The following is a 461,373-nucleotide window of genomic DNA, read 5'->3' on the forward strand; positions in this document are numbered from 1 at the left end:
CCGAACCATAGCCTTCACCGGTACGCTGGGCCTTGTTGCGCTGGCGCTGGAGAAACAGCATGCCGGCGCAGAACACGAAGATCGTGCCGATCACGCCCAGCCACGGCGCTGCCCAGGCGGTGGTGTTGAAGAAGGTGCTGGGGATGATGTTCTGGATTTGTGGCGTGCCGGGCAGGGCGTCCATGGTGAACGAGAAGGCGCCCAGCGCAATGGTCGCCGGGATCAGTCGCTTGGGGATGTTGCTCTGGCGGAACATTTCAGCGGCAAACGGATAGACCGCGAACACCACCACAAACAACGATACGCCGCCGTAGGTCAGCAGGGCGCAGACCAGCACGATCACCAGCATCGCCTGGCGAGTGCCGAGCAGGCGAATGGCTGCCGCGACGATGGAGCGCGAGAAACCGGACAGTTCGATCAGCTTGCCGAACACCGCGCCGAGCAGGAACACCGGGAAATACAGCTTGATGAAGCCGACCATTTTTTCCATGAACACCCCGGTGAAAGCGGGGGCGACGGCAGACGGGTCAGTCAGCAGGACAGCGCCGAGGGCGGCAATCGGGGCAAAAAGGATAACGCTGTAGCCACGGTAGGCAGCCAGCATCAGCAGCGCGAGGGCTGCCAAGGCAATGATCACACTCATGGTGTGTCTCCTGGGTTGTTATTTTTGTTGGGTGAAGCCTGGTGGGAGAGGCGTATAGCGAGTTTTGTGCCATCTTGTTAAGTTGTTGAAATATAAGGGTATATTTGATTTGCGAGGGTTGAGTTCGGATGCGTTGTCTCTAATTCGAGACTTTTGGCGATGGTGCCGGCCTCATCGCGAGCAAGCTCGCTCCCACAGGGGGACGGAGTAGTTCAGTAGAACGCGGTCTACTGTAGGAGCGAGCTTGCTCGCGATGGTTTGTCTAGCAATTGAGACTAATGTCTCTTTATTGAGATTCGACAATCCCCAGCGCCACCATCTTCTTGTACAACGTCGACCGCCCCAGCCCCAGCCGCGCCGCCGCATCAACCACCTTGCCCCCGCATTGCGCGAGGGTGGTTTCGATCAATTGCCGATCAAATCGCTCCCGCGCCACACTGAACGTCTCGTGGGCAAGCGGTTCGATGGTCAAGGGCGCCACGCGTTCCACCGGTATGAATGTACCGATCGCCCCGCGGATGTCCGCCACCGTCAGGCGCAAATCATCACTGAGCAGCGCGGCCCGCTCCAGCACATTGCGCAGCTCCCGGATGTTCCCCGGCCAGGCGTGTTGCCCCAGCAGTTCCAGGGCTTCGTGGTGCAATTCATGCTGGCTGCGCAGTTCTTCGAGAATGGCCTCACTGAGCGCCGGCACGTCATCGAGGCGGTCACGCAGGGGCGGAACCTGGATCGGCAGCACGTTGAGCCGGTAGTACAAGTCGGCGCGGAATTCGCCGCGCTTGATCGCGGCTTCCAGGTCCGTAGAGGTCGCGGCGATCACCCGCACATCGCTCTGGATCACTTCGTTGGAGCCCACCGGCTCGAATTCCTTTTCCTGCAGCACACGCAGCAGTTTGCTTTGCAGGGGCAGCGGCATGTCACCGATTTCGTCGAGGAACAACGTGCCGCCCTGAGCGATCTGCAATTTGCCGGCGCGGCCCTTGCGGTCGGCACCGGTAAACGCGCCTGGGGCGGTGCCGAAGAATTCGGCCTCCAGCAGCGATTCGGGAATCGCCGCGCTGTTGATACTGACAAACGCCTTGTGCGCGCGGGGCGAGGCGTTGTGGATCGCCTGGGCCAGCAACTCCTTGCCGGTGCCGGTCTCGCCGAGCAGCAATACCGGCGATTCGGTGCTCGCACTGCGCCGGGCGCGGCGTTTGACTTCCAGGCTGGCGGCGCTGGTGCCGATGAAGTGGGCGAAGTTGTATCTGGTCTGCCGCGCCCGCAGCAGCGAGCGGGTGGAGGCCAGTTCTTCCTGCATGCTCATGTAGCGCTTGAGCATCGGCGACAGGCTACGCAACTCGTCGAACAGGGCGAAACCGATGGCGCCGATGACTACGCCGGCATCGTCGTGAATCGGCAGGCGCATGACCACCAGCGGTTCTTTGGAGGTGTCTTGCATATCCAGCAGAATCGGCCGGCCGGTGCGCACCACCTCACGCAGCAGGCTGCCGGGGATCACGCTTTCGCAGGGCTTGCCGATCGCGACTTCGGCCGATGGCAGGCCGAAGCGCCGGGCATAGCGCTCATTCATCCAGACGATGTTGGCATCGCGGTCGACAATCACCGTGCCCTCGCTTGATTGTTCGATGATTTCGAACAGCGAACGGATCGCCAGCAAGCGAACGCGCTGGTAGTCCTTGAGGCTTTCGGTGGTGTTCATGGACACTGATCCTGATTGTGTATTGCTTGTGGTGGCCTCATCGCGAGCAAGCTCGCTCCCACAGTTGATCTGTGTCGTTCACAAATCCCCTGTGGGAGCGAGCTTGCTCCGGGCGGCGTTCCGACGATGGCCGCGATGCGGTCTAACAGTCAGATTATGCCTGCCCCAACATCGCCGCCGCCAACAGCTCCTTGGTGTACGGATGCTGCGGTGAGTCAAACACCTCATGGCTGGCGCCGCGTTCCACCACTTTTCCGTCCTTGATCACGATCATGTCGTGGGCCAGGGCGCGCACCACTGCCAGATCATGACTGATGAACAGATAGGTCAATCCGTACTTTTCCTGAAGCTGACGGAGCAGGGCGACCACTTGTTTTTGCACCGTGCGGTCCAGCGCCGAGGTTGGTTCGTCGAGCAGGATCAGTGCCGGTTTCAGCACCAGCGCCCGGGCGATGGCGATACGTTGACGCTGCCCGCCAGAGAACTCGTGGGGATAGCGATGGCGACTTTGGGGGTCAAGGCCGACTTCGTTCAGTGCCCGGATCACTTCGGCATTGCACTCTTCAGTGCTCAACTGGCTGTGCACTTCCAGGCCTTCGCTGATGATCTGCGCAACCGACATCCGCGGGCTGAGGCTGCCGAAAGGGTCCTGGAACACCACCTGCATCTTCTTGCGCCACGGCCGTAGCTGTTTTTGCGTCAGGCCGTCCAGCGCCTGGCCTTGAAAGCGAATACCGCCTTCGGAGTCGAGCAAACGCAGGATCGCCTGGCCAAGGGTGGACTTTCCCGAACCGGACTCGCCGACGATGCCCAGGGTCTTGCCGCGTTGGATATTCAGGCTGATGCCATCCACTGCACGCAGCCAGGTCTTGCGCTGAAACAGGCCACCACCGACGGGAAACCGCACCTGCAGGTTGTCCACCTCCAGTACGTTTTCGCGCTCGTCCCGGGGCAAGGCTTCGCCCTCGGGTTCGGCGTGCAGCAGTATGCAGCTATAAGGGTGCCTGGGTTCGGTGAACAGGGTTTCGCACGGCGCCTGCTCGACGATTTCCCCGCCCTTCATCACGCACACGCGCTGGGCGATGCTGCGCACCAGATTGAGGTCATGGCTGATCAGTAGCAGCGACATGCCCAGCCGCTGTTGGAGGGATTTGAGCAGCAGCAGGATTTTGCGCTGCACCGTCACATCCAGCGCGGTGGTCGGTTCGTCGGCAATCAGCAGTTCCGGTTCACACGCCAGGGCCATGGCGATCATCACCCGCTGGCGCTGTCCGCCAGACAATTGATGGGGATAGGCCTTGAGGCGCTCTTCGGGTTTCTGGATGCCTACCAGATGCAACAATTCGAGGATCCGCGCTTGCGCCGCCTTGCCCGCCAGGCCTTTGTGCACCAGCAAGGTTTCACCGATCTGTTTTTCGATGCTGTGCAGCGGGTTGAGGGAGGTCATCGGCTCCTGGAAGATCATCGCGATGCGATTGCCGCGCAGTTTGCGCAACTTGCCGGCATCGGCGCCCACCAGTTCCTGGCCGCGATAGCGGATGCTGCCTGTCGTCTCGGTATCGGTTTGCGGCAGCAGTTGCAGGATTGAGTGGGCCGTCACCGACTTGCCCGAGCCCGATTCGCCCACCAGCGCCAGGCATTCGCCGGGGCGGATGTCCAGGCACAGATTGCGCACCACGGTCTGGCCGCTGAAGGCCACGCTGAGGTCACGGATTTCGATCAGGTTGGTCATATCAACATCCGCATCAAGATCGGGGGTCAAGACCGAGGATCAAAAGCGTCGCGCAGTGCTTCGCCAATGAACACCAGTAAAGAAAGAATCAGCGCCAGGGTGAAGAACGCCGTCAGTCCCAGCCATGGCGCTTGCAGGTTTTGCTTGCCCTGGCCGATCAGTTCACCCAGGGAAGCGCTGCCGGCAGGCATGCCGAAGCCGAGGAAGTCCAGCGCCGTCAGGGTGGAAATCGCCCCGGTCAGAATGAACGGCAAGTAGCTCAAGGTCGCGTTCATGGCGTTGGGCAGAATGTGCCGCACGATGACTTTGCGGTCGGTCAGGCCCAGCGCGCGCGCGGCCTTGACGTATTCCAGGTTGCGCCCGCGCAGGAACTCGGCGCGCACCACGTCCACCAGGGCCAGCCATGAAAAAAGCGCCATGATTCCCAGCAGCCACCAGAAATTCGGTTCGACGAAGCCCGACAGGATGATCAGCAGGTACAGCACCGGCAACCCGGACCACACCTCCAGCAGACGCTGGCCGAGCAAATCCACCCAGCCGCCGTAATAGCCTTGCAGGGCTCCGGCCGCGATGCCGATCAGGGCACTGACAAAGGTCAGCATCAAGGCAAACAGGATCGACACCCGTGCCCCGAAGATCACCCGGGCCAGGACATCCCGTGCCTGGTCGTCGGTGCCCAGCCAATTGACGCTGGAGGGTGGGCTGGGGGCAGGCTTGTTCAGGTCGTAGTTGGGGGTGTCGTCACTGAACGGAATCGGTGGAAACAGCAACCAGCCGCCGTCCTTCTTGATCAGTTTCTGCACGTAGTCGCTGCGGTAGTCGGCCTGGAACGGCAGTTGCCCGCCGAAGGCCTGTTCGGTGTGGCGCTTGAAGACCGGGAAATACCACTGGCCCTGATAGCTGACCATCAGCGGTTTGTCGTTGGCGATCAGTTCGCCGCCCAGGGTTATCAGGAACAGGCCGACAAACAACCAGAGCGACCACCAGCCCCGACGGTTTTTCTTGAAGCGCTCGAAGCGGCGACGCGCCAGCGGTGAAAGCTTGAGCATCAGGCGTTCCTCGCGGCGAAGTCGATACGCGGGTCGACCAGGGTGTAGCAGAGGTCGCCGACCAGTTTTATCAGAAGGCCAAACAAGGTGAAGATGAACAGCGAGCCGAACACCACCGGATAGTCCCGGGATACTGCCGCTTCGTAGCTCATGCGGCCGAGACCGTCGAGGGAGAAGATCACCTCGATCAGCAGGGAACCGGCAAAAAACACACTGATGAACGCCTGGGGAATGCCCGACACCACCAGCAGCATGGCGTTGCGGAACACGTGCCCGTAGAGCACCCGTCGTTCACTCAAGCCCTTGGCCCTGGCGGTGACTACGTACTGGCGGGTGATTTCATTGAGGAACGAGTTCTTGGTCAGGATGGTCAGCGTGGCGAATCCGCCGATCACCAGGGCGGTCACGGGCAACACCAGATGCCAGAAGTAGTCGGCCACCTTGCCAAGGGTCGACAGCGATTCGAAGTTGTCCGAGACCAGCCCGCGGACCGGAAACCAGTTCAGCGAAGTGCCACCGGCAAAGATCACGATCAGGAACATCGCAAACAGGAACGCCGGCATGGCATAGCCAATGATGATCGCGGTACTGCTCCAGATGTCGAATTGGCTGCCATGGTGCACGGCCTTGCGGATGCCCAGGGGAATCGACACCAGGTAGGTGATCAGCGTCGCCCAGAGTCCGAGGGAAATGGTCACGGGCATTTTTTCGAGGATCAGGTCGGTGACGGTGGCGCCGCGGAAGAAACTTTTGCCGAAGTCCAGGCGCGCGTAGCTGGTGAGCATTAGCCAGAGGCGTTCGTGGGCCGGTTTGTCGAAGCCGTACTGTTTTTCAATGTCCTTGATCAACTGCGGGTCGAGCCCGCGACTGGCCCGTGATTTGCCGCTCATGGACTCGCCGGAACCGCCGCCAACCGCGGCGCCGCCAATGCCTTGCAGGTGCGCGATGGCCTGTTCGACCGGCCCGCCCGGCGCGGCCTGGACGATGACAAAGTTGACCAGGAGAATAATCACCAGCGTCGGAATGATCAGCAGCAGACGCCGCAATATGTAAGCCCACATCAGTGCGGCCCTCCGGGTTTGCCTCGGCTGATACGCTCGGCCGTCATCTGTTGGTTGGTCAATGGCGTGGTGCTCATCTCCCACCAACTCTCGATGGCTTCGTCATTACTCGCTTGCACGTTCGGGATGCCGAAGCGGTTCCACCACACCGTTGAGGTGCCCGGCGGGTAATAGTTGGGAATCCAGTAGTAATTCCATTGCAGCACCCGGTCCAGGGCATGGGCGTAATGCAACATGTCAGCCTGGGTATTGGCGCGGATCAGCCCGGTGATCAGGGTGTCCACCGCCGGGTTCTGCAACACCATGTAGTTGTTGGAGCCAGGGTCGGTGGCCGCCTCCGAACCGAAGTAATTGACCAGTTCGCCCCCCGGAGAGGTGGTGACCGGGTAGCCGGTGACGATCATGTCGTAGTCGCGGCTCATCAGGCGATTGACGTACTGGGACGAGTCGATGCGGCGGATGTTCAGGTCGATGCCGATCTGTTTCAGCGTGCGTTTATAGGGCAACAGCAGGCGGTCCATGCCGTTTTGACTGACCAGGAACGTGAAGCTCAGCGGTTCGCCGTGGGCATTGACCAGTTGGTCGCCATCGGGTTTCCAGCCGGCCTGTTCGAGCAAGTCCAGGGCCTGCAACTGCTTGTCACGAATCACGCCGCTGCCATCGGTCTTCGGCGCCTCGAACACCTGGGTGAAGACCTCGTCGGGAATCTGCCCGCGCAGCGGTTCGAGAATCGCCCGCTCACCGGCATCCGGCAGTTGCCGGGCCGCGAGATCGGTATTGGAAAAAAAGCTCTGCTGGCGGATGTACATGTCGCGCATCATCTGCCGGTTGCTCCACTCGAAGTCCCACAGCATCACCAGCGCCTGGCGCACGCGACGGTCCTGGAACAGGGGCTTTTGCAGATTGAACACAAAACCCTGGGCCGGTTGCGGCGCCTCTGTGGCGAGGTGGGCTTTTTGCAGGCGACCATCGCTCAGGGCCGGGCTTTCGTAGCCGATGGAGTAAGCGGTGGCGGAAAATTCCCGGTTGTAGTCATAGGCGCCCCCGCGCAGGACCTGGCGCGCCACGTCGGTATCGCCGAAGTATTCGATGCTGAAATGATCGAAGTTGTACAGGCCACGGCTGACCGGCAGATCCTTGCCCCACCAATCGGGGTTGCGCTCGAAGGTGATGCTGCGCCCCGAATCGATCTTGCCGACTGTATAGGGACCGCTGCCCAACGGCGCTTCATAGCCGCCGCCACCGGCGAAATCGCGGCTCTTCCACCAGTGTTCGGGAAACACCGGCAAGGTTGCGATATCCAGGGGCAGGGTGCGATTTTCGTTGTTCTTGAAATCAAAGCGGATGGTCAGTGGCGATTCCACTTCGACGCTTTTGACGTCGGCGAATTGGGTTCGGTAGCGCAGGCTGCCCTGGGTCATCAGCAGGTCGAAGGTGTAGCGCACGTCTTGGGCGGTAATCGGTTTGCCATCGGCAAAACGCGCCTTGGGGTTGAGGTAAAAGCGCAGAGACAGGCCGTCCTCTGAGCGCTCCATCTTCTCAGCCACCAGACCGTAAACGGTATAAGGCTCGTCCAGCGAGCGTTGGGCCAGTGGCGAGTAGATCAAGCCGTCAATCTGTGTAACGCCGATGCCTTTGTCGATGTAAGGCAAAACATGGTCGAACTGCCCGATTTCGATCGCCGAGCGCCGCATCGTGCCACCCTTGGGGGCCTGCGGGTTGGTGTAGGCGAAATGACTGAAGCCGGGAGGGTATTTCGCCGGTTCGCCGTACACGGTCATTGCCGGTTGCGGTGCCGCATGCACGCCCGAGGCACCCATCAGCAGGGCCACGGCCGTGAACAGCAAAGTAGGGAAAGCCAGTCGCATTGTCAGCCTTAGAGCCGGAGGTCGTTAACGACAATTTGTACGCTAGCGGCGCGTCCCTCGCCAGCCGTATTGCGCGTTGAAAACACAACGGCCCACCAATAGGCGGGCCGTTGAGTGAATAGCTCAAGCGTCGATCAGTCCTGACGGCTGGTCACTTCCAGCAGGTGGAAACCGAACTGGGTCTTGACCGGGCCCTGGACCACGTTGAGCGGTGCGCTGAAGACCACGGTGTCGAATTCCTTGACCATCTGGCCCGGACCGAACGAACCCAGGTCACCGCCCTGGCGGCTGGAAGGGCAGGTGGAGTTTGCCTTGGCAACTTCGGCGAAATCGGCGCCAGCCTCGATTTGGGCCTTGAGTTCGTTGCACTTGGCTTCGGAGGCAACAAGGATGTGACGGGCAGTGGCTTTAGCCATGGGAAAATACTCCTTTCAATACTCGATAAAGTGCTGAGCCTACCGGATTCAGTGAGCTATTTCTCCTCAAAGTTCCGTTCCACGCAGGATCCGCGGCAGTCGCACCTCAAAGGCCGGCGTCCCTCAAGCGCCTGGCGTGCTGGACATACAGTTCAATCGGGTTGACACCTTTACGCAGTTGACCGGCCGGCTGGCCAATGGTGTCCAGATGATCCAGTGAATAGTCGGACCGGATAACCGTTCCCAGATGGGAGCTGAAACGACCGACCAACCCGTCGTTCTGCTCGCTTTCCGTGACGAAATAACCGGAAAGGGCTCGGCAGAAGACGTTGAACGGATCGAGCGCATAAAGCCCTTCTTGGAGCGTATTCGGCGGCAGCACGCCGCTCCACGAGTAGTAATGAACACCGTTGACCCGTTCGCACCCCTTGCCACCCCAGGTGGCAGGTAGTCCTTGTGGGTATTTGTCGTTGAATGCGCCTACGCCTTCGGTGGTCAGCGCGTTGAGGGCGGCAATGGCGTTCCGCGGTAGATACTGATTGTCGCTTAATGCCGCGAGGAAGTCGGCGAACAGGGTCACCACTGTCTCGGCCACATGTTCCGGCAGGCAGCCCGGTGTCAATGCCTTGCGCAGGAAGTCGGCCAGTTCCGAACCATGGTTCGGCCCGCTGACGGAGGTGACCGATGCCACGCTGTGTGGCGCAATCGCTGCGGCATAACGTGCGGTCAGTGCGCCCTGGCTATGACCTATGAGGTTGACTTTGTGTGCACCGGTTCCTTCCAGTACCCGCTCGATCTGAGCGAGCAATTGGTCTCCGCGTACCTCGTTGTCATGGATGGCCGACAAGTGGGGAACGAACACCCTGGCTCCGGCGTTCCTCAGCGCCTGCCTGATGTCGTGAAAGAGCTCGAACTTGCCGATTCTTTCGAAGCCGAAAAGGCCGTGGACCAGCAGTATTGGGTAACAAGTGCTTGCATTCCTTTGCATGTTCATACCTTTACGCAGAAGTTCATTGGGGCTGCATGGCGCTTCACTCTAAAACACTCGAGGTTGGCGCGATGTATGAAAAGTCCGGCGAAACTCGCGGAAAACGGAATAGAACAAGTGCGAATACCCAAGAGTGGCTGAAGCCTTGGTCGGAATCGTTTGAGGACTTTTCGCGGCAATCAGCTTGCTGCTGATCAAAGACCTACTTTGCGTGTATCGACTTTCCGAGCGGGTCAGCGTTTGAGGCCGACATCGCGGTTGTTTGCCATGGGGTTAAATAGCGGTCCAGAGCCGGCCACCTGTCCGGTGTCTATTCCAGGGAATGGAGCGAATGTATGACTGTTTATGAACCCGATACCTTGAATCTCGTGCAGCAACCATTACCACCTCCCATGCTGGAGCAGGCGCAAAACGGTGTTCTGAACCCTTCTGACAAAAAAGCCGTCATCAGGGTCCAGCCGTATCCAGACATGACCTGCGGCGACAAATTACTATTGAGTTGGGCGGGGCTGGATGCCGATGGCTTCGCCTGCAAGCATCAGGTGGCGCGTTTTGTCAGTGAGGAACGGGTCGGCGAGGACATCATCTTTGCTGTAGGTAGTGCACATATCGCGGCGCTTGAGGGTGGCTCACTGGAAATCGGTTACTCACTCACGAGCACCCGATTTGCCGAGCCCGTGCATTCCCATCGTCTGCAGCTGAGTGTCGGTGACGTGCAATGCGACCTGTTGCCCGCGACGGTGAACGATGCGGTGGGTACAACGCTTGATCCGGATAGGGTGAAAGAAGGGGCGATCGTTACGATCAAACCCTATGCGCGCATGGCGGCGGGCGACTGGGTGTTGCTGACCTGGGCGGGCGTTTCGGTCGACTCAAGTTTCAGTGATGCACTCAAGGTCGAGTCCTTCGCGGTGGGGGACGAACTGTCGTTTTGGGTCAGTCCGGAGTGCATTACGCGGAATCTGGGCTCCTCAGTGTCCGTCGATTATTGCGTCAAGCAATCAGGGCAGGGGCCCCGTTATTCTGAAGTAACGGCACTGATGATTGGCATCCTGGAGCGCCGACCACTGCAAGCACCCACTGTGCTGGAAGCCGACGAAGGTTGGGTGGACCTGCATGATGCGCAGGATGGCGTGACCGTCGTCATCGAGAACGCCAGCGCTGAAAAAGGAGAACGGATTTACCTGGAGTGCGACGGGGAGAAACTCAATCACCATGACGACCGCGAAATAACCAGGGACACCGCTGGCGAGCCGTTGGTGTTCATCGTTCCCTACCCGTTCTGGAGGGAACATCGAGATTCGGCGATCCGTGTTTCCTATTCAGTCGAGCGCCTTGACGGCACCCGACAGCAATCGGGGGTGACGCTGGTTCAAGTGCAGTCCCTGATGGGACATTGATTGCCATTTGCCCTCCAGTCTTTCCATGAAGGCCGGAGGGCGTACGGATGATACCGATTATCAGGCGTTGTTTGACGCTCGCAGCCGATCTGCCGCTTCAAGCAACAACTGTTCTGTCCCGGCCCAACCGAGGCAACCATCGGTCACCGACACACCGTATTTCAATAACGAACTCAATGGCTGGCAGCCTTCGAACAAATGGCTCTCGATCATCATGCCGATCAGCGAACGATCGCCTTGCAGGCGTTGTTCAAGTACATCGTTGAAAACGGCTGGCTGGCGCAACGGGTCTTTGCCGCTGTTGGCATGACTGCAATCGACCATGATTCGAGCCGGAATCCTGAGCCTGGTCAGGTCGCTGTTCACCTGGGCGATGCTGGCGCTGTCGTAGTTCGGGCCGCGATGGCCGCCGCGCAGTACCAGGTGCGTGTCCGCATTACCCGGGGTTTGAATGATCGCCGGATGTCCCTGGCTATCGACACCGAAATGGCGATGGGGATGGGCGGCGGAGCGCATGGCGTCGCTGGCGACGCCGACACCGCCGTCCGTCCCGTTCTTGAACCCTACCGGCATGCCCAGGCCGCTGGCCATTTCCCGATGGATCTGCGACTCCGTGGTCCGGGCGCCAATTGCGACCCAGCTCAACAGATCATCGAAGTAGCCGGCCGCCATCGGTTGCAGCAGTTCAGTGGCAACGGGCAGACCCAGGCGGAGCATTTCGCGCATCAACTCGCGGGACAGCGTCAGGCCGGCGGCCATGTCATCGCTGCCATCGAGGTGCGGGTCGTAGGCGAGGCCTTTCCAGCCAACCGTGGTACGGGGTTTTTCGACGTAGGCACGCATCACCAGCAGCATTTCGTCGCTGACTTCGGCGGCGAGGCGGGCAAGGTTGCCAGCGTATTCGAGGGCTGATTCGGGATCGTGTATCGAGCAGGGGCCGACGATGACCAGCAGGCGGGAATCCTCACCGTTGAGGATCGCGCGAACCGCCTGGCGGTGGGCGGTGACTTGCCGGGTCAGGGCGTTGCCGAGGGGCAATTGCTGTTTGAGTTGCAATGAGCTGGGCAGGCGCAGGGTCAGCGCTTCATTGGCAGGGCTCAAGGTGGACAGCGGCAGTGCAGAGACGGACGAGTTCATATTCAAGGCTTCCTGGGCTGGTGGCGGGTTCGTGCCCGCGCTCTCGGCCCTACTGGGGTGTTCGACAATTGGCCGGATTGGCTGCGTGTGTGTGCTTGCCACCTGTGGGTGACCGATCGGAGGCGGCAGGCTGTCCCGAGCGGAGGGTGGTAAATCGCCAGGCGGTAAAACTGTCGTAACGGTAATAAGTGGCGTAGTTCATGTTCTTAATCCTCTGAATGTCTGGTGTGTCGCTAAAAGTGTTGGGGCCGAAAAAACAAAACCCCCGGTCGGGAGGCCGACCGGGGGTTGAGAATTCTCTGGTGGCGACCCGTTTAAAGTGGGCGCCGTGTGGGTATCAGGCGCGCCAGTGGCTAAACCAATACCCAAAATAAAAGCTGACCGGAGCACAACCGTCGTTCACCCGGGCAGCCGCAACTGAGCGCGGGGCGCTGGCGGTAACAAGCTGCAAGAGGGCGTTGAACATGGTCTGTCTCCGATGGATGGGTCGAGCTTACTAGAGGCCGGTACGCAGATTCAATCAGAAAATGCTATCGGCCAACGTCGTCCCTTTCTATCGCTTGAGTACCCCGAAGGATGTGACACACTCTGCGCTTCAATAAAAAACATATCGTCACAAGGACGCACCTGACCCTCGCCGTGGAGCTGGAATGATGGAATGCCAATGGCGTCCGGCAACACCGGATGACCTGGAATTTGCCCGTGAACTGACCTGTAGGGGCATGCTGCGTTACTACATTGAGCATGACCTGTTGTGGCTGGACGAAGCGTTTGACGTGGCCTGGGCCGGGCGGGACAACCTTTTGATTGCATGGGGCGACAAAGTGCTGGGTTATGTCAGCCTGAGCCGTGATGCCAGGGCCTTGTATATCCGTGAATTGCATATCGTCGAAGCGTTTCGTGGGCAGGGCGCTGGATCCTGGGCGATCGATCAGGTACTGGTTCTGGCGCGCCGGGAACGGCGCCCGGCGTTGCGCCTGACGGTTTTCGAAAACAACCCGGCGCAAGCGTTGTACGAGCGCAAGGGATTGAGGGTGGTGGGCAAGGACGAATGTTTCCTGAGGATGCAGCTGGATGTCCCCGGCCTGGATCGCTGCAACACGCTTGCGGCAAGCCTTTCAAGATGAATTGAAACTTTTAATCTGACGCTTTCCGCTAGGTCTGCCAGATGCTTTTTGCTAAGGTGTCTGACAACCCAATAAGACCAAATCGCGAGGTGTCTGCTTGATTAGGGTGCTAGTAGTCGATGACCATGATCTCGTTCGTACAGGCATTACACGAATGCTGGCTGACATCGATGGCCTGCAAGTAGTCGGCCAGGCCGAGTCGGGTGAGGAATCCCTGATCAAGGCGCGCGAGCTGAAACCCGATGTGGTGTTGATGGACGTCAAGATGCCGGGTATTGGCGGTCTTGAAGCCACTCGAAAATTATTGCGCAGTCATCCGGATATTAAGGTCGTCGCGGTGACCGTGTGTGAAGAGGACCCGTTTCCTACGCGGCTGTTGCAGGCCGGTGCGGCAGGTTACCTGACCAAGGGGGCAGGTTTGCCGGAAATGGTCCAGGCCATTCGCCTGGTATTTGCCGGGCAACGCTACATCAGTCCGCAAATTGCCCAGCAATTGGCGATCAAGTCTTTCCAGCCGACCAACGATTCGCCTTTCGATGCCTTGTCGGAGCGGGAAATCCAGATCGCGCTGATGATCGTCGGCTGCCAGAAAGTACAGATCATTTCCGATAAACTGTGCCCGTCCCCGAAAACCGTGAACACCTACCGTTACCGCATCTTCGAAAAGCTTTCGATCAGCAGTGATGTCGAGTTGACGCTGTTGGCGGTTCGTCATGGCATGGTCGACGCCAGCCTCTGAAAATGAACGACACCTTTGATCCGAGCGCCTTTCTGTCGACCGTTAGCGGGCGCCCTGGTGTGTACCGCATGTTCGACAGCGAAGCGCGGTTGCTCTACGTCGGCAAGGCGAAGAACCTCAAGAATCGCCTGTCGAGCTACTTTCGCAAGACCGGGCTTGCCCCCAAGACCGCCGCGCTGGTGGCGCGTATCGCCCAGGTCGAGACGACGATCACCGCCAACGAAACCGAAGCCTTGCTGCTTGAGCAGACGCTGATCAAGGAATGGCGCCCGCCCTATAACATCCTGCTGCGCGACGATAAATCCTACCCCTACGTCTTTCTCTCCGACGGAGAGTTTCCGCGCCTGAGCATTCATCGCGGCGCGAAAAAGGCCAAGGGCAAGTATTTCGGGCCTTATCCGAGTGCCGGCGCGATCCGCGAAAGCCTGAGCCTGCTGCAAAAGACGTTTTTCGTTCGGCAATGCGAAGACAGTTACTACAAGAACCGCACGCGCCCTTGCCTGCAATACCAGATCAAACGCTGCAAGGCGCCCTGTGTCGGGCTGGTGGAGCCGCAGGTGTACGCCGAGGATGTCCGCCATTCGGTGATGTTTCTTGAAGGGCGCAGCAATGCACTGACTGACGAGTTGTCCGCCGGGATGGAAGAGGCGGCGATCAATCTCGAATTCGAACGAGCAGCCGAGTTGCGGGACCAGATTGCGTTACTGCGCCGGGTCCAGGATCAACAGAGCATGGAGGGCGGGACCGGGGACGTCGATGTGATTGCCGCCTTCGTCAACCCGGGCGGCGCCTGTGTTCACTTGATCAGCGTGCGGGGCGGGCGGGTACTGGGAAGCAAGAACTTTTTCCCTCAAGTCGGTATTGAAGAAGACGTTTCCGAAGTCATGGCCGCATTTCTAGGCCAGTACTTCATCAGCAGTCCTGAACGCGACTTGCCAAGCGAACTGATCGTCAATGTGGTCCACGATGACTTTCCCACGCTGATCGCCGCCATCGACGAGTTGCGCGGTCGTGAACTGACCATCAGCCATCGCGTGCGGGGCACGCGGGCGCGCTGGCAGCAATTGGCGGTGACCAATGCCGAGCAGGCACTGAGTGCGCGCCTGGCGAATCGTCAGCACATTACGGCGCGCTTCGATGCACTGGCCGAGGTGCTGAAGCTGGATGAACCTCCACAGCGCCTTGAGTGCTACGACATCAGTCACTCCAGCGGCGAGGCGACGGTGGCGTCCTGCGTGGTCTTCGGTCCCGAAGGTCCGATCAAGGCCGATTACCGCCGGTACAACATTGAGGGCGTTACGGCCGGCGATGATTACGCGGCGATGCATCAGGCGCTGACCCGACGCTTCAGCAAACTGAAGGACGGGGAGGGCAAGCTGCCGGATATCCTGCTGGTGGACGGCGGTAAAGGTCAGTTGTCCATGGCCCGTGACGTGCTCGATGAACTGGCCGTGCCTGACCTGATTCTGCTGGGCGTGGCAAAAGGTGCGACGCGCAAGGCCGGTTTCGAAACCCTGTACCTGAACGACGCTGCACATGAGTTCACCTTGCGCGGGGATTCGCCCGCGCTGCACCTGATCCAGCAGATTCGCGACGAAGCCCACCGGTTTGCCATTACCGGGCACCGCGCCCGACGTGGAAAAACCCGTCGGACGTCTACACTGGAAGGCGTCGCCGGCGTCGGACCCACACGTCGGCGTGATTTGTTGAAACATTTTGGTGGATTGCAGGAGCTGTCTCGTGCAAGCATCGAAGAAATTGCCAAAGCCCCCGGGATCAGTAAAAAGCTCGCAGAGTTGATTTATGCAAATCTGCACAGCGAGTAGAATGCCCCCTCACCTCGCAGCCAGTTGTGCCGATGAATATCCCTAATCTGATTACCGTTCTACGCGTTCTGCTCATACCGATCTTCATTTTGCTGTTCTACCTGCCTTACCAGTGGAGCTACATGGCCTCCGCTTCGGTCTTCGCATTTGCTGCCGCGACCGACTGGCTGGACGGGTATCTGGCCCGCCGGCTGGAACAAAGCACACCGTTCGGGGCTTTCCTCGATCCGGTTGCTGACAAGCTGATGGTTGCGGTTGCATTGGTCCTGTTGGTGCAGGAACACGGAAACCTGTGGCTCACGCTGCCGGCTGCCGTGATCATCGGTCGCGAGATTGTCGTCTCGGCACTGCGCGAGTGGATGGCCGAACTGGGCGCTCGTGCCCACGTCGCCGTATCGAACCTGGGCAAATGGAAAACCGCCGCGCAAATGTTGGCGCTGGTGATCCTGCTGGCCAATTCCAAGGATTTCAGTTTCTGGGTCTTGCTGGGCTACACCTTGCTGATGGTGTCGGCTGGCCTGACTTTGTGGTCGATGGTCCAGTACCTGCGGGCTGCCTGGCCACATCTGAAGACCGACGTTGAAAAGAAATAAAACTTTTTTGAATCAAAGGGTTGACGGGGCTTCTGGATTCTATAGAATGCGCCACACCAAGACGCGGGAATAGCTCAGTTGGTAGAGCACGACCTTGCCAAGGTCGGGGTCGCGAGTTCGAGTCTCGTTTCCCGCTCCAAGTTTGTACGCATTTGATGTCGCGCTACTGACAACAAATGTTTTGAGGCCGAGTAGCAAAATGGTTATGCAGCGGATTGCAAATCCGCCTACGCCGGTTCGATTCCGACCTCGGCCTCCACTAATAAACAAGCTCCGTAGATCTATGATTTACGGAGCTTTTTTATTTGCAGTAGCCTGCAAGATTTAGTCTTGAAAAGGGTATTTGCGAACTTGCTTCACTGGGGCGGGATGTATATATTTCCACCTCTGCTGCACAAGCGTCAGAACTGCCAGATCGTTATTTGGCAAAAGCTTGACGCTTCACCGCGCTACCGCCCGAATGGCGAAACTGGTAGACGCATGGGACTTAAAATCCCCCGCTCGTAAGGGCGTGCCGGTTCGATTCCGGCTTCGGGCACCATATATATCAAGGGTTTGCGAGCGAAAGCTGAGCAAACCCTTGTTCGTTTCTGGTCCGCAATTATTGATCTGGTCCGCAATTCACTTCGTTGGAGTGACCTTTTTTCCCTTTCGATTGCGGATGTACTGCTCGGTCATTACGACGGTCGTATGCCCAAGTTGATCTCTGGCCTGCAAAATATCGCCGCTTGACTCCGCCTTGTCCGTGCCGGCTTTAGCGCGCAAATCGCGCATCTGGAACTCGGATTTTGCAACCCCGGCTGCTTCTCTGGCCAAGTCAAACCTTCCCCGCAACATCGCCACCGACATTGGTGTGCCATCCTCGGTAACGATCAGCCGCGTTGAGCGGACATTGTGTTCTGACTTTCGGGACATGATTCGATCAACCAAAACCTTCAGCTCCCCAGTGATTTCGATTCGGCGCTTGGCGTTTGTCTTGCCCTGCAGCACCCATATCTGACCCTCTCGGACGTCGCGCTCATCCATCAATCGAGTGTCGGTCACCCGTTGGCCAGTCAAATAGGCAAGGTCCATCGCATCCCGTAGGCCGGCGTCCGCTTTCTCGTACACGCGCTTGAACAGTGCGTCCTCGATGTAGATGTCCCGCCCCGTCTCCTTGTTTCCCTTGATTCCTGCGCAAGGGTTGGCGAGCGCGGTATAGCCGATATCCCGGGCGAAGTTCCAGATTGCACTGAGCAGGGCCTTCTCCCTGTTGGCGCGCACCGGCGCGGCCTTGCGCCAGGTCAGGTATTGGCGGACGTGCAGGGGCTGGATTGTTTCGAGCGGGGCCGGCGGGTCGTCGAAGAATGACATCAGGTTTTTCAACTCCCTGACGTTGTCCTTTTGCGTTGCTGGTTTTTTTGATGGCACCACGTCAATCAAATACTTCTCGGCCACGTAACGGAAGGTGATCACCTTGGCCACCAGGTCGGTGGCGGTGCGATCACGCTCGAGTTTCGCGTACTCCATGATCGCCAGACCGTAATCGCTGCCCAGCGGAATTTCTTTGCGGTCCTTGCCGCCGGTGTCGTAGTAGTAGAAAACCCGGCCGCTGGCTTTCTTGCGCTCTCTCAGCCGGGCGATTGATCCGGGTTTGCTTGGTCGTCGTCCCATGTCAGCTAGCCTTGCGTGGTGTCCATGCGGGTTTCTCTGGCTCAAACATACCGACCGCGGTCACGGCCATCGCCGTGACGCTTGGCCAGCCATTCACCTTGATGGTGTGCCTGATGCCGTTCTTCTTCAGGTTGAGGATCTGGCCTGCCTTGGTCCGCGCGCCGGTAAGCTCGCAAACCTCCTCGTGGGATAGAAACTGGATGCTCATGAGCGTCTCCATGCCGCGGATGGCGGTGGAAGGTGGGTGAGTGGAGGTGGCAGTTCGTTTGCTGAAGGCGCCAAGTCGGCGACTGTTGCGCTGATGCTAATCAGCGACTTGCGGATCTAGGTGAAACTGGGTGGATTACCGCCACGTCCGGCTCTCGATAGGCTCGGGCAATGCCGGTGCTGGCGCCACCGCCACCGGCGAACAGGTCCACTACCAATTCTTTTTCAAACGGCAGGCCTATACTTGGTTGTCCATAGATGAACTGGGATAACTTCTGTTGTGCGGACATAGAGGGTCCTCGCTGTTATATTCGATGTGATTTCTTGAAAGGGAGATTCGTAAATGGGGGTATTCAGCGATGCACAGGCACAGCTCTCAGAATTGTTCGGAGTGGCCCGGCCACTAGTAAGTGGAAATGGAGTTCGATTCAGGTCAGGATCGACAGGATTAGTCACCCTTTACTCTCGCAACCTTGCTTCAGGAAATTTGGCAGAGATTGCGTTCAAGGTTAAAAATCTTGCCGCTAAAGCGGGGCAGTCAGAAGACTCAATGGCTTCACTTATTGAAAGGCTGCGTCTTGAAACCGGCCAAGCCGTAAGCATCAATACTAATTACAAATGGCCGAGAATCGGGCTATCGAAGAAAGAGCATGTGGATATCGTGATCTCTGCGATTTCTTCGATCCTCCACAAATAACACTAAAGGGCTAGGCGCTTCGCCGGCTGGCGTGATTCGTTGAAGTGGGGTATTGGTGTTCGGCCCGGCATGGAGCCGGAATAAGGTGATGCAATGCAGAAAGAGCTAGGTCTTGCCGGTCGTTGCGGGTTTGCGCTTCTTGCTGTGGCGGTTGTCGCGCTTCCGATCGCGCTTTTTGCGAAGGCAATCGAGATAGAGGCATTCAGCGCGGTTGCCGTTGTCTGGTTGCTGGTTTCTGCAGTAATGATCTTGGGCGATAGCATTACCGAGATCACGCTCTGGAAGGCATCAATAAAGAGAGACGTTCAAGCAGTTCGTGACGCTAGATCTGAAGTAGAAAGCCTGCGGGACCAATTGCGAGCTATAGCTAGAGCATCGGCTGAAAATTCGTACATTCTTGCCTCAACTGGGATGCTCGCCATTGGCGGGGATAGCAAGGCAGGGAATCGACTCGAGGCAAATCTTGAGGTTCTTGGTAGGTTTGTTGAGCCGGATAAAACTGACGAAAATAACTGGTGGAAGGATGTGGCTTCGGTGTTCGCTCACCGGCCAGGTAATACCGATCCTGCTTCTGAGCGCCCAGGGCAATAGGCCAGGGTAGGTCAAACGAAGATATCGAGCTGAGCGGCTTGGCACTCGCTCCGTCCGTGAGGCAGCCGCGCAAGCTCTTGCCTGACCGCCGCCACTCGCCAGTTTGGTGACCATGCTCGGTATCGATGATTACCGTTGAACAGTCTGGCCGGCGAATCGTGCGTTCGCTGCGCGGGCCTCGCTCAACGGCGTAGCCAAGTCGCCGCCATAGCCCGTTGGGGCTTTCGAATTGAGGGGGCACAGTTATCTCCAGTCAGGCGCCGCCCTCCGTGACTGGATGCGACGGGTTGTAGTGGTACTTTTGTTGTGGGTGAGTTATTAATCTTTCAGGTCGGCTTGGAGTCGGTTCTAGGAGATGAAATGGTCAGTGATCGCGAAATTGCACTTGAGCAAGCGCTTGTAGCAATTATTGGAGCGGCCATCGCCAGTGGGCTTGATGTAAAAAGCCTGATTGACAACGCGACAGCCGGCTTGCTTGGAAACGCTTCATACCGCTGGGCTGAACATCCGCATGAGTTGAACGCCATTCAAGTGATGATTGATGCATATGATCAAGTAAAGTAGTGGACACTGCGCCAGCGCAATAACTAGACCTTCAGATTTCCACACCGGTCTTGGCAAACTCTCCAAGCTGTCGCGAGCACTTTTCCTTAACGACGATTTCAGGTCGTGACTTGCTCGCAAAGCGGGCGGTCTCTTCAGCAGTCGCGGCGGCGAGGTTGATCATGAGCGTCGACACCGTCTCCTGCCATTCCTCGAAGTCGTGGCGCTCTCCCAGCACCTAAAGTGCATCAGCCAGCGCCTTCGACACAATCAGCGACCGCTTCTCGGCGCCGATCCTGTCCAGTAAAGCTTTCTCCTTGGCGCGCTTGTCCCGCTGAATCTGCGCATTGTCTTTGGCCATGGCCTGCCTCTTCAATTCCGTGGGCCGGTAGATCCAGCCATGTCTGTCGTCGGCGCTGGCGCACTTGGTTATTGATGCGTCTCATGCTGCCCTCTGCTGATTCCAGACATCCACGGCGTCGAACACCCGGGCGGCTTGCTCTTCAGTCAGCGATATTTCGGCGGGGATGGCGATCCAGCCCGAAGCGACCCGGTGATTCGGATTGCTCTCGGCGACCAAGTCCTTGTAGGTTTCCTCGATCACGCCTTCGAGGTGCGCGGCCAGATAGTTGCCTTGGGGAGCAACCTCTACTGATTTAGTGTAGCGGTGCCCTCGTTGATCGCGGCACTGGACGCTGAGATAGATCGTCCAACGGTGGGGGAAGTCGCAGACTGCTTCGGCCATGCGTTGTCCTGGCGGGATGCTCTTGCAGCTCTTCCTGTTGATCATCCCTTGGCGTCCGCTGGGGTCGATGTGGACCACCGCGACGTGATTGGCATTGAGCAGTGCCCGGCTCGCTCGCTCTATCCGGGTACGCATGTTGTTGGGCTTTCGCTTTTTCATAGCGTCACCGCAATCTGGCGATTGGTCTTCGCTTCAAACTGCATGGCGAGTTCGTGAGCAGCCTTGTAGTCGTCACGGAAGGCGCGAGTTTTGCCGGTGGTGCGGTCTTTAATCTGGTACATGCCGAAGCTTCCGCCGGTGACTTGGTAGCGCACCGGTTTGGCTGGAGCTCGTCGATCAATACGACTGTAGAGCCCGGAGTGGGCGGCCTTTGTTCGTTGCAGCAGCTCACCGACTTCATCGAAGCGCTCTTCAAATGATGGATGCATGGCGGATCCTTTGGAGTAGGTTGCGTGTATTCGTCAGCACTCGACCGACTGCTGGTCGCCGTGGGATAGATGGTCGGAGTACTGATTGATGAAATGCAGGCGTAAAAAAGCCCGATCGAAACCGGGCCCATCGTTTGCCTCACGAGACCAGCCTAAGAAACTACAGGTGTTGCCTTCAGAGGTTTAGATAAGCTCGCCTGTATGCGCTGCGTGATTTCCTCTCGATGCACCTGGACATCCTTTGGTGCGCTGGTTCCGATACGTACCTGTTTGCCGCTAACACCCAGCACTGTGATCGTGATGTTGTTGCCTATGTTGATGCTTTCGCCTGCTTTGCGAGTCAAAATCAGCATTGTCCATTTCCTTGCGTGAGTGGGTTTCCCAATGCCGCCTTGTAAGAGGCGGCATCAGTGAAACATCACTGCACTATGCGGATTTCATTGCGCGGGAACCACGCCCCGTCGACCAGAACCATGCAGCCTACAAAGGCGGCGTAGCGCGTCTCTCGGTCAGTCTGGAAGCCGTAGTAGGAGCAAGTGGCCCGAGAGGCTACGTTGCTCAGCAACATGCAGCCGACGATCAGTGCCAGCAGGATCAGCAGAACCTTTGTCGCGTACTTCACGCCTCGATGCCGTAGTCAGCCAGGCGCAGACCGAAGTGCATGCCTATTTCCTTCAGCACCACCAACTCTGCTGGCTCGATCTGACCATCAGCCTGGGCAACAGCAAGAACGTTGACGAAGGCTTCCTCCGCGTCGGCTGGAACGTTTTTGATGTCGGCCAGTTCCCGCTTGATCGCCAATCGACCTACTTGAAAGTTGGCGTTCAACTGGCCTGTAAAACGATTGATGGTTTCGGTTATCTCGCTGCCGAAGTGCGTCAAATTCGGGTTGGAGCGAATCAACTCATCCAGCTTGGAAACCTCGCTGGCTTCAATCTCACCATCAGCCGCAGCGACCAATAGGCCGCCACCGACAATGGCCTGCATCAAGTCGCGGTTGACGACCTTCTTCATTTCGGCCTGGGCATTGCCGACTTGTTTGCCGAAGAGTTTTTTCATTCCGAACATGGTGTTTCCTCATTGCAGGGGAGGGGATTTCCCACATAGCCCTGCTGCCAAGGCTATGAAGTGAAATCTAATTGGGCTGTCAGCGGGACTCAGATACGGCGCACTTAGGTGGCAGTCGCCCACGCCGGGTGCGTCAGTCTTTTTGCGGCTGACAGCTTTGAATCGATTGGGTTGTTAAAGAGCGGCGGGTGACCCCGTATTGCCGCTGCGATTCACTGCGACGGACAAATATTGCCGCCGGGGATATTTAAAGTCAATGCCGCCGGAAATATAAATTCGGTCTATGAAAAAAGCCCGTGCTGGACGGGCTTGCTTTGGGCTAGATATTTGCGGGGAGGTCCCAAGAGATACGCGCGGCGCAGTCATCTTCTCGACGCACTAGTACGTGCTCGGTTTCTGCTATCTCTTCAAGGAGCCGTTTCCAGTCCTCAAGGCATTCATCTGCTTCCTTGCAAATGACTGCCGTTTTTCGTTTTTGGGCAGCGGGGGCGCTGATGATCTTTTGGATGCGGAGTCCAAGAAGCTCAAACGAATCTGGCGGTATTGGTTTGTTTTTTGGTTTTGCCATAGCACTGCTCCTTTTATGTATGGATACACAGTGAATGGCTTGAACCCTAAGCGCTAAAGATTAACGATTAAAAACAATTATTTAACAGAGAAAAGCCCGCAATTTGCGGGCTTCAGGAGGGAGGTGTCCAGGGGAATTAGAGACAAATCGAAGGGATCAAATTTAGATTCTGCCCAGCACTTTGCTGGGAGCAAGAATTGCCCCTACGTAATGGATTTTCTCGATATCAACCCGAGCTACTGTCAGCCGCTCGCCGTAAGCCGTGTTGATCGACATGAGGCTGACCTCTTCTTCGGTCTCGAAGAGAAGTTCTTTAACCATGCTTTGTCCATCAACGGTGGTGACCATCACATACTCACCCGGCACTAGGCGGTGATTGGGTTCGCAGACAGCGACCCAACCGCTACGGATCGCTGGTGCCATTGAGTCCCCCTTGAGCCTAAGTGCGTAGGCGTCCTCATCTCTGGAGTAGGTCTCAACCCAGCCAGCTGCCTGGTCAAGGCTTGTCCAATATCCCTCACTGCCGAGTTGTGCGGTGCCTTCGATATTGATTCTGCGAGGTGAGGAATAGATGGGGGGGCCAGCCTCGACATTGGATTCGAAGCTGGACTGCGCCATTTTCGCAATCTCATCAGCCAGTCGAGGGCTGAATGACTCCACGGGCTTGGAAATCAATCCGGCAATTGCGCTAGCGACTTTCGCATTCAGTGCGTTGTAGCCGTTCAGGTACGAACTGACGGAGCCCTGATTTATGCCCAGGGCATCTGCGATCTTTCCCTGAGTCAGGGCGTCACGCCGCGACTTGCCTGTGTTGAAGGCGTCCACAGCCGCTTTGAGTGCCAAGCACTCTTCTTTTTCCCAGTCTTCGAGTTCGCGTTTTTTCATTCCACGATTATTCCTAGCGGCGATATTTAATCAAATGCCGCCGGGCTTGATTAATTAAATTCCGCCGGAGATACTTACTGGAGGTTTAATAGAGGAGATCGGCGAGATGAGCCGAAAAAGTCTGGATGAGTTTGCTCGTGCACGCGGCCAAACCAACGCAGCAAATCTGCTTGGGATGTCCCAAGGGTCGCTCAACAAAGCTCTGCAGGTTGGCCGTGACATTTTTGTTACTGAGCACGCAGATGGCTCTTTTACAGCTGAAGAGCTCAGACCATTCCCGGTTCAAAGCGCAAAAAGGTCGCGTCGCCGGATGCTGCCCATTTCATGAGCAAACTTTGAGCGCAACGGCGCCGAGAGAAAACTAGACGATGAAATCGCCAGTGCTAGACACCCGTCGCAAAGCCGTCATTACCGCTGCTAATGCATTCCCTGGTGGACTTGCATACGCCTCTGACTTTTTGGGCGAAGAGAATCTCAAACGCTTTAAGAACCGAATTTACGAGTCGGCAGGCGTCAAGCCTCTCACTGATGATGAGGTCTGCACACTTGAAACTGAAACCAGAACCACATTCCTGCCGGATTACATCTGCGCGATGTACGGCGGTGTGTTTGTTCGCCTGCCCGAGGTTGGCGATCTGGACAATGTCGACATGCACCTGCGTTCGTTACGTACTTCTGTGAAGCGCGGTCGGGTTGACCAGTTTCTTGCCCTAGCGCTGGAGGACGGCGAAATCACGGCAGCGGAAGCCGCAGAGATTCTGGCCTTGCACGCGAAGCACTTGGCTGCCCGGCACGAGGAGGTGACCGCACTGATTGAGTTGCACAAATCGAAACGCCCAGCGCGACCGCCAAGCGGGAAGGGTTGATATGCAGTTCACGATCACGATCAACCAGGTGAAGGCACTGGAGTGGGGGTTGAACTCCCAGCAGGCGCTGCTGTTTTCCTTTGTCTATGAGTGCCCTAGCTGGGCAAGGCCAATCAAGACCGATAACGGGATTTTCTTTGCCTTGAGCAAGGCAAAGATCGTGGAGGAATTGCCCTTGCTCACCGACAAACCAGATACAGCGTACCGACTTCTCAAAGGGCTCGAGACCGCCGGGCTGATCGAGCTATCCCACACTTCCAACATCAGTTTGTTTCGTTTAACCGAAAAGGCCAAAGAGTGGAATCGCAAGTTGGATGGGTCGGAAAAATATCCGACCTCTGAGGTGTTTGAGGGTCGGAAAAATCTCCGATCTACCTCGGAAAAATCTCCGAGCAAGGTCGGAAAAATATCCGAACAGGGTCGGAAAAAAATCCGAGGAGGGTCGGAAAAATTTCCGACAAATCAGGGTACCAGTAATCAGGGTACCAATCAGGTAACCAGTAATCAGGAGAAGCAGGGCGCTGGCGCGCCATGCAAATCGTCAAAATTCGACCCGCTGACCGCCAAACCGGAAAACGTCAGCGTCGAGGTTTGGGGCGATTGGTGCCAGCACCGCAAGGAAATCCACAAACCCCTTACCGCCAAGAGCTGCGAACAACAGGCCAAGGCCTTGGCGAACCATTCAACCCCCGATTCGGTGCTGACTCTTTCGATCAGCAACGGATGGACGGGGATCTTCCCCGACAAGGCAGTTATCCCCGCACCACTTCCGACCAGTCGCCATTCCGGCTTTGAAACTCGCGATTACAAGGCCGGTACTAAGGAGAACGCCAATGGCACCTTCCGTCTCTAACTTCGGCGCTCACATGGACCGCAAATTCGGCGTCATCGGCCGTCAGCCAGCGAGCTGCTTGGATCATGGCGAATACGAGGCGGTCATCCTCAAGGGCGGCAACCTGTCTGGCTGTCCCATCTGCGCGAGCAATAAACGCGACATGCAAGAGCTTGCGCGCAAGCGCTCTCAGTTTCGGATAGTTCAGCAATCAAGCGCCCGGATACCGAAGCGTTTCGCGGAAAAGACATTTGCCGATTTCGTCGTGTCGAATCCGGCCCAGCAGATTGCTTTGGATGCATGTACCGACTACGTCGACAATTTTTCGAAGCATCGCCGGGAAGGTCGCTGCATGTTGCTGCTGGGGAAGGTCGGTACCGGCAAGACCCACCTGGCCATTGCCTCGGCCAATCATCTGATCAACGAATGCATGGTCAAGGCGATCTACCGCACGGTGGGCACGCTCATCGGTGAGATCCGGGCGACGTTCAATGAGCGCTCAGGCGAGTCCGAGGCGCACATCTTGCGTGAGGTGATCGGCGCGGACCTGTTGGTGCTCGATGAAGTCGGCGCTACCAAGCAGAGCGAGTTCGAACTGGCCACTCTGTTCAGCATCATCAACGGTCGCTACGAACAATGCCGTCCGACGATCATCGTCAGCAACCTGTCTCCCGCCGAATTGAACGACGCCATTGGTGCGCGCTGTGTCGACCGCATCCGCGAAAACGGCTGCATTGGCGTGGCATTCGAGTGGGAATCTCAACGCGGTAAGGAGGGCTTCTGATGAACGCCGCCAAGCAACAAAACGTGCTCGCCGGGCAAACGTCGCTCGCCCGCAAAGTGTTCCGGGTTGTGCCAATTCAGGAGCGCTGGAGCGCCCACGATATTTTTAATTCGTTGGTCGCTGCCGAAGCCACGGGCGCCCAGTTCTCGGCCGTCCGTCGCGGCCTGGGTGAGTTGAAGGAGGCAGGTCTTATTCGCGAACCCGTTAACGGTCACTACCAGCGTACCGCCATCACCATTAAGCCCCCGAGAGAGCAGAGCATGTCGCAAGAAACCACCTCGGCCGTCGTTGCCATCAAGAACCCCAAGATCAGTGCTTTGGATACATTAGCGGTGCTGTCCGGTGAGGTGATCAGGTTTTCCGAGGAAGTTGCCCAACGCATGAAAAAACTGGCGACCCGCATCGAGGAGGTGGCTCTTTCCGTTGAAACGGAGCGCGAAGCCAACGCCGAGGCGCTCGATAAGTTCAAGCAATTGCAATCTCTGCTGAAGGGCTTCTAAGTGCACAAGTGTTTTGGGATCAACTTTCTGTTGTCTGATCGCCGCCTGGCAGTTCCGGACCCCGCTAACTATCGGTTTGCCGTGTTCTGCTGCTCGTACAAGATTGACCTGGGCAGCCCCCCTGATCACGCATTGGCGCTGTTCGTGGATCAGGCAATGGCCGAGCGCTACGGCGCTTGGATGTGGCCGACCACGTTCCAGGTTGTTGACCTTGAAAATCCTACCGGTGCCCGAGCATGACGGCCTTGGTAAAAACCCTGACGGTCAAACTGTCGGATGCTGAGATCGAACGCAACGCCAAGAAGCTGCATGTCCGTGATCTGCGTGATGCCAGTCACCCGGCGTTGCACTTTCGTTTCGCGAAAAACCGCGCTTGCGGGTCCTGGTATCTGCTCAACAAACGCGCCTGGCATCGCATTGGTGGTTTTCCGGATTTGAGCACGAAGCAGGTGGTTGCCGCACTGCCGACTGTTCGCCTGCGAGTTGCCGCCGAAGAAGGCTCGACCCTGTCCAAATGGGTCACTACCGGAGAGCTGATCGGGTGGTTTGCCGAGCGGATGGCGCGTGATCGCAACCTGTCAAGTAAGCGAAAGAAGACCGGCGCTTCGATGATCAAGTGCCACCTGATGCCGCGCCTCGACGGATTGCCATTGACCGCCCTCGACAAGGCGACCCTCGACAGCCAGCTCATGTGGCCTCTGCAGGAAAGCATTTCCATCGACTACGTGCGTTCGGTGTTCCAGCTGCTAGCCCTGGCTTTCCGTCAGGCGTTCAAGTTGGGCCTGATTTCGGCCAACCCGATGGCGAGTATCAAGTTCAACGACTTCTCCAAGGCCAAGGTCGGCATCAAGCCTTCCCGGTTACGTGGCACTCAACTGCAAGACCTGATGACGCGTTTGCTCGGCGCCATGGCGAACAATCCTTCGGATGGTTTGTTGGCTCTGCTGATGCTCTGCCACGGTACGCGTATCGGCGAAACCCGGCAGGCACGCTGGTCGTATATCAGTCTGGCCGAGCGCGAGTGGTTCATTCCGGCCGAGCACACCAAGACCGGCGTCGAGCACCGCCTGCCGCTGACCGATCAGTTGCGCAAGGTGCTCATCAGCTACCGCGAGATCCAACGGGCCAAAGGGTATGACGGCCAGTTCCTGTTCCCGTCTCGTAACGGCAAGGCACTCAGTGAAGGGCAGGCGAGCGCTGTGTTCGTGCGGCTAGGGCAGGGCGAGTGGACCAGTCACGATCTGCGCAAGTTGGCGCGTACCGGCTGGGCCGACCTCGGCATTGACCACCTGATAGGTGAGCTGCTGATCAACCACGCGATGGGTCACAACGTGAAGGTGTACATCCAGTCGGATGTGATGGGGCGCAAACGCGATGCCCTGGAGCAGTGGCACGCGCATCTAGATACGAAGGGTTTTGACCAGATTCATATGTTGACCGGCGTTAGATTCGGAGATTCCGGTAATGCGCTGGAAACCGCACAGGACAAGGGCTGCACCGCTATTCAAGAATCAACCATAGGCGAGGATTCAAAACATGAAAAAAGCCCAGGCTCATGGCTTTCGTAAGGTGCAAATCGAACTGGAGCACTGCTCGACCTGCAAGGGAAAAGCCGTGGTGCAGGGTGTGTTCTATGAGCTGATTTGCAGTGAATGCAACGGTTCAGGTTGGGTAATGGCGCGGAGTCAGTTGGTGCTTCCTACTGACGAATTGGTGACTCAGCTCAGTCTCAGATTGCAGCAGGCTCAGCGCGAAATTGAAGTGCTGCAGCGAGGCCCGTCTACATCTGGGCCAGCCAAGTATTACCAACAGAGCAACCGTCGCGGTGCCGGCGGATCGAACTTCACCGGGGACTGAGGGGTACAACACATGATGATTCGAAAACCAGCGCTGCACCCGTTAGGCGATACGGAATACCTTCTAGAGCAATGGGGATGGTGGCGTATGGATGGAAGGGGAATCCCCAGCTATGCCTCGCCAATGTTGGCACTGATGCGCGATGCAATGCCGTCGCCTGCCAAGTCGTACTGCATCACCGACGAGCTTGCCTGCGTCGTGGATGCCGCGTTGGCTCGCCTATGTAAACGTGATCAGCAGATGGGGGATATTGTCTGGCTTTACTTCGGGGCGAAATGGTCGGCTGTTCGGGTCGGTCGGTATCACCATGTGAGCGAAGGTAAAGCTCGGGAGCTGATGAAGGCTGGGGTGGCTTGGATTGATTGCGTTCTAGAAGGCATCAAGGATGGGGGCTGGGCAGGATATCCGGGAAATTATTCCGACAGCCCACTCTGTGGATTGTCAAAGTCACAGCTGGAAATTGCGCGGACGTGACCGCCCAATTGCATAACACCTGACTAGGCATCGCATCTGTATTAACCATCTCTTTGCGGGAGGGGGGCGGCCACACCGTAATGACGACTGGCCATGTGCGACCCAAGGCAGGCTCTCGAATGATTCTATCTCGGGCGGTTTGGGGGCCGCCAATCGGAGCCCGAGCTAGACGCCGGCACCAGTCGAAAGGCAGAAGCGTTGACCGTCACGGGAAAATATTTTTTATGTTACCCCAGGCTGAGCAGATACCTTCCTTCCATAAGTATTGGGATGCCTGTAGAATCGCGCGCTAGCTTTTTGTAATGAATGAGACTTAAAAGTGCCGACGCTCACAACCAATTCTGGTTCCGATATTTTAGGTCGATATTATACCAAGAACGAAATAAGCTCTTTTTTGGTAGAACAGATTGAAATTGTTTCACCAGTACGGCTGCTCGATTTGGGAGCAGGGTCTGGATCTCTGAGTGGCGCGGCCAAAACACGTTGGCCTGACGTGGAAGTATTAACTGTCGATATCGATCCGAAAGTTGACCTGCCTCACTTGTCTATAAGGCGGATGTCAAACGAGCCTTCTCACCAACATTTTGTCACCGACGCTCTGTCTGAAAGCCTATCATCATTATTGAACTGCGATAGCGCGCCAATAGATATTGCAATTTGCAATCCGCCATTCATTACACCAAAGTGGCGCAATGAGTTTAATTTGATTTTGGAGGATGCAGGTTTCATTGACTGTATTCCATTTCCTGCGGATGTGGATGCTGGTCTCCTTTTTTTGGCACAGAACCTTAGGCTTCTTAGCAACAACGCTACGCTCGGCATTATACTTCCAGATAGCTTGATAACTGCACACAAGTATAAAAAGTTCAGGGCTACGCTGCTTAGTGAGTATGTGGTAACAAAAGTAATACAGCTGCCTCGTGGTTCTTTTCATAATACGGATGCCTTGGCTAGCATCGTTATAATGCAAAAACTAAAAAAGCATCAGGAAAATATTCGTATTTATTGCCTGATGAATGACAAAACTCTTAGTGAGCCGATCCTTGTCGATGTCCTCTCTGCTGCGGAGCGACTCGACTATTCATACCATTCCCATCGACTTGCTACCGCTTCTGAAGTGCGTGGGAAGCATGTTACGTTAGGTGACCTTGGTGTTGAAGTAAAACGTGGTGGGTTATCTAGTGCGCAAGTTAAGGTCTCGGTCTTTCCAGTTTTGCACATTACAGATATAAAAAAGATCAGTGTGGGGGAGTGGTTGGATTTTTCAGCCTTTGAGCCTGTACATCCTAATGAATGCTCGAATTTAGTTAAGGCACAGCCAGGAGATATATTAATTTCGAGAGTAGGTAGAAATCTCGAAAGTAAAATTGTTGGTGTAATGGCTGGTGCTTTTGCGGTGAGTGATTGTGTGTATGTAGTCAGATGCCCGGCAGAAGTGCGCGAAGCGGTGTTAACGCAGCTAGCAAGCTCGGAAGGCAGGGCTTGGATATCAGCACATTCGTATGGGGTCGCAGCAAAGCAATTAGCAAAAAAAGAACTCCTAAATTTTCCAGTGCTTCTTAATACATGCAGGGATGTTTAAATGGAATTTGAAGAAAGAGCCGATCAGCTATCGCCAGAAGAAATTAGTACCTCGCTGGCTGATGGTGAAATCCTAAAAAAAGCAAGACAAAAGCTCTTGGCCACCGGGGCGAAATTTTTAATAGGCCCAAGAGGTACGGGTAAAACGCATCTTATGCGTTTTACATATTCACAGGCTCTACTAAACAAATCCTCCCCGCTCGTCCTTTACTCTAGTTTTAATAGATATCTCCACCTAGAACCTTTGTTGAAAAAGACTCCGGATGCGCTAAAAAGGTTTCATTCGTGGGTTCTTGCCAAGATCTTAATTAGTGCTTTTGATTATATTAATGACTTGAGTAGTAATGGGGATTTTCTTAAGGATCAAGACGCAATATATGATGAAGAAAAGCTGCGCGAACTAGTTTCACTGTTGGAGCGCGGGTCAGGGGTCCAGCTTTATGAAAGCTATGGTCAATTTATTACCGTTGATCACGTAATCAGAGCAATTCGATCACTTACTGCCAGATTCAATAGGGCTCGTGCCGTTTTGCTGTTGGATGATGCGGCATTAAGTTTGTCTGATCAATATTTGATAGCTTTTTTTGAGATTTTTAGAGTATTAAAAGTCGAAGGTATTGCACCAAAGGCTTCTGTCTATCCAGGTACCACTCAATACGGCCCAACATTTCACGCTTCACATGAAGTCGAAGAAGTGCCTCTCTGGCTTTCTGTAGAGGATACTGCATATTCTACTATTATGGGTGATATAGCTAATAGACGGCTAACGTCTGAACAGCAAAGGAATATTTCGCCGGATATCTTGGAGCTGTTCAAATATACCGCGTTCGGGATACCTCGCGTCTTTTTAAGATTGCTTCGAGAGTATTTTTCAGAGAAGACTGGAACTTCACAATCGAAGGTCAATAAGATTATTGATCAGCAAGTTGAATTAATTGGGGCGGAGTACGATTCACTTGCTCTGAAACTTAAGCAGTTCTCATCGGTCATCGAAACCGGGCGAGCTTTTTTCTCAAATGCGGTATTAGAGGTGTCTGAGTTTCAGAATAAAGACCTTTCTAAGCGCAATATAGTTATTGGATTGCTACAAAGCGATGATCGTACCCCTCTAGCAGATCGAATGATCAAATTTCTGATAGAGGTCGGAATGCTGTTTCCGTTGCAGTCCGTTTCGCATGGGCAAAATAGAAAGTATGATCGTTACATACCGCATCTTGCATTCCTTTATCAGGGTGGTGCATTTAAAGAAGGGAGGCGCAATACATTTCGCGGTTTAGCCGATGTAATGCAAGCTGCTGCAGCAAAGCACCCATTGAGAAGGGAATTTAAATCTTTGCTGACGTCTCGCGAGCTGGCGGACTTAAAGCTTGATTTACCACCTTGCCAGAGATGTGGCACACAACGTTTCAACGATTCTCAGCAATTTTGTCATAATTGTGGCGAAGAACTCGTAGGTTCATCGCTTTTTGAGGAATGTATGAAGCTACCTCTTGGAGAGGTGCCCGGCATAAGCAAAACGCTTATCACGAGAATCCACCAAGATACAAATATCCGCAATATTTCCGATGTTGTTATTTCACAGAACGCCTCAGGCGAGCTTCAAAAGGCAAACTACGTTGGGCCTCGGCGCGCCGAAAATATAATAAAAAAAGTTGAGCTCACAGTTGAGGAGTTTCTCTCATAATGGCTACTCCTTTCAAAACACAATTAATTACTTGCGTGGTGCCGACTCCACCGAGTCTGAGCACGCACCTTTTATTTGATCACAACCATCTAGAGCCAACTACTTCGCCCGTTGATCAATTTCTTGAACGTTTGCATTCGATCAATAGACTTTCTCCGGATCCGGTTAATTTTGATCCGTTGCAGGGGCAGCTTGTTCTTTTAGGTGTAATCGCTGCAGTCGAAAGCTATCTTAGGACCTTGCTTAGGAAAATTATTTCGATAGATGAACTGTCGCAAAACGCTTCTTACAAACGAGATATCTCGTTTGGGGCCGCTGTTCATTTGCATAAAGACATGATGCCAGAAGCCATTTTGGAAAGAGTCTCGTTCATCAGTAAGGACAGCATTACCGGGACTATAAAGGATTGCTTAGGAATTAAAGGCCACACACCTTCGTACGTTGAAGCCTCAATTGACGATTACGTTAAGATTTGCCATCTTCGACACTGTGCTGTACATCGGTTTGGTAGGTTAGGGGCGTCCAATGCGTTGGCATTAGGAATCCAGGATCACAGAGAATTATTAGAAAAACCGTTACTGTTGGACTATCTTTCCCTGCAGACAGCGATATCCATTTCGACAAACCTTGTAAAAACTATAAATAATTTCTTGTTTAATGAGGTAATATCTCGGCTTCCTGATCATACTTGGCAAGGCACATACACAAGAGATAAAAAGATTTTTTTGGCTTACTATCGTATATTTGCAGATAGTGTGAGTTCAGCGGGGTCAACAACTGACTCCAAGTCTCTGTATAGTGAATTTCAATTACAGCGAAGAAATTATCTAGCTGGTCAGCAACGTTAGTGCTCGCAAACTGACAAATGCCTTTATTTGGCATTTGTCAGTTTTCTGTAATTTCAAATCACTCTCCAAGTGCTTCCACGCAAAAAGTTTAGTGCCCTTTGACTCAGGTGCTAACCGTAGATGGACTCTCTGCGACGCCTAGCGCACTGATTATCGCTTGAAGGGGGGAAAGCATCTGCGGTTAACGCCGTCATAATCACGATTGCCGCTAGCCACGTAACTAAATTTAGTGCCGCTGCTGCTGCTGGCGTGCCGGTAACTCATTTCCGGGTTTTCATCACCGTCACTGCACATCGGCTTAAGCAAGGCACAGACCGACATTAAGTATTTTCCGAATACCTGTAAAAATAGTTGTCCATATGGAATAGCTCTGCTTTTATAGCAACGTGTTCAGCTGTACAGCGCGACACCACCAAGGAGCTCGGCCATGCGTCGGGCTTTTTTATTTGCTGCTCCGAAGCCTCGCCATTGTGCGGGGCTTCTTTGTTTTTGGGATTCCCATCAGCGGAGAATGCCACCTTTTTTGTTACCTCAACTCCCTTGTTGGGAACGCGCCGAGATGATGCCCATGCCGGAAAAACCAGATACTTGGGTCATTGTTTTCATGTGGTTGAGTCAGCATTCGCAGACCATTTGGGCGGCATTTCTGTCGTTGTGCATGACGGTACTTCGCGTGTTCTACACCGGCGGTACCTGGAAGGATGCACTGATAGAAGGCCCCATGTGCGTCTTGCTCTCCCTGAGCATTATCTGGGGCTTTGAACTGATGGGATTGTCGCCGTCGCTGGCCCAACCGGTTGGCATTTGGGTCGGTTTCCTCGGGGTGAAGAAAGTCGCTCACTGGGCTGATCGAATTGCTGAAAGCAAGTTTCCCAAATCGGATTCAGCGCCGTGAAGCGCCGTCCTTGGTTGCTGCCTCTTGTGCTCCTGCTGGTTTATGCCACCACGGGATACATTCATTGTGGTGAGCCACCTGCATGCCAGCCGCTCGCCGCTCAATCATTCAATCGTGAGGTTTAGAGAATGGCCTACACCCAATACGAAACTGTCGTCGCCAACACTCCCGAGGAACTGACGGCCAAGCTGGCACAGGCCATCGCCGATGGTTGGCAGCCTTACGGTAGTCCTGTTTCCATCACTGAAGGCTTTCAAGTACTTCAAGCAGTGGTGAAGGGATCGAGCAATGTCGGCGGTGCGCCTACCGACATCACCTCGGACAACATCACGGACGCGTCGGATGTCGGTAAAGCGGTGCTGGTCAGTGTCGACGCCGCCGCTGCTCGTGTTGCTATCGGCAGTGGAACTTCGGACTTCTCGGGTAGCTACAACGACCTGACCGACCAACCAGTCATTCCAGCCGAGGGTGATGCCGCGCTGCTGGAAGCTGGTACCGACCTCGTCGCGCATACCTGGTCAGCCAAACTGATTCATGACGAGATTGCCCGTCAGATTGCAGCGCTACCGGCATGAGCATCACATCCACAATCTCGACTGCCTCCGTTTTAAACGCGACCTTCAGCCAGCGCAGGATCAGGGTTTCCAAACCCGCCGGGGACCCTGGCAACTTCCAAGGAACACGGGGCATAAGACTCGCGCAAAAGCGCTAGCGGCAGGGTCTGAAAGTTAGTTGACACAGGTTGACAGGTTGACAGCAAATCCCTGATTTCGAGCCGTCAAAGATTGTACTTATCCCCCCATCATTTCTCCGCACAGCCCCGTTACGACTGGTCGTAACGCCTATCTGCTCTATTCAGGTGTTCACAATGAAACTCCCGGATAAACGCTTGGGAAGCCTGTCAAGTAAGTTGACAAGCTTACGCGTTACCCGGAAATAAACAGGTGAGGGTATATGGCTTTTTTAACTCGCAAGGAATACGGCGAACTGAAGGGCTGGTCGAGGCAGCACATCAGTAAATTGGTCCAAAATGAAAGGCTGGTTGTGAACGGCGCCGGGTTGATTGACGTGGATGCTAGCGATCAGCTCCTGGCGATGACCAGCGATCCGAGTAAAGCCGGCGTCGCTGCTCGACACGAGCAGCAGCGACTTCAGCGCGACGCTCCCAGTGCGTGCGAAGAAATCGAGGCTGATCAGCTGGGACTGGCGCCGGATTTTCAGAAGGCCCGCGCTATGCGGGAACACTATTTGGCCTTGCAAGAGCAGGCCAACTTTCATACCCAGCAGGGCACACTCGTTGAGCGAAAGGCAGTGGAAAATGCAGCCTATAACGCCGGCCGCCTAGTGCGTGATCAGTTGCTGGGATTGCCTCCGCGCCTGGCCCCGGAAATGGCAGGGATGACCGACCCCTGGCAAATCGAGAGGCTTTTGACTGCGGCCATTCGACAAGCGCTGGAAGACGCCGAACGAGTGTCAAAGGCAGATCTAGAGCACGCCGTCACCCCGAGTTAAATCTATGCCCTCAGAGATCCCGAATGGTGCAGCGGTGTACCGTGAGGCGCATTTCCGTGGGCTACAACCGGACCCAGATCTCTGGATCGATCAGTGGGCCGACGAGTACATGCGTATCCCACGCGATGCCGGCGCCGCCGAACCCGGCCAGTACCGTACGGCACGAACACCGTATGCCCGCGAGCCGATGCGCTGCCTATCACCGGCGCACCCCTGCAAGCGCGTGGTGACCATGGTCGCCTCGCAGTTGATGAAAACCCAGATTGCCTTGAACTGGATTGCCGGCCTGATCCACATGGCGCCGTCGAACATTCTCACGCTGTTGCCCAGCCTGGGGTTGGCCAAACGAGTCTCGTCGCGCATCGGCAAGACCATCAAGGCCACCCCGGTGCTGCGCGAACGAGTGGCGGCGAACCGTTCGCGCGATGCGCGCAACACCATGGACACCAAAGAGTTCGAAGGTGGTTCGCTGTATGTCACCACCGCGGGTTCTGCAGCGAACCTGTCAGAGTTGTCAGCCCGGTATATTTACGGCGATGAAGTCGATCGCTGGGTGGTGGACGTGGGCGAGGAGGGCGACCCGATTGAGCTGGCGGAAACCCGGGGCAGCACATTTGGCCGTAACGCCAAGTTCTACTTTTCCAGTTCGCCGACGATCCGGGGCGCCTCGCGCATTGCCGATCTGTTCGAGACCAGCGACCAGCGTTATTACTACGTGCCATGCCCGACCTGTGGGCACATGCAAGTCCTGGAATGGGAACGCCTGCATTACTCGACGGATTGCCAGCGGGCGCACTACGAGTGCGCCGGGCCTGACTGTGACGTGCTGATCGAAGAACATCACAAGGGTGAGATGTTGGCCAAGGGCGAGTGGCGCGCCCATGCCCAGGGCGATGGTGAAACCGTCGGCTTCAACCTCAATGCGTTGTACTCGCCGCCCGGCTGGACCGGTTGGGCCGCTCTGGCCAAGCAGTTCGAGAAGGCCAAAACAGCCATGTCCCGCGGCGATTTGGAGCCGATGCAGGTGTTCTATAACACCCGTCTGGCCAAGGTTTGGGACAGCGCCCAAGAGCAAACCAAAGCCGATGTGCTGATGGCTCGGGCCCGCCTGGAAACCTATGGTTTGGGTTCGATGCCGTGCGCCGTGCTGATGCTCACGGCCTCGGTCGACGTCCAGGCCAACCGGCTGGAGTTCATGGTGGTGGGTTGGGGCGCCGGCATGGAGCGCTGGATCATCGACTATCAGGTGATCTGGGGCGATCCCTCCGACGAACGCACCTGGTCGGTGCTCGATGACAAACTCAAGGCGCGTTATCCGCATCCGTGTGGCGCGGACCTGACAATCCGGGCAGCCGGCATCGACTCCGGCGGCAACCACACCGACGAGGTGTACCAGTTCTGTCGACTGCGGCGCTGGCGCAACATCTTCGCGGTCAAGGGCGCGAGCAAGTCGGGTCGGCCGGTGATTGCGCAGCGGCCATCGATGATGGATGTCACCTGGAAAGGCCTGACCGAGCGCAAAGGTGTCGAGCTGTGGTTCATCGGTACCGACACGGCCAAGGACTGGATTTACAACCGCTATCCGGTGGAGGGCGGTCCCGGCGCGCTGCACTTTGCTAACGACCTGCCGGATGATTTCTTCGCCCAGTGCGTCGCCGAGCGCAAGGTGACTCGGTACATCAAAGGCTACAAAAAAATCGAATGGGTCAAGGGCAAGGCGGAGCGCAACGAAGCCCTCGACTTGATGGTGTACAGCCTGGCGATGGCGCATTACCTGGGCCTGAATCGCTACAAGGAACACGACTGGGAGCGGGTGAGAAGCGCCCTGATGCAGACGGCGCCTCCGGGTGAAAAAGCTATTGCAGTCGAACATGTCCGCGCTCCGGCGCCATCTCCGCAGCAACCGCCTGATCCCGTGCCGCCACCTGCCAAGCCGGCAACAGCACCGCTGCCGATTGCACGGCCGCCACAGCGTCGGAGCTCCAGCAGCGGCTACCTCAAAAAACGACGCTGAGTGAAGGCGCACCGTTGTAACCCACGTTGTCTTATTACTTTAGAGCGATCCCCATGGCCTTTACCCAACAGCAACTCGATGCGGTCGAGAAGGCAATTGCGCGTGGCGAAAAAATCGTGCGTTACGCCGATCGCAACGTCGAGTACCGCGACATCGACGAATTGCTCAGGGCACGCGATGAAATTCGTAGCTCGTTGATCGCGGCGGCCGGACCTCGTTCGCGCATCGTGCGGCTTTACCATGGAGGCAAGGGACTGTAATGGCTCGTCACTTTCCCACCTTGGGCCGCAGCGGATTCTTGATTCCCTCGAACATCAAGGCTAGCTATGAAGGCGCGGCTGAAGGGCGTCGTTCCGCCAGTTGGGATGCGCCCGACGCCGGTTTCAACAGCATTGCCATTCCGGCGCTGCGTAACCTGCGCTCGCGTTCCCGCGCGGCAGTGCGCAACGACCCGTACGCCTTCAACATTATCGACAAGCGGGTCAGCAACCTGATCGGCACCGGCATCACGCCGCGGCCAAAAACCCAGGATGACGAGCTTCGGCATCTGTTGCAGGAACTCTGGGCCGACTGGACCGAAGAATCCGACGCCGATGGTCTCACCGACTTTTACGGACAGCAGGCGTTGATCGCGCGGACGGTGGAAACGGCCGGCGAATGTTTTGTCCGCTTGCGCCCGCGCAGCCTCGAAGAGGGGCTGGTGGTGCCGCTGCAACTCCAGGTGCTGGCGCCGGAGTTTGTGCCACACGACAAGTCCGAAATGGCCCGTAACGGCAACGTCATTCGTGCCGGCATTGAGTTCAGCCCGGACAGTCGCCGGGTGGCGTACTGGATGTATCGCTCGCATCCCGGCGATGCCTCGTCGTTGAACAGTGGCTACAACCAGCTGGTGCGCGTACCGGCGAGCCAGGTGCTGCACATTTTCGAGCCGGTCGAACCGGGTCAGCTGCGTGGTCTGCCGCGTTTATCGCCGGTGCTCAAGCGCCTGCGCAGCCTGGACAACTACGACGATGCGGTGTTGTTCCGCCAGGAGGTGGCCAACCTGTTCGCCGGCTTCATCAAGAAGCCATCACCGGATGACATCCAGACGCCGGTCGACCCGGTGACCGGTGCGCCGCTGAACCTCGCCTCGGATGGTTTCACACCCATGGTGGCGTTGGAGCCCGGGACCATGCAGGAGTTGTTGCCAGGCGAGGAGGTGGAGTTTTCCACGCCACCGGATGCCGGCAACAACTACCCGGATTTCATGCGTCAGCAATTGATGGCAGCGGCGGCTGGTGCCGGAATGCCGTACGAAATCCTCACTGGCGACATGCGCGAAGTGAACGACCGAGCGCTGCGGGTGGTGCTCACCGAGTTCCGGCGTCGACTGGAGCAGCTGCAATTTGGTGTGTATGTGCACCAGTTGTGTCGCCCGGTGCGGGCCGCGTGGATGGACATGGCGGTGCTCAGCGGCGCCGTGTTGTTGCCGGACTACGCCCAACGACGCCGTGAGTACCTGCGTACACGCTGGGTGCCACAAGGCTGGGCCTACATCCATCCGGTTCAGGATGTTCAGTCACGCACGATGGAAGTTAACGCCGGCTTTGCTTCGCGCAGCGAGATGGTCCTGCGCACCGGCTATGACGCCGAAACGGTGGACGAAGAAAACGCCGCGGATGCCGAGCGGGCTCGGGGCAAAGGTCTTAATTACAGCACGCTCGTCGAACTGCTCCAGGCGCTCGACGACAAGGAGCAGACATGAGCAAGAAAACGCGGCCGCGCATTTACAACAAGGCCGGCCAGCGGGTGCCGGTGCAGGACAAAAGCTGGTACGCCGTGCATGCCAGCGGTGAAGCCACCGAGCGGGTGATTGAAGTCTTTGTGTACGGCGAGATCGGCACCTGGGGCATTACGGCCAGTCAGTTTATGCAGGATCTGCGCGCCGTCGATGATGGCGTGTCGCCGGTGATCGCGGCGTTCAACAGCATCGGTGGCGACCTGTTTGACGGGTTGGCCATGCACAACACGTTGTCACGGCTGGGCGAGCGTTGCACGGCACGTATCGATGCATTGGCTGCAAGTGCGGCCAGTGTCGCGGTGTGCGGTGCCCACAAGGTGGTAATTGCGTCCAATGCGATGTTGATGATCCACAACCCGTGGACCTATGCGGCTGGCGATGCCGAGAGCTTTCGCAAGGTGGCGGATGTCCTCGACCAAACCATGGAGGCGATCATCGCGGCCTACAAAGCCAAGGCACCGGACATCGATGAGGTGGAGTTACGGGGTTTGGTGGCCGCCGAAACCTGGCTGACAGCCAGTGAGGCAGTGGCTCTGGGGCTGGCCGATGAGGTGGGCGATGGGGTGCAGGTCAAAGCGTGTCTGGGTCAGGGCGGGGTAATGCAGCGTTATCAGCACACCCCAGCTGAACTGCTGGCCCAGCTCGATGAGTTGCCTGAGCCAGATCCGGAGCCGGCGCCAAGCGATCCACCCAAGCCGGTGACGGACTCGGCCAAGCTGGCGTTGTTGATCACTCAACGTTGCGCGGAGGCGGGGATCAGCAACCTGGTCGCGCCATTGCTCAGTTCGACCCAGCTTCAAAGCGAAGAGATCGTCCAGGCGGGGCTGACCCGGGCCAAGGCGGTGCATGACCTGTGTGTCGCGGCACGACTGCCAGAACTCAGCCTCGAGTATGTGGCCGCGGGGCTGGATGAGCCCGCGGTACGCGCGCGGCTGTTCGACAAGATCGTCAGCAGCGGCAACGGTTTCGAAATTGACAATAGCGTGCCCCTCAACGATGACCCTGCACCGAAGGTGCTGGCGAAACAACCAAATCCGTCTTCGATCTGGGCAGCCCGTCAGGCTGTCCATGCGGGGCAATCCAACAGTGCAAAAGGAGCACGAGCATGACCGTAAAGTACGAAACGCTACACGCCGGCGAGTTTCTGCTCTCCGAAGGGGCCGGGAAGATCTCTCGTGAATCCATTCTGGTGGCTGCAGGTGCTGCTTTGAATGCTGGCCAGGTGCTGGGGCTGGTCACGGCGACCAATGAGTTTGCCCCATACGATCCCGCCGCCACCGACGGCACCGAAGTGGCGGCCTGCATCCTCTACGGGCCACTGGGCGAATCGACCGAAGAGCGTCGCGCCAGTGCCGTGGTGCGGCTGGCCGAGGTCAGCGAGGTGCATTTGACCGGTTTCGATGTTGAGGCCGAGGGTGCCTTGGCGGCTCAGTTTGTAATTGCCCGCTAAGGCATTTCCCTTTCATCCAAACCCCGCCTTGAGCGGGGTTTTGCTTTTCTGGAGAGTTCCTTCATGGCCGATATTGGCATTTTTACCGACGATGTTTTTTCCGTGTCCTCGCTGACTGCGGCGATCAATGAGCAGGAGTACTTGCCGGGCCGCATCAGCAGCCTTGGTCTGTTTCGCGAGGAAGGCATCAGCACCCTGACCGTGCAGATTGAAAAGGACGGCAACACCCTGGCCCTGGTGCCAGCGGGTGAACGTGGTACCTCGGGTCTGGTCGTGGGTGCAAGCAAGCGTCAGATGATTCCGTTTAACACCGTGCACCTGCCGCAGCGTTTCACCATCAAGGCGGACGAAATTCAGGGCATTCGCGCCTTTGGTACGACCACCGAGTTGCAGGCCGTGCAGGGCGTAGTGAACACGCGCCTGAGCAAGGCCAAGCGTCAGCTCGATGCCACCCATGAATTTCAACGCATGGGCGCGCTGAACGGCCTGGTGCTGGACGCGGATGGCTCGACGGTCCTGCTGAACATCTATCAGGCGTTTGGCGTGGAGCAACAAAGCTTGTCCATGGGTCTGAACGACTCGGCGACGAAGATCCGGGTCAAGTGCGCCGAAGCGCTGGACATGCAGGACGATGAACTGGGTAGCGTCACCAGCTCGGGCGCGCGAGCCTTCTGTGGCAAGAATTTCTGGAACAAGCTGATCACGCACAAATCGGTTGAGGAAACCTACCTCAATACGATCCAAGCCGCGGAATTGCGTGGTGATGCGCGGGACAGCTTCGAGCTGGGCGGCATCGTCTGGGAGCGCTACCGCGGGCGAATCGCTGGCGTGTCGTTTATTCATGACGATACAGCACTGTTGATTCCCGAAGGCGTGCCGGATCTGTACATCTCCTGTTTTGCCCCGGCGGACTACATGGAAACGGCCAACACCCAGGGCCTGCCGTATTACAGCAAGCTGGAACCACTGCCGTTCAACAAGGGCATGGCCGGTGAAGCCCAGTCCAACCCGTTGCACCTGTGCACCCGTCCTCGGGCGCAGATCCTGCTGACGCTCTGACCATGGCCTTTCGAGACCTGGTCGCGGAGATCGACAGCGTGGTGTTCGACACCCTGGCCGATGTTGGCTTCATTGAAGGTCGGCGCGTGCAGGGCATGTTCTCGGCGCCCTGGTTGCAACCCAAAGTCGGCCGCTTGAACACCGGTCTGCGCGAGCCGTGTTTTCACATTCGCGTGGCCGACGCCGCGGGCGTGGAAAAAGCGCAGACAGTGCTCATCGACTTACCTGCTCTGGACGGTGGTGGCGAGTACACCCTGACTCACCTGGAGCCAGCGGGTGATGGTCTGGTGGCCTTGTCGTTGAGGTTAAAAGCATGAGTGCCGTGCCGGTTTCTCTGCAGTTTTCTGCAGACGATATGCAGGCTTTTAAACAGCTGGCCAAGGTGATGCCCAAAGCGGTCGCAGCAGCTCAACGGCGGGCGATCAACAAGACCTTGGGCTGGCTGGCCACTCACATGGCGCGCGATGTCAGCAAGCAGGAGCGGATTGCCGTGCGGGCAGTGCGCCAGCGCTTGCGCAGCTATCCCATCAAAGGCCAGGGGCAGTTGGGCAAACTCTGGTTCGGCACCAACCCGATGGAGGCCAGCCGGATTGGTAATCCCCGGCAGGGCAAGGCCGGTGTCTCAGTGGCGGGGCGACGTTATCAGGGTGCGTTTTATAAACGCGTGTATGGCAACAAGGCGGATATCTGGATTCGCACCTCCAGCAAACACTTCAACCCGGATGACTATCCCGGCAGCAGCGCGTCCGCCGGTGGAGGCACAAGTTCGGGCTGGATCGCGGAAAACGACAATCGCTTTCCACTGGCCAAGGCCAAGGTCTCGCTCGAAGACGTTGAAGGTCCGTTTTACACCTGGGCCAACAAGGCCGACGAGCATTTACTGGTCGTGTTCAAACAAGAGATGAACTTTGAGTTGCACAAATACCTGAAGGGGAGCGCCCGTGTCTGATCCTGCCTTTTCGCTGGATGCGTTGTACGCCGCCATTGAGGACCACATCCGCCAGGCACTGCCCTCGGTGCGGTTTGTGGCGACCTGCCCGGACATTCAGGACCGGATAGCGTTGCCGGCGGTATTTCTCGAGCCGGTGGAGTTTGAGCCCGGGCCCGACATCGGCACCGGTGAAACCGTGTTGATCCAGCGCTTTGAAGCGCGGGTCATTGTCGCGCCCGAGTTGGCCCACCATCAGCAACTGGGTGCGCAGTTGGCGGCGCAAATTGCGGTTCTATTGCGAGCGCAGACCTGGGGGCTGGATAACGTCGAACAGGCGCAGTTCGTCGCCTCGCGTCAGGACTGGACCAAACCCGAACTGGATGGCTACACCGTGTGGACGGTGGAATGGACCCAGCAGATCTACCTCGGCGAGGTTGAGTGGCTGTGGCCTGTCGAGCCTCCGGGCACGCTGTACCTGAACGTCGATGGCTGCACCGGTACCGGCAATGAAGATCACTACTTTCAACCGGAGGATCTGGCATGGGATACGCCAGCGCCGAACACGACCGGATGATTGCCGCGATGCTGATGCCTTGCGTGGTGGTCGGCCTCGATCTAAGTGCCGGCCGGGTGCGGGTCAAGGCCGGTACCTGGGTCAGTGCCTGGGTGCGTTGGCACAGCCTGGCGGCGGGCAAGGCTCGCCATTGGCGGGCGCCGAGCCTGAATGAGCAGGGCGCATTGTTCAGCCCCAGCGGTGATCCGGCCATGGGCACCTTTATCCCGGGGCTGTATGGCAACGCCGGGACGCCGCCGGACAACCGCGATCACGTCGAAGCCTGGTACTTCGACGATGGCGGCTCGCTGGTCTACGACTGGCAAGCCGGCAGCTACCGCATCGATTTGCCCAACGGCAGTAGCGCGACCATCACGGTCGGTGGCTCGCTGTTTGAAGTGACGCCGGATCAAGTCCGGGTGACGGCCAGCCAGATCACCCTGGTGGGTGAGGTGAGCATCGACGGTGCATTGAGTGTGTCCGGTGACATCTCCGGCGCCGGCACGATCATGGATGCCGGGGGCAACAGCAGCAACCACTCGCATTGAGTGAACATTCACCTTCAGCCCGCCGCGCGCGGGCTTTTTCATGCCTGGAGAAAAACCATGACGAGTAAAACCAAGGAAGTTTCCGCCGCCACGGATGCACCCGCGCCGGCCACGCTGAGCATCTTTCGCGACACGCTGTACACCTCGCGGGTGCTGATCCTGCTGGACGCCGGGCGCACCTTGAAAGTCGAAAAGGGCCAGGTTGCGGTGGCCTCGGATGACACGGTCGCGCTCGAGTATTTGCGCGGCCGTAAGGACTTTGTCGCGGTCGAGGGCTGATCGAATGATCGGGATGATCGGACTGGATCGCCGCACCGGCCAGCTCATTTCCGGCCTCGATCACCTGCGCCAGTCCATCGAGGACATCTTGTCCACGCCCTTGGGCAGCCGACGCATGCGCCCGGAGTACGGCAGCAAGCTGCGGCGCTTTGTCGACCTGCCGGTCAATGACGGCTGGAAAAGCGCCGTGCAGGCCGAGGTGGCCAGCACGCTGGGCCGTTGGGAGCCACGCCTGAAGCTGGGCCGGGTGCGCGCCGTGGCCATCCTCGACGGGCGTATCACATTTGAGCTGACCGGGCAGTACCTGGGTAGCGACGTGACTTTGGAGGTGTCCGCATGACCATGGAACTGGCGGCCCTGCCGCCGCCGCAAGTGCTGGAGGACCTCGACTTTGAGGAGGTTTACCAGGAGAAACTCGAAGCCTTCCGCCTGAGCATGAGCGACAACTGGAGCGCGGAGCTGGAAAGCGATCCGGTGCTCAAGCTGATCGAGCAGGCCGCGTATGGCGCCTTGCAGAACCGGGCGCGGGTCAACGACGCGGGCAAGGCCTTGCTGTTGGCCCATGCTGAGCGGGCTGACCTCGATCATCTGGCCGCCAACGTCAACCTGCAGCGCCTGGTGATTCAGGCGGGAGATCCGAGCACGGTGCCGCCGACGCCGCAGGTGCTCGAAGAGGACGATGCCCTGCGCGAGCGGGTGCAGCTGTCGTATGAAGGACTGACCACCGCGGGGCCGCGCAATAGCTACATCCTGCATGCGCGTAACGCCTCGGGTCTGGTGGCTGATGCCACAGCGGAAAGCCCGTCGCCGGCCGTGGTAATGGTCACCGTGCTCAGCCTCGAGGGCAGCGGTGCGGCTTCCCCTGAACTGCTGGAACAGGTCCGGCAGCACCTCAACGACGAAGACGTGCGGCCGGTGGCCGACCGCCTCACGGTGCAAAGTGCGGTGGTCATCGACTACCGCATTGAAGCGGTGCTGTATCCGCAGGCACCGGGTCCGGAGAACGAAGCCTACCTGGCTGAAAGCCAGAAACGTCTGAGCGAGTGGATCAACCCGCGTCGTCGCCTGGGGCTGGAAGTCGCGCGCTCGGGGATCGATGCGCAATTGCACATTCCCGGCATCGCCCGGGTTGAGCTGTTGGGCTGGACCGATATCAAGCCGACTAAGGCCGAGGCGGCGTATTGCACGGGCTACAGCGTGACGCTGGGGGCCTGACATGAGCAGCCAGTTACCGCTCAACAGCACGCCGCTGGAGCTGGCCGTGGAAGCGGCCAACTACGAAAACACACTAATTCCGCTGCGCAGTTTGTACAACGCCGATACCTGCCCCGAGCATTTGATGCCGTACCTCGCCTGGTCCTGGTCGGTGGACCGCTGGAACAACAACTGGGCACCGGAGGCCAAGCGCACGGCGATCCGTTCGGCGTACGACGTGCACGCGCGCAAAGGCACCATCGGTGCGCTGCGTCGGGTGGTCGAGCCTTTGGGCTACCTGATCGACGTGGTCGAGTGGTTCGACACCGTGCCGGAAGGCGTGCCCGGTACGTTCGCCCTGGAGGTGGGGCTGAATGACGCCGGCATCACCGAGGAACTGTACGAGGAACTGGCGTGGTTGATCGACGACGCCCGTCCGGTCAGCCGGCACATGACCAACCTGGCGCTCAGCCTGCAGACCGGGGGGGTGCTGGGCATTGCCGTGTGCGTGCAAGAAGGTGAAGAGATCGACGTGTACCCGCCGGCACCGAAAGACATCGACGTGACCGGCACTTTTGGCCCGGTGCTCTGCGTCGATGAAACCGATACTTTGGACGTTTATCCCTATGATTGATAAAACCAGTCAGTTTTTTGCCATTCTCACGGCGGTCGGTGAAGCCAAGCACGCCAATGCCATCGCCATGGGCCTGGACTGGATGTTCACCGAGATGGGCCTGGGCGATGCCAACGGCACCGACCCGATTCCCGATCGTCTGCAGACCCAGCTGATCAACGAATGGCGCCGGGCGCCGATCAACCAGATCCGGGTCGATCCGGCCAATCCCAACACGGTGATCACTGAGCAGATCATTCCGCCGGAAGTGGGCGGTGAGTGGATTCGCGAGATCGGCCTGTACGATGTCGACGGTGATCTGGTGGCGGTGGCCAACTGCGCACCGAGCTATAAACCATTGCTGGACCAGGGCAGTGGCAAAACCCAAGTGGTGCGGATGAACTTCATCGTCAGCAGCTCGGCGAACATCGTGCTGAAGATTGACCCGGCGGTGGTGCTGGCCACGCGTGAATATGTCGACCTGGCTATCAGTGAGGCGCTGGCCAAGCTGGATCACAAACAGTCAGCGCGGGTGGCGGCCACGGTTCCCATCACCCTGAGCAATGTGCAGACCATCGATGACGTGGCCGTGGCCGCCGGTGATCGCGTGCTGGTGACCGCCCAGGCAGAGACCCAGAACAACGGTGTCTATGTCGTTAACGCCGAAGGCTGGACGCGGGCCGCTGATGCCGACAACAGCCTGGAAGTGACACCGGGGTTGTTTATCCACGTCGAGCAGGGCACGACCAACGGCGACAGCCTCTGGCAGTTGGTCACCGACGCGCCGATCACCCTCGGCACCACCGGTTTGCAGTTTGAAATGATCGCGGGCGGCAGTGGGGGCGGTGTCGGCACCTTTCGCAGTGTCACCGTCGATGCCCTTGGGCGCGTGATCGCTGGCACCAACCCGACCACCCTGGACGGCTACGGCATCACCGATGCGATGGCGGTCAGCGAAAACCTGGGCGATGTTGCGGATGTGGTCGAGGCTCGGAATAACCTCGGGCTGGGCACCGCCGCAACCGCTGCTGTGCAGGTCCATCTGCACGATGAAACGCCTGATGTGCTGATGAAGGTCGGAGCGTTCGGCTGGGGCGGGCCCGCCTATGCGGTCAGTGATGTTGACATCGGTGGCTTAAACGCGGAGACGGCCCTCTATTTCATCAGCAATGGCATAGGAGGGCCAGGTGGCGGGATCTATGAGGGTTGGGTTCGCGTCTCGGCGATTACACCAGGTCAATACGCCTTCCAGGAGATTTATGGGAATGCCGACCACACCCTACACCGCCGGGCCTTGACTGCCGGTGTTTGGGGCGAATGGGAAAGCATCTGGGACTCAACCAATCTGGTTAAACAAATCTACCCCCAAGATGACACGCCAGGCCGTGTATTGCTCACGGGTGCTTATGGCATCGGTCACGGGGGGATTGTCCTTCCCGACGGCACCGATCTAAACACAGTCACCACCGTGGGTATTTACCGGGTGAACCCCGGCCCGAACGTTCCAGAGGGCGGCCAATTCTCCCCCATGCTGGTTACGGTCAGTCAAGACACCCTCTGGCAACAAATCATCGGCTATAACACCGGTACAACTCTTACTCGTGGCGGTGTTCGGACCCCAGAGGGATTCGTATTCAGTGAGTGGGTAACGAGTTGGGACACTAGTAACTTTGACCCTGCTGCGTACCAGGCGGCACTGGGTTTCACTCCCGTGCAGCAAGGCGGTGGTGCGGGTCAGGAGTCGAACAAGGTCTACATTGGTTATCGACCCGCCTCGAGCGACGTGGGTTTACAGGTTGATGCATCCGACTTCGGGAAGATCTGGACCGAAAGCAATTTTGATCCTGCTTCCATATTTGCCGTCCCTGTCGGCGTGCCGTTTCCATGGCCAACCGCTACGCCACCTGACAAATGCGTTTTGATGGGGGGGCAGCCGTTCAATGTCGAGTGGTACCCGGCATTGGCAGCCGTGTATCCCAGCGGCTTCCTGCCAGACATGCGCGCCGAGTCGATTCGTGGTTTGGATGGCGGGCGCGGAATTGATCCCGACTCTGGGCGCCCCGTGTTGAGCCTTCAACTCGACACGCTACAAAACATGACGGGTGAACTCAGGCTACAGGACGATGATTCGATGTTGCTGGTGAATACCGCGACCGGCGTATTTACGGCTACTGGTTACATGACGAGTGATATACCCGCTGCACCACGAGTCAGTACAACGGGCAACATGTCTGTAACTTTCAATCCTTCAGCCGTCGCCCGTGTGAGTACGGAAACCCGCATGCGCAACGTGGCTTACAACTACATCTGCAGGATGTACTGATGACTACTTTAGTGAATGGCTTTTTTGATGAGAGTGGGTGGATCGACGTTTACACGTTCAGTGAAACCACCACCGAATACCTCGGCCAACACGAAACCTATGTCAGCTGTGGCTGCGGTCTGCCAGCGGGCGCCACGTTGGAAGAACCGCCCGAAGCCGGGGACGGGGAGGTGGTGGTCTGGAGGGATGGCACGTGGCTGGTGGTGCCCGACTACCGAGGCGTGGCTTACCGCACCACCGATGGTACCGAGGTGACGCATTCGATGCCGGGCGAGTTGCCGGCCGAGCTGACAGCTTTGCCGCGACCGAGTTCGGCCTATATCTGGGCTGGTTTCGACTGGGTATTAGATGCCGCGCTCGATCTGGCACTACAGAGCCGGCGAGAACGGTCGTGGGTCGAAAATGAATTGCATTGGGCGGGCAGAGAGGTCGACAAGCATCAGGATGCGGACCCGGGCGCGATCAGCACGGAACTGGCCTGGCGCACCTATCGCAATGAGCTGCGGGCGTGGCCTGGATCGCCGGACTTTCCGGCCAGTGATAAACGGCCGTTAAAGCCGGACGGATCGACCAACACCGCATCCTGACGCCCCGCATTGCCGGGGCGTTTTCTTTTCCATGCTGCACGTCACCGCACATCCCCACGGCCTCGCTTATGCGGGGCTTTTTCGTTTCTGGAGCATCACTCTATGAGTTTTTTTCACGGCGTCACCGTGACCTTGGTGGACACCGGCGCCCGGCATATCACCACCCCGTCCGCGTCGATCATCGGCCTGTGCAACACCTTTACCGTGGCGCCGCCGGCCACGGCTGCAGCCAACGAATTGCTGCTGATCACCCGCGAAAGCGAAGCGGTCGCCGCTTGGGGGCCGGACGCGGCGATCACCCAGGACTGCAAAGCCATTTTCAAACGGTCCAAGGCGGTGATTGTCGCCGTCGGCGTGCCGCTGCTGGAAGACCCGGCCGAGCAGCTGTCCGCGATCATCGGCGGGGTTTGGGCCGACGGCAGCCGTACCGGCATGCAGGCGTTGCTCAACGGTAAAAGCAAGTTCAACGCCCAGCCACGGTTGTTGGTGACTCCGGGGTACTCGGCGACGCTGGCGGTCGCCACCGAGTTGGTCGCGCTGGGTGATAAGATGCGGGCCATGGCCATCATCGACGGGCCGAACACCACCGACGAAGCCGCGATTGCGTATGCCGAAAACTTCGGCAGCAAACACGCCTACATGGTCGACCCTGGCGTGCAGTTCTGGGATACCGGAACCAGTGCCACCGTCAATGCACCGGCTTCGGCTTGGACTGCTGGCCTGTTTGCCTGGACCGATGCCACCTACGGTTTCTGGGCCTCGCCGTCGAACAAGGAGTTTGTCGGCATCACCGGCACCACGCGCCCAATTGAGTTTCTTGATGGTGACCCCTCCTGTCGGGCCAACGTGCTGAACAACGCGAACATCACCACGATCATCCGTGATGACGGCTACCGCCTGTGGGGCAACCGCACGCTGTCCAGCGACCCGAAATGGAAGTTCGTCACCCGCGTGCGCACGTTGGATATCGTCATGGACGCCATCCTCTACGCGCACAAGTGGGCCGTCGACCGCTCGATCACTGCGACCTACGTCAAGGACGTGACCGAAGGCCTGCAGGCGTTCATGCGCGACCTGAAGAATCAGGGCGCGATCATCAACTTTGAGGTCTATGCCGACGAAGAGCTGAACACCTCCAGCGAACTCAGCGACGGCAAGGTGTACTGGAACATTCGGTTCACCGATGTGCCGCCGGCCGAAAACCCGAACTTCCGCGTGGAGGTGACCGATCAGTGGATCACTGAAGTGCTGGACACCGCTGCCTAAGGAGGCCGTTTTATGATTCCTGAAGTGCTCTACAACACCAACCTGTTCGTCGACGGCATCAGCCTCCAAGGCGACGTGCCGAGCCTGACCCTGCCCAAGTTGACCCTCAAAACTGACGAATACCGCGCGGGCGGCATGGATGCGGCGGTCGAACTCGACATGGGTATGGAGAAGCTGGAAGCCAGCTTCCTCACCAATGGGGTGCGCCGCGAGGTGCTGAAGTTCTTCGGCCAGTCCGACTTGACCGGGTTCAACGCCTCGTTCCGCGGTGCCTTTAAGGGCCAGAAAGGTGTGGTCAAGTCAGTGGTCGCCACCCTGCGCGGCAGCCTCAAGGAAGTCGATCCGGGGGACTGGAAACCGGGCGAAAAGGGCGAGTTCAAGTACGCCGTTGCGGTGACCTATTACAAGCTGGAGATCGACGGCAGCGTGATGTTTGAAATCGATCCCCTCAACTCGATCCGCGTCATCGATGGTACCGATCAACTGGCCGCTGTGCGGTCCGCCCTGGGCATGTAAGGAGCCACACCATGAGCAACGCAAAAGACAACGTCCTGCCGAAATGGCTGCAACTGGGCAGCGGCATCGCCACCGTAACCCTGTCCCGACCGAGCGAGGCTAATGGCATTCAGGTCGACAAGCTGACCCTGCGTGAACCGACGGTGCGCGAGATGCGCGCCGCCACCTTGCAGGGCGGTAGCAACGAAGAAGAGCAGGAAATGGTTTTGTTCTGCAGTCTTGCGAGCATCGGCCGCGCGGATCTGGAGGGGCTGCTGATGCGTGATTATCGTCGTCTGCAGACCGCCTATTTTCGTGTGGGAGCAGATGACGGGGTTTAACCCCAAGCTGCAAAAAGCCCTGGCTAAACGCTTGGCCGCCGAGCTGAACTTTTCGGCGGCCGAGATTCAGGGGCTGTCGTTTTCCGAGATGGTCTGGTGGCTCACGGACTGAGCCCATCCCGTCGCACGTAGGTGATAACCATGTCGAACAAACTCTCGCTCGGGCTGGTGATTGGCGGCGCCGTCGATTCCTCCCTGGGCGCCGCCTTCAAGAACGTCAGCGGCGAAATGAAAAAGCTGGAGGCGCAAACCACGCGCGCCAAGGGCTTGCAGAAAGTCATCGGCGAGACCATGCGTCTACGCGAGGAATGGAAAAAAGCCCACGACAGCGGCGCGGCCAATGCCAGCGCGCTGCTCAAAAAGCTGGAGGCCAACAACTCCAGTCTGCGTAAGCAGGGTATTGAGGTCGGGCGCTTGCGTCAGGAGTACCTGGCACTGGGCAAGGTGGTGCGCAGTGCCGAGTTCAAAGCCAAAGGGATGGGGCAGGTGGAAGAGGGGCGAGAGAGCCTGCGCAGTGGGTTCGGCACGGCGGTGGCCGGTACCACCCTGGCCGCCGTGCCGACCAAGGTCAGCGCGGATTTTCAGGCGATTATTCGTGACATCGCGATCAAGTCTGGTACCGCCAATACTCAACAGGAAGTAAATACCGCCCGTGACATTGTGCAGACTTCGAAAGATACCGGCATGGCCAACACCCAGGTGGCCGAGCTGGTAAACCAGCTGGTGGGTGGCGGCATGGATCTGACCGAAGCGCTGAAGTATGCGCCGGTGGCGGCCAAGTTTGCGGTCGGGCAGGGCGCGTCGGGTACCGATACGGCGAAGATGATTCTGGCGATGCAGAACAACGCCAAGATCACCGACCCGAAAAAAATGGAACAGGCCTTGGCGTCGGTCGCGTTGCTGGGCCAGCAAGGCAGCTTCGAAGCGGCCGACATGGCCAAGTGGTTTCCGGAACTGTTGGCGCAGATGGCCAGCAGCGGCATCACCGGTCAGGATGCGGTGACCCAGCTGGGCGCCATGCTGCAGGTGCAGATCAAGAGCGCCGGCAGTGCCGATGAGGCGGCGAACAACCTGAAAAACTGGGTCGCGAAAATTGGCTCGGGGGAAACCGTTAAAGGCTATGCCGATGCCGGCATCGACTATCAGGGTTCGATGAACGCGGCCATTGGCAAGGGTCTGTCGACCTTTGAAGCCAGTTTCGAACTGGCGCGCCGGTACGTGGAAAAGACCGATCCGAAAAAGGCCAAGCAGCTGAATCAGGGGCTGACCCAGATCAGCCAGGAGACGGACCCGGCCAAGGCGCAAGCGATGGCCGATGCCTTGGCCGCCACTTTGCGTACCGGCGATTTGTTTGCCGACATGCAGGTCAAGACGGCCCTGATGGCGTACACCCAGAACAAAAAATTCTACGCGGACCTGAAAAAAGGCGCCTCGGACCCCAACGGCCCGCGCAAGGACATTCTCGACAAGAACCTGAATGAACGGCGTGAAACGTCAGCGCAACGCTGGGCCGAAACCGGTCAGGCGTTCAACGATTCGCTGCGAGCGATCGGGGATGCCTTGCGTCCGGCGACAGATGCGCTGGCCACCGGCATTGGCGCGGCAGCCCGTGGCTTGACCGCCTTGTCTGAGGAGACGCCCAAGGCGGTGCTGGGCCTGGCGGCACTCACTACCGGTGCGTTGGTATTGGGCAAAGCCTGGGCCGCGCTGAAGATCGGCCGGGGGCTGGTGAACATCGCCCGTGGTTCGGCCGGTGACCGGTCCAACATCGTCCAGCGGGTGTTCGTGACCAACGCGAAGGACGGCGATGACGACGGGCCGGATCGCGATCCAAGGCGAAAGCGAAAAGCTTCTGCCAATCGGCTTTCCCGGGGAGTGAAAGCGGGCGGGGCGCTGGCGGTAGCCGCTGCCGGCTTACAGGTGGTGGACACTTACCAGAAAGCGACCACGCGCGATGAGAAGGCCGAAGGCTACGGTGAGGCGGCAGGTAGCTTGGCTGGTGGCTTGGCGGGTGCAGCGGCCGGGGCGGCCATTGGTTCGATCATCCCACTGATCGGAACCGCGATTGGCGGAATGATCGGTGGCGCGCTCGGCGCATGGGGCGGTGGTGACGTGGGCGCGACCATGGGCAAGGCCTTGTTTGGTGGGCCGGACACGCCGGCCAAAGCACCGATTGGCATCTTGCCCATGGCCGCCGGCCAGGGGGTGGGCGCGGTCGTGCGCTCGATGGAAAACGCTCCCGCTGTGCCGGTCACGGCGGCGGCATTGATGTCGACGACGGTGGCAAAAACACCCGAATGGCCGAAGGTCGATCAGCAATTCACCTTCGCCCCGGCCCCGGTTTTTCAGGTGCATGGCGATGTGAAAGACCCGGCGCAATTGGTCCAGGAATTGATGCCGTACCTGCGCCGTCAGTTTGATGACTTCGCCCGGGAAGCGCGCGACCGCCAGTTGTTTGATGCGCCCCACGTGGGCTGAGGAAGTGTTATGGCGGATGAAAAGACCTACCTGCAGCACCTGCAGGGCGGGCTGAAGTACATGGTCGACGCGGGGGAGGCCGGGCGCACTGACCTGGAGTCCATGACCGGACCCATGAATGGCGCGCTCAATGAGATCAGTGGGGCGGCCGATGCGCTGGAAGGTCTGCCCTTTATCAGCGAGGACCTGAGCGACAAGACCCGGCGTTTGCAAAGTGCAATCAACTCGGCGCAGGCCAAGATCGGCAAGGTCGCCAGCTACTACAACCAGACCCAGCGAGCCTTGGCCCAGTTTGATGAGCACTTTTCCGCCCTGACCGAACAGATCGGCCGGTTTGGCGCGGCGTTCAACAAAGTGGTGGGCAAGGCCAATGCCGCGTTGGGCAACATCTTCCCCACCGAATGGTTTGCCGGCGACATGACGCCGATTCCCGAAGCGGTGAAGCCGTTCCCACACCTGCTGATTCTCTACCCGCTCAAGGCCAATGAGCGGCCGTATTACTTCAACCTGGACACCGCCGCGTTTGACGAACTCCGGCGGCAGACGTCGTTTCGCTGGGCCGCGCAGGAACGCCTGACGCGGCGCCCGGCGCAGCAGGCGGTGGGTCTGGGGGACGAAAAAATCACCATCAAGGGCGCGATCTACCCGAGCTTCAAAGGCGGGCTGAAGCAGCTGGATACGCTGCGCAGCATCGGCGCCAAGTTGCTGCCACTGAACCTGACTACCGGTTATGGCGAGGTGTTGGGCAACTGGTGTTTGACCCATATTGAAGAAGAGCAAAGCGCCTTGCTGCCCGGGGCGATCCCGCGCAAACAGGGCTTTTCATTGGAGTTTGTCCGCTATGGCGATGACCTGCAGAACAGCTGACGGGGATCTGCTCGACACCCTGTGTCACCACTATTACGGCCACCTGAACCGCAGCGTCGAGGCGGTGCTGGCAGCCAATCAGGGCTTGGCCGATGAGCCGCAGCCATTCCGGGCCGGCGTGCTGATCACACTGCCGGAGCTGGTGGTGGAGACTGACAGCGTGATCTCGCTGTGGGAGTGATCCCGTTACCCAGCCCGCCGCGTGCGGGCTTTTTCTTGTCCGGAGTACCGACATGCAACCGCTTTTCCGTCTCGTCGCCGACGGCGCCGACATCACCACCTTGATCAATGATCGGCTGGTCTCACTACAGCTATCCGATCGGCCTGGGATGGCCTCGGATTCATTTGAGCTGCGCATTGATGATCGCGACGGGGCGGTGTCGCTGCCCGTGCGTGGCGCAAGTATCGAAATCTACCTGGGTTATGCCGGCGCCGACCTGACCCGCATGGGCCGCTACACCGTGGACGAAGTGGCCGTCTCCGGCCCACCGGACACGCTGGTGATCAGCGGCAAGGCCAGCGACATGCGCGGCAGCGGCAAAACCACCCGCAGCGGCAGTTGGGAGGATGTCAGCCTGGCGCAGATTGTGGGCGACGTTGCCGCGCGCAATGGCTGGCAGCCGTCGTGTCCGGTCGATACCCGGGTGCCACGCATGGATCAGCTCAATGAGTCGGACTTTAATTTCATCACCCGGGTGGCCAAGAAGCACGACTGCACGGCCAAGGTGGCCGACGGCAAGCTGCTGGTCTTGCCGCGACAGGGCGGACAGAGCGCCAGTGGCAAAGCCTTGGCGGTGATCACCCTGCAGCGCAGTGACGTGACTCGCTGGCAGTTTCGCTTGAGCGACCGCAGTGCTCATCAGGGGGTCAGCACCCAGTACCAGGACAAGGCCAGCGGGGAATTATTGGTCTCGCACCTGGACAACCCCAATGTGCCCGAGGGCCTGCCGCCGGTGCATACCGATCGGCACCTCTACCCAGACCGCACGGCGGCCGACGAGGCGGCCAAGGCGCGTCTGGCGGCGTTCAATCGTTCCACCGCCTCGGTGCGTCTCGACCTGCCCGGTCGGACCGACCTGTTTGCCGAAATCATGATTGAGGCGCAAGGCTTCAAGCGCGGACTCGATGGTGAATACCTGGTGGAGTCGGTGGATCACACCTTCACCCCGTCCGGCTGGACGGTGTCGGTGGAGTGCAATGGCGGCAAGGAGGGCAAGGCCAAGGCCTCAGGCAAGCCGCAGAAAGTCGTGCTCGAAGTGGTCGATTGAGTGCCCGGGCGCGTAAATCGGCCCGAGTTAGAAGTCTCAGAATCAAAGTAAAAGGAGCGGCCAGGCTGGGTGCGTCAACATCCAGCCTGGCCACCGTTCCCGCAGATTGTCCCTGCAAGTCCCGCCAAGGCTCCTGCTCTGTGCACAAAGCAGAGCGAGCCTAGCACCTGTTTATTTATACAGTAAAGGTCTTGCTATCTATGTCTACTCCGATCATCCCTTGGATGGGCGGCAAACGCCGCCTGGCCGATCGCCTTATTCCGCTGTTTCCACCTCACGAATGCTACGTCGAAGTCTTTGCTGGCGGCGCCGCGTTGTATTTCATGCGGCCCCAGGCGGCGCCCGTCGAAGTCCTCAACGACATCAATGGCGACCTGGTGACGCTGTACCGCGTGGTGCAGAACCACCTTGAAGAGTTTGTGCGCCAGTTCAAATGGGCGCTCAGCTCGCGCCAGGTGTTTGAGTGGCAGAAAATGACCCGCGTCGAAACCCTCACCGACATCCAGCGCGCCGCCCGATTTTTCTACCTGCAGCACCATGCCTTCGCCGGCAAAGTGTCCGGGCAGACCTTCGGTACCGCGACCACCGGCCCGGCCATCAATCTGCTCCGGATCGAGGAAAACCTCTCAGCCGCGTGGCAACGTCTGTCCGGCACCTACGTGGAGAACCTGCCTTGGCTGGAATGCGCCGAGCGCTATGATCGGGTTCACACCTTCCACTACATGGACCCGCCGTACTGGCAGACCGCAGGCTATGGCGTGGATTTTCCGTTTGAGAACTATGAACGCATGGCCGACTTCATGCGCCGCTGCAAGGGCAGGGTGATGGTCAGCATCAACGACCACCCGGACATCCGTCGAGTGTTCGAAGGCTTTCATTTTGAGACGCTGGACATCCGCTACACCACGACTAACCAGCGGCAGGGCAAGGCCGAGGTCAGTGGCGAACTGGTGATCATGAACTGGGAACCCGCTGCATTGGGAGGACTGTTTTGACGTGACAGCTATCCAAAAGGAGACTCTCAGAGGCGTCTCCTTTGGACCGTTTTACTTATCTGTAGGGTTTGTCGCCGATAATGGCCGCGCGCTCCATCTTGCGATGGCAAGGCGGATAGTCCATCACTGCATAGTGCTGGGTGCAGCGGTTGTCCCAAATCGCCACGCTGTTTTTCTTCCAGCGCCAACGGACTTGATACTCGGGGTTGTAGGCCTGGCTAATCAAGTACTTCAGCAGGTCAACGCCTTTTTGGTTGTAGTCCTGACCGACACGCACACGTCCCTGGCTGTGGTAGTTCACGAAGTGCGTAGCGTAGGCATTGACGAACAACACCTTCTCGCCCGTTTCGGGATGGGTACGCACCACCGGATGCTCGGCATCCGGGTATTGCGCCTTCATCGCCAGGCGCTTCTCCTTTGGCATGGCGGCGGCAAAGGAGGAATTGAAGCTGTGGTTGGCGATCAGGCTGTCGATTTCCTGCTTCACATCTATGGGCAGATTGTCATACGCCAGCACCATGTTGGCCCACATGGTGTCGCCACCGGTCGGTGGACATTCGATGCAACGCAGTACAGCGCCCATCGGAGGCGATTCACGCCAGGTGGCATCGCAGTGCCAGGCATTCTCGTAGCGATCCGCCGGATTCTCCGGGGTCTTGTAGATTTGTACGAGACCAGAGGCCTCCGGATGGCTGGGGAGCATCGGGTGGGTTTCAAGCTGGCCGAGACGCATGGCAAATGCTTCGTGGTCCTTGCGTGAGAGTTTGTCCAGATCCTGGTCGCGCAGGAATAGCACCTTGTATTTCAATAGCGCTGCATAAACTTCGTTGAACAACCCGTCATCGCGCACTGCGTCGCCAAGATTCACATTGTGCAGTTCCGCGCCGATGGCACAGGTCAGTTGTTCGACTCGCATGGCGTCTCCATTTCGATGGTTTATGGCCGGACCGTAGGCGGGGCAGGTGACATCGTGCCTTGATGTACGGCGGCGCTTGTTATTGTTGATCCAAACTGTTCGGGTGCGCAGGGGGGATTTGTGTATCCGAAGATCTTTCTAGCCCTATCAGCAGAGCGGGGGCCGCAATCGATATTAACTGGACCGAGAGCGATAACCTTTGCATTGCAGGACAATTTGTTGGCGTATTGGGACGCTGTAAGTGCGTTGCGGCGCAATGGGTAACGTCAGATACGTCGAAGATGTGACAGGTTCAGGCAAGATGCCCGGCCAGCAGGCTAGTGAGTCGGCCAACCTTACCTCTCGTTCTATTTATTCAGGCGATAAGGGCTCGGACGTCGCCTTGCTCTCTCTGTAGGAGGCGGCCCAAGCCGAAGGTGTCTTGCCGAACTGGCTGCGGAACCACCGTGAAAAATCACCGGCCGTGGAAAAGCCGAGCAGTTCGGCCACCTCATAAAATCGGCGTTTGCTGTTGGCCAAATACTCTTCGGCGAGTTCAGCCCGTACAGTGTTGATGATCGTTGTGACACTCTCACCCTCAGTTGCCAGGTGGCGGTTAAGGGTGCGTCGATGCATGCCAAGATGCTGGGCAACCGCATCGACAGAACACAGTCCGCTTGGCAGCAGCATCTTGACGATCTGACGTACCCGCTGCGTCGGCTCGTCGCGCAGGTTAGCCAACTGCATGTCCAGTGATCGCTTCACTTCGCGATGCAGCGCCGGGTCCGCCTCAGGTATGGCCATATCCAAATCGCCCCCGCGGCAAACGATGGCATTGAATTCCTGAGAGAACTCGATCGAGGTTCCCAACACACGGTGGTGTACTTCAAGGCTGGGGGGAGGTTCGTGAGTAAAACTGACCCTTACCGGCCGGAAGGTATAACCGCTCAGAATGCACAACGTGCGCAGGATAATTCCGGTTGCTTGTTCAATCGCTTGGCGCCAGACGCCATGATGGCCCTGCATGTTCACCCCCACATGCAGCAGGGTCAGATCGCCCACATCCTCAAGCCACAATTGCACACCGGCGTTATGCAGTCGCGTATAGCGAAAGCAAGATTGCAAGGCGGCGCGCAGTGTTGGCTCTTCGCGGATAAGCAGCGCCAGCATGCCAAAGTTGGAAAGGTGTCTCTTTTCGGCGAGCAGCAGACCGAAAGCTTCCTGACCGGACAATCGGGCTGACTCCTCCAGCAGCCACCCGACCGAATCGCTACTGATCATGATATTCGGATCGTCGAGGGCACTGGCCGGCAGCTTGGCCATCCGCAGCATACGAAAAGGATCGAGCCCCTCTGAACGGGCAACCTGTTCATAGTTGGTAAGGCTGGCACTCCGCGTCAGGGTATACATGATTTCCCTCGTGTCCCAATTTCGCAAGATTGAGTCCTGCGAAGCTTAGTGCAGGATGCCCCGTCAAAGCTACCTTCAGGCTTCCGAAAATAGAGAGCGGAAGGTAATGGATACGCGCTAGAACCTACTGCGGTTCAACAGCACGGCCCTTGGTCATGGGGATGCTCACGCGTGTGGGCATTGAAGTCACTTTCGTAAGCCGTAGCGGCTACACGCTTGATAACAACAATAAAACAACCACATTGAGGAGGCTGCATGGCCTTTCACCCAATCGCCGCCGACGATGACGACTCCGGTGGAGTCGGCGTTGCGCGTAAATATGCCTGGATTGTCTTCGCGCTGACGTTCGGCCTGTTGATTTCCGATTACATGTCACGCCAAGTGCTCAACGCGGTGTTCCCGCTGCTCAAGAGCGAGTGGGCGTTGAGCGACGGCCAGCTCGGTCTGCTCAGCGGCGTCGTTGCCCTGATGGTTGGCCTGCTGACGTTCCCTCTGTCGTTGATGGCCGACCGCTTCGGCCGGGTCAAGAGCCTGGCGTTGATGGCGCTACTCTGGAGCCTGGCGACCCTGGGCTGCGCGGTGGCGCAGGACTACCAGCAGATGTTCATCGCGCGCTTTATGGTCGGTGTCGGTGAGGCGGCTTACGGCAGCGTCGGCATCGCCGTGGTGATCTCGGTGTTCCCCAAACATATGCGCGCCACCCTGGCCAGTGCTTTCATGGCCGGTGGCTTGTTTGGTGCCGTGCTGGGCATGGCGTTGGGCGGTGCTATCGCGGCCAAGCTGGGCTGGCGCTGGTCGTTCGCCGGCATGGCTCTGTTTGGCCTGGTGCTGGCGGTGCTCTATCCGCTGATCGTCAAGGAAGCACGCATTGCGCCACAACGTGCCGCGCAGATTGCGAACAAGACGGTTGCCGCGGTCAAGCGTCCGCTGCGCACTTTGTGGTCCAGCCATTCGGTGATCGCCACGTACGTGGGTAGCGGTTTGCAGCTATTCGTCGGCGGTACGGTGATGGTTTGGATTCCCAGCTACCTCAACCGCTACTACGACATGCACACCGACAAGGCCGGCGGCATGGCGGCGCTCATCGTGTTGTGCAGCGGTGTGGGGATGATTCTGTGCGGCATGCTCAGCGATCGCCTGTGTCGCCACTCACCGGAGCACAAGGTCAGCCTGGCCATCGCCTTTTGTCTGGGCAGTTGTCTGTTGCTGTCGGCAGCCTTTGCCTTGCAGGCGGGGCCGGTGCAACTGCTGCTGATCTGCCTGGGCATGCTGATTGCCACCGGCACCACCGGCCCTAGCGGCGCGATGGTTGCCAACCTGACCCATTACTCGGTGCACGGCACGGCCTTCGCCACGCTGACCCTGGCCAACAACCTGCTGGGGTTGGCACCGGGGCCGTTCATCACCGGTCGGCTGTCCGACCTCATCGGTTTGCATGCCGCGTTTCAACTGGTGCCGCTGGTCAGCCTCGCGGCAGCGGCGGTGTTCTTTTATGCCAAGTGTCATTACCACAGAGATATCGCCCGGCTTCAGGGGCAGAGCGTGCCTGACCCTGTCAGTGAAGCCGGGTTAGAGGTGAGGTTGTGAGTCGTCGTTTACGTATTGATGTGTTTTTCGATTTCTTTTGCCCCTGGTGCCTGATCGGCGAGCGCCAACTGGAACACTCGCAGGTACAGTTTCGACGTGCCTAGTGTGCAGTTCGGCCGGCAGAGGACGGTGGTGGGTTCACGACCCCCCGATGCGCTGCTGGCCTCCAGGAGCGAAGCGCTGCGCGAAAGTGATCGCGAGCGGTAACTGGCATGCCCGGCTCATTCCTGTACCTGCTGACAAAAGCCCGCCGGCCGGGGGCCATACAAAGAGCGGCTATCTGTTCATTTCCACCCAACTCAAAGTCAATAACCACCCGGCCACGATCATCGATGGCCAGGCGTTCATTGCCACCTTTTTCGAGGAGTCCGCGCCATGAGCGCTATTGCTCTAACCCGCATCCAAACCCGCACACGCGAATTGGTACCGGGCTTTATAGTCAGCCTGATCGTGGCCGCCGCCGCCTCGTTTTTGTCCGAGCACTACGGCGCACCGGTCATGTTGTTCGCCTTGTTGCTGGGCATGGCCTTGAATTTTCTTGCCGACGACGGTCCCTGCAAAGTCGGCGTCGAGTTCACCGCCCGCACGGTACTGCGCATCGGCGTCGCTCTGCTGGGCATGCGCATCACCCTGGAACAAATGGCGGCACTGGGCTGGAAGCCGATGGTACTGGTGGTGATCTTGGTGGTGTTGACCATCGCTGCCTCGGTGATCGCCGCGAAGTTTCTGGGTTTCTCGCGGCTGTTTGGCATGCTCACCGGTGGCGCCACGGCCATCTGCGGCGCATCGGCAGCCTTGGCACTGGCGGCGGCGTTGCCGAACCATCCGCAGAAAGAGCGCGCGACCCTGTTCACGGTGATCGGCGTGTCGGCGTTGTCCACCCTGGCGATGATCGTCTATCCAATGATTGCCAACTGGTTCTCGTTGTCGCCACAGATCGCCGGGGTGTTCCTCGGCGCCACCATCCACGACGTCGCCCAAGTGGTCGGTGCTGGGTACGGCATGTCAACCGAGACCGGTGACACGGCCACGGTGGTCAAGCTGATGCGCGTTGCCATGCTCCTGCCGGTGATCGTCACCGCGGCCATGATCACCCGCATGCAAGGCGCTGACCCGACCGGCCAGCGCCCACCGCTGCTGCCATGGTTCGCCGTGGGCTTTCTGATTCTGGCCTGCATCAACAGCACCGGCTGGATCGCTCCGGCGGTGCAAGGCGGGGTCAATGAGTTGTCGCGCTGGTGCCTGGTGATTTCCATCAGTGCCCTGGGCATGAAGACTCGGCTCAAGGAGCTGGCGGCGGTCGGCATCAAACCGATCCTGCTGATGGTCGGTGAGACGGTGTTCTTGGTCGTGCTGGTACTGCTGTTGCTGCACTGGGGCCTCTGAAAACAGGCTTCACTCAGGTTTATGGCAGGGCTTCACTGGGCTGGCTCCTCGTTACAGTGAAGCTCACCACCGGTGCCACAAACATCGGTTTTTTGCGGCGACTGTACCAGCAGTCGCCGTTTTTTTTGGTTCATCACGAATGGTCGGGAAAGACGCGATCTACTTGAAAAAGAATTCGCAATACTCATATCACGGACAAGAACGCCGATTTGTCAGATGTGTTTGCTCGCACGAACATCATCAGTCAAATCGGCGCTGTTGTTTCTGAGTTTCCCGCAATTGCGTGAAAAACCTTTTTTGCCTTGTACTCAGAAGGATTTAGGGACTGCGGCACTCTCTGCGCAGAGACCGGACTGTTTCTGCGCGCTGCGCCACGCCGCCGGTGGCATGCCGAACTGGTTGATGAACCAGCGGGTAAAGGAGCTGGCCATGGAGAAGCCGAACATGTCGGCGATGCGGCTCATCGAGTTGTTCGGGTTCTCCAGATAACGCAGAGCCAGGTCGCGGCGCACGTCATTGATCAGGTCGTTGAAGGCACAGCCGTCGTCCTGCAGACGGCGTTGAAAGGTACGCACGTTCATGCCCTGTGACAGGGCGATCTGCTCTAGGGTGGCGCGCCCCATGGGCAACAACAGGTAGATGGCCTTGCGCACCTCGAACAGCATCGAGGTGCTTTCATCGCCCTGCAACGAATCGATGTAGTCTTGGGCATAACGGGCCATGGACGGGTCGGCATTGGGATTGATCATATCGAGACTGGCTTCGGAGCAAACGATGCCGTTGAATTCGCTGCCGAATTCCAGATTGCAGCCGAACAGGCGCTGATGCAGGTGCAGGCTGTCTGGCGGCTGGTGCATGAAGTTGACGCTGTAGGGGCGCCACTTCGAGCCGAGCAGTGTCGAGCACAAGCGGAACAGCACGCCAATGACCAGCTCCGTGGCTTGGCGATTGGGCAGCAGTGTCTCGGTGACCATCACTGCACGAATGATCACCATCCTGCCGGCCTCTTCAACGAAGATTCCCAGGGAATCGTTCATCAGATGACGGTAGCGCTCCATCACCTGCAAGGCGTCGCGCAGGGTGCGCTGTTGGCTGAGCAGCAGGCTGACTACACCGAGGTCCGAAAGCTGGCGTGACTCGGCCATGCGCAGGCCGAAGGTCTGGCAATCGCTGGCGGCGGCCGAATCTTCCAGCAGACGTACGGCGGCATCGATGGAAATGCGGTATTCAGGGGCTTGCAGCTGAGCCTTGTTCAGGCCGGCAACTGCCAGCACGTCACGCGGGTTGAATCCCAGGTCCTGGGTGACTTCCAGGTATTTGGTCAAGACGGCGGCGCGAACAAGCTTGGGCATGTATAGGATCTCCCTCGGCCGATGGCGGCGTTTCTTTTTTCATCGAAGATGTATTGAACGAGAAGAAGGCGCTTGTGGAAGTACTGATAGCGCTAGCGATCTTCAACCTTGGTCTGGCGTAGTGCAGAGCAGGAAGCGCGGTCCCATTGTAGGGAACACGAGCGCGGCGTTATGGGCATGGCGGGATAATTTCTTTGCATACTGGGACACTACCGGCGAGCCAAGAATGGCGGCGGCAGAAGCAGCTCTATAGTCTTTCGCCCTGTCCCAATTTCACAATATTGTGTCCTGCTAAGCTCAGTGCGGGGCACCCTCTCAGAGCTACCTTCAAGCCCACAACTAATAAGATGGAGGTAGATAATGGATACGCGCACTTCAATGCGTATCGGTCAGCCGCTCGCTGCAATGGCGCAGGTGGATGCCGACGATCCTGATGCATTCAACCACTGCTTTGCCGACGTCAACGGCATCCGCATGCACTACATCGACGAGGGCCAGGGCTCGCTCGTCATCCTGCTGCACGGCTTCCCCTACCTCTGGTACATGTGGCGGCGCCAGATCGTGGCATTGACCAAGGCCGGCTATCGGGTTGTGGTGCCCGATCAACGCGGGTTCGGGCAATCGGAGCGCCCCGATGCCATCGAAGCCTATGACATGAGCCAGTCCGTCGGCGACATGGTGGGTTTGATGGCGGCCCTGGGCGAAACCTCTGCGGTGATCATCGGCCACGACCTGGGTGCCTGGGTAGCCCAGGCGGCCGCCATGTTACGCCCGGATCTGTTCAGTGGCCTGGTAATGCTCAATACCCCGGTACCGCCGCGGGGCAAGGTCAAGCCAACCGTGGGCTTGCAGGCCATGGCGAAAGGCCGGGTCTACCACCACCTGTATTTCCAGCAGCTCACCAAGCCGGATCGCGAGCTGGCCGCTGATCCGCGCAGGACCTTGAGCAGCGTCTTCTACTCGATCTCCGGCAGCGCCGTGGGAGCCGAACGCTGGCGTCTGTTTGTCGAGGCCGGTGAGCCGATTCTCAACGCCTTTACCGAGCCGAAGGGAGCGTTCCCGTCCTGGCTGAGCCCGCGGTCGCTCGACTACTACGTCGCCGAGTACACGCGCACGGGGTTTACCGGTGCCCTGAACTACTACCGCTGTCGCGACCGCAACTGGGAAATCACCGCGTTTCTCGACGGCGCGAAGGTCAACCAGCCAAGCCTGTTCATCGGTGGTGCTGCCGACCCTTCCCTGGAGCCGGTGGAAATCCGCAGCCTCTACGACCAGATGGACGCCTACCTGCCCGCTTTGCGCAAAAAGGTGCTGCTACCCGGTGTAGGCCATAGCGCCGCAGAGGAAAGCCCGTCTCAGGTCAACGAATTGCTGCTGGAGTTTCTCGAGCAGTTGATGTCCGGCGACCCGGCCTCTGAGCCAGCGGCTGGCTAAACCCCTTGATAGCGGAAATGCAAAGGCAGGGCGAACGCTACCGGCATCTGCCGTAACGTCCGCCCTGCCTTTGCACATGGACAGGGCTGGATTTGTTCCTTGTTACTCAGCTGGCAGCCTTGACCAGCAGATGATCGCCGAACTGCTCGCGCAGGCGGTTCTTCAACACCTTGCCCGTAGCGCCCAGTGGAATCGTGTCGACGAAGACCACATCATCCGGCGTCCACCACTTGGCAATCTTGCCGTCATAAAAGGCCAGCAGATCTTCCCGGGTCAGGGCTGCCTGCGCTTTCCTGACGATGATCAGCAAGGGCCGTTCATCCCACTTCGCGTGTTTCGCGGCGATGCAGGCCGCCTGGGCGACTGAGGGATGGCTCAGGGCAATGTTCTCCAGATCGATCGAGCCGATCCACTCGCCACCCGACTTGATCACATCCTTGCTGCGATCGGTGATCTGCATGAAGCCATCGCCATCAATGGTCGCCACATCGCCGGTGGGAAACCAGGTCTGGCCGGCGTGTTCGAGCAGCGGCGAACAGTCGCTTTCATTTCTGAAATAGTCGCGTACCACCCAGGGGCCACGCACCATCAGGTCACCCGAGGTCGCGCCGTCCCAAGGCAGTTCCAGGCCGTCCGCGCCGACGATCTTCATGTCGACGCCAAACACTGCGCGGCCTTGTTTGGACTGCACTGCATTACGCTCATCCGGGGGCATGCCAAGGTGCCTGGCCTTGAGGGTGCCAATGGTGCCGATCGGGCTCAATTCCGTCATCCCCCAGACGTGCAACACCGCCACGCCGTAGGTCTCCTGAAACTTGTGCAGCATTGCCGTGGGACAGGCTGCACCGCCAATGATGGTGCGTTTCATGCTGGAGAAAGGCTCGCCGGTTTGCTCCAGATGCCCGAGCAGCCCTTGCCAGACCGTGGGTACGCCAGCAGAGAGGGTCACCTGCTCCGCTTCGAGCAGTTCGAACAGCGATTTGCCGTCCAGCGCAGGGCCGGGAAATACCAGCTTGGCCCCGACCATGCACGCGATGTACGGGAGCCCCCAGGCGTTGACATGGAACATGGGCACAACCGGCAGGATGACGTCGCGCGCCGAACAGTTCAGGGCATCCGGCAGCGCGGCGGCATAGGTGTGCAGCAGCGAAGAGCGATGACTGTACAGCACACCTTTCGGGTTGCCCGTGGTGCCGGAGGTGTAGCAGAGCGTGCAGGCGGCATCCTCGTCGAGATCCGGCCAGGCGTAATCGCAGGCGCCCTGTTGCAGCAGATCTTCATAGCACAGTAAGTTGTCGATACCGGTGTCTGTCGGCAGGTGATCGGTCATGGCGATGAACGCCTTGACCGTTGGGCAGCGGCCAGCGATGAGTTTGATCAGCGGCAGGAAGGTCATGTCGAAGAAGATGTACTGGTCTTCGGCATGATTAGCGATGTAGGCCACCTGATCTTCATGCAGGCGCGGGTTGATGGTGTGCACGATGGCACCCATCCCGCCAATGCCGTAGTACAACTCCAGGTGACGATAGCCGTTCCAGGCCAGCGTACCGATCCGGTCGGCGGGCTGGACACCCAGGCTGGTCAGCGCGCTGGCCATCTGGCGCGCGCGACGGTGGCAGTCCCGGAAGGTGTAGCGATGGATATCGCCCTCCACCCTGCGGGACACGATCTGCGTATCGCCGTGATGGCGGTCGGCGTGCTCTATGAGCGAGGAAATCAACAGCTGCTTGTGCATCATCAAGCCATGCATGGCATCGCTCCGTTCGAAAGTCTGTGATCGGGGAGCGGGCAGGGCCCTCTGTCAGATTCCACGTCAAGACCGCGAACCGGGACAGCCTGTTTTCCTCCCCTGGATTTTTGCGATCAGGCTACTTTCCCGGCCCCCCTTGAATCGAGGGATACCGGGAGTTCTCCTGGAACCGGATCAGTTGAATGCCGTGAGGTCTTTCGGCGCGATGTCATGCTGTTCGCAATAGTCAAGATAACGCTTGAGCCCGGACTTCCAGTTTTCGAGCGCGACGATGTTGTCGTTCTCATCCAGAAACGCAAGATCGCCATTGACCTGAACCAGCGTGAGCACATAGCCGTCGCCATTTCCGGTGCTGACGACTTCTGGGGTGTGAGTCGATCCGGCGGTCTCGTACACGATGCTGCCCGGGCCGGCGACCCAGTCATGCTCCTTGTATTTCCACTGGCCTTCGAAGGTGTAGACCATCACCGTACCCGTGTGGTGGTGCTTGGGCAGTTGCATGTCGATCGGCGCCTTCATCATGACGATCCATTCGCCTCGGATCGGGTCGAGCTTGAAGTACTTGAGCAGGACGTTATCGGCATAAGGGGTAAACGGAATCCAGGGCAGGGATTCGCCATCGATGACGGCGGTGTCGACGTGTTCGTAGAGCATAGGTATCTCCGTTGATTGTTGTTTTGATCGGGAATTTTTCGGCGGCCGGGATCGTCCGACCATCACGGATGGTCGGGTGCCCGGGCTGTCTGTCTGGCAGTCAGGGTCAGGTCAGCGGGGTTCCCGCCAAGGTTGCGCGTAGCATCTTCCGTGGCGCGTTGCCGTAGTCAGCCACGGCGTAGTGCTGGATTTGCAGGTTGTCCCACATGGCAACGGTGTTGGTGCGCCACTTCAGGCGAACCTGGTATTCCGGGATGGCGGCCTGGGAGATCAGGTAGTTCATCAGGTGATGAGCCTCGGGCATGAAGTCCTGGCCGTAGCGGATGTCCTCGAAGTTGAAGAAGTTCGAGAAATGGGTGGTGAATGCGGAATTGACGAACAGCACCTTCTCGCCGGTCTCGGGATGCACAAGCACTACCGGATGCTCGGCGCCGGGCGTCTTCAGGGCCATCGCGTGACGTTCTTCGCGTGGCAACTGGGCGCCAAAGGTCTGCTCGGCACCGTGCTTGGCATACAAGCCATCGATCCGTTGCTTGATGCTTTCGGGCAGCTTTTCGTAGGCCATCACCATGTTGGAAAACAGCGTATCGCCGCCGGTCTCCGGACCCAGTTCGCAGCGCAATACCGCACCGCGGGGCGGCGCCTGCTTGTAGGTGACATCGGCATGCCAGAGGTTTTCGCGACTAGCCTTTTCCACATAGCTCTTGGGCTTGCTCGGATCGAGATTGCGGTACAGCATCAGCAGCTTGTCCGCCTCCGGATGGCTCGGCGCCAAGGGATGGGCTTCCAGTTCGCTGAATTGCGCGGCGAAGTGCTGTTGCTCCATTGGGGTGATGTTCTGGTCGCGAAAGAACAACACTTTGTGCTTGAGCCACAGCTCCCGGATTTGCGCGATCAGTTCTGGATCTTGGGCAGCGTCGACAAGGCTGACGTTGCTGAGCTCGGCGCCGATGGCGGGTGTGCAAAGCTCTACCTTGATCGAATGCTGTCGCACCGACGACCGGATGATGGCCGGTGCCGAGGGCGATGCTGGTGAAGGGGTGTTTTGGATGTCGGCGATTTTTGTCATTGTTGTCTCCAATCCGTGCTTGTACGGCGATGCGCAAGATGTGCATCCGGTATAGGTAACAGGCCCCCGCTGATGGCAGAGGTACTGGTCCTATAGTAGATATCTCGGGCACGAGACTATGGGCGCGGCGGGACAGTTTATTAGCATATTGGGACGGTGCGTCGGGACCACGGACATTAGCTGATTAATGTCCACGCACCGGCGCAGTTTTGCCTGCTGGGACGGAATTTCTAGAGATGGACGGAGGAGTGCATATCGTGAGGAGCATCGAGGGCGTCGAAAATCCACGCAATATGGCTGATCAGGAGCACTAAAAAGCACGTGAGCGGTCGCCGGGCTTCGCTTTTATGCGAGAGGCCTTGGGGGCTGCCTAGTTCTCCAGTTGTAAAAGGCTCAATCCGAAAGTGATTGGTCAAACTGGCCGCGGAACCACTGCGACATCTAGTGTTTTCATCAAAGGACTTTGAGGTTCCCAAAAAAAATCGAACGTCAGCTTCTTACCGATTCTGTTGAAAAAGTACGGCTTGGTTCTCACGACAGAAAAGTACGCGTCTGAGATTGAATTTCTTGCTTTCAGCAGAGGTGTCCAGACTCGGATTTTACGTAGCAGCGGGGAAAAAAATGTGTTTTTACCCGTCAATATTCGAGCGGTTGAGAAAACCGACTTTTTCAACAGAATCGGCCGGTAGCGGTCACTCCGGCGCCATCATCACCGCGAGCGTCATCTTGATAAATTCCTCATTCTTGTCGATAGCTTCAAGGGCGCCGCGCACATTGTCGGCGACATCGGCCGATCCGCGCTGCTCGACCCAGCTCGAAAGCTCCAGGATAGCGGCTTCAAGGGCAAGCTGGTTTTCGTTGATCTTGAACAGCAGGGAAGGGAGCAGGTCAGAGTTTGGCATCGCGAATCCTCCGTGGAGATTTCAGCGTAGCATCGGGAGATAGTGCATGAAGGGGGGCGGTCGGCAGGACGCCGGGGAGGTGGCGAAAAGGCGTGCGTGACTTTCTCACGCACTTTTAAGCTCTTGTAGGCAGTCGGTTGCAGCTAGCGCCAGTAAAAATGGCCATTACAAAGGGGGGATGCATGATCCCTGCGGACATGGATGCTTGGGGCGAGACGACACCAGTAGAGCGCGTGAAGTATGCGTGATCGGCATACGACTGATGGTTATCACGCTGCTTGAGTGCACATTTTCGATGCTTGAATCATGGATTTTTTTGGACCGCAATCTTCTAAGGTTATGCGGAAACATTGGGCTGTAGGGCAAGCCAATAGGCTTGATTGCGGTCCGGAAAATCTATTGGAAGCCCCAGTCTGATTGATTTTCCCTCGGGACTTAAAATCCCCCGCTCGTAAGGGCGTGCCGGTTCGATTCCGGCTTCGGCACCATATAAATCAAGGGTTTGCGAGCGAAAGCTGGGCAAGCCCTTGTTTGTTTCTGGTCCGCAATTATTGGATTGGTCCGCAATTCACTTGGTTGGTGAGACTTTTTTCCCTTTCCTGTTGCGGATGTACTGCTCGGTCATTACAACGGTTGTTGCCCAAGCTGATCTCTGGCCTGCAAAATGTCACCGCTTGATTCGGCCTTGTCCGTACCGGCTTTGGAGCGTAAATCGCGCATTTGAAACTCGGACTTTGCGACACAAGGCGCTTCCCTGGCCAAGTCAAACCTTCCTCGTAACATCGCCACCGACATTGGTGTGCCATCTTCTGTAACGATCAGCCGCGTAGAGCAGACTTTATGTTCTGACTTTCGGGACATGATCCGATCAATCAAAGTCTTCAGCTCACCAGTGATTTCAATTCCATCATCGAGTGTCAGTCACCCGTTGGCCTGGATGTTCCTGAGCGTCTCCATACCACGCTTGGCGGCAGAAAGTGGGTGAGTGGAGGTGGCAGTTCGTCCTGTGTCGTATGTCGCGAGAGCGCCGAGAAAGCTTTTCCGATGACCAATTTTGATGATCTCCGAACGGTGGCTACGACTCAGTCAATCGGCAGTTGATTGAGGAGATAACGGTAGCAAGACAGATCTTTCACACCGAGCGCACCCAACAATGCTTGCTGATCCATTCTCGTCGGGCCAAGTGCCTGCGATTAAGCGTATCGAGACTACTAAGCATCGATTGATTGTGGAGAGCACGCGAAAAGGGGTAGGGTGGCTCAAGCGCCGTACTCCGTGACCGGATGCGACAGGGGGTAGTGGCAATTTGGTTGTGGGTGAGCGATTAATCTTTCAGGCCGGCATGGGGTCGGTTTAAGGAGATGCAGTGGTTAGTGATCGCGAAATTGCACTGGAACAAGCGCTTGTAGCAATTATTGGAGCGGCCGTCGCCAGCGGGCTTGATGTAAAAAGCCTGATGGACAACGCGACAGCCGGCTTACTTGGAAATGCTGCATACCGCTGGGCTGAACATCCGCATGTGTTAAACGCCATTAAAGTGATGAATGATGCATATGATCAAGTCAAGTAGTGGAGACTGCGCCAGCGCAGTAGCTAGACCGCCACATTTCGACACCGGTCTTGGCGAACCCTACTAGCTTTCGCGACCACTTTTCAGAAACTACGATTTCAGGTCGCGACATGTTGGCGAAGCGGGCAGACTGATCGGCAGGTGCTTTGGCCAGATTGATGAGGCGCGTGGACACCGTCTCCTGCCACTCCTCGAAGTCGTGGCGCTCGCCCGGCACGTGGTTGTTGATAAGTGCTTCCAGAGTTTCTTGTTGGATGGTTTTTTTATGACTCATCCCACCGGAACGCGGCGATCTTTTCCATCCCGCTAAAGACCAAGTTCATCGTCGAATGATAGCCGCAGCTGATGCTTTCCAGCAGCATGACGGTCAGGTAGGCCGCTATGAAATCGACTTCATTCTGCTGATCTCTGGCTTCGTTCATTTGCGAAATGATGGGAATCATGTAATTGACTTTTCCCTCAACCGACAACGCCATAAACCCAGGTAGTCCGCCTATGTCGTTTTCCAGGGCCCGTTGATACTTCCGCAGCCTGTGAGACGTCATCAGCTTGATGGTGGTACTGAGGGGTTTGAGACGGAGCGAGAGTCCCTCGAGGTCTAGTTCAAGCGCTAGTTGTCGCTCGGGTTTGAAAAACAGCATGCCGAACTCCCATCCTGATTAGCGCCTTCACTCTTAAGGCGCAAATGTATGCGCTGCTGCGCCAGAAGTTGGGGTCTTGGGTCGCCATCAGTGGCGCAGTTTTCAACCAGCAGGGCCTTGTCGGTACTGGGCAATTGAACATAGCCCCCGTTACTCGTAACGCGCGGGCTACCTTTTTGTTGCGGCCCGCGCTTCAGCGTGTTGCACCGCTCCTTGAATGTAGTCAAAGCCCATCGATCACCGGCAAGGCTTGCAGCGGATCTCGATCAACCCCTGAACTGTCTCCCATACTCAAGCATGATCCATGCCCGTTCGTTGTTCACGTCGGCCACCCACTGCGTCGCTTCCTCGGCTCTGATCTCCCCGGCCAGGCATTCGTTTCTTGCACCAGCCGCGCCTTGGCGTACTTGGGGCGGAGGAGGGTTTTTTGACCTGGCGCGCGCCGTCGTCCCCCAGCCACGCCTGCGGTCTGAATGTGTCGTTTTTTCTGCATACCTGCACCCGGCTAAAACAGGCCCAGGTTGGGGGCTGTGTACGCGAATGTGGGGCGGAGAAAGCCTGCAGATCGATGGGTCAACATGAAAAGCCTGAAGCACCTAAGGGGAGGGTGCAGGCAGAGGTCCATCTGCTGTTTGTGCGTGCAAACACACAAACGGACCCCAATATGCACGCAGCGGCGTTCTTTACGCCTTGTGCTGCTCGTCAGTTCAAAGCGGCGGCGATCAAGGGGATCTCGTATTGGACTGCAAAAAGAATACGAGGGTGGTTTCCTAGGCCACCCTCGCATCCGTTCACGCGCAAAGCTTCAAGCACTGCCAAAAAAGACGTCGGTATTCAGAACATCAACCCCGACCAAGGTGATGGTCGTTGTCTGTCCGCCCGTCTCGGCAACCGTCACGATGCTATCGGCACCGGTGTTGTCGATCGATTGGACAGCGGCGTTCGGGTCGCCGTTGAGCACCAGCCTGTCCCGCACGCCCAGGCCCGCATCGAAGCCGCTGACCTGGTACAGGTTCTCATTGACTGACAGATCGATGTTGAACGCATCCTGCTCACCGCCCGTGCCAACCAGCGTGAAGTCGAAGGGTGCGTTGGCCGGTTCGTTGGCGAACAGGTTGGCGTCAAAGGTACTCGTCGCCGAGTCCCCGTCCTTGTCCGTCAGCGTCGCGCTGAACGCCAGCTGGACATCGCTGGCCAGACTCTCGCTCTCCTGAATGAACTGGATCACCGGGATCTTGATATCGCCCCGGCCCATCGTCAGCTGAACCGCGTCGATCAGTGTCGTACCCGCCTTCTCGACGAGGAAGGACACCTGCCCGCCAGCCTCCGGCGTCAGGGTGTTTACCTCGATGCGGTCCGAAAACGTGCCATCCGCGTAGTAGATCCGGTAGTACAGGTCCTCGGTCGCGGTGTTGTAACCCGCCACGGAGTTGTCGATGAAGACCTTCATTGCCGTCAGCAGGCTCTCTGGATTGATGACGAAACTTTCATCGACGGCGCTGATTGCCGCCAGGTTATCGCCCTGGAGCACGTTGTTGGCGACGCCGATGCCGGACGTGCTGACGTTCATGGCCCTCGGGTCGATGTACGACGGCAGGGGGTTGGTCTGTAGCGCGGCTTCGGTAGGGTCGGGTGCTCCGAGCCCGATGCCGGTCAGGATGTCCGCGGTCGACGCCAGCGCCTTCGCGGAAAAGAACACGATCTCCTCGGATGCCGAAGGAATAGCCGGGTTGCTCGTCTGCGGAATCAACAATGTGCGCACCGGATCCGGGCCGCCGGCAGCGAGCGAGCCGTCGGCACTGCTGAGCACGATCGTCGAACGGAAGCCTTGCACCAGATCCAGTGCATAGCGACCATCGGCATAGGCGGTCAACGTGTAGTCGACGGTGGTATTCGCCGTTGCGGCGTTGTTGTCGAAATCACCGGTCAAGGTTCCCGCGAACTGGTACGCGCCATTGACATCCGGTGATGGCGACAGCTCGTTGAGCGTGCCGGTCCCGGTCGTGGTCGTGTTGTCCGGCCTGACGAGGGTGAACTGGTTATTGACCAACGAGATATCCAGACCGGCCGCCCCGAGCCCGTCGGCTCCCGTCGCCATGTTCCAGAACCCGGATTGCGCAAGGACGCTACCGGTCCCGATCAGGTTGCCGAAACTGAGTGCCGGCCCGTCGTCCTTGAACACCAGGTTCTGCCCGATGTTCAGCGTCGCCTGGGCGCTGTCGCCGTCCCCGTCGGTCTTGATCGCCGTCAGCGTCACCAGGTTGTCCGAGGTCAACGATTTCGAATCATCGGGATTGCTTGGGTCGGAATGCACCACGGCGCGGAGCTGGTCCAGCGTGACGCTGCCATTGGCGGCTACGCTGACCGTGAACACCAGCAGATTACTCGTGGCCGTGCGGCCTTCCACCACGGTGCCATTGAGCGACAGGTTCACCGCCTGGTTCGAGGCCGTGTCCGTCAATCCGGAAGCCCCGGCCACCACGCCCAGCGCATAGCTCAGGGTGCCAGCCCCATCGGCGCCAAACGCCGAGGTGAAGTTGGCGGCGAAGCTCTGGGTATCATTGGTCGCCAGTACCGTCTCGTCCACTGTCAGCGTTGGCTCCGTGCCGGTGGTGGTGATGGTCGGCCCGTCGTCCTTGAACACCAGGTTCTGCCCGATGTTCAGGGTCGCCTGGGCGCTGTCGCCCTCCTTGTCGGTAATGGTCGCGGTCAGCGTCACCAGGTTGTCCGAGGTCAAACTCGTCGAGTCATCGGGATTGGTGGCGTCGGGATGCACCACGGCGCGGAGCTGGTCGAGGGTGACATCACCGTTGGCAGCCACGCTGGCCGTGAACACCAGCAGGCTGGTGGTGGCCGTGCGGCCTTCGACCACGGTGCCGTTGAGCGACAGGTTCACCGCCTCGCCTGTCTCCGTGTCGGTCAACCCGGAAGCTCCGGCCACCACGTCCAGCGCATAGGTCAGGGTGCCGGCGCCATCGGCGCCAAACGCCGAATTGAAGTTGGCGGCAAAGTTCTGGGTGTCATTGGTCGCCAGCACCGTTTCGTCCACTGTCAGCATCGGTTCCGTGCCGGTGGTATTGATGCTCGGCCCGTCGTCCTTGAACACCAGGTTCTGCCCGATGTTCAGCGTCGCCTGGGCGCTGTCGCCGTCCCCGTCGGTCGTGGTCGCCGTCAGCGTCACCAGGTCGTCCGAGGTCAAACTCGTCGAGTCATCCGGATTGGTTGGGTCGGGATGCACCACGGCGCGGAGCTGGTCGAGGGTGACATCACCATTGGCGGCCACGCTGACCGTGAACACCAGCAGGTTGCCGAGGGCCGTGCGGCCTTCGACCACGGCGCCGTTGAGCGACAGGTTCACCGCCTCGCCGGTGGCCGTGTCGGTCAACCCGGAAGCTCCGGCCACCACGTCCAGCGCATAGGTCTGCGTGCCGGCGCCATCGGCGCCAAACGCCGAATTGAAGTTGGCGGCAAAGCTCTGGGTGTCGTTGGTCGCCAGTACCGTCTCGTCCACCGTCAGCGTCGGCTCCGTGCCGGTGGTGCTGATGCTCGGCCCGTCGTCGTCGAAGATCATCTTGGAGCCGATTTCGGTGGTGGTAACAGAGGCTTTGACCAGCGTGAAACCACCGATATCAAAGTCGGCGTGGTCATTGCCCTTGGCATTGACGGCCGCACCGTTCTCGATAAGCACGCGGTTGTGATCCGCCGTAGTGGTGTATTCAATCTGGTAGCCGGCTTTAATGCCGGTGAGGGTTGCGACCCCTGCAGCAAAGCTGATGGTAATGGCCGGATCATTCACCGATCCGTCTGAATTCTCGATCACCTGCCCGGTGCTGTTGAAGACGCGAACATTGGTGATGGCCACCGTCGCATCATTCGCATATCCATTGATGAAATTCACGCCAGGTTCAGCCGCGGTGCTGAATGCGCTGATTTTTACGATAGCGCTCTTGCCGCTTTGCAATTGCACAACGTCGAAATTGGCCGACTTCGTGTTGTAGACGTCGGTAAAGTCGACGTTGGATTCAAGGTCGGCTTCGTTCTGATCCAGGTTGGGAATGGTCACATTCTGCCTGGCACCTGTGACGAACGAAAAGCGGATGCCCTCTTGCTCCACAATCATCTGATTGTTGGTGCCGAAGGTGGTCGGGCCACCCGCCTGGCTGGTATTGATCGTGTCGCCAGTGTTTATGTTGACGCCGCTTGACTGGTCAGCAGGGTCCTTGCCGGTGGCAATGATGGTGGGATCTGTGATCCGCAACACACCGCCGTCATCGACAACGTTCGGGTTCGCCTTCGTGAACATCAGGAACAGGTTCTGACCGGAGGGCGCATTGGCCAGGCTGAACACCAGATCCTCACTGGCTCCGATGAAAACCTTATTCAGCAGATTGAGCGAGTCATCGGCATCCGTCATATCGGGATGCTTGAGCGGTTGGTACTCCACGGTCCAGATCTTGCCGCCCGTGACCGGCGAACCGGTTTCTTCAATGTAGGCAGCGAACACGATCGCACCGGCCGGGCCCCCGGCTCGGCCCACGACGATGTTGTTGTCGTTCGTATCGGTATAGAGAAGGATGCTGGTGCCATCGAGGGTATCGAGTCCGCTGTCCAGGCCATTGAGCGGTGCGCCTGAACTGTCGGTGAAGCTGATATCGGTAATGCTTCCTCCGGGCGCGGCGGTGACGGTGAATGCATCGCTGCCCGTGTTGCCCGTGGCACCGGTATAGCCGCTCAAGGCCGCACCCGAGGCGGTGCCTGCCCCCAGTCCGGCCAAACGGTTAGCGAATGTCGTGGGCAGGGACGCCACCAGAATGTCGTTGTCGTCAGCGTCCCCCGCAGGGGTTGGCGTGGCAGTGGCGTTCTGCAATCCGGCCGTTTCGTCCAGGGTCACGTCCTCGCCGGTCGCCACGACGCCCAGAGCGCTGGCTGTAACCGACGTTGTCACCAATGACTCGTTGAGGTCAGTGGTGAGGGGCTGGGTGAATAGAGCGATCTGATCGTTCGTTGACGATGAGTTTTTTTTCTGAGTAGCCATGACTTTCTCCAAAGCAATTGCAGTCACCAAGGCCGGACCGCGGACCTTTTTTTGGTACATGCCACAACTATGGATAAACGCCGGACGATATACATCGGCCGATACTCCCAGACGGGGTAGGAGATTCAGACTACTGGGAAGGGGAGACGGGATGACGCGAAGGAGCGGAGTCGAATATTCCGCTTGTGAATGAGGGCATGGCGCGGGTGTTCAAGGTTGCCGGGGGTTTAACCTCCAGCGCGTCGAACTGAGGCTGAACCAGCCTGTCGAACTACATCCGCTCCTTGAAGCTGGGGAAAATGATGAAGTACGAATACGTGCCCGCGTTCCAAAGTGCACTCTACGCGCCGAAGCCGTTAGCGGCACTGGCTAACGCACACTGATTCAACGATCCGGCAAAAACCTGTCAGACCTCACAAGCCTGACAGGTGACGTTTTACTTGGACGACGCAATATCACGGCCGCGTGGTGCTACCGCCACACCTTCCTCGCGTAGACGATGCAATAACAACTGCGTGTTGTCCACGCAACCCATGCCTTCAGGCTTGCTTTCAACTCCCTCGATAACCAGAAGAAGTTGCGCTTTATTGAGGGCCAGCCGTTGCTGCAGGACTTCGATTTCCTCAACCTTGCGCTTGAGTCCACTGAGCAACTCTTCATGCCGCCAACCGTTCGCATTCATCGGCAGTAGTTGTCGGATTTCTTCCAGTGAAAACCCCGCCGCCTGGGCGCCCGTGATGATCTCCAAAACCCACTCCGTATCAGGTGCATAGTCCCGATACCCATTGGCTTTGCGCCCGACAGATTTGATCAGGCCGCTCGCTTCGTAAAAACGGATGCGTGAAGGCGCCAGTCCGCTGATTTTCGCCAGTTCGCCTATTCTCATATTCCACTCCGAAAAACCATTGACCTTAAAGTTGACTTTAAACCTAAAGTTATTTGGCGACCAAGCTGCGCGGATGTAATGCATTGCTAAAACGCCATGGAATTCAGGGGTGGGCGAAAACCAGACCAGGACCATTCCCTCTGAACTGCCTATTGGATGGGCTGCACGTTATTGAACAAGGGCAAGGTTCAACAAGGGGCACGATCAGAACACGATTGGTCATACCCTCCATTTCATTCGGGAGATGCGAACATGGGTTATGTCACTACGCAGGACGGTGTTGAGATCTTTTACAAAGACTGGGGGCCACGGGATGCCCAGGTGATCTTTTTTCATCACGGATGGCCACTCAGTGCGGACGACTGGGATGCGCAGATGCTCTTTTTCCTGGCGAACGGCTACCGGGTCATTGCACACGACCGGCGTGGTCACGGGCGATCCAGTCAGGTCTGGGACGGGCACGACATGGATCACTATGCTGATGACGTCGCGGCCGTGGTCAACCATCTTGGGGTACAAGGCGCAGTTCATGTGGGGCACTCCACCGGCGGTGGTGAAGTCATCCATTACATTGCGCGCCACGGCGAAGACCGAGTGTCGAAGGCCGCCATAATCAGCGCCGTGCCACCCTTGATGGTTCAGACACCGAGCAATCCAGGCGGCTTGCCAAAGTCGGTTTTCGATGACTTGCAGGCACAGCTGAAGGCCAACCGCGCACAGTTCTACCATGACGTTCCAGCTGGACCTTTCTACGGTTATAACCGCCCTGGTGCAAAACCGTCTGAGGGCATCATCCGGAACTGGTGGCGACAAGGCATGATGGGCTGTGCAAAGGCGCATTATGACGGGATCGTGGCCTTTTCCCAGACCGACTTTACCGAGGATCTAAAGAGCATCACGATCCCCGTGCTGGTGATGCATGGTGATGATGACCAGATCGTGCCTTATGAAAACTCCGGGCTCTTGTCAGCCAAACTGTTGCAAAACAGCACGCTGAAAACCTACTCGGGCTTCCCGCACGGAATGCCTACGACGAACGCCGATACAATCAACGCCGATTTGCTCGCTTTCCTGCGAGGTTAGGCAACTTGGGGGGTAAAAAACTGCCCCCCAGTTTCTTCAAAGCCAAAAAATCGATGCGTTGAAGATTCGACTAAGTGGCTGAAAACTGAGCTGACCGAGTGTCCGCTTGCGACTCCCTTCGTCTATGTTTCCTGTTCCTCACTGGACTAAAAAAATGGGGCTGTTAATCAATTAATTATTTGCCCTGTTCAGGCTGCCCAGCGTAGTCCGGCGACGCTCAGCAGGATCATGCAGATCCAGACAAGTTTCCAGAACGATACCGCATCACCCATCCAATACATTCCAACGACGGCTGTGCCGGCAGCGCCGATGCCGGTCCAGACCGCATAGGCGGTTCCTACAGGCAGTACCCGCAAAGCCATCGTCAACAGGCTCAAACTGCCGGCCAATACTACGACCGTGCCGACCAGCAGCCAGGGCCTTTCAAGGCCATTGGCAGATTTCAAGCCGACCGCAAAGAAGATCTCCAGGAATCCGGCAACGATCAGTAGTAACCACGATGCGTTGTAAGTCATTCGATGAAACCTGTGTGGGCAAAAAAAAAGCGAGCCGGTCAAGGCTCGCCAAAGGGAGGTAAAAGGTCAGTTGGCCAACAGTTTGCCGCTGAACAGGCTGATCAGGGTTTTCACCAACAACACGGTCAGTGCCACGGTGAGAAACAGCAGAATTACAGCAGCGATTACCATCAGCACGGTGTTGTCCTGGGCATGTGCATATTTCAGCGCGGCATTGCTCAGGGCCGCGATGGGAAAGCTGATTGCCCACCACGAAGGGGCAAAGGGCACATCGCGACGGAACACTTTGAAGCCGAGCACCACGAACAGAAACAGACCGAAGTAGAACAATACGCTGGCAAACCTGTCGATCTCGCCGAACACGTTGGTGTACGCCAGGAAACCGACTTCAAAGGGGGCAATAAGGACCATCAGCGAAGGCACCATGCCTTTGGCCAGCGTTGTCTCATGCACCAGCCGCGAAAAGATCCGGGTGAAGAAAACCAGCGCCAGCACCGCACCCACGGCGAGGGCAAACAGGTTGAACTCAGCAACCCAGGCCATGGGCATATGCGCACCGGTTACCGCGATATCGAGGGTGGCAACACCCGGAATCAACCAGGCAGGTACGGCATTCAACGAATCCTGATTGCCCGACAACAGACGGAAAACCACGAGGCCTGCGAGCAACACCGTCAGTGCGCTGCCCAGTATCCAGAGAGCCCGTCCGAGCAATTCGTTGTGGGGCGCGGCGACTGCCGAAAGCAGCAACAATGCAATGGTGACGGTGCCGAAAAAGTTGCTGGCGATCGGATGGTTGAACTCGGCCTTTACCGCCTCTGGATGTTTCACCCATTTGCCCAGGTAACCCAAGGTCAGCAGCACGAATACCAGGCCGGCCAGGGCGCCAATCGCTTCACCCAACACTCCGCCGACACCGTAATACTGACCGCTCAAGCGCCAAGCCAGTCCCAGACCGGCCAGGCCCATGACCGAGCCGAACAGATTGATAGGCAGGTTTTTGATGGACGTATTGCTGGTTTGCACCGATTGAGCGGCAGCGACCGTGGGGGTATATGCAGTGTTCATGGCAGTCTCCCGTTTGACTGAATTTGCTGTTGGGGCTATTTTCAGCCAAACAGACATTGGCTGAAATAGTCATTAAGCGACGTATTCAGCCAATGATTCGACGAGGACAGACATCATGCGCATAACCCTCCTGGCCTTCCCCCGCGTGCAACTGCTGGACGTTGTCGGACCTGCCGATGTCTTCGCCGAAGCAGCCAGACAACTGGGCAACCCACGCGCCTATCGGGTTGAAGTGATCGGCACCGGCAAAGGGATGATCAAAAGCTCTAGCGGTTTGAAGCTTGCCATCGACGACACCTTTGAAACGTATAAAGGCAAGATTGACACCTTGCTTGTCGCTGGCAGTCCACACATCGATGAAATTGCCCTGGACCCTGCATTGCAGGAATGGCTGCGCCGGCAGGCGAAATCCGTACGTCGTATCGGCTCCGTCTGTAGCGGTGCCTTTTTGCTGGCCGCCGCCGGGCTGCTTGACGGACGCCGTGTCACCACTCACTGGAACTCCAGCGCAAAGCTGGCCAGGGAACACCCGCAAACCCATGTCGACCCGGACAGCATCTTTATCAAGGATGGCAACATCTACACCTCGGCAGGGGTCACGGCGGGCATGGACCTGGCTTTGGCGCTGGTCGAAGAAGACCACGGCAGAGAACTGGCGCTCAGCGTTGCCCGTGAAATGGTGATGTTCTTCAAGCGGCCCGGCGGACAATCGCAGTTCAGCGCGCAATTGGCAGCACAAACCGCCGAACGCAGCGTGATCCGAGACGTGCAGGATTATGTTGTGGAACACCTGAAGGCCGACTTGAGCGTACCCATCCTGGCCGCCCGCGCCGGTATGAGCGAGCGCAACTTCGCCCGTACCTTCAAGGCCGAAGCCGGTTCAACCCCGGCCGAATTTGTCGAACTGGCGCGCATCGATGCGGCCAGACGGTTAATCGAAGACTCGGACGTATCACTCAAGCGCTTGGCCGATACAGTAGGTTATGCCAATACGGACGGGTTCAGGAGGGCATTCATGCGGCGTCTCGGGGTTGGTCCCAGTGATTATCGAAAGCGTTTTTCATCGGTGTAATGTAGAGGGGCCTCATCGCTAAACGTTGCCGCCACATCATGGGCAACCCGAAGCGTGAATTCCAGGATGGCGGCATTGAGGGCGGGTAGGGCGAGATTTGGGTTGATTTTGAAACGCAGGCATCGCTCTGGGTGCTCCGGCCTGAAGGTTCGCTGTTTTGGTAATTCACATCACTCAATGCTCATGGGCATGCGAATGGATGGAAAGGGCACCAGGGACCTTGGTGCGTTCGAGCCCCCCACGTTCCAGCCACCGAAGGGTCTGCTCATAGGCACGCTGCAGCAAAGACTCGGTCTGGTCAAAGTTGAAAACCGAGACATCCACCGGGCACAAGGGCGGGACGATGTGCAGACTGGTGACAGTGCGGAAGTGTTCGATGTCGCTCACCAGCTGGCGCATGCTCATCAGATTGACGGTGTGCAGGGCCAAGGCGACCAGTCCTCGGGGAGGTTGCGTCAGGTCGCAACTCACTCCGGTGGGGATTACCACGACGTTGGTGGCTCCCAAGGCTACGGCAGTCGAAATAGGTGTATTGCTTGCCACGCCGCCATCAACCAGAAACTGATCGGCGATTTGTACGCAGGGGAACACCAGCGGAATGGCAGCGCTGGCCAGTAACGCCTGCTCGAGTTCGCCACTGGACAGAACCGTCTCGGCACCACTGAGCAGGTTGGTGGTGACGATGTACAGGGGCAGCACCGCATCCTCAATGCGGTGAATGGGCAGTGCCTGACCCAGCAGCCGATTCAAGGCCGACGGCTGCAACAGATAGCCACGCCGTTTGATCAATCCTCTACAGGTATCGAACCAAGAGAGGGGGAAGATGTCAGTTTTACTCAGCCCGCGCCAGAATCCGGCGAGCGCCTGGACGCCATCGGAATCGGGTCTTGCGGCAAAGTAGGCACCGTTGATAGCGCCTACCGAAGCACCAATCACCATGTCAAACCGAACATTGGCTTCGACCAGGGCCCGCAACATTCCCACCTGCACCGCCCCCAAACTGCCACCGCCAGCGAATACGATTGCGGTTTTGGTCGTCATGGCGGAAGTCTCTGTGCGGAAATGTATCGAATGAGTGTAGCTGGCGGGGCGGCATGACTTCCGGCAGCCCGCCATATGCATTCAGTGTGCGACCTATGAAGCGGCGCTCGCCTCATTGGTAGAATTCAAATAGCAGGCCATCTCCCGTTCGACAACGTCGATCTCATTTAGCCCCCAGTTTGTAAGGGGCGCGGAAAGTTTGCCGGTCGACGCAAAACTCGCCGCCAGCAGACGGGTCATCAGCGTCTTTGCCAAGTCCAGTTGCTCCTGAAGCTCCTGAACCGCGCGATCAGCCTTGTCCAGGCGCTGTCGCAGGGCATCGCGCCCGGCAGTGATCTGTCCGACACTGGCCATCGTTTCATGTGGGTCGACCATCAATGCCGCTTTTTCTTCCAAAGATTTATCACTCATCAATGTGCTCGTTCGCTCAGGTTCAAGGTCAGGCACGCGCAGGCCTTGCCTCAGTGATATCGGCACGAGAGTTTATTCCTATAGTTTTCTATCGCACTGCTGCACAAGGTGCCGACCAACGGCAGCGGAACCCATCAGTACCCCCGGCCCGAAACGCCCGCTGAACGATTTAGCCTATCTGTTGCGTTGGTGGGTTGAATCCACAACCCATAGCTGACGGTCGGCTTGGCTCAGATTCAGATTGAGCAAGCCGGTCTCTCGAATCAACACTTCGTAAAAAACGAACAATTCGCAATGTATAAACGATTTTTACTGATACTACATGCCCGTTAGCATGATCTCTTCCAGCCCATTTACTTCATGCGGAGACAGTCATGCAGAAGGCCATCCAATGCCGCGGTTTCGAGATTACTTCAGCAAGCGCCTGGCCTACCGCTTAAGTCACTGCGCCGCCCGCATTGGGGCGGGTGATCGTGCGGCGCTATATGAGTATCGGCCAACCTTGGATAGTTAAATGACCACCATTAGCGTCGGCCAATCTTGGATGTGGGCCGCCTTTATCGGGTTCGTCCTCGCCATGCTGGCGCTGGATCTTTTCGTTTTCGGCGGGCGCAAGGCGCATCGTGTTTCGGTACGCGAAGCGCTGGCCTGGGTCATCGCCTGGACCAGTTTGGCGTTGGTCTTCTCCGTCCTGCTCTGGTGGTATCTGCGCAGCATGTTCGGCGCCGAAGTGGCCCAGCGTACAACGCTCGAATTCCTGACGGGCTACCTGATCGAGCAGTCGCTGTCGATCGACAACATGTTCGTTTTCGTGATGATCTTCGGCTATTTCGCCGTGCCGCCAGAGTTGCAGCGCCGCGTCCTGCTCTATGGCGTGCTCGGCGCCATCATCATGCGCGCCGGTATGATTTTCGCCGGTGTCTGGCTGGTGCAGGAGTTTGCCTGGCTGCTCTATGTCTTTGGCGCTTTCCTCCTCATCACCGGCTTCAAGATGCTGATCTTCGCCAACCAGCAGCCAGAGCTCGAAAAGAACCCTTTGCTGCGCTGGCTACGTAGCCATCTTCGCATCACCGACGGTTTTCACGGTGAGCGCTTCTTCGTGCGCCAGAACGGCCTGCGCTGGGCGACGCCGCTGTTCCCGGTGCTGGTGCTGATCGAGGCCAGCGACCTGGTGTTCGCGGTCGACAGCATCCCGGCTATCTTCGCCGTCACCACCGACCCCTTCATCGTGTTCACCTCCAATATCTTCGCCATCATGGGCATGCGCGCACTGTATTTTCTGCTTGCCGACATGGCCTACCGTTTCCACTTGCTCAAATATGGTCTGGCCATCGTACTGGTGTTCATCGGCGGCAAGATGCTGGTCGCGCCGTGGTGGCACATGCCGATCCAATGGTCGCTGACCACAGTCGGCGGCATCATCTTGATTTCGGTACTGTTGAGCCTGACTTTGACGAAGAGCAAAACACGGGTTACGGGAGAACAATGATGAATTTGAGACAAGAACGGGCGATGGCGGCACCGACGCTAGCTGAGCGCGACAGTGATGGTCGACTGATCGGCGCAGTCATCGACCGGTTGAATCCACAACCCAAAGCAGACGGTGGCGACAGGCAAAAGTCGGCCAATAGTGGCTTACCTGAAAATCAAGCTTTCAACAAAGCATCCGCGATTGTTCCTGAAAAAGTCGTCTCTACCGGCCCGGTGAGAAAAACTGATCCCACGCCATCCCATTGAACCGTTACAACTCCGCCGTCACATTCAACCTCAACGCAATTGTCTAACAAGCCACGACGAATTCCGTTAACCGCGGCGCCACAAGAGCAGGAGCCTGAACCCAGCGGGATACCACCCCCGCGCTCCCAAATTCGCAACCGGATGTGCTTTCGGTCAATGATCTGGACGAAATGCACGTTCGTCCTGAGGGGAAACAAGGGGTTGGTTTCAACTCCCGGTCCAATCGTTGCAATCTCAACGGCTGCCAAGTCATCCACAAAATAGGTGCAGTGCGGATTTCCCATGCTGCAAGCTGTTGGGTGACCGGCAAGTGGCATCACTAAAGTGTCCATTTCCAAAGCCAGAGGAACATCCGACCAACCCAAAAGTGGCTTTCCCATGTTTACAGAAATGGCGCCGGTTGAAGTTCGTTCGCAAGTCAGCAGGCCACGGTTGGTTCGCAGTGCTGCCGAAGTCATATTGGATTCACGCATCAGCATATCAGCGGCCCCGCGCGTTGCGCTGCCACAAGCGTCCAGCGTTGAGCCATCTGCATTCCAGAATATCAAACGCGCATCTGCATCATCGCAATCAAACACCACCGCGAGTTGGTTGAAGCCGATTCCTCGGTTCCGATCTCCCATTAGACGAGCCATATTGCTGGTGATTGGATTCGGTGATTTTCGCGAGTCGACGATAACGAAATCATCGCCATTGGCGTGCATTTTATGAAAGCTGAGCGGCATAAATAGACCTGGCAGCAAGACATGTGATGAGTTGACGTTTTAAAGCGATCTATCCCTATTCGCATGACTTTTGCAAGCTACGTGAAAACTCATGAGGCGAATGTGTTTGGCAGACTGGACACATCGTTGTGTTTGATTCGTCACCGGCAGCTTTTGGCCGAATCAGGTCAGTTTCGACAGGCGAAGACTGACCCGATGCAGGGAGTCTCTTTCACTTTTCGAGACTCTCGGTATGGCTGACAGCTACCTGCCGCCCGCGCTCCAGGTTGACGCCGGCCAGGATCAGCAGGCCGACAACGAAATAGCTGCCGGTAATCAGCATCGCCAGGCGGTGATCGCCTCCGGACAGCCAACTGGTCAAGCCGTAAGTCATGGGGCCGAGGATTGCCGACAGTTTGACGGCCAGCCCCCAGAGGCCGAAGAACTCTGCCAGCCGCGTCGGCGGCGCGAGCAGACCGACTATCGCACGCCCGGCCGATTGGCTGGCGCCCATGCACAGACCGGCGAGGTTGGCCGCCAGCCAGAACAGCCCGGGGCCGCGCGCGACCCAGACCAGACCGACCATGCCGAGCCAGCCCAGCAGGGTCAGCGCCAGCGTGGTGCGATGGCCGAGGCGATCCTGCAGCCAACCGAACAGCACGGCACCGATGGAGGCCGTGATATTCACCACGAAGATCAGCAGCAGCGTGTCCTGGGTACTGAAGCCCATGACCTGATTGGCATAGATGGCAGCCAGGGTGATCACCGCCGAGATACCGGCCTGGTAGCAGACGGTGCAGGCAAGGAAGCGCAGCAGGTCACGATAGCGGTCGGCTTCGCGCAGCGTCTGCGCGAAGCGCGCCAGCGCCGCTTGCGGGATAGGCCTGTCGCTGCTCCCTGTCTGCGGCAGGCTGCGTTCACGCAAGAACAGGAAGGTCGGTACGCTGGCCAACGCGAACAAGACCGCAGTGATCAGCATGCACACCGGCACGAACTGCGCCGCCGTCTGGCCTTGCGCCTGGGCCCAGCTGACGAAGGCCAGGCAGGCACCCAGGCTGACCAGGCCGCCTATATAGCCAAACCCCCAGCCCCAGCCGGACACCTTGCCCAAGGCTTCCGCACGGGCGAGCTGGGGCAGGAAGGCGGCAATCAGGTTCTCGCCGCTGCCGAAGCAGTAGTTGGATAGCACGATGAACAGAATCGCAACGCCGAGCTCCCCCGGCCCGGCCAACGCCAGTCCAGCGGTAAAGGCGACGCAACCGATCGTGCTGAACAGCAGCAGGCGTTTCTTGCAGGCGAACGCGTCGGCGTAGGCACCGATCAGCGGAGCGGTCAGGATGATCAAGGCGTAAGAGAGGGATATGGCGCTGGTCCAGGCCAGCGTACCCCAGGCTTCGCCCTTGGCGACCACGGCGACGAAGTAGGCGTTGAACACGGCGGTGATCACCACGGTCGTGTAGCCGGAGTTGGCGAAATCTAACATCGCCCAGGCCCAGATTTCTCGGCGTGTCACTCCGGGGGCAAGGCTGGCTGGCATGGCAGATCTCTCTGCAGGGGCTGCGTTCTTCAGAAGCCTAGCCCCGGCTCACCCATCCTGCGAGCGCTGCAGCTGATGATGGCATTCCCAGTCGCCTCCGTAGGCGCATAATGGCAGTTGGCAAGGATCTACACACACAGAGTGTTCTGTCATGAGGGGCTGCCGATGCCTCGCCCGCCTCCAGAAACCCGTGCCGTTCCCCGTTGCGACGGGGACGCGGAAAAATTGCTCGAAATTGTCCGGCGTACCGTGGTCGAGCTGCGCCCGCAAGCGGCAGAAGGTTTGCAAGTCACCTTGCACAGCGTGCTGGATCGGGATCTGGGCGTAGACAGCCTGACTCGAGTCGAGCTCTGGTCACGTATCGAGCACGAATTCGGTGTGCGCTTACCAGAAAACCTGTTCGCCTCGGCAGACACCCCCACCGACATACTGCGCGTGCTGCACAGCAGGCATGGCGACGAGGCCGTACATCCGTTGTCCTCCAGCAATTCCAGCGAGACCCTGATAGCAACGGGGCAGACGCCAGACGCCGCGCGGACCTTGATCGAGGTACTGGACTGGCATGTGCGCCAGCAGCCGCAGCATCTCCACGTGCGCCTGCTAGGTGAAAGTGACCAGCAGGAAGATATCAGCTATGGCGCCTTGCACCAGGGGGCCTTGGCCGTTGCCGCAGGGCTGCAACGCAGTGGCTTGCACGCCGGTCAGACCGTGGCCCTGATGCTGCCCACAGGCCGCGACTTTCTCCAGGGCTTTTTCGGCATCCTGCTGGCCGGTGGTGTGCCGGTGCCCATCTACCCACCGCTGCGCCTGTCGCAGATAGAGGATCATCTGCGTCGCCAGGCCGGCATTCTGCGCAACGCCGAGGCCAAAGTGCTGATTACCGTGACGCAAGCGAAGCTGCTCGCCCGGTTGCTCCAGCCGCAGGTCCCGAGCCTGACGCGCATTGCCAGCGTGGCCGAGCTTACAGGCGAGGGGGGCGAGTGTGTCACACCGCCGCGGAAACCGGATGACATCGCCTTCCTGCAGTACACCTCGGGCAGTACTGGCCAGCCCAAGGGTGTGATGGTCAGCCACGCCAATCTGCTGGCCAATCTGCGCGCCATGGGGAGGGCTCTGAAGGTGGGGCCGCAAGACGTGTTCGTCAGCTGGCTGCCCATGTACCACGACATGGGATTGATCGGTGCCTGGCTGGGCAGCCTGTACTACGGCTACAGCCTGATGCTGATGTCGCCGCTGGCTTTCCTGGCACGGCCGGCGCGTTGGCTATGGGCCATCGACCGCTTCCGCGGCACGTTGTCGGCGGCGCCCAACTTTGCCTACGAACTGTGCCTGAACAAACTTGCTGACGGCGACCTCGAGGGCCTGGACCTGAGCAGTTGGCGCCTGGCCTTCAACGGTGCCGAACCGGTCAGCCCGCAGACCTTGCAGCGCTTCGCCGAACGCTTCGCTCGCTACGGCTTGGCGCCCACTGCGCTGGCGCCCGTCTATGGGTTGGCCGAGGCCACACTGGGCGTGGCCTTTCCTCCCCTGGACCGAGGACCGCTGATCGACCGGGTACAGCGCGACGCGTTCCAGGCCCGCGGCAATGCACTGCCCGTCGAAGCGGATGCCAGCGCAACGCTGCGCTTCGTCTCCAGCGGTCGACCACTGCCGGGCCATCAGATTCGTATCGTCGATGGCAGTGGAATCGAACTGCCCGAACGCAGCGAAGGGCACCTGCAATTTCGCGGGCCGTCTACCTCGGCAGGCTACTACCGCAACCCCGAAGAGACCCGCCGGGTGCTGCGCGATGGCTGGTTCGACTCGCTCGACTTCGCCTACATGGCCGGCGGCGAGGTCTACCTGACCGGCCGCGCCAAGGACTTGATCATCCGTGCCGGGCGCAACATCTACCCCTACGATGTCGAAGCAGCGGTCGGCAATCTGCCCGGGCTGCGCAAAGGCTGCATCGCGGTGTTCGGCAGTCCGGAGCCGGCCACCGGCACCGAGCGCCTGGTGGTGTTGGCGGAAAGCTACGAGAAGGACGCTGCTGCGCGGCAACAGCTGCAGCAGGAGGTCAACCGTATCGTGTTCGACCTCACCGGTGTGGCGCCCGACGATATCGTTCTGGCGCCACCGCATAGCGTACTGAAAACCTCCAGCGGAAAGCTTCGCCGTGCTGCCAGTCGTGAACTGTATGAGCGCGGCGAAGTGGGGCGGCCGCACCTGGCCGTTTGGCGCCAGCTGCTGCGCCTGGTATTGCAGGCCTTGCGCGGGCATTTCGGTCGCAGCTGGCAGACCTGCCGCGCCGCGTTGTATGCCACTTACATCTGGCTGCTGTTCTGGCTGGTCACACCGCTGACCTGGCTGGTCGTTGCGATCCTGCCGCGCCAGCGTTGGTGTCGCAGCTTTACCCGTACGGCCTCCCGGCTGTTTCTGCGCCTGGCGGGTGTTCCGTTCAGTGTCACGGGACTCGAGCGCCTGCCTTCCTCCTCGGTGAGCGTGCTGGCCGCAAACCATGCCAGCTACCTCGATGGTGTCATTCTCAGCGCGGCCCTGCCGCCACAGTTCAGCTTCGTTGCCAAGCGCGAATTGGCTGGCCAGTGGATCGCCGGCCGGTTCCTGCGCAAGCTCGGCGCCCGCTTTGTCGAACGCTTCGACCTGCAGCGCAGCGCCGCAGACACCGAGCCCCTGGCCGAGGCGCTGCAGGCTGGCCAGCCCCTGGTGTTCTTTCCCGAGGGAACCTTCACCCGCGAGCCAGGATTGCGAACGTTCCATATGGGCGCCTTCGTGCTAGCTGCGCGTGCCGGCGTGCCGCTGCTGCCGGTCGCAATTTGCGGCACGCGCAAGGTGCTGCGCGACGGTCAGTGGTACCCGCGCCACGGTGCAATCCACGTCAACGTCTGTCCTCCGCTGTTGGCAGACGGGCCGGACTGGATGGAGGCAATCAAGCTGCGGGATGCGACGATAGCGATGCTGCTAGAGCACCTGGATGAATCGGAACGAGCCCAGCGCCCAGGTTAGGCGACTACTTTGTTTGCTGCCGCCATTCGTCCACATCGAGCATTTCGGCTTGATCTGGTGCGGCATGGTGAAGTCGACCTACGAGGTTAGTACATGATCTCACGTCAGTTTGAAGCGCAAGCTATCTCCTTATGGTGGGTGTCATTCGGGTATCCTTTAATTGAATAACTGAGGTATCGACTTTCTTGAGTGGGCCGGGGAGGGCTGGGTTCTCCAGGACGATGGACTGCAGTCGAAGAGCCGGCTGAACCAGCGGGAGAAGGCGCTCAGTTCGGAAAAACCCAGCACACCAGCAATCTCGCTCAAGGGATGATGGGGGTTGGCCAGGTAACGCGTCGCCAGTTCCCTGCGTACCTGATCCAGTAGCGAAGAAAACGTCTCACCCTCCCGCGTCAGCTGCCGATGCAGCGTCCGTCTGTCACGTCCCAACTGGGCCGCCACTTGCTCCACTGAGCAGCGTCCAGTGGGCAGCAGCGTCCAGATCATCTGTTGCACTTGTGCCAGCAGGGCTTCCCTGGAATCCTCGCGAATGCTTTTCAGATACTGATTCACGTAGCGGGCCATTTCCGGGTCGGCACTGGGCAGGGCTCTGTCGAGATCGCTGCTGCGGCAGATAATGCCGTCCATCAAACAGTTGAACTGTACCGCGGTACCGAACACACGCTGATGTCGGCTATCGTCCAGCGCAGCGCAGTGTCGGAAGCAGACTGCTGAAGGATGCCAGTGGTTGCCCAGCAAGGTCTTCAGCAGTCGGTGGGTAACCGCTACCGCCAACTCTACAGACTGGCGCACAAACAAGTGGCTGACCGTCACCAGCTCAAGTCGTAATACCGCGATGCCGCCGCTTTCTTCGATATCCAGCACTAAACCCTGATTATGCAGACAGAGAAATTCCTGCAACGCCTTTAAGGCTGAGCGAAGGGTTGGTTCACGCCACAACAGCGCCAGGGGCCCGAGATTGGAGACTTTGCGACTTTCTGCCATGCGCAGGCCGAAATCTTCCACGCCGGCCTCACGCGCCGAACTGTTCAGCAACCGCGCCACCGCTTCGATGGAAATTTTCAGGTCCGGCTGCAGCAAGCAGCACGGATCAAGACCAACAAGACGCAATTGCTGCATGGGCTCGACGTTCAATGAGCGAGCAATTTCCGCGTAGTTGGTGAGACTGGCACTTCGAACAAGACCTTTCATTGAGGATTTACCCCTGCGTTGCATGTGTCCCGAGATGTCATGCCTGTGCCCCCTGGAGTCAATACAGGTGGCATTGGAATGCTTAGAGTTGATAGCAACCACTCAACCTTGAGGAACTGCAGATGAATGAAGACCAGACCCAAACCGGCACCCCTACCTGCGATGCCATGCGTGATGCCGGCAACTGGAATCCTGCCTGGGACTCCCTGGCCGAGCTGGACGCCGAGTGGGTGGAAAAGTTTCTCGGCATGGCCACACACCCAATCCGCAAGGGGATTCTGGACCCCAAGACCTTCGAATTGATCGCCATCGCCGTCGATGCCTCCTGCACCCATATGTATGCCCCGGGCGTGCGTCGCCACATCCGCAAGGCACTGGAGCTGGGCGTCACCGTCGAGGAAATCCTGGCGGTGCTGCAGCTGACCTCGATACTGGGCATTCACAGCATGGCGCTCGGCGCTCCGATCCTCGTTGAGGAAGCAAAAAGACTGGTCGACGACGGGCCGATACAAGGCACCTTCTGAATTCATCACGACACCTTTCGCTCTGATGCGAAGGCCGGATTGGCCTTCGCCTATCCACGCTTTACAGCCCCCAATGCAGCAACAGCAGCACCAGTGCAACCAGAAACACCGTTTCCCCCACCATCAGCAGAATCGGTTTGATGCCGATCGTGGCGAGTTCCTTGAGCTGAGTCTTCATGCCCAAGGCGCTGATGGAGATCACCAGGCACCAGCGCGACAGCTCGTTGACGAAGCCTTGCACCGCCGGTGCGATCCAGCCGGTGCTGTTGATACAGGCCAGGGCCAGAAAACCGACGGCGAACATGGGAAGAAGCGGAGGGCGCTTGCCAGTGGCGTCCGCGCCCTGCGCACGAGTGATCAGCGTGGCGCAGAGGATGACCGGCAGAAGCATGGCCACGCGCATCAACTTGACCACGGTGGCGGTGTCGCCAGTCTCGGTGGACATGCTGTAACCGGCACCCACCACTTGGGCGACATCATGGATGGTCGCGCCCAGAAACACGCCGGCGTCCTGCGGCGACAAGGCAAGCCCGTTCGCGATCATCGGGTAGACGATCATCGCCACAGTGGACAGCGCCGACACGCCGATCACGGTGAACAGGGTAGCGCGCTCCTTTTGCGGATGGTTGGGCAGGGCGGCAGCCAGGGCCAGTGCCGCTGAGGCACCGCAGATAGCCGTGGCACCACCGGTGAGCATGCCGAAGATGCGTTTGAAGCCCAAGACCTTGGCCGCCACCACCGAAACCGCAATGGTCGCGACCACCACGATCACCACCAATGCCACGGGCTTCCAGCCCAGCGTCGCAATCTGCTCCAGCGTAATGCGCATCCCCAGCAGGGCTACACCGAGGCGCAGGACAGTGCGCGCGGTGAACTCGATACCGGCCTTGCACTTGCCATCACCGGCCAGAAAATTCATCACAATACCGAGCAGCAACGCGAATAACATCACCGGTGCGCCATAGTGCTCGGAGAGGAAAGTCGCCGCTATGGCAACGATTACGCTGACGAAAAAACCTGGCGCAAGGTCGAGTGCACGGGTGTGAATATTGACGAGAGCGACTGGGCTCATTGAGTGATGTCCTCGCAGGCGATGCCATGGGTGGGCAGGTGCCAGTGCGGCACATGATTTACTCTAAGGAGATGGTCGCTGGAAAACTTCTCATTTGATGCCAACGACCTTTCAATTGATGCCAAATTCCCGCTGTCACCCGCGTTACCGGGCGATAGGTGGCGAATGGGGGGGGGGGCAAACTCGGTGAGGGCGGCCGCCTCAACCCGGTATCCGCTGGAGGCGAATTCGCCCACGGGATTGCCGGGTTGAGCAGGGCGCTACGGACTTGGCGTAGAGTCGTTCAACTGACCAGGGTCGTTTCAGTCGAACAGCCCGCAGTCGCGAGTACGCGCAAGTCCCTACGCAATATCTTGCCCACTGTGGACTTGGGCAGCGCCGTCAGGAACCGCACCTGTCGGGGCACTTTGTAGGCCGCAAGGTGCGCGCGGCAGTGCTCGATCAGCATGGCTTCATCGAGCGCGGCATTCGCGGCCTTGACGACATACAGGTAGACGGATTCACCACTGCGCTCATCCGGCATACCGATAACGGCGCATTCGCTGACACCTGTGCAATTGGCAACAACTACCTCCACCTCGTTGGGGTAAACGTTGAAGCCCGAGACAATGATCAAATCCTTTTTGCGATCGACGATCTTGAGTAAACCGTCCGCGGCAAAAATGCCGATGTCGCCGGTGCGAAAGTAACCATCGGCGGTAAACGCCTTGGCATTGGCAGAGGGTTTTTGCCAGTAACCGGACATTATCTGGGGACCCTTGGCGCAAATTTCTCCTGCCTCGCCGAGCGTGGCAGGTTGATCATCGTCCTTGAGCAACACGATGTCGGTCGAAGGCAAAGGCAAACCCACTGCCGCCGAGAAATTGCTCTGCCCCATGACGTTCAGACACAAAATGGCCGACGTCTCGGAGAGGCCGTAGCCTTCGAGGATTTCCTGACCGGTGATGTTCTTCCACTGCGTCGAGGTTGCGGGCAGTACCGCTGCACCGCCGCCAATGGCCAGTCGCAGGCGCGAGAAATCCACTTCACCAATGCGCGGGTGGCGGACCAGCGCGCCATACAGTGTATTGACCCCCGTCAACAGCGTTGGTCGGGCTCTGATCAGCGTGTCGACCAGATCATCGCTATTGCGTGCATCGGGGATCAGCCAGTTCTCGGCCCCAGCCGAAAAGCAGATCAGCAGATTGATCGTCAGAGCGAAAACGTGGAACAGCGGTAGCGCCGTGACCACCACGTTGTCACCGTCCGTGTCGAACATATCAGGCAGAAAAGCGCGCGCCTGCATGATGTTGGCGACCAGATTGCGGTGAGACAGGGCGGCACCTTTTGAGGGACCCGTTGTACCACCGGTGTACTGCAGAAAGAGCAAGTCGTCGCCGGTCAGCTCGACCGGTTTGAACTGCATCGTGCCGCCCTCGCGCAGGGCATCGACGAAACGCGTCAACGGAAATCCCGGCGATGACTTGATATCGGTCTCACTAGTCGCCACTAGCCCGTCCAGGGTGTCGCCAGGGTGTACCACGATGACTTTTCTGATTGTTGTGCTGACCAGTATCGACTCCAGCGTAGGGAGGGCACTGGCGATGATGACAATGGTCTGGACCCCGGCGTCATTGAGCTGGTGCAAGAGCTCCTGCGGGGTGTACATCGGGTTGACATTAACCTGGGCTGCACCGGCCCGGAGGATGCCGAACATGGCGACAGGAAATGCCGGAATATTGGGCAACATGACTGCGATACGATCCCCGCGTTGCACGCCGAGGTGCTGCAGGTAGGCGGCAAATGCGCATGACTGCTTGTCTACATCGGCATAACTGAGTGAACGATTGAAGCAGCGGAATGCTGTATGGCTGGCATAACGCTGCATTGCCGCTTCTGCCATGGCGACGACCGTAGGACAGGCGTCGGGGTTGATATCGGTGGGTACGCGGGCGTCGTAACTCTGTTGCCAATGACGAGGAGGAGTGAAGGGTGTGGTCATGATCAACCTGCTATTGAAGTTATAGGTGGCTGGTGATGGGGGTGGGCAGAGTGATACGAATGCGGTCCTCGACGACCTCTACCGGATAGGCACGCACGTTCATGCCACCACCGCGCATGCAGCCATTGGCAAGGTCGAAGCTCAGCCCATGGGCGGGGCATCGCACGAAGCGACCGTCGAGTTTGCCGAACAACAGCGAGGCGCCGTTGTGGGGGCAACTGTCGTCGATGGCGTAAATCTGACCATCGATGTTGAACAACGCGATATCGACGCCATCGGATTGCACGCGAGCGCGTTTCCCTGTGCCCAGATCAACAGAGCCGGGCACATCCAGGGTATGCGTCATGATTTTGCCTCCAGATTTTGGCAGGGCTTGGTCGGCGACTTGCGCTTGTTATGCCGCCGGATCAGGAACAAGGTTGAGGGCATATGCGCTGAAGATCAGAGCAATAGTTGCGAACACCCACCATCAGCACCAACGCGGCAGCAACGCCCGCCAATGGCAGCAGTTGCAGGGCCGACGCTAGGCCAATGCGATCGGCGAGCAAGCCAGTGACGAAGGGACCGGGGGCCATGCCCAATAGATTGTTTGCAATGGCCAGTGTGGCCATTGCGGTGCTGTGAAGGGCAGGTGGCGTCAGGTCGGCGACCATGGTGCCGGAGGGGCCGACGATGCCACCGCCAACGAACATCGCCAGGCCGATCATGACCAACTGCGCCATGCCTGCAGGCATCTGAAAGGCCACGGTCAACAGCGCGCTGCACAGCAGGCAGTAGCCCATGGTCAGCCTGATCTTGCGCGTTGGTGAGCCGTTGCAAAGCCGGTCGGCGATGGCGCCGCACAATGGCATGCCGACCGCCGTGCAGAGCATGAAGATGGCGGCGACGGCACCGGCGTTCGTCAGCGGCATGTCGTAGACACGATTCAAATAGCTGGGCAACCACGTCAGCAAGGCGCCGATCGTGAACAGCTGTAGGCCGCTGCCGATATAGATGCTCAGCACCGAAGACGTCGAAAACAGGCTGCTGAGCGGAGGATGAGCCCTGGTCAGACTCGAGCCCGCGCTCGGGCGAGGCGATTCGATGCGTCCAGGCCGTACAACCAGCGCGTACACCGCCGTCAGTGCAATGCCATAGATGGCCATGCCAACAAAAGACGCACGCCAGCCAAAATGGGTCGCCAGGACTCCACCCAGGCCAATGCCGAGCACGGAACCCACCATGCTCCCGGCCAGGAAGGCCCCCGTGACCGTGGACCGTTGTTGCGGTGGAAAGATGCTCAGCACCACAGCAAGACCGACGCTGCCATAGGCCGCTTCACCGAGGCCGATGAAGAAGCGCGCCACGAACATTTCCTGATAGTTGGAGGCAAAACCGCACATCAGGGTCGCCAGGCTCCAGACCGCCGCCATGAGAATCAGACTGCGGATGCGTCCCAGGCGATCGGCGACCAACGACAACGGAAAGGCCAGCACACCGACGGCAATGGCGACGACGCTGGAAAGCGCGCCAAGCTCGGAATCGGAGAGGCCCCACTCGGCCTTGAGCTGCGGAAAAACCACCGTCAGCACCTGCCGCGACATGAAGTCAGACAGCAGCAGTCCGAAGGTCAGGGCGAAGACCACCCAGGCGTAGGGCCTTGCGACACGTCGCCAGGTGTCACTGCGTACTTCCATTGGAGCATGCAAAGTCACGGTGTCTTTCCTCTTGTTACGGCCGCGTTCAATTCGCAGCTCTTGAAATGACGTGTAGCGGGGCTTTGCGGGGCGCACGCCGGTACTGCAAGCGTGCGCCTCGCAAGGTTCGACTCAGCCGAATTGGGTGAAGCCTTTCTGACCGGCCTTGCGGTTCGGCGCGAAGCCGTTCTCGGCCAGCGTCTGATCGGCGTCCTTGTAGAACGTGCCGATCTTGTAGATCTCGCGGGCCTCCTTGCCATTGGCCACTTCGCGACCCATTTCCCTGGAAATGCGCACCAGTTGCTCGATCTGCTCGACATTGCTCATCTTGCGATCGCGGCCTTGGGTCCAGAGGTTGTCCTCGGTGCCGCAACGCACATGCATCCCCATGGCAATCGCCATCACGTTCAGCGGCAAGACATTGAGCATGGCGGTTTCCAGGGTCAGTACGGCGCCGTCTGGACAGGCACGCACGAAGTTCGCCAGGTTGTAGAGATTGGGGGCGTCGGAACCACCACCAATCGCCACCCAGGTCAGGACCAACGGAACATTGCAGACGCCGCGGCGCATCATGCGCTCGACCGTTTCGAACGACGGGATGTTGCCGAGCTGGAATTGCGTTTGAATGCCACTGGCCGAGAGTCGCTTGATGTGCTCCTCGACCCATTCCGGGCCGGCCGGAATCGTCATTTCGCGGTAGGCGCGATAGATCTCTGGCGTGGCTATGCTGGTGCCGGCAAGATCGGCTTCGCACATCTGTTCGACGATGTTCATCTGGTTGCTGTTGATGGCAATCGTCACCTGGTCGGGTTTGGGCGAGAGTTCGGCAAGCATGTGGCGGGTGTCATCGGAGAGCCATTTGGCGACGTCGCTATCACCCTCCGGGGCGAAGGAAATCGAGCCACCGACCTGAATGATCATGTCCGGTACCGCTTCACGTACGCCGGCGATCAGTTCATTGAACTTGGACAGTCTCTTGGAGCCTTTGCCATCGAGCTCACGGACATGCAGGTGAAGCACAGTGGCGCCGGCGTTATAGCAATCAACCGCCATCTGCACTTGCTCTGCCATGGTGACAGGGATGTCTTCCGGGAAGTCCGAAGGCATCCACTCCGGAGCGTAGGGAGCAACGGTGATGACGAGCTTTTGTTGATTTTCCGGGTGCAGGGATCCGTCGAGAAAGTTCATGCGTGACTCCAATCTGTTGTTGTTTTTGTGCTTTCAAAAACACTGATGTTGTTTGGTGCATGGCTTTACTTTGAGGTAGCTGGCAGGTGAAAACTTCTCATCACGTGCCAAAAACCTTTCATTTCGTGCCAGGAACAGTGGTGTCATCAATCGCTGCCATATAATCGATTGCAGGCATAGCCGATTGCGGTCGGCCACTAAGAGGAGATGAGATGGGAGCGTTCGTAAGAGCTGCAACGCTCAAGCACTACATGGAGGTGGCGCAGACGCTTGGCCTGAATCCGGACGAAATGCTGCGTGGCGTCGGCCTGACGCCAAACATGCTCAGCGACCCGGAATCCCTACTGCCGCTGGAGGCGGCGCTCAAGCTGCTGGAGAGTTCTGCGGATCATTCATCGTGCCCGACCTTTGGCCTGCGCATGGCAGAAGCCCGGCGCATGTCGGATATCGGAGTCGTCAGTTTGCTGCTCAGTCATCAGCGCACGCTGCGGGATATGTTGCTGACCAGTATCGAGTATCGGCACCTGCTTAATCGGACGCTGGCCATGAACCTGGAAACGGTGGGCAAGATGGTGCTGATCCGGGAGGAGGTCATGGCAGAGGCGGGCGTGCCCAAGCGACAAGCCACCGAATTGGCCATTGGAATTCTGCACCGTACGTGCAAATCGGTCATGGGCAGCCAGTGGAATCCGCAGAGTGTCCATTTCTGCCATGAAGCGCCGGCAAGCCAGCATGAACACACGCGGTTCTTTCGTTGCCGGGTGGTGTTCGACGCCGAGTTCGATGGCATCGTCTGCAGTAAAGAAGACATTGATCAACTCAATCCACAGGCCGACCTGGCGATGGTCGGTTATGCGCGTCAGTTCATGGACTCGATGGAAGGCGCCAATGAACGCTCGGTGATTTTCGATGTGCGCAAGGCAATCTATCTGTTGATGCCGGTCGGACGCGCCACTATCCATCAGGTTGCCTATGCACAAGCGGTCAGCGTGCGAACCCTGCAACGTGAACTTGACGAAGTGGGCCTGACATTTTCCGCGCTGCTCAACGCGGTACGTCGCGAACTGGCTTTACGCTACATGGAAAACAGGAACTATTCGCTGCAGCGTGTGGGCATGATGCTCGGTTATACGGTTCCAACTTCATTCACGCGCTGGTTCTGCGCTGAATTCGGATGTGCGCCACGGGAATGGCGCAACCGCAGCAAACAGGTCGACAGCGATTCTTCTACCTGACCGGTCGATATCCCGCTGTAGGAGCTGGCTTGTCGGGTCGCCGCATCGCAGCGAAGGCGGCCTGACAGCCGACTTATTGTTTGTCGACGGAGTACATATCCATTGCTGCGGTAAAGGCGGCTTAGGGTTTCGCCCTTACGGCGAGTCACTTGGAAAAGCCCCAAGTAACCAAGGGCTCTTGCCCCTTTCGTTCGGTGCCTCGCCAAGGCTCGGCATTCCCTCGCTCCGGTCCTGCTCCGTGGGCCCGCCGCGATCGGCCATCCATGGCCGTACGCGGCTAACCCGGCATCCATGCCGGGTTGCCCACTGCGCAGAACCTCCACTCGGCCTCTCGAGGGGGCAAGAAGATCAAAAGCAAAAGCAAAGCAAAAGCCAACGCGAGGCGGCCGACCGGCCGGCCTCACCGTTTTTTCCGGACCGTCTGTCCGGCGTCCCGAAATGTCAAACCGATGCCCCGACAAGTCAATCCGGATCGAAGCCGGGCTCTTAGAGTGAGTTCCGGGACCAGCGCTTACCCACCCGTAGCACGAGCCCCTATTACCCGTCGTTAGCTGCAGGCAGGAGCACGCCCGCCAGGTCTGACGTCAAGCCACAACAAAAACAATAAAGGTGTATCACCCGATGAAGAGTCGTAACCTCCTGTCTGCGCGACGCCAACTGCTCGCCACGGCTATCCTGGCATCGAGCCTGCCGGCCGCCCACGCTTTCGAGTTGGATACTGGCAGCGAAGACTGGTCCGTCCGTTTCGACAACACCGTCAAGTACAACTATGGCGTGCGTACGGAAAGTGCCGACAAGCGCATTCTGGGCACGCCCAATAGCAACGACGGTGATTACAACTTCCGCAAGGCCGGCACTAACATAACCAACCGTGTCGACCTGTTGTCCGAACTGGATGTGGTCTACCAAAGCAAAATGGGCTTTCGTGTCAGCACCGCCAGTTGGTACGACAAGGCTTATGAAAATACCGGTTCGAACTCCAACCCGTTCGTGAATGGCAACGATGAATTTTCGTCGATCTCCGGGTTTGGCGGACGTCCGGCGGCACCGGCCATTTTCGGCAGCCCGCACCTGAGCAACTATGCCCAGCGTTACTACAGCGGGCCGTCCGGTGAAGTCCTCGATGCCTTCGTGTTCTACAACACCCAGGTTGGCGAAGAGTCCCTGCTGGGTATCAAGGCTGGCCAGCACAACGTGTTCTGGGGCGAGACGGTACTCAGTCCGGTGCATTCGCTGAGCTATGGCCAGGCGTCCCTCGACTTGGCCAAGGCGGCCGCATCGCCCGGCACCGAAGCCAAGGAACTGTTCGTTCCGCGCAACCAGATTTCCACGACCTTTACCCTCAACCCCGAACTGACCTTCGGCGCCCAGTATTTTCTTGATTGGGAAGGCGCGCGCTTGCCCGAGGCCGGGACTTACTACAGTGGGTCCGACGTAGTGGGTTTCGGCGCTCAGTCATTCCTGCTGGGACATACCGGCGGTGCCGGACTGGCGGGGCCGAACGGTACGCTGACTACCGTTCGACGCGGCCACGACTACACCCCGGACAATCAGGGTGACTGGGGCCTGATGCTCAAATGGTCACCCGAGTGGCTGGACGGAACGCTGGGTGCCTACTATCGAAAAACCTCGGACATCCTCCCGCAAGCTGTCCTCGATACGCGAGGCTTGACCAGTGTGGGCGGTGTGGGAGGGCTGCGTAACTCGATCGGTACCACCACCTATGAATTCGCCTATGGCGATGACATCGATATCTACGGTCTGAGCCTGTCCAAGGAAGTGGGCGGTGTCAGCATCGGCAGCGATTTGAACATTCGCCACAACATGCCTCTGGCAAGCATTCCGGCGATTATCAGCGCCGCAGGTCCTGGTGGGTTGCAGGCCGGTCTTGGCTTGCTGCCGGCGCGTAGTCCGGGCACCGGCGTCATCACCGATGTGCCGCGCGACGGTGACAGCCTGGCCGCCACTGGCAACACGCTGCACTGGACCATCAACGGCCTGGTCGCTATCGCTGATACGCCGCTGTTCGATTCGGCCACCCTGTTGGGCGAGCTGTATTACAGCAATCTGTTGAGCCTCGATAGCAAAAACAAGGCGCTCTACAAGGGCGAAGACACTTATCGCGGTATCGACAAACCTACCCGGGACAACTGGGGCATTGCCGTCAACTTCACGCCGACCTGGTACCAGGTGTTTCCCGGTGTGGACCTGAGCGCTCCGCTGTCGGTCAACGTCGGTATCGACGGCGTTTCACCGGTGGTGGCGGGCGGTGCGGAAGATGCCGGCAACTACGCCGTCGGGGTGAGCGCTGCCGTCTACAACAAGTATTACGTAGACCTCAAGTACGTCGACGCCTTCGGGAAAACCACCAACTGCGACGACGGCGCAACCGATGGTTCGACCCCTAACGCCCTTGACGGCACGCAGCGTTACACCTGCTTTGCGGGCGGTCTTGCTTCCGCCTCCGGCTCCGGTGCCACCGAGGATCGGGGTGCCGTTTACCTGACCCTGAAAACCACCTTCTGATTCACCCAGCCTCGCGAAAGCAGGAGAACAATAAGATGAAATTCGCCTATACCCTGATGGCCGCCTCCCTGGCCGCTTCCCTGGCTATGCCCCTTGCCGGGCCTGCCCACGCCGCCGTCGATGCCTCCGAAGCTGCGAAACTGGGGAACCAGTTGACCCAGGTCGGCGCCGAGAAAGCCGGTAATGCCGACGGTACCATCCCTGCGTACCAGGGGGGCTTGACCACCCCGCCGGCCAGCTTCAAGGCGGGTGACAAATTGCGCCCCGATCCGTTCGCTTCTGAAAAGCCACTGCTGGTGATCGACGGCAAGAACGTGGATCAATACAAGGGCCAGTTGACCGCAGTGACCGCCGAGTTGGCCAAGCGTTACCCGAGCTTTCGGATCGAGGTTTTCCCGACCCACCGCACAGCCGCATTGCCTAAAGGCGTGCTGGACAACACGGTGAAAAATGCCACCGCGACGCGCTCCACCGAAGGCGGCAATTCCATCGAAAACGCGCTGCCAGGCATTCCATTCCCGATCCCCAAGACAGGTGCCGAGGCGATCTGGAACCACTTGCTGCGCTATCAGGGCGTCAATATCCAGAGCAAGTACGACAACTGGAACGTCGATTCCGCCGGTGTCGCCAGCCTGGCCACGACCGGCATCGCACAGATCAACTATGCCGCCTATGACGACCTGTCCAAACCGCTCGCCGCCGCGGACACCTATTACCAGATCAAGCTGGCCTTCACCGGTCCCGCCCGTCGTGCCGGTGAAGCTGTGCTGGTGCGCGATGCGGTCAACCCGCTGGAGCAACCTCGCCGTGGCTGGCAATACCTGCCGGGGCAGCGCCGCGTGAAGCTGGCGCCGAGCCTGGCCTACGACACGCCTAACCCGGGCAGCGCTGGCGCCTCGACGTGGGACGACTCCTTCGTCTTCAACGGTGCGCTGGACCGCTTTGACTGGAAGCTGGTGGGTAAGCAGGAAATGATCGTTCCGTACAACACTTACCGTGTGACCTATCAGAACGATTTGAAGCCGATGATGACTCCCAACCATTTGGCTCCCGAGTTCGTTCGCTGGGAAAAACATCGGGTGTGGGTAGTCGAGGCGACCCTCAAGCCGGGCGCTCGGCACATTTACGCCAAGCGCCGCTTCTATCTGGATGAGGACAGTTGGGTCGCACTGGCATCAGACCAATACGATGCGAACGGCCAGCTCTACCGCGGCGTCTACACCTTTCTCAGCCAAAGCTACGACCAACAGGTGCCGGATGCCTCGCCGTACTTGAGCTATGACCTGATCGGTGGCACCTACAGCGCCGTCGGCTTTCCAGGTCCATACGGCGGCATCAAGTACAGCGAGGCGCTGAGCAAGACCCAGTGGTCACCGGAATCGTTGGCCGGTGCCGGCATCCGATAACAGCTCCGTCGCTACTGCCGATTTCTGATCGCGCAGCTTTTGCGCCGGGTTGTACGCGTGTACACACCGGCGCCTTTTTTTCATGAGGGCGCCATATGGGCTCCTGCAACAAGACAAACGCGCTTCTCGCGCTGGGCACGCTGCTGGCGTTGCTGCAGGGCGGCGTGCAGGCATCGACCTATGTCGATGTGCTCGATCTGCCCGCCCAATCCAGTGCATTGGTGCAGCGCAGCCCCTTGCTAGCCATTACCCATGCCGGACAGCGTCTGGTCACGGTGGGGCAGCGCGGGCACATTCTCTATTCCGATGATGCCGGCCTGCGCTGGCAGCAGGCTGCAGTACCGGTCAGCTCCGATCTCACGGCGGTGAGTTTTCCTTCGGCAACCCAAGGCTGGGCGGTCGGCAATGACGGTGTGGTGCTGCACAGCAGCGATGCCGGCGTCACCTGGAGCAAGCAGCTCGATGGCCGGCAGATCGGCGAGTTGATGCTCAAACACTACAGCGCCTTGGCCAATGCCGAGCCGCAGAACGAGCAATGGCCGCTGCTGGCAGCCGAAGGCCGGCGGCTGATCGAGGAGGGCGCCGACAAACCATTGCTCGACGTCTGGTTCGCCAGCGACAAGCTCGGTTATGCGGTCGGGGTATTCAACCTGATCCTGCGTACCGAAGACGGTGGAAAGAACTGGGTCCCGTTCCAGGACCGCACCGACAACCCGCAAGGGTTTCACCTCAATGCGATCACCTCCACAGGCGATGCGCTCTACATCGCCGGCGAACAAGGCCTGCTGCTCAAATGGGATGACGCCCGCCAGCGTTTCATGGCACTGCAGACACCTTATCAAGGCAGCTTTTTCGGTGTGGTCGGCCAGCCTGGCGAAGTCCTCGCCTATGGCCTGCGCGGTCATGTGTTTCGCAGCGCCGATGGCGGGCTCACCTGGACCCGGCTCGACAGTGGCCTGCAAGTCAGCATCACCGCTGCCACGCTGGACGCCGACGGCCATTTCCGGTTGTTCACCCAGGCCGGGCACATGCTCTTGAGCCGAGGGGGCAATGCCCCGCTGCAATTGATACCGCAGGCCCAACAGACACCGGTAGCCGGAGCCGCATTGGCCGCCAATGGTGCGCTGGTGTTGGTCGGTGGCCGGGGTGTGCGTACGCTGCCTGTCGAATAATTAAAAGAATCAGAGTGAGTACCTAGACATGGGCAATTTGAAACAAGACACCATGCCGGTGATCCGCGAACTGCTGGACTTCGACCGGCGCTCCGGCAATCTGCTGGAGCGGCTGGTGTTCAATCATCGCCCGCTGTTCATGCTGCTGATGGCGCTGGCTACGGTGGTGCTGGGTTACATGGCCGTGACGCGCCTGGAACTGCGTCCCAGCTTCGAAAAGATGATTCCGCAGAGCCAGCCCTACATCCAGAATTACCTGGAGAACCGCCAGTCGCTGCGCGGTCTGGGCAACTCGGTGCGGGTGGTGGTGGAAAACACCCAGGGCGACATCTTCGATCCGCACTACCTGACGGTTCTCAAACAGGTCAATGACGAACTGTTTCTCATGCAGGGCGTCGATCGTGCCTGGATGAAATCGTTGTGGAGTTCGGCTGTGCGCTGGACCGAAGTCACCGAACAAGGCTTCCAGGGCGGCCCGGTGATGCCTGACAGTTATCAGGGTTCTGCATCGGACATTGAGCAACTGCGCCAGAACATCAACCGTGCCGGTATCGTCGGCAGCCTGGTAGCCAGTGATTTCAAGTCGAGCATGCTCATCGTGCCACTGCTGGACAAGGCCTCTGCCACTGGCCAGAGCATCAACTACCACGAATTTTCCCGGCTGCTCGAAGAGCGCTTGCGCGACAAGATCGAGTTCGCCAGCGGCACCTTGCACAAGGCTGGGGAGGAGGGCACGGGCAAGTACAAGGTTCGGATCATCGGTTTCGCCAAACTGATGGGCGACCTGATCGACGGCCTCATTCAAGTGATTATGTTCTTCGGCCTGGCGGTCGTCACTTCGCTGGTCATCATCTACGCCTACACCCGTTGCGTGCGCAGCACCCTGCTGGTGGTTGGCTGTTCGCTGGTCGCGGTGGTCTGGCAACTGGGCATCGTCGCCTGGCTCGGTTACGCCATCGATCCGTACTCGGTGCTGGTGCCGTTCCTGATCTTCGCCATCGGCGTGTCCCACGCGGCGCAGAAGATGAACGGCATCATGCAGGACATCGCTCGTGGCACCCACAAGCTGATCGCCGCACGCTACACCTTCCGCCGTCTGTTCATCGCTGGCGTCACCGCGTTGCTGGCCGATGCTGTGGGCTTTGCGGTGCTGATGCTGATCGATATCCCGGTGATCCAGGACCTGGCGATCACCGCCAGCATCGGCGTCGCGGTGCTGATCTTCACCTCGCTGTTGCTGATGCCGGTGGCGCTGTCCTATGTCGGTGTGGGCGCGAAAGCCGCCGAGCGTGCGCTGAAAATCGACAACCGCGCCGAACACCACAAAGGCTTCGGCAAACTGTGGGACTTGCTCGACCGTTTCACCACGCGCAAGTGGGCCACCGGCACCGTGCTGGTGGCGCTGTTGCTGGGTGTCGGTGGTTTCGTGGTCAGCCTGCAACTGAAAATAGGTGACCTCGACAGCGGTGCGCCGGAGCTGCGCGCGGACTCGCGCTATAACCGCGACAACGCCTACATCACCAGCCACTACGCGCTGTCCAGCGATCAGTTTGCAGTGATGATCAAGACCGCGCCGGAAGGCTGCCTGGACTACAAGACCCTGGTGCTCGCCGACCGCCTGGCCTGGAAGCTGCAACAGCATCCGGGAGTGCAGACCACCGTGTCCTTGGTCAATGCAATACGGCAGATCACCGCCGGCACCTACGAAGGTAACCCCAAGCTCAACAACATTCAGCGCAACCAGAACGTGTTGAACTACGCCGCCCAGCAAGCCTCGGTCAATGCCCCGGAGCTGTTCAATACCGACTGCTCGCTGATGCCGGTGATCACCTTCCTCAAGGATCACAAGGCTGAAACCCTCGATGCCGTGGTGGCCATCGCCGACCAGTTCGCCAAGGAAAACAGCAGCGACGATCGCCAGTTCCTGCTCGCCGCCGGTACCGCCGGGATCGAGGCCGCGACCAACATCGTGGTGCGCGAAGCCAACCGCACCATGCTGCTGTACGTGTATGCGGCGGTGACGCTGTTCTGCCTGATCACCTTCCGCAGCTGGCGCGCCACGCTGGTGGCGCTGTTGCCGCTGGTGCTGACCTCGATCCTCTGCGAGGCCTTGATGGTGGCCATGGGCATTGGCGTGAAAGTCGCGACCTTGCCGGTCATCGCCCTCGGGGTGGGGATCGGTGTGGACTACGCCTTGTACCTGCTCAGCGTGCAACTGCAGTACCAACGCCAGGGCCTGTCGCTGTCGGATGCCTACCGCAATGCCGTGGCCTTCACCGGCCGGGTGGTGGGACTGGTGGGCATCACCCTGGCGGCCGGCGTGGTGTGCTGGGTCTGGTCACCCATCAAGTTCCAGGCCGACATGGGCATCCTGCTGACCTTCATGTTCCTGTGGAACATGCTCGGGGCGTTGATCCTGATTCCGGCGCTGTCGTATTTCCTTCTGAACGGCGATCGGCGCCGCAAGGAAACGGTTGTCCCGCAAGGTCAAGTCGTAGCCCTCAAGCCTCACTACTCTGTCGGCAATGGCAAATCCTGAATGTGTACTGTCCAATTTCCAAGCGAGCGATTTCATCATGGCTGACTACAAAGCACCCCTGCGCGATATGCGCTTCGTTCTCAATGAAGTGTTCGAAGTTTCCAGGCTTTGGGCGCAACTGCCAGCCCTGGCCAACGTGGTGGACGAAGACACCGCCAGCGCTATTCTCGAAGAAGCCGGCAAAGCCATCGCCGGTACCATTGCCCCGCTTAACCGCAGCGGCGACGAAGAAGGCTGCTCCTGGATCGACGGCGCGGTGCAAACCCCGAGGGGCTTCCCCGAGGCCTACCAGGCCTACGCCGCTGGCGGCTGGACCAGCGTCGGTGGCGACGACCGGTTCGGTGGCATGGGCATGCCCAAGGTAATTACCGCCCAGGTCGAAGAGATGCTTAATTCGGCCAACCTGTCATTCGGCCTGTATCCGATGCTGACCGCCGGCGCCTGCCTGTCGATCAATGCCCATGGCAGCGAAGCGCTGAAAGCGACCTACCTTCCGAACATGTATGCCGGTGTCTGGGCCGGTTCCATGTGCTTGACCGAGCCACACGCCGGTACCGACCTGGGCATTATCCGCACCAGGGCCGAGCCACAAGCCGACGGCAGCTACAAGGTCAGCGGCACCAAGATCTTCATCACCGGCGGTGAGCACGACCTCACCGAAAACATCATTCACCTGGTGTTGGCCAGACTGCCGGATGCTCCGCCAGGTCCCAAAGGCATTTCGCTGTTCCTGGTGCCGAAACTCATGGTCGATGCCAACGGCGCGTTGGGTGAACGCAACAGCCTGTCCTGCGGTTCGATCGAGCACAAGATGGGCATCAAGGCCTCGGCCACCTGTGTGATGAATTTCGACGGCGCCACCGGTTACATCATCGATGCGCCGAACAAAGGCCTGGCGGCGATGTTCACCATGATGAACTACGAACGCCTGGGCGTCGGGATCCAGGGCCTGTCCCTCGGTGAACGCTCCTATCAGAACGCCGTCGAATACGCCCGCGACCGAATCCAGAGCCGTGCGCCAACCGGCCCGGTCGACCCGGACAAGGTCGCCGATCCGATCATCGTGCACCCGGACGTGCGCCGCATGTTGCTGACCATGAAAGCGTTGAACGAAGGCGGTCGCGCGTTCTCCAGCTACGTAGCCCTGCAACTCGATAGCGCAAAATACAGCGAAGATGCCGTCAGCCGCCAACGCGCGCAAGAACGGGTGGTTCTGCTGACGCCGGTGGCCAAGGCGTTCCTCACCGATATGGGCCTGGAAACCACGGTGCACGGACAGCAGATCTTCGGCGGTCACGGTTTTATCCGTGAGTGGGGTCAGGAACAGCTGATCCGCGACTGCCGCATCACCCAGATCTACGAAGGCACCAACGGTATCCAGGCACTCGACCTGCTGGGTCGTAAAGTGCTCGGTAGCGGCGGGGCGTACTACAACCTGTTCGCTGACGAAATTCGACAATTTACCGCAACGGCCAGCGCTGACCTGGCCGAGTTCACCAGGCCGCTGAACGATGCCGTGAAGACCCTCGACGAACTGACCGCGTGGTTGCTCGATCGGGCGAAATCCAACCCGAATGAAATCGGCGCGGCGTCAGTCGAATACCTACACGTATTCGGCTATACCGCTTACGCGTACATGTGGGCGCTGATGTCACGTACCGCGCTGTTGAGGCAGGACCAGGACGTCTTTTACCGGACCAAACTGGGGACTGCGCGCTTCTTCTTCGCTCGTCTGTTGCCTCGGGTCCACTCCTTGGCCGCTTCGGTCAAGGCCGGTAGCGAAAGCCTGTACCTGCTGGATGCCGATCAATTCTGACATGGCGAACGAATCAATCAAATTTCAAGGAAACCCCATGAACGTTTTAATCGTGCATGCCCATCCCGAGCCGAAATCCTTTACCGCTGCGCTGCGCGACCAAGCGGTAGAGACCTTGCAGGCGCAAGGACATCAGGTCCAGGTATCCGACCTGTACGCGATGAACTGGAACCCGGTGGCCAGTGCCGAGGACTTCTGCGTCAGAGAGAATCCCGAGTATCTGGTTTACGCACTCGAACAACGACGCAACTGCAAAGAGCAGACGCTCGCCGCCGATATCCAGCAAGAGCTGGACAAGCTCTTGTGGGCGGACCTGCTGATCCTCAACTTTCCGATCTACTGGTTCTCGACGCCGGCCATCCTCAAGGGCTGGATTGATCGGGTTCTGGTGTCCGGCATCTGCTATGGCGGTAAACGGTTCTACGACCAGGGCGGTCTGAGCGGTAAAAAAGCACTGGTGACTGTTACGTTGGGCGGGCGCGAACATATGTTCGGCGAGGGTGCGATCCATGGTCCCCTGGAAGACATGTTGCGCCCGCTCTTGCGCGGGACGTTGGCCTATGTCGGGTTGGAGGTGCTGAAGCCTTTTGTCGGTTGGCATGTGCCGTACATCAGTGCTGAAGCTCGACAGGATTTTTTGCTCAGCTATCGCCAACGCCTGGAGCATATCGATGCTGATGAACCCATGGAGTACCCAAACTTGAGCCAATTCGATGATCAGCTTTATCCCGTCGAACCCATTTCCGTAAAACCGGACACCTACTCCTTGTGATGCCTTGGGCCTGACTCTCTGAAGAGACGCGGTTTTCCCCTTGATCAAGCTGAATCCACAGCCAGAAGCCGTCATTCAGTATCTCGCGCACCCGGCATCCAGGCCTGGAACTGCAGTCATCGCTGAACTAGGCTTTGCTGTGTTCTTCTGGATGCACGGTCTTGGCCATCTTGGCAAGTCAGGCGAAAGCAACGCGTGGAGCTCTGATCATGTTGGGAGCGAGCGATCTGGTAACACACCGTACTCCTACACGATCAACGCTGATCATCCACGCCGTTGCGGCGCTCGTATTCGCTCTTTTCACCGGCCCGACCCATGCCGCAGCCGAGGCAGAGTCGTCCCCCCAGGCACCGCCGCGTGAGCAACTCACTATCTCGACCGAGGGCGTACCGTGGACCGGAGATCTCGACGGGATGATCGATCGACGGGTCATCCGGGTCCTGACGGTCTACAGCAAGACTTTTTATTTTGTCGATAGGGGAGTCCAACGCGGTACGACTTACGACTTTTTTCGCGTATTCGAGGAGGATCTGAACAAGAAACTGGCCAAGGATAAAAAGCTGAAGAGCAAGGCTCTGAAAGTGCGGGTGGTGTTCATTCCTGTCGCTCGGGATGAACTGCTGCCGGCGCTGACTGCCGGCAGGGGCGATATTGCGGCGTCTAACCTCACCGTGACTGAGGAGCGCAGGACGCTGGTTGATTTTTCCTCGCCGATCTATCGCAACGTCAGCGAAGTAGTGGTATCCGGTCCAGACTCACTCGCGGTGGCCAACGTGGACGAGTTAGCGGGAAAGGTGGTCTTCGTTCGCAAGTCCTCCAGTTATTACGAGAGCCTGATGTCCCTCAACCAGCGCTTCGCCAACGAGAAAAAACCTGCGGTCATTCTCAAGGAGGCACCGGAGGCTTTGGAGGATGAGGATTTGATCGAGATGCTGAGCGCCGGCATGATTCCCCTCATCGTCGTGGACAAGCACAAAGCGGACTTCTGGAAGAAAGTGTTCCCAGATATCACGGTGCATGACGAGGTCACCTTACGCACCGGCGGCGAAATTGCCTGGGCGATGCGCAAGGGCAGTCCGCAGCTCCAGGCCGCTACCAACGATTTCATTGCTCGCCACGGCCAAGGGAGCACAGCCGGGAACATGATCCTGACGCGTTACTTGAAAAACGAAAAATATGTGAAGGACTCTGTCTCCGAGTCCGAACGCAAGAAATTTATCGAATTGATTCAGTACTTCCAGCAGTACGGGGACAAATACGATGTGGACTGGTTACTGATGGCCGCCCAGGGGTACCAGGAATCTCAACTGAATCAGGCAGCCAAGAGCAAGGTGGGCGCCATTGGCGTCATGCAGGTCATGCCCGCCACCGGCAAGGAACTTGGCGTCGGCAACATTGCTGAAGTCGAGCCAAACATTAACGCCGGGATCAAGTACATGCGTTGGATGATCGACCAGTACTATGACAAGGAGCCCATGACCAAACTGGACAAGGCCCTGTTCGCCTTCGCTTCCTACAATGCAGGGGCGGGCAGAATTTCCAAACTTCGCAAAGAGGCCGCCAAGCGAGGACTGGATCCGAACGTCTGGTTCCATAACGTTGAGTATGTTGTCGCCGAGAAGATCGGTGCGGAGACGGTGACCTACGTCAGTAATATCTACAAGTACTTCATTGCCTACCAATTGATCATGCAAGCCAATGCGGCGAAAGGTGAGGCTGCGCAGAAGTTCAAAGACCAGAGCAAAGAGGCTCCTTGACGTATCAATGTGCTCCAAAAGATCGCTCGATACAGCATCGAACTGAATATCTGCATCACCCACGTTTCCGTGGACCGCATTGAATGGCAATAAGGCGCAGCAAGAGCAGATAGCCTGCGTGCAATAGGGACTTACAAAGAAGCCTCTCGATAAGGGTGACGCGATCAAGCTGGATGTCTTCTGACGTTTTTGCCTGCACCTGCCTGACTCAGGCGCCTTGCAGTAAACGGAGGGTACCTTATGCCCTTATTTTTGAGGGTAATGAATGAAACAAGGACAGGTTCTGCTGTTGGCTTTGTTGATGCTGTTTTTAACGGGGTGCACGACTACGCCGCCAAAAGACCAAGGCAATCTCTGCAGTATTTACCGTGAGTATCCCGACTGGTATGAGGATTCGCTGCAAATGCAGAGTGAATATGGGACGCCTCTGCATGTGGCCATGGCGATCATGAAGCAGGAAAGCAGTTACGTGGCGGACGCATTGCCGCCTCGTGACTACCTGCTCTGGGTGATCCCCTGGGGGCGAGTCAGTTCGGCCTACGGTTATGCGCAGGCTCAAGACCCGGTGTGGGGTGAGTACAAGGACAATACGGGCAACGGTGGTTCGCGTGACAGTTTTGACGACGCGATCATGTTTATCGGTTGGTACACCACTGGCACCCAACGTCAGCTCGGAATCTCCAAATGGGACACCTACAATCAGTACCTGGCCTATCACGAGGGGCGTGGGGGCTTTAGCCGCAATACCTATCGCAGTAAACCCTGGCTGATGCAGGTTGCCCAGAAAGTGCAAAAGCAGTCAGAGATTTACAACGCTCAACTTAAAGTGTGTCGCCAAGAGTTGGAAGATGATCGTAGCGGGTGGTTTTAACGCATTTACGAAAAAAACCCCGCATCTCCTGGGGGAAGATGCGGGGAAAAGTATTACACATGGTGAGGAAGGTCGGCCTCCTCGAAAGCAGACTGGCTGTATTCGAAGCGTCCGTTAAAGGTGTCACCTGTAAACCTCACCTTGGCCAACGCCCCCTCGACGCATATTTAAAGCCGAGGGAGAGGGGCGAGCGAAATCAATAATTATCAAAGACAGATTAATAAATACGGATATGACGTCGTGGATAGCCTCTCGGTGATGGCGTCGCGAGGTCAAGCCTGTTCCAAAAGAAGTCTGGCGGTGCTGATAGGCAAGGGGTGAGGTGCATTGATCCGGCCTTCCAATCTGATCACGAACGCCAAGGCCTCTGCGTAGCTGCGAAACTCAACGCACCACGCGTTCATCCATACATTCCAGCCTTCCGGTTTGCTCGCCTTCTCGATTTTTATCAGCATCCTGGAATCCCTCCATGTGGTGGTTTAGCCTGGTCTCGAACCGGGGAAAACCGAAGTGCGGTGTGTGAATGTTTGTCTGCGTGGCCTGGGTGACGACGCAGGACAAAACAGTAAATCTGCTCAGGAAAGTCAGCCTCTGCAAATGCGGTTTTGATGGCAGTCGAAGCTTTCGTCAAAAACGTCACCTGCGGGCCCTGCCATGGCTAACCCTCCTCTTGGCACATTTAAAGCCGATAGAGGGGAGTGTTTGGAAATTAATAATTATCAAAAATGGATTTACGGCGGCGGGGGGGATTCAGACGTTGGAACCGTGTTTGCGTTCGATTGGGCATTCTCTAAAGCAAGGGCTTGCAAGCGAAAGCGGATGCAAGCCCTTGTTTTTTTCTATTCCATTATTTCTATCTTGATCGTGATTGCCTGATGCTTTTCAGGACGTCGGGTCTGCCTTGCGGCGATCGCTGCCGGCCGGGTTGCCGGTATCGATCAGCCTTCTTTCCAGCAGTACGTTTTCCAGGGCCTGGCGGTCTGACGGGTTCATCTGATGTTCTCGCTCCTTGAGTTCCAACAGGATCGGGGTCGACCACTGGCGGTAGGTTTGTTCAGCACTACGATTGAGTGACATGGGTTCCTCCTTGATCAGGCTCCTGCCAATAAAGGCGCCGCACTTCGATACGCCAAAAAACCCTAGTCGACGAAGCCTGTTCCCGCCACTGCTTTACGTCGGACTGCCATTGCCCCAGATGCCCGTAGCGGCAGTGCGCCGTACGTAGTCGCCAAAGTCGCGCGCCGGCCGTCCCAGCGCCCGCTGTACACCATCGGCCACGGGTGTGTTGCGCCCGTCCAGCACAGTCGTGAAGAGATACAACACCAGGTCGATCAACGCCGGGGGAAGCTGTTCCTGTTCCATTGCCTGTCGATACGCGTCCGCCGGTACGGCCACCAATTCGATCTTGCGACCGGTGGAACGGGCAATCTCGGTCACGGCTTGAGCAAAGGTCAACGCCCGAGGGCCGGTAAGTTCATAGAGCTGGTTGGTGTGTCCGGGTTGGGTCAGTGCCGCGACGGCACACTCGGCGATGTCTTCTGCATCGACAAAGGGCTCGGCGACCTGGCCGACGGGGAGTGCAAGCTCACCTTGCACAATGGGTTCAAGAAAGTGTGCCTCGCTGAAATTCTGGCAGAACCAACTGGCCCGCAGAATCGTCCAGTCAATCCCGCTGTCCTGTACGACGCGTTCGGCCTGTTGCGCTTCAACTTCGCCGCGCCCGGATAACAAGACCAGTTTGCGGACGCCGCTTTTCACCGCCAGGTCGGTGAACGCCTGGATGGTTTCAACGGCGCCTGGAACGGCGAGGTCCGGTTGAAAGGAAATGTAGACGCAATGAACGCCATCGATTACGGCGTCCCAGGTCGATCGATCTTCCCAGTCGAAGGGTGGATTGGCATCGCGCGAACCCCGGCGAACGGGCAGGCCGGCAGTCTCGAGCCGTTGTGTGATGCGCCGTCCGGTTTTGCCGGTGGCGCCGAGGACCAGCGTGATGGGTTGGGCCGTTTTCATCGCGTTCATCTCCATCGATTAATGTGAGTGATGCTCATGTTTAAAAGATGATAGATGCTCATGTTTCGCCGTCAACCCATCAGATCGAATTCCCCGACGTGCGGCATCTGTTGTTGGGCGCAGGGAATGGCGATGCTAAGGTGAGTACATGTCACGTTTTTGAACGGGAACTCACTCGTGCGCAAGAAAACTTCTGAAACCCTCGAACAGCCTGCTGCACAAGCGGTTCGACGCAATCCCACGCAACAGCGCAGCCGCGATCGTCAGGAGCGGATTCTGGCCATGGCCACTCAATTGATCGCGGACAAGGGCAGCGATCAACTCAAGATGAGTGAAATCGCCGAGCGCTCCGAGATCTCGATCGGTTCCCTTTATCAGTATTTCCCTGACAAGAGTTCCGTGATCCGTACGCTGGCCGAGCGCTATAACGCTGAAAGCCGTCGTTGCATTGCCGAGGCAATGGAGGCTGTCGAGGATGCCCATGGTTTGCGCGCCGCCTATTCGCAGTTGCTCGATCTGTATTACGAGATCGTGATGACGACACCGGTGATGCGTGACATCTGGTCCGGTATGCAGGCCGACAAGCAGTTGTTGCAGCTGGAACTGGAGGAGAGCCGGGTTGCCGGAGCCCTGCTGGCCCAGGCGATGCTACACGTGTATCCCGACTGCGACGAGCAACAGGTCGAGGAGTCCGCGTTTTTGATCTGGCACCTGGGCGAGGCGACCATGCGGTTGGCGGTCACTTGTGCACCCGTTGAGGGGCGAGCACTGGTCGAGGCGTTCAAGCGCATGTCCCTGCGCGAGATCATGGAGCCCGCGCGCAGGGACATCGTCTTGCCGTAAAAACCTGACGGCTACTTCATGCTCCCTAAACGAAGGGTTGGCTGCCAAAGCCACGGGGCAGTCGTTGCAGGCCGGCCATCGCGGTCAGCCGCTCGGTCCAGGCTGAACGCCAGTCATTGGCGGTGTGCACGGCTTTGGCTTTGCGTGCTGCGCGGCGGGCGGCGTTGCGCTCAGCCTTGCGGGCTTCTTTGTAGGCGTCGGTGTTTCGGCAGCTTCGGCATTTCACCCGGTTGAGTTCGCGGGTCGATACGAGGTTGTTGCCGTGGTGACCGCAGGCCAGGTGCCCGCTGACTTTGAAATGAGTGACCATTGGAACGTCTCCTTCGTGACGTGTGAGCGGTTGACTCCACGTGAGCGGGGACGTTCGATTGGTTTTGCGCAACAAAGAATCCCGGTTCCAGGCCGGGTTGTGAGAAGGGATGGAAATCCAGCAGGCAGCCAAGGGTGTGGAGACGTACGGTCACCAATCATGCTGCCCGAATAGGGCCTTTTCCCGCACCGCGAATCCGTGACGGATCATCTGAACCGGGGCAGAGGCCGGTCGACAGGCTTGAGAGACGACAGCGTGTGCCGGATCAGCGGCGTGTCCTTCTCAATGTCGTTCAGGCGATCACGAATTCTGAGGGCGGTGGGGTGTCCGCCTTGATGATCGACCCAGTCGGCGATTTCCTTGCAGGCTGCGGCCAGGCGAGCCTGACGGGAGTCCAGCAAGGTGAGCAGGGTGGTGATGGACTCTTTTTCGGACATGGGAAGCACCTCCGTTCAAGAAACCTGGGTGTGGCAGCAAAAAGCCCGCCTAGGGCGAGCTTTCTGCCGAAAGGGTTACTGATCCTTCAACTATCTCAGTATAGACCCGTTAAAAAATGGTGACGAGCCGTCAACTTTGTCGGGCTGTCACTTGTGATTGAGCGTTCAACTGACGGCAAACACGCACAGCGTCTTCTTCACTATCGTAGCCATCTCCGATGAAGCCTTGGGTGCGGGTATCGGCGATGCGGTACCAGACTGCGGCATCCGGTGGCAGGTGGTCATATTCACCCGCACGGCGACCATGGATGATGATCTTTTTGCAACGCTTCACGACGAAAATGTCTTCCATGGCGTCTCCGCAGCGGATACGTGTTCAGTTCAACTATAGAAGCCATTGGTGATCGTGCAAAAAATAGGCAGGTCAATTCGTCGATTCAGATGCTGCCAGCGTTTTCTGCAGAAAGTTCGCCAGCCCGACTTCCTCGGCCGAGAGTCCCTTGCGCGCTCTCGGCCTGGGCAGTTGCGCCAAAGCGCCCAGAGGGAAGCCATCCAGCACCGCCGGGTGGATATAGCACTTGCGGCACACCGCCGGGGTGTTGCCCAGCTGCCTGGCAACGTCCTTGACCATCTCCACCAGGTGCCGCCTGGCGTCTGTTTCAGGCTCCCAATGCCGCTTGCGCAGTATCGCCAGAGCCAGAACGCTGCCAGCCCAGGTGCGGTAGTCCTTGGCGGTGAAATCGGTGCCGCTGAGCGTTTGCAAATAGCTGTTGATGTCGGATGAAGTGACGGTGTGCCGGTCACCGTTTTCATCCAGATACTGAAACAGGTTCTGCCCGGGTATTTCCTGGCAGCGCTTGATGATCCGGGCCAGTCGGCGGTCTTTTACGGTGATCTGGTGTTCGACGCCACTTTTGCCGCGGAACTGGAACAGGATGGCACTGCCGTTGATCTCTACATGGCGGCTGCGCAAGGTCGTCAGGCCGTAGGAACGGTTGTCCCGGGCATATTGGCTGTTGCCGATGCGGATCAGCGTCGAGTCGAGCAGGGTAATGACCGTGGCCATGACTTTGTCGCGACTGAATCCCGGTGCCGCCAATACGGCTTCCAGCCGTTGGCGCAGTTTCGGCAAGGCCAGCCCGAATTCACGCAGGCGCAAGTACTTGTCGGCGTCACGCACCTCCCGCCAGCGGGGGTGATAACGGTATTGCTTGCGACCCCGGGCGTCGTGGCCGGTGGCCTGCAGATGCCCGCGTGGATCGGCGCAAATCCACACCTTGGTATAGGCGGGCGGCACCGCGAGGGTGTTGAGGCGTTCGATTGCGTCGGGGTCGGTGATGCGCTGACCGGCCGGGTCGAAATAGGCGAATTTTCCGCGCAGTTTCCTGCGGGTGATGCCCGGCTGGGTGTCATCGACATAATGCAGGTCAGGTGGCAGTCCATCGGACATGACAAGCGTCCTGGGCAAGGAGTTACGGGGCGTTACAGCCATTGACCTCGCTCCGGTGCAGTCGTGCCTTCGGATTTACGCCAGCACCGCGACCGCTTTGATTTGTGCCCACAGTGGCTGGCCGGGATGGATGTTCAGTTGATCACGGGAATAACGCGTGATCCGCGCAAGCAATGGCGTGCCGGCAGCGTCCAGGCGAATCAGCACATGGGCGGCGTTGTCGGCGCTCATTTCGCTGACCACAGTGACCGGCAGGCGATTGAGAATGCTGCTTTGCCCGGTATTGTCCAGGCTCAGGCTCACATCCCGCGCCTGGACCTTGCAGCGCAGTGCCTGGCCCGCATCCAGTGGCGTATGAGGCACACGGATGTTGAGGGTAGTGTCGGGCAATTGCAGGCTCAGCAATTGATAGTCGGCGTCATAAGCGCTGACGCGACCTTCGATCACCACACCCGCGTCATCCCCCATTGCCAGCGGCAAGTCGAGGCGTGCCAGGGTCTGGCCGATCGGGCCGCTGGCCAGTGCCCTGCCGTTGCTGAGCAACACGATATGGTCGGCCAGCCGCGCAACTTCATCCTGGGAGTGGCTGACGTACAGCACCGGGATGTCGAGTTCGTCGTGCAGGCGTTGCAAGTAGGGCAGGATTTCACCTTTGCGTTGGGCATCCAGGGCCGCCAGAGGTTCGTCCATCAACAACAGTTTCGGGCTGGTGAGCAAGGCGCGGGCGATGCCGACGCGCTGTCGCTCACCGCCTGAAAGGTGTTGCGGGTGCCGGTCCAGCAAATGGCTGATGCCCAGCAACTCGGTGGCGTGGGCCATGTCGACCCGACGCTGCGGCTTGGGGATGCGCTTGAGGCCGAATGCCAGGTTGGCCAGCACCGACAGATGAGGAAACAGGCTGGCTTCCTGGAACACATAGCCCAGCGCGCGCTTGTGCGGCGCGACGAAGATCCGGTTGTCGCTGTCTTGCCAGACTTCATCGTTAACCTGGACAAAGCCTTGCTCGGCCCGTTCCAGGCCGGCGATGCAGCGCAGGCAAGTGGTCTTGCCAGAGCCGGAGTGGCCGTAAAGCGCAGTGACGCCACGGCCAGGCACCTGCAGATCGACGTCCAGGGCGAAGCCCGAATAACGTAGTTTCAGACGCATTTGAATCATCGGTCAGCTCCAGCCCGCTTTGGTTTTACGACTGGAATACAGCGCCAGCAGGACGACAAACGAGAACACCAGCATTGCCCCGGCCAGCCAATGGGCCTGGGCATACTCCATGGCTTCGACGTGATCGTAGATCTGCACCGAGACCACGCGGGTCTTCTCGGGAATGTTGCCGCCGATCATCAGCACCACGCCGAACTCGCCGACGGTGTGGGCAAAGCCGAGAATGGCCGCGGTAATGAAACCGGGGCGGGCCAGGGGCAGTGTCACGCTGAAAAAGGTATCCCAGGGATTGGCCCGCAAGGTCGCGGCCACTTCGAGCGGGCGCGTGCCAATCGAGGAAAAAGCGTTTTGCAGCGGCTGGACCACAAACGGCATCGAATACAGCACCGAACCGATGACCAGCCCCGCAAAACTGAACGTGAGGGTGCCAAGGCCGAGTGATTGGGTGAGCTGGCCAAGGTACCCATGAGGGCCGAGGGCCAGCAACAGATAGAAACCAATCACCGTCGGTGGCAGCACCAGGGGCAGGGCGACAATCGCCCCGACCGGACCGCGCAACCAGGAGCGGGTGCGCGACAGCCATAACGCAATCGGAGTGCCGACAATCAACAGGATGACGGTCGTCAGGGACGCCAGTTTCAGGGTCAGCCAGATGGCGGAAAAATCGGCACTCGATAGCGACATTTAGATTTCGTAACCGTAGGACTTGATGACAGCTGCCGCTTTCGGCCCCTTGAGGTAGTCAACCAGTGCCTTGGCGGCCGGGTTGTCCTTGCCCTTGTTGAGAATCACCGCGTCTTGCTTGATCGGGTCGTGCAGGCTGGCGGGAACGATCCAGGCCGAACCGCTGGTGATCTTGCCGTCCTTGTAGATCTGCGACAGGGCGACAAAACCCAACTCGGCGTTGCCGGTGGAGACGAACTGGTAGGCCTGGCTGATGTTCTGGCCTTCGACGATCTTGTCCTTGACCTTGTCGGTCAAACCTTCCCTGGCCAGTACCTGGGTCGCCGCCAGGCCATAAGGCGCGGCTTTGGGGTTGGCGATGGACAGGTGCTGGTATTCGTTCTTTTTCAGCACATTGCCCTTGGCATCGACGTAGCCTTCCTTGGCCGACCACAGCGCCAGCGTACCGACGGCGTAGGTGAAGCGCGAACCCTTGACGGAGTCGCCTTCGGCTTCAAGCTTTTTCGGGGTGCTGTCGTCTGCCGAGAGGAACACTTCGAACGGCGCGCCGTTTTTGATCTGGGTGTAGAACTGGCCGGTGGCGCCAAAGGAGGCGACCAGTTTATGCCCGGTGTCTTTTTCGAAATCAGCGGCGATGGCCTGGATGGGGGCGGTGAAGTTGGCGGCGACGGCCACCTGGACTTCGTCCGCCTGGGCTGAGCCGAAGGCGAATACGGCGAGAAGGCTCGCCAGGCAGGTCGGGGCAAAACGTGAGGCACGAATGGTCATGAAACGGCTCCGTTAAAGGCAATGGCGGCAGGTTAATCGTTATGTACAAAAATATATAGCGAATTGCCTTTAAACGGAATGTGTTGCCGCAAAATTGTATACAATTTTAATGGGGGTGATGCTCAGGGACGACCTGGCAGTCTCGCTAATCCTTCTTCAGCCAGCTTTCTAGTCAGTGCTTCGGTGGTCAATTCGACCCCGAGGGTAAATGCCTGGCCGGCCCAGAGGTTGCTGAAGTCCGCTTCACCTTTGGCCCGCAACGGCATCAGCGCGCCACCGGCAAGGGGGAAGGCCGGGGCCTTGGCGCTCATGGGCCCCAGCTCACGCATCACCCGATTGAGGATGCCCCGGGCCGGGCGGCCGGTGAACACGTTGGTGACGGCCGTCTCGCTTTCCCGGGCGGTTCGCAAGGCTTTGTGATGGGAAGGGCTGACCTTGGCCTCTGGCGTGAACAGGTACGCCGTACCCACCTGCACCGCCGAAGCACCGAGCATGAAGGCCGCGGCGACGCCTCGTGCGTCAGCGATGCCGCCGGCGGCAATCACCGGCACCTTCACCGCATCGACGACTTGGGGCACCAGGGCGAAAGTCCCCACCTGACTGCTCAGGTCATCGCTGAGAAACATTCCGCGATGGCCCCCGGCTTCGTAGCCCATGGCAATGATTGCATCACAACCATGCTGTTCCAGCCACACGGCTTCTGCGACGGTGGTGGCCGAGGACAGCACCTTCGCGCCGGTGGCCTTGACCCGGTCGAGCAGGGATTTTTCCGGCAGGCCAAAGTGGAAACTCACCACTTCAGGGCGAAACGCTTCGACCACTTCGCAGGCCGCATTATCGAACGGCGCCCGGTTGGACACCGGCGTCGGCGCATCGAAGTCGGCGCCGAGTTCCTGGTAGTAAGGTTGCAACAGGTTTTTCCAGTCCTGCGCGCGTTGCTCATCCGGAGCCGGAGGTTGATGACAGAAGAAGTTGACGTTGATCGGGCGCCGGGTGTGTTGGCGGATGGTTTTGAGCTCTTCGCGCAGTTGATCCGTGCTGAGCATCGCTGCTGGCATCGAGCCCAGGCCGCCGGCATTGCAGGTTGCAATCACCATGGAAGAGTTTGTGGCACCGGCCATCGGCCCCTGAATGATCGGCAGTTCGATCCCGAGCAGGTCAAGAATGCGGGTATCTGGCCATTGGTTCATGTGCTGTGTTCTCCGACGTTGAATCCGGGTAGGGGCGGTAGAACAGGATTTGTATCGCAACGATTGGCGCAAGGCCAGTCGTCATTTCGGCGGGTGAGGCTTATGTGTTATTTCAATTGCACCACCCACAGACTGATTCCATTGAGAGGCCGTAATGTTCAAAGGCATTTTGATCGACAAAGACGACAGCGGTTACCGGGCCACACTGCAAGAGATCCAGGACGATCAGTTACCCGAGGGCGATGTCACGGTGCGTGTGGCCTACAGCACGCTGAACTTCAAGGATGGCCTGGCGATTACCGGCAGCAGTCCGGTAGTGCGCAAATTCCCGATGGTGCCGGGGATCGACCTGGCCGGTGTCGTCGAAGTCAGCGGGCATCCGGACTACAAGGTCGGTGACCAGGTCCTGCTCAATGGCTGGGGCGTGGGTGAAGGGCATTGGGGTGGATTGGCGCAGAAGGCTCGCCTGAACGGTGACTGGCTGATCCCGCTGCCCAAGGCGTTTACCGCGGCTCAGGCGATGGCCATCGGTACGGCGGGCTACACGGCCATGCTGTGCATCCTGGCACTGGAGCACAACGGCGTGACGCCCGGGCAGGGTGACATTCTGGTGACTGGCGCCAACGGTGGCGTCGGCAGTTTTGCCATCGCCTTGCTGAGCAGGCTCGGCTACCGGGTGGTCGCGTCCACCGGACGGACCTCGGAGCACGACTACCTGAAGCAACTGGGCGCCAGCGAAATCATCGATCGCGCCACCTTGTCCGCGCCGGGCAAGCCGTTGGCCAAGGAGCGCTGGGCGGCCGTCATCGACTCGGTCGGCAGCCACACCCTGGCCAATGCGTGCGCCAGCACCCAGGCCAACGGCACCGTCGCGGCCTGCGGTCTGGCCCAGGGCATGGACTTTCCCGCATCCGTTGCGCCGTTCATCTTGCGCGGCGTGACCCTGGCTGGCATCAACAGCGTGACCCAGCCCAAAGCCAAGCGCGTGGAAGCCTGGAATCGCCTGGCCCGGGATCTGGACTTCAATCTGTTGCCGCTGATCAGTCACGAAATCGGCTTGAGCGAAGCCATCGAAGCCGCGCCACGCTTGCTTGCCGGGCAGTTGCGTGGGCGCGTGGTGGTGGATGTGAACCGCTGATCACTGCGATTCGCGCTGCAGCAATTGACGTTTGCGCTCGACACCCCAGCGATAGCCCGACAGATTTCCATCGCTGCGCACCACGCGATGGCAAGGGATCGCCACCGCCAGGCTGTTCGCGCCGCAGGCCTGGGCCACGGCGCGAACGGCTTTTGGTTGACCGATGCGTTGGGCGACATCGGCGTAGCTGGCAGTGCTGCCCACGGGAATCTCTCGCAGCGCTTGCCAGACACGCTCCTGAAACGCCGTGCCGCGTACGTCCAGCGGCAAATCAAGGCCAATGGCCGGCGCCTCGATAAAACCGACGACCCGGGCAATCAATTGCTCGAACTCATGATCGGCACCGATCAGGTTGGCGCGGCGGAATTTGTCTTGCAGATCACAGACCAGTTGGTGCGGATCATCGCCCAGCAGGATCGCACAGACCCCACGCTCACTCTGCGCCACCAGAATCGCTCCCAGCGAACACTGGCCGACGGCAAAACGAATGTCGTTGTTTTGACCGGCCGCGCGGTAGTCTCCGGGTTTCATTCCCAGCAGTTGGTCTGCCGCTTCATAAAACCGGCTGTTGGAGTTGAAGCCGGCGTCATACAGGGCATCGGTCACCGAGCCGCCGTCCGCCAGTCGCTCGCGTACCTTGCGTGAACGATGGGCATCGGCGTAGCCCTTGGGCGTCAGGCCGGTGACGGCTTTGAACACGCGATGGAAATGGAAGCTGCTCAGGCCCGCCGCCTCGGCCAATTCGCCCAGGGCGGGCAGCGTTTGCGCGCTTTCGATCTGGCGGCACGCGGCGGCCACGGTGGTGGCATGTTGCGCGGCGAGTTCGCTCTGATCCTTCGTCGCGCGTTTGCTCGGACGATAACCCGCGGCCCGGGCCTGTTCGGCGCTATCGAAGAATTCGACATTGTGTGGTTTGGGCAAGCGCGCGAGGCTGCTGGGGTTGCAGTAGATGCCTGTGGTCTTCACGGCATAGACAAACTGCCCGTCAGCCTTGGGATCGCGCGCAACCACGGCGGCCCAGCGCGGATCGTTTTCAGTGGCGATTTTGGTCGATCGGGTTGTCATGGCGTCACGTCCATTGAGGGGTTGCCTGCACATTAACTGTGGGGCAGTTGCCACACACTCCGGCGCTTGCGGTCAAATTCGAAGGCTTTATCCGGCGGTACGGAAGGTGAAGTTGATGCGTTGCTCGCCCAGTTTCGGATGATGGCCGTCCTTGATCGGCAACACGCCGTGATAACGCAGGCGATCCACGCCACCCCAGACCACGATGTCGCCATGGAACAGGGGAACGCGCTGACTTTTGTCGCTGCGTGCAAAACCGCCGAACAGGAACATCGCCGGCAAACCCAGGGATACCGAAACGATGGGGGCGGCGTAGGAATGTTCGTCCTTATCCTGATGCAATGACATTTTTGCCCCGGGGATATAACGGTTGATCAGGCAGGAATCCGGCGCAAAACCGGTGAACCCTGCTGCCTGTGCCGCTGCTTGTGCCAGTTGGAAAAACACCTCGGGCATCATTGGCCAGGGCTTTGCGGTGTCTGGATCGAGGCGGGTGTACCGATAACCGCTGCGGTCAGTGGTCCAGCCGAATTGGCCACAACTGCTCAGGGCGACCGACATGGTGAAACCGCCGGGTGTGACCATCTGCCGAAACGGCGCGGCCGCCAGCACTTCTTCCAGGGCAGGCAGCAAACGCTCCAGCCAGGGCAGGGCGAAGCCTCTGAGCACGTAGGACTGTTCGCCGATCTGCTCGCGCCTGGGCTGTTGCTCGGGTTCTGCATCGGCAAACAGATCGAAAGTCTGCGGATTCATGGGTTCATGACGCATCGTGAAAGATGATTCCAAGGGTATGCCGTTTACCGCTGTGCAGGCGACTCACGCCGTGACGCAGGGTAACGCGGTAGTAACCGCGAGTGCCTTTGACTGGACGCTGGTTGACCGCAAAGATCAGCCCGTCACCTTTCTTCAGATCGATGACCATCGGGCGTGACTGCATTCGCGGGCGCTGTTCAGTCAGGACAAATTCGCCGCCGGTGAAGTCTTGATCCGGGTCTGACAGCAGGATCGCCACTTGCAGCGGGAAAACGTGCTCACCGTACAGATCCTGATGCAAGCAGTTGTAGTCCTGCGGACCATATTGCAGCAACAAGGGGGTCGGACGGTTCTGACCAGCGGCATGGCAATGTTCGAGGAAGGCTGGAAGGGTTTCAGGAAAACGCTCCGGCAAGCCCATCTGTTCATGCCAGCGATTGGCGATGGGCAACAGTCGTGGGTAGAGCGCGCTGCGCAAGCGGGCCACAAGTTCCGGCAAGGGGTAGTTGAAATACTTGTACTCGCCTCGGCCGAACCCGTGGCGAGCCATCACCACGTGGGAGCGAAACAGTTCGGTGCGAGGGTACCAGGCGCTGACCTGCCCGCAAGCCTTGTGACTCAGCAGTGACGGGATGACGGCGCAGCCGTCCTGATCAAGTTGCTGCTCCAGCCGGGGCCAGTCCAGTCTGTCCAGATATTGCTCGCTCATTGCCGGGCCTCTTGTGATGGAGGTGGTCAGTCTGCAAGGCAAAAATAAAGCTGGCACTCCGCTGCTTGCGGTCGAACTGCGAGCGGGAGCCGACGTCCATTGTCGCTCCGGATCGTGTTACAACGCTTTGCTGACGCTGATGTCGCTGATGACGTCGTCCTGTCCATGAATGGCATCCAGCGCCGCCTTGGCTTCTTCCTGGGTGCCGTTTTCAAGCTGGGCAAACTCGAAGCGGCGCTCACCGTTGAGTTTGTATTTGATGACGTACTTGGTCGTTTGGGCCACGGTTGTATCTGCCTGTCTTGTGTTTCGGGTTCGCTGATCAGCTCAGTTTCGTGCTGGAGCGGCGAATGATTTTGATCGAGTGCGTCAGGGTGGGTTTGCGCGTCACGCTGATAGCGCGGCGGTTGACGGTGTCGATCGTGATGTTCCAGAAACCGGTGCTAGGGGCTGTGATGCGGGCCGGAAACGTGTCGAATGCACCGCCGTGATAGGTGTGACGACCGCCATTCTTGAAGCTGCGGAAGTTGGCGTCGTTCATCAAGCGGATGTTGCACATTTGGGAGCATTGAATGACGACGATGTCGTCTTCATTGAGGTGCTCGCGCTGATGGATAAATTTCATGAGGCGCCTCCAGAAGGGCTTTTTCTACAAAATCAAAACGATAGCATGGGCGATTGGCGCAGTTTATCAGCCCGAAGGCCTTATTATCCGGCCGCTTCTACAATTAAAAACGCTTATTTCACATTTGATGAGCGATAAAGCAGTTTGTCTCGGAGAAAAATCGCAGTTGCGCTGTCCGAGGGTCTTTAACGGAGGTTTGGTATGAAGTGGGGTTTGTGGTTGTTGCCGATGGCATTGACGATCAGTGGTTGCGCGAACGTCTCGGACATCAACGAGTCCTTGCCGACGATGAACGTGATTTCTGGCAAGAAGCCCCATGAATACGCGCAATGCCTGAGCGAAAAACTGGCCGATAGCCGAGGCGCCTTGCAGATCCAGTCGCACAAGGATGGCTTGCGCGTGATCGTGCCGCTCAAATTTTCCGTGGGGCCGTCTGCCGTGTTTGACATCGAAGAACGCTCCGGCGGCAGCAGCATCAAGCTGCACGAGAGCATGTCCAATGTCCCGGTGCGGCCAAAGGATGTGCAGAAGGCTGCCAACGAGTGCATTTCCGGCTGATAGACTATCGACCATCAGCACCGATGCCGCCAAAGCCCTGCTTTGGCGGCATCGTTATTTCTGGAGTCGAACATGAAGCGAGAGCAGGTCCGGGAGCGGCATGCAGAGGGTTTAATCTCTGCCACCCATGTGATTCAGAATCCGGCGGAGCTGGGGGAATGGATCGTGTTTTTCAAGAAAAGCGCCGGGCGCAGCTATTTCCTGGTGGATGACAATGATGAAGTCGAGTCCTTCAGCCGCCTTGATGATCTGATCGATACCGTGCGCGGGCTTGGAATCAAATTCGCCGAAATCCATATGTAGGGCGTGGCGCGTTACCTGCAGATCACCACGACGTTGCGGCTCTTGTAGTTACCGACATCGGCGCCGAGGGTCTTTTCGCTCTCCTTGAGCGAGGGGGTGCCATCGGTTCCGACAATCTTGTAGCCGGTGCCCGCGCAGGACGCATCGGCCTTTTCGTAGCACGCCGCCCAAGAGTTGGCTTCCCCGGAGCAGTCAATCGATAGGCCTTGCTCTCCGTTAGCCAGGTAGGTTTGTTCCGACGTTGCGCAGCCGCTCAGGGCCAATACCGTCAGCAAAGGCAAAACTTTATTCATGGCTTGATCATCGTCAGGGGGGGTGGGCTAAGGCTGAGACAGCGCCGGATTCAAAAGGTTATAGCCAAAGGCCACTTCTTTTTCGGTATTCATAAAAAAGCCCTGCGCCATGGCAGGGCTTTTTGCATCGGGCGTCGATCAGCTCTTGTCTTTGCCGCGTCGCTTGGGTTCCGGGTGCTCAAGTTCCAGCACCGAGGCCACTTCGATTGCCAGGGCTTCGGAAGGGAAAGGCCCGGCGATATTTTCACCGGCGACACTGGCCACCCACCATTGGCCGTCTTTCTCCTGATTGATCAGGAATCCGTTGACGCTTTTTACTGCCGACATCTACTTGCCTCGTTGTCTGGTTCAATCGCGCCATGATACCGCCAAACACACTCAAGGGGTGCCGATGGGCGTATGGTGATGGGTTCCGGGCGGTAGAAACCGTGCATTTGCGCAAGTCTCTGCTATGCATAAGAGGCTGCGCAGCGACCTGCGCACTCCCGCAGGGAACTATCGGCAAGAATATTTCTCTATGTTGGCATCGGTTAGCCAGCGCGGGGCATTGTAAGGTGCACGCCGCCTGATTAGACTGCGCCGAAACTCGTACACACAGCCCTTTCAAGGACTTATATGATCAAGAAATGCTTGTTCCCAGCAGCCGGTTACGGTACTCGCTTCCTGCCAGCGACTAAAGCCATGCCCAAAGAAATGCTGCCGGTGGTGAACAAGCCACTGATCCAGTACGGCGTCGAAGAAGCACTGGATGCCGGCTTGACCGAAATCTCCATCGTCACCGGTCGCGGCAAGCGCGCCCTGGAAGACCACTTCGACATCAGCTACGAGCTGGAAAACCAGATCAAGGGCACCGACAAGGAGAAATACCTGGTCGGCATCCGCAAGTTGCTCGACGAGTGCTCGTTCTCCTACACCCGCCAGACCGAAATGAAAGGCCTGGGCCACGCGATCCTCACCGGCCGTCCACTGATCGGTGACGAACCGTTCGCCGTGGTACTGGCGGACGACCTGTGCGTCAACCTCGAAGGCGACGGCGTTCTGACCCAGATGGTCAAGCTGTACAAGCAGTTCCGCTGCTCGATCGTGGCCATCCAGGAAGTCGATCCGTCCGAGACCAACAAGTACGGCGTAATCGCCGGCGAGATGATCCGCGACGACATCTACCGCGTACACAGCATGGTTGAAAAACCAAAGCCGGAAGACGCACCGTCGAACCTGGCCATCATCGGCCGCTACATCCTGACCCCGGACATCTTCGACCTGATCGAACAGACCGAGCCAGGCAAGGGCGGCGAAATCCAGATCACCGACGCCCTGATGAAGCAGGCCCAGAACGGCTGCGTGATGGCCTACAAGTTCAAGGGCAAGCGTTTCGACTGCGGCGGCGCCGAAGGCTACATCGACGCGACCAACTTCTGCTTCGAGAACTTCTACAAGACGGGCAAGGCGTACTGATCGCTTTCGACCTGACTGTATTGAAAAGCCACCTTCGGGTGGCTTTTTCATTTTCAGGCCCCATATCGACTGCAGCGCTTGCCCAACAAATGTCTGCGGGTATGCTGGTCACCTGCCGAGGAGATTGAAAATGGCCTACGATTTTGACCTTTATGTGATTGGCGCCGGTTCCGGCGGTGTGCGGGCTGCGCGGTTTGCCGCCGGGTTCGGTGCGAAAGTGGCCGTGGCCGAAAGCCGCTATCTGGGCGGGACCTGTGTGAACGTCGGCTGTGTGCCGAAAAAATTGCTGGTCTACGGTGCGCACTTCGCCGAAGACTTCGAGCAGGCTTCCGGTTTTGGCTGGGGCCTGGATGAGGCGCAGTTCGACTGGCCGACGTTGATCGCCAACAAGGACCGCGAGATCAATCGCCTCAATGGCATTTATCGCAACCTGCTGGTCAACAGCGGCGTGACCTTGCATGAGGGCCACGCGAAGATCGTCGACCCGCATCAGGTCGAGATCAATGGCGAGCGTTTTACCGCCAGGAACATCCTGATCGCCACCGGCGGCTGGCCGCAGATTCCGGAGATTCCGGGGCATGAGCATGCCATCAGTTCCAACCAGGCGTTCTTCCTCAAAGAGCTGCCCAAGCGGGTGCTGGTGGTGGGCGGTGGCTACATTGCGGTCGAGTTCGCCGGGATCTTCCACGGCTTGGGTGCCAAGACCACGCTGCTGTATCGCGGCGAACTGTTCCTGCGTGGCTTCGATGGTTCCGTGCGCAAGCATTTGCAGGAAGAGTTGACCAAGCGCGGCATGGACCTGCAGTTCAACGCGGACATCGAGCGCATCGACAAGCTGGCCGATGGCAGCCTGAAAGTCACGCTCAAGGATGGTCGCCAGCTGGAAGCCGATTGCGTGTTCTACGCCACGGGTCGTCGTCCGATGCTGGACAATCTGGGGCTGGAAAACACCGGGGTCAAACTCGACAGGAAAGGCTTTGTCGAGGTCGATGAGCTGTATCAAACCGCCGAGCCGTCGATCCTGGCGCTGGGCGATGTGATCGGCCGTGTTCAGCTGACGCCGGTGGCCCTGGCTGAAGGCATGGCGGTGGCGCGACGCCTGTTCAAGCCAGAGCAGTATCGTCCGGTGGATTACAAGATGATCCCGACGGCGGTGTTCAGCCTGCCGAACATCGGCACTGTCGGTTTGACCGAGGAAGAGGCTCGCGAAGCCGGTCACGAGGTGCAGATCTTCGAAAGCCGCTTCCGGCCGATGAAGCTGACCCTGACCGAATGCCAGGAGCGCACGCTGATGAAACTGGTGGTGGACGCCAACACCGACAAGGTCCTGGGTTGCCACATGGTCGGCCCAGAAGCCGGTGAAATCGTCCAGGGCCTGGCGATTGCCTTGAAGGCCGGCGCCACCAAGCGCGACTTCGACGAAACCATCGGGGTGCACCCGACGGCCGCCGAAGAGTTCGTCACCATGCGTACGCCGGTCGCCGGTTAAGCGTCCTTCGCTGCGTCTGCCGCTGCCGCAAGGGTCGCGGCCAGACGTACGCGTTCTTCCAGATCCGTCCGGGTCTTGGCCAGATCCATTTCCAGTGACCTGTTGAGCTGCGACTGCTCATCGACGTTCTGCTTGAGTGCCTGGCTTTCCAGCAGGGCGACGCGCAGGCGTTCCTGGAGGAGGGTGCGCTCACCGTCGACGCGGGTGGCCTGTTCCAGCAACTGATCCTGACGGGTATTGCTTTGCTTGAGCTGTTCTTGCAGCAGGCTCAGTTCGCGCAGCGTGCCGCGGTTTTCAGTCAGCAAGCGTTCGTTGTCGCGGTGCAACTGGGTGATTTCATCCTGGCGTACCAGTGCGCTTTGTTGCGCCTGACGCAGTTCCATCTGTATCTGTTGCACCTGGCCTTCGTGGCGACTCATTTCCTGTTCGCGCTGTTCCTTGACCGCATTGCGGTAGTGCTCCAGTGCGTCGCGAGTGTGCAGGTGCTTTTCTTCAAGGGAGCGGATCTGCTCGTCCTTGTCTTTCAAGCGCAATTCGAAATCGGCTAGCGCCTGATTCAACCCGGCGTTGCGGGTTTGCTCCGTTTGCAGCATGGCTCGAGTTTCTTGCAGGGCCTCGGATTCCTGAGTCAGTGCCAGGCTTTGAAACTCGTATTGCTGGTGCAGTTCGCTGTTGTCCTCTTGCGCTTCGCCGAGCTGGTTTTCCAGCGCCTTGCGTTGTTCTTCGTACTGCGCGCGCGCCTGGTCGATGGGCTCTTGCGCCTGCTCCTTGAGTCTTTGCGCGAGCCGCGCCACCAGCGCCATCAGTTCGTCGTCGATCGGTTCTGTCGGCGCCTCGACAGGTTCGACCCGGTCATCGAGCTCCTTGAGGTAGCGATGAATCGTGGTTTTCGAGCCGGTATTGCCCATCTCGATCCGTACGGCATCGATGCTGGGGTTTTCGCCGCGGGCGAGGATCGCCAACCGAGCGGCTTGAACCACCGCTTTATTTACACCGCCGCGTGCCATGAGATCTCCCGGGTTTTGATGATGTGGTATGTACCACGTAAATACACATTGTACCATTCAATCAAAAAAGTTAAATGCTGAATGTGATTAACACGGGATATACTGGTATTACCCCGTGTGAACGAAGTTTCTAGGTATTCCTCGCACTGTTTCCGTACACCAACCCTTGTAGGAGCGAGCTTGCTCGCGAAAAACCCGAGAGCGCCACGGGGCATCTGCCAGCCAGCGTTATCGTTGACGATCATCGCGAGCGAGCTCGCTCCTACAGCGTTTTGTGTTTTTAACGCCAGCGGCCGATGCCCCTTGTAGGAGCGAGCGTGCTCGCGAAAAACCCGAGAACGCCGCGGGGCACGTGGCAGCCAGCGTTATCGTTGACGACCATCGCGAGCGAGCTCGCTCCTACAGCGTTTTGTGTTTTTCGCGCCAGCGGCCGATGCCTCTTGTAGGAGCGAGCTTGCTCGCGAAAAACCCGAGAGCGCCGCGGGGCACCTGGCAGCCAGCGTTATCGTTGACGATCATCGCGAGCGAGCTCGCTCCTACAGCGTTTTGTGTTTTTCGCGCCAGCGGCCGATGCCTCTTGTAGGAGCGAGCTTGCTCGCGAAAAACCCGAGAGCGCCGCGGGGGCACCTGGCAGCCAGCGTTATCGTTGACGACCATCGCGAGCGAGCTCGCTCCTACAGTCGGTTAAAACAGGTTCATTTCCTATGAGCGATATGGATTGCTATCTGCAAGCAGCGACTCGCGACAACACCCGTCGCAGCTATCGAGCGGCCATCGAGCACTTCGAAGTCACGTGGGGCGGTTTTCTGCCGGCAACCGGCGACAGCGTGGCGCGCTACCTGGTGGCCCATGCCGGCGTGTTGTCGATCAACACGCTGAAACTGCGTTTGTCGGCATTGGCGCAGTGGCACAACAGCCAGGGCTTTGCCGATCCCACCAAGGCGCCGGTGGTGCGCAAAGTTTTCAAGGGCATTCGCGCGCTGCACCCGGCCCAGGAAAAACAGGCAGAACCCTTGCAGCTTCAGCACCTGGAACAGGTGGTCAGTTGTCTGGAGCAAGAAGTGCAGACCGCCAGGGCCACAGGCGACCGACCGGGTTTGCTGCGGGCAAGGCGCGACATGGCCCTGATCCTGTTGGGCTTCTGGCGTGGCTTTCGCAGTGATGAGTTGTGCCGGCTTCAGGTGGAACACGTGCAGGCCAGCGCCGGTTCCGGCATCAGTCTCTATCTGCCGCGTAGCAAGAGTGATCGCGATAACCTTGGCAAGACCTATCAGACACCGGCCTTGCAACGCTTGTGTCCGGTGCAGGCTTATATCGACTGGATTACCGAGGCGGCTCTGGTGCGTGGGCCGGTGTTCCGTGGCATCGACCGCTGGGGGCATCTGGGCGAGGAGGGCTTGCACGCCAACAGCGTGATTCCGTTACTGCGTCAGGCGTTGGCGCGAGCAGGTATCGCCGGTGAGCTTTATACCAGTCATTCCTTGCGTCGCGGCTTTGCCACCTGGGCGCATCAAAGTGGCTGGGATCTGAAGTCGCTGATGAGCTATGTGGGCTGGAAGGACATGAAGTCGGCCATGCGCTACATCGAAGCCAGTCCGTTTCTCGGCATGGCGCGTATCACGGAAAAGCCCGTGTCACCCTAGATACCGTTTTCTTCTATTAATACAGCTGGCTAATAGCGAAAGCCAATCAGCAGCATCAGGTTTGCCAATGAGCCTTCCGTTCGTCGAGTGGGTAAAGTTCTTTCCATCAACTTCTTAACCCCCTGACGGAGAGTCAACGATGCCTATCATCAACAGCCAAGTTAAACCGTTCAAAGCTGACGCATTCAAAAATGGCGACTTCGTAAAAGTCTCGGACGCAGACCTGAAAGGCAAGTGGTCTGTGGTGTTCTTCTACCCGGCCGACTTCACCTTCGTCTGCCCGACCGAGCTGGAAGACCTGGCTGACAACTACGACGCGTTCCAGAAACTGGGCGTCGAGATCTACAGCGTTTCCACCGACACCCATTTCGCCCACGCTGCCTGGCACAACACTTCGCCAGCCATCGGCAAGATCCAGTACACCATGATCGGCGACCCGACCCACGCCATCTCCCGCAACTTCGACGTGCTGATCGAAGAAGCAGGCCTGGCTGACCGTGGCACCTTCGTGATCAACCCTGAAGGCCAGATCAAGATCGTTGAACTCAACGACGGCGGTGTAGGCCGTGACGCTTCCGAGCTGCTGCGCAAGATCAAGGCTGCCCAGTACGTCGCTGCTCACCCAGGTCAGGTTTGCCCAGCCAAGTGGAAAGAAGGCGAGGCCACTCTGGCGCCGTCCCTGGACCTGGTCGGCAAGATCTAAGTCTGTGATCGCACCATCAGGGCGGAACTCCGCGCCTACTCAGTAAGCTGCACCGCCCAATAAAAACGCCCGGGCGAGATTCGCTCGGGCGTTTTTTTATGCCTGCTCTAAATGAATCATTCAAAAGGAAATCGCCCGTATGTTGGACGCCAATCTTAAAGCCCAGTTGAAATCGTACCTGGAACGGGTCACCCAGCCGATCGAGATCGTTGCATCCCTCGACGACGGTGCGAAATCCCAGGAAATGCTTGAATTGCTGAAAGACGTTGCCAGTCTTTCCAGCCAGATTACTTTGCTCGACAACGGTGACGATGCACGCAAGCCGTCGTTCTCGATCAATCGCCCGGGTGCCGATATCAGCCTGCGTTTCGCCGGCATCCCGATGGGCCACGAATTCACGTCTCTGGTGCTGGCCTTGCTGCAAGTCGGCGGCCACCCGTCCAAGGCCAGTGCCGAAGTGATCGAACAGATCCGCTCGCTCAAAGGCGAGTTCAACTTCGAGACTTACTTCTCGCTGTCCTGCCAGAACTGCCCGGACGTGGTCCAGGCGCTGAACCTGATGGCGGTACTGAACCCGAACATTCGCCACGTCGCCATCGACGGCGCGCTGTTCCAGGCTGAAGTCGATGAGCGCCAGATCATGGCGGTCCCCAGCATCTACCTTAACGGTGTGAACTTCGGCCAGGGCCGCATGGGCCTGGAAGAAATCCTCGCCAAGATCGACACCAGCGGCATCGAACGCCAGGCCGAGAAAATCAGCGCCAAAGAAGCCTTTGACGTGCTGGTGGTCGGCGGTGGACCGGCCGGTGCTTCGGCGGCAATCTACGCGGCCCGAAAAGGCATTCGCACCGGTGTCGCGGCCGAACGTTTTGGTGGCCAGGTGCTGGACACCATGGCCATTGAGAACTTTATCTCGGTGCAGGAAACCGAAGGCCCGAAACTGGCCGTGGCCCTGGAAGAACACGTCAAGCAGTACGACGTGGACATCATGAACCTGCAGCGTGCCGACAAACTGGTACCCGGCAAGAATGGCGAGTTGCACCAGATTCACTTCGCCAGCGGCGCCTCGTTGAAGGCCAGGACCGTGATTCTGGCGACCGGTGCGCGTTGGCGTGAAATGAACGTTCCCGGTGAGCAGCAATACCGCAACAAGGGCGTGGCGTACTGCCCGCATTGCGACGGTCCGTTGTTCAAGGGCAAGCGCGTGGCGGTGATTGGCGGCGGCAACTCCGGCGTCGAAGCGGCCATCGACCTGGCCGGTATCGTGTCCCATGTCACGCTACTGGAGTTCGATGTGCAGTTGCGAGCCGATGCGGTATTGCAGCGCAAGTTGCACAGCCTGCCGAACGTCACCGTGATCACCAGTGCGCAAACCACTGAGGTCACCGGTGACGGCCAGAAGGTCAACGGCCTGCGCTACAAGGATCGTCAGAGCGACGAATTGCGCAGCGTGGAACTGGAAGGGATCTTTGTGCAGATCGGTCTGTTGCCCAACACCGATTGGCTCAAAGGCACCATCGAATTGTCGCCCCGTGGCGAGATCATCGTCGACGCTCGCGGTGAAACGTCGGTGCCGGGTGTGTTCGCTGCCGGTGACGTGACCACGGTGCCGTACAAGCAGATCGTGATCGCAGTGGGCGAGGGCGCCAAGGCTTCCCTGAGCGCTTTCGATCACTTGATCCGGACCTCGGCTCCGGCATAAATCGGACGCTGAAAACAAAAAACCTTGTAGGAACCCGCTCGCGATGGTCGTCAACGATAACGCTGGTTGGCAGGTACCCCGCGGCGTTCTCGGGTTTTTCGCGAGCAAGCTCGCTCCTACAAAGGGGTATCGGCGCCGGCTCTGAAAACACAAAACCCCATGATTGATCATGGGGTTTTGTGTTTCACACATTCCAAATGTGGGATTTGTTGTGCGGGTTACAGCGGTGCTGGCTGAATGATCTCGACCCAATAGGCGTCCGGATCCTTGATGAACGCCAGGCTCTTCATGCGGCCATCGCTCAAGCGTTTCTGGAAATCGCAGCCCAGTGCTTCAAAGCGCTCGCAGGCGGCGACGATGTCCGGCACCGAGATGCAGATGTGGCCAAAACCGCGCGGGTCGGTGTTGCCATTGTGGTAGGCGAAATCCGCATCGTTCTCGGTGCCGTGGTTGTGGGTCAGCTCCAGGATGCCTGGGATCGATTTCATCCACTCGGTGCGCGCGGCGGCGTCGGCCGGGATCTGGTTCTTGTCCACCAGCGCCAGGAAATACAGGCTGAACTCGGCTTCCGGGAAATCGCGTTTTTCCACCAGGGTAAAACCCAGGATGCGTGTGTAGAAATCCAGGGACTTGGTGATGTCCTTGACCCGCAGCATGGTGTGGTTGAAGACAAATTTCTGTGTAGCGGCGTCCGGTTGGGCGGTGACGCCGGGGAAGGTGTTCAATTCGTGCAGGCTCATGGGCCCTCCGGAAAATATGTGGGCTAACGAATGGAGACAATGATACGCAAGGGTTCGGACATCACCAAACCCAAACAGTCGGCTATTGCCTGACAGCCGGCCTGGGCCCAGACTTTACGGCTTGAACCTTGAGTGCCCATTGCAATGATTCGATTCCGTAACGTGCTGTTCATCCTGCTAAGCGTGCTTTCGCTGGCTGGCGCTGCTCGCGCCGATGCGCCAGTGGTGACCTGGCCGCAAGGCTGGCAGGTCGAAGACGTGCCTGAATCGGCGTCAGGGGTCAGTCGCCAGCGGGCGGTGAAAAATGATCAGGATGGATCGCCGCTCATGGTGATGGAACTGACCATGAGCCCGGTGCAAAGCGATCACCAGGTAAACCTCGAAGGCGTACTGCTGGAGATGCGCAAGTCGGTTCAAAAAGACTTCTTTCAGGGCGGATATCAAAGTGTCTGCACGCGCATTCATTCGACTACGTTGAGTCGATTGGCCGCGCTGGAAACAACCTGCACCATCACGCAAAACGGCAGGCATGTGCTTTCTCAAACATTGGTGGCCGCGGTGGATGCCGATAAGGCCTATGTTCTTTCCTACGCAGGGCAGGCCGAGGCTTATAAGGCGAGCCAGGATGAAATAGACGCTGCCCGTAACAGCTTGAAACTTTAGTAAGCGGCAGTGCTTTTTCGATGCATGAAAAATATTTTAGATATCCAAATGGATTAAGCACAAAGTTGATGGCAGTTAGTAATTGTCGGGTGCCGGCCCCGGGCATTTAGATAGCCCATGAAAAAGCCCTGCATAAGCAGGGCTTTTTTGTCTCCGCGAGAGTTAGCCGCGCAACCAGGAATCAACGGTGGCTGCACCGTACTGTTCTTTCCAGGCTTTCAGGCCGCGGTGGTTGCCGCCCTTGGTTTCAATCAGCTCGCCGGTGTGCGGGTTCTGATAAACCTTGACCACACGGGCGCGGCGGGTTTTAGGGGCGGCTGCCTGCAGCAGGCCGGATTTTGCCGGGTTAGGATCGAGAATGGCGATGATGTCGCGCAGGCTCTTGCCATAGGTTTTCATCAAGCCCTGGAGCTTCTCTTCGAATTCGATTTCTTTCTTGAGCCCGGCATCGTTCTTCAGGGATTCCAACTGCTTGAGCTGTTCTTGAAGGGCCTTTTCGGCTGCACGAAATTCAGCGAGTCTGGACAATATCTTTACTCCAATAGTGTGTTTGGTTGATGCCAACCGCAAACAAAGCTATAAGCCAAGAGCCTTGAAGCGACTCGGTGATAGTGGCTCACCTGCCAATTTAGCGCAGGCATCAAAAATTGTAGTAGTTAATTGGCCAAGAGTAAATCCTGTCTTTTTCTTCATGTAACGTCAGAAGTGTTTTGATTCAAATTGGCGCGGGTAATCGTTTGTTTTGGCGATTGAATTCGCGAGTTAATGGTCGCTTAATGCACTAATGAATTCCGCGCCGGGCATGGGTTTGCCGAACAGATAACCTTGCAGGAAGTTGACCTGGTGAACGCTCAGGTAATCACTCTGTTCGCGGGTTTCGACACCTTCGGCCACCAGGGCAAGGTCGAGTTTGACCGCCAGTTCGATGATGCTGTCGAGGATGTGGCTCGACAGTGTGTCGACGCCGATCATGGCGACAAAACTCTGGTCGATTTTCAGAAAATCGACATTGAACTGCCGCAGGTAGCCAAGGCTTGAGTGGCCGGTGCCGAAGTCGTCGATGGCGATTTTCACGCCCAGTTCGCGAAGTTGTTCGAACAGTTGCAGGGTGATGGCCGTGGGCTCGATCAATTCACGTTCGGTCAGTTCCAGTACCAGATGGATCGAGCCTGGCTCGAACGCATCGAGAAACTCGCGGCAATCCTTGACCAGTTCCAGGTCCTGGCAATGGCTGGCGGTGATGTTGATGCCAATGTGAAACGGCTTGTTGAAGCTGGCCGATTGCGGTGCGAGCAGGGCGGCGGTTTGTCGCATCAGTGAGCGGGTCATCGGCACGATCAGCCCGGAGTGCTCTGCAAACGGAATGAACAGATCCGGACGCACCAGGCCTTCCTTTGGATGTTGCCAGCGCATCAGCACTTCAGCGCCGGACCAGCTTTTGCTGTCGCCATGCACCACGGGCTGGAAATACGGAATGAACTCTGAAGCTTCCAGTGCCCGCTGCATTTCCTGGGTAGGTGCCGAGGAACGCTTTTGCAGGACGTGACCAATAGCCCCGGCAATCACACCGAAGAAAATCAGCAGACTGAGCAGCGGCGGATATTCGCTGCGTATGTATCGCCAGGTTTCGCCTTTGGGAAAACCGGCTTCCACGGCAAAAGCATAGCGCCCGGAGGTCAAGTGACTTTGCGCAACGGGCAGGTCAGGCGCAGTGCCGGTATGAACCTTGCCATCGGCGGATATCCAGTCCGGGCCAACTTGCAGCACCAGCAAGGTATTGCCACCGATCAGGCGCAGGGTATTAATCAAGTGATAACCATCGAGGGTCGACAGTGCGCCTTTGTTTCCTTCGCTCAGCCGGTACACCAGCACGGCGGTGTTGGGCGTTACCGGATTGCCGCTCAAGAGCCATAAGGCGCCCTGGGTGTAGTCACCGGGGTTGACCTTCTCCTGGTAGTCGCCAAACAGAGAGCTGCAATAGAGGTTGTTGTCCCACACCAGATTGGTCGAACGCACGAAGGGGCGGCGAGTGACCTGCTCGCGCAGCGCCAGTGTGACTTCACCGCAACTTTGGCCTGCCAGCGGCAGCAATTCACGAGCAGCCTGGGCGTTGTTGTCGAGCATCAGGTCGAACTGACGAATCGCTTCTTCGGCGGTTTGTTCGGCGTCTTGTTTGAGCGCACGCCCGGCTTGCATGTAAAGAATGGCGGCCCCCAGCAGCACCGGGAGCAAGCCACTGATCAGAGTGACGGCAATTCTTGTGCTGCGACTGCGGGTTTTGGCTTTCAGCGGCATTCGCGAGTCCTGTCACGAAGATGTAAGGCTCTCAATTGATGGCGGGGTAAAACGCCTCCCATGAAGAGTTCGGGTATGGGCCATGATAGTTGGCCGTTGGCGGTTATGCCGCTCAACGCAAATCAAGGCTTTCGGCCAGCCTGATAAAGGCCAACGTCGCGGGTGATGCCTGGCGTCGATCGAGCACCGCCAGGCCGACCTGCCGCAACACCGCCGGCGACAGCGGTTTTTTCACGCAGCGGCGGTCAATCTGATTAGGCAATGAACCTTCGGCAACCACCGTCACCCCGTCGCCACGAGCGACGACATCCAGGGTGCTGATCAACTGCGAGCAGCGATAACGGATATTGGGCGTCAGTCGGGCCACTGTGAACAGACGTGAAACCAGCTCCGAAGAACCGGCCTCGGTCAGCACGAACGGGAAGTCGCACAGATCCTTCAGGCTCAGGCTGTCGTGAACCGCCAGCGGATGGTCGGCGGGCAGCAGCGCGACCATCTGGTCTTCGATCAGCGCGACCGTATCGAAACGCTCCTCGGGCAATACCACAAAGCCAATGTCGATCCGCCGTTCCTCCAGCCACTGGAGTACCTGACGGTCGGGGCCTTCGTCGATATGCACCTCGATGCCGGGATGGGCGGCGCGGTACTGCTGCAGAATCAACGGCAGCAATTTGATCGATGAAGTCGGGCCGAAGGAGCCGATTCGCAGCGTGCCGCGTTTCATGCCCCTGGCATCGGCCGCTTCCTGGCGCAGGGTGTTGGCCAGGCCGAGCATCGCCCGGGCGCGCAGCAACAACTGCTGGCCAATGTCGCTCAGTTCGACCTGGGTTTGATGCCGGCGCAGCAGTTCGACACCCAACTCCAACTCCAGGGACTTCAAGGCATGGGACACCGCCGATTGGGAAATACCCAGGCGATTGGCCGCTGCCGTGAAGCCGTGGAGTTCGGCCACGAGGGAGAAAATCTCCAGTTGAGTGAGGGTCATGAGTGTTTGCTCATTTTACGATGACTGGGTATTAACCGAATGATACGGCATCTCTCCGACATCCGGTCCTGGAATCTATGACGATCTGCGAGCAAAGCCTGTCAAAACCATCGGATCTTCCGGTGTATCTGAAACTGGCGGCGGTCACCATGGTGTGGGGTGGCACCTTCGTTGCCGGACGCTATCTGGCCGGTGTCCTCAGCCCGCTACTGGCTGCCAGCCTGCGGTTTCTGCTGGCCAGCGTGGCGTTGCTGCTGTTTATACGCATGGCACGCACACCGCTGGTCCGGCCCAGCCCCCGGCAATGGCTGCAATTGTCATTGCTTGGCTTTTTCGGGATATTTTTTTACAACCTGTGCTTCTTTTATGGCCTGCATTACATCAACGCTTCACGGGCATCCTTGATCGTGGCGCTGAATCCGGCGGTGATCGGCCTGGCTTCCTGGTTGCTGTTCAAGGAACGTTTGAATCGGGCGAAAGTCGTCGGCATTGCGATCTGCGTGGCGGGCGCGAGCATGGTGATCGTCAGTCGCGACCCGCAACTACTGGCCGGCGGCGCCGATGTCTGGCTCGGCGATTTGCTGATTTTCGGCTGTGTCCTCGGCTGGGGTGTCTACTCGCTGTTCTCCAAAGAGCTGAATCACACCCTGGGCCCGGTGCAAACGGTGACCTATTCGATCCTGCTGGGCACCGTCATGCTCTGGATGACCTGCATCGTGCGCGGCGAGGTGAGTGTCGCCGCGATCGCCCAGCTGGGTGCGCAGCAATGGTTGAGCCTTTTGTACCTGGGCGTGCTGGGGTCGGCGCTGGCGTACATCGGCTACTACGACGGTATTCGCAAAATCGGCGCGACCCGTTCCGGGGTGTTCATTGCCTTGAACCCGTTGACGGCGGTGATCCTTGGCGCGCTGCTTCTGGATGAGCCGCTGACGCTGGCCATGTGCCTGGGTGGCGGGCTGATACTGGCGGGGATTTTCCTCTGCAACAAACCCCTTGCGCGGGCATGGAAAAAGGGGATTTGATACAGAAGGCGGACAAACTGATTTACGCTGTGTAGAATCGGGTTACGCATACAATAATAATCGTCTTCTGGCAGCAGAAGCCTCGCCCGCAAGAGCCTTGGGTCGAAAATGAAGATATTCGGGTTTCAACTGATCTACGGTGACTTTCTCGCCCGCAGTGTGCGGGGCATCTCCTGTGCGCCACCCACCGGTCTCAGCATTGCTTACAACTAACCTTTGTTAATTGATAAAAAAATGATGAGGCGCCGACCATGGCAGATTTATACGAAAACCCAATGGGCCTGATGGGCTTTGAATTCATCGAGCTCGCATCGCCGACCCCGAACACCCTGGAGCCGATCTTCGAGATCATGGGCTTCACCAAGGTGGCGACCCACCGTTCCAAGGACGTGCACCTGTATCGCCAGGGCGCGATCAACCTGATCCTCAACAACGAACCCCACAGCGTGGCTTCGTATTTCGCGGCCGAGCATGGTCCGTCGGTGTGCGGCATGGCGTTTCGCGTCAAGGATTCGCAAAAAGCCTACAAGCGTGCCCTGGAACTCGGCGCCCAGCCGATCCACATCGAAACCGGCCCGATGGAACTGAACCTGCCGGCAATCAAAGGCATCGGCGGCGCACCGTTGTACCTGATCGATCGTTTCGGCGAAGGCAGCTCGATCTATGACATCGACTTCGTGTTCATCGAAGGCGTCGACCGCCATCCGGTCGGTGCCGGCCTGAAGATCATCGATCACCTGACCCACAACGTGTATCGCGGTCGCATGGCCTACTGGGCCAACTTCTACGAGAAGCTGTTCAACTTCCGTGAAATCCGCTACTTCGACATCAAGGGCGAATACACCGGCCTGACCTCCAAGGCCATGACCGCACCCGATGGCATGATCCGCATCCCGCTGAACGAAGAGTCGTCCAAGGGCGCCGGGCAGATCGAAGAGTTCCTGATGCAGTTCAACGGCGAGGGCATCCAGCACGTTGCGTTCCTGTCCGATGACCTGATCAAGACCTGGGACCACCTGAAAAGCATCGGCATGCGCTTCATGACCGCGCCGCCAGAGACCTACTACGAAATGCTCGAAGGGCGTTTGCCGAACCACGGCGAGCCGGTGGACCAACTGCAGGCGCGGGGCATTTTGCTGGACGGTTCGTCCGAGTCGGGCGACAAGCGTCTGCTGCTGCAGATCTTCTCGGAAACCCTGATGGGGCCGGTGTTCTTCGAGTTCATCCAGCGCAAGGGCGACGACGGTTTCGGCGAAGGCAACTTCAAGGCGCTGTTCGAATCCATCGAGCGTGACCAGGTGCGTCGTGGTGTTCTCTCCACCGACTAAGCCGTTACACCGATAAAAACTGTGGGAGCGAGCTTGCTCGCGATAGCGGTAGTTCATTCAACATTAATGTTGACTGACACACTGCAATCGCGAGCAAGCTCGCTCCCACATTTTGTTTTGCGTGTGCTTAAGGTCTGCGCTGCCGGACCAGATGCTTGAACCCTTCAAACACCAGCACCAGCACGGCCATCCAGATCGGGATGTACGTCAGCCATTCCCCGGCCTTGATGCTTTCTCCCAGCAGCAACGCCACGCCCAGCAGCAACACCGGTTCGACATAGCTCAACAAGCCGAACAGGCTGAATGGCAGCAGGCGGCTGGCAATGATGTAGACCACCAATGCCGATGCGCTGATCACGCCGAGCATCGGGATCAGCAGCGATAACCATGGATGCTGTTCAAACACACCAAAACCTTGCGCGCCGCTCTGGACGAACCAGACTGCCACCGGCAGCGTCAATGCCATGTCCAGCCACAAGCCACCGAGGTTGTCCGCCGCCAGTCGTTTGCGCAGGACGAAGTAGGCCGGATAACCCACGCAGACCAGCAAGGTCGCCCAGGAAAAACCACCGACCTGATACACCTCGTTGACCACCCCCAGGCAGGCGAACACCACCGCGACTTTTTGCAGATAGGACAGGCGCTCGCCGTAGGCCAGGCGACCGGTCAAGACCATGGTCAGCGGCAGCAGGAAATAGCCGAGTGATACGTCGAGGCTGTAGCCGTTCAACGGTGCCCACATGAACAGCCACAATTGCACGCCGAGCAGGGCAGAGGAGGCAATCAGCGCGCCCATCAGTTTCGGATTGGCCATGGCGCGCCGAACGATCTCCAGCACGCGTTTCCACTCCCCGGACACCACCATGAACACGGTCATGCACGGTACGGTCAGCAGCATGCGCCAACCGAAGATCTCCACACCGCTCAAGGGGCTGAGCAGCGATGTGTAGTAATACATGACGGCAAACAGCACCGAGGCTGAAACCGATAGAGCGATACCTTTAGACAAGCTGTCCTCGCGAGGTTGAAGGTGAAACGGGGGGCGGAGGATACGTGGTTTTTGTGCTGAATATTGTCCGGATGATCAATATTTCCAACATCCCCTTGTAGGAGCGAGCCTGCTCGCGATGAACGACCAGACACCGCGGGCAGGCAGGCTCCCCGCGTTATCGTTGACCACCATCGCGAGCAAGCTCGCTCCTACAGTGGTTTATGTTTTTTCAGTTAAACGGTCTGCGGCCGGAGACAAAATGGCTCACATCATTGAACCCCGGTGTCGACGCATGCCCCGGTGTCACCAGCGAATCGATGAACGCCTCATCCTCGGCCGTGATCGTCACCGCCTGCGCCTTAGTGTAGGCGTCCCATTGTTCTTCCGTGCGCGGCCCGACAATGGCCGAGGTCACGGCGCTGTTGTTCAGCACCCAGGCGATCGCGAACTCGACGATGCCGACGCCGCGTTCCTGAGTGTATTGCTGGATTTGCTGGGCGATGCGCAGGGATTCGACGCGCCATTCGGTTTCCAGGATGCGTTTGTCCTGGCGTCCGGCACGACTGTTGGCATCAGGTTTCACATCCGGTGCGTATTTGCCGCTAAGCACCCCGCGCGCCAGCGGGCTGTAGGGCACCACGCCAAGGCCGTAGCTTTGCGCCGCCGTGATCTGCTCGGTTTCTGCCTGACGGTTGACGATGTTGTACAGCGGCTGGCTGATCACCGGCCGGTCAACGCCCAGTTTATCGGCCACGCGGATGACCTCGGCGATGCGCCAGCCACGATAGTTGGACAGGCCCCAGTAACGAATTTTCCCTTGGCGGATCAAGTCACCGATGGCCGATACCGTGACCTCCAGCGGCGTATTGTGGTCTTCGCGGTGCAGGTAATAGATGTCGAGATAGTCGGTGCCCAGGCGCGTCAGGCTGGCATCGATGCCGTTGAACAGGTGCTTGCGGCTCAGGCCGCTGCGGTTGGGAACACCGTCCACGGGACCGAAGCCGACCTTGGTGGCCAGCACCCATTCGTGGCGGCGGCTGGCGATGGCCTCGCCGACGATTTCCTCGGAACGGCCGTTGGTGTAGACGTCGGCGGTGTCGATGAAATTGATACCCTGGTCCCAGGCCTTGTCGATGATCCGCAGGGAATCTTCGGTGCTGGTCTGTTCGCCGAACATCATGGTGCCCAGGGTCAGGGTGGACACCTGCAGACCCGAATGACCCAGCGTGCGGTAGCTCATGAGCAAATCCTTTTACCAGTGGGAAAGGCTCAATCAGATACCAGAACCATTGCCGGGAGCAAACGCAAATCTCAAACACACACAAACCAACTGTAGGAGCGAGCTTGCTCGCGATGGAGTGCCAGCTACATGGGCGTGTCTGACACTCCTTCGCGAGCAAGCTCGCTCCCACAGGGGATTTGTGTTGATCAGGTGCGCAAGGTTCGGGTCATGCGCAACGCCAGCAAACTGCCGCAGACAATCACACCCGCCAGCAGGTACAGCGCCGCATCGGTCGAGCCGGTGCTGTCCTTGACCCAACCCACCAGGTACGGGCTGAGGAAACCGGCCATCTGCCCCATCGAGTTGATCAGCGCCAGGCCACCGGCGGCAGCGCCGGCACTCAGCAGGGCGGTCGGCACCGGCCAGAACATTGGCAGGCCGGTGAGCGCACCCATGGTGGCGATGGTCAGGCCGAGAATCGCGATGGCCGGGTTGGCGGCGAAGTTCACCGCGATCAGCAGCCCCAGCGCCCCCATCAGCATCGGCACCACCAAATGCCAGCGGCGTTCTTTGCGCAGGTCGGCTGAACGGCCAACCATTAGCATGAATACGGCGGCGAGCAGATACGGAATCGCGCTCAACCAGCCGATCACCAGGTTATCGCTGAAGCCCAGGTTCTTGATGATCGACGGCAGCCAGAAGTTGATCGCATAGACGCCACTCTGGATGCAGAAATAGATCAGGCCGAAAGCCCAGATCGCCGGGTTCTTGAACACCGCCAGCAGCGAATCGGTCGTGGTTTTCGGCTTGTTCGCCAGATCTTCGGCGTGGTCGGCTTCCAGCACCGAACGCTCAAACGGAGTCAGCCACTTGGCATTGGCGTAGCTGTCGCTGAGCAGGAAGTAAGCCAGCGCACCCAGGATGACGGTGGGAATGCCTTGCAGCAGGAACATCCACTGCCAGCCGGCGAGACCGCCCTGGCCGGCGGCGAAGTGGTTGAGAATCCACCCGGAGAACGGGCTGCCGAGCAGGCCCGACACCGGGATCGCCGACATGAACAAGGCCATGATGCGGCCACGGCGGAAGGTCGGGAACCACTGCGAGAGGTACAGCACCACGCCCGGGAAGAACCCGGCTTCGGCCGCGCCGGTGAACAGGCGCAGGGTATAGAACTCGGTCGGCGTGGTGACGAACAGCAGGCAGGTCGAGAGCGTGCCCCAGGCAATCATCATCAGCGCAATCCAGCGCCGCGGGCCGAATTTGGTCAGGGCCAGGTTGCTTGGCACGCCGCACAGCACGTAACCGATAAAGAAGATGCCGGCGCCGAGGCCGTACACGGTTTCGCTGAACTTCAGCGCGTCGAGCATTTGCAGTTTGGCAAATCCAACGTTTACCCGGTCGAGGTAGTTGAACAGGTAGCAGATGAAAATGAAGGGGATCAAACGCAGGGTGATGCGCTTGTAGACGGCGTTTTTATCGTCAGCGATGGCCTGGGACGCTACGGCGCTCTGTGTCATGGCGGCTCTCTCTTTATTATGATTTTTTGCGATGCAAAGGGTAACGTTGATCGCCCAGAGAGTCTCGACCACCCTCAGGGTGGCTGTCTTTGTGCCTGAGCACAGGGTTTGCAACCAAGGCCTGTGCGGGTGAACAACCCGTTCCATCACTGTCTTCAAGGATCACTTGCATGTTCGAACTCGATCACGACCTGGCCCAGGACATCGTCGACCGGGCGATGGCTATCCTGCCGTACAACGTCAACGTCATGGACAGCCAGGGCTTGATCCTGGGCAGCGGCGAACCGGAGCGGGTCAACACCCGGCATGAGGGCGCGCAACTGGTATTGGCCAATGGCCGAGTGGTGGAGATCGATGCGCAGACGGCGATTCACCTCAAGGGCGTACAACCGGGCATCAACCTGCCATTGATGCTCGACCAGCGCTTGATCGGCGTGCTGGGCATCACCGGCGAACCCGAGCAACTGCGCACCTACGCCGAGCTGGTGCGCATGACCGCCGAAATGCTGGTGGGCCAACGCAACCAGCAGGCCGAACAGCAATGGCGGCGCCAGCGCTGCGATGACTTGCTGGCGCTGCTTCTGAGCGAAGCCGGGGATTCTCCACGACTGGTCGATGAAGCGCAGCAGTTGGGCCTCAAACCACAAATGACTCGTGTGCCGTACTTGTTCGAACTGGGCCTGGAGCACGCACCAGGACAAACCGTCGAGGCACTGAGTGCCTGGTTGACGAGCCGTCATCCGGACAGTTGGTGCGTGAGCTCGGCCAAAACCTCGTTGCTCTGGTGCCGGCCGGCGAGCCAGACGGTCGAGAACGAGCGCTTGCTGGACAAACTCGACGGCCTGGGCTGGAACATCCTGCGCATTGCCGTGGGTGGGCAGGCCGATGGACTTTCCGGATTGCGTCGCTGCTATCGCCGGGTCGGTGACTTGCTGGCCTACGGGCGCGAAGTGCTGCCGCGCTCCCGATTGCTGACGCTCAACCGCTATCGGCTGCCGGTGATGCTCTGGCGCCACCGCAACGACGACGCCCTCGACGAATTGCTCAATCCGCTGCGCAAGGTCATTGCCAAAGACAGCAACGGCCAGTTGCTGGCCACCCTGCGCAGTTGGTGCGAACACGACGGCCAGAGCCAGGCCTGCGCCGATGCACTGGGCATCCATCGCAACAGCCTGCGGTATCGCATGGAGCGGATTGCCGAGCTGAGTGGGGTTGATCCATTGCGACTGGACGGCATGCTCGCACTCTACCTTGGCGTGCAACTGCTGCCCGAGTCAGACACCCATCCATGAATCACGCAATTGCCCTGTGGGAGCGAGCTTGCTCGCGATAGCGGTGCGTCAGCGGCATTAATGCTGACTGATGCGCCGCCATCGCGAGCAAGCTCGCTCCCACAGTTATTTGTGGTGGTGCACAGATTTGTGGACGATGCCGCTCCCGTCGGGTTTTGTGGAAATGAACAATAATCCTCAACACCGCTTGTGCAGCGGCCCGGCGTTATTGTTCATGGCGGCTGGCAGCATGTGGGCATTGGAACTGGAGAATTCCCATGAAAATCGTGATCGCCCCCGATTCGTTCAAGGACAGCCTCAGCGCCCAAGGCGTGGCCGATGCCATTGCATTGGGATTGGCGCAGGTCTGGCCTGATGCCCAACTGATCAAATGCCCGATGGCCGACGGCGGGGAAGGGACTGTCGAGTCGATCCTGGCCGCGTGCGAAGGCCAGCAGCGCCGCACCCTGGTTCGCGGGCCGCTGGGGGCCATGGTGGATGCCGCCTGGGGCTGGTTGCCCCAGAGCCACACCGCGATCATCGAAATGGCCGAGGCCAGCGGTTTGCAGTTGGTCCCGGTGGCGCAACGGGATGCGTGCATCAGCAGCACCTTCGGCACCGGGCAATTGATCCGCGCCGCGCTGGATGCCGGAGCGCAACGGGTGATCCTGGCGATTGGCGGCAGTGCGACCAATGACGGCGGCGCCGGTGCCATGCAGGCCTTGGGCGTGAAATTGCTCGACGCCCAGGGGCAGACGCTGTCACCGGGCGGCCTCGCCCTTGGGCAATTGGCCCGCGTCGACCTGAGCGAGATTGATCCGCGCCTGGCCCAGGTGCGTTTCGACATCGCCGCCGACGTCAACAACCCGCTGTGCGGCCCCCACGGTGCCTCGGCGATTTTCGGCCCGCAAAAAGGCGCCTCGCCCGCGCAGGTCGAGCAACTGGACCGCGCCCTGGGGCACTTTGCCGACCAGTGCGCGCAAGCCTTGAACAACGACGTGCGCGACGAGCCGGGCAGTGGCGCGGCGGGCGGCCTGGGGTTTGCCGCCAAGGCGTTCCTCGGTGCGCAATTTACGGCCGGGGTCGAGGTGGTTGCCGAACTGGTGGGGCTGGCCGACGCCGTTGCAGGCGCCGATCTGGTGATCACCGGTGAAGGGCGTTTCGATGCGCAAACCCTGCGCGGCAAGACGCCATTTGGTGTGGCGCGGGTCGCCCGGGAACACGGCGTGCCGGTCATTGTCATCGCAGGCACGTTGGGCGAGGGCTATCAGGCACTGTACGAGCACGGTATCGACGCTGCGTTTGCCCTGGCGAGCGGGCCGATGTCCCTGGAGCAGGCTTGTGCCGAAGCGCCGCGCTTGTTGCGTGAGCGGGCGACCGATGTGGCGCGGGTTTGGCGGCTGGCCAGTCGCTGACCTTTCGAACACCCCAATCCCTGTGGGAGCGAGCTTGCTCGCGATAACGGTGTGTCAGCGACATCAATGCTGACTGATATACCGCTATCGCGAGCAAGCTCGCTCCCACAGGTTTTTTGAGTGTTGGCGGACTATTCAGGCGGATCAATCTGATCCAGCACCCGGTTCGCCGTGATCTCCGCCAGCATCACGCTGTTGGAAATCCCCAGCAGCGCATTGCGCGATCCGCCGTCCAGATGATCCACCAACTGGTGAACCATCACGTCGACTGAGGCCAGCGTTTTCACCAGGTAAACCATCAGGGTTTCGGTCGTGGCTTCCGGGTTCACGGTGAACAGTGTGCCGGGAGTACGCGGCGTGGCTTTGATGTCGGCGATCGAGGGGAAGTGAAAGGCGAGGGCGCGTTCGGCGGCTTCGTTGAGTTTTTTTGAATCCGGTTCGTACGGGGAAACCGGATCGGTGTCCGGCGGGTTGGGTGTGACTTTGAACATAAGCTAGATCCTATTGTGGAGTGCCACCCCTCTTGCGACTAAACGAAAGGGGAGGCAGCTGTACGCAGGTTAGTCGACCGGGGATCTAGCAAACCGGCGCGCCCGAGGGCGCCCTGCGCACAGCTACCATCAAGTGCAAGCATGGGAATGCCTGACTGACAGAGCTTGTGCACTTCACTAGAAAACCACCGGGCGACTAAACCCGATCACTGATGAGCAGTGACACGAATCAAGTTACCGATGGCCCCCCAGGCGCACAAGCCGGCGGATTCTGGCGCAAGCGTAGGCAACGGCGCAAGGTCCTGTGGCTTTCATGAAGTAACCTTAAACACCATTAAACACGCGCTCGCGAGGTGCCGTGTTGCGCGATTTGAGATAGGGTTGTGGCCAGGAACACGCGCGACAGGAGAACGCCATGCGCTACTCAGCCTTGACCCAACGAATCGCCGGTGACGGAGCGGCAGCCTGGCGGATTCACGATCGAGCGCTGGCGCTGCGCGAGCAGGGTGTCGATGTCTTGCTGCTGTCGATCGGCGACCCGGATTTCGACACCCCACAACCCATCGTCCAGGCCGCGATTGGCAGTTTGCTGGCCGGCGACACGCACTACCCGGCGGTGCGCGGCAGCCAAGGCTTGCGCGACAGCATCGCCCGCCATCATCGTCGGCGCAGCGGTCAGGCCGTGGATGCGCAGCACGTGATCGTATTCCCCGGGGCGCAATGCGCGGTGTATTCGGTTGCGCAATGCCTGCTCGACCCGGGGGACGAAGTGCTCGTCGCCGAGCCGATGTACGTGACCTACGAAGGCGTGTTCGGTGCCTGCGGGGCGAAAGTGGTACCGGTGCCGGTGCGCTCGCAGAACGGCTTTCGGGTCGATCCGGCCGATGTCGCGGCACTGATCACACCGAACACCCGCGCGATGTTGCTCAACAGCCCGAACAACCCCTCCGGCGCCAGCCTGTCGCTGACGGCCTGGAAAGCGCTGGCCGCATTGTGCATTCGCCATGACCTGTGGTTGATCAGCGACGAGGTGTACAGCGAGTTGCTGTTCGAGGGCGAGCACATCAGCCCCGCGAGTTTACCGGGCATGGCCGAACGCACGGCGACGATCAACAGCCTGTCGAAATCCCACGCCATGAGTGGCTGGCGGGTGGGTTGGGTGATCGGGCCGCAATCGCTGTGTGAACATTTGGTGAATCTGTCGTTGTGCATGCTGTTTGGCATTCCGGATTTCATCCAGAACGCCGCGCAATTGGCGCTGGATGAAAACCTGCCGCACGTGGCGCAGATGCGCGAGGAATATCGCCAGCGTCGCGACCTGGTGTGTGCCAGTTTGAATCTGTGCCCTGGCATCCAGGCGATTCGCCCCGATGGCGGCATGTTCGTGATGGTCGACGTGCGCCAGACCGGGTTGTCCGCCCAACATTTTGCCGAACGGCTGCTGGACGGTTATGGCGTGTCGGTGCTGGCCGGCGAAGCCTTCGGGCCGAGTGCGGCGGGGCACATTCGCATCGGCCTGGTGGTGGACCGGCCGAAGCTGGCGGACGCCTGCCGACGTATCGTGATGTGTGTGACGAATATGCTTGAAGGGCGGCGGGCCTGAGGTTTGTAGCCTTGGGTTGAGCGCTGAACGTCCAATCCAGTCTCATTTTAACCTGTTCAAGCCGTGTAAAAAAAGTGCGGGTACCTGTCAACTTTGACAGTATCGCGTTCTAAAAAACCGGCGCTTAATTCGTCCAGGTCTTGCGACCGGGCAGAACGACAGGGTGCTTGGTAGTGGTTGAGCCGTGCGTTGGACTGCCAGAGCAGTTTTGCCGGCCATGAACCTGTTCATGGCTGAACTGAAACGGATTTGGAGAGGCAAGCATGGCAAGTTCATTTGAAAGACTGACGGCTGAGCAGGTGCGGGACAATTATCGTGAGCAATTCTTTGTCGCTGAGTTAGTGGCCCCTACGATCGTGGACGCCATGGCCGGGGATCCTGACGGTTTGATTCACAAGGACAAGCTTGGCGCAGGGTTGAACCTCACCATTCCGTTGTGGAGTGAGCGGCCTCCTGTTCCGCGACAGTTCAACGTGTTGACGCTGGAGTGCCAGCTTTCAAGTTCACCCGAATGGGTGCGTATTGGCGCTCCAGAAGATATTCCCGGGCCTGACCTTCTGCCTGATGACCGCTTTCCTCTGGAAAGGACGATCCCTTTAGACATTTTCAAAGACTATGAGGGCAAGTTTCAATTTCGTTATCGTGTAAAAAACTGGAATGACAACTCTGAAAGGGAATCGCCAGAGGTCCCGGTGACCATCGACAGGACCGGGCCGCTGCGGGTGGACCCCGAGCATGCGGTGATCGATATCGTCGAGAAGCCCGTGATCACCGATGCCGTTTTAGATCGCGATAACGGGGTTTCTTGCGTGATTCCCGATTTTATCGAGGCCAAAAGGGATGCTGTCTGGGTGCTTGTCGCCTGGCTGGATAGAGTGCCTTTGCCCACTGAAGACATTACCCAGTTTGTCGTGCATAACGGTCTTCTGGCTACAGACCGCAAAGTGTTGGTGTCGCCTGATGTTGTTCGAAGATATGGCTCGAAAACCCAATACGCCGTGGCCTTCTTGGTGGACAAGGCTGGTAACCGTGGCGAAATGTCGTTGCCGGCGACGGTGCAGGTTGCCCTGGGTACGCTGCCCAGTGCCTTGCAGCGCTGCACAGTTCCTCTGGCCGCTGACGGCGTGATCGATCGGGCCGATGCGGCTTTTCCAACCAAGGTTCATATCCCGTCGTATGCAGGGTTTACCAACGAGGATGGCATCGTGGTGAGATGGGGGGCGAAGGATCTGGCGCGGACTTCTGTTGGCGCTCATCTGCCCCACTAACGATCACCGTGCCCTGGCCTCATATGGCTGGCGAGTACGACTTCACTTCGACCACCCATGTGCAAACAGTCCAAGTGGACTACAAGGTACAGAGGGGCGACTACCCCTTTGATTCGCCTGGCGCCATTGACGTCGATACGGACTTCGCTCGCCCCGAGCCGGGTGGCCCGGGCGTGGACCCTGGTCCGATTAATCCGGATCTTAATCTGATCGAGTTCGAGAGCTCTCTGGGCAGCGGCACCGAATTGGTTGAGGGCGATATAGGCGAGGATGCCAAGGCGTCAATCGAATTGTTCGATAACCCTGAAGTCGGTGACACCCTGACGCTTTATTACAATGGCGCTGCCGTCTTGCCCGCTTACGTTGTAAAGGGAACCGAGGCGCCAAACGAGGTCATCCCATTTGTCATACCGTGGGACGTCATCAAAGCCACCCCAGTGATGCAAGACTTGCCGCTGCATTACACCCTGACGCATGCCGACTTCGCCAATCCACATAAGTCGCTTCCAACCACCATCGATGTGATGGTCGAGATCGTCGATCTGCCTGAGCCGGAGTTCCCGGCGTCCGACTTTCCGGGTGGTATAGCCAACTGCAACAGCTTGAGGCTCAAGGCTGCGGGAAGTACGGAATATGGGATTTTCGTACATATCCCCCAATCAACCTATCTGACAGCAGGCGTAGACGTCGCACTGGAATGGCAGTCCTACGAATACGACGGCACTACGCCCATTGCCGGTACCGACCACAAGGAAACGGTGACCGTGACTGTCGATCAGCAAGCGAACGGTCTGGACTGGTTTGTTCCCTATGAGAAATGTTTGAAGCCTACCTATAGACCCACCATCAGTGGTGGGAGGGGCATTGTGAAGTACACCATCGAGGTTCGCGGCACGCCCGTGTCGTCGGATCCGGCCGGCATTCTCGTTGCCGTATTCGAAGCCAGCGGCACGGATAACGACCACTGCAAGATCCCTAGACCTTGAAGTCATTCAACGGCAGGTAGCAGGAGGAGGGCTTCTTCTCGCTGCCTGTCGTTGAATTTGTTGAAGCGCAGGATAAATCCTACAGACGCATCCGGTTGGGTTGAGTAATTTTGCCGCCCCATACGTAGGGCAAAACCTTCAGCCCTGACGAACTCCAGTTCAACGACTTCTGCGGTGCTAAATGAACGATCAACGAATTTTTACCTTACATCCTCTTTCGGCCTCGCTGAAGTGGATGACAATTCTGCCCTTGTTGCTTGTCAGCACGCACTCGTTGGCAAGAACCATTATTGATGGGCAACCGCGGGATATAGACGGCAGCGTTGCCACCGATCAATACCTGTTGCGCAATCAGGCGAGCCTGACCGCCAACGGTGCGACGACCAACGATATCCGGGCTGAATCAAATTCCTCCTTGACCCTCAACGGTTCGGCGGTGACCTCAGCCGTCAGCACCATCGGCGTCGAGTTGGTCGATAGCCGCGCAACGATCAACGGCAGTACCGTTACCGGAAGCAGGGCCGGCCTGTCATTGGGTTCGCGGGCCTCCGCGCCTGTGGGTTCCAGGGCCTCGGTGACGGACAGCGTCATCACGGGGGGCATGACCGGCGTGGAGGTGGGCAGTCTCGGTGATTTGACCCTGACACGCGCCGTGGTCACGGGCAGCAATGCCGTGGGAACGGGGCTTCAGCTGTCCACTGGCACCGCCTCGGCAACGGCCAGCACGATCCGCGGCGGTGCTGAGGGGGTACTATTCTTGCCCGGTAGCACTGCCGGAATGCCCAGCCGCCTGGTACTGGACAGCACCCTGGTGCAGGGGCAAACCGGCTCGGCGATTGTCATCGACGACTTCGGCCTGGCGCCCATCCTGGCCACGATCGAAGTGAACAACGGCTCCACCCTGGTGGGTGGCAACGGCACAATCCTGGAGATCAATGGCACATCGACGGCGAACATGACGGTCGATAACAGCCACCTGGTGGGTGACGTCGTGGCGAGCTCTGGCGCGACGGCCAATATCACTTTGCAAAATCAATCGACCCTGACCGGCCGCCTCGACAATGTCAGCCAACTGACCGTCAACAGCGACGCCCGGTGGGTGATGGTCGGTGACGGCAACGTCGCCAACCTGGCCCTCAATGGCGGTGGCGTCCAGTTCGGCAACCCGGGGCAGTATTTCAATCTCTCCGTGGAAACCCTGTCGGGTACGGGGGGAACGTTCTATATGCACAACGATTTCACCACCGGGCAGGTGGATACCCTGATCGTGTCTGGCAATGCCAGTGGCAACCATCTTGTCGCCCTCGACAGCCAGGGCACTGAACCGGTAGGGGCAGGTTCCAAGGCCGTGGTGAGTATCGGCTCGGGTGACGCCACCTTCGCCTTGGCCGGTGGTGCCGTGGACCTCGGGGCGTTTTCCTACGACCTGATCAAGCAAGGCGACAACGACTGGGTCCTGGACACGGCCACACGGGCTATCAGCCCTGGTACACAGTCGGTCATGGCGTTGTTCAACGCGGCCCCGACGGTCTGGTACGGTGAACTCAGCACGTTGCGCACCCGCATGGGCGAGGTGCGCATGGATCAGGGCAAGGCCGGTGGCTGGATCCGTGCCTACGGCAATAAATATAACGTGAGTGACAGCGCCGGCGTGGCCTACAAGCAAACCCAGCAAGGTATTTCGATCGGTGCCGATGCGCCGCTGCCTATGGGCGACGGGCAATGGCTGGTCGGTGTGCTGGGCGGTTACAGCCAGTCCAGCCTGGACATGAGCCGTGGCACGAGCGGTGAAGTCGACAGCTACTACCTGGGCGCCTATACCACCTGGCTGGACACGCAGAGCGGCTATTACTTCGACGGTGTCGTCAAATACAACCGGTTCCAGAACGAATCCGACGTTCGACTCAGCGACGGCAAGAAAACCAAGGGCAATTACGACACTGACGGCATCGGTGCGTCGCTGGAGTTTGGGCGAAACATCAAGCTAGCGGATGACTACTTTGTCGAGCCCTACGCTCAACTGTCCGGTGTGATGATCGATGGCGCCGATTACGACCTGGACAACGGCCTGGCCGCCAAAGGTGATCGTGTTCATTCCTTGCTGGGTAAAGTCGGTACCACGGTGGGTCGCAATTTTACCTGGGCGCAAGGTAAAACGGTCCAGCCGTACCTGCGTGCCGCGTACGTACACGAGTTTGCCAAGAACAGCGATGTCGAGGTCAATGACAACCGTTTCAGTACCGACCTGTCGGGCTCTCGTGGCGAGTTGGGCGCGGGCGTGGCCATGGAGGTGACTGACAAGGTTTCCATGCATTTGGACCTTGATTACAGCAATAGCGACAAGATCGAACAATCGTGGGGAGCCAATATGGGAGCGCGCTATAAATGGTGACCATGCGCCGGTAGTGTGGCGTGCCAAGAACTAATCCACTGGCTGGCTAATGTCTGAGTGACAGTAACCAGCCTGCGATGCGAGGTTGAGTTTTCATTGAACGGTCGGACCTCGGCGGCTAGTTTTTTCCTGTGTCTGGTACTTGGCGAAACACAACACCAGCGAGCTATGGAGGCCTATACCTCCTGAAAGGATCAGACCGTGCGGTTTACTAGCAAACCACGCGCAATGAAAAGAAAGGTACTGAATAGGCGCTCTTGTAAAACACGGCCGCTGGGGCGTCCCCATTCTGTTGACTACTCAAGCAAGCGCTGCTGCTATGTTTGAATTTTTCGAAGGAGTCGAAATTATGGCGAAAGACTATTCATTATTGGAAGTTCTTGAAAGGATTTACCACAACCAGTTGGCCTTAGAGGCGGCTTTGATGGAGCTGACCGTCTGGGTAGAGCAGCGGGGCTCAGCTGAGATCGGAGGGAATGTTCGAGGAGCATTGGAGGCGATTGGTGATAACGCGGGCCATATAAAACAGGGATTGGTTCGACTGAAGAATCTCAACATCGACTGAAAAAAACGCCCATTGAACGATCCTACCTTCCTTAGGCAAATGGCCTCAGGTTGATTGCCGCAGCGTAGATACCAGGGTGTATTTGCACTTTGAGAGTCTGCCTGGTCGATGCAAGAGGTGGGTAAATCATTCAGTGGGCGTTTCGTAGTTTGGTGTTTTCCGTGGACGACAATCGGGTTGCCTTGCCTTCCCGAGGGTGCAGTGCGCGCTGTAAATGCTGGTGCAAGCCCTGCTCGATCTGGGTGATGAAGTGATCGGCACTTGCGGAGCGAAAGTGGTGCCGGTGGCGGAACGTCTGGAGAACAGCTTTCAGGTTGCCTCGGTGGACGTGGTGGCACTGGTTACCCCCCAGATCAGTGCCATTTTGCTCAAAAGTCCGAACAATGCTTTCGGCGCCAATTTTCCGCTGAAGGTCTGGCTGGGACTGGCGTCGCTGTGAATTCGTCATGACCTGTGGCTAATCAGCGACGACGTCTACAGCGACTTGCTATATGAGGTCCAGCAGCCCGGCGAGTTTGCCGGGAATGGCCGAGCGTATGGCGACGATCAATAACCTTTCGAAATCCCACACCATGAGCGGTTGGCGAGTGGGATGGGTGATTGGACCGAAACTTTTATCCGAGCATCTGGTGAATGTCGTTTTCATGCTGTTCGGTATTCCGGATTTCACTCAGAACGATGCATAGATGGACCTGGATGAAAATCTGCCGGAAGTGGCGTTGATGCGCGAAGAGTATCGCCAGCGCCGTGATCTGGCGTGTGCGAGCTTGAACCATTATCCGGGTATCCGGGCGATTCAGCCAGTTGGTGGTATGTTCGTGATGGCCGATGTGCTTCAGATCGGGTTGTCTGCCCAGCACTTCGCGGAGCATTTGCTAGTAGGTTATTGCTTGTCGGTACTGGTCGGTGAAGCGTTTGGGGCGAGCGCGATGGCGCATATTCGTTCGGGTTGGTGGTGGATTAGCGGGAACTCGAGGAATAGCTGATGGCGCGGTGGGCCTGACGGATTTGCATTGCCTTTTCTGGCCTCATCGCGAGCAGTCTCGTTCCCACATTTGATCTGCGGCGCTCACAGATCTCCTGTGGGAGCGAACCTGCTCGCGAGGGTTACTTACAGGCAACAAATCTCTCAGGCTTTCCACACCTGTATGTTCACCAGATTCTCCGGCCGCTTACCCGCCAGCGCCGCCAACAGGTTGTCCACGGCACAGCGGGCCATGGCCTCCCGTGTTTCATGAGTCGCCGAGCCCATGTGCGGCGTCGCCACCACGTTGTTCAATTGCAATAACGGCGAATCAAGGTTTAACGGTTCGCGCTCAAACACATCCAGCCCCGCCGCGCGAATCTGTCCACTGCGCAACGCCTGGACCAACGCCGCTTCATGCACGACTTTTCCTCGGGAAATGTTGATGAAGATGCTTTCCGGGCGCATCAGTGCAAATTCCTCGGCACCGATTAACCCTTCGGTTTCGGCCGTCAGTGGCAAGGTCAGGCAAATGAAATCCGCTTGTTGCAGCAAGTCGTTGAGGCTGCGGTACTGGGCATTGAAGCGTTTTTCGACCGCCGGTTTCGGCGAGTTACTGTGATAGATCACCGGCATGCCGAAGCCGAAATGCCCGCGCTGGGCCAGGGCCTCGCCGATGCGGCCCATGCCGATGATGCCCAGGGTCTTGCCGTGTACGTCACTGCCGAAATGTGCGGGGCCGATGTTGCGGGTCCACTGGCCGTCGCGAACCATGTTCGCCAATTCCACCACGCGCCGCGCAGTGGCCAGGATCAGTGCGAAACCGGTGTCGGCGGTGGTTTCGGTGAGCACGTCCGGCGTGTTGCTGAGCAGGATGCGCCGCTCGGTAAGGTAATCGATGTCGTAGTTGTCGACGCCCACCGAAACGCTGGCGATGGCTTCAAGGTTGGGCGCCAGGTCCAGCAGTTCGGCATCGAGTTTCAGGCTGGCACCGAGTAGACCGTGGGCACGGGGCAGGGCGTCGCGCAGTTTGCCGAGACCTTCGGCATCGAGGCTGTCGATCAGCGTCACATCGGTGTGCTCATGCAGGCGAGCCATGAGCAGCGGCGAGAGTTTCTTGTACAGGACGACCTGCTTTTTCATCTTCGTGATCTCAACTTCAATTCAGGAATGAGCCGTGAGGGGGCGCGCTACCGTGGGCCGCTCCCGATCGCTGGCGCCGGGCTTGAGGAACACCGTGAGCACCACCGAAAGCATCAGCGCACCGCTCATCAACAGATAGGATGCGCCGGGCGAACCGGTGGAGCTGTTCAGGTAACCGACCAGATAAGAGCCGCCAAACGAACCGAGCGCGCCCATGCTGTTGATCAGCGCCATGGCACCGCCCGCGACGTTGGCCGGTAGGATTTCCGGGATGATCGCGAAGAACGGACCGTACGGCGCATACATGCACGCACCGGCAATCACCAGCAGGGTGTACGACCACCAGAAGTGTTCGGCGCCCAGCGCATAGGAACCGTAGAAAGCAATCGAGGCAATCAACAGCGGTGGCCAGACGAAGCGTTTGCGCTTTTGCAGTTTGTCCGAACCCCAGGACACCAGCAGCATGCCGATCACCGCCGCCAGATAAGGCAGCGCCGACAGCCAGCCGGCCTCGACCATGTCCATCTGCGCACCCGCCTTGAGGATCGACGGCAGCCACAACACGAAACCGTAGACACCAATGCTCCAGCAGAAAAACTGCAGCGCGAGGATGATCACTTTGGGTGAGCGAAACGCTTCGGCGTAGTTTTTCACCGCCTTGATGCCGACCTGTTCGGCCGCCAGTGCGCTTTCCAGATCCTGTTTTTCTTCATCGTTGAGCCACTTGGCCTGGGACGGACGATCATCGGCCAGACGCCACCAGATGAAGGCCCAGAGCACTGCCGGCAAACCTTCGACAATGAACATCCAGCGCCAGCTGTAATGCTGCACCAGATACCCCGAGACCACCGACATCCACAGCATGGTCACCGGGTTGCCGAGGATCAGGAAGGTGTTGGCCCGCGAGCGTTCGGCACGGGTGAACCAGTGGCACAGGTAGATCAGCATCGCCGGCATCACCGCGGCTTCGACCACGCCGAGCATGAAGCGGATGACGATCAGCCAGTAGGCGTTGGAGACGATCCCGGTCAACGTCGCCAGACTGCCCCAGAGGATCAGGCTGACGAAAATCAGTTTCTTCACGCTGTGTTTCTGCGCGTAGATCGCCCCCGGCACCTGGAAGAAAAAGTAACCGAGGAAGAACAGTGCGCCGAGCATCGACGACAGGCCCGGCGTGATCATCAGGTCGGCGGCCATCCCGGAGGCGGCGGCAAAACCGTAGTTGGCGCGATCGAGGTACGCCAGGCTGTAGGTGATGAACACGATGGGCATGATGTACCACCAGCGGCGGGTGGCGAGCGTTGCGGTTTTCATGGGTGATGCTCCTGAGCTTGTTGTTTTTGTCGCAGCAGGTAACGGTTTGTTCTTCAGTGCCTGTACTGGCCTCATCGCGAGCAAGCTCGCTCCTACAGGGGAATTACATTGGAATACGATCCAGTGTGGGAGCGAGCTTGCTCGCGATGGCGGCCTCAAATTCGCTGACCATTTCGGATCGGGTCGGCAACCCCTCCATATCCCCCCGACTCTGCACCGCACGGCTGCCAATCCAGTTGGCCCGCCGCACGGCGTCGGCAAAGCTGTGGTTTTCCAGGAGTGCACTGATCATGCCGACGGCAAACCCGTCGCCGGCGCCGACCGTGTCGACCACCGTTTCCACCGGCACGCCGGCGACGAAACCTTGATCAAGATGAGTACTGTAGTAAGCACCGTGCGGCCCCAGCTTGATCGCCACGGCTTCGGCGCCCTGGTCGAGGTAGAACGCGGCGATATCGGCAGGGTCTTCGAAGCCGGTGAGCAGGCGACCTTCGCTCAGCCCTGGCAACACCCAATGAGCGAGGGCGGCGAGGCGGTTGATTTCCGTGATCATCAGTCGCTCGCTGGCCCACAGGCTCGGGCGCAGGTTGGGGTCGAACGACACGCTGCGCCCGGCATCGCGCATGCGGGTCATCAATTCGAAGGACATCTGCCGTGCCGTTTCCGACAACGCCGCAGGAATGCCGGTGGCGTGCAGATGCCGGGCCTTGAGCAAGTCGGGCACGATCGAATGCGACGACAAGTGACTGGCCGCCGAGCCACGGCGAAAGTACTCGACGGCGGGATCGCTGCCATCGTCGGTGCGCGACTTGAGTTGGAAACCGGTGGGGTGGGCGGGGTCGATGTCAACGTGGCGGCAATCCAGGCCTTCCTTTTCCAGCGTGTCGATCACGAATCGGCCCAGGGAATCGGCGCCGACGCGGCTCAGCCATGCCACGTTGAAACCCAGGCGCGATAGGCCGATGGCGACGTTGCTGTCGGCCCCGGCAATGCGTTTGTGGAACGCGTTGACGCTGGCCAGGTCGCCGGTCTGCTCGGCAACGAACATCGCCATGGTTTCGCCGAACGAGAGGATATCGATCTCAGACATGAGCGTTCTCCAGCGACGATTGGCCGAGGTGGGCGAGGGCGGCGACATGCTCGGTTGTCAGCTGCACCAGGTCTTCGCCCTGCAGCGGGTATTCCGCGGCTCGCATAACGCCTTGGTCCATGTGCCGCAGCAGGTGTTCCCACTGTTGCAAGTCGCTGGCGGCGGGTGGGATGGCAACCAGTTTGCCGTCGGCACGGCGCGTCACCGCTTTACAGTGCACATAACCGACGTGCCGACCGAGCAACCGCGCGGCGCTGGCGGCGGACTGATCCTGCCACTGCCAGTTGCCGATATCGAAGGTCATTTTGATCGGCAGGTTGTGTTGCTCGACTTCATTGAAGAAACGCTGGAACGGTTCGATGCGGCCACCGTGCAGGGTCTGGTCGTTCTCCACCAGCAATTGCACCGTACTTTCGCCGAGCATTCGGGCGAGGCGTTGCAGGTCGCTGTTGTCGGTGAAGTAACCCAGCGATACTTTCAGCCATTTGGCGCCGAACATTTGGGCGCGTTGCAGTGCTGTCAGCAATTCGGGATTGGGTCTGGATTGACCAGCCAGCCACAGTTCCATCGGTGATGAGTAGACGCTTTCCAGGCCCTCGGCCTGAGTCGCATCGGCCAGGTGCTCGGGGTTCTCAAAGGTCAGCAGCTCTTCGCGCCATTCGATGCGCGTGGCCCCGGCGGCGGCCAGTACTGCGATGAAACTGCCCTGGCCGCGCTGGCGCACCAGGTCGGCGCCGTAGCTGGACAGGCTGATGGAAACGGCTGGTTTATTCATTGTTTTTCTACCTCTGAAACCGGTTTCATTTTTGTTCAAAAAAATATCAGTGAGTGATGTGTTGTTCTTTCGGGCCTCATCGCGGGCAAGCCCGCTCCCACAGTGTTTTGTGTCGTACATCAATGTTGTGATTCCTGTGGGAGCGAGCTTGCTCGCGATGGGGCCAGTCCAGTCATCTGAAAACGCCAAGGGTCGACCCCCGCATAACCAGCTGCGGCGAAAAATCCAGCGTCCGCAACGCCCCGTCATCCCCCCGCAACCGCTTGAGCAAACACTCGAACGCACTCGCGCCAATCTCGGTGGTCGGCTGGGCCAAAGCGGTGATGCCACTGCCCACCAACGGGTACCAATCCAGATCGTCGAGGGCTATCAGCCCCACGTCTTCAAACAGATTGCACTTGAGCTCACGCAAGGCATGGGTGCTGGACAGCGCCGCAATCCCGTTCGCACAAAACAGCGCTTTCGGGCCGGGGCCTGGCGTGTCGAGGAAGGATTTCAGGTGCGCGGCCAGTTCGCTGCCGGTCTCAATCATCGTGCCGCGCAGGGCCGGGCGTTGGGCGATCTTTGTCTTGAAACTGCTGACCCGCTCGATCCGTGAACTGGTGCCGTCAAACGGCTCTGTCACCAACAGCACGTCGCGATAGCCGCGTTCTTCAAGGTGGGCGAGGGCCATCTCGACAGCCGCCGGGTTATCCAGGCCGACCATGTCACTCTCAAGATGCTCGACTTTGCGGTCCACCAACACCAGAGGCATTTCCCGGTGCAGTTCATGCAACTCGTCGCGGTGATGGCCGAGGGTGTTCACGATCAGGCCTTCGATGTTGTACGAGCGCAGCAGGGCCAGGTGCTGGCGTTCCTGCTCGTCGTCGCGATCGGTGTTGCACACCACCAGGCTGTAGCCGTGTTGACGGCAGGCGGTTTCCACCCCGTGCATCACGGCAATCGAATATGGGTTACGGATATCGGCCACCAGCATGCCGATCAGGCGGGTGCGCCCGCGTTTCAGGCCACGGGCCATCTGGTTCGGGCGATAACCCAGTTCGGCAATGGACTGTTCGATGCGCTGGGCAATGGCATCGGAGAGCAGGGCGCGGTCTTCGCCGATGAACCGCGAAACGCTGGCCTTGGAGACCTTGGCGTGTTCGGCCACGTCGAGCATGGTCACGCGGCTGCGCTGGGCGGCGGAGAAATCGTTCACGATCTGAAACCTTCTTATTGGATTTATAGGGTCGAGTGGTTCGTGAGATCCACCTGAAACCGGTTTCAGAAGACACCAAAAGCCAATTCGCCGTCAAGCCCCGAATGATGGATTGTCGAACAACGACCGAGAAGTGGCCGTCAGGCCAGCACGCTCAACCATGCCGAACCCAGCAGTAACAGCGCCACACCGCCCCATTTAACGTCCGCTCCGAGGGCGATGACTAGAACGTTTGTGCAGCGTTCAGTTGAACAGCCCGGCGGCAATATTAATCGAAAAACCGAGAATGGCCGTGTTGAACAGAAAACCGATCAACGACTGCGCCAGCACGATCTTGCGCAATTCCCGTGTCGCCACGCCGACATCCGAGGTCTGCACCGCCACGCCGACGGTGAACGAGAAGTACAGGAAGTCCCAATAATTGGGCGTTGTCAGGCCTTCAGCAAAACGCAACGCCGGCTCCTTGCCTTCCCAGGTGTAAAACAGGCGCGCGTAGTGCACGCTGAAAATCACCCCGATCAGCAACCAGGAGCCGATCACCGTCAAAGCGGTGAAGCCGTAGTGCAGCAGTTTGCGGGTGGTTTCCAGGTCTTTGCCGCCGGCCAGTTCGAGGGTGATGGCTGCCAGGCTGGCAATTGCCGCAATGCACACCACGAACAGCACCAGCCCGGCGTTCTCGTCCTCGATTTCGGCAATGCGTTTCACATCAGTCGCTTTCGAACGCACGACGAGCCAGGACATCAGGATCAGGTAAGTCCAGACCCCGGCATTCCAGCCGATGAGGATTTTGCCGATGACCGAATCGGCCGGAACCAGGATACCCGCCGCGATACCGAGCGTCGTGGCGGCGGACAGGCGAGGGTGGGTGTGGCTGAGGTAGGGCATGAGCGCTCGATGGGTCGGAGTATTGCAAACACCTTAGCCCAGGCAAGCACAATCTTGAAATCACCGGGATCCCCTGTGGGAGCGAGCTTGCTCGCGATAGCGGTGTAACAGTCAACATGGATGTTGAATGCGACGGCCTCATCGCGAGCAAGCTCGCTCCCACAGGTAATCGGTGGTGTTGGTTAGATGTTTTTATGGCGCTTGCGCACCAGTTTCATCACCACCACAAAAAACACCGGCACGAACACCACGGCCAGCGTCGCCGTGATCATCCCGCCGATCACCCCGGTGCCGATGGCCTGCTGGCTCGCCGAACTGGCGCCGGTCGCGATCGCCAGAGGCACCACGCCAAGGATGAACGCCAGGGAGGTCATGACAATCGGCCGCAACCGCAGGCGTGCCGCTTGCAGGGTCGCGTCGATCAGGTCGTGGCCGTCGTCGTACAGGCTCTTGGCGAACTCGATGATCAGGATCGCGTTCTTCGCCGACAGGCCGATGATGGTGATCAGCCCGACCTTGAAGAACACGTCGTTGGGCATCCCGCGCAAGGTCACGGCCAGCACCGCGCCGAGCACGCCCAGCGGCACCACCAGCAGCACCGAGGTGGGGATCGACCAGCTCTCGTACAACGCCGCCAGGCACAGGAACACGATCAACAGCGACAGCCCCAGCAGGATCGGCGCCTGGCTGCCGGACAACCGTTCCTGCAACGACAACCCGGTCCATTCCTGGCCCAGGCCCGCCGGGCCTTGCGCCACCAGCCGCTCGATCTCGGCCATGGCCTCGCCGGTGCTGTGGCCCGGGGTCGGTTCACCGGAAATACTGATCGCCGGGTAGCCGTTGTAGCGGGTCAACTGCGCCGGGCCCTGAGTCCACCTGGCCTGTACGAAGGCTGACAAGGGCACCATTTTTTCGTGGGTGTTACGCACGTGAATCTTCAGCAGGTCTTCCACCTGACTGCGCTGGTCGCCCTCGGCCTGCACCACGACGCGCTGCATCCGCCCCTGATTGGGGAAGTCGTTGATGTAGGCTGAGCCCACGGCCGTGGACAGCACATTGCCGACGTCGGCAAATGACACCCCCAGTGCGTTGGCCTGCTTGCGGTCGACGACCAGTTGCACCTGCGGTGCCTCGGCCAGGGCACTTTCGCGCACGTTCATCAGGATCGGGCTTTTTTCGGCTGCCGCGAGTAACTCGGTGCGCGCTTGCATCAACTTCTCATGGCCGAGACCCCCGCGATCCTGCAGGCGGAACTCGAATCCGCTGGACGTACCCAGGCCATCCACGGGCGGCGGCAGTACGGCAAACGTCACCGCGTCCTTGATCTGGCTGAGGGCGACGTTGGCCCGGTCGGCAATCGAAGCCGCCGAGTCGTCGCTGCCTCGCTCGGACCAGTCTTTGAGCGTGCTGAACGCCAGCGCCGCATTCTGCCCGCTGCCAGAGAAGCTGAATCCGAGAATCACCACGCTGTCCCGAATGCCCGGTTCCCCGGCGTTGTGCGCTTCAACCTGCTCGGCCACCTGCACCGTGCGATTCTTGCTCGCACCCGGTGGCAACTGGATGTCGGTGATGGTGTAACCCTGGTCTTCCACCGGCAGGAACGAGGAGGGCAAGCGACTGAAGGCCAAGCCCAGGCAGATCAGCAGCACGCCGTAGATCAGCAGGTAGCGCCCGGTACGTTTCAACGCATAGGCGACCCAGCCCTGATAGCGCTCCGTCAGTTGTTCGAAGCGACGGTTGAACCAGCCGAAGAACCCGGTCTTTTCGTGGTGCTCGCCTTTGGCAATCGGCTTGAGCAGCGTCGCGCACAGGGCTGGAGTCAAGGTCAGGGCGAGGAAGGCCGAGAACAGGATAGAGGTGGCCATCGACAGCGAGAACTGCTGGTAAATCACCCCGACCGAACCCTGCATGAAGGCCATCGGAATGAACACCGCGACCAGCACCAGAGTGATGCCGATGATGGCCCCGGTGATCTGCTGCATGGCCTTGCGCGTGGCTTCCTTGGGCGACAAGCCCTCGGTGGCCATGATGCGCTCGACGTTTTCCACCACCACGATGGCGTCGTCCACCAGAATGCCGATGGCCAGCACCATGCCGAACATGGTCAGTACGTTGATCGAAAAACCGAGCGCCAGCATTGTCGCAAAGGTGCCCATCAACGCCACCGGCACCACCAGCGTCGGAATCAGCGTGTAGCGGATGTTCTGCAGGAACAGGAACATTACCGCGAACACCAGCAGCATCGCCTCGAAGAGGGTGTAGACCACTTTGGTGATCGAGACCTTGACGAAGGGTGAGGTGTCGTACGGTATCGAGTACTCGACGTTCGCCGGGAAATAGCGCTTGAGTTCGTCCATCTTCGCCCGCACCAGGGTTGCGGTGTTCAGGGCGTTGGCGCCGGGCGACAGTTGCACGGCGACGGCGGTGGACGGTTTGCCGTTCAGGCGCGTGGAAAACTGGTATTCCTGGCTACCGATCTCGACCCTCGCCACATCGCTGATGCGCACGGTCGAGCCGTCCGGGTTGGCCTTGAGGACGATGTCGGCAAACTCTTCGGGGGTCGACAACTGGCCCTTGACCAGAATGGTCGCGGTGATTTCCTGGGTGGTGCGGGTTGGCAGGTCACCGATGCTGCCGGCCGACACCTGGGCGTTTTGCGCGACGATGGCGGTGTTGACGTCCGCCGGCGTCAGGTTGAAGGCGAGCAGCTTCTGCGGGTCGATCCAGATCCGCATCGCCCGTTCGGCGCCGTACAGTTGCGCCTTGCCGACGCCGTCCAGACGCTTGACCTCGTTCATCACGTTGCGCGCCAGGTAATCGCTGAGCGCCACGTCGTTGAGTTTGCCGTCGCTGGAGGTCAGGGTGATCAGCAGCAGGAAGCCGGATGAGACTTTCTCCACCTGCAAACCTTGCTGGATGACCGCTTGTGGCAGGCGAGACTCCACGGCTTTCAGGCGGTTCTGCACATCCACCTGAGCCAGTTCCGGGTTAGTGCCCGGCTGGAAGGTGGCCTTGATGGTGGCGCTGCCCAGGCTGCTCTGGGATTCGAAATACAACAGGTGATCGGTGCCGTTGAGCTCTTCCTCGATCAGGCTGACCACACTCTCGTCCACGGTTTGCGCCGAAGCGCCGGGGTACACGGCGTAGATTTCGATTTGTGGCGGTGCAACATCGGGGTATTGCGCCACCGGCAATTGCGGAATGGCCAGCGCACCGGCCAGCAGGATGAACAGGGCAACCACCCAGGCGAACACCGGGCGGTCGATAAAGAACTGCGGCATAAAAAGCGTCCTGCTTACTGACCAGTCGCCTGGGCAAGTGGAAGAGGGGTGTCGTCGATCTGCACTTTCTCGCCGGGGCGGGCGTGCTGCAGCCCTTCGATGACGATGCGGTCGCCTGCCTTCAGGCCTCCGGTGACGATCCAGCGATCGTTCTGCACGGCACCCAGTTCGACCGGTCGCTGCCCGACCCGCTGTTCGGCGTCGAGCAGCAGCACCTGGGCGATGCCGGCGCTGTCGCGCTGGATGGCCCGTTGCGGCACGCTGATGCCCTGCTGGTTGATCGCTTGTTCCAGGCGTACGCGCACGAAACTGCCGGGCAGCAAGTCGAGGTCGGGGTTGGGGAACTCGCTGCGCAGGATGATCTGGCCGGTGCCCGGGTCGACCGTGATATCGCTGAACAGCATTTTGCCCGGCAGCGGGTAGAGGCTGCCGTCATCCTGAATCAACGTGGCCTTGGCCTGGTCCTGGCCGACCTGCTGCAACTGACCTGAGCGGAAGGCGCGGCGCAGTTCGTTGAGTTCGCGGGTGGACTGGGTCAGGTCGGCATGAATCGGGTTCAGTTGCTGAATCAGCGCCAGGGGCGTGGTTTCGTTTTGTCCGACCAGTGCGCCTTCGGTGACCAGTGCGCGACCGATACGCCCGGAAATCGGCGCGGTGACCGTGGCGTAACCGAGGTTCAACCGGGCGCGTTCCACCGCCGCCTTGTTGCCGGCGACGTCGGCAGCGGTCTGCCGGGCGTTGGCCCGGGCGTTGTCGTAGTCCTGGCCGCTGATGGCCTTGTCGTCGATCAACCGGGCGTAGCGCTGTTCCTGCAATCTGGCCTGGAACGCGTTGGCTTCAGCCTTGCGCAACGCGGCTTCGGCGCTGTCCAGGTCAGCCTTGAACGGCGCCGGGTCGATGCGGAACAACACTTCGCCCTGTTTCACGTCACTGCCTTCACGGAAGGTGCGCTGCAAGACTACGCCAGCCACCCGGGCACGCACTTCGGCCATGCGTGGTGCGGCAATCCGCCCGCTCAGTTCACTGCTGATGGTCAGTGGCCGCGCTTCGATGGTCTCGATGCGAACTGTGGCCAGCGGCGCCTGTTCCTCGGCATTCGAGGACTTGTCACACGCGCCCAGTGTCAACGCCAGTGCAATCAGGCTGAGCCTGGCAAGCAGATTCTTCGACATGTAATACCCCAATAAAGACCCCCAGCATCCTACTGGGCGAAGGCGAGGGTAGCGGTGAAGCTTTGTTGGTGCTGTGTGAAATTGTGTAAGGGTTTTACTCAGGTGTGCGTGAGGGCGTATATCCTGCAGTCCTTGATTTCTATTGCGCCGGATAGATTGCCATCGCGAGCAAGCTCGCTCCCACCGGGATTTGATGTGAACACGAATGTTGTGAACACCACCGACCACTGTGGGAGCGAGCTTGCTCGCGATGGCGGCATATCTGGCGCCACGGCTCTTTCTGGAAACACCCCATGCCCAACATCCTCCTGGTCGAAGACGACACCGCCCTCGCCGAACTGATTGCCAGTTACCTGGAACGCAACGGTTATTCCGTCAGCGTGATCGGTCGCGGTGACCATGTGCGCGAACGTGCGCGGCTCAATCCGCCGGACCTGGTGATCCTCGACCTGATGCTGCCCGGCCTCGACGGCTTGCAAGTCTGTCGCCTGCTGCGCGCCGATTCGGCGACCCTGCCGATCCTGATGCTCACCGCCCGCGACGACAGCCACGACCAGGTCCTGGGCCTGGAAATGGGGGCCGACGACTACGTCACCAAACCCTGCGAGCCGCGGGTGTTGCTGGCCCGGGTGCGGACCTTGTTGCGCCGCAGCAGCCTCAGCGAGCCGCAGACTGCCAATGACCGCATTCTGATGGGCAACCTGTGCATCGACTTGTCCGAGCGCACCGTCACCTGGCGCGGGCAATTGGTGGAATTGTCCAGCGGCGAGTACAACCTGCTGGTGGTGCTGGCCCGGCATGCCGGAGAGGTGTTGAGCCGCGACCAGATCCTGCAACGCTTGCGCGGCATCGAATTCAATGGCACCGACCGTTCGGTGGACGTGGCGATTTCCAAGCTGCGACGCAAGTTCGACGACCACGCCGGCGAGGCGCGCAAGATCAAGACCGTGTGGGGCAAGGGTTACCTGTTCAGCCGATCCGAATGGGAATGCTGAGCCGATGTTCAGAATCCTTTTTCGTTTGTACCTGGTGACCATCGTCTCATTCAGCGCGGCGATCTATCTGGTGCCGGATCTGGTGGTCAAGGTGTTCCAGGAACGCTTTGTCACCTACAACCTCGACTACTCGCGAGGGCTGCAAACGCTGATCGTCAAACAGTTCCATGGGGTCCCGGCCGAACAGTGGCCGACCCTGGCCGCTGAAATGGACAAGGACTTCTCTCCTCTGCACATCGTGCTCAGCAGCAATGACGACAGCAGCCTGACGCCCGATGAACAGCAGCGCTTGCGCCGCGGCGAGAACGTCGTGCGCGTGGGCGACTGGGGCTGGCGCACGCTGGCGGTCGCGCCGCTGAACGAGCGCACCGTGGTGCAAATGGTCGTGCCACCGGATCCGCTGGACGTCAATCTGTTGTACTGGAGCATCAACGTCCTGATCGGCGCGACCATGCTCGCGTGCCTGTTGTTGTGGCTGCGCCCGCATTGGCGTGACCTGGAGCGCCTCAAGGGCGCCGCCGAACGCTTTGGCAAGGGCCACTTGGGCGAGCGCACGCAAATTTCCCCGAGTTCCAACATCGGCAGCCTGGCCAGTGTGTTCGACACCATGGCCGGCGACATCGAGAACCTGCTCAACCAGCAGCGAGACCTGCTCAATGCGGTGTCCCACGAGTTGCGCACGCCGCTGACGCGCCTGGATTTCGGCCTGGCGCTGGCCCTGTCCGACGACTTGCCGGCGGCCAGCCGCGAGCGCTTGCAAAGCCTGGTGGCGCACATTCGTGAACTCGATGAATTGGTGCTGGAGCTGCTGTCCTACAGCCGCCTGCAAAACCCGGCGCGGCTGCCGGAGCAGGTCGAAGTGTCAATGGATGAATTCATCGACAGCATTCTCGGCAGCGTCGACGAAGAAATGGAGTCTCCGCAAATCGTCATCGACGTGTTGCTCCACGGCCAGCTCGAACGCTTCAGCCTGGACCCGCGCCTGACCGCCCGAGCCCTGCAAAACCTGCTGCGCAACGCCATGCGCTATTGCGAGAAGCGTATTCAGATCGGTGTGCAGGTCTATGCCAGTGGCTGTGAAATCTGGGTCGACGATGATGGCATCGGCATTCCGGATGACGAACGCGAGCGGATCTTCGAACCTTTCTACCGCCTAGACCGCAGCCGCGACCGCGCCACGGGTGGTTTCGGACTGGGACTGGCGATCAGCCGCCGTGCACTGGAAGCCCAGGGCGGCACGTTGACGGTGGAAGCCTCGCCACTTGGGGGGGCGAGGTTTCGGTTGTGGTTGCCGGCGTTGGGCTAAGCCAGGAGTTAAATGCTACGGCGAACATCCCAGTTTTTCTGGGCATTACTCAAAGACGAAGACGACAATCTTTCTCCCCTCAGAGAGCCTGTCAACGACCGGGTCGGCAGTGATGATGGTTGCAATGCCAGACTATGGGATCCGATGTTTTGTCCACTTGTTGAGCTGGCGACTTCTGAGTAGGGAGGAGGCGGGGATTTAGGCCGTGGAGGAGTGAGATCACTGGGCACGTAGGCAGGGGGGGCGTCAGATCGTGAAGCAGACCAGTAGTCCGGCGGGTACCCCGGATCTCTGCGGGCGGATGTCAACTCAGACATACGCATGTCCGATTGCCGGGAAGCTACACCACTCCGCTGCAATCTCGGAGGCCGTGACTGACGAAACTTCAAAAATCCTGCGCCTAACCCAGTTCCAGCCGCAGCAATTGAAAGTCCTGCTAGCACCAAACGAACCGTCTTGTCCTCTACGACGAGCGATCCAACAAGGGCTCCCACTGAAACAGTGACAAAAACTCCGATTAGAATGCGAAAAACAGAAAAATGCCCGGTCGGATCACTCCGATTGACCGGGTCCCCCACGCAATACGCATACCCATTCAATCCACCGTCCCCAAACGGACTCAAGCTGTCCGGGCTGTTGAATCGCATAGTCACCGGGTTGAACTGCCGATAGCCAAAACCCAGAGGATAATGCCCGGTCAGCGGGTCCCGCCGTTCACCATTGAACCCGAGCAGGCTGAGCAAGCCGTTTTCCGGGGAGCGGTGACCATAGGCCGTGTAGGTGACGGGTTGTGGTCCCGTGGTGCTGAGCGCATTGAGCACTGAGCGTTGCTGATCGGTTGCCAGCAACGAACTGTCGATCCGGGCGTTTTCATGGCGCTGTTGCGCCAACAACCGATCTCTGTGCTGGAAAATACTGTTGCGCACCGAGCCTTGGATTTCTGTGGCCAGCCGGGTTTTGCAGTAAAAGCGTTGAAGGCTGTCCATGACCGCTGGCGCGCTGTTGTCCAATCGATCCAGCGCATCATAGTGATAGCGGCACAGCACGGTTTCGCGAGGGGAAGCAGGCATTTTCCGAGCTCCATGCACGGTTGAGTATTCGTACCCCAAGCATCGACTGTTTCCCGGTTGCTGCCCACTATCAGAACTGCTAGGTCTTGAGTTCAACAAGCGCTAGCGTCCTCGATGCGCTCATCGTTTGCTACAGGCTCAAGCGCCCGCGCAACAGTTTCGCCATCTCCTCCAGGTCCGCCATCGGCTGATGCCCGATCAGCATCCAGGCGTGTTCCATGTCGGCCCAATACACGATGTTCAGCTCGCGCCGCTGTTCCCGGGCGAAATGGCGGCTGCCGCTGTTGGAGCGGGTAACACACAGCGCCATGGGGCCGTGGGCCGGATCGAGGTAGGTGATCTGGGCGATGGGTGCACCGTCGTACTCGAGGATTTGCGCGCGCCTGAACTCGGCACGGGGCAGGCTCAGTTTTGCCGGCGCGAGGTTGAGGCCCAGGCGCGCATCGATCGTGCGCAGTTGTGCCCGTTGGGCAGCTTCATCGCCGGGCAGGTGATCCAGGGTTTCCGGCACATAGAGCGCCATGTAATCGGCCACCAGGCCGCGCCAGCTATGTGACTGTTGGCTCGCTTGCCAGCCGAGGAACAAACGGTCCGCCAGCACGCCGCCGGCCAACAGCCCGGCCGCGGCGGCCAGGAACCAGCGTCGATTGAGCCCGGGGCGGGCGGGTGAGGGCATTGTGGCGAGCATGGTTTGCAGGCGATCGACCGGCGCCTGTCGGGTCAGTTCATCGTAGGCGTCCTTGAACGGCAGGCTGCTGCGATCCAGCCATTGCAGGCGCAGGCCGAGCATCGGGTCGGCGCTGATGGCCGCGTCGATGCGCGAGCGCTGCTCGGCATCGAGTTGGTTGTCGAGGTAAGCCACCAGTTGTTCGTCCGAGGGTATCGCGTTCATCAATGTTCTCCTCGGTTAGGGGTGGGCACCGTGTGCAACGGTGGATATTCGGCCAGTTTCGCCCGAGCGGCGGCCAGGCGACTCATGACGGTGCCGATGGGCACTTGCAGCACCTCGGCGACTTCGCGGTAGGACAAGCCTTCGACATAGGCGAGAAACACCGTTTCGCGCTGGGCCTCGGGCAAGGCATCGACGCGGCGGATGACCTGCGCTGCCAATACGTGGGTTTGCGCCACGGATTCTCCATCGAACGACAAGGCCTGATCGGCGTCTACCTGGCCTTGCCCCTGGCGCACCCGCCGGGCGCGGACTTCGTTGAGCCAGATCGAATGCAGAATGCTCAGCAGCCAGTGGTCCATGCGCGTTCCCTGCACGTATTGTCCGGCCCGTTCCAGCGCCCGCAGGCAAGTGGCTTGCACCAGGTCATCGGCGACATGCCGTTGCCGGGACAGCAGCAATCCGTAGCGCCATAAACGCGCCAGATGCTGGTTCAGTTCCGTTCGTATTGCCTGATCGCTGGCGATGGCGACCTCCGTCCGCTCGGGTTGTCAGGTTTTCGATGAACCGTTGATGGCTTCGGCCAGGTCCTGGTACTCCTCGCACTGGGTACTGCCACAGATGGATTCGATCTGCCGCAGTTGCTCCTGTGCAAGATCCAGCCGGCCTTTGACTACATAGGCTTCGCCGAGGTATTCGCGGACCTGCGCATATTGCGGGTCTAGTTTCACCGATTGCAGGTAATAGCCGATGCCTTCGTCGGTACGTCCCAGTTTACGCGTGGCGTAGCCGCGATAGTTCAACGCTTTTGCGGTATTTGGCTGTTTCAGCGTGTCGAGCAGGGCCAGGGCTTCTTCATAACGCCCGTCCTTGGCCAGTCGATAGGCATAGTTGGCACGGTCTTCGTCTGGCACCAGGCTACTGGTCTGCCGGACGCAACGTTTCGATTTGCTGTCGAACACCTGACCTTTCGGGCAGTTGGGTCTGATGGGCGCGTCGTCGTCCCCGCCACCGCCGTTGGCCAGGGCGAGGGAACCGGACAACGCAACGGCCAGCAACAGAGGGGGCGTCAGAACAGCAAAACGAATATTCATGGGCTTTGCTCCAGAGCTTCATGGGTTCAGATCAGGACGCGTCCCGCCAGACGCAGTGCAAGGTTGATGTGACGAGAACACCGCAGCATGAACAATTATTCGTTACGCCCTGATGGTGTTTTCAAGGAAAACTCATATCGGGGCGGATGCATGGTTTTTGTGCCTTGTGCAGCGTTGTGTGCGCTGAAGAGTCCCTGTGGGAGCGAGCGTGCTCGCGACGCGGAGTGTCATTCAACTTTGATTTCGACTGATACACCGCTATCGCAAGCAAGCTTGCTCCCACAGAGGATTTGTGCCGGGCAAAATTGCTGCGTCCTCCGATGTAACCCTGTGGGAGCGAGCTTGCTCGCGATGCGGAGTGTCATTCGACGTTGATGGCGACTGAGCCTCCGCTATCGCAAGCAAGCTCGCTCCCACAGAGGATTTGTGCCGGGCACAATTACTGCGTTCGCCGATGTAGCCCTGTGGGACCGAGCCTGTTCGCGATGAACGATGACGCGGTATCAACCCAGCAAACGAATCGGAGCACCCGCCGACCAGGCCTGAATGTCCTCGATCATTTGCGAGAAAAACAGCCGGTAGTTCTGTTGGCTCACGTACCCGACATGGGGCGTCGCCAGTACATTGTCCAGGGTCCGGAACGGATGGTGGGCGGGTAGCGGTTCCTGTTCGAAGACGTCCAGGGCGACACCGGCCAGTCGTTGTTTCTGCAGCGCCTTGATCAGCGCCGCTTCATCGACAATGGGGCCACGCGCGGTGTTCACCAGCAGCGCCGAGGGCTTCATCCAGCCAAGGGCTTGTGCGTCCACCAGACCGCGGCTGCGCTCGCTGAGCACCAGGTGCACCGACAGCACGTCGGCCTGTTCGAACAGTTCCTGTTTGCTGACACGGGTCACACCGACCTGCGCCGCGCGTTCGGCGGTGAGGTTTTCACTCCAGGCGATAACGCGCATGCCGAACACCTGACCGAACTGCGCGACTCGCTGGCCGATGCTGCCCAGACCGAGGATGGCCAGTGTCTTGCCATGCAAGTCGCCACCCAGGCCTTGTTGCCATTGGCCGGCGCGCAGGGCATTGGCCTCGACCACCAGGTTGCGGGTCGCGGCCATGATCAGCGCCCAGGTCAGTTCCGGCGCGGCGTGTTTGTAGCTGTCGGTACCGCTGACCTGAATGCCCAGCGCGGCAGCGGTTTTCAGGTCCAGGGCCGCGTTGCGCATACCGCCTGTCACCAGCAGCTTGAGCTTGGGCAGGCGCCTCAGCAGGTCTTCATCGAAGCGGGTGCGCTCGCGCATCACGCAGATCACCTCGAACCCGTCCAGGCGCTCGGCCAGGGATGAGGTATCGGTGGGGTAATCATGGAGAAAACTTACCTCACCGACGCTGTCCAGTGCCGACCAGTCCACTACATTGCGCGCCACATCCTGCCAATCATCGATCACTGCAATCTGCACAGGCATCAGCCTTTCCTCTTCAACGCACGGGGTTGGTCTTGTTCAGCCAGGCGAGCAGGGCCTGGTGGAATCGGGCCGGTTCTTCCATCTGCGGCGCGTGGCCCATGCCGGGGAATTCGACGAGCGTGGACTGGGGAATCAGCCCGGCTACCTGTTTGCCGAGGACGTCGTAGTGCCCGATCTTCGCCTTGACCTCGGGTGAGGCGATGTCACTGCCGATGGCGGTGGTGTCGGACGTTCCGATCAACAGCAGGGTCGGCATCTTCAGGTTCTGGAATTCGTAAAACACCGGTTGAGTGAAGATCATGTCGTAGATCAGTGCCGAGTTCCACGCGACTTGCGTATGCCCCGGGCCTTTGTTCAGACCGGCGAGCATGTCGACCCAACGATCGAACTCCGGCTTCCAGCGACCGCCGTAATAGGTGGTGCGTTCGTAGTTGCGGATACCCTCGGCACTGAGTTTGAGTTCGCGCTCGTACCATTGATCAACCGTGCGATAGGGCACACCGAGGGCTTTCCAGTCTTCCAGGCCGATGGGGTTGACCAGCGCCAGTTGCTCGACCTGTTCGGGGTATTGCAAGGCATAGCGAGTGGCGAGCATGCCGCCGGTGGAATGCCCCAGCAGGGTGGCTTTCTGGATACCCAGCGCCTTGAGCAATTGCTGGGTGTTCGTCGCCAGTTGCTGGAAGCTGTACTGATAGTGCGCCGGCTTGCTGGAGGTGCAGAAGCCGATCTGGTCCGGGGCGATGACCCGATAGCCGGCGTCGCTGAGGGCTTTGATCGAACTGTCCCAGGTGGCGCCGCAGAAATTCTTGCCGTGCATCAGCACCACGCTGCGGCCATTGGCCTTGCCGTTGGCGGCGACGTCCATGTAACCCATTTGCAGGGATTGGCCCTGGGAATCAAAGGCGAAGTGCTTGAGCGTGTAGGGGTAGTCGAAACCTTGCAACTCGGGGCCGTATTGTGGCCCTTCGGCGTGGGCGATGACGGGCAGGACGGCGGTCAGCAACAGGCTGGGTAACCAGCGGGAGAAGGGGCGCGACATGGGAGAGCTCCATGGAAAATCCGCCTATGTTGGATCGACTCGATTAGGGCGGCATTAATCACAGGCAATCGCCGCCCTTGAAGGTTCAACCCATCCAGCCCAAAGTCGCCAACGCCAGCACGCTGTAGCGGGCGCCTTTGGCCAGGGTGACGATCAGCAGGAAGCGCCCCAGCGGCTCGCGCATGACCCCGGCGACCAGAGTCAGCGGATCGCCGATCACCGGCAGCCAACTGAGCAGCAATGACCAATGGCCGTAGCGTTGGTAATGAAGCCGGGCCTTTTCCAGATGCCGGGGGCTCACCGGAAACCAGCGTCGGTCGTGGAACCGCTCGATCCCGCGCCCCAGCCACCAGTTGATTAGCGAGCCCAGAACGTTGCCGAACGTTGCCACCGCCAGCAGTGCCCAGAGCCAATAGCGATCGCTGAGCAGCAGTCCGACCAGCACGGCTTCGGATTGCAACGGCAGCAGCGTGGCGGCACCGAATGCCGCGAAAAACAATCCGAAGTACGCGCCGGACATCAATGGGCGGGGTAGTCCGCAACCACCACGTCAGTGCCGTCCTTTTTCAGGCCGATGACTTGATAGGCATCGCTCATGCCGTCCATTTCCATGCCGGGCGAACCCATGGGCATGCCGGGGGCCGCGACGCCCAGCAGATCGTCGCGTTTGCTCAAGGCCAGGACCTGGTCGGCCGGGACATGGCCTTCAACGAATTTGCCATTGATCAATGCGGTGTGGCACGACGCCAGGCGTGGCGGCACGCCGTGCTGTTGCTTGAATTCGCTCATGCTGGCTTCTACGTGGTCATCGACCTTGAAGCCATTGGCCTCCAGGTGGGTGATCCATTTTTTGCAGCAACCACAATTGGCGTCGCGATGAACCTCGATCGGAATGAGGTCGGCGGCCTGGACCAGGGAAGACATGAACAGGGCGCTCAGGGCGATCAGACGCAGAGGGTTTCGCATGGGATTCGTCTCGGCTAACGGGCAAAAAACGCATTCTGACCATTTTTATGGGTCAGGCATTCAAGGAGTGTTTCCAGTTGCTACAAGATAGGCCATTCAATGATGGTAGATCAACGCTGTCTGGGAGATGAGGGGGACATTACAAAATTGTCAGCTTGAAATGTGGAGGGTAAGTATTGGTATTGATATAAACCAACTATCCGCCCTGTACGAAAAGTCTGAAAGACTATTCATCAATCTTCCGAAGTCCAATAAACATGAAGTTTTACAGCATGTATCTGAATTGTACGAAAATTGTTAAAGCGCTGAATTAAAGTTTGGTGGCGTTAGTGCTCCGGCCGATACTTCTGACCTTCTAACTTGATCAAAAAGAAGGAGTTTTCAATGACTATCGGTTATACCGGCGCCTGGACCCCGAAGGCGGGCCTGTTGGTTCGAGATACCGCCAGCAGATCAAAGCCTGTTCCCCAGAGCGTCAAGGTCAGGCAGATGCTTGACCTGGTGGGCAACAATCCAGTTGAACTGGATACAGTCAAGATGGACAAGATGAAATTGCGCAAGCAGATGAAGGGTTTTGATCCCACTAATATTTCAGTCAAATCCATGGGCAGTCTCAGTGTCTTACTGAAAGAACGCGGCCTGATCAGTGATGTGATGGCCGTCACGCTGAGCAATGCCGGTGACAAGTTCGACCGGTTTGGCATCAAGGACCCTGATGCGAAGTTCAATGCGCTGGAATATTTCGCGACGCAACTGGAGAACATCCAGAACAACAATTTGAAGGGTAACAAGTACGCCAATTACTTGGTTCCCGAGTTCAAGAAAGCGATCTACGTGCTGCAAAACCTGGAAACTTATGGCAAAAGCAACGGCCCCATGGTGAGGCCGGGCACTGTTCTCTCGGACGAAGCCTGACGCCCTGTTGCCCGGCCCGCCCGGTTCATTGAGCGGGCCGGCGACCCTTAGCGGTCGAGCAGCTTCATGACTTCTTCCGGATAACGCAGGCCAGCGGTGGCATTCGCCGCAAAGACCGCTTCCAGCGCGTGCAGTTCTTCGGCGCTCAGCGTCACCTCCAGAGCGGCCACGTTTTCTTCCAGGTATTTACGTTGCTTGGTGCCCGGAATCGGAATCAGGTAATCACCCTGGGCCAGCACCCACGCCAGCGCCAGTTGGCCCGCCGTCACGCCTTTTTCTGCCGCCAGCGCTTGTACCTGTTGCACCAGCAGCAGGTTTTTCGCGAAGTTTTCGCCCTGAAAGCGCGGGCTGAAACGACGGTAATCGTCGGCCGCGAAATCATCCGGGCTTTTCAACGCGCCGGTCAGAAACCCTCGGCCCAATGGGCTATAAGGCACAAAGGCGACGCCCAGGCGTTGGCAGGCCGCCAGGCAACCGTTTCCTTCCTGATCACGGCTCCACAACGAGTACTCGCTTTGCAACGCACTGATCGGATGAACCTTGTGCGCTCGTTCCAGGGTCGCCGCCGAGGCCTCGCTCAAGCCCAGATAACGCACCTTGCCGGCACTGACCAGTTCGGCCATGGCGCCGACGGTTTCTTCGATGGCCACCTGCGGGTCGATTCGGTGTTGGTAATACAGGTCGAGGGTGTCCACGCCCAAACGCTTCAACGTGCCGTCGATGGACTGGCGAATGTATTGCGGCCGACCGTTGACGCCACGGGCGGTGGGGTTGGCCGGATCGCGGACGATCCCGAACTTGCTGGCCAGGAACACCTGATCGCGCTTGCCGGCAATGGCCTTGCCGATCAGCTCTTCATTGGTGTGCGGGCCATACATATCGGCGGTATCGAGCAGGTTGACGCCCAGTTCCAGCGCGCGATGCAGGGTGGCCGTGGCTTCGCGGGCGTCGGTGCCGGTGGTGTAGAAATCCGGCAACTGGAGGAGGGGCGTTTGTGTGAAGTGCTGAGGGAAGTGCCGCCACCGGGCATGCCGATGACGGCGCTTTATCCGCCGCACCGCCAGTTATCCCGGCGGGTGCGTGTGTTCGTCGATTGGTTGGTGGAACTGTGCGCCCAGCCGGGCAATGACTTTTACCGAAAGGATTCAGGCCGTTGAGCCACTGTTAACGATGTGGGTAGTAACCTGGTCCGCCATGGTTGGCATAGTGATCGTGATGCCAGCCCCCGTGGGGGAAAACAATGCATCCGCTCAGGGTCAGGATGGCCAGCAGGGGAATCAGCAATGTGATTCGACGCAACATTTGAAAGTCCTCATGGTTATCGCCGCAATGAAGCCAAAACTCTTCATCGGCTGTAACATGAGACCCCGCTTGTAGCCGCTTATCCCCGAAACAGGGTAAGCGCTTGGCATGCGCGTCGATACAAACCGGATACATTTTCAGATTCAGGAACCCGCAATGACTCAGTCGCAACGTTTGAAATACTCGATTCTGATCTCCCTGGTGGTGCTGGGGATCATGTTTGGCCTTTCCTGGTTGCAGAACACCGGCGTCATCAGCGAAAAACTGTTCCAGTACATCGCCATTGGCGTGGCGGTGGTCGTGGTGGTCATCAATGGCGTGATGCGCCGCAAGGTCAAAGCCTGATCATTCGATCATCGGTTACGCAAAATGGCAGCAGCTTGGGGATGCAGGCTGTAGCTCTTGTCGGGGTTGAGGACAATCACGCCTTCGCTGCACAAGCGCTTCAGCACTTCACGCACGCTGAGAAAGGACAGGGGAATATCCAGGTCCAGCAATTGGCTGTGCACGCCACGCACGCCAAGGCTGCGGTCGTTTTCGGCGGCCGTCAGCAGGGCATCGATGACTTTCAGGCGGATCAGACTGGTTCGAAGGCCAAAGCTTTTGAGCAGGATCCTGATCCGCTCGTTGCCGTGGCGATCGGTACGCGGCTCGAATACGCCGACTCCCATGGAAGTACCCTTTGGCGCGTTGCTACCGTCCGTTGGCAGTTGCGAGTTGTACATTGCAAAACTCCTTTCAGAGCCTGATCAGGAAAAAATGGGCGCTCTTACAACATTAGACGTATGAGCAGCCAGAATCATGAAGGCTCGAATGTAGAAATTTTGTCGCCATCGCGTGATCAACCTGTCAGACCATGGGGCGTTGCGCAGTAATCTCTAAAATTTTTGTAGTGAGCTTCGTCCCTACAGGGAGGCCCGGTGCGCGTGGGTATGCGCAGCCGTGACCATCGTTTTTTCGATCAGGAGCGAGCGTGATTATTTCCAGCCAGTTAACCAGGTTGAGCCTGGTGGGTGTGACTCTGGGGTTGAGCCTGGGGCTGAGCCTTGCGGCGAGCGCGAGCGATACGCCTGCGCAAACGAGCGCCGAGATCCGCCGCACCGGTTTCGGCGTGCCGCACATCCGCGCCGACAACGAGCGAGGGCTCGGCTACGGCATCGGCTATGCCTACGCCCAGGACAACCTGTGCCTGTTGGCCAACGAAATCACTACGGTAAACGGTGAACGTTCGCGGTACTTCGGGCCGGATCAGTTCACCGTCGAAGAGCGCGAGAACCTGGCCAGCGATGTATTTTTCACCTGGCTGAACACTCCGCAAGCCGTCGCCGGTTTCTGGCAGGCCCAGACCCCGCCAGTGCGTGAGTTGGTCGAAGGCTATGTGGCGGGGTACAACCGCTCCTTGAGCGAGCGTCGCGTCCAGGGATTGCCGCCGCAGTGCCAGGGAGATTGGGTGCGCGACATTACCACGTCGGATCTGGTCAAGCTGACCCGGCGCCTGTTGGTCGAAGGTGGCGTCGGCCAGTTTGCCGAAGCCCTGGCTGGTGCCACGCCGCCCCAGGCCGTGGCCCGGGCGTCGAGCGCACAGGCAGCGTTCCAGGTGGCCGCTACGCGGATGCAGCGTTTTGCCCTGGACCGTGGCAGCAACGCCGTTGCGGTCGGCAGCGAGCGCTCTTTCAACGGACGCGGCATGTTGCTGGCCAATCCGCACTTTCCGTGGGTGGGCGGCATGCGTTTTTATCAGATGCACCTGACCATTCCCGGCAAACTGGACGTGATGGGCGCGGCGTTGCCCGGCCTGCCGGTGATCAACATCGGTTTCAATCAACATCTGGCCTGGACCCACACCGTGGATTCGTCCAGGCATTTCACGCTGTATCGCCTGCAACTCGATCCCAAGGATTCGACCCGTTACCTGCTCGACGGCCAGTCCTTGCCGATGGACAAGCAGACCGTGACCGTCAACGTCAGGCAGGCGGACGGGCAGGTCCGGGCAATTTCCCACGAGGTCTACAGCTCGAAATTCGGTCCGGTGGTGCAATGGCCGGGAAAACTGGATTGGGATCATCAATACGCCTACAGCCTGCGCGACGCCAATCTGGATAACGACCGGGTTCTGCAGCAGTGGTATGCGATGAACCGCGCTGAAAACCTCAAGGATTTCCAGGCTACGGTGCACGAGATCCAGGGCATTCCGTGGGTCAATACGCTGGCAGCGGACGATCAGGGGCAGACGCTGTACATGAACCTCTCGGTGGTGCCCAACGTCAGTGTCGACAAGCTGGCGCAATGCAGCGATCCGCGCGTTGGCTTGCAGATGATCATTCTCGACGGCTCCAACAGCGCCTGTGCCTGGGACATCGACCCGCAGGCTGCACAACAGGGTATCTATGCTGCGGACAAGTTGCCGCAGTTGCTACGCAAGGACTTTGTCCAGCACTCCAACGACTCGGCATGGATGGCCAACCCGGCGCAACCGCTGACCGGCTATTCGCCGTTGATCAGCCAGGACAGTCAGCCACTGGGGCTGCGCTCGCGCTTTGCCCTGGACCGTTTGAGCGCGCTGGCCCAAGCCGGCAAGGTCGAGGCAGCGGACTTGCAACACATGGTCATGGACGATCGGGTTTATCAAGCCAGCCTAGTGATGCCGGACCTGCTGCAATTCTGCGCGGCGGATCTCGGTACCGATGCCAAAACGCTCGCGCCACTGTGCGCCAGCCTCAAGGCCTGGGACCGCAACGCCAACTTGGGCAGCGGTTTGGGCTTTGTGCACTTCCAGAATGTCATGGAGGCGTTGGAGTCGGTGCCGGACGTATGGCGTGTGGCATTCGATCCGCGGGATCCGCAACATACCCCACGGGGCCTGGCAGTCGATCACCCGCAGGTGGCGAAGGCGCTACGGGCAGCGATGCTGGCTTCGGCTGAACAGGTCAAGGCGGCAGGACTCAAGCCGGACAGTCGCTGGGGCGATATCCAGGTGGTCAGCAGCGGCGGACAACAGACACCGATCCACGGCGGGCCGGGAACGTTAGGGGTCTACAACGCCATCCAGAGCGTACCGCGCAGCGATGGCAAGCGCGAAGTGGTCAGCGGCACGAGCTACTTGCAAGTGGTGACCTTTGACGAAAACGGACCGCAGGCCAAAGGGCTGCTGGCATTCTCGTTGTCCAGCGACCCGGCCTCGAAGTATTCACGGGACCAGACGCAGGCCTTTTCCAGGAAGCAATGGAGCGTGCTGCTGTTCACCGAGCAACAGATCCTGTCCGATCCGGACTATCAGGTGCAGACGATCCGCCGGCAGGATGCCAAAGTGGCCGCGCAGTAAGGTAGTGGAGTTTTGCATGAACGCTGAAGGCCGCCTCCGCAAGGGTGGCGGCCTTTTCAGCTTTTCGGGGAGATTTGCGGAATCGCGTTGACCACCAGATTGCCGTTCTGATTACGGGTCAGGTAGACCGGCAGGACCCGCGGCAAGGACTTTACCAGGCCGTTGATCTCTTTGATGTTGTAGATGCCGCCGATATGGATCGAGCCGGTGCTGTGGTCAGCCACCATCAACGGTTTATCCAGGTAGCGATTGATCAAGGGCAGCGCATCGCTCAAGGCCAGATCGTCGAGCACCAGCTTGCCCTGGCGCCAGGCCAGCGAGCTGTCATTGTCATAGGTCTGGCTGATGCGGGGAATGAAGTCGCCGCGGCGATAACTGGCCTGCATCGCCGGGCCAAGGCGCAAACCGTCGCCTTGCAGGTCGGCGTTGCTGCTGACCAGTACCGAACCTTCGATCAGGTTGACCTTGACCTGGTCTTCATACATCCAGACGTTGAATTGGGTGCCGGTCACGCGAATCCGGCCTTCGGCGGCCTTGACCACGAAGGGGTGGCGGGTGTCATGGCTGACCCTGAAGAAGGCTTCGCCTTTATCCAGCGTGACTTGCCGCTGATCCTTGTAGTTGCTGTACGTCAGCTCGCTGCCCAGGTTCAGCTCCACCTGGCTGCCGTCTTTCAACGTGACGGTACGCACATTGTCGGTCGCTTCGAAATGCTGGTACGCGTTCGGTACCCAGCCCAGGTGCCAGCCGCCATAACCGGCCAAAGGCAGTGCCAGGGCACATACCGCCGCGGCAATGGCCAGGCGGCGCCACGGGGTTTCGGGTTGGCGGCGAACCAGCGGCACGACGGGTTCGGGACGAGGCAACTCGCCGGCGACATCCCAGATCTCCAGCATCGCTTCGTACTCGAAGGCATGGAGCGGATGTGCATCACGCCATTGCTCGAACGCCTGGCGCTCTTGCTCGGTGCAGTCACTGGCGTGCAGACGCATGCACCAATGCGCGGCAGCATCGGTGATAGCGTCGTATTCGGCTTCCGAAAGTGTGTGGTCGGTCATTGGCCCTTCCTGATTTCCTGCATTCTAACCTTGGGGGAAGTCTGCGAGAACATCAGTCATGGCATTTAACCATCAATGTGTTGTTTTTTTTCAACGCATCGCCTTTGGAACATCGGTTGTCGAATAAACAGTATCCATAGGGTGCGTGAAAAAAACATCAAGTCAAACACCGTTGTGCTGCGCAGACCCGGGGATCTGCGCGTTGTTACGCCGCGGTCAGGTTTCAGCGGTCGGAGTGACCGGCACCGGGTCCAGTTGCCGGCCCAATTCGCAGATCAAAAAGGCGATCGAGTCGGCATTGTGCAAAATGACATCGGTTCGGAACTTCGATTCCTGCCTGTTTAAAAAAGCTTCCCGTGCCTTATCCATGGTCTGGCTGCCCGTCAGCCGTAGAATGGCCTTGCCAATGTGATAAGAATCCGGAATCGAATCCAGGCTGATCCAGGATTGCAGGCCACTGTTCCAGCGTGCGAACAGTTCCTCTTTCGGCGTTTTCATCGATAAGGCTTCTCGCTGGAAATCCAGCTGAGACTGTTTCTTTGCCGCGCCATAGCCGGTGACCGACGCTACCAGATCGCTGAACGGCAGCCTGGCCTCAAGGTATGCAATGTCCACGGCCCCGGAAAACAAATGAGCGAATTCGTGTATCAGGGTCGCGGCCTGGCTGTGGCCGTCGACATCGAAGGGCTGTGTCAAGCTGGATTTGTACCAGTCGAGTTGTTGATTGAAGAATTTTTCCGTGAAATGCACATTGCGCTGTAGATCCTTGTCCACGACAAACGCGACGAGGTTGTCCTTCGGGTCCCGGCTTGAACCCACGATAAAGCGTTGCGAGTTCATCCAGTCTTCATCGGGATCGACCAGCGCGTTGCAGACGGGGACGATGGCCTGTTTGATTTTTTCGAGCAGTGATTTGTCGACCTGACCAACATCAAAGAACTGTTTGAGGAAGGTATCGAGCCGTGTGCCCGGGACGAGTTTCCTGAGTTGCACCAGATTGTGCAGGCTGTTGAACGCATAATAACGAGCCATGTCGATGGCCTGCACGATCATGCGGGCTTTAGCGGGATGCTTTGCCCGGATTTCGTCCATCCCCCGGGCCTCGATGTTCAGGACCGCCCGCGCAACATAGGCGTTGGCATACTGATTGTGCATTTTCGAGACGACTTTGCCGAAGTGAACGGTGTGGAAATCCGGGTCGATGACCAATTGTTTGTCAGGAGTAATCGTTAACACGGGGCCTTCTTCCTTGCCTTTGATCGTTCTCCAGACCGCTCCGGTCTTGTTCACGCCGTACACCTTTCCGGCAATGGCGGCGTAGGTTTTCTTGCTGCCCGCGTCCAGATAGGTGCCGTCAGTGCTGTTTTTCGCCAGGTCCTTGAGTTCAACCGTGGTTTCGAACGGTTGCAGCCGGGTGCGCATTGCTGCTGTCGACCGAATCTTTGACCAGGGTTGAGCGATCACGGGGGTGACAGCCGGTGGAGCAACGGCTTCGCCGGTTTCCTGGGCGCTTTCGCCCCATCCATCAAGTGACAGCCGGCCCAATGACAGGATTTGCGCCGTCCCGGCAATAAACTCGCGCAACGCGGTCATCCAATGATGGTCCTGCAAGGCTTCGGCCGAATTGAGGGCATCCTTGTAGGCCTTCCAAAGAAATTGCACGTACGCGAGTTTGCCCGGCAGCAGGCTTGAAATGCGCTCGATGCCGGCGCCGAACAGGTGTTTAACGGCCTCCCAGTCCGACTGACCGCTAGCGTGTGACTGGCTGGCGAGCATCTTCACCAACAGTTGGGTGTTGTCATGGAACAAATGGGTGAGCAGGTTTCCGCCGATGGGGTTGGACGCAAGGGTGATTTCGCTCGACTGGCCGATGGTGGACTCCAACAGGTTGCGAAACACCGTTTGCTCACTGTTCGGCAGGCGACGTATCAACATGTCCTGCAATGGCCCCGGTGTGTTGAGTGCCGAAACAACGCTGGCCTCATTGTCGAACTCAACGAAGGGTGAACCACCCGGGTGGTAAGGGGCATAGAGGATTTGTGGGCCTGCCTTGCCCGTGCCTGGGCCAATCAGGTACAGGCCCAGCGCCTTGACGGCGGCGGCACCGGTTGTCTTGATCAGTTCCAATGGTCGGGCAATGGCGTGAGCACCTTCTACGGTCGCCCGGGCGATGGCGTCCGGCATGTCGAATACTTGCCGAAGCAAATCGAAAGCGCTGTCGGAAAGCCGTTGCTGCAGTTTCAGTTCGTGCGCGTGTTGCAGCAGTTGCCAGGGCAGTTGCTTGACGAAGCGCAACATCCTGTTTTCGACGTCGGTCGCTTGATTCGACAAGCTGTCCGTGACCTGTTTGGCGTAGTTCTGCGCAATGTCCAGTGATCGCAACAGTTGGCGGACAGCCGCCTGATCCAGACTCCGGGGCAGCGTTTGAGTGGTTCCCGACCCGACCTTGAACCCTGTGCCTTGCGCAATGTTGATGTGGTGCAAGGCGAACTCGGTGAGGCTCCGGGCGGGGCCGACCAGGGCCAGGTCCGGGGTGATTTCGATATTGTCAGGGTCCAGCGCTGTTGCGGGGAAGCGGCTGGCGAGCAACGATTTCAGCGTTTCATGCACATACGACTTGAGGGGTTTGGTCCCGTGTAAATAGTCTTTGTCCTCAACAACGCTGTGGCGGTATTGCTCCAGCAGTTCAAGGTGCAGTCGCTGCTCTTGCAGCGGAGCCATTCCCAGCCAGGCGGGCAGGGACTGCTGCTGGCTGATCGCCCGGGCAATCGACGTGGCTCTTCCCAGGTTGGTGTTGAGGACCGTTGTGGTCAGGTCTTCAAGGGTTTTTTTCTGCTTCGTGTCGCTCAGGTCGAAAGTACGTACGTGTTCGCAGCGAGCCAAAAAGTGCTCGATGGACGATTGCGCGACCCGTTCCAACACAGACCCTTCAATCAGCCGCAACGGTCCCAGTGAGTAGCGTTGGTGAAAGACGCGCTGGGCCGGGGTCAGGTTTTCCAGCAGCGCCAGGCGTTGCTGCGGCTCGAGCAGGCGGCGGTTCAGTTCCAGCCGTGCACGACTGATGGTGTCAAAGACTTCCAGGCCCTCGGCGGGCGTCCACAGGATCGTCCGGCCGGAATGCGAGGGATCGAGTCCGCCACGCTCGGTCACGAGTAGACAATGGGCCAGGGGCAGGACATCCTGCTGGCCGGAGCGCTCCAGCGTCAACGAGTAGGCATCGGGGCGGAAACCCTTGAGTGACAGGCGGTTTTGCCGGTCGGGCTGGTCCGGGTTGAAGACTGTTTCGACAATGGCCCGATCCGCATCCCGCAGTGTTGCGCCAAGCACCCGCAGGCTGGCCTCGCCACGCAGGCCAACGGCAAGTGCATGGGCCAGGCGGGGTTTCATGTTTTCCAGATAGACCCGTTGCAAGGCCAGAGACGCAACCGGTTGTGCTGCAAAGTCCGCGTTGATCAGTGTTTCGATGTCGCGGAAGGTTTTGACGAAAGCCGCCGCTGTATCGGCCAGCACGGTGGAGGGATGCTGATTGCCGGATAACACGGGGCGTGTGCTCCAGCGTCCGCCGGCATCCAGCGTCAGCAGTCGCTCGCTGATCATCGAGCGGATATCCAGCGCCTTGTCGAACAGGGCGTGGATGTCCACGTTGCCGTCACTGTGACGGAACACCTGCAGGGCATATTCCATGTTCTGCCGTTGCTTGCTGATGATCCCGTCGAAGAGCTTGGGGAAGATCGCGCCGCCAATCACTTCCCCGGTCACATTCGGCCGGTCAAAACCAATGAAACGCTGGCGTTCATCCAGGCTCAGCAGACCATAGAGTTCATCCTCATGACCGGCCGCACTGAACTTGCTCAGCACCGTATCGCACAAGTCCTGATAGTTCTCGAGCACCTGCAGGCCTGCGGTGGGCGTGTAGAGAAACGCATTGCCGGCGCTGACCATCAGTGAGCCGGCCAACTCTACATAGTTGGCCTGGTACTCCCACAGACGCACGGTTTCGACCGTCATAGCTTTGTTCGTCCGGCTGGCCGTCGAGATCAACGCGTGCAAGTCCTGGCTTTGCTCAGGGGTGATGATCCCGGCTTCGCGCTTGAGCAGCAGTTGTACCCTCGCCTGGTCGGCGATGGCCTGGCCGAAGAACTGGCGACGCGATGCACCTTCGGTACTCGCCGCAGCCCAGAAACCTTCGAGCTGCCCGATCAGCAGGCCGATCAGTTGGCGCGAGATTGTCGTGACAGCTGTTTCCCAGAGTGGCTGGTCGGCTTTTGCCGGGGACTTTCCCGGATGGGAAAATTCATGGGACTGCCCGGATGGCCAACGCTGATGGCGATAGTGCAGGAGTACCGCGTCACTCAGGGAAAGGGTGTTGACCCAGCGTCGCGCCGGATGGCTTTCGCCCGCATTTTCTGGCGTTGTAGCCAGGTAGAAGTTCACTTGGGTCCGGCTCTGATCTAGACCGGGAAACGACGCCGCCAGACGTTGACTCAGCAATGTGTCGAGCAGAGAGGTCAGGGACGGCAGCGCTTTCAATTCGTCGAGCAGGGCCTGGTCGTTAAGTTGCTGCTGGGTGGAGAGGGTGTTGCGCTGGTCTTCGAACACGTCCCCGTCGATGGTTTGAAAGTCCAGTTCGATGTCGGTGGCGCCCACCACGGCCTTGCGTTGAGACAGCGCCATGAAGGCCAGCAGGTCGTCGTCTTCACCGGCCGCTTTGAGTTGCGTCACCAGCTGTTCGGTCAGGGCCGTACGGTCGGCGAACTTTTTTATTCCCGCGTACGGGGTGTAGAGAATCACGCCATTGTCATCGGGCGTCGCAGTCAGCAAAAAACTGCCGGCCAGCGCCACGGGTTCCAGTCCAGGGATTTTCAGCAGGATTTTCTTCGCCAGCATGGGCGGCGTCTGCTCGTCGCGCAGTGCCTGGGTGGCCAGTTCGATATGGCTGAACCATTCGAAGTCCCTTCGCGTCAGTCCGTGGGTTTGGCCAAGTTCTCTCCAGAGACCGCGCGACATCAGCGCCTCGGGGAAAAACAGCGGAGTTACTGGTGTAGACATCGTCGAGTCTCGTTCTAGGTGCCACTCAATGGCGCCTGTGGATTGAGCATCGAGACTAAAAGCCGGTGCGTTGACGCGGGTGGTAAATAGATAACGCACGGGTCGCGGGCGTTTGTGACAGGGATATACCTCATCGACCCTGAGCGAAAGGTTGACAGGTCGCACGCCGCGCGTTGTTAATCGGCGGGTCTTTGTACGCTGTTGTTCCCTCCAATAATCAGTCTGGAGCTTCAGATGTCTGCGCCACACGATCACGCCTCTACCGCGGTCCCGTCACACCTGTCACTCGAAGCGCTGAGCGCTTTGCTGGAGAAGATTTTTCTGCGTCACGGCACGTCGGCCGAGGTTGCCCGGGTGCTGGCGCAAAACTGCGCCGGTGCCGAGCGCGACGGCGCGCACAGTCACGGGGTATTCCGCATTCCTGGTTATGTTTCGACGCTGCAAAGCGGCTGGGTCAATGGCCAGGCCGTTCCGCTGGTCGAAGATGTGGCTTCAGGGTTTGTGCGGGTCGACGCCAATAACGGTTTTGCGCAGCCGGCCCTGGCGGCGGCACGCGAGTTACTGGTACAGAAGGCCCGAAGTGCCGGCATCGCGGTGCTGGCGATCCGTAACTCGCACCATTTCGCGGCTTTGTGGCCGGATGTCGAACCCTTCGCTGAAGAGGGTCTTGTGGCATTGAGCGTGGTCAACAGCATGACCTGCGTGGTGCCCCACGGGGCCGACCGGCCACTGTTCGGCACCAACCCGATTGCCTTCGCTGCACCGCGGGCCGAGGGCGGGCCGATTGTCTTCGACCTGGCCACCAGCGCCATTGCCCATGGCGATGTGCAAATTGCCGCCCGCGAGGGTGAACGCTTGCCGGAAGGGATGGGCGTGGACAGCCTCGGCCAGCCGACCACGGACCCGAAGGCGATTCTCGAGGGCGGCGCGTTGCTGCCTTTCGGCGGGCACAAGGGCTCGGCGTTGTCGATGATGGTCGAGTTGCTCGCGGCGGCACTGACCGGTGGCAATTTTTCCTTCGAGTTCGACTGGAAGAACCACCCTGGCGCCAAGACCCCCTGGACTGGTCAATTGCTTATCGTGATCGATCCGGACAAGGCGGCGGGGCAAAGCTTTGCCGAGCGCAGTCAGGAACTGGTGCGGCAAATGGACGGTGTCGGCCTGAAGCGTTTGCCGGGTGACCGGCGTCATCATCAGCGCGCCAGGTCGCTGGCCAACGGCATTGAGCTGGATGCCCGGACGCTGGCGAACTTGCGGGAGCTGGCGGGTCTCTAAAGGAAAAGTTTTGCGCAACCCCTGTGGGAGCAAGCTCGCTCCCACAGGGGGGATTCATGGCTGACAGATCGCGTGCTTAGCGACGTCCCAGCAACAACCCCACCACCAGTCCGAACCCGGCGGAAATCGCCACGGTTTGCCATGGATGCCCGCCGATATAGGTTTCAGTGGCCTCGACCGCGGGCAGGGTGCGGTCGCGTACGCTGCTCACCGAATCCCCTGCCTGTCGGAGTTTCAGGGCGATTTGTCCACGAAGGGTCTCTGCTTCTTCCCCGACCAGCGAGGCGCTGCTTTTCAGCAGCTTTTCCGATTCTTCGATCAGCGTTTGAAGTTCGCTGAAGGCTTGATCCTTGATTTGATCTTCGGCGGCTTGCACGGCGGTTTTGCGGGCCATTGAAGTACTCCTTGCAGGTACGTGGACAGTGAACAATGGAGTCTGCCGTCGTCGGAAAAGTTGCAGCTATTTTGCCCGGGGAGGCCATCTTGCTGAAAAACCGGCGCAGGACCTTTCGTCCTACAGTGTAAGATGTCGCCTATTTTACGCAGCAGGAAATTCCCATGAGCTTCAATCTGGCCGACAAACCCCTCGCCGAGCGCGCAGCGCTTGAAGACGAGAAATCCCGTCTGTTCGAACTCTGGCAAAACAACCTGGGCAAGGCCAAGGGTGAGGCTGCGCGGTTGTTCGGCGAACGGGCCAAGCGCAAAGGCAAATGGGCCGAATGGGTGCGCGCCGAACTGGACGGCATGTCGCCGCCGGAGTACGCCAACATGGTGCGCAGTGAAGTCAATCGCCTGATGGCGGCCAACAAGTAACAACGGCTGTCAGGCGAAACTCGCGACGATTGCCTCGCGCACTTTCAAGAGCACCGGGTCGAGCTGGGTGCTGGTCCGCCAGCCCAGCTCGATCGGGTAGCGCGGCAACGCCAGGGGGCAGGGCAGCAGCGCCAGCCCGCTGAGCGTTGCGATGCTTTGGGCGGCATGGGCCGGAATGGTCGCCACCGCCCGACTGCCTTTTAGCAAGTGCGGCAACGCGGCAAAATGCGTGGTCGAGGCGCACACCCGCCGACTGAGCCCCAGCGCTGCCAAGCCCTCATCGGTAATCCCTATAAAACCGCCGGACGACACCAGAATGTGTTCGCGGGCCACAAACTCCTCGAGACCGATGCTCTGCTGGCCCTCGACCAGGCTCGACGGGTCCACCAGGCACAGATAGCCACCTTCCCCCAGCACCTGACGGCTGAGCAACCGCTCGGCAAACCCACCCGCGGCAATCGCCAGGTCAATACTGCGCTCCATCAACGCCTGGGCGACGATCTGGCTGTGGGTCTGGCGGAAAATCAGCCGCAGTTTCGGCGCGCAACGGGCGATCTCTTCGATCAGCCGCCGGCCGTAGGCAATCTCGAAATCATCCGACATGCCGACCGTGACCGAGCGACCTTCGTACTGTTGCGCAGTCGGATCGACCATCGCCAGGCTCTGCCGGCATTTGTTCAGGGCATCGCTGACCACTGGTTTGAGCTGATTGGCCTTGAGCGAGGGGGCCAGGCCGCGTCCGGTGCGCACGAACAGCTGATCGCCATACAGCTCGCGCAAGCGACGCAAGGCCGCGCTGACGGCCGATTGCGTCACGCCCAGGCGCAGCGCGGCACGGCTGGCGCTGGACTCTTCGTGCAGCGCTTCGAAGACTTTGAGCAGGTTGAGGTCGACGTCGGTGATATTCATTTGGTTCATATCATTCAGCAGTGAATCGGTCTTTATTGATGATTGCCTGACGCCGGAGAATGAGCAACACCTGATGCGAATGGAGTTTCCAAGATGGCCAAATCAATTGTCGCGGCCCTGCAGATCGGCGCCTTGCCCGGCGGCAAGGCTGAAACCCTGGAACAGATCCTGTCCTATGAAAACGCAATCATCGAATCCGGCGCCGGGTTGGTGGTGATGCCGGAAGCGCTGCTGGGCGGTTATCCCAAAGGCGAAGGCTTTGGTACGCAATTGGGCTATCGCCTGCCGCAAGGGCGCGAAGCCTTTGCCCGCTATTTTGCCAATGCCATCGATGTACCCGGCGCGGAAACCGAGGCGCTGGCGGCGCTCTCCGCTCGCACCGCAGCCAATCTGGTGATCGGCGTGATCGAGCGCGCCGGCAGCACCTTGTACTGCACCGCGCTGTACTTCGATCCGCAGGCCGGGCTGGTGGGCAAACATCGCAAACTGATGCCCACCGGCACCGAGCGGCTGATCTGGGGCAAGGGCGATGGCTCGACCTTGCCGGTGATCGACAGCCAGGTCGGGCGTGTCGGTGCGCTGGTGTGCTGGGAAAACATGATGCCGCTGCTGCGCACGGCGATGTACGCCAAAGGCGTGGAGGTATGGTGCGCGCCGACCGTGGACGAACGGGAGATGTGGCAAGTCAGCATGCGCCACATTGCCCATGAGGGGCGCTGTTTCGTGGTCAGCGCCTGCCAGGTCCAGGCATCGCCCCAGGCCCTGGGCCTGGACATCGCCAACTGGCCGGCGGATCGACCGCTGATTGCCGGTGGCAGTGTGATCGTAGGTCCCATGGGCGACATCCTCGCCGGACCGTTGCGCGACAGTGCCGGGTTGCTCACCGCGCAAATCGACACCGACGACTTGGTGCGCGCCCGCTACGACTATGACGTGGTCGGCCACTACGCGCGGCCGGATGTGTTCGAACTGATCGTGGACGAACGCGCCAGGCCCGGGGTGCGCTTCACCTCCTGATGCCCAGCGGGCTTTGGCCAAAGCAGTCAGACAACTTGATAGCTTTGACCATTGCCCGGTAACCCGCGCAGAGCGAGTATTTCCCTGTTGATTACGGTTCCCCCCAACCTAATAAAAAACACAGTGGGATTCTGGCAATGCGCGATTACTTGTCTGCTACTTCTCAGTTCAATTATCAGCACACCGTCGATGCCGCGCTCGCGGGCGACTTGACGGCCCTCAACGCCTGTGTCGAATGCTGTGACCGGCATGCCTTGCCGGGTCGCATCGCGCTGTTCTGGGAAGGACGCGATGGCGCTGGTGCTTCGTACACCTTCACCGACTTGCAGGACAAGGCCGCGCGTTTCGCCAACTACCTGCTGGCCCAAGGCGTGAAGAAAGGCGACAAGGTCGCCGGCCTGTTGCCCCGCAATATCGAACTGTTGATCACCGTGTTCGCCACCTGGCGCATCGGCGCAGTGTATCAACCGCTGTTTACCGCATTCGGCCCCAAGGCCATCGAGCACCGCCTGGGCAGCTCTGGCGCCAAAGTGGTGGTGACCGATGCAGTGAACCGGCCGAAACTCGCCGAAGTCGCCGATTGCCCGACCATCGTGACTGTCACCGGTGCCAAAGGGCAGGGCCTGGTGCATGGCGATTTCAGTTTCTGGGCCGAACTGGCCAACTATTCCGCCGACTGTGAACCGGTGCTGCTGACCGGCGAAGATCCGTTCCTGCTGATGTTCACCTCGGGCACCACCGGCCCGTCGAAAGCGCTGTCGGTGCCACTCAAGGCCATCGTAGCGTTCCAGAGCTACACCCGCGATGCGGTGGATCTGCGCCCGGAAGACGCCTTCTGGAACGTCGCCGACCCGGGCTGGGCCTACGGCATTTATTTCGGTGTCACGGGGCCGATGTCCATGGGCCATCCGATCACCTTTTACGATGGCCCGTTCACCCTCGAAAGCACCTGCCGGGTGATCAACAAATACGGGATCACCAACCTCACCGGTTCGCCCACGGCCTACCGCTTGCTGATTGCCGGCGGCGATGAATTCGCCAAGTCGATCAAGGGCAAGCTGCGTATCGTCAGCAGCGCCGGCGAGCCGCTGAACCCGGAAGTGATCCGATGGTTCGCCGATAACCTCGACGTGGTCATCCACGACCACTACGGCCAGACCGAACTGGGCATGGTGCTGTGCAACCACCACGGCCTGGAGCACCCGATTCACATGGGCGCCGCCGGTTTTGCCTCGCCGGGCCACCGCATTGTGGTGCTGGATGACGAGTACAAGGAACTCGGCGTTGGGCAGCCGGGCATCCTGGCTATCGACCGCAGCCAGTCGCCGATGTGCTGGTTCGCCGGCTACGAAGGCGGGCCGACCAAGGCCTTTGTCGGCAACTACTACTTGAGTGGCGACACCGTGGAGTGGAACCCGGACGGCAGCATCAGCTTCGTCGGTCGCAGTGATGACGTGATCACCACCTCCGGCTACCGGGTAGGTCCCTTCGACGTGGAAAGTGCGCTGATCGAACACCCGGCCGTGGTCGAGGCCGCCGTGGTCGGCAAGCCAGATCCGGAGCGCACCGAACTGGTCAAGGCGTTCGTCGTGCTCAGCCCGCAATACCGCGCCGCCTCCGAGTTGGCTGAAGAGCTGCGCCAGCACGTGCGCAAGCGTCTGGCGGCGCACTCGTATCCCCGTGAAATCGAATTTGTCAGCGAATTGCCGAAAACCCCCAGCGGCAAATTGCAGCGCTTTATCTTGCGCAACCAGGAAATCGCCAAGGCTCAAGAGGCCACGGCGAAGAACCTTCCAGCTTGAATCCAGGGAAATAATGATGCAGATCCAGAACAAGATTTTTATCGTCACCGGTGGCGCTTCCGGCCTCGGTGCCGCCACCGCCGAGGTGCTGGTCGCCGCTGGCGCCAAAGTGATGCTGGTGGACATGAACGCCGAAGCCGTTGCAGCCCAGGCCCAGCGCCTTGGTGCACAAAGCGTGGTGGCGGACATCAGCAACGAAGCAGCGGCCGAAGCTGCCGTGCAGGCGACTGTCAAGGCCTTTGGCGGCCTCAATGGCCTGGTCAATTGCGCCGGCATCGTGCGTGGCGAGAAGATTCTCGGCAAGACAGGTCCGCATGCACTGGCCAGTTTCAGCCAGGTGATCAACGTCAACCTGATCGGCAGCTTCAACATGCTGCGCCTTGCGGCCGCGGCGATTGCCGAGACCGAAGCGGATGCCGATGGCGAGCGCGGCGTGATCATCAACACCGCGTCTGCCGCGGCTTACGACGGCCAGATCGGCCAGGCGGCTTACTCGGCGTCCAAGGGCGCGATTGTCAGCCTGACCTTGCCGGCGGCCCGTGAGCTGGCGCGCTTCGGCATTCGTGTCATGACGATCGCCCCCGGCATCTTCGAGACGCCGATGATGGCCGGCATGACCCAGGAAGTCCGCGATTCCCTGGCCGCTGGCGTGCCATTCCCGCCGCGTTTGGGCAAACCGGGCGAGTATGCCGGGCTGGTCAAGCATATTATTGAAAACTGCATGCTCAATGGCGAGGTGATCCGTCTCGACGGTGCCTTGCGCATGGCCGCCAAGTAAGGAGGATTTGTCATGACAATGTCCAACGATCCAATTGTTATCGTCAGCGCCGTCCGCACCCCGATGGGCGGTTTCCAGGGCGAACTGAAAAGCCTGACCGCACCGCAACTCGGTGCGGCCGCCATCAAGGCCGCCGTCGAACGTGCCGGTGTTGCCAGTGATAGCGTCGACGAAGTGCTGTTCGGTTGCGTGCTGCCGGCAGGCCTTGGCCAGGCCCCTGCGCGTCAGGCGGCGCTAGGCGCGGGGCTGGATAAATCGACCCGCTGCACCACCCTGAACAAGATGTGCGGCTCCGGCATGGAAGCGGCGATTCTGGCCCACGACATGCTGCTGGCGGGCAGTGCCGATGTGGTGGTTGCCGGTGGCATGGAAAGCATGTCCAACGCGCCTTACCTGCTGGATCGCGCCCGTGCCGGATACCGCATGGGCCATGGTCGAGTGCAGGACTCGATGTTCCTGGACGGCCTCGAAGACGCCTACGACAAGGGCCGCCTGATGGGCACCTTCGCCGAAGACTGCGCCGAAACCAACAGCTTCAGCCGTGAAGCCCAGGACGCGTTTGCCATTGCCTCGACCACTCGCGCGCAACAGGCGATCAAGGACGGCAGCTTCAAGGCCGAAATCGTGCCGCTGACTGTGACGGTCGGCAAAGAGCAGGTGGTGATCAGCAACGACGAGCAGCCGCCAAAGGCCAGGCTGGACAAGATTGCTTCGCTGAAGCCGGCGTTCCGCGAAGGCGGTACGGTGACGGCAGCGAACTCCAGTTCGATCTCCGACGGTGCCGCCGCGCTGGTGCTGATGCGCCAGTCCCAGGCACAGAAACAAGGCCTGAAACCCTTGGCGGTGATTCATGGCCACGCTGCGTTCGCCGACACCCCGGGCCTGTTCCCGGTGGCACCGATTGGTGCAATCAAGAAGTTGATGAAGAAAACCGGCTGGTCGCTCAATGACGTGGATCTGGTGGAAGTCAACGAAGCCTTCGCCGTGGTCGGCATGGCCGCGATGACTCATCTGGAAATCCCTCACGAGAAACTCAACGTGCACGGCGGTGCTTGCGCCCTCGGGCACCCGATCGGTGCGTCCGGTGCGCGGATTCTGGTGACTCTGCTTTCGGCCCTGCGCCAGAAAGGCTTGAAGCGTGGTGTTGCGGCGATTTGTATCGGCGGCGGTGAAGCGACGGCCATGGCCGTGGAATGCCTCTACTGAGGCCAACACCAATCCCTGTGGGAGCGAGCTTGCTCGCGATAGCGGTGGGTCAGATAGCAATAAAGTTGACTGACACGGCCCCATCGCGAGCAAGCTCGCTCCCACAGGGTTTCGCATTTAGCTTGATTTAAGGATTCACCATGATCCCCAATGACGACCAACAACAAATCCGTGACATGGCCCGGGACTTTGCCCAGGAACGGCTGAAGCCCTTCGCTGCCGAGTGGGACCGCGAGCACCGTTTTCCTAAGGAAGCCATCGGCGAAATGGCCGGGCTGGGCTTCTTCGGCATGCTGGTGCCGGAGCAGTGGGGCGGATGCGACACCGGTTACCTGGCCTATGCCATGGCGCTGGAAGAAATCGCCGCCGGCGATGGCGCCTGCTCGACCATCATGAGCGTGCACAACTCCGTGGGTTGCGTACCGATCCTCAACTACGGCACCGATGAGCAGAAAGAGCGCTTCCTCAAACCGCTGGCCAGCGGTGCGATGCTCGGTGCCTTTGCGCTGACCGAGCCCCAGGCCGGTTCCGACGCCAGCGGCCTGAAAACCCGTGCGCGCCTGGAAGGCGATCATTATGTGCTCAACGGCTGCAAGCAGTTCATCACCTCCGGGCAGAATGCCGGGGTGGTGATCGTGTTTGCGGTGACCGATCCGAGTGCCGGCAAACGTGGCATCAGCGCCTTTATAGTGCCGACCGATTCGCCGGGTTACAAAGTCGCGCGGGTTGAAGACAAACTCGGCCAGCATGCGTCCGACACCTGCCAGATCCTCTTCGAAGACGTGAAGGTGCCGCTGGCCAATCGCTTGGGCGAGGAGGGCGAAGGCTACAGAATTGCCCTGGCCAACCTTGAAGGCGGCCGCGTCGGCATCGCTTCGCAATCGGTGGGCATGGCCCGTGCCGCGTTCGAAGCGGCGCGCGATTACGCCCGTGAGCGCGAGAGCTTCGGCAAGCCGATCATCGAGCACCAGGCCGTGGCGTTCCGCCTGGCGGACATGGCGACCCAGATCGCCGTGGCGCGGCAAATGGTGCACTACGCCGCCGCTCTGCGTGACAGTGGCAAACCGGCCCTGGTCGAAGCGTCGATGGCCAAGTTGTTCGCCTCGGAAATGGCCGAGAAGGTATGCTCCTCGGCGCTGCAAACCCTGGGTGGTTACGGTTACCTCAACGATTTCCCGCTGGAACGGATCTACCGCGACGTGCGGGTCTGCCAGATCTACGAAGGCACCAGCGATATTCAACGCATGGTCATTTCGCGCAATTTATAAGAAGGAGTCCCCTGTGAGCTACGAAACGATTTTGCTGGAAACCCACGGCCGCGTTGGCCTGATCACCCTCAACCGTCCACAAGCGCTGAATGCGTTGAACGCGCAGATCGTCAGCGAACTGAACCAGGCCCTCGACGGCTTCGAGGCTGACTCGAACATCGGCTGTATCGTCCTGACCGGTTCGAAAAAAGCCTTCGCCGCCGGTGCCGACATCAAGGAAATGGCGGAGCTGACCTATCCGCAGATCTACATCGACGACCTGTTCAGCGACAGCGATCGTGTGGCCAACCGCCGCAAGCCGATCATCGCGGCGGTCAACGGTTTCGCCCTGGGCGGCGGCTGTGAGCTGGCGTTGATGTGCGATTTCATCCTGGCCGGTGACAACGCCAGATTCGGCCAGCCGGAAATCAACCTCGGCGTGTTGCCGGGCATGGGCGGCACCCAGCGCCTGACCCGCGCCGTGGGCAAGGCCAAGGCCATGGAAATGTGCCTGAGCGGCCGCTTGATCGATGCCGTGGAAGCGGAACGTTGCGGCATCGTGGCGCGTATCGTGCCGAGCGATGAGCTGCTGGATGAAGCGCTGAAAGTCGCGGCATTGATCGCTAAAAAATCGTTGCCGATTGCGATGATGGTCAAGGAAAGCGTCAACCGTGCCTTTGAAGTGAGCCTGGCCGAAGGCGTGCGCTTTGAGCGTCGGGTGTTCCATGCGGCGTTTGCGACGCAGGATCAGAAGGAAGGGATGGCGGCGTTCATTGCCAAGCGTGAGGCTGAGTTCCAAGGTAAGTAAAGTAGCGGTCTTTCGGCCTCATCGCGAGCAGGCTCGCTCCCACATTGGATCTCAGCGTTTATGAGATCCCCTTGTAGGAGCGAGCCTGCTCGCGAAAAACCTGAGGGCACCGGGTTGATTCAGGTACCCCGCGTCATCGTTGGCCACCATCGCGAGCGAGCTCGCTCCTACAGGTACAGGGCATCAAATCAGGTAGTTCTTCAGCTCGCGGGCAATCACCATCCGCTGAATTTCGCTCGACCCTTCGTAGATCTGCGTGATCCGCGCATCCCGGTAGTACTTCTCCACCGGATAGTCTTCCAGATACCCGTAGCCGCCATGAATCTGAATCGCGGACGAGCAGACCTTTTCCGCCATTTCCGACGCAAACAGCTTGGCTTGTGACGCCTCCGACAGACAGGGCTTGCCGGCCGTGCGCAGGCGTGCGGCATGCAGGATCATCAGTCGCGCGGCGTTCAACTGCATGTGCATGTCGGCCAGCAGGTTGGCGATGCTCTGGTGTTCATTGATCGTTTTGCCAAACTGCACACGATCACGGGAATAAGCCAGTGCCGCTTCAAACGCTGCGCGGGCGATGCCCAGTGCCTGGGCGGCGATGCCGATGCGGCCGCCTTCGAGGTTGGACAAGGCGATGGCCAGGCCCTTGCCGCGTTCGCCCAGCAAATTGGCTTCGGGGATGGTGCAGTTGTTCAGGGTCACCGCGCAGGTGTCGGAAGCACGGATGCCCATCTTGTGTTCGGTGCGGTCGACGATAAAACCGGCGGTGTCGGTCGGTACCAGGAACGCCGAAATGCCACGTTTGCCCAGGTCCGGATCGGTCACGGCAAACACAATCGCCAGTTTGGCGCGCTTGCCGTTGCTGACGAATTGTTTGGCGCCATTGATCACCCACTGGCCGTCGCGCAGTTCGGCGCGGGTGCGCAGGTTGTGCGCCTCGGAACCGGCCTGGGGTTCGGTCAGGCAGAAACAGCCGATGACCTGGCCGCTGGCAAGGTCCGCCAGCCAGGTCTGCTTCTGTTCTTCACTGCCGTAGTTGAGCACCGGCCCACAGCCCACGGAGTTGTGGATGCTCATGAAGGCGCCGGTAGCACCGTCGCCGGCGGAAATTTCTTCTACCGCCAGTGCATAGGCCACATAGTCGACATAGGTGCCGCCCCATTCCTCGGGGACCACCATGCCCAGCAAGCCCAGTTCGCCCATTTTCGCCACCAGACCGTCATCGATCCAGCCGGCCTTTTCCCAGGCCTGGGCATGGGGCGCGATTTCGCCGCGGGCAAAATCCCGGGCCATGTCGCGGATCATGACTTGTTCTTCACTCAATTCGATATCGTGCATGGCTCAGCTCTCGCTCCGGTCAAACTCGCTGAAGAAGCTCGCCACGTGTTCGGCGTCCAGTGCCTGGAGGGTGGGCGGGTTCCAGCGCGGTGTCTTGTCTTTGTCGATCAGCAAGGCGCGCACGCCTTCGATCAGGTCGCCGCGCTCGAACCACTGACGGTCCAGGTGCAGCTCAAGGGCGAAACATTGTTCAAGGGGCAGCTCGCGTCCGCGACGGAGCATTTCCAGGGTCACGGCCATGGCCAGCGGCGAGCGGGTTTCCAGCAGGTCGGCGGTGGTGACGGCCCACTCATGGCTGTCGGCGACCGTTACCTGGCGTAGTTGTTCCACAATACTCGGCACATCGGGTTGGGCGAAGAAGTGGTCGATGGCCGGGCGCAAATTCGCCAGTGGCGCATCGGGCAGTTGCTGCACGGCGAATTTCGCCAGCAGGCCTTGCAGGTCCTTGAGCGGCGTATCGTGCCATTCGAGCTGGTCGAGTTTTTCGTCCAGGACGCCAAGCTTGTCGCTTTCCAGGTACCAGTCGGCCAGGCCGCAATACAGCGCATCGGCGGCGCGAATCTGCACGCCGCTGACGCCGAGGTAAATCCCCAGTTCACCGGGGATGCGCGACAGGAAGTAACTGCCGCCGACGTCCGGGAAATAACCGATGCCGACTTCCGGCATGGCCAGGCGGCTTTTCTCTGTGACCAGGCGCAGGTCTGCGCCTTGCACCAGGCCCATGCCACCGCCGAGGACAAAACCGTCCATCAGGGCCAGCACCGGTTTGCGGTAGTGGTGGATCGCGAGGTCGAGGGCGTATTCCTCGACAAAGAAATCTTCGTGCAGGGTGTCGCCGCTTTTGAAGCTGTCATGCAGCGAGCGAATGTCGCCGCCGGCGCAGAAGGCTTTTTCCCCGGCACCGCGCAAGACCACGGCATGGACTTGCGAATCCTGGGCCCAGGCGTCGAGCTGGCGGTGCAGGTTGCGCACCATGTCCAGGGTGAGGGCATTGAGGCCGGCGGGGCGGTTGAGGGTCAGGTGACCAATGTGGTTGCGAACCTCGGCCAGCACTTCGTTTTGCATGGCATCCATGGACTGAGTCCCGGGAGAAAAAACCTGAGCAGTCATCACTAACTCCCTGCTTTTATTGTTCTTTATCAAGATGCTCGCGCGCGAGCGATGGCGGATCGTATCAGTGCAAATTTGCCTTGTACAACCCGGATAAGTGCAGGTTATCTGTGCATTTTTGCATGACAGTGTCCGGTATTGTTACAGCGTAGACCACGACGTAGTCAGGCAAACGCCGCGAGCAGATCCTCTTCGAATGCCTTTTGTGCATCGCCGGCCACTTGCGCCCGGTGCCGGGCCAGATGAAAAGCGACATCGAAACTCATGTCGCCTCGACGCACGGCCCTGAGCAAACCCTTGTTTTCCCAGGCATGGGCGAAGTGGCTGGGCAAATAACCGACATGTTTGCCGGAAAGGATAAAGGCGAGGGTGCCTTCGACTTGTTCCGAGCGCGCCGAACACAGCTTGCCCTGGAAGGGTTCGTCACTGCGCAGGAAACGGTAGGGGTGATCGACCCGGTCGCTGGCCTGCAGATCCTGATCGCAGGGGGCCGGGTTGGTGAACAGCGGATGGCCGGGGGCGCAATACAGATGCTGGGTTTCAATGAACAATTGGCGGTAGTCAAACGCGCTTTGCACTTGCGAGAAATAGCCGATCGCCAGGTCCAGCCGCTGTTGCAGTAGCAAGCGCTCCATTTCGCCGGGCATGGCGCTGATCAGTTCGATGCGCACTGACTCGTCCCGCTCACGGAAGCGCCGGATCGCCTCGGCCACCCGTTGCAGCACCGATTGATCCAGGGCTTCGGACAGACCCAGGCGCACTTCACCGATCAAGCGCCCGGCCACGCCGTTGGATTGATGACGGAAGGCTTCGATGGATTCGAACAGGGTGCGTGTGGCGCTGAGGAGTTGTTCGCCCTTGGCGGTGACCTTGAATCCGCCCTTGCCGCGGCTGCACAGGCGATAGCCAAGGCGGGTTTCCAGCTTGGCCATTTGCTGGCTGATGCTCGACTGGCTCAAGCCCAGCTCACCCTGGGCGGCACTGAAACCGCCGCACTCCACCACGCTGACAAACAGACGCAACAATTGCAGGTCCAGATCATGGAGTTGGCCGAGCATCAAACATTACTCCGTCATAAAGTCAGGTTAATTAACTTGATATTTCACCAATGTATCCGACGACGCATCCTGCAACCACTTCCTCTGGTCAGGTGTTCGTCATGGCTCCCATGTTCAAGCTGTGTTTACCCGCGCTGTTGCTCGCCGTGGCTGTTTCGGCCCAGGCCGAAGACAAGGTGGTCAATCTGTACAGTTGGGCCGATTACGTGGCCCCCGAAACCCTGCAGCGGTTCGAGCAGGAAACCGGCATCCATGTGCGCTACGACACCTTCGATTCTTCGGAAGTACTGGAGACCAAGCTGCTCACCGGCGGCAGCGGTTATGACGTGGTGGTGCCGTCCTCCAGTGTGCTGGCCCGGGGGCTTGCAGCCGGGGCGTTGAAACCGATTCCCCACGAAGGACTCAAGGGTTACGCCAACCTAGATCCGGACTTGCTGGAAAAACTCGCCGCTGTCGATCCCGGCAACCGCTATGGCGTGCCTTATACCTGGGGCACGCTGGGGTTGGGCATGAACGTCGAGGCGATCAAGCAGCGCTTGCCGGACGTGCCGCTCAATAGCCTGGACCTGCTGTTCAAACCCGAGTACGCAAGCAAGTTGAAAGACTGCGGCATCGCCATTCTCGACTCGCCCCAGGAGGTGATCGGACTGGCGCTGCATTACCTGGGTAAAGATCCCTACAGCACGGACAAGAGTGATCTGTCAGCCGCCGAGGCGTTGCTGCATCAGCTACAGCCGAACGTGCTGTACGTCGCCACCGGGCGGCAGATCAGCGACCTGGCCAATGGCAGCGTGTGCCTGGCGTTGACCTACAACGGTGACGCGAGCATGGCCGCCGACCAGGCACGCAAGGCCAACAAACCCTATGAAATTGCCTACCGGATTCCCAGGGAAGGCACCCTCGTGTGGCAGGACAACCTGGCGATTCCCAAGGACGCGCCGCACCCAGAAGCCGCCCGCGCCTTTATCGAATTCATGTTGCGTCCCGAGTCCGTTGCGGCACTGACCAACACCTTGTTCTTCGCCACGGCGAACCAGGCCGCCACGCCGCTGGTGGATGAAGCGGTGCGCACCGATCCGGACATCTACCCGCTGGCCGACGTGCGCGAACGGCTGTACGCCGACCGCAGCATGAACCTCAAGGACATGCGCCTGCGCACGCGCTTGTGGACCACTTTCCGTAGCCGCCAATAACTATAAAAGAAGGAGCCTTCAATGGACGTCCCGATGCAGAACGATCAAGCCCTTACCCGTGACAGCCTTTATGGCACGGCCGCTGAAAGTACCTACGCCGGTATCACCAGTTTCATGCGTCGCCGTTACAGTCGTGACTTGCGTGGCGTTGATGTGGCCGTCAGTGGCGTGCCGTTCGACACGGCCACCAGCAACCGCCCCGGCGCACGCTTCGGGCCCCGGGGCATTCGCGCCGCCTCGGCCGGGATCGCCTGGGAACGGCACTGGCCGTGGACGTTTGACCCGTTTGATCATCTGGCAGTCATCGACTACGGCGATTGCGATTTCGACTATGGTTCGCCGCAATCGACGCCCGAAATGATCGAAGCCCACGCCGAGCACATCCTCAATGCGGGCAGCGCGATGCTGACCTTTGGCGGCGATCACTTCATTACTTACCCGCTGCTCAAGGCCCATGCGCGAAAGCACGGGGCATTGTCGCTGATCCACTTCGACGCCCACAGCGACACCTGGCCGGACGAAGAGGGCAAGCGCATCGACCATGGCACCATGTTCTGGCACGCGGCCAGGGAAGGGCTGGTGGACCCGTCGCGCTCGGTACAAATCGGCTTGCGCACCACCAACGATGATCATCAGGGCTTTCAGGTGCTCGACGCACGGCAGGTGCACCGCCGTGGCTGCGAGGCGATAGTCGAGGCGATTCGCGCGCGGGTCGGCGACAACCCTGTGTACCTGACCTTCGACATCGACTGCCTCGATCCGGCGTTCGCGCCTGGCACCGGAACACCGGTGTGCGGCGGTTTGAGCACGGTGCAGGCGCTGGAGATTCTCGGCGGTTTGCGCGGGATCAACCTGGTGGGCATGGACGTGGTGGAAGTGGCACCGGCCTATGACAGCGCGGAGATCACCTCACTGGCGGCGGCGACGCTGGCGATGGAGATGCTGTGTCTGTATGCGGCAAGGCATAAGGTCGATAAGTAATACGCCTGACCCTGTGGGAGCGAGCTTGCTCGCGATGGCGGTCGATCAGCCGACATGGATGTTGAATGTTCCGCCCTCATTGCGAGCAAGCTCGCTCCCACAGTTTTGATTTGTGTCAGGCCACCGGAATGATTGGCAGGTCGAGGATCTGACCACCGCTGAACCGCGCGAACGAACCGGAAATGGATTCGTGCGGCACGCCTTTGGCCACGTCACTGACGCCATCCAGTCGTGCCAGTTGTTCGCTGCTCAATTGCACATTCAGCGCGCCCAACGTCGCATCCAGCTGCTCACGGGTCCGGGAACCGAGGATCGGAATCAGCGCCGTGGTCGAGCGTCTGGCTTTTTCCCGCAGCCAGGCGATGGCCACGTGGGTCGGGCTGGCGTCCAGTTCTGCGGCGACATCGATCAAGGTGTCGAGCAGGGCGGTTTCGCGGGCGCTTTTTTCGGCGTGGATCAGCACGCCGAGCTTGTTCGCACGGTTGTCGCCCTCACTGTTGCGGTACTTACCGGTCAGGAAGCCGCCACCCAGCGGCGACCACAAGGTCGCGGCCAGGCCCAGGGCTTCGGCCATTGGTAGTTGTTCACGCTCGGCGGTGCGTTCGGCAAGGCTGTACTCGACCTGGATCGCGGCAATCGGCGCAAAACCGCGTACCTCGGCCAGCAGGTCGGCGCGGGCGATGCGCCAGGCGGGGAAGTTCGAAAGCCCGGCGTAATGAATCTTGCCGGCACTGACCAGATCGTCGAAGCCGCGCAGGATCTCTTCCATGGGCGTGACGCCGTCGCTCATGTGCGCCCAGAACAGGTCGATATGCTCGGTCTTCAGCCGTTTCAGGCTTTCTTCGACGGCGCGCACCATGTTCTTGCGGCTGTTGCCAGTGTGGGAAATGCCGGCTGCCGGTGTAGTCCCGAGGGTGTATTTGGTGGCGATGACCAGGCGATCCCGTTCTACGGCGATGAATTCGCTGAGCATGGCCTCGGACTGCCCGCCCTGATAGCCATTGGCGGTATCGATGAAATTGCCACCGGCTTCCAGATAACCATCAAAAATCCGTCTGGCTTCGTCACGCTCGGCGCCATGGCCCCAACCGGTACCGAAATTACCCGCGCCCAGCGCCAGTTCGGAAACACGCAAGCCGGTTTTACGACCGAAAACTTTGTAATGCATGGGATGACTCCAGAGGGATGGCGACAAGGTTTAATAGATTATCTAAAACATCTATTAAATATGATGCTGGTAATCTAAGGCGTCAAGGTGCTTTTCCTGTCTGCACAAATCTGCCGATCACCGGTCGCGTTATCCATGGGCAATGGCATACTGCCGCCCATGACTATCGATTCCCCCTTAAGCGCCTGGCAGCATGCCATCGAACAAAAGGGCTTCGTCCAGGACGAGGCCCAGGAACATGCGGTGTGGGCGCTGCAAAAATGCCACGAAGCGTTGCACGCAGGCCGCGCGCCCATTTCCGGCGTGTACCTGTGGGGGCCGGTGGGGCGGGGCAAGACCTGGTTGATGGACCAGTTCTACCAAAGCCTGCGAGTACCGGCTCGGCGCCAGCACTTTCACCACTTCATGGGCTGGGTGCACCAACGCTCGTTTCAACTGACCGGCACTGCCGATCCGCTCAAGGCGTTGGCCCGTGAATTGGCTGAAGAGGTTCGCGTGCTGTGTTTCGACGAACTGTTCGTCAATGACATCGGCGACGCGATCATTCTCGGGCGCCTGTTCCAGGTGATGTTCGAACAGGGCGTGGTAGTGGTCTGCACGTCCAATCTGCCGCCGGACCAGTTGTACGCCGACGGCTTCAATCGCGACCGTTTCATGCCAGCCATCGCGGCGATCAAGCAGCACATGCAGGTGATTGCGGTGGATGGCGGGGAAGACCATCGCCTGCATCCGGGGGCCGGTTTGCAACGTTATTGGGTGGCCGAGCCCGGTAACCCCTGCGCTTTGGGTGAAGTGTTCCAGTTGTTGAGCGTCGGCCAGTCAGTATCGAGCGAGCCGGTCAAGGTCGGTCACCGTTCCCTTGAGGTGGTCAAGGCCAGCCCGACTGTGCTCTGGACCCGTTACGCCGCGCTGTGCGAGCAACCCTTCGCGGCCATGGATTTCATCGCCCTGTGCGATACCTATGGCGCTATCCTGTTGAGTGACGTGCCCAACCTCAGCGCACAGAAACGCGCAGGGCGCATTGCCCGCGGCACCGAGGACGGTGTCGAGCGGGTGGAGGCGGGAGATCGCGAGTTGCCGCAGTTATCGGTGCATGACGATGGTGTGCGACGGTTCATTGCCCTGGTGGACGAGTGCTACGACCGCAAGGTGCCGCTGTACCTTGAAGCGCAAGTGCCAATGGCATCGCTTTACACCGAGGGTTATCTGGAATTTCCGTTCCGCCGCACCCTCAGTCGATTGCAGGAAATGCAACTGCAGCGGTTTGCCGAAGTTTGATCGGGTTTTGAACGGGAGCAGCGAACATGAATCAGCCCCTGTCACACCATTTGCTGACCATGGCCTATCAGAACGCCTGGGCCAATCACCGACTGGCCAAGGCCTGGCGTCAGTTGAGCCCGCAGGAACTGAGCGCATCCCGGGTCAGCTTCTTCCCTTCGATCCGCGCCACCCTCAACCACATCCTCACCTGTGACTGGTTTTATGTGGATGCCCTGGAGCGCGAACTGCGCGGCGACGACCCGCATCCCGATTGCCGGGTGTTTTTCAAGGAGGACGAACCCTTCCTCGTGGCAACGGACCTGGTTGGCGAACAGGCCCACGTCGACCGCCGGCTGATCGCCTACTGCGAGCAGATGCGCGACGCCGACCTGGGCAAAATCGTGACCATCGCCCGCGACACCCCGCAACACGACAGTCGCTTGCGCCTGCTGTCCCATTTGTTTGAACACCAGATCCATCACCGCGGCCAGATTCACGCCATGCTCAGCGGCACCTCGGTCCAGCCACCGCAACTCGACGAGTTTTTCTGCGGCGGTGAGTCGCACTTGCGGGCCGAGGATTTTGCCGAACTGGGGTGGACGGAAGCCTTGATCTGGGGCGCTTGAGGCCAAAGATTTTCTCGGTTGCGATTGTCGTTGGCACGTTGCTCGCGCTATGGTCTGCGGGCACTTCAGCGTGAGTACATGCTGGGGGCTACTTCATGTGTGATCGAGGATGGAAATGGACTCCGCAGAAATTCTTGTGCTTCAGGCCAGTTACACCAATCCGGTGCACGCCGAGGCTATTTGCCTGGTGCTGAACCACTACGCCGAGGACCCGATGGGGGGCGGCCAGCCGTTGCCGGCCAATGTACTGGAGCAGCTCCCGGGCGAACTTGCCCGGCGCCCCCACGCATTCAGTGTGCTGGCCTTTGTCGGTGGCGAGCCGGCCGGGCTGGTCAATTGCTTCGAGGGGTTCTCGACGTTTGCCTGCCGGCCGCTGGTCAATGTGCATGATGTGTCGGTGATGAAAAAGTTTCGCGGCCTGGGCTTGAGCCAGAAGATGCTGCAAAAGGTCGAAGACATCGCCCGTCAACGTGGCTGCTGCAAGCTCACCCTGGAAGTGCTGGAAGGCAATGCCGTGGCCCAGGGTTCCTATGAAAAAGCCGGTTTCGCCGCCGGCATGTTCGACCCGGCCCATGGACGGATGCTGTTCTGGACCAAGAGCCTCTGATTCAACAGGCAAAAAAAGGGCGTCCATCAGGACGCCCGACAGTCTTCTACCTAGAACTGCAATCAGACGTCCATGGATCATTTCGGTCTGTAGGTTTCAGTCATTTGTGCGGTTTGATCGTCCGGAACCCGCAGTTCAATGCTTTGGATGGGGTGGCCCAGGGCTTCTTGCTGGGCCAGTCGCAGGCTTTCGTAGTAATAGCGCATGCGTTCGGCTCCACCTTCGGCAAAAGCACTGGTTGAGCCCAAGGCCATCAGGCCGGCGAGAATCATTGCGGTGCGTTTCATGGTTTGCCTCCCACTACAGATGTCGGATGCCTTTCGTCCATGAATCAATGAAGCAGTGTCGAAATGGCATTATCCGCCGATTCGGTCAATTGGGAATCAACTTCACCAACGACCTGCATGGCTGCAACGGGAGCATGAAAAAGGGGCCGGAACCGGCCCCTGAAAGGATTACTGCTGAACGACAGTGGGTGGCGTTTTGGGCTTCATCAGGCTGAAGTCGATCAGCGCACGCTGCTGACGCTCATACGGGTTGCCGATCATCAATGGCCGGGCCTTGAAGCTGTCACTGACCAGGCTTTTGCTGCGATCGAGTTCGTCGAAGCTCAGGCCCGCCAGGTCGGCCCAGGTGTGAATCAGGTGCGAGCTGCTGTAAGGGCGCGAGAGATCACCCACGAGGTTCCAGTCATGGGTTGCGCGCCATTTCGGCGATGCCCAGGCCATGAACGGAATGGTGTACATCGGTGCTGTCGGCTTGTTCTCGTTGCGCCCCAAGGTGTTGTGGCCCACGGAATCGAACACGTCCTCGCCATGGTCGGACAGGTACAGCAGGAAGCCGTTCGGATCGGTCCTGGCGTAGTCCTTGATCAGGCTGGACACCACGAAGTCGTTGTACAGCACGGCATTGTCGTAGCTGTTGTACGTCGGCAACTGGTCATCGCGAATGCCGGCAGGCACGCCCTCAGGGTCCTGGAACCTGTCGAAGGTCGACGGGTAGCGGTACTGGTAGCTCATGTGCGTGCCGAGCAAATGCACGACGATGAGTTTGCGCGGTGCCCCGTCGGCCAGGGCCTTGTTGAAGGGCTCGATCACGTCGCCATCGTACTGGGCGGCGTTCTGGTTGCGGTTGTTGTTCAGGTACACCTGTTCATCGGCCTGTTCGGAAAAGGTCGTGAGCATGGTGTTGCGCTTGGTCATGGTCTGCTGGTTGGTGATCCAGAAGGTCTTGTAACCTGCCTGTTTCATCATGCTGACCAGCGATGGCGTCGACAGGTACAGGTCGGGGTTTTCTTCGTCGGCGAAGGTCAGGACCTGCTGCAGCGCCTCAATGGTGTAGGGGCGCGGCGTAATGACGTTGTCGAAAACGTCCAGTTGATCCTTGAGCTTGTCCAGTTCCGGCGTGGTTGCCCGGGGGTAGCCATACAGGCTCATGCGCTGACGGTTGGTGGACTCACCGATCACCAGCACCAGGGTCGCAGGCGTGTTGGCCATTGCGTCCTTCAGGTTGTGCAGCGGTGGAATCTTGCTGGCGCTATTGAGCATGTCCTGCATGCCGGCCAGGGTTTCCAGGTAGCGGTGATAGGCCACGGCCATCTGCCATGGCACCGCCGGCTCGATGCGGGTTTCGAACTTGTCGAAGCCTTCGGCGAAACTGCCGGTGCGTGCGGTTTGCTTGATCAGCGGATAACCGACGACCGCCATGACAATGGCCACCGCGGCCACGATGGCCTTGCCACGGGGCAGGTACACCGGGCGCAGGCGTGTCCACAGGAACCAGGAAAAAGCGGTGTGTGCCAGGAACGCCGGCACCATCCACCAGGCAAAGTACTGGGTCATGTATTCGCCGGCTTCAGCCACGTTCGACTCAAACATGATGAAGATGACGCTCTGGGAAAACTCCTGCTGATAAATGAAGAAGTAACCCAGGCTCGCCATGGAGCACGCCCACAGTACGACGCCGATCACGGCAGCCATGACGCGGGTTTGTCGGGGGAACAGCAACATCGGCGCCAGCCAGAAGGCGCTCATGACGAAGGCCTGGCGGAATCCGCTAAAGCCGGAGGTGCCAGTCAACTGGATGAGTAGTTGGGTGATGCCGGAAAAGTACCAGAAGAATACAAACAGCCAGACAAATCCGGCCCAATCAAAACCTGCCGCAGTCGTGTTGCTGCGTTTAAACAAAGACATTCAGCGCTCCAGCCGAGAGTTCACTACCACCGCCGGGACTTGGATATCACGGACGACGAACGAGGGCCGCGCGGAATCGGGCGACCTAAACGGGTAATTGTCGTGTAACAATTGTGAAAATTTTGTGAGTTGCCAGGGGCGGCAGGGCGTGAGCCGGTGCGGAAGCAGTGCAGACCGCTCCCGCTTCAAAGAGGGGGGTCAGGCGAGTGGGGCGTGTTGCACCACAGCCAGGGGCTGCACTTGATTGGTTTGCAGCAGCAGCCGCAATTGTGCCAGTTCCTGCTTCAACTGATCGCGTTCGTCTTTCAACTGGCGCAATTCATCGCGACGGATTGTGACGTAAAGGGTTTGTGCTGGCAGTGCGGTATGTACTGTGCCCATTGCTCACCTCGCAAATGGCGTGTCTCAACTGTAGGTACGCCTCGAAATCCGGGGCTGACCTACTATCGGCGCCAATTTTGATTTCTTTTGCCCCAGAAGGGAACTTTTTTATTTTTCATGGTCGTTGTGTCTTCGGTTTGATTCCCGACGTTATCCATCAGGATCGGGCACAATGCCCGGAAACTTCGTGCCAACGCTCTGGACTAACCTCATGAGTCGCGTTGGGCTATAACCTTTGACACACTTAATTTGTAGTAGGGAGCATCAGCACATGCAACTCGGGATTATTGGACTGGGCCGCATGGGCGGCAATATTGCGCGGCGCCTGATGCTCAACGGGCACACCACCGTTGTTTACGATCGCAATACCGCCTTTGTCGAAGCCTTGGCTACAGAGGGCTCCACGGGCGTCACCGATCTGCCGGCGCTGGTCGCCGGCCTGGCCAGGCCGCGTGCGGTCTGGGTCATGCTGCCAGCTGGCGCGCCGACCGAAGAAACCATCGACACCCTGAGCACCTTGCTCGATGCCGGCGATACCATCATCGACGGCGGCAACACCTTCTATAAAGACGATATCCGCCGGGCGAAGACCCTGTCGGAAAAAGGCCTGCACTACATCGACGTCGGTACCTCCGGCGGTGTCTGGGGCCTGGAGCGCGGTTACTGCATGATGATCGGCGGCGATGCCGAGACGGTTAAGCGCCTCGACCCGCTGTTCGCAACCCTGGCCCCTGGCCTGGGCGACATCCCGCGCACCAAGGACCGCAAGTCCGACGACGATCGTGCCGAGCGTGGTTACATTCATGCAGGTCCGGCCGGTTCCGGGCACTTCGTGAAGATGATCCACAACGGCATCGAATACGGAATGATGCAGGCGTTCGCAGAAGGCTTCGACATCCTCAAGACCAAAAACAGCGAGAACCTGCCGCAAGACCAGCGTTTCGACCTGAACGTCGCCGATATCGCCGAAGTGTGGCGCCGTGGCAGCGTGGTGTCCTCGTGGTTGCTGGACCTGACTGCCGACGCCTTGGCCAGCGATCCGAAACTCGACGGTTTCTCCGGGTCCGTGGCCGACAGCGGTGAAGGTCAATGGACCATCGAAGCTGCCATGGAACAAGCGGTGCCGGTGCCGGTGCTGTCGAACTCGCTGTTCTCGCGCTACCGTTCCCGTGGGCAAGGCACCTTTGGCGACAAGATTCTCTCGGCCCAGCGCTTCGGCTTCGGCGGCCATGTGGAGACCTCGAAAAAATGACCCACGCGATCCGCAGAAAATCCAAGGCTGAACCCGCGCCGCCGACCACGCTGTTCCTGTTCGGCGCCCACGGCGATCTGGTCAAGCGCCTGCTGATGCCGGCGCTGTACAATCTCAGCCGTGACGGTTTACTCGGGAATGGACTGCGGATCATAGGCGTTGACCACAACGCCATCAGTGATGAAGGCTTCGCGAAAAAACTCGAAGACTTCATCCGCAACGAGGTGGCCACCAGGACCGGCAAGGGCGATCAAGCCCTTGACCCGGCGCTGTGGGCCAAACTCGCCAAAGGCATCAGCTACGTTCAGGGCGATTTCCTGGACGACAGCACTTATCAAGCGCTGGCGGCAAAAATCGCCGACAGCGGTACTGGCAATGCGGTGTTCTATCTGGCCACCGCGCCGCGTTTCTTCAGTGAAGTGGTGCGCCGTCTTGGCTCGGCTGGCTTGCTTGAAGAAAACCCCGAGGCGTTCAGAAGGGTGGTGGTCGAAAAACCCTTCGGTTCCGACCTGCATACGGCCGAAGCCTTGAACGCTTGCCTGCTCAAGGTGATGACGGAAAAGCAGATCTACCGCATCGACCATTACCTGGGCAAGGAGACCGTACAGAACATCCTGGTCAGCCGGTTCTCCAACAGCCTGTTCGAAGCGTTCTGGAACAATCACTACATCGACCACGTGCAGATCACCGCCGCCGAAACCGTGGGCGTGGAAACCCGTGGCAGTTTCTATGAGCACACCGGCGCGCTGCGGGACATGGTGCCCAATCACCTGTTCCAGTTGCTGGCGATGGTGGCGATGGAACCGCCCGCCGCGTTCGGCGCCGATGCGGTGCGCGGCGAGAAAGCCAAGGTCGTTGGCGCGATCAGGCCCTGGACGGTGGAGGAAGCCCGCGCCAACTCGGTGCGCGGCCAATACACCTCCGGTGAGATCGACGGCAAGGCACTGCCGGGCTACCGCCAGGAAAACAACGTCGCACCCGACAGCAATACCGAAACCTATGTGGCCCTCAAGGTCATGATCGATAACTGGCGATGGGTCGGCGTGCCGTTCTATCTGCGAACAGGCAAGCGCATGAGTGTGCGTGACACCGAGATCGTGATCTGTTTCAAGCCGGCGCCATATGCGCAGTTCCGCGATACCGAGGTCGATGAGCTGCAGCCGACCTATTTGCGCATTCAGATCCAGCCGAACGAAGGCATGTGGTTCGACCTGCTGGCCAAGCGTCCCGGTCAGGCCTTGAAAATGGACAACATCGAGCTGGGGTTCGCCTACAAGGACTTCTTCGAGATGCAGCCGTCCACCGGCTACGAAACCCTGATCTACGATTGCCTGACGGGTGACCAGACGCTGTTCCAGCGCGCCGATAACATCGAAAACGGCTGGCGCGCCGTTCAGCCGTTCCTGGATGCCTGGCAGCAGGATTCCAGCGTGCAGAGCTACGCTGCCGGGGGAAACGGCCCCAAGGCCGGCGAAGAACTGCTCACCCGTGACGGTCGCGTCTGGCACCGCCTCGGATAGCACCTATCTCCAGTGGGAGCGAGCTTTTGTGGCGAGGGGGCTTGCCCCCGTTCGGCTGCGAAGCAGTCGCATTTCATCACTCGGTGTACCTGCTACAGCGTAGTAGTAGGTTTTGGGGCAGCTGCGCAGCCAACGGGGGCAAGCCCCCTCGCCACAAAGGCTCGGCGGTGTCAGAGCCAGTAGCTCACCGCATACCACCCGAGCAAGCCCATCACCACGGTGTAGGGAAGCGCCATCCAGACCATCCGCCCGTACGACAGACGCACCAGCGGTGCAATTGCCGAGGTCAGCAGGAACAGAAACGCCGCCTGACCGTTGGGCGTCGCCACGCTCGGCAGGTTGGTACCGGTATTGATCGCAATGGCCAGGGTTTCGAAATGCTCACGGGTCATCTCTCCCGCCATGAACGCGCGCTTCACTTCGGTGATGTAAATGGTTGCCACGAACACGTTGTCGCTGATGGCGGACAGCAGGCCGTTGGCAATGAACAGCATGCCCGGTTGTTGGTCTGCCGGGAGCGTCAGCACCCAGTGGATCAGTGGGGCGAACAGTTGCTGGTCGTGAATCACCGCGACCACGGCGAAAAACACCACCAACAATGAGGTGAACGGCATGGCGTCCTTGAACGCTGTGCCCAGGCGGTGTTCGTCGGTGATGCCGGTAAAGGCGGTAATCAACACGATCACCATCAAACCGATCAAACCCACTTCGGCGATGTGGAACGCCAGCCCGGCAATCAGAATCAATGCGGCAAAGCCTTGCACCAGTAGCGCTGCACCTTGGCGTGTGGTGCGCTCGGCATTGTCTTCGGCGGCGTAGTTGGCCAGCACCGCACGAACGTTATCCGGCAGCAGCGTGCCGTATCCGAACCAGCGCAGCTTTTCCAGGAGGACGCAGGTTACCAGCCCGGCAACCAGTACCGGCAGGGATACCGGCGCAACCCGGGTGAAGAACTCAGCGAAGTGCCAGCCCATTTCATGGCCGATCAGCAGGTTCTGCGGTTCACCGACCAGCGTACAGACACCGCCCAGCGCGGTGCCCACGGCACCGTGCATCAGCAGGCTGCGCAGGAAGGCGCGGAACTGTTCCAGATCACCGTGATGCAGGGTGGGCAGATGTTGGTCGTCGCTGAACTCGCTGTCCTGGCGCGGATCGTTGCCCGAGGCGACGCGGTGATACACCGAGTAAAAACCTACGGCGGCACTGATGATCACGGCGGTCACAGTCAAGGCATCGAGGAACGCCGACAGAAACGCCGACAGAAAGCAGAACATCAGGGACAGCAGGGCTTTGGAGCGGACCCCGAGCAGCAGGCGCGAGAACAGGTAAAGCAACAGGTCCTTCATGAAATAGATACCCGCCACCATGAACATCAGCAGCAGGATCACCGGGAAGTTGTGCAGCAACTCGTCGTACAGCGCCTGGGGCGTGGTCATCTTCAGCAGCAGGGCTTCTATCAACAGCAGGCCGCCGGGCATCAGCGGATAGCATTTGAGTGCCATGGCCAGGGTGAAGATGAACTCCAGCACCAGTAGCCAGCCGGCAACCACCGGGCCTGCGGTCCAAAGCACCAGGGCATTGAGGATGAGAAAGCCGACGATGCAGGCCTTGTACCAACGGGGCGAGTGCCCGAGAAAGTTGTGCGCGAACGCCTGGGCCATTGAACCGGACATCGGCTGCTCCTTGTCTTGAGAAGCGCGCAAGTTGCCGCAAGCGCGCGAGAAGATCAAGCGCAGGAAAAATGCCGGTGTTTATCCCTGGAAACGAGCGATGACCGCCTTGTAGTTTCCGTGCAGCGAATAGCCTCCCACTACAATGTTTCCATCGGCGTGCGCGGCGACACAGGTGGCGGTATCCAGGCTGGGGCCCAGGCGCGTACGTGTATAGCCGCTGCCTTTGCCAAAACGGCGATCGGGAAGGCCGTTGGGCAGGTATCGCCCGAGAATGAAGTCTGCTTCGGCGCCGCCGATGGTGGCGCCCGCCGTGAGCACACTGCCATCAGGTTGTAACTGTGCGGCGGTCCACTGGCATCCGCTGTAACCGATTTCCCGCCGCTGCGGATGTCCTCCGTTGCAATGACTGTCGGGGCGCCCGTTGCTGTGCATTTTAAATGTCAGGCAGTGCATCGGCTCGCGACTGCTGCCAAAACACAGGATTTCGCCTTCGTTTTGCTGGACCACCCGGCTGACCCGGGCGCCATGCCCTTGGGCCTTGAAGGTCATGAATCCATCCACGGCAAATCGGTCGTCGAGGCGCCCGTCCGGGTGATAGCGTGCCAGCAAGCCTTCCTCGGGAAAATTGATCGATCCACCGACCAGGATTCGGCCATCACGTTGTACCGTCAGGCTGCTGAGCCAGGTATTCATCAGCAGGTGCCTGACCATCACGAAGCCGCGGTCGTTGAACGAGCAGTCCAGCGAGCCTTCGACATCCAGGCGTATCAACATGCCGACGTGATCGGCCAGTTCGTAGTGATGGTTGGCCAGGATCAGGATCCGGCCGTCTTGCTGTATGGCCACATCGCAGGCTTCTGCACCCGGCACACCCAGAGGCAGCCGGATATCGCGCATGCCCAGGGACAGATCGCCAGGCAATCGCACGACACGGCGGCCATTATCGCCAAAGCCTTGCACCAGGCGGCCATCCTGATCCAGCAATGCCAGGGCCGGGAGCGTGCGGTGCGCGTTTTCGTATTGCAGGCCAGCCAACAGGATGTTGCCGTCGGGCAGGATCAGGACCTTGGTGCCCATGGCTTCGAACCCCGGTTCGAATTGCCCGATGACACTGCCTTGTTTACCGAACGTCAGGTCTGCGCAACCATCCGCCAGCAAGCGGGCCAGGCCAAAGCGGGTGCCATCGGCCATGCCGACTTTTGCGGCTACCAGCAAGCGACCTTGCGCATCGATCGCAACGTCATTGGCCAGGCTGAAAAGGCTGTCGGCGAAATAGACCTGGGTTTTGCCGTTGGCGGCAAACGTCGTATCGAGGGCCCCGGCGTTTTTCCGGGTCGCGGAGTAGGCAAAAGCGGACTGGCTTGACATGCACCGCATCTCCTTGCGAGTCGTCCTGATCCGGAAGTTTGGGTGGCGACTTGATAGGGAGATTATTCAATCCCTGAATGAAGGGATGCACAACAGTAAGAACTAACAGACGGAGGGTCGCTGTGTGCCACAACAGTGTCTTTTCGAACCAATGGCGAGCCTGCAAAGTATCAGGCGTATGTAAAGTTCGAATTAAACAGTGTCACGTAGTGTGCGCGGCCAGAAAAAACTGCGAACTAAAGACAGGGAAAGGGCGCGGATTACCCCGGAGTAATCCGCAAAACGATTAGTGCGGCATCGACCACGACTGCAGTGTGTAACCTTCCTCGCTCAATTCGGCGCGAGCCTGTTCCAGCAGCCGTTCGAGTTGCGCGGGATCGGAATAGGCGCTGCTTGGGATCTGCTTGCGGCCAATGTTGGTGCTGGTGCGGTCGATAACGGTCAGGCTGAGTTCGCCATTGCCGTCTTGTGGGGCCCAGGCCACGCATTTGAATGGTTTAAATGCGCAGTCGGCAATCAGAAGTGCTTCGTTGATACGGAGCGGGGCGTTCATAGGGTCTTCTCTCTGTATGCCCAATCAAGTGATAGGCCGACGGTTGGGCTTACCGTTCAGCTGGTTACTTGTACTGATGCCCGCAACCGGGGTTCGGGTCACACACATTCAAAAGAAATTTCCACTTTATTTCACAGATTCAAGGAAGAGCCTGACATTGAAAGCTGAATGAAAGGAAACAGTCGTTAGGTGACTAACATAATCGCAACTTATAACTGGTTTTGTGACATCCCTATAGTCAAACAGTACAAGGCCCTGTCAAATTCTTGCTAATGTTACAGCCAGGCCTGCCAAATGACTGTTTTTATTAAATTTTCATAAATTTGGCGCCAAGGATCAGTCATGAGTGATGCGCCTGCCTTACGACGTTTGTTAGTGGTGGACCCCTGTGACGATTGCTATCGCCTGCTCCCTGGATTGCGCGCCATCGGTTGGGACGTTGACAGCTGCACGCTGGAGAACGCCGTTGACCGAACCTGTGACGTGGGCTTGCTGCGCTTGCAGCCTTTTCACCTTGAGCACCCGGAGGCCGTCAAAGAGCTGATCAGCCGCAGCGGCACCGAGTGGATAGCCGTACTCAACCAGGAAGTACTGCGGCTGCAAAATGTCGGCGACTTCGTCTGTGAATGGTTTTTTGACTTTCATACCTTGCCGTTCGATGTGTCCCGGGTTCAGGTAACACTGGGGCGCGCGTTTGGCATGGCGCGCTTGCGCGGGCAGGGCACGGTCTATGTCGACCAGCCCGAGCACGAATTGCTGGGCGACAGCAAACCTATTCGTGAGCTGCGAAAGCTGTTGAGCAAACTGGCTCCGACCGAATCTCCGGTGTTGATTCGCGGTGAAAGCGGCACTGGCAAGGAACTGGTCGCACGAACGTTGCATCGTCAGTCCCAGCGTCACAACAAACCCTTCATTGCGATCAATTGTGGTGCGATTCCCGAGCATTTGATCCAGTCCGAGTTGTTCGGCCATGAGAAAGGCGCATTTACCGGCGCGCACCAACGCAAGGTCGGACGGATAGAAGCCGCCAACGGTGGCACCCTGTTTCTCGACGAGATCGGTGACCTGCCACTGGAGTTGCAGGCCAACCTGTTGCGGTTCCTCCAGGAAAAACACATCGAGCGGGTGGGTGGCAGTCAGCTGATTCCGGTGGATGTGCGGGTTCTGGCGGCAACGCATACCGACCTTGAAGCCGCCATCGAGAAGAAGCGCTTTCGCGAAGATTTGTATTACCGCTTGAACGTACTGCAAGTGGCGACCGTTCCGCTGCGCGAGCGCCATGGCGACCTGGCGGTGTTGGCCAACCACTTCTCCCATTTCTATAGCCATGAAACCGGGCGCCGCCCACGCAGTTTCAGCGAAGACGCGTTGATTGCCATGGGCAAACACGACTGGCCAGGCAATGTTCGCGAACTGGCCAACCGCGTTCGTCGCGGGCTGGTGTTGGCCGAAGGCCGGCAGATCGAGGCCCGTGACCTGGGGTTGATCAGTCAGCATACGTTGGCAGCGCCGATGGGCACCCTCGAAGAATACAAGTCCCGGGCCGAACGCCAGGCGTTGTGCGATGTATTGAGTCGCCACAGCGATAACCTGAGTGTCGCCGCCAAAGTATTGGGTGTGTCGCGACCGACCTTCTACCGGTTGTTGCACAAGCACCAGATTCGCTGAACCCCGGCCGCAAACCAAAACCCCGCTGCGATTGCAGTTGCAGCGGGGTTTTTGTTCGGGTCAGAAGTAGTAGGGGAGTTTCAGGCTGAACTGGAAGTCCGGGGCATCGTCCGTCATGCCGATGGACAGGTTGGGCACGATGGTCAGGCTGTCGGTGGCCGCAATGGTCATGCCGATGTTGAAGTAACCGGCGTTGGCATCGCTGGAGACCACCGCTTGCCAATCCCCGCCATCTTCCTTGAGCTTGCTTTTGCGTTGCACCAGGTCAGAGACCGAGAACGACATACTCATCTTTTCGTTCAAGGCGAACGCAATGCCGGCGCCGATCTGGAAGCTGTCGCCAATGCGGACTTTGCCCGGTGTCTCGACCGCCGGGTTGGAGCTGATGTCGTCGAAAGACTCCTCCATGTTGTACGTGTAGGACAGGCTGCCGAACAGCACCGCCGGATCGAACGTCTTGACCAGGGAGATCCCCGGCGTAATCGACCAGACGCCGTTACCGGTAGGCAAGGATTCAGGCACGGCCAGGTTTGAGTTATCGGCCACCCGAACCAGCTTGATGCCGAACGGGTCTTTGCCGGTAGGCGCCTTGACGCGCAAGGTCACCACGGCATCCGGCGTGTTGGCCGATTCGTCGAGGAATTTGTAGGCGACACCGAAGTTGACGTCACCTATGGTCGGGTCTTCCTTGACGGTGTCTTCGGTCGTGACGTTTGCGGCGCCGCTATTGCCGCCACCGGACTGGTACGTGGACTCACGGTAGACAACCGGTACGTTCAGGTCGAACTGCCAGCGATTGTTGAAGTTGTAGCGACCGGTGAGGTCAAGCGTCCAGGTGTCGGCCTTGATCCGGTCCAGGTTGATAGCGCCCAGGAAGATCGAGTCCAGGGCTAGAAAACCGTTGAGGACCAGTTGGCGGGAATCGTAGCGGGAGTAGGTTATCCCGGTTTCGACGCTGAACTTGCCACCGCCGAAAAACCCGCTGGCCTCGTCATACAGGTTCGAAACGCTTTGCGCCGGTTGCGAGTCATTGGCCAGCGATTGTCCATAAGAACTGCCGCTCCCCCCCGAGGCGGCTGCGGCGCCGGTGCCGACGCCTGGATTGCCCTTGAGATCCGCTGGCGACTTGGCCAGGCGTTTGGGAGCGGGCGAGGCGGGCTGCTCTTCGACCTGGCGGACCCGTTGTTCGAGAACCGCCAGGGCTTTTTGCTGTACTTCGTATCGTTGTTTCAACTCCAGGAGCTCTTGTTTGAGAGCCTCCAGTTCCGGGTCAGGTGCTGCCTGCAACATCGCCGCCGGGAGTAGAGCACTCAAGCATGCAACTGCACGCAGTGATACTGATCGGTACATGAAATATGCCGTCCATTTGTGCCCAATGGTCCAGACTCAGCGTAGTTCAATAGCCCATGGTCCGTAATGCAGCGAGTTGGTTGAGGTTGCAGTCCAATGCCCCCGCACTCGGGCCATTATTGTTGAGCACTACGTTGAGTTGAGTCATGTTGTCGACCACATTGCTGCTGCCCAGCAACCGGGTGTTTTGCAGCAACCCGCCTTGGGCGACTTGTTGCAGGCTGGTGCCCTGGTTGTTGTTGGCGGTAATGGCCATCTGAACGCCGCCGCTGGTCGCGGATACCGCGACACTGCCTGCGGCATTACTGCCGGTGATGGTTTGACCGGCTATCAGCGCCTGGCCCTGGCCCGCCACCAGTGCAGGGGCCGTGCTGGCCTCTTTGACGTTGATGGCGATGTTGTTGTTTGCGCTGTTGCCATCACCAGCGGCCCGTGTGACCTGGGTTATGCCCCGGGAAGTGCTCAGGGCTGCGCCCCCCGACACGTGACCGCTGCCTGACCTGGACGTACCGCCATGACCCGATTGCTTGATGGTTGAAACATAGAACTCGGGCTTGACCGTTGCGGCTTGAAGCTGCATCGAGGTGGAGGCTCCGATCAGGTCACCACTGGCATTGCGCCAGGTACTGCTCATGACGACACCGAAGCTGATGACCCGCCCCGGCATCACATATCGGCCACGCAACTCGGCCAGTTCCTCGTCCTTGATTTCGATGGGTCTGAACTCATCAGCAAAACCTGAAGTGTTCGCTGCCAGAAAGGCAGCGACCACCCAATACGAGGTTTTCATTTGCTGCTCCCGGAGCATCCTGCCCGCTATCATCTTGTTGGCGATTAAAAGAAGTCGCTCTGTATAAAACCAAAATCCATCAATTCGGCATCTTTGACCGGGTTGAAGTTATCCATCTTGTTCTTGGCTGTCAGCGGTTCCGGTGGACTGCGTAACGCATTGGTCTTGTCGTAACCGGGACCGACGATAGCGAAAATAATGCCATTCCAGCCTTTGACAAAGTCATCATGGGAGTAGCGTTTGTGACCGAGTACCGGATCGCCGATATACACCCAGTTCTTGTCCGCCCGCTGCAACACCACGAAGTGCTTGTAGCCGCGAATTTCCATCAATACCACCACCGGAATCGTCACGGCTTCGAGTCTTTCCGGCGGGATCCTGTAGCCCCGGGCGCGCATGCCGATGCGCTCTATGTAGCGCTTCATGTCCAGCATGGAAAAACCCTGGGTACGCACAAGGTCCTGGTCTGCGGTGACCAGCATGCCTTTGATGATGTGCTCCTCATCGACGTCGAGCCAATAGGCCTGGCGCAGTATCGTTGCCAGCGCGGCGGCGCCACAGCTGAAATCGGTTTTTTGTTCGACGATGTCGCTGAACTTGCGCTCGCGCAAACTCTGTACGTGCTTGTACACCAGCACGCCGCCCGGCAGGGCGGCAACCGGCATCTGTGCAGCCTGGGTCAGGCCAGACAGACAGAGCAGGGCGAAAAGGACAGTCTTACGCATGATCGATACGCCTTGGGACTGTGGAAAATCCCCGTCGCCGGGGCTTTCATTGCAATCGCGATTACAGACAGGACTTGCAACCCGCGGCGATGGACAGCGAGTTGCTTTGCTGGTTGCCCACACCAGACGATACGTTGGCTCCGCCGTTGCCGGAGAAGTTGTTCATCGAGCCCGTTATCGACGCATTGTTGGTTACAGGGGCTTTCCAGCCCTCTGGCGTGATCACTTGTTGAGTGGTTACACCCGCCAGACCGAGTACACCCACGGTAGCGAAATCAGTCTGGGTGCTGTCGTCATGGTTGGCGTTGTTGGTGACGTTCAGCCCGGACGTGCTTTGGTTGGCCGCCGCCGCCGCTTGCGCTACACGACCGCCCGAAACGGCAATCGCCAGGTTGTTTTTCTGTTGGTTGAAGTCGCCGGTGGTCACGTTGATGCCGATGTTGCCGGAACCGCTGTTGCCTGCGTTGTTGAGCGTTGTGTTGTTGGTGCTGGAGTGTTTCCTGGCGGTGTTGCCGGTGCTCTTCTGAGTCGCGCTGGAGGCGGCGACCGCGGTGCCGAAGATGAAGCTTTCGTCAGCCGTGGCAAGGGCGGCGGCGTTGTCTTGCTGGTTGCCGTTACCGGCTGCAACGTTGGCGCCCATGTTGCCGTTGGAGTTGTTCAGGGAGTTATCGACCCTAGCGTCGTTCCTGGTGTCCCGGCTCAATACGCTGCTGTCACTGCTTTCCTGCGAGTCCAGCACGGCGGCCCCGGCGCCTGCTGTAATCTGCAGAATTTGTTCCAGCGTCGGGCCTTTAGGCTGATGGTTGTTGCTCTGGCCATCGCTCTGGCCGCTGCCTTGATCATCATCAAGGCTGCCTGCTTGTGCTGCAAATGCCATCACTGCTGCCAGAGCGAAAGCCAGAGGTTTGAGAGCAGTTGTCGGGTTCATGGTGTTTCTCCGTGCTCATTAGTTGGTCAGGTGTTGGTACTTCCCTAATCGCACTGTTTCGGGTCAGTCAGCGACCCGGATGCTCAAGGTGTTAGCCATTCGGTTTCCCACCCCGGCACTCTGGTTTACCTGGATCACTCCCCGGCTGCCGGTGAAGGCCTGATCGCTTGTTACGACCTGGCGACTGCCATTTGGGGCGCCAGTTGCTCCCGAGTTCGGTAACAACGCCACGTTCTGTTGAGAAAGGGCACTATCGTCGATGGCTTGCGGTGCGGCGCTGATGCTGATGCGCATGGCGTTGGCCATCTGGTTGTTCGCCCCGGCGCTCTGGTTGACGCCCAGTACGCCGTTGCCATTACTGAAGGAGGAGCCGCCGATAGTGGCCGTCGCGTCCATCGACGGATTGGCGGGCGTAGTGATTTTCTGCCGGACGCTGGTGATCGCACCGGCTTGGGTGCCAATGGCGATCGCGCGGACGTTGGCCTGCTGTTGTTGATCGCCAGCCGCCTGGTTGACGTTGAAGTTGCCGCGGTATTGAGTACCCGAATCCTGGAGGGTGGCGTTGTTCACCGAACTGACGCCCGAGTCGGCCATCACACTGGTGCAGCCGAGCAGGGCAAGTAACAGCAGGGATCGACTCATCTCATTGGCCTCCCGCCATCCTGCCCAGTGAACCGAGGCCGCTGCTCATGGCGCGGTTGATGGTTCCGGAAATGGCGCTGCCACTGCCACCACCGTGACCGACAGACATGCCGGGCATACCGTTGGGGTTGGTGACGGCGTTGAGGCCTTGCAGGCCACCCAGGCTTTGCCCGTTGTTGTGGCGAAGGGCGGTTCCGGTGGTGACCCCGGCGATGTCGGCGTCACTGAGTTCGCCGGTGACGCGGGCCGATGGGTTGGCATTGAGGGTGTTGGGGTTTGGATCCCTGCCGCCGCTGCGACCGATGGGCGTCGGGTGAATGGTTCGATCAAGCACGATGACGCCGTTGCCTTCGGCTTGAACGTCAAAACTGATAACCGCGCCTGCAGCGCTCGCGAAAAGCAGCAGGCACGTCAAGGCATGTTTATCGAGTATCCCCACGACGGTCTTTCCTTCTCATGTGGGCTGGCTCTGGTCGGCTTTTTGAAGGAGAGAGCGAAAGCTGTGCCGGTTTTTGAATATCTCGTTGATTCAATGGCTTATGGATATTGTCCGGATTCTCTTTGCCGAGAATGTTTCAACAGTGAGACGAAACCCTGCGCAGGCAGCCCTTATTTGCGGATAAATCGCTCTGGAACAAGGGTTTCAGCGGTGCTGTATCAATGACTTAACAAATCCGATGATCCAGCGGTGAAGGGCGCTTAAACAGGCGGTTTGAGGCGGGAAGGGTGTTTCAGGATCGGACACTTTTCCCCCGGGACAGGGGGGGATAGTGGGGAAATTGCCCCAAAAGGCCGGTCAGGCTCCGAGCAATCGGGTCACGGCGTTCAGTGCCTGGAATCGGCGTTCTGGCCAATCTCCGCGCAGTACTTGAACCGGTTGGGCGTGGCGCTCAAGCCAGGCCAGGGTCTGCTCGAAAAATGCCTGGCGCTCACTCAATCGGGGTTGGCAACGCTGGCCATCGTCCGTCCATTCGACGTGTTCCGGTGACAGCAGCAAGTGCAAGTCGTAATGCCGGGCCAGTAGCGCTTGTTCGAGCCAGGCGGGGCAGTCGCCAAACAGGGTTTGGCTCCAGAGGATATTGCTCAGCAGGTGCGTGTCGAGGATGAGCAAAGACGGTTGTTGCGCACGGGCTTCGTCTTCCCATGCCAATTGACCGCGGGCGATGTCCGGAATGTCGGCCAAGGTAGTGTCCCGGGGATTGTGCTCGATGAACCAGCGCACATACTCGTCCACCAGGATCCCGCCGAAACGCTGTTGCAACTCGGCCGCCAGCCAGCTTTTACCGCTGGATTCAGGGCCTGTGAGTACCAGGACTTTCATGCGCGCAACGCCGGATCGGCGCGCCATTGGCGCCAGCCCTGCACGGCGATAACGGCGAACAGCCCGTACAGGGTGGCGGTCAGGTACAGGTCCTTATAGATGAACAGCCCGACGAAAATCACATCCAGGGCGATCCATAGCGGCCAGCACTGGACACGTTTTTGCGCCATCCAGACCTGCGCCACCAGGCTGAATCCGGTCAGCGCCGCATCGAGCCAGGGTTGCGCGGCGTCGGTCCAGTGGGCCATGGCCGCCCCCAGCAACAGGCTGCCGAGTGCGCCGATGGCCAGGCTCAACGCCACGGAACGGGAATCGAGCCAACTGACTTCGCGGCCATGGGTCGTTTCGCCAGCCCGTGTCCACTGCCACCAGCCGTAAAGCTGCAAGGCGGCATAGACGACTTGCAGCAACATGTCCGAATACAGCTTCACCTCAAAAAAGATCCAGCTATAGAGCAGCACCATGACCAGACCGATGGGCCAGCACCAGGTGTTCTGTTTGACCGTCAGCCAGACGGCAATGACACCGAGGGTGGCGGCAAACAGTTCAAGCCCGGACATGGAGGTTCCTTGGTGAAATCGAAGAGGGGCCGATTGTAACCGGATTGGCGTCGGGAATCCCGTGGAGCAGGGTGTGCTTCGTTGGTGCGCGATAACGCGGCAGCGCCAATCGGACTTGTCTGATAGGATTTCGGCCCCGCGCGGGTAAACCCGGATCAGGATTGTTTTTTCACAGGATTTTGACGGTTCCGTGGTGATCCTTGATGCGCGGGGCTTCAGCTACGCTGATCGCAATTCAAGCTTTGGAAAAATATTAACGGGGCATGCCGGCGCGCATAGCCTTTTGGGGGATTGATGGATCTTTGGACCGCCTTTCAGGCATTGATACTTGGGGTTGTAGAAGGGCTGACCGAGTTCCTGCCCATTTCCAGCACCGGCCACCAGATCATTGTGGCCGACATGCTCGGCTTCGGGGGCGAGCGGGCTATGGCGTTCAACATCATTATCCAGCTGGGTGCCATCCTGGCGGTGGTATGGGAGTTTCGACGCAAGATCTTCGATGTGGTCATCGGCCTGCCGACCCAGCCGAGCGCTCGGCGGTTTACCGCAAACCTGTTGATTGCGTTCTTCCCGGCCGTGGTGCTGGGCGTGATCTTCGCCGACATGATCCACGAGTACCTGTTCAATCCGATCACTGTTGCAGCGGCGCTGGTCGTGGGCGGGTTCGTCATGTTGTGGGCCGAGCGCCGGCAGCATGAAGTCCACGCCGAAACGGTGGATGACATGACCTGGAAAGATGCCCTGAAAGTCGGCTTCGCCCAATGCCTGGCCATGATTCCGGGCACTTCGCGTTCGGGCTCGACGATCATCGGCGGGTTACTGTTCGGCCTGTCGCGCAAAACCGCTACCGAGTTTTCGTTCTTCCTGGCGATGCCAACCATGGTCGGCGCAGCGGTGTACTCGGGCTATAAATACCGTCACCTGTTTGTCCCGTCCGATTTCCCGGTGTTCGCGATCGGCTTCGTCACGGCGTTCGTCTTCGCGATGATCGCGGTCCGCGGGCTGCTCAAGTTCATCGCCAACCACAGCTATGCGGCGTTTGCCTGGTATCGCATTGTGTTTGGCCTGATCATCCTGGCGACCTGGCAGTTTGGCTGGGTCGACTGGAGCGCGGTCAAGCCGTGAGTGACTCAAGCTCGCGCAATAACCCCGGGCGCCAGCCCGGGGGACAGATCCGTCATCCACGGCTGAAGTGGCTGGTGTTTGCAATCCTGTGTGCGTTGCCGCTGTCGGGGTCGGTGTCGTCATGGCTGCACGGGGTGTCGCTGATTCCCTTGGCAGCCTACGGCATCGTCAGCGTCGTGACGTTTTTCCTGTACTGGAGCGACAAGCGCAAGGCCCGTGCCGAGCAATGGCGTACGCCGGAGAATGTCCTGCATGCGCTGGAGCTCGCCGGCGGCTGGCCCGGTGCCTTGCTGGCGCAGCAAGCGTTCCGGCACAAAACCCGCAAAATCTCCTACCAGTTGGTGTTCTGGATCATCGTGCTCATGCACCAGGTGTTCTGGATCGACCACCTGTTCCTCGGCGCACACCTGTTCGCCTTGTTCTGATCGACAAGGTCCTAAAGCAACAAGCCGACTTGAGTGCGCTTGGGCAGTTTGCTCACCACCAACTGGTGGGAACGCTGCAACAAGCCTTGTAGTTCTTCGTTGCCGAGCGGGTAGGGCGTTTCCATGATGATCCACTGGGCGCGCGCCAGATAAGGCGCCGGATGAATCCCCGGGCGGTCGCAATGACCGAGAAACAGATCCTTGTCGACCTTGAAGGCCAGGGAATCACCCCGCAGGCCCTGCAAGGCGAACATCTTGTTCCCGGCAATCGAAAACACCCGCACGCCGCCCCATTTATAGTCTTCCCGTGCTCCGGGCAGGGTAAGGCAGAATTTCGCGACATCCTCTTCGCTCATCCGTCCGGCTTTCATAACAATCGTTCCCCACAGGCATTGAATGACTCGACCAGATGGTCAATCCAGGCGCGTACCGCCGGCATGACCCCGCGCCGATGAGGATAGACCGCTTGCAGCCAGCCACCGGGCAACGACCAGTCGGGCAACAACTGCACCAGTGCGCCGTTTTCCAGTTCCTGCTCGCAATACATCATGGGCAGCATCGTAAAGCCCAGGCCAGAGAGGGTGCTGGCCTTGCGCACGATAAAGTCATCGATGCCCAGCCGGGCCTCGAGCGCCAGTTCACAACTTTTGCCTTTTTGATCCAGCATGCGGATGTGCACCATGCGGTCGGCTTCCAGCGCGCCGAGCACGGGCAGGTTTTTCAGATCGTCGGGATGGTTGATCTCTCGGCCAACGAGGAAGCCGGGACTGGCGACCATCAGCATCTGCGCCTGACGCAGGCGGCGGGTCACCAGCAGCGGGTCTTCGTCGCCCAGCTCCCGCACTCGCAGGGCCACGTCAATGCCTTCGTTCACCAGGTCGACCCGGCGGTTGAGCAGCATGACCTCCAGCTGGACTTGTGGAAACCTTTCCAGAAAGTCGCTGATCACCCCCGGCAATATTTCATGGGCCAGCCCAACCGGGCAGGACACCCGCAAACGCCCGCGGGGCTCGCTGGACATGCTGGCCACGGCCTCATCGGCCATTTCCGCCTCCAACAGCATCGCCTGACAGTGCCTGAGGTAACGCTCACCGACGGCAGTCAGTTTCAGTTGTCGGGTGGTGCGTTGCAGCAGTCTTGCGCCGAGGCGCTCTTCCAGTTCGGCGATGCGCCGTGACAATCGGGACTTGGGGATGCCCAGCAAACGCCCGGCCGCGGCGAACCCCCCGGCTTCCACGACTTTGGCGAAGTAATACAGGTCGTTGAGGTCTTGCATGATGTGAATCCAATTGTCCTATCTATGGGACGAACTATCGCATTGTTACCGTCTAATCAGCTATTGGTTTCGTGTGTAGGATTAGTCCCATCAGATCGCCCTTGTGGGCGATCCTCACTTGGAGATCCCACATGAAACTGCTGCATATCGATTCGAGCATCCTGGGCGACAACTCGGCTTCCCGTCAGTTGAGCGGTGAAGTCGTCAAAGCCTGGCAAGCCGCCGAGCCAACCGCCGTGGTGACTTACCGCGACCTGGCCGCCGACGCCATCAGCCATTTCTCCGCCACCACCCTGGTCGCCGCCGGCACCACCGCTGAACTGCGCAACGCCGCACAACAGCACGAAGCGGAGCTGAGCGCCTCGACCCTGGCCGAATTCCTGGCTGCCGATGCCGTGGTGATTGCCGCACCGATGTACAACTTCACCATCCCGACTCAACTCAAAGCCTGGATCGACCGCATCGCGGTGGCCGGCCAGACCTTCCGCTACACCGAAGCCGGCCCTGAAGGCCTGTGCGGCGGCAAGAAAGTCGTGATCGTTTCGACCTCCGGCGGCATGCACGCCGGTCAGGCAACCGGTGTTGCCCACGAAGAGTATTTGAAGTTGCTGTTCGGTTTCATCGGTATCACCGACATCGAAATCGTCCGTGCCGAAGGCCTGGCTTACGGTGACGACGTGCGCAACAAGGCCATGAGCGCCGCCCACTCACAAATCAGCGAGCAGTTGTTCGCCGCTGCGTAAGGCTTGGGTAAAAGTAAGCAACCGTTCAGGTAAAGCCCAAAAAACTCTGTATTCTGGCTACGCAAGTACCAGTTACGGAGTTTTTTGTTTCTGGTCGTTTCAGAATGTGGCCCGACTCATGTAGTCCAAGGCGTACGTCTCAAGTCCGGTAACAAGGCGGGGCATCCATGATGCGTCTTTGTGCAACTTTACTGATTTGCCTGCTCAGCAGCTTGAATACAGTGCACGCCGCGCCTGCACCGCATCCTCACTGGAGCGTCGGCTTCCACGAGATGACTTTTCTCGACCCGCTGGACTTGCAGCCGATGCGCGCCATTGCCTTCTATCCTTCCAGTGATCGGGAGCACACCAGCAAGCTCGAGGGTTACACCGTCGAAGCCGGGGAGGACACCAAGGTCGCCATCGGCCGGTTCCCGATGCTGATGCTGTCCCACGGAAATACCGGTACCCCGCTGGCCCTGCACGACCTTGCCACGTCGCTGGCGCGCAAAGGCTTTGTCGTGGTGGCGGTGATTCACCCCGGTGACAACTCCAGGGACCACAGCCGACTCGGTACTTTGAGTAACCTGTACGGCCGGCCGATCCAGATTTCCGAAGCCATTACCGCGACCTTGGGCGATCGTATGCTGTCGCCGTTCGTCAATGCCGATCAGGTGGGGGTCATTGGCTATTCGGCCGGTGGCGAGACCGCATTGATTCTATCCGGCGCGACCCCGGACCTGGATCGCCTGCGCCGTTACTGCCAGGAGCGCCCGGATGACCGCGATGCCTGTAACACCCAGGGCGAATTGATTGTCGACCGCGATGACCTGCAACCGGTGGCCGATCCACGCGTCCACGCCTTGATGCTGATGGCACCGTTGAGCCTGAAGTTCGGTCGCCACACCCTGGCCGATGTGCATGTGCCGGTGCTGCTTTACAGCGGCGATGGCGACAAGCTGGTGGCTGTCGACAAGAACGCCGCGGCGCTGGCGCGCAAACTGCCGACCGCGCCCGACTTCAAGTTACTGGCCGGGGCAGGGCACTTCGTCTTCATGGCGCCGTGCAATGACGAGCAGATCGTAATCATGCCTGCGCTGTGCACCGATGCCGATGGCGTCGACCGGCAGGACATTCATCGCAATCTGATCTCCGAAGCCGGACGCTTCTTCACGCGCACCCTGGGCAGGCCGACCCGGGCGGGGATGCAGACCGCCGATCAGTAAGGGAGATCGGCGGTTTTTATCGTTAGTTACTTATCAGCTAAAGCAGTTTCCAGTGTTACTACTCTGGCATTAAGTTCACGCACAGATTCGATAAGAGGCGCCACAAGTTTTTGGTAATCAACTTGCAAGTGACCGCGATCGGTGCGCACTAACTGTGGATAAACTTTCTGCACATCCTGGGCAATCAGACCGACATCGGCTTGGTCGTTTTGCTTCCAGTTGAACGTTACACCATGGAGTTTCAGGAGGTTTTCCGTCGGGTTTTCCAGACGTTGAACGTTGCTTTTCAGTCGTTCATCACTGAAGAATGGGCAGCACTCATCTCCTATATCGCCGCCAATGTCCCAGCATTGGCCGTTATGGCAGATTTGCTGCGACGTCGAGCTTTGAGCATGGACAGTACCGTAGAGGGAAAACAGCAACGTCGTGGCGAGCAGGCTTAAAGGCAATATACGCATATTTATCAATTTCCATTTGTCGATTGTTATGTAAGAGCGACGTGAAGAATCTGTCAAAGTTGATGCTTCACACAATGCTGGCTCTTTGTATCAATCGGTGCGGAATGTTGCGTTTGAATTATGCGGTAAAGTTTTGATGTATTACCTTGTTAGTGCCAGCTTTCAATGGTTTTAGCGCGCACTTTGACGTGACAGGATCAACGTCAGGCAAAGGCCGGTGACCGACAACAACGCAGCACTGAAGAAAATCCACGCATATCCCAGATTCAACGCCACTGCGCCCATCAAGGGGCCGGCAATCGCCAGCGCCAGATCGAAAAACACCGCATAAGCACTCAAGCCCGCCCCCCGGCTGGAGTTGGGCACCTGTTTGATGGCCTCGACACCCAACGCCGGATACACCAGAGACAGGCCAAATCCAGTCAGGCCGGCGCCAATGAGCGCATACCCGGTCGAAGGGGCCAGCCACAACAGCACCAGGCCAACCGTCTCAATGCACATGCAGGCAATGGCCGACGTGAACCCGCCAAACCGACCGATGGCGGATATGAACAGCAGCCGCGACAGAATGAAACAGACGCCGAACACGGTCAGGCAGTAGGCCGCGCCGGTCCAGCCACGATTGATGTAGTACAGAGTGATAAAGGTCGTCAGGGTGCCGTAGCCAATGGACGCCAGGCTCAAGCTCGCGCCAAACGGCGCAATGCGTCCGAACACGGCCCGGAACGGCAAACGTTCACCGCGCACCACCGGCACCGAAGGCTTGTTGCGAATCAGCAACAGTGCGGCCAGGGCCAGCAGCGACAGGGCGATACCCAGGCTGGCGAAGCCCAGTTGTTGCACCATGACCACACCCAGCGGTGCGCCAATGGCAATCGCTCCATAGGACGCGATGCCGTTCCAGGAAATCGACCGCGCGGTATGCTCGGCGCCCACCTGGCCCATGCACCAACTGATGGTGCCGACACCGATCAACCCTTGGGCGATCCCCAGTAGCAGGCGCCCGGCGATCAGGATCAGCAGGCTGAGCAAGGGAAAGCCTTGCAACAGGGTCGACAGCAAGGTCAGCACGCCGCTGAGCACAATCCCCGCCAAGCCATAGATGATTGCGCGCTTGGTACCAACGCTGTCCGACATCCGCCCGGCCATGGGCCGGCTGAGCAGGGTGGCGAGGTATTGCGAGCCGATGGTCAGCCCGGCCACGATGGCGCTGAACCCGAGTTGTTCGTGGACATAACCCGGCAATACCGCAATCGGCAAACCGATGCAGAGGAAGGCAATGAAGGTATAGAAAACGATGGAGACGATCTGCAGGGTGATCGCCAATGAGCTTTGCGGAGCAACTTGCTGCACAGACATGAGGGCTCGTTCGCGGGCGGCGGTGGGAGACCTGCATCATGGCGCGGCGTTGGGATAAAAGAAAGCAGGCTAACTACTTTTGCCGTGACATTATCGTTGTTCCTCATGGCCTCATCGCGAGCAAGCTCGCTCCCACATTTTGAAATGCATCCCCCTGTGGGAGCGAGCTTGCTCGCGATGATTCATGTACCAACAAGAAACCTTGGCCCGGAATGCAAAAAGCCCCGTCACCAGGACAGGGCTTTTCACTTGAAGCTTGTAGCTAAAGGCTTGTAGCTACCTTTAGAACACCACACCCTGGCTACGCAGGTAATCGTCGTAGGTGCCGCTGAAGTCGGTCACGCCGTTAGGGCTCAGCTCGATGATGCGGGTGGCCAGGGACGATACGAACTCACGGTCGTGGCTGACGAAGATCAGCGTGCCCGGGTAGTTCTCCAGCGCCAGGTTCAGCGCTTCGATCGATTCCATGTCCAGGTGGTTGGTCGGTTCGTCCATCACCAGTACGTTCGGCTTTTGCAGGATCAGCTTGCCGAACAGCATGCGGCCTTGCTCACCACCGGAGATGACCTTGACCGACTTGAGGATCTCGTCGTTGGAGAACAGCATGCGGCCCAAAGTGCCGCGAATGATCTGCTCGCCCTGAGTCCACTGGCCCATCCAGTCGAACAGGCTGACGTCGTCTTCGAAGTCGTGGGCGTGGTCCTGGGCGTAGTAGCCCAGCTCCGCGCTTTCGGTCCACTTCACGGAGCCGGCGTCCGGGGTCAGTTCGCCCATCAGGGTGCGCAGCAGGGTGGTTTTGCCGATACCGTTCGGGCCGATGATCGCCACGCGCTCGCCGGCTTCTACGGTGAAGCTGAAGTTCTTGAACAGGGTCTTGCCGTCGAAGCCCTTGGACATCTGCTCGATGGTCACGGCCTGGCGGTGCAGTTTCTTGGTCTGTTCGAAGCGGATGAACGGGCTCACGCGGCTCGATGGCTTGACTTCGGCCAGCTGGATCTTGTCGATCTGCTTGGCGCGGGAAGTGGCCTGCTTGGCTTTCGAGGCGTTGGCCGAGAAGCGGCTGACGAACGTTTGCAGTTCGGCGATCTGGGCTTTCTTCTTGGCGTTGTCCGACAGCAGTTGCTCGCGGGACTGGGTCGCCGCAGTCATGTACTCGTCGTAGTTGCCCGGGAACAGGCGCAGCTCACCGTAGTCCAGGTCGGCCATGTGGGTGCAGACGCTGTTGAGGAAGTGACGGTCGTGGGAAATGATGATCATGGTGCTGTTACGCACGGTGAGAATCGATTCCAGCCAGCGAATGGTGTTGATGTCCAGGTGGTTGGTCGGTTCGTCGAGCAACAGCACTTCCGGATCGGAGAACAATGCCTGGGCCAGCAATACCCGCAGTTTCCAGCCTGGAGCCACTTCGGACATCGGGCCGAAATGCTGTTCCAGGGGAATACCCAGGCCCAGCAGCAGTTCGCCGGCACGGGATTCGGCGGTGTAGCCATCCATTTCGGCGAATTCGGTTTCCAGCTCGGCCACGGCCATGCCGTCTGCTTCGCTCATTTCCGGCAGCGAATAGATGCGATCGCGCTCGGCCTTGACCTTCCACAGCTCTTCGTGACCCATGATCACGGTGTCGATCACGGTGAATTCTTCGTAGGCGAACTGGTCCTGGCGCAATTTACCCAGGCGCACGTTCGGTTCCAGCATGACCTGGCCGCCGGACGGCTCGAGGTCACCGCCGAGAATCTTCATGAAGGTCGACTTGCCGCAACCGTTGGCGCCGATCAAACCGTAACGGTTGCCACCGTTGAACTTGACCGAAACGTTTTCGAAGAGCGGCTTGGCGCCGAACTGCATCGTGATGTTAGCTGTAGAAATCAAAGGTTTTTCCTGCGAAGCATTCAGAGTAGCTAGGGTTGCGGCAGTACCGGTTCAGTACCTGTTTCCACTGTTGGGCCCCCGGGACATTCATCCCGATCGGCAGTGGAAGATCCATCTGGCATCAAGTGGACAGCAGCATGTGGCGCGCCTGGCCCGAGACAACGTGCGCTGAAAGGGGATTTTCCCGCTCTCAACCTGGGGGCGCGTAAAGTTTGGCGGCGATTGTACTGGTCTGGCTCTTTAAACGATAGGGCGATGGAGGCCTCTGCAACGCTTTGGCGGTTTTTGCGGACACATTTTCACAGTTGCGGGTTAACTATTGGTTACAAACTGTGGCTAAAATGCCATCCATCAGCTGAAGGCCGACCATCGGCGTGGTTCGATGGCATTACGGGGCCGCTGTTTCGCATTCAGTCGCTGCACAAGACCCGGGGACCGGCATGCCGGTAAAGGGCGCAGTTTGTTTATTTCCAACCTGTGACGATTTCCGTGAAACTGATCATTGCCGTTATCTACGTTGTCTCTATTGCGTACGTTCACCTGCGTGGTCGAGTGCGCCACAAGCTGGGGCGCCAGTTGAGTGATCACTCGACATTCCTGGCGCCGATCAATTGCTTTCTTTATCTGTTTTCGAAAATCCCCAACAAACCGTATCTCGATCCGGCTGATTTTCCCGACCTGAGCCCGCTGCAGGCGCATTGGGAAGAAATTCGTGCCGAAGGCCAGAATTTGCTTCACGCCGGCGAGATCAAACGTTCGAACCAATACGATGACGTCGGTTTCAACTCGTTTTTCAAGACCGGCTGGAAGCGCTTCTATCTCAAGTGGTATGGCGATAGCCACCCGTCGGCCATGAAGCTCTGCCCGCGTACCACCGAACTGGTACAGGGCATTGGCTCGATCAAGGCGGCGATGTTCGCCGAGTTGCCACCGGGCTCTAGACTGGTGCGCCACCGCGACCCGTATGCCGGTTCGTACCGTTATCACCTCGGACTGGACACACCCAACGCTGAAGGTTGCTACATCAATGTCGATGGCCAGAACTACCATTGGCGCGATGGCGAAGCGGTGATGTTCGATGAGACCTTCATTCATTACGCAGAGAACACCACGCCACGCAACCGCATCATCCTGTTCTGCGACGTCGAGCGGCCGATGAAGTATCGGTGGGCAGCGGCATTCAATCGCTGGTTCAGCCGCACTGTCATGTCGGCGGCAGGTGCACCGAACGAGGACGGAGACCGCACCGGTGGGATCAACCGGCTGTTCAGCAAGGTCTACAAGGTTCGCCTGCGCGCCAAGGAACTGAAAAAGCGCAACCGCAAGCTTTACTACCTCCAAAAATGGTCGATCTTTGCCGGGTTGCTGGCGGTCTTCATTCTGATCTGATTTTTTCGGTGTAGCGTACCAAGGCTTCGCGAGCAGTCCGGGATATCCAACGGATCACTTGCTGACTTTCTTCCTGGCAACCGGTTTGCTGCCCGCCTTCGGCCTGGACGCTGCTTTACCGCTGCCGAGGCTGCGCTTGAGCAGTTCGGTCAGGTCAATGACATCCGCCGTTTTGCGATCCTCTTCACCAGAAGCGGTTTCGACGTCTTCGATCTTGCCTTCACGGGCCTTCTTGTCCACCAGGGCCATGATCTTGTCTTCGAAGCCGTCCCGATAGTCGTCCGGCGTCCACTCGGCACTCATGTCCTCCACCAGGCGTTTGGCCATGTCCCGTTCGCCCTTGGCCAGTTCGGGGTTGGTCACTTCGCTGCCCAGCGCCAGTTCATCGAGACTTCGCACCTCGGCCGGCCAGCGCAGCATCACCAGGACCAGTGCCGATTCCAGCGGCATCAATGCGGCCAGGTGCTGGCGGGTATGCAAGACCACGCGGGCGAGGGCGACCTTGCCGGTTTTGCTCAGGGTTTCGCGCAGCAGCGCATAGACCTTTCCGCCACGTTTGTCGGGAGCCAGGTAGTAAGGCGTGTCGATGTTCTGCAAGGGAATCTGCTTGCCGTCGACAAAGGAGAAAATGTCGATGGTCTGGGTCGAGAGCGGATGAGCGGAACGGATCTCCTCTTCACTGAGCACCACGTACCGGCCCTTTTCGTATTGCACGCCCTTGACGATGTGCTCCTTGGTGACTTCCTTGCCCGTCACCTTGTTGACACGCTTGTAGCCCACCGGGTCCATGCTGCGGCTGTCGAGCCAGTCGAAATCGACGCCTCGGGAGGACGTTGCGGAGACCAGCGCCACGGGGATGTGCACCAGTCCGAAGCTGATTGCGCCTTTCCAGATTGCCCGTGCCATGGTCGTCTACTCGCGAGTGATGTTCAGGTGACCTGCGGTCCAGGGCAAAAGTTTCTGTGGTCTGCGCGCCGGTTCCCCCGCCGGATCAACCGGGTGCCAGACCGTGCCGGGGAGTTTTTGGTTAACAAATCCGAACCTCGGGCGTAGCGTGGTATCGAAGTCCTTACTTACGCGGACGCAGAGAGGCACCCCCATGAACCGATACGTGTTTGGCGCCATTGCACTGGCCTTGAGTGGCGTACTTGGCTCCTTGGTCCAGGCCGACGTCTCTGCTTCGTTGCAGTTGGCCCAGAACCTGCCGGGCAGCACCAACAACAACCCTTATAACAGTCCGATTCGCCGGGCCAATCCCAACAGCATGCAAGGCACCCAACCCGGCACCCCGGCCATACGAGGACCCAATACCGTGCCGGTCCCGCGCCCGCCGACACTGGACAACGGTGGCATTGGTAATCGCTACCCCGACCGGACAGCGCCCGCCAGCCCACCGAAATTCATTCCCAATCCACCGCCTCGAGACACCGGTAGCAGCAACCGTTGAGTGGCAGGCATGACGTCTACCCGCTACTTTTCACCAAGCCTCATTTCCGTCAGAAAAGGAATCCTGCATGTTGCGTAAAAGCCTGTTGGCAACCCTCTGTGCCGGCGTATTGATCAGCGCCGCTGTCCCTGTGCTTGCCGCACCGGCCCAGACGATGAAAAGCGAAGATGGCACCCTTGAGGTCACCCCCATCGTGACGGGGCTGGAGCACCCCTGGGCCCTGGCATTCCTGCCGGATAGCAAAGGCATGCTGGTGACCGAACGGCCCGGCAACCTGCGACTGGTGACCGCCGAAGGCAAGTTGTCCGCACCGCTCAATGGCATACCCACGGTCTGGGCCAAGGGGCAGGGTGGATTGCTCGACGTGGCGCTGTCGCCCGACTTCAAGCAGGACCGGATGGTCTATCTGTCCTATGCCGAAGGTGGCGGTCAGGGCGGCAAGGCCGGCACGGCGGTGGGCCGCGGCCGGCTCTCCGACGATATGACAGCGCTCAAGGATTTCCAGGTGATCCTGCGTCAGGAACCCAAGCTCTCGGTGGGCAACCATTTTGGCTCGCGGCTGGTGTTTGATCGCGACGGCTATCTGTTCGTGACCCTGGGGGAAAACAACGACCGCCCGACCGCCCAGGACCTCGACAAGCTGCAAGGTAAAGTGGTGCGAATCTACCCAGATGGCACTGTGCCCAAGGACAACCCCTTTGTCGGCCAGGCCAACGTGCGCCCGGAGATCTGGTCCTACGGGCAGCGTAACCCGCAAGGCGCCGCGCTCAACCCGTGGAACGGCACGCTGTGGGAAAACGAACACGGCCCTCAGGGCGGCGATGAAATCAACATCATCGAGCGCGGCAAGAATTACGGCTGGCCGCTGGCGACCCATGGCATCAACTACTCCGGTCAACCGATTCCCGAAGCCAAGGGTGAAATCGCCGAAGGCACCCTTGTCCCGAATCATGTCTGGGAAAAGTCCCCGGGCCTTAGTGGCATGGCGTTCTACGATGCCGATCGTTTCAAGGTCTGGCAGCGCAACGTGTTTGTCGGCGCGCTGATCAGCCAGGAACTGATCCGCCTGGAGTTCGATGGCGACAAGGTGATCCACGAGGAGCGCTTGCTCGGGGAGCTGAAAAAACGCATTCGCGACGTACGACAGGGGCCGGACGGATACTTGTATGTTTTGACCGATGAGGAGAACGGTGGGTTGTACAAGGTGGGTTTGAAGTAACCAGCCGTGGGCTTGTCCTGCAGCCGCCATAGTGAGCGGCTGCAGAACGGGTATTGAGTTTCAGGGCATCGGTTTTTCAAATCTTGTGTAGGAGCGAGCCTGCTCGCGATTGCAATTTAAACCTCATTACGGGAGGTCGGTCAGATCTGTCGAGTCGCGGCAACTGAACTCTTTCGATTCTGAAACCCACGTACCACCAGATACAACAATGGCCCAATCGACACGAACACAGCGGTAATCAGTAGATATGGCACCACCGAAACCGCCGACTGCCCGCGCTTTCGCGCATCCTGGTACATCCAGATCGCTGCCAGCGTCGCCAGCAGGTAAAGATCGATCACCACTTGCGCAGTATCCGGGCGTGACATCAGGCTGATGCCGAAATCGATCAGCGATTGTTCGGCCTGGAGCATCACTGAAACCGTATAGCCGGCAAAAGCGATCAAGGCGATAAGGGGCAGGGTAATGGCCTTCATGTTTTCCTTCCTTGGGCAATGAATAGAACCGGTAGCCTATAGCGACCACCGCAAACTTGCCATTGACTTGCCATCAACGTCCGGCTAATTTCGAGCCATGACTTCCACCGTATTGCGCTGCCAGCCAAGCATTATTACCGCCATTCCTCATTTGGCGGGCTAGCTCACGACTGCAGCACCCAACCCGCCCTCGAGGCGGGTTTTTACTTTCTGTCTCCCGGGCCCCGATCAATGTCAGGAGACGACGATGAGTTTCACAACCGATCAACAGGCCTTGCTTGAAGGCTACGTGAAAAAAATCCTTGCCGCGCCGGTCTATGAGCTGGCCGTGCGCACGCCTTTGCAACCGGCACCGGCCTTGTCCGAAGCCTTGGGCAACCAGATCCTGCTCAAACGCGAAGACTTGCAGCCGACCTTTTCTTTCAAGATCCGCGGTGCCTACAACAAGCTGGTGCAACTGAGCGAGGTGCAAAAGACCCGCGGCGTGGTCACGGCTTCTGCGGGCAATCATGCGCAGGGCGTGGCACTGGCGGCGCGGGAGTTGGGGATCAACGCCACCATCGTCATGCCCTGCACGACGCCGCAGTTGAAGGTCATCGGCGTGCGCAGTCGCGGCGCCGATGCGGTGTTGCACGGCGAAAGCTTTCCGTTCGCACTGGCCTTTGCGCTGGATTTGGCCCGGGAAACCGGTCGCACCTTTGTTTCGCCCTTCGACGACCCGGAGGTGATCGCTGGGCAAGGCACGGTAGCGATGGAAATCCTGCGTCAGCATCAGGGGCCTCTGGACGCGATCTTCGTGCCGGTGGGTGGCGGGGGGCTGATCGCGGGTATCGCCGCCTACGTCAAATACTTGCGGCCGGAAGTTCGCGTCATTGGCGTCGAGTCGGAACATTCCGCGTGTCTGCAAGCGGCGATGCATGCCGGCGAACGGGTCGTGTTGCCGAGCGTCGGCACCTTCGCCGATGGGGTGGCGGTGGCGCAGATCGGCGCTTACGGTTTTGAGGTCTGCCGGTTTTGCGTCGATGACGTGGTGACGGTCAGTAACGATGAACTTTGCGCCGCAATCAAGAATATCTACGATGATACCCGCTCGATCACCGAACCTTCCGGTGCGCTGGCCGTGGCCGGGATCAAGAGGTACGTCGCGCAGACCGGTGCATTGGGGCAGACCCTGGTGGCGATCGACTCGGGTGCCAACATCAATTTCGATAGTCTGGGGCACGTGGCCGAGCGCGCCGCGTTGAGTGGCGCCCCGGCATGATGCCTGGGCAGGTCGACAGCGGACGCCGCAAACGGGCGCCGCGAGGGGCCGCCGGATGGCCGGGTTATTCCTGAATGGCTTTCTCGACCTTGGTCGACGCCGACCAGATCCGATAGCGCACTTCGATGTCCTTGGGTACGTACAGCACGAGCGGCAGCTTGCTGTTGTAACGCAGCAGGAAGCCGTCACCGACCACCGGTACAAAACCCTGTTTGCTCGTGCCGCCCGGGCAGGCCATCAGCGTGCTCATCGGTCCGATGACTTTTTCCAGGCGATAGAACGGATAGCCCCAACCCTCGAGGTTCTTCTCCTCGAGAATACCGCCCAGGCGCGGGTTGTTGCAGTCGACGGTCATCGTCTTGCCGGCCAGGATCTCGACCTGGAAGTCGCTTTCCCGGGTCTGTGGCGCGAGGTGAATCACCTGGCGGGTAAATCCGCTTTCGGCCTTCGGATAGGGTGCGGTGTCTTCGAGTTTGGCGGCGTGAGCAACGCCGGCAAGCCCCAGTGCGAACAGCGCTGTGCAAGCGTTAACGGTCAAAGAATTCATGATGCCTCCTTGCTTGAAGTGAAGGGCGGCATTTTCACTGCCGTGTGCAGTGAATGCAAACCCGGGATCCCCCGCGTGCAAATTGCAGGGTCGCCAGGGGCGCTTATTGCAAACCGCATGGCAGGTTTAAAGGTGATTCGTCTAAATCCTTGAAGTGCCGATGAACTGCACTACGAAATTCAGGGTATGTTTTATGCTGTAGGTGCCCTTGAAGCTTGCCGGGATTGCAAATGAGCGAGCATTGATCGTCCGGCAGTCTCACAAAGGAGGGAGTCGCCATGTTTCTTTCTGCCTTGGAAGTTCGCAATATCATCGAAAGCAGTTTTCTGCCCCAGCGCTGCCAGTGCACGCTGTCACCGGATCTGTCGATGACCGTCAAGATCTATGCAGACGGGCAAACCGATCAGCTCGATCTATTGGTCACTGGCATCGATGCCTCCGGGCTCAATGGTTGTCGGGAAATAAACGACTTGATTGCCCAACTGCGTTCCAAGCAGCATCACGTAGAAGTCGAACCGCACTCTATGCTGGGCAAAGCACTCTAGTCTGCTGTTTCAGGTTCCAGGGACACGCGCCGGGTCTGGAAGAACGCCAAGCCCAGCGCCAGTTCAAACCCGACCGCCAGTAAAATGCCCGGCCCGACATGGCCGTTGAGCCATTCGGCAAAACCCAGCACGGCCAATCCCCAGCAGCCGACGACGAAGCCGAGGCTCAGCGCATTGCGGGTTGCGCAAGGAGGGGCGTTGCGAACCAGAAAAGAGAACACGCTTAACGCCCCAAACAGCACGGCGGTGCGTCGCGCGACCAACCCCACCGCGAATGAAAACTCGATATCCCAGAACGACAATAACCATTGCGGTGTCAGACCCCAGACCAGACTGAGCAAAAGACATAGGGCGGCGCAAAACAACGACAACGTGCGAAACGACAACTGCATGGCGAATCCTTGCGGGCAGAGAGGGAGGCGCTAGAGCATAGCGCCGCAACCCTCAAAGGAATACTGCCAAGTACCAAATCAGACTTTTCGGTCAGCCCTGGTTCTCGCAAGCGTCGGAAAGTTTACGGTAGGAAATTTCTGCGGGTTTTCCCGTTTCATCGATGTACTTCATCTCGGCCTTCACCACCTTGCACTCCAGGGTGTCCGGCTCGGTCAGTGAAATCACTTTGCTGACATGCAATGGCATGCCGTAGTGATAGGGCACGGCTTGAGAGGTCGTGGTGTCATTGGCCTGAGCCAGGCCGGCAAACGCGGTGCAGGCGAGGGCGGCGGTAACCAGCAGGGTGCGAGTGTTCATCAGCGATCTCCGGTGCGGACGGAATGTCAGTTCGATGTGTCGCTTGTCGAACTTGCCGCACTGGGCGTCAGAACAGTCTGAGGGCGTGCGGTCCAGTGAAGTGTTGGATCGCACGGTTAAGCGAGGGTTAACCCGGCTGAACACCGCCTGTCGCGGATGCGCGATCCTGTGTATCAGTTAAGACCATCGGGCGCCTGATAGAAAGTCATCGCGAGCAAGCTCCCACAATGCCCGAGCGTCGACACAAATGTTGTGAACGACCCGCAACCCTGTAGGAGCGAGCCTGCTCGCGAAGAGGCCCTCGAATTCAGCGCACATCCAGTTGCTTGCGATAAGGCAAATCCGGCCCGGTCTTGCCGCACGTCAGCGCCGCCGCCCGCACCGCGAACTTCAGCATGCGGTCGATCTGCTCGCGGCCCAGTTGCTTCAAGCCCTCCACTGAATCCAGTTGCTGTTCGGTCAGCCAGGTAATCAGCGCCGCCTGAAAGGTATCGCCGGCGCCCACGGTGTCGGCGATTTTTACCGAACAGGCGGGGGCCGACCACGAACCATGTGCCCGACTGAACACGGTCGCGCCTTCGCCGCCCCGGGTCAGGAATACCAGCTGACAGCGGTGCTGCAACCAGCCCTCGATCACCTGGGCCGGGTCCTGGCCGGGGTACAGCAGATGCAGGTCCTCGTCGCTGACCTTGATCAGGTCGGCCAGTTCCACCAGTGTCGCGACTCGTTTACGCCACAGGTCGATGTCCGGCTCCGGGTTCAGGCGCACGTTCGGATCGAGGCTGATCAGGCGCTTGCCGCTTTCCCGGCGCACCAATGCCAATAGCGTGTCGGCAATCGGCTGCACCACCAGGGAAAACGAGCCGATATGCAGGCCGCGTACCTCAGGCCCGAGTGTCGGCAGGTGCTCCGGTTGCAATTGTCGATCCGCGCAACCTTCGCCACGGAAGCTGTACTGCGGCGAGCCATTGGCCCCCACGGCGACCATTGCCAGGGTGGTCGGCGCGGCAAACTCCAGCAGGTAGTCCAGGCACACGCCCTCATCTTGCAGCACTTGCAGTAGGCGCCGGCCCAAATAGTCGGTGGACAACCCGGCCAACAGCGCCGCGTCCACGCCCAAGCGACGCAAGCCCACCGCCACGTTGAACGGCGAGCCACCGGCAATGGCCTTGAAGTTCACTTTGGACGCCAGCCCACTGGCGTCGTTTTCACTGAAAAAATCGAACAGCGCTTCGCCACACACCAGGTACATAGTTGTTCACTCTTCAAAGGGTTGCGACATGCTGTTGATAGCGTTCATACGCCTGCTGACAGGCTTGCACATTGTCGGCGACCGGCAGGGTTTCACTGGCCGGGTCGAGTTTTACGCAGCGCTCGCACAATTGCGCCAGGCTGTCTTCGTGCCCGTTCGCCCGGGATACGCACCAGGCCGCCTGAATCGCCGCGCCCAAGGCTGCGGCCTCGCTTTGTTCGGTGCAGATCACCGGTGTATTCATGGTGTCGGCGACGATTTGCCGCCAGACCGCACTTTTTGACCCGCCCCCAATCAGCCGAATGCTGCGGCTTTGTAAGCCATTGCGGCGTAGCAGGTCCAGTCCGTAACGCAAACCGAACGTCGTGCCTTCGACCACTGCGCGGCACAGGTTGGCCCGGGTCAGGTTGGTCATGGTCAGGCCCGACAGGCTGGCGCTGGCATGGGGCAGGGCGGGCACACGTTCGCCATTGAAGAACGGCAGCATGCACACACCGTCGGCACCGATTGGCGCCTGGGCAACGAGGTCGTTGAATTGATCGATGTCGAGGTCCAGCAGCTCGCGAATCAGGCTGGTGGCATTGGTCAGGTTCATGGTGCAGATCAAAGGCAGCCAGCCGCCACTGGAGGAACAGAACGTGGCAACCGCGGCATCCGTGGCGACGTTCGGCTGATCGGCGTAGGCGTACACCGTGCCTGACGAGCCGAGGCTCATGGTGATTGCGCCAGGCTGGATGTTGCCGGTGCCGATGGCGCCCATCATGTTGTCGCCACCGCCACTGGACACCAGTGCCCGAGGGTTGATGCCCAGGTGTTCGGCGATGTCTGGCAGAATCGTGCCGACCGCCTGATGGGGGGTGATCAGCTCCGGCAGCGCCGCTTGCAGGCGTCCGCTGGGGTCGATGTCACGCAATAATTGCCCATCCCACTGGCGCGTACGCACATTGAAATACCCGGTGCCCGAGGCATCGCCGTATTCGCTGCAACTGCGGCCAGTGAGCCAATGGTTGAGGTAGTCGTGGGGCAGCAAGATGCGGGCGATCCGGGAGAACACGTCGGGATGCTGCTCTTTGGTCCATAACAGCTTGGACAGGGTGTAGCCCGGCGCGATGACTACGCCCAGGCGTTTCAGCGAACCCTTTTCGCCACCCAGGTGGGCCAGCAGTCGGTCATTCTCCGGGGTGGTTTCGGTGTCGCACCAGAGTTTAGCCGCACGCAACACCTTGCCCTGATCGTCGAGCAGCACCAGGCCGTGTTGCTGGCCGGACACGCCAATGCCGAGGATCGACTGGCCATTGGCTTTGGCCGCGAGCAATGCGCGACGAGTGGCGGTGGCGAAGGCTTCCAGCCACTGCTGGGTGTCCTGTTCGCGGCGGCCATTGGGGCCGCTGATCAGGCTGTGGCTGGCGGTTCCCTGGCCGAGCACTTCACCATTGGCCGTGTCGAGGATAATGGCTTTGGTGCCTTGGGTTCCGCAGTCGATGCCGAGGAAGAGTTGTCGGGTTGTCATGCAGTATTCCTGGTCGTCAGCTAGATACAAGTCTGGATTCACTATCCCCGGTGCCTGTCAGGCCGCCTTCGCGAGCAAGCTCGCTCCCACAGGGTTTGGTGTTGCTCACAAAACTCCTTGTGGGAGCGGGTTTGCTCGCGAAGGCGGCAGCAGGTCCACCGCAGGACTTACGCCAGCACCCGTTCCAACGTCCGCGACACCCCAACCTCGCGCAAACTGTTGCAGCACCACTCAAACGCCGCGACAAACTCCGGCGAGCGCGCAATGGCCGTACCAAAAATCTCCTCGACCGCCAGCAAGCGCTGGGTAATCAGCACATCATCGGCCACCAGTGCCTGGCAGAACGCCGCCCGCGGATCCGCAATCGTGTAGGTCTCGCCCTGTTCATCCACACCTTTGAGATACAGCGCCCAAGCCGCCACCACCAACGCCGCACGCCGGGTCTCGCGGCCATCGGCGATCAAGCGGTTGATGGTCGGTACGGTGAATTTCGGAAACTTCGACGAACCGTCCGAACACACCCGTTCAAGCTGATCGGCAATCGCCTGATTGGAGAACCGCGCCACCAGGGTGTTCTTGTACTCGGTCAGGTCGATTCCCGGCACCGCCGGCAGCTGTGGCGTCACGTCCAGGTCCATGTAGGCGCGCATGTAGCGCACGAACAGCGGGTCGTTCATGGTTTCGTGGACGAAGCGGTAACCCTTCAGGAATCCCAGGTACGTCAGCGCCAGATGACTGCCGTTGAGCAGCTTGATCTTCATTTCTTCGTAGGGCGTGACGTCGTCGGTGAATTGCACGCCGACTTTTTCCCAGGCCGGGCGACCGTTGACGAACCTGTCTTCCAGCACCCATTGCGCGAAGGGTTCGCAGACCACCGGCCAGGCATCGTCCACGCCATGCCGGTCCGCCAGTTGCAGGCGATGGAGGGTGCTGGTCATCGGTGTAATGCGGTCGACCATGGCGTTGGGGAAACTGACGTTGGCGTCGATCCAGTCGCGCAACTGGCTGTCGTGCAAGGCGGCAAAGGCCAGCAGGGCCTTGCGGGTGACGGCGCCGTTGTGCGGCAGGTTATCGCAGGACATCAGGGTGAAGGCCGCTGTGCCAGCTGCGCGGCGCTTGGCCAGTGCGGCACACAGGAAGCCGAACACGGTTTTCGGTGCGCCAGGGTGCGCCAGGTCATGCTGGATCTGCGGCAAGTGCGCCATGAACTCGCCGGTGCTGTCGTCGATGCAGTACCCGCCTTCGGTGATGGTCAGCGAGACGATGCGGATCTCGGGGCTGGCCAGTTTGTCGATCAATGCCTGGGCACTGTCCTCGGCCAGCAGCATGTCACGAAGGGCGCCGATCACCCGCACTTCGGTGTCGTCGCTATCGCCGAGTTCGAACAGGGTGAACAGATAATCCTGATCCTTGAGATCGTCACGGGCGCGACGGTCTTCAGCGCGCAGGCCGACACCGCAGATCGCCCAGTCCAGGCCTTCGCCGGCATTCATCAAGGCGTCGGTGTAGTACGCCTGATGGGCTCGGTGGAAACCGCCGACCCCGATGTGCGCGATGCCTTGGCGGGTCTCGCCCAGGGCGTAGGCGGGCAGGACCACTTCAGGGGCGAGGCGGTTGAGGTTGAGTTGGTTCAATTTCATCGCAGGCTCTCTGAAATCAGGCAGCAACGCGCAACGGGCGGGTTAACGCCACGCCGTCGGCATCGAATAAATGGCAGTGTTGCGCATCCAGATGCAGGCTCAGGGTTTCACCGTAGCGGCTGGCCAGATCCCCGCGAACGCGCATGGTCAGGGCTTCGCCGGATGCCGTCCGGACGTGGCAGAAGGTGTCGCTGCCCAGGCGCTCGCTGACATCGGCGGTGACCTGCAAGGCGCAGTCGCCGGGTTTGGCCAGTTCCAGGTGCTCTGGGCGAATACCCAGCGTCACCGCACTCCCGACGCTCAGATGCCTGCCGCCCAAGGGCAGGCTGACGCGGGTTCCGGCGTCGAGTTGCACTTCACAGCCCTGGCTGTCGACGCGGGTGACCTTGCCCTTGAGGAACCCCATTTTCGGTGTGCCAAGGAAACCGGCGACGAACAGGTTGGCCGGCTGGTGATAGAGATCCAGCGGCGAGCCGACTTGCTCGATCTTGCCGCCATTGAGTACGACCACTTTGTCGGCCATGGTCATTGCTTCGACCTGATCGTGAGTCACGTAGATCATCGTGGCTTGCAGTTCTTTGTGCAGGCGCAACAGTTCCAGGCGCATCTGTACCCGCAGGGCGGCATCGAGGTTGGACAACGGTTCGTCGAACAGGAAGATTTTCGGGTTGCGCACGATGGCCCGGCCAATCGCCACGCGCTGGCGCTGGCCGCCGGACAGTTGCTTGGGTTTGCGCTCCAGCATCGGCCCCAGTTCGAGGATGCGCGCCGCTTCGCTGACCTTCTTCTCTACTTCGGCTTTCGCCACGCCGGCCAGGTCGAGGGCGAACGACATGTTCTTGCGCACGCTCATGTGCGGGTACAGGGCGTAGGTCTGGAACACCATCGCCAGATCGCGCTTGGCCGGGCTCACTTCGGTGATGTCGCGGCCGTCGAGTTCGATGGTGCCGCCACTGACTTCCTCCAGCCCGGCGATCAGCCGCAGCAGCGTGGATTTGCCGCAGCCCGACGGGCCGACGAATACCACGAACTCCTTGTCGTTCACCTCCAGGTCGATGCCCTTGATGATGGAAAAGCCTTCGAAGCCTTTTTGCAGATTCTTGATTTTCAGGTTGGCCATGGTGATGGGCCTCCGTTTGTTTTTATTCAGTTGAACCAGGTGGGCTTTTTTGTGGGAGCGAGCTTGCTCGCGATGAGGGTGTATCCGTCGGCATTGATGCTGACTGACCCACCGCTATCGCGAGCAAGCTCGCTCCCACAGGAGTCGCATTCGGTTAGCGGTATTCATTTCACGGCGCCGAACGACAGGCCGCGCACCAGTTGTTTCTGGCTGACCCAGCCGAAGATCAGGATCGGCGCACAGGCCAGGGTCGAGACGGCCGACAATTTGGCCCAGAACAACCCTTCGGGGCTTGAGTACGAGGCGATCAATGCGGTCAGTGGCGCGGCTTTCGACGAGGTCAGGTTCAGCGACCAGAACGCCTCGTTCCAGCACAGGATCAACGACAGCAGCACCGTGGATGCCAGGCCGCCCTTGGCGATGGGCAGCAACACCCGGAGCATCTCCTGTGCCAGCGTTGCGCCGTCCAGCCGCGCGGCTTCGAGGATGTCCCTGGGGATGTCCTTGAAGTAGGTGTAAATCATCCAGACCACGATCGGCAGGTTGATCAGCGTGTAGATGACGATCAGCGCGATCCGTGTATCGAGCAGGCCGAAACTCTTCGCCAGCAGATAGATCGGCATCAGCACGCCCACCGGCGGCAGCATTTTGGTGGAGAGCATCCACAGCAGCGTGCCTCTGGTGCGTTGGGTTTCGTAGAAAGCCATGGAGTAGGCCGCCGGCACCGCGATCAGCAGGCACAGCGCGGTGGCGCTGAAGGAGATCACCACCGAGTTCCAGGCGAAACTGAAATAGTCGCTGCGCTCGTTGATGTGCAGGTAGTTCTCCAGCGTCGGCATGAAGATGAACTGCGGCGGCGTGGCGAAGGCATCGATTTCGGTTTTGAAACTGGTCAGTACCATCCAGAAGATCGGAAAGAAGATCAGGATCGCGATGGCCCAGGCCAACGTACCGAGCAGCAGGCTTTGCAAACGACGGGATTGTTGAAGAGTCATGGCAGGCCTCAGGCTTTGTCGGTCAGGTTTTTGCCGATCATCCGCACCAGGATGATCGCGGCGATGTTGGCGATGACCACGGCGATCAGGCCGCCCGCCGAGGCCATGCCGACATCGAACTGCACCAGCGCCTGGTTGTAGATCAGGTAGGCGAGGTTGGTCGAGGCGTAGCCGGGACCGCCGTTGGTGGTGGTGAAGATTTCGGCGAACACCGAGAGCAGGAAGATGGTTTCGATCATCACCACCACCGCAATCGGCCGCGCCAGGTGCGGCAGGGTCAGGTGCCAGAAAATCGCGATGGGCCCGGCACCGTCCAGGCGCGCGGCTTCTTTCTGTTCCTGGTCGAGGGACTGCATGGCGGTCATCAGGATCAGGATTGCGAAGGGCAGCCATTGCCACGAGACAATGATGATGATCGACAGCAGCGGGTAGTGCGCCAGCCAGTCCACCGGTTGCGCGCCGAACAGCTTCCAGACGTAGGCGAGAATCCCCGACACCGGATGGAAAATCAGGTTCTTCCAGATCAGTGCGCCCACCGTGGGCATGATGAAAAACGGCGAGATCAGCATCACCCGTACGATGCCGCGACCGAAAAACTCACTGGCCTCCAGCAATGCACTGATCAGCACGCCGAATACCACACTGATCAGCAGCACGCTGCCCACCAGCAACAGCGTGTTGGTGGCGCCGGGCACAAAGCCGGAGTCGGTGAGGAAGTAGGTGAAGTTTTCCAGGCCGACGAACTCGTTCTCGCCGGGGTTGAGCAAGTTGTAGCGAATCGTCGAGAAGTAGACGGTCATACCCAGCGGTACGATCATCCACAACAGCAGCAATGCCACCGAAGGGCTGACCAGAAACCAGCCGGGATTGGCCACGCTGCTTTTGCGCTGCGGCTGGGCAATGTCCATGTGAGCTTTTGCAGTTGAGGTATTCATGGTGTTAAACCGAATGGGTACAGGCAATGAAGATCAACTGTGGGAGCGAGCTTGCTCGCGATAGCAATCTGTCAGCCGACATCACTGTTGAATGTCATGGACTCATCGCGAGCAAGCTCGCTCCCACAGGGAACAAGGGGCAGGCTACTGCCGGTTACTTGGGATAACCCGCGCGCTTCATCTCGCGCTCGGTGGTTTGCTGGGCCGCCGCCAACGCCTGGTCGACCGTGGTCTGGCCGATCAGCGCCGCCGAGAAGGATTTGCCGACCTGGGTGCCGATGCCCTGGAACTCGGGAATGGTCACCAACTGGATGCCGATGTACGGCACAGGTTTGGCGCCCGGCTTGCTCGGGTCCGCGGCCTTGAGCGATTCCAGCGTGACCCTGGCGAACGGCGCGGCACTCATGTACGCCTCGCTGTAGGTCGAGGCTCGGGTGCCCGGCGGCACGTTGGCGATGCCGTCTTTTTCCGCGACCAGTGCGCCGTATTCTTTGGACGTGGCCCAGGCGCTGAAGGTTTTCGCTGCGTCCTTGGCCTTGGAACTGGTCGGAATGGCCAGTGCCCAGGAGTACAACCAGGCCGAGCCCTTGTCAGTGACCTGATGCGGCGCATAGGTGAAGCCGACGTGATCGGTGACCTTGCTCTGGGACTTGTCGGTGACGAACGAACCGGCGACGCTGGCATCGACCCAGATCGCGCATTTGCCACTATTGAACAGCGCCAGGTTTTCATTGAAACCGTTGCTTGACGCCCCCGGCGGGCCGGATTTCTTCATGGTGTCGACATAGAAGTTGAGCGCGTTTTTCCATTCGGGACCGTTGAATTCCGGCTGCCACTTTTCATCGAACCAGCGCGCGCCATAGGCGTTGGCCACGGTGCTGATCAGCGCGATATTCTCGCCCCAGCCGGCCTTGCCGCGCAGGCAGATGCCGTACTGTTCCTGTTCGGGTTTGTTCAGTTTGGCGGCGAACTCACCGATCTGCTCCCAGGTCGGGCGCTCGGGCATGGTCAGGCCGGCGTCCTTGAACAGGTCGGTGCGGTAATAGGTGATCGAGCTTTCGGCGTAGAACGGCAGGGCGTACAGCTGGCCTTTGACCGACAGGCCTTCGCGCACGGACGCAAACACGTCGTCGAGGGCATAACCAGCCGGCAAATCCTTCATCGGCTCCAGCCAGCCCTTGGCACCCCAGAGTGCGGCTTCGTACATGCCAATGGTCAGCACATCGAATTGCCCGCCCTGGGTGGCGATGTCGGTGGTCAGGCGCTGGCGCAGGACGTTTTCTTCGAGGACCACCCAATTGAGCTTGATGTCCGGATGCTCGGCCTCGAAGGTTTTCGAGAGCTTTTGCATGCGGATCATGTCGCTGTTGTTGACGGTGGCGATGGTCAGGGTCTGTGCGCCAAGGCTGACGCTGCTGAGGGTCATGCAGGTGAGGGCAAGCAGGGCTTTTACCGAAGGTTGCATCGTGCACTCCTTTTCTGCACCCGGCGGGCTACAGAAGGACAGTTATTGTTTTTGTGTCTTCCGAAGGCAGGAAGAATGTGCGCTGATTACATCCTTCAATCGAGGGCGAGACAAATCATCCATCGCACTTCAATTGATACTTTTTTGCACTGAAGTTTTGAGGGGTAGACGCAGGGAAGGGCTTTTCAGCGAAGGAGGGGTATTGAATCCGTACAGGTTTCAGGGGGTAACGCTGTACCTGTGGGAGCGAGCTTGGTCCGGGCGGCGATCCGACGATGGCGGTGTATCAGGTTAATAAATGTCGACTGACACGGCCTCATCGCGAGCAAGCTCGCTCCCACAGGAATTTGAGGCGTGTCTTCAACCCAGGTTTTGCTCGGTCAACCGCTGCACCACCAGCCGCCGGTAATGCGAAGGCGTCATGCCCTTGAGCTGCTGGAAGCGCCGGTTGAAGTTGGAAATATTGTTGAAGCCCGATTCGAAGCAGACGTCAGTCACCGGCTTGTCGCCATCGGCCAGCAACTCGCAGGACTTGCTGATGCGCAGGCGATTGACGAATTCGATGAAATTACGCCCGGTGGCCTGCTTGAATACCCGGCTGAAATACGTCGGCTTCATGCCCAGATGCTCGGCGACCTCTTCCAGCGTCAAGTCCCGGGCGTAGTGGGCAAAAATGTAATCCACCGCGCGGTTGGTGCGATCGATGTTGTGCTCGTCCGCCAGTTGCGGGGTTGTGGCACCAGAGAGCAATTGGTAGTCGTCGGTGGCCGCAAGCAACTCCAGCAGAATGAAAAAGTGCCCGAGCCGGGTCATACCGGTGGTATCGGCGATGCGCTGCATCAGGTCCATCGCCTTGTCGATGGTGTGCTTGCAGCGAAACTCGATGCCGTACTGCGCGCGCTCCAGCAGCGGTGCCAGGGCCTTGAGTTCGGCGAACACCTGATAGCCACTATCGAACAACTCATCGGTGAAGTTGACCAGCATGTCGCGCTTGGGTACCACTTCATCCTCGGCCACCTGGCTGATCCAGTTGTGGGGCAGGTTGGGGCCGGTGAGAAACAGTGTCCGGGGATAGAAGTTGCCGATGTAGTCGCCGATGAACACCTTGCCGGAACTGGCGACGATCAGGTGCAGTTCGTATTCCTTGTGGAAATGCCAGCGCACCAGAGGGCAGGGGAAACCGTGCTGGCGATAGATGATGGACAAGCCGTTGTGGTCGTCCATCAACTCATAGGAAGGATCGGTGACTCTGGCGGTACGGGTCATGTCAGGGCGCTTGTGTAGTTATCCCGCCCCGATCATGCCTCTTGCCGGATGGATAGCGCTACTACCGCCGGTGCGTCTGTTCGTGCAAGGCACGGCCGTAAACCGCTTTCATGCTGGTGGCGCTCCAGCAATAACGAACGATGTCGGACTCGTCGAAAAAATCGGTGCTGATGATGCTGCAACGCGTGACCCAGTTTCTCGTGGTGTCGAACCAGTCGTTGATCTGCCGCTTGATATTTCCGGGCCCGCCGAGCAGCGAGTAGGTAGTCGCGGACAGTGACCAGAGGAAGGTTTCGTAGGGCGCATCTTCCAGGGTTTGCGCGATGTAGCGTTGCAGCTCGGCAGGGGCGGAGAACGCGTTGTCGCGCCATTTGTGCGGGATGCGAGGCCAGAAGTACTCGCCATCGAGCGCCGACAGGGCGGGTGCCGCCATGATCACCCGGCGATGTGGGCTCGCACTTTTGAGTTCTCCAACCGTTTTGAATCTGTCGCCTGGAAGGACGGCCCGCAGCCCTAGACGTCGCACGAGCCAGTCACTGAACCTTTCATGATCGAAAGGTTTATTGCCATCAGCCAGTTGATGGAAGTCCAGCACGATAAATTCGTCCGGGTTTCGATCAAGGAACAGCAGTACCGCGTCGATCAGATCGTCCAGGGCGCGGTGCGAGCGAAAGCCGTTGTGGTGAAAGTAGAAGCCCGATCGAGCCGCACCGGCGGTGTAGCCCAGACGGATATCAAAGGCGCGGGCGCCGTTGGCCAGTTGCCAGGAAAAAGTGTCGTTCTGACAAATCGTCCAATGGCCGAGCACCGCATCGTGGTTGGGCGCTTTTTTGTCCATTCCGGCGTTATGCACGCCAGGCCAGACGATATCGGTGAGTTTGAGTTGATTGATTTCGAGGGTGCTGCTCATCCAGGTTTGCTTGTCGAGCAAACCACGCGTATTGCTGGTCATGGCCATTCCTTGTGCGAATCACCCCATCCATTGGGTGTGAAGCGGTCAGATTAACCGGTCGGGCACAGCAATGGCGGTAACTATGTATTGCACAAGAAAAGTGGGCTACTCCTGATTCAGTCGGTTCTTCGCCTCAATCCATTGCGCCATGTATTGAGTACTCTTGTGCTGGTGATGACGCAGCATGCTGCCGGTAAAGTTATCTCGTCTTATGTTTGCCAGATTCTGCTGGCAATCGACCAGCCGCTGGATCAGGGCCGGGCCATGAACGGTTTTTCGGTAGCGACTGGCAAGCAGGGTTTTCCCGTGCGCCTGGGCGTCCAGCCAGCGCGTCTTGTCGTTGTGCAGTTGCACGGCATGATCGGCGAACTCGCGTGCCGAACGGGTCACTGCACCGGGCCATGCCTCTTGATCATGCATCGCCTCGGCACCCACTGGCGTCGTCACATTCGGCGTGCCACAGAGCATCGCATCGACAATCTTGCCTTTGATTCCCGCGCCAAAACGCAGCGGTGCCATACAGACCCGCGCCGACGACATGACTTGCAGGGCGTCTTCTGCCCAGTTCATCACATGAAAACCCTGGGCCGGGTTGTGCAGGGCGGTCGCCTTGGGTGGTGTGTAGGCACCATAGATATGCAATTGAGCGCCGGGTATCTGCTCGCGAATCAACGGCCAGATAGCGCTTTTCAACCAGAGCACCGCATCCCAGTTGGGCGCATGGCGAAAGTTACCGATATGAAGAAAGTGTGCCCGGTCTTCGAACGGTACCGATGCACGGGACGGAACATCGACCATCAACGGGCACCAGTGCAGCAGGTTGCGGGGAAACCTGAACTGCTCGACCAGCAATTCGACTTCCACTTCGGAAACCATCAGCGTCAAATCACAACGATAAAATGAGGCGATCTCGCGCTTCGCCAGATCGGTATCAGCCATGTGTTCGAACTCTTCGCGCGCCGCTGGGGCGAACAGTTCGTTGAAGTCATTGTTGTCGTCACTGGCCTTCAAACGCTCCTTGAGGCGTTGATGCCGACCCAGCCTCAGGCTTTGCAGGTCGCAACTTTCGAGCACGCGCAAGGCATCGGGGCAATGCTTCTCGACCCGCCAGCCGAACTGTTCCTCCATCATGAATTGATCGAACAACACGATGTCAGGCGCCAGTTCACTGATGAATGCGTCGAAACTGCTGTTGTTCAGCTCGATAGGTACTTCGTCAATACCCAACGCTGTCAGGTCCGCACGTTGCTCGCCGAAGCCTGCCGGGCTGCTGAACGTGATGTCCCAGCCCTGGTCCAGGAAAACGTCGAGAATCTGCATGACATGCCCGCTGGCCGCGGAAGAGCGGGGCTCGGGCCAGACGTAACCAATGACCAGGACTTTGGTTGCGCGGGGCTCAATCATGTACGGGATTTCCTTGAAGCGAAGACAGGGCAGGGATGAAAAAGGCGCGCATTAAACCACAGCGCAGCGCAGCGTCACTCGAGAATGCATTTGACCTTGTCGCGCAACTGATCAATGGAGAAGGGTTTGCCGATCAAGTGCATGCCTGGAGGTACTTCAATGCTTTCGGCATAACCGCTGGCGAACAGGATGGGCAGGTCAGGGCGTAACGTGCGGGCGAGGGTGGCCAGTTCGCGACCGTCCATGACCGGCAGGCCAACATCAGTCATCATCAGGTCAATGTGTCGGTTCAAGTCCTTGAGGAAATCCTGTGCCTGTTCGCTGCCATCGGCTTCCAGCACCTTGAATTCCAGTTCTTCCAGGACGTCGACGATCAGCATGCGCACGATGGCATCGTCTTCGACGACAAGGATGGTGGAGCCGTTGGCGGATGACATGGTCGAGTTCCCGAAAAAGATTGGTATTGCCGGTCGCTGGAAATCACCGGCCTCTTGCATGAGTAAGTGGCGGATCCCGACAAGTTCCCTGCGCGATGGAAAAAGGATTGGCGGTACAAGCCAGGCAAGGATAACGCGGGAGCAGCGCAATGTAGGACCTTGCGCGCAAACATGTCAGATAATTGGATCAATTTGCCAGTTTTGGGGCAAACTCCTTGCATTCTGACAGTTCGACAAGGCCTGCCCCATGACCTCAGCGTCCTCGGTTGATGAGCAACGATTTCGTAAACTCCTGAGCCGTAACATCAGCCTGCCGTTGGGTTTGGGTCTTATCAGCGCTGTGTTTTTCGTGTCGCTGATCAGCTATTTACTGTCGACCATCCAGTGGGTGGAGCACACCGACCGGGTGATCAATAACGCCAATGAAGCGGTCAAGCTGACCGTGGATCTGGAAACCGGGATGCGCGGTTTCCTGCTCAGTGGCGACGAGCATTTCCTCGATCCGTACGAAACCGCCAAGCCGCGCATCGCCGTGGCGCTCGACACCTTGCTTGAACTGACCGCCGACAACCCGGTGCAGACTGATCGCTTGCTACGGTTGCGAGCCTTGCAGCTGGAGTGGACCAACTACGCGCAATCGATGATCGATTTGCAGCGCAGCAGCGGTGATTATCGCGCCATCGTCAAGGCCGGACGCGGTAAGCGCCTGACCGATGAAATTCGCAAGCAGTTCGAGGAAGTGATCGACACCGAGCAACAGTTGCGCGCATCGCGCAATGACGAAGTGCGCGGCACCACCATCATGAGCATCAGCCTCTACCTGTTGTTTATAGCGGGGGTCAGCGGGTTGCTGGCGTACGTCGGGCGCCGCGACTTGTTGACCCTGTCGCAGAACTACAGCGTCAACCTTGCCGCCCAACAGGCCAGCGCCCATCGTCTGGAGCAACAGGCCTGGCTGCGCAACGGCCAGACCGAGCTGGCCGAGCAGGTGCTGGGACAATTGAGCCTGAGCATGCTGGGTCGCAATATCCTGCAATTCTGCGCGCAGTACCTGGGCACCGCCGTGGCGGCTATTTATGTGCGCGAAGACCATGGCGGCCTCAAGCGCATCGCCACTTATGGTTTTTCCCGTGAACAGGAAGGGCGTGAACAGCAGATCTACAGCGAAGAAGGCATTGTCGGCCAAGTGGCGCAACAGGCACGGCTGATTCGCCTGGACGAGGTGCCGGGAGATTACTTCAAGGTCAGCTCCGGCCTCGGTGACGGTTTGCCGTGCAGTGTGCTGGTGGTGCCAACCAGCGACGACGAGCGGGTCAATGGCGTGATCGAGTTGGGCTTTCTGCGTCCACTGACCGACCGTGACGTTGAATTGCTTGAGCTGATTGCCGGCAACATCGGCACCTCGATCGAGGCGGCACGTTATCGCCAGCGTTTGCAGGAGGTGTTGGCCGAAACCCAGCAACTCAACGAAGAACTGCAGGTTCAGCAGGAAGAACTCAAGACCGCCAACGAAGAGCTCGAAGAGCAGTCGCGGATTCTCAAGGAGTCCCAGGCGCACCTGGAAACCCAGCAGGTGGAGCTGGAGCAGACCAACGAACAACTCGCCGAGCAGGCAGAAGTACTGGCCGAGCAGCGCGACGCCATGGACCTGAAGAATACCGAACTCAATCAGGCCCAGATCCAGCTCGAAGAACGCGCGGTAGAATTGCAGCGCTCGAGCAAGTACAAGTCCGAATTCCTCGCCAACATGTCCCATGAGCTGCGCACGCCACTGAACAGCTCGTTGATCCTGGCCAAGCTGCTGGCGGAAAACCCGGAAGAGAACCTCACTGCCGAGCAAGTCCAATTCGCCGAGTCGATCTACTCCGCCGGCAACGACTTGCTCAACCTGATCAACGACATTCTGGATATTTCCAAAGTCGAGGCCGGCAAGCTGGAAATCCGTCCGGAGAACACCAGCGTGGCGCGCCTGGTGGATGGCCTGCGCGGCCTGTTCCAGCCATTGGCAACGGACAAGCAACTGGATTTCCGGGTGGATATGCAGGACGGTGCGCCGTTGATGCTGTTCACCGATCGCCAGCGTCTGGAGCAAGTGCTCAAGAACCTGCTGTCCAACGCGGTGAAATTCACGCAAAGCGGCAGCGTCAGCCTGTCCGTCGCCACGGCGCCGAATGACGGCATCGCGTTCAGCATCCGCGATTCCGGGATCGGCATCGAGGTGGATCAGCACGAAAGCATCTTCGAAGCGTTCCGTCAGGCCGACGGCACCACCAATCGGCGTTACGGCGGCACCGGGCTGGGGTTGTCGATCTCCCGTGACCTGGCGGCCTTGCTCGGCGGCTCCATCAGCGTGACCAGCACGCCGGGGCAGGGCAGTGTGTTTACCCTGGTCTTGCCACAGCAGTACGTGGAACCGGGCGAAGTGCCTGTCGAACCGATGCGAGCCGTTCCTGTGGCGGCTGTGTCGAGTGTATTGCCGCCCACGTTGTCGCCATTGGTGGCCGAAGTCGACATTCCGCGCTTCGACGACGACCGCAACAAAGGGCCGTTCACCAAACGCTGCATTCTGGTGGTGGAGGATGAGCCGAACTTTGCGCACATCCTCTACGACCTGGCCCATGAACTGGGTTATCAGTGCCTGGTGGCTCACGGCGCCGACGAAGGCTACGACCTGGCCAAGGCGTTCATCCCCGATGCGATCCTGCTGGACATGCGCCTGCCGGATCATTCCGGCCTGAGCGTGCTGCAACGTTTGAAGGAACACGCCGAAACCCGGCACATCCCGGTGCATGTGATTTCGGTCGAAGACCGGGTCGAGGCGGCGATGCACATGGGCGCCATCGGCTACGTGGTCAAACCGACCACCCGCGAGGAACTCAAGGACGTGTTTGCACGCCTTGAGGCCAAGTTGACCCAGAAGGTCAAGCGCGTGCTGCTGGTCGAGGACGACGATGTGCAGCGCGATAGCATTGCCCGCCTGATCGGCGACGATGACATCGAGATCACCGCCGTTGGCCTGGCACAGGAGGCGCTGGACCTGCTGCGCTCATCCGTCTTCGATTGCATGATCATCGACCTCAAGCTGCCCGACATGCTCGGCAATGACTTGCTCAAGCGCATGTCCACCGAAGACATCTGTTCCTTTCCGCCCGTCATCGTCTATACCGGGCGCAACCTGACCCGGGATGAAGAGGCCGAACTGCGCAAGTATTCGCGTTCGATCATCATCAAGGGCGCACGCTCGCCGGAGCGGTTGCTGGATGAGGTGACGCTTTTTCTGCACAAAGTCGAATCACGGTTGTCCCATGAGCGGCAGAAGATGCTCAAGGTCGCCCGCAGCCGCGACAAGGTCTTCGAAGGCCGCAAGGTGCTGCTGGTGGATGACGATGTGCGCAACATTTTCGCCCTCACCAGCGCGCTGGAGCAAAAGGGCGCAGTCGTGGTCATTGGCCGCAACGGCCGCGAAGCGATTGAACGATTGAATGAGGTGCAAGACATCGATCTGGTGTTGATGGACGTGATGATGCCGCAAATGGATGGTTATGAAGCCACCGTTGAAATCCGCAAGAATCTGCGCTGGCGCAAGCTGCCGATCATCGCCGTGACGGCCAAGGCCATGAAGGACGACCAGGAGCGCTGCCTGCAGGCCGGCGCCAACGATTACCTGGCCAAGCCCATCGACCTCGATCGCCTGTTTTCGCTGATTCGTGTGTGGTTACCGAAGATGGAACGTATCTAGTGGAGCGCAATTTTTCAGTGGATCGAAACAGCGAAATCGAACTGCGGTTGTTGATCGAGGCGATCTATCTCAAGTACAGCTACGATTTTCGCGATTACTCCGGCGCTTCGATCAAACGCCGGGTCGACCATGCGTTGAGTCAGTTCGAGTGCAACACCATCTCGGCGTTGCAGGAAAAGGTCCTGCACGATCCCGCGGCGTTCATGCAACTGCTGCAATTGCTGACCATTCCGGTCAGCGAAATGTTTCGCGACCCCTCGCACTTCCTGGCCATCCGCAAGGAAGTGGTGCCGCTGCTGCGAACCTACCCTTCGATCAAGATCTGGATCGCCGGATGCAGCACCGGTGAAGAGGTGTATTCGATGGCCATTGTGCTGCGCGAAGAAGGCCTGCTGGACCGTACCATCATCTACGCCACCGACATCAATCCGCGCTCGCTGGAAAAGGCCAGGCAAGGGATTTTCTCGATGGAGAACGTCCGCGCCTACACTGCTAATTACCAGCAGGCCGGTGGCCAGAGTTCGTTTGCCGACTACTATACGGCGGCCTATGGGTACGCGATTTTCGACAAGACCCTGCGCGAGAACGTGACCTTTGCCGATCACAGCCTGGCGACGGACAGCGTATTCTCCGAAACTCAATTAATTTCATGCCGTAACGTACTGATTTATTTTAATAAAAGTCTTCAGGGTCGAGCGTTCGGGCTGTTTCATGAGTCCCTCTGCCATCGCGGTTTCCTGGTGCTGGGCAGTAAGGAAACCCCGGATTTCTCAGCCTTCGGCGATCAGTTCGAGCCGCTGGTCAAACAAGAACGGATCTATCGAAAATCATGAAAAGTGCAACGAAAATGCCGGCTATCGAAGCGATCGTGATCGGTGCCTGCGCCGGTGGCGTCGAGGCGCTGTTGAACATCCCCGGCCCGCTGCGCGAAGGCTTCGCACTTCCGATTATTCCTGTACGCGGCATCGGCCGTCTGCTTGTCGAGCTGGAACGAATCGCATGCTGAGTAATATCCAGGCCAAACTGCTGATCGTGGACGATCTGCCGGAGAATCTGCTGGCACTCGAAGCGCTGATCAAGCGTGAGGACCGCATTGTGTACAAGGCGCTGTCCGCCGACGAGGCCTTGTCCCTGTTGCTGCAACACGAATTCGCCTTGGCCATCCTCGATGTTCAGATGCCCGGCATGAATGGCTTCGAGCTGGCCGAGTTGATGCGCGGCACGGAAAAAACCAGGAACATCCCGATCGTTTTCGTCAGCGCCGCCGGGCGTGAACTCAATTACGCCTTCAAGGGCTATGAAAGCGGTGCCGTGGACTTCCTGTACAAACCGCTGGACCTCCAGGCGGTCAAGAGCAAGGTCAATGTGTTCGTCGACCTCTATCGCCAGAGCAAGGCGATGAAGGAACAAGTGCTGGCCCTTGAGCAAAGTCGCCGCGAACAGGAGACCCTGCTCAAGCGATTGCAAAGCACTCAACTGGAACTGGAGCAGGCGGTACGCATGCGCGATGACTTCATGTCCATCGTCGCCCACGAAGTGCGCACGCCGCTCAACGGCCTGATCCTTGAAACCCAGTTGCGCAAGATGCACCTGGCCCGGGACAACTCCGCCGCCTTCACTCTGGACAAGATGCACGCGATGGTCGACCGCGACGAGCGGCAGATCAAAAGCCTGATTCGATTGATTGAAGACATGCTCGATGTCTCGCGCATTCGCACCGGAAAGTTGTCGATCCGGCCCAAGCGCTTTGACCTTTCAACGCTGGTTGGCGAGCTGTTGCACAACTTTTCCCAGCAGATCGACGCCGCCGAAGCGTCGGTCTCGCTCGATGCCACGCAACCGGTGATCGGAAACTGGGACGAGTTTCGAATTGAACAGGTTATTTCCAATCTGCTGACCAACGCCTTGCGCTACGGGGCCAAGAGCCCGATCTCGGTCAAGGTCTACTGTGAAGGTGGCCAGGCGTTGGTGGACGTGCAGGATCGAGGGATTGGCATCAGCGAGGAAAACCAGAAGCGGATCTTCCAGCAGTTCGAGCGGGTATCGGCCAGGCACGCCGTCGCCGGGCTGGGCCTGGGATTGTTTATTTCAGAGCAGATTGTGGCCGCCCATGGCGGTACTATTACCGTCCAGAGCAGGATCGGCGAAGGCGCCTTGTTTCGCGTTTGTCTGCCGCTGTAGGAAAACAACCGGATAAACGCAACCTCTGGTCGACCCCACGGTCTATCAGCAGCAATTGACCGAGCAAAGGCTTCCCATGAGCGAAGATGCACAAGATGTAGTACTCGTCGTCGAGGACGATCCCTCGATTCTGATGGTGCTGTCCGCTTATCTGTCGGGCGAGGGTTACCGCGTATTGCAGGCCGAAAACGGCGAGCAGGCTTTCGAAATCCTGGCGAGCAAACCGCACCTGGACATGATGATCACCGACTTCCGCCTGCCCGGAGGAATCTCCGGCGTGCAGATCGCCGAGCCCGCCGTGAAGCTGCGACCGGAACTCAAGGTGATCTTCATCAGCGGCTATGCTCAGGAAATCCGCGAGACCGACAGCCCGATTACGCACAAGGCACCGATCCTGGAAAAACCTTTCGATCTGGATAAATTGCAGGAATTGATGCAGGACATGCTTTCGTAAGCCTTCAGGCCCTGATCATCTCCCTGACCTTCGCCGTCAACAGGTCGAAGGTAAACGGCTTGGTGATCATCTGCATGCCCGGATCGAGGAACCCGCCACGCACCGCAGCGTGCTCGGCGTAGCCGGTGATGAACAGCACCCTCAGCTCGGGACGCAACTGCCGGCCGATTTCCGCCAGTTGCCGGCCATTCATACCGGGCAAGCCGACATCGCTGATCAGCAGGTCGATGCGCTGGGCCGAATCGAGTATCGGCACCGCGCTATCGCCATCACAAGCCTCGACGTAGGCATAACCCAGGTCGCTCAACACCGTGCTGACCAGCACCCGCACCGCCGGATCGTCCTCGACAATCAACACCGTCTCGCCACTCCTGGCCAAAGGTGAATGCTCGACGTCCGATGGATGGTCCCGAGGCAGGTCTCCACCGAAGCGTGGCAGGAACAGGCTCACCGTGGTGCCCTCGCCCACGACGCTTTGGATGGCGACGTGACCTCCCGATTGTTTGCTGAAACCATAGATCATTGATAACCCCAGCCCGGTGCCCTGGCCGATAGGCTTGGTGGTGAAGAAGGGGTCGAAGGCGCGGTTGATGGTGCTTTGCGGCATGCCACAGCCGGTGTCCGTCACGCTGAGCACCACATAGTCACCCGCATCGAGATTGCTCTGGCCTTGGGTGAAATCCTCGTCAAAGTGCTGGTTCGAAGTCGAGACCACCAGACTGCCGCCATTGGGCATGGCATCGCGGGCATTGATCACCAGGTTGAGCAGGGCGCTTTCCAGTTGATTGGGGTCGGCTTCGGCCACCCACAGGTGCTCGTCCAGTTGCATGTCCAGACGAATGGTTTCGTTGATGCTGCGTTGCAGCAGTTCATCCATGGAGATCACCAGGGTGTTCATTTCCACGGGTTTCGAATCCAGCGACTGGCGCCGGGAAAACGCCAGCAGGCGGTGGGTCAGGCCCGCCGCGCGGTTGGCCGAAGTCACCCCCAGATCGATCAGGCTGTCCAGGTCTTCGGTTCGCCCCCGGGCCAGGCGTCGACGCAACAACTCCAGGCTGCCGATGATACCGGTCAGCATGTTGTTGAAATCATGGGCGATGCCGCCGGTGAGCTGGCCGACGGCTTCCATTTTCTGCGACTGGCGCAACGCTTCCTCGTTGTGACGCAGTTGCGCGGTGCGCTCTTGCACCTGCTGTTCAAGGGTTTCGAGGGTGTTCTGCAGGCGCAATTCGCTCTGGCTCAAGTCGATCAACCGATCCCTGGCTTCGTACTGTCGTCGCCGCCCGCGCAGGGCCGTGGTGACCAGGCTGATCAGTGTGACCGGGTGAAATGGCCGTTCGAGGAAGGTCACGTTGCCCAATTGCGGGCCGAAGCGCGATGCCGGGTTCTGTTGCGGGCCGCCATGGTGTGTCATCAACACGATCGGCAGATCCGACCACGCGGGCTGCTGTTCGATCAGGCAGATCAGCGGTTCCGGATCAGCGCCCAACAGCGCCTCGCAAGAGATCAGCAGCAGGCCGGCACCCTGTTCAAGTTCGGCGCACAATCCGGGCAGGTCGGGGCTGATCACCCCGTGAAACCCGGCCTCGTTGAGCATCATCAGGGCTATCTGGCCGTCGCGCCCTCGCGGCGCAAGGATGATTGCGCGCTCGGACGTCGCTTGCATGTCCGTCACGGGATTTCGTCCGCGAGCAATGGATTGCTGGCGCCGAGATACGTGGGTACGCCGCGCAATACGCCCTGAAAGGCTTCCAGGGGCTCACCGATGGTCATGCCCTGGGCGCTGATGCGGTATTCACGGATGGTCGACTCATGGCTGCCGGTACGTTTCTTGATGATCGAAATGGCCCGGCGCACCTTGCCCAGGGCTTCGAAGTAACGCAGCAGAATGACTGTGTCGGCCAGGTAGGTGATGTCGACCGGCGCCTGCATGTCGCCGACCAGGCCGTGCTGAGCGACCGTCATGAAGGTCGCGGCGCCTTGGCGATTGAGGTACAGCAGTAGCTCGTGCATGTGCAGCACCAAGGCGTTTTCTTCCGGCATCGCCGCCTGATAGCCGTTGATGCTGTCGATCACCACGGTCTTTATATTGCCTTCGTCCACGCAGCGCCGGACCCGGTGGGAGAACTCGCCGGGGGACAGCTCGGCCGCGTCCACTTGTTCGACCAGCAAATTGCCGCTGTCTTGCATTGCCTGCAAATCGATGCCGATGTTCTTCATGCGCTCGAACAACAACCCCAACTCTTCATCTAAAATGAATAACGCGGCTTTTTCGCCCCGGGCCACGGCCGCGGCGGCGAACACCATGGCGATCAGCGATTTGCCGGTCCCCGCCGGGCCGAGAATCAAGGTGCTGGAACCCGTCTCGATACCGCCGCCCAGCAGCGCATCCATTTCCCGGATGCCGCTGGTCAATTGCTGACGCAGGTATTGACCGCGATGTTCGGCGGCCACCAGGCGCGGGAATACACGCACGCCATCGCCCGTGATGGTGAAGTCATGGAAGCCGCCGCGGTACTTCTGGCCGCGGTACTTGACCACGCGGATGCGACGTCGCTCGGCGCCGTAGTTCGGGGTCAATTCTTCCAGGCGAATCACGCCGTGGGCCACGCTGTGCACGGTTTTGTCCAGGGACTCGGCGGTCAGGTCATCGAGCAGCAACACCGTGGCGTCGTAACGCACGAAATAATGCTTGATGGCCAGAATCTGCCGACGGTAGCGCAGCGAGCTTTGCGCCAGCAGGCGAATCTCGGAAAGGCTGTCCAGGACAACGCGGGTCGGCTTGACCCGCTCGACCACCTCGAAGATCTGGCGGGTGGCTTCACCCAGTTCCAGGTCGGAGGAATAGAGCAGTGTCTGCTGCTGTTCGACATTGAGCAGGCTTTCCGGGGGCGTCAGTTCGAAGATATGGACGTTTTCGTCCATCTCCCAGCCATGGGACAAGGCGCCCTGGCGCAGCTCGCGTTCGGTTTCAGAGAGGGTGATGTACAAGGAGCGTTCGCCGGCTTGCGCGCCTGCCAACAGGAAGTGCAGCGCCACGGTGGTCTTGCCGGTGCCCGGCTCGCCTTCGAGCAAAAACACATGTCCGCGGGACAGTCCGCCATCGAGGATATCGTCCAGACCTTCGATACCGGTGGCGGCCTTGTCTCGGTTCAAATCGTTGGATAGAGACAAACAAGCGTCCTCATATGGCCAGGGTCAACGAGGCAGCCGCTGCGAAGCGCCATAACGGGCTGCCTGTTCACTTGACCCTTGGCCAGGACGACGGTTCAACGAAATTTCAGTCGGGGTCAAAGCCCTTGTTGCAACGCAGGATCATCGGGGTTCATCTGTTCGAGTTGGGCCAACAGGATCTGCACGTTTTGCAGCTGCCCGCTTTCCTTCCAGTAGTTGATCAGCAGCACCCGGGCCTTGCGATCGTTCGGATGGCGCTGAACGATTTCCTGCAACTGTTTCTGCGCCGCTTCGAGCTCCTGCTCACCGTGCAACGTGGTGGCCAGGTCGTAGCGGTAGTCCCGGTTATTGGGCTCAAGTTCAACGGCCTTGGACAGGCCGAGCAGGGCGAATTCGCTTTGCTCGTGATGCAGCAGCCAGAGCCCCAACGCGTGTTGCAGGTAGGCCGAGTTGGGTTGTGCCTGCAGTTGCCTGGCCAACAGTTGCCGGGCTGCGTCGTTCTGGCCCTGTTTATCCAGCACTTCGATTTGCAGTACCAGCGCCGGCAGGTTGTCCGGCGCCAGGCGCAGGGTGTTGTCCAGCGCCTGTTGCGCTTGCTTGAGCTCGGCGTTGTGCAAGTGCAGTCGGGCGAGTTGGTATTGGTTTTCGGCACTTTGCGGCGCGCTCTTGAGCACTTGCTCCCAGGCATCGATGGCTTGCTCCAGCGGCCCGAAATACAAACCCAGTTCATCCGGGGACAATCCCAGCAGCGCGTTGATCGCCGCCAGCCGCACGCTTTGTTCGCTGTCATCGAGCAATGGCCCCAGCAGCAGACTGCGCTGGCCGTTCGGTACCAGGCCGCTGATGCTTCTGATCGCCGCGATACGTACCTCGGGCGACTCGTTCTGCAGGTCGGCATCCGCCAGCTTCAGGGCCACCGAGCTTGGATAGTTGGGCAGCTCGGCATGCAACCCGATACGACGTTTGGGGGACAGGTCCGGACGGGCCAATTGCTGATAGAGCACCCGCGCCGCACCCGGTTGGCCGGCCCGGGCAGCCGCCAGCGCTTCGCTGTAGCCGTGCAGGATGGCTTCGGGAACCACCGGGGTGGTATCGCGCAGGGAAAACCAGACACCGCCGATGACGAGCAGGGCGAAGAGGCTGATAAACAGAAGGCGGCGGGACTTGGGCATGCAGGAATCCGGAAGCTGGCAAGCTTTTGCAAAGGCGCAAGCTTCGGTCAGGCCAGGCTTTGAGTCAAACCTTGACGCCGTTCTCGCTCGATTCAAACCGTTGAACAGCCCTTCAGCCGACAATCCACGGGCCGGCAAGCTGCGTCGATGGCAAAACCTCTCGAGGCACCGCAGCAGTGACTACGCTTGCTGGAGGTGTCTCGACGAGTGTTCCCATGCAAGCGTTGTTGCAATACTTCAAGGCGATTTTCAACCCCGGCCCCGGGGTGTTGCTGTTTGCCTTGCGAACCATCGCGGCCGGGTTGTTGACCCTGTACCTGGCGTTTTTGTTCGATCTGGACCAGCCCAAGTGGTCGATCATGGCCGTGGTCATCATCAGCCAGCCACTGGCTGGCATGGTGCTGGCCCGCAGTTTTGGCCAAGTGATCGGCACCACGCTGGGGGCGGCCGTGGCGGTGTTGATCATGGCGATCTTTCCCCAGGCACCGCTGCCGTTCATCACCACCCTGGCGTTGTGGCTGGCGCTGTGCACCGCCGGTGGCACGCTGTTGCGCTACACCAGTTCCGGGGCATTCGTGCTCAGTGGCTACACCGCCGTGGTCATCGCGTTGCTGGCGATTCCCGATCAGGACGGCACCTTTTTGCTGGCAGTGACCCGCCTCACCGAAACCTTGCTGGCGGTTGCCTGCGTGTGCGTGGTCAGCCTGCTCACCGCCAGGCCGGAAGCCGTGGCCCGTGATTACTTCGCCAAAATCGACCAAATCACCCGGTTGCTGGCCACCCATGCCAGCGCCGTCATCCGCACCGAAGAGAGCGAAGCCGAATTCCAGCAGCGGCAAATGCTACTGCTGGGCCAGATCAGCGGCCTGGAGGGCGTGCGTCGGCACATGTACTACGATGCGCCCCGGTTACGCAGCGCCAACGGCCTGGTGCAACTGCTGGGCAACCAATTGGTGTTGTTGACCGCGCGGCTGACCGCCCTGCGCCACCAGCGGCTGCTGTTGACTGAGCGCTGGGAGGGCGAGCTGCCTGAAGAGATTCAACGGCTGCGTGCCGAAGAGCTGGACTTTCTCGATGAACTGGCGCGGGAGGGGCGTTCGCTGTCCAGTGAAAAGCGCCATCATTTCACATCGCTGCAACAACGCTTTGATGAGCTGGCCTACAGAGCCGAACAATTGACCGAGCCGCTGCCGGCCACCTTGCGTTCGCTGGCCTGGTCGCTGCGCTGGGAGCAGGCGCGCCTGTTGCAGCAGCTTGAGCAGATTCTGGAGCTGAGCGATGCCATCCAGAGCGGGCGCCCCGCCAGCAGCGTGTTTCGCGGGCGGGAAAATCCGCTGCATCTGGACTTCACCCTGGCGACGATGAATGCCGTCCGGGCCTTTTGCGCGCTGTTGATCGCCGGCCTGATCTGGATCGAAACCGGCTGGGACGGTGCGCGAGCCGGGATGGTGCTGGTGGGCATCCTTTGCTCGCTGATGTCGACGTTTCCCCGACCGCTACTGGCTGTTCAAAGCTATGCCAGGGGGTTCGGGCTGGCACTGGTGGTCTCGGCGCTCCTTCAGTTCATGTTTGTGCCGATGATCAGCAATTTCGAGATGCTTGCCTTGCTGCTGGCGCCCTTGCTCTACGCCGTAGCGGTGGGGCTGGCCAGTCCACCTACCACAGGTACCGGGATTGGCCTGGGGCTCACGACGTTTTTGTTGCTTGGCCCGTTGAATGTGGGGATTGGTCAAAACACCGCGAGCCAGTGGTTCGAGTTTGCCGGGGCCTATACCTGTGCAACCGTGCTGGCTTTGAGTGTCTATGCGCTGATCTTTCCGTTCAGACCGGATTTTCGCATGCGCCGGCTCTACAAAGAGAGCTGCGAGCAGGTGTACGCCTTGCTGAAAACCTCGGCGAGCGATGAACAGCAGTTTGCGTTCGAGAGCCGTATGGTTGATCGCCTGACCATGATGTTGGGGCTGCTGCCGGCGACCCGGGAGCCACAATCGCGCGAGCTGTTTCAAGTCAGCCTGGCCTGCATGGCATTGGGTATCGCCTTGAATCAGCTGCGGCAGCAAGGGCAGAACAACGCACTGCTGAGTCCGGATCTGCAACGTCGCCTGTTTTCGACAGTCCGGGAAACGGGCAGGCTGGTTGCCGGTCGGCCCGGGGTCGAAGTGGTGCAGGTGCTTGATAGCCTCCACACCTTGGGCGACGACCTGGATGCCCTGCATACCGATGTTCACGAACACTTGTGGTCGGTGTTCCGCATGCGTGTGGCGCTGCTGATCGTGGTGTCGTTCGTGGAACGCTATCGCGGCCACTTTCAACCCTCAGGCCTTGAAGGAGACCCTGTCCTTGCCCATTGATCTGGAAGTGGGTGGTGCCTATCTGCCCCCGATTGCCCAGGCGCTGCTGCTGGGCTTGCCGATTTTCCTGTTGCTGGACTGGACATTGCGGCGCCTTGGCGTGCTGCAGTTTGTCTGGCACGAGGCGTTGTTCGAAGGCGCGTTGTATGCCTGCGTCTGCGCCACGTTGATTCTGGTCATGGGAGCCTGAAGCCTTGAAGAACATCCTTTCCCGACTCACGACGGTGGCGGTGGTATTGCTGGCCTTCATCCTGGGCTGGTTCGCCTGGGAGCATTACACCCGCGCACCCTGGACCCGGGATGCCCGGGTGCGTGCCGATGTGGTGAGCTTGTCCGCCGACGTTTCGGGGCGAATCGTCAGCCTGGCCGTGCAGGACAACCAACGTGTGAGCAAAGGCCAGGCGCTGCTGGAGATCGATCCGGCGCGTTACACCCTGGCGGTGGAGCATGCCAAGCGCGCGGTGGAGGTGGCGAAAGCCTCGCTAGGGCAGGCCCAGGCGGCGATTATCTCCAGCGAAGCGTTGCTCAAACAACGTCAGAGCGAGGAGCAGCGCCGGCGCACGCTCAAGGATCGTTCAGCGATTTCCGGTGAAGAGTGGGAGAAAGCCAGCACCGACGTGTCGGTGGCCCAGGCCGACTTGATGCGTAATCAGGCGAGTCTGGTGTTGGCCCAGGCCAACGTGCAACTGGCCATCGCGGCATTGACCCAGTCCGAGCTCGACTTGCAGCGTACCCATGTCGTCTCCCCGGTGACCGGTTATGTCACCAATCTGCTGACCCGGGAGGGTGATTACGCCTCGGCTGGCGGCCCATTGTTGGCGCTGGTGGACAGCGAGTCGTTCTATGTCAGCGGTTACTTCGAAGAAACCAAGTTGCCGCGGATCGGAGAGGGCGACCGGGTCAAGATCGAGTTGATGAGTGGCGAAACGTTCGGCGGCAAAGTGCAGAGTATTGCCTTCGCCATTGCCGACCGGGAAAACCTGCCGGGCGGCCGTCTGCTGGCCAGCATCAACCCCAGCTACACCTGGATCAAACTGGCGCAACGGGTGCCGGTGCGGATCGAGATCGATGCCGACTATGCCGGTAAAAACAACCTGCGGGCGGGGACCACGGCTACCGTGACCGTCCAGGAAACCCGCAAATCCAAAGACCAGCACTAACCCCCCCTGTGGGAGCGAGCTTGCTCGCGATAGCGGTGGATCAGTCAACATCATTGGTGAAGGTGCTTGCGTCATCGCGAGCAAGCTCGCTCCCACAGGGGGGTGTACTGCCTTTTTCAGGGCAAAAAAAGCCCCGCGACCGAATGAGACGCAGGGCAAGGAAATTGGTTGGTTGCGGCCAACCAAAGGAGCACTTTGAAACTGTATTACTTGCTCGCGACCGTCTCCGGCTGCCAGCCACCACCGAGGGCCTTGTAGATCGCGACGATGCCGCGATACAGGTCAACCTCGGCCTGGGCCTGGGTGTCTTCGGCCGCCAGGCGTTCACGCTGCGCATCAAGCAGTACGAGGAAATCGGACGTGCCTTCGCGGTAGCGGATTTGCGCCAGGTCGGCAGCCGAGCGGCTGGACTCGCTCTGGCGAATCAGCGAGATCAGGCGCTGTTGGCGTTTGCCGTAGTCGCTGAAAGCGTTTTCCGATTCTTCCAGGGCCAGCAACACTTGCTGCTCGTAAGTCGCCAGGGCGCCTTCGGCATCGGCGTCGGCGCCACGTATGCGGGCTTTTACGCTACCCAGGTCAAACGCGGCCCAGGTGATGCTCGGGCCCAGCGCCCAGGCGTTGGCCGCCGAAGAACCGATCTGCGAACCACGTCCGGCAGTCCAGCCGAGGAAGCCGCTGAGGCTGACCCGCGGGAACAGATCCGCCTTGGCCACGCCGATACGCGCGGTGGCCGAGGCCAGTTGGCGTTCGGCACTGCGAATGTCCGGACGGCGTTGCAGCAGTTCACCCGGATCGCCGATCGGCAGGGCCTTGGCAATCGCCGGCAAGTCTTTCGGGCTCAGGTCCACGGTCAGCTTGTCCGGACGTTCACCCAGCAGGGTGGCGATGCGGTTTTTCTGCCGAACCTGTTCGGCCTGCAGTTGCGGCACGCTGGCCTCAACCGACGCCAGTCGCGCATCGGCGCGCTCCACATCGAGCTGGTCGCCGACGCCGGCATCACGCAGGCTGATGGTGATCTTGCGCGACTCCTGCTGGTTCTCTAGGTTGGCCAGGGCAATTTTCTCCCGCAACTGCGCGCCGCGCAGCTGCCCGTAGGAGTCCACCAGTTCGGCAATCATGGTGACTTGCAGTTGGTACAGATCGGCCTCGAATGCCTGTTGCTCGGCGTTGGCCGACTCCAGGTTGCGCTGGATGCGGCCGAACAAGTCAATCTCCCAGGCCATGTCCAGGCCCAGATCATAGCGTTCGCTGTTGACCCGGTCGGTGGTCTGGCCCGGAATCTGGCCTTTGCCCAGGTCACTGCTGACGCGGCTGGTGATGGTCGGCATGGCGTCGTTGCTGACGTCATCGCGGATCGCCCGCGCCGCTTTCCAGCGGGCGAAGGCGACGCGCAGATCACGGTTGCCTTGCAGGGATTGCGTCACCAGCTGGTTGAGGGTCGGGTCTTCGAACTGCTGCCACCAGATGCCTTCGAAACGCGAACGGTCAAAGTTCTTCTGGCCGGCGGCGCCATCGGTGGCGGCCGTGATGTTGGCCGCCTCGGTGGTTGGCGTCTTGTAGTCCGGGCCCACGGCACAGGCACTCAGGGCCAGTACCAGCAGGCTCGGCAGGAAGGCTTTCAAACTCATCAGTGCGACTCCAGCTTCAGGGTGGCCTTGGCAGCTTTGCGTGCCTGGCCGCGCTCGACAAAGTTACGGATCAGTACGTAGAACACCGGCGTCAGCAACAGACCGAAGAAGGTCACCCCAAGCATCCCGGAGAACACCGCGACACCCATGGCGTGGCGCATTTCGGCACCGGCGCCGCTGGAGAACACCAGGGGCACCACACCCATGATGAACGCGAAGGAGGTCATCAGGATCGGCCGCAGACGCAGACGGCACGCTTCCAGGACCGCAGCCAGCGGGCTCAAGCCTTCCTCCTGTTTGTCCTTGGCGAACTCGACGATCAGGATCGCGTTCTTGCAGGCAAGCCCCACCAATACGATCAAACCGATCTGGGTAAAGATGTTGTTGTCACCGCCGGAGGCGATCACACCGGTGATGGCCGACAGCAGGGTCATCGGTACGATCAGGATCACCGCCAGTGGCAGGCTCCAGCTTTCGTATTGAGCCGCCAGTACCAGGAACGCCAGCAGCACACAGAGCGGGAACACGAACAATGCCGTGTTACCGGACAGGATCTGCTGGTAGGTCAGGTCGGTCCATTCGTAGGTCATGCCGTTGGGCAGTTCTTCCTTGAGCAGTTTCTCGATGGCTTTTTCGGCCTGGCCGGAACTGTAGCCGGGAGCTGCCGCACCGTTGATTTCAGCGGTGATGAAGCCGTTGTAGTGCATCACGCGGTCCGGGCCCGAGGTATCGCTGACCTTGATGAAGGTCGCCAGCGGGATCATCTCGCCCTTGTTGTTACGCACTTTCAGCTGGCCGATCTGGTCGGATTCGAGACGGAACTGCTGCTCGGCCTGAACGTTGACCTGATAGGTACGACCAAAGCGGTTGAAGTCGTTGGCATACAGCGAACCCAGATAGATCTGCAGGGTGTCGAAGATGTCGCTGACGGCCACGCCGTGGGTCTTGGCTTTTTCCCGGTCGATGGCGGCATCGACCTGGGGCACGTTCACCGTGTAGCTGGTGAACAGGCCGGCCAGTTCCGGCACGTTGTGGCTCTTGTTGATGATGTTCATGGTTTCCTTGTACAGCTCTTCGTAGCCCAGGTTGCCCCGGTCTTCGATCTGCAGGCGGAAACCACCGATGGTGCCCAGGCCTTGTACCGGCGGCGGCGGGAAGATCGCCATGTAGGCTTCCTGGATATTCGCGTACTGGCCGTTCAAGGCACCGGCAATCGCACCGGCGGACATGCTCGGGTCTTTACGTTCGTCGAACGGTTTGAGGGTCACGAACACGATGCCGGCGTTCGGACTGTTGGTGAAACCGTTGATCGACAGGCCCGGGAAGGCCACGGCGCTTTCCACGCCGGGCTGTTTCAGCGCCAGCTCGGACATGCGCTTGATCACGTCTTCGGTACGGTCCAGGCTCGAGGCATCCGGCAGTTGCGCGAAGGCCACCAGGTATTGCTTGTCCTGGCCGGGGACGAAACCGGTCGGAGTGCTGGAGAAACCGAAGAAGGTCAGGACCATCAGGCCGGCGTACAGCAGCAGGGCGATGCCGCTTGAGCGGATCACGCGGGCAACGGTGCCGACATAACCATGGCTGGCCTTTTCAAAGAAGCGGTTGAACGGACGGAACAACCAGCCACCGAAAATCTTGTCCAGCACCTTGGAGAAACGGTCCTTCGGCGCGTCATGGCCCTTGAGCAACACCGCGGCGAGCGCCGGCGACAGGGTCAGGGAGTTGAAGGCCGAGATCACCGTGGAAATCGCGATGGTCAGGGCGAACTGTTTGTAGAACTGGCCGGTCAGGCCGGAAATGAACGCCGCCGGAACGAATACCGCACACAGCACCAGCGCCGTGGCGATGATCGGGCCGGTTACCTCGCCCATGGCTTTTTTGGTCGCTTCAACCGGGGTCAATCCGAGTTCGATGTTCCGCTCGACGTTCTCCACCACCACGATGGCGTCGTCCACCACGATACCGATCGCCAATACCAGGCCGAACAGCGACAGGGCGTTGAGTGAGAAGCCAAACAGATGCATCACGGCAAAGGTACCGATCAGCGATACCGGCACAGCGACAAGCGGAATGATCGAGGCGCGCCAGGTTTGCAGGAACAGGATCACCACGAGTACCACGAGGATCAGTGCTTCGAAGAGGGTGTGAACCACCGCTTCGATGGAGCCGCGCACGAAGATCGTCGGGTCATAGACGATGCTGAAGTCCATGCCTTCGGGGAAGTTCTTCTTCAGTTCGGCCATTTTCGACCGCACTTCGTTGGAGATTTCGATGGCGTTGGAACCCGGACGCTGGAAGATCGGGATCGCCACCGCCGGCTGGTTGTTCAGCAACGAACGCAGGGCGTACTGGCTGGAGCCCAGCTCGACGCGAGCGATGTCTTTGAGGCGAGTGATTTCACCGTTGTCGCCAGAGCGAATGATGATGTTCTCGAACTCTTCCTCGGACACCAGACGGCCCTGGGTGTTGACCGACAACTGGAAGGCCGTGGCATTCGGTGCAGGCGGCGCACCCAAGGCACCAGCCGCCACTTGACGGTTCTGCTCACGAATCGCCGTGACCACATCGGTGGCGGTCAGGTTGCGCGAAGCGGTCTTGTTCGGGTCGAGCCAGACACGCAGGGAGTAATCGCCCATGCCAAACAACTGCACATCGCCGACACCACCCAGACGCGCTAGCTCATCCTTGATGTTGAGCAAGGCGTAGTTGGACAGGTAGAGCATGTCGTAGCGTTTGTCCGGCGAGGTCAAGTGCACAACCATGGTCAGGTCGGGCGAAGCCTTGTCCACGGTGATACCGATGCGCGTCACTTCCTCGGGAAGTTTTGGCTCGGTCCGTGTCACACGGTTCTGCACCTGCACCTGTGCGTTGTCCAGGTCAGTGCCCAGCGCAAAGGTGATGGTCAGGGTGATCTTGCCGTCAGCGGTGGACTGCGAGGACATGTACAGCATGTTCTCGACACCGGTGATGGCTTGCTCCAGTGGAGCGGCCACGGTTTCACCGATGACTTTTGGGTTGGCACCCGGGAAGTTGGCACGAACCACAACGGTCGGCGGTACCACTTCCGGGTATTCGCTGATCGGCAGCTGGAACAGCGAGATGGCGCCGGCGATCAGGATCAGCAGCGAAAGCACCGCTGCAAAGATCGGCCGTGAAATGAAGAATTGGGAAAAATTCATCGTAAAAATCCCTTAACCGCGTGGGGTCGTGGCAGCCAGTTTCACAGCCGTGCCCGGCGCAACCCTGGCAGGCGCGACTTGGGGCAGGTTGCTGGCTTCCAGCGCTTGGCGTTGTTGTGCGAGTGCCGCGAGGGTTTGTTCGCTGGCCATCGGAATCACTTCAGGGGTGACCGGTGAGCCAGGGCGCACCCGTTGCAGGCCCTTGACGATGATGGTGTCGTCCTTGTTCAGGCCATTGCGCACAATGCGCAGACCTTCGATCTTCGGACCCAGCTCCACCGCGCGGTAGGCGGTCTTGTTGTCGGCATCCATCACCAGCACGAACTTCTTGCCCAGGTCGGTGCCGACCGCTTCGTCATTGATCAGCATGGCGCTGTAAGTGCCGCTGCCCACCAGTTTCAGGCGTGCATACAGGCCCGGGGTGTAGCTGCCATCGCTGTTGTCGAACACGGCGCGTCCACGAATGGTGCCGGTCTTCGGGTTGACCTGGTTGTCGACGAAGTTCATCACGCCCTGGTGCGGGTTGCCGTCCTCGTTGGACAGGCCCATGTAGACCGGGGTGGTGGCGCCGCGCTTGCCCTGGCGAGCGAGCTCGGTGTACTTGAGGAACACACGCTCGTCCGCGTCGAAGTAGGCGTACACCTTGTCAGTGGAGACCACGCTGGTCAGCGGGGTGGTGTCGGCAGTCACCAGGTTGCCGGCGGTGATTTCCGCACGGCTGACGCGGCCGCTGATTGGAGCAGTCACACGAGTAAAGCTCAGGTTCAGCCTGGCCAGATCCAGCTGCGCTTGCAGGGCGCCGACCGCGGCGCGGGCTTCCTGGGCGGCGCTGGTCCGCGAGTCGGCCAGTTCGGCGGAAATCGCGTTGCTGGTGCGCAGGCGCTCACCGCGTTGGGCTTCGTTTTCGCTGCGGGTGGCATTGGCGCGCGATTGTGCAACCAGTGCTTCGAGGCGGCGGACCTCAGCCTGGAACGGACGCGGGTCGATCTGGAACAGCAGGTCGCCTTTCTTGACCAGGGCGCCTTCCGTGAACGCCACTTCATCGATCTGGCCGGAGACCCGTGGACGAATCTCGACGGTTTCCGGCGCTTCGAGACGGCCGGTGAATTCGTCCCATTCGTTGACCGGCTGTTCCAGCACCTTGGCCACGCTGACCTTGGCCGCTGGCATGCTGGCGGCGGTTTCCGGGGCCTTGCCGCAAGCGCTGATCACCACTACGGCCAACAAAGCCAACGGGAAGCGCAAATGTTTGAGTGACTGTTCCATGGATGCATCCGCCAATGTGTTGAGATTGGCGAATGATGCGCGGCGGGTTTGTATCTCACGAATCGAATGGGGCGAAGGTAACTATCATCCGGAATGATATAAGACCCAAGCCAGCCCTCTAGCCTGCGCCTTGTGTTCGGTCGTCATCAACTGGATTGATGACAATTGTGAGTTGCATTGGATGCAATGGTCAGATCTGGAACCGTGTTGCGGCCATCGCGAGCAAGCTCGCTCCCACATTGGATCTTCGTTGTTCCCAAATCCCTGTGGGAGCGAGCCTTGCCTGCGAAGAGGCCTGCAGCCCTCCTGCAAAGTCAGGATCAGGCCAAGCTATCCGGATCCCCAAAAAACATCTGAATCCGCGACCGCAACCAACGCTCCCCCGGATCATTATCCTGGGACCCGCGCCACGCCATGTGCAACTCGAAACTGCGCACCGGCAACGGCGGATCTTCGGCCCGCACTCCGCCAGCGGCAGTCAGCGCATCGGCTGTGTAGTCCGGCACCGTCGCCACGATGTCGGTGCCCGCGAGAAGGGTGCTCAACCCGTTGAACTGCGGAACGGCGAGCACCACATGCCGTTTGCGACCGAGCTTTTCCAGCTCTTCATCGATGAAGCCGCTGAGGTCGCCAGCGAACGACACCAGTGCATGGGGGCGAGCGCAGTAATCATCCAGGCTCAACGGCCCCGGCACGGTGTCGGCGCGCAACAGCTTCGGTTGGCTGCGGCGCAGTACCTTGCGTTTGGCGTTGGCCGGCAGGTCGGTGGTGTAACTGACACCGATGGATATCTCACCGGATGCCAGCAACCCCGGCATCAGGATGTAGTTGACCCGACGTACCACCAGCACAATCCCCGGCGATTCGGCACGCAGGCGCTTGAGCAGCATCGGCAGCAAGGCGAACTCGACGTCGTCCGAAAGGCCGATGCGGAACACGGCGGTACTTGTGGCAGGATCGAACTCGGCCGCACGGCTGACGGCGGTGGAAATCGAATCCAGTGCCGGGGAGAGCAGGGCGAAGATCTCGACCGCCCTGGCGGACGGCTCCATGCTGCGGCCGGTACGCACAAACAAAGGATCATCGAACAGGCCGCGCAGGCGCGAGAGCGCCGCACTGATGGCTGGCTGGCCGAGGAACAGTTTTTCCGCAGCACGGGTCACGCTGCGTTCGTGCATCAATGTTTCGAAAACGATCAACAGGTTCAGGTCGACACGACGCAGGTCATTACGATTCATCTGGAGTCCTGGCAGAGTCAGCAAGCTTGACGTGGGCGGCCATATGAGAACAATGGCCAGCAGGAATATTACGGGGAAAGACTGGTACTCTGCACCGGGTAATTCAGTTTTTCCTACATAGGCTGCTTCGGTTTCTTACGACATTTGACGATGTTGCCGCCGCTGCGGAATCAATGACAGGCATGTCGACTATTAATAGCCACAGATAGTGTTGGGTTGAAAGCCCGGCTAGAGTTCATGGCATTAGAGGTTTATTTGGCGAGGTTTGCGATGTCCCGCACGATACGTTTTCACAAGTTTGGTCCAGCCGAGGTGCTCAAATGCGAAGAGCATGCGACGGCTCTGCCTGCACCGGGCGAAGTGCAGGTGCGCGTCGAGGCGATCGGCATCAGTTGGTATGACACTCTCTGGCGTCAGAACCTGGCCCCGTCCCATGCCCGACTGCCTTCAGGCCTTGGCCAGGAGATGGCCGGTATCGTCACCGCTGTCGGTGATGGCGTCGATGACCTGGAGGTCGGTGACAAGGTCGCCAGCTTTCCGGCCCAAAGCCCGAACGACTATCCGGTCTACGGCGAGCAGATCGTTCTGCCGCGCTCGGCAGTCACCCGTTATCCGGATGTGCTTACCCCGATTGAAGCGAGCGTGCACTACACGCCGTTGTTGATCGCCTATTTCGCCTATGCCGATCTGGCACGGGTCAAGCCCGGGCAATTTGTTCTGGTGACTGACGCGAGTCATTGCGCCGGACCTTCGTTCGTACAACTGGGCAAGGCCTTGGGTGTTCGAGTGATCGCCGCGACCAAGACCGAGGAGGAACGTGAATACCTGCTGTCGCTGGGTGCCGAGAAAGTGATCGTCACCGAGGAAGAAGATCTGCTGATGCGGATCAACAAAATCACCGATAACCGTGGCGTAGATGTGGTGTTCGATGGTTTGGGCGGTCCGCAGATGTCGTTGCTGGGCGATGTGCTGGCGCCTCGCGGCAGCCTGGTGCTGTACGGCCTGCAAGGTGGCAACCAGACACCTTTCCCGGCCTGCGCAGCGTTCCAGAAGAACATTCAGTTCTTCGTGCACTGCATCGGCAACTTCACGGGCAAGCCGGAACTGGGCATCACCCAGGACCAGGCCGCACTGCAACGTGCCTTGCGCGATATCAATCAGCTGACCGCCGACCGCGTTCTGCTGCCGCTCAAGACTCGGGTCTTCCCGTTTGCCGAGTTTGTCGAAGCACACCGCTACATGGACGAATGCCCGTGTCGCGAACGGGTCGCGCTGCAGGTCGAGCCGGCGTAGCACTTACAGTCCTCCCAAGAGTCCGTGCCCACACGGACTCTTTCGTTTGAGCCCCCCCCCGAAAGCCGTCGATCCGCAGGCCGGTCCAGCAACTGAACTGGTTTTTGCCCGTAATCTGTAGCTTCTAATCAGCCACTAAGCCCTGATAATTGAATGATTACTTTCATCTCAAGGAATGAGTCATGGCCGGGTGTCAGGCTGAAACTTTTCAATGTGCGCCATCGGTGCAAATCTCCAAATTAGTTGGCCGTTGGCTAGTTGCCAAAAAGACAGCTGCAACTTCCTTCCTTGTTTCTTGTATTAAGTGTCTGTGGGACTTTGTCGGATATTTCCTAGGGCTCCGATTTCAAATCAGCAAACCCTTGCCAGTAGGGCGTTCCAGCCCCACCTTCGTCGTTAAGTCGAGGGGGCGCTGCGATCGTTTCAAATGATTTCAAGAAAATTCAAGTGTTAGCATTTGGCAATAAAGTCCATGACTCCATTCGCGCCGACAGTCCAACGGGATTTGCTGTCTGTACGATATTGAACTTACGAGTATCAGGTAAATAAAGATGACCAGCATCCATGACCAAGCGATGAACTATGTCTATCAACAAGTGCTGCAGCGATTGCTGGGTTTCTTTTCCCGTGCCGAACGCACTGCATTGCAATTGTTGATTCAGCGCCTGGCAGTAGCGGCCGGGGGCATGGAGCACATTGGCGATTACAAGGTGTTGGCGATCCAGTCCGGGGCCCGTGACAACTGCTACACCCTGGCTTTGTTGCGTGCTGCACAGCTGACCATCGCCACGCGGACGCCGGCGACATTCCAGTTGCGCATCGCCTCGTTACGGTTGAACGGCACAAGCGGCGCGGCCGTGGAAAACATGCACAGGACCAACAGCGCATTGTTTGTCTATGACGATCCCCGGGTCGAGGTACTGATGGTCGATGATCGGGAAGTTTTGCCGTTCAACCACTTGGCGCCGATCTCCGACGCCGGCCGCGAGTCCAGCCGCCTGAACCTGCTGCTGATCGGCCATCGCCGGGAGTGGCGCGGTGGGTTCGACCTTTGGGATGACGGTTATCTGGCCACGGGAGAGTTCTACGGACAAATCGCTCGCTGGGATGGCGGTGTCGACGCCTTGCTCATCAGTGACACGCCGCGTCAGCAAAAGCAGTTCATCGACGGCTTGAGACGCGCCGCCACCAAGGCAGGGCTCAAGCCATCGCCTGCGGGCGAGCCGGGTTATGCGGGGTTGTTTGCATTGCTCGATGAACTGGGCAGCGACTGTTATCACGGGTTCTACGCCGATTACGGCCAGGCCCGGTGGCGTCCGCAAGAGCGCTTCGAAACCTGCCGTCGTACGGCCTGCATCGACATTCACGACCTGCTGGTCAGCAACCTGGAAGAGCGTTGGCCATTGTTGACGGAGTTTCTCGGCTTCCAGCCTGACGAACTGTCCGCGCAGATCAGCGACAACGAATTCGTCAGCCCGTCGATCACGGCGCACGTCCGAGGGTTGCATGCGTGCTTCGTACAGAATCGCAATTACGAATTCGGTGTTGCGCAATACCTGCAACGTGCCTTGGTGATGATGCGCCGCAAGCACTTGCCCGAGCGATTGTGCGAGCAGGCCATCGAGGTCTTCGGCAATCCGGCAACACTGGTCGAACTGCGCGCCCGAGCGGCGGCCGAGGCACAAAAGAATCTGGGCCTGAGCGAAGCACAACTGGTGTGCCTGCTGTTTGCGCCCTTTACCGAAAAAGGTGCGGGGCTCGAGCGTTTTCTGCGTCAGTGCCATCCGGGCATGCTGGTGGCCATGCCCGAGTTGCACAAGGCCATGCAGGGGCATCCGGTCGCCGAGCAGATCATGCAATGGATGATTGATGTCAGCGGATTGCCCGTCAGCCTGATTGGCCGGCTTTACCGCATGGAGTGGACGCCCGCAGACGCTGGCGGGGCGGCTGAAGCAATCCTCCCGGGGGCTGTGTCGCAAAATGCGCTGAGCGATCCTGATGCTGACAGCACGTTGGTGGATGAATGGTCAGCGGGTCACTGAACGTGGGTGGATTTTCAGTCAATGCAAATGGCCTTCGCCGATGAAAGGTCCACGAGAAACGGATTTCGCCTATCAAGCGGTTTATCGATACCTGGTCAGCCTGATCAACGAGTCTGAAGGGGATTCGCGCATCCGCCTGCCGTCGCTGCGGCACCTGGCTGAGCGTCTGAATGTGTCGATCTCGACCATTCAGTACGCCTATTCGCTGCTGGAGAAAGAAGGGCGGGTGTATTCGGTGGCCAAGTCCGGTTACTACGCATTGCCAGTGTCCGCAATCAACCTGCAGGACAGCGGCAGCGACTTGCTGGAAGCGGTCTACGTCAATGCCAGGCGCCCGGGGATGCTGGTCCTGAGCGCCGATGAACCGGCGTTATTGCAGCCACTGGACAGTCCTTTGTTGCTGCTGGAGCGGGAGTTGCTGCGCCAGTATCCCCGCCAGCCGCAGTCGCCTTCGCAACCCTGCGGCGAACTCGAATTGCGCGCCGCCCTGGCAGCACGCTACACCACGTCTCCCATGCGTTACTGGCACGCCGATGATGTCTACATCGGCGCCGACCTGCGCGGTGTACTGGAAATCCTGATCGCCGTGCTGGGATTGAAAGACGCTACGGTGGTGGTCGAATCGCCGTGCGACTGGACGATCCTGCGTTTGTTTCAAGCCGCCTGCGTGCGGGTGATCGAGTTGCCCGTGCAAGCCGATGCCTGTCTGGATCCGGAACGTCTTGAAATGCTGCTCGATACCGAACCGGTAAGGCTGGTGATGCTGTCATCGGCCCTGAACATGCCCCGTGGCAGCCTGGCGCCTGACCACAACAGGCAGGCCATTGCCCGGCTGTTGGCCGCGCATGACAGTTGGGTGCTGGAAAACGACTGTTATGGCGAACTCGGATTCGACCTGGGCACCCTGCGCTTTCGAGACTTGCTGGACCCTGAACGGCTGATGGTGTTTTCCACGTTCGAGAAAGTCATCGGACCTGAAGCGCCCTACGGTTTTTTGCTTTCAAGGCATTTGAGCGCCGAGTTGCAACGGCACTTTCTGCTGCGGTCCTTCCGACTCTCGCCGATACGCCAGAAAGCCATTGCCCGTTTGTATAGCAGCGGTCGCATTGACCAACACCTGCTGGTGCTGCGGCGGCTGCTCAATGACCGCAAGAATCAAATGACCCTGTTGCTGCAGGAGCGATTGGGTGATGCCTTGCATTTCGTCGAGCCGCAAGGGGGTGCAACGATCTGGATGCGCTCGTTGCGTCGGGTCAATGTCCGTCGTGTGTTCCAGCGCCTGCTGGCGCATCAGGTGGTCATCGCACCAGGCGAGTTGTTCAGCCTCCACGGTCTGCACGGACAGCATCTGCGCCTGAGCCATACCTTCGGTGGCGATCACAATCTGGCGGCCGCGCTGGGATTGCTGGGGGATGCGCTGCGTCTGGAATCAATCGAGTGAGTGAGACAAAAAATAACAACCTCCACTGTGCGGATCGATCCCATCGCCTTGCGGTCAAACTGCCAGTAAACTGCGACCCAATTCCTGAACCACTCTATTCCAGAGGTTTTGCATGACACTCAGTCCTTTTGCGGGTAAACCGGCACCGGCACAATTGTTGGTCGACATCCCGCGACTGGTAACGGCCTATTACACCGGCCAGCCTGATGCCGCGATTTCCACCCAGCGCGTTGCCTTCGGCACGTCGGGGCACCGTGGCAGCTCGTTCGACTTGAGTTTCAATGAATGGCACGTTCTGGCGATCAGCCAGGCGATCTGCCTGTACCGCGAAGCTCAAGGCATCGATGGCCCGCTGTTTGTCGGTATCGACACCCACGCGCTGTCCACGCCGGCCGGCGCCAGTGCCCTCGAGGTACTTGCAGCCAACGGCGTGACCGTGATGATCGCCGAAGGTGACGAGTACACGCCGACACCGGCCATTTCCCATGCGATTCTCTGCTACAACCGTGGACGCACCACTGGCCTGGCGGACGGCATTGTCATCACGCCGTCCCACAACCCGCCGCAAAGCGGTGGCTACAAGTACAACCCAACCAACGGTGGCCCGGCCGATACCCACATCACCAAGTGGATCGAAGCCAAGGCCAACGAACTGCTGGCCAACAAGCTCGCTGGCGTCAAGCGCATCAGCTACGAGCAGGCACTTAAGGCCAGCACTACCCATCGTCACGATTACCTCAACACCTATGTCGCCGACCTGATCAACGTGATCGACTTCGACGCGATCCGCGATGCCAAGCTGCGCCTGGGTGTCGATCCACTGGGTGGAGCAGGGGTGCGCTACTGGTCGGCGATTGCCGAGCATTACCGCCTGGACCTGGATGTGGTGAACAAAGAGGTCGACCCGACCTTCCGCTTCATGACCGTCGACTGGGACGGCCAGATCCGCATGGACCCATCGTCCAGCCACGCCATGCAAGGCCTGATCGGCCTGAAAGAGCGCTTCGACGTGGCGTTTGCCTGCGATCCGGACCACGACCGCCATGGCATCGTCACGCCGTCCGGTGGCTTGCTGGCACCGAATAACTACCTCGCCGTTGCCATCGACTACCTGTTCCAGAATCGTCCGCAATGGCGCGCCGATGCCGCCGTGGGTAAAACCGTGGTCAGCAGCGGCTTGATCGATCGCGTGGCCAAGCGGCTGGATCGTCGCCTGTACGAAGTGCCGGTGGGTTTCAAATGGTTTGCCGACGGCCTGTTCGATGGCTCCCTCGGTTTCGGCGGCGAAGAAAGCGCCGGTGCCTCGTTCCTGCGCAAGGACGGCGGTGTCTGGAGCACCGACAAGGACGGTTTGATTCCGGCCCTGCTGGCCGCCGAGATGACGGCCCGGACTGGTCGCGATCCGAGTCAGGCGTATCGCGCCTTGACCGATGAACTGGGTGAGCCGTTCTCGGTACGGGTCGACGCCAAGGCCAATCCGGAGCAGAAAGCGCTGCTGAGCAAGCTGTCGCCGCAACAGGTCACCTCGACTCAACTGGCCGGCGAGCCGATCCAGAGCATCCTCAGCCACGCACCGGGCAATGACCAGGCCATTGGCGGTCTCAAGGTCATGACCGAGAACGGCTGGTTTGCGGCGCGTCCGTCGGGCACGGAAGACATCTACAAGATCTACGCCGAAAGCTTTGTCAGCGACGACCACCTCAAGCAACTAGTGGCCGAGGCGCAAACGCTGGTGGATGGTGCCATTTCCGCAAAATAAACGGCGTAATTCCCACTGGAGTTGCATATAACCCTGTGGGAGCGAGCTTGCTCGCGATAGCGGACTGTCAGTCAAAATCAATGTTGGATGCCAGGCGGTCATCGCGAGCAAGCTCGCTCTCACAGGGGTTGGCTGCAGCCACTTAAAGGGGGTGACCAATGCGGTCGCCCCTTTTTATTTGCGATTGCGCTCAGCGAATCAAGCCAGATCCACCAGAACAATCTCGCTGTCCTCGATGGCCGTCACCCGCAGCACCTGCTCATCGGCAACGGCTACGCCGTCTCGAGCTTGTGCACGTAAGCCATTGACCTCAATGACACCCGTGGCCGGTACCAGGTAGGCGCGACGACCGTTGTCCAGGTGATACTCGGCGGATTCGCCGGCCTTGAGGTTCGCGGCTACCAGCCGGGCATCGGCCCGAATGCGCAGGCTCTGATCGTCGCCTGCCTTGCCGCTGGCCAGGGTGACAAAACCTTCGCGGTTACCTTTCGGGAACGGCTTGGCGCCCCAGGACGGCGCCAGGCCGGACTCGTTCGGGATGATCCAGATCTGGAAAATCCTGGTCGGCGTCGCTTCCAGGTTGTACTCGCTGTGGGCAATCCCGGTGCCGGCGCTCATGACCTGGACGTCACCCGCTTCGGTACGACCCTTGTTGCCAAGGTTGTCCTGGTGGGTAATGGCGCCTTCGCGGACATAGGTGATGATTTCCATGTCGCGGTGCGGGTGTTGCGGGAAACCGGTGCCGGGAGCGATCACGTCGTCATTCCAGACCCGCAGGTTGCCCCAGTTCATACGCTTGGGATCGTAGTATTCGGCGAACGAAAAATGATGGTGGGCATCCAACCAGCCGTGGTGAGCACCGCCGAGCGAGTTGAAAGGTCTGAGTTCAAGCATGATCGTCTCCAGAAAAGGTTCGTCATGGGGCCAGGTGCCTGAGCCCACGAAGCGAGACCGGTGAGTGATGACGGCCATCATCCAACAGGCAACAATCGATAAAAAGCGTAAAAAATGCAGCATTCCTATCGAATGGATTGATATGAAATAACCTCGAAAGTTTCTCATCCAACCTTCACTTCATCGCATAAGCCAATGAGTCATAAGCAATTGACTAGAACTCAACGGCAAATGCAGACACCATAGCGCTCAACAGCCTCACACCTGGAGTCAGTCCGCGTGCCGCAACACTCCCCCGATCTCCCTCCCGAACTTCGCCCCTTGGCCGAGATGCCGCTGATCAAGCGATTGCTTGCCCGATTCTTCGGCTACAGCCTGACCCGCCTGCACGCACAGCATCGTGCGTCGTGGTTGCATGGCCAGGCTGACGGTTTTCGCAGTGGTCACAGCGCCGGGGTCGATTACGGCTACAAGGAAGGCAAGCTCGAGGGGCTGGAAGAGGGCCGGCAGGTCTTGCTGATCCGCGACTCGCGCTGCACTGAACACCGGCCGCCGAATGTCGATGACCTGTTGTTCGACGACTGGCGCCTGCCGTTGAGCGCCGAGCTGAAGAAGCGTATGAAGGCCGATGTCGCCCGCTTGTTGCCGGCCCATGCCCAACCCAGTGCCGCACAGTGGAAAATGATCTTCAGCGACACCCCATCCACTTCGGTGATCGCGGGTGCCGGTGCAGGCAAATCGACCACGCTGGTGCTGCGTATCCTGCTGTTGACCCACTACCTGGGCTTCGAACTGAGTTCGATGACGGTGGTGACCTTCACCCGCGAGTCGCGCAAGGACTTCATCAACAAGCTGATCGAACTGTTTGCGCTCTGGGGCCGCGGGATCAGTTTCAAGGAGGCGCGGGACCTGGTACGCACCTTTCACTCGCGGATCCTGCCGATGGTGCGCAGCCTTCCGGGTTTCGAGCGTTTGCAGGCTTTCGAGAACCTCAGCCTGCGGGCTGCACAGGGTGATGAGGAGGTCGACAGCAATCCGTTCGATCTGCGCATCAACGACGCCCAACGCCAACAGCTCAACGCCTGCTATCACCGTCTGCACCGTGACGATGAGCGTTTTCGCGAGTTGATCAAGCCATTGTCCCGGCATGCCCTGCAACTCAAGGAGCTGGAGCGCGATCACCCGGATGTGCAAAAACGCATGGGCGTTACCGAGCTTGCGGCCAAACGCGATGAGGAGCTGTGCGACGCCATCGAGGACCTGTGGTTTCGCGCCGGTGCCTGGCCCATCAAGGGCATCGAACCGAATCGCCAGTCGTTCGATATCAACGGTTCGACATTCCATTGTCACGGCTACATCCCGTCCCTGGATGCCTGGGTGGTGCTGGGGTTCGATCCTCGGGAGAACCCGCAGGTCACGCGACCAAACGCCAAGCTGTCGGTGCGCGCGGAGTGGGCAGTAAAGCGCACCCTGTTTCAAGCTTTCTGTCGTAAGCCATTGATATGGCTAGATAGTTACGAGTCATCAAGACGTGTTCTGGCCTCGCTCGCCGGTGATGCCAGCGCCGGGCCGGGTTTCGATTACAAGGTCAAGGGCGAGCTCGCTTCAGCGCCACTGCTCGATTGTTTTGTCGCCGCCGCCGGGTTCATCGAAAACCTCGGGCTGGACGTGCCGGGCGCCGTGGCCCGGATGAGTTTCGCCAAGGACGATCCCGACCGGTTCTTCTTCGAAGCCTTGAGTCTGTACTGGCGGGCGCTGGAAGATCATTTGCTGGATCAGAAGCCGCCGATCATGACCTACAACCGAATGTTCGCCCTGTTCAGCGAACATTCGCCGGAGAACCTCAAACTGCTCGGCGATGAGCTGCTGCGGCCGCTGTCACACCTGATGATCGACGAATTCCAGGATGTCTCGCCGCAGATCGTCTCCTGGATCAGGGCCAGCCTGGCAGAGATCCGCAGTCGCGGGCCAGCCATGCACGTCGGGCGCGCAGCCCAGCGTTCCTCGTTGCTCTGTGTGGGCGATGACTGGCAGTCCATCTATGGTTGGCGCGGCAGTTCGCCGACCTACTTCATGGATTTCAACAAGGAGTTCCCGTCGCCGAGCACCACCAAGGTCATGCTCAGCGACAACTACCGCAGCCACCAGCACATCATCGATGCCGCCGAGCACATCGTGCGCGCAGCACCGGCGATTGCCGGGAAGAAAGCCAAGGCCAGCGGTGAACCCAAGGCATTGCTGCCGGTGAACGTCCTTGATCGTGATGACCAGGGCATGGCCCAACGCCTGACGGAGCATTACCGAAAGGGCGATTCGATCTTGATGCTTTATCGAAAAAGTAGCGATAAGTCATTGATAGAAGAGCATATTCAATCAGTACTTAATGTTGATTCCAGCCTGCCGTATGAGGCTCGCAGGCTCAAGCAGTTGACGTATCACAGCGCCAAGGGCCTCCAGGCCGATGCGGTGTTTTTGCTGGGCGACTGCCAGCACCTGACCAGTTCACCTTTCAAGAATCAGGTTTACCGGATGGCGGGCCTGGGCAAGGCCGGCGACAGCGAGCCCTATGACAATGCCCAGAAGGACGAGATCCTGCGGTTGGCCTACGTGGGTATTACCCGCGCTGTCAGCCATTGCTACTGGTACGTCGACGCACAAGACACCCAGGCCGCGAACATGCCCAAGGCCTCCGACCGGATCGGCAAGGGCAAAGCGTTTTTTGTCGACCATCGTAAAAGCCAAATCACCGCCTGACTTCTGTAGGTGTAGGAGCGAGCTTGCTCGCGATGGATTCAAGAGCGCCGTGGTTAGCCAGTAAATACGCGTTATCGTTAACGACCATCGCGAGCAAGCTCGCTCCTACAAGCAACTGAGCCGTCAGGCATAACTCTTGAAGGCCTCCGGTGGGATGAAGGCTTCAAGCTCGTCCTCCACCGCTTCGATTATTCGTTCTACATCCGCGGCATTCATGACGGTGGCGCACGGAATACCGGCAATGGCGATCATGGTCTCGCCAGTGGCACGATCAAAAAGACGGGCAATCATGCTGCCCGGGGCGTCCATGCTCGCCTCGAAACCCATGGGATGAAAATGCCAGCGCATCAGCTGGCAGGCGTTTGGAAACGTAACCTTGCTGAACCCTTTATTCATGTGTTGCCCGCCTTCATTATCGAGCGCGTCCGTTAGCTCATGGTAGGAGGGAAGAACCTTCATTGGTTCAACCAGTGACAGTTTTTAAAAGTAGCATCCGGATGTGAAAACAATGTGGAGTTTTCAGGTCGTTTGGCGATTGCCGGCGCTTTTTTTGATTCAGGTCACACTTATCGGCCATTTGCGGGCACAAGCCATAATCGGTTTGGTCGTTGAAGACAAAACGGAAGTTGGGCAAGCTCGGTCTTTTCCCGTCGAGATGTTCAATGCACGCCGATGATGATGGCCCACTGCAAACCCAGGCCACGGGCGAGACGGTCATGCGCTATCACTTGCGCTGGAAGCACCGGGATCTGGATGGCGTCATGGCGCTTTATCACCCTGAAGTCCAGTACAACGACTTTTTCCAGAACCGGGTCATGGGCCTGGCCGAATTGCGCGAATATGTGCGCAGCAGCATGCCCCGGGATCCGGATGAAGCGCTGGAGCACTCCGACCGCATTCGACTGGACGGCAACACTGCGTTCATTCAGTACCGCATCACCTTGCGCGGTGGTGAAGGTTTGGTGTCGTTCCGCGCCAGCGAAGCGATCACCGTCAAGGACGGGCTAATCTGGCGGGTCAATGAATATGCTTCATTGGTGCACGAACAACCCGGCAGCAAAACGTCCGGCAACCAGCGCCCGGCGGTCAGCCGGCTCGGTCTGTCGCCTCGCCAACTGAGCTTCATGGCCGATGACCTACAGCAGTATTTCCAGCGCCAACAGCCTTATCTGGACCCGGAGCTCGATCTGCAACGAGTGGCGAAGGAGTGTGGCTACAGCCGCAACCAGATTTCCTACCTGTTGAATCAGGTGCTGGGCCAGAGCTTCTACCGCTACGTCAACCAGGCGCGCCTGCAACATTTGCTTGCGGCGCTGGATGCCGCCCTGCCGCCAGTGCGCATCGACGAACTGGCCTTCGCTGCCGGATTCAATTCGCTGTCGGCGTTCTACAGCTGTTTCCGCCAGCACACCGGCCAGTCCCCCAAGGCCTACGTCAAACAAATTTCTTTGCGTGCACGCGCGCAAGACAGCGCCTGAGCCCACGCACTAGGATCGACGCCATCGAAGTTTGAGTGGCGGAGTCTTGCATGCCGGCGTGGCGCACTATCAGTTTGTGGATGGACCAGCTCGAAGAACCGCTAATGGCGCGTCCGACGCTGGAGCGGGACCTGGATGTCGACGTGGCGATCATCGGCGCGGGTTATACCGGACTCTGGACCGCGTACTACCTCAAGCGGCACAAACCTGACCTGAACATCGCCATCGTCGAAGCGCAAACCGCCGGTTTCGGCGCGTCGGGGCGCAATGGTGGCTGGCTGATGGGCAATTTGCTGGGAGAAGACCGCCTGCTGGCCAAACTGTCGGCCGAAGCGCGCCGCGCCTCCTACGATTTGCTGCACAGCATTCCGGATGAAGTGGAGATTGTCCTCGAACGTGAGGGAATCGACTGCGATTACCGCAAAGGCGGGGTGCTGTATTGCGCCGCACGCTATCCGGAGCAGGAGGCCAGCCTGCGTCGCTACCTGGACGATCTCCACCGCCAGGGCCTCAACGACAGCCACTATCGCTGGCTTACCCCGGAACAACTGGCGCAACAGATCCGCGTCGCCAAACCCTACGGCGGTATCTACGCGCCGCACGTGGCGACCATTCACCCTGCCAGGCTGGTACGGGGGCTGGCCCGGGCGGTGGAGCGCCTGGGCGTCAGAATCTACGAAAACAGCCCGGTCACCCATTGGCAGTCCGGCAGTCTGCGCACGGCCAAAGCTTCGGTGCGCAGTCGCTGGGTGGTGCCGGCGGTAGAAGGCTACTCCGTGACGCTGCCGCCATTGGGGCGTTATCAGATGCCGGTGCAGAGCCTGATCGTCGCGACCGAGCCCTTGTCGGCGGCCACCTGGGACGAAATCGGCCTGAGTCACGGCCAGGCATTCAGCGAGGCCAGTCGCCAGGTCACCTACGGTCAACGCACCGCTGACAACCGATTGATCTTTGGCGCCCGTGGCGGGTACCAGTTCGCTGGCAAGCTGCGCCACGACTTCGACCTGAGCGCTGACGAAATACACCTGCGGCGTTATCTGTTCGGCGAACTGTTCCCGCAGTTGAAGAACGTGCAGATCACCCATTCCTGGGGCGGCAACCTGGGCATGTCCCGGCATTTCCAGCCACACATGCTTTGCGACCGGGCCAACGGCATTGCCCTGTCGGGCGGTTATGGCGGGGAGGGCGTTGGCGCCAGCAACCTGGGAGGCCGCACGCTGGCCGACCTGATACTGGGGCGCGACACCGATCTGGTACGCCAACCGTGGGTCATCCCCCAGCGCGGCCTCGACGCACTGCGGGCCTGGGAGCCGGAGCCGATCCGCTGGCTCGGCTACAACGCGATCATCCGCAGCTTTGTCCACGAGGACCAGACCCTGGCCAACCCGGCCACAGCGCCCTGGCGGCGCAGGCTGGCCATCGGGGTGGCCGGTTTCATGGAAGCTTTCATGCACTAAACAGCGTCTCTACATCGACAGGTATCCCCATGAGCATCACGCAATTCAAGAACACCGCAACCCTGAAACTGGACGAGTCCAATCCGGTCGTCGTACCCCTGGGAACTCCCGTGGCCGTGGCTTCGACCACCAGCGTCGAACGCGACGACGGCGTCGAGACCGGTGTCTGGGAATGTACCCCCGGGCGCTGGCGGCGGCAGATCGTCGCCCAGGAATTCTGTCACTTCATTCAGGGCCGCTGCACCTTCACGCCCGACGGCGGCGAACCGCTGCACATCGAGGCCGGCGACGCGCTGATGCTGCCAGCCAATAGCCTCGGTATCTGGGACATCCAGGAAACCGTGCGCAAGACCTACGTTTTGATTTTTTGAATGCTTTTGAAATTTGAAAGCTGATCTTTTGATTGCCTGCCAATAACAACAACCTCTACAGGAATCGACTCATGATCCGAAAGACCCTGACTCTGGCTCCGCTGATGCTGGTTGCATCCATCAGCCAGGCCGCCGAAACCGTCAAAATCTATAACTGGTCGGATTACATCGCGCCAGACACCACGAAAAACTTCCAGAAAGAAACCGGCATCGGCTTCACCTACGACGTCTACGACAGCAACGAAACCCTCGATGGCAAGCTGATGACCGGAAAATCCGGTTACGACGTGGTGTTTCCGTCCAACCACTTCATGGCCCGGCAGATTGAAGGCGGCGCACTGAAGAAGCTCGACAAGAGTCAGTTGCCGAACTGGAAAAACCTCAACCCGGTATTGCTCAAGGCATTGCAGACTAACGATCCGGGCAACGAGCACGGCTTCCCTTACCTGTGGGGCAGCACCGGCATCGGCTACAACATTGCCAAGGTCAAGGCGGTGCTGGGCGACAACGCCCCGGTGGATTCCTGGGACCTGATCTTCAAGCCCGAGAACATGCAGAAGTTGCACAAGTGCGGCGTGGCCATCCTCGACAACGGCCCCGAACTGCTGCCGGCCGCGTTGAACTACCTCGGTTTGCCGCATCACAGCAAGAACCCGGAAGACTACAAAAAGGCCGAAGCCCTGCTGATGAAGGTGCGGCCGTATGTCAGCTATTTCCACTCGTCCAAGTACACCAGTGATCTGGCCAATGGCGACATCTGCGTCGCGGTCGGTTTCTCCGGCGACATCCTGCAAGCGGAAAACCGCGCCAGGGAAGCCAACAATGGCATCGACATCGGCTACTCGATTCCCAAGGAAGGCGCAGCGATCTGGTTCGATATGGTCGCGATGCCGGCCGACGCTCCGGACGACAAGGCCGGCTACGCCTTTATGGACTACCTGCTGCGCCCGGACGTCATGGCCAGCGTCAGCAACTACGTGCATTACGCCAATGGCAACGAAAAAGCCGACAGCCTGATCGACCCTGCGATCAAGAACGACACCAAGGTTTACCCAAGTCCTGAAATGATGGGCAAGCTGTTTGCGCTGGAAGCCATGCCACTGAACATCGACCGGGTGCGTACCCGGGTCTGGAACAAGATCCGCACCGGCAACTGACAAGCTGCATCAGGCCACCGGGAAAGGATGTCCCGATGCGCCATCAGCCAACTGGCTCGAGCGAACAACGCATTTGCCCCGAGCCCGGGATCTGTAACAGGGCCTCGTTACCGGTTTGCCAAAAGCCGTAGCTACCCCGCAAATCCTTGCCGTTGTATTGGCTTGCATAATCGTTCGGTACCTGGATAAGGGTGGCAGAGGTATTCGCCCATTTCAGGTACACCACACGCGGCTCGACATTGAAGAAAGTAGCGGCAATCAACGCGCTCAATCCTGCGCAACGAAAGGCTACGGGGCCATCGGTGAGCCTGCTTGGATCCTTGGTCCTCGCAATGGCCGAACCCTGGCGAAGCTGGTGTGCGCGTTCGGCATAACTGCTGATCGTGCATGCCTTGGGCTCTGCCTTGGTGGCACATTGATTTCGCGCGTCGACCCAGAAGCGCTGTTCGATCTCGACCTTGTCGGGGCGCGGTACCGAATGATCGTCCGTGAGCGCCAGGCGATAAAGGCGTGTCAGTTCAATCTCCATCCGCTTCAGCTGTGGGTCGCGACAGATCAGCTTCTCGACGGATGCGCTGGCCCTGGCGCAGTCGAAGCTGGTTGCCAGGACCGTAGTCGTCCCGGCATTCGCACAAATGCTCATTACCGCACACGCGCTGGCGGCGATGAGAGCGGCCAAAAGAGGCGTGACCATTTTCATGTCGGCTTCACCCGGATCATTTCGTGAGGCCCGTGGTGTAAGGCAATCCATCGAACCCTTGCACCGTCATTCGTTCATGGGCTGTATCGCAGTTTAAGGCAGTGTGCAAAACCTGCCACACCGGGGAGGGTTCCAGTGGGGCGACAACGCCGGTTGTGCAACCTTTGCGGAGCTGAAATGGTTATTGCCTGATGGTCATTCGTTGCCTGCTCGCGAAGAACGATAACCCGGTATTCAGAGGTGATCACTTCATTGAAATGTTTAACGGATTAAACATAAATAGTCGGACGATTCGAGTGCCCGGAAATTTACCTATATTTAATAATTAAATTGTCGATTGTCCGACAATAACTCCCGTCTAATATTTTTTTAACTCAATACTTTCTCAGTACGCCCACTGTTTACGGGCACATTCCTGAATGCGCAAATTTGACGTCAAAAAAGTAGTGGACGTTTGATTTCTAATTGTGTCAGTTTTCCTACGCCTTCATTGGGCGAGTGATAGGACGATCTCGCCAGGGATCGTCTTTATCTGACAAAAACTGTTCCATAGCTAAACAAGGAAGTGTGTTTATGTCGAAAGTAAAAGATCACGCTATTGATTCCGCCGAACAGGTGCTGCTGCCACTGTCAGCATTGGCGGCAAGCAGTTCTGCATTCAATCAGATCAATAGTTTCAGCCATCAGTATGATCGGGGCGGCAACCTCACGGTCAATGGCAAACCGTCGTTCTCCGTCGATCAGGCAGCCAACCAATTGCTGCGCGACGGCGCTGCTTACCAGGACAAGGATGGTAGTGGCAAAATAGAGCTGACCTATACCTTCCTGACTTCGGCATCGTCCAGCACGATGTACAAGCACGGGATTACCGGATTCAGTCAGTTCAGCGCGCAACAGAAAGCCCAGGCCGTGCTCGCCATGCAATCCTGGGCCGACGTGGCCAATGTTACCTTCACTGACAAGGCCAGCGGCGGCGATGGCCACATGACCTTCGGCAACTACAGCGGCGGTCAGGACGGTGCGGCTGCGTTTGCCTACCTGCCTGGTACCGGGGCCGGTTACGACGGGACTTCCTGGTACCTGATCAACAGCAGTTACACGCCCAACAAGACCCCGGACCTGAACAACTATGGCCGGCAAACCCTGACCCACGAAATCGGCCACTCCCTGGGCCTGGCCCACCCCGGCGACTACAACGCCGGCGAGGGTGCACCGACCTACAATGACGCGTCCTATGGGCAAGACACCCGCGGCTACAGCGTCATGAGCTACTGGAGTGAAAGCAATACCAGTCAGAACTTCAGCAAGGGCGGCGTCGAAGCCTACGCGTCCGGCCCGCTGATTGACGATATCGCTGCCATTCAGCAGCTCTACGGTGCCAACACCACCACTCGCACCGGCGACACTACCTACGGTTTCAACTCCAACGCCGGTCGCGACTTCCTTGGCGCGTCTTCTTCGGCGGACAAGGTGGTGTTTTCGGTCTGGGATGCAGGCGGCAAGGACACCCTGGACTTTTCCGGGTTTACCCAGAACCAGAAGATCAACCTCAATGAAACGTCGTTCTCGGACGTCGGCGGCCTGGTGGGTAACGTCTCCATCGCCAAGGGTGTCACCGTCGAGAACGCCATTGGCGGTTCTGGCAACGACTTGCTGATCGGTAACAACGTGTCCAACGAGCTCAAAGGCGGTGCCGGCAACGACATCCTTTACGGCGCTGGCGGCGCGGACAAACTGTGGGGCGGCGCAGGTTCGGACACCTTCGTGTTTGCGGCCAGCAGTGACTCCAGGCCAGGTACGGTCGACCAGATCCTCGACTTTGTCAGCGGTCTGGACAAGATCGACCTGACCGGCATCACCAACGGCGCGGGCCTGCACTTTGTCAGCGCCTTCACCGGGGCGGTGGGCGATGCGGTGCTCAGCACCTCGGGCGGCAACAGTTTGTTGTCGATCGACTTCTCGGGGCATGGCGCGGCTGATTTCCTGGTCAGTACCGTGGGCCAGGCGGCGTACTCGGACATCGTGGCTTGATGTGAGGTGAACAAGGAGGGCGGCGCCCGATGCGCTGCTCTCTAACCGTAAGCAGGGTTGCGGCCCGGAGTACAAGAACCTATGACGCACAGCGTCTTTTCCCGCAAGACAAGCGCGTGGCTACTGGCAGCGTTGATGATGTTTTTTGGAGAGGAAACCATGGCAAGCAGTCTGAAACTGGCGGATCCGTCAGAGTTGGCTGGCAATTGGCTGGCTACGCCAAGAGCCGCGCAAGACACGGACAAATCACCGCTCGTTGCTTCGAATGAATGCTTGATCGACTTTCAGCCAAATCAAACCCTGGGTGCTGGCGCGGACTGTTTCACCGCCTGGCTTGGGGAGCAGGCGATCGGCTGGTTTCCCGAACCGGACGGCATTGCAATCACCGGCAAGGAAGGCTCAAAAATCCTGTTTTTCAACCGTCAGTTCGAAGGGCTTTATCAAGGTACTTTGCAGTCGGGTCGGATCATTACCCTCAAGCGGCCGACGCGTTAGCCGCAAAAGCAGTCAAGCGCAATCCCCCGGCACTTTATCGATCACAAAACATTGTTCGTTATTTGTAAACGATAACGGGCAAACAATGTCTCGACCGTGTGCGGACAGTTAACTGGAACCTCGCCCGCGCGTGGCGATAAATATCAGCTCAGGAATAACCAATGAAGATGGCGAAGGCCCCAGCCACCGCACCATTAATAAAGGCACTGGGGGACTATAAGAGCATCTTGATCAGCGTCGGTTGTTTTACCGCCCTGATCAACATTCTGATGTTGGCGCCCTCTATCTACATGCTGCAAGTCTATGACCGGGTACTGTCTTCGCAGAATGAAACAACACTGGTCATGTTGTCGCTGATGATTGTCGGGTTCTTTGCCTTTATCGGTTTGCTGGAAGCTGTCCGCAGTTTCATCGTTATCCGTATTGGCAGTCAGTTGGAGCGACGGTTCAATCTGCGGGTCTATCGGGCGGCGTTCGAGCGCAACCTGTTCAAAGGCGAAGGCAATGCGGGACAGGCGCTGGGGGATCTGACACATATTCGCCAGTTCGTCACCGGCCCGGCGTTGTTCGCGTTTTTCGATGCGCCGTGGTTCCCGGTGTACCTGTTGGTGATTTATTTGTTCAACATCTGGCTCGGCGTTTTTGCCACGGCGGGGGCTCTGCTGCTGATTGCGCTGGCCTGGCTGAATGAGTCCATGACCAAAAAACCGTTGGGCGAAGCCGCCGCGTGTTCCCAGCAATCCAGCCAATTGGCCACCAGCCATTTGCATAACGCCGAAACCATTCAGGCCATGGGCATGCTGGGGGCGTTGCGCAATCGCTGGTTTCAGGTGCATTCACGGTTCCTCGGCCTGCAAAACCAGGCCAGCGACACGGGCGCCGTCATCAGTTCCTTGAGCAAAACCCTGCGCCTGAGCCTGCAATCGTTGGTGCTGGGCCTTGGCGCATTGCTGGTGATCAAGGGTGACATGACCGCCGGAATGATGATTGCCGGTTCGATCCTGATGGGCCGTGTGCTGAGTCCTATCGATCAGTTGATCGCCGTATGGAAACAATGGAGCGGCGCCAAGCTGGCTTACCGCCGTCTCGACGCCTTGCTGCAAGCCTTCCCGTCGGGCGACGAGGCCATGGCGCTGCCGGCGCCGAAGGGCCAGATCACCTTTGAGCAGGTTAGCGCGGCGCCTCCGGGGCAACGGGCGGCGACCCTGCACCTGGTCAGTTTCAGCCTCGCAGCGGGTGAGGTGATGGGCGTGCTCGGTGCTTCCGGTTCCGGTAAATCGACACTGGCACGGGTACTGGTGGGTGTCTGGCCGACGCTCGGTGGTACGGTGCGGCTCGACGGTGCGGACATCCATCGCTGGAACCGCGACGACCTCGGGCCTTACATCGGTTACCTGCCGCAGGACATCGAGTTGTTCAGCGGCAGCATCGCGCAAAACATCGCGCGTTTCCGCGAGGCCGATCCACAGAGCGTCGTGGCCGCCGCACAGCAGGCCGGGGTGCATGAACTGATCCTGCGCCTGCCGCAAGGGTACGACACCGTGCTCGGCGAAGACGGTAGTGGCCTTTCCGGCGGGCAGAAACAACGGGTGGCCCTGGCCCGTGCGCTGTACGGCCAGCCGCGCCTGGTGGTGCTGGATGAGCCGAACTCCAACCTCGACACCGTGGGTGAAGCGGCGCTGGCCGGCGCGATTGCGCAAATGAAGGCCCAGGGCACCAGCGTGATTCTGGTGACCCATCGTTCTTGCGCATTGGCCCAGGCCGACAAGTTGCTGGTGCTCAACGAAGGCCGCTTGCAGGCGTTCGGTTCTAGCCAGGACGTGCTCAAGGCACTCTCGGGGGCTCAGCAAGCACAACATGAAAAAACCGCGCAAGCGCCGGGCGGGCTCAGCATGAGCTGGCAGTCTCAGCCCGCGACAAGGAGTTCGGGCGTATGAGCCGCAGCCAAGTAAAGCTTCAAAACGAAGCGACGATGGAGCAGGACTACCTGGCCGGACAGCCTGGACGCGATGCGCGTTACTTCGCTCGCCTGGGCTGGATACTGGCGATTGTCGGCGCTGGCAGTTTCTTCACCTGGGCCAGCCTGGCCCCCCTCGATCAGGGCATACCGGTACAGGGCACAGTGGTGGTTTCGGGCAAGCGCAAGGCCGTGCAGTCGATGAGCAACGGCGTGGTCAGCCAGATTCTGGTGAGCGAAGGCCAGCGGGTGAAACAGGGCCAGCCGTTGTTCCGGCTCGACCAGACCCAGGTCGCCGCGGACGTGCAATCGTTGCAAGCGCAGTACCGCATGGCCTGGGCCAGCCTTGCCCGTTGGCAAAGCGAGCGGGACAACCTCAAGCAAGTGAATTTCCCCGCCGAGCTAAGCAATGATCCCGACCCGCGTCTGGCGTTGGTGCTCGAAGGCCAGCGGCAGTTGTTCAGCAGTCGTCGCGATGCCTTCGCCCGCGAGCAGGCCGCGTTGCGCGCCAGCATCGAAGGCGCCGGCGCGCAACTGGCCGGCATGCGCCGTGCCCGTACCGACTTGAGCGCTCAGGCCGATTCCCTGCAACAACAGCTAAGCAATCTGACGCCACTGGCGGAAAACGGCTACATCCCGCGCAATCGGTTGATGGAGTACCAGCGGCAACTGTCGCAAGTGCAACAGCAGTTGGCCGAAAACCTCGGCGAAAGCGGTCGGGTGGAGCAGGGCATTGTCGAGTCCCGCTTGAAGTTGCAACAGCATATCGAGGAGTACCAGAAAGAAGTACGCACCCAACTGGCCGAAGCGCAGCTCAAAAGCGTGACGCTGGAGGAACAGTTGACCTCCGCCGGGTTCGATCTGCAGCACAGCGAGATCATCGCCACGGCTGACGGCATTGCGGTCAATCTGGGTGTACACACGGTAGGCGCGGTGGTGCGCCAGGGCGACAACCTGCTGGAGATCGTGCCTCAGGACACGCGCCTGGAAGTGGAAGGGCACCTGCCGGTCAACCTGATCGACAAGGTCGGTCCGCACCTGCCGGTGGATATCCTGTTCACCGCCTTCAACCAGAGCCGCACCCCGCGAGTACCAGGTGAAGTCAGCCTGGTCTCCGCCGACCAGTTGCTCGATGAGAAAACCGGCGCACCGTACTACGTGCTGCGCAGCAGCGTCAGTGACCAGGCCATGGAGAAACTCAATGGCCTGGTGATCAAGCCCGGTATGCCGGCGGAAATGTTCGTACGTACCGGTGAGCGTTCGCTCCTCAATTATTTGTTCAAACCGCTGCTCGACCGGGCAGGCTCCGCGTTGACCGAGGAATAAGGATGTTCGGCTGTATGAAAAAGCTTTCGATGCTCGGGGCGGCGTTGATGTTGTTCGCGGGCAACCAGGCCGTGGCGGCCATGGGACCGTTCGAGATCTATGAACAGGCACTGCACAATGATCCGGTATTCCTCGGCGCCATCAAGGAACGCGATGCAGGCCTTGAGAACCGTGCCATCGGCCGCGCCGGGTTGTTGCCAAGACTGGGTTACAACTACAACAAGGGCAGGAACAGCTCCAAGGCCACCTACCTCAACGAGCGCGGGCAAAACCAGAGCGATGACCGCAACTACAGCAGTTACGGTTCCAGCCTCACCTTGCAACAGCCGTTGCTCGACTACGAGGCCTACGCGGCTTATCGCAAGGGCGTCGCGCAATCGCTGTTTTCCGACGAAAATTTTCGTGGCAAGAGCCAGCAATTGCTGGTGCGGGTGCTGGAAAACTACACCAAGGCGTTGTTCGCCCAGGACCAGATCGATATCGCCCTGGCCAAGAAGAAAGCTTTCGAGCAGCAGTTCCAGCAGAACGAGCAGATGTTTCGCCAGGGCGAAGGTACTCGCACGGACATTCTCGAAGCCGAATCGCGCTATGAGCTGGCCACCGCCGAAGAAATCGAAGCACGTAATGAACAGGATGCATCTCTGCGCGAACTCGGCGCGCTGATCGGTGTGCCGGCGATCGACATTGCCGACCTTGCACCACTGGATCAAAACTTCCAGACCTTCACCCTGCAGCCGGCCAATTACGACACCTGGCATGAGATGGCCGTGGCCAACAACCCCAACCTGGCTTCCCAGCGCCAGGCGCTTGAAGTGGCGCGCTACGAGGTCGAGCGCAACCGGGCCGGGCACCTGCCCAAGGTCAGCGCCTACGCCACGGTGCGTCAGAATGAATCGGAAAGCGGCAACACCTACAACCAGCGCTACGACACCAACACCATCGGCATCGAAATCAATGTGCCGCTGTACGCCGGCGGTGGTGTTTCTGCATCGACCCGCCAGGCAAGCCGTGCGATGGAACAGGCCGAGTACGAACTGGACGGCAAGACCCGGGAAACCCTGATCGAATTGCGACGGCAGTTCAGCGCCTGCCTGACAGGGGTGAGCAAGCTGCGTGCCTATCAGAAGGCCCTGGTCTCCGCCGAAGCGCTGGTGGTCTCGACCAGGCAAAGCATTCTGGGCGGTGAGCGGGTCAACCTCGATGCGCTCAATGCCGAGCAACAACTGTTTACCACCCGCCGGGATCTGGCCCAGGCCCGCTACGACTATCTGATGGCCTGGACCCGATTGCATTTCTACGCCGGGACCTTGAGCGAGCAGGACCTGGCCAAGGTGGATGAGGCCTTCGGCCAGGGACCGAGGGTGCAGTAGCTATTAAAAACAGTATGGAGAGGACTCAAAAAATGCCTGTCTGTTGAGGAACTGCACACCGCAGCCCCTGTAGTGGCGCGTTTTAACCAAGAGGAATTGAGGCAAGGCTTCTAACAACAAGGATTTTGGCAACACAACTAAGGAAGGTAGCTCGATGAATAACAAGTACAACAATCTAGCCGTGCTCTGCGCGTTGGCCACACTGGGCACCGCACACGCGGCACCCTACGTGGAAAACGGCAGGACAGGCGATCCCGAAAGCTGGCGCAGCACAGAGTTCAGCGCTGACTGGGGCCTGGGGGCGATCAACGCGCAGGATGCCTATGCGGCCGGTTACACCGGCAAAGGCGTGAAGCTGGGGATCTTCGACCAACCGGTGTACGCCTTGCACCCGGAGTTTTCCGGAGCCAATAAGGTCATCACGCTGGTGACCAGCGGCATCCGCGAGTACACCGACCCGTACATTCCGGTCAAGGTCGGGGACGCCTTTCTCTATGACGGTTCGCCCTCGGTGGGCTCCAACGGCAAACTCGGTGCCCACGGCACCCACGTTGGCGGGATCGCCGCCGGCAGCCGCGATGGCGGACCGATGCACGGCGTCGCCTTTGGTGCACAGATCATCAGCGCCGACAACGGCGACCCGGGCCCGGAAGACGGTATCGTACGCGGCAACGACGGCGCGGTGTACAAGGCCGGTTGGGACGCCCTGATCGCCAGCGGCGCGCGGATCATCAACAATAGCTGGGGCATCGGCATCACCGACCGCTTCGACCTCGGCGGTCGGGACCCGGCGTATCCGCACTTCACCGTGCAGGATGCACAACTGCAGTTCAACGAGATCCGGACCTTGCTGGGGACCAAACCCGGCGGTGCCTACGACGGCGCCATCGCGGCGGCCCGCAGCGGCATCGTGACGATTTTCGCCGCCGGTAACGACTACAACCTCAACAACCCGGACGCCATCGCCGGCCTCAGTTATTTCGTCCCCGAGATCGCGCCGAACTGGATGACCGTCGCGGCCTTGCAGAAGAACCCGGACACCAACAGTCCCGCCCCCTACAACATCAGCACCTTCTCGTCGCGCTGCGGCTACACCGCGAGTTTCTGCGTGTCGGCGCCGGGCAGCCGGATCTACAGTTCGATCATCAGCGGCACCGATGCCGCTGACCTGACTACCGGCTACGCCAATTACAACGGCACCTCCATGGCGGCACCGCACGTTGCCGGCTCGGTGGCGGTGTTGATGGAACGCTTCCCGTACATGACCGGCGCACAAGTCGCCAGCGTGCTGCGTACCACCGCCACCGACCTCGGCGCACCCGGCGTCGATTCGCTGTATGGCTGGGGCATGATCAACCTGCGCAAAGGCATCGACGGCCCGGCGATGCTCGTCACCGAGCAGGACATTCCCGAAGAGTTCCGCATCGACGGCGCCTACGGCTCCAGTCAGTTTGTCGCGGACTTGCCGGGTATCGGCGCGATCATCGACGCCGGCAAACCCACCGAGCGTGTGTGCAACGACGTGCACTGCGGGCTCGACGTCTGGCGCAACGACATATCCGGCCACGGCGGCCTGACCAAGCAGGGCATCGGCACGCTGGTGCTGACCGGAGCCAACACCTACACCGGCCAGACCCTGGTCAATCAGGGCCGATTGGCCGTCAACGGTTCGCTGCTATCGGCCGTCACCGTCAATGACAATGGCATCCTCGGTGGTAACGGCAGTATCGCGGCACTGACTGCGAAAAGCGGCGGTACCGTGGCGCCCGGCAACTCCATCGGCACCTTGCAGGTGACGGGCGACATGACCTTCGAGCCCGGCTCGACCTACGCCGTAGAGGTGTCGCCCACCCGCAGCGACCAGATCATTGCCGGCGGCACAGCCACCATCGAAGGCGCAACGGTCAGCCTGACCCTGGAAAACAGTCCAACGCTGCTGACCACCGGCGAGGCGAAAACCCTGCTGGGCAATCAGTACAACATCCTGCAAGCCGCTGGCGGGATCGAAGGGCGTTTCGGGGCGGTGTTGCCGGACTACCTGTTTATCGGTGGCACCCTCGGTTACACGACGGACAGCATTCAACTGGCGGTGGAGCGCAATGCGACATCTTTCACCAGTGTAGGCCTGACCCCGAATCAACGGGCCGTGGCCGCTGCCGCCGAGCAACTGGGCACAGGCAATCGGCTCTACGAAACCCTGCTGTTGTCGCCGACCGCCGCTGTCGCGCAACAAGCGTTCCAGCAACTGTCCGGTGAGATTCATCCGGCGATCGGCACGCTGCTGATCAACGACAGCCGCTACCTGCGCGATGCGGTCGGCGAACGTCTGCGCGAGCGTGATCTGTTCGACGCCAGCGCACCGACCGATGACCGCAGCAATGCCTGGCTCAAAGTGCTCGGCGCCTGGGGCAAGAACGATGGCGGGAATGACAACGCCAGTTCCAACAGCTCCATCGGCGGGCTGCTGGCCGGCGTCGATGGCTTGATCACTGAAGACACACGACTGGGTTTCGTTACCGGTTATAGCGACAGCTCGTTGAGCATGGGCGATGGCACGCACTCGTCGGCATCGGTCGACAGCTACCACTTGGGCGCCTACCTGGGCCACAAAATCGACGCGCTGCGCCTGAGCGTCGGCGGTGCTTACAGCTGGCATCGCATCGACGTCAAACGCGACCTGCAATTCGGTGACGTCAGCGGCAAGCAGAAATCCAAACGCGATGCGACCACCGCGCAACTGTTCACCGAAGCGGCGTATCGCCTGGACCTGCAACCGCTGGCACTGGAGCCGTTCGTCAACCTGGCTTACGTGCACCTGAACAGCGACAGCTTCAGCGAAAAAGGTGACGCCGCCGCACTCAAGGGCGGTGAAAACAACCGCGACGCGGTGCTCTCGACCCTTGGCCTGCGGGCGAGCAAAGCCTTTGCGCTGTCCGATCAGCAACAACTGGAACTGTCCGGCACGCTCGGCTGGCAGCACAACCTGGGCAACACCCGTTCCGAAGACCACCTGGCCTTCGTCAATGGCAACACCGCGTTCAGCGTGCAAAGCGTGTCCATGGACCGCAATGCCGCGGTGGTCGGTGCCCGGGCCGGCTGGGCGCTGGGACGCGATACCCGCTTGAACCTGGACTACAACGGACTGCTCGGCTCCCGGGAAAAAGACCATGGTGTGGGCCTGACCCTGGACTGGCAGTTCTGATTTGACGCAAAGGAAGCAAGAAAATGGGACTGTTTGATTACAAAAATGCCGGCAGCGAGGCCGGCAAGGCGTTGTACTCCGACGCGATCGCGCTGGCGCTGTACGCGTATACGCCTACCGGCCAGCCACTCCCGGCGACCGCCTGGGCGCCAATTGGTGCCTCGGCCTTGGGCTATCAGGGCAAGGTTGGCACCCAAGGTACCTTCTATGGCGAGAAGGACGGCTTCACCAGCGCCGAAGCCGAAATCCTCGGTAAATACGACGGGGCCGGGAACCTGATCGGCCTGGGCATCGCCTTCCGTGGTACCGGTGGCCTGGGGTACAGCGACACCTTCGGCGACATGAAAAACAACCTGTTGGCCGCAGTCGGTCCGGTGGATTATGCGAGCAACTACGCGAAAAACGCTTTCGACAGCCTGCTCAAGAGCGTCGCTGCATTCGCCATCGCCCACGGCCTGAGTGCCAGGGACGTTGTGGTCAGCGGGCATAGCCTTGGCGGTTTGGGGGTCAACAGCCTGGCGGAGTTGAGTGGCAATGACTGGGGCGGTTTCTTCAAGGACGCCAACTACATCGCCTTCGCTTCGCCAACCCAAAGCGCCACCGGCAACAATGTGCTCAACATCGGTTATGAGAACGACCCGGTGTTTCGGGTGCTCGACGGCACTACCTTCAGCAGTGGCTCACTGGGCAAGCACGATGGTCATCAGGATTCAGCGACCAACAACGTCGTCAACTTCAATGACCAGTACGCCTCCACCGCGCAGAACCTGGTGCCCTTCAGCATTCTCAACCCGCTGAACTGGTCGGCCCATGGATCGCCGGGTTACGCCGACGGACTGAACCGGGTGATCGACTCTGCCTTCTATGACCTGACCGGGAAGGATTCGACCCTGATCGTCTCCAACCTGTCGGCGTCGTCTCGCGGCGCCACCTGGGTCGAGGACCTCGGGCGCAGTGGCGAGCCGCACACGGGCAGCACGTTTATCATCGGCACCGACAGCGCCGATTGGCTCAAGGGCGGCGCCGGCAATGACTTCATCGAAGGCCGGGACGGCAACGACCGTTTCCGCGACGACGGCGGCTTCAACATACTTTTGGGCGGCAAGGGCAACAACACGTTCGAACTGCTCAAGCCACTGCAGAACTTCAGCTTCGCCAACGATGGCGATGGCACGCTGTTCGTGCGTGACGCCTATGGCGGCATCAGCATGACCCGGGACATCGGCGCGCTGGTGAGCCAGGAGTCCGGATCATGGTGGAGCACCAGGGACATCACCTGGACCGTCACCGGCAACGGCCTGCTCAACGGCAACGAACTGACCCGCTACAGTCATTCGCTCAACGGCGATGCCCTCGGTAATACGCTGTTGGCCGACGCCCAGGGCGACTGGCTGTTCGGCAACGGCGGCGATGACGTATTGCGCAGCGACAAGGGCCACGTGACCTTCGTCGGCGGCAACGGCAACGACGTGATGCATTCCACCGGGGACGGCAGCAATACCTTCCTGTTCAGCGGCGCTTTCGGATTTGATGCGATCAATGGCTACCAGGGCAGTGACACCCTGGTGTTCATGGGCGTTGAAGACGCGGGGCAGGGCTATGACTACCGACAGCATGTCTCCCAGGCCGGTCAAGACACGGTGCTGAAGGTTGGCGACTTTTCCGTGACCCTGGTCGGGGTGGGGCTGGATAACCTGTCGACTTCCGGTTTTGTGTTTGCCTGACAGATTTTTGTAACAGCACTGGAGGCTCCGGGCATCTCGCGATCGAGGTGTCCCGGCTGTGAGCTATCTCTGACAATTCCAACAAAGAGAGAGGCAATACCCATGGGTGTGTACGACTACAAGAACCTTGGTACAGAAGACGCCAAAGCGTTGTTCACCGACGCGATGGCAATCACGCTGTACTCCTATCACAACCTCGACAACGGCTTTGCCACCGGTTACCAGCACAACGGTTTCGGCGTGGGCCTGCCGGCAACGTTGGTGACCGCGCTGATTGGCGGCACCGACTCCCAAGGGGTGATTCCCGGTATCCCCTGGAACCCCGATTCGGAAAAGGCCGCACTGGACGCGGTACAGAAAGCCGGTTGGACACCCATCACCGCCGCGCAGCTGGGTTATGACGGCAAAGTCGATGCACGGGGAACCTTCTTTGGTGACAAGGCCGGCTATACCAGCGCCCAGGTGGAAATCCTCGGTAAATACGACGCCCAAGGGCACCTCACGGAAATCGGCATCGCCTTTCGCGGCACCAGTGGCCCTCGTGAAAGCCAGATCAGTGACTCCATCGGCGATGTCATCAATGACCTGTTGGCGGCATTGGGTCCACAGGATTACGCGAAAAACTATGTGGGTGAAGCGTTCGGCAAGCTGCTCGCCGACGTCGCGGCGTTTGCCCGGGCCAACGGGTTGTCCGGTAATGACGTGCTGGTCAGTGGTCACAGTCTCGGCGGGCTGGCAGTCAATAGCCTGGCGGATTTGAGCCGCGAAAAATGGGGCGGTTTCTTCCAGGATTCCAACTACATTGCCTACGCCTCGCCAACTCAAGGCAGCAGCGACAAAGTGCTGAACGTCGGCTATGAAAACGATCCAGTGTTCCGCGCGCTGGACGGTTCGGCGTTCAACCTGGCATCGGTCGGTGTGCACGATGCCGATCAAGCCTCGGCCACCAACAACATTGTCAGCTTCAATGACCACTACGCGTCGACCGCATGGAATCTGCTGCCGTTTTCCATCCTCAACATTCCGACCTGGATTTCCCACTTGCCGACCGGTTATGGCGACGGCATGACCCGGGTGCTGGAGTCACGGTTCTACGACCTCACCAGCAAAGACTCGACCATTGTTGTTGCCAACCTCTCGGACCCGGCGCGGGCCAACACCTGGGTCCAGGACCTGAACCGCAATGCCGACATCCACAAAGGCAGCACTTTCATTATCGGCAGTGACGGCAACGACCTGATCCAGGGCGGCAAGGGCAACGACTATCTGGAAGGCCGCGACGGCAACGACACCTTCCGTGATGCCGGTGGCTACAACGTCCTTTTGGGCGGCAACGGGCACAACGTGCTCGACTTGCAGCAGTCGGTGAAAAACTTCGACTTTGCCAACGACGGCGCCGGCAACCTGTACATCCGCGATGCCAATGGCGGCATCAGTATCACCCGTGACATCGGCAGCATCATGAGCAAGGAGCCGGGCTTTTTATGGGGGCTGGTCAAGGATGACGTGACCCACAGCGTCACCGCAAACGGGCTGGCGGACGGCAACCAGCTGACCCGGTACGAGTCGTCGATAAAGGGGGGCATGGGGAACGATACGCTCAAGGCGCAGGCGGTCGGCGATTGGTTGTTCGGTCTCGACGGCAACGATCATTTGATCGCAGGCAAGGGCAACGACGTCTTGATCGGCGGGGCCGGCAACGACCTGCTGGAATCGGGGGGCGGGATCGATACGTTCCTGTTCAACGGCGCGTTTGGCCACGACCGGGTGTTGGGCTATCAGTCGAACGACAAACTGGTGTTTCTCGGGGTACAGGGTGTTACGCCGGCCGACGACTTCCGGGACCATGCCACCGTGGTGGGGCAGGATACCGTGCTGACGTTTGGCAATGATTCAGTGACATTGGTCGGGGTCGGGCTGGACAGTTTGTCGGGTGCGGAGTTTGTGATCGCCTGATGGTGAGTTGGCGCCGGTAAGGGCCTCTTCGTCGGAGCGCCGCCCGGACCCGGCCCGCTCCCGCAAGGTTGGCGCATACCCTGTGGGGGCGGGCTTTCCCGCGATGAACGATAACGCGAAATTCAGTCTTCCCTGCGAATCGTGGCCACTTCATCAGCCTTGACTTTCACTTTCGCCCCGGAAATATCTTCGAACTCGAAGAAGCCATCCTTTGTCTTGGTTTCCGGCATGTCCTTGGTCAAATACTGGGTGCCGTTCTGCAGGGTCACCACCGTTGGCGTCGAGCAACCGGCCAGCATCAGCAGGGCCGCCGCCGCCAAGGGCAAGCCCAATGTCTTGATGTCCATAATCACCTCCCGTACGTTTTGAAGCAGCACCATCAGCTCGAGGCTGTCACCGTTTCTCTCTGGCGGTTGGTGCCGCCCGGGGGCAGAAAGTTCTACTGCCCGGGAAAAATTCCGTACAGCGCCGCCATTTATCCTTTTCCGATTGCGCCGCGCAGGGCGGAACTGGTATCTGTACGCATAACCAGTATTCGCTCGCCATGGCCCATTTCCCTGTGACTGCAAATCCCCTCGACGATCCGTTCTACTACTTGAACAACTTCATGCAAGTGCTTGATTGGCTTGAGCAGCGCTCAAGCGATTTGTTGAGCGTCGAAGAGCAGCGCTTCACACATGAGTTTAAGCGGTTGCCCCGTGAATCGCAGGCGCTGCTGGTCAGAATGGTGATGCGCAAAGGCGTTCATTTCAGGGCGAGCAAGCTGCATTACGACGAAATCGGCGATATCGGCACCGCCGCCGGCCCGCTGCTCGAGCTGCGTTGGGTCGAAGGGCAAATGCCCATCGCCATCGACGAACTGTTCGAGGTGCTGCTCAAGGCAGAAATCCTCCAGACCTTTGCCGCTGTCATCGATCAACCCAAAGGCAAGAAAGCCGATTGGTTGCCGACGCTGTGCGAGCAGTTTCCCCAGGTGCAAAGCTTCAACGACTGGTGTCCGAGCCTGGACGAGCGCCTGTTCAGCCTGACCATCATGCAATTGTGCGATCGCCTGCGCCTGATGTTTTTCGGCAACCTGTATCAGGACTGGTCGGAGTTCGTATTGGCCGACCTCGGTATCTACACCTACGAAAAAGTCGAATTCTGTGCCGAGTCCCGTGGCTTGCGCAGCCGCGAAGACGTGGATGCCTGCGTCCTCCTGCACGCATACCAGCAACAATTCGAGGCCGGTGAAGCGCTGGAGGAGGTGGCCGAGCGGATCAAGGGCCTGGCGCTGGACAATCCGTGGTTGCAGCGCCGGCGCGGCAAGCTGCTGTTCCAGATGGCCCAGTACTGCGAACGCATCGCCGATTTCTCCATGGCCCTGAACCTGTACCGCGAATGCGCTTTTCCCGGCGCGCGTGCGCGGCTCATTCGCGTACTGGAACGCAGCGGCCAGTTTGAACAGGCGATGGACCTGGCCGTGCAGGCTGAACAGGCACCGCAAAGCGCCGCGGAACACCAACAGTTGCTCCGCGTCCTGCCACGTCTGCGGCGCAAGCTCGGCGGGCCGCCCATCAAGCGGGCAGCGCCTCGGGAAATGCAGCGCCTGGACCTGCAATTGCCCAGGACAGACCCGGCATTATCGGTCGAGTTCTATGTTCAGGCGCATCTGGCGCAAGATTCGGCGCCGGTGCACTACGTGGAAAACAGCCTGGTCAATTCATTGTTTGGCCTACTGTGTTGGCCCGCGATCTTCGCGCCTTTGCCGGGGGCGTTTTTTCACCCGTTCCAGCGCGGGCCGGTGGATTTGCTCAGCGAAGACTTCCATGTCCGCCGGGCCGAACTGTTTCAGGCTTGCCTGGCCGAACTCGACGACGGGCGCTACCGGCAGACCATCCGCGAACGTTATGCCGCCAAGTGGGGCGTGCAGTCGCCGTTCGTGTTCTGGAGCGTGCTCAGCGAAGAGTTGCTGGAGCAAGCCCTCGATTGCCTCCCGGCCGAGCACCTCAAGCACTGGTTCAACCGCCTCTTGCTGGACATCAAGGCCAATCGCGCCGGCATGCCGGACCTGATCCAGTTCTGGCCGCAGCAAAAGACCTACCGCATGATCGAGGTCAAGGGCCCGGGCGATCGCCTGCAGGACAATCAGTTGCGCTGGCTGGAGTTCTGTCATGAGCACCAGATGCCCATCGCCGTGTGCTACGTGCAATGGGCGGAGCAGGGCGATTGAGCTACAGCATTGCGGTGCGGGCGCTGTGCGAGTTCACCGCCAAGGCCGGCGACCTCGACCTGCGCTTCACACCGTCACCGACCGCGCTGGAAGGTATCGTCGGGCACCGTACGGTGGCCTCGCGGCGCAGCGAGGGTTACCAAAGCGAAATTGCCCTTGAGGGCCAGTATCAAACCTTGACGGTCAAGGGCAGGGCGGATGGCTATGACCCCGGGCAAAACTGCCTGGAGGAGGTCAAGACCTACCGCGGCGACTTGAGCAAACAACCGGCCAACCACCGCCAATTGCATTGGGCCCAGGCCAGGATCTACGGCTGGTTGATGTGTCGGAAACTGGACCTGTCGCGGATCAGTCTGGCGCTGGTGTATTTCGACATCGTCAGTGAAAAGGAGACCCGCCTGGTCGAGTCTTTCGACGCCATCGAGCTGCAACAGTTCTTCGAACGGCATTGCGCGCAGTTCCTGCAATGGGCCGAACAGGAAGTCGCCCATCGAGAAGGGCGCAATCTGGCTGCGCAGGGCCTGGCCTTTCCCCATGCCGGCTTTCGACCGGGGCAGCGTCATCTGGCCGAATCGGTGTTCAAGGCCGTTAGCACGGGGCGCTGCCTGATGGCCCAGGCGCCCACGGGCATCGGCAAGACCCTGGGCACCTTGTTCCCCATGCTCAAGGCGCTGGCGCCGCAGCAACTGGACAAGGTGTTCTTCCTTACGGCGAAAACCCCGGGACGGCAACTGGCCCTGGACGCCGCGCACGTGATGCTTGCCAGCGCCGATGCGCCGCCGTTACGGGTGCTGGAGATGATCGCCCGGGACAAGGCCTGCGAACATCCGGACAAAGCCTGCCACGGCGAGTCCTGCCCACTGGCCCGGGGGTTCTACGATCGCCTGCCCGCCGCACGGCAGGCGGCCAGTCAACTGAGCCTGTTGAACCAGAGCGCCTTGCGCGAGGTCGCCCTGGCGCACGATGTCTGCCCGTATTACCTGAGCCAGGAAATGGCGCGTTGGGCCGACGTGGTGGTTGCCGACTACAACTATTATTTCGATTTCAGCGCGTTGCTGTTCGGTCTGGCCCAGGCCAACAACTGGAAGGTTGCGGTGCTGGTCGACGAAGCCCACAACCTGGTGGAACGCGGCCGCCAGATGTACAGCGCCAGCCTCGACCAGGCGACCTTCAACGGCGTGCGCAAAACCGCTCCCGAAGCGCTGAAAAAACCGATGCAACGGGTCAGCCGCGAGTGGAATGCCCTGCATAACGCGCAAACCGGCGCCTATCAGGCCTATGACAAGGCGCCGGAAAAGCTCCTGCAGGCGCTGTCATCGTGCAGCGCCAACATCGGTGACTACCTCAACGATCACCCTCAAGGCCTGGACAGCGCACTGCAGGGATTTTACTTCGACATGCTGCACTTTTGCCGGGTCGCCGAACTGTTCGATGAGCAGTTCCTGTTCGACATCAGCAAGCGCGACCTCGAGCGCCAGCGCAACCTCTCGCAACTGTGCCTGCGCAATGTAGTCCCCGCCGGCTTCATCCGCCCGCGCCTGACCGCCGCGCGTAGCACGGTGCTGTTTTCCGCGACCCTCAGCCCCCGGCACTATTACGCCGATTTACTGGGAGCGCCGCAGGACACGGTGTGCATCGACGTCGAGTCGCCGTATCACGCCGATCAACTGCAAGTGCACATCGTCGACCAGATCTCCACGCGGTTCGTACATCGCCAGTCCTCTCTCGAACCGATCGTGGACTTGATCGCCAGGCAGTTCTGCAAACGCCCCGGCAATTACCTGGCGTTTTTCAGCAGTTTCGAATATTTGCAGCAGGTGGCGCAGTTACTCGCCGAGAAACATCCGAATATCAGTCAGTGGTCGCAGTCCCGAGGCATGGGCGAAGCGCAGCGTCAGCAGTTTCTCGACCAATTCCACGCCGAAAGCCAGGGCGTCGGCTTTGCGGTATTGGGCGGGGCCTTTGGTGAAGGCATCGATTTGCCCGGCGCCAGGCTGATCGGCGCGTTTATCGCCACGCTGGGGCTGGCGCAACTCAATCCGGTAAATGAGCAACTGAAACGGCGCATGGCCGCCATTTTCGGTGCCGGTTATGACTACACCTACCTTTATCCCGGCGTACAGAAAGTGGTTCAGGCCGCTGGACGGGTCATCCGCACGCAACAGGATCAAGGAGTGGTGATGTTGATCGACGACCGTTTTGGCGAGCACAAGGTCAGGCAATTACTGCCGCGCTGGTGGTCGATTGCGCCAACGATTTTTCGCTCTGCGCCGTAGGAGTCTTTACCTTTAAAAACAAATACATACCTTGATTAAAACAAAGAATTGAACAATCAGCGCCAGCACGCTTTATTGGAAAGGCTAGATGTCACAACCCAATTCTTTGATAAGGAAATCAAGGTATGTCAGAAGCACCGAAATACAACTATTCCTCAGACGACGTGATCAAGGCGTTCGACGAGATCTTCCCTGCGCTCTTCGTCGGCAAAACTGCTGAAGCCATCCCAAAGTTGCTGATCACCGCCGGAGTGGAGGGCTCGGGCAAGACTTACTTGTTGGAAAAAAGCTTGCTGCCATCCGGGAATTACGGGAACTACATTCGACTGTACCTGCCTGAATATCGAAAAAAACACCCGCATTACGCCGACATGATCAAGCTCGGCGTTTTGCACGCCTACGAACATACAGAAGCGTTTGCCAGGGAACTCGGTGAGAAAATCTTCGCCAACGCGCTTTCTCAAAGATGCAACATCATCATGGAGTGCGCGTTCGATGACATCGGTTTTGCCGGATTGGCAAAATTTGTTCCCGGTTATCAACTCGAAGTCCATGTCGTGGGCTGCAATCACGCGTTCGCCCATCTGTCCAGCATCAAAAGAGCATTCTCCAGCCTGGAAAAGCAGGAGATGGAACGGTTTGTCAGCTATTCGAGACTCGAATCGAGCATCAGTAACGCCCCTGCGGTTCTCGTTGCGTTCGAGTTCATCGCAAAGACAGTGAGTGGCTCGCAAATCTTCCTGTACGAGCGCGGTCTGGGCACGCTGAGCGAACGGGTACTGCGTGCTCACAGCACCTATACCCTGGACCCAAGTGGGAATCTGAACGAAGTTTCAACGTTGCTGCCATATGCGTACAGGGCCTATGACACTATCCTCAGAAGGTCCGTCTATTCGATGGAGGAGCGTGACGAGATGGTCAGGGAATGTCATCTGCAGCTGCTTAAAACCAGCAAATATGACAAACAGGTTCCCGATTTCGTCTACAACGACCTTTACTCCTATATCACCAAATACGTGTATCGCTAAGCCGGGATTGCAGGCTATGAAGCAAACTGCCGCAGTCATGGCTTTCCAAATTGGCAGTTTGTCTCATACTCCAGAAAAACAATCATGACGCGAGAACTCAATGAGCGAGGATCGAAACAGGCCGAGTACCGTTGAGGACAAGCGCTTTCGCCTGTTGATCGATGCAGTGATCGACTATGCGATCTACATGATTGATCCCGACGGCATCATTACCAGCTGGAACGCCGGCGCCAGGCGTTTCAAGGGCTACGAGGAAGCCGAGATCCTCGGTCAGCATTTCTCGCGCTTCTACACCGATGACGATCGCCGTGCCGGCTTGCCCCAGCGGGCACTGGACACGGCGATTCGTGAAGGGCGTTTCGAGGGCGAAGGCTGGCGGGTACGCAAGGACGGCACACATTTCTGGTGCCATGTGGTCATTGATCCGATCTTCGACCCGTCGGGCACGTTGCTCGGTTTCGCCAAGATCACCCGGGACCTGACCGATCGCAAAATGGCCGAGGAAGTCCTCAAGCAAAGCGAGCAGCAGTTTCGCCTGCTGGTGCAGAGCGTTACCGACTATGCGATCTACATGCTTTCTCCGGACGGCCGGGTGAGCAACTGGAACCCCGGCGCCCAGCGCATCAAGGGTTACTTGCCGGAAGAGGTCATTGGCCAGCATTTTTCGATGTTCTACACCCCGGAGGATCGCGATGCCCGCGAGCCACAACGGACGCTGGAAATCGCCGTTCGTGAAGGGCGCTTTGAAAACAAGGGCTGGAGGATGCGCAAGGATGGTACGCAGTTCCTCGCCCATGTCATCGTCGACCCGATCTGGGGCGACACCGGCACATTGCTCGGTTTTGCCAAGATCACCCGGGACATCACTGAAGTCACCCAGGCGCAGCAGGCGCTGGAGCAAACCCGTGAGGCCTTGTTCCAGGCGCAGAAAATGCAGGCCATCGGCCAGCTCAGCGGCGGGATCGCCCACGACTTCAACAACCTGCTGACGGTGATCCTCGGCAATCTGGAAATCGTGCGCAAACGGGTGACGGATGACCCCAAAATAACCCGCCTGATCGACAACGCCACCCAAGGTGCCTTGCGCGGTGTATCCCTGACCCAGCGCATGCTGGCGTTTGCCCGACGCCAGGAGCTCAAGTCGGTACCTGTGCGGATACCGGCGTTGGTGGAAGGCATTTCCGGGCTATTGCGCAGCTCCCTGGGGCCTTCGGTGAAAGTCGAAACACGCTTTCCCGAGGATCTTGAACCGGTGATGGCGGACATCAATCAACTGGAACTGGCCGTACTGAACCTGGCGACCAACGCCCGCGACGCCATGCCCCACGGCGGGACCATCATCTTCAGTGCCAGGACCGAGGAGGTCACCGGCGGCGCCTCATCATTGGCCGCGGGGCGTTATGTGTGCCTGAACATTGCCGATACCGGCGAGGGCATGGATGAAACCACGCTGGCCTCGGCGATGGACCCCTTCTTTACCACCAAGGGCGTCGGTAAAGGTACGGGCCTGGGGTTATCGATGGTCCACGGTTTTATCGAGCAATTGGGTGGACGCTTCATCCTCAAAAGCAACAAGGATCAGGGTACGACGGCCGAGTTGTGGTTGCCGGTTGCCACCCGGGGTTCGGTGGCTGAGCCTGTAGCGCAAACGCAGACCGTGGAAGTGCCCCGCCTGTGCGTACTGGTGGTGGACGATGACAGTCTGGTGTTGACCAGCACCAGTCTGCTGCTCGAGGACCTCGGGCACCGGGTCATCAGTGCGCCTTCCGGAGCCAGGGCGCTGGAGCTGTTCGGCAGTGAACCGGATATCGATCTGGTGATCACCGACATGGCCATGCCACAGATGAGTGGCGCGCAACTGGCCAACGCCATCAGGCTCATTCGGCCGAGCGTGCCGATCATCCTCGCCACCGGTTTTGCCGAACGCCTGGAAGGCATTGCCGAGCGTCTACCTCGTTTGTCGAAACCCTTTACCCAGCTCAACCTGGTGGAAGTCATTGCCTTGGCGATGAAGTGACGCGGCGGTTATGCCGTTCATAGCGGGCAAGCATCGGCTGGGTGCTGATGCCGTGGACCAGAATGCTCAGGGCGACCACCGAGAGCGTCAGGTCGGCACACACCGTTGCCACTGAAGGCAGCAGATCGTGGTTCAAGGCATAGAAAAGGTAGTAGAAACTCCCGATGCCGCGAATTCCGAACCAGCCAATCAACCAGCGTTGCGGGCCATTGAGCAGCGAACCCCATGGCATCAGCCAGACCGTCAGCGGGCGAATCATCCCGAACAGCACCAACGCGACCAGCAACGCCCGCCAGTCCCAGTGCGCGATCAGCACAATACCGAGCAAGGTGACCAGAAAAACTTCCATGGCCCGTTCCACCAGGCTGCCGAACGACAGCATGTCGCCCATCATGATCCCGGCGGCGACTTGCGTGTCTTCCAGGTGCTCCACATTGCCGAGCACGGCCGCCTCGGGTTCGACATGCTGATGACCGACCACCGCTTGAACCAGGTGTTCGGCCGGAGTGTGGGCGTCACTGCTTGTCCTGACCTCGGCCCGGCGCAAGCCCAGGCCGGCGGCAAACACCGAGAGGAACCCGTAGCCGCCGATGGTTTCGGCCACGACGTAAGCCAGTGCGATCAAGGCCAGGGCAAGGTAGTCATTGGGGGAAAACGTGCTGTCGGCATTCTTGATGCGCATGAACAACGTCAGATGACCAATACCGCGCCCCATCCAGTAACCGGTCAGCAGTCCGGCGGGCACGCCCCACAACAGGCGCTTGAAAAACCAGTCATCCAGACCGCTGCCAAAGCTGCCGTTTTGCTGCAAAAACAACAGTCCCAGAATCACGAACGGAAAAGCGATTCCGTCGTTCAGTCCTGCCTCGCCCGAGAGCCCGAACCGCACCGGATCATCATCCTTGGCGTCATTGACCTGAACCAGCGAGGCCAGGACCGGATCGGTCGGCGCCAGTATCGCCCCGATCAGCAGCGACGGCCCCCACGCCAGTCCGAAAGCGAAATGCAGCAGCAGGCAGACGCCGACAATGGTCAGCACCATCACCGGTCCCGCCAGGACGAACGCCACTCGCCATCGGCGATCACGAAGAGGAGGTCGCAGCTTGAGCCCGCAGACAAACAATGAAAACAGCACCGCGACTTCCGTCAGGTGCTCGATCCAGAACGCCGCCTCCTTGATATCCAGCCGGAGCATGCCCAGGCCCGCCGGCCCGATGGCGATGCCCAGGACCAGGCACACCGCCGAAGTGGTGACCGGCATCCAGCGCAGGTACGACGAAGTCAGTGCCAGGGTCAGCAACACCGCGCCCAACACCGCCACCCAGGCAACGAAACTCATGGCTCAGATCCCGAAACAACCGTCAGTGCAGGGCTATAGGCTGTTGAGCATTGAAGGGCTGCATCGGTTCAATTATTACCTGCAGGAGTGAGACTGCTCGCGATAGCGCCGTGTCAGGCAACACATTGCCGACTGACAGGACGCCATCGCGAGCAGGCTCACTCTCACAAGGGAATAGGTATGGCTAGAGGGGCGGGTCAGGCCTTGAGATGGCGCAAACTGCGTTCCATCCGCGCAATGCCTTCTTCCAGCAGCGACCGTGGGCAGCCGAAGTTCAGGCGCACGAACTGTTTGCAGCCATTGCCGAAGTCCAGGCCGGCGCTCAAACCCACCTTGGCCTGTTCGAGGAAAAACTGCTGCGGGTCGTCCAGCCCCAGTGCCGTGCAGTCGAGCCACGCCAGGTAGGTGCTTTGCGGCAGGTTCATGGTGATGCCCGGCAGGCGGGTGTGTACGGCCTCGGCCAGGTAATCCCGGTTGCCTTGCAGGTAGACCTTCAGCTCGGCGAGCCATGGCGCGGCTTCGCTGTAGGCGACGCGGGTGGCTTCCATGCCCAGCGGATTGACGCTGTCGACCATGCCGCAACGGGCGTGGTTGACCTTCTCGCGCAGGTGGCGGTCCTGGATGATCATGAAGGAGGTCTTCAGGCCGGCGATGTTGTAGGCCTTGCTCGCCGACATCAAGGTGATGGTGCGCTGGGCGACCTTCGGGCTCAGGGTTGCCATCGGAATGTGCTGGCGGCCGTCGAAGCACAACTCGGCGTGGATCTCGTCGGAAATGATCCAGGCATCATGCTCAAGGCAAACGTCGGCAATGGCTTGCAGCTCTGTGCGGGGGAAGGCCTTGCCCAGCGGGTTATGCGGGTTGCTCAGCAGCAGTGCGCCACCACCTTGCAGCGATTGGCTCAGGGTATCCAGCGGCGTGGTGTAGGTGCCGTCGGCTTGTGCATCGAAATTCAGTTCGACCTTGTTCAGCCCCCAATGCCCGGGCGCATGACGCAGCGGTGGGTAGTTCGGCACCTGCACAACGACATTCTGTGGCGCCTGCACCAGTGCCTTCAGTGCCATGTTGAAGCCGGACTCGACGCCCGGCAGGAAAATCAGCTCCTGGGGCTCGACGCGCCAGGCGTACTTGTTCCAGAGGTCGGCAACGATTGCCTCACGCAGGTCATCCTGGGCCACGCTGTAGCCGACCATCGGGTGTTCCAGTCGTTTTTGCAGGGCCTGGATGATCATCGGCGGCGCGGCGAAATCCATGTCGGCGACCCACATCGGCAACACATCGGCGGGGTAGCGGCTCCACTTGGTGCTGCCGGTGTTGTGGCGGTCGAACACCTGATCAAAATCGAAAGTCATGCGGGGTCTCGTAACGGCAGGTTGGTTATGGCGCCATGATAAGCGCCAACCCCCTGTAGGAGCGAGCTTGCTCGCGATGGAGTGTCAGTCGACACTCACTCAGCTGATACACCATCGCGAGCAAGCTCGCTCCTACAGGGGGTAGTGTCTGGAGGGCCGACGGTCGGCTGTCATGGTGAATTCGACAGCATTGACTACAGTTTGTAGTGTCGGCAGCCAGACTGCCGCGACCGTGGTTGTTCGAAAAAGCCCGGCCATGTACCGGGTTCCACCTGATCAGGAGTGCACGATGGATCTCAGCCGTCGTCAGTTCTTCAAGGTCGCCGGCATCGGCCTTGCAGGCTCTAGCCTGGGTACGTTGGGCATGGCCCCGACGCTTGCCTTTGCCGAACAGGTGCGTCACTTCAAGCTCGCCCACACCCATGAAACCCGCAACACCTGCCCGTATTGCTCGGTCGGTTGCGGCTTGATCATGTACAGCCAAGGCGATACGGCGAAGAATGTCGCGCAAAACATCATCCACATCGAAGGTGACGCCGACCACCCGGTCAACCGCGGCACCCTTTGCCCTAAAGGCGCAGGCCTGCTGGACTTCATTCACAGCCCCGGCCGCCTGCAATACCCTCAGGTACGCAAACCCGGCAGCACCGAATGGACCCGCATCTCCTGGGATGAAGCGCTCGATCGCGTCGCTGACCTGATGAAGGCCGACCGCGACGCCAACTTCATCGAGAAGAACGCCGAGGGTCAAACGGTGAACCGCTGGCTGACTACCGGTTTCCTCGCGGCATCGGCGGCGTCCAACGAAGCCGGCTATATCACCCACAAGGTGGTGCGCAGTCTCGGCATGCTGGGGTTCGATAACCAGGCCCGTGTCTGACACGGCCCGACGGTGGCAAGTCTTGCCCCGACGTACGGCCGTGGTGCCATGACCAATACCTGGACCGATATCGCCAACGCGAATCTGGTCCTGGTGATGGGCGGCAACGCAGCAGAAGCGCACCCGTGCGGCTTCAAATGGGTGACCGAAGCCAAAGCGCACAACAAGGCGCGGCTGATCGTGGTCGACCCGCGTTTTACCCGGACCGCCTCGGTGGCCGACTATTACGCGCCGATCCGCACCGGCACCGACATTGCCTTCATGGGCGGGTTGATCAATTACCTGCTGACCGAGGACAAGATCCAGCACGAATACGTGCGCAACTACACCGACGTGTCGTTCATCGTCAAAGCCGGCTATGGCTTCGAGGACGGGATCTTCAGCGGCTACGACGCGGCCAAGCGCCTTTACACCGACAAGTCCGGCTGGGGCTATGAGCTCGGTGAAGACGGTTTTGCCAAAGTCGACCCAACCCTGCAGGACCCACGCTGCGTCTATCAATTGATGAAGCAGCATTACAGCCGTTACACCAAGGAACTGGCGAGCCAGATCTGCGGCATGCCGGTCGATGCCATGCAGAAAATCTGGGAGGAGATCGCCACTTGCTCGACACCGGGCAAGACCATGACCATCCTCTATGCCCTGGGCTGGACCCAGCACTCGATTGGCGCGCAGATGATTCGCAGCGCGGCGATGGTGCAACTGCTGCTGGGCAACGTCGGCATGCCGGGCGGCGGCGTGAACGCCTTGCGCGGGCACTCCAACATCCAGGGGTTGACTGACCTGGGGCTGCTATCCAACTCACTGCCGGGCTACCTCACGCTACCCGGCGATGCCGAACAGGACTACAACGCCTACATCGTCAAGCGCACGCAAAAGCCGTTGCGTCCGGGGCAACTGTCCTACTGGCAGAACTACGGCAAATTCCACGTCAGCCTGATGAAAGCCTGGTACGGCGCCAACGCCACGGCCGAGAACAACTGGGCCTACGACTACCTGCCGAAACTGGACATTCCCCAATACGACATCCTCAAGGTGTTCGACCTGATGGGGCAGGGCAAGGTCAACGGCTACATGTGCCAGGGCTTCAACCCCATTGCCGCATTGCCCGACAAGAACCGGGTGATGGCGGCGCTGGCCAAGCTGAAATGGCTGGTGGTGATGGATCCGCTGGCCACCGAGACCTCGGAGTTCTGGCAAAAGGTCGGGCCGTATAACGACGTGAACAGCGCCGACATCCAGACCGAAGTCATTCGCCTGCCCACCACCTGCTTTGCCGAGGAGGACGGTTCGCTGGTCAACAGCAGCCGCTGGCTGCAATGGCACTGGAAGGGCGCCGACGGACCGGGTGAAGCGCAGACCGATATCCGCATCATGAGCGAGCTGTTCATACGTCTGCGTCAGCGTTATCAGGCCAATGGCGGCAAATACCCCGACCCGATGCTCAAACTGTCGTGGCCGTACAAGATCCCCGAGGAACCTTCGCCGGAAGAACTGGCCAAGGAAATCAACGGCTCCGCCACCACGGACTTCACCGACGCGACGGGCGCGGCGATCAAGGCCAATGCGCAACTGGCCGGGTTCGGCCAGCTCAAGGATGACGGCAGTACCGCGTCCGGTTGCTGGATTTTCTGTGGCAGCTGGACTGAACTGGGCAACCAGATGGCGCGGCGCGACAACAACGACCCGTACGGCATGCACCAGCATCAAGGCTGGGCCTGGGCCTGGCCGGCCAACCGGCGGATTCTCTACAACCGCGCTTCGGCGGACCTGCAAGGCAAGCCGTGGGATCCGAAAAAACGCTTGGTGTGGTGGAACGGCAAAGCCTGGGCCGGCACCGATGTGCCGGACTACAAGGCCGATGTGCCGCCGGAAGCGGGGATGAATCCGTTCATCATGAACCCCGAGGGCGTGGCGCGATTCTTCGCCGTCGACAAGATGAACGAAGGCCCGTTCCCCGAGCACTACGAGCCGTTCGAGACGCCGATCGGCATCAACCCGCTGCACCCGCAAAACAAGAAAGCCACCAGCAACCCGGCGGCGCGGATCTTCGATTCGGTATGGGATTCCCTCGGCGTGGCCAAGGATTACCCGTACGCCGCGACCAGTTACCGGCTGACCGAGCATTTCCACTTCTGGAGCAAGCATTGCAAGCTCAACTCGATTACCCAACCGGAGCAGTTCGTGGAAATCGGCGAAGTGCTGGCCAAGGAAAAAGGCATCGTCGCCGGCGACCGGGTGCGGGTCAGCAGCAAGCGTGGCTTCATCGAAGCGGTGGCGGTGGTGACCAAGCGGATTCGTCCGCTGCAGGTCAACAATCAGGTGGTGCACCAGATCGGCATTCCGTTGCACTGGGGGTTCACCGGCCTTACGCGCCACGGTTACCTGACCAACACCCTGGTGCCGTTCCTCGGCGATGGCAACACTCAGACCCCGGAATCCAAGTCATTCCTGGTCAACGTGGAGAAAGTCTAAATGGCCAGCCAAGACATCATTGCCCGCTCGGCCACCACCACACCTGCGCCCTCGGTGCGCGGCATGGAGGAAGTCGCCAAGCTGATCGACACCACCAAATGCATCGGTTGCAAGGCCTGCCAGGTCGCCTGCTCGGAATGGAACGAGTTGCGTGACGAGGTCGGCCATAACCATGGCACCTACGACAATCCTCAGGATCTCACCGCAGAAACCTGGACATTGATGCGCTTCACCGAGCACGAGACCGACGCCGGTAACCTGGAATGGCTGATCCGCAAGGATGGCTGCATGCACTGCGCAGAGCCCGGTTGCCTGGCGGCATGCCCCAGCCCGGGGGCGATCATCAAGCACGCCAATGGCATCGTCGATTTCGATCAGGATCATTGCATCGGTTGCGGCTATTGCATCACCGGGTGTCCGTTCAACATTCCACGGATCTCGCAAAAGGATCACAAGGCCTACAAATGCACCTTGTGCTCTGACCGGGTGGCGGTAGGGCTGGAGCCGGCCTGCGTGAAAACCTGCCCGACCGGTGCCATCGTGTTCGGCTCCAAGGACGACATGAAGGAACATGCGGCCGAGCGTATCGTCGACCTCAAGAGCCGGGGTTTTGAAAACGCCGGCCTGTACGACCCCGAAGGCGTTGGCGGTACCCACGTGATGTACGTGTTGCACCACGCCGATACGCCAAGGCTGTACGCCGGCTTGCCCGATCACCCGGCGATCAGTCCGTTGGTAGGGCTGTGGAAGGGCATCAGCAAACCCCTGGCACTGTTGGCCATGGGCGCGGCGGTGCTGGCCGGGTTCTTCCACTACGTGCGCGTCGGTCCGCAAATCGTCGAAGAGGATGAACATCCGGAGCCGCCGGACAACGCCGTGCACGAAGTCGATCCATCGGTGCACACCTTCGATCCCCGAGGGGAGGGCAGGCCATGAGCGACAAGACGATCCTGCGCTACACCAGCAACCAGCGCACCAATCACTGGCTGGTGGCGATTCTGTTCCTCATGGCCGGGTTGTCAGGGCTGGCGCTGTTTCACCCGGCGCTGTTCTGGCTGAGCAACCTGTTCGGCGGCGGGCCATGGACGCGCATCCTGCACCCGTTCATGGGCGTGCTGATGTTCGTACTGTTCCTCGGCCTGGTGTTTCGCTTCTGGCGCGCCAACTACTTCATCGCCAATGATCGCCTGTGGCTAAGGCGCATCGACCGGGTGATGAAAAATGAAGAGGAGGGCGTCCCGCCCATCGGCAAATACAACCCCGGGCAGAAGCTGCTGTTCTGGACTTTACTGCTGTGCATGCTGGTGCTGTTGTTCAGCGGGCTGGTGATCTGGCGTTCGTACTTCAGCGAGTATTTCGGCATCACCACGATACGCTGGGCGATGTTGCTGCATGCGCTGGCCGGTTTCGTGCTGATCCTGAGCATCATCGTGCACATCTATGCCGGCATCTGGATCAAGGGCTCGGTCAGCGCCATGTTGCACGGCAGGGTCAGCCGCGGCTGGGCCAGGAAACACCACGAACTCTGGTATCGCCAAGTGACTCAAGATGAGACCCGCGGCGAAGCGCCCAAACGACCGATCACCAAAAAGGGCTGACATTTGCCAACCATCCTTGAACCCGGAGAAATCGAAGCGGCGGCCAGTTCGCCGCCGTTTCTGTACATGCCACCGCATAACCTGTTCAGCCTGCGTGGCCAGCGCCTGGAAACGCTGGCCGAAGGGCACCCGATGGCCGATTACCTGCGCCTGATCGCCGGGTTGTGCCGGGTGCAGCAACAGGTGCTGGACGACCCGCCGCCAAGCGACCCCCTTGACCGACAACGCATCGAGTTGTGCCAGCAACACGGCTTGCCGCCGTTCGCGGCCGACAGCCTGGCGCGCGAAGACGATTGGCAGCCTTACCTCGATGCCTTGCTGCAGTGCTATAGCGCACCGTCACAATCCGCCGTGGCCGATGCCGTGGACACCTTGCGCCTGGTCGGTGCCGGGCAACGTCGCGCCTGGGCGGTGGCGCTGGTCAGTGGCCAGTATTCGCTGGTGCCAGCGGCGCTGGTGCCGTTTCTCGGTGCGGCGCTTCAAACAGCCTGGAGCCACTGGCTGTTGAGTACGCCGAACCTCGCGCTAACTCCCGGCGACAGCCTCAGCCAGTGCCCGGCCTGCGGCTCGCCGGCCATGGCCGGGGTGATCCGTCATCGCGGCAAGCACAACGGCTTGCGTTATCTGGTCTGCTCGCTGTGTGCCTGCGAGTGGCATGTGGTGCGGGTCAAATGCGTGTATTGCGAACAGAGCAAGGGCCTGGAATACCTCAGCCTTGAAGATGATCGCCATGCCGCCAACCAGGCGCCGTTGCGCGCCGAAGTCTGCCCCGGTTGCAACAGTTATCTGAAGTTGCTCTATCTGGAGAACGATGCGGACGCCGAAGCGTTGTCGGCAGACCTGTCCAGCCTGATGCTCGACATGCGCCTGACCCAGGACGGTTATCAGCGTCTGGCACCCAATCTGTTGCTGGCGCCGGGAGACGAATGACCGCAGCGTCTACACTCTGGCGCGAGGGTCATTCGTTTTCAGGAGCGCCAGATGTCTGCACGCAGTGCCAGCCAACCCTTGCGTCTACCTTCCATCGACAGTTTGTTGCGTCATCCGGCGTGCCGGCCGTTGGCCGAGCGCTATGGACGCGACGCCTTGCTGGGCGCCTTGCGGCTATTGCTGGATGAACTGCGCGAAGGCGTACGGCAGGGTTTGCTCGAACCTGTGGAAGTCAGCGCCGACGTGCTGGCGGGCAGGGTCGGCGAGCGGTTGGCAACCGAACATCGCAGCCATGTGCGTCGAGTGTTCAACCTCACCGGCACGGTCTTGCACACCAATCTCGGCCGGGCGCTGTTGCCCGAGGAAGCGATTGAAGCGGTGCAAATGGCCGCGCGCTATCCGCTCAACCTCGAGTTCGACCTGCGCAGCGGCAAGCGCGGAGATCGCGACGACCTGATCGAAGGCTTGATCCGCGAATTGACCGGCGCCGAAGCGGTGACCGTGGTCAACAACAATGCCGCAGCGGTGCTCTTGACCCTCAACAGCCTGGGCGCACGCAAGGAAGGGATTATTTCCCGGGGCGAACTCATTGAAATCGGCGGTGCCTTCCGCATTCCCGACATCATGGCCCGCGCCGGGGTGAAGCTGGTTGAGGTCGGCACTACCAACCGCACCCATGCCCGCGACTACGAGACTGCCATCGGCCCGCGCAGCGGCTTGATCATGCGCGTGCATGCAAGCAACTACAGCATTCAAGGCTTCACCACGAGTGTGGCGACGGCTGAACTGGCGCAAATTGCCCACCAACATGGACTGCCATTGCTCGAAGATCTCGGCAGCGGCAGTCTGCTGGACTTGACCCGCTGGGGTTTGCCGGCAGAGCCGACGGTGCGCGAGGCCCTGCTCGATGGCGCGGACATCGTCACCTTCAGTGGCGACAAACTGCTCGGCGGACCACAGGCCGGGTTGATTGTCGGCCGCAAGGAATTGATCGCCAGGATCAAGAAAAACCCGCTCAAGCGGGCACTGCGGGTCGACAAAATGACCCTGGCGGCCCTGGAAGCGGTGCTGGGTTTGTACCGAAACCCGGACCGACTGGCCGAGCGTTTGCCGAGCCTGCGCCTGTTGACCCGGCCACAGGCCGAGATTCTCGCCCAGGCCGAGCGTTTGCGGCCGGCGCTTGCCCAAGTGCTGGGTGACGGCTGGAGCGTCAGTGCCATGCCGGCACTGGGCATGATCGGCAGCGGCAGCCAACCGGTGGCGAGGCTGGCCAGCGCAGCGCTGTGTCTGCGCCCGCTGACGTCCAAGCGCTTGCGCGGGCGCTCGCTGTTGACGCTGGAAGAAGCCTTTCGCGACTTGCCGATTGCGGTCCTGGGGCGCATCGACGATGACGCCCTGTGGCTGGACCTGCGGCAACTGGACGACGAGCCGGCATGGCTGGCGCAACTCGAACAATTACACGTGGAGGGCCGGGCAGGGTGATTGTCGGCACCGCAGGGCATATCGACCATGGCAAGACAGCGCTGCTCCAGGCGCTGACCGGTCAGGCGGGTGACCGGCGCCGCGAAGAGCGTGAGCGCGGCATGACCATCGACCTTGGCTACCTGTATGCCGAGCTGGAGGCGGATGCGCAGCTGACCGGGTTCATCGACGTTCCCGGCCATGAGCGCTTCACCCACAACATGCTGGCCGGAGCGCAGGGCATCGATCTGGTGTTGCTGGTGGTGGCCGCCGATGACGGGGTGATGCCGCAGACCCGCGAGCACCTGGCGATTGTCCAGTTGCTGGGCATCCCCCGGGCACTGGTGGCGATCAGTAAGTGCGACCGGGTCGACAGTGCCCGGGTACAGATCGTGCGTGAGCAGGTCCGTACCTTGCTGGCGCCCGGAGCGTATGCCGATGCGCCGCTGATTGCGCTGTCGAGCGTGACCGGCGAGGGCATCGAAACCCTGCGCCAACAATTGCTGCAAGCCCAGCGTGAAGTACAGCAGCGCAGCACTGAAGGCGGTTTTCGCCTGGCGATCGATCGGGCTTTCAGCGTGGCCGGGGCCGGTATCGTGGTGACCGGCACGGCACTGTCCGGCCAGGTCGCGGTGGGCAATACCCTGCTGTTGGGACCACAGGGCAAACCGGTGCGCATTCGCGGCCTGCACGCGCAAAACCAGGCCGCCGACCACGCTTTCGCCGGCCAGCGCGTGGCCTTGAACCTGAGTGCCGAACGGCTGGCTCTGGAACACATCCATCGCGGCCACTGGTTGCTGGCCGAGAGCTTGTACGCGCCTACCCGGCGCCTGGACATCGACATGCAACTGCTGGCCGGCGAACCCCGGGCTTTCGAACACTTTCAACCGGTGCACGTGCACCTCGGCACCCAGGACGTGACCGGGCGCGTCGCCTTGCTGGAAGGCACCAGCCTGGCACCCGGTGGCCGGATGTTTGCGCAACTGCTGCTAAACACAGCGGTGCATGCAGTGAAGGGTGATCCGCTGATCCTGCGTGACCAGAGTGCCCAACGAACGCTGGGCGGCGGCCGGGTGCTCGATCCGTTTGCCCCAGATCGGCAACGCCGCAGCCCCGAACGTCTGGCTCAACTGGGTGCGCTGGCGAACAGTGCCGGGCTGGAAGATGTTTTGCCGGCGTTGCTGGCCCACAGCGACACCGGACTCGATCCGCAGCGTCTGGAGCGGCAGTTCAACCGACCGCGCAGCAGTTGGGTGTTGCCCGCTGACGTGCGCCTGATCGATACCCGTCAAGGCCCATTGCTGTTCAGTGCAAGTCGCTGGGAATCCTTGAAAGCGCCCTTAGTGGATCAGCTCGCGCATTTCCATCAACTCGAACCGGATCAGATGGGGCCGGACCGGGATCGCTTGCGTCGATTCATCGGCAGCTCGCTGGAACGCCCAACGTTTATCAGCCTGCTCGACGAGTTGTTGGCCAGCGGCGACATCGCCAGCAGTGGCCCGTGGTTGCACCTGCCCGAACATCAGGTGCGTTTGAGCGAAGAGGACGAAACCCTGTGGCTACAATTGCAGCCGCTATTCGAACAGGCCGGATTCGACCCGCCCTGGGTGCGCAACCTGGGACATGACGAAGCCAGCGTCCGCGCATTGCTACGCAAGATGACGCGCCTGGGCTTATTGCACCAGGTGGTACGCGACCTGTTTTACACCGACAGCATGATTCGCCGATTGGCGGCTATGCTGTTGCAACTGGCGGACGCCAACCCGGTGATTCAGGTGACGGCGTTTCGTGATGCGGTGGGCCTGGGGCGCAAGCGCAGCATTCAGATACTGGAGTATTTTGACCGTGTCGGCCTGACCCGGCGCTTTGGCGATCGTCGGCAGATTCGCCTGGACAGTGCGCTGGCCCAGCGAAATGAGCTTTGATTCAGAGGCAATCATTCAAGGAAGGCAATCGCGCCCGGTGGCGCGGCCGGGCTTCAAACCCGGTTGGGGACGGCATCCGTTCCCGGGCAGGTTCGACTCCGGCTGCCTTCCGCCACTTTCCGCTCAGAACGGCCCGAAGTTCAACGGGTACTGGATGACCACGTACACCCGGTCGATGTCATCGCCGGCCTGGGCCGCGTTCGCCCGGTGCGACACATGGGACAGTTGCAGCGACAAACCCTTGGCCGCCCCGGACTGCACGACGTAGTGCAGGTCGATGTCGCGCTCCCAGTGTCTGCCCCCGGCACCTTGTTGCGGCACGAAGGTGCCGGTCGCCGGTTCGAACGGGTTGTAGGCCCCGCCTTGTGGTGCATGGGTGCCGTCGATCTGGTCGCCGGTGACGTAGCGGGTCATGAACTTCAGGCCGGGTATCCCGAAGGCAGTCAGGTCCAGGTCATAACGAACCTGCCAGGAGCGTTCGTGGGCGCCGTTGAAGTCGGCGTACTTGATCGAGTTGGCCAGATAGATGGAATCGCCACCGACGAAATCGAATGGCGTATCACCGTCGACTTTCTGGTACGCCAGGGTGAAACCATGGGCGCCCAGCGCGTATTTACCGGACAGGCTGTACGCCGTGTTGTCGATGGCGCCGGCCAGCGCCTGACCAGTGTCCCTGGTGTGATAGAGGTTGGCGTCGAGGAACACCCCGGACTGCTTGAAGTGCAGGTTGCCGTAGTACTGATGCCAGGTGTCGGTCAGATCCGAGGCATACAGGGCGCCGCCAACCGGGCTTTGGGTAAACAGATCAGCGCCGACAAATGAAATGCCGCCGGCCTCGGTATTGGCGCCATAACCGAAAAAGTTGCCCTTGCCTGAAGCACTGTCCTGATTCTTGAATGCCGTGAAGTGACCGGCTTGCAGGTTCATGCCGTCGATTTCGCGGCTGTTGAGCAGAAAACCTGTGGCGTACTCCGGCTGCAGGCGTTTGTCCGCGGTATCGAACACCGGGGATTCGACCTCCATTTCGCCAAACGCCAGGGTGGTGTTCGATGCCTTGAGCTTGATCGCGCCACCACCGCTGGAGTAATTGCTTTCGCTACGACCGTCACTGCCCACGGGCAGCAGACCGGTTCCGGAATGGCCTTTGCCACCGTCGAGTTTCAATCCAGCAAAGGCATGGGCATCGAGACCGAAACCAACTGTGCCCGGCGTGAAACCGGATTCAAAAGCGCTGATAAAACCTTGAGCCCATTCGGCTTTGTAGTTTTTTCCGGTCGGTGAGGGGGATCGATAGTCGCTGTTCAGATAAAAGTTTCGACTGAGCACGCCAAGGGTCGAGCCCTCGAAAAATCCTTCTGCGCCTTGCACCGATTCCTCGGCCGGTGCGTGGTTGGCCAGCAGGCAGAAAAACAGGGCAATAGGCGCCCTGAAGTCTTGCAGGGAAAGGATCATCAATGGGTCACCAAAGGGGCAGGGTTATGCCAGGTTCTGCCTTTGCAATGGCCATGACACTGTCCTTACGGGGGGGAGTGAGGTGGTCATGGTTACGTAGATCGGGTCGGGAATATTGAATCGGTGTGCTGTCTTTGATGCCTGGTGCGCAAAGTGCGCTAGAACCCCAATTGGGCTGTCCATCGGCACGGCCCTGCAAGCCGCCGGCTATCGATTATTCTGGTAATGAGGCAAGCGCTGCCGGCCGAGGAGGGGACGCAATCATGTCTGCACAGGATCGAGAACTGCTGGACCAGGTGCTTGCCGCCCATGGCGGCCTGGTGCGCTGGAACAGTTTCAATAAGGTCTGCGCCACGATCGTCACCGGCGGCTCGCTCTGGGGCATGAAAGGGTTGACCCAGGACAGCGCGCCACGCCAGATGACCGCGTGGTTGCATGAACAAAGAGCCTCGGTGAAACCCTTCGGCGCACCGGAGCAATTCACGGCCTATACGCCGAACCGAATCGCCATCGAGAATACCGCGGGCAAGGTGATTGCCGAGCGCCATGCGCCCCGGGCATCCTTCAAGGGCCATGGGGAACACACGGCGTGGGACCCGTTGCACCGGGCCTACTTCAACGGCTATGCGATGTGGTCCTACCTGACCATGCCCTTCCTGTTCACCTTGCCGGGCGTAACCTGCGAGGAAATCGAGCCACTGCAAGAGGGGGCCGAACTCTGGCGGCATTTGCGGGTGCACTTTCCCGACAGCATCGCAACCCACAGCACCATCCAGGACTTCTATTTCGGCGATGACTTTCTGCTGCGCCGCCACGACTACAACGTCGATGTGAGCGGCGGCATGCCCGCTGCCCAACTGGTTGGTGACTACGTCGAAGCCGACGGATTGCGCATGCCGGGCAAGCGGCAAGCCTATCGACGCAAGATCGATGGGCAGGTCAACAAGGAGGCGTTGCTGGTGTCGATCGACTTGAGTGAGATCCATTACTCGTAGCAAAAGTCGTGTTTTGGCGTATACCGGCGGAGCGCGAAGCCAGCCGTCGTGTCCTGTGGGAGCGAGCTTGCTCGCGATGAGACCGGCACGTCCAACATTGATATCGGCTGACACTCCACCATCGCGAGCAAGCTCGCTCCCACCCTTGTTTTGTGGTGTGACAAGCATTTGTGGGCGCCACTGAAACCTGTGGGAGCGAGCTTGCTCGCGATGAGGCCGGCACGTCCAGCATTGATACCGGCTGACACTCCGCCATCGCGAGCAAGCTCGCTCCCACCTTTGTCTTGTGGTGTGACAAGCATTTGTGGGCGTCACTGAAACCTGTGGGAGCGAGCTTGCTCGCGATAAGGCCGGCACATCCAGCATTGATGCCGGCTGACACTCCGCCATCGCGAGCAAGCTCGCTCCCACCTTTGTCTTGTGGTGTGACAAGCATTTGTGGGCGCCACTGAAACCTGTGGGAGCGAGCTTGCTCGCGATAAGGCCGGCACATCCAGCATTGATGCCGGCTGACACTCCGCCATCGCGAGCAAGCTCGCTCCCACCTTTGTTTTGTGGTGTGACAAGCATTTGTGGGCGCCACTGAAACCTGTGGGAGCGAGCTTGATCGCGATAAGGTCGGCACATCCAGCATTGATGCCGGCTGACACTCCGCCATCGCGAGCAAGCTCGCTCCCACAGGGTTTAGGGGGTTTCCATGCCGCCAAAATGAAATGAGCGCCACCCGGGCGCTCATTTTTTCAGGTCCTGTTCATTTGGTTTTCACCACCGCCGGTGGGGTCCAGTCGCCGTCGAGGACATCGGCTTGCGGCCAGTAGGCGCGGATGTACAGCGAGAATTCGGCACCTTTGGGCGAGGGCAGCCAGTTGCTTTCCTTGTCCTTGCCCGGTGATTCACTTTGCACGTAAATGGTCAGCGAGCCGTCAGGATTGGTTTGCAGGGATTTGTTCTTGGTGCCGATGGAGTAACGCTTGAGCTCATTAGGCGAGAAGAAGTGCTGTTCGTTGTACAGCGTCAGCGACCAGAACCCCCTGACTGGCGGCAGCTTGCCTTTGGCGAACGTGACGCTGTAGCCGTACCGGCCGTTGAGGCGCAGGCCGTTCTCATCCAGGTCCTGGTAGAAGTACTTGGTCTCTTTCTGCTGGTTCACGAATATGTTCGAACGCGCGACGGCGGTACGGGTGAAATAGTCGGTGCCGAACGCTGCACCGTTGCTCACGGTGCTCCAGTGATTGGGCAATTGCAGACCGTAGTTGCGGAACTGCAACAGCGGGTCGATCACTTCGCTGTCGGCCTTTTTCGCCTCGTCGATCATCGCAGCGCGAAGTTGCGGGTCGGCCTTGGCGATGGCCGCGAGGGCGGCCATTTGCGCGTAGCGGGCTTCTTCCCCCGGCAATGGCTTGGCGTCCTTGAGCAGGACCGGCAGTTCATCGAAGAACTTCTCCGGCACCACCCACCTGGTTTCGGCATTGCCTTCAGAAGCCTGGGCCGGGAATTTCGGCAGCTTGGCCCAGTTGCGCTTCTTCATCTTGCCGTCGTATTGCGACAGCGGGTACATGTCGATGCCCGACAAAGCCGGCTGCACGGCCTGACGATCGGCGGCGGTGTCGTCCTGGAATACCCGTGGGATCACGAACCCGGTGTTCGTACGCGCCCGGTACACCCGCTTGATGCCGGGCGGTACCTTGCCGTTCCAGTCCGGGCCGACCAACAGGTAGAAACCCGGTTGGGTGTTATACATTTTGCCCATCTCGGCGAAGCTGTCCGAACGCAGGTCCACCACCTGATACACCCAGAATCGGCCGTCGAAGTCCGGCACTTGCAGCACCACCGGCTCAATGTCCAGGGCGATGCTGCCGGCGCCGTACACCACGTCCTGGTTCGGACAGGCCACCAGCCGCTCGGCCGGGTCGATGTAGTCGCTGAGCATCGACAGCCGATTGATCGGGGCCACGGGTACGATGCCGCCCATCAAGCCGGGTTCCGGCAAGTTCTTGAAGGCCTGGCGACGATTGAAGATGTTGGCCATCGGCCAGGCCCAGAAATACGCCTCGCGCGCCATCATGCGCACATACGGTTCGGTTACTTTGGTGCCGGCGACAGGGCCTGAGACAGGGCTGGCGACCGGAGCGGCAACAGTGGCTTGCGCTGCGTAACCCGGTGTACTCAACAGGCCTACGGCTGTGACCGTACTGGCGAAAGTCAAGGCGAGGAGGGCATGACACCGGGGTAAACGATTCATGAAGCGTCCTTACTTGTCGGCAGTCACCGAATGCAGGTGATTCGCTCTCAAGATAGCTCATCCTTTACCCCAGTGCAGTTCAGCGCAGGCGCGAGGGCCTCAGATCGACCTCAAAGATGATCGGCATCAATCACCGCCTTGGCGAACGCCTGCGGATCTTCCTGCGGCAGATTGTGGCCGATGCCACCATTGATCAACCGGAACTCGTATTTGCCGGTGAAGCGCTTGGCATAGTCTTCAGGCGCCGGGTGCGGTGCGCCGTTGGCATCGCCTTCAAGGGTGATGGTCGGCACGCTGATGGACGGCGCCGTGGCCAGTTTCTGCTCCAACGCTTCGTATCGACTTTCGCCCTGGACCAGGCCCAGGCGCCAGCGGTAGTTGAACACAGTGATGTCGACATGGTCGGGGTTGTCCAGCGCCTTGGCGCTGCGGTCGAAGGTGGCGTCATCGAACGCCCATTTCGGCGAGGCCAGTTGCCAGATCAGCTTGGCGAAGTCATGGGTGTTCTTCTCGTAACCGGCGCGACCACGGTCAGTGGCGAAGTAGAACTGATACCACCACTGCAATTCCGCCTTGGGCGGCAGCGGGTTCTTGCCGGCCGCCTGGTTGCCGATCAGATAACCGCTGACCGAAACCAGCGCCTTGACCCGTTCCGGCCACAGTGCCGAGACAATGCCGGCCGAACGCGCACCCCAGTCGTAGCCACCGAGCACCGCTTGCTTGATCTTCAGGGCATCCATGAAGTCGATGACATCACTGGCCAGTGCAGCCGGTTGGCCATTGCGCAGGGTTTTGTCGGACAGGAAATGCGTATCACCATAACCCCGGGCATAGGGCATCAGCACCCGATAACCCTTGGCGGCCAGCAACGGCGCAACCTCATCATAGCTATGAATGTCGTACGGCCAGCCGTGCAGCAGGATCACCACCGGCCCGTTGGCCGGGCCTGTTTCTGCGTACGCCACGTCCAGCAGCCCGGCGTTGACATGCTTGAGCGGGCCGAAGGGCGAGGGCGCCGCCTGGGTGGTACCGGCAGGGGCCACGGCTGGCTGCGCGGTGGCGGCCGTTTGCGCGTGAGCCGCACCGAGCACGCCGAACAGCGTCAGCGCGAGGATCGAAGGGCCGACCAGGTGGCGGCGAGTCTTGCCGGATTTGCTGTTGCGCAGTGCCATCTTCATGGGATGTCTCCATTACCAGCCGTGGGTCAGGGGTTCCGTCCGAACCCCTTCAAACCTTGCCTGCATTTGAGCGCGGCAACGTATCTGGCCTGTGTCCAATTGCAGGACGGATGAAAGTCTGTGTATCGAGGTGTCACGCCGATACACTGTAATACACAACAGGCCAGACACTGGAGGGGGCAGGATCCGTATGAAGGCTAACTCGACTAAAGCACTATTTAGTCGAGTTATGTTGGCAAATGCTTCGATTATGCTAATAAAGTTGCGATTTAAAGACAGGGAGACAAAATGAATCCAAGTACCACGAAAATTGCAGATCTGATCAAGTCCCTGGAGCTTGAGCCCCATATCGAAGGTGGTTTCTTTCGCAGAACCTACCAGTCGGACGACCAGAACATGATTCTGACGTCCGCTGGCCAACGGCATTGCATGACGTCGATTTTCTATCTGCTGACCCAGGACGCTCCAATAGGTCATTTCCATCTGAACCGGTCAGACATCGTTCATTACTATCATCTGGGCGATCCGATTCAGTACACGCTGATTTTTCCGGACGGCACATTGAAAACCATTGTGATGGGTCAAGACGTTCTCGCCGGACAATGCTTGCAACTGCATGTGCCCGGTGGCATCTGGAAAGCTTCGCAGGTGATGCACGGCGCAGCAGGATTCGGCTTGATCAGTGAAGCGGTTACGCCAGGCTTTGATTTCGCGGATATGGAAATGGGTGACCGGCAAAAGCTCGGTCAGCAGTTTCCTGAGCATTGGGCATTGATCGAAAGGCTGACGCGAGGATGAGGGGGTTCCTTGCTTCAAGATCTGTGTGAGTCTGGGCCAATCTGGCTATATCGTATTACGTGTAATGTATATTATGTTAAACTACAGGTCATGTCATAGATGTTCATGAGCTGCCTAAGCCACTGATTCGACAAACCTGCTTCTGACGTCCACGCTCTCAACGGGCCATGTACTTCGTGTTCATGGTGAGACATTGAATGAGGTGGCTGTCGATGAAGCTGATTCAGTGCCGTTACTCTTCCGGTCAGCGTGTACCGCTGCTCGTGCAGACCGGAGATGCGGCGCCATTGCCCATGCTTGTCCCGTTCATCTACGTTCAACTCAAGCTCAGATACCGCGCTTACAACACTGCGGCGGCACATCTGCGCGCGATCCAGGCTTTCTATACCTATGCCAATACCAGAGATCTGGATATCGATGAGGCCATCTTGGCCTGCAACTTTGAGGCGATTTTGGCTTTGCTGGATGGTTACGCCATCTGGCTCCAAAGCGGCCGTCACGCCGATAATCTGATCGCCCGAATCGGCACAGCTGCGACGGCACCTTTTCCGCAGATCGATCCGCGTACTCGTGACCAGTACCTACGATTGCTGAAGCAATACTTGTCCTGGTGTGTCACCCGTTACATCCCGCTTGCTCGTCAAAACTCAACCTCCCTAGCAAACATCGAGGCTGTATTTGCAGACGTTGCCGAATAGCGGCTGCATTCGCGAGCATCTTCATCACTTATCAGCTATTTGAGGTTCCTTGGTCCTGCCTGCGTGGCCTTATCGGCGTTGAAACCGTGGAAGTATTCCAAGCCGTCCATAAGCCAGAAAAGGCCGACTCTCGCGACCAGTCGCGCTGGAGCCTTTCCAAAAACCTGGCTCTTGAACAATCAATTGCAAGGCCGTACCCGTCAGTTGATTTCTCGATTGCATCAAGGTGTCGCGACATTGAAAGTCGCCTGGCCCTGAATCGAATCAAGCCCGAACTCGAATCGTACCGCCTTGGCGATTCCACTGATCACATCATCCACCAGCCACCGTCCTTTGTCCGCGCTTGAGTCCAGCGCAGACGACAGTACCCCACTGGCTGGCACCCATTCAGTCCGCGCGGGGTACATGTCGTAAACCGGGAACTGCGCCGGTCCGTGATCAGGAATTTGGTCAAGGAATACCAACTGCGGGTAGTAATGCAGCATCATCGATGTTTCGATGACCGCTGCATGTTCCAGCGCAATCCCCGGAAAACCGTCCGGAAAGATTCTGTCGAGCGTCTGTGATTTCACGAACTCCCAGTGTTCGAGGCGCATGACCTCCAGTCCGGCATTCGGACCGATATCGCGCATGGCCAGTTCAATACCCTCAGTGACAAACCACTGGTTTTCGTAATGACCGATCACCAGCACCAGGCGCGTCACGCCATGACGATGAAACTCGCGTACGGCATCCCTTACCATGGCGATCAGCGTGGCCCCATCCACGCTGGTTGTTCCGCAGAAGTGCTGCCCTCCTCCACATTTCGGCTGAGATTTATAGCCGTAGGAAAGCGCTGGGGCGACGATGCCGTCGATTTCCCTGGCGACATCTTCACTGATCGCACTGGCCAGCAAAGCATCGGTGCCCAAAGGCAAATGAGGCCCGTGCTGTTCGGTCGCACCGATAGGCAGGAAGACCACCGAGCCCGATTGCACGCGGTGCTCATAGTCGACCCAACTGATGTTATCCATCCTTACGTTGTTCATGGCTGCACTCCCATTTCGATTGGTCATAGCGAACGCCCCGGCACCAGATCGGCGCCAAGACGTTTGCGCGTTGTCTTACGCTTGCGCCGGGTACCACGCTTCGGGCTCCGGGTAGTCCCAGTCCGAAGGAAATGCATAGGTTTCAAATACGGTGGTGGTATCGGCCTCGGTGCCGAAGAACGCGAAATGATTCACTCCCATCCATGACCCGGACTGCACGCATTTGAAGCCGCGTCGCGTCAGCTCCGTAATGCGATCCTCAAACGGAATGTTGTTGCAGTCGTAGGCAACGTGCTGGATGCCTTCGCCATGTTTCTCCAGGAAGTCGGCAAAGATGGTCGGACCGGAGACCGGCTCCATCAACTCCCAGACCATGTTGCCGGACTGTGCGAAGCAGACTTTAAGAACAAACTCGGCCGGTTCGCCATGGTAAGTCTGGTTTTCAGTGTTTTCCGGGCTGAAGGTGTACACCCGCCACGGGCCGATCCCCAGCTTGAGCAAGCCATCCATTGTGCGCTTGTGATCACGCGTAACGATCGCAATCTCCACAACATTACCCAGGAATGCATCGACCTCGGTTCCAGCATTCAATGCTTTCAGCACATTAGTTTGTTCAAGATGGGACATACGCAGTTTCCTTTTTAATCGTTTAATGATTGAACACACTGAGTTTACTTAGCCAGCACCGAAGAGCTGACAACTTCCGTACGCCGTGAACGATGCAATAAATAGTAGATCCCCCCTCCCACACCAAACCCTGCCAGCCAGGACAAATCAATTCCGTCCAATGCCATTGCGAGCGGGCCTTGCAGTGATTTAATTGTCCCGACCTGAAATAACCAGGCTGCAAGTATTCCCACTGCAAGTGCAAATATGCCTCTCCAGTTCACATCAGCGCATGCACTTTGGGAGTGGTGGCAATACAGCGATTTCAAATCGACCTGACCACGGCGAATCAGGAAAAAATCAACCAGCGTGATACCAGCCCAAGGACTGATCCACACCACGAAGAACACCATCAGGTTTTCAAAGGCATGTACAAACTCGCCCGATTGCAGAAACAGGTAGAGCATGAACAGCGCAACCACGCCCGAGACCATCGAAACCGCCCAGCGTGGAACACGCAGATCCAGAGACAACGTCGCCAGCGCTGCGGAATAAATGACCACGATGTTGGTGGCTACCGGGCCATGCAACAGCACAAGCAGAACCGGCAGCGCCATTGTGCCGAACACCGCGATGATCAATTGTGCAGGATCCGAACCTCCGCCCGCGGAAGCAATGGTAGCGCCCAGAAAGGCCAGCCATACAGTGGGCAGGAACATGCCCAGGAACGTCGACCGAAACACCTGGCCGTCAGACAGTTTGCTCTGGGTGAAGCGGGTGTAATCAGAGGCGTATACCAGCCATGAAATGCCCCAACCGATCCCGATCGCCGTCATCAGGCTGCTCATGGCCGACAGCTTGCCGAAGCCCTCGGTGGTGGATGCCTGCCACTGGATATCCACATGGGTGAAGGCCAGCACGGTCATTACTACCATGATCAACAGAATCACCGGCATGGTGTAGCGCTCGAAGCACTTGATGGCGTTAAAGCCCCATGCCGCAATGCCGACCTGAAGAATCATGACCGCCAAAGCGATCCCGTACTTGAGTTCCATGCCACCGCTGATACCGATTTTTTCCAGGGCTGCCACTGCAAGATCAAGAACGATCCAGGTGTTGGTGGCCACCCAGCCCATAGGCATCAGCACTTGCATGATGGTGGGGAGGTAGGCACCGCGCCGGCCAAACGCCAACCGGGAAAGCACCATTTGCGGTACGCCCGTGCGGTGTCCCATGATGCAGATGCCGCCGAACAGAGCCGCGCCCAACAGGTTGCCGACGACAATCACCAGCAGGGTTTCCCACAGGCTCAAACCCAGCTGGATACCGATTGCACCGAGCACCCAGTTGATAGGCGCGACATTAGCCCCGGCCCAGATCCAGAACTGGTCCAGCGGCGTTGAAGTGCGATGGCTATCGGGCACGGGCTCAATGCCCAGCGCATCATAATTGGCCTCGTTGATTACGCTTTTTTCAGAATTGCGACGGGTTGACATTATTATTTTCCTCGCTGACCGGCGACCACGTGAATCGCCCCGAGCCATTAAAGCGAGGTCTGTTCTTTTACGTAATTGATAATAACTAAAAGACCCTTTAGCAAAATTACCGCATTAAGTTTTACTCAATTGCCCCCGCGAACAGTCAGTCCATCCTCCTTTTAAAAATCGAAGTTGACATCCACGCCCACAAATAAAACTCGCTTATTGAGTTTTATTTAACGCACCTAAAATTAATGTCAATAGCCTCACCCTCGATGGTCGTGGCCAACTTGTTGCAGCCATTGAGGTAATTCCGCCTCAGGTTCAAAGGAAGTTTCACATGACCACCCTTCTTCATATCGATGCTAGCGCACGATCCGATCGTTCCCTGAGCCGCAAACTGTCCCAGGCATTTGTCGAGGCTTGGGTTGATCGCGATGACAAGACGCAAGTCATTGTCCGTGACGTTGGGCACAACCCTCCACCGTTCGTGACGGAGGCATGGATTGCCGCAGTTTTTACTCCCGAAGAGCACATGACGCCGGAAAAACGCGAAGAGATCCGCCTCTCGGATGAGTTGATCGATGAGATCGATCGCGCCGACGTCATCATCATGGGTACGCCGATGTACAACTACGGAATGCCGGCAGCCCTCAAGTCCTGGTTCGACAAAGTCATTCGCATTGGCAAGACCTTCACCTTTGATCTTGACCGCGGCGACTACCCACTGGAGCCGATCATGAACGGCAAGAAGCTGGTCATTTTATCTTCCCGGGGTGAATTCGGATTTGGCCCGGGAGGTGTGCGCGAAGCGATGAACCACCTCGACACTCACATCCAGACCTGTGCTCACTACCTGGGCGTGAACGAAACCCACGTCATCTCCATCGACTATCAGGAATTTGGCGACGCCCGCCACGAAGCCTCCATCGCCGATGCGTTCGATGCAATTCCGGTGCTGGTCAGGCAGTTGGTTGAAGATCGCCAACGTCAGCTTTTGCCGGCCTGATTGCCAGGTACCGCCGTCAAAATGGGAGAAACCATGATCACGATGATGCAAACCGCTGAACGATTGAGACAAGGCCTGACGACACCCGATAAGTTGATCGAGTCGGCCTTGGCGGCGATCAAAAACTCGGCGTACGTGTTCATTGATGTGCTTGAACAGCGCGCTTTCAATGATGCGAAAGCGTCGACCAGGCGTTGGCGTCAAGGGGCTCCCTTGAGCCCTTTTGACGGGATTCCCTATGCGGTCAAGGATCTGCTGGATGTCGTCGGTAGTCGAACAACCGCCGGCTCCATCACCCGGATCGACGCTCCGATGGCGGTCGAGGATGCGGAGGTGATCGCAGCCCTCGCCGCACTCGGTATGATCCCGCTGGGTAAAACCAACCTCACGGAATTTGCTTACTCCGGGCTTGGCCTGAATCCGCATTTCGGAACACCGACCTGCGATGTCGCGGTCAGCGAGAGCCGCGTTCCTGGCGGGTCTTCCTCGGGCTCGGCCATCGCTGTTCAACGAGGTATCGTCACCTGCGCCATCGGAACCGACACTGCCGGTTCGATCCGCATTCCGGCGGCATTCAATGGATTGGTCGGGTACAAGGCTTCTACGAGTCGTTACAGCATGAAAGGCCTTCACCCACTCGCCATTACGCTGGATAGCCTGGGCCCTTTCGCCCATACCGTGGCGGATTGCGTTGCACTGGATACGGCGATGCGAGGCTTCAAAGACGTGGCCATCGAGGCTGCCAACCTTTCAAGCCTTCGCTTTGTGGTCGACGACGGTGTGATGTCTGACCCGGCGTTACAGCCAGTGGTCCAGCACAACCTTGTTTCGATGATGGAGCGGCTTCGTGCAGCCGGTGCACAGGTTGAGCGTCGGCCGGTTCTCGCGGTTGCCCGCACCAGAGAACTCATTGCCCGCGAGGGCTGGCTGGGTGCGATAGAAGCCTGGCGCCTGCTGGGAGCGATAGTCGAAGGTCCGCAGGGGCATCAGATGGACAGGCGCGTGCGCCATCGTCTGCGCACGGCCAAGGAGGTCGATCCAGCGAGCGAAGCCAGGATCCGCCATCTGCGCACGGAGCTGATGGCGGCCATGGAGCGTGAGCTCGATGGCGCTATTCTGGTCATGCCGACGGTCAAGCACGTCGCCCCGCCGATGGCGCCACTTTCGAATGACGACGAACTGTTTGCGAGCGTCAATCTCGAGACCTTGTCACTCACCATGATTGGCAGCCTGCTGGATATGCCGGGTGTGGCAATCCCGTCCGGCAAGGACAGCATTGGCCTTGCAACGTCGACTTTATTTTCGACGACCCAAGGCCGCGACGATCAACTGCTCAGTGCGTGCCTGGCTATAGAAACGCGCCTTTGTGACTAATGCCTATCAGTCACGCCATGGCGCTAACTCAGGAAGTGACAGCCAACGGTTGTCCTGCCAGATCATTCAGGGCATTTTCCCTGAATGATTTGGCTTCGCTCAGGAGCCAGTTTCTGAACAACGAAAGGCTGCGGCGCGCACTGCAGTGGTGGTCTTCTATAAGGTGGTAGGTGAAACCAGGCAAACTCGGACCTTGCAGTCGATGCATCTGTCCAGAACGAAGCTCATGGTCAATCAATACATTGCTGCACAACAGCGGCCCAATCCCGCGCTCAACCGCATGTAGCGCCAGGGTTTCCTCGCTGTACCAGGAGATACGAAATTCCCACGATGAATCGTGCTCCACCTGAGCCAGCCAAGCTGACCACGAGGGCGCTTCGAGCGATTGATTCTTCCATTTGAACGCCAGCAGCGAGCGATTATGAAAATCGTTGATCGTTGCAGTACGGTTGGCCGGACAGATACTTTTGTCCGCGACCGCGATGTATCGATCCTCGAACAGCACCGGCCCCATCGCATGGGCATCGAATGGGCCATAACGAATCGCCAGATCGACAGTCTCGGAACGCAGGTCCACGACTTTCTCCGAGGCATGGATGGACACTACTATGTTTGGATAGATCGAGTTGAACTTCGTCAGTCGCGGCATCAACCATCGCTCCGCGAACGCGCGCGTGGTGGACAACTGAATGGCATCCCCCTCCTTTGGCGAACCGATCAAGGCAAATGCTTGGGCAATTTGGTCAAAACCGTCTCGTAACAGCGGGTAGATCGCTTTTCCGGCGGACGTGAGGGTGACCGTACGGCCCCTTTCCAGAAGTTTTTGCCCCAGCCCGTCCTCCAGTTGTCGGACCTGATGGCTTACCGCCGCGACCGTGACAGAAAGCTCATTGGCAGCCGCGGAAAAACTCTGGTGACGTGCTACCGCCTCAAACACTCGCACAGAATTGAGTGGGGGGATTTTGCGCATGGTTTTCTCCGGACACCTGACTGTGTGCTGGCAACGGGTTCAGTGTCCCGCCGGCAGACATCGCCCGCCAGCATGTTTTTTTGAGATCAGTTGACGCTGTAGTGAACATCCTGAGGCTGCATGCCATTAACCGCCGTAATGTCCTGAGGACAGGCAGAGAGGACCACAATAGCGTCCATTTCAGCTTTAAGGCAGACGTACTGCCCAGGTTCACTAACTGGCGCGGCGAATTCGATGCATCCGTCCTGATGAACCGGAACGTTCATAAAGAGATTCAAGGGGCTAGGTGTTTCGTGGACCTTGAGGCCGAGGTTTTCCAAGGCTAGAAAAAGGTTTTCATTGCAACTGTCGTGATGGCCGACAACCCCCAGTTGCACGTAACGGGTCGGGTCACACGCGGCGACCAGCGTGTCGTGCACACCGGGAGTGGTGTCCTCGGTGAGCGTGAGGATTTTCTGTCGTTTGTTGGTGAGGAAGCTGTCACCCTCGCTTGGGTTAAGCTTCAACCAGAACGCACGGCTGTGCTCCATCGACATAGCTTCGGCGAGGTCTGCCGGGTTAAAGGCCCAAGTGTCCACAACCTGCTTGCCATGGGTGTTTATGAGTTTGATGGATTGCCCCTGTTTCAACCGGATCGCTACGCCCCGTCGTGCAGGCAGACGGGTCAGTTTACCGGGTTGGATCGACATCACTGCGTTCATGCCTTTGTTCTCCTCTTTTCAGGCTGATGGCCGGCGTACCGGGTATCTGAATTCAAGGAAAACACAGCACAACTCTTCAAACCAATAATATAAAGTGGCCTCGGTATAAGCTAAATCTATAGGGTATCCCATGCGAATCCGGCAGCTCGAGTGCTTCAGAACTTTGATGATCCACGGCACGATGACCCGAGCGGCAGAGCTGTTGAGTATTTCCCAGCCCGCCATTAGCAGCACCATCGCCAATCTGGAGCATGAGACGGGCTTGAAGCTGTTCGTGCGCAAAGGTGGTCGGCTGCAACCTACGCCGGAAGCACGACTGTTTTTCGTTGAAGCTGAACGGGCGCTGGAGGCGGTGGAAAAAACCAATCGGGTCGCCAAGGAAATCCGAACGGGAAAACGAGGCCATCTGGCGATCGCCGCCTACGCCAGTATCTCGATCAACCTGTTGCCACGGGTGATGGCCGGGTTCGCGAAAGAGCGTCCGGGGCTTGAGCTGAAAATCATTACCCGAAACTCTCAGTCTGTCCGTGAGCTAATGAACACGCAGCAATTCGACCTGGCCATTGCCGAGTTGCCCCTCGACTACCCCACCTCCAGCATGGAAGTGATCTCGTATGAATGTCAGTGCATGGTGCCGCTCGGCCATCCCCTCGCTCAACTGGAGGTGATCACCCCGTCGGATCTGGATGGCGTACCCTTCGTTTCACTGTTCAAGGGCGACCCTATCTACCAACAGTTGGCCATGGCTTTTTCGGCGCACGGGTCAGCCTGGAACGTGGTGGCCGAGACTGAATTCTTCTCGACGGCATGCGAATTGGTTTACGCTGGCATGGGTGTCGGGATCGTCGACCCGGTGGTCAGCCGGCCCTTCACCAAAAATTTGGTTCTCAAGCCCTTCTCGCCAGCGATCAGATACGAAATTGCACTGTTGCTTCCCACGCAGGAAGAGCCCTCGCAACTGGCACGAGAATTTGCCCATTTCCTCAAGCAACACCTTTAACGATGCTGCCGATGGTTGAAAATTGACCATAACCGAGCCGGGCGAGTGGCCGGATTCTGGAGAGGTCGATACGTCCGTCAGTGAGGCAGGCATCATTGATATGAACGCCGACCACCCGCCCGATGATCAGCAGATTTTCCTCTAGCTCCGATGGAAGCTCGACGGCTTCTAACAACACGCACTCAATGTGTATTGGCGATGCTTTGACTCGTGGAGGCTTCACCAATGAGGACGCTTCGAACTCCAGTCCCGCCCGTTCAAACTCATTGATTTCGGGCCGCTCCACATCACTGGTCGTCCGGACCTGAACACGCAGATCAAAGCTGGCCATGTTGCAGACGAATTCTCCGGTTTCAAGGACGTTTCTGGCGGTGTCTTTAGCACCGTGTCCATGACGGCCATTGGAGCCGAACACCACAATCGGCGGGTTCTGCGACAGCGCATTGAAGAAGCTGTAAGGCGCGAGATTCGGTACCCCGTTTTTACCGAGTGTGGAAATCCATCCGACAGGTCTGGGGACCACGCAACTCATCCAATGTTGGTTGATCTCTTCATCATTACGGCCAACTACAAGAAACATGAAATACCCTCCCGAGTTCAGTGATAGCGGGAGTGGAACACCATTGCCGGTCAATAAATAATATTGAATCTTGCACTGACTATAAGTGAATCTTATACAACCATAGATGGATGGGCGTTGCCTATTAATCTGGCGCTGGAAACGCTCGGTACCAATCGATACTCCTCCGCTGTAAGCATCCGGTGACACATCACCTCATTTCCCAAGGCCGGAAGGTTTGCTTACCATCATCTTACATCCATGGCACAGACCTCGAAGCGAATGGGCCGACGGTAACTTCCTGTTCCGGGTGCTGCCGAAAGCAGACCTTGACGAACGTCCGCTTTGGGTTGTGGATTCAACCGGTCACGACAGGCAGCAATCGGCCGATTCTGTTGAAAAAGTAGCTCCCCTGTCTGGCCTGCGGCAAAATTGCTTCATTGGCCGGCGGGGGATCACACAGCATGATGGGACAGTTATCGAGTGGGCAGGAGCGACTGTTTTACTCGTTCAACCTTGACGATCACATCCCAGCCAATCACCTTCTGCGCAGCATTGATCGGTGTCTCGATCTGAGTGATTTGCGCCATCACCTCGCCGACTTCTACAGCCCGATTGGGCGCCCGTCGATTGATCCTGAATTGATGATCCGCATGTTGATCGTGGGCTATTGCTACGGCATACGCTCAGAGCGGCGGTTGTGCGAAGAGGCCCATTTGAACTTGGCGTATCGCTGGTTCTGCCGATTGAGCCTTGAAGATGAAGTCCCCAATCACTCGACCTTTTCCAAAAACCGACACGGCCGTTTTCGGGACAGCGATCTGTTTCGCTGGCTGTTCAATGAAGTGCTGCGTCGTTGCATGGACGCCGGTCTGGTCAAGGGCGAAGGCTTTGCCGTGGACGCCAGCATCATCAAAGCGGATGCGAGTCGGCAGCGCGGTGTACCGGGTGATGAACCGGTCAACTGGAGCGATCCGGCCCTGAGCACCCGCGCCGTGCGTGAGTATCTTGAGGCACTCGATGAAGAGGCTCTGGCCGAAACGCTACCGAAGCGTCTATCGCTGACTGATCCTCAAGCCCGCTGGACCGCAGCTCCAGGTGGCCCAGCGTTCTACGCTTACTCCACGAATTATCTGATCGATACCGAGCACGGCGTGATCATGGATGTGGAACCCACACCGGCTCATCGAACCGCAGAAGTCGAGAGCACCAAGACGATGATCGATCGCGTTGAGGCGCAGTTCGACATCAAGCCGGAACGCCTCATTGGCGATACCGCTTACGGTACCGCGCCGATGCTGGCCTGGATGGTGGAGGAAAAAGACATCGAGCCGCATGTGCCGGTGTGGGACAAAACCGAACGCAAGAACGACAGTTTTTCGAGCAACGATTTCCGCTGGAATGAAGAGACTGAGGAATACTGCTGCCCGGCTGGCAATGCATTACGTAGCGAATGGCGAGCCTTCAAGAACGAGCGTTCGCACATCACCAAAGCCAACACCATCATCTTCCGATCCAGACAGACTGACTGCGCGACGTGTCCGATGAAAGCCAAGTGCTGCCCGAACACGTCGTTTCGCAAGATCGCTCGCAGCGTTCATGAAGCCGCTCGTGACGTGGCTCGACGCATCGCGGCGACGCCGGAGTACGTGCGCTCTCGCCACGAACGTAAGAAGGTCGAAATGTTGTTCGCCCACCTCAAGCGCATCCTGAAATTGGATCGCTTGAGACTACGTGGCATGAGCGGCGCGACCGATGAGTTCACACTGGCGGCTGCGGTACAGAACCTGCGTCGACTGGCCAAATTTACATCTCAAGGTCCGCCTGCCCCGGGATAGGTGCGCCTGCACTAAGCCAAAAACCTCAAATTAACCCAATAACAAAGCAACAATGGTCAACGAAGGGCCGAGAAACCACTCAATGTGGTGAGTAGGTTCTCTGGTGGTGGCCGTGCCTGAGTTCAGGTGATCTGAAAATCCGACTTTTTCAACAGAATCGGTCGTTTTCTGCCTCTCGCGATGGGCAGAAAACGGCCAGAAGCAGACACTTTTCAGACCTGAAGAAGTCGGTACCTCACAATACCTTTTAACTTGATAGAGCACAGATGTTGCGAAATAGCCTATCCTGAACTCGTACGCCGAGCACTTACATCGAAGAATATGAAATATCCCTAGGCCGTGAAAATTACTTCCCTTAGCTCAACGTTAGAGCTCGGAGAGTTAGCAATGAACAATAACAACATGCCAAATCAGACTACTCCGAAAAAACCGCCCCACACATCCAATGACGAAAGCGTAGTTGTTTCTGAATTAACTTACGCCCCGAACGTAGTTCCTTTTAAAATCCGCTTACGTAATATTACGCTGTCAGTCGCCCTCCTAATCTATGGAACATTTGGAGTGGTAACCGACAACTTTGTGATTCCCGGCAAGCACACAGTAGTAACGCTGTATGGCTACCCAGCTTGGATCATGTATGGAGCTCTGTTGTGCTTGGTGGCTAACCTGACAGCTGAGATAATTGATCATTACGACATCCGGAACAATGAAGGAAGTTTCAAGAAATTTGAAGCATTTACTCGAAAAACTGGATGCACGCTGTTTATTCTTGCATTGATTTTATATGTCGTGAAACATGATCAAGATTACGTTTGCGAAGATAGTGCGATCCTAAAAACAACTAGCGAAAAAATTGGCCTTACTGCGGTCGCATACAATCGCTACTGCGCCCTGCATAATCCACTCAATGCGATCGAGCCACTACTACAAGTTGCTATGATTCCTTCGACATATACTATGCCAGTCAAGTTTATTGTCGCCGTAAATATGAATCAGACAGATATTGTTCGTATGTACTGGAACGACGCAAAGCTGACCCTTGAGTACCGCCCGCGTCAAGATAAAAAAGGCATGAACACTCTTCCAAGTGTCAAGAGTAGATCACCAGTTCCGGTTGAGCTGATTGACGTGAGCTCTAACCCGGTGGTACAGGAAACGCGCCACGATAAAGCCGCACAGAAGCCCTGACCTGAACGTTACTGAATGATCGTTTTTTGCCCGTTTTCTACCTGGTGCAATAGGCTACTATGGGTCGGATGCTGCCCCTGGCCAGAGGCAGAAACCGGCCAAAAGCTGTCTGTCGATTCCGCCGAATAAAACACAGGCGATCTGCTTCTTATTGCCGCTCAATGCGGTCCACAGAAACGTGGGTGATACAGATATCCAGTTCGAAGCCTGTATCGAGCGCTTTTTTGGAGCACTTTGATAAGTCAAAGCGCCTCTTTACTCTGGTCTTTCAGCTTCTGCGTAGCCTCCTCTTTCTCCTTCTTAGCTTCCATGATCAATTGGTAGGCAATGTAGTACTTGTAGATATTGCTAACGTAGGTAACCGTCTCCGCACCGATCTTCTCGGCGGCAACATACTCAACGTTGTGAAACCAGACGTTCGGATCGAGTCCACGCAGGGCGGCTTCTTTACGAAGTTTGGAAATCCTGCCCGCACCTGCATTGTAGGAAGCGAAGGCGAACAGGGCCTTGTCCAAGTTGGTCATGGGCTCCTTGCCATAGTACTGGTCGATCATCCAACGCATATACTTGATCCCGGCATTAATGTTTGGTTCGACATTCAGCAATGTTGCCGACGCCAAGTTCCTTGCCGGTGGCGGGCATGACCTGCATGACACCAATGGCGCCCACCTTGCTCTTGGCTGCCTGATTCAGTTGAGACTCCTGGTATCCCTGGGCTGCCATCAGTAACCAGTCCACAGAGTATTTGTCCCCGTACCGCTGGAAGTACTGAATCAATGCGATAAATTTCTTGCGTTCGGACTCGGCGGTGGAGGCCTTCACATATTTTTCGTTGATCAAATAACGGGTCAGAAGCATGTTCCCGGTGGTAGTCCCTTGGCCGTGGCGAGCAATGAAACCATTGACAGCAGCCTGGAGCTGCGGACTGCCCTTGCGGATCGCCCAGGCGATTTCGCCGCCGGTGCGTAAGGTGATCTCATCGTGCACCGTGATATTCGGGAAGACCTTCTTCCAGAAAACCGCCTTGTGCTTATCCACGACGATCAAAGGAATCATACCGGCGCTCAGCATCTCTATCAGGTCCTCATCCTCCAAAGCTTCCGGTGCCTCCTTGAGGATTACCGCAGGTTTGTTCTCGCTGACGAAGCGCTGATTGAGGGCTATCAGGCTCTCGTAATAACTGGAGGACTTGCGAACGAAGACTACCTGTCCCGCTAACTCGTCCACGTTGGCCACTGCGGGCGAGTCGGGACCGGATACCACTACCTCGCTGACGTTGCGATAAACAGGCGAGGAAAAATCGACTAGGTTCTTGCGCGCCTCGATCACAGTTAGGTTAGACGCCGCAATATCGCCCTTGCCGGCAATCAACGCCGGCAGCAGTTCATCCCGAGCGACAGGAATGAACACCACACGCACTTTCAGAGCCTTGTGTTTCAGTTTTTTATCCTTGGCCAGTTCCTTGTTCAGATCCTCCTCGAATACGCGAAAAGCGTCGTAAGTCAGACCGCGCTGGACACCCCTATCGACAAAATAGAAAGTTTTGCTGTAGACCGACAAGACGCGAATGACCCGTCGTTCGATCATCCCGTCGAGATCACCAGTCCACGGCTTCGCGATCTCGATCGAGATGGTGAGTTGCTCGCGTTGCGGTGTCTGAGGGGACGACTTTGTCTCGACTGCGGCATAGATCTGGCCAGCGAAAAACGTGAGCGCCGCAACGGTGTAGATGATCGGAGCTAAGCGTGCAAAAAGACGACCTGAACGGTGTATTACCAGATCGCGCGCGCCCAACATGGTCAGTGCTCCACAAGTTGTTTTCGCCTAACTTGTTCCAACTGCTCCGTCCCTAAGTTCAGCCGTGCCAAGATGGCCAAGACCATTCATCCAGAAGAACACAGCAAAGCTTAGTTCAGTGATGACAGCCGTTCCATGCCTGGTTGCCGGATGCTTGATCTGGAGGTCGCGCCATAGCAGAACGATTCAGAGATGCTATCGTTCCAACAATCGCAAGCGATCAGAATGCATAGAGAGTGACTGATCGACGTCAAAAAACCAGTCGCTTCGAAGCAGCCGACACCTGTAGACGATCGTTGAATCGACGCCACGGGCAATCGGATCGAACACTTTTCGAGTGATGCATGACTATGAAAATCACCAGTCTGGTTGTCGCGCTGCTTGTACTGATACAAGGCTTACAAGGCTGCACCATGACGCCGCCTCGCCTACCCGCGGTGCCGTCCGAATTGACGGCGAGAGCGCAGATTCCGGGAATGACCGGGGTGCGTTATGTCGGTGGCGGAGACATGACAGAGCTGAACCGAGTTGCGCTAGAAGCGCTGCAGCGGGAACAGGCTTACCTCGTGAAGCTGGGGCACAAGGGCCCCATGCCGCCAGTGACATATCTGGCAATTTCGGGCGGTGGAGACAATGGCGCGTTCACCGCGGGGTTGTTGAATGGCTGGACGGTTACAGGAAAGCGCCCTGAATTCAAACTCGTTACCGGAATCAGCACGGGCGCACTGATTGCGCCTTTCGCCTTTCTCGGGCCGAAGTATGACGCAACGCTGAAGCGGGTCTATACCACTCTATCGCCCAAAGACGTCATTGCACCGCGCAGCTTTATCTCAGGCGTTTTGAGCGACGCAATGTCGGACAATGCGCCGCTGTTGAAGCTGACGCGCCAATCAGTGACCGAGGACATGCTCAAGGAGGTCGCCGCCGAGTACGCGAAGGGCCGCTTTCTGTTGGTCGCTACCGCAGACCTCGATGCGCGTCGCCCCATTATCTGGGACATGGGAAAAATCGCGACCTATGGTGGTCCTGAGGCATTGGACCTTTTCGTGAAAATCATGATCGCTTCCGCCTCTATTCCAGGAGGATTTCCGCCGATGATGATCGATGTGGAAGTCGACGGTAAACCCTATCAGGAAATGCACGTCGACGGCGGCATCATGGCGCAGGTATTCGCTTACCCGGCCGGGATCCGTATCAACGAGGAAGCTGCAAAAGCGGGAGTCACCCGCGAGCGTAAACTCTACGTGATACGCAACGCGCGACTCGATCCGGACTGGGCGCAGGTCGAGCGCAGCACGATGAGCATCGCTGGGCGCTCGATCGCCTCGTTGATCCACAGCCAGGGCATCGGCGACCTCTACCGGATCTACGCCACCACCCAGCGCGACGGTGTGGACTTCAATCTTGGGTTCATACCGGCGAGTTTCAACTTCCCCCACAAGGAAGAGTTCGACAACGAGTACATGCGCAAGCTCTACGCCACCGGTTATGACATGGCGCTGCAGAGTTTCCCGTGGCTCAAAGTGCCGCCCGGATTCGCTTCTCCGGGTACAACAACGGGAAAATAAGCTCGATTTCGTTGAGCAAAGGAGTGGAAATGTCTCCTAGCAAAAAAACCAAAGGTACAACAAAAACAGCGGAAGTCACGGAGGACGCGCCGGTCTTTCATTGCTGATCTCTTTCACGGAGGAATGACGTTTTCGAACGCTGACCTACTCCCTTCTCTGCTCTTCAAGATCAATCATAACTTACTAGCCCTCGAAGCCGCGATCATGGAGCTTACCCTTTGGATCGAGCAGCGCGGCTCGGGTGAGATTGGAGGCAATGTGCATAATGCGTTGGCAACAATCAGCAAGAACGAAGAGTTAATCAACATGACGCTAGCGATGGCCATGACGCCTGAATGACTTTTTCCTGACAGACAGCAATCCGCCAAAAGCAGTCCCTTTTTTTGGGGGAACCTCAGCTGTAATTTGTCGATCGATTCTAATGTAGGTGAAAAGAGATTAGATGGTGATTTATGACGGCGACCGAGGATCTGATTGTTTGGAATGGTCGATGGCAAATTGCTAATGGCATCGTGTCTTGCCGAACTTGCCACGCCCAGCAAAAAGAGATTGATCGTGTTGACGCGTTTCAACACTCCCCAGATTGCGGGTACGCAGGACAACGGTGTAACCCGTGGAATGACCTGGATTTGATCTGTAAAAAATTCGGGAGTACTCCTAGATCCACGCAAGCACGCAATGGTTTTTGATTGATACTGCAATGTCCGATATGGGGCGACTGCTGCCCGTCACGACAGACAGAAGTCGGCTGTGGATTCAGGTCCACAGCGCAGATGCGTTCAAACTCGTCCTCATCGTAGGTGCGTAGGGTCGCCGGCGCGCCGCGCCAGGAAATACCGGCGTTGGCAAATGCCACGTCGAGACGCCCGAACTGCTTGACGGCCTTACGCACCACTGATTTCGTCGCATCGGCATCGGCATCGGCATCGGCATCGGCATCGGTGACGTCGTGCTGGAGGTTGCTGGCTAGTACTCCCCTATGAACATAAATCGATGAACAATATCCCCACGATTCTGCCTGTACTCCCCCAGAGCAAGGAGACGGTCCTCTTATGAACACATGACATCGCCCACAAGTTAAATGCTGTATTAAAGCAGATCCCCGCCTCAGTTCTGAGGTCCACAGCTCTAGCTCTCTGAACCAACTCTTTGAATTCTCGCGAACTGATTTGTAGATTTGCCATCGATGCTTCAGACATTAAGTTTTCGTGCTCACCCTGCGATGTGTCCGAAGCAATATCGACGCTGGATCAGTGGGAATCCACGAGCAATAAGAAACCGCTTGCTACCCGGTTTTCAGGGCGTCTTTGAACTATGATTTTCTCTGGGATACCGGAGGCGACAGCCACTCTTTCTCCCCGTGGTCGCTTGGCCCAGGCGATCTTCGGGTCGATAAATCCAAAGGCGTCGAGGGTCGCACCCAGTTGCCGAAGATGGTCCAGGATGCGATGAGGTGAACGGCCCAAGGCACTTTCGTCTGACACCCTGAAACGGAGAAGCCAACGTGAACACCTTGAAACTTCACCCTGCACTGGACAATGGTCTCCAGCCTGCCGCTGCGAATTTCACAGGAGGCACCCTGCAATGCTTGTGTGCGACCGACAAGGTCGAGGTCAAGATCGACGCACAAACCCTGCATAACCACGCGTGCGGCTGCAGCAAATGCTGGAAACCGCAAAACGCGACATTCGCCGTCATTGCCGTAGTACCTCGGGATAAGGTCAGCGTCACTGCCCACGGTGAAAAACTGGCAATTGTCGACGAAACCGCCACCATTCAGCGGCACGCCTGCAAGCAGTGCCACGCCCATCTCTTCGGGCGCATCGAGAACAAAGACCATGCATTTTATGGTCTGGACTTCGTCCACACCGAGCTCTCCCCCCAAAGTGGATGGGCTGCGCCGAGCTTCGCGGCGTTCGTGTCCTCCATCATCGAAACCGGCACACCGCCAGCGCAAATGAAGGCCATCCGTGAGCGCCTGCGCTCGATCGGCCTGGAGCCCTATGACTGCCTGTCCCCGGACTTGATGGACGCAATGGCGACTCATGTCGCCAAACAGAAAGGCCTGCTCCCCGCCGCCTGATTGATCGGCCGCCGCGGTTTCTTCATCGGACCGCGGCCCCGACATCCCAAAAAAACCACTTCCCGCACACTGGGCACGACAGGTTACTTCAGACTACCCGACAAAAACTGTTTCAACCGCTCGCTACGGGGCTGTTCCAGCACAGCGCTCGGCGCCCCCTGCTCCTCCATCCGGCCCTGATGCAGGAACATGACGTGGTTCGACACCTGCCTGGCAAACGCCATTTCATGGGTGACCACCACCATTGTCCGGCCATCTTCGGCAAGCTGCTGCATGACTTTGAGCACCTCACCCACCAGTTCGGGATCCAGCGCGGAGGTCGGCTCATCGAACAGCATCACCTGGGGCTCCATGGCCAGCGCGCGGGCGATAGCAACGCGCTGCTGCTGGCCGCCGGAAAGATGGACCGGATACTGGCTTTCAACCTTGGCTGGCAGACCTACCTTGGCGAGGTAATGACGCGCACGCTCCAGGGCTTCCCGTCGACCGATGCCCAGCACGCTCATCGGGCACTCAATGAGGTTTTCCAGCACCGTCATGTGGCTCCACAGATTGAAGTGCTGAAACACCATCGATAGCTGGCTGCGCACAACCTGCAACTGCCGGGGATCGACCGCACACAAGTTGCCACTTTTGTTCTTGCGGGTCAGTAGCTCCTGCGAATTGATGATGATCCGCCCCGCCGACGGTTGTTCCAGATGGTTGATACAGCGCAGGAAGGTACTTTTCCCGGACCCGGAGGAGCCGATGATGCTGATCACATCACCCGCTCTGGCCTTGAGCGAAACACCCTTGAGCACTTCGTGGCTGCCGTAGTTTTTATGGACATCTTCAACGATCAATTTATACATGCGTGCAAGTCCGATGATTCAGGGTGTGGTTCAGTGCGTGCGAGGGTTAAGGTAGGCCAGCCAACGCAGTTCGCCGCGCCGAAACAGCCAGATCAGGAAAAATGCGCTGACGGCATACAGCACCCCGGCAATGCCGAATGCGCTGAACGAGGCGTAGGTCGCCGAGTTGACGTCGCGGGCAATTTTCAATAAATCGGGCACCGTGGCGGTAAACGCCACCGAGGTGGAGTGCAACATCAGAATCACTTCATTGCTGAAAAACGGCAGTGCCCGGCGCAACGCCGACGGCAAGACAATCCGGCGATAGAGCGTGAACCGACTCATCCCATAGGCGCGGGCAGCCTCGATTTCGCCGTAGGGCGTCGCCCTGATCGAGCCGGCAAAAATCTCGGTCATGTAGGCACAGGTATTGAGGCCGAACGCAAGCACCGTGCAGTTGAAGCCGTCGCGGAAAAATGCATTGAGAAAGTCCTGGGACCGAACCACGTGCAGGCTGTATACCCCGGTGTAGAAGAACAGCAGCTGGATGTACAACGGGGTTCCGCGAAACACATAGGTGTAACACCAGACCGGTAAACGGAGCAGCGGATTGCGGCTGACGCGGGCAATCGACAACGGCACCGCGAGCAGGAAGCCGATCACCACCGACAGAATCAACAGCCACAAGGTCACTGCCAACCCGGAAAAATGCGGTCCATCACTCCACAGGTAGGCCTGCCAGTAGTCTTCGAAAATGCTGGTCATGGCGCAACCTTCCTGACACCCACCGAATAACGGTGTTCAAGCCACAGCAACACCCCGTTGGACACCGTGGTGATAGCCAGGTAGATCAGGCCGCCCACCAGCGTGAAATAAAAGAACTGCATCGAACCCTTGCCCGCATCCTGGGTGGCCTTGACCACGTCGGTCAGGCCGATAATCGAGACCAGCGCCGTGGACTTGATCAACACCTGCCAGTTATTGCCAATACCCGGCAACGCATGTCGCAGCATTTGCGGGAACAACACCTTGCGAAAGGTTTTCCCCCGGCTCATGCCGTAGGCCCGTGCCGCTTCGAGCTGGCCGGCCGGAACGGCCTGGAAGGCACCGCGAAACGTCTCGGTAAAGTACGCCCCGAAAATGAAGGACAAGGTCACGACACCGGCCAGAAACGGGTCGATGTCGATCTGACTGAACCCCAGCCAATCGGTCATTCGGTTGAGCAGCATCTGCAGACTGAAGAACAGCAGCAACATGATCACAAGGTCCGGCATGCTGCGGATCACCGTGGTGTAACCCGTGGCCAGAGCCCGCAGTAAACGGTTGGAGGACAATTTGGAACTGGCGCCAAGCAGGCCCGCCAGGACCGCGATCAACAATGACCACAGCGCCAGTTTGATTGTGGCCAGAGTGCCCAGCAGGATTTGCGGGCCAAAGCCTTCCAGAAGCATTTCACTCTCCTTGTTCTTATTAGGTTGAGGTGAAGGGGTGGCTCAAGCAGAGCGGTCTGGTCGACCACCCTGCCCAACGTTGTGAGGGGGCGTTATTTCGCGCCGTAGACGTCGAAATCGAAGTACTTTTTGTTGATTCGCGCGTAAATGCCGTTGGCCAGAATGGTCGCCAGTGCCTTGTTCAAGTCTTCACGCAACTCGACATCGCTCTTGCGCAAGCCAATGCCATCACCGACGCCGAAAAAGTGCGGGTCATCCAGGGTCGCGCCGGCAAACTCAAAATCCTTGCCCGCCGCTGTGCCCAGAAAGCCGTAACTGGCTTGAATAGCGCCCTGCAGGGAGGCATCAAGTCGGCCTACCACCAGGTCGGCGTACACCTGGTCCTGATTCTGATAGGACAACACCTCCACTCCTTTCTTCCCCCAGACGGCTTTGGCATACGCTTCCTGGGTCGAGCCCTGCTCCACACCAATGCGTTTGCCCTTGAGCGATTCAAAGGTCGGCAACAGGCCCGACCCACGCTTGACCACCAGCCGTGCCGGCGCATTGGAGACCTTGTCGGTAAACGCAATCTGCTCGAGACGCTTGGGCGTCACGGTCATCGACGACGCCACTGCGTCGAACTTGCGCGCCAGCAGCGCCGGGATCATCCCGTCCCAGCTGCTTTCAACCCAGACACAACGGGCTTTCAGTTCCGCGCACAGCGCTTCGGCGATGTCGACCCCGAAGCCAGTCAGGGTGCCGTCCTGATTTTTGTATTCCAGCGGCGGGTACGTAGGGTCGACCCCCAGTCTCAAGACTTTGCCAGACCAGTCGGCCGCGCCGACCAGGCTGGATGCCGTCAAGCAAACCAGTGAAACAGCAGCAATCATCTTGTTCATTGTCATTTTCCTCTTCAGACCGCAGACGTTCTTTGTACAGACTGACGCTCGGCAATACGGCGTCTCAACTCAGAAAACGTTCGACTAGCTTGACCCAGTAACTCGCCCCGATCGGCAGGCAGGCATCATTGAAGTCATAGCCAGGGTTGTGCAGCAGGCACCCGCTCTCCCCGTCGCCGTTGCCGATCACCAGATAGCTGCCGGGGCATTTCTCCAGGATGAAGGCGAAGTCTTCACTGGCAGTAAAGGGCCGCAGGTTATCGATCAGTTGCCCTTCCCCCAGCCACTCCCGTGCGACCTCTCGGGCAAATGCGGTGGACTCGGCATGGTTGATCAACACGGGATGACAATGCTGATAATCGATTTCGGCCCGGGCACCGAAACTGGCGGCCTGACCGTTCACCAACTCGGTGATTCTGACTTCGAGCAACTGGCGAATCTCGGGGGTCAATGCGCGCACGCTCAGGCTCATCCGTGCGCTGGACGGGATGACATTCGAGGCAGTTCCGGCATGAATGGAACCCACCGTGATGATCGCCACGTCCTGCGGGTTGACGTTGCGCGAGACGATGCTTTGCAATGCGATCACGATCGACGAGCAAACCACCACCGGATCGATCGCTTTGTGCGGCACCGCGCCATGGCCGCCGTTACCGATGATGTCGATCGTCACGGTGTCGGCAGACGCCATGAACGGTCCGCTGTAAAACCCCAGGTGTCCGGCGGGGTAGCCCGGCACGTTATGCATGGCGAAGATCGCGTCACAGGGGAACCGTTCGAGCAGGCCTTCTTCCAGCATTTTCCTGGCGCCGCCCAGCCCTTCTTCGGCCGGTTGGAAAATCAGTTGCAAAGTACCCTTGAACGCCCGGGTCTGCGCCAGGTGCCTGGCGGCCGTCAACAGGGTGGCCGTATGACCGTCATGGCCGCAAGCATGCATGACGCCGTCGATCCGGCTGGCGTAGGGTAAACCGGTGGTCTCCTGAATCGGCAGTGCGTCCATGTCGGCGCGCAGACCGATGGACCGGCCCTCACCATTTTTCAAGGTGCCGACGACGCCGGTCTTGCCGACACCGGTGCTGACCTGGAAACCCCACTGAATCAAACATGCGGCCACCCGCTCGCTGGTAGCGAACTCTTCAAAACCCAGTTCGGGATGTGCGTGAAGGCTGTGACGCAACGCGATCATTTCATCCTGCATCGCTGCAATACCAGGCAAGACATGGCCGGCGTTCATTATTGTATTCCCTCGAAAAGACCTGAGCGGTCGCTGAGCTGGATCTTAGGGAACGGAGTCTGGGCTGGGGAGGCCCAGTTTGGTTATGATGACAACCACAAGTTGTCATCAGGGTGAGCAGATGAAACTGCATCAATTACAAGCACTGATTGCCAGCGCTGAAACCGGCAGTATCCGGGCGGCGGCGCGTTCACTGGAGATTTCCCAGGCGGCCGTGACCAAAGCGCTGCGCGAATTGGAAACCGCTCAGCAGTTACCGCTGTTCACCCGAACGCCCAGCGGCCTGAATTTCACCGAATACGGAAAAGTATTGCTGACTCACGCCCGCCTCGTGATCAAGCAACTCGAACATGCGCAAACCGAACTCGATCACATGCGTGGCAAGGCTCAGGGGCGGCTCTGTGTAGGGATCACGCCCTGGATAGCCCTGACCTTCCTGCCCGAAGTGGTCCTGGCCTTTCGTGAGCGCATGCCGCAAATCCGCCTGGAGTTGTTCGAAAGCCTGATGGCCGTGGCCCAGCCGCTATTGCGCGACGGCAGCATGGATTTTGCGATCGGCCAGCTTCACCCTGCGCAATCAACGCAGGAGTTCGCCTGCGAAACGCTGCTCGATTACCAGACCTCGGTGTTGGTGCGCCAGGGCCATGCCCGGCAGAGCGCTCGATCGATCCATGAACTGCTGGAGGAAAACTGGACGCTGAACTACGCACCCGACGGACACGACGGGCTGATGCAGGAGCTGTTCTGGCAACATGGCGCACAAATCAATGAAAACCGTATCGTTCGCGCCCACTCACTGGCGATCCTGCAGATGATGGTCGAGCAGGCCGACATGTGCACCTGGGGGCCGTCCATCGTCAGTATTGCCCCACCCTTCCTCGGCCGAGTGGTGTCCCTGGACCTGGCCGAGCAGTTCGAGCCCAGACATCTGAGCATCGTTACACGCCGCAATGGTGCGCTGAGCAACCCTGCGCTGTGCTTCACCGATTGCCTGTTGCAGGTGATTCGGCGCCATGCACGTTCGGGGAAGAAGGAAGATCGGCAACTGTTTGAAACGCTGCGGTTGTTGGTTTGATTAGCGCCTCGGCTGCGAAATCGCAGCCGAGGCGGCTGCATTTGCCGTGCTCATCTCTACAAATGAGATGAATGCGGACATACAGGGGCTGCCGCCAGCTGCGATCTTTTTCGGTCAGCGATCCAAGCCGCTGATGGTTGCAAGGCAGGCACTGCCACCCTGCCTGGGCAGGAACACCTCGGCCAACATGCAGCGCGCGCTGCCGCCACCGATGCGCTCGATGGTGTCGATGTTCACTGGCAACGGCGTGGTGTGAGCTTCGATCAAGCGACGCTGATTGGCGTCCAGTGATTGCCAGGCTGTGCGCGACATCACCAGCAGCGGCTCGCCCGCTGCGCTGTGCACTTCCAGCATGTTGCCGGCAAAGGACTCCAACTGTTCCCAGTTCAAGGCGATGACCTGTTTGCCGCTGGTTTCGAGTCGTTCACGCAGCGCCGTACGTTCGCCCGAATGGGGCAAGGACGCCAGGCAAGCCACCGCCAGGCGGGTGCCGACACTCATCATCACATTGGTGTGATAAATCGCCACGCCCTGGCGATCCACCGCGTTGAACGCACAGAGTTCATAGCCCAAATGGGTGACCAACTTATCCAGGGCCTGGGCGTGGGTTCGCGTGGAATACCCGGCGTAGCAAATCCGCTGTTGCCGATCCAGGACCATGCTGCCGGTGCCCTCCAGGAAAACCTCCTGCTCTTCGAGGCTGGACAGGTCTAGCAACTGCTCGACCCGGTATTCGCCCAGCAGCCCGTCGAGTACACCTTTGTCCCGCTCCAGTCGCCGGTTGTGGCCCTGCATCGGATACAGCACCAAGGTTCCATCCGGGTGGCTGCTCCACCAGTTGTTGGGGAAGATCGAGTCCGGGGTATGGGGCGCCTCTCGATCGTTATGCACCAGGACTTCAACGCCGTGCCGACGCAACGCGGCGACATAGCCATCGAACTCGGCAAGGGCCTTGAGTTGAACGTCTTCAGCAACGGTTGCCGGACGCTGGAAGCGGTTGTTCGCCGCCGTGTCCTGATTGAAGGAGAAACGTGTCGGGCGAATCATTAAAACTGTATTGGTGGTTTGCATGGGCACAGACTCAATGAGGGTCGAGAGAGGCTCATTGTCTGTTTCGAGGTGGGAAAAACCCGGTTGATAACAGCTGTTGCGCTGATGAAAACGGCTGAAGATTCTGACCCCTTCAGCCGATTAGGTGAACAACACAAAGCAAATGTGGGAGCGGGCTTGCTCGCGAAGGCGCAGGGTCATCCAACATCAATGTCGACAGACACACCACCTTCGCGAGCAAGCCCGCTCCCACCGTTTTTATCCGTTTGATGCTTACTCCATCGTGGTCTTGACCATCGCCAGTTCCGGGTGGCTGACCAGTTTGTCGATGTGCAAATCCGGGTCGTCAAACCAGACTTCGGTCAACACCCGGTAATGTTCCATATCACGGCAGCGCATGCGCAGGCTGTAGTCGAACGCACCGCTGATCAGGCGACATTCCAGCACCTGCGGACAGGCACGGACCTTGGCCTCGAAGGCCTTTTGCGCCGCGCGTCCGCTCTGGTTCGACAACGCCACCAGCACCAGCAACGACAAGCCCGGCGTCAGTTTCTTCTCATCGAGAATCGCACCATAACCGCGAATGACCCCGAGCTGTTCCAGCTTGCGCACCCGTTCCAGACACGGCCTGGGGGTCAGGTGTACGCGCTCGGACAGCTTTTGATAGGTGATGCGCCCTTCGTGGCGCAACACTTCAATGATTGCCTGATCGATACGATCAAGCACGATCGACAGATCGCGGATATCCGCCATGTACGCCTTGCCTCACTTCAAACGACCCGATAGAAATTGCTGCAAACGTTCACTGTTTGGCCGGTCGAGTATCGTAGCATCCCCCTGCTCTTCGACCCGCCCCTGATGCAGGAACAACACCTGGCTGGAGACCTGCCGGGCAAAGCCCATTTCGTGGGTCACCATCAACATGGTCCGGCCCTCTTCGGCCAGTGCCTGAATGACCTTCAGGACTTCACCCACCAGCTCCGGGTCAAGCGCCGAGGTTGGCTCGTCGAACAACAGGATTTCCGGTTCCACCGCCAGGGCACGGGCAATCGCCACCCGCTGTTGCTGCCCGCCGGACAGAAACGCCGGGTACTGATCGGCCACCCGTTGCGGCAGGCCGACTTTGTCCAGATACGCCCGAGCGCTCTCTTCGGCGGCCTTGCGACTCATGCCCAGGACTCGACACGGCGCCAGCACGATGTTCTCCAGCACGGTCAGGTGGCTCCAAAGGTTGAAATGCTGGAACACCATCGCCAGTCGCGTGCGCAAACGCTGCAACTGCTTCGGATTGGCAACGCGCATGCCGCCGACGCCCTGGCGGGTGAGGACTCGCTCGCCATCCAGAGCAATGGCGCCTTCGTCCGCCCGCTCCAGAAAGTTGATGCAGCGCAGCATGGTGCTTTTGCCCGAACCGCTGGCGCCGATCATGCTCACCACGTCCCCTGCCCTCGCGTTTAACGAGACGCCCTTGAGTACTTCGTTGTCACCAAAACGTTTATACAGATTTTCAACCGTGAGTTTGTACATGCGAATACTCCTGAAGCGGCACACTTGTCGGCGCCGCTCTGGATAAAGAATGGAAGTCAGTGGGTCGGGCCTAGAAAGCTCAGCCAGCGTTTCTCAGCCAGGCGGAACGCACCGACCAGCCCGAACGACAGCACGAGGTACAGCAGACCGGCGATACCGAAAGCCTGAAACGTCATGAAAGTCGCGGCGTTGGCGTCCCGGGCGATTTTCAGGATGTCCGGGATGGTTGCGGTGAACGCCACCGAAGTCGCGTGCAGCATCAGGATCACTTCGTTGCTGTAGTACGGCAGCGCGCGGCGCAGCGCCGAAGGCAGGATCAATTGCAGATACAGGCGCCAGCCACTGAGGCCATAGGCATGGGCCGCTTCGATTTCACCGTAGGGAATGCTGCGGATCGCTCCGGCGAAAATTTCCACGGTGTAGGCGCAGGTGTTGAGCGTGAACGCCAGCAAGGTGCAATTCATGGCGTCGCGGAAAAACGCTTCGAGCAATGGCTGCGAACGGACCACCGCAATGCCGTAGATCCCGCTGTAGCAAATCAGCAACTGGATATACAACGGCGTGCCGCGAAAGATGTAGGTGAACAGCTGAACCGGCCAACGCAAGACGCCCCAGCGCGAGACGCGCAAGATCGCCAGGGGCAATGACAGGAAAAACCCCATGGCAATACTCGCCACCAGCAGCCACAGGGTCATCGCCAACCCGGTGAGGGTCTCGCCATCGCTGAACAGAAAGGGTTTCCAGTATTCGGCAATCAACTCGATCATCGCGCCATCCCCCGTACACCCTGGTTGTAGCGCCGTTCCAGCACACGCAAAACGTAGTTCGAAGCGCTGGTGATCAGCAGGTAAAGCGCGGCGGCCAGCAGCAGGAAATCAAGCATATTGAACGTACTTTTACCGGCCTCCTGCGCGACTTTGACCAGGTCCGACAAACCGATGATCGATACCAGAGCCGTGGCCTTGAGCAGCACCAGCCAATTGTTGCCAAGGCTCGGCAAGGCGAAGCGCATCATTTGCGGGAACACCACGAAACGAAAGCGCTGCCAACGGCTCAGGCCAAAGCACGCCGCGGCTTCCTGTTGACCGCGTGGCACACTCAGAATCGCCCCGCGAAAGGTCTCGGTGAAGTACGCCCCGTAGATAAAACCAAGGGTGACGATGCCGGCCACAAACGGGTCGATTTCCATGTAGGGCCAGCCCATGGCCTCGGTCAGGGCGCTGAGCCAGCCTTGCAGGCTGTAGAAAATCAGCAGCATCAACACCAGGTCGGGCACGCCACGGATCAGTGTCGTGTAAAAGGTCGCCGGGAGATTCAACAGCTTCAACGGCGACAGTTTGGCCGCCGCGCCGAGCAGCCCCAGCGCCATGCTCACCAAAAGCGCGAGTGCCGACAATTTGAGGGTGACCCAGGTGCCGTGCAGCAACAAAGGGCCATAGCCTTGCAGGGCCGAAAGATCGAGCCCCAGAATATTCAGGAAGGAGTTCACGCCAGTCACCTGTCTTGATGCGCCCCGGTCGCAGCGATACAACGACCGGGGCACGAGGATCAGTTGTTGTAGAGGTCCAGATCACCGAAGTGTTTCTGCTGGATCTGCGCGTAGATGCCCTTGTCGTGCAGGGCCTTGATGGCGGCGTTGAGCATGCCTTTGAGTTCTTCGTTGTCCTTGCGCACACCAATGGCGATTTCCGACGGCACCAACGGGTCGCTGATGCCTTCACTGTTTTGGAAGTCCGCCCCTTGTGGCGAGGTCAGGAAACTCATCTGCGCTTGCAGCTTGTCCTGGATCGACGCATCGAGACGGCCAAATACCAGGTCGGCATAGACCTGATCCTGATTCTGATAGGCCCGCAGCTTTACCCCGCCCGGCCCCAGTTTGGCCTTGGCGTAGGTTTCCTGAATCGTGCCCTGCATGTAACCGATGGTTTTTCCACGCAGCGATTCGGCGGTAGGCAGCAGTCCGGAGTCTTTGCGGGTGACGATGGCGGTCGGTCCTGCGTACAGGCGATCGGTAAAGTCGATCTGTTTTTTGCGCGCGTCGGTAACGGTCATCGAAGATTCGATGGCATCGAACTTACCGGCCTTGAGCCCCGGAATCAGCCCGTCGAAATCATTGCTGACCCACACGCAGGTCAGCTTCAGCTCGGCACATATTGCATTGCCCAGGTCCACGCCGAAGCCCTGAACCCCGCCATCGGCCGTGGTGGATTCAAAGGGTGGGTAGCTTGGGTTGACGCCAAATCGCAGCTCCTTCCATTCCTTGGCACTGGCGCCCGTGGTGCAGCAAAGCAACGCGAGTGCCGGCAAAGTCAGCCATTTGATGTTCATTTTCTAGAGTCCCGGATTATTTGGATTTATAGCGATCCGGCGCTTGCGTCGGACCACACTTTTTTGACAGGGGCAGAGAGTCGATGCGGTCTTCACCGCAGCCGTTTTTGTTGTTGTTTTCGACTGGAAGGTGCCAGCCGTCGGAGTTGCACTCCATCTCAAGCGACGATCGACAAGCGCTTGAAATGGACCGTCAGAATGCCAATTGCCGGGAGGGTGCTGGTGTCGTAACCCCACGTTCAAACAGCGTGCCTGTGCTGAACGAAGGGCTTTCACAGCCGATTCTGTCGTCCACTGTGTCCCCACATAAAAGGGAGCGCCACAAGACATGTGCTTGTCTTTGAGGCCTTCTTTACCTGCATGACGATGCTTCGTGAAGTACATCGCGCTTGAGTCGTGAGAGCGAGATGCGAGTGGTCACTGTCACCCGGCCGATTCCGCTGTGCGCTCTGTGTTTTTCGACTTCTCTCGCTGTGTACAGGGTCAGTATTGGCCGAAATCTTCTCTCCGTTGCCTCGACAATAGATCCGTTGCAAGCACATGGACCGCCTCCTGAGTCTCAGCCGCCAAAGCGAAAGGCAGTCCAGACCGGCACACCATAAAACGCCCAAAGGAACCCAATATGACCCGTTACATTGACGTCAATGATCTGAGCCGTCTCGTCCAGGAAAAAGGCTTGCCTCGTTGCCTGATCGAAATGGCCGAGTACATCCGTCAAGACTACGTACGCTGGCCGGATTTCGAAAAATGCGCGCGCCTGGCGAACCACTCCCCCGAGGGCGTCATCGAGCTTATGCCTGTGTCTGATGCCTCGCTCTACGCCTTCAAGTATGTCAACGGGCATCCGAAGAACACGCACAATGGCATGCTGACGGTCATGGCGTTTGGTGCACTGGGAGACGTCGATACCGGCAAGCCTGTCTTGCTGAGTGAAATGACCCTGACTACCGCCATTCGCACCGCTGCCACTTCTGCACTCGCCGCCCGCTACCTCGCCCGACCGGAAAGTCGCCGAATGGCACTCATCGGCAACGGTTCACAGAGCGAATTCCAGGCCCTGGCATTTCATACACTGCTAGGCATTACTGAAATCAGCCTCTACGACATCGATCCTGCCGCGACAGCGAAGTTGGTAGCCAACCTGCGTGCCTACCCCGCCATGCAGGTGACCGTTGCCAAAACCGTCGCGGAAGCCGTACGTGGGGCCGATATCGTGACCACGGTCACGGCCGACAAGGCCTACGCAACGATTCTAACCCCTGAGATGATCGAGCCCGGGATGCACCTCAACGCAGTGGGCGGCGACTGCCCCGGCAAGACCGAACTGCACCGAGACATCGTAGAGCGTGCGCGAGTCATGGTTGAGTACGAACCACAAAGCCGCATTGAAGGCGAAATTCAGCAGATGCCCGCCGACTCACCGGTTATCGAATTCTGGAAAGTCATCAATGGTCAGACCCAAGGTCGCCAGCATGCCAAGGAAGTCACCTTGTTCGACTCGGTCGGCTTCGCCATCGAGGACTACTCCGCCTTGCGCTATGTGCTGGATGTTGCAAGAACGCTCAACATTGGCAGCGACATCCATCTGGTGCCAGAGCTGCAAGATCCCAAGAACCTGTTCTCGTTGCTGCAGCCTTCAGCAACTGACGATGTAAGGCTTCGGGCTTAACTGCACTCGACACTTCAAAGCGTTTACCTGGCGGCCCCTTCGGCTGCCAGGCAGATCCTGCGCGAGCCACCCGGTCCATTGCGGACTCGCCACCTGAATGATCGTCAACAAACCGTTATTTCTCCAAAACATCTCATAACCGCTAATCAGCTTTATCTGTTTTTTGACGCTTCCCCGATATGCGGTCACAACTTTTGCGCTCCGGTGGGTCATAACACGGTAGCTGCCGATGGAGTATTGGCATCTGCCGAGGTTTTCGCCTGATACGGAGATAAACTCATGATTTTCAATGTCCAAAATTTTGGCGCCAAAGGAGATGGCATCACTGACGATACGGCTGCGATACAAAATGCAATTGATGCGGCGGCCGCTGCAGGCGGGGGGCAGGTGTACATGCCGACCGGAACTTATATCGTTTCGGGAGGTGAGGAACCCTCCGACGGCTGCCTGATGCTCAAGAGTAACGTCTACCTTTACGGCGACGGCATGGGCGCAACCACCGTCAAGGTGGCTGACGGCTCCGACACCAAGATCACCGGAGTCATCCGCTCCGCCTATGGCGAGCAAACCCACGACTTCGGTGTCAGCAACCTCACCATCGACGGCAACCGTGACAACACCACGGGCAAGATCGACGGTTGGTTCAACGGCTACATTCCAGGCGAAGCGGGCTACGACTCCAACGTCACCCTCGACAGCGTCGAGATCAAGGATTGCTCCGGGTACGGTTTCGACCCCCACGAGCAGACCGTGAACATGGTCATCAGGAACAGCGTGTCCCACGGCAACGGCCTGGACGGTTTCGTTGCCGACTTCCTCAGCGACAGCACCTTCGAAAACAACGTCGCCTACGACAACGACCGGCACGGTTTCAACATCGTCACCAGCACCCACGACTTCACACTCACCAATAACGTTGCCTACAACAACGGCGGCACTGGCATCGTCGTGCAGCGCGGCAGCGAGGACATCCCCTCCCCCAGCAACATAACCATCACCGGTGGCGAGGTGTACGGCAACGGCGCCGAAGGGGTGCTGATCAAACTGTCCAGCGAGGTGACCGTCAGTGGCGTCGACATTCACGACAACGCCAGTGCCGGGATCCGCATCTACGGCAGCAACCACGTCGAGATCATCGACAACACGCTCAACAACAATTCCCTGGGCAGCCCCGTACCGGAGATCATCATCCAGTCCTACGACGACACCCTGGGCGTGTCCGGCAAGTACTTCAACGGCAGCGATAACACCATCCAGGGGAACCTCATCACCGGCAGCAACCTGTCGACCTATGGCGTTGCAGAGCGCAATGAAGACGGCACTGATCGCAACGCCATCATCGGCAACACCATCAGCCACACCAGCAACGGTGCCACGCTGGTCTATGGCGACGGCAGCTACGTCAGCGCCACGGTGCCGATGACCACCGTGCAAGGTACGGCTGGCAACGACACCCTGCTGGGCAGCGCCGCCAGCGAGATTTTCTACGGCGTTGCCGGCAACGACACCCTCAATGGCGGGGCCGGTGGCGACATTCTGGTGGGTGGTGCAGGCATCGACAAACTCACCGGCGGTACCGGCGCCGATACGTTCCGTTTCGCCGCTCAGTCCGACAGTTACCGCAACGCGACCACAAGCTTTGATGACACCATCACCGACTTCGACGTCACCCAGGACAAGATCGACCTCGCCGGCCTCGGCTTCACAGGCATAGGCAATGGCCGTGGCGGCACCCTGCAGGTCAGCTACAGCGCCAGCAGCGACCGCACCTACATCAAGGACTACGACGCCGACGCCAGTGGCAATCGTTTCGAGCTGATCCTCTCGGGCAACCTGACCAGCACCCTGACGGCCAATAACTTCATCTTTAATCGGGTGATCACCGGCACCAGCGGCAGCGACTCGTTGTTGGGCAGCGATTCGGCCGACACCCTGTTCGGCCTGGCGGGCAACGACAGCCTCAGTGGCGGCGCGGGCGACGACAAACTCGACGGCGGCGCCGGCATGGACACCCTCACCGGCGGTGCCGGGTCGGACACGTTCGTGTTTTCCAATCGCCTGGACAGTTACCGCAACTACAACACTGGCGGTGCCAACCTTGGCGACCTGATCACCGATTTCGATGTCACCGCCGACAAGATCGACCTCTCGGCCCTGGGTTTCACCGGCCTGGGGGATGGCAAGAACAACACCGTATACCTGGTGCTCAACAGTGCCGGCACCAAGACTTACATCAAGTCCCTGACCGCCGACGCCAATGGCAACCGCTTCGAAGTGGCACTGGACGGCAACCACCTCGACAAACTGACCAGCGCCAATTTCATCTTCGCCACATCGTCACCGACCAACCAGGCGCCGGTGCTGACCACGCCGCTGCTGGATCAGAACGCCACCGAAAACACCGTGTTCAGCTACGTGGTGCCGGCCACCAGCTTCACCGATCCGGACAATGACAGCCTCAGCTACACCGCCACCCTGGCCGATGGCAGCGCCCTGCCCGCGTGGCTGAGCTTCAATGCCAGCAACCTGACCTTCACCGGCACGCCGATCAGCACCGCGTCCGGTAATTACAATGTGCTGGTCAGAGCCACGGACCCGGCCGGTGCATCGGTCAGCGATAGCTTCGCCCTGGCGGTGGCCGATGCGCCCGCCAACACCGTCACCGGCACCAACAATGCCGAAACCCTCAACGGCACGGCGGGTGCCGACCTGATCCTTGGCCTCGGTGGCAACGACACGATCAAGGCTGGCACTGGCGCCGACACCGTCGACGGCGGCGCCGGGCGCGATTCGCTGTACGGCGGCGACGGTGCCGACACCTTCCGCTACAGCAACGTGCTCGACAGCTACCGCGACTACGACACCGGCGGTGTCACGGCCACCGACACGATTTATGACTTCACCGCCGGCGTCGACAAGATCGATGTTTCGGGCCTGGGCTTTCTCGGCCTCGGCGATGGCAGCAATGGCACGTTGTACATCACCCTCAACGCGGCTGGCGACAAGACCTACATCAAGTCCGCCGAAACGGATGCCGATGGCAATCGTTTTGAAATCGCGCTCTTCGGCAACTACCTCAACACCCTGACCGCCAGCGACTTCGTGTTCGGCGAGAGCACCCAGCAGGACATCCTCTATCTGCCCACCCTCGGCCAATCCAATGCGCGCCTGCTGCGCATGACGGAGGACGACGGTCAGTCCGGCACCTCGATGCTGGTCAACGACCTGGACCGCTACACCCCCTATGACGTGCGTAGCCAGTTCACCGATGCCGATGGCAACGGCATCGACATCGCGGTGGGCGGCAGCACGGTCACCGGCCTGTCGACGCTGAGCGCCGGGGAACTCGAGTTGTGCTGGTGGCTGACCGACACCAACCAGCCCGGGGCCGCGTTGTTGCGCGCCGTGACGCTGCTGCGGGGTCAGCTCAGCGAACTGCAATCGATCAGTAACGTCACCATGGGCATCATTTGGGGCCAGGGCGAGGAAGCAGCCCAGGAGATCGCCCGAGCCACGGACAAAGCAGCGGCAGCAGCGGCGTACAAGGCCGCGACCCTGAAGGTGTTTGATTACCTGCATGCCCAGTTCGGCAACTTCAGCGTGTACATGATGGAAACCGGTCACTACGAACAGGACGCAGCGCGTGCCCGTGGTTATTCGGAGGAGAAAATTGCCTCCATCGTCGAAGGGGGGGCCTATGTCCGCGCGGCCCAGGAAGCCATCGCCGCCGAGCGCGCCGACGTCAAGCTGGCGGTGGACTACACCGACCTCCCCTTGCGCTACGAAGTCGATCCGCTGGCGTATCCCGACGACGTCTGGCACCTGCACGAAGAGTCGGCTGAGATCGTCGGCCAGCGCCTGGCCGACTACATTGCCAATGACCTTGGCTTCCAGGGCAACCCCAACGACAACAACAGCGTGCAGGACATTTTCGACAACGCCCGGAACATGATTTCCGGTACCGACCAGGCAGACACCTTGGTGGGCAGTTCGGGCAACGACACGCTGGATGGCGACCTGGGCGCCGACACCATGACCGGTGGCAATGGCAACGATATCTATGTGGTCGACAACGCGTTCGACCGCGTGGTGGAAACCAGCACCTCGACCTCGCAGATCGATACAGTGCAGGCTTCCGTCAGCTGGACCCTGGGCGCCAATCTCGAGAACCTGGTGCTCACCGGTGTGTCGGACATCAACGGCACCGGCAATGAGCGGCACAATTTCATCACCGGCAATGCCGCCAATAACGTGCTCGACGGTGCCGCAGGGGCCGACAGCATGAGCGGCGGCGATGGCAACGACACCTATTATGTCGACAACGCCGATGACACCGTGATCGAGACCAACAGCAGTGCGGCGCCTGGAGGAGTCGACAGTGTGCACAGCAGCCTGGCGGCCTTTACCCTCAGCAATAACGTTGAACATCTGTATGTCGATAGCACTGGCGCCGCCAATGGCACGGGCAACGCGCTGGACAACACGCTGTTCGCCGGAACCGGCAACAACGTGCTGGACGGACGCGATGGCATTGACACGGTGTCCTTTGAGCGCGCCCCGTCCGGCGTTACCGTAAACCTCTCGACGTCAGCGCAACAAAACACCACGGGTTCCGGGCTCGACACCTTGAAATTCTGTGAAAATCTGACGGGAAGCGCCTACGCCGACAGTCTCTCGGGCAACAGCGCCGCGAACGTTCTGAACGGTGGTGCGGGCAACGATACGCTGGTGGGTGGTTCGGGCGATGACCGGCTGATTGGCGGTACAGGCACCGACAACCTCATCGGTGGCACTGGCGCGGATACCTTCGCGTTCAGTGCGCTGTCGGACATGGGCGTCGGGGCTTTGCGCGATGTGATCAACGGTTTCAAGAGCACCGAGGGCGATCTTCTGGATTTCACCGGCCTGGACGCCAACCCGCTGACCACCGCTGTCGACACCTTCACCTTCATCGGCAGCAATGCCTTCGACCCTGCCAACGCCACCGGTCAACTGCGCTTTGCCAATGGCATTCTCCAGGGCAGTGTCAACGCCGACGCCACCCCCGAGTTCGAAATCCAACTGGTGGGCGTCCAGGAGCTGCACGCCAGCAATTTCACAGCCTTGGGTTAAGCCCACATCCTGCGGGAGCGGGTTCGCCCTGATGCCGGTCAGACGAGGGTGATACTGAACCTGCAGGCGTAAACGATCAGATGCGCTAGTGCGCACTCATGTAGTCAATGAACACGCGCAACTTGGGCGAGGCATAACGGCTGGCTGGCCACAGCATCCAGAGGACGACCTGGCGGTCAATGTAATCGTCCAGCACAGTGACCAGCTGACCGCTTTCCAGAGTCGCCATGGTATTTAGAGAGTCTTTAAATCTGTTGGCTATGTCGGCAAGGAACAACTGTTCTTTTGCGACAAGCGAAAACAACTAGCCTGATTCGATGGAGGAGTATTTTCAACTTTCATCAGGGCGTACCTATGAACACATCCACCATGGCAACGGATTATCTGGTCATCGGCGCGGGGGCAACAGCCATGGCCTTCGTCGATACATTGCTCGATCAGTCGGATGCGAGTGTGCTGATGGTGGATCGACACGCTCAACCTGGTGGACACTGGAACGATGCCTACTCGTTCGTCCGCTTGCACCAGCCGTCTGCCTTCTATGGCGTTAACTCCTGCGAGTTGGGCTCCGGCCAGAAGGACGAATCCGAATGGGGCGGTGGCTTGTATGAATTGGCCTCAGGCGCCGAGATTGTCAGTTACTTCGATCAGCTTATGCATCATCGATTCTTGCCGTCAGGTCGGGTGCGATATTTTCCGATGCACAACTACGAAGGTGATCGCACCGATAGTCATTGCATCACTTCCCTGCTCACCGGCGAACGTAATACTGTCCAGGTACGAAGGAAGCTGGTGGATGCGACTATTGCACAGGCAGCCGTTCCTTCGACCCATCCTCCGCATTACCGGATAGAGCCCGGTATACGGTGCGTACCGCTCAACGACTTGCCAAAGATCGGACAGCCTTACTTGCGTTACGCGGTGGTGGGGGGAGGAAAGACCGGCATCGATGCCTGTCTGTGGCTGCTGCAGAATGGCGTGGCACCAGGCAGGATTCAATGGATCGTTCCAAACGCCCCCTGGCTGTTGGATCGCGCCAACTTTCAACCCGGCCAGGAGAATGTTGTACGAACGATCGGTAGCCTCGCGAACCAGTTCGAAGCAATAGGTGCGGCTGATTCGATCCCGGACCTGTTCCTCAGGCTCGAAAGTGTCGGCGAACTGCTGCGCATCGATCAAGCCGTCGAACCCACCGCCTTCCGTGCTGCGACCATTTCACAGGCTGAGTTGCGTGCGCTACGGCGCATAACCAATGTAGTGCGCCTGGGGCGGGTGTGCGCGATAGACGCCAGCCGTATCTCCCTCGAAAGGGGCAGCATCGCTGGAGATCCCGACGCCCTTTACATCGACTGCAGCGCAAGCGCTGTCCCGATTATTCCTGAGGGAAGCGTGAAAGCGTTTGATGGCAATCGCATCAACCTGGTGACAGTCAGCAGTTATCAGATTCTGTTCAGCGCCGCAGTCATCGCATACGTGGAAAGCCACCTCGACGATCAGATGCAGATGAATCAACTATGTGGGTTTGTCCCGCTGCCACGCTCACCGGTGGACTGGGTCAGGATGTGGGCCGCTTATCTGGGCAATCAGCGGCAATGGAAGAACCACGCGGGGTTGTCCAACTGGCTTGCGCAGTGCCATCTGCACCTTTTGCCGACAGTGCTGAGAAGCCTGCAGGAGGGGGATCCTGAAAAGCTCGCCGTGTTGAACCGATTTACTGAAGCCAGGAAAAAGGCCCTGGAAAATATGCCCAGGCTCCTGCAGGCCGTAGCAGGTTTGGCGCAAGAGTCCTGAGCGACTGGAGTCAACCAGAACACCTGCCGCCTTTTGCGTGAGCATGGGCGGATCAGTGGCCATCCTGGTCGTGCGCTGGCGCTGGCGCGCTTTCTCGACCTCAAAAGCCTTGCACAGCCAGACAAGCGCATGAACCGGACTTTTTCGTCTAACGTCATTGGATGCGTTTGCATGACCCACTTCCTCTGAAAATGGAGTTTGACGATGAAAACAATCTTTTCCTGGCTGACGATTTCGCTTTTTGGTCTGGTGCTTGGCGGCTGTGCCGCGGTGGGTGCCGGGAGCGGAGGCGCTGGCGAGATGGAGATTCGCTCGGGGAAAATCGAGCAGATCACACAGACCCAGATGCAGACCAATCACGATAGCGGCGTCGGTGCCATCTTGGGCGGTATTGGCGGTCTGGGCCTGGGTAGCCTGATCGGCCAGGGTACCGGCCGGGATGTAGCGATGGTCGCCGGAGCCCTCGCGGGGGCGGCAGGCGGCAACTACGTCGAAAAGAAAAAATATGATCAGCCCGTGGACGCACAGCAGATCATCGTTCGCACCCAGAGCGGCGTACTGGTTTCGGTAACGCAGCCGATCAACCCGACGCTGAGAAAAGGCATGAACGTGTACGTCGAGGGTGCCGGAAACGAAGCTCGGGTGGTACCACAAAGCTAGGATGGCTACCGGACGTTGCGCAGCGGACAAATGAGTCGTCGTCACTTGCTGCGCAACATTCTCATGGCGAGCGAGTTCGGTTGACACTCAATGACTCATGCACGACCTCAGGCCAATTGCTGGCAACCCATGGATCTATACCTCTTGCGCACTTAAACTTTGAGTCTATCGCCCTCCTCGCCGATTGTTGAACGGGTTTCATGACTGAGCAAGCCAAGTACCATCACGTGTCCGAAGTACCAGGCCTGGTGCTGGGGTCCGCACGTTTTGCGGATGTCGGCTTCGATCGCCATTACCACCTCGATTTCCACATTGGTTTTGTCACCGAAGGCATCCAGCGTCATCGAGCGAAAGGCGAGTCGTTTCTTTTGGGGCCGGGAAGTGTTGCCCTGATGCCGCCGGGTGAAATCCACGACGGTGTATCCGAGGGTGGCGGCGCTTATACGCTCAAGACATTCCGTCTATCCCAGGCGTTGGTCGCGAGCCTGGCCGAGGAAATCAGCGGTCAACCGAAAGAGCTTGAATTGACCGGTGTGTTGCTCGAAGACACGGGGCTTGCCGGCAAGCTGCGCGGGTTGCACGATGCAATGCAGCAGGCCGTTGGCCCCGGCAGCCTCGCGGTGCAGACGCAATGGTTCAACCTCCTTGAACACCTGTTGAGCCAGTCACGGGCGATCAAGCCCGAAACGATTACCGGCTCGCTATCCCCCCTGCAATGGTCTCGCGTCAGGGACTATTGTTTCAGCCACATCGATGAGCGAATCACCCTCGATGATCTCGCCGGACTATGTGGGCTGGGGCGTTTCCCGTTTCTCAAGCAGTTCAAGCGGACCATCGGCATGACGCCCCACGCATGGCTGCTTCGCCTGCGTCTCGAACGGGCGTGTGGCCTGCTGTCTGGCAGTGCGCAACCGATCATCGATGTCGCCCACGCCGTCGGCTTCTACGATCAAAGCCATTTCAACCGCGCCTTTCGACAGGCATTCGGCGTCGCGCCATCACGCTACAGGACTTAGGCCGTCGACCATCGGCGAGCGTCAATTTTTTACAAGCGCAACAACCGTCCCCCTCCATAGGATGCGCCAATCCGGGCGAAACACCTTCGCCTGCGCAGCCGAGAACTGGATGATGAACGGTGAAACAAGCAGACCGCCCGCGCTGGGTTTTTCAAGTGACAACATCGCCGGTGCATCGCCGGAGGTGGCACAGGCCCTCGTCAAACACAGTTCGGGCCAGGCGGGTCCCTATGGCACCGACGAGTTGACGGCACAGGTCAAGCGCAAGTTCTGCGAGATCTTCGAGCGCGACGTGGAGGTCCTTCTCGTGCCCACCGGCACCGCCGCCAACGCCCTGTGCCTGAGTGCGATGACACCACCCTGGGGCAACATCTACTGCCACCCGGCCAGCCATATCAACAACGATGAATGCGGCGCGCCCGAGTTCTTTTCCAACGGCGCGAAGTTGATGACCGTCGACGGCCCGGCGGCCAAACTGGATATCGTCCGATTGCGCGAGCGGACTCGCGAAAAAGTCGGCGACGTACACACGACCCAGCCCGCCTGCGTCAGCATCACTCAGGCCACTGAAGTCGGCAGCATCTACACCCTGGATGAAATCGCAGCCATTGGTGACGTCTGCAAGTCCTCTTCCCTGGGATTGCATATGGATGGATCGCGCTTTGCCAACGCCCTGGTGTCGCTTGGCTGCTCCCCGGCCGAGATGACGTGGAAGGCCGGCGTGGATGCCCTGTCGTTCGGTGCCACCAAGAACGGCGTGCTGGCGGCGGAAGCCATCGTCCTGTTCAACACCTCCCTTGCCACCGAGTTGAGTTACCGCCGCAAGCGTGCAGGTCACCTCTCTTCCAAGATGCGTTTTCTGTCGGCGCAGATCGATGCGTACCTGACCGACGATCTCTGGCTGCGCAACGCACGCAAGGCCAACGCTGCCGCCCAGCGCCTGGCGCAAGGGCTTGAGGGCCTGGGTGGCGTCGAGGTGCTCGGCGGCACCGAGGCGAACATCCTGTTCTGCCGGCTGGACTCGGCAATGATCGATGCGCTGCTGAAGGCCGGCTTCGGGTTCTACCATGATCGCTGGGGACCGAATGTCGTTCGCTTTGTCACCTCGTTCGCGACCACCGCCGAGGATGTCGATCACCTGTTGAACCAGGTAAGGCTAGCTGCTGACCGCACACAAGAACGATAGTCGATGGCGGGTGGCGGCTGTGCTCGCTCTGGTTTCAATGAGCAGCCGCCACTACAGCGCTCGGCTTCTACATCTGGCGAAAAAGAATCATGCCGGCGTGATAGAGAATCCCGTCACGGAACTCCCCATCAGCCGTGAAGCCGGTGTCATCGACGTACTCGATGTGGTCACCTTCCAGCCAATATCGGCCCTGATAGGCACTCGCCTGCCGGCCCCGGGCCTCATCGTATCGACCACCCGGCAAAAGCTCATGGCGAATGAGCCCGTCAGCCGTGACCCACATACCGACGTACTTGTCCTGATCTGCGGATTTTTTAGCTGTCATGTTCAAGTCCTCGATTCAGAACGGGCTGGCCGTTGGACGGACAATCAGTTCACTGACATCCACATCAGCAGGCTGCTCGATGGCGTAAGCGATAGCACGAGCAACGGCCATTGCAGGGATGGCGATCTTGCGGAACTCGCGCATCTCGGCCCGCCCGCCTTCATCGGAAATGCTCTCGGCCAATTCAGACTCGGTCACGCCGGGTGAAATCACCGTGACACGAATGTCCCCACCGACTTCCTGACGCAATCCTTCCGAGATGGCGCGCACTGCAAACTTGGTCGCGCAATAGACCGATGCCGTGGGGCTCACGGTGTAGGCGCCAATCGATGCGATATTGATGAACTGGCCTGATTGCTGTTTTTGCATCAGCGGTAAACCGGCCGCGATACCATGCAAGACGCCGCGAATATTGACGTCAATCATCTGATCCCATTCGCAGGCTTTCAGTGCCTCGAGTTTCGACAGTGGCATCACCCCGGCGTTATTGACCATCACATCGACCCGGCCATGCAGGTCCAGGGCAAAATCGACAAACCCTTGAACATCGGCTCGCCGGGTGACATCCAATGCCTGGAAATGGGCGCTTCCCCCCCTGGCGTTGATCTCGGCGCAAAGTATTTCGAGACGCTCCGTACGACGTGCGCCGAGCACGACATGCGCGCCCTTGCTGGCTAGCAGACGCGCCGTCGCTTCGCCTATACCGCTGCTCGCGCCGGTGATCAGAACGACTTTTTTCGAGATGTTCGACATGACCCTGTTTCCTCACTTGAGTGCCTGGTGACGCGAGAGCGGTGTCTCGCTGCCAGTCCAGAGTAGGGATAACGCCGGGCGGCCAGTTAGTCAGATCCTTCTGACAACTTGCCTGATCCTGTCGGGGATGACTGGCGACAACTTACTTCGCTGTATCGAGGACAAGCCTGCCCCGTAAGTGGCGGCCCATGCTTTTCTCGATCGCGACTTTCGCCTCGCTCAACGGGTAGGTTTCTACATCGACGGTAAGGTGTCCCTTGTCGAACAGTTCGGCGATGAGCGAGAGCTGCCGGCCATCCGAACGGGTGGCAAAGTTCGCGGGGGTCACGCCATAGTCGTTGGCCAGCGACATGTTTGGGGCGCTCACCGGCGATACCAGCACGCCGTGTTTTTTCAATACCGCAAACGAACGGGTTTGCGTTTCGCCGCCCACCAGGTCCAGTACCACATCGAGGCCGGACACCAACTCCTCGAAAACCTGGGTCCTGTAGTCAATGGTGTAATCCGCACCGATTTCCTTCAGGTAGGCATGATGGTGTGCCGAGGCCGTTGCGTAGACTTCAGCGCCCAGGTACTTGGCAATCTGCACGGCCATGCTGCCCACGCCTCCGGCCGCGGCATGGATCAACACTTTCTGGCGACGTTGCACGCCAGCGTGTTCGGTCAGCGCCTGCCAGGCCGTCAGGGCCGTTGCCGGGACAGCGCCAGCCTGCAAGGCACTGAGGGATTTTGGTTTGATCGCCAGCTTGGAAACCTGGGCAACCGCTTTGGTCGCATAACCACCGACGATATTGATGAAGCCGAACACCTCATCACCGATGTTGAATTCAGTGACGCCCTCCCCCAGCGCGGCGACGGTGCCGGCCACCTCAACGCCCGGGGTAAAAGGCAGCGGCAACGGGATGAACGCTTTCATGGCGCCGGACAGGATCTTCCAGTCAATCGGGTTGACCCCGGCGCCAGCGACATCGATCAACACCTCACCAACACCGGCGACAGGGTCTGCAATCTCTTCCAGGCGTAAAACTTCAGGACTGCCGTATTCGTACACGCGCAGGGCTTTCATGGAGGCCTCGATAATCGAAAAGAAGGGACAAAACATTTGCGCTGCGAGGGCGCGGGCCCTGCGCAGCATGGGGGATCAACGACGGCGAGCGTCGAGGCTGAAGCGACCGGCACCGAAGGCCACGATCTGCAACAGGCCACCGGCCATCGCGATGTTCTTGAAGAAGTGGATGAACTGGTTCTGATCGCCCAGTGCGTTATGGAACGCCAGTGCAGTGAACACGCTGAACACGGCCAGTACAGCGGCGACGGTGCGGGTACGGTAACCGGCGATCAATGCCAGGCCGCCGCCGATCTCTACAATGATCGCCACCGCCAGTGCCAATTGTGGAAAGGGAAGCCCGACCGAACCGATGTAGCCGACCATCATGGCCGGAGCGGCGAGTTTCGAAAAACCGGAAAGGATGAAGATTGCGCTGAGCAGTACGCGGCCGATCAACGAGGCCGAGGCTTGGGTCACATCGGAACGGCTCTGTTCAGAGGTGCTTGTTTGAGCGATGTTTGCAGAGGTCGTCATGGGGTATTTCCTTCAGTTGGCTTCGATTCGACAGGAACCGCCTTGGTGAGGAAATGTTGCCCTGCATCAGCTAATCTGAATAGCCGACTAATTTAGATTATTAGATTCGATTTTTTAGAAATGTATACCCATCCAACCGGTAAAGGAGAGATCAATCGTGCAATTATTCCGAGTGACGTCTGGATCAAGGAAACAGGCATGATCTCTGACCCGGGAACACCGACTCTGGACCAACTGCGGGTGTTCCTGACGGTTGTGGAAGTCGGCAGCTTCGCGGCGGCCGCCAGAAAACTTCATCGCGCCACTTCGGTTGTCAGTTACTCGATCGCCAACCTTGAAATGCAGCTCGGCGTGTCGCTGTTCGATCGCCAGACGACCCGCAAACCCCAGCTCACCGATGCCGGCCGCACGGTGTTGGCCGAAGCCAGGACCATCGCCAACGGTGTTCATGGATTACGCGCCAAAGTGAAGGGCCTGCTCCAGGGGCTTGAAGCCGAAGTTCATGTGGTACTCGATGTCATGCTACCCCCCGAGCGCGTAGTCGATGCACTCAAGTCCTTTCGCGAAGAGTTCCCGACCGTTGCCCTGCACTTGCACATGGAAGCCCTCGGCGCCGTCACTGAACTGGTGATCAACCGTGGCGCGATCATCGGCGTCAGTGGCCCCATGAACGAGGGCATCGACGGTATCGAAAGGATGGGGGTCGGCAGCGTCGAGTTGATACCAGTGGCGGCCCCGAATCATCCGCTGGCTTCAAGCGACGCGAATGTTCCGGGTGCCGGACGAGAGCACACGCAACTGGTGCTGTCCGACCGTTCGGTGCTGACCAAGGACAAGGACTTCGCCGTGCTCAGTAACCGCACCTGGCGCCTGGCGGACCTGGGCGCCAAGCACATGCTGCTGCGTGAAGGCATCGGTTGGGGGAACATGCCAGCCCCGATGGTCCGGGAAGACCTGGAGAGTGGCCGACTCGTGCAACTGAACATACCGGAATATAAAAGTGGGATTTATACCTTCGACGTCATCTACCGCACGGATTTGCCGCCGGGGCCGGCTGCGAGGTGGTTGATTGACCGCTTCGTTCAACAATGCTCCGCGCAGGAGACATCCGCTTGAACCTGGAACCAGAATGCATCTCGAGCCGCCCGCGATGAAAGTTGGCGTCATCTCCGACACCCACGGTTTGCTCCGCCCCGAAGCCATTGCCGCCCTGCAAGGCTGTGATCGCATCCTACACGCGGGTGACATCGGTAGCGAGGCGATCCTCGACCAATTGGCCGCAATCGCGCCGGTGGATGCGGTGCGGGGCAACAATGACCTGGACGCATCCTGGGCGCGGGAGTTGCCCGATTGTCTGCACCTGGAGTTCAACGGCTGGACGGTGCTGCTGGTGCATGACATCGCCGACGTGGCGGCCGATCTTGATAGCCGCATCAAGCTGGTGATCACCGGTCATTCGCACAAACCGTGCATCGACTGGCGCGGTGAACGGCTATTCCTGAATCCTGGCAGTGCCGGGCGCCGACGCTTCAAGTTGCCTGTCACCCTGGCGTTGCTTGAAGTGGTTGACCAGTCAATCGAACCGCGGCTGGTGTCGCTGCTCGACTGAATCGCCTTCAACCGTTCGATTCAAGACTCGCCGGCAACCACCCTCACTCTGTGGCAGTCGGACGGTCCAAGTTTTTGGCCGCTCGAGGAGCGAACTTCAATTGGCATCAGGGACTGGCCGTACTCATTGTCCAACAGCACTGAACGCGTCTCGTCCCCCGTGAACAGAAACCGTTCGCCCCACTGCCTCATACTGACCACCACAGGAAAGATCTCACGCCCTTTCTCCGTCAGGACGTATTCCTTGTAGGCACTTCCATCCGACGCCGGTTGAACGTCGAATACACCGACCTCAACCAAAGTCTTCAGGCGCAATGCCAGAATGTTCCTGGCCACCCCCAGGCTTTTTTGAAATTCGCTGAATCGGCGAATGTCGTCAAACGCGTCGCGAATGATCATGAGCGACCAACGATCCCCGATGGCTTCCAGTGTTCGTGCTACCGGGCATTCGCTGCTTGGCGATGAAGGGTCTACGACCATCGTGTTTACCTTTTGGATAACGACTGCCAAGTCCGTCGACCGGTCTTGAGCAATGTGGTTGCAATATGAAACCTGATTCGACAACAATGAATCCAGTTGCTAATTGAAACCAGTTTAGCGCCACGGAGGCTCACGTGAAAGCAGATACCGATTCAGCCACCCATCCTTTCCTCGCGCAGGCTTCGGGGCTGTCTGCGCAACTCACGTTTCTATTTTCTGTCACCTGCGCGCTTGCCGTCGCCAACGTCTACTTCGCACAACCCTTACTCGATTCAATGGCCCGCAGCCTTGATGTTGCCCCATCAATGATCGGGTTTGTGGTGACGGCGACTCAAGTCGGTTACGCGCTGGGGTTGTTGTTCATCGTCCCTCTGGGCGACTTGTTAAACCGAAAAGGGCTGATTCTGACGCAAATGCTGCTGTCTGCGATTGCGCTGGCGGGAGTCGGCGCCGCACAGCAATGGCTGACCCTATTGGGGGCCATGATCGCCGTGGGTTTGCTGGCAGTGATGGTTCAAGTGCTGGTGGCCTGCACCGCCGCGCTGGCAACGCCGTCACAACGTGGCCAGGCCGTGGGAACCGTCACCAGCGGTATTGTCCTGGGCATTCTTCTGGCGCGCTTCACCTCCGGTCTGATCGCCGATCTGGCGGGCTGGCGCGCCGTGTATTTCGTTTCATCGGGATTGATGCTGACCCTCGCGGCGGTGTTCTGGAAAGTGTTGCCTGCGGCAGTGACGCCACGCAGTCGATACACCTATCCGACACTCATCCGCTCGCTCCTCACGCTGTTCATGACCGAACCGGTGTTGCGCATCAGGGGCCTGCTGGCCTTGCTGATCTTCGCCGCTTTTTCCGTGCTTTGGACATCCATGGTGCTGCCGTTGAGCGCCCCACCACTGTCGCTTTCGCACACGGTCATCGGCCTGTTTGGCCTGGCGGGCGTCGCCGGCGCCCTTGCGGCCAGAAGATCCGGGCGCTGGGCCGACCAGGGTTTGGGGCAACGCGTCACCGGCATTTCGTTGGCGATCCTGACGCTGTCCTGGCTGCCCATCGCCTTTGCACAGTCGTCACTGATCGCGCTGGTTTGTGGAGTGGTCTTGCTCGACTTCGCCGTGCAGGCCGTACACGTCACCAACCAGAGCCTGATTTTCGCGGCACGGCCCGACGCCCATAGCCGCATGGTCGGCGCCTACATGTGCTTTTACTCGGTGGGCAGCGCGCTGGGTGCCGCCGCCGCGACGCAGGTTTATGCGCTATGGGGGTGGATTGCCGTCAGCTTGCTGGGCGCTTCGATCAGTGTGACGGCCCTGGTGCTGTGGTTGTTCACCTTCCAACTGTCAACGGGTCCCAAAGCCGACCACGCGCCTGAATCAAGCATTGACCTGCAACTCATGCAGAAGAAACCCCAGTGAATCCGGGGCTGCGCAATGACTTTTTGCCGAGCGTTGTTCATCCCACGACATCGCATCATCGGTGCAGAAATCTCCAGCACACTCCATGCTCAACTCGCCATCGAGAAGTCCAAGCGGAATCCAGTAGTAAGGCGTTTCGCGAAGAACATTAGGCACGGTCGAGCCACATCGTGAGCAAAAGTCATTTCTGTACCCGCTGGGTTTGAGCCACCCCGTGATCATCCCTTGCCCTTGCTCCCACCGGAAGTCGCGAGCGTTGACCAGCGTGGCAAGATTATGGCCAACCCCGGTTTGCTTGCGGCACAGGGTGCAATGGCAGCGATAGAAAAATCGGGGTTCAACCGCCAGGGAAAAACGTACCGCCCCGCAAAGACATTGCCCTGATGCCATGAGTATCTCCCTTGAAAAATGCTTCATCCGTATTTGCCGGTTAGTGGGTTGGTACTGGAAAAGGGGGACTGTCCTGTTACTGGCCCCCTGTTGCCACGTCGGCTTGGCAAAATGATAACCTTGGGCTTTTCCTGCCCCTATTTTACGCAGCTCCCCACTAGCCCCCCTGCATTTCAATGACGTTGAACCTATCAGTCGTCGTTGTCATCGCGATCACGGTAGCGACGGTGATCGCGATCATAGTCCCTGCGATCATAGTCACGGTCATAACCTCGATCATCGTCCCCTCTCTGGTCGTAACCACGTCGATGGTCATGATCGTGATATCGCCCGTACCGCTCTCCGTCATCCCAGTGCGGGCCGCACCCTCCCAACAAGACGGCGCTGGAAATGGCCACGATCAAGATTACTGCGCGATTCATATGAACGTCCTAAACGTCGGAAGTATGGAAGGGTCATGGCTGCTCGAAACCTTCGTCCGGGCAGTGTTCAGACATAGCTATGACCATTCGGTAACCCAATGATTCCGCTGAAAAATACAAACAAGTGACAGTCACTCTCCCATCGAATGCCCGACGAGACAGCCCGGGCCTGTCATCAATAGCCAAGGGGCTGTCGTCGAATGAAAAGCGCCCCTGATAAGGCGGCTATCTAATGGCAGTACTGAAAAAGTCTCTGGTGATGAGTCGACGTAAGCGACTGCTGCGCCTGAGTCACGAGTTGCCTGGTACGCCAGGCAGGAGAATAACAATATGACATTCGTGAAAAGTCTTCTGGCTGCCGTACCCCTCATGGCACTGGCCATCGATGCCCGCGCCTATGTATCGAGCCAGGAAGCCGCCCGGCTGGGCACCAGCCTGACGTGGGTGGGAGCCGAAAAGGCCGGTAATGCCGACGGTTCCATTCCGCCCTACAACGGTGGCCTGACCACTGCGCCGCCCGGTTTCAAGACCGGCGACAGCATGCGCCCGGACCCCTTCGCGGGCGAAAGACCGTTGCTGGTGATCAACAGCAAGAACGTCGAAGCTTACAAAGGCATGCTGACCGCCACCACTGTAGCGTTGGCCAAGCGCTACCCCGCCTTTCGCGTCGACGTCTATCCGACCCACCGCACGGCATCGCTCCCACAGGCGGTACTGGACAACAGCCGCAGAAATGCCACCAACGCCAGGTCCCTCAACGGCGGGATCGCCATCGACAATGTGATGCCCGGGGTGCCTTTCCCGATCCCGCAATCCGGTGCCGAAGCGATGTGGAATTTCCTGCTGCGCTACCAGGGCGTCAACATCCACTCCAAGTACGACTCCTGGAGCGTCGACACGGCGGGTGTACCGAGCCTGGCGGTCACCGGCGAGGCATTCGTCTCCTTCCCGATCTACGAGAACCTGTCGAAACCGTTCAACAGCTCCGACATCTACTATCAGTTGAAGCTGTCCTATACCGGACCTGCGCGCCGAGCCGGCGAGTCGATCATGCTCAAGAACGCGACCAACCCGGCGGAGTTCCCTGGCCGCGCCTGGCAGTACATGCCTGCCCAGCGCCGCGTCAAACAGATCTCGATCCTGGCCTACGACACCCCCAACCCCGGTACCGCTCGTGCGCTCGAGCTGTACGACTGGACGCTGGTGGGCAAGCAGGAAATGATCGTGCCCTACAACACTTACAAACTCACCTACGCTCGCGCTGCCAAGTCGCTGACCACGCCTGACTTCATTTCCCCGGACTTCGTACGCTGGGAAAAGCACCGTGTCTACGTCGTGGAGGGCAACCTCAAGCCGGGGGCGAAGCACATCTACCAGAAGCGCCGCTTCTACCTGGATGAAGACACCTGGGCCGCGGTGGCCTCCGATCAGTACGACACCAGTGGCCAGCTATACCGAGGCTCCTTCGCGTTCTTCAGCCAGAGCTACGACCAGCAGGTCCCGGACGCCACCCCTTTCATGACTTACGACCTGTCCAAAGGCACCTACAACATCAATGGCGTGGTGGGCCCCCATGGCGGCATCCGCTACATCGAGCCGCTATCGACGGCGCAGTGGGTGCCAGAATCCATGGCGGGTGCCGGTATCCGTTAGGTCCGCGGCGAAGCAACTCCCGATCATCCATGACCGATGAATAACAAAGCCCCCAGGTTCAAAAGAACCAGGGGGTTTGAGACTTCGGGTGAATGTTTTCGTGCAGATATGGAGCGATTGCAACAGGCCAACCGTAGCGTTTGTCCTTGAAAAACGGGACTCTAATAACCCTTGAAACGATCAACCTCATTCAAGAATGGTCTACCCTCTCGCTCTCTCTGAAGGTTCTCGACGATCACTGCCACACCCCCTTCAATCTGCACATCACTCGCGATGTGCGGGGTCAACAGTACTCGAGGGTGTTTCCAAAAAGGGTTGCCCGGGGACGCAGGTTCCTGTGCCAGGACGTCCAGCACTGCGCCTCCCACGCGACCTTCATTGAGCGCTGCAAGCAGATCTTGCTCAACCAGGTGGGCACCACGCCCCACGTTGATCAGCCCCGCTCCCTGAGGCAGTCGAGCTAGCGTTGCAGCATTGAGTATGCCCTTTGTTTCGGGGGTCAGCGGCAACATGTTCACAACGATGTCGCACTGAGCTAAAAACTCATCCAGTTGCCCAGGTCCGACATAACAACGCCCTCCAGGAACATCCTTCAAGGAGCGATTCCAGCCACTGAGTTGAAATCCCAATGGTTGAAGACGACCAAGCGCAGCTCGCCCCAGATTACCAAGCCCCATGACGCCAACTCGCCGCTGCGAACCAAGCACGATTGGCCTGGGTTGCCAGCGTCCTTCGCGTTGATCCTGCTGATACGCGAGGATGTCTCGATGCAGGGCAAGGACGGCAAACAAAACATACTCGGCCATGATGCCGGCCATCGAATCATCAACCAGTCGGACGAGCGAGACCCCTGCCGCCAAACCGGCCAGATCGAACTGATCGACGCCAGCCCCCGCAGCGTAAAGGACTCGAAGATTGCAAAACTGATCAGCAAATTTGGGGAGAGGCTCCCAGGCCAGGAGGTAACGCACCTCTGCCGGGTTACCTGCATCAGGCCATTCGCGGAACTCCAGTTCAGGCGCCATCGATGACAGGCAATCACGCCACTTCTGCGCATCGGCCGGGTCTGCCATGTACAGGATGCACATTGAAAGCTCCTTGTCCGCAATCGGGAAACAACCACTGTTTTTTCAGAGTGGCCCCGTCAGATAGTTGATGAACCGCCGAAAAAGCTCGGCGTTCGTGGAAATATCGAGGCGCTGGTAAATATTGTGCTTGTGAACCTTCACGGTGCCTTCCGATATGTTCAGCACGGCGGCAATCGACGTATTGCTATGGCCTTGCAGGATCAGTTTCGCGATATAGCGCTGGGTCTCCGTAAGCTGTCCCTGGAGGATGTGAACGAACGCATCTTCGGATCTCGCCTCGGTACTTACCGAGCCCATGTAAAAATCGCTGTGCTTGAGCCGGCAATGCAGTTCCAGCAACGAATTGATAACCGGTGCCAGTGTTTCCAGCGCATTCATTTCCCCGGTCAGGAAGGCTCCATTCCTGAGGTTCCTCATCATCGAATAAACGATGGCGACTCGTGCCTGGACGGGAATGATGAAGCCAATTTCTTCTATCAGCGTGCCATGCTCGGACGACACGCAGGGATGCAGATCCTTGGAGATTGAAAACCCCGAAGAAAAGAAACTGTCGGGTGCCAAATCCCTCATCCGCCAGAGGCCGGCTGGATGATTATTGATGCAAGCGACATAGAACGGGTCTAGCAGGTAGCCGCCTCGAATGTAGGCATTCAGCGTTTTCTCCGGCACCGACTTGTTGTACCCGTTGTGTATCAGGATGGGCGGGTGATTGAAGCGGAACAGATAGCCGCAGCTCATATCGAAGCCCAGGATACTTCTCAGCGCTGAATCAATGGACGCGCCCATCCGCTCCGAGCCCACGGCACTGATCAGGGTTGAGAGCATTTTCGCGTCACTGACTTTCATATTGACCACACTTGTTCTGCAAAAATGGAACTTCCCAATGGCGCAAATGTAAACGCACGACAGCATGCCAGGCCATCGTGCGTGACTTCGAGCTCAACCCGGGAACCGCAGGTCTCAGGTCAACTCAGGGGCAGCGCCGAGTCCACTCTCCTTGATGTCCTTCTCGCCCAGTTCCAGCGCCTTGGGCACCGCAAGCCAATAGGCAAGCATCATGCCGATCAGGCCGCCGCTGAGTTTGCCGATGATCAGGGGAAGAATGAGCGAAGGCTGGAAGTTGGCGGAGTAAGCCAGATGGTCGCCAAAGGTGAACGCTGCACAAACGGAAAAGGCAATCACCAGTACTTTGTCCTTTGGCGGCATATCGGCCACCAAGCGGAACATCGCCAGTATGTTAGCCGAAGCCGCGAGCAGACCTGCCGCGCCCATAGGAGAAAGCCCCAATACAGCGGCCACTTTCTCTATGGGCTTTGAAAGGAAACGCTTGATCAGGTAGACCATCGGGAAGGCACCGCACAACATGATGCCGACATAACCTGCGATTTCGAGCGCCCGGAATTGATCTTCCTTGTCGGCAATGATGGGGGCGAAACCCCAAGTGCCGAATACCGAACTGAAGAACGAGGTGAAGTACTCGACGATCGAGGCCACCAATACCAGGGTCACGACACCGTATACGACCTGACCAAGCCTCAAGAACAACAGCACCATCAGGTTCGGGAAGTAGCGCAATGCGGCGGCCAGTGCACCGCAGAACAGAATCAACGGCATCAGGTTCTGAACCAGCATGCCAAGATTGAAATGCAATGCCTGAGTGGCCTCGCCCGCCGTGGCAATGTCCGGCCTTACACCCAGTCCAAGAAACTGCATGCCCATTGCAATAATGATGATGCTGATCGGAATGCTCAGCAGGCCCGCCATGATGCCCAGCGCCATGTACTTGTGATCGGCCTTGTTGAGCATCGCAAGGCCAACGGGGATGACGAAGATCACGGTCGAGCCGGACTGGAACCCGGTTATCAGCCCCAGGATCCAGCCTTCGGGGCTTTGTGACAGGGCATGAGCCAATTGATACCCACCCAGATCAGAGGCAATGAATATCGGCCCGGCGATACCCGCATCCGCGCCCATGGAGAGAAACATCGGAGCCAGGACCTGGCTTATGAAACTGGAGATGAAGGGGATGGCGGCCATGATCCCTGCCACAGGCAGGAAGATCGGTCCAATGCTGTGGATACCTGCGTTGAATTCCTTTCCGAGTTCGGACTCTGCATTGACGATGGAGGCTATGCCGCCAACAACGGCGCACACCATGATGATATAAATGACATACGTACCTATATGTTCCATTGCTGCCTCTGCTATTTAAGAGTTTTTGTTTGGCAGAATTCAGGTGCAAACGAATTTATTATTGGTGGTCAGTGTTCCGGCTCAGAGCGCGGTGTATCCGTTATCGACGAAAAGATGCGTGCCGTTGACGAAGCTTGAATCATCGCTGGCCAGGAACAGAGCCGCAGATGCCACCTCGCCGGGCTCACACAGACGCCCCTGCATCGCCCCGATTGCCTCGTCGCTAGCGTCCACGCCAAACCGGCGAAGCAGATCAAGCTCGCGCTGGCCATGGGCGGTACTGATAAACCCAGGGCAAATGGCATTGCTGCGAATGTTTCGATCGCGGTACTCGACCGAGATGGCCCGCGAGAACATATGGCAGGCCCCTTTGGTGGTGCAGTACAAGACTTCCATGGGCGTACCGACCACACCGGAGATAGAAGAGGTGCAGATGATGCTGCCACCGCCCGACTCGATCATCCCCGGCAGGACAGCCTTGGTGACGAGGAACATGCTCTTGACGTTGATGCTCATCAGGCGATCCCAGTCGGCCTCGCTGGTTTCCAGGAACGGCCCGGCGGAAATCGTCCCGGCATGGTTCATCAACACCGTAATGGCGCCAAAGCGCTCCTCGGCTTGCCTGACAGCGCGATTGACCTGATCGGCCACCGACACATCCGCAGGCAGGAAACAGGCTACGCCGCCAGCCGCGTTAATCCGCGCGGCGACCGCTTCGCCCTGGCTGGTTGGCAGATCCAGGATCGCGACCTTCGCGCCCTCCCTGGCAAACAATTCCGAAACGGCCAGGCCACAACCCCCTGCCCCACCACTGATCAACGCTACTTTGCCTACCAGTCGACCCATTTTTGGTTTTCCTTATTGAAATCGAAGTGAAGTTTGCGATTTCAAGCTAAGTGCCAGCGACAGGACACGTCCATATATCGACCGATATACAAGACTTCAACCTATTGTTTTTACTTGTTTTTTAGTACTGAAAGATATCGAGCAGCGACGACTGGCTTGCCGTCGCTGCTCGATCAGGGGGGTTCAATCTCTAATGAATTACGACTTTGCTCAAGCGGACGACCAGGCCGTCTTTTGGGCGTGACGACGAGTATTCATCAGCCCCAATGCGATGATCACGATCGTCAAGGCCCCGGTAGAAAGCACCTCGCTACGGTGCGCGGGCATCGCGACCATGACGCCCAAGGCGAAAACGATAAAACCGATGACCAGCCACGTCAGCCAAGGGAACAACCACATCTTGAATTCGATCCGGGCACTGGATTTTTCCAGCTTCGCTCGCATGCGCAATTGTGAGAACGCAATCACCAGATACACCAGCAGGGCAATGGCACCGGAACTGGCGAGCAGGAACGCGAACACCTGCGACGGTGCAAAGAAATTCAATGCTGTTGTGGCGATACCGATTACCGTACTGGCGATCACGGCACCCCGCGGTACGCCGGCCGATGACGTGCGCTGTAGAAAGCCAGGCGCTTCATTACGCTTGCTCAGCGAATAGACCATTCGGGAGGAGATGTAGATCGCGGAGTTCAAGCAACTGGCAACGGCAAACAACACCACAATATCAACGATGGTTTTCGCGAAGGGTACATTCATGATCTCCAACGCTCGCTGATACGACCCTTGCACTGGCAGCAACGGGTCATTCCATGGCACCACGGAAATGATCACAAAAATCGAGAGCAGGTAGAAAATGCAGATTCGCCAGATGACCGACTTGGTCGCCCGGGCGATATTTTTAGCCGGATCCTTCGATTCCGCCGCTGCGATAGTGACCGCTTCCGTGCCGACGAAACTGAACATGGTGGTCAGCAACGCGCCGATGATGGCTTCCCAACCGTTGGGCATGAAGCCGCCGAACTCAGTCACTAGACGACTGACACCGCTGACTTCCCGACCGGGTAAAACCCCAGCAATGGCACAGGCTCCAAGCGCAATGAAGGAGACGATGGCTATCACCTTGACCATGGCGAACCAGAACTCGAATTCGCCGTATTTGGCGACGCTGAAGAGGTTCGTCAGGGTGAGCAAAGCGGTTACGCCTACCGCGAACACCCATGTTTCGACCTGAGGGAACCAGCTGTTGAGCACAACGCCAGCGGCAATGGCTTCAAGCGGAATCACCAACACCCAGAACCACCAATACAACCAACCAATGGTAAAGCCGGCCCAAGGTCCGATGGCGCGGTCGGCATAGGTGGAAAACGAGCCCGTATCGGGACTGGCGACCGCCATCTCGCCGAGCATTCGCATCACCAGTACCACCAGCAGCCCCGCCAAGGCGTAGGCGACGATCGCTGATGGCCCGGCTGCCGCGATGGCGTGGCCCGAGCCGATAAAAAGCCCCGCGCCGATGATGCCGGCAATGGAAAGCATGGTGACATGCCGCTGTTTGAAGCCAGCGGCCAGATTGTCATCCGTTGTTAGTTTGCTGTTAGTTGACATTAGTGAGCCCTTGTTATTTTTTTGGAGGCGAGCTGCCGTAATTCAGTGACTTGCAAATATGTTTGCAAGTATCAACTCTGAACTTTGAGAACAGCGTATTTCTAATGCTGTGGAACGTGAGGGTCAGGCTGGAAAGAACGAGATTTAAAAATCTGGGGTTTTATAGTCATGCATAATGCACCTCTTGTAATTTTAAGAATCATCACAATGCAAATCCTTATGACGGCCACGATGCTACGGCTTGCCCTGAGTCGCCGAATCGACTGGGTACGTCATTCGCTTATCTGTTTGCGACACAACGCCTCGCCAGCGCATCAATAAGAAACTTCCTGCACTAAGGCACTAGTTTAGAAAGACGCCCTTTAAAAGTTCAGTTATTGTTATATGTAACGAAGTCGAAATTCGCATTGTCTTACTCATCAACGCGGTTCTACTGCCGGGTCACCTGAGAAGGGAATAAAAGATGCTTTATCTTCAAGAAATGCTGGGTATTGCGGTGTTTTCCATCACAGGTGTGCTGGCCATCAAGAAAGCCGATGTCGATTTGTTTGGTGCTGTGGTGCTCGGAATCATCACGGCTATTGGCGGCGGTACCCTGCGCGATCTGTTACTGGATCTTCCGATCTTCTGGATTGCCGACTTCAATTACATTTGGGCCGCTTTGCTTGCAGCACTCCTGGCGTTTTTTCTGACCCAAAGACTACAACAGCGTTACCGTCTGTTGCTTTATCTCGATGGGTTAGCTGCAGCGCTGTTCGGACTGGCCGCTACCGAGAAAGTCCTGGCATTACATCTCGCAGCGCCATTGGCAGTGATGATGGGAGTGCTGACCAGTATTGGAGGCGGCATCGCGCGGGATGTCCTGGCCGGAAGAGTCTCACTGCTGATGTCACGTGACATTTATGCCACGCCAATTTTGCTGGGATGCACGCTCTATGTTCTGCTGCGCAACGTATTCCCCTCGATCTGGATCGCCGGCTGGATTGCGTTGATTTTTACCTTCGGCTTGAGGTTTCTCGCCATCTACAAGCATCTCCAGATGCCGGCGATCTTCTCCACCAAACAGGGCTAGCAAAGCAAAGACAAGACCGGCCCCTAATCCCCATAGAAGCGCTAGGGTGCCCTGATTGCCGAGACCGAATGAATGCGTTACAAGGATTAAACCCAATGTGACGAGAATCAGCAAAAACGATTCTGAAAAACGGATGCGATCGCGAAATATTGCAACATCCAATAAGGCAATGAATGCTGGAAAGCTGGAAAGCTGGAAAATCCAAGTGTCGCCATTATCAGTTTTTTTGCCATTGCTTGATGCAGCACTCATCCCGACATTCGTGGTATTCGGGATGAGTGTGCATACTGCTGTCATCCGTTCGGTAGATTACCGCTCAGAGACGTCGATCCAGATGGTCTTGATTTCGGTGTACTGATCGTGGGCCCAGATTGACTTGTCGCGCCCGCCAAACCCGGACTCCTTGTATCCACCAAACGGCGTGGAAGCATCACCCTCACCGAAGCAGTTGACCGTCACAATCCCCGCGCGAATTTCGCGCGAGAGCTTGATGGCGTTGCGCAGGTTGTCGGTGTACACCGATGCCGCCAGGCCATACACCGAGTCATTGGCCAGAGCGATGGCTTCGTCAACGGTGTTGAACGTGGTGACCGCCAATACAGGGCCAAAGATCTCTTCCTGGAACAGTCGGCTGTCGACACCTACGCCATCGACAACGGTAGGCTCGACAAAGATGTCACTCTCGGTGTTGCCGCCATAAACGACGTCGAGTTTTTCAACGGCCGCTTGCTCGAGGTAGGAACGAACCTTCTCGAAATGCGCTTTGCTGACCATGGCGCCAAGGCGATTGTCCGGATCCAGTGGATTGCCCATTTTCCATTCGCGCATCTGCACGCCGATAAGCTTCAACAACTCGTCCTTGATGTCCGCATGCACGATCAAGCGCGAGGAAGCCGAGCAGTTTTCGCCCATGTTCCAGAATGCGCCATTGACGACGTGGCTGGCGACCAGATCCAGGTCTTCAACGTCATTCATCACCACTGCAGGATTCTTGCCGCCACACTCCAGCACAATGCGCTTGAGGTTCGAATCCGCCGCGTAGTTAAGGAACCGGCGCCCGGTGGCTGTCGAGCCGGTGAAGCTGACCATGGACACGTCCATGTGGCGGCCAAGCGGCTCGCCCACTTCACCGCCCCCGCCGGACAGCACGTTGAAAACACCGGCGGGCACGCCTGCTTCATGAGCCAGTTCGGCGACACGCAGAGCCGTCAAGGTGGTTTCCTTGGCCGGCTTGACGATGATGGAGCAGCCCGCGGCCAGCGATGGGCCGATTTTCCACGCCAGCATCAGCAGCGGGAAGTTCCAGGGCAGCACCAGACCGACGACCCCGATGGCTTCACGCACCACCAGGCTCAACGCGCCGGAACCGACCGGTGCGGTGCTGTCGTAGATCTTGTCGATCAACTCCGCATGCCAGCGGATCATGTGAATGGTTTCCGGAACGTCCGTGAGTTGGCACTCGCGAACGGGTTTTCCACTATCCAGACTTTCCAGGACAGAAAGCTCGTGGGAGTTCTGCTCCAGCAGATCGGCAAAGCGCAGCAACATCTTCTTGCGCTCGCCAGGGCTCAGTTTATGCCAGCGACCATCTTCGAAGGCTTCCTTGGCCTTGGCCACCGCGAAGTCAACGTCTTGAGCGTTGCAGGCCGTGATCTCGGCCAGCACGTCATTGGTCGCCGGGTTGGTTGTCGTAAAGGTGTTGCCCGACACCGATGTGTAGGACTCACCGTTGACGAACGACTGAGTCGGGAACTTCAGGTCCCGAGCGATGGCGGCATATTCTGCCGCGCTGAGAAGGCCAGTCATTTTGCGCTCCCGGTCACCTGGGCGACGTCACGTTTCAGAGTGGTGATGATGTCCTGCAAGGCCTGTTTCTCGTGTTCGTACAGAGGTTGCAGAGGCGAACGTACACCGCCAGTGCGAAGGCCGTTCAACTCGCAGCCAACCTTGATCGACTGCACGAATTTTCCGCTTTCCAGGAAGTCCATCAGCGGCATGAAGGCGCTCATGATCTTGCGGCCTTTATCGAAGTCTTTTTCCACGACACAGGCTTCGTAGAGCGCAACGTGCTCACGGGGAATGAAGTTCGATCCGGCGCAAACCCAGCTGCGTGCGCCCCAGGCGAAGAACTCCAGCGCCTGATCATCCCAGCCGCAGGACAGGCTGATGTTCGGGTATTGCCGTGCCAGGCGATGGACTTGCGCCATGTCGCCGGAGCTTTCCTTGATGGCCACGATGTTTTTGCTTTCGGCAACGGCCGCGAAATACTCCGGGCCCATGCTGACGCCCATGCGTGCCGGGTAGTTGTAGAGCATGATCGGCAAGCCGGCGGCACGATCCACGGTCAGCGCATGGATGGCGTTTTCTTTCTCGGTAGGCAATGCATAAGGCGGAGAGCCCACCAGAATCGCATCGGCCTTGATCTCGCGAGCGGCCTTGGCATATTCGACGGAGTCTTCAGTGCGGATTGCACCGGTACCAATCACCAGTGGCAGTCGTGCACCGATCACATCTTTAGCCTGGGTCGCCAGTTCGATACGCTCTTGAGAGGTGTGGGCGTAGTACTCGCCGGTCGAACCGCCAATGATAATGCCGTGCACTTTCGACTCGATCAGATACTCCAGCACGTCGGCGAAAGCGGCCTTGTCGATTTCACCGCTCGCGGTCAAAGGAGTAATTGCCGGGGTATAAATGCCTTCGAATTTCATGATTGCCTCTCCATTACTAAGGGAATGTTATTCAACCTGGCGTCCACCGCCATTTATCAGGGACAACTCATCGCTTACGGCTCAGTTGCAGCTGCTCAACTGCTCAGCGCCGCTGCGTCGCGCAAGTTCAACGAACGTGTTTCAGGTGCCATGGCCCAAGCTGCCATCAGCCCGATAAAGGTGACCACGGCGGCCACATACATCGTGTTGCCGATACCCAGGGTCTGTAGCGAAACAGGTACCAGGTAAGTGCCAACCGCTGCTCCCACTCGGGAAAGGGAAGTTCCGATGCCTACCGCAAATGCGCGAATCTCTGTAGGGAACAACTCGTTCGGATAAACAAGCTGCAGAACTTGTGCTCCACCGATAAATACCGCGTAGGCACCGAACAGGAAGAGCACCAGTACTTCATTGCTGTGTGAAAAAGTCGCCAAGCCCAACAGCGCCAGGCCCGACCATAGAAAGCTGTGAATAAGCATGCAGCGCCGGCCAATCGTGTTGATCAGCCTTGTCGCGAGCACACAACCGACCACAAACAGCATCGTGATGATCATGGAACCGTATGAGGCCCACTCCCCTTTCAAATTCAACGCCAGGAGAACCTTGGGGGCGAACGCATAGACTGCAAAAACAGGAATGATCGAGCATGACCAAAAGACGGAAACAAAGAACAACCGTTTCCCATATCCGGAATGAAGCAAATCCAGGAATGACGTTTTCTTCTGGTCTGGCTCCTCAGGGAGATCGCGAAGCGAATAGTGCTGACCGTACACATGCTTGATCACGCGCTCTGCATCAGCCTCGCGCCCCTTGCTCAAGAGCCAGCGCGCGGACTCCGGGGTGCCGACACGCAGCAATAGCAGCAACAGCCCGATGACGGAGGCACTCGCCAGCGCATAACGCCAGGCGTCATCTCCGCCCACATTGAGGATTGAAGTACCGACAACGTAGGCAAATGCCGCACCGGCAAACCACAGGATGGTCAGCGCCGCGAGCCTGGGGCCGCGTTGTTTCTTCGGCAGGAACTCGACCAACAACGACGTGGCCACTGGATATTCAATGCCCACCGCCAGACCGATGATAAATCTGAGGGCGAACAATACCGGTGCTGACTCAACCCAGAACTGTGCCAACGAGCAAACAATGAACAGCGTAGGCCCAACGAAATAAACCTTTTTGCGACCCAGCCTGTCGGTCAACCAGCCACCGATGAAACCGCCAAAAAACACCCCCATGAGTGCCGATGCGGCAATCATTCCTTGCCAGAACTCCGACAAGTTCAGGGCGGATGTTATTTGCATCATCGCTATACCGATAATGCTCAGTACATAACCGTCTACAAATGACCCGCCCCCGGAGCGGGCGGTCAGTAAACGATGGAAATTATTGAGAGGAACATCCTCAATAGAGGTATTAGGACTTGTCATTATTGTCTCCTATTCCGCTTCGGTCATTCAAAGGGCTGAAGCGCAAACCCAAAATCCGGGCGAATCAAAGCCGCCTCGATAAGAAACCATCAGCCTTAATGGACTAACCAATAAGCTAAAAACTTCTAACCAATTACTTAACGTTTAACTTGCCTGTCAGAGTGTTGCGAAATCAGCTTTCTTTCCCTGCCCGGCACTGTCCCCATAGCAAGTTCATATTCACGCCTGCTGAAAGTAAGGGTTCCGGTGGGTTTCTGTTAGGTCCTGGGGACGACAACAGAAAATCGATCAGTGGGTCCTTCTTGCCTGCCAGCCAGTCTGCCAGCAAGGTGCCTGTCACCGTGCCACGGGTCACGCCCAGTCCATTGCAGCACAGTGCACCATAGACGTTGTTGGCCAGTTGCCCGAAGTGCGCCATGTGGTTGCGCGACAACGCTAGCGACCCGCCCCAGGTGTATTCGAAATTGACATCGGGGAGCATGGGGAATCTGCGATCAAACGAATCCTTGTGTCGCTGGATAAACCGCTCCAGGTATTTCTGATGGCTGCGTCCGTCGGCATTGAAGCTGAAGCTGTTGCGCACCAACAGGCGGTTATCCGTTGTCCGGCGCAATGTAGTGCCGAAAGGATCGGCAGGAATAACACCCCAATAAGGCCGACCTCCCAAGCGTGCCTGCTCATCTTCCGTGAGCTGCCGGGTCAGGCTTGCGTACGTAAAGATCGGCAGCATGCGCCCTTTCAAAAAACCGAAGCTCATGGCGAACGCGTTATTGGTCAGCAGTAACTTGTCCGCAACAATACGACCGTTCTTATGGGTGAGGATGGTTTTGTCTCCGTACTCCACGTCGGTAATCGGCGTATTTTCATAAAGCGTCACGTTGGCCGGCAGGCTGTCGGCCAAGCCCTTTACCAAGGCGGCCGGCTGGATGAGTGCTGTGCCCGGGGTGAACAGTGCCTTGCGATAGAAAGGCGTGCCGATGTGATCCGGCAAGTCCTTCTCTTCGATCATTTCGTATTCTTGACCGAGTTTGTCCAGCCCACGGCGATAAGCATCCAGAACAGAGATACCCCGGTCTTCAATAGCCGCCTGATACTTCCCGCACATGCGCAACTGACAGTCGATCCGGTGTTTTTCCACGAGGCTCTTCAGAATGTGTTGCCCTGTCAGGTTCAACGCCATACTGATTTTTGCCGTCTCGATATCGCCGATATAGTCATCGGCACCGATATCGTGTGGCAGGTCGATGGCGAAGCCGGCATTTCTGCCGGAGGCCCCGTAACCGACCTCCTGGGCCTCGATCAGGACAATCTCGTCATCCGGAAAATTCAGCGCCAGTTGCCGAGCTGCCGCAAGCCCGGTAAACCCGGCACCCAGCACGACCCAACGGGCCGAGCGGATGCCCGAGTGGGGCGCACGGGCCACTCTCGGCTGGCTAAGGTGGAACCAGCCGCATGTAGAGTCATCTGCAGGTGTGTATCTGATTTTTGCCATTTTTCGCGACCTGGGCTCTTTTGTATTTGTAGTTACTAAAAGCGTCCCTTCTGCACGTTCTCGTCACACGGTTCATGCAAGTGGCATCGGTACTGCTTTTTAGTAGGTAAGTGCCACATCCAACCCTTCCGGCGCGGCGTACTCGGACATACGACGTCGCGACAATTCCAGATGCGCGCGCACGATATCTCCCGCCAGAACCTGATCATGGTTTTCAATGGCACTGATCATTTCGTCATGTTGTTGCGCCGCCACTTCCAGGTCTTCTTGCATGTCCACTGTCGTGGGATGGCGATAGAAGATCTTCCCCAGCCGCGCATGGTCGATCAGCAAGCGTTGCAGGCTTGGCATCAAGTAAGCGTTGTGAGCCATCTTGCCGATCTGCAGATGGAACTCGTCGTTGTAGAGCACTCGCTTCTCTACATCTTTCTCTTCGATGGCCGTGCGGAAGAACGCCTGGATGCGCTTGAGCTCTGCAATCTCGGATGGGGTTGCATGGGCGGCCGCCAATTGGGTGGTGGCGATGTAAATCAACGGGGCTGCCAGGAAAAAGCTTCTGAGCGACTGGTAGCTCATCGACGACACGCGGGCGGCACGGTTCGCTTCAAGATCGATGTATCCCTCGGCCGCCATCTGCCGCATGAGCTCGCGTACAGGTGGTCGGGAAAGACCGAACTCGTCGCACAAGGCCAGTTCGTCAACGACTGCGCCAGGTGCCAGCTCCATGCTCAGGATCCGGCGACGCAACGCCTCTCCCAGCACAGCTTTACGGTCAACGGGCAGATCCGCGGTGGCTTGCAGATCGAGTTCTTTGGTAGCCATTTATTAGAAACCTTTGTACGGGTGAGTGAACGCTGTCTACTACCTGTATTCTCACTATAAAACAACGTTATTCTTTGTGTCTACAATTAAAATACACATTCAAAACAGCCCTCATCCCGAATCGACGGGTGGTTTTTGGGAGGCGGATATAGGGTGGCGTCAGGGCGCCGGATTTTGGCAAAAACAGGCATTGGCACGCCCAGGCATACCCTGAGCGCACTCGACTCATAAATGGCGGATGGAGAGCGCCGTGAGCATCAAATCAATGGGGCTTCTTTACTTGACCAGACGAACTTCCTTCGACGGGCGATAGCCAAAATAAGAGCTGTAGCACTTGCTGAAATGGCTGGGTGAAACAAAGCCACAGGCAACCAGCACGTCGACTTGCGAGAGCTCGGTATGCTGCAGGAGCCGACGCGCTTCGGTGATGCGCAACTCCAGGTAATAGCGTTGCGGTGTAGTGCCCAACTGCTCCCTGAACAGGCGTTCGAGTTGCCGGCGTGAGCGGCCGGCGTAGGTTGCCAGTTGCTCCAGTTCCAGGGGCTCTTCGAGGTTGGCATCCATCAGCTTGACCACCTCCCGTAGCGGCGCACTCAAACAGATGTTTTCTGTCGGCTTGATGCGCCGGTAACGAGACTCTTCAAAAGCAAGAATGTCCTCGATGCCTTCGACCAGCGCTTTGTCGTGCAGCCCCTTGATCCAGTCCAGTGCCATATGGAACGCCCCGGAGGGACTGGAGGCTGTAAGCCGGTCTCGATCAATCACATAGGGCTCACTGCTGACCTGTGTCGCCTTGCAGAACTCGGCCAGTGCGGGGCGGTGCTCGGGGTGAATGGCGCACCGGTAGCCGGCGAGCAATCCGGCGCGCCCCAGGAACCATGCGCCATTCCACAATCCGGCGAGCGTGATGCCCAGGCCCGCAGCTGTCTTGAGTAACTGTATGAACTCATCGGTAGCCCTGAGCTCTGTCCGGTAACCGCCACAAATGACCAGCATGTCCAGGTCTTGAAGTACCGAACAATTGATACGGGCATCTGGCCGGATGACCAGGCCCAGGTCACTGATGACCTCCCCGTCGTTCAAGCCGAACGTCTGGGACGAGAACAGCTTGGGACGCAGTAGATTCGCGGTGACAATCGTATCCAGCGCCTGGGTGAACGCAGGTAAAGAGAAATGTTCGAGCAACAGGAATCCGGCTCGAACCATTTGCGTCGGCTGGTTGGGGTTGTCATTCACATAGCGAAGATTCTTCCCCTTCATGCCTCCGCTAAACTGGCGTCTTTCGATCAATCTTCAATCCACTCTATTACGTTCGAGAATGCGTCATTTGTAGTGCTGAGAAGCCCATCATCCTGACGCCACTCCTGCCGCGTCAAGCAAGCTGAAAGCCATGACGAAGGGGATCTTTGTCATCCACAAAAATGGTGTTGTGTCCGGTGATTTGCGCCCAGCCACCGATACTCGGCGTGATTGCGTCAAAGGTTCCCACTTTCACCGACGCTTCGACTTTTCCTTCGAAGATCGTACCGATCAGGCTTTCGTTGCGGTACGTGTCCCCGACCTTCAACCGTCCTTTGCCAAACAGTTGCGCCATTCGTGCCGAAGTACCTGTGCCACCGGGCGAGCGATCAATCGCCTTGTCACCGTAGAATACTGCACCGCGCCCGTCTGCTGCCGTCGAGTGTTCCTCGTCACACCAGATGACATGGTGAACGCCACTGATCCTGCTGTTCTCTGGATGCACGGGGTCACTGACTTCAGCCAAGGCGGCGCGCAGCTTCTGACTCAGGCTGACGATGTCTGCCGTGGTCAATCCGTTCAAACCCGGCCAGTTTTCCTGCGGCTCGACCACCGCATAAAAATTGCCGCCGTAGGCAATGTCTACGACAAGCTCGCCAACACCAGGCACATCCACCACCACATCGGCGCTGTGCAGATAACTGGCGACGTTGAACAGGCGGATGGAGTCAACATATTCACCGTTCATGGTGTAGTCGACATCCACGCGACCTGCCGGTGTCTCGATGGCCAGCCGACCAGGTTCGCGAGGCGTGACCAGGCCTTCTTCGATGACGACGGTAGATAATCCGATGGTGCCCGCCCCGCACATGGGCAGGCACCCGCTAACCTCGATAAACAAGGCGCCGAAGTCGCAATCCTCACGGGAGGATGGATAGATGATCACGCCGGACATGATGTCGTGCCCTCGCGGCTCAAACATCAACGCCGTGCGCACCCAGTCATGATCGCGAACGAATATTTCGCGTCGCTCCGCCATCGAGACGGATGGCAGCAATGGCCCGCCACCCGTGACGACGCGAACCGGGTTCCCGCACGCATGGGAATCAACACAAAAAAAGCTACGTCTCATTCTGAAAATCTCTTACACGAGTTTGCGCGGGGAGTGACGCTGCAACGCGCCGCGAGACAGCCGATCCAGAAGGAGTGCGACAGCGACGATCGCCAGGCCGGCACGCAGGCCCAACCCCATCTCCATCCTTGTAAGGCCTCGGGTGACTTCAGCACCCAGTCCACCCGCCCCCACCAGGCCTGCCAACACCACCATTGCCAGCGACAGGAGGATGCATTGGTTCAGCCCCACCAACAGCGTCGGCGCGGCAGTCGGCAATTCGATCTTGAACAGTATCGCCCTTGGCGAAGCACCGATGGCCTGGCCCAGTTCAAGGAACTCCTTGGGCAGTTGCTTGAAGGCAAGGGTCGTCAATCTGAGCATCGGTGGAATGCCGTAGACGATGGTCGCAATGATCGCGGGCACCCGTCCCAGGCTAAACAGCATCACGGCCGGGATCAGGTAAACCCAAGGCGGTACGGTTTGCATGATGTTGAGGATCGGCAAGAACGCCTCGTCGACCCGCTTCACCCGTGCTGCCAGAACGCCGAGCGGAAAGGCGATGGATACCGAAATCAGCACCGCAACCGAGACCAGGGCAATGGTCTGCATGGACGCGACCCACAGCCCGGAGAACAGGCAGAATGCCAACATCAACCCGGCAAACAGGGCCACTTTCTTGTTGGCAAAAAACAATGCCAACACCACTACCCCACCGATCAGGGCATAGGGATGCGGCGCAAGCAATGCACCCTCAACGCCGCCCAGCACCGCCTCGATCACCTGACTGATGACTTTGAACAGACCATGCAAATTGGCGTTGAGCCAATCGACGGCGGGTGCGAGAAATGCGCCTGGTGAAAAATGGATTTCTGCTGAACTCATTTCGATTCTCCCATCCGGGAACGTGCGGCGCTCTGCGCCAATCGATCCAGAATCATGGTCAGGATCACGATGGCAATGGCGGCATTGATCGACTTGGCGATGTCCAGCGTGCGAACAGCGCCATAGATCGATTCACCCAGGCCGCCGGAACCGACGATGCCGGCGATGACCACCATGCCGAAGGCCATCATCAGACTTTGATTGACCCCGGCCATGATGCTTGGCATGGCAAACGGCAGGCGGATCTTGAAGAACATCTGCCATCCGGTGACGCCGCTGGCGTCCCCCAGCTCGATGAACTCTTTTGGCGTCATGCGAATTCCCAGGGAGGTCAGGCGCATGGCAGGTGGCACAGCAACAATGAAGGTCGCCAACAGTGCCGTGGCCGTGCCATAGCCCAGCAACGCAATGGCCGGCAGCAAGTAGATGTAGGGCGGCATGGTCTGGATCAGATCCAGGAACGGGTCCACGACCCGATCAAATGAAGGCGCGAGCCCCGCCAGCACGCCCAGTGGAATCGCCACCACCAAGGCAAGCACGGTAGATGTCAGCACCAGGGCAAGCGTGCTGACTGTTTCTGACCATAAACCAATGACATCACAAAACAACAAGGCCAGCCCGGTAAGGATCGCGAAACGCAAACCGACAGCCCGCCAGCCGATCAGGGCAATGGCTATCGCAATGAAGTAGTAAGGTGGGTAGGCGATGCACCACTGCACGCCTTCGTAAACGCCCTTCAAAAACGCATTGGTCGTGTCGAACACGGACTCTCCATTGTCCATTAGCCATTCAAGGCTCGAGTCGACGACCGAATCGAATTGGTTGGAAAAGTCAGGCGTGCTCATGTTGAGGCCTCCAGTGCAGTGGCGGCCTTCGATACCGCGAACTCGTTTGGAATACCTTGGACGCCACGCAGCAAATCACGCGGCGTAATGATCCCCACTACCACTCCGTTATCAACCACAGCGAGTGCGTCGCGCTCGGACTTCATCGTCAAGCCGATAAGCTCGTTGATATCCGCATCGACTGAGGTTTTGATGAGCCTGGCGATGTCGCAGCCGGGGTTTGCTACCTTGAATGACTCCACGGGCGTCATGACGGAATTTGCCCTGACCAGATGCAACCTGGAGATACCGGCGACAAATTCCGCGACGTAATCGTCCGCGGGGTTGAGGACGATCTCCTCGGCAGTTCCCACCTGAATGATCGCGCCGTCCTTCATGATCGCGATCCGGTCGCCGATACGAATCGCTTCGTCCAGATCGTGAGTGATGAATACAGCAGACTTGCCCAGTTCCTTGGTCAGTTGGCGGAACTCATCCTGCAACTGCCGGCGAATCAACGGGTCGAGTGCACTGAAAGGCTCATCCATCAGGATCACTTCCGGGTCTGCGGTGATTGCCCTGGCAAGCCCTACCCGTTGTTGCATGCCCCCGGACAATTCGCTGGGGTAGCGCGACATCCAGTCGCTCAACCCGACTTTGGCCAAGGCCTGCTCGGCAACCTTGTAGCGCTCGGCCTTGCCCACGCCTTGTACTTCCAGTCCAAACGCCGTGTTCTCCAGAACCGTACGGTTAGGCAGCAACGCAACGCTCTGAAAAACCATCCCGATATGACGTGCTCTCACCTCACGCAGTTGTGCGGCATTCAACGACGAGAGTTCTTTGCCCTTGACTACGATCTTGCCGGCGCTGGGTGTGATGAGTTTGTTCAACAGCCTTATCAGCGTAGATTTGCCACTGCCTGACAATCCCATGATGCAGAAGATCTCTCCCCGGCGAACCTGGAGACTGACATCCGAGACCCCGACCACGCAGCCGTAGTTTTGCAGGATCTGAGTCTTGGTGAGCCCCTGCTGAACGACGGCATTCATCGCAGCAGGTGCGGCTTTCCCGAAGATTTTCCAGACTGACTGGCAATCTATCAGCACTTCGTTGGTATCAATGTTGGGCGTTGTCATTTTTCGTACCCGTCGAACCAGTTTTTCTGGTTTTTCTAATGAATCAAAGGGCGGCAGTGGCGTTTAAAAAGATGCTCGTTATTTCTTTATGTTTTCCCAGCGCTTCAACAGGTCAGCGTGCCCATCAGTCCAGCCTTGAATGGCTTGCTCCATGGTCTTGCCGTCCTTTACTTCACCGTTTATTGCCGTGATATCTGAAATCGGCACGTATACGCTGGCCATTACTTCACGTGCACGTGGGTTTTCCGTTGAGAAATCCTTGTGGCCAATCCAGTAGTAACCTTGTGGCGGTGGGAACACACCCTTTGGATCCTTGAGGAACTTCAGGTCGAACTTCTGCGCCATCCATGAAGGCTCCCACACAGTGACGGCAACCCACTCTTTACGATCGACTGCCGATTTCAATGCGGCTGTCATGGCAGCGGTACTGCCTTCGAGCAGTTGCAACTTGATGCCGTAGTCCTTGACCGCCTTGCTCGCGTCATTCATCAAGCCCGAACCTGGTTCGATACCGATGATCTTGTTGCCGAATTTCTCGGCGTTGTCATTGAGTTGTTCGATTGAGTCGATGTCGACGTATTTAGGTACGGCGATCGCCTGGTAAAGGCCATAGGAAACCGGGGATAGTTTTTCCAGGCGGTTCTTGTTTTTGTTCCAGTAGTCATTCGCCGCGTAGTCGGTTTGTGAGGCAAGTACCTGGATATCACCTTTGGTCAGAGCGGCATAAGCAATACCCCACTCGGAAAACTCGATGACTTTTACGCTATAACCGGAATCCTCAAGCACCTTTTTGGTAATACCGGTAATGGGTGTCAAGTCTTCCCAGGTCAACGTGCCCATGGTGATTGTTTTTTCTTCCGCGTGAACAGGCAGCATTACCATGCCCATCATCGCGACCGCGCAGACTGCCTTCCAAATCTTCTTCATGGCGTTCCTCGATCTACGTTAATACTTTTTATATTAGTCTCTAAACAATAGAGGCCCGTGGCGCACAGCTATAAGCTCACCATCTGTTTCAGTTGTTGTTGCCTATCAATCCGTATCCGGATTGATATTCAATGCCGCCGTTTCTGCGACATCAACTCGTATCGATCCTCATGCCAATTAAGCGAGGACCGGTATTATTTAAATGGAGTTGGCAGGTCTGCCTTCATTCCATTGGGCGCGATAAACATTTCCATGTTCTCGCGGGAGAGCTCCCAATGCTCAAAGACCAGGTCAACTACAGCGCTCTCGTCACGACGCTCAATGGCTTCAATAAAAGAATCGTGGTGCTCTGCGGAAAGCTGTAGCCGTTGTTCCATGTCCTCATCGCGAGGGCGGAAAAATGTATGACCAATCCGTGCGTGATCAATCAGCAGTCTTTCGAGGCTGGGCTCAAGGTACTGATTGCCCGACATTTCACCCATGATTGCGTGGAATCGATTGTTTTCCACCACCATCATCAGGGCATCACGGGACACCGTCGCAGCACGGAAACGGCGTTGCGTTTCCTTCAGGTCAACCAGCTGCTGAGCCTTGAAATTCTGAACGGCCAGGCGACCTATCGCGGCGTACACCATGGGAGCCACCAGGAAAAAATTTCGCAGTGTCGAGTGGTTCATGGGAATCACCCGGGCACCGCGGTTCTCCCTGATATCGATGTACCCCTCACCGGCAAGACGTCGAAATACTTCCCGTACCGGGGTTCTCGAAAGCCCGTACCGTTCGCTGATGGCAACCTCATCCAGCGCCTCGTCAGGATCGAGCTCCATCGTGAGGATCTGACGCTTGAGGTCGTCATAAAGAGTGCTCTTGCCGTTTTTCACAATGACCTCCCGAGGCAGTCAAATCAGCGGTTACGGCTTGTTGTTGAATTCAGATTCGCACGGGTTTCGGGTGTCGTCAATGATTTGTATTTTTTATGTATACACAGAAAATACTGTAAGAACACACATGTGAAATAGATTATTTCCTTACAAATCAAATAGATAAAATTTCAAACCGAAATCATAGGGTCGTTAACAGAAATGTAACCTGTCGCAAATTGAACGGCCCTTCGGCCTCGGGATCGGGCACCTGGCCGGGTCGGATGTCCGACGGCGCCATTTTCAAGACCGCAAACGACATGCTGCCGATATGACAAACAGGGCAATGTTCGAGAAATGTAGCGAGGGGGATCTGGTCATTCAAAGCCGCGAAGCGGCTTCGACTTGAAGGAAGGGGTCGACCACGTCTACGCGGTCCGACGTGAATCAGCTCTCAGAGGCGATCGTTGACTCGTCAGTGGTTTCTGCCGCCAGCTTCAATCGGTCCGCTTTACAAATGTATTTAGGCTTGCTCTTCGGTGCCAGTTTGGCACTGGCCTTTTTGGCCTTAGCCTTGAACAGTTGCTTTAGTTTCTTTTGACGGTTCATGTTGTTCTACTCAGCCTGTAATTCTTGAATGATATCAGCTTGAGACATTTAGCCGATTCAACTTTGCGGCTCCACGATCCTGAGCCAGGGCCAGCGAGCCTGATAACTTCTCGCCTTCTGATCGAACAGCTCTGGCTTGAGATTCTTTGGGTTGATTCGAAGTAGCCCGTGCTCGGTGTCGGCCAGGCCGTTGGGCGCATAGACCTCACCCGTTTCGATATCCAGACCAATGCAGGTGCCGGCAATCAGGTAGCGATCTATCCCGTCTTTAGCCGACTGAAGCCTTGGATAATCCCCGCCAAAGCGCTGGCGGTACCACAGGTGGACGCGGGCCTGATTCTTGATCTCAATGTTCACGTCGAGGTCCTGGAACAGACGCTGACCTGATTCGATGACCTCATTCTCAGCTTCCCATGACAAGTCATCATCGAAGTAAAAGACGTCGTAATCCTTCACGCCCCACTCTGGCGGTCGCTGTGCCTGTTGATTCCAGACGGCCTGGAACAGGCAGCCGGCCGTTAGCATGCATTGGTTCAAACCGAGTTCAGGCAAGCGAGTGGAAATTTCTGCGTTTACCGGATTGGTCATTGCGACCCTGACCAGGCTTTCGACAGTCAATGTCATCTTCATCCCTTCTGATTGATCTAATCCCGGCGACCGACAATACCCTCAACGCCGTTCAAGTTTGCAAAAAAGTCGCCCTTTTCTCTCCCTCGGCCAATCTGGCGCGAATCATGCCTGATTCAATGGCCTGAAGTCGGTACTGACTATGTGGGTGACACTTTTGAAGTGAACCACCTCAGTGCCTGCCACGATAATCGATAGCTTACTGACGATCTGTCGAGGTCAAGCATGACGAACGCAACTACGGAACAAGTCAGCCCACAAACACTGAGAAGAGTGATTGTGGCTGCCGGCATCGGCAATTTCGTCGAGTGGTTCGACTTTGCGGTGTATGGCTTTTTGGCCACGACCATCGCCCAGCAATTCTTCCCCAGCGGCGATGCCAGTGCCGCGCTGCTCAAGACCTTTGCGGTATTCGCCGTGGCCTTTGCGTTTCGGCCCCTTGGAGGGATTTTCTTCGGCATGCTGGGCGACAGGATCGGCCGCAAGCGCACCCTTGCGATGACCATCCTGCTGATGGCCGGTGCCACGACCTTGATCGGCCTGCTGCCCACTTATGCGGCAATCGGGGTCATGGCGCCGATTCTTCTGTCCCTGATCCGTTGCGCCCAAGGCTTTTCCGCCGGGGGAGAATACGCAGGTGCCTGTGCCTACTTGATGGAACATGCGCCGAGTGACAAGCGCGCCTGGTACGGCAGCTTCATTCCGGTATCGACATTTTCCGCCTTCGCCGCGGCCGCCGTGGTGGCCTACGCGCTCGAGGCATCATTGTCGGCCGAAGCAATGGGGAGCTGGGGTTGGCGCCTGCCGTTCCTGATTGCCGCCCCCTTGGGCCTGGTGGGTCTTTACCTGCGCTGGAAGCTCGATGAGACACCGGCATTCCAGGCGGTGACTCAGGAACATGCTGTCGCACATTCTCCACTCAAGGAAACCTTGCGCAACCATGGTGCGGCGATCTGTTGCCTGGGCGCTTTTGTGTCACTCACGGCACTTTCGTTTTATATGTTCACCACCTACTTCGCGACCTACCTGCAAGTGGCCGGTGGCCTGAGTCGCGCAACAGCCTTGCTGGTGTCACTGATTGCATTGCTGTTCGCTGCGGCGATCTGCCCGCTGGCCGGGCTGTATTCGGACCGGGTTGGGCGTCGTGTCACGGTGATGACCGCATGCGCGCTGTTGATCCTGGTCGTGTATCCATCGTTCCTGATGGCCAGCTCCGGCTCGTTCGCCGCGTCCATCGTCGGCGTCATGCTCCTGGCGATTGGCGCGGTGTTGTGTGGCGTGGTAACGGCGGCCTTGCTCTCGGAAACCTTCCCTACCCGCACTCGGTACACCGCCTCGGCGATCACCTACAACATGGCGTACACCCTTTTCGGTGGCACCGCGCCGCTGGTGGCAACGTGGCTGATCAGCACCACCGGCAGCAACCTGTCGCCAGCGTTCTACCTGATTGCGATTGCATTGCTCGCATTGGCGGGCGGGCTGGCATTACCGGAGACTTCAAGGATTTCCCTGCACGACGTTGCGGTGCAGGAGAAAACCGAGGGCGTGGGCGCATCCGCCTGAAAACACGAAACGAGCCGGCCAGGCGTCACGTGAGCTAGGTTTCCCTCAGCGGCCGTTGACTGGCCGTCAAAACCCTGCACAATTGCCGGCTTTTTTCGCGACAGGACGTCACTCATGCAACGGATTGTAATTCTAGGCAATGCCGGTAGCGGCAAATCCACCCTCGCCCGCGCCCTTGGCAAGCGTCTGGGCCTGCCCGTGGTGCACCTCGATACCTTGTTCTGGGAGCCCGGCTGGATAGAACCCGACGCGGAGCAATTCCGCGCGCGGGTCAGCGCCGCGATCGCAGCGGATACCTGGATTTGTGAAGGCAACTATGCCCGGCGCACCTTTGACCTTCGCCTGCCCCGGGCCGACCTGATCATCTGGCTCGATACGCCGCGACTGACCTGCTTCGCCCGAGTGATCATGCGCAGCGTCAGCAAGCGCCCTCGCCCTGACCTTGCAGCCGGTTGCCCAGAGAAGCTCGACCGGGCGTTCCTGACCTTTCTGAACTTTGTGTGGAATTTCGATCAGGGTTATCGCCCCGGTATCGAGGCGGTGCGCCTGACCACAGGCCCGCGGATTCCTGTGGTGCATTTGTGCAATAGCCAGCAGATTGCCGCCTTTCTCCATGGCTTGCCCGCAATGCCAGGCACCTGCCCTGTATAGAGGGCGCATGATTTCACATTGATATCGCCGATTTGTCATGAAATGACAAGAAATTGTCGTCGAATGAATGGTCGATAGCCTCCCCCGTCCATAAATTCCTCTTCGGGCCCGCGCGTTGAATCCCCCGATCTGACACCTGGCCCGGCTGGCGCAATGCCTGGGCGCATTTCTGATTTATATGCTCAACATAATAATAATCCGAGGGGTCGCATTGTATGCGTGTGAATTTACCCGTAACCGAGCATGAAAGTGTTTTCCCCACCGAACAGCGATTGATCTCCACCACCGATCTGGATAGCCGAATCACATACTGCAACGACGCCTTTGTTGCCATCAGCGGTTTCACCTACGACGAACTGGTGGGTCAGACCCATAACCTGGTTCGACACCCCGATATGCCACCCGGGGTATTCGTGCATATGTGGCACACCATCAAGCAAGGCAAACCCTGGATGGGTATTGTGAAAAACCGCTCGAAGAATGGTGATTTCTATTGGGTCAGTGCCTACGTCACGCCCATCTATGAAAACGGACGCATGAGTGGCTACGAGTCGGTCCGCTCGGTGCCCAGCCGCGACCAGGTCCGCCGGGCATCAGCGCTCTATTCCAGGATGCGGGCCGGCAAGCCGATCGTTGCGCGCAGCGCGCGGATTTTCCGGCCACTGCGACAGGGGTGGCCATTATTGATGGCTGGCGGGGTTTCACTGCTCGGTCGTCAGTGGCTATCGACAACCGCGGCACAAGGGGTCCTGATCGCGAGCCTTGGAGTTGCCTGGTACCTGATCGAGTCCCGAAATCGCAAGGCCATCGAACGTACCCTGGTCGAGCATCCGAAAGCCTTTTCCGATCCGTTGGTCGCCCTCACCTACAGCGATAACTACGGCCCCCAGGGGCAACTGGACATGGCCATGGTCAGTGAGGAAGCGCGCCTGCAGACAGCCCTGAGCCGGCTCGTCGATGCCGGGGTCAATGTCAAGGCCAAGGCGGCGCAATCATCCGAGCTCTCAGGTTCCCAGGCGCAGTCGCTTGATCGTCAGCGCAGTGAAACCGATCAGTCTGCCGCCGCCATTTCACAGATGGCCGCCACCATTCAGGAAGTCACGCAGAACGTCATCAGCACCGCACATGCCGCGTCGGAGGCTGACCAGTTGACCCGTGACGGTAGTGAGTTGGCCCGGCAAAGCCTGAGCGCCATGAAAACCATGCATGAGGCGGTCAACGAGATTGGCCAGGCGGTCGATGCATTGGCGAGCGAAACGCAATCGATCGGCAGTGTCGTGGATGTCATCACCTCCATTGCCGAACAGACCAACCTGCTGGCGCTCAATGCGGCCATCGAGGCGGCCCGGGCAGGTGAGCAAGGTCGCGGATTTGCCGTGGTTGCCGACGAGGTGCGCTCCCTTGCACAACGCACCCGCACCTCCACCGAACAGATCCACGGCATCATCGCTTCACTGTATGTCGGTGCCGATCGCGCCGTATCAACGGCCAATCGTGGCGAGCAGATTTCCCGCGAAAGCATGCAAAGTGTCGAGGCGGTGCAGTCGGCGTTGGTCGGCATCAGCCAGGCCGTCACCCGGATAACCGGCATGAGCCAGCAGATGGCCTCGGCGTCTGAAGAACAAAGTCACGTGGCTGAAGATATCAATCAGCAGATCACCCGGATTGCCCAACTGTGCGACCACAGTGCCGGGCAGGCCAAGCAAGGCGCCGCGATCAGCCAGGATCTGGAAGTCATGGCCGATTATCTGCACAGCCTGGCCGAACGTTTCAGCCGATAGCCTTTAGTGCCTGTTGACCATCTTGCATCCGGACAACAGGCAGCCTCAGTGGAAAACAGCGACGCGTCCCTCAACGCCCCCAGTCCCAATGATAGAATCCTGTTTTGAAAAAGGAGTTTCATCTGTGGAGGCTGGAAAAATGAGTTGCCCATATTGCGCGGAAGTCATCATGGCTGAAGCCATTCTATGCAAGCACTACCAATCCGACCTCAGGCAGAAAATACAAATCCCGCCTGGGCGGCCACTACCGTCAGTAAAGAGAATGGGCCCTGTCAGCAAGGTCCTCATCGGAGCCATTATCGCCATCACCTTGTACCTGGCTTTCGGCTCTGCTGTCAGTAACAGGTCGCAAGACAAGGAAATGATGCAGGCCCGAGATGCCGTCGAACTATGCCGCCAGGAAGTAAACAGCTACTCCGGCCCTGCAGTCGGGAAAAGCATAATCGTAGAAACTTGTCAGAAGCTTGAAGACGAATTCCGTAAGGGTTTTGGCGACGCACTATAGGAAAAACCGATTACGAAGCCCGCCATTGAGCGGGCTTTTTTGCCTTTGGCATCAGGCAACAAATCACTGATTCACCCTGCATGAAAATCCATCATGACATGTTATGACATCATTCAAAAACGGACTTTGGTCAACAAATACGGGGTTAAAAGGACGAATGGTCGAAAGGCGTCAAGCGTGGGGAATTGCCGGGAGTTTGCAGCCACTACAGGCTTTTCAGGCAGGCGCGTTCGTCGCGGCAAGGTGAACTTCACTTACTCAACGTGTCACATTAGGTCCCCGTCAAGCGAACTTCAGTGGAGGTATAGCCTTATGAGCATGACCACAATTGTCAGTGCCGTGATTTCCAGTCTCGCACCCAGTGTCTTTGACCAGAACAACCTGCAAGAACCCGGCGCACATGTTTCAGCCGTCGATTATCACTACGGTATGGACATCGATGTGAAACAGGTACTGCAGCGCACCGATACATCCGACAAGACCGGCGTAGTACCAGTGACTGTGGTCTACCTGGACAGCCAGGGTGAGCTTCACAAGATCCGTTTCCTCGAATGGGGTGCAAGCCCTGCCAACCCCACCAGCATTGCCTGATCCGCTCGTCGATCGGATTCCGGGCCTCACCGCCCCCCCAGAAGCGGAAGTTAAACCTCCCATGCACTGAGTGCGATTGAGGTTTTTGTTACTTGAAAATGGACATGATCGAATGACTAAAAAGTTCATTCGAGAAACTCACTTTTATCTTGGTGGCTTAATGTCGCAAGATTAATTGATAACAATTGCTGGATCTAAATGGCAGTCAGCAACGGTAAATTCCAATCAAACCGTGCATAGAGCCAAGTTGATTCACTATTGAAACCAAGAGGTCACCATGGAACTTAGTATGTTCTCTTCGTCCACCGTGGAATATGTGCGTTTAGGCGTTGTATATTTTCATCTTATCGCCTGCTGCGTAGCAATCGGGCTGGTCTTGACCAGTGACATTGCAATGGTCAAGCAACTCCTGAAGGGAGATGCGTCAGGCCACCACGATGACGCGCACATGGAAAGCCTTCAAAAAACCGTAGTGCTTGCACTTGTAGCGCTTTGGATTACGGGCATTGGTATTGTCGGGATCGATTATGCCGGCAAGGGGATGGAATATTTCCTCAATCCAAAATTGCAAGCCAAAATCGGCATAGTTGTGCTGTTGACCTTTAACGGTTTCCTGTTGCATAGCGCGGTATTGCCGGCGCTGAAAAAAGCCGGTTCGTTACTCAAACTCTCCTTCAGCTTGCGCATGCTGGCGCTGTTCTCCGGCGCCCTCTCTGGCGTGTCGTGGTTCTATGCCGCCATGCTGGGTGTTGGTCGTCCGCTGGCCTGGAAGTATTCGCTGGTGGAGTTGCTGGCAGCCTATCCGGTACTCATCGTCGGTGGTTTCGGAGCGATGGTACTGCTCACTACCTGGGCAAAAAGCAGAGACACCGAAGCACGTAGGGACCAAGGCACCTGGTCACCAGGAAACGCCGCCCTGGCTGGATGGTGAGACAAGGAAGTTCAGCTTTAGCCAAAAAACCCATTTTTAGCAGTTCGTAAAATGTCACTTGAGGATACCCAAATGAAATCCATGAAAACCCTTTTCGTAATCGCCGCTCTGACCGCGTCTTCTCTGGCGATGGCCACAGGTGGTGGTGACAAGACGTTCAATCGCATGGAGTCGGCCCGGAAAGTCTCGATGGAGGCCTTCCAGGTTGCACAGAAACAGAAGGCTGAAGCCGCTGTCGCTGAAAGCAAAGCCAAGGCTGCCAATCACACCAACAGCTGATCGATGTAGCCTGCCCCCCGGCTGACAGAAATGTGCAGCCTCAAGCCTCGCTAGCAGCATCCAAGGTGCTGCTAGCGCCGGTTTAACCGAGATCCCTTGGACCCACGCCTATGCCAGCCTCGCAAACCCGCCCCTCACCCGCGCCGTTGCTCAAACCGGGAGAGACGGTGGTTTTGTTCGACGGTGTCTGCAAGCTATGCAATGGCTGGGTGAGATTCTTGATTCGCCATGACCGCCAGCGGCGCGTGCGGTTGGCGGCGGTTCAGTCACCCGAGGGGCAGGCGCTGCTCGCATGGGCAGGTTTGCCCCTGGATCAGTTCCACACCATGGCGGTGATCCGCGACCGACACTACTGGGAGCGTTCGCAAGCATATTTCGAAGTCATTGCCCAGTTGCCCGCACGCTGGCACCCCGTGCTTCTGTTGCGCATTTTTCCTCGCACGCTTCTGGATTGGGCATACGACCGCATTGCGCTTAATCGTTATCGGCTCTTCGGGAAATACGACACATGCCTGTTGCCGGACCCTGATCATGAACAGCGCTTTTTGAAAGCCCCCCTGTGAACGCCCTCATGCGCATTAACCGGATCGCCCTGAGGAACCGGCTATCGCTTCAGGAGACAATCCCCTCAAACAAACGCCCGACAATGCCGGGCGCCCGTTCTTCAGGTCTGTACTCAGAAGCGATAGTTGGTGCTCAGCTCCAGCGTCCGCGGGGCACCGGGTGTGATCAGATCCACTGAGCCATGCGCCGAAGCGTAATAGTCCTTGTCGAAAACGTTGCGCAGACGCAGGGCCATGTCCCATTTCGGCTCGTTGTACAGCAGCGCGGCGTCCACGGTTGTGTAAGCCGGCATGACCACATTGTTATCCAGCGCGGTATAGCGATCATCGACATAGTTGGCCCCCATGCCCACACGCCAGGTTTGCGTCAGTGAACGCACCAACCACAGGTTGGCGCTGTGGCGCGGCGTCAGAGTGGGCACCTGCCCTTCGTTGGCGACCCCGTTGGTAAAGCTGTTGGACTTGGTGATTTCGGCATCCAGAAAGGCGTAACCGGCATAGACCTGCCATTTGTCACTCAACTGCCCGCTGGCGGTCAGCTCAAGACCGTCGGTGCGCTGCTCACCCGCAAGCACCAGTTTGGTCGGGTTCGCCGGATCGCTGGTTTTCATATTGGTGCGTTCCAGACGGAACAGCGCCGCGGTCAACGCCAAGCGATTGTCGAGCAGGTCCCACTTGCCGCCGATCTCGAAGTTGGTGGTTTCCTCTGGTTCAAGATCCTGGTTCGTCGTGCTCAGGGCGAACATCTCGGCGGAGGGTTGGTAGGAGCGGCTCACCGAGACGTAATAGGACTGCACTTGATCAGGCTGGTAGACCAGACCGACTCGCGGACTCCAGGTCGTATCGGTGCGGGACAGCTCGCTGTGCGTCAGGTCATCGGCGTACTCCTGGTCGAACACGTCGTAACGCACACCCAGCAGTGCCTTCCACTGTGGCGCCAGTTCGATCAGGTCCTGTACGTAGAAGCCGGCGGTGTCCTGGGTGTTGGTACCCTTGGCGGTTTGCCGGTTGGCCTGGAACGGCACGTCGACCAAGGCATCGCGGTACACCGGCACCCGGGCCACATTGGATTGGCTGAATACGGACTGGTCCTTCACCTGGCGCCCCAACTCCACACCATAGAGCAGGTTATGGTTCATCCCGGCAAGCACGGCGCGCTGCTTGAGTTCGGTCTGGTTGAACCACCCGTCCTCCTTGCGCTGCACGTTGCCGCGGTTGAGTTTTACCAGCAGTTCACCATTGGGAGCAGTGACGAAACGTGTCGGGCTGGAGTCAGCGAGTGTGTTGTTGCGATCCAGGTCGTAGTGGTAGTAACGACTGGTATTGCTCAGGCTGAAATCGTCGTTGATCCGGTAGTCGACACCCGCCGTGAACGAGAACACTTCGCTACGGGTGTAGTCATCATCCGGGTCGGCGGCACCGAAGCGCTTGTCGCGGTCCACATCGACCGGTCGGTCGCCTCGTGCCGGGATGCCGAAGTCAATCAGGCGCTTGTCATACAGATAGGTAGCACCCAGGTCCAGTTCCAGATCATCCGAGAGCTTGAAGTAGGCCGAAGGCGCGATGGCCTTGCGGTCGGTGTAGCCGTCATCCCGGAAGGTGTCACTGTTCTCCAGCGCGCCTGTCACACGAAAGGCTTTATTGCCCTGCTGCTGATCGGCCCAGCCGGCATCGAACTGAGTGCGTTTTTCGCCCTCGCTGTCGACGCTGACGCCGACCTCCTGCTTGGGTGCGAAGTTGGGTGTCTTGCTGATGCTGTTGATCAGCCCCCCCGAAGAGCCTCGGCCATAGAGCACCGCAGCCGGCCCCTTGATCACTTCCACCCGCTCGACGTTGGACAGATCCCGGAAGTACAGCGCATCGTCGCGAATGCCGTCGACATACATGTCGCCAATGGCACTGAAACCACGGATGGTGACCTGATCGCGCTGACCGTCACCATTGGACAGGCCGATACCAGGGACGTTCTTCAGCACGTCCTCCATCGACCGCGCCCCCTGATCCTTGATGACGCTCTGGGGAATCACAGTGACGGTTTGCGGGATATCTCGTAGAGGGGCGTCGATCTTCAGCGCGCTCCTGCTCTCGGTCGACATGTAGCTCTGCTCGCTGTACTCACTGTTCACAGCGGTTGCCGGTAGGGTTAGAGCAGACTCCGTTTCTGCCTGTAATTCAGGTACAACCAGAACACCCAGCAACGACAGAGAGGCTGGGTAAATGCGCGATCGAGCCACCATGGACACCTTTGTTTGAATTATCGCGCGAATAATAACGATTATCTTTTGTAAGTAAATACATATCATTCCTATATGCAACTCAGAACGATCGTCTCAATTTCATGGGCGGTCGACAGAAGCGTTAGTGCACTGCCGTACTCGGCAGCCATATTATTGTGACGCTGACGCTGTGGTGGATGACTTATCCAGCCCCCCTCGATACCCTTTCGCCCCCGGGTGCCTGACGGCAATTCAGGTCAAACCACACTTCATCCAGACGAACCAAAAATGAAATCCTCCGCAGGTTTGCTGTTGTCAGGTATCGAGCTGGACCGTGCCAGTTCCATCCCCTTGTACCGCCAACTCTACTTGCAGATTCGCAAACAGATCCTCAGTGGCAGGATTCAGGGTGGCGTGCGCCTGCCCTCCACCCGGACCCTGAGCAAGGAACTGCAGCTGTCGCGAATCAGCATTCTCAATGCGTTCGATCAACTGATTGCCGAAGGTTTTCTGACGTCGAGGACCGGGGCCGGGACCTATGTCGGCCATGAATGGGAAAGCCGCGGTATTGAAGACGATGAATACAAGCGCCAGCCCCCTCGCCTGTCCGACTTGAGCCAGTCCATGCTGTCGTTGCGCAGCGATCATTTTCGCGGCGTTTCCTATGCCGACTGGGCGACCGGCAGCCCGACCTCGTTCCTGCCCAGCCACAGCGCCTACGATGCATTCCCGCAATCGGTCTGGAAGCGGCTGTTGAACCGTCACCTGCACAAGCCGACCAAAGCCATGCTCGGTTATGGCGAACTGCAGGGATTGCTGGCCCTGCGCGAGGCGATTGCCGAGTACGTCTTCGATGCCCGTGGCATCGATTGCACTGCCGATCAGGTGGTCATCGTGTCCGGCGCCCAGCAAGCCTTCAACCTGCTGGGCATGCTGTTGCTCAATCCGCAGGACAGTTTCTGGATGGAAGATCCGGGGCATATCGCGGCGCGAATTGCGCTCCAGGCCCAAGGTGGTCAGGTCGTGCCGTTGCGTATCGACGAACAGGGGATCGATGTCCGGCAAGGCCTGGCTTTGTGTCCTGACGCCCGCCTGGTGTTTACCACACCTTCCCGTCAGCATCCCTTGGGCGTCACCATGAGTTATGGGCGACGCCAGGAACTCATCGACTGGGCCGCCCAGAATCAAAGCTGGATCATCGAGGACGACTGCGACAGTGAATTTCGCTACAACGGTCGCCCCCTGCCGGCACTCTATGCCATGGACCAATGGGCCCGGGTCATCTACGCCGGAACCTTCAGCAAAGTGCTCTTCCCCTCGCTGCGACTGGGTTACGTGATACTGCCGAACGCCTTGATCGAACCCTTCTGCACCCTGCGGGCGGTCATGGATCGCAGCCCGCCCACGCTGCTACAGGCCGCCACGGCGGACTTCATGCGCGAAGGCCACTTTCTCGGCCATATTCGTCGAATGCGCGCCCTGTACCAGGCTCGCCAGCAGGCACTGGTCGAACAACTGCAGAAACGACTGGGCTCTTTCTTCAGGATCACGCCAGTGGAAGCCGGCATGCACCTGATCGCCTGGTTACCCGCGCATCTCGATGACGACGCCCTGGCCAGGGAACTCGGCCAGCATGACATTCATACCTATCCCCTGAGTGACTACTGCGTCGAACATGTCTTGCCACCGGCGCTGTTGATCGGTTTTGCCAGCACCCCCGAGGACCAGGCCCAAGCGCGCGTCGAAGCACTGGCCCAGGCCCTGGACAAAATGGGCTACCTGCAACCGGCCACCTGACCCAAGGCAAGTGGTCTTATGATTTAACTGATAATGGATCTATCGAGAGTTCCTGACTGGCGCGATAAAGGCTGCGCCGGTAGACCCGGTGTCTGAACCAGGAACGACTCGAATGAACAATAAGATCCAGGAACGATTCAACGCCTTGCTCAGCCATAAGGCTGTCGAGGCCGGAGCTCCCCCCGTACTGACCGAGGCACTGGCCCGCCGGTTGCTCGACCGACTGGCACAGTTGCGCCTGTTTGCCCATGCCTACCCCTTGCTGACCAACCTGACCCACGGCCGTGTCACCCCTGGCGACCTGTTGGACTTCGCCTATCGCCACGAACTGCAGGGCCTGAGCCTGCACCTGCTCGACGGTGAGGAAAACAGCCTCAGTCAAATGACCGCCGCGCAACTTCAGGCGTTTGCAGACAAGGCCAATGCGCTGGGGCTGGATGTGCATCTGGAAATCAGCAGCACGCTGAAAAAAGATGTCGATCAAGTGATCGCCATTGCCAAGGCGCTGGGCACCCGCAACATCCGTGTCTACTCACGCTACGAAGGGGCGTTGTCCCGGGTCATGGACGTGATCGAGTCAGACCTGCACTACCTCGCGCAACAGGCAGACGAGCACGACCTGTTCTTCGACTTCGAACAGCATGAAGAACTCAAGAGCGCCGAAATCGCGCAACTGCTGAACCGGCTGAACCACCCTCGCCTGCACGCGCTGTTCGACTTCGGCAACATGATCAATGCCTGCGAGCAGCCCCTGGCGGCACTGCGCACCCTGGCGCCGCACATACGCCAGACCCACCTCAAGGGTGTGCGCATCGTGCCTGAACAAAACGGCTTCGGGCATTACGGTGTGCTGCAAGGCTGTGACGAAGACGACCTGCCCAACGCACGCATGTTGTTCGAATTGCTGATGCTCGGCGAATCATCCCCGCAAGTGATCGCCTTCATCCTGGAGCAGGAAAACCACTACGTCGCCCCGGCGTTCCGCCAGCTCGACGAAGCCGCGGACCCGTTCATTGCGTACCGGGAAATGAGTGAAACAGCGCTGCCGGAAGGCTTCTCGCTGGAGCGAATGCTGGTCGATGAGCACCGTTGGGCAAACAACCAGGTCGCCTACGTACGAGGTCTGCTGGCCGAGTTCCGCACCCTGGCCGAGTTGACCTTGGCCCATTGCGCTAACGCCTGAACCTGACGTGCCGACCGGCACTGCCTACCCAATAACGCCTGGAGAACAATAATGACATCCCAAGACAAGGCCAAATGGCTCAGATTCCTGATTCTCATCCTCGGTGGTGGCACCATCTACAAGCTGGCGAATCTCAAAGACGCCTTCTACATCCCCATGCAAGAATTCATGGGGCTGTCCCACACTGAAATCGGCGTGCTGCTGAGCGCCAACGCCATCATCGCCACTGCGCTGTTCGTGGTGGGCGGCATGCTTGCCGACCGGTACGACACGCGCAAGCTGATCCCCCTTGGCTTGATCGGTACCGGCGGCCTCGGACTTTACCTGGCGACCTTCCCGCCCTTCAGCAATCTGCTGGTGGTGTTCTGCCTGCTGGCCGTGTGTGCCGACTGCCTCTTTTGGCCTTCGCTGCTCAAAGCCATCCGCAACCTTGGCGACGATAAGGAACAGGGTCGCCTGTTCGGCCTGCTCGAAGGCGGGCGTGGCGTCATCGATACCCTGGTCGCCTTCTCTGCGCTGGGCGTCTTTGTCGCCATGGGCTCCGGTGAAAACGGTCTGAAATCGGCGATCCTGTTCTACTCGGTCATCGACATTCTTGCCGGTACCCTGACCTGGCTGCTGCTCAAGAGCGGCAAAACCCAGTCGACCGTCAAGCCGAAGAACGGGTTGTCGAACCTGTTCGAGGCCATCAAGGTGCCGGGCATCTGGCTGGTCAGCCTCAACGTGTTCATGGTCTACATCGTGTACTGCGGCCTGACCTATTTCATTCCCTACCTCAAGGAAATGTACGAGCTGCCCGTGGCCCTGGTGGGCGCCTACGGCATCATCAACCAGTACTTCCTCAAGATCCTGGGCGGCCCTGCCGGTGGCTTCATTGCCGACAAACAGTTCAAGAGTTCCAGCCGCTATCTGAAGTGGGCATTCCTGGCGTTGTTGCCGCTGATGGGTGTCATCATGCTCATCCCGAAAAGCCCGGACTTCATCTACGCAGGCATGGCGGCCACCCTCTCCTTCGCGCTGATTGTCTTTTCCATGCGCGGCGTGTTCTGGGCACCCATGGGTGAAGTCGGCATTCCCCAGCACATCACCGGTTCAGCATTCGGGATCGGTTGCCTGATCGGCTATGCGCCCGGCATGTTCGCCTACGTCATCTATGGCGCCATCCTTGATCACTTCCCGGGTCAGCAGGGCTACAACTACGTGTTCTCGTTGATGAGCGTATTGGCCATTGTCGGGTTCATGGTGTCCAGCCTGCTGTATCAAGCGGTCCGCAAGAATGCCACGATCACTGGCAAGGTCAGCGCCGCGCAAGCCTGAACATAGACGGTGCATGCAGTGCGGCGGTAACCGGGGTCTCTCGGTTACCGCCGCACTGTGCTGCCATCAAAAGGCGAAATCGGCCTCGTCCATGGCCATCAGGCAATGGGCTCCGCCCCGCAGGCTTTCGCGGTGGCCACTGGCACGGGGCAGCACCCGGCGCCAGTAGAAATCCGCCGCTTGCAGCTTGGCCCGATAGAACCCGGGTTCGTCGGTACCAGCATCCAGTGCCGCTTGGGCACGCACAGCCGCCTGCAACCACAGCCCGCCCACCAGCACGTAAGCGCTGTACGCCAGGAAGTCCACCGACATGGCGCCGATTTCCTGCACATCACGCCGACACGCCTCGACCACCTCGGTACCCAGTTCACGCCACTCGGCGAGACGCTGCTGCATTGCCTCGACCATTTGCCTCAGCGCTGCTTGCGAGCCGGCCGCGTCGACATGCACGGCCAGCTCATCGATCAAGGCGCCCAGTTCCGTTGCGCCGTCGCCCAGCACCTTGCGCCGCAGCAGATCCAGCGCCTGGATACCGTTGGTACCTTCGTATAGCTGAGTGATGCGGCTGTCACGCATCAACTGCTCCATGCCCCACTCGCGGATGTAACCGTGGCCGCCGTACAACTGAACGCCCAGGCTGGCGACTTCCTGGCCGACGTCGGTAAAGAAGGCCTTGACGATCGGAATCAGCAGCGCTGCCCGACGACTCGCCTTCTGGCGAGCCTCGGGTTGTGGGTCGCCGTGTTCGAGGTCCAGTTGCAGTGCGGTGTAGGCCGCGAGCAAGCGGCAGCCTTCGCTCAAGGTTTTTTGCGTCAGCAGCATGCGCCGAACATCGGGGTGCACGATGATCGGGTCGGCGCTCTTGTCCGGCGCCACCGGGCCGCTGATGGCCCGCGATTGCAGGCGCTCACGGGCATAAGCGAGGCCACCCTGGAAGGCGGCCTCGGCGATGCCCAGTCCCTGCAAGCCAACCTGGAAGCGTGCATCGTTCATCATGGTGAACATACAGGCCAGCCCCTGATTCGCTTCACCGATCAACCAGCCTTGTGCGCCGTCGAAGTTCATCACGCAGGTGGACGCGCCCTTGATGCCCATCTTGTGTTCCAGTGCGCCACAGCTCAGCGAATTGCGCGGCCCCGGAGTTCCATCGGCAGCGGCAATGAACTTGGGAACCAGGAACAGGCTGATGCCCTTCACCCCGGCCGGTGCATCCGGCAAACGGGCAAGGACCAGATGAACGATGTTGGCGGTCAGGTCCTGCTCGCCACCACTGATGAAAATCTTGCTGCCGCTGACCTGATAGCTGCCGTCGGCTTGAGGTTGGGCACGGGTTCGCAGCAGGGCAAGGTCGGTACCGGCCTGGGGCTCGGTGAGGCACATGGTACCGGACCATTCACCGCTGACCATTTTCTCCAGGTAAGCCTGCTTCAGCACCTCGCTGCCATGGCGATGCAGAGCCAGTACCGCGCCTTCGGTGAGGCCGGAATAAATGCGAAACGACAATGAGGCGGCCATCAGCATTTCGTGGAAGCTGGCCGAAATCAGCTGCGGGAAACCCTGGCCGGCGAACTCCAGCGGTCCGGTCATGCTCGCCCAGCCGTTATCAACGTACTGCCGGTAGGCGTCGCGAAATCCCTGGGGCGTTGTGACGTGGCCGTCGATCAACTGACAGCCCTGCTCGTCACTGTTGCGGTTCAGCGGCGCGACCACTTCGGCGGCGAAGCGGGCGGCTTCTTCGAGGACGCCGTCGATGGTTTCCCGGTCCAGCCCATTGTTCAACCGCGCGCAATGGCCGCTGACATCGAACACTTCGTGCAGCACAAAACGCATGTCGCGCAGGGGAGCTTGATACTTCATGTCGACCTCATGGGTTGGCGCAGCGGAAAAGATTGCCGTCACCCTAAGCAGGCGCCTACTATTTTTGAAATTTCATTTTCATATGCCTGGTATTTGTAATTTGAATTTAAAAAGCTTCGATCTGAATTTGCTCCGCGTCCTCGATATGCTGCTGCGCGAACAGAACGTGTCGCGAGCGGCCGAGCGCCTGGCCCTCAGCCAGCCCACCGTCAGCAACGCCCTCGCCCGCCTGCGTTCACTGTTCGACGACCCCTTGCTGGTGCGGGTTGGCCGCCACATGCAACCCACCTCCCGGGCGCTGGCGCTTGAGGGGCCGATTCGCGCGGCCTTGCAACAGATCGAACAGACACTCAATGCCGGGGAAACCTTCGACCCACGCCTGAGCCAGCAGCAGGTGCGCATCGCCCTGACCGACTTTGTCGAGCAGCTGTGCATGCCGCCCTTGCTGGCACGCCTGGGAGAGCTGGCGCCAAACCTGCGTATCGACGTTGCTCACCTGGCCCCCAGCCTTCCTGCCGAGCTGCTGGATCGGGGTGAACTGGACATGGTTCTGGGACGCTTCGAAGAAGTGCCGGCGCGTTTCACCCGCCGGGCCTGGCACAGCGAAACCCTGCGGCTGGCCGTGCGCAAGCAGCATCCGCTAGCACACGACACACTCACACTGGATGACTTTCTGGGGCTGCGCCATCTCTGGGTGAGTGGCGGCCAGTCGCGGGGCATGGTCGACCAATGGCTGGGCAAGCAAGGCCTGTCGCGCAAAATCGTCTACACCACGCCCAACTACCTGCAGGCGGCGCACCTGGTCGCCCATTCGGACTTGAGCGTCGTCCTGCCGACCCAATTGGCCAATCAATTCGCGCAGTTGCTACCGCTACAGGTGTTCGAACTGCCCTTCGACGTCGGCTCGTTCCACCTCGAACTGGTGTATCTGGCGCAACGCCAACATGAGCCGGCGCTGGCGTGGCTGATCGAGCAAATCCTGGCGGTGCGGCCGGCTTGAACGGACGCCCGGTATGACGCTTGCCTGAGCCAACGCCAGGGGTTTGCCGAAGTGATTTTTCGGTTGCGCCAGACAACACCAGGAACAACGTCAAGAGCGACGAATTTCTAACGTGGCGCGTAACCCTCCAGGGCTGCGGTTCTCCAGTTTGATCTGCCCGCCAAAGCGATCGGCAATGGCCTTGACGATAGTCAGCCCCAACCCTGCACCCTGATGATTTCCGCTGCTGTAGAAACGCTCGAAAAGCCGTTCACGATCCTGCTCATTGATGCCCGGCCCCTCATCTTCGACAGTCAGTTCGTAGCTATTTTCCTTTTCGACGAGCCTGACGGTGATCACTCCGTGCCGGGGAGAGAAATTCGCCGCATTGGTCACCAGGTTGTTCAAGGCAATATCGATCGCAGCGGGGTCGACTCTGGCAAGACTGATGTCGTCCCTGACATCAAAAACCAGCTCGAGCCCCTTGCTCAGTAGCCAGGGCGTCAACTGAACCAGGCTATCGCGAACGGTGCTGGCCAGATCAATAGGCACAGGCGCTTTAGTCCCTGCTGTAGGCTCTATACGAGCCATCGTCAGCAATTGGTTAACCAGTCGGCTGGTACGGTCCACGCCGGCAATCAAGAATTCGAGCGATGCGCGACGATCCGCTTCACTCCCCGCCGCCATCAGGTTTTCAGCGTGGATCCTGAGCACGGCCAGTGGTGTACGCATTTCGTGGGCGGCGTCGGCGATAAAGCGTCGCTCGCGCCCCATGACGTCCTGAATTTGCGCGAGCATACGATTGAGGGCGGCCTGCATGGGCTCAAGCTCAGTGGGTAGCGGCGTCAATTGCAAGGGTTCGAGTGAACCGGGATGCCGGGCCCGCAGCGTTGCAGCCATATTGACCAGTGGCTTGAGTCCCCAGCCGATGGCCAGCCAGATCATGGCGGCCAGCAACAAGCTCCCCAGGATATTGGGCCACAGTGTGTGGCGTACGATGCGGTCCACCAAGTCCATTCGCACGTCTTCCCGTTCGCCCACCCAGATGCGCAGGTTGTTCTGCTTGTCTACAAGCAGGAAGGCACGCCAATGCCGGTTGTTCAGGTCGACTACATCGCTGAAACCTGGTGTGACCGCGGGTGTGCTGAAGGACGGAGAACTGGCCGTATGTACCAGCACTTCGTTCCTGGCGTTCCAGACCTGAAACGCAATTTTCGTTTCATACGGATGCCCCTCGCCCCCGGGCGTCGCCTCGTTCAGGGCCTGGTTGAAAGCCTTGTACAGATCCGCGTGTTCCTTGCTCACCATGGGCATACGCATGACGCCTTGTAGCAGGCGAGCGTTCTGGGCCAGATGGGCATCATAGACTTCGGCGATTTCGTGGTTGCTGTCGTGCAGATTCAACACACTGATCACGGCCAGGCCAGCGAGCATCAGGCCGATGATCAGGACCAGGGTCCGACGCCGGATAGAGCTCATCGACGCTCCTCCACCAAGTAGCCGATACCACGGACGGTGCGGATCAGATCGGTGGAGAACTTCTTGCGCAGGTGATGGATGTGCACTTCCAGGGTGTTGCTTTCGGCCTCCTCGTTCCAGCCGTACAGCAACTGCATCAGATGATCGCGAGTCATTACCCGACCCGGTGGCGAGAGCAGTTCGTGGAGCAACTGGTATTCCTTAGGTGTCAGGGCTACTGGCTCGCCTTTGTAGCTGACTTGCTGGGTGCCGGGGTTCAGGCTGATACCTGCGTGCTCGATCAGCGATTGTCCACGCCCGGCACTGCGACGAAGCAACGCACGTATGCGCGCCTTCAATTCTGCCAGGTCGAAAGGCTTGATCAGGTAGTCATCGGCGCCGGCATCCAGACCGGCGATACGGTCTTCGGTGGCATCGCGCGCGGTCAGGATCAACACCGGCAGATTGGAACCGCTGTCACGCAAGCGCCTGAGCACTTCGAGACCGTCCATGCGTGGCAGGCCAAGGTCGAGCACCGCCAGATCGAAGATTTCACTGCGCAGCGAGTGCAAGGCGCTGTTGCCGTCCTGCAACCAGTCGACGGTATAACCTTCCCGGCTGAGGGCCTGATGAATACCCTCGCCGAGCGCCACGTCATCCTCTATGAGTAATAAGCGCACAGGGTCTCCTGTCAGCCGAGTTTCTTGTTCACATCCACCAACAGCGTCTCGATCTCCTTGCGGCGCCCGACGTCAGCGCTCTCGCGGCCAGGTCGAGGCGCAGCCTGCAAGGCTTTTTGCAGCGCTGCCCTGGCTTCAACATAACGCTTCTGACGGTAGAGGTGATCGCCCCAGAAGTACAGGCTGTCGATGCCGTTGGGGTTCATTTGCAATGCCAGCTTGAGCAACTGTTCGGCCTTGTCCGAATCGCCGAAACCGATGGGCCAGCCCGGTACGCGGTCATAGAGGGCCCCCAGACTGGTATAGGCTGAGCCTTGCAGGGCCTTGGGGTCCAGGGTCAAGGCTGTTTCCAGATCGGCTTTCGCATCCTTGACCTTGCTCAGCGCACCCAGCCCACCCTGTGCGCCCGCCCAGCTACTGGTGACGATGCCAGACCAGATCCAGGCCTCAGCCACCGTTTGGCGCTCCTGCTTGAAACTCGAAGCCTGAGCGGCCAGCTTTTCAAAAGCCGCGGTCCGTTGCCCCTCGGGCAACTCGTATTGAATGTGCGCCCAGCTTTGCTGGATACCGTTGAGGCGTTGCTGGTCGGCGGGGTCCAGCGCCCAGACGCTCTGGCTCATTGCGCCAAGCAGTAGGCAAGCGATGATCTTTCTCATGGTTTGACATTCTCCTGGTCGGGTTTCTGGCTCAGGCGGCGGATCAGGGGCAATTGTTTGCGCAACCCACGGTCCACCAGATGGGGCAAAAAGCTGTTCAGGCGTACAAAAAAACGTTCGGGCCAGCCCAGGTACAAGTCGCGACGGTCACCGGCAATGGCGTGAATCACTGAGGCCGCCACGGCTTGCGGATCGTCGACATTGGTCTTGAGCGCATCGTTCAGCGCCTGGGCCGCCGGGCTGTTCATGCTGGTACGGGTCGCTCGCGGGGCGACGTAAAGCACACTGACCCGAGTGTCGGCCAGCTCCCGGCGCAGGGCCTCAGAGAACCCGCGCAGGGCAAACTTGGTGGCGCAGTAACTGGCGTAGCCGGGGTACCCGATGGAGCCATAGGTCGAACCGACGTTTACCACCATGGCACTGGCGGCTTGCTTTAGCTGCGGCAACAAAAGTTTTGTCAGGCACATGGGCGCACTGATGTTCACCGCGAGCATCGAATTGATCTCGCTGTCGTCCAGCTGTTCGAGCATGGCGAAATGATTGACCCCGGCGGCATTGATCAGCAGGTTGATGCCACCGGTGCCCTGGGCCTGCGCCAACACCTGACGGCGGTCGGAGAGCAACGTCAGGTCCGCACGGACCCAACTCAGGTTACCGGGATAACGCTCAAGCAGCGGCACCAACGGTTCCCGATGCCGAGCCACGGCCAGCACCTGGGCACCACTGGCGCACAGTGCGGTGGCAATGGCCAGGCCGATGCCGCCGCTGGCACCGGTCAACACGACGCGAGCTTCAGACAGGCGCATGCAGATTCTCCCCGTTACGCGGCAAGCCACGAAACATATCGGTGTAGAGCCGGTACACCACTTTGGAGGCGTGAATGACGGCGGCCTGGTCGCCCGGGTCATCCAGACGGTTCATCAGTCGACGGTAGGTCTGCATATGTTCGATATCCAGTGAGCCGTGGGAACTGAGGTAGCTGAAGGCGCTTTCCGGCAAGTCCAGGCGCCGGCGAATGCTGCCGGCGGCGTGTGTGGCCAAGGCGATGCTCGTGCCTTCAAGTACGTTGACCATGCCGAACAGTCCCACCGGATTGTCCCTGGCAATCAGGTCGTAGAGGAAGCTGACCATCAATTCGATCGGCAATGACGGGCGTCCGTCCCGTACAGCGGCTCTGTCACCGCCGCAGGCTTCAATATCATTGAGTACCCATTGTTCGTGGCCGTATTCGTCCTCGATGTATTCACATACCGCTTCGCGCAGCCATTCCAGACGTGATGCCAACCGCGCACCACAGGCCATCATCAACGGCACGGTATGGCGCACGTGGTAATAGGCCTGAGCCAGAAAGGCCCGGTAACTTTCCAGGCTGACGTCGCCCTCCAGCGCATCACGGATGATCGGCAGGTTGAACAACTCAATGCGTTCTTGCTCAGTGGCTTTTTGCAACGTGTCAAAAAAACTCATGGTGCGGATTCCTCGGAAAATGCAGATTCGCTCAATTGCCCCCGGTAGCGTTCGACGATGGCGTCACGGCGGGGCCGGCCATTGGCGGTGAGCAAGCCGTTGGTGGCAGTGAAGGGTTGGTCGAGCCGGCTCCAGTGGTGGACCTGGGCGTACTCGGGCAAAGCCTCGTTGGCCTGGGCCACGGCGGCGGCCAGTTGTTCGTCGGTGCAGTCCGGGCGATGGGGCCAGAGCAGCGCATGGTTGTGAGGCATGGCCTCGCCATAGACGAAGGCCTGGGCGACAGGCCCGCGCTGGGTCAATTCGGCTTCCACCCACTCGGGGTTTACGTTGCGCCCGAAACTGGTAACGAACTGATGTTTCTTGCGTCCCTTGAGGTAAAGAAAACCCTCGGCGTCGAACTCGCCGAGATCGCCGCTGGGCCACCACTGGGCGGTGTGCGGTGCCTCTCCCAGATAGCCCAGCAAGGTTGAACCCTTGATCAGCACTTCGCCGTCCTCCGCCAGGCGAATCTCCACATGGGGCAATGGCCGTCCGACACTGCCGGGGCGCCGTGCTTGTGGGCGATTGAGGCACACGACCGACGCGCATTCCGACAGCCCATAACCTTCATGGACGGGGATGCGCACGCGTTGAGCGCGATGCAGTAAATCTTCGCTGACCCGGGCGCCGCCCACGGCGGCAAAACGCAGGTGCTGTGGGTCGAAAGCCTTTTGCTCGGCAGCGTTGACCAGCATCAGCAACAACTGCGGTACCAGAACCAGACTCTGGGGCGATCGGCTGGCCAGGCAACTCAACAATGTCGGCACATCCACACCGCTGGCGCCTTCAATTCCCAGGGTTTTCGGGCCGGGCAGGCTCAAGGTGGCGCCGGCATACAGTGCAGCGTAACAACCGATGTTCTCCAACAAAATGGCCAGCGGCAGCAGCGCCAAGTGGTGTTGCGGATCGGTGGGTTTGCTGGCCAGGTGCAGCTCATGAGCGACCCGCAGAATGCTGTCGGCACTCAAGCACACGCCCTTGGGTGTGCCTGTGGTGCCCGAGGTGAAGGTCAACTTGGCAGTGCCTTCAAGCATCCGGTTCGGGCCATTGAACGTGCGGTGCCAGAACTCGCCGCACTTCTGATACCCGGTCGCCAGCAGTTCGTCGTGCAATTGCGGCTCGGCAATGACGAGCTCGGCCTGGCTTTGCTCCAGGCAATGCCTGCGTTGCGCCGGACTGAAAAAAGGCGGCAAGGCTACACAGGTCAAACCCTCGAACAACGCGGCCAGGTCCCAAAGCAGAGCTTCGACGCCATTGTCCAGCGCCAGGGCGACCACCCTGACCCGTTCATCGCGCAGGCGCTGCTGACGAAAAATGACCTCGGCATACAGCGTGGCGTAGTCCAGCTTCAGATGATCGCCCCACAACGCAATGGCGTTGGTTTTTTGCTCAGCATGATTACGCAGGGTCTGTTTGAAGCGCTCCATTTCAGGCGACATGGCAGGCCCCTTCAATAGAGGTCGGCAAGCCCAGGCGACTGAACAGGCCAATGTTGCGCAAATGAATGAAACCGGAGCGAACATTGCCGAAATGAACCCACGGTTTGCTTTCGTAGTAACTGCCCCATGCGTGGCGGTCATCGCCCAGACGCGCCGGGTCGGCAGCACACAGGGTCACGGGCTTCAAGCCAAGGCGGTGAAAGCTATTGACCAGCCCCAGGTTCCCGGTGAAGGCAACCCATTCCAGCCCCCCCATGGCCAGCAGGTAGGTCATCGCGATGATGCTCATCCGTGCGCTGCCGGTGTCGCTGGCAGCCAGATTGCCTACCTCTACGATGGCTGAGCGACTTACGGTCTGGTCGGCCGCGGCACTGATCAGCGGATCGATCGCATCGTCCAGGTAACCTTCCAGGAACAGCGGTCCGCTGCGCGCCAGACGCACGCCAATCACCGCGCAAAGCGCGCCGGACGCCTCGCTCATGCCAAACAGCTCCGGCATGAAGTGGCGAATATCGGCACCGTGGGCCTTACGAAAGCGTTGCTGGATAAAGGCTTCGAAGGCGCTTCGTTGCGGGGCGTCCGGCAAGGCCCTGACGAGATACATCTGCTGCGCTTCGGTCAGGCCAAAGTGCAGCGGCAACTGAACGTTCCAGTTGAAATCGGACATTGAAAACATCTCCCCCGGATCAATTGGGGAGAAGTATCAAAGGCATTTCTTAACGAAGTCTGAAGGTGAAAAAACGATTGTCGCCTTGGTGACAGTCCGTAATGACATGCCATGGCCTGCTTCAGGAACGGACTTAGGCCAACAAATACGGGGGTTTAACCGGAGCCCCCGACTGTCTCTCCACAGTTACTCATGGCACGGACGCTTATGCGCCCTCCAGTTGATCGCGCAAAAACTCGATGAAGCGCTGGGTTTTCGCCGGCAACAGGCGCGTCTCGGTCAGCGCATACACTGAAACTGAAGTGGCGTGCCATTGAGGCAAGACCTTAAGCAGCTTTCCATTGATCAGGTCTTGCTCAGCGATGCCCTCGGGCAGCAAAACGATACCCAGGTCCAGTGGTCAGTATCCCTGCCCTCACGCACTAGTCACTTCGGCCAACAGCGGGCACCGATGAAGTCGGGACGAATGAAAGCAACCGGTCATCGATACATTCAGAAAACAGCCACTTCTCCTGGCCCAGACACCCCGCACAATCGCACCCTTTATTGGGGGATATTCCCCGTCATCGGGGTATTCATCCTGGCTGCTCATACGCCAGTTTGAAGCCCGCGGACAAGGGGGGCGTGGCGTAGAGCCATTAGTCACCTCCTGTCACTTTCGGCGGGAAATTTGCATCGTTCCCATCCCGGCTCGAAATCAAACATTTCGCCAGCCGGGCCAGGAGCCGTGGCTCGTTGCTCATCTATTGCCACGCTCCGAGGAACCCGTCAGAGGTGTTTGCGATGAAACTGGATACCGGAAGGTTGAATCCTAGTCTTTTGTCCAAAACCAGGCTGGCGCTGAGTATCTCTGCTGCCGCGATCATGTTGGGGCTGGGCTTGTCCCAGACCCAGGCAGTCCCCCTCGACAACACCGATCCCCCGCCTCCTACCGACCCATCGGCGTTCACCAATCCGCCCGCCGACCCCAATGCCGCATTGAGGGACTTGCTCAAGCAGCCTCCCGCAAACGTCGGCGCCTTCGACTTACCCAATGGTGTGGCCGGTAACCGCCAGACCCCCTTGGTCGACAATGTGCTGCCACCCGATCTGCAACCCAGCTTCAATATCCCCACTAACGGTAATGCCAGCCCGGTGTTCGGGGTTCAACCGTTCACACAGAAGCTCGAGCTTTTCGAGGAGTTCGGCTCGAACAAACTGGATGCGGCCGACCCTCCATCACCTGTTCCGTTTCCGGTTCCGACGCTGGGCCCCGCACCGGCGCAGGATCCCTTGAAGGTGGCGCGTAGCGGCCCGTCGCCGGCTGCGCTGGATGCCTTTCTCAGGCAGCCAGCTTTGACGCCCTTCCCGACAGAGTTCTCCAATGTACTGGACCGCAACCCGTGGAAGGCGCAGATCGAGGATTTCCTCAATCGCCGAGTCGATTCGCCCGCAGAAGGCCGGCCACCGGGAAAAGGTTGGTCGCACCAGCGTTTCAATGAGTTTTTCCCGCGCAACGCCTTCAAGACTGTGCAAGCAGGCGCGCACGTCAACAGCGGCTTGCGTGATCGTATGCAGCGGCATAACTACGCCGTGGGGGAATTTGCGCCAGGCGGGCTCTATCACAACACCAGCGGCAACCCGGCCAACGAGGGCACAACCAAGGGCATACAAGTGCAATTTCACGACAACTTCCCTGTCCAGGACCATAATGCGCTGTGGACATTCGACGGCACCTTTCCGCCCAAACTGCTGCAAGTACGCTATGGCCAGGCGATGCTGATGCGTCATTACGATGCCTTGCCCATTGACCCATCGGCCAACCGGGGCTTTGGCCTGCACACCATCTCCACCCACGAGCATAACGGCCACTCGCCCGCGGAAAGCGATGGCTTTGCCAACGCGTTCTTCTTCCCGGGCCAGTACTACGACTACCGCTGGCCGATCCAGTTGGCCGGTTACGACAGCATCAATACCAGCGCTCAGGATCCGCGTGCGGCGTTCCCGTGCGACCCCGGTGAAAAGCTTTTCGTCAACGACGCCAACCCCGGCTTCAAGACCTGCGACCGCGGCACCATCAAGATCCGTGGCGACTGGCGCGAAACCATGAGCACCCACTGGTTCCACGACCACATGCTCGATTTCACCGCGCAGAATGTCTACAAGGGCAACGCCACGATGATGAACTACTACAGCGCCGTGGATCGTGGCAACGAGTCGGTCGACGACGGGGTCAACCTGCGCCTGCCCAGCGGTTCGGGGCTGGGGTGGGGTAACCGCGACTATGACGTCAACCTGACGATCGCCGACAAGGCCTGGGACAAGGCCGGCCAGTTGTGGTTCAACCCCTTCAATACCGACGGTTTTCTCGGTGATCAGGTCCTGACCAACTGGGAGTACAAGCCCTTCCTGGACGTGCGTGCCCGCCGCTACCGTTTGCGCATTCTCAACGGATCGGTTTCTCGCTACTTCAAGCTGGCGTTGGTGCGTCAGGTCAATGGTAATGGTGGCGAGTTTCCTGGCCCGAAAAGCTCCGGGGTTTCATACAACCGGGTGCCGTTCCACATGATTGCCAACGACGGCAATATCATGGAGCACGCAGTGCCGTTCGATGGCAGCCTGGACCTCGATGGCGACGGCGACACACAGGACCACAATGCCATTTTGCCGATACAGGGCATTGCCGAACGCTATGACATCGTCGTCGACTTCGCGAAAAACGGCATCAAGCCGGGCGACAGGATTTTCTTCGTCAACATCGAGGAGCATGAAAACGGCAAGCGTCCCGAACGTGACATTCCATTGGCGGATGTACTCTCCGGGAAGTACCTGCCCGTTGTCAGGCAAACCAGCCACGGGCCACAGTGGGTCAACGGTGACCCGGGCGTGGGCGTGTTCATGCAACTGAACGTCCAGCCTTACACCGGCCAGGATGTCAGCATGAATCCGGTCGACTTCGAGCCCGCCAAGCCTGGCAAGCCCGAGGGCAAGTTCATGATCCCCCTGCCCTTGCACCGTGATGACCCTGCCGATATCGCCCGGCTTGCCCAGGCGCGGCACCGCACCTTTATCTTTGGCCGCTCCAACGGCACGGATTTCAAGCCCTGGACGATCAAGACCGATGGCGGCGAAGGCTTCAACATGGACCCGCGCCGGATTTCAGCCGCGCCACAACTGGCCACTGGCCCGACACCGGCATGGTTCAAGGGTGAAGGCACGCTGGAAATCTGGAAGATCGAGAACGGCGGCAATGGCTGGAGTCACCCGGTGCATGTGCACTTCGAGGAAGGGATCATTCTCACTCGAGGTGGCAAGACACCACCCGAATGGGAAAAAGGGGCGCGCAAAGATATCTACAATATAGGCCGTCATCCTGAGAGCCTCGACAATGTCGAAATGGCCATCCGCATCCGTGAGTTTGCCGGTACCTACATGGAGCACTGCCACAACACACAGCATGAGGACACGTCGATGCTGCTGCGCTGGGACTCTGAGCACCCGGGCCAGTTCCAATTGATGCCCACTCCATTGCCAAGCTGGGACGGCGTGAGATTCGTGGCCTCGGTTGCGTTACCGACATTCCGTACGGGAGATGGTGTGGGACCACAGGTCGAGGTCGACAATAACCAGGAAGATAGCAGTGGCAGTGGCAGTGGCAGCGGTAGCGGTAGCGGTAGTAGCGGCAGCGGTGTTAGCGGAGGCAAAGGCTAGCGGCGTCTCTGCTCAACTATCTGAGCAATGCGGTGAAGTTGACCGAGCGTGGGCACATCCTGGTTGAGGTGTGCCTGCGCCAGGCCGGCTTGAAAGTCGACGGTGCGGACATGGTTGGCAGACTTCGACGGGGACTGGGCCACCACAGTCTGCATGTTGATTTGCTGCGCAGTTACCAGCCCCACAAGACCCATTTGCTATAGCGCGAGTTACTGGATGCAGTGGCTGTCCGTGACGCGTTACCTGTTCGACGATGGTAATGACATGTTCATTCTTTGTAGTAAGCGCTAGCGTCGTCGAGTTTCAACTTCGCGGGTATCGCCCGCTTCGCCGTATCGGATCCGGTCGACAGGGGTACGCTCTGCGTGACATTGGCCATCCGGGTGATTTCCACCTGCAGCTTATCCTTGCCGAGCAGATAGTCGGCCAGCTTCTGGGAAAACGGCCAGTAGTTCAGATCGGCTGTCAGGGTCAGCGGTCCGACAGCGTCGGCCGGCACCAGGAAGGAGAACTCCCCGATATTGTAGCCCTTGGGCAGAATGCGATTGTCCGAGAGTATCTGCGTGGCATTCCAGACCTCGACGTCCAACGGATTGCCGTTCTTGTCGCCTATGTGCACTTTGAAATTTCGCGTGTTGACTTCGGTCTTGCCGTCCTTGATCGAACCCAGGCGATAGAGCTCGCGACCACTGGCATCCTGCACCCGAAAATCGATCCACATCTCCCGCCCCTCCGGAAAACCGGTTGGCAGCTTGTGCCCGGCGCCGACGTTGGTCACTTTGACGGCTACCGAGGCGTATTGTCCGGGAATGATGGCGGCCGGCAGTTGCTGGAACGTTATTTGCGCCGCGCGCGCGAGCATGTCGCGTGCGCGTTGCGCGCCCTCCTCCTGACCAAGATGCTTGAGCATCGTCGCGTTGGCTCCGCTGAACCAATGCGAGGCCACCTCCTTACGGTCTGGCCCCATGATCGCGGCCTTGCCCGCAAAGCCCGGCATGTGGCAACTCTGGCAGGTCACATTGTTAAGGCTGTAGGTGCTCTCCTGCCATTCGTCATAAGTGCGCTCCACCGCCACGCTGCTGAACGGGTGCGTGACGTTGTGGCAGGTGCCGCAAAAGTCCGAGCGCGTGTGCAGAGCGGAATACACGGTGTCGTGATAAGGCGAAACGGCATCCTTGCGCGGGCCGAACTTGGTCGGTTTGCCGTGCGCTCGCGGGCTCAGAACATAGGCGCCGTTATCGAGGCCCGTGCGGGCACTGATGTTGTGGCAGGTCTCGCAATCGACCCCGGGCATCGGATGATTCTTCGCACTGTCTTCAATCGAGGAGCGGTTGACTTGCGAAGTGATCTGCCCGGTGGTGAGACCGATCGGGGTATGGCAGCCGGTGCAGAAGTTATCGACCTTGCCCTCGGTGGCCGCGCTCGCACGCTTGAGCAAGGCCCGATAGATGGGCTCATCCCAGGCCTGGGACATCATCGACGAGCGCCACTGCCTGTAGATCTCCGTATGGCAAGCGCCACAGACCTGGGCATTGTCGAAGTCCTTCACATTCAAGACCAGGTTGCCGGTGGTATTGGCCCGATGCGGAAAGAACGGCATCGCGCCAATCACATGCATGAGCCTGGAGCGTGCCGGCTCCAGCCACTTCTCATTGTTTTGATTGTCATCGCCCTGAAGTTCGTCAGCCGCCACCAGCGTTACCGTCAGCAGGCAGGTTAGAAAGCACAACCGGTGCAGTGCTACCTGCGCACACGTATGTCTGGAGTGGCTCATAAGCATTTCCCCTGGACGGTTGCAGAGGATGACTGCAGTACTTCTATTGAGTAAGCCCGGTATTGAGAAGCCAGGGCTACTTCGTGATGCAAACCGATGGCTACAGGCAATCACTCAATGGAGTACTGACAGCTCCACAGCATCCCGGCCCTGCACCTTGCATGAACGGGACAAGCTCACTCAGCAATTACTCTGCCAGCGTTGTATTAAATAGGCGTGGTGACCTGAAAGATCCGCAAACATTGGCCAGCGATTGAAGTAACCGGTTAATGAACATGCGAATACCGCTGAGCAAAAGCCCCCATTAGTGGGGGGCTCACTCCGAATCGGGGGGTGTCAGACGGGAGGGCCAGGGTTTCTCTGCGGGGTGCGCCTCGCAAATCCGGGGCCACTCACTTTACTCGATACGACTTACTCTCTGTCCTTGGTCGACCGAATGAGATTGCCCCGTAACTTCACAATGGCCTTCTGCATCTGCACGAAGTCGTCGGGATCAAGACCGGTTTGCGGGAAGCCGTCTTCGGTGAGACCTTCGCGCAGTTTTCGCCCCTCTTTGGTCAGACTGATCCGCACCTGGCGTTCGTCTTCCGGGTCGCGCTGGCGCATTAAATAACCCATCGCTTCCAACTTCTTCAGAATCGGCGTGAGGGTATTGGATTCGAGAAACAGCTTTTCGCCGAGGCTGCCAACGGTCTGGTTGTCTTCCTCCCACAGCGCAACGAGGGTGATGTATTGCGTATAGGTCAGGCCGAGCCGCTCGAGCATCGGCTTGTAGGCCTTGCCGAAGGCCAGGTTGGTGGAATAGACCGCAAAACACAGGAAGTCGGTGAGTTTGAGATCCAGGGCGGATGTCTTGTCGGTGTTTTTCATGGGCGTTCTCCTGGCTCAATCTTGCGAGACCGAAACTATACGTCGTACGCGATGGTATCGGAAGTGCGTATAAACGCCGACGGCCAGCTCACCGGAGAAATCCCCGGTGAGCTGGCCGTGCAGTGGGTTATGCCGTCAGGACGTTGATGTCGACATCAATGTTGCCGCGTGTGGCCTTGGAGTAAGGGCAGATTGCATCGGCGTTGTGGGCCAACTCGGTCGCCACCCCCTGGTCCAGCCCCGGCACCCGCAAGGTCAGTCGGGCCTGGAGGAAGTAAGCCGCGCCGGTCTGGCCCAGGTCCACTTCAATGTCGACGGCGGTGTCGGTCGGCAGTGTCACCTTCATCTGTTGGGCGGCCAGCCCCACCGCTGCGATGTAGCAGGCCGACCAGGCTCCGGCGAACAGTTGCTCGGCTTTCGGGTGCGGCTGGACGGCGGTGAGCACGTGTGCCGGTGTATCGCTGCCGGGGGACGACAGCACGATATCGAGGTTGCCGTTGTGACCGCGCGAGGTGTTGCCCGCGCTGTTATGAGTGGTGTGGGTTTTGCCGCTGGCCAGTACTTTTTCGATCTTGCTCATGATGATTCCCTCAGGATTACAGTGAGTTATGTTCGTGCACGCTTTTATCGCATGCGATATTAGTGACGCATCCAGGCATCACGCCGTAATAACGTTCAGGGCAACGTCGATATTGCCGCGTGTGGCTTTGGAGTAAGGGCAGATGGAATCGGCAATGTGCGCCAGTTCGGTCGCGACATTCTGTGCCAGCCCTGGCACTCGCAGGGTCAGTCGGGCCTGAAGGAAATAGGCCAGACCAGTCTGGCCCAGGTCCACTTCGATGTCGACGGCCATATCCGCCGGCAACACGATATTGCGCTCCTGGGCCACCAGCCCCACTGCCGCGGTGTAGCAGGCAGACCAGGCACCGGCAAACAGTTGCTCGGCTTTCGGGTGCGGCTGTGTAGCGGTAAAGACGTGGGCCGGCTGGGCGGAACCCGGTGACGACAGTTCGATATCGAGGTTGCCGTTGTGACCGCCGACACCGCTGTGGGTGGTGTGGGTTTTGCCGGTTGCCAGTACTTTTTCGATCTTGCTCATGGGGACTTCCTCAGGATTTGATCTTTCGTGCGATTGTATCGCATGCGATATTTATGACATTTAAAAAGACAACGTTCATCAATTGGCGTGTGCAATGATCCAGTTGTTGCCGTTTTGGCCATGGGAAGCGTGAGCGGTTGAGATAAACATTGTGCGGCGGCTTCCGGTGTTCATGGCTGAGTCTCCAAACGGCAGGGGTTGTCGTTATCTTTAATCGCTATCAATTAAATCGTATGCGATGGATGAATATTCAACCAAAGCCCCAATGATGTCAAAGTTTATTTTGTGCCTTGCCGATGAGCGGTAGACGCGAGATCAACCTCGCTACCCTCTCCCTTGCGGAAAGGATGATGGGCTTCTCACCGTCCGGCCCTCCGGAGCCCCCGGTTACGCGCATCGGATCGCTTTCACCCATGACGATCAACGCTTTGGCGCTGAAGTGAAATGGACGTTTTTCATTCGAAAAAAAACCGGCCATTCGAGCCGGTTCTTTGATTTCCTGAGCCCCACACACAAAAAACCCCCTCACAAGGAGGGGGTCTGATGTTTGAAAGGTTCAGACAGGTTCCCCCGTCTTTTCCTGGAGTCTCGTCAGTTCAGCGCAGCGCAGGAATACCCGCAAACAACCACGAAGTTTCTTGAACCGGAGTTGCTTCGTTGCGCTTACGCGCCCACTGGGTCAGCGCCACCATCATCGCAAAGCCGAGCACGATCAACACCGGATAGGCCATCAGCAACTCGGTGAGCGAATACTTCCAGGCCAGCGGTCGACCGACACCGAGCATGGCGGCATACAACCAGGACACGCCCGACAGTGCGCCAGAGAACAGGGCAAACATTCGCACATTGATCTGTAGATCAAGCAGCGAACCGGCCTTCAGCATTGCCGGCAATACATAGCGGTGCAACAGCATGCCGTTGAACGTCAGCAACAATACAATAATAACTTTTGCTTGAAGTTTCGGATTGGCAAAATAGGTCATGCCTTTTTCAAGGTAATCAATACCTATAATCGCAGCTCCGGTGACCCACAAGAAGATCAACGCATTGGAAACAGACTTCTGAAGACTGGCCATATGTTCATTATCGTGCCCCGACGACACGCGACCTTTCAATAAGTCCTTTACCATTGCCGCGTCGCTGGCAAACACCAGGCCAATAGCTACGCAGCAAGCCAACAGGTGAACGTACACAACGCCTAAACGCAAAAACTCCATGGATTCTTTCTGGCCGATCAGGCCGATAATTGTACTAATATCCAAGATTACATCTCCACTTATTGCGGCAGTGCAAATTGACCATGCCCCAGGCATGCGAATTAATTAATTAATTAATTGCGCCTGCACGATCAAGTTCGCATTGATTGAATCGACTAAATAATTTGGTATTACAAGAGAGAGCGACTCGCCCAGCAAGTCAGTGATGACGACATACTATCACTCCAGGTCTCAGGTAAAAAAAATCCCCATGCGCATTCCATTCAATGCAGATGAGGTATACGTCCATTTTATTAGTGAGTGCAGCGCGAACTGTCAAAGGATCCGCCTGCCGGTAAATCAGAGCGAAGCATATCAAAATCGTTCACTTTTTGAGCAGCACGCTCGACAAACGGTACTAAATCCAACACCTGGAGGTACCTGTTTTCCTGGCGGAAACCTGCATAGCTACGGTGCTGAATCGCTTCACCATGCATACCGAAAAAAAACCCGCTATTGCGCTGAACTTTCGTCGCCAGCCCCGACCAATGGCGAAAATTGCCTACTGGTCACCGGCAAATTCGAGTCACCTGAAGGGGCCGTCGACGCGTCTCGTTCGACTCAGCCACACCCACGCTGAATCGAGGTTCTTTTTGAGCGGTGCCCCAGGCTTGCTCAAGCCAGCAATTGGGTGATCCACCGGGCCTGCCGAGCGATGTCCTGCACCGTCTCCTCCGGCACGGCCTGCGGCGCCTGGGCAAAGTGGCTCAGGGTCTTCTGTTTCTGGCGCAACTTGCGCTGCCACTTGACCAGGAACGCCGGGCTGCGGGTCTGCATCTGCAACGGGCCGAAGTACAGCTCCCGGGCGGTGTAGATCACCGGCCCTGCGCGTTCAGCGACGATAATTTCGTAGTCGAAACGATTTTCCCGCAGCACTTCCTCGCAGAGGATGCGATAGCCATTGTCCATCAGCCATTGGCGCAGTGGCTGCTCGCCGCCGTTGGGCTGCAGGATCAGGCGCTCCTGACCGCTCAGGTACGCCTTGCCACTGTCGAGGATGTCACGGATGGTTTCGCCGCCCATGCCGCAGATGCTGACCGCTGTAATCCCGTCTCCCGGCTCGATCGCCGCCAGGCCGTTGGCCAGGCGCACGGTGATTTGCGAGTCCAGGCCGTTCTCGCGCACGGTGCGGTTGGCAGCGTGGAACGGAGTCAACGCCACCTCGCCGGCCACCGCCGCCGCAATGGCGCCACGGCGCATCAAGGCCACCGGCAGGTAGCCGTGATCCGAGCCGATATCGGCCAGGCGCGCACCGGCTGGCACATAGGCGGCAACGCGCTCCAGGCGCATGGACAATGTCTGTTCGTTCAACTGCGGCCCCTTTTCACCACTAACGTCCGGCGACTTGGGCCGGATCGGGCGTGATTCTGTCGAGCAATGCCGTGCATTTCAAATTTATGTGACCAGGGTCATGGCCCTTTTCACGCAATCACTTGCGCATACACCGATCTGTCGACGTTGCCACCGGAGAGAATCACCCCCACCCTTCTTCCCGACATGGCTTCACGCTCCGAGATGAGCGCTGCCAACGCCGACGCACCGGCCCCTTCGGCAAGGTTATGGGTATCGGTGTAATACACGCGCATGGCTTCGGCGATCTGGTCATCGCTGACCGATACGATCCGCGCAGCACCTGCCGCGTAGACGGCAAAGGCTTCAGGAATCGGCTTGCGCACGGCAAGGCCGTCGGCAAAGGTGTTGGCCGAGGCGGTTTCGCGAATTGCGCCAGCGTCAAACGATAGCTGTGCAGCCGCCGCCTGCGTGGAAACCACGCCAACCACTTCGGTTTCCAGACCCAGCGCATCGCGGGCGGCGATCACCCCGCAAATCCCCGATCCACAGCCAATCGGTACATAAACGGTATCCAGGTCCGGTGCTGCGTTGAACAGCTCCAGCGCATAAGTGGCGACGCCTTTGACCAGCTCGGTGTGAAACGGCGGAACCAGGAACAGGTCCTGCGCGTGCGCCAGACGGGCAGCCTCTTCACGGGCATCATCGAAGTCGCGGCCATACTCGACCACTTCAGCGCCAAAGCCGCGCATGGCGTTGTTCTTTTCTACCGAGTTACCTTCCGGCACGACGATCAACGCCTGCAAACCCAGTGTGCGAGCCGCCAGTGCCAGGCTCTGGCCATGGTTGCCGCGGGTAGCGCTGACAATGCCCTTCGCGCCCGGGTGCTCGCGCTTGAGCCAGTGCATGAACGTGATACCGCCGCGCACTTTGAAGGCACCGGTAGGCGTGTGATTTTCGTGCTTGACCCACACCGTGCAACCCAACCGCTGAGCCAGCAAGGGCCAAGGGTACTGGGCTGTGGCGGGCATGACCTGGTAAACGTGGCGAGCAGCTTGTTCGATATCGTCGCGAGTCAGTGTGTGCATGAGAGGTCCCCCTGAGGTTTTGCCCAGTCTGAACAACGGCGCAGTACTCCGGCTTTCAAAAAACTGACCTGACTTTTGTCCCTCCTCTTCACTACTATGGTGTCCATGAGTCATCGAAATCGCCCGCCGCCACCACGCTTGTCCGAACCGGTCCGTCGTATCGAGGCCGGCCCTTGGGCAATCGAATTGCTCCCCGGCTGCGCCTACGCGACCCGCTATGTCGCGACCCAGGCGGGAATCGGCTTCGCCTTCGACAGCCAGCGAGGCCTGCACGCCATCGGCAGCGACCGAATACGCCCCTTCGATGCCGTGCCCAACGGCCTGGCGTTCGTCCCCGCCGGGTGTGACGTGTTGTCCGAATCCCCCCAGGGCGGTGAATACTTGCGGGTGATTCGCACCGATGCCATGGCGTTGATGGGGGATCGTGCCTTCAACAATCGCATCGACCGGCAGGCCACGGCTCTCGCGTGGCGTATGCGTGCCGCGCTGTTGCTGTCCTCTGTGGAGGACGATTGGGAGGCCTGGGCACTGGCATTGTCCGAACGGGCGACGGGTAGCGAAGCGGTGTCGACAACACCCCATGGCTCGATAACCGGCAGCCGGATGCGCTTGCTCGATGAGTTCATTGATGCAGGCCTCGAAGACCCGTTGAGCGTACCGGCGATGGCGGGCCTGCTTGGATTGTCCGAAGGGTATTTCATGCGGGCCTTCAAAAACGCCACCGGCAAAAGCCCGCACAGCTACCTGATCGACCGACGCCTCGCCAAGGCCCGTGCCCTGATGCGCGATTCGACCGCCACCCTGACGGAAATCGCCTACGCCTGCGGTTTCAACTCCCAGGCGCACATGGCGACCACCTTCAAGCAACGTCTTGGAGTGAGTCCGGCGCAGTTGCGTCAGTCTTTGGGGCTAGAGCAGATTGACAGCGAATCCCACGCCAAGGCTGACCTGCTCGGCGTGGCCAAAAGAAACTGAGGAACCCAGGGAATCGAACGGTGTCGCAGCGGTCCAACACGCGGCAGCACAATGGGCGCGAGACGCCCAACGTATTGCCTGCCGACCGCCATTGCCCATGGGAGAACCCATTGCCAGCTATTTTTTTGCGTCAAGTTTTCCGGTTAGCGATCGTGCTCTTTTGCGCTGGCACCTCGTCCTCGGTTTTCGCCTGCCCGGCCGGGCAGTATCAGGTCTGCATGGTCGCTTGTTTTTGTGCTCCAGGTTCCGAAGAGGAAGCTGGAACGATCTTCGACGACATGAACCAGATGGCGGCCTCTGGATTGCAGAACTGGATTGTGCAATCGCGCAACACCGCGGCAACCGGCGATATCCAGCCAATCCCGCTGAATATCCGGGCCCAGCTCGAACCCTACTATGACATTCAAGTGCTCGATTCGGTTCGCTACAAGGTAGGCGATGATGTGGAGCTGAACGCCGCACACACCATGCTGCAGAATCCTGATGTACGTGCGGTCACCCTTATCGACATCATCGTCTTTCGAAATCCCGAAGATGCACTTAACGATGTCGCGCTGTGGGCGCATGAGTTGAAGCACGTGCAGCAGTACCAGCAATGGGGCGATCGCGAGTTCGCCACTCGTTATACCCGTGATTACGAAGCCGTCGAGGCGCCTGCCTACGAGATTCAAGCCCAGGTAGCCAGAGCGCTACGAACCAGTCAGGCTCGGGCAGAATCGCCTCGATATCCTTGAGCAAGGGTCAAGCCTGGTCAGGTAACCATCAAGAGGTGGTACCGCCCCTTCTCATGCGGATTGTCTGCGCCAGGTGCCGGGGGATGTGCCGAATTGGCGTTTGAATGCGCGACTGAACGCGGCTTCGGAGTCGTAGCCAACGGCAAAGCCGATTTGCGCCACATTGCCGCGACCTTCGCGCAACTGTTGAGCCGCCACGTGCATGCGCCACAGCGTCAGGTATTGCATCGGTGGCTGTCCGACCAATGCCGTGAAGCGCTCGGCGAACACCGAGCGCGACATGCCCACCTCAAGCGCCAGGGCTTCTGCCGTCCAGCCTTCGGTTGGACGGGCATGCAATAGCGCCAGTGCGCGCCCGATATGCGGATCCCGCAACCCCGCCAGCCACCCACGCCGCTCAGCGGGAAGGCTGGCGACATACTGGCCGACGGCTTCGACGAATAGCAGCTCCGATAGCTTGGCGATGACCGTTGTCGAGCCGACGCGGCCCGCCGCGATTTCACTGACAGCAAAACGAAAGGAGCTTTCGATCCAGGTGCCCGAAGCCGTCGCACGCAAATCCAGTTTCAATAAGGAAGGCAACGACGAAAGCAACGGACTGAAGGGTGTTTCTGAACCGAGGAACCCGCACAGCAACTGCGTGGCCTCGCCGCCCCCTCCGTACTTGATCCGTGATATGCCGCCGACTTCTGGCGGCTGGATGACTTCTCTGGCTGGCATGGGCGCAATGCTCAGGTCGCTGCCAAAAGAATGTGCGTCGTTGCGAGGAAGCAAAACGAGTTCGCCTGCCCCTACCTCGATGGCGGCACCACCGTCGATTTGAATTTGCATGCGCCCAGCGGCGACAAAGTGCGACGCAATGATGTGTCGAGGTGCCGCCAGGAACGGCTTGCAATCATCTGCCGAGATTCTGCCGTTGATGCACCAGGGCGCAGTGAGCTCCGCCTCGAGGAAGACCCCTCCAGACAGCCGAATCACACGCAACACATCAGAAAGCGCATCCAACACTTGACCGCCCTCCTTTCCGGAGTCCGGAGCAGGTTTTCAGGCGCACCGGTCATTCACCGCCTGAACTGCGACGCCTAGATTAGCACCAACGCGGAATCAGCGATCGAAACTGTCCCCAGAGGCTTCACCCAGGGTCATTGGCTCCGACGTCAACCGAAATTGCCCCATTCCAACGGCACCAGGGCAGCAGGAGATCCATATGAACAGCGTCGTTACCCTACCCGGCTCAGCGTCAGGCAACACCGCCCGTTATGCGCAAATGGTCAGGTCATCGAAAAAGTCCGAATGGCAGATCGATCGCGATCTGCTCCAGGACCGCAGTTTCGACTTCTCGCGCAAATTCCTCCCCGACGGACTGTCGCAGGTCGACCGCCTGACCTTTCTCGATGCGGCCCAGGCGCGCCTGCTCAGTCAGATCCAGGGCCGGACCTATGCGTACATCTTTGGCCTGGTTGAGCGTTTTATCAGTGCCAAGATGCTCGATCAGGGTCGGGCCCATGTATTTGACAATCAACTGGCCCTTGAAGCACTGGTGCGTTTTTCCAATGACGAGATCAAGCACCAGGAGTTGTTTCGGCGCATGGAGACGATGATGAGTTCGAAATTGCCAGCGGGATATCGTCAGGTTGCCGATCCAAACGAGGTGGCGCGCGCGGTACTGGCGGCCAGTACCTGGTCGGTGCTGGCGCTGACCTGTCACATCGAGCTGTTTGTTCAGGCGCACTACGTGCAAAGCATCGCCCCGCGCGAGGAACTGTGCCCGTTGTTCAAGGATGTCTTCAAATTCCACTGGAAGGATGAAAGCCGGCACGTCGTACTCGATGAGCTGGAATGGCAGGACGAGCACGCGAAACTCTCGTCGGCCGAGCACGACCAGGCAGTGAATGACCTGATTACGCTGGTAGCGGCCGTCGACGCGATCCTGCAGGCACAATCGGCAGCCGATGCCGACTACTTCATCAGTCATGCTTCACGATCGTTCAGTGTCGATGAGACCGCGCAAATCAAGGCCTGCGTGCTGAGTGCCTACCGCTGGCAATACATTATCTCGGGCGTACGGCATCCACACTTCGGTCGACTGCTGACGCAGATGACAACGCCAGCACAGATGTCCAGGATTCAGACCGCTCTGGCCCCCATCATGAGCAATTGACCGACAGCGCGCGACTGACTGCTCGTCGGTCGCGCTGCGGGACGACGTGCTGACAATGAACCATCGAGGATGGCGGCCATGACGATACCGATGTGGATGCTGCTTGGGTTTGCGACCTGGACCTTGCTGCTATTGATGGCAACCGTCGGGGTTTATCGCTGGGTCGCAATCCTGTTCTCGAGTGTTCCGATCGCCTCTTTCCGAAGCGATCGGCTCGAAGGCGAAGATTGGTATCGCCGCGGGACAAGGGCCCATGCCAACTGTGTGGAAAACCTGCCTGTGTTTGGCGTCATCGTGTTTGTGATTACAGCCCTTGATGTCAGCGGCGCCGTAGTGAACTACTTGTCCACACTCGTCCTGATCGCTCGCGTGTGCCAGTCATTGGTTCACGTCTCCCATGAGCAAACCAATGCGTTCGTGGCAGTTCGGTTTGCCTTCTTTAGCGTTCAGTTGGTGTGTTTTCTCGCGCTCATTGTCATAGCCGCTTGTTATGGCATATGAACAGGTGCCCGCTAATCCTCAAATCGCCCCGTGCCGTCTCGATCGCGCTCGTAGTGTCGGGTGAGTGCAAACGCCGGCAACCAGGCCTCGCGCCGCACAGTCCAGCTCTCGTAGGTTGGCGTCAACTGGTCAGGGGCATCCAGAGATCCAAGGTTCACCTCGACTTCGTCTGCGCTGCGTGAGAACACCGACGAACCGCACTGCGGACAGAAGTGCCGCCCGGCGTAGTCACGTGTTTCGCCCTCGATTGTCACGGCATCCTGATGAAATATCGCGGACGCGTGGAACAGCGCCCCATGGTGCTTGCGGCAGTCGAGACAGTGACAAACACCAACCCGGAACGGGCGCCCCGACGCGACAAGACGCACTTTGCCGCACAAACAACCGCCGGTGAATCGGTCCATGCGGTGCCTCCTTCAGGCCGTCCGAAACGGCGTATCAGCGTGGGAACAGGAACGTCACGGCGGCGCCAAAACCGGCGCTGCAAAGGGTTAGCGTAGGCAACTGTGATCGATGTGCAATTTGTCCTGACCGTGTGTTTAACAGTTTTTGAGAGTTATTGATTCGGATTATCCCGCCGCTACGGGCAGCATTCGGCCCGCATTGACCGGCGTGCAAGCACCTGCTTTGCGTAACCGACCGGCAAATACCAGTGCCTGAAAACAAGGCGCCCGGACCAATGCCGGGGCCAGGTCGGAACCCGAATGACAACTTTCATCACTTGAGAACCAAACATATGGGCATGTCGAATAAATGGATTGCGGGTATTGCTTTGAGCTGTGTATTTCAGGTCGGCTGTGTCTCGCAAGTCGCGCAGCAAGAGCAATACTCGGGCTTCCTGGGCAATTACCAGGGCCTGGAGGAGCAAACTACGCCGAGTGAGCAGAAAGTATTGCGCTGGGTATCGCCAGGGTTCGATCCACGCGCGTATTCCACTGTGGTGTTCAGGCAGATGGAACTGTATCCATCGCCGCAGCCGACCGCGCGCGTCAGCCTGAAAACCCTGCAAGACCTGCAATTGATGGCCAGCAACAGCGTCAAGACCGCCTTTGCCCGCCGCTACGCGATCGTCCCTTATCCACAATTGGCGCCGACCAATTCACGGTCGCTGATCCTGCAGGCGGCGATCACTCACGTCAGCGCCAACAACGAAGGCATGCACTGGTATGAGGTCGTACCAATCGGGGCCATTGTCGGGGCGACACAAGCAGCCACCGGGCACCGGGACCAGACCGCCGAGATGTACATCGAAGCCAACCTGATCGACGCCAAAACCGGTTTGCCGGTAGCGAAGATCGTGCGCAAGGTGTTCGGCGAGACCATCAAGAATGCCAAGCAGCCGATTGTTGCCAATGACTTCAAGGTTGCACTCAAAGGCATGTCAGACGATATGCAGGCCCTGCTCCTCAAGCATTGACGTTCAAGCAAACCCCATCGCAAGCGTGAAAGTGCCTGCCGTCCACCGGCATTGGATGGCATTGCAAGCAAACCGGCATGGGGTTTCAACGTGGCGCCACGCCGCGTTTTCCCTCTGACAAACCGTTAGCCGTGCCGACGCCTGACGCGAGACTCGATGATGAAAATTCTGGCCCATACCCTGGCGATCCTGATGCTGTTGATGAGCACCAGCGCCCTGGCGGCAACCGTGATTCCCCTCAAAGGTCAGACCTCCCAGGCCATCCAGCAGGACACCAGTGCCTGCCAATCCCAAGCCAACGCGCAGCATCCGGTACAAAGCACCGTGCCCTCCGGTGGTCGGGCCAAGGGCGCCGCAACCGCCGCGGTAGCCGGTGCGACGGCGGCGGAAGTTCGGGGCCGCCAACATGAAAACGTCTATGATCAGATCGACGACGATACCCGCCAAGACTATCGCCAGAACCACGCACGCAGTGCCGCGGCTGCCGGCGTCGTCGTGGGGGGCGCCAGGCAACGCCAGGCGCGCCGGGAGAATCTGAGTGAGAGCGAACAAAGCATCACCGCCAACAACTCCGTCTACAGCAGCTGCCTGCAACAACGTGGCTACGATGTTTTGCCTTGATCGATGACGACAACGGCGTGAAGAACCAAAAAAAAGCCCCGGGCCCTTCATGAAAGGACTCGGGGCAAAGTCGTAGAACGAGAGGTGAGGATCGTTGACGCCGCGAGAAACAAACCGTGGACACGCAACGTTCCTCGAGATCCATTTAAATCGGTAACGTCCCTGGTTAAAAGCTAATAAGAATCAAAAATAATCTTTCACAAGCCAAGTGCACAAGAACACCATCATTGATTTGTATCCTGATAGTTCAGGCTGATACAGAAACCTGGCGCAACAGCGAGGTTAGTTCATTGAGGTGTAGCCGCGCGTCCCCCCTCCTGCCCGAGCTTGCAGTTTTCGGATAGCGCAGTTAATCCATTCCAAGCATTATTCATGGTGTCCAAATCGAAAACCATGGGTCATCCAGCAATGCTTTTCCTTTGTATGATTGAACGGATACCTCTGACAGACAGGGCTGTTTGCCGAACTGCACGCCTCTGAAACGAGCCAATCCAGCATCGTAAATGCAACACACAGTGCACCTTCCGCTGGGCCCTCATCTTCGTTCACTTCCCAGACCAGAATGTACCGAGCCAAATCCGGCCCCTATACTCAGGCCAGCACCGCCTGAACGGAAGATTTCTATGAGTTACACCTTCAAGTTGAAAAATGGCGCCGTCGCGGTGTTCGACCCGGACAGCGCCATGCTTTCCATTACAACACCCCATGGAGATGTACAGAATTCCACGCTAGGTAGAGCTGAGTCGCGCCTGTTGGACCTGCTCCTCATGGAGCCAGGTGTCACTAAAAGCCGCGATGAAATCATCGACTACACCTGGAATGACCGCGTGGTTGCCTCCGGCAGTTTGAATCAAACGGTTTTCTCACTACGCAATATTCTCAATGACAGCCGGGATCACGAGATCTTGATGACTGTTCCTCGACGAGGATATTGCTTCAACCGGCAATGTGTCGTCGATGCAGAAGCACATGTACCGGCACCCCGGGAGGAAACAACGCAGCCCCCCGCCCCCATCCCTGAGCAACTACCGCCGGCTGGTAGTGACGGGCTGCTGGCACCCTCAGGTAAAACCAATGAATCCGCGCGCATTACAAAAGCCCAGCTGATCGCTTATATCGTTACGCTGGCAGTCGTTGCCTTTACTGTTTTTCAATTCGACTTCGACGCGCCAAAAATTGAAATTTCCAGTACCGACAAGAATGGGCTGGTCATACACGCCGTGGGCAGCGATCTTGCCGAGGCGCAAGCGCTGATGGAGTTGTCCGCCAAACAAACCGAACAGCTGCCACCAAACCTGAAGGGCCAGGTCTGGATCAACCTGTATAAAGCCAATTATTCCGTTTCGTGCATCCGCCAGGATCTAAGCACTGCAAATCTACAATTGAACAGCAGCGAAAGGGACCTCGCCTTGATGATTCGTCAATGTCTGGAAGTCACTTTATGAAATTTGAAATTTCGCAAGCGGTTCACTGGCCTCTTATAGGCTTGATCAATGCACTGTGCATTTTCTCTTTCGTTTACTCACCTTCGCACTACATGGAAAATATCAGTTACCAGACAAAATCCCGACAATGGCTGGAAGATCTCAATCAACTCAACACCGAAGAGTACCTCACTATCGGGCATGGCAGGCTCACGGGGACCACGCTGGAAAGCCTGAATGGGAAAATCCGCAACGCGACCATCTCAGCGAACATAATCGGAGAAAGCAATAAACACGTCGAGATCAAAGTCAGCAACATCAAGCTCAGCCAGGACAATGAACTTTTTGCCATTGAAAAGACCCCTGACTTGTTCTTTAGACGTCAATACGTCTTGCAAGAAGGCGCCATTCTGAACTACGAGTTGATCCCGACCCAGGATAAAAACGCGGTGTGTTTTTACATCCATGAACTTGGCCGTTTGCGCTGCATGAACCATTAATCGGCCTCCCGAACGGGCTCGACACCCGTCTGGCAAAGGTTCACATCAAAGAATTTTCAAACAAAAATAATACTTATTGATTTGAATCAAACGTCTCCCCCGCCAAAAATCCCTCCTCGATAATCCTTGGAATCGAGCCTGCTTGATTCTCGTCCGGGACAATGCCCTACAGAGGGAATCAAGTGAACGCCATGCATTTCCTGCGAGCCCATAAATCGACGACTTTCAGATTCCTGGGGGTCTTGTTTCTGTCTGCCATTCCACTTTATTCGTTGGCGCACGACGAGCACTCCGTCGAAAGCACGACCATTGAATATTATGAAGTTGAAACAAGCCCGGATGACAGCCAGAAACTATCGCATCTGAAGATTTACAGTGAGAATGAGTATCATACAGACGAGCAGAGCAGTGATTCTACTCTCCCCGCCCCACCACAAAGTGACACAGGCATGAGCTACGCCAGTTCGCTCATACTTCTATGAGGGGCGGGCAAACGCTGACTGGCCTCTTCTGACGACCTGACAAATATGAGTTATTGACTTTGGCAGGCACCATCGAAGTGAGATTATTTGCAGCCCAAGTCGTGGCAGAGATGCAGCTGACATTCTGCGCTGCCTGAATAAACTGTTAATAAGGAATCGCCTCGATGCTACTGAAAAACTTCGTCACCGTGTCGTTTGGTTTATTGCTTTCTCTCAAGGCCATGGCCGACGACAAGGGTGTCTACAGTGCAAAATTGACGAGTGTCGAAACCAACAAAAAGGCCCCAACTACTGTGAAAACTGGCTATCAGGTAAAAAACGGTTATCGTATTGACGACTTTTACGCCTTTACAGCAGCAGCCATTGATCCGATGAAACCCCAATCGCAGATCTTCAGTTCGAAAATCGATCCGCGCAGCGTTCAACACATGGACGACTCACCGTTGGACAGCAAGTACGCATTTTCGGCGGAACTGGAACTGATCCGGGGACTCTGAAAACCCGTTCAAAGCCAATGACAATGGGGTCGATCTCACCGACAGCGAGAACGCCCAATCGCGCATCTTCTCCATGACTGCCCGTCAGGCTTGACCCTTATCATTTAACAGATGAGCCTTCAATTTCATGAGTATCGCACCGCCCGACGAGATCTTTCATTTGTCCTCTGCCTTGCCGAGCCAACTGAATAGAACAATAGGCAAATGGGAAATGAGCCTTATTCCGACCGAGCATGAAGCGCGCATTCGGCAACACAAACTCTTTCACAGTCCGCAACTGCAGTGCAGTCGCCTTGAGTTCGACTCATCCGTGACGCTGGTCAGTTCTGTCCCTGCCGGATTCGTGACATTCGCCATCTCCCAGGCACCGATTGGCCGACCCGTCGTAAACAATCAAAAACTACGGCCTGACGAAGTCATCGTACTGCACAGTGATGAATCGGTGCATTACACCTGCGAACCGAATGAAACACTTTTCACCATCACCACGACACTGGAAAACTATGAGCGGTGCCGCCAACATCACTCTGTCATAGATATCCTTGCAAACAGAACACAACACCGCTTCCAGGCTGAAAACTTTCAATTCATACAATCGGCCATTCAAGCCATCAGCGCGTGCTGTGTCGACATCAACGACGCTGCTTCAGCACAGCGCAGCGAAACAGAAGGTTCGACGATTGAAAGTGCGGTACTCGCTTCTCTGTTGCAATCGTTGACGCCCGCTGGCCGCTTCATCCGCAAAGTCCCGACAAGAAGAAAGGTGGCGATACAAGCCATACAGTACATCCATGAAAACACAAAAAAAACGCTCACTATAAAATCGCTGGTAAGGCAACTGGAAACCACCACTCGCACTTTGCATTTTGGCTTTATTGAAACGTTCGGGATATCGCCAATCGCTTATATCAGAAACTTGAGGCTCGCAAGCGCCCGTCGCGATCTGATCAATAAAACGTGGCCTACCGTCACAGAAACCGCGATGTTTTGGAATTTTCACCATCTGGGCCGGTTTTCCAAGGCCTATCAACTGGCTTACGGAGAGACGCCGTCGGAAACGGCCAAGCGCAACTCGGCCAGGCCAAGGAACACGACCTCATCTGTTTACAACCAGGTCGTCGGGGATAGAAATTATCGTTAACAGGCGTTTATCAAAGCCCCGAAAATGATGATTAATGATTTCCCTTGATTAACCACAAGTTTCCACAATTGCTTATTTGCCTACTCAAGGAGATAAGCATGCAACATCGAATAAACACACTGCCACTCAAGCAGAAAATCGCACTGTGTCTTACCGTCTATGCCAGCGGCATCTTGTTGGCTTGGGTAATTGACTGGTACTGAAGTCGCTTAATCCGTGACTACAGAAAGCACAGCGAATTAATGATACCTCGGAGTTTTTCGATGGTTGCCGCATATAAAGCGTTACTTGGAAGGCACGCAGTCACTGTATGTCTGATTGCTGCAACAGGTTGGGCCGCATGGTTCTGTGCTGGAGGGCTGGCGGATCAATTCGTTGCACGGAAGTTGAATAATGTTTATGCCGATCTGCGTGCTGCTCAAGTGGAGCCCAATGCGCAGATCGACAAAGTACTGGAAACCCTCGGCGATCTCGATCGCTCGGGTCAGGAATGCTCCGTAGAGCAATACTCACAACTGGCTGACCTGGTCAAGAACCTGCGATTTGTTGATCAAGCGGCAATCCAGTTGCCCAATGGCAAGATCTGTTCCTCCAACGGACAAGCACCTCCCTCGATACTGGCCGATAGCGACAAGCGCAAGTTTTCCGTTGGAAAGCGAACCTACTGGGTGGATGCTGGCCACACGGTTTCCGCGGACACCGATTTTATCATTGTGTCGGAACAGTCAACCTACGTCTGGGCAAACAAGAAGCTCCTGCTCGACAACTTGAAGTTTCCCAAGGACCTGCAACTGGACCTCATCGGCCCCGGCGGCGCAGTGCCCATTGCCTCTACGGGCCACAAACCGCTGGCGATGCAGAAACCGTTCCACCTGGAAGAACTGGTTACCTCGGCAGACAAGGTCCTCATCGCCTTTGCGGGCAACCGAAATGAACTGATCTCGGTCATTTCTCTTCCGTTGAGCTACCTGACGAGTCTCAAATTCAAATTATTCATTGGCCTTGTGTGCGTGTTCGCAGCGCTGTTTTTGCTCGCATGGTGTGTCAAACGGCATTACACCTCTACCGCCGTACGGCTTCGCAATGCCCTGAAAGCCAACAGGCTGGATGTTCACTACCAGCCTATCGTCAACCTGACGACGGGCTATCTGGTGGGCGCTGAATCACTTTCTCGCTGGAACGACAACGGCACCCAAGTGCCTGCGGATGTTTTCATTGCGGTGGCGGAAAAATCCGACTTGATCCGCATACTTACGCGTTCAGTGATTCGACAAGTGGCGGAGGATTACAGCACCTACCTTTGGGCGTGCAAGGACTTCTACATTACGGTCAATCTTTGCGCCCAGGATATTCAGGACCCAAGTTTTCCAGACTATGTGGCCAGCGTGCTGGCAACCTACAACATGCCAGTGTCCGCCATGGCTTTTGAAATCACCGAAAGGACCCTGATCGATCAGAAGCCTGCCGCCCTGCAATTGCGACGGCTTCGTGCGTGCGGACATCGCATTGCCGTGGACGACTTCGGTATCGGCTATTCCAACCTCTCGCTCCTCGATTCAGTGCCTTTCGACATTCTGAAATTAGATCGCTCATTCATCGCCGACGACAAGATCGCGGCCAAGGATGCCTTGTGGCGCCACATTGCCCAGTTGGCCAGGTCGCTGAGACTCAAGGTCGTGGCCGAAGGTGTCGAGACTCAGGAGCAACTGCCGCATCTGGTCTCGGAGGGGGTTCTATTGGCACAAGGCTGGTTGTTCTCCAAAGCGCTGCCAATTCAAGCATTGGCAAGACGCTACTTTCAATGTCCGGAAAACATCCCGCCTTACGACTCAAAAATATCAATCAATGATTTTTATTAACCCTTCATGGCCCCTCAAATGCTCGCCGAACCCTAACACCAGACAAACCTGAACAAGGACTCCACCACCCATGCTACTTCGAAACCTTGGCTTCGCTTCACTGCTATCGCTGCTGTCTTTTCAGGCGCTCGCTGATGACAAAGGTTTATATCTTGGAGCTGGCGTAAGCAGCATACAGACCGACGAATCCAGATTGGACGACGACGACACCAGCTACAAGGTTTATGCCGGGTATCGCGTCAATAGCTACCTGGCCTTCGAGGGGGCCTACGTCGACCTGGGTCAATTCAAGGACAAGAATGTCGATTTCGATGGTAAATCGGCTCAGGCTGCGGCCCATGTCGGCTTTCCGCTGGGCGATCGGTTGCGGGTATTCGGCAGTGTCGGTGCTCACGCCTGGGACGCCGACGGCAATGCCACCGACGACGATACCGGGGTTGACCTGACCTACGGCGTCGGCGTCGAGTTCGATGTCTTTCGCAACATCGGCCTGCGCGCTGAATACGAAGTTCTGGAGGTCGGAGAGATCGACCTGAATCAGACGACTGCATCCGCCTATATGCTTTTCTGACACCGCTACAACTGAGCGGCCTCCCCCGGGTCGCTCATCGCCCCCTGCACAATGCTCGTCCTCGCTCTACCTATCCCACCCTGCCATTACTTCAACGTTTCCTTCGACTCCTGCGCAGGCGCCATGTACCACTTGTCCCTGGGCACCCATTTCTCTTGTTGCGGATCGCCCAGATAGTGCGGCGACATGATCTGCACACCGTACTCGTTGAACACGTCCTGGATGTTGGCGTGCAGCATGCTTAACAGCACGGCGCGCGGTCGAGGCTGGCTGGGTATGGCCTGGGCCACCAGCCGGTATTCCGGGTAGAAGTCCGACAATGCCGTCTGGAACACCTGCGGCGGTGGGGTTTCGAGGACGCCGGGCGTGCGTCTGGCGGCTTCCAGCAACATCCCTTCGACCTGCCGCCAGGGGGTGTCATAGCCAATGGTGACCACGGTGTCGACCACATAACCGGGGCCTTGTACAACCCGTGAGTAGTTCTTGGTGACCGTACCGGTGATCATCGAGTTGGGCAGGGTCAGCACTTCGCCCAGGCCGGTACGAATGCTCGTGGTGAACATGCCCAGCTCAGTGACCGTCCCTTCGTGCTCGCCGATGCGCACGAACTCACCGGGACGCAGGGTTCGGGTGTACGTCAGGATCAATCCGGCCGCCGCCTGCCCGACGACGCTGGAAGCACCCAGGGAGATCATCAGGCCGACCAGCACCGACAAGCCTTTGAACGCATCGGTACCCGCACCCGGCAAGTAGGGATAAGCCATGGCCAGGGCAAACAACCAGATCGCCAGCGAAGTCAGGCGCTGAGTCGGTTTCAGGGTTTCGTGGTTCAGCCAGTTGAAGGTGCCGGGCGTGGCCATGCGCCGCAGTATCCGGCGAGAGAACGCTGTCGCGCCACGGGCAATGAAAAAGATCGCCAGCGCCACGCCGAGCCCGGGGATGGCCCCTAGAATCCCTTGCAGCAAATAGTCGGCGACTTCCAGCAGATAGTTGTTAAGGCTTTCACCCCAAGGCCGGGTATAGGGAAACCGCGACAGGACAAACCCCAACCACTCGTAAGAGAGCAGCAGCACGATGACCCAGCGCAGCAACTCCAGCACGCGGCTGACCAATGGATACAGGAAGTTGGCGTCGATCAGCGGAACCTTTCCGACTTTCAGCGCCTGGGTGTGCCGATGCATCAGTTCAGGCAGTTTCTGCAGCACTCTGCGCCGCAGGTACGACATGCCGAACAGCAGCGCGATGTAAATGCCGGTGGCCAGCAACGCAGCGACGACGGAACGCAGGATCAACTGCAGGCTACGGGCTTCCCGGGTTTCGGCCACGACCTGGCGCAGCCTGTCGGCCGCGGCTTCGGCGGCCAGTTGCACCGAGTCGAATTCGGTCTCGTCGAAATCCTTGGGCGAAACGATAAAAGCACGGCGAGAACCCAACAGCACCATGTAGCTTTTCATGATCGGGTCGAGGGTGACTTTGAGGTCGTCGGCGTCATCCAGCGCCTCACCGATCACCGCTTTCGCCCGTTTGACCCGCGAGGCCGGGGCTTCACCGAGGATGGTCGCGCGAAACACCATGATGCTGCGGTTGGCCACTTTCAATTCAACGGGAGCATCGACCACTTTCGGGGCGTCTTCAGCCCACAGTTGCACCGACCAAAACATCCCGAAAACAGTAAACAATACAGCGAGCAGCCTGCTCCGCATGTGTCAGATCCTTACGTCACGAAATTCAAATCCAGAGTACGTATCGCAGCGTAGTTCACCGATGAACGGTTGTCAGATTTGAGCTACAGGCCGTTTCCTTATCCGTCTGTTTTCTTGAAACAGCGAGCTCAAGCCCCGGAATTTGTGCTCTCGACCGAATTCTTGAAACACTGAAGATCCCTGTGGGAGCGAGCCTGCTCGCGATAGCGATGGGTCAGACACCGGGATGTTGAATGTGCCGCCGCCATCGCGAGCAAGCTCGCTCCCACAGTTTGTTCCATACCTGATTCAAGGATTGACCTGATAACCCTTGCCTTGCAAACAGCTGGTGTAAGCCGTCGTGGTGTTCGCCTGCGTGGTTTTCGATTGCTCCCGGCGTTCCTGGCGCTGACGTGAAGCACCGACCACGGCGCCGGCCGCCGCCGTCTCCTTGGCGCGGTTCTGGCGATAGTCCTGTTTCCTGTCATCGTCGACACGATCATAAGCTTCGTCATGCTGATTGCCGCGCACCTGGGCCCCGACCGCGCCAGCGGCGGCCCCGGCAGCAGCACCCTTGATCCTCCCGCCGGAAGGCGTGGAAGCCGTCGAGGCGCTCTGGCTGGCGGCGATGCTGTTGCATTCGTTGATGTCGGCCTGGGTTTGTTGCGAACTTTGCCCTTTCATCGGCACCACCGATTGCGCCCATCCCGGGGCACTCAAAATCGACAATGCGATACATAGGCTGACCGATGAAAATCGTTTCATGATGACCTCCGACAGGCTTGCCACAACGGGCAAGCCTTTGGGTCGACTGGCGGGCGGCAAGCGGCGCCATGCGTCGCCTGCCGATCGGGTGGAGTAACTGAAAAGTGTAGTTCAACGGCCCCGCACAGAAGGACTTCCGAACAAACGGTGGACGTTGTGTAGGAGCGAGCCTGCTCGCGATGGCGGTGTATCAGGCACATAAATGTCGAATGTACGGCCGATATCGCGAGCAGGCTCGCTCCTGCAGGTCTATTGGTGATCTGCGGATGTGCGGTTACTCAGCCGGATCGAGCCGATCCAGCGCCCGATTCACTGCCAATACCAAACGAGGGGTGGTGGCGATACGCAGGTTGGTAGACCGGCCCAGGAACCCGGCGCATCCGAAGACGCCCTACGCATGACCACCATTAAGCAGAGACAAAATACTCTGCAAAGCGTGGTGCTCTGCGCCTGGATAACCGGGCTACCAAACCCCATCGCTGTTGTTTTCCAGCGACCGGCAAATGATAGAACCCGGCTCCAAGACGCACAAGCCGGCGGATTCTGGCGTAGCTGTAGGCAATGACGCAAGCCGTCGTAGCTTGCTGGAAGTAACGCTGACAGCCGTTAAACAGATCCGGAACAGCAGGCTGCAGAATACCTGGCACACACCAAAAACCTGTGGGAGCGAGCTTGCTCGCGATGGCGGTGGCTCAGTCAACATAGATGTTGAAGCTGATGTCCTCATCGCGAGCAAGCTCGCTCCCACAGGGTTTAGGGTGTTAATCAGGCATTGGTTGTCAGCGGATGGAGTTGTTCATCGAACTGCGACAGTTTCGGAAACACCAGCGGCTGATCATCGCTCAGATGCTGCAGTCGCTGCCCGTAATCCACCAGAAACTGCTGGCGCGCCTCGTCACTGATGTACGGCACATGCCAGGCCACGAACGGCTCCAGCACATCAAAACCAACATAAGCCAGGGTGCCACGCAGGATCGGCCGCAGCATGTCCTCCAGCGGACCGTGAATCGCACCTTCGCCGAACATGTGTTCACGCCCGCCCAGGGTCACGGTCACCAGCGCTTTCTTGCCGGCCAGGCCGCCCTGATCGTAGAAACGCTTGCCGCCATAGCAGATGCCCGACACCAGCACCCGGTCGATCCAGCCCTTGAGCATGGCCGGGGTGGAGAACCAGAAGATCGGGAAGTTGAGGATCAGCAGGTCGGCCCACAGCAGTTTGTCCAGCTCAGCCTGGATATCCGCCGCCAGCGACTGGCTCTTCACGCCCAGGCGTTGCTCCAGGGCGTAGACCAGGTATTCGGGGTTTTCCCGATTCGAGAAGTCCGCGTCGCTGGCCACCGGGTTCCAGTTCATTTTGTACAGGTCGCTGACCTGCACTTCGTGGCCCTGGGCTTCAAGCGTGGCGACAGCCTGGTCCCGCAGGGCGGCGGTGAAGGATTGCGGCTCCGGGTGAGCGTGGACGATCAGTACTTTCATGGTGGTTCCTTAGACTTGTTCCAGCGTATCGGTTGAAGGTGTGGAAGCGCGCGTGGCCAGCAACCGGTCGAGCCAGTCGGGGTCCATTTGCGGTTCGGAAGAAAACAGCAGCCCGGTGTAGTCCTGATGCGGCGGGGTGAAGATCTGGCTGCGCGAGCCGTGGTCCACCACCCTGCCCCGTTGCATCACCAATACCTCATCGGCGATCGCCCGCACAGTAGCAACATCGTGGGTGATGAACAGATAGCCGACACCCAGTTGCTGCTGGATGCGGTTGAGCAATTTCAGTACGCCTTCAGCCACCAGTTGGTCGAGGGCCGAGGTCACTTCATCGCAGATGATCAGTTGCGGTTCGGCCGCCAGGGCCCTGGCGATGCAGATGCGTTGCTTCTGCCCGCCGGACAGCTCCCGGGGCTGACGATCCATGAATGTCGCGGGGTCGAGTTCGATCATCTCCAGCAGTTCGGCAACCCGGGCGCGCATGGCTTTACCCTTGAGGCCCAGATAAAACGTCAGCGGCCGGCCGATGATGTCGACGATGCGCTGACGCGGATTCAACGCGGTGTCGGGGATCTGGTAGATCATCTGGATGCGCCGCAGTTGCTCCTTGCTGCGCTGGCGAAAGTCCGCCGGCAAGGGTTCGCCGTCGTACAGCACCTGGCCGTAAGTTGGTGGCAGCAATCCGGTGATCAACCGCGCGGTGGAGCTTTTGCCACTGCCAGACTCGCCGATCACCGCCAGGGTCTGACCACGGTAGAGCTTGAGGGAAACGTCGTGCAGCACCGGTTGCTGGCCATAACTGGCGCAACTGTTGCGCAGTTCCAACAGCGGTTGTTCCTGCTGCGGACAGGCCTTGGGTTCGGTGCGAAAACTGCGCACCGCCCACAACGACTTGGTGTAGTCCTCCTGCGGGTCACCGAGCATCTGCCGGGTTTCGGCCTCTTCCACCAGCTTGCCGTGACGCAGCACCATGATGCGGTCGGCCATCTGCGCCACCACCGCCAGGTCGTGGCTGATGTAGATCGCCGCGCTGCCATAGGTCGCAACCGCGTCACGAATGGCTGCCAGCACCTCGATCTGGGTGGTGACGTCCAGCGCGGTGGTCGGTTCGTCGAAGATGATCAGGTCCGGATGGCAGGCCATCGCCATGGCGGTCATGACCCGCTGCAACTGGCCGCCGGAGACCTGATGCGGATAGCGCTGGCCGATGGTTTCGGGATTGGGCAAGCGCAGTACCCGGTACAACTCCACCGCCTCGCGCATGGCCTGCTCGCGGCTCATGCCGCCGTTTTTCACAGCGGTTTCGACGTGCTGGTCGATCAGGCGATGGGCCGGGTTGAACGAGGCTGCCGCGCTCTGTGCCACATAGGCAATACGCAGCCCCCGCAGTTTACGCAAGGCTTCAGGCTTGGCGGAGAGCAAGTCGATGCCGTCGAAGTGCACCGAGCCACCGGTGATCCGGCAGCCGTCGCGGGTGTAGCCCATGGCCGACAGGCCGAGGGTCGACTTGCCCGCGCCGGACTCGCCGATCAGCCCCAGCACCTCGCCCCGTTGCAGGGTCAGGTCGATGCCCTTGATCAGCGGATGCCAGGCATCTTCGTAATGCCCTTCGATGTGCAGGTTGCGGATTTCCAGCAGAGGTTTTGAGGTCGTCATGTTCAGCATTCCTTGAGGCCGCTGGATTTGTGCAGCATCCAGTCGACGACGAAATTGACGCTGATTGTGATCAAGGCCACGGCCAGGGCGGGCAGCAACGGGCTGATGTCGCCAAAGGTGATCAGCACCGCGTTGTCGCGCACCATGCTGCCCCAGTCGGCGGTGGGCGGCTGGATGCCCAGGCCGAGGAACGACAGCGCACTGATGAACAGGAACACGAAGCAGAAACGCAGGCCGAACTCGGCAATCAGCGGTGCCGCCGCGTTCGGCAACACCTCGCGGGTCACCAGCCACCACAGGCCTTCACCGCGCAGGCGTGCGGCTTCGACGAAATCCTGGACCACCACGTTCATCGCCACAGCACGAGACAGCCGAAACACCCGGGTCGCATCCAGCAGCGCAATCACCAGCACCAGCGACGTCGCCGTGGTGCCGACCACGCTGAGAATCAGCAAGGCAAAGATCAGTTGCGGAATGGCCATCAGGATGTCCACCACCCGGGACAATCCCTGGTCGACCCAACCACCCTTGATCGCCGCGATCAAGCCGCTCAAGCCGCCGAGCAGAAACGCCAGGACGGTGGTGAGGAAGGCTATGCCCAGGGTGTTGCGCGCGCCATAGACCAGGCGACTGAACATGTCGCGCCCCAGGTTATCGGTGCCCAACAGGAACTGCCCGCCCCAGGGGGCGAAGCCCTCGCCCACCACCTGGGTTTCGCCGAACGGTGCCAATACCGGCGCGAACACCGCCACCAGCACGTACAGCAGGATCATCAACAAACCGAACTTGGCGCTCAGGGGCGCCTGCCACACTTGTTTTAACAGGCTCATGGTCTACCCCTTCGGATGCATCAGGCGTGGGTTGCTGGCAATCGACAGCACATCGGCACTGGTGTTGAGCAGGATGTAGGTCGCGGCGAAGATCAGGCTGCAGGCCTGCACCACCGGGATGTCACGCTTGGCCACCGAGTCCACCAGCAACTGGCCGAGCCCCGGATAGACAAACACCACTTCGACCACCACCACGCCAACCACCAGGTACGCGAGGTTCAGCGCCACCACGTTGACGATGGGGGCCAGGGCATTTGGCAAGGCGTGACGGAAGATGATCCGCGACTGGCTGATGCCCTTGAGCCGGGCCATTTCGATGTAGGGGCTGGCCAGCAGGTTGATCAAGGATGCGCGGGTCATGCGCATCATCTGCGCGATGACCACCAGGCTCAGGGTCGCCACCGGCAACACCGAACGCTCCAGTACCGTGCCCAATGAGGCGTCCGGCGCGAGGTTGGAAATGCTCGGGAACCAGTTGAGCTTCACCGCGAACACCAGGATCAGGATGTAGGCGACGAAAAACTCGGGGAACGACACCGCGCTCAGCGCCGAGGTGTTGAGCAAACGGTCGAACCAGCTGTTGCGGTACAACGCCGCGAGCATCCCCAGCAGCAAAGCCAGCGGCACCGACACCAGCGCTGCCAGCAATGCGAGGCTGAAGGTGTTGCCCAAACGCGTACCCACCAGTTCGGCGATCGGCCGCTGGTTGGCCAGCGACACACCGAGATCACCGTGCAGCAACTGCCAGATCCAATGGCCAAAGCGGGACAATGGCGGCAGGTCCAGCCCCAGTTGCGCGCGGTAGGCGGCCACGGTTTCCGGAGTGGCCGACTGGCCCAGCATGGCCTGGGCGATATCGCCCGGGAGCATGCCGACGGCCAGGAAAATAATCACTGAGACGGCGAACAGCGAGAGCAGGCCTAGCGCCAGACGCTGCCCCAACAGCTTGAAAATACTTCTCATCGTGCAGTTCCTCAATACAGATAGCAGCCCCTGTAGGAGCGAGCTTGCTCGCGAAAAACCCGAAGACACCGAGGTGAATCAGGTTTCCCGCATTACCGTTGGCCTCCATCGCGAGCAAGCTCGCTCCTACAGTGCCTACGCCTGCCACCACCGCTCGATCACCCGCAGGCCATCCAGCTCGCCATAGGGCGCGGTCTGCCCGCCGTGAACCACACGGTTGGAACGCGCCGCCACGGAACTGGCGAACAACGGCACGATCGCCCCGCCCTCGTCCCGGCACAGCGCCTGCATTTCGTTGTACATCTCGCGGCGCAGCGGGTCGTTCATTTCGCCGCGAGCGGCGTTGAGCAGTTGATTGAAGCGCGGGTTGTCCCAGTGGGTTTCGTTCCACGCCGCGCCCTTGGCGTAACCGATGCTGAACATGCGGTCGGCGGTCAGGCTGCTGTACCAGAACGAAGTGGTGAACGGTTGCTTCATCCATACGTTGGAGAAGAAGCCGTCCGCCGGTTCGCGCACCACGTCGATGTCGATCCCGGCGGCGCGAGCCTGTTCCTTGAACAGCACCGAAGCATCTACGGCGCCGGTATAGGCAGCGTCGGAGGCTTGCAGGCGAACCTTGAGCGAATCCAGACCGGCCTTTTTCAGGTAGAAGCGCGACTTGTCCGGGTCGTAGGTGCGCTGCTCCAGCGCAGTGTTGATGAAGCGGCTGCCAGGCTGGATCGGATGGTCGTTGCCCACCAGGCCATAGCCATGCAGCACCGAAGCCAGCAGGGTTTCGCGGTTGATCGCGTGCTTCATCGCCAGGCGCACGTCGTTGTTCTGGAACACCTGGCTGTCGGTGAGCATCGGGAAGGTGTAGTGCTGGGCGCCTTTGGTTTCTTCGATGACCAGGTTCGGGTTGCGCTTGAGCAGCGCGACGGTTTTCAGATCGACCTTGTTGATCACATCCACTTGCCCGGTGACCAGCGCATTGACCCGCGCCGCGCCGTCGGCGATGGCGATCAATTCGGCACTGGCGAAGTGTGCCCGACCCGGTTTCCAGTAATCGGGGCTGCGTTCCAGGGTCATGCGCACGCCCGGCTCGAAGTCCTTGAGGCGATAGCCACCGGTGCCGGCGCCGGCCTGCCAGTCCGCCGCGCCATCCTTGCTCGGCATGATCGCCAGGTGGTAATCGGCGACCACATACGAGAAGTCGGCGTTGCCCGAGTGCAGTTCGAACACCACGCTGTCGCTGCCGTTGGCGCTGACCTTGGCCACGTCACCCAGCACGGTCTTGGCCGCCGAGGTGGATTTCTCGCCGAGGTGGTGCTGGATCGAAGCGACCACGTCGTCGGCGGTCAGGGTCTTGCCGTTGTGGAAGGTCACGCCCTGACGGATTTTGAAGGTCCAGATGCGCGCGTCCGGGGTCGAGGTCCAGCTTTCTGCCAGCTCGGGGATGGCCGTGCCGTCGACGGCAATTTCGGTCAGGGTGTTATAGACCGCCGAGAAGCCGACGAAGGTGAAGGTGTCCGCCCAGGAGCCCGGATCCTTGGAGTCCGTGGTGCTGCCTCCGGCCAGGCCCAGACGCAGTACACCGCCGGGTTTTGGCGTGGCCTCCCCGGCAAGGGCGCCAAACGGCAGCCCCATGGAGAACGCCCCGGCCACCGCTGCGGCAGCGGCGCTGTACTTGAGGAAGTCTCTACGCGGAAAACTGAATTCATGGTTCGCTTGAGTAATCTTGTTTTTGTTATCGCTCATTGCATTGCCCCTGATCAAAAAGCTAATGAATTACCGGTTCAAAACCACGCAAGACACCGGGCCATGGCCCGGTGCATACAACGTTTGAATCGCCAACCGTCACACCTGGATCGCCTTCACTTCGACGAACTCGTTCAGCCCCTCCTCACCCCATTCGCGACCGTTACCCGACTGTTTGTAGCCACCGAACGGCGCCTGATAATTGAATGCGGCACCGTTGAGGAAGCACTGACCGGCGCGTAGCTGACGCCCCAGTTGCAAGGCACGCTCGGCACTGCCGGCCCAGACGCCGCTGGACAGGCCGAACGGCGAGTCGTTGGCGATCTGGATCGCTTGCGCCTCATCGGCGTAGGGAATCAGGCATAGCACCGGGCCGAAGATTTCTTCCTGGGCAATGCGCATGCGGTTGTCGACATCGGCGAACAGTGTCGGGCTGACATAGAACCCGCGCTCGAACGTCGTTGGCGTGTCACCGCCGCACAGCAGTCGTGCGCCTTCCTGTTGGCCGACCTTGATGTAATCGAGCACAGTGCGTTTTTGCCCGGCCGAGCACATCGGGCCGAGGAAGCTTTGCGGGTCGAGGGGATCGCCCATGCGCAGGCTCAACGTTTCCGCCAGCGCCAGTTCGACGGCCTCCGCGTAGCGGCTGGCCGGCAGCAGCATGCGGGTCAGCGCGGTGCAGGTTTGGCCGGAGTTGATCATCACGTCTTGCACGCCGTAGCGCACCGCCGCTGCCAGATCGGCATCCTCGGCGATCAGCAACGGCGACTTGCCGCCCAGTTCCAGGCACACGCGCTTGACTGAAGGTGCCGCCGCTTGCGCGACCCGCACCCCGGCACCGGTGGAGCCGGTAAACGACACCATGTCCACGTCCGGGTGTTTGGCCAGCGCTTCGCCGACTTTCGAGCCCGGACCGCTGACCAGGTTGAACACCCCGGCAGGCAGGCCGATGTCCTCGATCATCTGCGCCAGCAGGAAGGCATGCAGCGGGGTTTCCTGACTCGGCTTGACCACCACCGTGCAACCGGCGGCCAGTGCCGGGGCGAGTTTGCCGATCAACTGGTGCAGCGGGTAATTCCACGGATTGATGAACGCGCAGACACCCACGGCCTCGCGGATCACCAGTGAGTTGCCGACTTCGCGCACCTCGTCCATGAGATGCGCCAGTTCGACGTACTGCTCAAGGCCAGTGATCGGCCCGTCGACCTGCACCGAGCGGCACCATTGCACCGGCATGCCCAGTTCCGTTGTGATGACCGCGGCCATCTCATCGGCACGATTGCGCAGTTGATCGGCCAGTGCACGGATATAACCGGCACGCACGCTGGACGGCGTGCGCGACCATGAAGCGAAGGCCCGGCGAGCCGACGCCACGGCGTTTTCAACATCGAGTTCATCACCCAGCGGAACGCTGCCGCAGACTTCCTCGGTGGCCGGGTTGATCACCTCGGCGATGCCCCGCCCCGACGGGGTTTGCCAGCGGCCATCAATGAACAGTGTCTTGTGATTAAGCATGAACCTGGGCCTCCATCAATTCCTGGGCACAACGGGCAATGCGCTGGCAGGCATCGCGCAGCGGTTCGGCACCGACCACCAGACCGAGGCGAATGTGCCCCGCCGCGCTCGGACCAAAGGCCTCGCCCGCCAGGACCGACACGCCGTGGCGATCCAGCAGACGGTCGGCAAACGCCTGGGCGCTGAGCCCGGTCTGACGGATATCGAGCATCACGAACATTCCGCCATCGGGTTTCAACGCCCGCACGCCGGGGCAATCGGCCAGGCTGTCGCACACCAGATCGCGACGCTGGCGATAGGCTTCGCGCATGGCTTCGAGTTCCGGCAGGTTGCTTTCCAGGGCCACCACGGCGGCGTCCTGAATGAAATCCGGCGAGCCGTAGAGCATGCACAACGCGAGGTTTTCCAGGTGCGCGGCCAAAGATGGCGGCGCCACCACCCAGCCGACGCGCCAACCGGTCATGGCGTGGGATTTCGACAGGCTGTTGAGGGTCGCGGTGCGCTCGGCCATGCCCGGCAGACTCGCCGGGCTGACGTGTTCGCCTTCGAACAGCAGTTCGCTGTAGACCTCATCGGAAATCAGCCACAGGTCGTGGGCGATGCACAATTCAGCCAAAGCCGTCCATGTACTGCGCGGCAAACTGGCGCCGGACGGGTTGTGCGGGCTGTTCAGTGCCAGTGCCCGGGTGCGTGGCGTGATGCGCGCGGCGACATCTTCGGGCAACACGCGAAAGCCGTTTTCCGAGCGTACGGGCACCGGCACCACCACGGCACCGCAAGCACCGAATACCGCTTCGTAGGTGACGTACATGGGCTCGGCGACGATCACTTCGTCACCCGGATTGAGTACGCATTGGGCCACGCTGAACAGCGCACATTGCGCCCCGGCCAGTACGGTGACCTGATCGGCCGAAACGCTTTGGCCGCTGCGTTGTTGATGACGCCTGGCAATGGCCTCGCGCAGGGCACGCTTGCCGCGCACCTCGGCATAGTGCGTGTTGCCGTTTAGCAGGCTATCGATGGCACCCTGCACGATGGGCTGTGGCGTGTCGAAATCCGGGTCGCCCACGGACAACAGCAGAATGTCTTCACCCTGTTCGCGCAGTGCCAGGGCGCGGTAGTGAATGTCCCACGCGGCGGCGCCGTCACCGGCGATACGTTGAGTCAGATCGGAAAAGCGCATGGCTTCATCCCCTTAAAATGCAGATCAATGCGCACAGGCATGCTTGAGTTCGATCAGGGTCACGCCGCTGCGCTTGAAGCCATGGCGCAAGTCGGTCTGCAACTCGGCGAGGCTTTGCGGCTGGGTCACGGTGCAGCCGAACGCACGCGCGAGGGCGGCGAAATCCGGGTTGCGCGGCAATACGCCGATGGGCTCGATGTCCAGGCCGAGCATGTCGTCGCGGATCTGCCCCAGCGCATCGTTGTTCCACAGCAGCACCACCAGCGGGCTGTCCAGTTCTTCCACGGCGGTGGCCAGTTCCTGGGCGGTGTAGAGGAAACCACCGTCGCCCACCAGCACCAGCCCAGGCCGCTGCGGCGCACCGAATTTGGCGCCGATCCCGGCCGGCAGGCCATATCCCAAGGTGCCGTAGCCGGTCGGGTGCAACCAACTGCGAATGGCGAGGCTGTCGAAGGCATAGTTGCCGGTATAGGCCAGTTGGGTCATGTCGGTGCTGATGAAGGCGTTTTCCGGCAGCTCCGCCGCAATGCGATCCAGAATCGCCTGATGGATCGACTGCAACGGGCCATGGCTGGCCTTGACCGCTTCACGCAGTGCGGCGACCGAGGCAATCGCAGCGCTGGCCTCGCGCACGTCGGTTGGCAGGCGCTCAAGCAAGCCACTGAGGGTTTGTTGCGCATCGCCATGCAACGCCACCGCGCAGGGGTAGAAGTCGTTGAATTTGCGTGGGTCGATGTCGACGCGCAGCAGTTCGCCATTGAGTGACAGGCGTTCGCGCCAGAAGTCGGTGTCGGCCATTTCGGTGCCGACCGCCAGCACCACGTCGGCCTCGGCGATCAGGTTCCAGCCCGGCTCCACACACAGGGATGAGCCGGCGTTGAGCGGCGCGTCCGGCGGCAGCAGGCCTTTACCGGCGACGCTGGTGAACAGTGGCGAGGCCAGTCGGGTGCTGATTTCTTGCAGCTCAGAGGTGGCATTCAAGGCGCCACCACCGGCAATGATCATTGGTCGCTTGGCAGCGTTGAGTTTCGCCACGGCTTGATCAATTGCGGTGGTCGATGCCGGGCCACGACCTGGACGACGCACCACCTCATTGCTCCAGTCACGGGCAATCGGCGCCGACAACACGTCCAGCGGCACCGAGATGTGCACCGGGCGCGGGCGCTCGCTGTCGAACACTGCGTAGGCACGGGCGATCAGTTCCGGCAGGTCTTCGGCAGTCAGTGCCACGGCCGAGAACGCAGTGATCGGCGCGGTCATTGCGCGCTGGTCCTGGCACTCGTGCAGACTGCCCCAACCCTTGCCCAGGCTGGCGCTGTGGTTGACGCTGGAAATCACCAGCATCGGAATCGAGTCGGCGTAGGCCTGGCCGATGCCGGTGGCGGCGTTGGTCACGCCGGGGCCGGTGATGACGAAGCACACGCCGGGTTTGCCGCTGACCCGGGCGTAGCCGTCGGCCATGAAACTGGCGCCCTGCTCATGACGAGTCAGCACATGACGGATGCCGCTGCCGGGCAAGCCGCGATACAGCTCCAGGGTGTGTACGCCGGGAATGCCGAACACGGTATCGACGCCGTAGTTGGCCAACAGGCGCACCAGGGCCTGGCCACCGGTCAATGTTTTGCTTTGCATGTTCATGTCCTCACTCGTGGCCGAAGCGAATCAACGCATCGACCGCAGTCGTGCCTTGGGCACTGACCAACAATGGGTTCACATCGAGTTCCAGCAACTGCGCGGCGTTTTCGCAGGCGTAATCGGCCACGGCGCGGATCGCGGCCACCAGGGCGTCGAGATCTGCGGACTCACGACCACGGAAACCTTGCAGTAGCGGTGCGCTGCGCAGACTGAGCAAGGCATTGCGGATCGCGCCGTCGGTGGTCGGCAGCAACAGACTGCGACTGTCCTTGAGCAACTCCACCAGAATGCCGCCGGCACCGATCACCAGGGCGAGGCCGAAATCGTTTTCGCGCTTGATGCCGACAATCAGCTCAGCCAGTGGCGGCTTGGCCATGGGTTCGAGCAACAGCTGATCGAACACGACGCCCGGGGCGTAAGCGGCAATGCTGGTGCGCATCTTCTCCAGGGCAGCGCTCAATGCCGCGCCATCCTTGAGGTTCAGCGCCACGGCACCGGCCTCGGTCTTGTGTGGCAGTTGAGCGCTGACCGCTTTGAGTACCAGCGGATAACCCAGGGTTTCTGCGTCCCTCAGCGCCTTGTCCGGCGTGCTCAATTTGCCGTTGGGCGTCGGCAGGCCAAAGGCTTTTAACGCCTGTTTGGAATCCCATTCATTGAGCAAGCGTCCCTCGCCTTCCAGCGCCTGCGGGCACAACGGCACCAGCGCCGATTCCCCCAGCGCCAGCAAGGCATGGCGATTGCGCTGATAACCGGCGATGCGGCCCCACGCGGCCAACCCGTCTTCAACGCCCTGCAAGGCTGCGACGCCTTGGGCGTGCAGACGTTCACGGGCATGGGCCGGCAGCAATTCAGGGAAGGCCGAGGTGACAAAGCCGGTCTTGCCGTGACGTTGCAGTGCCGCGCAGTACAACTCCAGCAGCAGGTCGCATTCCTTGCGCTCGCCGGTGAACTCCGACGGATAGTCGAGCACCAGCATCGCCGCGTCGGCTTCGGTGCGCAGCGCGCTGTCGAGCATGCGGTTCAAGGCTTCGCCGTCGCCCCAGATCGCCGTGGTGAAATCCAGCGGGTTGACCAGGTTGGCGTAGGTCGGCAGCACTTGCGCGAGTTCGCCGACCTGCCCTTGGTCGAGTTTCGGCAGGCCCAGGTCGTTGCGTTCGGCGTAGTCGGCAATCAACCCGGCGTCGCCACCGGAACAGGCCAGCGCAATCAGGCTGTTGCCCGCAGGCAGATTGCCGCAGGCCGCGGCTTTGAGGGTTTCGACAAAACTCACCGGGCCGCTGACGCGAATCACCCCGAGACGGTCGAACAGCGCGTCATACAGCGCATCGGAGCCGGACAGCGAACTGGTGTGACTCAAGGCCAGTTCGGCACCGATCTGCGACACGCCGGTTTTCAGGGCGATGATCGGAATGCCCTTCTCCAGCGCCTTGTGCGCAGCGCGGGCAAAACCCGGCACATTCTTCAGGCCTTCCAGATGCAGGCCGATGGCGGTGACTCGAGGTTCGTCGAGCAACACGTCCATCAGTTCAGCCACGCCCAGTTGCGCCTGATTGCCCACCGAGGCCATGTAGGCCACCGGCAACGAGCGGTCGCTCATGGACAGGTTGTAGGCGAAATTGCCGCTCTGAGTCAGCACCGCCACACCCTTCTCAACTGCCTTGCCGCCGTGGGCCACCGGCCACAGAGCGGAGCTGTGCAGGTAGTCGAGCAGGCCGTAGCAGTTGGGGCCGAGCAAGGCCATGTCGCCAGCGGCCTTGAGCAGTTGCTGTTGCAGGGCCTGGCCTTCGGCACCGGTCTCGGCGAAGCCGGAGGCGTAGCAGATCGCGCCGCCTGCGCCGATGGCGGCCAGTTCGGCCACGCAAGTCAGGGTCAACTCACGGTTGGTCGCAATAAATACCGCGTCCGGGCCGCAAGGCAGCTCGGCAACGCTGCGCACGCAAGGAACGCCTTCGAGGCTGTCGTGCTGCGGATTGACCAGCCACATTTGCCCTTGGTAGCCGCCTTCGGCACAGCGCTTGAGGGCGCGCGCCATGCTGCGGCCGCCGACGAACGCCACGTGTTGCGGCGCGAGCATGCGTTTGAGGTTGTCACGAATGGTTTGGGACATGGGAGTTCTCCGGGCCGATCAGCGCAGCAGCGGCCGCAGCAGCTCGCGGGAAATGATGTGGCGCTGGATTTCCGAAGTGCCTTCCCAGATCCGTTCGATCCGCGCGTTGCGCCAGATGCGCTCCACCGGACCTTCGTCCATCAGGCCCATGCCACCAAAGATCTGCACTGCCTCGTCGGCCGCGCGACCCAGCACTTCACTGGCGAACAGCTTGGCCATGCCGGCCTCGCCATCGGTCATGGTGCCCTGGTCCATTTTCCAGGCGGTGTGCAGGGTCAGCAGTTCCGCGGCGCGGATTTGCGTGGCCATGTCCGCCAGCTTGAAAGACACGCCTTGATAGGTGCCGATCGGCTGGCCGAATTGCTTGCGGTCCGCCGCCCATTGCAAGGACACGTCCAGTGCGCGCTGGGCCTGACCGACACAGTTGGCCGCGACCATCACGCGCCCGGCGGTCAGCCAGGCGTTGGCCACGTCCCAACCCTTGCCGACTTCGCCCAGCACTTTGCTGGCCGGTACGCGGCAATCGTCGAAGAACATTTCGAAGGTGTGATAGCCGCGGTTGCTCACGCACTTCGGCCCACGGCGGATGGTCATGCCCGGAGTGTTGCGGTCGACCAGGAACGAAGTCACGGCGTTGCGCTTCTTGCCGTTGTGCTCGTAGGTGTCGGTCACGGCGAAGACGATGGCGAAATCGGCATGGCCGGCGTGGCTGATGAAGTGCTTGCTGCCGTTGAGAATGAAGTCGTCGCCTTCACGCACGGCGCGGGTCTTGATCGCATTGGCGTCGGAGCCGGCACCCGGCTCGGTCAAGGCGAAG

Annotated in this window: 422 protein-coding genes, 5 tRNA genes and 11 pseudogenes (2 of these 438 only partly in view); 211 read left to right on the forward strand and 227 right to left on the reverse strand. The window is 59.0% G+C overall.

The features are described 5' to 3' along the window. From PSJE_RS01245 to PSJE_RS01280, 8 genes are all read right to left on the reverse strand, one after another. Positions 1–643, reverse strand: the beginning of a protein-coding gene (locus tag PSJE_RS01245; RefSeq protein WP_090455620.1) for a GntP family permease. The gene continues 749 nt to the left of window position 1, outside the view; 643 of the gene's 1,392 nt are visible here — the first part of the coding sequence; it begins with the start codon at positions 641–643; the stop codon falls past the left edge of the window. Positions 644–929: 286 nt separating this feature from the next. Next, positions 930–2,345: a sigma-54 interaction domain-containing protein gene (locus PSJE_RS01250; RefSeq protein WP_090455619.1), complete on the reverse strand. Its 1,416-nt coding sequence runs from the start codon at positions 2,343–2,345 to the stop codon at positions 930–932. 154 nt (positions 2,346–2,499) lie between these two features. Then, on the reverse strand, positions 2,500–4,077 hold the full coding sequence (locus PSJE_RS01255; protein WP_090455618.1) for an ABC transporter ATP-binding protein: 1,578 nt from the start codon (positions 4,075–4,077) through the stop codon (positions 2,500–2,502). 26 nt (positions 4,078–4,103) lie between these two features. Continuing rightward, a complete protein-coding gene (locus PSJE_RS01260) occupies positions 4,104–5,126 on the reverse strand; it encodes an ABC transporter permease (protein WP_090455616.1) in 1,023 nt (340 codons plus the stop codon). Then, positions 5,126–6,187 carry a microcin C ABC transporter permease YejB gene (locus PSJE_RS01265; protein ID WP_090455614.1) on the reverse strand — a complete coding sequence of 354 codons (1,062 nt, stop codon included), beginning with the start codon at positions 6,185–6,187 and terminating at the stop codon, positions 5,126–5,128. Before PSJE_RS01265 ends, PSJE_RS01260 begins: the two co-directional genes overlap by 1 nt. Then, positions 6,187–8,055: an extracellular solute-binding protein gene (locus PSJE_RS01270; protein ID WP_090455612.1), complete on the reverse strand. Its 1,869-nt coding sequence runs from the start codon at positions 8,053–8,055 to the stop codon at positions 6,187–6,189. Before PSJE_RS01270 ends, PSJE_RS01265 begins: the two co-directional genes overlap by 1 nt. A gap of 134 nt (positions 8,056–8,189) precedes the next feature. Further along, the gene (locus PSJE_RS01275; RefSeq protein ID WP_008051985.1) at positions 8,190–8,471 is read right to left on the reverse strand and encodes a peptidylprolyl isomerase; all 282 of its coding nucleotides are present in this window, start codon (positions 8,469–8,471) and stop codon (positions 8,190–8,192) included. 106 nt (positions 8,472–8,577) lie between these two features. Further along, positions 8,578–9,459: an esterase/lipase family protein gene (locus tag PSJE_RS01280; protein ID WP_090457889.1), complete on the reverse strand. Its 882-nt coding sequence runs from the start codon at positions 9,457–9,459 to the stop codon at positions 8,578–8,580. A gap of 335 nt (positions 9,460–9,794) precedes the next feature. Between PSJE_RS01280 and PSJE_RS01285 the strand changes: the two genes are divergently transcribed. Next, positions 9,795–10,859 (forward strand): hypothetical protein, encoded by a 1,065-nt coding sequence (locus tag PSJE_RS01285; protein ID WP_090455610.1) that lies wholly within the window; start codon positions 9,795–9,797, stop codon positions 10,857–10,859. 60 nt (positions 10,860–10,919) lie between these two features. On the opposite strand, the gene PSJE_RS01290 is transcribed toward PSJE_RS01285, so the two are convergent. Then, positions 10,920–11,996 carry a 3-deoxy-7-phosphoheptulonate synthase gene (locus tag PSJE_RS01290; protein ID WP_090455608.1) on the reverse strand — a complete coding sequence of 359 codons (1,077 nt, stop codon included), beginning with the start codon at positions 11,994–11,996 and terminating at the stop codon, positions 10,920–10,922. Positions 11,997–12,649: 653 nt separating this feature from the next. Between PSJE_RS01290 and PSJE_RS01295 the strand changes: the two genes are divergently transcribed. The 7 genes from PSJE_RS01295 (at position 12,650) to PSJE_RS01325 (ending at position 16,822) form a co-directional block, all read left to right on the forward strand. After that, positions 12,650–13,123, forward strand: a complete 474-nt coding sequence (locus tag PSJE_RS01295) for a GNAT family N-acetyltransferase (protein ID WP_090455606.1) — start codon at positions 12,650–12,652, stop codon at positions 13,121–13,123. 97 nt (positions 13,124–13,220) lie between these two features. Beyond that, positions 13,221–13,862, forward strand: coding sequence for a response regulator transcription factor GacA (gacA, locus tag PSJE_RS01300; protein ID WP_090455604.1), 642 nt, complete (start codon positions 13,221–13,223; stop codon positions 13,860–13,862). A 2-nt stretch (positions 13,863–13,864) separates the two neighbouring features. Beyond that, on the forward strand, positions 13,865–15,688 hold the full coding sequence (uvrC, locus tag PSJE_RS01305) for an excinuclease ABC subunit UvrC (RefSeq protein ID WP_057714618.1): 1,824 nt from the start codon (positions 13,865–13,867) through the stop codon (positions 15,686–15,688). Positions 15,689–15,720: 32 nt separating this feature from the next. Further along, positions 15,721–16,281, forward strand: coding sequence for a CDP-diacylglycerol--glycerol-3-phosphate 3-phosphatidyltransferase (gene pgsA / locus PSJE_RS01310; RefSeq protein WP_057714620.1), 561 nt, complete (start codon positions 15,721–15,723; stop codon positions 16,279–16,281). A 63-nt stretch (positions 16,282–16,344) separates the two neighbouring features. Beyond that, positions 16,345–16,420, forward strand: a tRNA-Gly gene (locus PSJE_RS01315). Positions 16,421–16,466: 46 nt separating this feature from the next. After that, positions 16,467–16,540, forward strand: a tRNA-Cys gene (locus tag PSJE_RS01320). A 195-nt stretch (positions 16,541–16,735) separates the two neighbouring features. Continuing rightward, positions 16,736–16,822 (forward strand) — tRNA-Leu (locus PSJE_RS01325). Between the two features lie 80 nt (positions 16,823–16,902). On the opposite strand, the gene PSJE_RS01330 is transcribed toward PSJE_RS01325, so the two are convergent. Both PSJE_RS01330 and PSJE_RS01335 read right to left on the reverse strand, forming a co-directional pair. Continuing rightward, a complete protein-coding gene (locus tag PSJE_RS01330; RefSeq protein ID WP_090455602.1) occupies positions 16,903–17,934 on the reverse strand; it encodes a tyrosine-type recombinase/integrase in 1,032 nt (343 codons plus the stop codon). Position 17,935: 1 nt separating this feature from the next. Beyond that, a complete protein-coding gene (locus PSJE_RS01335) occupies positions 17,936–18,142 on the reverse strand; it encodes a DUF4224 domain-containing protein (RefSeq protein WP_090455600.1) in 207 nt (68 codons plus the stop codon). Positions 18,143–18,484: 342 nt separating this feature from the next. Here PSJE_RS01335 and PSJE_RS30160 point away from each other — a divergent pair, with 342 nt between their 5' ends. From PSJE_RS30160 to PSJE_RS01355, 3 genes are all read left to right on the forward strand, one after another. Further along, positions 18,485–18,838: a hypothetical protein gene (locus PSJE_RS30160; RefSeq protein WP_139212704.1), complete on the forward strand. Its 354-nt coding sequence runs from the start codon at positions 18,485–18,487 to the stop codon at positions 18,836–18,838. Positions 18,839–18,931: 93 nt separating this feature from the next. Further along, entirely contained in the window at positions 18,932–19,429 is a 498-nt protein-coding gene (locus tag PSJE_RS01350) for a hypothetical protein (protein WP_090455594.1), read from the forward strand. A gap of 360 nt (positions 19,430–19,789) precedes the next feature. Further along, a complete protein-coding gene (locus PSJE_RS01355; RefSeq protein ID WP_090455593.1) occupies positions 19,790–19,993 on the forward strand; it encodes a hypothetical protein in 204 nt (67 codons plus the stop codon). 31 nt (positions 19,994–20,024) lie between these two features. On the opposite strand, the gene PSJE_RS31880 is transcribed toward PSJE_RS01355, so the two are convergent. From PSJE_RS31880 to PSJE_RS01395, 9 genes are all read right to left on the reverse strand, one after another. Beyond that, positions 20,025–20,156 (reverse strand): hypothetical protein, encoded by a 132-nt coding sequence (locus tag PSJE_RS31880; RefSeq protein ID WP_268876103.1) that lies wholly within the window; start codon positions 20,154–20,156, stop codon positions 20,025–20,027. Positions 20,157–20,210: 54 nt separating this feature from the next. Next, positions 20,211–20,333: a hypothetical protein gene (locus tag PSJE_RS31885; RefSeq protein WP_268876102.1), complete on the reverse strand. Its 123-nt coding sequence runs from the start codon at positions 20,331–20,333 to the stop codon at positions 20,211–20,213. Positions 20,334–20,414: 81 nt separating this feature from the next. Further along, positions 20,415–20,876, reverse strand: a complete 462-nt coding sequence (locus tag PSJE_RS01365) for a hypothetical protein (protein ID WP_090455592.1) — start codon at positions 20,874–20,876, stop codon at positions 20,415–20,417. Then, positions 20,873–21,145 (reverse strand): hypothetical protein, encoded by a 273-nt coding sequence (locus tag PSJE_RS01370; protein WP_090455591.1) that lies wholly within the window; start codon positions 21,143–21,145, stop codon positions 20,873–20,875. The genes PSJE_RS01365 and PSJE_RS01370 overlap by 4 nt, the downstream gene beginning before the upstream one ends. A gap of 152 nt (positions 21,146–21,297) precedes the next feature. Beyond that, positions 21,298–21,498, reverse strand: coding sequence for a carbon storage regulator CsrA (gene csrA, locus PSJE_RS01375; RefSeq protein ID WP_090455590.1), 201 nt, complete (start codon positions 21,496–21,498; stop codon positions 21,298–21,300). A gap of 65 nt (positions 21,499–21,563) precedes the next feature. Next, positions 21,564–21,767 (reverse strand): hypothetical protein, encoded by a 204-nt coding sequence (locus PSJE_RS01380; RefSeq protein ID WP_090455589.1) that lies wholly within the window; start codon positions 21,765–21,767, stop codon positions 21,564–21,566. After that, a complete protein-coding gene (locus PSJE_RS01385) occupies positions 21,764–22,213 on the reverse strand; it encodes a tellurite resistance TerB family protein (RefSeq protein WP_090455588.1) in 450 nt (149 codons plus the stop codon). Before PSJE_RS01385 ends, PSJE_RS01380 begins: the two co-directional genes overlap by 4 nt. 319 nt (positions 22,214–22,532) lie before the next feature. After that, positions 22,533–22,781, reverse strand: coding sequence for a DUF1654 domain-containing protein (locus tag PSJE_RS01390; RefSeq protein WP_090455587.1), 249 nt, complete (start codon positions 22,779–22,781; stop codon positions 22,533–22,535). A gap of 162 nt (positions 22,782–22,943) precedes the next feature. After that, complete coding sequence (locus PSJE_RS01395) at positions 22,944–23,666, reverse strand: LexA family transcriptional regulator (RefSeq protein ID WP_090455586.1); 723 nt, start codon at positions 23,664–23,666, stop codon at positions 22,944–22,946. A gap of 106 nt (positions 23,667–23,772) precedes the next feature. Between PSJE_RS01395 and PSJE_RS01400 the strand changes: the two genes are divergently transcribed. The 40 genes and pseudogenes from PSJE_RS01400 to PSJE_RS01590 all read left to right on the forward strand — a co-directional run bounded on the left by PSJE_RS01400 (position 23,773) and on the right by PSJE_RS01590 (position 56,540). After that, entirely contained in the window at positions 23,773–23,994 is a 222-nt protein-coding gene (locus PSJE_RS01400; RefSeq protein ID WP_056724266.1) for a Cro/CI family transcriptional regulator, read from the forward strand. Between the two features lie 40 nt (positions 23,995–24,034). Next, a complete protein-coding gene (locus PSJE_RS01405; protein ID WP_090455585.1) occupies positions 24,035–24,532 on the forward strand; it encodes a YmfL family putative regulatory protein in 498 nt (165 codons plus the stop codon). Position 24,533: 1 nt separating this feature from the next. Then, a complete protein-coding gene (locus tag PSJE_RS31480) occupies positions 24,534–25,385 on the forward strand; it encodes a hypothetical protein (protein ID WP_235863945.1) in 852 nt (283 codons plus the stop codon). Further along, complete coding sequence (locus PSJE_RS01420; RefSeq protein WP_090455584.1) at positions 25,366–26,148, forward strand: ATP-binding protein; 783 nt, start codon at positions 25,366–25,368, stop codon at positions 26,146–26,148. Before PSJE_RS31480 ends, PSJE_RS01420 begins: the two co-directional genes overlap by 20 nt. Further along, positions 26,148–26,648 carry a hypothetical protein gene (locus PSJE_RS01425; protein ID WP_090455583.1) on the forward strand — a complete coding sequence of 167 codons (501 nt, stop codon included), beginning with the start codon at positions 26,148–26,150 and terminating at the stop codon, positions 26,646–26,648. The genes PSJE_RS01420 and PSJE_RS01425 overlap by 1 nt, the downstream gene beginning before the upstream one ends. Positions 26,649–26,678: 30 nt before the next feature. After that, positions 26,679–26,888, forward strand: coding sequence for a hypothetical protein (locus tag PSJE_RS01430; RefSeq protein ID WP_090457887.1), 210 nt, complete (start codon positions 26,679–26,681; stop codon positions 26,886–26,888). Next, entirely contained in the window at positions 26,885–28,216 is a 1,332-nt protein-coding gene (locus PSJE_RS01435; RefSeq protein ID WP_090455582.1) for a tyrosine-type recombinase/integrase, read from the forward strand. Before PSJE_RS01430 ends, PSJE_RS01435 begins: the two co-directional genes overlap by 4 nt. Continuing rightward, on the forward strand, positions 28,185–28,505 hold the full coding sequence (locus PSJE_RS01440; protein ID WP_090455581.1) for a hypothetical protein: 321 nt from the start codon (positions 28,185–28,187) through the stop codon (positions 28,503–28,505). The genes PSJE_RS01435 and PSJE_RS01440 overlap by 32 nt, the downstream gene beginning before the upstream one ends. 12 nt (positions 28,506–28,517) lie before the next feature. Beyond that, positions 28,518–28,892 (forward strand): annotated as a pseudogene (locus tag PSJE_RS01445) (antiterminator Q family protein); the annotation flags it as partial. Between the two features lie 406 nt (positions 28,893–29,298). Further along, positions 29,299–30,561 carry an N-6 DNA methylase gene (locus tag PSJE_RS01450; protein WP_090455580.1) on the forward strand — a complete coding sequence of 421 codons (1,263 nt, stop codon included), beginning with the start codon at positions 29,299–29,301 and terminating at the stop codon, positions 30,559–30,561. Beyond that, complete coding sequence (locus tag PSJE_RS01455; RefSeq protein ID WP_090455579.1) at positions 30,562–32,244, forward strand: zinc ribbon domain-containing protein; 1,683 nt, start codon at positions 30,562–30,564, stop codon at positions 32,242–32,244. Beyond that, a complete protein-coding gene (locus PSJE_RS30165) occupies positions 32,244–33,092 on the forward strand; it encodes a hypothetical protein (protein ID WP_139212702.1) in 849 nt (282 codons plus the stop codon). The genes PSJE_RS01455 and PSJE_RS30165 overlap by 1 nt, the downstream gene beginning before the upstream one ends. 427 nt (positions 33,093–33,519) lie before the next feature. Further along, positions 33,520–33,987 carry a phage holin, lambda family gene (locus PSJE_RS01460; protein WP_328587069.1) on the forward strand — a complete coding sequence of 156 codons (468 nt, stop codon included), beginning with the start codon at positions 33,520–33,522 and terminating at the stop codon, positions 33,985–33,987. A gap of 128 nt (positions 33,988–34,115) precedes the next feature. Beyond that, entirely contained in the window at positions 34,116–34,562 is a 447-nt protein-coding gene (locus PSJE_RS01465; RefSeq protein WP_090455576.1) for a DUF1737 domain-containing protein, read from the forward strand. Positions 34,563–34,941: 379 nt separating this feature from the next. Continuing rightward, a complete protein-coding gene (locus PSJE_RS01470; protein WP_090455575.1) occupies positions 34,942–35,499 on the forward strand; it encodes a terminase small subunit in 558 nt (185 codons plus the stop codon). Between the two features lie 4 nt (positions 35,500–35,503). After that, positions 35,504–37,513 (forward strand): phage terminase large subunit family protein, encoded by a 2,010-nt coding sequence (locus PSJE_RS01475; protein ID WP_090455574.1) that lies wholly within the window; start codon positions 35,504–35,506, stop codon positions 37,511–37,513. 53 nt (positions 37,514–37,566) lie between these two features. After that, positions 37,567–37,773, forward strand: coding sequence for a phage head-tail joining protein (locus PSJE_RS01480; protein WP_027923826.1), 207 nt, complete (start codon positions 37,567–37,569; stop codon positions 37,771–37,773). Next, positions 37,773–39,257, forward strand: coding sequence for a phage portal protein (locus tag PSJE_RS01485; protein ID WP_090455573.1), 1,485 nt, complete (start codon positions 37,773–37,775; stop codon positions 39,255–39,257). Before PSJE_RS01480 ends, PSJE_RS01485 begins: the two co-directional genes overlap by 1 nt. Further along, positions 39,254–40,402, forward strand: coding sequence for a head maturation protease, ClpP-related (locus PSJE_RS01490; RefSeq protein ID WP_090455572.1), 1,149 nt, complete (start codon positions 39,254–39,256; stop codon positions 40,400–40,402). The genes PSJE_RS01485 and PSJE_RS01490 overlap by 4 nt, the downstream gene beginning before the upstream one ends. Next, positions 40,399–40,743, forward strand: a complete 345-nt coding sequence (locus tag PSJE_RS01495; protein WP_090455571.1) for a head decoration protein — start codon at positions 40,399–40,401, stop codon at positions 40,741–40,743. The genes PSJE_RS01490 and PSJE_RS01495 overlap by 4 nt, the downstream gene beginning before the upstream one ends. Positions 40,744–40,806: 63 nt before the next feature. Then, on the forward strand, positions 40,807–41,802 hold the full coding sequence (locus PSJE_RS01500) for a major capsid protein (protein WP_090455570.1): 996 nt from the start codon (positions 40,807–40,809) through the stop codon (positions 41,800–41,802). Between the two features lie 2 nt (positions 41,803–41,804). Beyond that, positions 41,805–42,119: a head-tail joining protein gene (locus PSJE_RS01505; protein ID WP_090455569.1), complete on the forward strand. Its 315-nt coding sequence runs from the start codon at positions 41,805–41,807 to the stop codon at positions 42,117–42,119. Between the two features lie 38 nt (positions 42,120–42,157). Then, positions 42,158–42,751: a phage tail protein gene (locus PSJE_RS01510; protein ID WP_244908394.1), complete on the forward strand. Its 594-nt coding sequence runs from the start codon at positions 42,158–42,160 to the stop codon at positions 42,749–42,751. Then, positions 42,744–43,307, forward strand: a complete 564-nt coding sequence (locus tag PSJE_RS01515; RefSeq protein WP_090455567.1) for a hypothetical protein — start codon at positions 42,744–42,746, stop codon at positions 43,305–43,307. The genes PSJE_RS01510 and PSJE_RS01515 overlap by 8 nt, the downstream gene beginning before the upstream one ends. Then, positions 43,274–43,834, forward strand: coding sequence for a phage baseplate assembly protein V (locus tag PSJE_RS01520; protein WP_090455566.1), 561 nt, complete (start codon positions 43,274–43,276; stop codon positions 43,832–43,834). Before PSJE_RS01515 ends, PSJE_RS01520 begins: the two co-directional genes overlap by 34 nt. 57 nt (positions 43,835–43,891) lie before the next feature. After that, positions 43,892–44,113: a hypothetical protein gene (locus PSJE_RS01525; protein ID WP_090455565.1), complete on the forward strand. Its 222-nt coding sequence runs from the start codon at positions 43,892–43,894 to the stop codon at positions 44,111–44,113. A 13-nt stretch (positions 44,114–44,126) separates the two neighbouring features. After that, entirely contained in the window at positions 44,127–44,453 is a 327-nt protein-coding gene (locus PSJE_RS01530) for a GPW/gp25 family protein (protein WP_043302559.1), read from the forward strand. Beyond that, positions 44,450–45,328 (forward strand): baseplate assembly protein, encoded by an 879-nt coding sequence (locus tag PSJE_RS01535; RefSeq protein WP_090455564.1) that lies wholly within the window; start codon positions 44,450–44,452, stop codon positions 45,326–45,328. The genes PSJE_RS01530 and PSJE_RS01535 overlap by 4 nt, the downstream gene beginning before the upstream one ends. Before the next feature lies 1 nt (position 45,329). Further along, positions 45,330–45,941, forward strand: a complete 612-nt coding sequence (locus tag PSJE_RS01540; protein WP_090455563.1) for a phage tail protein I — start codon at positions 45,330–45,332, stop codon at positions 45,939–45,941. Beyond that, the gene (locus PSJE_RS31410; protein ID WP_090455562.1) at positions 45,934–48,243 is read left to right on the forward strand and encodes a phage tail protein; all 2,310 of its coding nucleotides are present in this window, start codon (positions 45,934–45,936) and stop codon (positions 48,241–48,243) included. Before PSJE_RS01540 ends, PSJE_RS31410 begins: the two co-directional genes overlap by 8 nt. Next, the gene (locus PSJE_RS01550) at positions 48,243–48,830 is read left to right on the forward strand and encodes a tail fiber assembly protein (protein WP_090455561.1); all 588 of its coding nucleotides are present in this window, start codon (positions 48,243–48,245) and stop codon (positions 48,828–48,830) included. Before PSJE_RS31410 ends, PSJE_RS01550 begins: the two co-directional genes overlap by 1 nt. 102 nt (positions 48,831–48,932) lie before the next feature. Beyond that, on the forward strand, positions 48,933–50,096 hold the full coding sequence (locus tag PSJE_RS01555; RefSeq protein ID WP_090455559.1) for a phage tail sheath subtilisin-like domain-containing protein: 1,164 nt from the start codon (positions 48,933–48,935) through the stop codon (positions 50,094–50,096). A gap of 12 nt (positions 50,097–50,108) precedes the next feature. Then, positions 50,109–50,612 (forward strand): phage major tail tube protein, encoded by a 504-nt coding sequence (locus PSJE_RS01560; RefSeq protein WP_085725766.1) that lies wholly within the window; start codon positions 50,109–50,111, stop codon positions 50,610–50,612. An 11-nt stretch (positions 50,613–50,623) separates the two neighbouring features. After that, positions 50,624–50,932 (forward strand): phage tail assembly protein, encoded by a 309-nt coding sequence (locus PSJE_RS01565; protein WP_090455557.1) that lies wholly within the window; start codon positions 50,624–50,626, stop codon positions 50,930–50,932. Next, positions 50,919–51,044 (forward strand): hypothetical protein, encoded by a 126-nt coding sequence (locus tag PSJE_RS31890; RefSeq protein ID WP_268876098.1) that lies wholly within the window; start codon positions 50,919–50,921, stop codon positions 51,042–51,044. The genes PSJE_RS01565 and PSJE_RS31890 overlap by 14 nt, the downstream gene beginning before the upstream one ends. Positions 51,045–51,073: 29 nt before the next feature. Further along, entirely contained in the window at positions 51,074–53,410 is a 2,337-nt protein-coding gene (locus tag PSJE_RS01570) for a phage tail tape measure protein (protein ID WP_090455555.1), read from the forward strand. A 9-nt stretch (positions 53,411–53,419) separates the two neighbouring features. Beyond that, entirely contained in the window at positions 53,420–54,277 is an 858-nt protein-coding gene (locus PSJE_RS01575; protein WP_090455553.1) for a phage tail protein, read from the forward strand. Continuing rightward, positions 54,252–54,458 carry a tail protein X gene (locus PSJE_RS01580; protein ID WP_090455551.1) on the forward strand — a complete coding sequence of 69 codons (207 nt, stop codon included), beginning with the start codon at positions 54,252–54,254 and terminating at the stop codon, positions 54,456–54,458. The genes PSJE_RS01575 and PSJE_RS01580 overlap by 26 nt, the downstream gene beginning before the upstream one ends. Before the next feature lie 52 nt (positions 54,459–54,510). Continuing rightward, positions 54,511–55,545 carry a phage late control D family protein gene (locus PSJE_RS01585; RefSeq protein WP_090455549.1) on the forward strand — a complete coding sequence of 345 codons (1,035 nt, stop codon included), beginning with the start codon at positions 54,511–54,513 and terminating at the stop codon, positions 55,543–55,545. 200 nt (positions 55,546–55,745) lie between these two features. After that, on the forward strand, positions 55,746–56,540 hold the full coding sequence (locus PSJE_RS01590) for a DNA adenine methylase (protein WP_090455547.1): 795 nt from the start codon (positions 55,746–55,748) through the stop codon (positions 56,538–56,540). 55 nt (positions 56,541–56,595) lie between these two features. On the opposite strand, the gene PSJE_RS01595 is transcribed toward PSJE_RS01590, so the two are convergent. Both PSJE_RS01595 and PSJE_RS01600 read right to left on the reverse strand, forming a co-directional pair. After that, a complete protein-coding gene (locus PSJE_RS01595; RefSeq protein ID WP_090455545.1) occupies positions 56,596–57,456 on the reverse strand; it encodes a TauD/TfdA dioxygenase family protein in 861 nt (286 codons plus the stop codon). Positions 57,457–57,807: 351 nt separating this feature from the next. Further along, the gene (locus tag PSJE_RS01600) at positions 57,808–58,845 is read right to left on the reverse strand and encodes an AraC family transcriptional regulator (protein WP_090455543.1); all 1,038 of its coding nucleotides are present in this window, start codon (positions 58,843–58,845) and stop codon (positions 57,808–57,810) included. 255 nt (positions 58,846–59,100) lie between these two features. Between PSJE_RS01600 and PSJE_RS01605 the strand changes: the two genes are divergently transcribed. The 4 genes and pseudogenes from PSJE_RS01605 (at position 59,101) to PSJE_RS01620 (ending at position 61,818) form a co-directional block, all read left to right on the forward strand. After that, positions 59,101–60,432 (forward strand): MFS transporter, encoded by a 1,332-nt coding sequence (locus tag PSJE_RS01605; protein ID WP_090455541.1) that lies wholly within the window; start codon positions 59,101–59,103, stop codon positions 60,430–60,432. Continuing rightward, a pseudogene (locus PSJE_RS01610) lies at positions 60,429–60,527 on the forward strand (DsbA family protein); the annotation flags it as partial. The gene PSJE_RS01605 and the pseudogene PSJE_RS01610, both read left to right, overlap by 4 nt. A 56-nt stretch (positions 60,528–60,583) precedes the next feature. Then, positions 60,584–60,811, forward strand: a complete 228-nt coding sequence (locus PSJE_RS01615; RefSeq protein ID WP_235863944.1) for a hypothetical protein — start codon at positions 60,584–60,586, stop codon at positions 60,809–60,811. Next, on the forward strand, positions 60,808–61,818 hold the full coding sequence (locus PSJE_RS01620) for a YeiH family protein (RefSeq protein WP_090455539.1): 1,011 nt from the start codon (positions 60,808–60,810) through the stop codon (positions 61,816–61,818). Before PSJE_RS01615 ends, PSJE_RS01620 begins: the two co-directional genes overlap by 4 nt. A 308-nt stretch (positions 61,819–62,126) precedes the next feature. On the opposite strand, the gene PSJE_RS01625 is transcribed toward PSJE_RS01620, so the two are convergent. Next, on the reverse strand, positions 62,127–63,170 hold the full coding sequence (locus PSJE_RS01625) for an AraC family transcriptional regulator (RefSeq protein WP_090455537.1): 1,044 nt from the start codon (positions 63,168–63,170) through the stop codon (positions 62,127–62,129). 360 nt (positions 63,171–63,530) lie between these two features. Between PSJE_RS01625 and PSJE_RS01630 the strand changes: the two genes are divergently transcribed. After that, positions 63,531–64,604, forward strand: coding sequence for an alpha/beta hydrolase (locus tag PSJE_RS01630; RefSeq protein ID WP_090455535.1), 1,074 nt, complete (start codon positions 63,531–63,533; stop codon positions 64,602–64,604). 106 nt (positions 64,605–64,710) lie between these two features. Here the strand turns inward: PSJE_RS01630 and PSJE_RS01635 are convergent, their stop codons facing one another. The 4 genes from PSJE_RS01635 to PSJE_RS01655 all read right to left on the reverse strand — a co-directional run bounded on the left by PSJE_RS01635 (position 64,711) and on the right by PSJE_RS01655 (position 68,979). Further along, positions 64,711–66,354: a 3-(methylthio)propionyl-CoA ligase gene (locus PSJE_RS01635; RefSeq protein WP_090455534.1), complete on the reverse strand. Its 1,644-nt coding sequence runs from the start codon at positions 66,352–66,354 to the stop codon at positions 64,711–64,713. 174 nt (positions 66,355–66,528) lie between these two features. Next, a complete protein-coding gene (locus PSJE_RS01640; RefSeq protein WP_064678531.1) occupies positions 66,529–67,008 on the reverse strand; it encodes a 2,4'-dihydroxyacetophenone dioxygenase family protein in 480 nt (159 codons plus the stop codon). A gap of 106 nt (positions 67,009–67,114) precedes the next feature. Next, positions 67,115–67,987, reverse strand: coding sequence for a TauD/TfdA dioxygenase family protein (locus PSJE_RS01645; RefSeq protein ID WP_208601474.1), 873 nt, complete (start codon positions 67,985–67,987; stop codon positions 67,115–67,117). A gap of 782 nt (positions 67,988–68,769) precedes the next feature. Further along, positions 68,770–68,979: a hypothetical protein gene (locus PSJE_RS01655; protein ID WP_060539960.1), complete on the reverse strand. Its 210-nt coding sequence runs from the start codon at positions 68,977–68,979 to the stop codon at positions 68,770–68,772. 366 nt (positions 68,980–69,345) lie between these two features. On the opposite strand from PSJE_RS01655, the gene PSJE_RS31220 reads away from it, so the two are divergent. Further along, positions 69,346–69,467: transfer RNA gene (locus tag PSJE_RS31220), tRNA-Leu, on the forward strand. A gap of 80 nt (positions 69,468–69,547) precedes the next feature. Here PSJE_RS31220 and PSJE_RS31485 read toward each other — a convergent pair. Beyond that, positions 69,548–69,882 (reverse strand): annotated as a pseudogene (locus PSJE_RS31485) (site-specific integrase); the annotation flags it as partial. Positions 69,883–70,345: 463 nt separating this feature from the next. On the opposite strand from PSJE_RS31485, the gene PSJE_RS01670 reads away from it, so the two are divergent. Next, positions 70,346–70,549, forward strand: a complete 204-nt coding sequence (locus PSJE_RS01670; protein ID WP_057714624.1) for a hypothetical protein — start codon at positions 70,346–70,348, stop codon at positions 70,547–70,549. Here PSJE_RS01670 and PSJE_RS01675 read toward each other — a convergent pair. The 3 genes from PSJE_RS01675 to PSJE_RS01685 all read right to left on the reverse strand — a co-directional run bounded on the left by PSJE_RS01675 (position 70,542) and on the right by PSJE_RS01685 (position 76,225). Continuing rightward, positions 70,542–70,823: a hypothetical protein gene (locus PSJE_RS01675; protein ID WP_224795454.1), complete on the reverse strand. Its 282-nt coding sequence runs from the start codon at positions 70,821–70,823 to the stop codon at positions 70,542–70,544. The two genes, PSJE_RS01670 and PSJE_RS01675, sit on opposite strands and share 8 nt — an antisense overlap. After that, positions 70,813–71,190: a hypothetical protein gene (locus tag PSJE_RS01680; protein WP_090455531.1), complete on the reverse strand. Its 378-nt coding sequence runs from the start codon at positions 71,188–71,190 to the stop codon at positions 70,813–70,815. Before PSJE_RS01680 ends, PSJE_RS01675 begins: the two co-directional genes overlap by 11 nt. Positions 71,191–71,995: 805 nt before the next feature. After that, positions 71,996–76,225: a DUF5801 repeats-in-toxin domain-containing protein gene (locus PSJE_RS01685; protein ID WP_090457885.1), complete on the reverse strand. Its 4,230-nt coding sequence runs from the start codon at positions 76,223–76,225 to the stop codon at positions 71,996–71,998. A gap of 260 nt (positions 76,226–76,485) precedes the next feature. On the opposite strand from PSJE_RS01685, the pseudogene PSJE_RS31490 reads away from it, so the two are divergent. Then, positions 76,486–76,608 (forward strand): annotated as a pseudogene (locus tag PSJE_RS31490) (acetoacetate decarboxylase (ADC)); the annotation flags it as partial. A gap of 53 nt (positions 76,609–76,661) precedes the next feature. Here the strand turns inward: PSJE_RS31490 and PSJE_RS01690 are convergent. Then, the gene (locus tag PSJE_RS01690; RefSeq protein WP_090455530.1) at positions 76,662–77,111 is read right to left on the reverse strand and encodes a MerR family transcriptional regulator; all 450 of its coding nucleotides are present in this window, start codon (positions 77,109–77,111) and stop codon (positions 76,662–76,664) included. A 252-nt stretch (positions 77,112–77,363) separates the two neighbouring features. On the opposite strand from PSJE_RS01690, the gene PSJE_RS01695 reads away from it, so the two are divergent. Continuing rightward, positions 77,364–78,194 (forward strand): alpha/beta fold hydrolase, encoded by an 831-nt coding sequence (locus PSJE_RS01695; RefSeq protein WP_090455529.1) that lies wholly within the window; start codon positions 77,364–77,366, stop codon positions 78,192–78,194. Positions 78,195–78,382: 188 nt separating this feature from the next. Here the strand turns inward: PSJE_RS01695 and PSJE_RS01700 are convergent, their stop codons facing one another. Both PSJE_RS01700 and PSJE_RS01705 read right to left on the reverse strand, forming a co-directional pair. Further along, positions 78,383–78,709: a DMT family transporter gene (locus PSJE_RS01700; RefSeq protein WP_090455528.1), complete on the reverse strand. Its 327-nt coding sequence runs from the start codon at positions 78,707–78,709 to the stop codon at positions 78,383–78,385. A 66-nt stretch (positions 78,710–78,775) separates the two neighbouring features. Continuing rightward, a complete protein-coding gene (locus PSJE_RS01705; protein ID WP_090455527.1) occupies positions 78,776–79,777 on the reverse strand; it encodes an SLAC1 anion channel family protein in 1,002 nt (333 codons plus the stop codon). Between the two features lie 115 nt (positions 79,778–79,892). Between PSJE_RS01705 and PSJE_RS01710 the strand changes: the two genes are divergently transcribed. Then, positions 79,893–80,849 (forward strand): GlxA family transcriptional regulator, encoded by a 957-nt coding sequence (locus PSJE_RS01710; protein WP_090455525.1) that lies wholly within the window; start codon positions 79,893–79,895, stop codon positions 80,847–80,849. A gap of 174 nt (positions 80,850–81,023) precedes the next feature. On the opposite strand, the gene PSJE_RS01715 is transcribed toward PSJE_RS01710, so the two are convergent. Together PSJE_RS01715 and PSJE_RS01720 are read right to left on the reverse strand one after the other, a co-directional pair. Then, positions 81,024–81,890, reverse strand: coding sequence for a patatin-like phospholipase family protein (locus tag PSJE_RS01715; protein ID WP_057714630.1), 867 nt, complete (start codon positions 81,888–81,890; stop codon positions 81,024–81,026). Positions 81,891–81,983: 93 nt separating this feature from the next. After that, positions 81,984–82,301 (reverse strand): hypothetical protein, encoded by a 318-nt coding sequence (locus PSJE_RS01720; protein WP_090455524.1) that lies wholly within the window; start codon positions 82,299–82,301, stop codon positions 81,984–81,986. Between the two features lie 514 nt (positions 82,302–82,815). Here PSJE_RS01720 and PSJE_RS01725 point away from each other — a divergent pair. Beyond that, positions 82,816–83,790 carry a TerC family protein gene (locus PSJE_RS01725; protein ID WP_090455522.1) on the forward strand — a complete coding sequence of 325 codons (975 nt, stop codon included), beginning with the start codon at positions 82,816–82,818 and terminating at the stop codon, positions 83,788–83,790. A 157-nt stretch (positions 83,791–83,947) separates the two neighbouring features. On the opposite strand, the gene dapF is transcribed toward PSJE_RS01725, so the two are convergent. Beyond that, complete coding sequence (dapF, locus tag PSJE_RS01730) at positions 83,948–84,763, reverse strand: diaminopimelate epimerase (protein ID WP_090455520.1); 816 nt, start codon at positions 84,761–84,763, stop codon at positions 83,948–83,950. A gap of 211 nt (positions 84,764–84,974) precedes the next feature. Next, positions 84,975–86,279: an MFS transporter gene (locus tag PSJE_RS01735; RefSeq protein WP_090455519.1), complete on the reverse strand. Its 1,305-nt coding sequence runs from the start codon at positions 86,277–86,279 to the stop codon at positions 84,975–84,977. A 165-nt stretch (positions 86,280–86,444) separates the two neighbouring features. On the opposite strand from PSJE_RS01735, the gene PSJE_RS01740 reads away from it, so the two are divergent. Then, a complete protein-coding gene (locus PSJE_RS01740; RefSeq protein WP_224795453.1) occupies positions 86,445–89,282 on the forward strand; it encodes an AMP-binding protein in 2,838 nt (945 codons plus the stop codon). Positions 89,283–89,438: 156 nt separating this feature from the next. On the opposite strand, the gene PSJE_RS01745 is transcribed toward PSJE_RS01740, so the two are convergent. Further along, positions 89,439–90,473: an AraC family transcriptional regulator gene (locus tag PSJE_RS01745; protein WP_090455517.1), complete on the reverse strand. Its 1,035-nt coding sequence runs from the start codon at positions 90,471–90,473 to the stop codon at positions 89,439–89,441. A gap of 122 nt (positions 90,474–90,595) precedes the next feature. Between PSJE_RS01745 and PSJE_RS01750 the strand changes: the two genes are divergently transcribed. Further along, positions 90,596–90,997, forward strand: a complete 402-nt coding sequence (locus PSJE_RS01750) for a carboxymuconolactone decarboxylase family protein (protein WP_090455516.1) — start codon at positions 90,596–90,598, stop codon at positions 90,995–90,997. 61 nt (positions 90,998–91,058) lie between these two features. Here PSJE_RS01750 and PSJE_RS01755 read toward each other — a convergent pair whose 3' ends face one another. From PSJE_RS01755 to PSJE_RS01775, 5 genes are all read right to left on the reverse strand, one after another. After that, positions 91,059–92,069 carry a YeiH family protein gene (locus PSJE_RS01755; protein ID WP_090455514.1) on the reverse strand — a complete coding sequence of 337 codons (1,011 nt, stop codon included), beginning with the start codon at positions 92,067–92,069 and terminating at the stop codon, positions 91,059–91,061. Positions 92,070–92,352: 283 nt separating this feature from the next. After that, positions 92,353–94,050 carry an AMP-binding protein gene (locus PSJE_RS01760; protein ID WP_090455512.1) on the reverse strand — a complete coding sequence of 566 codons (1,698 nt, stop codon included), beginning with the start codon at positions 94,048–94,050 and terminating at the stop codon, positions 92,353–92,355. Positions 94,051–94,069: 19 nt separating this feature from the next. Next, a complete protein-coding gene (locus PSJE_RS01765) occupies positions 94,070–94,396 on the reverse strand; it encodes a Rieske (2Fe-2S) protein (RefSeq protein WP_090455511.1) in 327 nt (108 codons plus the stop codon). A gap of 61 nt (positions 94,397–94,457) precedes the next feature. Continuing rightward, the gene (locus PSJE_RS01770) at positions 94,458–95,726 is read right to left on the reverse strand and encodes an MFS transporter (protein WP_090455509.1); all 1,269 of its coding nucleotides are present in this window, start codon (positions 95,724–95,726) and stop codon (positions 94,458–94,460) included. A gap of 132 nt (positions 95,727–95,858) precedes the next feature. Continuing rightward, positions 95,859–96,914 carry a beta-keto acid cleavage family enzyme gene (locus tag PSJE_RS01775; RefSeq protein ID WP_090455507.1) on the reverse strand — a complete coding sequence of 352 codons (1,056 nt, stop codon included), beginning with the start codon at positions 96,912–96,914 and terminating at the stop codon, positions 95,859–95,861. A 212-nt stretch (positions 96,915–97,126) separates the two neighbouring features. Here PSJE_RS01775 and PSJE_RS01780 point away from each other — a divergent pair, with 212 nt between their 5' ends. The 9 genes from PSJE_RS01780 to PSJE_RS01820 all read left to right on the forward strand — a co-directional run bounded on the left by PSJE_RS01780 (position 97,127) and on the right by PSJE_RS01820 (position 111,008). Continuing rightward, positions 97,127–98,149, forward strand: a complete 1,023-nt coding sequence (locus PSJE_RS01780) for an AraC family transcriptional regulator (protein ID WP_090455505.1) — start codon at positions 97,127–97,129, stop codon at positions 98,147–98,149. 621 nt (positions 98,150–98,770) lie between these two features. Further along, the gene (locus PSJE_RS01785) at positions 98,771–100,675 is read left to right on the forward strand and encodes a DUF1302 domain-containing protein (RefSeq protein WP_090455503.1); all 1,905 of its coding nucleotides are present in this window, start codon (positions 98,771–98,773) and stop codon (positions 100,673–100,675) included. A 35-nt stretch (positions 100,676–100,710) separates the two neighbouring features. Further along, positions 100,711–102,081 carry a DUF1329 domain-containing protein gene (locus PSJE_RS01790; RefSeq protein ID WP_090455501.1) on the forward strand — a complete coding sequence of 457 codons (1,371 nt, stop codon included), beginning with the start codon at positions 100,711–100,713 and terminating at the stop codon, positions 102,079–102,081. A gap of 95 nt (positions 102,082–102,176) precedes the next feature. Next, positions 102,177–103,253 carry a WD40/YVTN/BNR-like repeat-containing protein gene (locus tag PSJE_RS01795; protein WP_090455499.1) on the forward strand — a complete coding sequence of 359 codons (1,077 nt, stop codon included), beginning with the start codon at positions 102,177–102,179 and terminating at the stop codon, positions 103,251–103,253. A gap of 28 nt (positions 103,254–103,281) precedes the next feature. Then, complete coding sequence (locus tag PSJE_RS01800) at positions 103,282–105,792, forward strand: efflux RND transporter permease subunit (RefSeq protein ID WP_167362866.1); 2,511 nt, start codon at positions 103,282–103,284, stop codon at positions 105,790–105,792. Positions 105,793–105,829: 37 nt separating this feature from the next. After that, the gene (locus tag PSJE_RS01805; RefSeq protein ID WP_090455498.1) at positions 105,830–107,608 is read left to right on the forward strand and encodes an acyl-CoA dehydrogenase C-terminal domain-containing protein; all 1,779 of its coding nucleotides are present in this window, start codon (positions 105,830–105,832) and stop codon (positions 107,606–107,608) included. 37 nt (positions 107,609–107,645) lie between these two features. Continuing rightward, positions 107,646–108,380 carry an NAD(P)H-dependent oxidoreductase gene (locus PSJE_RS01810; protein WP_090455496.1) on the forward strand — a complete coding sequence of 245 codons (735 nt, stop codon included), beginning with the start codon at positions 107,646–107,648 and terminating at the stop codon, positions 108,378–108,380. Positions 108,381–108,541: 161 nt separating this feature from the next. Then, positions 108,542–110,137: an MltF family protein gene (locus PSJE_RS01815; protein WP_208601461.1), complete on the forward strand. Its 1,596-nt coding sequence runs from the start codon at positions 108,542–108,544 to the stop codon at positions 110,135–110,137. A gap of 265 nt (positions 110,138–110,402) precedes the next feature. Beyond that, positions 110,403–111,008, forward strand: a complete 606-nt coding sequence (locus PSJE_RS01820) for a transglycosylase SLT domain-containing protein (protein ID WP_057714639.1) — start codon at positions 110,403–110,405, stop codon at positions 111,006–111,008. 272 nt (positions 111,009–111,280) lie between these two features. Here the strand turns inward: PSJE_RS01820 and PSJE_RS01825 are convergent, their stop codons facing one another. Continuing rightward, positions 111,281–111,463 carry a hypothetical protein gene (locus PSJE_RS01825; protein WP_057714641.1) on the reverse strand — a complete coding sequence of 61 codons (183 nt, stop codon included), beginning with the start codon at positions 111,461–111,463 and terminating at the stop codon, positions 111,281–111,283. Positions 111,464–111,662: 199 nt separating this feature from the next. Between PSJE_RS01825 and PSJE_RS30175 the strand changes: the two genes are divergently transcribed. Next, positions 111,663–111,884 (forward strand): hypothetical protein, encoded by a 222-nt coding sequence (locus tag PSJE_RS30175; RefSeq protein WP_139212700.1) that lies wholly within the window; start codon positions 111,663–111,665, stop codon positions 111,882–111,884. Between the two features lie 6 nt (positions 111,885–111,890). Here the strand turns inward: PSJE_RS30175 and PSJE_RS01830 are convergent, their stop codons facing one another. Both PSJE_RS01830 and PSJE_RS01835 read right to left on the reverse strand, forming a co-directional pair. Beyond that, positions 111,891–112,085, reverse strand: a complete 195-nt coding sequence (locus PSJE_RS01830) for a hypothetical protein (protein ID WP_090455493.1) — start codon at positions 112,083–112,085, stop codon at positions 111,891–111,893. 93 nt (positions 112,086–112,178) lie between these two features. Then, a complete protein-coding gene (locus PSJE_RS01835) occupies positions 112,179–113,021 on the reverse strand; it encodes an NAD(P)H-binding protein (RefSeq protein WP_090455491.1) in 843 nt (280 codons plus the stop codon). A gap of 177 nt (positions 113,022–113,198) precedes the next feature. Between PSJE_RS01835 and PSJE_RS01840 the strand changes: the two genes are divergently transcribed. Next, positions 113,199–113,864: a TetR/AcrR family transcriptional regulator gene (locus tag PSJE_RS01840; protein WP_090455490.1), complete on the forward strand. Its 666-nt coding sequence runs from the start codon at positions 113,199–113,201 to the stop codon at positions 113,862–113,864. Between the two features lie 25 nt (positions 113,865–113,889). Here the strand turns inward: PSJE_RS01840 and PSJE_RS01845 are convergent, their stop codons facing one another. From PSJE_RS01845 to PSJE_RS01880, 8 genes are all read right to left on the reverse strand, one after another. Then, entirely contained in the window at positions 113,890–114,174 is a 285-nt protein-coding gene (locus PSJE_RS01845) for a hypothetical protein (protein WP_090455488.1), read from the reverse strand. Between the two features lie 206 nt (positions 114,175–114,380). Next, on the reverse strand, positions 114,381–114,611 hold the full coding sequence (locus PSJE_RS01850) for a hypothetical protein (protein WP_057714650.1): 231 nt from the start codon (positions 114,609–114,611) through the stop codon (positions 114,381–114,383). A 130-nt stretch (positions 114,612–114,741) separates the two neighbouring features. Beyond that, positions 114,742–114,963 carry a hypothetical protein gene (locus PSJE_RS01855; RefSeq protein WP_090455487.1) on the reverse strand — a complete coding sequence of 74 codons (222 nt, stop codon included), beginning with the start codon at positions 114,961–114,963 and terminating at the stop codon, positions 114,742–114,744. Between the two features lie 72 nt (positions 114,964–115,035). Continuing rightward, the gene (locus tag PSJE_RS01860; RefSeq protein WP_191622251.1) at positions 115,036–116,061 is read right to left on the reverse strand and encodes a DNA topoisomerase IB; all 1,026 of its coding nucleotides are present in this window, start codon (positions 116,059–116,061) and stop codon (positions 115,036–115,038) included. A gap of 75 nt (positions 116,062–116,136) precedes the next feature. Further along, entirely contained in the window at positions 116,137–117,216 is a 1,080-nt protein-coding gene (gene modC, locus PSJE_RS01865; RefSeq protein WP_090455485.1) for a molybdenum ABC transporter ATP-binding protein, read from the reverse strand. A 3-nt stretch (positions 117,217–117,219) separates the two neighbouring features. Continuing rightward, positions 117,220–117,900, reverse strand: a complete 681-nt coding sequence (gene modB, locus PSJE_RS01870; RefSeq protein ID WP_090455483.1) for a molybdate ABC transporter permease subunit — start codon at positions 117,898–117,900, stop codon at positions 117,220–117,222. Continuing rightward, entirely contained in the window at positions 117,901–118,668 is a 768-nt protein-coding gene (gene modA, locus PSJE_RS01875) for a molybdate ABC transporter substrate-binding protein (protein WP_090455482.1), read from the reverse strand. 122 nt (positions 118,669–118,790) lie between these two features. Next, positions 118,791–119,858 carry an NAD(P)H-dependent flavin oxidoreductase gene (locus tag PSJE_RS01880; RefSeq protein WP_090455480.1) on the reverse strand — a complete coding sequence of 356 codons (1,068 nt, stop codon included), beginning with the start codon at positions 119,856–119,858 and terminating at the stop codon, positions 118,791–118,793. A gap of 154 nt (positions 119,859–120,012) precedes the next feature. Between PSJE_RS01880 and acuI the strand changes: the two genes are divergently transcribed. Continuing rightward, a complete protein-coding gene (acuI, locus tag PSJE_RS01885) occupies positions 120,013–120,996 on the forward strand; it encodes an acrylyl-CoA reductase (NADPH) (RefSeq protein WP_090455478.1) in 984 nt (327 codons plus the stop codon). On the opposite strand, the gene ada is transcribed toward acuI, so the two are convergent. The 5 genes from ada to PSJE_RS01910 form a co-directional block, all read right to left on the reverse strand. Beyond that, entirely contained in the window at positions 120,997–122,061 is a 1,065-nt protein-coding gene (gene ada, locus PSJE_RS01890; RefSeq protein WP_090455476.1) for a bifunctional DNA-binding transcriptional regulator/O6-methylguanine-DNA methyltransferase Ada, read from the reverse strand. Positions 122,062–122,148: 87 nt separating this feature from the next. Beyond that, positions 122,149–122,829, reverse strand: coding sequence for a DNA oxidative demethylase AlkB (gene alkB, locus PSJE_RS01895; RefSeq protein WP_090455474.1), 681 nt, complete (start codon positions 122,827–122,829; stop codon positions 122,149–122,151). Continuing rightward, complete coding sequence (locus PSJE_RS01900) at positions 122,819–123,523, reverse strand: 2OG-Fe(II) oxygenase (RefSeq protein ID WP_090455472.1); 705 nt, start codon at positions 123,521–123,523, stop codon at positions 122,819–122,821. Before PSJE_RS01900 ends, alkB begins: the two co-directional genes overlap by 11 nt. 117 nt (positions 123,524–123,640) lie before the next feature. Further along, positions 123,641–123,808: a hypothetical protein gene (locus PSJE_RS31225; protein WP_090455470.1), complete on the reverse strand. Its 168-nt coding sequence runs from the start codon at positions 123,806–123,808 to the stop codon at positions 123,641–123,643. Positions 123,809–123,845: 37 nt separating this feature from the next. Continuing rightward, a complete protein-coding gene (locus PSJE_RS01910) occupies positions 123,846–124,148 on the reverse strand; it encodes a DUF1883 domain-containing protein (RefSeq protein ID WP_007912251.1) in 303 nt (100 codons plus the stop codon). A gap of 201 nt (positions 124,149–124,349) precedes the next feature. Between PSJE_RS01910 and PSJE_RS01915 the strand changes: the two genes are divergently transcribed. Continuing rightward, complete coding sequence (locus PSJE_RS01915) at positions 124,350–124,706, forward strand: hypothetical protein (protein WP_057714660.1); 357 nt, start codon at positions 124,350–124,352, stop codon at positions 124,704–124,706. 72 nt (positions 124,707–124,778) lie between these two features. Further along, positions 124,779–125,009: a hypothetical protein gene (locus tag PSJE_RS01920; protein WP_008053025.1), complete on the forward strand. Its 231-nt coding sequence runs from the start codon at positions 124,779–124,781 to the stop codon at positions 125,007–125,009. A gap of 11 nt (positions 125,010–125,020) precedes the next feature. Here the strand turns inward: PSJE_RS01920 and PSJE_RS01925 are convergent, their stop codons facing one another. Beyond that, positions 125,021–125,302 (reverse strand): hypothetical protein, encoded by a 282-nt coding sequence (locus PSJE_RS01925; RefSeq protein WP_057714661.1) that lies wholly within the window; start codon positions 125,300–125,302, stop codon positions 125,021–125,023. A gap of 138 nt (positions 125,303–125,440) precedes the next feature. Further along, positions 125,441–125,629 carry a hypothetical protein gene (locus tag PSJE_RS01930; RefSeq protein ID WP_007985505.1) on the reverse strand — a complete coding sequence of 63 codons (189 nt, stop codon included), beginning with the start codon at positions 125,627–125,629 and terminating at the stop codon, positions 125,441–125,443. A gap of 288 nt (positions 125,630–125,917) precedes the next feature. On the opposite strand from PSJE_RS01930, the gene galU reads away from it, so the two are divergent. Together galU and gorA are read left to right on the forward strand one after the other, a co-directional pair. Then, entirely contained in the window at positions 125,918–126,757 is an 840-nt protein-coding gene (gene galU / locus PSJE_RS01935; protein ID WP_056724500.1) for a UTP--glucose-1-phosphate uridylyltransferase GalU, read from the forward strand. A gap of 130 nt (positions 126,758–126,887) precedes the next feature. Further along, positions 126,888–128,246 (forward strand): glutathione-disulfide reductase, encoded by a 1,359-nt coding sequence (gene gorA / locus PSJE_RS01940; RefSeq protein WP_090455468.1) that lies wholly within the window; start codon positions 126,888–126,890, stop codon positions 128,244–128,246. Here gorA and PSJE_RS01945 read toward each other — a convergent pair. Continuing rightward, the gene (locus PSJE_RS01945) at positions 128,243–129,253 is read right to left on the reverse strand and encodes a DNA-binding protein (protein ID WP_057714663.1); all 1,011 of its coding nucleotides are present in this window, start codon (positions 129,251–129,253) and stop codon (positions 128,243–128,245) included. The two genes, gorA and PSJE_RS01945, sit on opposite strands and share 4 nt — an antisense overlap. 704 nt (positions 129,254–129,957) lie before the next feature. Here PSJE_RS01945 and PSJE_RS01960 point away from each other — a divergent pair. The 3 genes from PSJE_RS01960 to ahpF all read left to right on the forward strand — a co-directional run bounded on the left by PSJE_RS01960 (position 129,958) and on the right by ahpF (position 133,301). After that, positions 129,958–130,896 (forward strand): site-specific integrase, encoded by a 939-nt coding sequence (locus PSJE_RS01960; RefSeq protein WP_090455462.1) that lies wholly within the window; start codon positions 129,958–129,960, stop codon positions 130,894–130,896. A 139-nt stretch (positions 130,897–131,035) separates the two neighbouring features. Then, on the forward strand, positions 131,036–131,599 hold the full coding sequence (ahpC, locus tag PSJE_RS01965) for an alkyl hydroperoxide reductase subunit C (protein WP_007975937.1): 564 nt from the start codon (positions 131,036–131,038) through the stop codon (positions 131,597–131,599). A 139-nt stretch (positions 131,600–131,738) separates the two neighbouring features. Beyond that, positions 131,739–133,301, forward strand: a complete 1,563-nt coding sequence (gene ahpF / locus PSJE_RS01970) for an alkyl hydroperoxide reductase subunit F (RefSeq protein ID WP_090455460.1) — start codon at positions 131,739–131,741, stop codon at positions 133,299–133,301. A 218-nt stretch (positions 133,302–133,519) separates the two neighbouring features. Here the strand turns inward: ahpF and gloA are convergent, their stop codons facing one another. After that, complete coding sequence (gloA, locus tag PSJE_RS01975) at positions 133,520–134,041, reverse strand: lactoylglutathione lyase (protein WP_090455458.1); 522 nt, start codon at positions 134,039–134,041, stop codon at positions 133,520–133,522. Positions 134,042–134,185: 144 nt separating this feature from the next. Between gloA and PSJE_RS01980 the strand changes: the two genes are divergently transcribed. Then, positions 134,186–134,704, forward strand: a complete 519-nt coding sequence (locus tag PSJE_RS01980) for a DUF4946 domain-containing protein (protein ID WP_057714667.1) — start codon at positions 134,186–134,188, stop codon at positions 134,702–134,704. A 162-nt stretch (positions 134,705–134,866) separates the two neighbouring features. Here the strand turns inward: PSJE_RS01980 and PSJE_RS01985 are convergent, their stop codons facing one another. The 3 genes from PSJE_RS01985 to PSJE_RS01995 form a co-directional block, all read right to left on the reverse strand. Beyond that, complete coding sequence (locus tag PSJE_RS01985) at positions 134,867–135,232, reverse strand: histone-like nucleoid-structuring protein, MvaT/MvaU family (protein WP_008051761.1); 366 nt, start codon at positions 135,230–135,232, stop codon at positions 134,867–134,869. 234 nt (positions 135,233–135,466) lie between these two features. Further along, positions 135,467–136,999, reverse strand: coding sequence for an EAL domain-containing protein (locus tag PSJE_RS01990; RefSeq protein WP_090455456.1), 1,533 nt, complete (start codon positions 136,997–136,999; stop codon positions 135,467–135,469). Positions 137,000–137,111: 112 nt separating this feature from the next. Continuing rightward, positions 137,112–137,984: a LysR family transcriptional regulator gene (locus PSJE_RS01995; RefSeq protein WP_090455453.1), complete on the reverse strand. Its 873-nt coding sequence runs from the start codon at positions 137,982–137,984 to the stop codon at positions 137,112–137,114. 77 nt (positions 137,985–138,061) lie between these two features. Between PSJE_RS01995 and PSJE_RS02000 the strand changes: the two genes are divergently transcribed. Beyond that, positions 138,062–139,006: a DMT family transporter gene (locus tag PSJE_RS02000; RefSeq protein ID WP_090455452.1), complete on the forward strand. Its 945-nt coding sequence runs from the start codon at positions 138,062–138,064 to the stop codon at positions 139,004–139,006. Between the two features lie 251 nt (positions 139,007–139,257). Continuing rightward, on the forward strand, positions 139,258–140,334 hold the full coding sequence (gene hppD / locus PSJE_RS02005) for a 4-hydroxyphenylpyruvate dioxygenase (RefSeq protein WP_057714671.1): 1,077 nt from the start codon (positions 139,258–139,260) through the stop codon (positions 140,332–140,334). A 127-nt stretch (positions 140,335–140,461) separates the two neighbouring features. Here hppD and rarD read toward each other — a convergent pair whose 3' ends face one another. The 3 genes from rarD to PSJE_RS02020 all read right to left on the reverse strand — a co-directional run bounded on the left by rarD (position 140,462) and on the right by PSJE_RS02020 (position 144,064). Beyond that, the gene (gene rarD / locus PSJE_RS02010; RefSeq protein WP_057714672.1) at positions 140,462–141,343 is read right to left on the reverse strand and encodes an EamA family transporter RarD; all 882 of its coding nucleotides are present in this window, start codon (positions 141,341–141,343) and stop codon (positions 140,462–140,464) included. A gap of 211 nt (positions 141,344–141,554) precedes the next feature. Then, the gene (locus PSJE_RS02015; RefSeq protein WP_090455450.1) at positions 141,555–142,565 is read right to left on the reverse strand and encodes an aldo/keto reductase; all 1,011 of its coding nucleotides are present in this window, start codon (positions 142,563–142,565) and stop codon (positions 141,555–141,557) included. Between the two features lie 188 nt (positions 142,566–142,753). Further along, positions 142,754–144,064, reverse strand: a complete 1,311-nt coding sequence (locus tag PSJE_RS02020; protein ID WP_090455448.1) for an MFS transporter — start codon at positions 144,062–144,064, stop codon at positions 142,754–142,756. Between the two features lie 170 nt (positions 144,065–144,234). Here PSJE_RS02020 and PSJE_RS02025 point away from each other — a divergent pair, with 170 nt between their 5' ends. Together PSJE_RS02025 and PSJE_RS02030 are read left to right on the forward strand one after the other, a co-directional pair. After that, positions 144,235–145,356: a sugar diacid recognition domain-containing protein gene (locus PSJE_RS02025; RefSeq protein WP_090455446.1), complete on the forward strand. Its 1,122-nt coding sequence runs from the start codon at positions 144,235–144,237 to the stop codon at positions 145,354–145,356. A 257-nt stretch (positions 145,357–145,613) separates the two neighbouring features. Then, on the forward strand, positions 145,614–146,750 hold the full coding sequence (locus PSJE_RS02030) for a glycerate kinase (protein ID WP_090455444.1): 1,137 nt from the start codon (positions 145,614–145,616) through the stop codon (positions 146,748–146,750). 131 nt (positions 146,751–146,881) lie between these two features. On the opposite strand, the gene PSJE_RS02035 is transcribed toward PSJE_RS02030, so the two are convergent. Continuing rightward, positions 146,882–147,241 carry a DUF6124 family protein gene (locus tag PSJE_RS02035; protein WP_090455442.1) on the reverse strand — a complete coding sequence of 120 codons (360 nt, stop codon included), beginning with the start codon at positions 147,239–147,241 and terminating at the stop codon, positions 146,882–146,884. 415 nt (positions 147,242–147,656) lie between these two features. Between PSJE_RS02035 and PSJE_RS02040 the strand changes: the two genes are divergently transcribed. The 6 genes and pseudogenes from PSJE_RS02040 to PSJE_RS31495 all read left to right on the forward strand — a co-directional run. Then, a complete protein-coding gene (locus PSJE_RS02040) occupies positions 147,657–148,844 on the forward strand; it encodes a pyridoxal phosphate-dependent aminotransferase (RefSeq protein WP_090455440.1) in 1,188 nt (395 codons plus the stop codon). A gap of 263 nt (positions 148,845–149,107) precedes the next feature. Then, positions 149,108–150,112: a hypothetical protein gene (locus PSJE_RS02045; RefSeq protein WP_090455438.1), complete on the forward strand. Its 1,005-nt coding sequence runs from the start codon at positions 149,108–149,110 to the stop codon at positions 150,110–150,112. Between the two features lie 74 nt (positions 150,113–150,186). Continuing rightward, entirely contained in the window at positions 150,187–151,098 is a 912-nt protein-coding gene (locus PSJE_RS02050; protein WP_141201483.1) for a hypothetical protein, read from the forward strand. A 181-nt stretch (positions 151,099–151,279) separates the two neighbouring features. Continuing rightward, the gene (locus tag PSJE_RS02055) at positions 151,280–153,490 is read left to right on the forward strand and encodes an autotransporter outer membrane beta-barrel domain-containing protein (RefSeq protein ID WP_090455436.1); all 2,211 of its coding nucleotides are present in this window, start codon (positions 151,280–151,282) and stop codon (positions 153,488–153,490) included. Between the two features lie 349 nt (positions 153,491–153,839). Beyond that, entirely contained in the window at positions 153,840–154,055 is a 216-nt protein-coding gene (locus tag PSJE_RS02060) for a hypothetical protein (protein ID WP_090455434.1), read from the forward strand. 181 nt (positions 154,056–154,236) lie between these two features. Next, a pseudogene (locus PSJE_RS31495) lies at positions 154,237–155,005 on the forward strand (pyridoxal phosphate-dependent aminotransferase); the annotation flags it as partial. A 179-nt stretch (positions 155,006–155,184) separates the two neighbouring features. On the opposite strand, the gene PSJE_RS02070 reads toward PSJE_RS31495, so the two are convergent. The 8 genes from PSJE_RS02070 to PSJE_RS02105 form a co-directional block, all read right to left on the reverse strand. Further along, positions 155,185–156,162, reverse strand: a complete 978-nt coding sequence (locus PSJE_RS02070) for a 2-hydroxyacid dehydrogenase (protein ID WP_090455432.1) — start codon at positions 156,160–156,162, stop codon at positions 155,185–155,187. A 21-nt stretch (positions 156,163–156,183) separates the two neighbouring features. After that, positions 156,184–157,476, reverse strand: a complete 1,293-nt coding sequence (locus PSJE_RS02075; protein ID WP_090455430.1) for an MFS transporter — start codon at positions 157,474–157,476, stop codon at positions 156,184–156,186. 103 nt (positions 157,477–157,579) lie between these two features. After that, positions 157,580–158,566 (reverse strand): sugar kinase, encoded by a 987-nt coding sequence (locus tag PSJE_RS02080; RefSeq protein WP_090455428.1) that lies wholly within the window; start codon positions 158,564–158,566, stop codon positions 157,580–157,582. Further along, positions 158,559–159,341 (reverse strand): sugar phosphate isomerase/epimerase family protein, encoded by a 783-nt coding sequence (locus PSJE_RS02085; RefSeq protein WP_090455426.1) that lies wholly within the window; start codon positions 159,339–159,341, stop codon positions 158,559–158,561. Before PSJE_RS02085 ends, PSJE_RS02080 begins: the two co-directional genes overlap by 8 nt. A 172-nt stretch (positions 159,342–159,513) precedes the next feature. Continuing rightward, a complete protein-coding gene (locus tag PSJE_RS02090; RefSeq protein ID WP_090455425.1) occupies positions 159,514–160,539 on the reverse strand; it encodes a LacI family DNA-binding transcriptional regulator in 1,026 nt (341 codons plus the stop codon). Between the two features lie 243 nt (positions 160,540–160,782). Continuing rightward, a complete protein-coding gene (locus PSJE_RS02095; RefSeq protein ID WP_090455423.1) occupies positions 160,783–161,424 on the reverse strand; it encodes a DUF1345 domain-containing protein in 642 nt (213 codons plus the stop codon). A 182-nt stretch (positions 161,425–161,606) separates the two neighbouring features. Continuing rightward, on the reverse strand, positions 161,607–164,705 hold the full coding sequence (locus PSJE_RS02100; protein ID WP_090455421.1) for an efflux RND transporter permease subunit: 3,099 nt from the start codon (positions 164,703–164,705) through the stop codon (positions 161,607–161,609). Between the two features lie 14 nt (positions 164,706–164,719). Further along, complete coding sequence (locus tag PSJE_RS02105) at positions 164,720–165,877, reverse strand: efflux RND transporter periplasmic adaptor subunit (RefSeq protein WP_057714692.1); 1,158 nt, start codon at positions 165,875–165,877, stop codon at positions 164,720–164,722. A 293-nt stretch (positions 165,878–166,170) separates the two neighbouring features. On the opposite strand from PSJE_RS02105, the gene PSJE_RS02110 reads away from it, so the two are divergent. Both PSJE_RS02110 and PSJE_RS02115 read left to right on the forward strand, forming a co-directional pair. Beyond that, complete coding sequence (locus PSJE_RS02110) at positions 166,171–166,872, forward strand: response regulator (RefSeq protein WP_057714693.1); 702 nt, start codon at positions 166,171–166,173, stop codon at positions 166,870–166,872. A 4-nt stretch (positions 166,873–166,876) separates the two neighbouring features. Then, entirely contained in the window at positions 166,877–168,178 is a 1,302-nt protein-coding gene (locus PSJE_RS02115; RefSeq protein WP_090455419.1) for an ATP-binding protein, read from the forward strand. 8 nt (positions 168,179–168,186) lie between these two features. Here PSJE_RS02115 and PSJE_RS02120 read toward each other — a convergent pair whose 3' ends face one another. From PSJE_RS02120 to PSJE_RS02155, 8 genes are all read right to left on the reverse strand, one after another. Further along, complete coding sequence (locus PSJE_RS02120; RefSeq protein WP_090455418.1) at positions 168,187–169,248, reverse strand: RHS repeat-associated core domain-containing protein; 1,062 nt, start codon at positions 169,246–169,248, stop codon at positions 168,187–168,189. A 130-nt stretch (positions 169,249–169,378) separates the two neighbouring features. Further along, positions 169,379–170,140: an anti-sigma factor gene (locus tag PSJE_RS02125; protein ID WP_090455416.1), complete on the reverse strand. Its 762-nt coding sequence runs from the start codon at positions 170,138–170,140 to the stop codon at positions 169,379–169,381. Next, on the reverse strand, positions 170,140–170,622 hold the full coding sequence (locus tag PSJE_RS02130) for an RNA polymerase sigma factor (RefSeq protein ID WP_371318492.1): 483 nt from the start codon (positions 170,620–170,622) through the stop codon (positions 170,140–170,142). The genes PSJE_RS02125 and PSJE_RS02130 overlap by 1 nt, the downstream gene beginning before the upstream one ends. A 66-nt stretch (positions 170,623–170,688) precedes the next feature. Continuing rightward, positions 170,689–171,231 (reverse strand): tetratricopeptide repeat protein, encoded by a 543-nt coding sequence (locus PSJE_RS02135; RefSeq protein ID WP_090455415.1) that lies wholly within the window; start codon positions 171,229–171,231, stop codon positions 170,689–170,691. 503 nt (positions 171,232–171,734) lie between these two features. Further along, on the reverse strand, positions 171,735–172,688 hold the full coding sequence (locus PSJE_RS02140) for a D-2-hydroxyacid dehydrogenase family protein (protein ID WP_090455413.1): 954 nt from the start codon (positions 172,686–172,688) through the stop codon (positions 171,735–171,737). Between the two features lie 13 nt (positions 172,689–172,701). Further along, entirely contained in the window at positions 172,702–173,727 is a 1,026-nt protein-coding gene (locus PSJE_RS02145) for an alpha/beta fold hydrolase (RefSeq protein WP_090455411.1), read from the reverse strand. 85 nt (positions 173,728–173,812) lie between these two features. After that, positions 173,813–174,247 carry a YqaA family protein gene (locus PSJE_RS02150; RefSeq protein ID WP_090455409.1) on the reverse strand — a complete coding sequence of 145 codons (435 nt, stop codon included), beginning with the start codon at positions 174,245–174,247 and terminating at the stop codon, positions 173,813–173,815. Then, a complete protein-coding gene (locus PSJE_RS02155; protein WP_057714701.1) occupies positions 174,247–174,693 on the reverse strand; it encodes a DUF411 domain-containing protein in 447 nt (148 codons plus the stop codon). Before PSJE_RS02155 ends, PSJE_RS02150 begins: the two co-directional genes overlap by 1 nt. 384 nt (positions 174,694–175,077) lie before the next feature. Between PSJE_RS02155 and PSJE_RS02160 the strand changes: the two genes are divergently transcribed. Continuing rightward, positions 175,078–175,608: a hypothetical protein gene (locus tag PSJE_RS02160; RefSeq protein WP_090455407.1), complete on the forward strand. Its 531-nt coding sequence runs from the start codon at positions 175,078–175,080 to the stop codon at positions 175,606–175,608. Between the two features lie 47 nt (positions 175,609–175,655). Here PSJE_RS02160 and PSJE_RS02165 read toward each other — a convergent pair. Continuing rightward, positions 175,656–176,585, reverse strand: a pseudogene (locus tag PSJE_RS02165) (aldo/keto reductase); the annotation flags it as partial. On the opposite strand from PSJE_RS02165, the pseudogene PSJE_RS02170 reads away from it, so the two are divergent. Further along, a pseudogene (locus PSJE_RS02170) lies at positions 176,580–176,765 on the forward strand (LysR substrate-binding domain-containing protein); the annotation flags it as partial. The pseudogenes PSJE_RS02165 and PSJE_RS02170 overlap by 6 nt on opposite strands. Positions 176,766–176,772: 7 nt before the next feature. On the opposite strand, the gene PSJE_RS31230 reads toward PSJE_RS02170, so the two are convergent. Then, entirely contained in the window at positions 176,773–176,910 is a 138-nt protein-coding gene (locus tag PSJE_RS31230; protein WP_167362865.1) for a hypothetical protein, read from the reverse strand. Positions 176,911–177,066: 156 nt separating this feature from the next. Here PSJE_RS31230 and PSJE_RS02175 point away from each other — a divergent pair, with 156 nt between their 5' ends. Beyond that, on the forward strand, positions 177,067–177,255 hold the full coding sequence (locus PSJE_RS02175) for a hypothetical protein (protein ID WP_090455405.1): 189 nt from the start codon (positions 177,067–177,069) through the stop codon (positions 177,253–177,255). 8 nt (positions 177,256–177,263) lie between these two features. Here the strand turns inward: PSJE_RS02175 and PSJE_RS02180 are convergent, their stop codons facing one another. Next, the gene (locus tag PSJE_RS02180) at positions 177,264–177,635 is read right to left on the reverse strand and encodes a hypothetical protein (RefSeq protein ID WP_056724565.1); all 372 of its coding nucleotides are present in this window, start codon (positions 177,633–177,635) and stop codon (positions 177,264–177,266) included. Positions 177,636–177,883: 248 nt separating this feature from the next. Between PSJE_RS02180 and pvdQ the strand changes: the two genes are divergently transcribed. Beyond that, on the forward strand, positions 177,884–180,232 hold the full coding sequence (gene pvdQ, locus PSJE_RS02185) for a bifunctional acylase PvdQ (RefSeq protein WP_090455403.1): 2,349 nt from the start codon (positions 177,884–177,886) through the stop codon (positions 180,230–180,232). Positions 180,233–180,288: 56 nt separating this feature from the next. On the opposite strand, the gene PSJE_RS02190 is transcribed toward pvdQ, so the two are convergent. Both PSJE_RS02190 and PSJE_RS02195 read right to left on the reverse strand, forming a co-directional pair. Next, entirely contained in the window at positions 180,289–181,290 is a 1,002-nt protein-coding gene (locus tag PSJE_RS02190) for a FecR family protein (RefSeq protein WP_090455402.1), read from the reverse strand. 216 nt (positions 181,291–181,506) lie between these two features. Beyond that, entirely contained in the window at positions 181,507–186,339 is a 4,833-nt protein-coding gene (locus PSJE_RS02195) for a dermonecrotic toxin domain-containing protein (RefSeq protein ID WP_090455400.1), read from the reverse strand. Between the two features lie 234 nt (positions 186,340–186,573). Between PSJE_RS02195 and PSJE_RS02200 the strand changes: the two genes are divergently transcribed. Then, the gene (locus PSJE_RS02200; RefSeq protein ID WP_090455399.1) at positions 186,574–187,614 is read left to right on the forward strand and encodes an Ldh family oxidoreductase; all 1,041 of its coding nucleotides are present in this window, start codon (positions 186,574–186,576) and stop codon (positions 187,612–187,614) included. A gap of 76 nt (positions 187,615–187,690) precedes the next feature. Here the strand turns inward: PSJE_RS02200 and PSJE_RS02205 are convergent, their stop codons facing one another. Then, positions 187,691–188,008 carry an ElaB/YgaM/YqjD family protein gene (locus tag PSJE_RS02205; protein ID WP_090455397.1) on the reverse strand — a complete coding sequence of 106 codons (318 nt, stop codon included), beginning with the start codon at positions 188,006–188,008 and terminating at the stop codon, positions 187,691–187,693. 164 nt (positions 188,009–188,172) lie between these two features. Here PSJE_RS02205 and PSJE_RS02210 point away from each other — a divergent pair, with 164 nt between their 5' ends. Continuing rightward, positions 188,173–188,427: a hypothetical protein gene (locus tag PSJE_RS02210; protein WP_007970091.1), complete on the forward strand. Its 255-nt coding sequence runs from the start codon at positions 188,173–188,175 to the stop codon at positions 188,425–188,427. Positions 188,428–188,436: 9 nt separating this feature from the next. Here the strand turns inward: PSJE_RS02210 and PSJE_RS02215 are convergent, their stop codons facing one another. Then, complete coding sequence (locus tag PSJE_RS02215; RefSeq protein ID WP_090455395.1) at positions 188,437–189,345, reverse strand: LysR family transcriptional regulator; 909 nt, start codon at positions 189,343–189,345, stop codon at positions 188,437–188,439. A gap of 84 nt (positions 189,346–189,429) precedes the next feature. Here PSJE_RS02215 and PSJE_RS02220 point away from each other — a divergent pair, with 84 nt between their 5' ends. The 6 genes from PSJE_RS02220 (at position 189,430) to PSJE_RS02245 (ending at position 196,194) form a co-directional block, all read left to right on the forward strand. Then, positions 189,430–190,353, forward strand: a complete 924-nt coding sequence (locus tag PSJE_RS02220) for a carbon-nitrogen hydrolase family protein (protein WP_090455393.1) — start codon at positions 189,430–189,432, stop codon at positions 190,351–190,353. 137 nt (positions 190,354–190,490) lie between these two features. After that, positions 190,491–192,155 carry an AMP-binding protein gene (locus PSJE_RS02225; protein ID WP_090455391.1) on the forward strand — a complete coding sequence of 555 codons (1,665 nt, stop codon included), beginning with the start codon at positions 190,491–190,493 and terminating at the stop codon, positions 192,153–192,155. Positions 192,156–192,171: 16 nt separating this feature from the next. Then, positions 192,172–192,933, forward strand: a complete 762-nt coding sequence (locus PSJE_RS02230) for an SDR family NAD(P)-dependent oxidoreductase (RefSeq protein WP_090455389.1) — start codon at positions 192,172–192,174, stop codon at positions 192,931–192,933. A gap of 12 nt (positions 192,934–192,945) precedes the next feature. Further along, entirely contained in the window at positions 192,946–194,139 is a 1,194-nt protein-coding gene (locus PSJE_RS02235; protein WP_090455388.1) for an acetyl-CoA C-acyltransferase, read from the forward strand. A 140-nt stretch (positions 194,140–194,279) separates the two neighbouring features. Beyond that, the gene (locus PSJE_RS02240) at positions 194,280–195,407 is read left to right on the forward strand and encodes an acyl-CoA dehydrogenase (protein ID WP_090455386.1); all 1,128 of its coding nucleotides are present in this window, start codon (positions 194,280–194,282) and stop codon (positions 195,405–195,407) included. Between the two features lie 13 nt (positions 195,408–195,420). Further along, positions 195,421–196,194 carry an enoyl-CoA hydratase gene (locus PSJE_RS02245; protein ID WP_057714717.1) on the forward strand — a complete coding sequence of 258 codons (774 nt, stop codon included), beginning with the start codon at positions 195,421–195,423 and terminating at the stop codon, positions 196,192–196,194. A gap of 183 nt (positions 196,195–196,377) precedes the next feature. Here PSJE_RS02245 and PSJE_RS02250 read toward each other — a convergent pair whose 3' ends face one another. From PSJE_RS02250 to PSJE_RS02260, 3 genes are all read right to left on the reverse strand, one after another. Next, a complete protein-coding gene (locus PSJE_RS02250; RefSeq protein ID WP_090455384.1) occupies positions 196,378–197,529 on the reverse strand; it encodes an acyl-CoA dehydrogenase family protein in 1,152 nt (383 codons plus the stop codon). Positions 197,530–197,532: 3 nt separating this feature from the next. After that, a complete protein-coding gene (locus tag PSJE_RS02255) occupies positions 197,533–198,639 on the reverse strand; it encodes an enoyl-CoA hydratase/isomerase family protein (protein WP_090455382.1) in 1,107 nt (368 codons plus the stop codon). A 164-nt stretch (positions 198,640–198,803) separates the two neighbouring features. Next, entirely contained in the window at positions 198,804–199,697 is an 894-nt protein-coding gene (locus PSJE_RS02260) for a LysR family transcriptional regulator (protein WP_090455380.1), read from the reverse strand. 101 nt (positions 199,698–199,798) lie between these two features. Here PSJE_RS02260 and PSJE_RS02265 point away from each other — a divergent pair, with 101 nt between their 5' ends. Both PSJE_RS02265 and speB read left to right on the forward strand, forming a co-directional pair. Further along, on the forward strand, positions 199,799–200,890 hold the full coding sequence (locus PSJE_RS02265) for a polyamine ABC transporter substrate-binding protein (protein ID WP_090455379.1): 1,092 nt from the start codon (positions 199,799–199,801) through the stop codon (positions 200,888–200,890). Positions 200,891–200,911: 21 nt separating this feature from the next. Further along, the gene (speB, locus tag PSJE_RS02270; RefSeq protein ID WP_090455377.1) at positions 200,912–201,871 is read left to right on the forward strand and encodes an agmatinase; all 960 of its coding nucleotides are present in this window, start codon (positions 200,912–200,914) and stop codon (positions 201,869–201,871) included. 115 nt (positions 201,872–201,986) lie between these two features. Here speB and PSJE_RS02275 read toward each other — a convergent pair whose 3' ends face one another. Next, complete coding sequence (locus PSJE_RS02275; protein ID WP_090455376.1) at positions 201,987–203,039, reverse strand: aldo/keto reductase; 1,053 nt, start codon at positions 203,037–203,039, stop codon at positions 201,987–201,989. Positions 203,040–203,198: 159 nt separating this feature from the next. Here PSJE_RS02275 and zapE point away from each other — a divergent pair, with 159 nt between their 5' ends. The 3 genes from zapE to PSJE_RS02290 all read left to right on the forward strand — a co-directional run bounded on the left by zapE (position 203,199) and on the right by PSJE_RS02290 (position 205,532). Beyond that, a complete protein-coding gene (zapE, locus tag PSJE_RS02280) occupies positions 203,199–204,317 on the forward strand; it encodes a cell division protein ZapE (protein WP_090457879.1) in 1,119 nt (372 codons plus the stop codon). Positions 204,318–204,343: 26 nt separating this feature from the next. Then, positions 204,344–204,925 (forward strand): DinB family protein, encoded by a 582-nt coding sequence (locus PSJE_RS02285; RefSeq protein WP_090455374.1) that lies wholly within the window; start codon positions 204,344–204,346, stop codon positions 204,923–204,925. A gap of 115 nt (positions 204,926–205,040) precedes the next feature. Continuing rightward, positions 205,041–205,532: a GNAT family N-acetyltransferase gene (locus tag PSJE_RS02290; RefSeq protein WP_090455372.1), complete on the forward strand. Its 492-nt coding sequence runs from the start codon at positions 205,041–205,043 to the stop codon at positions 205,530–205,532. A gap of 77 nt (positions 205,533–205,609) precedes the next feature. Here the strand turns inward: PSJE_RS02290 and PSJE_RS02295 are convergent, their stop codons facing one another. The 3 genes from PSJE_RS02295 to PSJE_RS02305 all read right to left on the reverse strand — a co-directional run bounded on the left by PSJE_RS02295 (position 205,610) and on the right by PSJE_RS02305 (position 208,105). After that, positions 205,610–205,819: a hypothetical protein gene (locus tag PSJE_RS02295; RefSeq protein WP_057714728.1), complete on the reverse strand. Its 210-nt coding sequence runs from the start codon at positions 205,817–205,819 to the stop codon at positions 205,610–205,612. 168 nt (positions 205,820–205,987) lie between these two features. Next, on the reverse strand, positions 205,988–207,724 hold the full coding sequence (locus tag PSJE_RS02300) for a phosphoethanolamine transferase CptA (RefSeq protein ID WP_090455370.1): 1,737 nt from the start codon (positions 207,722–207,724) through the stop codon (positions 205,988–205,990). Positions 207,725–207,922: 198 nt separating this feature from the next. Next, the gene (locus tag PSJE_RS02305) at positions 207,923–208,105 is read right to left on the reverse strand and encodes a DUF6026 family protein (RefSeq protein ID WP_090455368.1); all 183 of its coding nucleotides are present in this window, start codon (positions 208,103–208,105) and stop codon (positions 207,923–207,925) included. A 271-nt stretch (positions 208,106–208,376) separates the two neighbouring features. Here PSJE_RS02305 and gnd point away from each other — a divergent pair, with 271 nt between their 5' ends. Further along, positions 208,377–209,357: a phosphogluconate dehydrogenase (NAD(+)-dependent, decarboxylating) gene (gene gnd / locus PSJE_RS02310; protein ID WP_090455366.1), complete on the forward strand. Its 981-nt coding sequence runs from the start codon at positions 208,377–208,379 to the stop codon at positions 209,355–209,357. After that, positions 209,354–210,877 carry a glucose-6-phosphate dehydrogenase gene (zwf, locus tag PSJE_RS02315; protein WP_090455365.1) on the forward strand — a complete coding sequence of 508 codons (1,524 nt, stop codon included), beginning with the start codon at positions 209,354–209,356 and terminating at the stop codon, positions 210,875–210,877. Before gnd ends, zwf begins: the two co-directional genes overlap by 4 nt. 170 nt (positions 210,878–211,047) lie before the next feature. On the opposite strand, the gene nhaB is transcribed toward zwf, so the two are convergent. The 3 genes from nhaB to PSJE_RS02330 form a co-directional block, all read right to left on the reverse strand. After that, the gene (gene nhaB / locus PSJE_RS02320; RefSeq protein ID WP_090455363.1) at positions 211,048–212,550 is read right to left on the reverse strand and encodes a sodium/proton antiporter NhaB; all 1,503 of its coding nucleotides are present in this window, start codon (positions 212,548–212,550) and stop codon (positions 211,048–211,050) included. A 78-nt stretch (positions 212,551–212,628) separates the two neighbouring features. Next, entirely contained in the window at positions 212,629–213,918 is a 1,290-nt protein-coding gene (locus PSJE_RS02325; protein WP_090455361.1) for an NHL repeat-containing protein, read from the reverse strand. A 286-nt stretch (positions 213,919–214,204) separates the two neighbouring features. Beyond that, complete coding sequence (locus PSJE_RS02330) at positions 214,205–214,471, reverse strand: hypothetical protein (protein ID WP_090455359.1); 267 nt, start codon at positions 214,469–214,471, stop codon at positions 214,205–214,207. A 342-nt stretch (positions 214,472–214,813) separates the two neighbouring features. Here PSJE_RS02330 and PSJE_RS02335 point away from each other — a divergent pair, with 342 nt between their 5' ends. Next, positions 214,814–216,139 carry a sigma-54 dependent transcriptional regulator gene (locus PSJE_RS02335; RefSeq protein ID WP_090455357.1) on the forward strand — a complete coding sequence of 442 codons (1,326 nt, stop codon included), beginning with the start codon at positions 214,814–214,816 and terminating at the stop codon, positions 216,137–216,139. 60 nt (positions 216,140–216,199) lie between these two features. Here PSJE_RS02335 and PSJE_RS02340 read toward each other — a convergent pair whose 3' ends face one another. From PSJE_RS02340 to PSJE_RS02365, 6 genes are all read right to left on the reverse strand, one after another. Next, positions 216,200–217,489 carry a hypothetical protein gene (locus PSJE_RS02340; RefSeq protein ID WP_057714737.1) on the reverse strand — a complete coding sequence of 430 codons (1,290 nt, stop codon included), beginning with the start codon at positions 217,487–217,489 and terminating at the stop codon, positions 216,200–216,202. A 46-nt stretch (positions 217,490–217,535) separates the two neighbouring features. After that, a complete protein-coding gene (locus PSJE_RS02345) occupies positions 217,536–218,297 on the reverse strand; it encodes a hypothetical protein (protein WP_090455356.1) in 762 nt (253 codons plus the stop codon). Between the two features lie 26 nt (positions 218,298–218,323). Further along, positions 218,324–219,004 (reverse strand): C39 family peptidase, encoded by a 681-nt coding sequence (locus PSJE_RS02350; RefSeq protein WP_090455354.1) that lies wholly within the window; start codon positions 219,002–219,004, stop codon positions 218,324–218,326. A gap of 61 nt (positions 219,005–219,065) precedes the next feature. Continuing rightward, positions 219,066–219,932 carry a heme utilization protein gene (locus PSJE_RS02355; protein ID WP_090455352.1) on the reverse strand — a complete coding sequence of 289 codons (867 nt, stop codon included), beginning with the start codon at positions 219,930–219,932 and terminating at the stop codon, positions 219,066–219,068. Positions 219,933–219,995: 63 nt separating this feature from the next. Next, positions 219,996–220,574 carry an adhesin gene (locus PSJE_RS02360; RefSeq protein ID WP_090455350.1) on the reverse strand — a complete coding sequence of 193 codons (579 nt, stop codon included), beginning with the start codon at positions 220,572–220,574 and terminating at the stop codon, positions 219,996–219,998. A 1-nt stretch (position 220,575) separates the two neighbouring features. Further along, positions 220,576–221,007, reverse strand: a complete 432-nt coding sequence (locus tag PSJE_RS02365) for a hypothetical protein (protein ID WP_224795400.1) — start codon at positions 221,005–221,007, stop codon at positions 220,576–220,578. Here PSJE_RS02365 and PSJE_RS31500 point away from each other — a divergent pair. Then, complete coding sequence (locus PSJE_RS31500) at positions 220,888–221,238, forward strand: hypothetical protein (RefSeq protein ID WP_224795406.1); 351 nt, start codon at positions 220,888–220,890, stop codon at positions 221,236–221,238. The two genes, PSJE_RS02365 and PSJE_RS31500, sit on opposite strands and share 120 nt — an antisense overlap. A gap of 132 nt (positions 221,239–221,370) precedes the next feature. On the opposite strand, the gene PSJE_RS02370 is transcribed toward PSJE_RS31500, so the two are convergent. Further along, positions 221,371–221,895 (reverse strand): AAA family ATPase, encoded by a 525-nt coding sequence (locus PSJE_RS02370; protein ID WP_090455348.1) that lies wholly within the window; start codon positions 221,893–221,895, stop codon positions 221,371–221,373. Next, positions 221,892–222,455: a nicotinamide riboside transporter PnuC gene (gene pnuC, locus PSJE_RS02375; protein WP_057714744.1), complete on the reverse strand. Its 564-nt coding sequence runs from the start codon at positions 222,453–222,455 to the stop codon at positions 221,892–221,894. The genes PSJE_RS02370 and pnuC overlap by 4 nt, the downstream gene beginning before the upstream one ends. Positions 222,456–222,749: 294 nt before the next feature. On the opposite strand from pnuC, the gene PSJE_RS02380 reads away from it, so the two are divergent. After that, positions 222,750–223,580, forward strand: coding sequence for an undecaprenyl-diphosphate phosphatase (locus PSJE_RS02380; RefSeq protein ID WP_057714745.1), 831 nt, complete (start codon positions 222,750–222,752; stop codon positions 223,578–223,580). Continuing rightward, positions 223,577–224,005 (forward strand): DUF1294 domain-containing protein, encoded by a 429-nt coding sequence (locus PSJE_RS02385; RefSeq protein WP_090455345.1) that lies wholly within the window; start codon positions 223,577–223,579, stop codon positions 224,003–224,005. The genes PSJE_RS02380 and PSJE_RS02385 overlap by 4 nt, the downstream gene beginning before the upstream one ends. A gap of 11 nt (positions 224,006–224,016) precedes the next feature. Here PSJE_RS02385 and PSJE_RS02390 read toward each other — a convergent pair whose 3' ends face one another. Then, positions 224,017–224,376 (reverse strand): MmcQ/YjbR family DNA-binding protein, encoded by a 360-nt coding sequence (locus PSJE_RS02390; RefSeq protein ID WP_057714747.1) that lies wholly within the window; start codon positions 224,374–224,376, stop codon positions 224,017–224,019. Beyond that, positions 224,373–225,281 carry a LysR substrate-binding domain-containing protein gene (locus tag PSJE_RS02395; protein WP_090455344.1) on the reverse strand — a complete coding sequence of 303 codons (909 nt, stop codon included), beginning with the start codon at positions 225,279–225,281 and terminating at the stop codon, positions 224,373–224,375. Before PSJE_RS02395 ends, PSJE_RS02390 begins: the two co-directional genes overlap by 4 nt. Before the next feature lie 131 nt (positions 225,282–225,412). Here PSJE_RS02395 and PSJE_RS02400 point away from each other — a divergent pair, with 131 nt between their 5' ends. Beyond that, positions 225,413–226,024: an FMN-dependent NADH-azoreductase gene (locus PSJE_RS02400; protein WP_090455342.1), complete on the forward strand. Its 612-nt coding sequence runs from the start codon at positions 225,413–225,415 to the stop codon at positions 226,022–226,024. 167 nt (positions 226,025–226,191) lie between these two features. Then, on the forward strand, positions 226,192–227,229 hold the full coding sequence (locus PSJE_RS02405) for an alpha/beta hydrolase family protein (RefSeq protein WP_090455340.1): 1,038 nt from the start codon (positions 226,192–226,194) through the stop codon (positions 227,227–227,229). 26 nt (positions 227,230–227,255) lie between these two features. On the opposite strand, the gene PSJE_RS02410 is transcribed toward PSJE_RS02405, so the two are convergent. The 3 genes from PSJE_RS02410 to PSJE_RS02420 all read right to left on the reverse strand — a co-directional run bounded on the left by PSJE_RS02410 (position 227,256) and on the right by PSJE_RS02420 (position 230,915). Further along, positions 227,256–227,687, reverse strand: coding sequence for a tail fiber domain-containing protein (locus PSJE_RS02410; protein WP_090455338.1), 432 nt, complete (start codon positions 227,685–227,687; stop codon positions 227,256–227,258). A 171-nt stretch (positions 227,688–227,858) separates the two neighbouring features. Continuing rightward, on the reverse strand, positions 227,859–229,046 hold the full coding sequence (locus PSJE_RS02415; protein ID WP_090455337.1) for an MFS transporter: 1,188 nt from the start codon (positions 229,044–229,046) through the stop codon (positions 227,859–227,861). Between the two features lie 282 nt (positions 229,047–229,328). Continuing rightward, entirely contained in the window at positions 229,329–230,915 is a 1,587-nt protein-coding gene (locus tag PSJE_RS02420) for an ABC-F family ATPase (protein WP_033052720.1), read from the reverse strand. 489 nt (positions 230,916–231,404) lie between these two features. Here PSJE_RS02420 and lpxO point away from each other — a divergent pair, with 489 nt between their 5' ends. Further along, positions 231,405–232,304 (forward strand): lipid A hydroxylase LpxO, encoded by a 900-nt coding sequence (lpxO, locus tag PSJE_RS02425; RefSeq protein ID WP_090455335.1) that lies wholly within the window; start codon positions 231,405–231,407, stop codon positions 232,302–232,304. Positions 232,305–232,358: 54 nt separating this feature from the next. On the opposite strand, the gene ku is transcribed toward lpxO, so the two are convergent. Further along, positions 232,359–233,210 carry a non-homologous end joining protein Ku gene (gene ku / locus PSJE_RS02430; protein ID WP_090455333.1) on the reverse strand — a complete coding sequence of 284 codons (852 nt, stop codon included), beginning with the start codon at positions 233,208–233,210 and terminating at the stop codon, positions 232,359–232,361. A gap of 193 nt (positions 233,211–233,403) precedes the next feature. Between ku and PSJE_RS02435 the strand changes: the two genes are divergently transcribed. Next, positions 233,404–233,751, forward strand: coding sequence for a hypothetical protein (locus tag PSJE_RS02435; RefSeq protein WP_090455332.1), 348 nt, complete (start codon positions 233,404–233,406; stop codon positions 233,749–233,751). A 67-nt stretch (positions 233,752–233,818) separates the two neighbouring features. Continuing rightward, the gene (locus PSJE_RS02440; protein ID WP_090455330.1) at positions 233,819–234,970 is read left to right on the forward strand and encodes a PQQ-dependent sugar dehydrogenase; all 1,152 of its coding nucleotides are present in this window, start codon (positions 233,819–233,821) and stop codon (positions 234,968–234,970) included. Positions 234,971–235,110: 140 nt separating this feature from the next. Here the strand turns inward: PSJE_RS02440 and PSJE_RS02445 are convergent, their stop codons facing one another. Next, a complete protein-coding gene (locus tag PSJE_RS02445) occupies positions 235,111–235,446 on the reverse strand; it encodes a DUF2834 domain-containing protein (RefSeq protein ID WP_090455328.1) in 336 nt (111 codons plus the stop codon). A 247-nt stretch (positions 235,447–235,693) separates the two neighbouring features. On the opposite strand from PSJE_RS02445, the gene ilvA reads away from it, so the two are divergent. Continuing rightward, positions 235,694–236,707: a threonine ammonia-lyase, biosynthetic gene (gene ilvA, locus PSJE_RS02450; RefSeq protein ID WP_090455326.1), complete on the forward strand. Its 1,014-nt coding sequence runs from the start codon at positions 235,694–235,696 to the stop codon at positions 236,705–236,707. Between the two features lie 64 nt (positions 236,708–236,771). Here ilvA and eco read toward each other — a convergent pair whose 3' ends face one another. Beyond that, positions 236,772–237,254: a serine protease inhibitor ecotin gene (gene eco / locus PSJE_RS02455; RefSeq protein WP_090455325.1), complete on the reverse strand. Its 483-nt coding sequence runs from the start codon at positions 237,252–237,254 to the stop codon at positions 236,772–236,774. A 278-nt stretch (positions 237,255–237,532) separates the two neighbouring features. Here eco and PSJE_RS02460 point away from each other — a divergent pair, with 278 nt between their 5' ends. Beyond that, complete coding sequence (locus PSJE_RS02460; RefSeq protein WP_090455323.1) at positions 237,533–237,799, forward strand: DUF1652 domain-containing protein; 267 nt, start codon at positions 237,533–237,535, stop codon at positions 237,797–237,799. On the opposite strand, the gene PSJE_RS02465 is transcribed toward PSJE_RS02460, so the two are convergent. The 13 genes from PSJE_RS02465 to PSJE_RS02525 form a co-directional block, all read right to left on the reverse strand. Further along, a complete protein-coding gene (locus PSJE_RS02465) occupies positions 237,796–238,191 on the reverse strand; it encodes a hypothetical protein (RefSeq protein ID WP_057714759.1) in 396 nt (131 codons plus the stop codon). The genes PSJE_RS02460 and PSJE_RS02465 overlap by 4 nt on opposite strands. Before the next feature lie 91 nt (positions 238,192–238,282). After that, positions 238,283–238,549 (reverse strand): DUF2790 domain-containing protein, encoded by a 267-nt coding sequence (locus tag PSJE_RS02470; RefSeq protein WP_090455321.1) that lies wholly within the window; start codon positions 238,547–238,549, stop codon positions 238,283–238,285. Between the two features lie 307 nt (positions 238,550–238,856). Next, positions 238,857–239,801 carry a carbohydrate kinase family protein gene (locus PSJE_RS02475; protein ID WP_090455319.1) on the reverse strand — a complete coding sequence of 315 codons (945 nt, stop codon included), beginning with the start codon at positions 239,799–239,801 and terminating at the stop codon, positions 238,857–238,859. A gap of 13 nt (positions 239,802–239,814) precedes the next feature. Beyond that, a complete protein-coding gene (gene xylB, locus PSJE_RS02480) occupies positions 239,815–241,311 on the reverse strand; it encodes a xylulokinase (RefSeq protein WP_090455317.1) in 1,497 nt (498 codons plus the stop codon). A gap of 167 nt (positions 241,312–241,478) precedes the next feature. Then, positions 241,479–242,951 carry a mannitol dehydrogenase family protein gene (locus PSJE_RS02485; protein ID WP_090455316.1) on the reverse strand — a complete coding sequence of 491 codons (1,473 nt, stop codon included), beginning with the start codon at positions 242,949–242,951 and terminating at the stop codon, positions 241,479–241,481. A 16-nt stretch (positions 242,952–242,967) separates the two neighbouring features. Further along, positions 242,968–244,071, reverse strand: a complete 1,104-nt coding sequence (locus PSJE_RS02490) for an ABC transporter ATP-binding protein (RefSeq protein ID WP_090455314.1) — start codon at positions 244,069–244,071, stop codon at positions 242,968–242,970. A 164-nt stretch (positions 244,072–244,235) separates the two neighbouring features. After that, entirely contained in the window at positions 244,236–245,066 is an 831-nt protein-coding gene (locus tag PSJE_RS02495) for a carbohydrate ABC transporter permease (protein ID WP_090455312.1), read from the reverse strand. Positions 245,067–245,074: 8 nt separating this feature from the next. Further along, positions 245,075–246,001 (reverse strand): carbohydrate ABC transporter permease, encoded by a 927-nt coding sequence (locus tag PSJE_RS02500; protein WP_090455310.1) that lies wholly within the window; start codon positions 245,999–246,001, stop codon positions 245,075–245,077. Between the two features lie 154 nt (positions 246,002–246,155). Further along, positions 246,156–247,466, reverse strand: coding sequence for an ABC transporter substrate-binding protein (locus PSJE_RS02505; RefSeq protein ID WP_090455308.1), 1,311 nt, complete (start codon positions 247,464–247,466; stop codon positions 246,156–246,158). A 360-nt stretch (positions 247,467–247,826) separates the two neighbouring features. Continuing rightward, positions 247,827–248,732, reverse strand: coding sequence for an AraC family transcriptional regulator (locus PSJE_RS02510; protein WP_090455307.1), 906 nt, complete (start codon positions 248,730–248,732; stop codon positions 247,827–247,829). A 61-nt stretch (positions 248,733–248,793) separates the two neighbouring features. Beyond that, on the reverse strand, positions 248,794–249,684 hold the full coding sequence (locus PSJE_RS02515) for a phosphatidylinositol-specific phospholipase C domain-containing protein (RefSeq protein WP_057714768.1): 891 nt from the start codon (positions 249,682–249,684) through the stop codon (positions 248,794–248,796). A 105-nt stretch (positions 249,685–249,789) separates the two neighbouring features. After that, positions 249,790–251,088, reverse strand: a complete 1,299-nt coding sequence (locus tag PSJE_RS02520) for a glycosyltransferase (RefSeq protein ID WP_090455305.1) — start codon at positions 251,086–251,088, stop codon at positions 249,790–249,792. Positions 251,089–251,162: 74 nt separating this feature from the next. Then, positions 251,163–251,525, reverse strand: a complete 363-nt coding sequence (locus PSJE_RS02525; RefSeq protein ID WP_090455303.1) for a response regulator — start codon at positions 251,523–251,525, stop codon at positions 251,163–251,165. A gap of 247 nt (positions 251,526–251,772) precedes the next feature. Here PSJE_RS02525 and PSJE_RS02530 point away from each other — a divergent pair, with 247 nt between their 5' ends. From PSJE_RS02530 to PSJE_RS02550, 5 genes and pseudogenes are all read left to right on the forward strand, one after another. Then, a complete protein-coding gene (locus PSJE_RS02530; RefSeq protein ID WP_090455301.1) occupies positions 251,773–255,264 on the forward strand; it encodes a response regulator in 3,492 nt (1,163 codons plus the stop codon). Then, a complete protein-coding gene (locus tag PSJE_RS02535) occupies positions 255,264–256,097 on the forward strand; it encodes a CheR family methyltransferase (RefSeq protein ID WP_057714771.1) in 834 nt (277 codons plus the stop codon). Before PSJE_RS02530 ends, PSJE_RS02535 begins: the two co-directional genes overlap by 1 nt. Continuing rightward, a pseudogene (locus tag PSJE_RS02540) lies at positions 256,094–256,222 on the forward strand (chemotaxis protein CheB); the annotation flags it as partial. The gene PSJE_RS02535 and the pseudogene PSJE_RS02540, both read left to right, overlap by 4 nt. 41 nt (positions 256,223–256,263) lie before the next feature. Further along, positions 256,264–257,445: a hybrid sensor histidine kinase/response regulator gene (locus PSJE_RS02545; protein WP_090455300.1), complete on the forward strand. Its 1,182-nt coding sequence runs from the start codon at positions 256,264–256,266 to the stop codon at positions 257,443–257,445. A 76-nt stretch (positions 257,446–257,521) separates the two neighbouring features. Beyond that, positions 257,522–257,899 carry a response regulator gene (locus PSJE_RS02550; protein WP_057714773.1) on the forward strand — a complete coding sequence of 126 codons (378 nt, stop codon included), beginning with the start codon at positions 257,522–257,524 and terminating at the stop codon, positions 257,897–257,899. A gap of 4 nt (positions 257,900–257,903) precedes the next feature. On the opposite strand, the gene PSJE_RS02555 is transcribed toward PSJE_RS02550, so the two are convergent. The 3 genes from PSJE_RS02555 to PSJE_RS02565 all read right to left on the reverse strand — a co-directional run bounded on the left by PSJE_RS02555 (position 257,904) and on the right by PSJE_RS02565 (position 262,245). Continuing rightward, positions 257,904–259,574 carry an ATP-binding protein gene (locus PSJE_RS02555; protein WP_090455298.1) on the reverse strand — a complete coding sequence of 557 codons (1,671 nt, stop codon included), beginning with the start codon at positions 259,572–259,574 and terminating at the stop codon, positions 257,904–257,906. Then, on the reverse strand, positions 259,571–261,073 hold the full coding sequence (locus PSJE_RS02560) for an ATPase domain-containing protein (protein ID WP_090455296.1): 1,503 nt from the start codon (positions 261,071–261,073) through the stop codon (positions 259,571–259,573). Before PSJE_RS02560 ends, PSJE_RS02555 begins: the two co-directional genes overlap by 4 nt. Before the next feature lie 116 nt (positions 261,074–261,189). Next, positions 261,190–262,245, reverse strand: coding sequence for a tetratricopeptide repeat protein (locus tag PSJE_RS02565; protein ID WP_090455294.1), 1,056 nt, complete (start codon positions 262,243–262,245; stop codon positions 261,190–261,192). A gap of 215 nt (positions 262,246–262,460) precedes the next feature. Between PSJE_RS02565 and PSJE_RS02570 the strand changes: the two genes are divergently transcribed. Genes PSJE_RS02570 through PSJE_RS02580 form a run of 3 tightly spaced genes read left to right on the forward strand, consistent with a single transcriptional unit; the run spans position 262,461 to position 265,756 of the window. Then, the gene (locus PSJE_RS02570; protein WP_090455293.1) at positions 262,461–264,596 is read left to right on the forward strand and encodes an FUSC family protein; all 2,136 of its coding nucleotides are present in this window, start codon (positions 262,461–262,463) and stop codon (positions 264,594–264,596) included. Continuing rightward, positions 264,586–264,786, forward strand: coding sequence for a DUF1656 domain-containing protein (locus PSJE_RS02575; protein ID WP_032829912.1), 201 nt, complete (start codon positions 264,586–264,588; stop codon positions 264,784–264,786). The genes PSJE_RS02570 and PSJE_RS02575 overlap by 11 nt, the downstream gene beginning before the upstream one ends. Positions 264,787–264,790: 4 nt before the next feature. Next, complete coding sequence (locus PSJE_RS02580; RefSeq protein ID WP_090455291.1) at positions 264,791–265,756, forward strand: HlyD family secretion protein; 966 nt, start codon at positions 264,791–264,793, stop codon at positions 265,754–265,756. 206 nt (positions 265,757–265,962) lie between these two features. Here the strand turns inward: PSJE_RS02580 and PSJE_RS02585 are convergent, their stop codons facing one another. The 4 genes from PSJE_RS02585 to PSJE_RS02600 all read right to left on the reverse strand — a co-directional run bounded on the left by PSJE_RS02585 (position 265,963) and on the right by PSJE_RS02600 (position 273,067). Then, positions 265,963–267,384, reverse strand: a complete 1,422-nt coding sequence (locus PSJE_RS02585; protein WP_090455289.1) for an efflux transporter outer membrane subunit — start codon at positions 267,382–267,384, stop codon at positions 265,963–265,965. Then, positions 267,384–270,563 (reverse strand): efflux RND transporter permease subunit, encoded by a 3,180-nt coding sequence (locus tag PSJE_RS02590; RefSeq protein ID WP_057714780.1) that lies wholly within the window; start codon positions 270,561–270,563, stop codon positions 267,384–267,386. The genes PSJE_RS02585 and PSJE_RS02590 overlap by 1 nt, the downstream gene beginning before the upstream one ends. Positions 270,564–270,575: 12 nt before the next feature. After that, entirely contained in the window at positions 270,576–271,829 is a 1,254-nt protein-coding gene (gene mexE, locus PSJE_RS02595; RefSeq protein ID WP_057714781.1) for a multidrug efflux RND transporter periplasmic adaptor subunit MexE, read from the reverse strand. Positions 271,830–272,149: 320 nt separating this feature from the next. Further along, complete coding sequence (locus PSJE_RS02600; protein ID WP_090455287.1) at positions 272,150–273,067, reverse strand: LysR family transcriptional regulator; 918 nt, start codon at positions 273,065–273,067, stop codon at positions 272,150–272,152. 270 nt (positions 273,068–273,337) lie between these two features. Here PSJE_RS02600 and PSJE_RS02605 point away from each other — a divergent pair, with 270 nt between their 5' ends. The 4 genes from PSJE_RS02605 to pgm all read left to right on the forward strand — a co-directional run bounded on the left by PSJE_RS02605 (position 273,338) and on the right by pgm (position 279,602). Further along, a complete protein-coding gene (locus PSJE_RS02605; RefSeq protein ID WP_090455285.1) occupies positions 273,338–274,360 on the forward strand; it encodes a zinc-dependent alcohol dehydrogenase family protein in 1,023 nt (340 codons plus the stop codon). Positions 274,361–274,911: 551 nt separating this feature from the next. Beyond that, a complete protein-coding gene (locus PSJE_RS02610) occupies positions 274,912–276,402 on the forward strand; it encodes a hypothetical protein (RefSeq protein ID WP_090455284.1) in 1,491 nt (496 codons plus the stop codon). Between the two features lie 40 nt (positions 276,403–276,442). Further along, positions 276,443–277,843: an aminotransferase-like domain-containing protein gene (locus tag PSJE_RS02615; protein ID WP_090455283.1), complete on the forward strand. Its 1,401-nt coding sequence runs from the start codon at positions 276,443–276,445 to the stop codon at positions 277,841–277,843. Between the two features lie 112 nt (positions 277,844–277,955). Beyond that, the gene (gene pgm / locus PSJE_RS02620) at positions 277,956–279,602 is read left to right on the forward strand and encodes a phosphoglucomutase (alpha-D-glucose-1,6-bisphosphate-dependent) (protein ID WP_057714786.1); all 1,647 of its coding nucleotides are present in this window, start codon (positions 277,956–277,958) and stop codon (positions 279,600–279,602) included. A 198-nt stretch (positions 279,603–279,800) separates the two neighbouring features. On the opposite strand, the gene PSJE_RS02625 is transcribed toward pgm, so the two are convergent. Beyond that, positions 279,801–280,496 carry a pirin family protein gene (locus PSJE_RS02625; protein WP_090455281.1) on the reverse strand — a complete coding sequence of 232 codons (696 nt, stop codon included), beginning with the start codon at positions 280,494–280,496 and terminating at the stop codon, positions 279,801–279,803. Between the two features lie 279 nt (positions 280,497–280,775). Here PSJE_RS02625 and PSJE_RS02630 point away from each other — a divergent pair, with 279 nt between their 5' ends. After that, positions 280,776–283,250 (forward strand): UvrD-helicase domain-containing protein, encoded by a 2,475-nt coding sequence (locus PSJE_RS02630; protein ID WP_090455279.1) that lies wholly within the window; start codon positions 280,776–280,778, stop codon positions 283,248–283,250. 123 nt (positions 283,251–283,373) lie between these two features. On the opposite strand, the gene PSJE_RS02635 is transcribed toward PSJE_RS02630, so the two are convergent. Continuing rightward, positions 283,374–283,646 (reverse strand): DUF1652 domain-containing protein, encoded by a 273-nt coding sequence (locus PSJE_RS02635; protein WP_057716601.1) that lies wholly within the window; start codon positions 283,644–283,646, stop codon positions 283,374–283,376. Between the two features lie 266 nt (positions 283,647–283,912). Here PSJE_RS02635 and PSJE_RS02640 point away from each other — a divergent pair, with 266 nt between their 5' ends. The 4 genes from PSJE_RS02640 (at position 283,913) to PSJE_RS02655 (ending at position 287,713) form a co-directional block, all read left to right on the forward strand. Further along, the gene (locus PSJE_RS02640; protein WP_090455277.1) at positions 283,913–284,728 is read left to right on the forward strand and encodes a helix-turn-helix transcriptional regulator; all 816 of its coding nucleotides are present in this window, start codon (positions 283,913–283,915) and stop codon (positions 284,726–284,728) included. A 50-nt stretch (positions 284,729–284,778) separates the two neighbouring features. After that, the gene (locus tag PSJE_RS02645; RefSeq protein ID WP_090455275.1) at positions 284,779–286,185 is read left to right on the forward strand and encodes an NAD(P)/FAD-dependent oxidoreductase; all 1,407 of its coding nucleotides are present in this window, start codon (positions 284,779–284,781) and stop codon (positions 286,183–286,185) included. 29 nt (positions 286,186–286,214) lie between these two features. Continuing rightward, a complete protein-coding gene (locus PSJE_RS02650) occupies positions 286,215–286,556 on the forward strand; it encodes a cupin domain-containing protein (protein ID WP_090455273.1) in 342 nt (113 codons plus the stop codon). A 71-nt stretch (positions 286,557–286,627) separates the two neighbouring features. Then, positions 286,628–287,713, forward strand: coding sequence for a polyamine ABC transporter substrate-binding protein (locus PSJE_RS02655; protein ID WP_090455271.1), 1,086 nt, complete (start codon positions 286,628–286,630; stop codon positions 287,711–287,713). A gap of 43 nt (positions 287,714–287,756) precedes the next feature. On the opposite strand, the gene PSJE_RS02660 is transcribed toward PSJE_RS02655, so the two are convergent. After that, positions 287,757–288,413 (reverse strand): lysozyme inhibitor LprI family protein, encoded by a 657-nt coding sequence (locus PSJE_RS02660; protein ID WP_090455269.1) that lies wholly within the window; start codon positions 288,411–288,413, stop codon positions 287,757–287,759. Positions 288,414–288,986: 573 nt separating this feature from the next. Between PSJE_RS02660 and PSJE_RS02665 the strand changes: the two genes are divergently transcribed. The 8 genes from PSJE_RS02665 to PSJE_RS02700 all read left to right on the forward strand — a co-directional run bounded on the left by PSJE_RS02665 (position 288,987) and on the right by PSJE_RS02700 (position 302,474). Continuing rightward, positions 288,987–290,444 carry a serralysin family metalloprotease gene (locus PSJE_RS02665; RefSeq protein WP_057714794.1) on the forward strand — a complete coding sequence of 486 codons (1,458 nt, stop codon included), beginning with the start codon at positions 288,987–288,989 and terminating at the stop codon, positions 290,442–290,444. 81 nt (positions 290,445–290,525) lie between these two features. Beyond that, positions 290,526–290,939, forward strand: coding sequence for an AprI/Inh family metalloprotease inhibitor (locus PSJE_RS02670; RefSeq protein WP_090455267.1), 414 nt, complete (start codon positions 290,526–290,528; stop codon positions 290,937–290,939). A gap of 161 nt (positions 290,940–291,100) precedes the next feature. Beyond that, on the forward strand, positions 291,101–292,876 hold the full coding sequence (locus PSJE_RS02675) for a type I secretion system permease/ATPase (RefSeq protein WP_090455265.1): 1,776 nt from the start codon (positions 291,101–291,103) through the stop codon (positions 292,874–292,876). Positions 292,877–292,911: 35 nt separating this feature from the next. After that, complete coding sequence (locus tag PSJE_RS02680; RefSeq protein ID WP_408003807.1) at positions 292,912–294,222, forward strand: HlyD family type I secretion periplasmic adaptor subunit; 1,311 nt, start codon at positions 292,912–292,914, stop codon at positions 294,220–294,222. A gap of 2 nt (positions 294,223–294,224) precedes the next feature. Further along, positions 294,225–295,592: a TolC family outer membrane protein gene (locus tag PSJE_RS02685; RefSeq protein WP_090455261.1), complete on the forward strand. Its 1,368-nt coding sequence runs from the start codon at positions 294,225–294,227 to the stop codon at positions 295,590–295,592. A gap of 154 nt (positions 295,593–295,746) precedes the next feature. After that, the gene (locus PSJE_RS02690) at positions 295,747–298,794 is read left to right on the forward strand and encodes an autotransporter serine protease (RefSeq protein WP_090455260.1); all 3,048 of its coding nucleotides are present in this window, start codon (positions 295,747–295,749) and stop codon (positions 298,792–298,794) included. Between the two features lie 23 nt (positions 298,795–298,817). Next, a complete protein-coding gene (locus PSJE_RS02695) occupies positions 298,818–300,518 on the forward strand; it encodes a polyurethane esterase (RefSeq protein ID WP_090455258.1) in 1,701 nt (566 codons plus the stop codon). A 102-nt stretch (positions 300,519–300,620) separates the two neighbouring features. Further along, entirely contained in the window at positions 300,621–302,474 is a 1,854-nt protein-coding gene (locus tag PSJE_RS02700) for a polyurethane esterase (protein ID WP_090455256.1), read from the forward strand. Between the two features lie 122 nt (positions 302,475–302,596). Here the strand turns inward: PSJE_RS02700 and PSJE_RS02705 are convergent, their stop codons facing one another. Further along, complete coding sequence (locus tag PSJE_RS02705; RefSeq protein ID WP_057714802.1) at positions 302,597–302,821, reverse strand: YgdI/YgdR family lipoprotein; 225 nt, start codon at positions 302,819–302,821, stop codon at positions 302,597–302,599. Between the two features lie 197 nt (positions 302,822–303,018). On the opposite strand from PSJE_RS02705, the gene PSJE_RS02710 reads away from it, so the two are divergent. The 4 genes from PSJE_RS02710 (at position 303,019) to PSJE_RS02725 (ending at position 310,007) form a co-directional block, all read left to right on the forward strand. Then, the gene (locus PSJE_RS02710; RefSeq protein WP_090455254.1) at positions 303,019–304,686 is read left to right on the forward strand and encodes a VRR-NUC domain-containing protein; all 1,668 of its coding nucleotides are present in this window, start codon (positions 303,019–303,021) and stop codon (positions 304,684–304,686) included. Continuing rightward, positions 304,683–306,962, forward strand: a complete 2,280-nt coding sequence (locus PSJE_RS02715) for an ATP-dependent DNA helicase (RefSeq protein WP_090455252.1) — start codon at positions 304,683–304,685, stop codon at positions 306,960–306,962. Before PSJE_RS02710 ends, PSJE_RS02715 begins: the two co-directional genes overlap by 4 nt. 125 nt (positions 306,963–307,087) lie before the next feature. Then, the gene (locus PSJE_RS02720) at positions 307,088–307,990 is read left to right on the forward strand and encodes a zeta toxin family protein (RefSeq protein ID WP_090455251.1); all 903 of its coding nucleotides are present in this window, start codon (positions 307,088–307,090) and stop codon (positions 307,988–307,990) included. Positions 307,991–308,090: 100 nt separating this feature from the next. After that, the gene (locus PSJE_RS02725) at positions 308,091–310,007 is read left to right on the forward strand and encodes a hybrid sensor histidine kinase/response regulator (RefSeq protein WP_090455250.1); all 1,917 of its coding nucleotides are present in this window, start codon (positions 308,091–308,093) and stop codon (positions 310,005–310,007) included. On the opposite strand, the gene PSJE_RS02730 is transcribed toward PSJE_RS02725, so the two are convergent. Together PSJE_RS02730 and PSJE_RS02735 are read right to left on the reverse strand one after the other, a co-directional pair. Further along, positions 309,985–311,346 carry a cation:proton antiporter gene (locus PSJE_RS02730; protein WP_090455248.1) on the reverse strand — a complete coding sequence of 454 codons (1,362 nt, stop codon included), beginning with the start codon at positions 311,344–311,346 and terminating at the stop codon, positions 309,985–309,987. The genes PSJE_RS02725 and PSJE_RS02730 overlap by 23 nt on opposite strands. A 197-nt stretch (positions 311,347–311,543) precedes the next feature. Beyond that, positions 311,544–312,698, reverse strand: a complete 1,155-nt coding sequence (locus tag PSJE_RS02735) for a MalY/PatB family protein (RefSeq protein WP_090455246.1) — start codon at positions 312,696–312,698, stop codon at positions 311,544–311,546. 289 nt (positions 312,699–312,987) lie between these two features. Between PSJE_RS02735 and fdnG the strand changes: the two genes are divergently transcribed. The 7 genes from fdnG (at position 312,988) to PSJE_RS02775 (ending at position 322,082) form a co-directional block, all read left to right on the forward strand. Beyond that, positions 312,988–316,053 carry a formate dehydrogenase-N subunit alpha gene (fdnG, locus tag PSJE_RS02745; protein ID WP_139212698.1) on the forward strand — a complete coding sequence of 1,022 codons (3,066 nt, stop codon included), beginning with the start codon at positions 312,988–312,990 and terminating at the stop codon, positions 316,051–316,053. After that, on the forward strand, positions 316,054–316,989 hold the full coding sequence (gene fdxH / locus PSJE_RS02750; RefSeq protein WP_057714811.1) for a formate dehydrogenase subunit beta: 936 nt from the start codon (positions 316,054–316,056) through the stop codon (positions 316,987–316,989). Next, positions 316,986–317,651, forward strand: a complete 666-nt coding sequence (locus PSJE_RS02755) for a formate dehydrogenase subunit gamma (RefSeq protein ID WP_090455242.1) — start codon at positions 316,986–316,988, stop codon at positions 317,649–317,651. The genes fdxH and PSJE_RS02755 overlap by 4 nt, the downstream gene beginning before the upstream one ends. Positions 317,652–317,654: 3 nt before the next feature. After that, a complete protein-coding gene (fdhE, locus tag PSJE_RS02760; RefSeq protein WP_057714813.1) occupies positions 317,655–318,581 on the forward strand; it encodes a formate dehydrogenase accessory protein FdhE in 927 nt (308 codons plus the stop codon). Positions 318,582–318,632: 51 nt separating this feature from the next. Further along, positions 318,633–320,063 (forward strand): L-seryl-tRNA(Sec) selenium transferase, encoded by a 1,431-nt coding sequence (gene selA / locus PSJE_RS02765; RefSeq protein ID WP_090455241.1) that lies wholly within the window; start codon positions 318,633–318,635, stop codon positions 320,061–320,063. Then, a complete protein-coding gene (selB, locus tag PSJE_RS02770; protein ID WP_090455239.1) occupies positions 320,060–321,967 on the forward strand; it encodes a selenocysteine-specific translation elongation factor in 1,908 nt (635 codons plus the stop codon). Before selA ends, selB begins: the two co-directional genes overlap by 4 nt. Before the next feature lie 19 nt (positions 321,968–321,986). Further along, positions 321,987–322,082, forward strand: a tRNA-Sec gene (locus PSJE_RS02775). 8 nt (positions 322,083–322,090) lie between these two features. Here PSJE_RS02775 and PSJE_RS02780 read toward each other — a convergent pair. Continuing rightward, positions 322,091–323,419 (reverse strand): OprD family porin, encoded by a 1,329-nt coding sequence (locus PSJE_RS02780; RefSeq protein ID WP_090455237.1) that lies wholly within the window; start codon positions 323,417–323,419, stop codon positions 322,091–322,093. A gap of 263 nt (positions 323,420–323,682) precedes the next feature. On the opposite strand from PSJE_RS02780, the gene PSJE_RS02785 reads away from it, so the two are divergent. After that, on the forward strand, positions 323,683–324,414 hold the full coding sequence (locus PSJE_RS02785) for a hypothetical protein (protein ID WP_090455236.1): 732 nt from the start codon (positions 323,683–323,685) through the stop codon (positions 324,412–324,414). Positions 324,415–325,165: 751 nt separating this feature from the next. Here the strand turns inward: PSJE_RS02785 and PSJE_RS02790 are convergent. Then, the gene (locus PSJE_RS02790) at positions 325,166–326,656 is read right to left on the reverse strand and encodes a DUF1254 domain-containing protein (protein WP_090455234.1); all 1,491 of its coding nucleotides are present in this window, start codon (positions 326,654–326,656) and stop codon (positions 325,166–325,168) included. 110 nt (positions 326,657–326,766) lie between these two features. Beyond that, positions 326,767–327,834, reverse strand: coding sequence for an alpha/beta fold hydrolase (locus tag PSJE_RS02795; protein ID WP_090455232.1), 1,068 nt, complete (start codon positions 327,832–327,834; stop codon positions 326,767–326,769). A 288-nt stretch (positions 327,835–328,122) separates the two neighbouring features. On the opposite strand from PSJE_RS02795, the gene PSJE_RS02800 reads away from it, so the two are divergent. Beyond that, positions 328,123–328,632 (forward strand): cupin domain-containing protein, encoded by a 510-nt coding sequence (locus tag PSJE_RS02800; RefSeq protein WP_090455230.1) that lies wholly within the window; start codon positions 328,123–328,125, stop codon positions 328,630–328,632. Between the two features lie 212 nt (positions 328,633–328,844). Continuing rightward, positions 328,845–329,330, forward strand: a complete 486-nt coding sequence (locus PSJE_RS02805; protein ID WP_224795384.1) for a hypothetical protein — start codon at positions 328,845–328,847, stop codon at positions 329,328–329,330. A 221-nt stretch (positions 329,331–329,551) separates the two neighbouring features. Here PSJE_RS02805 and PSJE_RS02810 read toward each other — a convergent pair whose 3' ends face one another. The 3 genes from PSJE_RS02810 to PSJE_RS02820 form a co-directional block, all read right to left on the reverse strand. After that, entirely contained in the window at positions 329,552–330,358 is an 807-nt protein-coding gene (locus PSJE_RS02810) for a creatininase (protein WP_090455228.1), read from the reverse strand. A 75-nt stretch (positions 330,359–330,433) separates the two neighbouring features. Next, positions 330,434–330,985, reverse strand: coding sequence for a VOC family protein (locus tag PSJE_RS02815; RefSeq protein ID WP_057714836.1), 552 nt, complete (start codon positions 330,983–330,985; stop codon positions 330,434–330,436). A gap of 44 nt (positions 330,986–331,029) precedes the next feature. Continuing rightward, a complete protein-coding gene (locus PSJE_RS02820; protein WP_090455226.1) occupies positions 331,030–332,460 on the reverse strand; it encodes a purine-cytosine permease family protein in 1,431 nt (476 codons plus the stop codon). Between the two features lie 322 nt (positions 332,461–332,782). On the opposite strand from PSJE_RS02820, the gene PSJE_RS02825 reads away from it, so the two are divergent. Beyond that, a complete protein-coding gene (locus PSJE_RS02825; protein ID WP_057714838.1) occupies positions 332,783–333,451 on the forward strand; it encodes an FMN-dependent NADH-azoreductase in 669 nt (222 codons plus the stop codon). A 33-nt stretch (positions 333,452–333,484) separates the two neighbouring features. Beyond that, positions 333,485–334,825, forward strand: coding sequence for an amidase family protein (locus tag PSJE_RS02830; RefSeq protein WP_090455224.1), 1,341 nt, complete (start codon positions 333,485–333,487; stop codon positions 334,823–334,825). A 28-nt stretch (positions 334,826–334,853) separates the two neighbouring features. On the opposite strand, the gene PSJE_RS02835 is transcribed toward PSJE_RS02830, so the two are convergent. Together PSJE_RS02835 and PSJE_RS02840 are read right to left on the reverse strand one after the other, a co-directional pair. Next, complete coding sequence (locus PSJE_RS02835; protein WP_090455223.1) at positions 334,854–335,795, reverse strand: LysR family transcriptional regulator; 942 nt, start codon at positions 335,793–335,795, stop codon at positions 334,854–334,856. Between the two features lie 86 nt (positions 335,796–335,881). Next, on the reverse strand, positions 335,882–336,496 hold the full coding sequence (locus PSJE_RS02840) for a DUF1989 domain-containing protein (RefSeq protein ID WP_079246752.1): 615 nt from the start codon (positions 336,494–336,496) through the stop codon (positions 335,882–335,884). 130 nt (positions 336,497–336,626) lie between these two features. Between PSJE_RS02840 and PSJE_RS02845 the strand changes: the two genes are divergently transcribed. Next, positions 336,627–337,496, forward strand: a complete 870-nt coding sequence (locus tag PSJE_RS02845; RefSeq protein WP_090455221.1) for a LysR substrate-binding domain-containing protein — start codon at positions 336,627–336,629, stop codon at positions 337,494–337,496. Here the strand turns inward: PSJE_RS02845 and PSJE_RS02850 are convergent. After that, the gene (locus PSJE_RS02850; RefSeq protein ID WP_090455219.1) at positions 337,480–338,076 is read right to left on the reverse strand and encodes a flavin reductase family protein; all 597 of its coding nucleotides are present in this window, start codon (positions 338,074–338,076) and stop codon (positions 337,480–337,482) included. The genes PSJE_RS02845 and PSJE_RS02850 overlap by 17 nt on opposite strands. Before the next feature lie 443 nt (positions 338,077–338,519). Between PSJE_RS02850 and PSJE_RS02855 the strand changes: the two genes are divergently transcribed. Then, a complete protein-coding gene (locus PSJE_RS02855; RefSeq protein WP_090454877.1) occupies positions 338,520–339,893 on the forward strand; it encodes a transposase in 1,374 nt (457 codons plus the stop codon). Positions 339,894–340,280: 387 nt separating this feature from the next. After that, positions 340,281–341,081: a hypothetical protein gene (locus PSJE_RS02860; protein WP_139212692.1), complete on the forward strand. Its 801-nt coding sequence runs from the start codon at positions 340,281–340,283 to the stop codon at positions 341,079–341,081. A gap of 242 nt (positions 341,082–341,323) precedes the next feature. Here PSJE_RS02860 and PSJE_RS31895 read toward each other — a convergent pair whose 3' ends face one another. Together PSJE_RS31895 and PSJE_RS02865 are read right to left on the reverse strand one after the other, a co-directional pair. Further along, entirely contained in the window at positions 341,324–341,644 is a 321-nt protein-coding gene (locus PSJE_RS31895) for a lysozyme family protein (RefSeq protein WP_268876097.1), read from the reverse strand. A 16-nt stretch (positions 341,645–341,660) separates the two neighbouring features. After that, entirely contained in the window at positions 341,661–342,878 is a 1,218-nt protein-coding gene (locus PSJE_RS02865; RefSeq protein ID WP_208601459.1) for an MltF family protein, read from the reverse strand. A gap of 344 nt (positions 342,879–343,222) precedes the next feature. On the opposite strand from PSJE_RS02865, the gene PSJE_RS02870 reads away from it, so the two are divergent. The 3 genes from PSJE_RS02870 (at position 343,223) to gfa (ending at position 346,529) form a co-directional block, all read left to right on the forward strand. Continuing rightward, positions 343,223–344,446 carry a patatin-like phospholipase family protein gene (locus tag PSJE_RS02870; protein ID WP_224795386.1) on the forward strand — a complete coding sequence of 408 codons (1,224 nt, stop codon included), beginning with the start codon at positions 343,223–343,225 and terminating at the stop codon, positions 344,444–344,446. Positions 344,447–344,569: 123 nt separating this feature from the next. Then, a complete protein-coding gene (locus tag PSJE_RS02875; protein ID WP_057714843.1) occupies positions 344,570–344,785 on the forward strand; it encodes a hypothetical protein in 216 nt (71 codons plus the stop codon). A 1,165-nt stretch (positions 344,786–345,950) separates the two neighbouring features. Continuing rightward, positions 345,951–346,529 carry an S-(hydroxymethyl)glutathione synthase gene (gfa, locus tag PSJE_RS02885; protein WP_090455216.1) on the forward strand — a complete coding sequence of 193 codons (579 nt, stop codon included), beginning with the start codon at positions 345,951–345,953 and terminating at the stop codon, positions 346,527–346,529. An 83-nt stretch (positions 346,530–346,612) separates the two neighbouring features. On the opposite strand, the gene PSJE_RS02890 is transcribed toward gfa, so the two are convergent. From PSJE_RS02890 to PSJE_RS02910, 5 genes are all read right to left on the reverse strand, one after another. Beyond that, on the reverse strand, positions 346,613–347,380 hold the full coding sequence (locus tag PSJE_RS02890) for an ABC transporter ATP-binding protein (protein WP_090455215.1): 768 nt from the start codon (positions 347,378–347,380) through the stop codon (positions 346,613–346,615). Between the two features lie 30 nt (positions 347,381–347,410). Beyond that, positions 347,411–348,124: an ABC transporter permease gene (locus PSJE_RS02895; RefSeq protein WP_090455213.1), complete on the reverse strand. Its 714-nt coding sequence runs from the start codon at positions 348,122–348,124 to the stop codon at positions 347,411–347,413. After that, positions 348,121–348,810: an ABC transporter permease gene (locus PSJE_RS02900; protein ID WP_090455211.1), complete on the reverse strand. Its 690-nt coding sequence runs from the start codon at positions 348,808–348,810 to the stop codon at positions 348,121–348,123. Before PSJE_RS02900 ends, PSJE_RS02895 begins: the two co-directional genes overlap by 4 nt. 92 nt (positions 348,811–348,902) lie before the next feature. Next, positions 348,903–349,682, reverse strand: a complete 780-nt coding sequence (locus PSJE_RS02905; RefSeq protein WP_408003806.1) for an ABC transporter substrate-binding protein — start codon at positions 349,680–349,682, stop codon at positions 348,903–348,905. Positions 349,683–349,755: 73 nt separating this feature from the next. Then, positions 349,756–350,925: a M20 aminoacylase family protein gene (locus PSJE_RS02910; protein ID WP_090455207.1), complete on the reverse strand. Its 1,170-nt coding sequence runs from the start codon at positions 350,923–350,925 to the stop codon at positions 349,756–349,758. Between the two features lie 85 nt (positions 350,926–351,010). Here PSJE_RS02910 and PSJE_RS02915 point away from each other — a divergent pair, with 85 nt between their 5' ends. Continuing rightward, on the forward strand, positions 351,011–352,000 hold the full coding sequence (locus PSJE_RS02915; protein WP_167362864.1) for a LysR family transcriptional regulator: 990 nt from the start codon (positions 351,011–351,013) through the stop codon (positions 351,998–352,000). Between the two features lie 114 nt (positions 352,001–352,114). Here PSJE_RS02915 and ctlX read toward each other — a convergent pair whose 3' ends face one another. From ctlX to PSJE_RS02945, 6 genes are all read right to left on the reverse strand, one after another. After that, the gene (ctlX, locus tag PSJE_RS02920; protein ID WP_090455203.1) at positions 352,115–353,071 is read right to left on the reverse strand and encodes a citrulline utilization hydrolase CtlX; all 957 of its coding nucleotides are present in this window, start codon (positions 353,069–353,071) and stop codon (positions 352,115–352,117) included. 252 nt (positions 353,072–353,323) lie between these two features. Continuing rightward, entirely contained in the window at positions 353,324–353,803 is a 480-nt protein-coding gene (locus PSJE_RS02925; RefSeq protein WP_007974731.1) for an Lrp/AsnC family transcriptional regulator, read from the reverse strand. Positions 353,804–353,815: 12 nt separating this feature from the next. Beyond that, the gene (locus PSJE_RS02930) at positions 353,816–354,577 is read right to left on the reverse strand and encodes an ABC transporter ATP-binding protein (protein ID WP_007986657.1); all 762 of its coding nucleotides are present in this window, start codon (positions 354,575–354,577) and stop codon (positions 353,816–353,818) included. A gap of 56 nt (positions 354,578–354,633) precedes the next feature. Then, on the reverse strand, positions 354,634–355,344 hold the full coding sequence (locus PSJE_RS02935; RefSeq protein WP_008049856.1) for an ABC transporter permease: 711 nt from the start codon (positions 355,342–355,344) through the stop codon (positions 354,634–354,636). Next, positions 355,341–356,066, reverse strand: a complete 726-nt coding sequence (locus PSJE_RS02940) for an ABC transporter permease (RefSeq protein WP_090455201.1) — start codon at positions 356,064–356,066, stop codon at positions 355,341–355,343. Before PSJE_RS02940 ends, PSJE_RS02935 begins: the two co-directional genes overlap by 4 nt. 59 nt (positions 356,067–356,125) lie before the next feature. Then, entirely contained in the window at positions 356,126–356,905 is a 780-nt protein-coding gene (locus PSJE_RS02945) for a transporter substrate-binding domain-containing protein (RefSeq protein WP_090455199.1), read from the reverse strand. A gap of 622 nt (positions 356,906–357,527) precedes the next feature. Here PSJE_RS02945 and PSJE_RS02950 point away from each other — a divergent pair. Both PSJE_RS02950 and PSJE_RS02955 read left to right on the forward strand, forming a co-directional pair. After that, positions 357,528–358,574, forward strand: a complete 1,047-nt coding sequence (locus tag PSJE_RS02950; RefSeq protein ID WP_090455197.1) for an ornithine cyclodeaminase — start codon at positions 357,528–357,530, stop codon at positions 358,572–358,574. Positions 358,575–358,853: 279 nt separating this feature from the next. After that, entirely contained in the window at positions 358,854–363,686 is a 4,833-nt protein-coding gene (locus PSJE_RS02955) for a M10 family metallopeptidase C-terminal domain-containing protein (protein ID WP_090455195.1), read from the forward strand. Between the two features lie 85 nt (positions 363,687–363,771). Here PSJE_RS02955 and PSJE_RS30205 read toward each other — a convergent pair whose 3' ends face one another. After that, positions 363,772–363,915 carry a type 2 periplasmic-binding domain-containing protein gene (locus PSJE_RS30205; RefSeq protein ID WP_408003763.1) on the reverse strand — a complete coding sequence of 48 codons (144 nt, stop codon included), beginning with the start codon at positions 363,913–363,915 and terminating at the stop codon, positions 363,772–363,774. 125 nt (positions 363,916–364,040) lie between these two features. On the opposite strand from PSJE_RS30205, the gene PSJE_RS02960 reads away from it, so the two are divergent. From PSJE_RS02960 to PSJE_RS02975, 4 genes are all read left to right on the forward strand, one after another. After that, positions 364,041–365,477 carry an NAD(P)-binding protein gene (locus tag PSJE_RS02960; RefSeq protein ID WP_090455193.1) on the forward strand — a complete coding sequence of 479 codons (1,437 nt, stop codon included), beginning with the start codon at positions 364,041–364,043 and terminating at the stop codon, positions 365,475–365,477. Between the two features lie 204 nt (positions 365,478–365,681). After that, positions 365,682–366,137, forward strand: a complete 456-nt coding sequence (locus PSJE_RS02965; protein WP_090455191.1) for a glycine zipper 2TM domain-containing protein — start codon at positions 365,682–365,684, stop codon at positions 366,135–366,137. Between the two features lie 200 nt (positions 366,138–366,337). Further along, positions 366,338–367,153, forward strand: a complete 816-nt coding sequence (locus PSJE_RS02970) for an AraC family transcriptional regulator (RefSeq protein WP_090455189.1) — start codon at positions 366,338–366,340, stop codon at positions 367,151–367,153. Positions 367,154–367,265: 112 nt separating this feature from the next. Further along, on the forward strand, positions 367,266–368,339 hold the full coding sequence (locus PSJE_RS02975; protein WP_090455187.1) for a threonine aldolase family protein: 1,074 nt from the start codon (positions 367,266–367,268) through the stop codon (positions 368,337–368,339). Positions 368,340–368,406: 67 nt separating this feature from the next. Here the strand turns inward: PSJE_RS02975 and PSJE_RS02980 are convergent, their stop codons facing one another. The 4 genes from PSJE_RS02980 to PSJE_RS02995 all read right to left on the reverse strand — a co-directional run bounded on the left by PSJE_RS02980 (position 368,407) and on the right by PSJE_RS02995 (position 370,999). Further along, complete coding sequence (locus tag PSJE_RS02980; RefSeq protein WP_090455185.1) at positions 368,407–368,664, reverse strand: Atu4866 domain-containing protein; 258 nt, start codon at positions 368,662–368,664, stop codon at positions 368,407–368,409. A 15-nt stretch (positions 368,665–368,679) separates the two neighbouring features. Further along, positions 368,680–369,417 (reverse strand): SDR family oxidoreductase, encoded by a 738-nt coding sequence (locus PSJE_RS02985; protein WP_090455183.1) that lies wholly within the window; start codon positions 369,415–369,417, stop codon positions 368,680–368,682. A 142-nt stretch (positions 369,418–369,559) separates the two neighbouring features. After that, the gene (locus PSJE_RS02990; RefSeq protein ID WP_090455181.1) at positions 369,560–370,483 is read right to left on the reverse strand and encodes an NADP-dependent oxidoreductase; all 924 of its coding nucleotides are present in this window, start codon (positions 370,481–370,483) and stop codon (positions 369,560–369,562) included. Positions 370,484–370,558: 75 nt separating this feature from the next. After that, the gene (locus PSJE_RS02995; RefSeq protein ID WP_057714852.1) at positions 370,559–370,999 is read right to left on the reverse strand and encodes a DoxX family protein; all 441 of its coding nucleotides are present in this window, start codon (positions 370,997–370,999) and stop codon (positions 370,559–370,561) included. A gap of 198 nt (positions 371,000–371,197) precedes the next feature. Between PSJE_RS02995 and PSJE_RS03000 the strand changes: the two genes are divergently transcribed. Both PSJE_RS03000 and PSJE_RS03005 read left to right on the forward strand, forming a co-directional pair. Further along, positions 371,198–372,115: a LysR family transcriptional regulator gene (locus tag PSJE_RS03000; protein ID WP_057714853.1), complete on the forward strand. Its 918-nt coding sequence runs from the start codon at positions 371,198–371,200 to the stop codon at positions 372,113–372,115. A gap of 34 nt (positions 372,116–372,149) precedes the next feature. Beyond that, on the forward strand, positions 372,150–372,608 hold the full coding sequence (locus PSJE_RS03005; RefSeq protein WP_090457877.1) for a metallophosphoesterase family protein: 459 nt from the start codon (positions 372,150–372,152) through the stop codon (positions 372,606–372,608). Between the two features lie 20 nt (positions 372,609–372,628). Here the strand turns inward: PSJE_RS03005 and PSJE_RS03010 are convergent, their stop codons facing one another. After that, the gene (locus PSJE_RS03010) at positions 372,629–373,087 is read right to left on the reverse strand and encodes a winged helix-turn-helix transcriptional regulator (protein WP_090455179.1); all 459 of its coding nucleotides are present in this window, start codon (positions 373,085–373,087) and stop codon (positions 372,629–372,631) included. Positions 373,088–373,221: 134 nt separating this feature from the next. Here PSJE_RS03010 and PSJE_RS03015 point away from each other — a divergent pair, with 134 nt between their 5' ends. Further along, on the forward strand, positions 373,222–374,499 hold the full coding sequence (locus PSJE_RS03015) for an MFS transporter (protein WP_224795388.1): 1,278 nt from the start codon (positions 373,222–373,224) through the stop codon (positions 374,497–374,499). Here the strand turns inward: PSJE_RS03015 and PSJE_RS03020 are convergent. Both PSJE_RS03020 and PSJE_RS31505 read right to left on the reverse strand, forming a co-directional pair. Continuing rightward, entirely contained in the window at positions 374,458–374,889 is a 432-nt protein-coding gene (locus PSJE_RS03020; RefSeq protein WP_090455177.1) for a GFA family protein, read from the reverse strand. The genes PSJE_RS03015 and PSJE_RS03020 overlap by 42 nt on opposite strands. A 191-nt stretch (positions 374,890–375,080) precedes the next feature. Then, complete coding sequence (locus PSJE_RS31505; RefSeq protein ID WP_090455175.1) at positions 375,081–375,311, reverse strand: hypothetical protein; 231 nt, start codon at positions 375,309–375,311, stop codon at positions 375,081–375,083. Between the two features lie 330 nt (positions 375,312–375,641). On the opposite strand from PSJE_RS31505, the gene PSJE_RS03030 reads away from it, so the two are divergent. Then, positions 375,642–376,964 carry a DUF1329 domain-containing protein gene (locus PSJE_RS03030; protein ID WP_090455173.1) on the forward strand — a complete coding sequence of 441 codons (1,323 nt, stop codon included), beginning with the start codon at positions 375,642–375,644 and terminating at the stop codon, positions 376,962–376,964. 161 nt (positions 376,965–377,125) lie between these two features. On the opposite strand, the gene PSJE_RS03035 is transcribed toward PSJE_RS03030, so the two are convergent. The 5 genes from PSJE_RS03035 to gabP all read right to left on the reverse strand — a co-directional run bounded on the left by PSJE_RS03035 (position 377,126) and on the right by gabP (position 382,699). Next, positions 377,126–378,052 (reverse strand): 2-hydroxyacid dehydrogenase, encoded by a 927-nt coding sequence (locus PSJE_RS03035; protein ID WP_090455171.1) that lies wholly within the window; start codon positions 378,050–378,052, stop codon positions 377,126–377,128. 42 nt (positions 378,053–378,094) lie between these two features. Further along, positions 378,095–378,898, reverse strand: a complete 804-nt coding sequence (locus tag PSJE_RS03040) for a response regulator transcription factor (protein ID WP_090457875.1) — start codon at positions 378,896–378,898, stop codon at positions 378,095–378,097. 114 nt (positions 378,899–379,012) lie between these two features. Continuing rightward, a complete protein-coding gene (gene eutH / locus PSJE_RS03045) occupies positions 379,013–380,245 on the reverse strand; it encodes an ethanolamine utilization protein EutH (protein WP_090455169.1) in 1,233 nt (410 codons plus the stop codon). 81 nt (positions 380,246–380,326) lie between these two features. Further along, positions 380,327–381,091, reverse strand: a complete 765-nt coding sequence (locus PSJE_RS03050) for an SDR family NAD(P)-dependent oxidoreductase (protein WP_090455167.1) — start codon at positions 381,089–381,091, stop codon at positions 380,327–380,329. A 210-nt stretch (positions 381,092–381,301) separates the two neighbouring features. Continuing rightward, on the reverse strand, positions 381,302–382,699 hold the full coding sequence (gabP, locus tag PSJE_RS03055; RefSeq protein ID WP_090455165.1) for a GABA permease: 1,398 nt from the start codon (positions 382,697–382,699) through the stop codon (positions 381,302–381,304). A gap of 463 nt (positions 382,700–383,162) precedes the next feature. Between gabP and PSJE_RS03060 the strand changes: the two genes are divergently transcribed. Continuing rightward, complete coding sequence (locus PSJE_RS03060) at positions 383,163–383,771, forward strand: trimeric intracellular cation channel family protein (protein ID WP_090455163.1); 609 nt, start codon at positions 383,163–383,165, stop codon at positions 383,769–383,771. Between the two features lie 309 nt (positions 383,772–384,080). Here the strand turns inward: PSJE_RS03060 and PSJE_RS03070 are convergent, their stop codons facing one another. The 14 genes from PSJE_RS03070 to PSJE_RS03135 form a co-directional block, all read right to left on the reverse strand. Further along, a complete protein-coding gene (locus PSJE_RS03070) occupies positions 384,081–385,577 on the reverse strand; it encodes an aldehyde dehydrogenase (RefSeq protein WP_090455161.1) in 1,497 nt (498 codons plus the stop codon). After that, the gene (locus PSJE_RS03075; protein ID WP_090455159.1) at positions 385,574–386,479 is read right to left on the reverse strand and encodes a dihydrodipicolinate synthase family protein; all 906 of its coding nucleotides are present in this window, start codon (positions 386,477–386,479) and stop codon (positions 385,574–385,576) included. Before PSJE_RS03075 ends, PSJE_RS03070 begins: the two co-directional genes overlap by 4 nt. Positions 386,480–386,574: 95 nt before the next feature. Then, positions 386,575–387,906 (reverse strand): MFS transporter, encoded by a 1,332-nt coding sequence (locus PSJE_RS03080; protein ID WP_057714860.1) that lies wholly within the window; start codon positions 387,904–387,906, stop codon positions 386,575–386,577. 172 nt (positions 387,907–388,078) lie between these two features. After that, on the reverse strand, positions 388,079–389,398 hold the full coding sequence (locus tag PSJE_RS03085) for an NAD(P)/FAD-dependent oxidoreductase (protein WP_090455157.1): 1,320 nt from the start codon (positions 389,396–389,398) through the stop codon (positions 388,079–388,081). 99 nt (positions 389,399–389,497) lie between these two features. Continuing rightward, entirely contained in the window at positions 389,498–390,220 is a 723-nt protein-coding gene (locus PSJE_RS03090; RefSeq protein ID WP_090455155.1) for a GntR family transcriptional regulator, read from the reverse strand. Positions 390,221–390,496: 276 nt separating this feature from the next. Next, positions 390,497–391,480: a GlxA family transcriptional regulator gene (locus PSJE_RS03095; RefSeq protein WP_090455153.1), complete on the reverse strand. Its 984-nt coding sequence runs from the start codon at positions 391,478–391,480 to the stop codon at positions 390,497–390,499. Positions 391,481–391,592: 112 nt separating this feature from the next. Continuing rightward, a complete protein-coding gene (locus PSJE_RS03100) occupies positions 391,593–392,591 on the reverse strand; it encodes a 4-hydroxyproline epimerase (protein ID WP_090455151.1) in 999 nt (332 codons plus the stop codon). A gap of 12 nt (positions 392,592–392,603) precedes the next feature. Beyond that, a complete protein-coding gene (locus PSJE_RS03105) occupies positions 392,604–393,455 on the reverse strand; it encodes an ABC transporter permease (protein ID WP_057714865.1) in 852 nt (283 codons plus the stop codon). Then, a complete protein-coding gene (locus tag PSJE_RS03110; RefSeq protein ID WP_090455149.1) occupies positions 393,452–394,300 on the reverse strand; it encodes an ABC transporter permease in 849 nt (282 codons plus the stop codon). The genes PSJE_RS03105 and PSJE_RS03110 overlap by 4 nt, the downstream gene beginning before the upstream one ends. Then, positions 394,297–395,415 carry a quaternary amine ABC transporter ATP-binding protein gene (locus tag PSJE_RS03115; RefSeq protein ID WP_057714867.1) on the reverse strand — a complete coding sequence of 373 codons (1,119 nt, stop codon included), beginning with the start codon at positions 395,413–395,415 and terminating at the stop codon, positions 394,297–394,299. The genes PSJE_RS03110 and PSJE_RS03115 overlap by 4 nt, the downstream gene beginning before the upstream one ends. A 78-nt stretch (positions 395,416–395,493) precedes the next feature. Further along, on the reverse strand, positions 395,494–396,342 hold the full coding sequence (locus PSJE_RS03120; RefSeq protein WP_090455148.1) for a glycine betaine ABC transporter substrate-binding protein: 849 nt from the start codon (positions 396,340–396,342) through the stop codon (positions 395,494–395,496). A gap of 194 nt (positions 396,343–396,536) precedes the next feature. Further along, the gene (locus tag PSJE_RS03125) at positions 396,537–397,223 is read right to left on the reverse strand and encodes a GntR family transcriptional regulator (protein ID WP_057714869.1); all 687 of its coding nucleotides are present in this window, start codon (positions 397,221–397,223) and stop codon (positions 396,537–396,539) included. A 426-nt stretch (positions 397,224–397,649) separates the two neighbouring features. Continuing rightward, complete coding sequence (locus PSJE_RS03130; RefSeq protein ID WP_090455146.1) at positions 397,650–397,811, reverse strand: DUF2986 domain-containing protein; 162 nt, start codon at positions 397,809–397,811, stop codon at positions 397,650–397,652. 57 nt (positions 397,812–397,868) lie between these two features. After that, entirely contained in the window at positions 397,869–398,435 is a 567-nt protein-coding gene (locus PSJE_RS03135) for a nucleotidyltransferase family protein (protein ID WP_167362863.1), read from the reverse strand. A 228-nt stretch (positions 398,436–398,663) separates the two neighbouring features. Between PSJE_RS03135 and PSJE_RS03140 the strand changes: the two genes are divergently transcribed. The 9 genes and pseudogenes from PSJE_RS03140 (at position 398,664) to PSJE_RS03175 (ending at position 405,302) form a co-directional block, all read left to right on the forward strand. Further along, the gene (locus PSJE_RS03140) at positions 398,664–400,001 is read left to right on the forward strand and encodes an MFS transporter (protein WP_090455144.1); all 1,338 of its coding nucleotides are present in this window, start codon (positions 398,664–398,666) and stop codon (positions 399,999–400,001) included. Between the two features lie 114 nt (positions 400,002–400,115). Next, complete coding sequence (locus PSJE_RS03145; RefSeq protein WP_090455142.1) at positions 400,116–400,652, forward strand: P-loop NTPase family protein; 537 nt, start codon at positions 400,116–400,118, stop codon at positions 400,650–400,652. Positions 400,653–400,867: 215 nt separating this feature from the next. Next, positions 400,868–401,176 (forward strand): annotated as a pseudogene (locus PSJE_RS32100) (PAS domain-containing protein); the annotation flags it as partial. 282 nt (positions 401,177–401,458) lie between these two features. Then, positions 401,459–402,433: pseudogene (locus PSJE_RS32105) on the forward strand (methyl-accepting chemotaxis protein); the annotation flags it as partial. Between the two features lie 169 nt (positions 402,434–402,602). Then, positions 402,603–402,938: a hypothetical protein gene (locus PSJE_RS03155; protein ID WP_090457872.1), complete on the forward strand. Its 336-nt coding sequence runs from the start codon at positions 402,603–402,605 to the stop codon at positions 402,936–402,938. A gap of 312 nt (positions 402,939–403,250) precedes the next feature. Further along, on the forward strand, positions 403,251–403,529 hold the full coding sequence (locus PSJE_RS03160; RefSeq protein WP_090455138.1) for a DUF2790 domain-containing protein: 279 nt from the start codon (positions 403,251–403,253) through the stop codon (positions 403,527–403,529). A gap of 277 nt (positions 403,530–403,806) precedes the next feature. After that, positions 403,807–404,460: a hypothetical protein gene (locus tag PSJE_RS03165; protein WP_057714875.1), complete on the forward strand. Its 654-nt coding sequence runs from the start codon at positions 403,807–403,809 to the stop codon at positions 404,458–404,460. Between the two features lie 72 nt (positions 404,461–404,532). Next, positions 404,533–404,739, forward strand: a complete 207-nt coding sequence (locus tag PSJE_RS03170) for a co-regulatory protein PtrA N-terminal domain-containing protein (protein WP_090455136.1) — start codon at positions 404,533–404,535, stop codon at positions 404,737–404,739. A gap of 110 nt (positions 404,740–404,849) precedes the next feature. Next, a complete protein-coding gene (locus tag PSJE_RS03175; protein ID WP_090455135.1) occupies positions 404,850–405,302 on the forward strand; it encodes a thiol-disulfide oxidoreductase DCC family protein in 453 nt (150 codons plus the stop codon). Between the two features lie 113 nt (positions 405,303–405,415). Here the strand turns inward: PSJE_RS03175 and PSJE_RS03180 are convergent, their stop codons facing one another. Continuing rightward, the gene (locus tag PSJE_RS03180; protein ID WP_090455133.1) at positions 405,416–407,539 is read right to left on the reverse strand and encodes a TonB-dependent receptor; all 2,124 of its coding nucleotides are present in this window, start codon (positions 407,537–407,539) and stop codon (positions 405,416–405,418) included. Between the two features lie 267 nt (positions 407,540–407,806). Here PSJE_RS03180 and pdxR point away from each other — a divergent pair, with 267 nt between their 5' ends. The 3 genes from pdxR (at position 407,807) to PSJE_RS03195 (ending at position 411,815) form a co-directional block, all read left to right on the forward strand. Further along, positions 407,807–409,315 carry a MocR-like pyridoxine biosynthesis transcription factor PdxR gene (pdxR, locus tag PSJE_RS03185; protein WP_090455132.1) on the forward strand — a complete coding sequence of 503 codons (1,509 nt, stop codon included), beginning with the start codon at positions 407,807–407,809 and terminating at the stop codon, positions 409,313–409,315. Positions 409,316–409,427: 112 nt separating this feature from the next. Beyond that, on the forward strand, positions 409,428–410,498 hold the full coding sequence (locus PSJE_RS03190; RefSeq protein ID WP_090455131.1) for a sugar phosphate isomerase/epimerase family protein: 1,071 nt from the start codon (positions 409,428–409,430) through the stop codon (positions 410,496–410,498). Positions 410,499–410,549: 51 nt separating this feature from the next. Continuing rightward, entirely contained in the window at positions 410,550–411,815 is a 1,266-nt protein-coding gene (locus PSJE_RS03195; RefSeq protein ID WP_057714881.1) for an MFS transporter, read from the forward strand. A 66-nt stretch (positions 411,816–411,881) separates the two neighbouring features. On the opposite strand, the gene PSJE_RS03200 is transcribed toward PSJE_RS03195, so the two are convergent. After that, on the reverse strand, positions 411,882–413,672 hold the full coding sequence (locus PSJE_RS03200) for an acyl-CoA dehydrogenase C-terminal domain-containing protein (RefSeq protein WP_090455130.1): 1,791 nt from the start codon (positions 413,670–413,672) through the stop codon (positions 411,882–411,884). 82 nt (positions 413,673–413,754) lie between these two features. Here PSJE_RS03200 and PSJE_RS03205 point away from each other — a divergent pair, with 82 nt between their 5' ends. Beyond that, a complete protein-coding gene (locus PSJE_RS03205; protein WP_090455129.1) occupies positions 413,755–414,672 on the forward strand; it encodes a LysR family transcriptional regulator in 918 nt (305 codons plus the stop codon). A gap of 90 nt (positions 414,673–414,762) precedes the next feature. Here PSJE_RS03205 and PSJE_RS03210 read toward each other — a convergent pair whose 3' ends face one another. From PSJE_RS03210 to PSJE_RS03245, 8 genes and pseudogenes are all read right to left on the reverse strand, one after another. Then, the gene (locus PSJE_RS03210) at positions 414,763–416,130 is read right to left on the reverse strand and encodes an ATP-binding protein (RefSeq protein WP_090455128.1); all 1,368 of its coding nucleotides are present in this window, start codon (positions 416,128–416,130) and stop codon (positions 414,763–414,765) included. Then, on the reverse strand, positions 416,127–416,789 hold the full coding sequence (locus PSJE_RS03215; protein ID WP_057714885.1) for a response regulator: 663 nt from the start codon (positions 416,787–416,789) through the stop codon (positions 416,127–416,129). The genes PSJE_RS03210 and PSJE_RS03215 overlap by 4 nt, the downstream gene beginning before the upstream one ends. Before the next feature lie 11 nt (positions 416,790–416,800). Beyond that, complete coding sequence (locus PSJE_RS03220) at positions 416,801–417,445, reverse strand: tetratricopeptide repeat protein (RefSeq protein ID WP_090455127.1); 645 nt, start codon at positions 417,443–417,445, stop codon at positions 416,801–416,803. Beyond that, positions 417,442–418,251: an SDR family oxidoreductase gene (locus PSJE_RS03225; protein WP_090455126.1), complete on the reverse strand. Its 810-nt coding sequence runs from the start codon at positions 418,249–418,251 to the stop codon at positions 417,442–417,444. The genes PSJE_RS03220 and PSJE_RS03225 overlap by 4 nt, the downstream gene beginning before the upstream one ends. Then, entirely contained in the window at positions 418,238–418,912 is a 675-nt protein-coding gene (locus PSJE_RS03230) for an iron-containing redox enzyme family protein (RefSeq protein WP_090455124.1), read from the reverse strand. The genes PSJE_RS03225 and PSJE_RS03230 overlap by 14 nt, the downstream gene beginning before the upstream one ends. Continuing rightward, entirely contained in the window at positions 418,909–420,390 is a 1,482-nt protein-coding gene (locus tag PSJE_RS03235; RefSeq protein ID WP_090455123.1) for an AMP-binding protein, read from the reverse strand. The genes PSJE_RS03230 and PSJE_RS03235 overlap by 4 nt, the downstream gene beginning before the upstream one ends. After that, complete coding sequence (locus PSJE_RS03240; RefSeq protein WP_090455122.1) at positions 420,380–421,057, reverse strand: thermostable hemolysin; 678 nt, start codon at positions 421,055–421,057, stop codon at positions 420,380–420,382. The genes PSJE_RS03235 and PSJE_RS03240 overlap by 11 nt, the downstream gene beginning before the upstream one ends. 205 nt (positions 421,058–421,262) lie before the next feature. Next, a pseudogene (locus PSJE_RS03245) lies at positions 421,263–421,454 on the reverse strand (LysR substrate-binding domain-containing protein); the annotation flags it as partial. A gap of 467 nt (positions 421,455–421,921) precedes the next feature. On the opposite strand from PSJE_RS03245, the gene PSJE_RS03250 reads away from it, so the two are divergent. Next, positions 421,922–424,747 (forward strand): multicopper oxidase domain-containing protein, encoded by a 2,826-nt coding sequence (locus PSJE_RS03250; protein WP_224795402.1) that lies wholly within the window; start codon positions 421,922–421,924, stop codon positions 424,745–424,747. A 268-nt stretch (positions 424,748–425,015) separates the two neighbouring features. Here the strand turns inward: PSJE_RS03250 and PSJE_RS03260 are convergent, their stop codons facing one another. The 8 genes from PSJE_RS03260 to PSJE_RS03295 form a co-directional block, all read right to left on the reverse strand. Next, positions 425,016–426,521 (reverse strand): multiheme c-type cytochrome, encoded by a 1,506-nt coding sequence (locus PSJE_RS03260; RefSeq protein ID WP_090455119.1) that lies wholly within the window; start codon positions 426,519–426,521, stop codon positions 425,016–425,018. A 411-nt stretch (positions 426,522–426,932) separates the two neighbouring features. Further along, positions 426,933–427,391, reverse strand: a complete 459-nt coding sequence (locus PSJE_RS03265) for a MarR family winged helix-turn-helix transcriptional regulator (protein WP_057714893.1) — start codon at positions 427,389–427,391, stop codon at positions 426,933–426,935. 127 nt (positions 427,392–427,518) lie between these two features. Beyond that, the gene (locus tag PSJE_RS03270) at positions 427,519–427,971 is read right to left on the reverse strand and encodes an Ohr family peroxiredoxin (RefSeq protein WP_057714894.1); all 453 of its coding nucleotides are present in this window, start codon (positions 427,969–427,971) and stop codon (positions 427,519–427,521) included. Between the two features lie 78 nt (positions 427,972–428,049). Further along, positions 428,050–428,490: an Ohr family peroxiredoxin gene (locus PSJE_RS03275; RefSeq protein WP_090455118.1), complete on the reverse strand. Its 441-nt coding sequence runs from the start codon at positions 428,488–428,490 to the stop codon at positions 428,050–428,052. A gap of 271 nt (positions 428,491–428,761) precedes the next feature. Continuing rightward, positions 428,762–428,968 (reverse strand): hypothetical protein, encoded by a 207-nt coding sequence (locus PSJE_RS03280; RefSeq protein WP_090455117.1) that lies wholly within the window; start codon positions 428,966–428,968, stop codon positions 428,762–428,764. Positions 428,969–429,086: 118 nt separating this feature from the next. Beyond that, positions 429,087–429,707, reverse strand: a complete 621-nt coding sequence (locus PSJE_RS03285) for a hypothetical protein (protein ID WP_057716608.1) — start codon at positions 429,705–429,707, stop codon at positions 429,087–429,089. Positions 429,708–430,361: 654 nt separating this feature from the next. After that, positions 430,362–431,057: a tRNA (adenine(22)-N(1))-methyltransferase gene (locus tag PSJE_RS03290; protein ID WP_280523318.1), complete on the reverse strand. Its 696-nt coding sequence runs from the start codon at positions 431,055–431,057 to the stop codon at positions 430,362–430,364. Positions 431,058–431,167: 110 nt separating this feature from the next. Further along, positions 431,168–432,124 (reverse strand): threonine dehydratase, encoded by a 957-nt coding sequence (locus PSJE_RS03295; protein ID WP_090455115.1) that lies wholly within the window; start codon positions 432,122–432,124, stop codon positions 431,168–431,170. A 96-nt stretch (positions 432,125–432,220) separates the two neighbouring features. On the opposite strand from PSJE_RS03295, the gene PSJE_RS03300 reads away from it, so the two are divergent. Together PSJE_RS03300 and PSJE_RS31510 are read left to right on the forward strand one after the other, a co-directional pair. Beyond that, a complete protein-coding gene (locus PSJE_RS03300; RefSeq protein ID WP_224795403.1) occupies positions 432,221–433,099 on the forward strand; it encodes a helix-turn-helix transcriptional regulator in 879 nt (292 codons plus the stop codon). 110 nt (positions 433,100–433,209) lie between these two features. After that, positions 433,210–433,833 (forward strand): eCIS core domain-containing protein, encoded by a 624-nt coding sequence (locus PSJE_RS31510; RefSeq protein WP_256355706.1) that lies wholly within the window; start codon positions 433,210–433,212, stop codon positions 433,831–433,833. A gap of 51 nt (positions 433,834–433,884) precedes the next feature. Here PSJE_RS31510 and PSJE_RS03310 read toward each other — a convergent pair whose 3' ends face one another. Next, positions 433,885–434,841, reverse strand: coding sequence for an AraC family transcriptional regulator (locus tag PSJE_RS03310; protein ID WP_090455113.1), 957 nt, complete (start codon positions 434,839–434,841; stop codon positions 433,885–433,887). Between the two features lie 199 nt (positions 434,842–435,040). Between PSJE_RS03310 and PSJE_RS03315 the strand changes: the two genes are divergently transcribed. Both PSJE_RS03315 and PSJE_RS03320 read left to right on the forward strand, forming a co-directional pair. Further along, entirely contained in the window at positions 435,041–435,994 is a 954-nt protein-coding gene (locus PSJE_RS03315; protein WP_090455112.1) for a diiron oxygenase, read from the forward strand. A gap of 78 nt (positions 435,995–436,072) precedes the next feature. After that, positions 436,073–436,495 (forward strand): MAPEG family protein, encoded by a 423-nt coding sequence (locus PSJE_RS03320; protein ID WP_090457871.1) that lies wholly within the window; start codon positions 436,073–436,075, stop codon positions 436,493–436,495. A gap of 11 nt (positions 436,496–436,506) precedes the next feature. On the opposite strand, the gene PSJE_RS03325 is transcribed toward PSJE_RS03320, so the two are convergent. Beyond that, positions 436,507–436,899 (reverse strand): GFA family protein, encoded by a 393-nt coding sequence (locus PSJE_RS03325; protein WP_057714901.1) that lies wholly within the window; start codon positions 436,897–436,899, stop codon positions 436,507–436,509. Between the two features lie 332 nt (positions 436,900–437,231). Here PSJE_RS03325 and PSJE_RS03330 point away from each other — a divergent pair, with 332 nt between their 5' ends. The 8 genes from PSJE_RS03330 (at position 437,232) to PSJE_RS03370 (ending at position 445,007) form a co-directional block, all read left to right on the forward strand. Beyond that, on the forward strand, positions 437,232–437,912 hold the full coding sequence (locus tag PSJE_RS03330) for a DUF3313 domain-containing protein (protein ID WP_057714902.1): 681 nt from the start codon (positions 437,232–437,234) through the stop codon (positions 437,910–437,912). 159 nt (positions 437,913–438,071) lie between these two features. Continuing rightward, positions 438,072–438,533, forward strand: a complete 462-nt coding sequence (locus PSJE_RS03335) for a hypothetical protein (RefSeq protein WP_090455111.1) — start codon at positions 438,072–438,074, stop codon at positions 438,531–438,533. A 623-nt stretch (positions 438,534–439,156) separates the two neighbouring features. Beyond that, positions 439,157–439,978, forward strand: coding sequence for a transcriptional regulator (locus tag PSJE_RS03340; RefSeq protein ID WP_090455110.1), 822 nt, complete (start codon positions 439,157–439,159; stop codon positions 439,976–439,978). Continuing rightward, complete coding sequence (locus PSJE_RS03345; RefSeq protein ID WP_090455109.1) at positions 439,975–440,457, forward strand: hypothetical protein; 483 nt, start codon at positions 439,975–439,977, stop codon at positions 440,455–440,457. Before PSJE_RS03340 ends, PSJE_RS03345 begins: the two co-directional genes overlap by 4 nt. A gap of 646 nt (positions 440,458–441,103) precedes the next feature. Then, positions 441,104–441,436, forward strand: a complete 333-nt coding sequence (locus PSJE_RS03355; protein WP_090455108.1) for a hypothetical protein — start codon at positions 441,104–441,106, stop codon at positions 441,434–441,436. Positions 441,437–441,563: 127 nt separating this feature from the next. Then, positions 441,564–442,577: a helix-turn-helix domain-containing protein gene (locus PSJE_RS03360; RefSeq protein ID WP_057714907.1), complete on the forward strand. Its 1,014-nt coding sequence runs from the start codon at positions 441,564–441,566 to the stop codon at positions 442,575–442,577. A 263-nt stretch (positions 442,578–442,840) separates the two neighbouring features. Continuing rightward, positions 442,841–444,436: an EAL domain-containing protein gene (locus PSJE_RS03365; RefSeq protein WP_090455107.1), complete on the forward strand. Its 1,596-nt coding sequence runs from the start codon at positions 442,841–442,843 to the stop codon at positions 444,434–444,436. A 70-nt stretch (positions 444,437–444,506) separates the two neighbouring features. Continuing rightward, positions 444,507–445,007, forward strand: a complete 501-nt coding sequence (locus tag PSJE_RS03370; protein ID WP_057714909.1) for an outer membrane beta-barrel protein — start codon at positions 444,507–444,509, stop codon at positions 445,005–445,007. An 86-nt stretch (positions 445,008–445,093) separates the two neighbouring features. Here PSJE_RS03370 and PSJE_RS03375 read toward each other — a convergent pair whose 3' ends face one another. The 12 genes from PSJE_RS03375 to PSJE_RS03430 all read right to left on the reverse strand — a co-directional run. Next, positions 445,094–446,710 (reverse strand): mechanosensitive ion channel family protein, encoded by a 1,617-nt coding sequence (locus PSJE_RS03375; RefSeq protein ID WP_090455106.1) that lies wholly within the window; start codon positions 446,708–446,710, stop codon positions 445,094–445,096. Between the two features lie 288 nt (positions 446,711–446,998). Further along, a complete protein-coding gene (locus tag PSJE_RS03380) occupies positions 446,999–447,454 on the reverse strand; it encodes a YMGG-like glycine zipper-containing protein (protein ID WP_090455105.1) in 456 nt (151 codons plus the stop codon). A gap of 765 nt (positions 447,455–448,219) precedes the next feature. Continuing rightward, positions 448,220–448,930, reverse strand: a complete 711-nt coding sequence (locus PSJE_RS03385; RefSeq protein ID WP_090455104.1) for an NAD(P)H-dependent oxidoreductase — start codon at positions 448,928–448,930, stop codon at positions 448,220–448,222. Between the two features lie 9 nt (positions 448,931–448,939). Continuing rightward, positions 448,940–450,586: an ABC transporter ATP-binding protein gene (locus tag PSJE_RS03390; protein ID WP_090455103.1), complete on the reverse strand. Its 1,647-nt coding sequence runs from the start codon at positions 450,584–450,586 to the stop codon at positions 448,940–448,942. Between the two features lie 2 nt (positions 450,587–450,588). After that, on the reverse strand, positions 450,589–451,416 hold the full coding sequence (locus tag PSJE_RS03395) for an ABC transporter permease (protein WP_090455102.1): 828 nt from the start codon (positions 451,414–451,416) through the stop codon (positions 450,589–450,591). A 3-nt stretch (positions 451,417–451,419) separates the two neighbouring features. Further along, positions 451,420–452,379, reverse strand: coding sequence for an ABC transporter permease (locus PSJE_RS03400; RefSeq protein WP_057714915.1), 960 nt, complete (start codon positions 452,377–452,379; stop codon positions 451,420–451,422). A gap of 135 nt (positions 452,380–452,514) precedes the next feature. Next, positions 452,515–454,116, reverse strand: a complete 1,602-nt coding sequence (locus PSJE_RS03405) for an ABC transporter substrate-binding protein (RefSeq protein ID WP_090455101.1) — start codon at positions 454,114–454,116, stop codon at positions 452,515–452,517. A gap of 99 nt (positions 454,117–454,215) precedes the next feature. Next, positions 454,216–455,631 carry an aldehyde dehydrogenase family protein gene (locus tag PSJE_RS03410; RefSeq protein ID WP_090455100.1) on the reverse strand — a complete coding sequence of 472 codons (1,416 nt, stop codon included), beginning with the start codon at positions 455,629–455,631 and terminating at the stop codon, positions 454,216–454,218. Then, positions 455,624–456,814, reverse strand: coding sequence for a pyridoxal phosphate-dependent aminotransferase (locus PSJE_RS03415; RefSeq protein ID WP_090455099.1), 1,191 nt, complete (start codon positions 456,812–456,814; stop codon positions 455,624–455,626). Before PSJE_RS03415 ends, PSJE_RS03410 begins: the two co-directional genes overlap by 8 nt. A 24-nt stretch (positions 456,815–456,838) precedes the next feature. Next, a complete protein-coding gene (locus tag PSJE_RS03420; RefSeq protein ID WP_090457867.1) occupies positions 456,839–458,446 on the reverse strand; it encodes a 5-guanidino-2-oxopentanoate decarboxylase in 1,608 nt (535 codons plus the stop codon). Between the two features lie 10 nt (positions 458,447–458,456). Further along, positions 458,457–460,556 carry an acetate--CoA ligase family protein gene (locus tag PSJE_RS03425; RefSeq protein WP_090455098.1) on the reverse strand — a complete coding sequence of 700 codons (2,100 nt, stop codon included), beginning with the start codon at positions 460,554–460,556 and terminating at the stop codon, positions 458,457–458,459. Positions 460,557–460,574: 18 nt separating this feature from the next. Next, positions 460,575–461,373: the 3' portion of an acyl-CoA dehydrogenase family protein gene (locus PSJE_RS03430; RefSeq protein ID WP_090455097.1), read on the reverse strand. 362 nt of this gene lie beyond the right edge of the window; 799 of the gene's 1,161 nt are visible here — the last part of the coding sequence; its start codon lies off the right edge, out of view; its stop codon occupies positions 460,575–460,577.

It is taken from the genome of Pseudomonas jessenii, assembly GCF_002236115.1.
In the GTDB taxonomy this organism is placed as follows: domain Bacteria; phylum Pseudomonadota; class Gammaproteobacteria; order Pseudomonadales; family Pseudomonadaceae; genus Aquipseudomonas; species Aquipseudomonas jessenii.

Coding starts and splice junctions, on each gene's coding strand:
- PSJE_RS01250 (WP_090455619.1), bottom strand. CDS start 2,345: ATGAACACCACCGAAAGCCTCAAGGACTACCAGCGCGTTCGCTTGCTG.
- PSJE_RS01255 (WP_090455618.1), bottom strand. CDS start 4,077: ATGACCAACCTGATCGAAATCCGTGACCTCAGCGTGGCCTTCAGCGGC.
- PSJE_RS01260 (WP_090455616.1), bottom strand. CDS start 5,126: ATGCTCAAGCTTTCACCGCTGGCGCGTCGCCGCTTCGAGCGCTTCAAG.
- PSJE_RS01265 (WP_090455614.1), bottom strand. CDS start 6,187: ATGTGGGCTTACATATTGCGGCGTCTGCTGCTGATCATTCCGACGCTG.
- PSJE_RS01270 (WP_090455612.1), bottom strand. CDS start 8,055: ATGCGACTGGCTTTCCCTACTTTGCTGTTCACGGCCGTGGCCCTGCTG.
- PSJE_RS01275 (WP_008051985.1), bottom strand. CDS start 8,471: ATGGCTAAAGCCACTGCCCGTCACATCCTTGTTGCCTCCGAAGCCAAG.
- PSJE_RS01280 (WP_090457889.1), bottom strand. CDS start 9,459: ATGCAAAGGAATGCAAGCACTTGTTACCCAATACTGCTGGTCCACGGC.
- PSJE_RS01285 (WP_090455610.1), top strand. CDS start 9,795: ATGACTGTTTATGAACCCGATACCTTGAATCTCGTGCAGCAACCATTA.
- PSJE_RS01290 (WP_090455608.1), bottom strand. CDS start 11,996: ATGAACTCGTCCGTCTCTGCACTGCCGCTGTCCACCTTGAGCCCTGCC.
- PSJE_RS01295 (WP_090455606.1), top strand. CDS start 12,650: ATGGAATGCCAATGGCGTCCGGCAACACCGGATGACCTGGAATTTGCC.
- uvrC (WP_057714618.1), top strand. CDS start 13,865: ATGAACGACACCTTTGATCCGAGCGCCTTTCTGTCGACCGTTAGCGGG.
- pgsA (WP_057714620.1), top strand. CDS start 15,721: ATGAATATCCCTAATCTGATTACCGTTCTACGCGTTCTGCTCATACCG.
- PSJE_RS01330 (WP_090455602.1), bottom strand. CDS start 17,934: ATGGGACGACGACCAAGCAAACCCGGATCAATCGCCCGGCTGAGAGAG.
- PSJE_RS01335 (WP_090455600.1), bottom strand. CDS start 18,142: ATGAGCATCCAGTTTCTATCCCACGAGGAGGTTTGCGAGCTTACCGGC.
- PSJE_RS30160 (WP_139212704.1), top strand. CDS start 18,485: ATGGGGGTATTCAGCGATGCACAGGCACAGCTCTCAGAATTGTTCGGA.
- PSJE_RS01350 (WP_090455594.1), top strand. CDS start 18,932: ATGCAGAAAGAGCTAGGTCTTGCCGGTCGTTGCGGGTTTGCGCTTCTT.
- PSJE_RS01355 (WP_090455593.1), top strand. CDS start 19,790: ATGGTCAGTGATCGCGAAATTGCACTTGAGCAAGCGCTTGTAGCAATT.
- PSJE_RS31880 (WP_268876103.1), bottom strand. CDS start 20,156: ATGATCAACCTCGCCGCCGCGACTGCTGAAGAGACCGCCCGCTTTGCG.
- PSJE_RS31885 (WP_268876102.1), bottom strand. CDS start 20,333: ATGGCCAAAGACAATGCGCAGATTCAGCGGGACAAGCGCGCCAAGGAG.
- PSJE_RS01365 (WP_090455592.1), bottom strand. CDS start 20,876: ATGAAAAAGCGAAAGCCCAACAACATGCGTACCCGGATAGAGCGAGCG.
- PSJE_RS01370 (WP_090455591.1), bottom strand. CDS start 21,145: ATGCATCCATCATTTGAAGAGCGCTTCGATGAAGTCGGTGAGCTGCTG.
- csrA (WP_090455590.1), bottom strand. CDS start 21,498: ATGCTGATTTTGACTCGCAAAGCAGGCGAAAGCATCAACATAGGCAAC.
- PSJE_RS01385 (WP_090455588.1), bottom strand. CDS start 22,213: ATGTTCGGAATGAAAAAACTCTTCGGCAAACAAGTCGGCAATGCCCAG.
- PSJE_RS01390 (WP_090455587.1), bottom strand. CDS start 22,781: ATGGCAAAACCAAAAAACAAACCAATACCGCCAGATTCGTTTGAGCTT.
- PSJE_RS01395 (WP_090455586.1), bottom strand. CDS start 23,666: ATGAAAAAACGCGAACTCGAAGACTGGGAAAAAGAAGAGTGCTTGGCA.
- PSJE_RS01400 (WP_056724266.1), top strand. CDS start 23,773: ATGAGCCGAAAAAGTCTGGATGAGTTTGCTCGTGCACGCGGCCAAACC.
- PSJE_RS01405 (WP_090455585.1), top strand. CDS start 24,035: ATGAAATCGCCAGTGCTAGACACCCGTCGCAAAGCCGTCATTACCGCT.
- PSJE_RS31480 (WP_235863945.1), top strand. CDS start 24,534: ATGCAGTTCACGATCACGATCAACCAGGTGAAGGCACTGGAGTGGGGG.
- PSJE_RS01420 (WP_090455584.1), top strand. CDS start 25,366: ATGGCACCTTCCGTCTCTAACTTCGGCGCTCACATGGACCGCAAATTC.
- PSJE_RS01425 (WP_090455583.1), top strand. CDS start 26,148: ATGAACGCCGCCAAGCAACAAAACGTGCTCGCCGGGCAAACGTCGCTC.
- PSJE_RS01435 (WP_090455582.1), top strand. CDS start 26,885: ATGACGGCCTTGGTAAAAACCCTGACGGTCAAACTGTCGGATGCTGAG.
- PSJE_RS01440 (WP_090455581.1), top strand. CDS start 28,185: ATGAAAAAAGCCCAGGCTCATGGCTTTCGTAAGGTGCAAATCGAACTG.
- PSJE_RS01455 (WP_090455579.1), top strand. CDS start 30,562: ATGGAATTTGAAGAAAGAGCCGATCAGCTATCGCCAGAAGAAATTAGT.
- PSJE_RS30165 (WP_139212702.1), top strand. CDS start 32,244: ATGGCTACTCCTTTCAAAACACAATTAATTACTTGCGTGGTGCCGACT.
- PSJE_RS01460 (WP_328587069.1), top strand. CDS start 33,520: ATGCGTCGGGCTTTTTTATTTGCTGCTCCGAAGCCTCGCCATTGTGCG.
- PSJE_RS01465 (WP_090455576.1), top strand. CDS start 34,116: ATGGCCTACACCCAATACGAAACTGTCGTCGCCAACACTCCCGAGGAA.
- PSJE_RS01470 (WP_090455575.1), top strand. CDS start 34,942: ATGGCTTTTTTAACTCGCAAGGAATACGGCGAACTGAAGGGCTGGTCG.
- PSJE_RS01475 (WP_090455574.1), top strand. CDS start 35,504: ATGCCCTCAGAGATCCCGAATGGTGCAGCGGTGTACCGTGAGGCGCAT.
- PSJE_RS01480 (WP_027923826.1), top strand. CDS start 37,567: ATGGCCTTTACCCAACAGCAACTCGATGCGGTCGAGAAGGCAATTGCG.
- PSJE_RS01485 (WP_090455573.1), top strand. CDS start 37,773: ATGGCTCGTCACTTTCCCACCTTGGGCCGCAGCGGATTCTTGATTCCC.
- PSJE_RS01490 (WP_090455572.1), top strand. CDS start 39,254: ATGAGCAAGAAAACGCGGCCGCGCATTTACAACAAGGCCGGCCAGCGG.
- PSJE_RS01495 (WP_090455571.1), top strand. CDS start 40,399: ATGACCGTAAAGTACGAAACGCTACACGCCGGCGAGTTTCTGCTCTCC.
- PSJE_RS01500 (WP_090455570.1), top strand. CDS start 40,807: ATGGCCGATATTGGCATTTTTACCGACGATGTTTTTTCCGTGTCCTCG.
- PSJE_RS01505 (WP_090455569.1), top strand. CDS start 41,805: ATGGCCTTTCGAGACCTGGTCGCGGAGATCGACAGCGTGGTGTTCGAC.
- PSJE_RS01510 (WP_244908394.1), top strand. CDS start 42,158: ATGCAGGCTTTTAAACAGCTGGCCAAGGTGATGCCCAAAGCGGTCGCA.
- PSJE_RS01520 (WP_090455566.1), top strand. CDS start 43,274: ATGGGATACGCCAGCGCCGAACACGACCGGATGATTGCCGCGATGCTG.
- PSJE_RS01525 (WP_090455565.1), top strand. CDS start 43,892: ATGACGAGTAAAACCAAGGAAGTTTCCGCCGCCACGGATGCACCCGCG.
- PSJE_RS01530 (WP_043302559.1), top strand. CDS start 44,127: ATGATCGGACTGGATCGCCGCACCGGCCAGCTCATTTCCGGCCTCGAT.
- PSJE_RS01535 (WP_090455564.1), top strand. CDS start 44,450: ATGACCATGGAACTGGCGGCCCTGCCGCCGCCGCAAGTGCTGGAGGAC.
- PSJE_RS01540 (WP_090455563.1), top strand. CDS start 45,330: ATGAGCAGCCAGTTACCGCTCAACAGCACGCCGCTGGAGCTGGCCGTG.
- PSJE_RS31410 (WP_090455562.1), top strand. CDS start 45,934: ATGATTGATAAAACCAGTCAGTTTTTTGCCATTCTCACGGCGGTCGGT.
- PSJE_RS01550 (WP_090455561.1), top strand. CDS start 48,243: ATGACTACTTTAGTGAATGGCTTTTTTGATGAGAGTGGGTGGATCGAC.
- PSJE_RS01555 (WP_090455559.1), top strand. CDS start 48,933: ATGAGTTTTTTTCACGGCGTCACCGTGACCTTGGTGGACACCGGCGCC.
- PSJE_RS01560 (WP_085725766.1), top strand. CDS start 50,109: ATGATTCCTGAAGTGCTCTACAACACCAACCTGTTCGTCGACGGCATC.
- PSJE_RS01565 (WP_090455557.1), top strand. CDS start 50,624: ATGAGCAACGCAAAAGACAACGTCCTGCCGAAATGGCTGCAACTGGGC.
- PSJE_RS31890 (WP_268876098.1), top strand. CDS start 50,919: ATGACGGGGTTTAACCCCAAGCTGCAAAAAGCCCTGGCTAAACGCTTG.
- PSJE_RS01570 (WP_090455555.1), top strand. CDS start 51,074: ATGTCGAACAAACTCTCGCTCGGGCTGGTGATTGGCGGCGCCGTCGAT.
- PSJE_RS01575 (WP_090455553.1), top strand. CDS start 53,420: ATGGCGGATGAAAAGACCTACCTGCAGCACCTGCAGGGCGGGCTGAAG.
- PSJE_RS01580 (WP_090455551.1), top strand. CDS start 54,252: ATGGCGATGACCTGCAGAACAGCTGACGGGGATCTGCTCGACACCCTG.
- PSJE_RS01585 (WP_090455549.1), top strand. CDS start 54,511: ATGCAACCGCTTTTCCGTCTCGTCGCCGACGGCGCCGACATCACCACC.
- PSJE_RS01590 (WP_090455547.1), top strand. CDS start 55,746: ATGTCTACTCCGATCATCCCTTGGATGGGCGGCAAACGCCGCCTGGCC.
- PSJE_RS01595 (WP_090455545.1), bottom strand. CDS start 57,456: ATGCGAGTCGAACAACTGACCTGTGCCATCGGCGCGGAACTGCACAAT.
- PSJE_RS01600 (WP_090455543.1), bottom strand. CDS start 58,845: ATGTATACCCTGACGCGGAGTGCCAGCCTTACCAACTATGAACAGGTT.
- PSJE_RS01605 (WP_090455541.1), top strand. CDS start 59,101: ATGGCCTTTCACCCAATCGCCGCCGACGATGACGACTCCGGTGGAGTC.
- PSJE_RS01615 (WP_235863944.1), top strand. CDS start 60,584: ATGCGCTGCTGGCCTCCAGGAGCGAAGCGCTGCGCGAAAGTGATCGCG.
- PSJE_RS01620 (WP_090455539.1), top strand. CDS start 60,808: ATGAGCGCTATTGCTCTAACCCGCATCCAAACCCGCACACGCGAATTG.
- PSJE_RS01625 (WP_090455537.1), bottom strand. CDS start 63,170: ATGCCCAAGCTTGTTCGCGCCGCCGTCTTGACCAAATACCTGGAAGTC.
- PSJE_RS01630 (WP_090455535.1), top strand. CDS start 63,531: ATGGATACGCGCACTTCAATGCGTATCGGTCAGCCGCTCGCTGCAATG.
- PSJE_RS01635 (WP_090455534.1), bottom strand. CDS start 66,354: ATGCATGGCTTGATGATGCACAAGCAGCTGTTGATTTCCTCGCTCATA.
- PSJE_RS01640 (WP_064678531.1), bottom strand. CDS start 67,008: ATGCTCTACGAACACGTCGACACCGCCGTCATCGATGGCGAATCCCTG.
- PSJE_RS01655 (WP_060539960.1), bottom strand. CDS start 68,979: ATGCCAAACTCTGACCTGCTCCCTTCCCTGCTGTTCAAGATCAACGAA.
- PSJE_RS01675 (WP_224795454.1), bottom strand. CDS start 70,823: ATGAGTCATAAAAAAACCATCCAACAAGAAACTCTGGAAGCACTTATC.
- PSJE_RS01680 (WP_090455531.1), bottom strand. CDS start 71,190: ATGCTGTTTTTCAAACCCGAGCGACAACTAGCGCTTGAACTAGACCTC.
- PSJE_RS01685 (WP_090457885.1), bottom strand. CDS start 76,225: ATGGCTACTCAGAAAAAAAACTCATCGTCAACGAACGATCAGATCGCT.
- PSJE_RS01690 (WP_090455530.1), bottom strand. CDS start 77,111: ATGAGAATAGGCGAACTGGCGAAAATCAGCGGACTGGCGCCTTCACGC.
- PSJE_RS01695 (WP_090455529.1), top strand. CDS start 77,364: ATGGGTTATGTCACTACGCAGGACGGTGTTGAGATCTTTTACAAAGAC.
- PSJE_RS01700 (WP_090455528.1), bottom strand. CDS start 78,709: ATGACTTACAACGCATCGTGGTTACTACTGATCGTTGCCGGATTCCTG.
- PSJE_RS01705 (WP_090455527.1), bottom strand. CDS start 79,777: ATGAACACTGCATATACCCCCACGGTCGCTGCCGCTCAATCGGTGCAA.
- PSJE_RS01710 (WP_090455525.1), top strand. CDS start 79,893: ATGCGCATAACCCTCCTGGCCTTCCCCCGCGTGCAACTGCTGGACGTT.
- PSJE_RS01715 (WP_057714630.1), bottom strand. CDS start 81,890: ATGACGACCAAAACCGCAATCGTATTCGCTGGCGGTGGCAGTTTGGGG.
- PSJE_RS01720 (WP_090455524.1), bottom strand. CDS start 82,301: ATGAGTGATAAATCTTTGGAAGAAAAAGCGGCATTGATGGTCGACCCA.
- PSJE_RS01725 (WP_090455522.1), top strand. CDS start 82,816: ATGACCACCATTAGCGTCGGCCAATCTTGGATGTGGGCCGCCTTTATC.
- dapF (WP_090455520.1), bottom strand. CDS start 84,763: ATGCCGCTCAGCTTTCATAAAATGCACGCCAATGGCGATGATTTCGTT.
- PSJE_RS01735 (WP_090455519.1), bottom strand. CDS start 86,279: ATGCCAGCCAGCCTTGCCCCCGGAGTGACACGCCGAGAAATCTGGGCC.
- PSJE_RS01740 (WP_224795453.1), top strand. CDS start 86,445: ATGCCTCGCCCGCCTCCAGAAACCCGTGCCGTTCCCCGTTGCGACGGG.
- PSJE_RS01745 (WP_090455517.1), bottom strand. CDS start 90,473: ATGAAAGGTCTTGTTCGAAGTGCCAGTCTCACCAACTACGCGGAAATT.
- PSJE_RS01750 (WP_090455516.1), top strand. CDS start 90,596: ATGAATGAAGACCAGACCCAAACCGGCACCCCTACCTGCGATGCCATG.
- PSJE_RS01755 (WP_090455514.1), bottom strand. CDS start 92,069: ATGAGCCCAGTCGCTCTCGTCAATATTCACACCCGTGCACTCGACCTT.
- PSJE_RS01760 (WP_090455512.1), bottom strand. CDS start 94,050: ATGACCACACCCTTCACTCCTCCTCGTCATTGGCAACAGAGTTACGAC.
- PSJE_RS01765 (WP_090455511.1), bottom strand. CDS start 94,396: ATGACGCATACCCTGGATGTGCCCGGCTCTGTTGATCTGGGCACAGGG.
- PSJE_RS01770 (WP_090455509.1), bottom strand. CDS start 95,726: ATGGAAGTACGCAGTGACACCTGGCGACGTGTCGCAAGGCCCTACGCC.
- PSJE_RS01775 (WP_090455507.1), bottom strand. CDS start 96,914: ATGAACTTTCTCGACGGATCCCTGCACCCGGAAAATCAACAAAAGCTC.
- PSJE_RS01780 (WP_090455505.1), top strand. CDS start 97,127: ATGGGAGCGTTCGTAAGAGCTGCAACGCTCAAGCACTACATGGAGGTG.
- PSJE_RS01785 (WP_090455503.1), top strand. CDS start 98,771: ATGAAGAGTCGTAACCTCCTGTCTGCGCGACGCCAACTGCTCGCCACG.
- PSJE_RS01790 (WP_090455501.1), top strand. CDS start 100,711: ATGAAATTCGCCTATACCCTGATGGCCGCCTCCCTGGCCGCTTCCCTG.
- PSJE_RS01795 (WP_090455499.1), top strand. CDS start 102,177: ATGGGCTCCTGCAACAAGACAAACGCGCTTCTCGCGCTGGGCACGCTG.
- PSJE_RS01800 (WP_167362866.1), top strand. CDS start 103,282: ATGGGCAATTTGAAACAAGACACCATGCCGGTGATCCGCGAACTGCTG.
- PSJE_RS01805 (WP_090455498.1), top strand. CDS start 105,830: ATGGCTGACTACAAAGCACCCCTGCGCGATATGCGCTTCGTTCTCAAT.
- PSJE_RS01810 (WP_090455496.1), top strand. CDS start 107,646: ATGAACGTTTTAATCGTGCATGCCCATCCCGAGCCGAAATCCTTTACC.
- PSJE_RS01820 (WP_057714639.1), top strand. CDS start 110,403: ATGAAACAAGGACAGGTTCTGCTGTTGGCTTTGTTGATGCTGTTTTTA.
- PSJE_RS01825 (WP_057714641.1), bottom strand. CDS start 111,463: ATGCTGATAAAAATCGAGAAGGCGAGCAAACCGGAAGGCTGGAATGTA.
- PSJE_RS30175 (WP_139212700.1), top strand. CDS start 111,663: ATGGCTAACCCTCCTCTTGGCACATTTAAAGCCGATAGAGGGGAGTGT.
- PSJE_RS01830 (WP_090455493.1), bottom strand. CDS start 112,085: ATGTCACTCAATCGTAGTGCTGAACAAACCTACCGCCAGTGGTCGACC.
- PSJE_RS01835 (WP_090455491.1), bottom strand. CDS start 113,021: ATGAAAACGGCCCAACCCATCACGCTGGTCCTCGGCGCCACCGGCAAA.
- PSJE_RS01845 (WP_090455488.1), bottom strand. CDS start 114,174: ATGGTCACTCATTTCAAAGTCAGCGGGCACCTGGCCTGCGGTCACCAC.
- PSJE_RS01850 (WP_057714650.1), bottom strand. CDS start 114,611: ATGTCCGAAAAAGAGTCCATCACCACCCTGCTCACCTTGCTGGACTCC.
- PSJE_RS01855 (WP_090455487.1), bottom strand. CDS start 114,963: ATGGAAGACATTTTCGTCGTGAAGCGTTGCAAAAAGATCATCATCCAT.
- PSJE_RS01860 (WP_191622251.1), bottom strand. CDS start 116,061: ATGTCCGATGGACTGCCACCTGACCTGCATTATGTCGATGACACCCAG.
- modC (WP_090455485.1), bottom strand. CDS start 117,216: ATGATTCAAATGCGTCTGAAACTACGTTATTCGGGCTTCGCCCTGGAC.
- modB (WP_090455483.1), bottom strand. CDS start 117,900: ATGTCGCTATCGAGTGCCGATTTTTCCGCCATCTGGCTGACCCTGAAA.
- modA (WP_090455482.1), bottom strand. CDS start 118,668: ATGACCATTCGTGCCTCACGTTTTGCCCCGACCTGCCTGGCGAGCCTT.
- PSJE_RS01880 (WP_090455480.1), bottom strand. CDS start 119,858: ATGAACCAATGGCCAGATACCCGCATTCTTGACCTGCTCGGGATCGAA.
- acuI (WP_090455478.1), top strand. CDS start 120,013: ATGTTCAAAGGCATTTTGATCGACAAAGACGACAGCGGTTACCGGGCC.
- ada (WP_090455476.1), bottom strand. CDS start 122,061: ATGACAACCCGATCGACCAAAATCGCCACTGAAAACGATCCGCGCTGG.
- alkB (WP_090455474.1), bottom strand. CDS start 122,829: ATGCGTCATGAACCCATGAATCCGCAGACTTTCGATCTGTTTGCCGAT.
- PSJE_RS01900 (WP_090455472.1), bottom strand. CDS start 123,523: ATGAGCGAGCAATATCTGGACAGACTGGACTGGCCCCGGCTGGAGCAG.
- PSJE_RS01910 (WP_007912251.1), bottom strand. CDS start 124,148: ATGAAATTTATCCATCAGCGCGAGCACCTCAATGAAGACGACATCGTC.
- PSJE_RS01915 (WP_057714660.1), top strand. CDS start 124,350: ATGAAGTGGGGTTTGTGGTTGTTGCCGATGGCATTGACGATCAGTGGT.
- PSJE_RS01920 (WP_008053025.1), top strand. CDS start 124,779: ATGAAGCGAGAGCAGGTCCGGGAGCGGCATGCAGAGGGTTTAATCTCT.
- PSJE_RS01925 (WP_057714661.1), bottom strand. CDS start 125,302: ATGAATAAAGTTTTGCCTTTGCTGACGGTATTGGCCCTGAGCGGCTGC.
- PSJE_RS01930 (WP_007985505.1), bottom strand. CDS start 125,629: ATGTCGGCAGTAAAAAGCGTCAACGGATTCCTGATCAATCAGGAGAAA.
- galU (WP_056724500.1), top strand. CDS start 125,918: ATGATCAAGAAATGCTTGTTCCCAGCAGCCGGTTACGGTACTCGCTTC.
- gorA (WP_090455468.1), top strand. CDS start 126,888: ATGGCCTACGATTTTGACCTTTATGTGATTGGCGCCGGTTCCGGCGGT.
- PSJE_RS01945 (WP_057714663.1), bottom strand. CDS start 129,253: ATGGCACGCGGCGGTGTAAATAAAGCGGTGGTTCAAGCCGCTCGGTTG.
- PSJE_RS01960 (WP_090455462.1), top strand. CDS start 129,958: ATGAGCGATATGGATTGCTATCTGCAAGCAGCGACTCGCGACAACACC.
- ahpC (WP_007975937.1), top strand. CDS start 131,036: ATGCCTATCATCAACAGCCAAGTTAAACCGTTCAAAGCTGACGCATTC.
- ahpF (WP_090455460.1), top strand. CDS start 131,739: ATGTTGGACGCCAATCTTAAAGCCCAGTTGAAATCGTACCTGGAACGG.
- gloA (WP_090455458.1), bottom strand. CDS start 134,041: ATGAGCCTGCACGAATTGAACACCTTCCCCGGCGTCACCGCCCAACCG.
- PSJE_RS01980 (WP_057714667.1), top strand. CDS start 134,186: ATGATTCGATTCCGTAACGTGCTGTTCATCCTGCTAAGCGTGCTTTCG.
- PSJE_RS01990 (WP_090455456.1), bottom strand. CDS start 136,999: ATGCCGCTGAAAGCCAAAACCCGCAGTCGCAGCACAAGAATTGCCGTC.
- PSJE_RS01995 (WP_090455453.1), bottom strand. CDS start 137,984: ATGACCCTCACTCAACTGGAGATTTTCTCCCTCGTGGCCGAACTCCAC.
- PSJE_RS02000 (WP_090455452.1), top strand. CDS start 138,062: ATGACGATCTGCGAGCAAAGCCTGTCAAAACCATCGGATCTTCCGGTG.
- hppD (WP_057714671.1), top strand. CDS start 139,258: ATGGCAGATTTATACGAAAACCCAATGGGCCTGATGGGCTTTGAATTC.
- PSJE_RS02015 (WP_090455450.1), bottom strand. CDS start 142,565: ATGAGCTACCGCACGCTGGGTCATTCGGGTCTGCAGGTGTCCACCCTG.
- PSJE_RS02020 (WP_090455448.1), bottom strand. CDS start 144,064: ATGACACAGAGCGCCGTAGCGTCCCAGGCCATCGCTGACGATAAAAAC.
- PSJE_RS02025 (WP_090455446.1), top strand. CDS start 144,235: ATGTTCGAACTCGATCACGACCTGGCCCAGGACATCGTCGACCGGGCG.
- PSJE_RS02030 (WP_090455444.1), top strand. CDS start 145,614: ATGAAAATCGTGATCGCCCCCGATTCGTTCAAGGACAGCCTCAGCGCC.
- PSJE_RS02035 (WP_090455442.1), bottom strand. CDS start 147,241: ATGTTCAAAGTCACACCCAACCCGCCGGACACCGATCCGGTTTCCCCG.
- PSJE_RS02040 (WP_090455440.1), top strand. CDS start 147,657: ATGCGCTACTCAGCCTTGACCCAACGAATCGCCGGTGACGGAGCGGCA.
- PSJE_RS02045 (WP_090455438.1), top strand. CDS start 149,108: ATGGCAAGTTCATTTGAAAGACTGACGGCTGAGCAGGTGCGGGACAAT.
- PSJE_RS02055 (WP_090455436.1), top strand. CDS start 151,280: ATGAACGATCAACGAATTTTTACCTTACATCCTCTTTCGGCCTCGCTG.
- PSJE_RS02060 (WP_090455434.1), top strand. CDS start 153,840: ATGGCGAAAGACTATTCATTATTGGAAGTTCTTGAAAGGATTTACCAC.
- PSJE_RS02070 (WP_090455432.1), bottom strand. CDS start 156,162: ATGAAAAAGCAGGTCGTCCTGTACAAGAAACTCTCGCCGCTGCTCATG.
- PSJE_RS02075 (WP_090455430.1), bottom strand. CDS start 157,476: ATGAAAACCGCAACGCTCGCCACCCGCCGCTGGTGGTACATCATGCCC.
- PSJE_RS02080 (WP_090455428.1), bottom strand. CDS start 158,566: ATGTCTGAGATCGATATCCTCTCGTTCGGCGAAACCATGGCGATGTTC.
- PSJE_RS02085 (WP_090455426.1), bottom strand. CDS start 159,341: ATGAATAAACCAGCCGTTTCCATCAGCCTGTCCAGCTACGGCGCCGAC.
- PSJE_RS02095 (WP_090455423.1), bottom strand. CDS start 161,424: ATGCCCTACCTCAGCCACACCCACCCTCGCCTGTCCGCCGCCACGACG.
- PSJE_RS02100 (WP_090455421.1), bottom strand. CDS start 164,705: ATGCCGCAGTTCTTTATCGACCGCCCGGTGTTCGCCTGGGTGGTTGCC.
- PSJE_RS02105 (WP_057714692.1), bottom strand. CDS start 165,877: ATGTCGAAGAATCTGCTTGCCAGGCTCAGCCTGATTGCACTGGCGTTG.
- PSJE_RS02110 (WP_057714693.1), top strand. CDS start 166,171: ATGCCCAACATCCTCCTGGTCGAAGACGACACCGCCCTCGCCGAACTG.
- PSJE_RS02115 (WP_090455419.1), top strand. CDS start 166,877: ATGTTCAGAATCCTTTTTCGTTTGTACCTGGTGACCATCGTCTCATTC.
- PSJE_RS02120 (WP_090455418.1), bottom strand. CDS start 169,248: ATGCCTGCTTCCCCTCGCGAAACCGTGCTGTGCCGCTATCACTATGAT.
- PSJE_RS02125 (WP_090455416.1), bottom strand. CDS start 170,140: ATGAACGCGATACCCTCGGACGAACAACTGGTGGCTTACCTCGACAAC.
- PSJE_RS02135 (WP_090455415.1), bottom strand. CDS start 171,231: ATGAATATTCGTTTTGCTGTTCTGACGCCCCCTCTGTTGCTGGCCGTT.
- PSJE_RS02140 (WP_090455413.1), bottom strand. CDS start 172,688: ATGCCTGTGCAGATTGCAGTGATCGATGATTGGCAGGATGTGGCGCGC.
- PSJE_RS02145 (WP_090455411.1), bottom strand. CDS start 173,727: ATGTCGCGCCCCTTCTCCCGCTGGTTACCCAGCCTGTTGCTGACCGCC.
- PSJE_RS02150 (WP_090455409.1), bottom strand. CDS start 174,247: ATGTCCGGCGCGTACTTCGGATTGTTTTTCGCGGCATTCGGTGCCGCC.
- PSJE_RS02155 (WP_057714701.1), bottom strand. CDS start 174,693: ATGCGAAACCCTCTGCGTCTGATCGCCCTGAGCGCCCTGTTCATGTCT.
- PSJE_RS02160 (WP_090455407.1), top strand. CDS start 175,078: ATGACTATCGGTTATACCGGCGCCTGGACCCCGAAGGCGGGCCTGTTG.
- PSJE_RS31230 (WP_167362865.1), bottom strand. CDS start 176,910: ATGTTGCGTCGAATCACATTGCTGATTCCCCTGCTGGCCATCCTGACC.
- PSJE_RS02175 (WP_090455405.1), top strand. CDS start 177,067: ATGACTCAGTCGCAACGTTTGAAATACTCGATTCTGATCTCCCTGGTG.
- PSJE_RS02180 (WP_056724565.1), bottom strand. CDS start 177,635: ATGTACAACTCGCAACTGCCAACGGACGGTAGCAACGCGCCAAAGGGT.
- PSJE_RS02190 (WP_090455402.1), bottom strand. CDS start 181,290: ATGACCGACCACACACTTTCGGAAGCCGAATACGACGCTATCACCGAT.
- PSJE_RS02195 (WP_090455400.1), bottom strand. CDS start 186,339: ATGTCTACACCAGTAACTCCGCTGTTTTTCCCCGAGGCGCTGATGTCG.
- PSJE_RS02200 (WP_090455399.1), top strand. CDS start 186,574: ATGTCTGCGCCACACGATCACGCCTCTACCGCGGTCCCGTCACACCTG.
- PSJE_RS02205 (WP_090455397.1), bottom strand. CDS start 188,008: ATGGCCCGCAAAACCGCCGTGCAAGCCGCCGAAGATCAAATCAAGGAT.
- PSJE_RS02210 (WP_007970091.1), top strand. CDS start 188,173: ATGAGCTTCAATCTGGCCGACAAACCCCTCGCCGAGCGCGCAGCGCTT.
- PSJE_RS02215 (WP_090455395.1), bottom strand. CDS start 189,345: ATGAACCAAATGAATATCACCGACGTCGACCTCAACCTGCTCAAAGTC.
- PSJE_RS02220 (WP_090455393.1), top strand. CDS start 189,430: ATGGCCAAATCAATTGTCGCGGCCCTGCAGATCGGCGCCTTGCCCGGC.
- PSJE_RS02225 (WP_090455391.1), top strand. CDS start 190,491: ATGCGCGATTACTTGTCTGCTACTTCTCAGTTCAATTATCAGCACACC.
- PSJE_RS02230 (WP_090455389.1), top strand. CDS start 192,172: ATGCAGATCCAGAACAAGATTTTTATCGTCACCGGTGGCGCTTCCGGC.
- PSJE_RS02235 (WP_090455388.1), top strand. CDS start 192,946: ATGACAATGTCCAACGATCCAATTGTTATCGTCAGCGCCGTCCGCACC.
- PSJE_RS02240 (WP_090455386.1), top strand. CDS start 194,280: ATGATCCCCAATGACGACCAACAACAAATCCGTGACATGGCCCGGGAC.
- PSJE_RS02250 (WP_090455384.1), bottom strand. CDS start 197,529: ATGCACGATATCGAATTGAGTGAAGAACAAGTCATGATCCGCGACATG.
- PSJE_RS02255 (WP_090455382.1), bottom strand. CDS start 198,639: ATGACTGCTCAGGTTTTTTCTCCCGGGACTCAGTCCATGGATGCCATG.
- PSJE_RS02260 (WP_090455380.1), bottom strand. CDS start 199,697: ATGCTCGGCCAACTCCATGATCTGGACCTGCAATTGTTGCGTCTGTTT.
- PSJE_RS02265 (WP_090455379.1), top strand. CDS start 199,799: ATGGCTCCCATGTTCAAGCTGTGTTTACCCGCGCTGTTGCTCGCCGTG.
- speB (WP_090455377.1), top strand. CDS start 200,912: ATGGACGTCCCGATGCAGAACGATCAAGCCCTTACCCGTGACAGCCTT.
- PSJE_RS02275 (WP_090455376.1), bottom strand. CDS start 203,039: ATGCATTACAAAGTTTTCGGTCGTAAAACCGGCTTGCGTGTTTCCGAA.
- zapE (WP_090457879.1), top strand. CDS start 203,199: ATGACTATCGATTCCCCCTTAAGCGCCTGGCAGCATGCCATCGAACAA.
- PSJE_RS02285 (WP_090455374.1), top strand. CDS start 204,344: ATGAATCAGCCCCTGTCACACCATTTGCTGACCATGGCCTATCAGAAC.
- PSJE_RS02290 (WP_090455372.1), top strand. CDS start 205,041: ATGGACTCCGCAGAAATTCTTGTGCTTCAGGCCAGTTACACCAATCCG.
- PSJE_RS02295 (WP_057714728.1), bottom strand. CDS start 205,819: ATGAAACGCACCGCAATGATTCTCGCCGGCCTGATGGCCTTGGGCTCA.
- PSJE_RS02300 (WP_090455370.1), bottom strand. CDS start 207,724: ATGTCTTTGTTTAAACGCAGCAACACGACTGCGGCAGGTTTTGATTGG.
- PSJE_RS02305 (WP_090455368.1), bottom strand. CDS start 208,105: ATGGGCACAGTACATACCGCACTGCCAGCACAAACCCTTTACGTCACA.
- gnd (WP_090455366.1), top strand. CDS start 208,377: ATGCAACTCGGGATTATTGGACTGGGCCGCATGGGCGGCAATATTGCG.
- zwf (WP_090455365.1), top strand. CDS start 209,354: ATGACCCACGCGATCCGCAGAAAATCCAAGGCTGAACCCGCGCCGCCG.
- nhaB (WP_090455363.1), bottom strand. CDS start 212,550: ATGTCCGGTTCAATGGCCCAGGCGTTCGCGCACAACTTTCTCGGGCAC.
- PSJE_RS02325 (WP_090455361.1), bottom strand. CDS start 213,918: ATGTCAAGCCAGTCCGCTTTTGCCTACTCCGCGACCCGGAAAAACGCC.
- PSJE_RS02330 (WP_090455359.1), bottom strand. CDS start 214,471: ATGAACGCCCCGCTCCGTATCAACGAAGCACTTCTGATTGCCGACTGC.
- PSJE_RS02335 (WP_090455357.1), top strand. CDS start 214,814: ATGAGTGATGCGCCTGCCTTACGACGTTTGTTAGTGGTGGACCCCTGT.
- PSJE_RS02340 (WP_057714737.1), bottom strand. CDS start 217,489: ATGTACCGATCAGTATCACTGCGTGCAGTTGCATGCTTGAGTGCTCTA.
- PSJE_RS02345 (WP_090455356.1), bottom strand. CDS start 218,297: ATGCTCCGGGAGCAGCAAATGAAAACCTCGTATTGGGTGGTCGCTGCC.
- PSJE_RS02350 (WP_090455354.1), bottom strand. CDS start 219,004: ATGCGTAAGACTGTCCTTTTCGCCCTGCTCTGTCTGTCTGGCCTGACC.
- PSJE_RS02355 (WP_090455352.1), bottom strand. CDS start 219,932: ATGAACCCGACAACTGCTCTCAAACCTCTGGCTTTCGCTCTGGCAGCA.
- PSJE_RS02360 (WP_090455350.1), bottom strand. CDS start 220,574: ATGAGTCGATCCCTGCTGTTACTTGCCCTGCTCGGCTGCACCAGTGTG.
- PSJE_RS02370 (WP_090455348.1), bottom strand. CDS start 221,895: ATGAAAGTCCTGGTACTCACAGGCCCTGAATCCAGCGGTAAAAGCTGG.
- pnuC (WP_057714744.1), bottom strand. CDS start 222,455: ATGTCCGGGCTTGAACTGTTTGCCGCCACCCTCGGTGTCATTGCCGTC.
- PSJE_RS02380 (WP_057714745.1), top strand. CDS start 222,750: ATGGATCTTTGGACCGCCTTTCAGGCATTGATACTTGGGGTTGTAGAA.
- PSJE_RS02390 (WP_057714747.1), bottom strand. CDS start 224,376: ATGAAAGCCGGACGGATGAGCGAAGAGGATGTCGCGAAATTCTGCCTT.
- PSJE_RS02395 (WP_090455344.1), bottom strand. CDS start 225,281: ATGCAAGACCTCAACGACCTGTATTACTTCGCCAAAGTCGTGGAAGCC.
- PSJE_RS02400 (WP_090455342.1), top strand. CDS start 225,413: ATGAAACTGCTGCATATCGATTCGAGCATCCTGGGCGACAACTCGGCT.
- PSJE_RS02405 (WP_090455340.1), top strand. CDS start 226,192: ATGATGCGTCTTTGTGCAACTTTACTGATTTGCCTGCTCAGCAGCTTG.
- PSJE_RS02410 (WP_090455338.1), bottom strand. CDS start 227,687: ATGCGTATATTGCCTTTAAGCCTGCTCGCCACGACGTTGCTGTTTTCC.
- PSJE_RS02415 (WP_090455337.1), bottom strand. CDS start 229,046: ATGTCTGTGCAGCAAGTTGCTCCGCAAAGCTCATTGGCGATCACCCTG.
- ku (WP_090455333.1), bottom strand. CDS start 233,210: ATGGCACGGGCAATCTGGAAAGGCGCAATCAGCTTCGGACTGGTGCAC.
- PSJE_RS02435 (WP_090455332.1), top strand. CDS start 233,404: ATGAACCGATACGTGTTTGGCGCCATTGCACTGGCCTTGAGTGGCGTA.
- PSJE_RS02440 (WP_090455330.1), top strand. CDS start 233,819: ATGTTGCGTAAAAGCCTGTTGGCAACCCTCTGTGCCGGCGTATTGATC.
- PSJE_RS02445 (WP_090455328.1), bottom strand. CDS start 235,446: ATGAAGGCCATTACCCTGCCCCTTATCGCCTTGATCGCTTTTGCCGGC.
- ilvA (WP_090455326.1), top strand. CDS start 235,694: ATGAGTTTCACAACCGATCAACAGGCCTTGCTTGAAGGCTACGTGAAA.
- eco (WP_090455325.1), bottom strand. CDS start 237,254: ATGAATTCTTTGACCGTTAACGCTTGCACAGCGCTGTTCGCACTGGGG.
- PSJE_RS02460 (WP_090455323.1), top strand. CDS start 237,533: ATGTTTCTTTCTGCCTTGGAAGTTCGCAATATCATCGAAAGCAGTTTT.
- PSJE_RS02465 (WP_057714759.1), bottom strand. CDS start 238,191: ATGCAGTTGTCGTTTCGCACGTTGTCGTTGTTTTGCGCCGCCCTATGT.
- PSJE_RS02470 (WP_090455321.1), bottom strand. CDS start 238,549: ATGAACACTCGCACCCTGCTGGTTACCGCCGCCCTCGCCTGCACCGCG.
- PSJE_RS02475 (WP_090455319.1), bottom strand. CDS start 239,801: ATGTACCTGGTGTGTGGCGAAGCGCTGTTCGATTTTTTCAGTGAAAAC.
- xylB (WP_090455317.1), bottom strand. CDS start 241,311: ATGACAACCCGACAACTCTTCCTCGGCATCGACTGCGGAACCCAAGGC.
- PSJE_RS02485 (WP_090455316.1), bottom strand. CDS start 242,951: ATGAAATTGAACCAACTCAACCTCAACCGCCTCGCCCCTGAAGTGGTC.
- PSJE_RS02490 (WP_090455314.1), bottom strand. CDS start 244,071: ATGGCCAACCTGAAAATCAAGAATCTGCAAAAAGGCTTCGAAGGCTTT.
- PSJE_RS02495 (WP_090455312.1), bottom strand. CDS start 245,066: ATGACTCTTCAACAATCCCGTCGTTTGCAAAGCCTGCTGCTCGGTACG.
- PSJE_RS02500 (WP_090455310.1), bottom strand. CDS start 246,001: ATGAATACCTCAACTGCAAAAGCTCACATGGACATTGCCCAGCCGCAG.
- PSJE_RS02505 (WP_090455308.1), bottom strand. CDS start 247,466: ATGCAACCTTCGGTAAAAGCCCTGCTTGCCCTCACCTGCATGACCCTC.
- PSJE_RS02510 (WP_090455307.1), bottom strand. CDS start 248,732: ATGACCCGTACCGCCAGAGTCACCGATCCTTCCTATGAGTTGATGGAC.
- PSJE_RS02515 (WP_057714768.1), bottom strand. CDS start 249,684: ATGACCAGCAATACGCGTGGTTTGCTCGACAAGCAAACCTGGATGAGC.
- PSJE_RS02520 (WP_090455305.1), bottom strand. CDS start 251,088: ATGATTGAGCCCCGCGCAACCAAAGTCCTGGTCATTGGTTACGTCTGG.
- PSJE_RS02525 (WP_090455303.1), bottom strand. CDS start 251,525: ATGTCATCCGCCAACGGCTCCACCATCCTTGTCGTCGAAGACGATGCC.
- PSJE_RS02530 (WP_090455301.1), top strand. CDS start 251,773: ATGACCTCAGCGTCCTCGGTTGATGAGCAACGATTTCGTAAACTCCTG.
- PSJE_RS02545 (WP_090455300.1), top strand. CDS start 256,264: ATGCTGAGTAATATCCAGGCCAAACTGCTGATCGTGGACGATCTGCCG.
- PSJE_RS02550 (WP_057714773.1), top strand. CDS start 257,522: ATGAGCGAAGATGCACAAGATGTAGTACTCGTCGTCGAGGACGATCCC.
- PSJE_RS02565 (WP_090455294.1), bottom strand. CDS start 262,245: ATGCCCAAGTCCCGCCGCCTTCTGTTTATCAGCCTCTTCGCCCTGCTC.
- PSJE_RS02570 (WP_090455293.1), top strand. CDS start 262,461: ATGCAAGCGTTGTTGCAATACTTCAAGGCGATTTTCAACCCCGGCCCC.
- PSJE_RS02585 (WP_090455289.1), bottom strand. CDS start 267,384: ATGAGTTTGAAAGCCTTCCTGCCGAGCCTGCTGGTACTGGCCCTGAGT.
- PSJE_RS02590 (WP_057714780.1), bottom strand. CDS start 270,563: ATGAATTTTTCCCAATTCTTCATTTCACGGCCGATCTTTGCAGCGGTG.
- mexE (WP_057714781.1), bottom strand. CDS start 271,829: ATGGAACAGTCACTCAAACATTTGCGCTTCCCGTTGGCTTTGTTGGCC.
- PSJE_RS02600 (WP_090455287.1), bottom strand. CDS start 273,067: ATGAATCGTAATGACCTGCGTCGTGTCGACCTGAACCTGTTGATCGTT.
- PSJE_RS02605 (WP_090455285.1), top strand. CDS start 273,338: ATGTCCCGCACGATACGTTTTCACAAGTTTGGTCCAGCCGAGGTGCTC.
- PSJE_RS02610 (WP_090455284.1), top strand. CDS start 274,912: ATGACCAGCATCCATGACCAAGCGATGAACTATGTCTATCAACAAGTG.
- PSJE_RS02615 (WP_090455283.1), top strand. CDS start 276,443: ATGAAAGGTCCACGAGAAACGGATTTCGCCTATCAAGCGGTTTATCGA.
- pgm (WP_057714786.1), top strand. CDS start 277,956: ATGACACTCAGTCCTTTTGCGGGTAAACCGGCACCGGCACAATTGTTG.
- PSJE_RS02625 (WP_090455281.1), bottom strand. CDS start 280,496: ATGCTTGAACTCAGACCTTTCAACTCGCTCGGCGGTGCTCACCACGGC.
- PSJE_RS02635 (WP_057716601.1), bottom strand. CDS start 283,646: ATGAATAAAGGGTTCAGCAAGGTTACGTTTCCAAACGCCTGCCAGCTG.
- PSJE_RS02640 (WP_090455277.1), top strand. CDS start 283,913: ATGCACGCCGATGATGATGGCCCACTGCAAACCCAGGCCACGGGCGAG.
- PSJE_RS02645 (WP_090455275.1), top strand. CDS start 284,779: ATGCCGGCGTGGCGCACTATCAGTTTGTGGATGGACCAGCTCGAAGAA.
- PSJE_RS02650 (WP_090455273.1), top strand. CDS start 286,215: ATGAGCATCACGCAATTCAAGAACACCGCAACCCTGAAACTGGACGAG.
- PSJE_RS02655 (WP_090455271.1), top strand. CDS start 286,628: ATGATCCGAAAGACCCTGACTCTGGCTCCGCTGATGCTGGTTGCATCC.
- PSJE_RS02660 (WP_090455269.1), bottom strand. CDS start 288,413: ATGAAAATGGTCACGCCTCTTTTGGCCGCTCTCATCGCCGCCAGCGCG.
- PSJE_RS02665 (WP_057714794.1), top strand. CDS start 288,987: ATGTCGAAAGTAAAAGATCACGCTATTGATTCCGCCGAACAGGTGCTG.
- PSJE_RS02670 (WP_090455267.1), top strand. CDS start 290,526: ATGACGCACAGCGTCTTTTCCCGCAAGACAAGCGCGTGGCTACTGGCA.
- PSJE_RS02675 (WP_090455265.1), top strand. CDS start 291,101: ATGAAGATGGCGAAGGCCCCAGCCACCGCACCATTAATAAAGGCACTG.
- PSJE_RS02680 (WP_408003807.1), top strand. CDS start 292,912: ATGGAGCAGGACTACCTGGCCGGACAGCCTGGACGCGATGCGCGTTAC.
- PSJE_RS02685 (WP_090455261.1), top strand. CDS start 294,225: ATGTTCGGCTGTATGAAAAAGCTTTCGATGCTCGGGGCGGCGTTGATG.
- PSJE_RS02690 (WP_090455260.1), top strand. CDS start 295,747: ATGAATAACAAGTACAACAATCTAGCCGTGCTCTGCGCGTTGGCCACA.
- PSJE_RS02695 (WP_090455258.1), top strand. CDS start 298,818: ATGGGACTGTTTGATTACAAAAATGCCGGCAGCGAGGCCGGCAAGGCG.
- PSJE_RS02700 (WP_090455256.1), top strand. CDS start 300,621: ATGGGTGTGTACGACTACAAGAACCTTGGTACAGAAGACGCCAAAGCG.
- PSJE_RS02705 (WP_057714802.1), bottom strand. CDS start 302,821: ATGGACATCAAGACATTGGGCTTGCCCTTGGCGGCGGCGGCCCTGCTG.
- PSJE_RS02710 (WP_090455254.1), top strand. CDS start 303,019: ATGGCCCATTTCCCTGTGACTGCAAATCCCCTCGACGATCCGTTCTAC.
- PSJE_RS02720 (WP_090455251.1), top strand. CDS start 307,088: ATGTCAGAAGCACCGAAATACAACTATTCCTCAGACGACGTGATCAAG.
- PSJE_RS02725 (WP_090455250.1), top strand. CDS start 308,091: ATGAGCGAGGATCGAAACAGGCCGAGTACCGTTGAGGACAAGCGCTTT.
- PSJE_RS02730 (WP_090455248.1), bottom strand. CDS start 311,346: ATGAGTTTCGTTGCCTGGGTGGCGGTGTTGGGCGCGGTGTTGCTGACC.
- PSJE_RS02735 (WP_090455246.1), bottom strand. CDS start 312,698: ATGACTTTCGATTTTGATCAGGTGTTCGACCGCCACAACACCGGCAGC.
- fdxH (WP_057714811.1), top strand. CDS start 316,054: ATGGCCAGCCAAGACATCATTGCCCGCTCGGCCACCACCACACCTGCG.
- PSJE_RS02755 (WP_090455242.1), top strand. CDS start 316,986: ATGAGCGACAAGACGATCCTGCGCTACACCAGCAACCAGCGCACCAAT.
- selA (WP_090455241.1), top strand. CDS start 318,633: ATGTCTGCACGCAGTGCCAGCCAACCCTTGCGTCTACCTTCCATCGAC.
- PSJE_RS02780 (WP_090455237.1), bottom strand. CDS start 323,419: ATGATCCTTTCCCTGCAAGACTTCAGGGCGCCTATTGCCCTGTTTTTC.
- PSJE_RS02785 (WP_090455236.1), top strand. CDS start 323,683: ATGTCTGCACAGGATCGAGAACTGCTGGACCAGGTGCTTGCCGCCCAT.
- PSJE_RS02790 (WP_090455234.1), bottom strand. CDS start 326,656: ATGAATCGTTTACCCCGGTGTCATGCCCTCCTCGCCTTGACTTTCGCC.
- PSJE_RS02795 (WP_090455232.1), bottom strand. CDS start 327,834: ATGAAGATGGCACTGCGCAACAGCAAATCCGGCAAGACTCGCCGCCAC.
- PSJE_RS02800 (WP_090455230.1), top strand. CDS start 328,123: ATGAATCCAAGTACCACGAAAATTGCAGATCTGATCAAGTCCCTGGAG.
- PSJE_RS02805 (WP_224795384.1), top strand. CDS start 328,845: ATGAAGCTGATTCAGTGCCGTTACTCTTCCGGTCAGCGTGTACCGCTG.
- PSJE_RS02810 (WP_090455228.1), bottom strand. CDS start 330,358: ATGAACAACGTAAGGATGGATAACATCAGTTGGGTCGACTATGAGCAC.
- PSJE_RS02815 (WP_057714836.1), bottom strand. CDS start 330,985: ATGTCCCATCTTGAACAAACTAATGTGCTGAAAGCATTGAATGCTGGA.
- PSJE_RS02820 (WP_090455226.1), bottom strand. CDS start 332,460: ATGTCAACCCGTCGCAATTCTGAAAAAAGCGTAATCAACGAGGCCAAT.
- PSJE_RS02825 (WP_057714838.1), top strand. CDS start 332,783: ATGACCACCCTTCTTCATATCGATGCTAGCGCACGATCCGATCGTTCC.
- PSJE_RS02830 (WP_090455224.1), top strand. CDS start 333,485: ATGATCACGATGATGCAAACCGCTGAACGATTGAGACAAGGCCTGACG.
- PSJE_RS02835 (WP_090455223.1), bottom strand. CDS start 335,795: ATGCGCAAAATCCCCCCACTCAATTCTGTGCGAGTGTTTGAGGCGGTA.
- PSJE_RS02840 (WP_079246752.1), bottom strand. CDS start 336,496: ATGAACGCAGTGATGTCGATCCAACCCGGTAAACTGACCCGTCTGCCT.
- PSJE_RS02845 (WP_090455221.1), top strand. CDS start 336,627: ATGCGAATCCGGCAGCTCGAGTGCTTCAGAACTTTGATGATCCACGGC.
- PSJE_RS02850 (WP_090455219.1), bottom strand. CDS start 338,076: ATGTTTCTTGTAGTTGGCCGTAATGATGAAGAGATCAACCAACATTGG.
- PSJE_RS02855 (WP_090454877.1), top strand. CDS start 338,520: ATGATGGGACAGTTATCGAGTGGGCAGGAGCGACTGTTTTACTCGTTC.
- PSJE_RS02860 (WP_139212692.1), top strand. CDS start 340,281: ATGAACAATAACAACATGCCAAATCAGACTACTCCGAAAAAACCGCCC.
- PSJE_RS31895 (WP_268876097.1), bottom strand. CDS start 341,644: ATGCGTTGGATGATCGACCAGTACTATGGCAAGGAGCCCATGACCAAC.
- PSJE_RS02865 (WP_208601459.1), bottom strand. CDS start 342,878: ATGTTGGGCGCGCGCGATCTGGTAATACACCGTTCAGGTCGTCTTTTT.
- PSJE_RS02870 (WP_224795386.1), top strand. CDS start 343,223: ATGACTATGAAAATCACCAGTCTGGTTGTCGCGCTGCTTGTACTGATA.
- PSJE_RS02875 (WP_057714843.1), top strand. CDS start 344,570: ATGACGTTTTCGAACGCTGACCTACTCCCTTCTCTGCTCTTCAAGATC.
- PSJE_RS02890 (WP_090455215.1), bottom strand. CDS start 347,380: ATGTATAAATTGATCGTTGAAGATGTCCATAAAAACTACGGCAGCCAC.
- PSJE_RS02895 (WP_090455213.1), bottom strand. CDS start 348,124: ATGACCAGCATTTTCGAAGACTACTGGCAGGCCTACCTGTGGAGTGAT.
- PSJE_RS02900 (WP_090455211.1), bottom strand. CDS start 348,810: ATGCTTCTGGAAGGCTTTGGCCCGCAAATCCTGCTGGGCACTCTGGCC.
- PSJE_RS02905 (WP_408003806.1), bottom strand. CDS start 349,682: ATGATTGCTGCTGTTTCACTGGTTTGCTTGACGGCATCCAGCCTGGTC.
- PSJE_RS02910 (WP_090455207.1), bottom strand. CDS start 350,925: ATGAACGCCGGCCATGTCTTGCCTGGTATTGCAGCGATGCAGGATGAA.
- PSJE_RS02915 (WP_167362864.1), top strand. CDS start 351,011: ATGATGACAACCACAAGTTGTCATCAGGGTGAGCAGATGAAACTGCAT.
- ctlX (WP_090455203.1), bottom strand. CDS start 353,071: ATGCAAACCACCAATACAGTTTTAATGATTCGCCCGACACGTTTCTCC.
- PSJE_RS02925 (WP_007974731.1), bottom strand. CDS start 353,803: ATGGCGGATATCCGCGATCTGTCGATCGTGCTTGATCGTATCGATCAG.
- PSJE_RS02930 (WP_007986657.1), bottom strand. CDS start 354,577: ATGTACAAACTCACGGTTGAAAATCTGTATAAACGTTTTGGTGACAAC.
- PSJE_RS02935 (WP_008049856.1), bottom strand. CDS start 355,344: ATGATCGAGTTGATTGCCGAATACTGGAAACCCTTTCTGTTCAGCGAT.
- PSJE_RS02945 (WP_090455199.1), bottom strand. CDS start 356,905: ATGAACATCAAATGGCTGACTTTGCCGGCACTCGCGTTGCTTTGCTGC.
- PSJE_RS02950 (WP_090455197.1), top strand. CDS start 357,528: ATGACCCGTTACATTGACGTCAATGATCTGAGCCGTCTCGTCCAGGAA.
- PSJE_RS02955 (WP_090455195.1), top strand. CDS start 358,854: ATGATTTTCAATGTCCAAAATTTTGGCGCCAAAGGAGATGGCATCACT.
- PSJE_RS30205 (WP_408003763.1), bottom strand. CDS start 363,915: ATGGCGACTCTGGAAAGCGGTCAGCTGGTCACTGTGCTGGACGATTAC.
- PSJE_RS02960 (WP_090455193.1), top strand. CDS start 364,041: ATGAACACATCCACCATGGCAACGGATTATCTGGTCATCGGCGCGGGG.
- PSJE_RS02965 (WP_090455191.1), top strand. CDS start 365,682: ATGAAAACAATCTTTTCCTGGCTGACGATTTCGCTTTTTGGTCTGGTG.
- PSJE_RS02970 (WP_090455189.1), top strand. CDS start 366,338: ATGACTGAGCAAGCCAAGTACCATCACGTGTCCGAAGTACCAGGCCTG.
- PSJE_RS02975 (WP_090455187.1), top strand. CDS start 367,266: ATGAACGGTGAAACAAGCAGACCGCCCGCGCTGGGTTTTTCAAGTGAC.
- PSJE_RS02980 (WP_090455185.1), bottom strand. CDS start 368,664: ATGACAGCTAAAAAATCCGCAGATCAGGACAAGTACGTCGGTATGTGG.
- PSJE_RS02985 (WP_090455183.1), bottom strand. CDS start 369,417: ATGTCGAACATCTCGAAAAAAGTCGTTCTGATCACCGGCGCGAGCAGC.
- PSJE_RS02990 (WP_090455181.1), bottom strand. CDS start 370,483: ATGAAAGCCCTGCGCGTGTACGAATACGGCAGTCCTGAAGTTTTACGC.
- PSJE_RS02995 (WP_057714852.1), bottom strand. CDS start 370,999: ATGACGACCTCTGCAAACATCGCTCAAACAAGCACCTCTGAACAGAGC.
- PSJE_RS03000 (WP_057714853.1), top strand. CDS start 371,198: ATGATCTCTGACCCGGGAACACCGACTCTGGACCAACTGCGGGTGTTC.
- PSJE_RS03005 (WP_090457877.1), top strand. CDS start 372,150: ATGAAAGTTGGCGTCATCTCCGACACCCACGGTTTGCTCCGCCCCGAA.
- PSJE_RS03010 (WP_090455179.1), bottom strand. CDS start 373,087: ATGGTCGTAGACCCTTCATCGCCAAGCAGCGAATGCCCGGTAGCACGA.
- PSJE_RS03020 (WP_090455177.1), bottom strand. CDS start 374,889: ATGGCATCAGGGCAATGTCTTTGCGGGGCGGTACGTTTTTCCCTGGCG.
- PSJE_RS31505 (WP_090455175.1), bottom strand. CDS start 375,311: ATGAATCGCGCAGTAATCTTGATCGTGGCCATTTCCAGCGCCGTCTTG.
- PSJE_RS03030 (WP_090455173.1), top strand. CDS start 375,642: ATGACATTCGTGAAAAGTCTTCTGGCTGCCGTACCCCTCATGGCACTG.
- PSJE_RS03035 (WP_090455171.1), bottom strand. CDS start 378,052: ATGTGCATCCTGTACATGGCAGACCCGGCCGATGCGCAGAAGTGGCGT.
- PSJE_RS03040 (WP_090457875.1), bottom strand. CDS start 378,898: ATGAAAGTCAGTGACGCGAAAATGCTCTCAACCCTGATCAGTGCCGTG.
- eutH (WP_090455169.1), bottom strand. CDS start 380,245: ATGGAACATATAGGTACGTATGTCATTTATATCATCATGGTGTGCGCC.
- PSJE_RS03050 (WP_090455167.1), bottom strand. CDS start 381,091: ATGGGTCGACTGGTAGGCAAAGTAGCGTTGATCAGTGGTGGGGCAGGG.
- gabP (WP_090455165.1), bottom strand. CDS start 382,699: ATGTCAACTAACAGCAAACTAACAACGGATGACAATCTGGCCGCTGGC.
- PSJE_RS03060 (WP_090455163.1), top strand. CDS start 383,163: ATGCTTTATCTTCAAGAAATGCTGGGTATTGCGGTGTTTTCCATCACA.
- PSJE_RS03070 (WP_090455161.1), bottom strand. CDS start 385,577: ATGACTGGCCTTCTCAGCGCGGCAGAATATGCCGCCATCGCTCGGGAC.
- PSJE_RS03075 (WP_090455159.1), bottom strand. CDS start 386,479: ATGAAATTCGAAGGCATTTATACCCCGGCAATTACTCCTTTGACCGCG.
- PSJE_RS03080 (WP_057714860.1), bottom strand. CDS start 387,906: ATGACAAGTCCTAATACCTCTATTGAGGATGTTCCTCTCAATAATTTC.
- PSJE_RS03085 (WP_090455157.1), bottom strand. CDS start 389,398: ATGGCAAAAATCAGATACACACCTGCAGATGACTCTACATGCGGCTGG.
- PSJE_RS03090 (WP_090455155.1), bottom strand. CDS start 390,220: ATGGCTACCAAAGAACTCGATCTGCAAGCCACCGCGGATCTGCCCGTT.
- PSJE_RS03095 (WP_090455153.1), bottom strand. CDS start 391,480: ATGAAGGGGAAGAATCTTCGCTATGTGAATGACAACCCCAACCAGCCG.
- PSJE_RS03100 (WP_090455151.1), bottom strand. CDS start 392,591: ATGAGACGTAGCTTTTTTTGTGTTGATTCCCATGCGTGCGGGAACCCG.
- PSJE_RS03105 (WP_057714865.1), bottom strand. CDS start 393,455: ATGAGTTCAGCAGAAATCCATTTTTCACCAGGCGCATTTCTCGCACCC.
- PSJE_RS03110 (WP_090455149.1), bottom strand. CDS start 394,300: ATGAGCACGCCTGACTTTTCCAACCAATTCGATTCGGTCGTCGACTCG.
- PSJE_RS03115 (WP_057714867.1), bottom strand. CDS start 395,415: ATGACAACGCCCAACATTGATACCAACGAAGTGCTGATAGATTGCCAG.
- PSJE_RS03120 (WP_090455148.1), bottom strand. CDS start 396,342: ATGAAGAAGATTTGGAAGGCAGTCTGCGCGGTCGCGATGATGGGCATG.
- PSJE_RS03130 (WP_090455146.1), bottom strand. CDS start 397,811: ATGAACCGTCAAAAGAAACTAAAGCAACTGTTCAAGGCTAAGGCCAAA.
- PSJE_RS03135 (WP_167362863.1), bottom strand. CDS start 398,435: ATGACATTGACTGTCGAAAGCCTGGTCAGGGTCGCAATGACCAATCCG.
- PSJE_RS03140 (WP_090455144.1), top strand. CDS start 398,664: ATGACGAACGCAACTACGGAACAAGTCAGCCCACAAACACTGAGAAGA.
- PSJE_RS03145 (WP_090455142.1), top strand. CDS start 400,116: ATGCAACGGATTGTAATTCTAGGCAATGCCGGTAGCGGCAAATCCACC.
- PSJE_RS03155 (WP_090457872.1), top strand. CDS start 402,603: ATGGCTGAAGCCATTCTATGCAAGCACTACCAATCCGACCTCAGGCAG.
- PSJE_RS03160 (WP_090455138.1), top strand. CDS start 403,251: ATGAGCATGACCACAATTGTCAGTGCCGTGATTTCCAGTCTCGCACCC.
- PSJE_RS03165 (WP_057714875.1), top strand. CDS start 403,807: ATGGAACTTAGTATGTTCTCTTCGTCCACCGTGGAATATGTGCGTTTA.
- PSJE_RS03170 (WP_090455136.1), top strand. CDS start 404,533: ATGAAATCCATGAAAACCCTTTTCGTAATCGCCGCTCTGACCGCGTCT.
- PSJE_RS03175 (WP_090455135.1), top strand. CDS start 404,850: ATGCCAGCCTCGCAAACCCGCCCCTCACCCGCGCCGTTGCTCAAACCG.
- PSJE_RS03180 (WP_090455133.1), bottom strand. CDS start 407,539: ATGGTGGCTCGATCGCGCATTTACCCAGCCTCTCTGTCGTTGCTGGGT.
- pdxR (WP_090455132.1), top strand. CDS start 407,807: ATGAAATCCTCCGCAGGTTTGCTGTTGTCAGGTATCGAGCTGGACCGT.
- PSJE_RS03190 (WP_090455131.1), top strand. CDS start 409,428: ATGAACAATAAGATCCAGGAACGATTCAACGCCTTGCTCAGCCATAAG.
- PSJE_RS03195 (WP_057714881.1), top strand. CDS start 410,550: ATGACATCCCAAGACAAGGCCAAATGGCTCAGATTCCTGATTCTCATC.
- PSJE_RS03200 (WP_090455130.1), bottom strand. CDS start 413,672: ATGAAGTATCAAGCTCCCCTGCGCGACATGCGTTTTGTGCTGCACGAA.
- PSJE_RS03205 (WP_090455129.1), top strand. CDS start 413,755: ATGCCTGGTATTTGTAATTTGAATTTAAAAAGCTTCGATCTGAATTTG.
- PSJE_RS03210 (WP_090455128.1), bottom strand. CDS start 416,130: ATGAGCTCTATCCGGCGTCGGACCCTGGTCCTGATCATCGGCCTGATG.
- PSJE_RS03220 (WP_090455127.1), bottom strand. CDS start 417,445: ATGAGAAAGATCATCGCTTGCCTACTGCTTGGCGCAATGAGCCAGAGC.
- PSJE_RS03225 (WP_090455126.1), bottom strand. CDS start 418,251: ATGCGCCTGTCTGAAGCTCGCGTCGTGTTGACCGGTGCCAGCGGCGGC.
- PSJE_RS03230 (WP_090455124.1), bottom strand. CDS start 418,912: ATGAGTTTTTTTGACACGTTGCAAAAAGCCACTGAGCAAGAACGCATT.
- PSJE_RS03235 (WP_090455123.1), bottom strand. CDS start 420,390: ATGTCGCCTGAAATGGAGCGCTTCAAACAGACCCTGCGTAATCATGCT.
- PSJE_RS03240 (WP_090455122.1), bottom strand. CDS start 421,057: ATGTCCGATTTCAACTGGAACGTTCAGTTGCCGCTGCACTTTGGCCTG.
- PSJE_RS03250 (WP_224795402.1), top strand. CDS start 421,922: ATGTTGGGGCTGGGCTTGTCCCAGACCCAGGCAGTCCCCCTCGACAAC.
- PSJE_RS03260 (WP_090455119.1), bottom strand. CDS start 426,521: ATGAGCCACTCCAGACATACGTGTGCGCAGGTAGCACTGCACCGGTTG.
- PSJE_RS03265 (WP_057714893.1), bottom strand. CDS start 427,391: ATGAAAAACACCGACAAGACATCCGCCCTGGATCTCAAACTCACCGAC.
- PSJE_RS03270 (WP_057714894.1), bottom strand. CDS start 427,971: ATGAGCAAGATCGAAAAAGTACTGGCCAGCGGCAAAACCCACACCACT.
- PSJE_RS03275 (WP_090455118.1), bottom strand. CDS start 428,490: ATGAGCAAGATCGAAAAAGTACTGGCAACCGGCAAAACCCACACCACC.
- PSJE_RS03280 (WP_090455117.1), bottom strand. CDS start 428,968: ATGGCCGGTTTTTTTTCGAATGAAAAACGTCCATTTCACTTCAGCGCC.
- PSJE_RS03285 (WP_057716608.1), bottom strand. CDS start 429,707: ATGGAGTTTTTGCGTTTAGGCGTTGTGTACGTTCACCTGTTGGCTTGC.
- PSJE_RS03295 (WP_090455115.1), bottom strand. CDS start 432,124: ATGCACACACTGACTCGCGACGATATCGAACAAGCTGCTCGCCACGTT.
- PSJE_RS03300 (WP_224795403.1), top strand. CDS start 432,221: ATGGTGTCCATGAGTCATCGAAATCGCCCGCCGCCACCACGCTTGTCC.
- PSJE_RS03315 (WP_090455112.1), top strand. CDS start 435,041: ATGAACAGCGTCGTTACCCTACCCGGCTCAGCGTCAGGCAACACCGCC.
- PSJE_RS03320 (WP_090457871.1), top strand. CDS start 436,073: ATGACGATACCGATGTGGATGCTGCTTGGGTTTGCGACCTGGACCTTG.
- PSJE_RS03325 (WP_057714901.1), bottom strand. CDS start 436,899: ATGGACCGATTCACCGGCGGTTGTTTGTGCGGCAAAGTGCGTCTTGTC.
- PSJE_RS03330 (WP_057714902.1), top strand. CDS start 437,232: ATGGGCATGTCGAATAAATGGATTGCGGGTATTGCTTTGAGCTGTGTA.
- PSJE_RS03335 (WP_090455111.1), top strand. CDS start 438,072: ATGAAAATTCTGGCCCATACCCTGGCGATCCTGATGCTGTTGATGAGC.
- PSJE_RS03340 (WP_090455110.1), top strand. CDS start 439,157: ATGAGTTACACCTTCAAGTTGAAAAATGGCGCCGTCGCGGTGTTCGAC.
- PSJE_RS03345 (WP_090455109.1), top strand. CDS start 439,975: ATGAAATTTGAAATTTCGCAAGCGGTTCACTGGCCTCTTATAGGCTTG.
- PSJE_RS03355 (WP_090455108.1), top strand. CDS start 441,104: ATGCTACTGAAAAACTTCGTCACCGTGTCGTTTGGTTTATTGCTTTCT.
- PSJE_RS03360 (WP_057714907.1), top strand. CDS start 441,564: ATGAGTATCGCACCGCCCGACGAGATCTTTCATTTGTCCTCTGCCTTG.
- PSJE_RS03365 (WP_090455107.1), top strand. CDS start 442,841: ATGGTTGCCGCATATAAAGCGTTACTTGGAAGGCACGCAGTCACTGTA.
- PSJE_RS03370 (WP_057714909.1), top strand. CDS start 444,507: ATGCTACTTCGAAACCTTGGCTTCGCTTCACTGCTATCGCTGCTGTCT.
- PSJE_RS03375 (WP_090455106.1), bottom strand. CDS start 446,710: ATGCGGAGCAGGCTGCTCGCTGTATTGTTTACTGTTTTCGGGATGTTT.
- PSJE_RS03380 (WP_090455105.1), bottom strand. CDS start 447,454: ATGAAACGATTTTCATCGGTCAGCCTATGTATCGCATTGTCGATTTTG.
- PSJE_RS03385 (WP_090455104.1), bottom strand. CDS start 448,930: ATGAAAGTACTGATCGTCCACGCTCACCCGGAGCCGCAATCCTTCACC.
- PSJE_RS03390 (WP_090455103.1), bottom strand. CDS start 450,586: ATGACGACCTCAAAACCTCTGCTGGAAATCCGCAACCTGCACATCGAA.
- PSJE_RS03395 (WP_090455102.1), bottom strand. CDS start 451,416: ATGAGCCTGTTAAAACAAGTGTGGCAGGCGCCCCTGAGCGCCAAGTTC.
- PSJE_RS03400 (WP_057714915.1), bottom strand. CDS start 452,379: ATGAGAAGTATTTTCAAGCTGTTGGGGCAGCGTCTGGCGCTAGGCCTG.
- PSJE_RS03405 (WP_090455101.1), bottom strand. CDS start 454,116: ATGAGCGATAACAAAAACAAGATTACTCAAGCGAACCATGAATTCAGT.
- PSJE_RS03410 (WP_090455100.1), bottom strand. CDS start 455,631: ATGCTTAATCACAAGACACTGTTCATTGATGGCCGCTGGCAAACCCCG.
- PSJE_RS03415 (WP_090455099.1), bottom strand. CDS start 456,814: ATGCGCTTTTCCGATCTGACTCAACGTATCGCCGGTGACGGCGCCGCC.
- PSJE_RS03420 (WP_090457867.1), bottom strand. CDS start 458,446: ATGCAAAGCAAAACATTGACCGGTGGCCAGGCCCTGGTGCGCCTGTTG.
- PSJE_RS03425 (WP_090455098.1), bottom strand. CDS start 460,556: ATGTCCCAAACCATTCGTGACAACCTCAAACGCATGCTCGCGCCGCAA.